This window comes from Paenibacillus xanthanilyticus (assembly GCF_042682185.1).
Lineage (GTDB): Bacteria > Bacillota > Bacilli > Paenibacillales > Paenibacillaceae > Paenibacillus_Z > Paenibacillus_Z xanthanilyticus.
The window spans coordinates 2,342,672-2,804,044 of the sequence record NZ_JBHUHA010000002.1 but is presented as its reverse complement, the minus strand read 5'-3'; the positions used below and the strand labels follow the sequence as shown (position 1 = coordinate 2,804,044).

Sequence of the window (461,373 nt, the reverse complement as noted above, 5' to 3'; positions counted from 1 at the left end):
GTCATCATGCAGACGGGAGAAACGCTGACGTTTGGCGATTTGCGGACGACCTCGTACGCGATCTCGCACGACGCGGCGGAGCCGGTCGGCTACGTATTCGAGGACGAGGACGTCAAGCTGAGCCTGGCGACCGACCTCGGCTACGTGAGCGACAAGGTGCGCAAGATGATCGAGGATTCCGACGTGCTCGTGCTCGAATCGAACCACGACGTGGATATGCTCCGCATGGGGCATTACCCGTGGAGCACGAAGCGCCGGATCTTGAGCGACGTCGGCCATCTCTCCAACGAGGCGGCCGGCGAGGCGCTCTGTTATTTGATGACAGACCGGACGAAGCGGGTGTATCTGGCGCATCTCAGTCTGGACCATAATTTGATGGACTTGGCGAAGCTCACCGTTAATAATGTATTAGAAGGCAATGGGCATTTCTTCCGCAAGGACGAATACCCGCTGCGGGAGACGTACCACGACCGGCCTACGCCATGGGACGAAGTGAGGCGGAAACAAGCGTATCCAGATCTAGGTCGAGTGCAGTGGCTTTAAGCGCGATTTCCTCGCGGGTGAGGAGACCTTTCTCGACGAGGAGCTCGGTCATCGCGCCGAGATGGAGCAGTAGGCGGTAGTGATCCTCTTTCAAATCGGCCAGCTTGGCGGCTAAGTGGACCTGTTCCATCGCAGTGGATGAATGACGCGGTTTCATCAATATCGCTCCTTTGGTTTTGCGGCTACCGTGCGAGATGAAAATCTAGCATATATTTCCGCAATTCGTTCATACTCTATTATTAGTTTAGGCGATTCTTCCGATATCATTCCTAGATTCGTAAAAAAACAGTTCTTGATGCCAGCAGGACATCGAGAGGAGCGATTATAGATGAGCTTGTTCGACGACGATTTTTACTCGACCCGCGTCTCGCGCCGCGCCCGTTCTTCGTCCGATACGGAGGACCGTCGGTTCTTGACCCGTCCTCGCCGCAGCAGCCGGTCCTGGTCTCAGGTCCGTATTGCGGCGGCCTCCTCCCTTATAAGCGCGGCCGCGGTCGTGCTTCTGTTCGGCTTGTTCACCGGCGGCTTCGATCGGGGATCAGGTCCGCTGGCAGACGCGCGTCCGGCGGTGGCCACCGTGCAGACGACCGACCCGCTTGAGAAGACGGTGGAAGCGGCGGGCAAGGTCCGTCCGGCTGTCGTGAGCATCATTAACGAGCAGTCGCTCGCGGTGCTGCAGGGCGAGGCCCCCGAGGAGGCGGCCGGCGAAGAAGAGCTGACGCAAGCGGCGCTGGGCTCGGGCGTGATTTTCGAGAAGGTGAAAGGCAAAGTCCATATTATTACGAACGCGCACGTCGTGGCCGATGCGGCCGCCTTGAAGGCGGTGCTCAGCACAGGCGAGGTGCGCGAGGCGACGCTGATCGGCGCTGATACGATCACCGATCTGGCCGTGCTCGAGATTGATGCAGCCGGTATCGACACGGTCGCGGAAATCGGAGACTCGCAGGAGCTGCGCGCCGGCCAAGTGGTCATGGCGATCGGCAACCCGCTGGGCTTGTCCGACTCGCTGACGATGGGCATCGTGAGCAAGACCGAGCGCGTCATTCCGGTGTCGCTCGCGCAGGACGGCGTGTACGACTGGGAGCAGGAAGTCATCCAGGTCGACGCGTCTATTAACCAGGGCAACAGCGGCGGCCCGCTGATCGACCTGAACGGCCGCGTGATGGGCATCAACAGCATGAAGGTATCCGACTTCGGCGTGGAGGGTGTCGGCTTCGCGATTCCGACGAACGAGGCGATGCCGATCGTCCAGAGCTTGCTCGATTACGGCAAGGTGAAGCGTCCTTATCTGGGTGTCTACACGATGGACGTCGAGCAGTATTTGGCTCAGCAGGAGGCTGCGAACTTGGAGTCCGGCGGACATGAGCCTGAAGACGAGGGCACAGCGGGCGAAGACGAAGGCGCCTATGAAGCCGACGGCAGCGCGCCGGAAGCAGACCTTCAGCTGCCGCAGGAAGTCGATAAGGGCGTCATCGTGCTGGAGGCGGTCGGTCCGGCAGCCGATGCGGGACTGGAATTCAACGATGTCATCGTCAAGCTCGATAAGCAGACGATCGGCAGCACGCTCGATTTGCGGAAGTACCTGTACGAGTCGAAGGCGATCGGCGATTCGCTCGACGTGACGTACTACCGGGATGGAGAACGGAAGACGCTGACGCTCGAGCTGCGCGAGAAGGCAGAAGGCGAGTAAGCCATTCGGATGGCGGTCTGGAGCGATTGGGCTCGGGGCCGCCATTTTGCGCAGCTCGGGGCCAGCGGCGGCACACGAATGGCAGGGGCTGCATGCGGGATGTTGGGCATTGATCGGCGCTGACTGCGTTCGTTCGGCGTTGCCGACCCGGGCGACTGTGGTGTATATTGGAGAGCGACAAGTATTGCCTATACTGGCTAAGAACCGTCATATTGGTCGATGCTATGAAGTAGGTCAGATTATGAGAACCGAGGGACTTGAACGCATGTATTGTGTATGCAAAGAACATATTGAGCTGGCGATCGACAAATTCGTGGATGACTACGAAGACGCGCCGGATATCGTGGATTTGGCGACAACGAAGTTTAGCGATTGGGAAGCGCCCGCAACATGCGATATGTGCAGCAGCATTGCGGCGTTCCTGGTGGTATAGGGGCTCCGATTACTCCTGACCGCTCCCGTTAGTGCTCCGACTTCTCCCAAACGCTCCCGTTGTAGTCTTGTTTCCGGATTAGGTAACTCATCGAGTGGTGGAAACAAGGCTGCAAAAGTCGCTCATTGTGAGAAGTCTCCGCTGCAGGGTAGGGGGCTGGTTAGTGGCGTCCAGCACGAATGAGGAAACCTTGCACAGAAATCTTAGACATCACCTCAAGCGGTAAATGCTTACCGGACGATAGAGGTGATGTTTTTTGTTGTGGGATTGGACGAATTACACGGCCGCTGAACGGAATCGGAAACCCTCGGACCAATCCGAAAAAAATTTTCGCCTTGCGATGATAATAATTATCATTCTTGGTTAATATATAAGTGTGGCCGCGATGGAGCAATACAATAATGAATAAGCGTGAAACAAAACATATACATGCTTGCTTGTATTCAACGAAAAAGGACAGCCGGTCGCTCGGCTGCCCCATAAATGACTTCGTGAGTTAGATCTTCGATTCGAATGTTTTGCAATCCGTTTCCTCCGAATTGCTGGCCTGTTTGCCACGGTTGCTCACCACGTAAATGGAGGAAGCGTTGCAATGGTTGCCGGCGGCCCAGTACTTACAATTGTTCACTTCGCACAGAACATCTTTCGCCATGAGTATTCACCTCCTTGGCATTAGGATGGTCGAACGGTGTACCTCTTTATACCTCGGACAGCCTGCTTTGAATCTCTTTTTTGTAAGAGACAAAGCGGGCTTGTTCGAGTTGCGGCGCAAAGCGGCGTGACCGCGGTCGACGCTGGGAGCGGAGTGGGATAGAATAAGGGGAGTTACGCGCGAGTAGGCAGCGAGGCCTGAGACGGCCATGAAATAGAGCGGTAAAGGGGAAGCAGGACATGCATATTCAATTGATCACGGTCGGCAAGCTGAAGGAGAAGTATTGGAACGACGCGGTGGCGGAGTACGCCAAGCGGCTGGGCGCTTACGCCAAGCTCGACCTGCGGGAGGTGCCGGACGAGAAGGCGCCGGAGAACATGAGCGCGGCCGAGGCGGAGCAGGTGAAGCAGCGGGAGGGCGAGCGAATTCTAGCGGCGATCAAGCCGGACGCGCACGTCGTGGCGCTCGCGATCGAAGGCGATACGTGGACCAGCGAACAACTGGCCGCCCATTTGGACAAGCAGGCCGTATACGGCGGAGGGGCGGTCGCATTCGTCATCGGCGGCTCGTTAGGGCTATCGAGCGCCGTCCTGACGCGAGCGGATAAAAAGCTGAGCTTTGGCCGGATGACCTACCCGCATCAGATGATGAAGGTGATGGTGCTGGAGCAGGTGTATCGGGCATTTAAGATTAACCGCGGTGAACCGTATCACAAATAGTGCGAAATTTTATTGAAAATAACTTACGAAACTCTTTGAGTAGTCTACCCTTAATATTAAGCGATACTCAACTTTTTAATCGCTTCGCTGACAGTAGATGTCAGTGAAGTTGTTTTATAATGATGACAATCATTGATTACCGATTGATAGTTGGTATCACTTGATGAATTGTACAATAAGGGGTACTGCAAATGAAGAATACGGTATATCTTTATGTGTTTGACACAATGGCAGACTGGGAAATAGGTTACTTAACTGCCGAACTGAACTCGGGAAGATATTTTAAAAAGGGGCTGGCCCCATCCAAAATAGCCACCGTGGGGATGGAAAAGACTCCTGTAACTACAATGGGCGGATTGAAAATACTGCCTGACATTAAACTGGATGAGTGCAGCTTTGAAAGCACAGATGCATTGATTTTACCCGGTGGAAATACATGGACGGAAGCCATTCACCAACCCATCTTAAAAATCGCGCAGCGGTGTTTAAAGGAAGGTATATTGGTTGCAGCGATTTGTGGTGCAACAATGGGACTTGCCCAGGCAGGATTGCTGAATTCACGCTCGCATACAAGCAATGATCTGGAATACCTTAAAATGATCTGTCCCACTTACACAGGTAAAGAGTATTACAAAATGGAGTCTGTTGTAACTGATGGAAAATTGATTACTGCATCTGGAATAGCTCCGTTGGAATTTTCTGTACACGTCTTGAAAGCTCTGGGCGTGCTATCTTCACAAACATTAGATGCTTGGTATAGTCTTAATAAGACTCAGGAACCCAAACATTTCTATGAGTTGATGAATTCAATCCAGTAAAGGTATAAGCAAAGGATTGAGGATTTCTCAGAAGTAGAAAGTAGAATTGGGGCCGCATTCACCTGAGCGTAATACTTTTTTTCACATAATTACGCAAAGCTCAAATCAGCTTCATTTTCTCGAGAAGAAGAGGGTGCTTCCGATAGCGAAATGGGATAACATGCTTTCTATGCTTTGGATACTTAGAACCGGAAGGAAGATCACCGCCACGCAGATCGCGGACAGTTTGGAGATCAGCGTTCGCACCGTGTACCGATATATCGACGCATTATGCGCCAGTGGTGTGCCGGTCGTCGCGGAATCGGGCCATGACGGTGGCATTCGTATTCTGGAAAGCTTCAAGGAGACGCCATTGTTCTTCAACTCCGTAGAGGTGAAGGCGCTTGTGGATGCGTTTAAATTTGCGCAAGGCGCTGGTTATCCTTATACAGAGGAGCTGGAAAGCGCGCTGAAGAAGGTAGAGAATGGGCTGCACGAAGAGCAACGCCACGATCTGTCCCGTCGGTCGAATGGCTTGGATGTGATTTCTCCGTCGCGTCTACCTTCCGTCGTTCCGTTGTTACGTGACCTAGAGCAGGCGGCGGAGGACGGGTTAACGGTTCGCATCACCTATCGCAAAGCGAATGCGCAGCAGGACGACGGACGAGAAGTTGATCCGTACGGGCTGGCTTACGACCGAAACGAATGGTACGTTGTCGCGTTCTGCCATCAGTCTCAGGCGGTGCGGACGTTCCGCGTGGACCGCATCGCGCGGCTGGAGCCGACTGAAGCACGGTTCGAAAAGCCGGAGCGTTTCTCCGCGTCCGATTATTTCAGTGAACAGTCCGAACGGGAACGGGAGGCAGACGGACCATTGATGGTCATCCGCATCGAGGGAGAGCCCGACACGCTAAACGCGGTTTGCCGCCAATGGCATATGCGCCACTATTTGACGGAACGAACCGATCGGGAGGTGCGGTTTCTGCTCGACGTCCCGACGATGAACAAGTACCTTCCGATGTATCTAATGACGTTCGGCACAGCCATTCGCATTCGGGAGCCGCTGGAGCTGAGGCGTCAGATCCAGGAATTGGCCTATGGAATCGCCAAACATTACGACGAAGATCCCGAATACGAAAATGTTAACCTTCGATACGGTAGTAGGAGTGACTGAGCAGCGCTTGTAGAAGCGAATGGACAACTCCGTGACTAAGGATAGGGCGAAATGAATCGCTTAGAATACAGTCTGTAATAATGGAGTTGTGTCGAATGAATAAGAATACAAGTTCAGAAATGATACGTTCTTCAAAAGCAGAAAACATTCTATCACAGGTCAATAGTAAAACTAAGCTTGGCGACTTACGAAAAATCGCCAAGGACATTAAAAAAGATCACGAACTCGCGATGGAACTTTGGTCCACCGAAGCGTTTTTGCCCAGACTATTGGCCATTTTAATTATGGACAAAAACCTTCTTTCACAAGAGGTGCTAAATAAGCTTGATCAGGATATGCAGACGCACACATTTGATGAGCGTAATTACTTAATGGATTGGTTAATGGCTAATCAGCTCACCAAAGACAAGAAGACCATTGCTTTGATGGAGTCGTGGGAAACGAGTCCTTCTGCTCTACAAAGGCGAGCCTTCTGGTATTATAAAGCGCGATTGAGATGGACTGGACAAACACCGCTTGATAACAACGCAGACTTACTGGCTGCAATTGAAGCTAATATTGCGCAGGAAGAGCCGGAAGTTCAATGGGCGATGAATTTCACCGCAGGCTGGATTGGCGTTTATGATCCCAAGAATCGAGCACGTTGTATTAAACTTGGTGAGAAAACAGGTCTGTATAAAGATGAAATGGTATCAAAGGGCTGTACCCCCAATTATTTGCCGGCGTTCATTGCGATAGAAGTGAACAAACGAGCTAAATAATCCCCTCAAAATGTATTAGGGTTCGATATAAAAATAAAGAAAATTCAAAGCCTCAATATAAACAAAGGATCTGGAAGTAAGCCTCCAGATCCTTTTTGCTTTTGAGGACAATTTCAAAAGTTTCATCCGTTGAGACTTATTGAAGGGACCGTAAAGACTGACCATTACCAAATGTCCTAATTATTTAGGGGGAGATTGGTGCTGCGCTCCCCACTCACATAACCCTTCCAGCATGGGGAGTAGGGTTCTCGCTTTATCTGTAAGGCGATACTCCACTTTTGGAGGGACTTGGGGATATTCTTTCCGTTCCACCATCCCATCCTGCTCCAGCTCCTTAAGCTGTGAACTCAGCGTCTTATACGTGATCGCCCCGATTTGTCGCTTCAGATCGTTAAATCGAACCGGCTCGTTCTCCGCGAGTAGGTAGATAATGACCATCTTCCACTTGCCGCCAATGACGGACAGTGTATACCCGAACGGAGTATCTTGAAGCTGCTTCACTTTGCCCTTGTATTCAGCCATACCCACGCTGACACTATCCTTTCTGGTAGTACCTATCTATAAAGTGCGTACTACTTTATTATTTACCATCATCTTATACTAACCGTATGTTGAACGAAAGGAGAACAACGAATGAGGGTAGCCAAAACGTTTGATCACGGTGTTGCATGGGAGGAAGGAAGCGGTATATCCCAAGGGTATTCGATTAACGGGACGATCTATGTCTCAGGTCAATTTTCCCATGATATGCAGGGCACATTCGTCGGTGCGGGAGACATCGAGGCGCAGACCAAGCAGACGCTTGAAAATCTAGATCGCGTACTGGCGGGGTTCGGCGTCACGAAGTCCAACCTTGCTTATGTGGAAATTTACCTGACAGACGTGAAGGAGCATTTCGAGCCTTGCCTTCAGTTGTTTAAAGAATATATGGGGCAGCATCGTCCCGCCGGCAGTCTCCTTGGCGTGACAGCGCTGGCTTTCCCTGACCAATGGATTGAAATCAGTGCTGTCGCGCACACGGATTAACGAACGTGGTTGAGGGAGTGGCAAGCTGCGATAACGCTGATGAAGTCGCATAGCAAGTGTGAGACTGTGGAGGTCACCCGATTCGGGTGACCTTCATTTTGTTCATCAGCCTTGCGCTGAATCGTATCACAAGTGACGCAAATTTGGAGTCGTACATGCCATGGCCCCTTCTCCCCTGTTGAGTACTATAAGCCTCCTCCTGCTGTGGGATAAAACAATCAGGAAGTTGGTAGTTTAGTTGCATTTTTGAGCTGTGATAGCCCAGAGAAGGGGATAATTAAGCCAAATATGCTATAATAAAGAAAATCAAGAAACTTCCATAAATTAACGAAAATAAGTCACAGCCGTGAAGAAAACAACGAAGGAGAATGGAGATGGAGACAACACTTGCTAAGTTGGTTAGCGGGCCGATTATTGGGCATCTGGGCACATGCGATGCAGAAGGACGGATGTCCAGCGACATCTTTTGCAGTGCTGAGCTGCATGAGGATCCGGATCGACTCGTCATCCATATAGGAGATGCTGCACTTGAGGATGTGCGGCGAAATATCGCTGAAAATAACTATGGAGCGGCGATCCTTGCAGATGTATTGACCTACGAATCCATCCAGATCAAGGGGCCATTGACGCTTCGACCCGCGACGGAGGAAGAACGTCAGCTCAATCGTATGAGGGTACAGACCTTAGCGGATTTAGGGTACCCGGAAAGACTGCAGACGATGTCTAGCGACCCGCTTACCGCAATCGAAATATTGGTTCAAGAAGTATATAGCCAGACGCCAGGCGTCGGAGCAGGAGAACCCATACTTATCCTGAAGGGGGTTTAATTATGCTGACAGCAGCAATCCGTGCCGCGATGGAAGGTATATTTCCCGCGAATATTGTCACCAGCAGCAGTGAAGGCGTACCCAATATTACCTTGTTATCACAGGTATGGTATGTGGATGAGGAGCATATCGCGTTGAGCAACCAGTTCCTTAACAAAACGCGAGCTAACTTGATGGGTAATCCGAACGCGTTCCTTCGGATGTACAGTGAAGATCTTCGCCCCTTCGATTTACGAATCGAGTATCTTCGTACGGAAACGAGCGGAGAGGTGTTTAAACAAATGGCATTAAGGCTCGAAGCGATTGCGTCTTATATGGGCATGCAGGATGTGTTTGCGCTGCGAGGCGCAGACATCTATAAGGTTCTTGAAGCAAGGGAGCGTACGCATTATTGGCAGAGGCCGGAAGAAAAATGAAAAAAAGATTTTGTAAAACAAGCGAGGCCGAATTGATCAGCAGGAAACTGCGCGCCGTACGCGTCATTCAAGACCTTTACCTCGCTACGGACTCCTTTTGGCAATTACCCGATGTTCTCCAATTCATTTTGCGTTCGTTGGATGACGCCTTCTCTTTTAAGCAAAGTACGATACTTCTCGTTAATGAAGCGGGTGATACGCTGCACTTTCAGTCCGCATGGGGTTATCCGGAGGGTTATTACGTGAATCCGGTTAAGCTCGGACATGGATTTATCGGCGTGACGGCCCGTTCGGGTGAAGTGCTGCGTATAGGCAGCTTGCGAAGAAACATGATGTATATGAATGCCATTCGGACCGAAAGCGTACCTCAGCCGGATGCTCAAGCCGGTATGATAATGCAGGCAGCACGTCTGGGTCGGCCTCTTCCCGAGAGTCTCATGGTTGTCCCCTGTATTGCCCGCACGGGTGTGATTGGCGTCATCTTCGTCGAGAGCCAGCAAGCCATGGCTTTCGATGAAATCGATCAGGAGCTCTTGTTGATGGTCGCCGGTCAGACGGCTCGATTGATCGAGGAGGTCCGTCTCGCCGAATGGCAGCACCGCCGCAAGGAGGGGCTGTTGCAGGCTAAAGCTCATCTCCACCAATTTCATGTCTTCCTGGATATGATGATCTCCGTTTCGACACCATCCTCGGTCCATTACACCTCTGCCATGCAGAAGCAGCTTCAGGGATTCACCCATATCGGACAAGACCCTTTGCTCTCGCGCAGGTATTTCGAGGAGGCGGCCGAGCTGTTCCAGACGATCGGCATGATGCTCGAGATGGCTAGGAGTAGACTAAGCGCTGTGCTGCTGGCGCCTCCAAGCAAAGAGATGGAGGAACTGTTGGGAGGGTGTTTGGCCGCATTTGAAGCCTGCCACGCTTCCGAATATGCCGAGGTCACCCGTTCGCTGATCAAGCGTCTGCAGCATCCTCAGAGCGACCTCCCGATGTTAACGAATCGTGAGCTAGACATTGCCAGGTTAGTCGCGCAAGGATTATCCAATGCGGAGATCGCGCTTCAGCTCCACATTAGCGTAAGAACGGTCACTACACATCTGGACCGGATTTATAACAAGCTGGCAGTAGGGTCACGTACAGCGTTGATCTGCGCCTTGACCAATTGGTCAACGCCATAGAAATACGTAATTTTACGGATGCCGAATGGGAGGATGAACAGTACACTAATTAAAGCCATTGGAAATGTCGGGTTATAGATACAGAGTAAATCGAAAACACGGATGACTTAGGTTGGCAAGGAAATTGCGAGCAGCCTTGTCGATGTTATCGATAACTTTATTTCACATGGTTCGACATCGAGATGAATTCACAGGCCTTATTCAATCTTAAGTTAAGAAAATGGAGGAATTATTAATGGCAAAAGTTACGGTTGGCAAAGAGAATGGTCTTCCGGTTGAGCTTCACTACGAGGACTTCGGTTCGGGTAAACCCATTGTATTGATCCACGGTTGGCCGCTTAGCGGAAGGTCGTGGGAGAAGCAAGTGCCTGCCTTGGTGGAAGCGGGCCACCGCGTAATCACGTATGACCGCCGCGGGTTCGGACAGTCTTCCCAGCCATGGGACGGCTACGAGTATGATACGTTGGCAGCGGATCTGCATCAATTGATCCTGCATCTGGATCTTCAGGACGTGACGCTGGTCGGCTTCTCGATGGGCGGGGGAGAGGTTGCGCGGTATATTGGCACGTATGGAACGGAGCGAGTGTCGAAGGCGGTGCTTGCAGGAGCCATTCCGCCGTATCTGTACAAATCGGAGGATAACCCGGATGGTGGATTCGACGACGAAGCCATCAAAGGGTTCCAAGATGGCGTGAAGAAGGATCGCTTGGCGTTCTTGGATAATTTCGTAACCGGGTTCTTCGCTTCAGGGGATCGAACAGACTTGGTCAGCGAGGCGTTCCGTATTTACAATCGCGATATCGCGTCCGTGGCATCACCGAAAGGAACGCTGGATTGCATCTCGGCATTCAGCTATACCGATTTCCGTGGCGACCTGGAGAAGTTTACGATACCGACGCTTGTTATCCACGGCGATGCGGATGCAATCGTACCGGTTGAAATCAGCGGGCAAAAAGCGCATGAGCGCATCGCCGGCAGCCAGCTCGTCGTGATCAAAGGCGGCCCGCACGGCTTCAATGCCACGCATGCCGAGGAATTCAATGCAGCCTTGCTGCAGTTCTTGGAAGGCTAAGCTGTTTCGGATCCGCACCGATCAGCATCTTGGAATAGCGCTAGGAGAGTGAGTCTATGACTATCACAGATGTTCTCAATAAACAAATCGCTAACTGGAATATTTTATACGTCAAATTACATAATTACCACTGGTATGTCACAGGAGAGCAGTTCTTCACGTTACACACCAAATTCGAGGAACTCTACAACGAAGCAGCCGCTCACATTGATGTATTAGCCGAACGGCTGCTTGCGCTGGGAGGAAAGCCGGTTGCGACGATAACCGGTTACCTTGAACTCGCCTCTGTTCAGGATGCGAAAGGAAATCAGTCGGCAAAGGAAATGGTACAGTCTGTTTCCGATGACTTTGCTCAGGTTATCTCCGAACTGAGACAGGGGATGGAACTAGCCGCGTCCGTCCGCGATGAGGTTACAGGCGATATGCTCCTGGCCATCCACACCAGCCTGGAAACGCATGTCTGGATGCTGAATGCCTACTTAGGCAAGTAAATACGTTCCCGCATGACGAATCGTTACGAAACCTGCTTAGCAAGATCAAATAAAAATAGATAATTGGAGAAGTGGACATGAAACCATTCAAAAAAGGCACTGTGGCCGGCCTTGCGCTTGCCTTAACGATTACTGGATTGGGAATAAACGCTTATGCCTCGCAGGAAGTGCCGCAGGCGGATTCGCCGCAGGTGGTCTCACCTACGCCGAAAGTGGTGTTAGAGAAAGAAGCACAGGCCTTCGCTGATGCTACCAAGAACCCGCCGTATCTGTATCAGTTAAGTCCCGAAGAAGGTCGCAAGGCAGTGGATGCGGTGCAGTCTGGCAAAGTCACAAAGCCGGCCGCCGACATTCAGAACATCACGATCAAGGGGGGACCTAAGGGGTCCGTATCGCTGACCATCGTGCGCCCGAAAAATACGAAGAACAAGAAGCTGCCGGTCATTCTGTATACTCATGGCGCCGGCTGGGTCTTCGGCAATGCCCACACGCATGACCGCCTCATCCGTGAGCTTGCGGTAGGTTCCGATTCTGTTGTCGTATTCACGAACTACAGCCCGTCACCAGAGGCGAAATACCCGGTAGCAATCGAAGAGGTCTATACAGCACTGAAGTGGATTGAGGCACAAGGAAACAAGAATGGGATGAATCCGAAGAAAATCGTAGCAGCTGGCGACAGCGTCGGTGGTAACATGACGGCTGCGCTCACTCTGCTGACCAAAGAGCGTAAAGGACCCAAGATCTCCAAACAGCTTTTGTTCTACCCGGTAACCGATTCGGGCATTGATACCCCGTCCTACCATGAATTTGCTGAAGGATATTTCCTGCGCCGGGAGGCCATGCCTTGGTTCTGGGAACAGTATGTCAGCGACCCGAAACAGAAGACAGAAATCTACACCTCTCCGCTGCGCGCCACAAAGGAACAGCTGAAGGATCTGCCGGAAGCCTTGATCATCACCGCTGAAGCTGATATCCTGCGCGATGAAGGTGAAGCATATGGCAACAAGCTCCGCGAAGCTGACGTTCCGGTAACGACTGTGCGCTTCCAAGGGATCATCCACGATTTTGTGATGCTCAATGACCTGGCGGAGACAGAGGCGGCTCGTGGGGCGATGCTGCTGGCCAACGCCTGGATCAAACAAGAATAGATTAGGAAATACGACAACGACCTGCTCGCACTGAATGCGCGAGTCAGGTCGTTTTTTCACTTTCTTTTCACTTGCTACATGGTCGCTTTTACTTTGATTAACAATTTCATCAAAGTCTCGCTTTCTGCCTCGGTAAGACCTTGGGTAATGGTTCGTTCTACTTCCATGAAGATTTCGTTGAATTCTTCAACGAGGTCGGTTCCTTTTTGTAATAAATATATTTTTTTCTGACGCTCGTTATCTTCCGGAATCACCCGTTTAATGTATCCCTTTTTCTCCAGCCCTTGAAGCATGCTGGTGATGGTCGCTCCCTTCCGGTCGAAATGTTCGGCCAAATCCTTCTGGATCACGCCCTTATCCTGATGTTCAAAAATGTAGCCCATCATCTGCCCCTGTTGAGCATTGAGGTCCAATTCCGACAATCGGGCGTTCGCCATGCTTCTAATTTTCATGCCGATGGATCGGATCAAATCGGAATAGGGGGTATGCGAATTATGATTAGTCATCCTAGTGGCAGCTCCTTTCTAACGTAGACTTATAACGGTGAGACAAGCTTAATTATTATACTTCTAATTGTCAATCCGCATAACAATTTCATCTCAGTTAGTTTGAATATTGACAGTTAGAATTCTAACTGTTATAGTTCGATCTATAACATATCTAAAATAATTCCTTTCGGGAGGGAACGCCATGATTACAGCTATTACAAATGCGCGCATTTTTGACGGGGAGAAAGTGATCGGAGCCACAACGGTGCTAATCGAAGGCGAGAAGATTGTTTCAGTAGGCGGGGAAATACCGGAGGATGCGACGATTATCGAAGCAAATGGAGGAACACTGCTGCCGGGTCTGATTGATGCTCACGTTCACACTTCCATAGAGGGTTTACGGGATGCGCTGAAATTCGGTGTCACGACCGAGCTCGAAATGATGGGCGGGTTTACGAGAAACGGCCGCGAGACCCAACTAAAAGGGGTCGATGATATCGCCGATGTGCGTTCTGCGGGGATGGGGGTTACGCCTCCCGGCGGGCACCCGGATGAGCTTATGCCTGGAGACGGAGAAATTCCGGATTTCGTCTTAAAGGAGCTGGAGCGGATGAGCGAGGAAGACCGCAACGCCATGTTGGCCGCTCATGCACATGCTCATGGAGAGGCACCATCGGTCACGAGCCGGGAGGAAGCCCTGGCATTCGTGAGCGAACAAGTCAGGCAGGGTGCCGATTATATCAAGATCATGATCGAGGAAGGCACTGTGATGGCGGCACCCGGATTGCCTGTTCTAAGTCAGGAGATTCTGAGGGCGGCCGTCGAGGAAGCACATCGACATGGCAAGATTGCGATTGCGCATGTATTGACGGCCGAATCCGCCCAGCAAGCGATTGAAGTTGGGGTCGAAGGGCTCGCGCATTTATTCATCGATCGCCCGGATACCACTTCGGAGCTGGTGAGCATGATTGCGGATGCCAACGCTTTTGTCACGCCATGTCTTGTCCTAAATTCCTCGATTATCGGAAATCCGGCTTCGAGGCTAGCCCAAGATCCGCGCGTGAGCGCCAAGCTGAGTCCAGAATGGATCGATACCTTAAATGCAAGCTTCCATACCTATCCGCAAGGGAGTATGGAGGACAATTATCGGAATGTGATGGACCTTCACCGCGCCGGAGTCGATATATTGGTCGGAACGGATGTGTCCGTGCCGGTGCCCACCCTTGGCGGGCTTGCCCATGGCGCTAGCGTGCATCACGAGATGCAGTTATTAGTCGAAGCGGGATTCACGCCAGTAGAAGCTCTTCAGTCAGCGACTTCAAAGACGGCTCGCCGCTTTGGCTTGGATGATCGGGGATGGATCGTGGAAGGGGCAAGAGCGGACTTGGTGTTGGTTGAGGGCGACCCGACAACCCATATCTCGGATACGTTATCGATCCTTGAAGTTTGGCAGCGCGGTGAAAGGAAACTTAAGAGCGGCGATCATGTTCGCACAATCCCCGAGCACACGAGCTGATTCATGGTCTTTAAAGATGGGAACGCAGCTATGGCCCAAATCGGAGTTATTCTGGATGCGTCCCCTGAGTAGAAAGGACGTCGTAGCCGACAGACGGTATTTCGTGCTTGATGAACGCTTACGTGAAGCCGTTCTTCCGTTGTTGACCGCACAGAAAATCTTCACCACCATGGTGGGGATTTTTTCTATTTTGAGCCGACATTCAATTGAATCATTCTTGAGCGGATGGATCAAGAAGATCTCAAGGTCCTCTTCTTTGTTGAGATGAATCATTTCGGTAATACTACGTGCAGCAGGTTCGGTGTTAAGGCAGATGATGACTATAAATGGGGGACAGCATATGGAATCCAACACAAAGAGTACGAAAAAATTAACGTTGTTGTCCTTGGTATTAATGATTTTTACTTCGGTTTATGGCTTCAATAACATCCCCAGGTCATTTTATAAAATGGGTTATGCTGCGATCCCGTGGTTCATGCTTGCTGCCATCACCTTCTTTGTTCCATTTGCATTAATGGTCGCGGAGTTCGGATCCGCCTTCAAAGCAGAAAAGGGTGGCATCTATTCCTGGATGGAAAAATCCATTGGTCCGAGATTTGCCTTTCTCGGAACGTTCATGTGGTATTTTTCTTATATAACTTGGATGGTTAACGTCGCATCGGGTATGTGGGTTCCGGTATCGAACGCGATATTCGGGGAAGATACGACGCAAAGCTGGGCGTTTTTTAACCTTCAAGGACCGCAGGCGCTCGGAATTTTGGGCATGTTATGGATTGTTATCGTTACCTATACGTCGACCAAAGGACTGGATAAAATCAAGAAGGTTACCTCTATAGGGGGTACTGCAGTCTTGTTATTGAACGTACTGCTTTGGGCGGGTGCAATAGCTGTACTGATCGGCAATCAGGGAAAATTCGCGCAGCCGATTGCAGGATGGCAGGCATTCGCTCAAACACCAAATCCGATCTATGCAGGCGATCTCATTGCCGCATTAGCTTTTGTGGTCTATGCGCTATTCGCTTATGGCGGACTTGAAGCCGTGGGCGGGTTAGTAGATGAAACCGAACGGCCGGAAAAAACCTTCCCGAAAGGCATTCTTATTTCTGCAACGATCATCTCGGTGGGCTATTCATTCGGAATCCTACTCATTGGGATATTCACGAACTGGTCCACGGTAATGGGGATGCAGAACGTGAACCTGGGGAACGCAAGTTATATTGTGATGGCCAACTTAGGATCTTCACTTGGTTCAGCTTTCGGCGCGAGTCAGGCGACAACAACGGCTCTTGGCCTAGGCGTCGCAAGATTCGTCGGACTTTCCATGTTTCTGGCAACGTCGGGTGCATTCTTTACGTTGATGTATTCACCGCTGAAGCAGCTGATTGAAGGTACGCCTGCAGGATTATGGCCTGGTAAAATTGGCGTAACAAAGAATGGCTTACCCGTCCATGCCATGTGGATTCAAGCGGCTATTGTTTGCGTCATGATCGCACTGATCGCTTTCGGTGGAAGCACCATGGCGGCATTCTTCAACATTCTTGTCTCGATGACGAATGTAGCGATGACGCTCCCTTATGTATTCATCGCGCTTGCCTTCCCGCATTTTAAGAGGAAAGCTGCCATTCACAAGCCGTTTATCATTTTCAAAACGCAGGGCAGCGCCAATCTGTGGTCATGGATCGTAGTCCTAACCGTGGGACTTGCCAATTTCTTCTGCATAATTCAGCCAGCATTAGAAGGCGATGTGCAAACGACTGTCTGGAGTGTGGCGGGACCTGTTATTTTCTCGATTATTGCCTTGCTCATGTATGGCAAATACGAGAGAGGACTGCAAAAAGAATTGGCAATGGAAAAGCAAACAAGGTAGTACATGCCGTTCATTTCATCGTTATTTAACCTCGATTATGGGGTCCCATATTGCTGGTTTGGAGTGAAGAGGATTGGGATTTATACGAAGAGGAAAGGGCAAGCTCAGGCTGTCGTATCTGCCATCGAACTCGATCTATTTCGGTGTTTTATTAACGCTGATCGGCGGTTTTTTGGATGCGTATGCTTTTGTCACCCGCGGCGGCGTCTTCGCGAATGTGCAGACGGGCAACTTTGTTTTATTCGGCGTGGATCTGATTGAAGGCAAGGGATATGAAGCTTTTCGTCATATTCCACCGATTTTGGCCTTCGTGCTCGGCGTGTTGACCGCTGAAATGTTGAAGCATCAGAAAGAACTGCGGGTCATTGGCCTATCGGGCAGAATCATTATCTTGGCAGAAATGCTGCTGTTTACCCTCATTGGCCTGATTCCTTCGGACGTTTCGGATGTCGCCATTGCCGTTACGGTCATCCTTTCCTTCGCGGCCTCCCTCCAATACTCGTACTTTCGCAGAATTTCGAACTTCGTGTACAGCAACACGATGATCACCGGCGATTTATTCACGGCTACGAAGTCCATTTATCATTCCGTCAAAAAGCAGGATAAAGAAGCAACCGCGCAGTTCAAACACTTCATGATTATTATTGCTGCCTTTGTCGCAGGCGTTCTAATCGGTGCGTATTTGATTCAACTATTCGGCAGCCGGGCGATTTGGTTCGTGTCGATTCTTCTATTGATGATGGCCGTCGTGTACAGGTCAAGCTCGCAGGTCTAGATGGGGTCATCAGAAGGAGTCACTTCGTCTATATGAAGAGCCGTTCCGCATAGAAGGGGGTTCCCGCGGGAATCATTGTAAAATCAAGCAATGGTTTAATATTGTGCCGGCAGACGGTCTGTGTCACAATTACATTGTGAAAGTTTTCACGAAGCATATGACAAATATTCAGATCACAGGACTGTTTCAACCAAGAGGAGGAACCCTAGTGTTCAAAAAATTATTCGGCGTCTTGCAGAAGGTAGGCAAATCACTCATGCTGCCGGTTGCCATCCTGCCCGCGGCGGGAATGCTATTGGCGATCGGTGCCGCTTTACACAATCCTACTTTGTTAGACCTCGCCCCGTTTCTGGAAGGTGCCGGGGTGCAAAAGGTAGCTTCTATTATGGAAGCCGCCGGCGGCATTGTTTTCGGCAACTTAGCGCTATTGTTTGCGGTGGGCGTAGCGATTGGTCTCGCGAAGGACGGAGTAGCCGGACTCGCGGCTATCCTTGGTTATTTGATCATGAACGTCACCATGGGTACAACGCTCGGCCTAACCGCTGAATCAATTCAGGGCAGTATGAAGTATGCAAGCGTTCTCGGGATCCCAACGATGCAAACAGGCGTATTCGGCGGTATTATCGTAGGCATACTGGCAGCCTCGATGTACAACAAGTTTCACAATATTAATATGCCTTCGTTCTTGGGTTTCTTTGCCGGAAAGCGCTTTGTTCCCATTATCACGGCAGGTTCGGCAGTCATATTAGGATTGATCATGATCCCTGTATGGAGCCCCATTCAAAGCGGCTTGAATGCGTTCTCTGAAAACATGCTGCACTCGAACTTAACATTGTCCGCCTTAATCTTTGGCATCATTGAGCGGGCGCTAATCCCTTTCGGTCTGCACCATATCTGGTATTCGCCATTCTGGTTTGAGTTTGGAAGCTACACGAACCTAGCTGGCGATATTGTCAAAGGCGACCAAGCGATCTTTATGAATCAAATTAAAGACGGGGTTCAGAACTTGACGGCGGGCACGTTCATGACTGGTAAATTCCCGTTCATGATGTTTGGTCTGCCAGCGGCCGCTCTGGCCATGTATCACACGGCGAAGGATAAAAACAAAAAGGTGGTTGCAGGTTTATTGGCCTCCGCCGCGTTGACTTCATTCTTGACGGGGATCACGGAGCCCATCGAATTTGCCTTCCTATTCGTAGCACCCGTATTGTTCGGCATCCACTGTATCTTTGCCGGGTTGTCGTTCATGGTTATGCACCTGCTGGATGTTCATATCGGCATGACGTTCTCGGGCGGTTTGATCGACTATACGCTGTTCGGCCTGCTCAACCCTCAAACCCATGCATGGATCGTAATCCCGGTCGGTTTAGCCTTTTCCGTCATTTATTACTTCGGCTTCCGATTTGCGATCACCAAATGGAATTTGATGACGCCAGGACGCGAGGCGGACGAAGTGAAAACGGAATCAGCCGTCGCGGATGAGCTGCCAATGAACATTCTGCAGGCCTTAGGCGGGAAGGCAAACATCAAAGATCTCGATGCGTGCATCACGCGCCTCCGCGTTCAAGTCGTAGATATTAAGGCCGTAGATAAGAACCGCTTGAAACAACTCGGCGCTGCCGGCGTTCTGGAAGTAGGCGAGAGCGTCCAAGCGATCTTCGGAACCAAGTCGGATACGTTAAAGTCCCAAATTCACGATATCATGTCCAAATAAGCCTGGAGACGATAGACAGCTCTTCCTTTGGGGAGGGCTGTCTTTTTTTGCATATGATCCGGTATGCACCTTGATCTCGGATGGATAGGTACCCACTAACCTCCACTCCCGGGGGGACGCCATCGCTTCATTAAACCGAAGCAATGGGAACGATATATAAGGTCAATCGATCGCATGACACAAACCAATCGAAAGGACTGGGAACAATGGTTATGAGATGGTTCAGGGAAAACATTTGGGCGGCTGTTGCGGTCACTTTGCTGCGATTATATCTCGGTTGGCAATGGCTGCATCACGGCTGGGAGAAAGTGAAAGACGGGTTTGATGCATCCGGGTTCTTGAAAGGCGCCGTCGCCAAACCGGTATCGAATTATGCGACGCAAGAAGTGATTTATCCGAACTACACGTACTTTATCGAACACTTCGCCTTGCCTAATGTAAAACTGATCAACTTCCTTATTCCATGGGGTGAATTTCTCATCGGCCTTGGTCTTATTGTCGGGGCGTTCACGCTAGTCGCGGCCTTCTTCGCGATGATGCTCAACTTCTTGTTCCTCTTCGCCGGCACGGTAAGCTCCAACCCTTGGCTGCTGCTCCTTGCTTTCGTGATCTTTACGGCCGGCGCCAATGCCGGACGCTTCGGCGTCGATCATTATTTGCAGCCGCTTCTGAATAGAAGCCGAACGAAGCGAACTAGCCGAGAAAACTAAACGGCATTACCGGTATTTTCAACGTCAATCGCCCCTTGAGCCGGAATCGAAATGAAGATGGAGAGAAAAGCTATATCTGGCTTAACGAATGATAGGATTCTCGGAAGGGAGTACAATAATGGCCGTCAAAGAAAAAGAAGCAACAGAAGCAAAGATCGAAAAGGACGCCGCTTCGCAAGCACAAGACGAGGTCAACAAGTTAGTGGTTCAAGCAAGACGTGCCTATATCGAATACATGCTGCTTGATCAGTCCAAAATTGACGAAATCGTGCAAAAAATGGCTATGGCGGGCTTGGAACGCCATATGGAGCTTGCTAAGCTCGCCGTTGAAGAGACCGGACGCGGCGTGTACGAGGACAAAATCACGAAAAACATTTTCGCGACGGAATATATCTACCACAGCATCAAGAACGAGAAAACCGTCGGCGTCATCGAACAAAATCAATATGAGTCGTATCAGAAAATCGCCGAGCCGGTCGGGGTCATTGCGGGCATCACGCCAGTCACGAACCCTACCTCCACGACGATGTTCAAAACGCAGATCGCCGCGAAAACGCGCAATCCGATCATCTTCGCGTTTCATCCGTCGGCCCAGCGCTCAAGCGTAGAGGCGGCAAAAACGCTGCGAGATGCGGCGGTGAAAGCCGGGGCGCCGGAGTTTTGCGTGCAGTGGATCGAAAATCCTTCCGTGGAAGCCACGAAGCTGCTCATGAACCATCCGGATGTCGCGTTAGTGCTGGCAACCGGCGGGTCGGCGATGGTGAAATCGGCGTACAGTACCGGCAAACCGGCGCTTGGCGTAGGCCCGGGCAACGTTCCTTGCTTCATCGAACGGACCGCCCGCTTAGAGCAGGCGGTAACGGATCTGATCTTGTCCAAAACCTTCGATAACGGCATGATCTGCGCATCTGAGCAAGCCGTCATTATCGATGAACCCGTGTACGAAGCAACGAAAAAGCTGATGACCAGCCATGGCTGTTATTTCCTGAACAAGGAAGAGACGCAGGCGGTATCCAAGCTCGTTATTAATACCGATAAGTGCGCGGTGAATGCGGTCATCGTCGGTCAGCCGGCAACCAAAATCGCGGACATGGCCGGCGTTAAAGTACCGGCGAACACGAAGGTGCTCGTCGCGGAGCTGGAGGGCGTAGGCGAGGAATACCCCTTATCCGCCGAGAAGCTGAGTCCGGTGCTGGCGTGCTATAAAGTGAAAAGCGCCCAGGAAGGCATCGATCTTGCCGCAAGAATTGTCGCATTCGGCGGGATGGGTCATTCCTCGGTCATCCACTCGCATGACCAAGCGGTTATTAACGCATTCTCCGAACGGCTGCAGACGGGCCGGATTATCGTCAATTCCCCATCCACGCACGGCGCGATCGGCGATATCTATAATACGAACTTGCCGTCGTTGACGCTTGGCTGCGGATCGTACGGAAGCAACTCCACGACGTCGAACGTGACCGCGGTCAACCTGATCAACGTGAAGCGGGTGGCGTACAGAACGACGAATATGCAGTGGTTCAAGGTGCCGCCAAAAGTGTATTTCGAGAAAGGTTCGACCCAATACCTCGAGAAAATGCCGGATATCTCGCGCGTCATGATCGTAACGGATGAGGCGATGGTGAAGCTGGGCTATACGGAAAAAGTCGAATATTATTTGCGCAAACGGAAAACGCCAGTATCGATCGAAATCTTCGACGGGGTAGAGCCCGACCCTTCGACGGACACGGTGGAACGGGGCGCCAAAATGATGGCGCAATTCAAGCCGGACTGCATCATTGCGCTCGGCGGCGGATCGCCGATGGATGCGGCCAAAGCGATGTGGTTGTTCTACGAATATCCGGATACCGACTTCGAATCGCTGAAGATGAAATTCCTGGATATCCGCAAACGGATCTACAAATACCCGCGGCTCGGCAACAAAGCGAAGTTCGTCGCGATTCCGACGACCTCGGGAACGGGCTCCGAAGTCACGTCCTTCGCCGTTATTACCGACAAGAACAAGGGCAATACCAAATATCCGTTGGCGGATTACGAATTGACGCCGGACGTAGCCATTGTCGACCCTGAATATGTGTACACCTTGCCGAAGACGGCGGTCGCCGACACCGGGATGGACGTGCTGACCCACGCGATCGAAGCGTATGTGTCTATTATGGCGAACGATTATACGGATGGACTTGCCTTGAAGGCGATCCAGCTCGTGTTCGAGCACCTGGAGGATTCGTATCACAAGGGCGATGAGGTCGCGAGGGAAAAAATGCATAACGCTTCGACCATCGCGGGTATGGCTTTCGCCAATGCGTTCCTCGGCATCAATCACAGCTTGGCGCACAAATGGGGCGGACAATACCATACGGCACATGGGCGGACCAACGCGATTCTCATGCCGCATGTCATCCGGTATAACGGACAGAAGCCTTCGAAATTCGCTTCTTTCCCGAAATACGGCCACTTCATTGCGGACAAGCGGTATGCCGAAATCGCCCGTCTGCTCGGCTTGAAGGCAGGGACGACGGAAGAGGGCGTCAATAGCTTGATCGGGGCTATTCGCAAGCTTAATCAGTCGCTGGGCATTCCGGAATCGTTCCAGTCGCTTGGCTTCGACGCGAAGGACTTCGAGTCCAGAGTGGATTACTTGGCGGATCGCGCGTTCGAGGATCAATGTACGACTGCGAATCCTCGCATGCCGCTCGTGTCCGAGCTGGCTGATATTTATCGCAACGCCTTCTACGGCAAGTTCTAGCATGAACATGACGAGAAGCAGCTAAACATAAAAGGCACCCGTGGCGGGTGCCTTTTATGTTTGCCCAGTCATAATCGCATCGCTCTAGGCCTGACCTGCAGACTTTTCTTTCGCGATGTACCAGAATCCAACGCCGACGATTACGGCTCCTCCCAAAATATTGCCGAGCGAGACCGGAATTAAGTTGTGTACCATTCCGGCAAGCGATACCGTATCGGGGTGGGGAATGAGTAATGAGATGGATAGCAGCGTCATATTCGCGACGGAGTGCTCGTAGCCGGAGGTAATAAAAGCGAATAAGCACCAAAAGATCATGATGAGCTTTGCCGTTTCGTCCTTCAACTTAATGGAGCACCAGATCGCCAAACAAACCAGCGTGTTACAAAGAATGCCGCGCATGAACAGTTCGAAGTAAGGCGCGTTCATTTTGGCGCTCGATACCGAGTTGATGAAGTCGGCCACGCTGCCTTGGGGTAGTCCTGTGCCGACATAGATCGCGGCGATCAGGATCGAGCCTACAAAGTTGCCGACGAAGCTCAGCCCCCACAGCTGCAGGGTGGTGGACCATGTCGTTCTTTTCTCCAGGGTGCTGACGGTCAGAATGAAATTGCATCCGGTAAATAGCTCGCCGCCTGCCATAAGGACAAGGCTCAAGGCAATTCCGAAGGATACGCCCATGATGATTTTCGTGCTCGGCGCATGCTGCAGCACTCCGCCGATCGTGAAAATGAGGATGATCCCGAATCCGACGAATATACCCGCCATCATCGCCGACGTGAAGTATTTGCTAATACCTCTTTTCATGAGTGCGACTTTAGCTTCACCGGACGTATTTAATTTTTCGATTAGTTCCCTCACCTATCCGACCTCCAGTGTTGGCTATTGCTTGCGATTTTGACTCCCTCCTATTCTGCTCAGGCATACACCTTTTCATTTATTGTCGAGTCGCGCAGGGGGCTTCCCCGTGCATAAATCAACAAGGCCCAAACCAAACTAAGGACAAAAAGGATAAGGATGAAGGGACTAGGATGGAAAGAACATTTTTGATGATCAAACCCGACGGCGTTCAGCGGGGATTAATCGGGAAAGTCATTCAACGCTTCGAGGAGAAGGGACTGCAGCTGGTCGCGGCGAAACTGGTCCAAATTACGATGGCGCAGGCGGCGGCTCATTATGAGGAGCATCGGGACAAGCCCTTTTTCGGGGAATTGCTCGAATACATCACCTCGGGACCTTCATTCGCGATGATATGGGCAGGGGAAGAGATTATACAAGTCACGCGTGCCATCAATGGCAAGACCAATCCGGTCGAAGCGGCGCCAGGAACGATCCGGGGGGATTATGCGCTCCGTAAAGGCGTGAATGTCATCCACGGTTCGGATTGTCTGGAGAGCGCAGAGAAAGAAATTGCCAACTTCTTCACCCATGAGGAGCTTGCCTGCTTCTTATATCCAGCAGATCCGAAAGAAGGCATGACCACAACGCCGAGCTTCTGAAGCCCCAACGTCCGATGGAGATCGAAGCCCTTGTTCAATGCGTCTTATCGTCATCCTCGAATCAAAGCGGCAGCGGCGCAGAATCTGTGCCGCTATTTTGCATTTTTATATACCATTTGCAAGTGCGTATTTCTGCAGGAGGGCGCTTACTTTCGCATGCGGATTGCATCAAAACGTCGGTACGGAGAAACGCTATTCTAGCCGGCGTTATCCGATTTAAGGGTGGAACTCATGCACTTTTAGAGCAAAGTTGGTTATCCTGATTTCTATTTTGGGGAGGGTTTTGACCTTGGCGATCGTGGAAATGGAAGGGATCAGGGAGACGCGTTCCGTTACGCAGGACGGATGGCGAGGTTTCCGAACAGGCCGATGGCAGCGCCATATTGACGTGAATGAATTTATTGGGCTGAATATCACCCCTTACGAGGGCGAAGCCCATTTTCTTGCGAAGCCCACGTCGGCGACGACGCAATTATGGAATCGCGTCCTGGAGTTGATGAAGAAGGAACGGGAAAAAGGCGGCGTGCTCGATGTCGATACGGACACGGTGTCGACGATCGTCTCGCACAAGCCCGGCTATATCATCAAGGAACTGGAACAAATCGTGGGTCTGCAAACGGATGAACCGCTGAAGCGCTCCGTTCAGCCGCTTGGCGGCATCAAGATGGTCATTGACGCATGCGAAGCCTACGACTACGAGTTGTCTAAGGAAATCGAGCGGGACTACACCGAGACGCGCAAGACGCATAATCAGGGCGTATTCGATGCCTATACCTCGGAGATGCGATTGGTGCGTAAAGCCGGCATCATTACGGGGCTGCCGGATGCTTACGGACGGGGGCGCATTATCGGCGATTATCGCCGCGTGGCGCTTTATGGGGTAGATCGTCTGGTTGAATTCAAGAAGCAGGATTTGAAGCAGCTTGAGGATTACCCGATGTCGGAATCCGTCATTCGGGCGCGCGAGGAATTGACGGAGCAGATTCGCAGTCTGGACGAGCTCAAAACGATGGCCAAGTCCTATGGATTTGATCTCTCGGGTCCGGCGACAACGGCGAAAGAAGCGGTGCAGTGGTTGTATTTTGCCTATTTGGCGGCCATTAAAGAACAGAACGGGGCCGCGATGAGCTTCGGACGCGTATCCAGCTTCCTCGATATTTATATTGAGCGCGACCTGAAGGAAGGCACGTTGACGGAAGAACAAGCCCAGGAGCTCATGGATCATTTGGTCATGAAGCTGCGCCTGGTAAAGTTCCTGCGCACGCCGGACTATAACGAGCTGTTCAGCGGCGATCCGACCTGGGTTACCGAATCCATTGGCGGCATGGGCATCGATGGCAGGACGCGGGTGACCAAAAGTTCGTTCCGGGTGCTGCATACGCTATACAACCTCGGTCCTGCGCCAGAGCCGAATTTGACCGTGCTGTGGTCGACGAAACTTCCGGAAGCATTTAAAAACTTCTGCGCGAAGGTCTCGATCGATACCAGCTCGATTCAATATGAGAATGACGATATGATGCGGCCGCTTTACGGAGACGACTACGGCATTGCTTGCTGCGTCTCGGCGATGCGGATCGGCAAGCAAATGCAGTTCTTCGGCGCGCGGGCGAACTTGGCCAAGGCGCTGCTGTACGCGATCAACGGAGGCGTAGACGAGAAGCTGGACATTCAAGTCGGACCGGACTTCGGGCCGTTGACCGGCGACGTTCTCGACTACGACCAAGTGATGAAGCGTTTCGATCATACGCTGGAGTGGCTGGCCAAGCTCTATATGAACACGTTGAATGTCATTCACTACATGCACGACAAGTATTGCTACGAGCGGATCGAGATGGCGCTGCATGATACGGATATCGTGCGGACGATGGCTTGCGGCATCGCCGGCCTATCCGTGGTCGCCGATTCGCTTAGCGCGATCAAGCATGCCAAGGTGAGACCGATTCGCAACGAGAAGGGGATTGCCATCGACTTCGAGATCGAGGGCGATTACCCGCAATACGGCAACAATGATGCGCAGGTGGACGATATCGCCATCGAGCTGACCGAATCGTTCATGAGTAAGCTGAAGAAGCATCCTGCGTATCGCGATGCGGTGCATACGATGTCGATTCTGACGATTACCTCCAATGTCGTGTATGGCAAAAAGACCGGCGCGACGCCGGATGGGCGCAAGGCGGGAGAGCCGTTCGCGCCGGGAGCGAACCCGATGCACGGAAGAGACAAAAAAGGCGCGCTGGCCTCGCTGAACTCCGTGGCCAAGCTCCCATATATGAGTGCGCTGGATGGCATCTCCAACACCTTCTCCGTTGTGCCGGGAGCGCTGGGCAAAGAAGAGCCGACGCAAATCTCCAACTTGGTGTCGATGCTGGATGGCTATTCCACTAAAGGCGGGCACCATCTCAACATCAACGTGTTTAATCGCGAGCAGCTGATCGACGCGATGGAGCATCCGGAGAATTATCCGCAGCTGACGATCCGCGTATCCGGTTATGCCGTCAACTTCATTAAGCTTACGCGCGAACAGCAGCTGGACGTTATTAACCGGACGTTCCACGGCACGATGTAAAGTAAACTGGCGAATCTTTCGGAAAGGAGAGATATCCTCATGCATACCGGAAGAATCCATTCGCTCGAGACGTTCGGGACGGTGGATGGCCCTGGCATTCGGTTCGTCCTCTTCGTGCAAGGCTGCGCGCTCAAGTGCAAGTACTGCCACAACCCGGATACTTGGTCGCACACCACAGGCAAGGAACGAACGTTGGACGAGATCTTGAGCGAAATCGAGCCGTACGTGGAATATTATCAATCATCCGGCGGGGGCATAACGGTAAGCGGCGGGGAGCCGACCTTGCAGGCTCCGTTCGTGACCGAGCTATTTAAAGCCTGCAAGGAGCGGTGGGGCTTGCATACCGCGCTCGACTCGTCCGGCTTTTGCGACGTCGACAACGTCGCGCCGCTGCTCGACGTCACGGATTTGGTGCTGCTTGATCTGAAAATGATGGACCCTGATGGACACTTGGATTTGACCAGCCAATCCAATGAACGGATATTAGTCTTCGCGAGGCATCTCTCGAAGACCGGCAGGAAAATGTGGATTCGACGCGTCTTGGTGCCCGGTTGGACGGATGATCCGGATGAGCTGCGTAATCTGGGCCGGTTCATTGGCGAATTGTCGGGGGTCGACAAGTTCGAGATCCTGCCCTATCACAACATGGGCGAATACAAGTGGAGGGCGATGAAGCTGCCCTATCCGCTGGAGAATGTCCGGGAACCATCCGCGGAGGAAGTCGAGCAAGCCTACGAGCTCGTGCGAGAAGGCATGAACGAGGCGGCTCTGGTTACGAAGTGAAGAGACAGGACGATACGCGGAAGGCACAAAAGGGCACCCATAAGGGTGCCTTTTTGAATTTTGCCGTTAACGTTCCGTACTATCGGCCGATCGCATAATGCAGTTGAACCACGCCGCCGCCAAGGGGTCTGCAGCCAAGCAGCTCCACATGCTTGAATCGGTAGTGCTCCCTGTCGATTAACAGGTTGAGCCCCTTCCCTTCCAAGACGGGCGCGACATTGAGGACCACCTCGTCTACAAGTCCTTGCTCGAGAAAGGCGTTGTGGATGTCCGCGCCGCCGCTGATGAGAGCGGTCTGATGCCCCTTCTGCCTTAGGTAGGTCAACGCCTCCTGAGGCGATCTGACGACCTTCACGCCAGGGATGTCCGCGGCGTGCTTGGAAATCAGAACAATATCGACTTCTCCGAAGGACCCCGGTCCGCCGCCGTTACGCAGATTTTCAAAGGTCCGCCGCCCGACAATGAAATTCCCTGCAGCCGCAGCGTGTGTCACGAAATCAGCCAAGGCTTCTTTCGTCGGCGGGTTGTCAGGGCCGGATTGAGCATAATTGCCGTTGGCGGTTAGCGTTGCCCATAGTATCGTTTTCATCAAAAAACGCCTCCTCGTGTTCGTTCGGCCAATCTTCGAACGGATGCCGCCACCCGATCCGGTCGATCCTCTTGCACGTAGTGCGAGGCATCGTCGAGTACCTCGGTTTCGTGCAAAGGCAAATGGCGCTGCCATTTGACCATTTGCTTCATCGGGAAACCGGCGCTGTCTTTCGTTCCCCATAGAATTTGCGCAGGCAGGTCGCGTATGTTGGACAACTTCGCTTCGATCTCAGATAGCCATGCGCGCGCCTTGCGGATCTGCCGGGGGAAGACCCATGTCGGTATGCGGGACTTCGGAGTCGGGAACGGGTCGGTGTACGCTTGGCGCAAGCGATCCGTGACCTTGTCGGCCTGGTGGATCCCGTGCGGAACGAGAACGCTGGCGAAAAAGTTGCGTCGTGTCTGCAGCCAGTACCCGATCGGCCACCCTCCCATGGCGAGCGAGAACAGCTTCATCGGCAGAATCCTTGCGGGCCAGGCCCACGTATTCATTACGACGAGGCCGCGCAAATTCGCCGGATGCCGTACCGCATAGTTCAAGCCGATCGGACCTCCCCAGTCTTGAACGACGACGATCAAATCCTTCAGATTCAGCTGTTCGATCAGGTGTTGAACGGCCCCCGATTGTTCTTGCGGCGTATAGTGGTAGCGGCTGGGCGCCTTCGACATGCCGAATCCGGGATAATCGGGCGCGACGAGACGAAATTCCCCGCTGAGTTCTTTGATCACGTTCCGATACAGGTAAGACCATGTCGGGTTGCCATGCAGGAGAAGAACCGTCGGTCCCTGTCCTTCATCCAGGTAGTGCATGCAACCGTCTCGGTAGGGCAGCCAGCGATCCGTGAACGGATACTCCGCCGGATCCACGGCGAACGGTCTATCCATGGGGTTCCTCCTCTTTGGCGACAGGCGCGCCGCGATTTCGTTCTCTGGTTTACATGGTAATTCCAGTATGGTACTTTTGAAAAGTAGTTACATTTATGTGCAATAGTTTCAAAAAATGAACTATGGAGGGGCTGCGATGATGGATCGATCTTGTCCCGGTACCGTCGAGCCGATCCTGGAGATCCTCGATGGCAAGTGGATGCTTCTTCTCTTATTCGAGCTGTTTAACGGCAATCGGCGTTTCGGGGAATTGCGCCGCAAGCTTCATCCCATTAGTCCGAAAACGTTGACGGACCGCTTGAGGCTGCTCGAGGAGAAGGGCATTGTGACCCGTACGCTCTATCCCGGGGTGCCGCTGCATGTCGAATATGACCTGACGGAGGCCGGACTTGGCCTGCAGCCGATATTCGCCGCCATGTGGACGTGGACCCAAACGCACGGCGGGCATTTGCGAAGCGAGGCGAACGAGAAGGGTTCCGGGTCATAGCGCGGTGAACCATAACGGGGAGGACATGTGGATGCACACGAAAGAGAGCTTAACGAAGCAGATCGAGCAGTTGGGTATTGCCGGTAATGGAACGCTGTTGATTCATTCGTCGATGAAGAGCATCGGGCCGGTCGAAGGCGGGGCGGATACCGTCTTGGATGCGTTCACGGCGCATATGCGGGAGGGGCTGCTGGTATTGCCTACGCATACGTGGGCCACCATCAATGCGAACAATCCGAGATTCTATGTTGACGATTCACCTGTCTGCGTCGGGATTCTGCCCGAGCTGTTCCGGAAGCGTCCGGGCGTCGTTCGTTCCTGGCATCCGACGCACTCGGTGGCGGCGTTAGGACGGGATGCGGGAGCATTCACGGCCGACGACCATCGATTTGATACCCCTTGCGCGAGAGGCTCCTCATGGGGGAAGCTGCTGGACCGGAGCGCGACGATCCTGTTAGTCGGCGTCGACTTAAGGCGCAACACCTTTATCCATGGCGTAGAAGAATGGGCGGACATCCCGGGCAGGCTAACGGATGCTCCCGAGATGCTGTACACGGTATTGCCCGACGGATCGGAAATTGCCGCGCCTACCCGCAGGCATTGCGGATTGTCGTGGCATCAGCACTTCTGGAAAGTGGACGAGGTGTTGGAGGCGAAAGGCGCGATGCGGAAGGGGCAGCTTGGCGATGCGGTCGTGAGGGTGTGCGATGCGGCGGCTGTGGCGAACACGATTATGGCCATGCTCGAAGATAATCCGGACTTGTTCTCGGATAATAACCCGCTGCCGTAATAATCTTTCGCAAATAAGACAAAAAAGTGAATTCTTCCGGCATCTTTTTACGTATATCCATTGCCGGGTAAGAAAATATTACCTACATATGCATGGACCAGCAGGGTATAGTAATCACAAAGTGTAGTAGAGGGGAGAAATGCAAGTTGGATTCACTATGGTTAGAGTACGCATGGGCACTACTGATTTTGATCGGATTGGAAGGATTGCTGTCGGCGGATAATGCGCTTGTTCTGGCGGTCATCGCGAAGCATTTGCCGGAGGACCAGAAGAAGAAAGCGATTAATTACGGGATTATTATGGCGTTCGTGTTCCGCTTCGGCGCGCTGTTCGCGATTTCGTTCATTGCCAATGTATGGCAAATCCAGGCGATCGGGGCGGCATATCTGCTGTACCTCGGCCTGAAGCATATTATCAAGGCGAAGTTCGGCAAGGAAAACGAGAACATTCGCGAGGATATCAAGCAGGATTCGGCCGCTAAAAAATTCTGGCCGACGGTAGGCAAAATCGCCCTGGCGGATCTCGCCTTCGCGATCGACTCCATTCTCGCCGCGGTCGCGCTGGCGCTTGGCCTGCCTGATTCGCCGCTGGACGACTTCGGAGGCATGGACGGCGGCAAGTTCGCGGTGGTCGTGCTTGGCGGGGTTGCGGGACTGATCCTCATCAAATTCGCGGCGACGTGGTTCGTCAAATTGCTTGCGGAGCGCCCTGCTCTGGAAACGACGGCTTACGCCATCGTCGCCTGGGTCGGCGTGAAGCTCGCGGTGATCACGCTGGCGCACGAAGATATCGGCGTGCTGGACCACCACTTCCCGCACAGCACGGTGTGGACGCTTATCTTCTACAGCGTCTTGGTATTGATCGCGTTGGCCGGCTGGTTCGCTCCGGCGAACAAGAGTCGGGCGCAGACGGACGTTTAGCGCAATTGCCATAGAGTCGTTATTTTGCTGCCGCAGGCAGCAGAATAACGACTCTTTTTTGGTTTGCGTTGCCCATCGCGCTCCCGCTGTGACGCCTAATATGCAGGGAGGGTATCGACGACTTATGCAGGCGGTAGATTGCTGAGTATGAGGCCGACGACCGGCGCTAATAACGGATAACGAGTCCCGCACAGGCAGAGAACGGGGCTTGTTTGCGTTGCAAGCCTAACGTCCCCGACGCCACCCGCCCGGCGCCATCCCGTAGCGCGCCCGGAATAACCGGTGGAAGTACGCGTAGCTCCCCAATCCCGATTCGGCGGCGATCTGCTCCAGCGAGAGCGGGCTGTGTTCGAGCAGCGTGACCGCCCGCGCCAAGCGCAGCTGCTGCGCGTACCCGATGATCGATACGCCATAATGCGCCTTGAACAGGTGGACGGCGCGGGAGACACTGAGCCCGGTATGGCGGGCGACCTGCTGCAGGGAAAGCGGCTCTGCGGCGTGCTCTTCGATGTACTGGCGCATGCGCAGCGCGTGGTAGGCCAGCGGCGATTGGTCCTCCGGCGCTTCCTCAATCGCGCGGTCGAGCAGCAGGAGCAGCGCATGGACGAGCGCGGCGAGAATGGCTGGGTCGCCGCCGTCAAGCCGGCGCTTCTCGTGGATAATCTGCTGCCAGGCCGTCTTCAGCTGATTGTCGTCCGCGATGGCGGTATGCGTCGGCCGCTTCTTCCGCGCCCACCATTCGTCCACGGCAGGACCGCCGCACAACACGTAGTAATCGCTGGACTGCAAGGTGCCGGCATCGGGACCGATGCGCAGATCGTAGAGATCGCCCGGTCGGAATAGGAGCAGGTCGCCGGGACGTATCTCGCGCATCGCGCCATGGACGAGCGCTTGGCAGACGCCTTCGATCTGCAGGCGGATAATATAGGCGTCGAGCCCTTGTGCATAGGAATGGCGAAAGGGCTCTTTGTGCTTGGAATGATCGCTGAACGGGACGACGATGTCAGGCATGCGCGGGCTCCTTTGTCCTTCACGTGTGGAAAGGTTCAATCAGATCGTTGAGGTTTTCGACCATATTGTTTCTATTAGCGCGTAACGCTCCTCCATTATAATAAAAGTCATCCGCGCAAGTCATTCGGAGCACGAAGGAGCAGATAGACGATGACACAACCTACGCCGCGCAAATGGCTGACCCCGGACATTCTCCGGCAAGCCGACGAGATACTGGCGGGTCTCACCCTGGAGGAGAAAGTCGGCCAAATGACGCAATACGATTGGGGCTTCAACCCGATCAACCCCGAGACGGGCGTATCGCAGCGCGATCTGCTGCGGGAGGAAATCGCCCAAGGCCGCGTCGGCTCAATCTTCAACCTGTCGGGAGCCGAGGAAGCGAATGAGCTCCAGCAGTTGATCCAAGATCGGACGAACCATCGCATTCCGCTGCTCATCGGACGCGACGTCATTCACGGGTACCAGACGGTATTCCCGATCCCGCTCGCGCAAGCCTCCGCGTGGAAGCCCGAGCTGGCGCGCCGGACGGCGGAGGCCGCTTCCCGGGAGTCGATGGCGGACGGCGTCGCCTGGGTATTCGCGCCGATGATCGACATCGCGCGCGACCCGAGATGGGGCCGCATCGCCGAGAGCATCGGCGAGGACCCGCTGCTCGCCTCCGCCTACGCCAAGGCTTGGGTCGAAGGCGCGCAGGTGGATGATGGAGCGGGCGAGGCGGCGGCGAGCTGTCCGAAGCATTTCGCCGGCTATGGCTTGGCGGAGGCGGGCCGCGATTACAACACGGTCGACCTGTCTGACCGCGTGCTGCGCGAGGTCATTCTGCCGCCGTTCCGCGAGGCGGTGGAGGCAGGGGCGCTTAGCATCATGGCGTCGTTCAACGAGATCGACGGCATTCCGGCATGCGCCAACGCGTATTTGCTGAAGACGATCCTGCGCGACGAATGGGGCTTCGAGGGCGTCGTGGCGAGCGATTACAATGCGCTGCAGGAGTTGATCACGCACGGCGTGGCGGGCAGCGAGGAGGAGGCGTGCGAGCGCGCGATTCTGGCCGGCTGCGACATGGATATGCATGCGGGCATCTACATGCGCCACCTGCCGAGGCTCGTCCGCGAAGGGCGCGTGCCGGAGCGCGTCGTCGACGATTCCGTACGGCGTATTCTCGCCCTGAAGATCAAGCTGGGCTTGATCGAGCAGCCGTTCATTCGCATCCCGTCCGTCGAAGAGAAGCAAGCCGCGCGCGCGTCGTACACGGCGCTGGCGCGCGAGGCGGCGCGGGAATCGATCGTCCTGCTTCGCAACGAGGGCGACGTGCTGCCGCTGCGCCAATCGAACGCCGCGATCGCGGTGATCGGCCCGCTGGCAGACAACCGGAAGGACCCGCTCGGCTGCTGGGCGCTCGACGGCAATCCGGACGACGTGGTCAGCATGCTGACCGGCATTCAAGCCGCGGCCGGAGAAGGCGTCGCCGTCCTCCATGCCGAAGGCTGCGGGATTGACGGCGACGACGAGAGCGGCTTCGCGAGCGCGATCGAGACCGCGCGGGCAGCAGATGTGGTCGTGCTCGCCCTGGGCGAATCGCTCGAGATGAGCGGCGAGTCGCGCTCGCGCACGTCGCTCGACCTGCCGGGCATGCAGCGCAAGCTGGCGGAGGCGATAATCGCGCTTGGCAAGCCGGTCGTGGCGGTGCTGCTAAGCGGCCGTCCGCTAGCGCTGCCTTGGCTTGCGGAGCGGTGCCACGCGATCGTGCAGGCATGGCAGCTCGGCGTGCAGAGCGGACACGCCATCGCTGACGTGCTGTTCGGCGCACATAATCCGAGCGGCCGCCTGCCAGCGACGTTCCCGCACAACGTCGGTCAGGTGCCGATCTACTACTACCGCAAGAAAACGGGCCGTCCGCCGGCAGGCGTCTATTCCTCGTATTACATCGATTCGACGACCGAGCCGCTGTACCCGTTCGGCTACGGGCTCAGCTACACGCGCTTCGAATACGGCGCGATCCGTGCCGACCGGACGACGATGGGCGCGGAAGACACGCTTCGCTTGACCGTCACGGTCACGAACGCCGGCGAGCGGGCGGGCGAGGAGACGGTGCAGTGCTACGTGCGCGACGAGGTGGCGAGCGTAACGCAGCCGCTCAAGAAGTTGATTGGCTTCCGCAAGGTGGCCCTGGCGCCGGGCGAGTCGGCAGACGTGACCTTCGCCGTCGGCAGCGGCGAGCTGGCGATTCTGGATCAGCACATGAAGCTGACCGTGGAGCCGGGCGATTTTACGCTGTGGGTCGGTCCGCACTCGGGCGCGGGCGAATCGGTGTCGGTGAAGGTGACGGCGGCGGCCGTTCATGCGGAAGCGGGTCGCGTGTAAATACAGATGAACGAATGCCAAGAGCCTCCTGATCACGCATCGGGAGGCTCTTGGCCATGCGACCGCGGAGAACTCGGTCATGGACAGGAATCGGCCGGCATCATGGCGAATGGATACACCAGAACGGCCACAGGACAGACGGCTGGCCGATAACCGGGGGGATTCACACAATGGGAGATACGATGAACATGGCCGCATACATACCGTGGGGCGAACTCGTGGCGGTCGCGTACGCCATGTACAAGCAGAATCACACGACGCCCCAGACGCCGCCCGATTTTCCGCAGGACTGGGAGCGCATCGCTAATCTGACGATGACGCCGAGCCTGGAGTCGATCCGGGAGCGGGAGTTCGCCGGCTTCATCGCGCGGTCGAAGCGCGACCCGCTGCTGCAGGCGGTCGTCATTCGGGGGACCGAGAGCAAGCTGGACTGGCTGATGGACGCCGAGTTCCTCTTGGAGACGTTCCGCGAGGTGCCCGGCGGCGGCAGGACGGAGCGGGGCTTCACCAATCTGTACCGGACGATGACGGTCGAATACGCGGATGCGAGCATCCCGCCGCAGTCGCTGATCGCGCAGCTGGACACGCTGCCGGCGGGCACGCGGCTCGTGGTCACGGGGCACAGCCTGGGCAGCTCGCTGGCGACGCTGCACGCGTTCGTGGCCGGCAGCAAGAAGATCGACGTGGAGCTGATTACATTCGCGTCGCCGCGGGTAGGGGACAAAACCTTCGTGGAGGCCTTCGGGGCGCTGAACATCCGGAGCACGCGCATTTTCAACCACCCGGACATCGTCCCGCACGTGCCGATGGAAGTCGCGGGCTTTCGCCACCTGGAGCCGGGCTTGGAGATCAACTCGGCTGTATACCCGATTAAGCACGCCATTCCGTGCTACCATGCGCTGAGCACATACTTGTACGTGATGGGCGACGCCCAGGCGGACATTAGCGCATGCCGGAGCGGGCAGGCCGCCACGTAAGGGCTAATCCGGGCAAGAGAACACAACAAGGAGGCCTACGACACCGATGTCCAAGACGATCGTCGAGAAACTGAATTTGACCAAATACAACAGAATCGCCGTGCTGAATCAGCCCGAGGGCGAGGATCTGCTCGCGGGGCTGCAGCAGGCGGACAAGGAACTGGGCGAGGGCGGGTATGATCTGATCTTCGCGTTCACGCTCGACATGGAGGCGATGCAAAGCCTCGTGAACCGGGTAATCGAAGGTAACGCGCTATCGCCGGGCGGGTACTTGTTCATCGCGTATCCGAAGAAAGGCAACAAGGTCTATTCCACCTACATCCACCGGGACAGCCTGTTCGAGGGGCTCGGCGCGGACGAAGACGGCTACATCGGAACGAGCAGCTTGAAATTCGCGCGCATGGTCGGATTGAACGACGTGTTCACGGTGGTCGGCTTCAAAATCGAGAAGCGCATCGCGGCGCCGTCCAGCAAGCCGAGCCAGTGCGTCGACGACTACATCGCGATGATCCCGAACGTCGAGCAGGATTTGCAGGATGCGCCCGAGCAGCTGGCCTTCTATCAATCGCTTACGCCGGGCTACAAGAAGGATTGGGCGCGATTCGTGTACAGCGTCGTGCAAGAGAGCACTCGGGCGAAGCGCCGCGAAGAGATGAAGCACATCCTTGGCCAAGGGTTCAAAACGGCGGATCTGTACCGTCGGAGCGCGGCCAGCCGGGCGCAAGACGCGGAGTAATGTTCCTAATCGATCAGAACAGTAAGTTCGACAAGCGGCTCTCCCAACAAGGGAGGGCCGTTTTTTCTTTGTTTCATATGCTTCACTTCGATTCGAAGCCAGCTCCAAGCATGGATTTTATTAGCAGCGTCTTCTCGACTGGTACGAAAGTATACCATCCCTACCCTCCAAAGGAGAAACGGGAAATTACACCCATGACTGACGTGACAAATTGGAGCAGGCGATATAATGAGGACAGCGAAACGGAACGAGCCCAAAAGGAGGAGCGCCGATGAAAAGAAATAAAGCACTACTGTGGATCGCAGGCGTCTCGGTAGGGATCTCCTCCTTTCTAGTCATAAGCAGCGTCAACGCGCAAGCTAATGTCGGTTCGCTGATGTACAAATGGTATGCGGAAAAGTCGCATCAATTGAAAGAGACGTTGACCGACACATCGATCAACGAACGAGAGCAAGGTACGGCGGAAGTAAACGAGTATACGACCGATCTGTCGAAACGTTCGAGCGAAGAGCTGTCCATCGCGACGGATGCAGCCATGCAAGAGGTACAGCAGCGTATTAGGAATTATAGCGAGCATCATATCGAGCGCATCGATGAGGTCTCGGCCGAGCTTGCCCAGAACCTGAATGAGGAATTCGGACAATTCGCGACGACGGTCTCGAAGGAGCAAAACAAGCAGTTGGAACAACTTGCTGAGGACGCAATCAAGGAGCTCACACAGCAGCTGAACGGCAACGGCGCTCCGGTAGTCAGCAATTGAATCATAGGAATGTCATTCAAATACCAAAGAGGAGATGGGTCAAATGAAGAAAATGAAGGGCAAAGTCGTAGCAGGGGTAGTCGCAGTCGGAATGGTAGCTTCCATGGGAACGGCGTTCGCGGCAACGAACGCAGGCACGCAAATGAACAGCTGGTACACGAAGGCAACTGGAACGGTAAAAAGCATCATCACGGGTGAATTCGGGTCTTACTACTCGGAGCAAACGGCTAGCCATAACGCGGCTGTTAACAGCTCGGTCGACAAAGCCCGCCAAGATATTCGCGACGCGGGGAACGCCGAGCTCAAGAGAGCGAATAACGCCGTCAACGCGGAAGTGAACGCGTACGTTGCAGATATCCAAGGCGCCCAATCCGCGATTACGACAAGCATGCCGGCCGAGTACGATAACTTCGTCTCCACGACAAACCAAACAACGGATGCCGGTATCGACGCCATTGGCGAAGCAAACAAGAAATTCTTGAATAGCGCAGTTAAAAGCCACACAGGCGTATACACGGGCAGACTGACAACAGGTGTTGAGGCGACTCAAGAGGCAGCGGCTGCAAAACTTAATGGCCAAATCAGCGCAACGAAGGACGCATTAGACAAACTGCTGGCATCTGAGAAATCAGCAGCAACAACAGAAATCACAGAAAATCTGCAGAATGAGCTGAAAGCCTTGAAAGAAGAGCTTGCCGCGCTGCAAGAGACTGGCGTAACTAACGCGAAAACGACGATTACGGATTTGGGCGCTAAGCTCGAACAAGCAGCGAAAGACGAATTGTCGGACATCGTTACAGGTATTACTTCTCCTGTATCCCAACAATAATGAACGCCATAAACCGACGGAAGCCCTGTAACACACAGGGCTTCCCGGTTATATTTCAACCGAAAGGAGAGGTAGAGATGAAACGCGGCAGACGCCAAAAAACGGTATGGGCCAAAACGAGAAATAAGGTCGCAGCTGGAATTGTCTCTTTAACAGCCGTCATGATGGCAGCGGGCATTACGTACGCAGATATTGATCTGGCAGGCACGATGCGGGCATGGTTCGATCAGAAGACCGAGCTGGCTAAAAGCAGCCTTCAGCAAAGCATTCAATCCGAGACGGATAAGCAGAAAGCCCTGTTAAAGGAGCAATTGCAGCTTCGACTCCAATCGTCATCCGAGGAATTGGATGCGTACACGGAGGAAGAGAAGAAACTTCGCCTTGCAGCGATTCAACAATATGCGGCAACGTTATTGGAGAACCTCGACGTTCAGAATCACCAGGATCGAGAGCAGCTGCAAAGCAAACTGGACGCCATTGTGCAAAGCGCCCAAGCGGCGATGGATTCCCTTGCGGATAGCTATGAAGCGCCCAATGTGACGTTTGTCCCGACACCCGCAACCAAAACGGAGACTACACCGGAGGCGGTTGGGACAACTGCGACGGAAGCAACGCCGGAGACAGCGAAGCCGGCAGCACCAGCATCGGAGCCTAAACCTGAGCAGTCGACGCCGGGAACATCGGAAGCTTCGCAAGAAGCAACCAAGCAGCCGACAGACGAACCGACGCAAGTTTCGCCATCGGAGCCAACGACCCAACAACAACCTGCGCCCGATTCGCCGCCGGAACCGACGCAAGCGCAGACGCTTGCAGCGTCGCCGGAATTGCCGGTCGCCGCAGCCAACGAACAATAAACGAAGGCGAGGTACACCGGTTTGGAACAGCAGCACGACACGACGAACGGCAGATCCCCGGATAATAAAGAGAAGAACGGAATTTGGAGTTGGGTGAAGCTCATTCTCACCATTGGCGTGGTCTATCTGCTCGTCAACAATATGACGGGATTGGAGCGGGTATCCGGTAACTCGATGAACCCCACGCTGCAGAACGGCGATATTTTGGTGCTGAATAAGGTATCGCTGTTCTGGAGGCTCCCTGCATACGGGGATGTCGTCATCGTCGATGAAGAGCGTCTCGGCTACAGCATCGTCAAGAGAGTCATCGGGGTGGAGGGAGACCGCGTAGCGATCATGGACGGCGTTACTTACGTCAACGGCGCCCCGCTCGCCGAGCTCTATACCTACGGCACCTCCGAGGACATGAGCGAAATCATCGTCGGCGATAACGAATTGTTCGTGGTGGGGGATCATCGTAATCTGGGGGAGAGCTTGGACAGCAGAGATCCGAAGCTGGGGACGGTTCATCTAGGCGACGTGAAGGCATACGCATGGTTTTCCCTATGGCCGATGCATGGCATCTCGAAGCCGTTAGACCTGTAGAAACAAGTAAAATCCGACGGGAAACCGGCGGATTTTGCTTTATGTCAGGAGATATGGCTCAGCTCGAACCGGACGAGACCTTGCGAGAGCGCGTACAATGCGGCTTGCGTGCGATCCGTCAGCCCTAGCTTAGACAGAATTTGACTAACATGCTTTTTGACCGTAAATTCCGTGATATGCAGCTCGCTCGCCACTTCCTTGTTGGAACGTCCCTTGCCGAGCGACATCAGTACCTCCAGCTCTTTCGGGGTGAGCTCGTCCAGGCCGTGCTTCTCTTTGCTTGGCTTGGGTTCCATTAGCGAATCCATGCAAGCGGGGTCATAGTATTTTCGGCCGCGCGAGACGACGTCGATGGCATACAACAAATCTTCCGGCAGCGCTTCCTTCAAGCAGATCCCATCGATGCCCATCGACTGTGCCATCCGAAGCTCTTCGCTAGAGGCGGAGGAGGTCAACAGAATGTACTTGCAATCGTAATCCAATGTTCTAACGTGGCGGATAAACTCTAGTCCGTTGTCTCCTCCCAAGTTCAAATCGACCAGCATGATTCCGGGTTTAACCCGCTTCATCACGTCCAAGGCCTCCGCCTGGCTGGCGGCCTCTCCGACGATGTTGATCTTATTCTCGGACGATACGACTACCCGAATGCCATGACGGACAAGCGGGTGATCGTCCAGAATCATCAAGTTTATCATGCTAGGCTCATCTCCTCGATTAATCCATGTATGGTATACTTCAATTAGTAATATAGACCTATTATTTCCTCACTAGCATTGTAAATGAAGTGCGACCATTTGACTACTAATTTATTCTACTTTAGGAGAATTTAAGGATCGTGAATCGGATAAAGGGCGCGTCCCTCTCTATGATTTGGAAATGGATTCTGTTGTTGGCCTGTCTTACGACATACATGTGGCAGAATCCCGAAGGATCGGTTATACCGGTTCTGGCCGCGGCCGGCCTTCAAGCCGTGCACAGCATAGCGGTTTTGAGCCGGTCGTTAAATAGGTTTGCGGTTGCGGCGACTAGCGCAGATCTTCTTTTTCAAGCGTACTTGCTCTGGTCGACCGGTGGTTCCTCGAGCCCCTTTCTTGTATACACACTGGCTAGCTTGGCGTTTTTGAAAATAGATGTAGGCTGGAAATGGTTTTATATGGCGTCCGGGGCGTATCTTTCGGCGATTTCCGTTTTGTTTGCGATTCATGAAGGAATGCGAGTCCATTCTTTTTTGGGAAGCAACGGCCCCTACTTGATCCTTGTTTTTTTCTATTTTTCGTTCTCGGTTGCTGCTCAGTCCGGCACCGCGAATATATCCCGGCATATCCGCTCATTAGTCTATATCTATTCCGCCCATAGACTTCTGCCCCAATCTAGCACGCAGACCGCGGCTAGACACGCGGAGGGCATACTGCGAAAGATGCTGAAAGGCCGTGGGGTATGGCTTTGCATCGACGTACCGTCAGCGGTTAGAGACGAGCAAAGCTGGATGCACACCTACTACAGAAATCAGCTGGGGCAGCATGCGCCGATCGCGCGCAAGACATTCCTTCGATTGCTATCGCCTTCGGGGGAAGCGCAGATGCAGTTCGTTCGCTCGTTACGCACCCGTGGAGGCATCCAATACGGGTGGTTATTAATTGAAACCAATCCGGGAGAGCTATCACTGCTCGAACAGACTTATATTAATTTGCTGCTTCTGTCATTTGAGACGCATTACGAGATGAACAAACGGCTGGCCGAGTACCAAGACAGCGCGGTCACGATCGAAAGGGACCGGATTGCCCAGGATATTCACGATGGCATCGCGCAAGAGCTGTTTTTTATGTCCATCCAACTGTTCCAAATTAAAGGAGCGCTGCGCTCGGAAAACCCTGATGGAGCAATGAAGCAGCTGGCCGAGATGGAGACGCGCGTCAAGGAAAGCCACGCCGACATTCGGAAGCTTATTACCGAACTTAAGGGCGAGAAGCGGAAGTTCAACCTTCACGAGGCCGTGGGAAAAATGCTGCATCGCATAATCGATCATACCGGCGTTCAATTGGCATTCGAGCACGCCGGTTGGGTCCCGCGAGAGCGGATCGAAATCGAGGAAACGATCTATCACTTTATCGAAGAGGCCGCCAACAATGTCATCAAGCATGCACGAGCTAACAAGCTAACCGTGCGGCTGGAAGTAACGAGCGTCCAATGGACGATCGCGGTGATGGATGACGGTATTGGCTTGCACGATGCCGCTGCGCTTGAAAAGAACGGGAAGTTCGGGATGAAAGGCATGGCTAACCGCATTAAGGCGATGAACGGCTCCATCGGCATTCAGGCCGAGGAAGGAAAGGGAACGACCATTACGGCGGCCATCCCGCGGGAGAGGAGCTTGACCTATGTATAAAGTTGTCATCGCCGACGATCGTCCGAATGCCCGGCTAGGGCTTCGCATGCTGCTGAACAGCAGCGACGATTACTGCATCGTGGGAGAGGCTGCGAACGGCACCGAGGCGCTGCAGGTTTCCGAAGCGCTGCTGCCCGATTTGCTGTTGACGGATTTGAAGATGCCGGGTTTGCCCGTCATTGAGGCGGCGGAACGGATTAAAGCCCTCGATGCGAACGTGAAAATTATTATTCTCACCGCGCTAGACGAGTGCGAGGACATTTACAAAGCGGCGAAGGTGGGCGTAGACGGGTACTTGATGAAGGATACGGATCCCGGCCAGCTTTTGTCGGCCATACGGGATGTCATGGATGGCTCGACGGTCTATCAGACGAAAGAGAATCTAGCTATATCGAGCGGCGGGTGGAATGAACATGCTCACTAAACTGTTGGCGGAGCCGCCGCAACGATTGATTCTGCTGCTCATCAGCATCCTTTTATCCGCCCTCGTGGTATTTGCTTCTCTGGACGCGTGGCTCGGTGGCAGGTATTGGTCAAGCGACCTTATAACGACGCTATCGACTTTGACGGTCATTTCTTGGGGGTTGTTTTATGCGGATAAGCGGACGGACAGACTGAACAATCACCGATTGAAGCAATTCGCCATCATGTTGTTCTTTTTCATCATGATGGCGTTAACGTACTTCCATCCGCGGGTATTCGATCAAGCGTGGACCTTCATGCTCTTTTTTCCGGTACTTATCGGGTTGTTTACGAGCCCGAGAGAGTTTAGGTATTACGCCGCGCTCTATTTGCTTCTATTTGTCGGACTGGCTGCGGCTAGCATGACCGGTTCGGGGGTCCGGATAACCTCGCTGATGGAGACCGGTGAATTCCGAATCCTGATGGCCGTCGGCTGCGTGCTCGTCGGAGCCATTGCGGTCATTGGCCGCCATCAGCAAGCGAAGCGCCAAGTACAGCAGGCCTTCCAGCAGCAGAAACAGCTGGTGATCCATCTGCTTCAAAGCTTTATTTCCGTCGCGGAACGGAAAACGCAAACTTCTCGCCAAGAAATCAGCGAGATGAGTATGCTGCTCAAAGCGCTGTGGAAGGAGCATCAGGGGAACTCTTCAAGAGATTGGGAGATCGATTTGTTATCGCTGTTGCACTTCGTAAGCCGGGTCAAGCTGCCTGACTATATGTTCGAGAAAGAAGGAAAGCTGTCGCCGTTCGAGCTCGAGGTCGTCCAAGAGCATTGCTTCATGGCCAGAGAATTGTGCGGCGATATTCCGGGCTTCCAGGAAATCCAACACATTTTTCTTTACCATCATGAGCGTATCGACGGCAGCGGGTACCCGTACCGATTGAAAGAAAATCAAATCCCGCTGCTTTCGCAGATGCTCGGTCTAGTCGAGGTTTTCTTGGCCTTAACGACGTCGAGGTCCTACCGCGAAGCCATGTCCAGGAGAGATGCCTACGAGGAAATACGGGGCTTGGCGGGGACTGCTTTCAGGGCTGACATTATCGATGCTTTCGAACGGGTAGTGAAATAACGATCACGTAGCGGTCTCCAACAAGGAAGGCCGCTTATTTATCGTCACTCCGATATTATTGTATCATCAGACCTTCTCCTCATTTGGTAAAGTACCCAAATCCGTCCTTTGCACGGCCGGGTTTTCTGAAGGGATAGCAGAAGAGCAAGACCAAAAGCAGTCTGCTCGGGGCTTGAGGCCTCTCGGACAAGACTGCTTTTCGTCGATCACAAGTTGATGTACAGGGACATGGCCACCGTCATCTGCGACTTACTCGGTGCTTCTCTCCGGCTGCTCGCGTTCGCCAGCCTGCCAGTCCAGCGCTTTCGCCTCGAGCTCCTTCGCGAGCGCATCCTTGCCCTCAATATAGGCGTTCATGTCAGCCGGGAATTGGCGGGCTAGTTTGATTTTTAAATCTGCGTAACGCTTGGCCTCCTCGGGATGAGCCGTTAGGTAGTCGCGGAACGCCAGATGCCGGGTCACATGCCCGCTGCCGGTTTGAAAGACGTGCACGTGATGCGTCCGCTGCGCGCCGCCTTTGTTGAAATACCGGCGCAGCGGTATGCCGTTCTCGCCTTTCGGCTGATAGCCGAGCCGCCGCATCCCGTCGTTGTACGCATCGACGGCTTCGATATTCCGAACCTCGACGAGCACATCGATGATCGGCTTAGCGGGCATGCCGGGGATCGACGTGCTTCCGATATGATGAACGGCGACCAGCTCCGGACCGAGCACGCGCTGCAGCTTCTCGGCTTCCTCCCCATAACGCGTGGGCCAATCCGCATTCGGCGGGGCAATCTCGACCTTTCTCCGGAAACGTTCGTCGGCGGCCGCCTGAAGCAGCTCCTCCACGGCAATGCCGTTGATGCGAAGCCCGCCGATCTGGCAGTTCCGAATGTCTACGCCGGACAGATCGCACCCGATGAACTGCGCGCCCGGCAGCTCGCAGTCCACGAACGACACGGGCTTGTAAACGCCGTCGGCATTGTAGTTGCCGTCGCAGGCTTGCGGAAGCACCGCGCGCCGGAATTCCGTCCCGAACAGATGCACATGGTCGATCGTCGCGTGGCTGAGGTTCGCGTCTTGCATGCGGATGCCGGACAGATTGGCGTTCGTGACCGCCGCTCCCGTCAAATTCACGTCGTCGAGCCGCATACCGCTCATATTCGCATTATGAATGTGACTGTGCGCCAGACTAACATTGTCGAGCCTTAGTGATTCCGCCTTGACCTCCTCGAAGCGTGACCCAGAAATATCCCGCATGCGAATATCCAACCGTTCCGTGTTCATCTTGCCCACTCCCTTTTATATGGTATTGGAAAAATTATACACGAAATAATGGAAGGCTGGTCAACCCTTGTCCACAAGAATGAAGCTGCGCGAATTGCGCTCGATGCGCAGGGCATAATGTGAGACATCAGGGCGAAAAGGCGAAGTGCACGGCTGACATTTTATGCAGCCTTTCCCTTATTAGAAAGCCTTCAGAATCCCCCCATCCCGATTATCGCGTGTTATTATACTCCTCGGACAGCCAAACCAACACCAGGAGGTCATACAACATGACGACAATCAAATGGATGAAGAAAACGATCCTCGCGACGACTTGTTGCGTTGCCCTTCTGTCTGCCAACGGGCTGGTAGGCAACGCTTTCGTGGGACAAGCCCATGCGGCGACAGCGACAACGCAAGCGACGAAGGCGGACAGCATTATCGCGACGGCCAAATCGCTGCAAGGCAAAGTGCGTTATGTATACGGCACGAACAATCCGAGCCAGCTTATTTTCGACTGCTCGTCCTTTACGAAATACGTGTTCGGCAAGAGCGGCGTCAGCCTCAAGTGGGGCACGGCGAGCCAGAAGAAGCAGGGAACGTACGTATCGAAGAGCAACCTGCGCAAAGGCGACTTGATTTTCTTCAACAACGGCAGGACATCGACGATCAGCCACGTGGGCATCTATATGGGCAACGGCCAATTCATTCATAATACGATCGGCAGCAAAGTAAACGGCGTGGTCATCGCCAAGCTGAGCGATTACACGAAACGCTATTCGACGGCGCGCCGCGTGCTGTAAGGCCATGCAAAGAGAAAGCTATGACTAGCCGGACTAGTCATAGCTTTCTTGGCGTCTTGGGCCTGGTGCCTAGGAGCAAAGAAACGGTATCCGCCCCGGGAATGTGCTAGTATAGCAATAGAGCAATAGATCAGGATACATCGGCAAGTTGAAAGGAGTTGAAGCGGCCATGCCGAAAATCATACCCCCGACCTTCTTATTTATCGGCAATGAGCCAATGCTGGACTTTACGAACACGCGCATCATGGCAGGCGGGCAGCCGCTCGACCTGTTGACCGATTTCGACGCGCTGCTGGATTGGATGGGCAAGGCAGGTCTGCTCACCAAGGAAGCCGAGGCTGCGGCATTGACGTGGAGCGAGGAGGCGAAGGCACGCCTGCATGGCGCGGCCATCGAACTCCGCGGCCATCTGCTGGCCGTAATCCACAGCCTATTGGCAGGCGAGCAGGTGAATGTAGCGCATCTGGCGCCGATCAACCGCCTGCTCGACCATCAGGCATTCGCGACCCGGCTCTATCTGGAGAACGGCATTTTCCGAGAGGAACGCCGCCGTCTGGTCCGCGGTCCGCTGGATCTGCTCGCGCCGATTGCCGAATCGACGGCGCGGTTCCTGAGCCGGAACGAGCCGCATCTGCTGCGGAAATGCGAAAATCCGGATTGCGTCCTTCATTTCTACGACAACAGCAAGAACGGCATGAGACGCTGGTGCAGCCCCAAAACATGCGGCAACCGGATGAAAGTGACGGCTTACCTAGAGCGTCGGCGTGCGCAAAGCCAATCGAACAGCGAGACTTAGAAAGCGGGAGCTTTCGAGGTCTCGCTTTTTCATTGCCTCCGGAAAGCAGCACCTCATTTATTAACCTACAAAATTAATGTATACACATTAAATAATCATGTGTATAATACCCAATAAGACCATTTGAGCATTAAAAAGAGGTGGTTGTATGGCCAATCCTTATCATGACGGCGAGTTGGCGGTTCAGCGTATGGCCGGCGCCGAGATTGTCGCGCAGCAAAACGGCCGAAGCATTCGAGCTTCGATCGTGCCGGGTGCCGCCGCCTTCCTTGGTACGCAGACGCTCTTGATCGCGGCCGTGGGCGACGTCGGCGGGCGGATATGGGCGTCCTGCTTGACCGGCCCGCCCGGTTTCATCGCGGTACAAGGCGACAAGCGGTTAAGCGTGGCGTGGGAACCGGCGCAGGATCCGCTGCTTGCCGCCAGTCTGGCGGCGAATCCGCACATCGGCTTGCTGGCGATCGATTTGGGCAAGCGGTTTCGGCTGCGAATTAACGGGACCGGCACGCTTGCGCCGGACGGCACGCTCGACGTGGCGGCGGAGCAGGTGTACGGCAATTGCCCGAAATACATTCAGCAGCGAACCGCGCCGTCGTTCCCCGATGCGGACAGCTTGCCGGCAAGATGGACGCGTACCTCCCGGCTAAGCGAAGGCCAGCGACAGTGGATCGCCAGGGCCGACACCTTCTTCATCGGGAGCAGGAGCGCCGACGGGAAGATGGATGCTTCGCACCGCGGCGGCTCGCCGGGATTCGTCCGCGTCGTGGACGAGAGGACGATCGTGTTCCCCGATTATTTCGGCAACTCGATGTTCAACACGCTCGGCAATATTCACAGCCACCCGGGCACGGGATTGCTGTTCATCGACTTCGACAGCGGCGATGCGCTCCAGCTGACCGGCCGCTCCCGCATTATTTGGGACGAGGAGCAGATCGCGGCGTTCCCCGGCGCCGAGCGATTGGTGCGCTTCGAGCTGGCTGAAGCGCTTCATGCGCAGCGGGGGCCCGGGATCCGGCGAGCGTTCGTCTCCTATTCCCCGGTCAATCCGTCGCTGTAGCGAACGGAGCGACCGTCAAGGAGGTGGTGCGGGGCGCGGGAGCCCGGCAGGGGCAAGGTTCGATTCGAAAGTTTCACGGGTAGCCGGTAAGTTCACATTCATGAGGAGGAACGATCATGCCAGCGAACAAATACGTCCTTATTATTCAAGCGAACCAGCAGGATGTCGGCAAAGCCGTCCATGGCCTGCTGTACGGTCAGGAGCTGCACGAAGCGGGCTTCGAGGTCGACATTCTGTTCGACGGGATGGGCACGCAGTGGCCGCAGGAATTCGGCCGAGCCGACCATCCCTTCCACGCGCTCTACAAGCAGGTCATGCGGCTGGGTATCATAAAAGGCGGCTGTCAGGCGTGCTCCGGATTTTTCGGCGTGGAGAACGAGATGCAGGAGGCGGGCGTCGCCCTTGCGGGGAGCGAGAAGAGCGGCGGGCACATCCCGTTCGCGCAGTACGTCGCGGATGGGTTCCTGCCGATCGTGCTTTAGGTCAAATGCAGCCGCTTCGCTCCGTTGAACGGGAACCCCGATTTTGCCGCTAAAACGGGATATTCGCTTCCCTCGCATCTCGAGAGGCTTCGAGAGGCTGGGGGAGGCTTTTTTACGTCCTATCTCAGGTTTTTCGCAGCTTGGTCACTTGCAGAGATCGAACAATACCTCCCGCAAGATCGCCGCATTCCAATAAGTCATATGTAGTGGAATTTTATTCTCCGTGACTTTAGACCTATTTTCACTCCTCCATTCGACAACGTATTATAGATTCTAAGACGTACAACTAACTAACCAAGTGAAAAGGGCAAATCATGAGAAATCATGAGACGCAAAGCCATGGGCCTTAACCGCACGCGCGTGCGGCAGGCAGCCGGTTACCACAAGGCATCATAGACTAAATTCCTATGAACCTTGGCAGAGGTTTATTTTTTTTGCCCAATTTCCGGATTCGAAGAAAGGTAGGAAGAAGATGAGCGAGCGACAGGGTGCACGAAAACTATCATTGTTGGTTTCACTTTTACTTGTCATTCAACTGATGCTCCCAGCCGTGAACGTATTTGCGGCAGAGACCGCCAACAGCAGCATTTTGCCGCCGAGCAATGTCAGTTACCAGGTTACGGGGGCTGATGTTAAGTTAACGTGGAACACTGTATTCGGGGCCACCGGTTATCAAATTTATGAGATTACGGAAGGCCAACTCATTGTTCGCGGCACGACGGCGACCAACTCTTATACGATGAAGAGTATGAGCGAGGGGTCCTATACCTACGCAATCTCCACGCTTAGCGCGGAAGGCGAATCCGGACCGAGTGCTCCCGTAACGGCGGACGTCATCTATCCGGAGATGACCGCCCCGGTGCTTACCGTCTCCGTTCAGAATGGCAACGACCTTGTCCTGAACTGGACAGCTGCCGCCAATGCGCAGAGCTATAATCTATTTCAAATTCAAGAGGATGGCCAAGCGGTGCTAGTCCAAAACCAAGCTTCGCGCACATTCTCGGTAATTAACGTTACAGAGGGCACATACCGTTATGCTGTAAGCGCTGCAAATCCGTTATTCGGCGAATCGCCGCTTTCCGCACCGGCCGAGGTCACGGTTGTGTATCCCGTTATGGCGGCTCCTGGCAGCCCGAGCTTCACCGTAACGAATGTGAACGACCTCACGCTGAGGTGGGCGGCGTCCAGCTACGCAAGCAGCTATCGCATTTATCAACATATCAACGGCGAGAAAGTGTTGAAAACCACCACGACCGGCACATCGGCTGTTTTTGCAAATCATGCGGCCGGCGAATATGTGTACGAGATCCATGCCTATAGTGGTCGCTTTGGCGAATCGGCCGAAGGCAGCCGGATTACAGCAACCATCAGTTCTGTAACCATGACGGCGCCGACTAATTTTGAGGCAAAGCTGCAGAACGTGAATGATGTTCTCCTTACTTGGAAAGCGTCAGCCAATGCAACCAGCTATAAGGTGTATCAAATCGTGGATGGACAAGCCGTGCAGAAGAGCGTGGTGACAGGCACTTCCGTTACCTATACGAACCAGCCGGCCGGAGATTACCTCTATGAAGTGCGCGCCTACAGCGATCGCTTTGGGGAATCGGCACAAGGCAGCCAAGCCTCGCTTACGATCGGAGCGGTAGCACTGGCGCCCCCAAGCGGTCTTGCGTATAGGCTGTTGAACCTAAATGATGTTATTTTGACGTGGACAGCTAGCGCCAACGCAGAGAGCTATAAGGTTTATCAGATGGTCGACGGCCGGAAGGTGTTGAAAAGCACGGTGTCCGGCACAAGCGCGACCTACACCTTGCAGCCGGCCGGGAACTACGAATACGTTGTACATGCCTACAGCTCGCGTTTTGGCGAGTCGTCTGAGGGAAGCACGGTGACATTCACGATCGATCCCGTCCTCATGAAGGCGCCAGGCAACGTGAAATACGCAATCGCAAATGGGAATGACGTGACCCTTAGCTGGGATGCTTCGGAGTATGCGGATAGTTACAAGGTTTATCAGGTAGCCAACGGACAGAAAACTTTGAAAAGCACGGTAGTATCGAAATCGGTTACCTATTCGTACTTGCCGAAAGGGGATTACACCTACGAGGTGTATGCCGTCTCCTCTCGTTTTGGAACATCGGCGGACGCCGGCGCGGTGTCTTTCACGGTCGCGTGGCCGGTGATGGAGCCGCCTGCCAATGCGGTGCAGACGATTACGAACGCGACAAGCTTTACGTTAAGCTGGGATGCCGCCCCTTATGCGACCAGCTATAAAGTGTATCAAGTCGTCAATGGCCAGAAGGGGCTGAGAACCACAACATCCAGCCTGAATGTTACCTACACAGGCATGGCACCGGGGTCGTATACGTATATGATTCACGCGGTGTCCAACCGCTTCGGCGATTCATTGGAGGGTTCGACCGTCAATCTGACGTTGAACGGGCAGGTCATGGAAGCCCCGACGAACCTGGTCTATACCGTGACTAACGGCAATGACGTAACGTTGAAGTGGACTGCGGCGGAATATGCGACAAGCTATCGCGTTTACCAAATCATTGATGGCCAAAAAACGCTGAAAACCAATGTAAGCGGGACTAGCGTCACGTACTACAATCAGCCAGAGGGCGGTCTGGCCTACGAGGTCCATTCGGTTTCCTCGCTGCTGGGTGAATCCCCTGAAGGGGCAAACGTTTCGTTACAACTGACGTACCCGGATATGACTGCACCGGGTAGTCTAGCTCATAAAATTCAGTACGGCAACGATGTTCGATTAACCTGGACGACTGCCGCTTACGGCGATTATTACAAGGTTTACGAGTTAATCGACGGCGTTAAGGTCGTCAAGAGCTCCGTCACCACGTCTAGCACAACGTTGAGTAATGTATCGAGCGGCCCGCATACGTATATTGTTCATACCGTAAGCTACCGGTTCGGGGAATCCCCTGAAGGCAGCAAGTTAACGCTGAACGTCGAGTTCCCGATTATGGAAACGCCTACCGGCTTTACGCAAACGGTGAGTGGCGGCAACGATATTGTCTTGAAGTGGAATTACGTCAATTACGCAACGGCTTATCGCGTGTATCAGGTCGTCAACGGCGAAGAAGTGCTGGTGAAGACCCAGAGCAGCATGCCAGTAGCCTTATTAAATCAGCCAGAGGGCGATTACACGTATGTGCTGCGTGCCTACAGCGATCGCTTTGGCGAATCGCCGGAAGGCGCAAAGCTTGAGTTCCCGCTTGTATGGCCGACCATGCAACCACCGGCGAACTTGACGCATACCATCGTGAATGGCAACGACGTGTCCCTTAGATGGAACGCGGCGACTTATGCAACCGCCTATCGCGTGTACCAGGTCGTGGACGGTCAGAAAGTGTTGAAGAGCACGGTAACAAGCACGAATGCTACCCTCGGGAACTTGCCGGAAGGTGACTACGAGTTTGCGGTATATGCGTATAGCAACCGTTTCGGCGAATCACTCGTGGGCAGTACGGTTAACGTGAATTTAATATGGCCGACCGTAGTCCCTCCAGTAATCAAAGGAACGGTGTTCGATGCGAATAACATCACGCTGTCCTGGCCAGCCGTAACTTGGGTTAGCGAATATCGCGTATACGATGTAACGGACGGCAAGCGCCAACTGCTTTATAAAGGGACTGCGCTCAGCTACAAGATTTACAACCTGACTGAAGCCACGCATCAATATGAAGTGACGGCGTATCATACGCGATTCGGAGAGTCCGTGGCGTCCAACCGCATTAGCGAAACCATCGTGTTCCCGGTTATGCAGCCTCCGGTCGCAACCTTGAAGCTGCTGAGCACGACAAGCGCCCGGATTATCTGGAACTTCGTGACGTATGCCAACGGCTATAATGTTTATGAGCTTATTGATGGTCGACCGGTTCTGGTGGCCGAGAAGGTCAACAACCTTTCCTATACGTTGACGGATCTGACGTATAAGAACCATGAGTATTATGTAACTTCGGTTAGTAATTCGTTCGGTCAGTCAGCGCCTTCCAATATTGTATTGGCGAAACTCATCGTCGATACGGAAGCCCCGGTGACGACGGCTGCCGCCCTGACGACTTGGACGAACGGCGACCAGATCGTCAGCCTATCTGCGACCGACAACGAAACCGGCGTCGCCGCCACGTACTATGCCGTAAACGGGGGCGTCTACACAGCGGGAAATTCGTTCACGGTAGACCAGGAGGGGATTACCGAGATCTCCTATTACTCCGTGGATCGTGTGGGCAATAAGGAAGCGATAAAAACGATTGAAATCAAGATTGACCGCACGGCGCCAGCGACGACAGCGACCGCGCCAGCGGCATGGGTGCAAGCGGCCGCGGTGAAACTGGCAGCTAGTGATGCGCAAAGCGGCGTCGCGGCCACATACTACGCAGTCAATGGCTCCGAGTATCAAGAAGGCACATCGTTCATAGTCGAGCGCGAAGGGGTCAGCACAATCAGCTTCTACTCGGTAGACGCGGTAGGCAACAAAGAAGAGGTGCAGACGATCCAAGTCAACGTTGACCTTACGGCGCCAGCGACGACAGCGACCGCGCCAACGGCATGGGTGCAAGCGGCCGCGGTGAAACTGGCAGCTAGTGATGCGCAAAGCGGCGTCGCGGCCACATACTACGCAGTCAATGGCTCCGAGTATCAAGAAGGCACATCGTTCATAGTCGAGCGCGAAGGGGTCAGCACAATCAGCTTCTACTCGGTAGACGCGGCAGGCAACAAAGAAGAGGTGCAGACGATCCAAGTCAACGTTGACCGTACGGCGCCTGTGACAACCGCGGCAGTTCCTGACGGCTGGTCGAAAGACGATGTAACGGTTACGTTGACAGCGGCGGATACGCAAAGCGGCATTGCCCGTACGTTGTATTCCATTGACGGTTCTGCTCATGCAGAAGGCAGCACATTTACGATCGGCAGCGAAGGGATTCATCAGGTTACCTTCTACTCCGTAGACGCTACCGGCAATATTGAAGCGGCTAAAACAGCTATCGTCAAAATTGACAAATCGGCACCTGTGATCACCATGAACGTGAAAGACGAGTACGTGGCTAACACAAACTTGACGCTTAACTATTCGGTCGTAGACACGCTCTCCGGTATCGCGTCGGAAAACCTGACTGTAACCCGTCCAGATGGGACAGTGACCGACTTGAGCAACGGAAGTACGATTGGATTGAGTCAGCCAGGCGTGTATACCGTACTCGTGACGGCAACCAACGGTGCCGGGATTACGGCGACGGTGAAAAAACAAATGGTCGTTGCCCTTCAAGGCACCATCACGGTAACGCCGACGGTCATCAAAGGCAATAAAGGCGTGTTTACCGTACGCGTCGCGCTGCCAAACGGTTATAGCACGGAAGGCTTCGACCTGAATAGCGTTACGCTTAACGGCATAAAGGCGCTGAATAGCAATAACGGCTACTACAATCAAGCCTCGAATGGCCAGTTCAAGTTCGAGCGTTCGGATTTCAACTGGACGACAGATCAAGTGACCTTGTCTTTCCGGGGCTATGTAGACGGTAAGCTCGTGGTTGGTCAGACGACAGTGAAGGTACAAAAATAAAATAGCAGTTCTTGAGAAGAGGCTCCCTAAAATAGGGAGCCTCTTCTCGTATGTCCGAGCCCATTAGTCAGCTTTTCGCTGCGTAGGGCTGCAGAAGGACCGTTCCCGCGGGGCCGACGCCAAATAGCAATCTACCGGGTACCGGGCAGGCACAGGCCGACACAAAGACGCTTCCGACAGCATGCTAGCCGGCATCGGCGGCGGACGCGCCCTGCAAGCGGCTGCCCCGCACGATTTTGGCGCCGCCCGCCCATCGAATCGGGACGGACACGTGGTTGGCGTCGAACACCTCCATGTGGAGCATCGGCTGCAGGATCACGCCCGAGTTGCCGCAATTGCCGAGCCAATCGCCTTTTCGCACCGAGTCGCCGGGCTGGACGCGGAGAGAGCCGTTCTTCATATGCGCGAGGAAGCTGAACTCCCCGTTGCGGTGATCGAGTATCACGTAGTTGCCGAACGGCATGTCCATGCTCTCGTCATACACGCCGGCCATTTCGTTGTCCGCCGTTCCGTCTGCGGCCTCGATCACGACGCCGTCTTGCGGAGCGAGAATTTTCTGCCCGTAGGCATAATAGCTTTCGTTGTTCAATCTGTCGCTGCCGGGCTTGAAGGTGTATCCGTTGTTGGCGATGATCCAGTCTATCCCGTACCGGCGGAAATCGTCCTCGTACAGCTCGTTCATCAAGATGGAAGGGCCCGCCGATAGCGCCGTCCATTCGCCTTCAAACGGGGGATCGTAGGTGAGCTTCGTGAGAAGGCGGTCGCTATCGGGATGGGCGCGCATATCGTGAAAGGACAGGTTATCGAGCTCCCCGCGGGCTGTGACCCGCAGCTGGAGTCCTTTCGAGCCGTTCGCATAGGTCCACCCGTATGCAATCGTTCCGTTAAGCGGCAGAAGCGTCTGAAGCTTCAAGGAATCTAGGCCGGCTCCGTACGTCGCGATGGTGTCCGCAAATTGGTCCCGCGTCCCGAGCAGCTGCCGGTAAATCGGCTCCACGCGGGCATACAGCCAGTCGACGTCCTGCTTCCGAAGCGCTTGTTCGAGCTGCTGAAGAAGGTCGGCTTGCGGGGATAAGGGGAACATGAATGGCTTTGAAGCCGGAACGTCCAAGCCTCGATCGACCGGACTCGCGCATCCGGCGGCGAGAAGAAGTACGGATAATAGACAAGCATATCGGCGCAAGCGGATCGCTCTCCTTTATGTACGTTTCTCCACTCACCATAAGGTATAAATTGGAAGGAAACAAGGGTGAGTTTTGCTGCCAGCCAAGATGCGACCGATAGAGAAGCAGCCTCCCTCGCCGAACACGAAAAACTCCCGCCAGGGGCGGGAGTTAGTCTGGCATCCGGCACGCGGCGTCCGAATCCATGTTCGAACGCCGCATGTTCTTTTCTCTCAAGCCGTCTTTCCTTGCCGATGGAGAACGGTTAGAAATCCGCTGTTGCCACTTGAATATAACCGAATGTGGCACCGCCGCCGTTAGCCAAGAGCGCCGCGACGAGCAAGCCGTGCGTGACGACCGTCAGGCTGTTGAATGCTGGAATCGCGTACGAGATGACGGGCGCGTTCGCGCGTGTCAGGACGAGTTCGACTGCGAACGCGGAGTTGTTTTGCACCGTAACAGACGCGTTTTTGCCGCCCGTCAGATCCTCGTAGTACGATTTGCCGACGCCTGCAGCCAGATTAAAGAACTGTTGGGGAAGGAGAATCGCCATCGTCTATCAACCTCCTTTCCGTAGAGATAGCATATTCTATTCCAACTCTCGCAATCGGACCGGGGCATTGTCTTTCGTAGATTCGCACATTTGCTAGAGCCGCATCGTCTGCTCCTGCGAGCGTGTCGAGGTATTCGTCCTCAAAAAAAACCTCCGCGCTTCATGAAAGAAGCCGGAGGTTTCGTTGTGATCCGCTCGCCCGCTGCATGCCGGGACTTATCGCTAGTTCGGCGGCTGCGCGGATTTGCGCCGCTGGCCGGCGCTGGCCGTAACCCGGTTGCGCCCGTGCTGCTTCGATTCGAGCAGCAGCTGATCCGCGTAAATATATCCTTTCTCGATCGGCACATCCTCCTGCTCCGTGAAGAAATACAGGCCGAACGAGGCGGTATAGGCGATGTGCTTCGTCTCGTCCCGGAACTCGGCTTCGACCGTGTCGCGTTCGACCTGCCGCCGCAGCTCCTCGACGAGGGCCAGGCAAGTCTCGTAGCTTCGACCGCGCAGGAACATCGTGAATTCCTCGCCTCCGCTGCGAGCCAATAAGTCGTCGGAGCGCGCGCTCTCCTTCAACGCCGCCGCGAAGTGCTGAATGACCCGGTCGCCGACGCTGTGGTTGTACGTATCGTTGATCGTCTTGAACTTGTCGATGTCCGCCACGACGATCCCGATGGGCTCCCTCGTCTTCTCGAGCTCCTTCATCTTCATCTCCATGTAGGCGCGGTTGTGGAGGCCGGTGAGAAAGTCGGTGTAGGCCATGTGCTCGTACTTGTCCCGATCGTGCTTGTCCTGCGCGATTTGCGCCTTGACGAGATAGGATTGGCTGACCAGATAGTTGAGCACGAACAAGCCGATGATCGCCGTCCAATTCCGCTGTTCGAGCAGCAGCAGCAGCAGGCCATTAGAGAACGACGTCTTCGCCATGTCCAGGATGCTGCGCTCCTTCAGGAACGCCGTCACGTCCGCGCGCGTGCGAATATCGCCGAGCAGGCTGAACACCCCGAGCAGGAAGAGATCGGAGAGCACCGCCGTGACGGCAATGAGCAGGAAGACGAGCAGCCAGAAAGCGATCAGGTTCCCGTCGAACCAAGGGAGCAGCCACTGGTAGACATAATATGCGGCCGTGCCTTGAATGACGAAGGAGCCGACGTTGTAGAACGCCTGAATGCCTTCGCCGGGTTCGTCGGTTTTTGTCTTTTTCTTATAGAGATAGCCGGCGAGCCGATAGACCGCCTCGAATAGAAAGAGGCCGAACGGGCCGGTGAACAGGACCAGGGACACGCTATAATTAATGCCGTACTCGATGCTTGTGCTGCCTCGGCGGCTGTTGACCCGCAAGTGGTAGTACAGCAAGGAGAACAGCCAGTACACGCCCATGACCCGGAAGGTCAGCGAGGTGGCGTCGAATGTGGAGAATGTCGAGATAGCGATGAGGACTGCGATGAGAAATAGCGACAAGATGTAGACGTGAAGTCGGACTTGAGTCACAGTTATCATTCTCCTTTGTAGTTAATTATGCCCATTTCCCTTGTTTCGTCAACGTCTTGCCGAGAGGTTCTCGTTTCGCTTGGCGAGATTGCCACCTTTTGTGCAGTCGGTTAATCGCATTTGCCTCGGGTCCACGTGTCAAACTCCGATCGTCATCGCGCGTTGCCGCCAACAGCATGCCAAAAAAAAGACGGCCGCGGAGGCCGTCCTTTCGATTAGAGATGCGAGCCGCCCGTCGCGTCGACCATCTGCCCGGTTACCCAGCGGCCGTCGGCAGAGACGAGGAAAGCCACGACATCGGCGATGTCCGATGGCTGGCCGACGCGCCCCAGCGCCGACATGCTCGAGGCATGCGCTTGACCTTCGGGGGTGTGCAGCCAAGAAGCGTTCGCGTCCGTATCCACGATGCCGGGCAGCACGGCGTTCACCGTAATGCCGCGCGGCCCGAGCAGCTGCGCAAGATGAAGCGTGAACGTATTGATCGCGCCTTTGGTCACATTATAGGCCATAATGTGCGGATAGGCGATACGCGTGACGCCGGAGGAGATGTTCACGATCCGTCCGCCCTCATTCAGGAAGGGCAGCGCCTGCTGGACGAGGAAGAACGGCGCCTTCACGTTGACGGCCAGCAGACGGTCGAGCTCCTCCTCGGTCGTCGCTTCGAACGCGCTCGACGTGCCGATCCCGGCGTTGTTGATCAAGATATCGAGCTTGCCGCTTCCCGCGAGGGGAAGCAACGACGATTGTGCGGCCTTCATCAGTCCCATCGCGCCGGTCGTGGTATCCAGTCTGGCCCCGATCGCGATCGCTCGTCCGCCTTGCGCTTCGATCGCGCGCACGACCTCATTCGCGGCGGCGGCGCTGCTGCCGTAGTGCACCGCTACGATCGCGCCGTCCGCGGCCAGCCGCATCGCGATGCTTCGGCCAATGCCTCGGCTTGCCCCCGTCACCAGCGCGGTCTTCCCTGCCAATCGTTGCATCTTGCATCACTCCCTTGTTGGTTTGGCTCTACTGTACACCTTCCCGTAAAGGGGAGAGTCAAGCGCAGCACACGGGCAATAAGCCGGTACGAGCGAAACCGGCTTCGAAGGGGAGTGCGGCAATCAGGAGGTACGGCGCGATCCTGCCATGCCCATTCAAATCTTCGCTTCGAGCGGGATCAGGAGCTCTGCCAGACGCGCGGCGCCGTACATATCGCGGTCGGGGGTGAGATAGACCTCTCGCACCGGGAAGCGGCTCGCCGGCTGCAGCCCCTGCGACGCGAGCCAAGCCGACAGCCGATTCGGCGCATGACAGCTGCCTTGATAGGGGTTGCAGACATGCACATGGGAGGCGGCCACTGCATAGCCGGGGAGAAGTCCGACCTGGACGCGATCGCTGCCCGGTATCGATTTATCCAGCGGGAGCGCGACTTCAAGATCGCATTGACCGTCATCCGTTTCGTCATGCCACGTTACGACTAGGCGTTCGGCGGTCTGCCCATGCGCTTCGGCATAGGCGGTCAATTCGTTCAGCAGCAGGCACAGCTGCGAACGAGGCACGCGGTCTCGGATGGAAGCGGCCAACATCGGCTCGACTGCGCGAAAGCCGAATTCCGGTCTGGCCTCCGCGGTCTGCCGCGCCCGTTCCAGGCGCTGCCCGATCTCGTTAGCCTGACGAGACGCTTCCGCGACGAGGCGCTCGAGTTCGTTCTTCTTCGCCGCGAGCGCCGTTTGCACCTCGCTCGAAGGGCCGTCAGCTTCTAGGAAGGACCGGATTGCCTCCAGCGTGAATCCCTCTGATTTGAAGGCTTGGATGCGTTTGACGGTCAGCAGCTGCTCTTCCGCGTAGTAGCGATAACCGTTATGCTCGTCGATCGCGGCGGGCGCGAGAAGGCCGATATCGTCGTAGAAGCGCAGCGTTTTGACCGATACGCCGGCTAGTTTCGAGAATGCGCTGATTTTGTACAAGGCATAAACCTCCTTCGCGGCGGTTGTTCTAAGGCTATCATACGAGGAAACGGCTGCCAGCCGCTACGTAGGCAAGCTAATCTGCCCGAAAGGTGGTACACTAGAGAATAGATGGCTCGCCAGAGCCCTTATACGATCAAAGGACGTGAACGAACGTGATTACCATTACGATCCCGGAGCCGAACGTGACGATTACGAAGCAAGACGCGCCGGAGCTTAGCAATATCTATGGCTTTACCGACTTCCACCTCATTACGCGGGAGCACGGCGGCATCTTCATGTTCTACAACGCGAAGGACGAGCTGCTCTTCGTCGGCAAAGCCCGGAAGCTGCGCCAGCGGATCAAGAAGCACTTCGAGGATTCGGTATCCCCGATGAAGAAGCACCGCGACGAGGTGGCCAAGATCTCCGTCTGTCACGTTAGCGATCCGGTCGAGCGCGAGCTGTACGAAGTGTACATCGCCAACCGCCAGCAAGCGAAGTACAACCCGAACCGGGTTGAATATTAAGCCGATCCGAACGGGCAAAGGAAGGGGACGACCGCTTGACGAGCGACCGTCCCTTTCGTCTTTATTTCGGCGCGCCGTACGGGTTTCCGCATGCTCCCTCTTCTGCTTCATCCGTATTCGTGTTATCCTTAACCATTAGCCGTTATTCACTCGCGAACTCAGGCACCAATCCAAATAGAAGCAACTTAATAGGAGATCATATGACATTTGAATCGTTACAATTGAATTCCGCCATTCTAAAGGCGCTGCGCAAAGAGAACTATGAGACGCCGACGCCGATCCAAGCCCAATCGATCCCGGCCGCGCTCGCAGGCCGCGACCTGCTCGGCTGCGCGCAGACGGGCACGGGCAAGACGGCCGCGTTCTCGCTGCCGATCATTCACCGCTTGAGCGCCCAAGCCCGCAAGGGCGGCGGCAAACGGGTCATTCGCGCGCTCATCCTGACGCCGACCCGGGAGCTGGCGATCCAGATCATGGACAACATCAAGGCGTACAGCCAGTTCACCGATCTGCGCTCGCTCGTCATCGTCGGCGGCGTGCCGCAGAGGCCGCAGGAGCGGGACTTGGCGTACGGGTGCGACATCCTGATCGCCACGCCAGGCCGTCTGATCGACCTGATTAACCAGAAACACGTCGACTTGAAGGACGTCGAGACGTTCGTGCTCGACGAAGCCGACCGCATGCTGGACATGGGCTTCATCCACGACGTGAAGCGCGTCATCGCGAAGCTGCCGGCCAAGCGCCAGACGCTGTTCTTCTCGGCGACGATGCCGCCGGAGATCGCGCAGCTGGTGAAGACGCTGCTGACCGATCCGGTGAAGGTGGAGATCACCCCGGCGTCGTCGACGGTGGACCGCATCGAGCAATCCGTCTATTTCGTAGACAAGGATAACAAGCCGAATCTGCTCAATCATCTGCTGCAGGACCAGTCGATCGTCTCGGCGCTCGTGTTCACCCGCACGAAGCATGGGGCCGACCGCGTCGTCCGCGGGCTGTCCAAGCAGAACATTACGGCGCAAGCGATCCACGGCAACAAGTCGCAGAACGCGCGCCAGCTGGCGCTGAGCAACTTCAAGAGCGGCGCGACGCGCGTGCTCGTGGCGACCGACATCGCGGCGAGGGGCATCGACATCGACGAGCTGTCCCACGTCATCAACTTCAACCTGCCGAACATCCCGGAGACGTACGTGCACCGGATCGGCCGCACAGGCCGCGCGGGTCTGAGCGGAACGGCGATCTCCTTCTGCGAGACGGAAGAAATTCCGTACCTGAAGGACATCGAGAAGGTCACGAAGAAGAAGGTGCCGGTCGTCACCGAGCACCCGTATCCGATGACGGGCGAGATGCCGGCTGCCGCGCCGCAGCCGAACGCAGGGCAGCCGAACGCCCGCAAAGGCGGCGGAGCGAGCGGCCACGGCAAGGCGCAGCAGCAGCGTCAAGGCGGCGGGCAGCAAGCCGGCGCAGGCGCGAACAAGCCGCAGGGCCAACGCAAGCCGCAGCAGACGCAAGGCGGAGCAAGCGGCCAAGGCAGAGGGCAGCAGCGTCAGGGCGGCGGGCCGCAGTCCGGCGCGGGCGCGAATAAGCCGCAAGGCCAACGCAAGCCGCAGGCGCAAGGCGGCGGAGCAAGCGGCCAAGGCCAGCGCCGCGGGCAGCGCGGCGGCACGCCGGCAAGCGCGGGCCAGCGTTAGACGGGCTCCACTGCTTGGCGCGAGGCCAAGCAGCGAAGGGACATTCCATTATGCGGAATGTCCCTTTTTGCTGTGCCGCAATAGCTGCTCGGCCGCGGCGGAGCGGCAGCAGGTTCATCACGGTAAACCGGCGCGCGATGACGTCGGTCAGCCGCTCGATCGCCCCCGGGGACGCGCCTGCCGGCTTGGCCGGCGAAGCGCTCAGGAAGGAAGCGGTCGTCCGGAGCACGCCTTTCGGCGCGCCGACCGTGCCCGAGGTGAACAGCAGAATGAGCGGATCGGAAGGGGCCACCAGCCGGGCGGCGTCCGCGAGCGCCCGCTCGTCCGCGGGAGAGGCCGGCACGAGCAGGTCGTCATACGGATGAAGAGGCGCGGACAGGCGATCGTCTCCGTCCGCCACGTAGACGGCGCGGGGGAGCCATGCAGCGCCGGCATGCTCGCGAAGCAAGCTGCCGACGGTGCCGACGTAATCCATGCGATGCCCTTCGCTGCCCATGATCAGCACGCGGGGGGAGGCGCTTTGCAGGAAGGCGCACAGCTCGTCCTTCTTGGAGTAGGCATTGAGCGGCACGATGACGGCGCCGATGCAAGCGGCCGCGAACATGGAGACGATCAGCTCCTGCCGTCCGGTCATCCAGACCGCGACCGCGTCTCCTTTCTTCACGCCTTCCCGCAGCAAGCCCCGGGCAGCCGACCGGGCATCGTGCCAGAGCGTTCCCCAAGAGACGTCTTGGTTCGTCTGGGGGAAGCTATACCCGATATCGGCGGGGCAGGCCAGCGCGCGTTTGCGAAGCAAATAAGCGATCGTATCGGGGGCAAGCATCGCATCGTCCATCGTTCGTGCAGCTCCTTTAATCGTAAAATCAGGTATGTCTTATTCGTTATATAGGCATCACATCACCATTTTTTTGTTCTCAATAAAGAACAAAAACATCGAAAATAGCAAACGCGGCGTCGGCTCGCCATCCCCCGCAACTCAAATTTCCGAACATGGGTTAAAAACAAAGACAGGACATGCCATCCTGCGTAAGTCAGCGAACACCGGAAGCGGAGCTATCTTTTATTCATAAAGGAGGAGCGAGTCATGCAGTGGAAAGGGAGAAGAGGAAGCTCGAACGTGGAAGACCGCAGAGGAATGGGGGGAATGGGAGGCGGACGCGGCGTCATCGGCGGAGGTCTGGGCATCGGCGGGGTGATTATCGTCCTATTGGTGACGCTCATGGGCGGCGGCAATATCGGGGACGTCCTGGGCTCGCTGACCGGCATGGGGACGGGCTCGTCCATCAGCTCGGGGACCCAGACGCCTTACGCGGAGACCGCGGAGGAGCAGGAGCTGGCGCAATTCGTCTCGGTCGTGCTGGCCGATACGGAGCAGGTGTGGACCGATCTGTTCCAAGCGCGCGGCTTGGATTACGAGGAGCCGACGCTCGTGCTGTACGCGGACAGCGTCCAATCGGCCTGCGGGGCGGCGGGCTCCTCGGTCGGCCCGTTCTACTGCCCGGGCGACCATAAGCTGTACATCGACCTGAGCTTCTATGACGAGCTGCGGCAGAAGTTCCAGGCGCCCGGCGATTTCGCCATGGCGTACGTCATCGCGCACGAAGTCGGACACCGCGTGCAGACGCTGCTGCAGACGGGCAAAGGGAAGGGCGATCCGCGTTCGAACGACTACTCCGTCCGGTTCGAGCTGCAGGCCGATTATTTGGCCGGCGTATGGGCGCACCATGCCCAAGACATGAACGTGCTGGAGCAGGGCGACCTCGAAGAAGCGATCACGGCGGCGAGCGCGGTCGGCGACGATACGCTCCAGAAGCGATCGCAGGGCTACGCGGTGCCGGAAAGCTTCACGCACGGCACGTCGGAGCAGCGGATGCGCTGGTTCCGCAAAGGCTATGAGAGCGGCACGATCGAAGGCGGCGATACGTTCGGCGTCAAGCAGCCGTAAGCGCGCGGGTAACGCGCGGATCGTAGAGGAAGTCCTTCCGGGCAAGCGGGGTCGAGCCGCGCCGCGAAGGGCTTCTTTTTGCGTGCCAAACCGTTCTATATTGCCGCTCCGATGGATAACATGGAGCAACCAACGCTACGGAAGAGGTGCAGGAGATCGATGCTAAGCTCAGTCGACTTGATCCAACGGTGGCATGATATGGCGGCGCGCGGCGAGCCGCATGCTTCCATCCGCTTCGGGGATGCGTCGGCCGCCGTGATGGCGCATGGCGCCATATTGACGATGGACTTCATGCGCAAGCATTACCGTTGGCTCGACGATCCCGCCTACTGCGGCGTGACCCTTCCGAACGACGGGGCGCGCCGACGGCTCGTGGATTGCTTGCGCGCCGCCGATTACGTCGGCCATCTGAGGCAAACGGAACATTGGTACTTTAAGCCGCTCTTCGACATGTGCTTGACCTATTACGACGTCGCGCCGAAAGCCACGTTCTACGCGTTCGAGAATGTGTACATCGCCCGGTACCCGTTATTCTACGAACGGTTCCGCGCGCTGCCGATCGTCTTGTGCGGGGCGAAGTCCGTCTTGTACCGCGAGGTGCTCGAACGGCGCTACGGCTTCACGGGCATCGTCGGCACGGTGGATTGCCCCGACTGGAATGGGCTGCTCCGCGCGGAACAGGAGATGGAGGCGCTCTACGCGGCCTCGCCGTGGAAGCTGGCGCTCGTCTGCGCCGGCGCGCCGGGCAAGGCGCTCGTCGTGAAGGCCAAGACGCTCGGCACCGTCGGCGTCGACTTCGGCTCCGGCTGCGAGGCGGCGATTCAGGCGGATCGCGCGGGCCTCGACGCCTGGGACTACACCGAGCCGCTCAAGTACTAGCGCCGCGCATCCCGAATTTCCCCGCACACGCGAGCGGGCCGCGGCGGGTCGGCCCCGAGCTTCGCTTTGTCTCCGACCCGCGAAACTCCGTTCATTTCTATCAAAAATCAAGCCTCAGTGCTATTTTTTTCCCGAGGGCGGTGTGATACGCTTCGAGAGCAGTCATGCACGTACTACGGTGAACGGTACCAAGCGGGGAGGAAGCAAGCGTGAAGTTGCGTTTTGAAGGGGATTCGATTCCGGAGCTCAGAGCGGGGATCCTCGAATTGGCGAAAGAAGTCGCGTTTACGGAAGCCGAAGACGGCATTCCGGTGACCGTGCTGCCATCCGAGGGCGATCTGGAGGTCGGATTGACGGAGGGCCGGGCTTATATTCGCTACGGCGCGAAGCACCAGTTCTTCCGGGGGCTCGGCTTGCTTGTCCAAAAGGGCGGGGGCGGCGCGGAGTTCGCGATTACGGAGAAGCAGCAGTTCGATACGATCGGGCCGATGTTCGATCTGTCCCGCAACGGCGTGCTGAATATCGGCAGCTTCCAGTTCCTGCTGCGCAAAATGGCGCTCATGGGTTTAAATACGGTCATGCTCTACATGGAGGATACGTACGAGCTGGAAGGCGAGCCGTACTTCGGCTACATGCGCGGCCGCTATTCGCAAGCCGAGCTGCGCCAGATCGACGATTACGCCGACCAGTTCGGCATTGAAGCGTTCCCGAGCATTCAGACGCTCGCCCATCTCGAGGAATTCCTGAAGTGGGACTACGTGAAGACGTACAAGGATACGAAGGGCGCGCTGCTGGTCGGGGACGATAACGCGATGCAGCTTATCGAGAACATGATCGTCGCGGCGACGGCGCCGTTTCGCAGCAACCGGATCAACATCGGCATGGACGAGGCGGAGGAGCTGGGCCGGGGCAAATATTTGGATAAAAACGGCTATCGCAGCCGGCTCGACATCATGACCGAGCATCTCGACCGGGTGCTGGAGATTACGCGGCGCCGCGGGCTGAAGCCGATGATGTGGAGCGACATGTTCCTCAAGTTCGCCTCGGCGAACGGCGAAGAGCACTACGACAAGCACACGCAAATCCCGGAGGAGATGGCGCGCAAAATTCCGAAGGACGTCGACATGGTCTATTGGGATTACGCCCATCAGGAACAGGACGACTACGAGAAGCTTATTGCGAAGCACCGTCCGCTCGGCTGCAACCTTGCGTTCGCCGGCGCGGTCTGGGTGTTCAATACGTTCGGCGTTAACTACGGCCTGTCGCTCGGCGCGACGGACAGCGCGCTCCAGGTGTGCAAACGCGAAGGCATCCGCGAGGTGTACGCGACGATGTGGGGCGACGACGGCATGGAGAGCAACCCTTACATCGCGCTGCTCGGCTTGCAGTTCTATGCCGAGCACGCCTATACCGAGGGCGAGGTCGACTCGGCGAAGCTGGCCGAGCGGGTCAAGTTCTGCACGGGCATCGACGAAGAGACGTTCCTGAACGTGAAGTACCTCGACGAGACGCCGGGCGCGGAGCCGAACAACGTCAAGCAGAGCAACCCATCCAAGTTTCTGCTGTACCAAGACGTGCTGCTGGGCCTATTTGACAAACAGATCGAAGGGCTTCCGCTGAACGACCATTACCGGGAACTGGCACGCAAGCTGCATGACCGCCGCGACCCGTCCGCCGCGCTCGACTTTGTCTTCGAGGTGCCGGAGCGGCTGAGCGCCGTACTGGCGCGCAAGAGCGAGATCGGCATCGCGCTGAAGCGGGCGTACGACGCGGACGACAAGTCGGAGCTCGCGCGGATCGCGCACGACGTGCTGCCGGCGATCTCGCAGGACGTCCAGGCGCTGCGCCAGGCGCACCGCACGCAATGGATGCGCATCTACAAGCCGTTCGGCTGGGAAGTCATCGACATCCGCTACGGCGGCGTCGTCACGCGGCTGGATACGGCCGCCTACCGGTTGATCGAATACGCCGAAGGCCGTCTGGACCGCATCGAGGAGCTGGAGCAAGATCGCTTGTACTACAGCGCCGTCAACAAGTCCGTACCGGGTAAGGGGATCGGCTGGTGCAGCTGGTATTACCGGATGGCGTCGCCGAACGTCTTTTACCATGTGTTAAGTCCGTTTTGATCGTTGTAGGGAGACTTCCGTTTGGGGGTCTCCCTTTTGTGTTCCTCGCAGAGGGATTCACCCTCCTCCCACCTCCTCCGCCGAGGAGGCTCCAAAGGGCTTAGATAATGCTTCCGAAGCAGTTTTCCTCCGGAAAACTTTCACCTCTGGACACCCATTTCGAGCTGCGCGATCGGACAGTGGTCGGCGGGTGCTTTCGAGCGGGGCGCGCTCTTGTCCTGGCGGACAAAGCTAACGGTGAGTTTCCCCCGAGGGCACCTGCCCGGCGACGCCGCCTTGGCGGGGGCTTCCTCTTGTTTTACCCCCGGAATTTTGCGACAATACAGAGATCAGCCGCCATGTTCGGCTTATTTGCGAAAAGAGGAGTTCCCATGAACAAACCATCCATTTATGGATTAACATTAGAGCAATTAACCGGCTGGCTGGGCGAACGCGGACATAAGAAAGGCCGCGCGCAGCAGGTCTGGGAGTATCTGTACCGTACGCGCGTCACGTCGTTCGGGGGCATGACGGAGGTGCGGGAGGCGTGCCGGGCGCTGCTCGAGGAGCATTATTCGCTGCAGCCGCTGGAGGAGCATGTGAAGCAGCAGTCGGCGGACGGCACGGTCAAGTTCCTGCTGCGTCTCTCCGACGGCAACCTGATCGAGACCGTGCTCATGCGCCACAAGTTCGGCTTGTCCGTCTGCGTGACGACTCAGGTCGGCTGCAACATCGGCTGCAGCTTCTGCGCGAGCGGCCTGCTGAAGAAGAGCCGGGATCTGACGAGCGGCGAGATCGTCGGGCAGATCATGAAGGCGCAGCTGTTCCTCGACGAACGCGGGGAGGGCGAGCGCGTCAGCCATATCGTCGTCATGGGCATCGGCGAGCCGTTCGATAACTACGAGCACATGTCCAATTTCATCCGCGTCGTGAAGGACCATAAGGGGCTGGCGATCGGACCGCGCCACATTACGGTATCGACGAGCGGCCTGGCGGACAAAATCAAGGAGTTCGCCGATTCCGACCTCGGCACGAACCTGGCCATCTCGCTCCATGCGCCGAACAATGAGCTGCGCACGCGGATCATGATCATCAACCGCGCGATCCCGCTCGAGAAGCTGATGCCGGCGATCGACTACTACCTGGAGCGGACGAACCGCCGGATTACGCTGGAGTACATCCTGCTCAAGGATGTGAACGACCGCGTGGAGCACGCCCAGGAGCTGGCGGACTTGATCGGCGAGGGCAAGCGGAAGCAGCTCTCCAATGTCAACCTCATTCCGTACAACCCGGTCGACGAGCATAGCCAGTACAAGCGGACGGAGCAGGAATCGGTGCGGGCGTTCTACGACGCGCTGAAGAAGCGGGGCGTGAGCGTCAGCGTCCGGCTGGAGCACGGCGTCGACATCGACGCGGCTTGCGGCCAGCTGCGCAGCAAGCAGATCAAGAAGACGAACGGCAGCCAGCCGGAGGGCGTGGCGCTGTAATTGATCCAACACAAAGAGCCTTTCATCCCTGGCGGGTTGAAAGGCTCTTCTTCTATTGCGCTCGATTGTCATCCGGCCGCGGGGTCCTGACCCGAGGCCTGCCTGCCGCGTGCATGTAGGGTGCCGCTCCGCATGAACGGCGAAGATCGCGCGCGCCGCCCCCGCGGCGCGCCTATCCCTTCTTAATGGTGCCCGCGCTTGCGCGTCAAGAACACCAGGCCGCCCGCGACGATGAGCGCGCCGGCGATCATCGGCTGGCCGCCCATGACGGTGCCGAGCAGCGCGCCGACCGAGAAGACGGCGAAGAACAGCGCCGACAGCACGGCCAGAATGTTGATCGGGATGAGCAGCCACTTGTTGCGGCCGCCGAACCAATACAGCTCGAACAGACCGACGGCAGGCGCGAGCAGGAAGCCCGGCCACATGATGTGCCAGCTGTCGAACAGCGTGGCCAATTGACAGACCGCGCCGACGGTCAGCAGGATGCCTCCCGGCACGAGCACGCCGACGCCGCGGCGCTGCAGGAGGCCGAAGTACAGCCAGTGCATGAACAGGCCGGTCGGGATGACGAACAGCGTTGGCCAGAAATACTCGAAGATCGTACCCGTACCCCAGTCGACCTGCCCCCGGAAGAACAGGAATAGGCCGAGCAGGATGAGAAGCGGGCCGAGAATAGCGTTGCGATTCACGGACATGTCGAACACTCCTTATGTTGGGCTTTTATAACCTAAGCATAGCATGGCCCCGCAGGAGCGTCTTCCGGCCGAAGTATAGCAGCAAGATCGGGCTGGAGACCGATTTCTTCGAGCGATTTCCTGATAAAGCGCGATGCGCCGCCTTATTTCTTGAAAATGCCCATGGGCGCGCCGATCGGCAGGAACGCGCGGCCGAAATGCGCGTTCAACACGGACGCGCCGGCGCCGTACAGCGACAGGATGCCGATGCCAAGCTCGGCGTAAGCTGCGATGGCATGGAAGAAGTCCGCCATCACGCCGAAGGCGTCCATCGTCAGGCCGAGGAATAGAAAATCGATCAGGACGAAGATATAGAACAGCACTTTGTTCGTCTCCGTGGCGCCGATCGTCATGAATAGCGTAAAGACCAGATAGCCGGCGAAAGCGAAGCCCAACTGCTTCGGCTCCACGCCGGCGGCCAGCGTCTCGCCGAATACGCCGAGCTTGATCAGCCAGTTCGATGCCATGGCGAACCAGAAGAAGGCATACGCGCCGAACGCGGTCGTGCCGAACGTATTATTGCGCTTGGAGTCCTGCACGCAAGCGAACAGCTGCGCGCATGCGCCGAGAAATACGGCCCACGGGACGGCGTAGCTGAGACCGGTCGTGATGCCGAGCTTCTGCGACGAAGCGACCAGCGTAACGATGGCCAGACCGAATAGGCCGAGCGCGCTCGGATCCGCATTCGTGATTTTGATTGGTGTTGGTGTAGCAGCTTCTTTCTGCAAATCAAACAGCCTCCAATAATGTGTCTTCCGCCGGTCGCCGAAAGGCGTAACCGGTCTGGTGATGGTTAGTATACCCTGTCAATAGGCACACAGACTGTTAATTGTATCACGCGTCCTCGCTCCGAGATAGGGGAATTTTGAGCCGCGCGCGGGTGCCGATTTATTTTGGCAAAGGAAGCTACGGGAGCGCGATATGGGGTACAATGGGAAGATGGAAGCAAAATGAAAGGAATGGAACCGCAATGGCGAACGAAGAAGTGGTATTAACGCGCGAGGGCCTCGCGAAGCTGGAGGCGGAGCTGGAGGAGCTGAAGGTCGTCGGACGCCGGGAGCTGGCCGCTCGGATCAAGCTGGCGATCAGCTATGGCGACTTGAAGGAGAACAGCGAATACCATTCCGCCAAGGATGATCAGGCGCATATGGAGACCCGCATTCAGATTTTGGAGAAAATGATCACGAAGGCGCGCATCGTCGATGCCGACAGCTTGAGCGCGTCCTCGGTACAGATTGGTTCGACCGTCGTGCTGCACGATAAGGAATTCGACGAGAAGGTCGAGTACCAAATCGTCGGTCCCGCCGAAGCCGATGTGCTGGAGAACCGGATCTCGTACGAGAGTCCGCTCGGCAAGGAGCTGATCAACAAGTCGGTCGGCGATGTCGTGAGCGTCTCGGCGCCGATGGGCATCATTCAATACGAGGTGCTGGAGATTCGGATCTAGTGCCATTCGCGATAGGCTAAAAAAGAGGACGCCGCAGGCTGCGGCAGTCCTCTTTTTGGCATCTGCGAAGAACGCAATGCTGCTTACGGTTGCGACGTGAACTACGGGATCACCTTCCATACCGTCGCGCCGGCCGAGCCCGGCACTTCGCCTTGCGTCCACCATTTGGCTTCATAGTTGACGCCGTTATGCGTCACTTTGCTGCCGCCGACATAGGCGGTGGACGAGTTCCAGGCCGGATACGTCGTCTGCGGAGCCGGCGTCGTCACGCTCAGGCTGTTGCTGGCCGCGGAGACGTTGCCTGCCGCATCGACGGCTTTGACCGTGAACGCGTAGGTGGTGCTGCCGGTCAAACCGGTGGCCGTGTAGCTGGTCGTCGTGCCGGATACGGTCGCGATTAACGTCGTGCCTTGGTATATTTGATAGCCCGTCACGCCGACGTTGTCCGAGGATGCGCCCCACATGAGCGGCACGCTCGTCGCGGTCGTCGTACCCATGACGTGCAGGGCGCTAGGCGTGGTCGGCGCCGTCGTATCCGGGCCGGAGACGACCGGCGTCGTGAACGTCGCCGCATTGCTGGCGGCGGACAGGTTGCCGGCGGCATCGACGGCTTTGACGGTAATCGCGTAGCTCGTATTGGCTGCCAGACCCGACAGCGCAGCGCTTGTGGCCCCGCTCGTCGCCGCGATTTGGGTCGTGCCGTTATAGAGGCGGTAGCCGGTTACGCCGACATTGTCGGTCGACGCCGTCCAGGAGATGGTCGCGTACGTCGCGCCGATGTTCGACGCGCTCGCGCCGGTCGGCGCGCTAGGCGCGGCGGTATCGTTATTGCCGCCGAAATTCACGTCGATCACTTGGTAGAACGCGTTCTGCGTATCGGCGATTTCCCATACGGCCAGGATGACCTGGTAGCCGGTGCGGACCGGAATGTTGCACGTATCGGAGTAGGAGTTGCCCGGCTGGGTGCCGTTGTACGCGACGCTGCAGAACGGGGTCAGGTTGAACTGCGCGCGCGTCAGCGGGGAATTCGGATCCCAATCCTGCTTGGTGATGTAGTATTTCCAGCTCGACGTGGCGTGGGGCACCTTAATGTTCCAATGGAACGTCGTCGGGCCGGCGCTCACGTTCACCTTTGACCAGCGCGTGGCGGTTTGCTGATCGAGCGGGGCGAAAAGGCCGTTGGCGCTGGCGATTTTGCCATCTGCCGGACCGGCGGCCGGGAAGCCCTTATAAGCTTCGAGGCTGTACGGCTCATAAATAATCAGGCCGCAGTTCTTGTTGACGCCGCTGGCGCACAGCGCCGCCCGGCTGGACGGATTGTCGACATACCCGTGGGCGGAAGCTTTGCCTCCGAATAAGAGCAGCACGGCGGCGGCCATGGCCAGCATCAGGCCGGCGGTAAGCAGCAGGCGAGGGGACGATGCGACGGATAAACGAAGCGTAGACATGATTCATTCCTCCTTTGTCGTGTGAACGATCGGCTTGCATGATGCATGCAAGAAGCCGTAATCGGCGAACGGCGGAATCGTGCCGGACGCGGTCGGGACGCCCGGTTGGCCGTTCGATGGACATGCGCGGTCGATCAGCTCCTTTCTCGGCAAGCATGTATATAAACTCGCAAGGAGCTTATACCAAAGGGGCGCGTATAGACGGACACTGAGGTAAGCGGTTACATTCCAGAGAAAAAGCGTATGGACGCTAGGCGAGCAAGCGGCGGTAAATAGAAGATGGAATAAGATTGGCAAGGTTCTGAATCCAATCCATACTATACATTTTATGTAAATTATCAGCAATAGTCCGCGGGCTGCTGTTTTGTAGTCCCTCCCCCAAAGCCGGCGCAAGCGAGCGCGTGACATACGTCCGCTCCCGCCGCGAATGGTGTAAGCTGTCGTCATGGGTCGTCAAACGACGAAAGGGGCTCCGGCGATGGTCCTGGGGTTCAGGTCCGGTTGGCCCCGGCATCTCGGACGCGGAGGAGCGCCTCGCGCTCAGGCGGAGAATCCCTTTCTTGCGTTCCATACGGCTCTGAGCAGCCATGCCAAAAAAGCCCCGAAGCGCCGCGCTAGCGGACGTTCGGGGCTTGCTCATGCCGGCCGGCTAGCCGGATTGCAACGGTGCCGGCAATCGGTCGTGCGACGTTGTTCTAGAAAAACTTCAACAGCTCGCTCTTCACCGCATCGTTCGTGCCGTCCACGACGGTCTGCGACTGCGGCTTGTCGAACAGCGCTTGAATTTGCTCGGGATATGACTGCGTAATGCCGCGAAGCTCGATCGCCTCGTTGAACTTGGCCGGGTGGGCGGTGGACAATGCGATCGTCACTTCGCCTTCGCCCGCGACCGCGTCCGTCGCCGCGACGCCGCAGGCGGTATGCGGATCGAGCAGGTAGCCGTATTGATCGTAGTAGCCGCCGATCGCATCGAGGCACTCGTCGTTGCGCACGCCGTAAGCGGCGAAATCCGCCTGCACCTGCGCGAGCTTCTCGCCTTCGATGACGATGCGCCCTTCTTGCTTGAACGCGTTCATGTACGAGGCTACGGCCGCCGCGTCCCCGCCGCACAGATAATACAAGTACCGCTCGAAGTTGCTTGCAACTTGAATGTCCATCGATGGGCTGTACGTGCCGCGGAATTCGCCCGGCTGGTAGACGCCCTCGCGCACGAAGCGTTCGAGGATGTTGTTCTCGTTCGTCGCCAGGATGAGCTTGCCGACCGGCAGTCCCATCTGCTTGGCGAGGTACCCGGCGAAGATGTCGCCGAAGTTGCCCGTCGGTACGCTGAAGTTGACCGCGCCGGCCTGTCCTTCGTCCGCAAGGCGGAAGTACGCGTAGAAGTAGTACACCGTCTGCGCCAGAATGCGGGCGATGTTGATCGAGTTGATCGCGCGCAGATGGTATTGGTGCTTGAACTCGACGTCGGCGAACAGCTCCTTGATGATGCGCTGGCAGTCGTCGAACGTGCCTTCCACCGCCAGATTGAGCACGTTGTCGTCGGCGATCGTCGTCATCTGGAGCTCCTGCACGCGGCTCACTTTGCCGTGCGGGTGGAGGATGCAGATGCGGATGCCTTCCTTGCCGCGGACCCCTTCGATCGCCGAAGCGCCGGTGTCGCCGGAGGTCGCGCCGAGAATATGGATGGTCGCGTCCCGCTGCTTCGCGATATAGCCGTACAGGTTGCCAAGGAACTGCAGCGCGATGTCCTTGAAGGCGAACGTCGGGCCGTGGAACAACTCGAGCACGTGCAAGCCGTCATGGATGCGGCGCACCGGCGTGACGTGCGCGTCGCGGAACGTGGCGTAGCTGGCGTCGACGAGCTGCTTCAGCTCCCCGCGCGGAATTTCGTCGTTCGCGAACAGCGTGAACAGCTCGAGCGCAAGCTCCGGATAAGAAAGCTTCTGCCACGCGGCGAGCGTCTCTGCGGACAACTTCGGCAGTTCGGTCGGCACGAGCAGGCCGCCGTCGTCTGCCAGGCCCATGAGAATGGCGTCGATGAAGCCGATCGGGGCGACTTGTCCCCTTGTGCTGATGTACTTCATAGTAGTCCCCTTATGCGAGTGAATTTTCAATCATTTTAACAAAAAAACCGCCTCGTGCCTAACCCTGATTAAAATTTTCCCAGTCACTATCAGGTATTTATTGGCAGGGGGCGCGATAAGGGTTACTGTGGAGAGAAGACGTGGCGCGCCTGAAGCGCTCCATCAATAAGGAGGGTCTTACTATGGGCAAGCAATTCGCATCCATGCTGCCGGAGCATGAAGCATTTATCCGCAAGCAGCATCTGTTCTTCGTCGCCTCGGCGCCGCTGGCGGCGGACGGGCATGTCAACCTGTCGCCGAAGGGGCACGACGCGCTCCGCATTCTTGGCCCGAACCGGGTCGCGTACTTGGACATGACCGGCAGCGGCAACGAGACGAGCGCGCATGTGCTGGAGAACGGGCGGATCACCATCATGTTCTGCGCGTTCGAGGGGCCGCCGAACATTATGCGCCTTTACGGACGAGGGAGCGTCCATCTGCCGGGCACGGCGGAGTGGGATTCGCTCTATCCGCTCTTCCCGCCGCTTGCGGGCGCGCGCCAAATCGTCGTCGTGGACGTCGAGCTGGTGCAGACGTCGTGCGGGTTCGCGGTGCCGTTCATGGCGTACGAGCGAGACCGGGACACGCTGCGGCGGTGGAGCGAGCAGAAGGGCGAGCAGGGCTTGAACGAGTATTGGGCGCAGAAAAACAAAGTGAGTCTCGACGGGCTGCCGACGCCGATGGGATTGCGCATGGAGTCTTAGCCGGCAAGCCGCTAGCGCCCGCGGCGTGCGTCTCGCGTCTCGCGTCTTGGCTGGCGCGGCGGCATCCTTCTATGAAAGAGATTCGCATGAGACCAAAATCCAAATAATAAAATGAAATAGAAAATTTTGTTATACTTCCATATGTATTCTCGCAAAATCGACACCTTGACTATTGAAACAAGCCCACATAGCGTGTAAGATATACAAATAATTTCATACCCGCTCGTATAATCATGGGGATATGGCCCATAAGTTTCTACCGGATACCACTGCAATCATCCGACTATGAGTGAAAGCGCGGCGCGCGCGAACCGCTAAGGGCGGCAAACTTCCGTTTGCCGTGCGAATCGGCGCATGCGGACCGCCGTACGCCGCGAATAGCGTACAGGCCACAGGAGAACCTGGAGGACAGCCTTCACTTGAGATACGACTCTCTCAAGCGAAGCTGTCCTTTTTTATTTTCGACCAAGGGAGCGATACGGCACAGATGAAAGAACTTCAAGAACGGATACGCCAAGAGGGCCTGATTTTATCGGACACGGTGCTGAAGGTGGACTCCTTCCTCAACCATCAGGTGGACACGAAGCTGGCGCTGGCGATCGGCCAAGAATTCAAGCGGATTTTCGCGGGCAAGACGATCACGAAGGTGCTGACGATCGAAGCGAGCGGCATCCAGTTCGCGATGGCGGCCGGCATCGCGCTGGACGTGCCGTTCGTCTATGCGAAGAAGAAGAAAGCCGTCACGCTGTCGGAGAGCGTCTACTCGGCGCCGGTTCATTCGTTCACGCGGCAGGAGACGTATCAGGTGAGCATTTCGCAGAAATACCTCGGACCGGACGACAACGTGCTGATCGTGGACGACTTCTTGGCCACGGGCGCGGCGCTCGTCGGCCTTGTCGATATCGTGCGCGAATCGGGGGCGACGCTTGCGGGCGTCGGCTGCGTCATCGAGAAGAGCTTCCAGGAAGGCCGCGGGCTGCTGGAGGCGAAGGGCGTCCAGGTGCATTCGCTCGCGCGGATCGCGTCGATGTCCCCGGGGCACGTCGACTTCATCGAAGACGAGGAGCTGGCGCGCGTCTAGCGGATCTGCCGAGGCGCCTGCACGCCATTCTCGACCAACTCTAAATCCAACATCTAAGGGGCAACAATCCATGAGCGCGTTAAGCAAACGTAAAGTCATGACGCTGGGCATCCAGCATCTGCTGGCGATGTACGCCGGCGCCATCGCCGTGCCGCTGATCGTCGGCGGGGCGCTGAATCTGAACGAGACGCAGATGGCGTACCTGGTCGCGGCCGACCTGTTCACCTGCGGCCTGGCCACGATCCTGCAGGTCATGGGCACGCGGTTCTTCGGCAGCGGACTGCCGGTTATTCTCGGCTGTACGTTCACGGCCGTCGGGCCGATCATTACGATCGCGTCGACGTCGAATTTGGCTACCGCATACGGAGCTATCATTCTATCCGGATTATTCGTGGTGCTCGCCGCGCCGCTGTATGGCAAAATGCTCAAGTTCTTCCCGACGATCGTCACCGGCTCGGTCGTCACGATCATCGGCCTCTCGCTCATTCCGGTCGCGATGAACAACGCCGCGGGCGGACAAGGCAGCCCGGACTTCGGCGCGCCCCGCAACCTGCTGCTCGCGCTGATTACGCTGGTCGTCATCTTGGCCGTGAGCCGGTTCGCCAAAGGGTTTGTGAAGGCGATCTCGGTCCTCGTCGGTCTCGTCGTCGGCACCGTCGTCGGCTATTTCATGGACATGGTCCACTTCGGCGCCGTATCGGACGCGGCCGTCGTGAGCGTGGCCAAGCCGTTCTACTTCGGGGCGCCGGAATTCGCGATCACGGCGGTCATCACGATGATTATCGTGAACATCGTCAGCATGGTCGAGTCGACGGGCGTGTACTTCGCGGTCGGCCGGGCGACGGAGCAGAAGGTCGAGCAGAAGCAGATCGTGAACGGGCTGCGCTCGGAGGGCCTCGCGATCATGCTCGGGGGCGTCTTCAACGCGTTCCCGTATACGGCGTTCTCGCAGAACGTCGGCCTGATCACGCTGACGAAGGTGAAGACGCGCGACGTCATCTTTGCCGCCGGCGGCTTCATGGTCCTCCTGGGCCTGCTGCCGAAGCTGGCCGCGCTGACGACCGTCATCCCAAGCGCGGTGCTCGGCGGCGCGATGATCGTCATGTTCGGCTCCGTCGCGGTGTCGGGCATCTCGATTCTGTCCGAGGTCGATCTGCGCAAGGACAACAACCTGCTCATCGTCGCGGCGAGCGTCGCGGTCGGCCTCGGGTCGGCGACGGTGCCGGCGATGTTCGACCAGCTGCCGGACTTCGCGAAGATGCTGCTGCAGAACGGCATCGTCTCCGGTTCGATCACGGCGATCGCCCTCAATCTGCTGCTGTCGAAGAAAGCGCAGGCGTCCGCGGACGCCGAGCGGCCGCAAGCCGCATAACCTTTGCATGCAAGCGTCTCTTGCCGGAATCCGGCGGGAGGCGCTTTTTTGTCGTCCCCGCAGCCCTATTCGGCCGCAGGGAAGCGAAAGAATCCGGAGAAGAGCGTCAGGGTAATCTATCCTCGGGGTAAATAAGAGTGGCCGCGATCGGGCGGCCATTGCGGGCGACCGCTGCGGCGACGAGCTGCGCGGTCGCCCGGTAAGGAAAGGAGGAACGCCGTATGACATTCGAACCGCTGCATGCCAGCTTCTACGAGCAGCCGACGCTGGAACTGGCGCGGGCGCTGCTCGGCAAGCGGCTGGTGAAGGAGACGCCGGAGGGGACCGCCGCGGGATGGATCGTCGAGACGGAAGCGTATATCGGACCGATGGATCGCGCGGCGCACAGCTACAATCATCGGCGCACGGCCCGCACCGAGGTCATGTTCGGACCATCGGGCCATGCCTATACTTACGTCATGCACAGGCATTGTCTGGTTAACGTGGTAAGCGGTGGCGAGGGGAATCCGGAGGCCGTGCTCATTCGGGCGCTCGAACCGTTCGAAGGCATCGGGCTGATGATCAGCCGCCGGGGGCCGGTGAAGCAGGTGAGCGAGCTGGCGAGCGGGCCGGGCAAACTGACGAAGGCGCTCGGCATTACGCCGGCGGATTACGGCCTGCCGCTAACCGAGCCGCCGCTCTATATCGCGGAAGGGCGCGAGCCGGCGGAGATCGTCTCTGGCCCGCGAATCGGTATTCCCAATAGCGGCGAAGCGAGAGATTATCCGTGGCGCTTCTGGGAAGCGGGCAACCCGTGCGTCTCGGGACCGCGCCGATCGCGGACGGCGCCGGGTTGAATTCGATCGCGCTCGGCGTTTGGCGCTGGAGTTGTCCGGGTACTAGTTAGGGAACTGTTGAACCTAACCGGGAGGGAATAACGAATGAGCGAAACGCCAAATGCAAGCCGCAACCGCAAAGACCTGCAGCTGGATCAGTTCCGCGTCGACGACGCGGGTCAGAAACTGACGACGAATCAAGGGTTGAAAGTATCGGAGGACGAGTTCTCGCTGAAGATCGGCGAGCGCGGCCCGACGCTGCTCGAGGATTTCCACTTCCGGGAGAAAATGACCCACTTCGACCATGAGCGCATTCCCGAGCGGATCGTGCACGCGCGCGGATTCGCCGCCCATGGCGAGTTTCAAGTATACGACGATTCCATGAAGACCTACACGAAGGCGAAGTTTCTGACCGATCCGTCGCGCGTGACGCCGACGTTCGTCCGCTTCTCGACGGTCGCGGGCTCGCGAGGCTCCGCGGAGACGGTGCGGGACGCGCGCGGATTCGCGACGAAATTTTATACGGAAGAGGGCAACTACGATCTGGTCGGCAACAACATCCCGGTGTTCTTCATTCAGGATGCGATCAAGTTCCCGGACTTGGTCCACGCGCTGAAGCCGGAGCCGCACCACGAGATGCCGCAGGCCGCGAGCGCCCACGACACGTTCTGGGACTTCGTCGCCAATAACCAGGAGTCGGCGCATATGGTCATGTGGGCGATGTCCGACCGCGCTATTCCGCGCAGCTTCCGGATGATGGAAGGGTTCGGCGTCCATACGTTCCGGCTGGTGAACGAGCAGGGACGGGCGACGTTCGTGAAGTTCCATTGGAAGCCGGTGCTCGGCGTTCACTCGCTCGTGTGGGACGAAGCGCAGAAGATCTCGGGCAAAGACCCCGACTTCCACCGCCGCGACCTGTGGGAGTCGATCGAAGCCGGCAATTATCCGGAATATGAGCTTGGCGTGCAGCTGCTGCCGGAGGAGGACGAGTTCAAGTTCGACTTCGATATCCTCGATCCGACGAAAATTTGGCCGGAAGAGGACGTGCCGGTGAAGCGCATCGGCAAAATGACGCTGAACCGCAACGTGGACAACGTGTTCGCGGAGACCGAGCAGGTGGCCTTCCATCCGGGCCACGTCGTGCCGGGCATCGATTTCTCGAACGATCCGCTGCTGCAGGGGCGGCTCTTCTCGTACACGGATACGCAGCTCATCCGTCTCGGCGGGCCGAACTTCCACGAGCTGCCGATCAACCGTCCGGTCTGCCCGTTCTTCAACAACCAGCGCGACGGCTACGGCCGCCAGACGATCAACCGCGGCCAGGTGGCGTATCACAAGAACTCGCTGGCGGGCAACACGCCGGCGCCGGCTTCCGAGGCCGAAGGCGGCTACGCGCATTACCAGGAGCGGGTGGAAGGGCATAAGATTCGCGCTCGCAGCGAAAGCTTCAAGGATCATTTCTCGCAAGCGTCGCTGTTCTGGAACAGCATGAGCCTGCCGGAGAAGCAGCATATTATCGACGCGTTCAGCTTCGAGCTGGGCAAGGTGCAGAGCAGATCGGTGCGCCAGCAGGTCGTCGATATGTTCGCGAACGTGAGCGTAGAGCTCGCGGCCGCGTTCGCCGCGAACATTGGCGCCGAGCAGCCGCAGCCGGTCGCGCCGATCGAGGAGCGGACGAAGGTATCTCCGGCGCTCAGCCAGTTGAATACGGCGATGCTGCCGGATACGCGCAAGGTCGGGGTGATTATCGGCGGCGGCTTCGCCGGCTTGGAGGTGCAAACGGTGCTGCACGAGCTGGCGGCGGCCGGCATTCAACCGGAGCTCATCAGCGACAAGCTGGGTAAGGCGGCCGGCACGGACGGCGTGGAGCTGGAGATTAAGCACACGTTCCAGACGGCGCACGCGGTGCTGTTCGACGCGCTGTACGCGGCCGGCGGCAGCTGGACATCGCCGAAGGCGGAGAAGGACGCCGCCGAGTTTCTGCGCGAGGCGTTCATGCACTACAAGACGATCGGCGCTTCCGAAGCGGGCGCGGCGCTGTTCCCGGCCGCGGGCATCGAAGGAGGGCCGGGCGTGCTGACGGCGGCCGGCCATCTGACCGCCTTCGTGCCGGCGTTCATCGAGGCGATCGCGAAGCACCGCAACTGGGACCGCGTGTTGGCCTAACGTCCGAGGCCGCAGCCCCGGAATTGTGGCAGCTTCACCCCATCTTGAATAGGCTTCCGCGGCTAGACGCGCTAGCCTTGCGTTATCCAGCCCTCGGCGCCGCTACGGCGGAGCCGAGGGCTTTGCCATGCCGGCGGCTGGAGCGCCGATCCTCCGAATATGGTAGGATGAGAGCATCTTGTATGGAGAGGACGGCTTGCGGCGATGGCGATCAAAATAACGGCGGCGCTCCTCTACCTCGCGGCGGCGCTGCTGCTATATCGGGAGGGCGAGGCCATTCTGGCGTGGCTGCACGGCTCGGCGAGTTGGCCGCTGGCAGTCGGAATGGCCGTGTTGTTCGCGCTGTTCCCGGTGCTGCCTTACCCGATCGTCGGAGGTGTTCTGGGCGCGGCCTACGGCCCGGCGCTGGGCGGCCTATTGACATGGATCGGCTCTTGGCTCGCGTCGATGATCATGTTCATACTCGTGCGGCGCGTGTACCGGGAATGGGGAGAGCGGGTGCTAAGGCGACATGGACGAGCCGGGAAGCTTACCGTCCTGTTCGAGCGCAATGCATTCCTGGCGATCTTGTTCGCCCGGCTGATTCCGTTCGTCCCTTCGGTGCTCGCGAATGCCTACGCGGCGTTGAGTCAGGTGAGACTGTCCGTCTACGCGGCGGCCTCGGCGCTCGGCAAAATACCGTCCATGCTGCTGTTCGCGCTGCTCGGCGATCGGGCGATGACGGAGCCGTCGGGGGTGGTTCTCGTCGTCCTGATCTACGGCGCGTTCCTCGTCTGTATGCTCGGCGCCTATCGGTTGTGGCAGCGGCGAGCGGCATAGCGCGAGGACGAGAAATACGATAGCGGAAGCGGAGGGACGAGCATGCAGCCTTTTACCCGGGAAGTCGTCGAGATTATCAAGCGCATACCGGAAGGACGCGTCATGACCTATGGCCAGGTCGCGGCGTCGGCGGGCAGCCCGAGAGGCGCGCGGCAGGTGGTGCGGATATTGCACACGCAGACGAAGGCGCACCGGCTGCCGTGGCATCGGGTCGTGAACAGCAAAGGAGAGATCGCCCTCCAGGAGGATGAAGGGCGGATGAAGCAGATGATGTACCTGGAGAGCGAAGGCGTCGAGGTCGACGCGGACGGGCGCATCGATCTGGCGAAATACCGGCACGAACCGGACCCGGGGATCTGAGCGGGCGGGGAGCGGCCGCCCCCGCTTATTTACAGCCATTCCGGGCCTATGGTATAGTATCCGTAAATGCTTCATTGCATAAAAGCTTAAAAGCAAAGAAGCAACTCGACGACGGATTCATGGAAAGGACGAGGCGGCTGATGGAACGGCTTGAACTGAACGAACTGCGAGCGGGCATTGACAAACTCGACCGGGAAATTATCGCCCTGCTGGCCGAGCGGTATAAATTAACCGAGACGGTCGGCGAATACAAAGCAAAGCACGGCTTGCACGCGCAGGACCCGGAACGGGAAGCGCAGCAATTCCGCAAAATAACGGCGCTGGCGAGCCAATACGGCCTGGAGCCGGAGCGAGCGTCGCAAATCTATCGGCTGATCATGGACCTGGCGATCGCCCGCCACCGGGAGCTGCAGGCCAGCGTCTAAAGCGATCGGGCCAATCGGATCAATTGAACACCAAAAAGGGAAACCTGGCTGTATGGCCGAGGTTTCCCTTTTTTTTGTCGGGCCGATTCATTCGTTCGCGCCGCGGTTATCTCGTAGGCGAGGAGCTCCCCGCCTACCGGTAAGAAGGCGTCTCGCGTGTTGTTTCGTTCTGCTGCAGCCCGTAGGCGATCAGGCTAATGACGACCAAGAGCGCCGCCAGCGCGGCGAACAGCCAAGCCGATGCCGTCGCCCCGACCTCGTCGAGCATCCAGCCGGTCAGCAGCGGCAGCAGCGCGCCGCCGACGCCGCCGGAGGCGATCATGAGACTCGGCGTCGATTCCTCCGTGCCCGGCAGCAGCTTGCTCGAGAAGACGAGCGCGATGGAGAACAGCCCCGACAGGGCGAAGCCGAGCAGCAGGATGAGCGCGAACGCCGACCATGCCGCGCTCGCGCCCGGGAACAGAATCAGGAACAGCAGCGCCGCGAGCGAGCTGAGCAGCACGTAATTGCGATAATGGAACCGCTCGGCGACGTGCCCGGCGAACAGCCGTCCGATCGTCATCGCGACCCAGAAGCACGTCACGCTGAGCGCGGCGGCCGATTCGTTCAGACCGAGCTTCTCGATCAGCATGACCGGCAGGAAGTTCGCGAGGCTCATCTCCATGCCGACATAGACGAAGAAGAACAGCAGGAATAAGACCAAGATGCCGAGATTGCGGCCGGCGTAGAGAGGACCGGATCGCCTGCCGCCGCTCGCGGCAGCCGCATCCTCCTGGCGGCGCAGCGCCGCGTCGAGCGCGCCGAAGGAGCCGCGCGCCCACAGTGTGTATGTAACGAGGGCGAACAGCGCGATAAGCAGGAACGTGTAGCGCCACTGCTCCGCCGCGATCAAGACGCTCGCCGCCAGCGGCATGAGGAGCGCGCCGACGCCGAAGAATACCTCCAGCCGGCTCATGGCGACGGCGGTCTGATGCGTAACCGCGGAGATAATGATCGTGCCGATGACCGCCTCGATCGTGCCGAAGCCGAAGCCGGCGCAGACGGCGATCGCGTACATCCACTCCCATGGCGGGAGGAACGTATAGAGCAGCTCGGAAGCGGTCAGCAGACCGAGCGCGACGAGGAGAAGGCCTTTCTTGCCGAGCCGGCGGCTGAGCGCCGGCGTAAGCAGCACCCCGACCAGGAAGCCGGCGAATTGGGTGAAGATGAGCATGCCGCCGGCGCTGTACGGCCGATCGTAATGATCGAGCGCGACAGGCAGGACGGAGCCGAGGACGACGTGAGCCAGTCCGATCAGGAAATACGAGAGACAGCCTATGGCAATCAGCTTGTTCATGATGAGCTCCTTTGTATGCGCGAGTTGTTCCTCCCATTGTAATGGATTTCCGTTGAAGGCGCTGTCACGATCTTGTTCAATCTTTGTTCGATTTTGACCGACGCCCCGCGAGTGCGGATTTGGAGTGCTTGTCGGTTGTAAAACGCGGCGGAAGCGGGTATACTGAAACGTAAGTTTTTGACCGACATGTCAGAAGGTCAAAATAAGAGGTGATTCGATGTGTCCCCGGACGAAGGAGCAAAATGAAGCGATCCGGCAGCAGCGTCTGAACCAAATCCGGCACACGGCGGCCGAGCTGCTGCTGGAGAAGGGCATGCGCATGGAGATGGGCGACATCGCGGAGAAAGCCGGGCTGGGGCGCGGCACGGTGTACCACTACTACAACGGCAAAGTAGAGCTGCTGGAGGAGCTGTTCGCCGAAGCGCTGCAAGCCGGCGCGGGCATCGTCGCGGCCGCGATGAGACCCGAGCTTCGGCCGGCCGAGCGGCTGGCGGCATATGCGCGGGACAGCCTCTCCGATTGGGCGCGGGAACCGATCCATTTTATCCTGTACCTGTACGCGTTCCACTACGCGGAGCCGCTGCCGATCCAAGACCCGCAGCGGCTGCTGCGCGAGTTCCGCGACAAACTGCTTCAGCCCGTGCTGCATACGATAGAGGAAGGTATTCGGCTTGGGGAGCTGGCCAGCGCAAGCGCGCAAACGCTGTTCCAAACGTTCGTCGGCGCGCTCGTCGGCGCGGCTAACGCTTACATCCGAAGCGACGTGAACCCGGAGCGGGGGAGCGAGGCTTGGGCAGCCGACGTGGTGTCCGTCCTCATGAACGGCATGCGGGCCTAAAGGGCTCCGGCAAGATCAGACACGAGAAGGGAAATTAGGTGAACCGATATGATTATTCTTAAGACACGCGAACAAATCGAGATGATGCATAAGGCCGGCCAGCTTCTGGCAGCCATTCACCGCGAGATCGCCGGGATGATCCGCCCGGGCATTACGCCGAACGCGATCGACCGCTTCGCCGAGCAGTATATGCTCAAACACGGCGCGACGCCGGAGCAGAAAGGCTATAACGGCTACCAGTTCGCGACCTGCGCGTCGGTCAACGACGTCATCTGCCACGGCTTCCCGAACGATCGTCCCCTCGAGGACGGCGATATCGTCACGATCGACATGGTCGTCAATCTGAACGGCTGGCTGGCCGATTCCGCCTGGTCGTACGCCGTGGGCAACGTGAAGCCGGAAGCGCGGCAGCTGCTCGACGTCACGAAGGATTCGCTGTACAAAGGCATCGAGCAAGCGGTCGTCGGCAACCGGATCGGCGACATCGCCCACGCGATTCAGACGTATGCCGAAGGCTTCGGCTATGGCGTCGTGAAGGAATTCGTCGGTCACGGCATCGGCCAGGATATGCACGAGGAGCCGCAGGTGCCGCATTACGGACCGGCCGGCAAAGGTCCGCGTCTGAAGGAAGGCATGGTCATCACGATCGAGCCGATGCTCAATACCGGCACGTGGCAGAGCAAGCTGGACGCGGACGGATGGACCGCCCGGACGAAGGACGGCGGGTTGTCGGCGCAGTACGAGCACACGATCGCGATATTGCCCGAAGGCCCGCTCATTTTGACCCAGCAATAATACCGGGGACGCCAGGCCCGCTTTCTTCCTACGGAAGAGGGCGGGCTTTTCGCTGGCATCCCTTAACAACCACGCCCGAATTGGTGTATAGTCGATGACAACAGAGCCCGCGGGCGTCTCCGGCTTCAAGGCGGCGAATGCGACGGGACCCTAGGAGAAGAGAGGAAGCAGGCGTTCATGTGGACGGTCATAGGGGTGGCGCTGGTCGTGCTGGCCGGCTTGTCGGGGAGCAGCTTATATTTCTACGGAAAAGCGATCAAGCGCGCGAAGAAGGATTTTCTGGACGCCGATCCGGGCTTGGCGATGGAGCCGGGCGCGCGGGAGGCGAGCGCCGCGAACGCGGCGTGGTGGAGCCGGCAGCCTTTCGAGCTGTGGGAGATCGTCTCGCATGACGGCATTCGTCTGCGCGCGTTCTACCTGAAGGCGAAGGCGCCGACGAACAAGACGGCGATCGTCGCGCACGGTTATTCCGGGCAAGCTTCGCAAATGGGCGGCAAAGCGCGGCTTTATTGGGAGAAGCTTGGCTATAATATCTTGGTACCGGATGCGCGCGGACACGGGGGCAGCGGCGGGGCCTATATCGGCTTCGGTTGGCCGGAGCGCAAAGATTACGCCCAGTGGATCGAGCGCGTCCTGGAGCAGCATGGGGAAGATGCACGGATCGTGCTTCACGGGGTCTCCATGGGCGCGGCCACCGTCATGATGACGAGCGGCGAGCGGCTGCCGGGCAACGTGCGCGCGATCGTCGCGGATTGCGGCTACACGTCGGTGAAGGACGAGCTGTCGTACCAGCTGCGTCGGATGTATAAGCTGCCGGTCTTCCCGCTGCTGCATGTGACGAGCCTGCTGACGAAGCTTAGGGCCGGCTATTTCTTCGGAGAAGCCTCGGCGCTTGCCCAAGTGCGCAAATCCCGTACGCCGATTCTGTTCATTCACGGGGATGCCGACCGGTTCGTGCCGACCGACATGGTGTACCGGCTGTACGAGAGCTGCCCCGCAGACAAACGGATTTACATCGTGCCGAACGCCGGTCACGGGTATGCGGAATTCGCCGATCCGGAACGCTATCGGACGGAAGTGGCTTCATTCATTGAACATTACGTTGCGCAAGGGAGCTAGCCTATGACGGTATGGATCATTATTACCTTCCTGCTGCTGGTGTCGGTGGGGATTTGGTCGATGCTGACGTTCTACCCGACGTTCGGCGCACGGCCGACAAGCGAGGAACGCATCCGACATGCGAGCATTACCCCGTTCTATAAAAAAGGAAAATTCGTGAACGCCATTCCGACCGATATGCGGATGGACATGCGGACGATGCTGTCCGTCTTCCGCGACTTCAGCTGGCGGCAGCCGGGACGCAAGCCGGCCAAGCCGCTGGAGGTGGTCGATTGGGAGAAGGCGGAGCCTGCCTCGGAAACGGCGAACCGCGTCACGTGGTTCGGCCACTCCGCGATGCTGCTGGAGCTGGGCGGCAAGACGCTGCTGCTCGATCCGATGCTCGGCCGCGCGCCGTCGCCGTTCCCCGCGATCGGAGGCAAGCGGTACAGCAAGCGGCTGCCGGTCCGGATCGAGGCGCTGCCGCAGATCGACGCCGTGGTGCTGTCGCACGATCACTACGATCACCTCGATTACGGCACGATTATGCAGCTGAAGGGCAAGGTGCGCCGGTTCTTCGTGCCGCTCGGCGTCGGGAAGCATCTCGTTCGGTGGGGCGTCGATCCGTCCGCGATCCAGGAGTTCAGCTGGTGGGAGGAGGGCGAGTTCGAGGGCCTGAAGCTGGTCAGCGCGCCGGCCCGCCATTTCTCCGGCCGCGGGCTGGCGGGACGGAACTCGACGCTGTGGTGCTCGTGGGTCATCGAGGGCGGCGGTACGCGGGTGTTCTTCAGCGGCGACAGCGGATACGGCCCGCACTTCCGGGAGATCGGGGACAAGTACGGTCCGTTCGCCTTGACCTTGATGGAATGCGGCCAGTATGACGAGCGATGGTCGAACATTCATATGATGCCGGAGGAAACGGTGCAGGCGCATCGGGACGCGCAGGGCGGCGTGCTCATCCCGATCCACTGGGGCGCGTTCACGCTGTCCGTGCACGACTGGCGCGATCCAGCGGAGCGTGCCACGGCGGAAGCACGCAAGCAGGGCGTTGCGATCGCTACGCCGCGGATCGGGGAGGCCGTCGTGATCGGTAGCGACACCTTCCCGACGGAGCCGTGGTGGCGGCAGGTATAGCAGCGTTGAACGAAGAGAGAGAAGACCGGTACGCGTCCAGCGTGCCGGTCTTCTTTGACTTTCGCGCCTCCTAAGAATCGCGGCGCAAACAGTTCTGCCCCAAATAGTCGGCGAACGCGGCGGTGTTAGTCTCCCTGTGGCGATTGCTGCCCTCCAGTCTGCTCAGCATAATGCCGCCCTCGAGCAGGAACAGAGTGAAGCTTGCCAGTATATGAGAGGTTACGGATAGTATATTGCTTTATAAAATAAAGCGGCATATAATAGACGAGACTAAGAAGCGTGGACCCGCGGAAGCGAAGCGGGTGCTTCTACAGACTGGAGTGACGAGACATGCGGGTAGAGGTTTGGTCGGATTATATGTGTCCGTTTTGTTATATCGGCAAGCGACGTTTCGAGAAAGGATTGGCGGATTTCGCTCATCGCGAAGAGGTGGAAGTCGTGTACCGCAGCTTCGAGCTCGATCCGAATTCGCCGAAATCGGTCGACCACGACGTGCATCAGATGCTCGCTCTCAAATACGGCATGAGCCGGGAGCAGGCGATCGCCAATAACAAGAACGTCGGTCAACAGGCGGCGGCGGAAGGGCTGGCGTTCAACTTCGACGACATGGTGCTGACCAATACGTTCGACGCGCATCGGCTGAGCCATTTCGCGGCAGCGCACGGCAAGCGGACCGAAGTATCCGAGCTGCTGTTCAAAGCCTATTTTACCGATTCTCGCCATCTGGGCGAGCATGAGGTGCTGGCCGACATTGCGGCCGAAGCGGGGTTGAATCGCGAAGCGGCATTGGCGGTGCTGGCCGGCAGCCAGTATGCGCAAGAGGTGCGGGCAGAGGAAGAAGAGGGCGCGCGGCTCGGCATTCGCGGCGTTCCGTTCTACGTGATCGACCGCAAGTTCGGGGTATCCGGCGCGCAGCCGGCCCATGTCTTCCTCGGGGCGCTGCAGCAAGCTTGGGATGAGGGGCAATCGGCGGGAAATGAGACCCATGCGTCCGGCGATGCCGGAGGCGGGGACGCGTGCGACGACGGCTCGTGCGCGGTGAAGTAAGAGCAAGAAGCGGCAAAAAGCGGCTCATCGATGATCAAGGTCATGAAGGGATGGTTATCTTTATGAGTTTGATCGTGGATGGGCCGCTTTTTCGCGTTTAACGTTTTGGTTCGTCTTATCGGGCTTAACAGAGTGCCGTATGCGCCGCAAGCGAGGCGCAGCCAAGGTGACGACTGTCCGTGACGCCCCGGTTGTCATGCTCGTGCCTATGTGTTGCGCTTGTCGACGGGTCCACACTCGCGTGCTAGCTGCAATGGAAGCGGCTTCCACGATTGCTTGCGAGGGAGCATGGGTCAGGCTGCCAACTTCCGATTTTGCATTTTAGCATGGGTTTGACCGTCTCTTCTCCCTCTTTTTCATGAAAGAAACGTCATTTTCTTTCATCATGCGATGTTCTTCGCTCAGAAGTCGGAGGATGCGACGGGGTTCCTCTTTAATCACCACGATTCGCAGAATGATTGTTGTCGGTTGCCGTAAAGAGGTATCTGTTCAGGAAGCAGAATAGGTGAGAGCACGCACCACCGAACGGTTTGCATGGAAGTCATAGGGGAAATCGTACGAATAGGAGTCATAATACTAATAAGCGGGGAGTTATAAGGGTGCATGCGGTAGGTATCGGCTCATCAAGGGATGAGCCGCTATTTTTGCATCCGTGGTACTTGCTGCAAATGCCGACTGGCCCGAACTCCCGCCGTGCTAGCCGCCATTGCCGCTTGGTTCTTCGCGCTCGTGTAGTTCGTCGTACTTGCAGGAATCGGATTGGCTGTGATCGTAATCGTAATCGTAATCGTAATCGTAATCGTCATCGACATCGTCATCGTCATTGACTTTCGCTGTTGCGACAATTTCTAGCCGTTCCATCATACCGTTCAATCTGGGCGGGGTGTGATCCTGATATTCCCCAAGGTTGTTGTGCAGGTTATCGATCTAGGCCGGGCCGGCATGGTACGACGTGTGCAACTTTGTTCTGAATTGCTTGATTATTCCACCAAAAATGGTGAGGGAGAAGCGGGCAGCCATAGCAACATCCAATTTAGCATTTTGAGAGGTGTTTGACCGTCTCTTCTCCCTCTTTTTCATGAAAAAAACGTCATTTTCTTTCATTAACCGATTTTCTTCGTTCAGAAGCCGTTCGATGCGACGGTATTCGTTCTAAACCATCGGCATTCGTGCAGTATATGTCGGATGTCGCCCGATTATTGCACATCATGGATTCGTTCATTTGCGGTCTATTCGCTTCTTATGTAATGACGGATTTTAAGTAGTTGAGTTTGCGAGCATTCCATATAACGATCCATCTGGCAGGTGTATGGATATGGCCGACCGGCGGACTTCGAATTTCGCCCGAACTCACGATGCAGCCGTTTGAGCTCGCGCCACAATTCCGGCAATCCGCCTTGATTTCGGCTTACATCTGCTTTGAATATCAGCGGCAATTTCGCTTGAAAGCTTATCGCCGCCAGGTTGCTGTACCGGTAATACTCCAGTCGTAATATCAATTCACCATTATGGCGGGACATAGCGAGCAATGTTAGTATCGGCGCCGATATCGCCTTTTCTACGGTTACCATCCACGCCGGTCCCTCCTATTTCACACGAACCAACAGCTTGAATGTTCTATTTCTTGAATCTATACGCTCTTAACCTATATGTAAGGTGAAATGGTTATATATGGGCGAGCTTCCGTGAGGGAGCGCTCGGCATCCTCGGGTCCGCCGAATCGGGTCCGAAACGCCTCGTTTTTCACATCCTCTCCCTCTTTTTCATGAAAGAAACGTCATTTTCTTTCATTTTACGGTTTGGTTCAGCGGCAAACCAGTTGATCCGACGGCATGCGATCGGATGCGAATGACGAATACTGTGATCTGCCGTCGCTACCTGATGACTGCTTGGTTTCATGCTTACTTCGAAATTTCGATTCAGCCGCTTACTTAGCTGAAGATGGCTGTTTTTCTGTTCGTTCCGTATACCTTGCTGCTTGTCGGCATGACAACATGTCTTGCTGAAACGCCTCGACTTCTTCCTTGTTTTCGGAACTGTCGATCCCCATTCACCGGCTTGTTTACCGTTGCTCTTCCCCCATGTTTCCCTTATACTTGACCTGCCTATTAACCGGGGATTGCTCGCCATTGAGCGCGATTCGGCAAGTACGACTTTTATCGCGAAATTGCATTGAATTAACCTTGTATTCGACAACGATTCGGATATTAATTTTGCATATAATCACACTTTATATCGAAATGGGGCGAAAGGGCTGAAATCGTATCGCATTCTTCTGTTCCTTGTGCTCGCGAATCTGTTCTGGGCCGGTAATTACGTGTTCGGTAAAACCATCGTCGAGAGTATGACGCCGCTGCAGATGACGGTGTCGCGGTGGTGCGTGGCGGTCTGTTTTTTGTTCCCGATCACACAGTTAGTTGAGAAGCCGGATTGGCGCGCGGTACTGCGAAAATGGAAGCTGCTGCTCGTCATGTCCGTGTTCGGCATTATCGGCTACAACTTCTTGCTCTATGAGGCGCTTCGCTTTACGACCTCGATGAACGCGGCGCTCGTCAACGCGATGAACCCCGCGCTGATCATGCTGTTATCCGCCTTGGTGCTGCGCGAGCGCATCACGGCGAAGCATGGCTTAGGGCTGCTGTTATCGCTCTTCGGCGTGCTGCTCGTGCTCACGAAGGGACAGCTCGGCCAGCTGCTGCATTTGGATTACAACGAAGGCGATCTGCTCATGCTGCTGGCGATCCTCGTCTGGTCGATCTACTCCATCGTCGGTCGCCGCGCGGCTTCCATTCCGCCGATTGCGGCGACGGCGGTGTCGGCGCTGTTCGGGCTCCTGCTTCTTATGCCGTTTGCGATTGCTTTCGGCGCATTCGACTTCGAGGTGAACGGCGAGACGGCAACGGGCATTTTGTACATGGGCATCTTCCCGTCGGTCGGCTCGTTCATTTTCTGGAATGCGTCGATTCGGGAGATCGGGGCGAGCCGGGCCGGCATTTATTTAAACCTCATTACGGTATTCACGGCGATCCTCAGCGTGCTGATGGGCCAATCAATCACGGTGGCGCAGGTGCTCGGCGGCCTGCTCGTCTTCGCGGGCGTATACGTCACGACGCGGCAGGGGACGGGCGGCAACCGCAGCAGGGAGGCCCGCGCGGCGAATCGAGGCTAACGGCGCGATAGGCGCGCGAAGCGGATGAGTCATATGAGGAAGACAAGGATCGGATACGGAAGGAAGCGGAAGCGATGTTCAAAACAATCGGGATGTTCGCGCACGTCGATGCCGGGAAGACGACGCTGGCCGAACAGTTTCTCTACCATACGAAAAGCATCCGGGAGCGCGGCCGCGTCGATCACAAGGACGCGTTCCTGGACAGTCACGATATCGAGCGCGAACGGGGCATCACGGTGTTCGCCGATCAGGCGATCATGACGTACAAGGGCACGACGTATACGCTGATCGACACGCCGGGGCATGCCGACTTCTCGCCGGAGATGGAGCGCGCGGTAAGCGTCATGGATGCGGCGATCGTCGTGCTGAGCGCGGTGGAGGGCGTGCAGGGACATACGGAGACGGTGTGGCGGCTGCTGCGGTCCCACGGCGTGCCGGTCTTCTTGTTCATCAATAAGACCGATCGGACCGGCGCGGACGTCGAGCGCGTCCTGGCGGAGATCCGGCGCGATCTGTCGCCGGATGCGCTGTTGTTGGAACAGGTGCCGACGACAGGCTCATGGCCGGAGGAGCCGGCGGCATTCCTCGCGGAACGGGACGAAGCGCTGCTGGAGCGCTACATGGCCGGAGATTTCGACGCGGGGGCTTGGCTCGCGGCGGCGAGAACCATGGTTGGCGAAGGACGCCTCTATCCCTGCATGAGCGGATCGGCGCTGCAAGATGAGGGCGTGCGGGAATTTTTGGACGTGCTCGATCTTCTGACCGAAGCGCGGTGGGATGACGAGCGCGCGTTCGCCGGGCGAGTGTACAAAATCCGCCACGACCCGAACGGGACGCGGATCACGTTCGCCAAGGCGCTCGGCGGCCGGCTGCGGGTGCGGGACGAGCTCGATTACGGACAGGGACCGGGCGGAAGCCGGACGTCGGAGAAGATCACGGCGCTGCGTCTCTACAATGGCACGAAGTTCACGCCGGTCGAGGAGGTGCGCGCCGGGCAGCTGTTCGCGGCGGTCGGCCTGTCGGCGGCCGTGGCGGGCGATGGGCTTGGCGCGAACGCGGAGCGGACGGACTACGCGATCAAGCCGACGATGCGCTCGAAGGCCGACGTGCCGCCCCGCGTGCCGGCGAAGGAGGCGCTGCGGGCATTCCGCCTGCTCGAAGCCGAGGATCCGTCGCTTGCGGTGCAATGGGAGGAGACGCTGCAGGAGATCCAGCTGCAGGTGATGGGCTCGATCCAGCTGGATGTGTTGAGCCGGGTGGTCCGGGAGCGGTTCGGCTTCGAGGTCGCGTTCGGACCGCCGCAGATTTTGTACAAAGAGACGATCGCGGATACCGTGAAGGGCGCGGGGCATTTTGAGCCGCTCGGCCATTACGCCGAGGTGCATCTCCGGCTGGAGCCGGGCGAGCGGGGAAGCGGGCTCCAGGTCGCCAGCGAATGCCACCCGGACATGCTGCCCGCGCAATTCCAGCACTTGGTGCTGCAGCATCTCCTGGAGCGCGACCACCACGGGCTGCTGACCGGCTCGCCGGTCACGGATATCAAGGCGACGCTGATCAAAGGCAAGGCCCACAACAAGCATACGAGCGGCGGCGACTTCCGGGAGGCGGCATTCCGGGCGCTGCGGCAGGGGCTGGAAAAGGCGGACAACGTGCTGCTCGAGCCCTATTACGCGGCCAAAATCAAAGTGCCGCTCGCGCAGGTCGGGCGGGTGCTATCCGATCTGCAGCAGGCGCACGGCCGCTTCGATCCGCCGGAGACGACCGACGAGCACGCCGTCATAACGGCACGGGTGCCGGTGGCGACCTTCATGCACTACGGCGAAGAGCTGGCCTCCTACACCCAGGGCAAAGGGACGCTCGCGCTCGCGTTCGCCGGCTATGACCGGTGCCATAATGCCGAAGAAGTGATCGCGCGTCGCGGGTACGACAAACAGGCCGATCCTGCCTATTCGTCGACGTCGATCTTCTGCGCGAAAGGACAAGGCTACCCCGTCCCATGGGACGAGGCGGATGCTCATATGCACGTGTGAGGAGAGGCGCATGAACGACAACAAAGCCAGGGGCGCGAATCGCGCTCCTGGCTTTGTTGTTGTGCGGTATGCCCTTCCGCCCGCCTCCATGGCCGGTCGGGCAAGGACCACACGATGAACCTCGCCTTATTCCGCCGATTCCTCGAACAGTCGGGCGATCTCGATGATGACGTTCGTCGCCTTCACCATGTTGTCGGCCGAGATGTATTCGAATTTGCCGTGATAATTCTCCCCGCCGGTGAAAATATTCGGCGTCGGCAGGCCCATGTACGACAGCTGGGAGCCGTCGGTGCCGCCGCGGATCGGCTCGACGACCGGCGTAATGCCGAGATTGGTCATCGCCAGGTGGGCGATGTCGACGATCTGTTTGACCGGCTCGACCTTCTCGCGCATGTTGTAGTATTGATCCTTCAGCTCCAGCAGGATATTCTCGCGGCCGTAGCGCGCCTGGAACGCCTCGACGATGCGCTCGACGTTCGCCTTGCGGGCGGCGAATTTCGCCTTGTCGTGGTCGCGGATGATATAAGTCAGCTTCGCTTCTTCGGCCGCGCCCGTAATCGAGATCAGATGGTAGAAGCCCTCGTAGCCTTCGGTATGCTCCGGCGATTCGGCGTCCGGCAGCTCGGCGTGCAGCGCCATCGCGATTTTGGCCGCGTTGACCATTTTGCCTTTGGCCGTGCCGGGGTGAACGTTCGTGCCTTTGACCGTGATTTTGGCCTGGGCCGCGTTGAAGCTCTCGTATTGCAGCTCGCCGAGCGGGCCGCCGTCCATCGTATACGCGAACTGCGCGCCGAAGGCCGCCACGTCGAATTTGTGCGGGCCGCGGCCAATCTCCTCGTCCGGCGTGAACGCCACGCGCAGCTTGCCGTGCTTGATCTCCGGATGCTGGATCAGGTAGTTCATCGCCGTCATGATCTCCGCGATGCCGGCTTTGTTATCCGCGCCAAGCAGCGTCGTACCGTCTGTCGTTACGAGTGTATGGCCCACGTAACGGCCGAGCTCAGGGAATTCCTTCGGCGAGAGCACGACGTTCAGCGCTTCGTTCAGCACGATGTCGCCGCCCTCATAAGCTTCCACGATTTGCGGCTTAACGCCTGCGCCCGTGAAGTCCGTCGCCGTGTCGACGTGGGCGAGGAAGCCGATCGTCGGCACGTTCTTGTCCGTATTGCACGGCAGGGTCGCCATGACGTAGCCGTTCTCGTCCATGGTGACCTCCTGCATGCCGATGGCGGTCAGCTCCTCCACGAGCAGGCGGCCGAGCGTCAGCTGTCCCGGCGTCGACGGGCAAGTCGGGCTGTCGTCGTCGGATTGCGTATCGATCTGCACGTATGTAGATAAACGCTGGATTAATTCGTTTTTCATGCGTCTAATCATCTCCTTTGGGTCCATTGTAAAACAACGTCCGCGCCAATGGAAATGCGCCGCTGTACCGGGGCAAAGCGCGGCAAAAAGCCGGCTCGCGGGAGGCGCAGGCCGGCCAGGGGGAACGTTCATCAGGACTTCGGTTTGACCGGAATCCATACTTCGCAGCGATAGTCCGGCTCCGATGGGTCTTCATCCGGGTACAGCTCGAACTCCGGACCGCCCGCATGCTCGTAGTTCGAGGACGGGAACCAGTCTTGGAAGATGCGCTGCCAGACATCCTGAATCGCGTGCGGCATGGGGCCGACGGAGGTGAACACCGCCCATGTCGCCGCCGGAATCGTCCGCGTCTCGAAGCCGGAGCCGCGCGTCTCGGCCGCGTCCGGGGCGACCTCCGCCGCGATCATGTAGCGAAGCGTATCGTCGGCATGATTGAAGTCCATGCAGATGCCGAGCGTCTCGTGATTGGGCGCTTGCGTCGCGAGTTTAACCGTCGTGCCATTGGCGATATTCTCCTGCCAGAATTTCGGGATCGCCCGGTTGTTCTCGCCGTCCTTGCACGTCGTGACGAAGCTAACGCCGGCGACCTCGAAGGCGCCCCGTTCGATAATGCGATATTCCATTTCCTTCTCTCCTCTCAGCGATAGGTGGAACGAGATGCGGGGGAACGCTTTCAGCTTCGCGCCGGGCTGGCGCGCCTCCGACGGCGTGATGCCGTGCGCTTTGCGGAACGCCTTGGCGAACGACTCGGGCGAATCGTAGCCGTACTTGAGCGCGACGTCGATGACTTTGGCCTGCGAGGAAGCCAGTTCCTGGGCAGCCAACGACAGCCTCCTTTTGCGAAGATACTCGCCGACCGTCACGCCTGTGACCATGCTGAACATGCGCTGGAAGTGGAACGGGGACGAGCACGCCACCCGCGCCACCGCCTCGATATCCAGCTTCTCCTCCATTCGGGCCTCCATATAGTCCATCGCGTCCTTCATGCGCTGCAGCCATTCCATTGCCGCCTCTCCTCCAGTGCTCTCATCATACCGCGTGCCGCCGACCGCGGCCTGTTCCTCCGTGCGTTCGTTAGACAGGGTGTTGGTCTTTAGTGTAAACGGACAAGCCCGAGCGGTCTAGGCGAACAGGGCGGTTGCCGCCCAAGTCCGCAATCGGGAAGAAATCGACAGCGCGCCCCTCCGCCATAGGATCCGGCAGATGCCCTTCGATCCGAGGCCAGGGCGGACGATCGTCATGGGGAAGCGGGCCCAACCGTCCCGGGATTGGCCGAGCCAATGAGGGGGGCGGAAGCTAAGAAATCCGGATGTAAGCCCAAAACGGTCAATAGGTTGCAGAACATGGGACAAACGAGAGGTTTTCGACAAGAAATTTTTGTAAAATCATTTCATTCAATCGGACAAAAGTCAGAAATGCTTGCGAAAATAATAGCAATCGCGTGAAGTAAGGTGACATTGACGGCAATGTAGGACGATATTTTGTCTGAAAATATATGTTTATTCCATTATTTCTCATATGTTATTGTGAAATAACGTGACGTCACCAACCTTGTTCAATTTATTCGGCCTTAACATCAACGGCAACTCGCATCAGGTACCGGCCTCACTACAATGTGAAAGGGTGCATGATTTGAGAACTATCCCTGTCTTGAACAAAGTCGTATCGCTTCCGCTCGCAGCTCTTCTCGCTTTGGGGGGCGCCATGCCGCTCGCGGCGTCGGCGCAGACCGCTCCGGCCGTCCTGTCGGGGGAAGGTGTGCTGGACCGCAGCTTGCTCGCGCCGCTGCCGGCTTCCCATCTGAGACCGGCTTACGTCTCCCCGAATTTGAAGAACCGCCAGGACGAGCCGGTGCGCGTGATTTTGACGCTCTCGCAGCAGCCTGGCGCGGTAGGCCGATACGCGGCCAAAATGGGCGTCAAGTCGATGACCCAGCAGTCGGCCGAGCGCGCGGCGCAGCAGGAACAGACGGCACTGATCGGCAAGGCCGAGGCGGAAGGCCTCGACGTGCAGGTTAATTACCAATACGATACCGTCCTGAACGGCATGGAAGTGACGGTGCCGGGGGATCAGATCGACGAGCTTGCCGAGCTGCCGGGCGTAACCGGCGTGTTCGAGAACTTGACGTACTACAACCTTCCGGACCAGGAAGGCGAAGCGGCGGCGGAGCCGTTCATCGATTACGAGCCGCTGAAGCAAATCGGCGTGCCCGAGGCATGGGAGGCGGGATTAAGCGGCAAAGGACTGAAAGTCGGCGTCATCGATACGGGGGTGGATTATACGCATCCGGATCTGAAGGATGCATACGTGGGCGGATATAACGCGCATACGCATTCGAACGATCCGTACGAGGATATACCGGGCAAGCCGGAGGACAAGCAATACGGCACCGACCACGGCACGCACGTGGCGGGCACGATCGTCGGACAAGCTAAGAATACAACGTCCGATATTCAGCACAAAGGCATCGCGCATGGCGCCAAGCTGTATGCCTATAAAGTACTGGCATCGACCGACGAGCCCGATCGCGCCAGCGGCACGTCGGCGCAGGTCATCGACGGTATCGAACAGGCGGTGGAGGATGGCATGGATGTCATCAACCTGTCACTTGGTTCCGATATCGACAAGGATCCTAATTCGCCGGACGCGATCGCGGTGAACAACGCGGTGCTGGCGGGCGTCGTCACCGTCGTGGCCAACGGCAACGCGGCGGACTCGGGTCCTTATTATTACTCGATGGGTTCGCCGGCATCGTCGCAGCTCGCAATTTCGGTCGGCGCGGCGACGACGGTGTCCAAGCGGTTCGAAGCCAGTGTAGCGGTCGGCACGGCGAAGGCTGAACCGGCGGCAGGCGGCGCGGTTCAGCAGCCGGAAGCCGCTAAGCCGGAGGCGGAACAGCCGAAAGCCGAGGTGCCGGCGGCCGGACAAAAGGTGGCGGAGCAGCCGGAGATCGCGCTTGCCGTGCCGGACGCGGAAGGGACGCAGGCAGCGGCGGCCGAGGAGCCTGTGCCGCCTTCGAGCGGCGGCGTCGCAGCGCCGAGCAGCACCCCGATCGGCCTAATGGCATGGACGACGAACCAAGAGGACTTCGCATCCATTCTCGGCACGGAGCTGCTGAAGGGCGTCTATGTCGGGCTTGGCGCGGACGCCGATTACAAGGGCAAGGACGTCAAGGACAAGGTCGTGTTGATCTCGCGGGGCACGCTGACCTTCGTGGACAAGATCGCGAAGGCGAAGGCGCACGGCGCCAAGGCGGCCGTCATCTTCAACGGCAACGCCAAGGGCAGCGTGCCCGATCTGAGCGCGAGCATCCCGGGCCGTGACGAGCCGATCGGCGCGCTTGGCTTCCTGGGCGACAGCCCGGAATACATCCCGACGTTCGACATGGCGGGCACGACCGGCCGTGCGCTGGCGAAGCTGCTGACCGAGCAGCCGGGGACGTATCCGACCTTCACGTTCGGCGAGACGTTCAAGTCGACGACGGTGGCCGGCGATACAATGGCGAGCTTCAGTTCGCGCGGTCCGAACGGGGATCCGGCCTTCGGCATCAAGCCGGACGTCGTCGCGCCGGGCGTGGGCATCCTCTCTACTGTTCCCGCCTATGGCAAAGGCAATCCGGCGGCAGTATACGACGAAGAATCGTACGGCCGCAAGAACGGGACGAGCATGGCGAGCCCGCACGTCGCGGGACTTGCGCTGCTGCTGCAGGAAGCGCACCCGGATTGGACGCCGTTCGATATTCGCGCAGCGCTGGCCAATACGGCCGATTCGATCAAGGATGAAGACAATACGACTTATGACGTCTATTCGCAAGGCGCGGGCCGCGTGAACGTCGCCAAGGCGATCCAGACGCCGGCGCTGCTCCAGACGGTGGAGAACCTCAAGCTGCTCGATACGAATCTGGAGGAGCAGAATGTCGTCAATTACGGTTCATCCGCCAGCTTCGGCCTTGTGAAAGCCGGCGCGGGCGCCAAATCGGTGAAGCTCGTGCTGAAGAACTTCTCGAACGCGGACCTCACCTATACGGCATCGATCGTGAAGCATGCGAGCGTCACGGGCGATCCGAATGGGGAGGTCGCTACGCCGGACGGCGCGAATATCGACGTGCAGCTGGAAGGCACGGATAACGGCTCGTTAACCGTGGCGAAGTCCGGCGGCGCGGCTGCCCCGGGCCAGAAGGAATTCACGCTGACGTTGTCGCCGCAGGCGGATGCCGCGGACGGCGTCTATGAAGGTACGGTCGTGCTGCGCAGCGAAGGCAAGCCGGATCTGCGCCTGCCATACGTCGTGCACGTCGGCGACGAGGAGCCGAGCAACGGCTTCGGCGTCCAGGACGTGACCCCGTCGCCGCGCATCATTACGCCGGACGGCGACGGCAAGGACGACACGACCGACGTGAGCTACAAGCTGACGGCGGAAGACGTGAATTATATCGAGCTGCAGGCGTACGACCTGAACGACGAGCTCATCGCCGTACTGGCTTCGGCGCAGCAGCGGGACGACAAAGGCGCGTTGGTGGCGTTTAAGCCGGGCGACCGCGTCTTCGAGAACGTCGGTGACACCTACATCGACGACGTCGACGGAGACGGGGAGATCGACGTGGACGACAAAGGCCAGCCGATTCTTTATCACTTGAAGAAAGGGACGTATCGCCTTGTGGTCGACGCCCTGAGCATTACGCCGGACAACAAGCTGGGCGCCGAATATGTGGCCTTCTCGGAATTCCGCGTGGCCGACACATCCGAGCTGAACCTGCGGAACGTCGCCGTCACGCCGGAGACGATCACGCCGGACGGCGACGGCAAGAACGATACGACGGACGTGAGCTTCGACCTGAAGGCTGCGGACGTGAATTACATCGAAGTACTCGCTTACGATGACAAGAACAAGCTTGTAGGCGTGTTGGCCTCGAGGCAGGAGCGCGACGAGGAAAACAACCTCCAGTATATCAAGCCCGGCACGATCCGATTCGAGGATCTCGACGGAACGTATGAAGGCGATGCGGACGGCGACAACAAGCTCGACGTAGACAAAGACGGCAAGCCGATCCGCCATAAATTGAAGATTGGAACGTACAAGCTCGTCATCGATGCGATCGGCGTCCTGCCTAACAACACGCTTGGCTCAGCCTATCAAGCGACCGCGACGCTCAAAGTCGCCGAGACCCCGGCACCGCCGGTCACGCCGCCAAGCGGCGGCTACGTGCCGCCGGTCGTGACGCCTCCGGCACCGGCCGCGCTTGACGCATCCGCGAACGCGGTCGTGGGCCAAGGCCAGCAGCAGGTGCGCCTGACCGCGGCGGAAGAGAAGAAGGACGGCGCGTCGCTTGCGACCGTGAAGGATGCGGATCTCGAAGCGGCGATCAAGCAGGCGGGCGCTTCGCCGGCTTCGATCATCGTGCAGCTTGCGGCGGAGAAAGGGCAGCGCGCCCAGCTGACGCTGACCGCGAAGCAGACGGCGATTCTCGCCGGCGCGCCATCGGGCAGCACGCTGCTGTTGAGCAGCGGGGGCTCGTCGCTCGCGCTGCCGCTGTCGCTCGTCAAAGGGCTTTCCGCCGAGAGCGGACTGCAGCTCGTCATTACGCCTCAGAAGGATAAGGCTGCTCAATTCGGCAAGGCGGAATCCGGATTGACCGTCATCGGCGATCCGGTCGCCTTCGAAGTGAACGTTACGGATGCTTCGGGCTCGAAGCCGCTATCCGTTCCGTTCAGCACGCTCGTGAAGCGCTCCTTCACCATTCCGGGCAGCGTGAAGCCGAACACGGCCGGCGTGCTGTACGAAGAGGGCGGCAAGCTGCGCCCGGCGGCATCGACGCTGGCGCCGCAGGACAACGGGACGACGATCGTCACCGTCAGCCGTCCGGGCTTCTCGACGTACGCGGCCGTGAAGGCGGAGACGCAGTTCGCCGACATCGCCGGCAGCTGGGCGGAGCCGAAGATTCAGGCGCTCGCCGGCAAGCTGCTCGTGAACGGCACGGACAAAACGGCGTTCTCGCCGAAGCGGGCCGTGACGCGGGCGGAATTCGCCTCGCTGCTGGCGCGCGCGCTCGGTCTGTCGGGCTCGTCCAAGCAAGCGTTCCCGGACGTGCCGCAGGATGCGTGGTATGCCCAAGACGTGGCGGCCGCCTATGAAGCGGGACTGATTACCGGGACGCCGGAAGGCCGGTTCGCGCCGGATGCGTCGATTACGCGCGATCAGCTGAGCGTCATGCTCGCCCGCGCGATCAAGCTGCTCAATATCGCGCCGGCCGAAGGCGCGCCTACGCGCGTCGCCTATGGCGATGAAAGCCAGTTCCCGAGCTATGCGGCGGAAAGCATCGCGGCGGTGACGGATGCCGGCATTCTGCGCGGCGATACGTCGGGCGGGGTCGCCTACTTCCGCGGCCAGACCGTCGTCACCCGAGACGTGGCCAGCGTCGCGATTCTCCAGCTGCTTCAACAGGGGAAACTGACGGATTAACGGCGCAGGTTGAATAGACTGTAGACAAAAGCCTCCGTCCGCACGGCAATTGCCATGCGGACGGAGGCTTCTTGGCGTGATGTCTTTCAAGCGGGCGGGTACTCATGGGTCTCTTGGGTTAGTGACGAATCTCGAACGCATCGACCTTCACGCCGTCTACGTCGTACGCCTCGTAGAGCAGCGAGTCGCCTTTGATCGTGATGCCGGCGAACATCTGCTTGTTGTTCTGAAGGTGAACCTTGTGGTAGAACAGGTCCTCCTTCTTTTCGTTGAACTTAGGCCCCGCCGTGTTGGCGACGACGTAGACGGTGCCTTCGCGATCGCGAACGGGGCTCTCGCCGTCGCCCACGGTTTTGCCGCCGCGCAGCGGATAAGAGCGGCTGTATTCGTGATTATGCCCCTGGAGCACGAGGTCGACTTGGAATTGGTCGAACACCTCGACCCATTTGTCCAGCTTCTTGTAGGTGTTGCCTCCGTAAGGGCCGCGGTGCAGGGCGACGATCTTCCACGGCTTGTCCGTGAACGCCAGATCGTTGCGCAGCCAGTCGATCTGACCCTTCAGATTGGATTCCGTGTTCAGCACGACGATGTGCGCCGAACCGTAATCGAACGAATACGTCGTGCCGGGGATCGACCCGGCCGCCCCGTTGCTCGGCGCGTGAAAATGCGACACGAACCGTTCGGCGTTGCCCTCGATCTCGTCGTGATTGCCCGTCACCGGCATGAGCGGCACCGAAGGAAGGATGCCGGCCGCGCTGGCAAAGAATGACCGCCATGCGTTCTCGTCTTTCGGATTCTCCGTGAAATCCCCGTTATGCACGATGAAGCGCGAATCCGGGAAGACGTCGAACGCCCGGCTCAGCGTGGTGCCCCACAGCTTGAAGTCCGCCTCCGACGCGCCTTGCGAGTCGGTTACGTTCAGGAATGTGAAGGCGTCCGTCTCCACGGGGGCCGTCGCGAATTGCGCGGGTTCGCTCCATTCCCCTTCTTCACCGGTCCCGACCCGGTATGTATACCGCGTGTCCGGCTTCAAATCCGTGACGTTCACCTTGTGCACGCCTTGCTGGGAGCCTCCTTCGGCCAGCGGCTGCGTCGTGCCGGTGCGCGCGATAATCGTGCGGCTGCCGCCGTCGAACGCGGCGCTTGTCGCCTTGCCTTCGACAAGTTGAATCACGGTGCCCGCCTTCGGGTTATCCGTGAACCACGTGAACGCCCGCGTCGTTCGGGCATCTTCGTGAAAGGTCGTCACCAGCGATTCGGGTAGGTTCGATTCTCCGTCCTTTTGATCCCATAACAGAAATAGAAGTATGCCCAGCACGATCGCCGCGAGTACGGCGACCAGCGCGATATTTTGTGTTCGCATTAGCGTTTCCCCCTTTGTGAAGAAAATGTAAAAACACGCAGTCAGCGCTCAATTTGCGCGAAGGGAGCCCTCATCTTTGCTCGCTATTATCGATTCGTGAAGCGTAACGCGAAAGAAGGGGTGAATGATGAATCGGAAGCTGAAGTATCGGTATGAGTTGAAATATAGGATTAGCCACCATCAATTCTACACGATTTGGCAGCGGTTAAAAAATCGGATGCGTCTGGACGGCGACCGGAAGAAATAAGTTTTTGTCCTTTAAGTGGGATTCAGGCGGATTTTTTGATGTTTTTAAAACAAATTAAGTACGAAAAGAAAAAAATTATTGTTCACCTTTTGTTCAAAGGTGTAGAATAAAGAGAAGGTTCAATTTCGTTCTTGCCTGCTCAGCGTGATCGGAGCTCTCCGACCGCGAATAAAACGCGATATTAGAAGATCAGACTCGTCTGGTTTTTTATGTGAAAACTGTCACAAGGCGCTTGGGCCGTAACCGGAACAGGCCGAAGCAGGCACGCGAACTGGCAACCAAACCGTGATTTTCCGTAAAGGAGGACGTTTCTAATGTCAACACCTGAAGCTGTACAAACGGCTGAGCTGTCGGCCAGCAAGCAGTTGGATATTCTGGATCAGCTGATCAAGCCGGAGGTTCAAGAATCGCTAACCGTTCTGGTGGAGAACCTGCCGAAACTGGCGGAAATGGTCACCATGATGACCAAAGCGTATGATTTCGCGCAAAGCATCGCGACGGACCAAGTGCTCATCAATGACATGATGGGCGGCTTCGGCGAAATGGTGACTCCCGTTGTCGACAAGGCGAAGGGCATCGCGGCTGCGGCCATCGAAGCGAACGACCGCGCGCAAGTCGAGACGGCATCGATCGGTTTGTTCGGCATGCTGAAAATGCTTAAAGATCCGCAAGTCCAAAAAACGCTCCGTTTTGCGCAGGCGTTCCTGAACGCTATGGCAGAACGCGACCGGAACAAACTGTAAGGAACGGGGGATAAACATGTCCAGAGAAATTCTCATTCTTGGCGGCGGCTACGGCGGTTTGCTCACCGCATTGACGGCACGTCAATATCTGTCGGCCGAAGAAGCGACGATCACGCTCGTGAACCGCTTCCCGACGCACCAAATCATCACCGAGCTGCATCGTCTGGCTGCAGGCAGCATCGCCGAGCCAGCCGTATCCCTGTCGCTTGAGAAGCTGCTTCGCGGCAAGAACGTGAACCTGGTGATCGACACCGTCGCGTCCATCAAGCCGGACCAGAAGAGCGTGGAGCTGGCAAGCGGCGTCGTATACTCGTACGATGCACTCGTTATCGCGCTTGGTTCCGAGACGGCGTTCTTCGGCATTCCGGGTCTCGAAGAGAACAGCTTCGTGCTCAAATCCGTCAACGACGCGAACCGCATCCGCGCGCACGTGGAAGCTCGCCTCGACGCTTACAAAGCATCGGGCAACAAAGCTGACGCGCGCATCGTGGTTGGCGGCGGCGGTCTGACGGGCATCGAGCTCGTGGGCGAATTCGCCGACAAGCTGCCGGTCCTCTGCCGTGAGAAAGGCATCGACTTCAACGACATCGAGCTGTACTGTGTCGAAGCAGGTCCGTCCATCCTGGCCGGCTTCCCGCAAAACCTCGTTGACCGTGCTTACAAGTCGCTCGAGAAACGCGGCGTGAAATTCCTCGTGGGTCTGGCGATTACGGAAATGACGAAAACGACGGTCTCCCTCAAGGACGGCCAAACGATCGAAACGAACACGCTCGTCTGGACGGGCGGCGTAGGCGGCAACGCCGTTGTCGCGAACTGCGGCATCGAAGTGAACCGCGGCCGCGCGACTGTTACCGACACGCTGCACTCCACTTCGCACCCGGACGTCTTCCTCGCTGGCGACAGCGCGGTCGTCATCCCGAGCGAAGGGGCGCGTCCATATCCGCCAACGGCGCAGCTGGCTTGGCAGATGGGCGAAGTCGTCGGCTACAACCTGGCGGTGAAGTTCAAAGGCGGCGTCGAAGACGTGTTCACGCCGGTGTTCTCCGGTACGCTGGGCAGCCTCGGACGCAAAGACGCGATCGGCATGATCGGCGGCAACCAAACGCACCTGAAAGGTCTGCCGGCCACGCTCATGAAGGAAGCGTCCAACATCCGCTACCTGTCGCATATCCACGGTCTGTTCGCGTTGGCTCACTAAGAGCGCCGCAATACAAGCCGCTTATAAAGAAGAGGTCGCCTTTGCGGGCGGCCTCTTTGCGTTGTCATGCTACTCCGGCACGGCGTTAAGCTCGGCGCGGTCACGGTACGTCTCGCCCCATTGCTTCATGCTCATAATGATCGGCTCGAGCGTGCGGCCGAACGGCGTCAGCGAATATTCGACCTTCGGCGGCACCTGCTGGTACACCTCGCGGTGGACGATGCCGTCCTCCTCCAGCTCCCGGAGCTGGAGCGTCAGCATCCGCTGCGTAATATTCGGGCAGATGCGTCGGAACTCATTGAACCGTTTCGTGCCGCCGATGAGATGGTACAGCAGCACGCTTTTCCATTTGCCGCCGATGACGTCCAGCGTGAATTCGACCGGACAGCCTTCGGCGTTGGCGCAGTCGCTGAAGCCGTCGATGCGTTTGGCCATGAAAAGTCCTCCTCTGATGATAGGTATACAAAAAGTGTCTATATACGTTTGTGTTGTGTATATGCCAATTCTCTTAATACTATCATCTTTGCATGCGTTAATTAAGGGTTATCGACGCCGTCCCGCGCGAGATGCGTCTTTCCGCCTGCCGGCCGTGTTTTCTGCTAGGATAGAAGGAGAGGAGAAGGAGGAATCCGCATGCGGTGGGAGGACGGTTCGTATACCGTGATATGGCAGGGACAGGCGGTCAGCCTGCTTCCCAAAGAATACGCGCTGCTCCGGTATTTGCACCGGCACGCGGGGCAGACGCTGTCGCGGGAGCAGCTGCTGGATGGCGTATGGACGATGGAGTCGCCGACCGACCGGACGGTGGACGACCATGTGTACCGGCTGAGGCGCAAGCTGGAAGGCTGGTCGCCGAGCATCCGCATCGAGACGATTCGCGGACGCGGGTACCGATTCATCGCGGAGGAGCCGCCCGGCGAAGGCAATCCGCTTCCGCGCTTGGCCGAGTTCTCGGAGGATATGAAAGCGATCGCCGGGACGTATTTGCGTTATGGCCGCGGAGATGCGCTGTTGACGCTCTCGCGGAACAAGGAGGTGCTCGGCTTCGAGGCCGATCCGTCGTTCGCGCTGCTGCTTCGCATGATGGAGGGGAGGGACGTGCGGTTTATCGTGCGGGAGGAAGCGCCGTTCGCCGAACGGGCGTTTCTGCTGCTCTACCTGTACCAGCTCTTACGGCCGCTAGAGAACCGGGCTTACGTCGAAAGGGCGCTGGAGCGCCGCATGCTGCCGCCGGTCTGGCATACGGAGCTTGCCACGATGGCCATCATTGCGATGAGCATGGATTGGGGCGAATGGGATCAGGCGCGCGATAAGCAGGAGGAGCTTGCGGCGGAGGCGGAGCGTAACGGTTGGGAAGGGCTCATTCCGTATGCCGCGAACCTGCGGCTCGAGTATGTGATCCGGTCCGGACGTTGGCCGGAGCTATCGGAAGCGGCGGCTGACGCCGAGCGAAAGCTGGCGCAGTACCCGTACCAGCGCGAGACGGGACAATATCGCGTGCTGACAGGTATTGCGGCCTACCGCGAAGACGCGGATAAGGGCTTGGCGCGTATCGACCAGGGCTTGGAGCTGCTCCGGCAGTCGCGGTTCCTCGCCAATCTGATGAACGCCTATCATACGGTGGTGTCCATTGGCGGGGAGCCGGAGCTTGCCGGTCTCCGCGAGCGTTACGCGAAGGAATGGAAGCAGCTTGCCGATGATATAGGGCTGACGGAGATCGAAGGAGAGATCCGGTCGCAGCTTCGGCACGAGCTGGGCTTCGTCTGATATTCCTCTGACATGGATGCGGTAGGGTGATGGTAAACCCAATTGCGACCGGAGGAGAGAACCTATGACGTCACCGAAGACTGAGCCGCTGTGGCGGCCTCTTGAAGAGAAAGGCTACCGCCGGCTGTTCGCCGGACAGCTGTTGTCCGACTTCGGCAGCTGGCTGGATTTTATCGCGCTGAGCGCCATGATCGTCTACGCGTGGGGACATGGCTCGATGGCGCTCGCCGCGCTGTCGGTCTGCATCGGGCTGCCCTATGTCGTCGTCGGCCCGTTCATGAGCGTGCGGACGCATCGCATGCCGGGCAAGACGCTCATGATCGTCTGCGATCTGCTGCGCGCGGGGACCGCGATTGGACTGGCGTTCGCGCCGTCGCTGCCCGTGCTGCTGGCGCTCGTCCTCGTCAAGTACAGCGTCAGCGCGACCTTCGATCCGCTCCGGCAGGGTGCGGTGAAGCGGCTGGTCGCGCCGGCGATGCTGGCGCAGGCGTCGTCGCTCAGCCAAATGGCGGCGAATATGACGAAGATCGTCGGTCCGGCCGCGGGAGGCGCGCTATTGAGCGGATTTGGCGCATCCGCGCCGTTCTTCGCGTCGGCCGCGTTGTACGCGCTGTCTGCGCTCATGCTGGGTGCCATTCCAGCTTGGAGCGGCACGGGAGGCGGGGAACAGAAAGGCAAGGCAAGCCTTCGGGCTGCGTGGCGGCATATGGCGGGAAGACCGACGCTGCGCGGCGCCATTCTGTTCGCGTCGGCGATGTTTTTCCTTGTATTCCTGTATGACGGCCTATTCCCGCTCTTGACGAAGGAGGCCGGCATGGACGAGAGCCGGCTCGGCCTGCTGGTCGGCGCCGTGGGCGCGGGCAGCGTAGCCGGCGCGCTGGCAGCGGGGCAGTGGAGCGGATGGCAGCGCCGTCCGCTTGCTTACATGGCGGGCGCGAGCCTGGCATCCGGGACGCTGATCGTGCTCGTCGGTCTGGCCGCCGCGGGGCTGCTCGAGCTTCCGATTGCCGTCTGGCTGCTCGCGTTCGCGGGCCTTGGCTTCACCGGCGCGCAGAGCGCCGTGCCTCTCGGCTACGTGCTCCAGGCGGAGACGGACGACGTTACGATCGGCCCGGTATCCGCGCTCTCCGGGGCCCTGCAGACCAGCTCCATGCTGGCCGCTCCCGTGCTCGGCGCCGCGCTTGCCGGGTGGCTCGGCATCGGAGGCGTGCTGATCGCCGTCGGCGGGATCACGGTGCTCGCGGCGCTGGCGTGCCGGTTGACCGCCGCCGGGGGACAGGCGCCCGAGGAGCGGGCGGAGGCGGAGGGTTTATCTCCTTAGGCCTCTACGCGGATGGCGGCTCATATGGTAAAATGAGGTAATTGTAGGCTGGGCGATGGAGGCGCGGCGCGACGTGGCGCGGCTGCTCGTGACGCTGTTGGTGCTCACGCTCGTGATGTGCGCCGGGCACAAAGTTTTCCACGAGGACGACTAGCGCAAGGCAAATTTTGAGCTATCACGACGGCGCCCGTCCGCAGAAGCGGCTAAAGGGCTTACGCGCGGGATAATCGCTTGCAAGCCATCATCCGTCAGACTCGAACCGCTCGCGTTCGGGTCTCTTTGTCTTGACCGCTCCGCGCGCGTAAAATCCATGCCCGACATTGGAGGATTCCATTGTCATCCGGCGGGCAAGCGCCTATACTTGTTCTATTTTAACCCGACGGTTGTAACGGAGGTGTTCCGCACTTGTTGAAGCTCATGCGTTATTTGAAGCCCTACTGGCTCACGGCGCTGCTGGCGCCGCTATTCATGCTGCTCGAAGTCATCATGGACCTGCTCCAGCCGCGGCTGATGGCCAGCATCGTGAACGACGGCGTGACCGCCGGCAACCTGGATCATATCGTCCGGACCGGCCTCGTCATGCTCGGCGTGGCGCTCGTGGGCTTAATCGGGGGCGTCGGCTGCACGGTATTCTCCACGCAGGCGTCGCAGCGGTTCGGCACCGATCTGCGGCTGGCGTTGTTCGCGAAGGTTCAATCGCTCTCGGCCCCGTCGCTCGACCGTTTCGGCGCGGGCTCGCTCGTCACCCGGCTTACCGGCGATATCGCGCAGCTGCAGCAAATGGTGCTGCTGACGCTGCGCATCGTGGCGCGATGCTTGTTCCTGGCGGTCGGCAGCATCATCATGGCCGTGCTCATCAGCCCGAAGCTGTCGCTCATTCTGCTGGCGATGATCCCGGTGCTGGTGGTCTTCCTGGTCGTCATGACGAAGCTGACCGTGCCGATGTACGGCGCGGTGCAGGAGAAGCTCGACGGCGTGAATGCGGTGCTGCAGGAGAACCTCTCCGGCATTCGCGTCGTGAAGGCGTTCGTGCGGGGCGACTACGAGGAGCGGCGCTTCGGCGAGGCCAATGGCCGGTTCCTGGAGGCAAGCTTGAAGGCGGCCCGCGTCGCGGCGCTCAACGGCCCGCTCATGTCGGTCATTCTGAACTTCAGCATCGTCGTCGCGCTCTGGTACGGCGGCGGCTTGACCGAGAAAGGACTGCTCGAGGTCGGAAGCTTGGCCGCCTTCCTCGCCTACGTCACGGAGCTGCTGTTCGCGATCGTCGGGCTTGGCGGCCAGCTGATGATGATCGCGCGGGCGAAGGCGTCGGCCGAGCGGATCGCCGAGCTGCTCGACGCCCGGTCGGACAAGGCGGTGGATGAGCGGATGACCGCGCTTGTTGACGGTCGTGCCGGTCTAGCTGTCCATGCGGGCCAGCCGAGGGCTTCGGACATCGGTGTCCACGCGCGGCGCGGATCGCTGGAGTTTCGGCGGGTCGGCTTCTCTTATAGCGGGGCATCGGGACCGCGCGTGCTGGCGGATATCGATTTCCGGGCCGAGCCGGGCGCGACGATTGGCATCGTCGGCGTCAACGGCGCGGGCAAATCGACGCTGGTCAGCCTCATTCCGCGTCTGTACGAGGCGACCGAAGGACAAATTCTGATCGATGGCACGGACATCCGGGAGCTGACGCCGGAACAGCTTCACCGAGAAGTCGGCGTCGTGCTGCAGCAGGCGCTGCTGTTCACCGGCACGATCCGCGATAATATCCGGTACGGCAAGCCGGACGCCTCGGAAGAAGAGATGATCGCCGCCGCGCAGGCGGCGCAGGCGCACGACTTCATCGCGGCGCTGCCGGAGGGCTACGACACGGAGCTCGGCCAGCGCGGGGTGAATTTATCCGGCGGGCAGAAGCAGCGAATCTCGATCGCGCGCTCGCTGCTCGCGAAGCCGCGCATTCTCATTCTCGACGACTGCACGAGCGCCGTCGACCTGAACACCGATCGCCGCATCCGGCAGTCGCTGCAGACGCTGATGAAGGAGACGACCTGTCTCATCATCGGGCAGCGGATCGCGTCGCTCGAACATGCGGACCGGATTCTCGTGCTCGAAGAAGGACGCATTACCGCAAGCGGCACCCACGAGGAGCTGCTGCGCCGAAGCCGTCTGTACCGGGACATCGCCGCGTCCCAGCAAGGAGCGTGACTTATGGCAACCGCGACGACAACCAAATCGAATCCCGCCACCCTGCGCAGGCTTGGCGGTTATCTGCTGCGCCAGCCGCTGCGGCTGTACGGCGTCATGGCGGCGACGCTCGCGTCCGCCGGCTTGACGCTGGCGGCCCCCTATCTGCTCGGCCGGGCGCTTGACCGCTATATTATCGCGCGTCAGTTCGACGGCTTCCTGTCGGTCTGCCTGCTGCTGCTCGCCGCATATGCCTTGAGCAGCTTCGTGAACTGGCTGCAGGCGTATTGGCTGGCCGACGTCGCCCAGCGGACCGTCTGGCAGCTGCGGACGGACTTGTTCCGCCATCTGCAGCGGCTGCCGGTGCCGTTCTTCGCCCGGCGGACGCACGGGGAGCTCATGAGCCGCACGACGAACGACGTCGAGAACGTGGCCAATACGCTGAACCAGACGCTCGTGCAGCTGTTATCCAGCGTCATCATGCTGATCGGCTCGTTCGCCATGATGGTGGCGCTTAATGGCTGGCTGACGCTTACGGCGCTCGTGACCGTGCCGGTCATTCTCTTCGTCTCGAAGCGGATCGGCGCGGTGACCAAGCGGCAGTTTCGGGCGCAGCAGGAGCAGCTGGGCGCGCTGAACAGCTTTATTGAAGAGAACGTGTCGGGGCAGAAGGTCGTGACGCTGTTCCACCAGGAGCAGCGCGCGCTGGCTCGCTTCGGCGAGATGAACGGCCGCCTGATGAAGGCGGGCACGACGGCCCAAATTTACTCCGGCCTTATGGGACCGGTCATGAACATGGTCGGCCACTTCAGCTATCTGCTCATCGCCGCGGTCGGCGGCTGGCTCACGCTGCACGGCGAGGCGACCGTCGGGGTGACCATCAGCTTCATCGGCTATTCGGAGCAGTTCGGCCGGCCGCTGCGGGACTTGGCCAATCAGTTCAATCTGATACAATCCGGCGTGGCCGGCGCGGAGCGCGCGTTCGACATCATCGATACCCCTTCCGAGTACGAGGACGGCGCATCTCGGAAGCCAGGGCCGCTCGCCGGCCGCGTCGAATTCCGCGACGTCGCCTTCGCGTACTCGCCGGATAAGCCGATTTTGAGGGACGTCACGTTCACCGCGCAGCCAGGCCAGACGATCGCGCTGGTCGGGCCGACGGGCGCGGGCAAGACGACGATCGTCAATCTGCTCGGCCGGTTCTTCGACATTACGGGCGGCCGCATCCTCATCGACGGCATGCCGATCGACGAGCTGGACCGGGACGCGCTTCGGCGGCAGATCGGCATCGTCCTGCAGGATGCGCACCTGTTCTCCGGCACGATCCGGGAGAATATCCGCTACGGCCGCCTGGAGGCATCGGACGAGGAGATCGAAGCGGCGGCCGAAAAGGCGCATGCGCATGCGTTCATCGCCCAGCTGCCGCGCGGCTACGATACGGTGCTGACGCCGGAGGGCGGCAACGTGAGCCACGGCCAGCGGCAGCTGATCACGATCGCGCGGGCGATTCTGGCCGATCCGGCGCTGCTCATCCTCGACGAGGCGACGAGCAGCGTCGACACGCTCGCCGAGCTGCGCATTCAGGAGGCGATGAAGACGCTGCTCAAGGGCCGCACCAGCTTCATCATCGCCCATCGGCTCAGCACGATCCGCGGCGCGGATTGCATTCTGGTCATCCAGGACGGCCGTATCGTCGAGCGCGGCACGCACGAGGAGCTGCTGACGCTTGGCGGTCTGTACCATGAGCTGCACGGCCGGCAGTTCGAGACGGTGAGCAGCTAGTTCATCGTCTCCCTCCCCTCCGCCGAGGGGGCCAATGCTGTCAGGTTAGGGCTCCGCCCCTTTGACCCGAGTTTTATTGCTCCCTCCCCCCGCCTCCTCCGCCGAGGAGGCTCCAAAGGGCTTTGCCCAAGCGTATGCTTCCGAAGTGCGTTTTCCTTAGAAAACGCTCAGGACTCCCTATTTCGTGCTGGCGAGTTTGGTCGCGGTTGGCGGGGCGATTAGAGATTGGCACGCTTTTGTCCTAGCGGACAAAGCTTCAGTTGGTGTTGAAGTCCGTCCTAAGACACAAGCCTTATCAACTATAGCCATAAGTGGTTTCAGTGGAGGTTTTTCCTTAACCTGACAGCGTTGCCCTCCGCTGAGGGGAACAAAGGGCTGAGTGCATGCTTCCGAAGCCGTTTTCTTCCGAAAAACGTTGCCCTCTGGACTCCCTTTTCGTGCTGACTCGTTTGTTCGCTATCGGCGGGTTGCTTCGAGCTGGCACGCTTTTGTCCTCGCGGACAAACAAAGCTTCATGCGTGGACGCAATCCCTCTTGGACGAGGGACACCGAGCGCTGTACGCATGCTTCCGCAAGCAACGGCGCAAAAGCCGCTCCTTCCCCATCCGGCGATGGCGAAGGAGCGGCTTATTTGTTTTCCATACGAGGCCGCTGGCATTACGGCACCGCAGTCGTTTACATATTGTCGTTCTAACCGTCTCGCGTTAGTTTTTGCGCCAGACCAGCTTGCGCGGGTCTACGCCGCCTTCGGCGGATGGGCTGGCGTGAAGGCCGGCCGCGATCTGCTCCCAGCCGACGAGCTTGAAGTTCTGGTTCAGCTTCTTGCCGCCTTGCATATTGCGGTCGTCTTGGGAGACGAACAGGCCGTACGGATAGGCGCTGCCGAGGCCGAAGCCGACGACGTCGATGCCGTCTGTCTCGGTCGTGCCGTCGGCCGTCTCGCCATCTGCGATCGTGAAGCGCGAGAGGAACGGGTTGTTGCCTTGGCGGTCGTAGATGGCATAGCTGTTGCTGCCTTGGCTCGAGGCGATCAGATAACCGGTGCCGCCTTGGCCATAGTAGAGAGTCAGTCCCTCGATATCGTCCTGCACGCGTCGGCCGTCGGCGATGTCGACCGTCGCGAGCGGCTTCTTCGACCCGGACGGTTCGGCATCGTACTTCCAGATCGCGTAATCCTCTTCCGCGATATACAGCGTGCCGTACTCGTCGTCGGCGACGATGCCCTCGGACTGCGTCGCCAGCTGGAAGCTGCGTACGAGCTTGCCGACGATTTTGCCTTTGCCGTTGTCGCTGAGCAGGTATTGCTCGAATTCGCCATCCTTGCCGAGCGCGATCGCGTAGAATTTGCCGGTCTTGATGCTGTGATACAGGCTGAAGCCGTACACTTCGCCCATCGCCGACTTGATTGGCGCGGCCGTGACGGACTTCAGCGCGCCGCTCTTGCCGTCGATGGTGAAGACGTCGATCGTATTGCTCGTCCGGTTCGTGGCCGCGACGATGTCGACCTTCTTGCCGCCTAGCGGGAAGTTATAGCGGAGATCGATGTTGTTCATTTTGCCCAGCTTGTACGATTGGAGCTGCTTGCCCGAGAGGTCGTACACGAGGACGCCACCCGCTTTGTTCGTGGCGATCAGCTTGCTTTTGGCCGGATCCGCGGGATCGACCCAGATGGCTGGATCGTCCGCCGCGTCGTCGCCGTCGGCGACCGCGGACGTCTCGCCCTGCGCCTTGACGGAGAAGGCCGGAATCGGCTGGCCGTCGTATTTGGCATTGGCCGCTTCAATGCGGGCCCATAGCGATTCCGGCACGTGGATAATCCCCCGGGCGGCTTGGATCGGCTGCGCGAGCTTGCCATCTTTGCCGGCCAGGCGGTATTCCTTCTCGCCCAGCGTCACGATGCCGGCGATGCCGTTTTTCAATTTGAACAGGATGGCCTTGTCCTCTTCTTCCCACTGCACGGCGGCCCCGATTGCGGCCAGCTTCTCCCGCAGCGGCACGAGCTCTTCGGCTGCGGCTGGCGTGGCGGCGATCGCGCTGCCCGTCGGCAGCAGCAGCGAAGCGGCGAGAATGGCGGATGCGAATTTGTTCATGGTCTAATATCCCCCTTATTGGCATAACTGGATGCACCAAGCTTAGGGATGAAATGTATGCGCGATATTAAGCGAATATAGAGATGTTGTGAAGACAAGATGAGTTTCGATTTGTTTCGACAGATGACACGGGACGTTTGGCCTGATATACGGTTCCCACCCTACCCGAAATTAGGTACAATGGGTGAAAAGTCATTGTGGCGAAGGACGAAGTGGCATGAAGGTTTCGGAAATTGCATTGTTTCAAGGACTGTCGAACGTTGAGCTGTCCAAGCTGCTCGGCCGGCTGGCCAAAAGGCGCCTGCACGCCGGGGAGGCGCTGTTCGAGCAGGGCGACTTCGGCGAGAGCATGTTCATCATCGAGCATGGCGAAGCGCAGCTCTATTCCCAGGTCGGGGACACGCGCCAGCCGCTGGCCGTCCTCGGGCAGGGCGACAGTCTGGGCGAGATGGCGCTGCTTACCGGCGAGGCCCGCTCGGCGACGGTGGTGGCGATCAGCGAGATGGCGCTGTACGAGATCGACCGGGAGACATTCGACCGTCTGATCGCCGAGCACCCTTCGATCTCCGCGTACTTCATCCGCATGCTCTCGCGCAGGCTGACGGCGACGAACGGACAGCTGCACGATACGCTGCAGACGAAGAGCGAATGGGTGCTGCAGGAGCTGGAGGAGCTGCCGGAGCCGCTTGACCGGATCGTGCTGTGGCTCTCGGAGCTGCCGGCGGCGTCGTCGGCGCTCATCGATGCTGCGTTCCATTGCCGAATGGACGAGGAATACGCCAAGCACCCGGCCTTTGCGAAGCTGGCCTTCCACGATGCCGACGAATCAGCCGGAGGCGCGGGCCGGTACCGGATCCAACCGGCGTTCAAGAAGGAGCTGTCCGACCGGGGCTTGCAGCGCTTCGGCGAGGAAGGCAAGCGGGAATGGCGCGAAGAAGCGGCGCGCTTCTATCGCGCGCGCAAGCAGTGGGTGGAGCTGGCCGAACTGTATGCGGACGCCGGCGATTGGCCGGAGGCGCTGGAGGCGGCCGAACAGGCGGTCGCCTCCCTAGAGCCGGATGCCGGTTCGCTGCTGTTGTTCGAGGCGCTCCGCGTCTGCCCGCCGGTTCTGATGGGCGAATATCCGTCGGTGCTGGAGCGATGGCTGACGGCGTCCAAGGCGTTCGATCCCGAAGCGGGGCTGCGCATGCTGGAGGATGTAACCGCTTGCTGGCTGGACCAGGGCGAGATCGAGCGGCTTCCGCGTCTCTATGAGCGCGGAGCCGACCTTTGCCGTCAATTGGGAGACAATGAGCGGGCGATGACGTATCTTCGAATGGCCGAGGCCGCTGCTGATCCGCACGACCGGACATCGGCGCGCGGTTACGAGCTCACCCGGCAGGAACTCGCTGGAAGACGCAGCCGGGAGAAGGCCGAGCGGGCGCGACGTCTTGCAGGCGGCCCTTGGGCCGGCTGGGTCAGCGCGATCGCGGCGGCGCTGTGCGTGCTGTTGTTCGTTTATTTGCCGCCGGTGGGCGAATTGTCGCGGCACGGGATGATTTTCATCGGAGTCGGCATCGCCGCCGTGCTGCTCTGGATCGTGAACATCGTACCCGATTATATCGTGGCGCTCGGCATGGTGCTGCTCTGGGTGCTCGGCGGGCTGGTCGAGCCCGAGCAGGCGCTCTCCGGCTTCGCGTCGCCGACGTGGCTGTACATGATTTTCATCATGGCGCTGAGCGCGGCCATCACGCGATCCGGCATCCTGTACCGGTTCTCGCTGCACGCGCTCAAACGCTTCCCGCCGCATTACCGGGGCCAGCTCTGGGGGATCGTCGCGGGCGGCATCGTGCTCACCCCCCTCATCCCCTCCTCCTCGGCGAAGGTATCGCTCGGCGTCCCGATCGCCCGGACGCTGTCGGAGTCGATGGGATTTCGCGACCGCAGCGGCGGCGCGGCCGGACTCGGGCTGACGGCGATGATCTTCTACGGATTCACTGCGCCCTTCCTGCTGACCGGCTCGTACACGAACGCGATGGCGTACGGACTCGTGCCGGATGCGCCGGGCGTGTCATGGCTGTCGTGGGCGCTGTACGCGCTGCCGGGATTCGTCGTGTTCGCGGCGGTAATGCTCGGCGCGCTCGGCTTCATGTTCCGCGGCACGACGGCGGCGCGGCCGATCGAGGCGGGCGTGTTGGACGAGCAGCTGCGCCTGCTCGGACCGCTGACGAAGGCGGAGCGGGTGTCGCTGCTGACCGTCGCCGGCTGCATTGCGCTCATGATGCTCCAGCCGCTCCACGGCATCGACGGCACCTGGATACTCATGGGCGGGTTCGCGGTGTTGGTACTATCCGGCACGCTGGACCGGAACGCCGTGCTGACGGGCATCGACTGGCCGTTCCTGCTGTTCCTCGGCGTTGCGTTCAGCTTCGCCAACGCCGCCGAAGCGCTCGGCATCTCGGCCGCCCTATCGGACTACCTGGGCGCGCATATGGAGGTGTTCGTCGCTTCGCCGACGCTGTTCCTCTGCGCGGTCATCGCGTTATCGTTCCTGGTGACGCTGGTCGTGCGCGACGATCCGGCGGTCATCCTGCTCGTCACGGCGCTGATCCCGCTGGCGGAGAAGGCCGGCGTCGATCCGTGGATCGCCGTCTTCATCATTCTGCTGTCGACCGACCCGTTCTTCTTCACCTATCAGTCGCCGACGTATCTGACTGCCTACTACAGCTCGGAGGAAAGGGCATTCAGCCATCGGCAAGGCCAGCTTGTGGCGCTGTTCTATGCGGCGGCGGTCGTGCTGGTCGCGGTGCTCAGCGTGCCGTACTGGCGGTGGATCGGACTTATTCATCCTTCTTAATGCGGTTCCCGCCCTTCTCGACCGTCTGCGACAATCGCGGGGGCTCGATCTTATCCGCCGATGTATGTCATAATACGATAGAGTATATATAAAGGAGACCTGCACCATGAACCAAACGAGAATCATCATTGACTGCGATACAGGGATCGACGACGCGTTGGCGATTTTGTACGCGCTGCGCGCGCCGAACGTATATATTGAAGGCATCACGACCGTGTTCGGCAATACGCCGGTCGAACAAGCGGCGGATAACACGCTGCGCCTGCTGGCGCTGGCGAACCCCGGCTACGACATCCCGGTAGCGCTCGGCGCGACGCGCGCGCTCGTGCGGGAGCCGGGCACGTTCGCGCCCCACGTGCACGGCGAGAACGGCATCGGCAACGCGGTGCTTCCGCCGTCGCCCCAGACGCCGATCGACGAGCCCGCGGCGGATTTCATCGTCCGCAAGGCGAACGAACTGCCGGGCGAGATTGTGCTCGTGACGCTCGGACGGTTGACGAACGTAGCCCACGCGCTGGAGAAAGATCCGGAGCTGACTCGGAAGCTGAAGAAAGTCGTCGTCATGGGCGGCAGCGTCCTCGTGCCGGGCAACATCACGCCGGTCGCGGAAGCGAACATCTGGGGCGATCCGGAAGCGGCCGATCAGGTGTTCACCTCCGGTCTGCCGGTGACGATGGTCGGCTTGGACGTCACGCTGAAGACCCGCATCACGGAAGAGCATCTGAAGTACTTGAACCGCTTCGGCCGCGAAGAGAATAAGCCGCTTATCGCGTTCATGGAGCAGTCGCTGACGTATTACTTCAACTTCTACCGCGACGTGAACTATTACCTGGGCAGCGCGCCGATGCACGATCCGCTCGCCCTCCTCGTGGCGCTGCAGCCGGACATGGTGACCTACCGCCGGATGAAAGTGCGCGTCGAGACCCAAAGCCCGCTGACGCTCGGCATGGTCGTCGCCGATCTGCGTTCGCAGCCGATGGTCGGCTCGGAGATCGAGGTGGCGATCGACGTCGATCCGGAGCGCGCGGTGGGCGCGTTCTTGAGCGTCTTCATGTAATTCATCCAAGAAAGAAGGCCGAACAGCGCTGCGCGCTGTTCGGCCTTTTCTGCTTGCGGGTTAGAGGGTTGGCTTGGCGACTAGCGTCTTGTGCGTACGCTGAACCTGGGCTGAGCGCGGGCTGAAAGTTCGTCCCCATGCCCCTGATGAACAAAAAAACGCCCCGGCGTCAGCCGGGAACGTTTTCTCTCCAGCCTGTGCCGGGTTCGACGGCGTTGCGTCCGCTCCGCTTGGCGCGGTACAGCGCATCGTCGGCTTGGCGGAGCAGCGCGTCCAGCGTGTCGTGGGGCGCGTGGCTCACGGCCACGCCGAAGCTCGCCGTCAAGGGGAGCGACAGCCGCGCAAGCGGAAGCGGATGGCTCGCGATCGCGCGGCGGAGCTGTTCGGCCAGCAGCATCGCTTCGTTCATGTCCATGTCCGGCAGGCAGAGCACGAACTCTTCCCCGCCGTAGCGTCCGAACTGGTCGACCGAGCGCAGATGCGGCAGACAGTGGGCCACGACGTGCCGGAGCGCCTGGTCCCCTGCTTCGTGGCCGTGCTCGTCGTTGACGGATTTGAAGTGATCGATATCGAACAGCACGATGGCGCATGGCTTCCCGGCGAGAATCGATTTGGCCAGGAGCTCCTCCGCGCACCGCATGAAATACGCGCGGTTGGCGATTTGCGTCAGTCCGTCGACGGTGGCCAAATGACGCAGCTCGTCGTGCAGCCGGACGGATTCGGTCACGTCGACGAACACGATCGCCTTGCCGCCCAGCTGCTTCCTGGACCGCATGACCGGCCAGGCGTGCGCCTTGTACCAGCCGACCGTGCCATCCGCGTGCGTCCACCGCAAATCCCGTTCCTCTTCGTCCAGCGCCTCGAGCGACGGGATCAGCTCGGCGACGGACGGCGCGAGCGCAAGCTCCCGCAGCGTCCGGCCGATGGACGACTGGCCGAGCGGTGGAATCAGCTTCAGCGCGGCGCCGTTATAGTCCGCGACGCGGCCGGTCGGGTCGAGCACGAGCACGGCGTCGCGCATGCTCTCGAAGACCGCCGCCCGGGCGACCGGCGCGACCGTCAGCAGCCCCGACGTGACAATCGACCAGATATACAGGCCGTTCACCACGCACAGCGTGACCGGCACGAGATCCATGCCGTACGGCGTAAGGCCCATTAAATAGAGGAACGACGTCAACATCGGAATGTATAGGTTCGCGATCAGAATCGCCATCTGCAGCCGGTACGCGGACCGGGCGCCCCGCCACTGGCGGATGAGCAGAATGCCCCCGAACAGCAGACAGCCGAATGTATAACTGCCGTTAACGATATACCAAGGACCGATCTCGATGTCCAGGAATAGCGACGTTTCGCCCGGTCGGATATAGATATCGGCATAGAACAGATGATGGTACTCGTTCGTCAGCACCAATAGCAGCGTGATGACGGGAATGGCGAACATGAGCGTCAAGTTGCGCCGCGTCACGAACCGGTCCAACCCGATGTACTGCATGACCATGACGAGGCAGCAAGGCGCGAGGAACGGCATGCCGAAAAACTCCGCGTATGTCCACCGCAGCGCTTCCTCGTACGTCGTACTGGCGAGCTCCAGGGCGAAGCTGAACGTATAGATGGCGGAGAAGATCGAGATCCACAGGAAGGTTTTGATCCCGGAGAAGGTCGACTTGAGCGTATAGGCGTAAATCCCGAGCAGCACGCTGAGCACGCCGGACACGCAAATAATCACGATATAGTTATGGACGGCGTCGCTCATTCGGGTACATACCTTTCCATCGCGAACAAAATGTCGGAATTTGTTGAGCACATACCTGAATCGTAACATAGATCGAAAGCGGGCGGGAAGTGTTTTCGGCCTCGCCACGGCAAGAGCCTCCGGTTCCCCGTCAAGGGACGATCCGGAGGCTCAACGGCTCAGCACGTCATACGGTCTTGCGGGCAGCCGGCGGCACGCCATCCGACAATGATTGCACGATCCTACCCTTCGCCAAGCGGAATGCGGTATTGCGAAAGCTCCTCGACGATATGCTCGCCGCCCTGGTACACCCATTTGAAGCGGAAAACGGTGCCTTCATAACCGGTCCGCTTGCGGATGTCCGGCACGATGACCGTGTCCATATTGTCGAGGATCGTCTGCTGCATGGTGAACAGGCGCTGCTCGTTGGCGGCGCTTTGCAGCACGGCGGCGTCCTCCGGAAGCGTCTGCATATAGTACGCCTTGGCGATTTCGTCGTCGCTCAGCTCCTCGGGCAGCGGGTGCCCGGAGCCGCGGAACACTTCGCGCACGGTCTGAAGCCAGTCGCGGTATAAGTCGATGGTGATGTCGTACATGGGAAGATCCTCCTTCAGTCGAAATATGCTGACTCTATTATAAGGGAACGCGACGAGAGGCGAAATAACCCGCTTCCGAGCATAGGTAGAAGGTGTTCGGGGAAAGGATAAAGTAAAAGGGTGGGAAAAATCGCCATGCGTACAAAATCGTTCATCCTTGTACGATGTGTATTTGCACCCGACTACACCGTTCTACTCCCGATCGGAAATCGCATGAGCCGAAGGCGAAAGTTCGAGGCTTGGCAGCATGAACGCCAAAGGAAGTGGTGACAGCTGGAAAACTACCGGAACCTGGAAAATGAGCATCGACGGTACAAAGCCCATATCAGCATCGCGGGCACCACCCAGTTCCATTTGCGCAATCCTTACGTGATCGCCTGGTGGTCGGCGGCGTTTCCCGGCTTCGGCCACCTCCTGCTAAGCAAGTATTTGCGTGGACTGGTGCTGTTTATTTGGGAGGTCATTGTAAACAATCAGGCTCACATTAATCTGGCGATGGTGTATTCCTTCTCGGGGCAGATCCAAATGGCCAAGGACTCGCTAGACACAAGATGGATGCTGATGTATTTGCCCGTATTTCTCTTCGGAATTTGGGACAGCTATCGGACCTGTCTGGATATGAACAAGGTGTATTTGCTATCCGAACGGGAGAACGCGCCTTTCAATTCTTTCGTCATCGGCGCGCTCGAGATCAATTATTTGGACAAGCGCAAGCCGGCGATGTCCGTCTTCTGGTCGGCGGTCATGCCGGGACTCGGACAGCTGCATATCCATCGATTGTTAACGGCCTTCTTCGCCATGGTTTGGACGATCGTCTTTCTGTATTGCTCAAAGGCACTTATGGCGATTCAACTTCTATTTACGGGCGATATCGCCGCCTCGACGGCCGTTCTGGATCGACAGTGGATGCTGTACATGCCTTCCATGTGGGGATTTGCCATCTATGATTCTTACGTGAACACGGTGGAGAATAACAAACTGTACGGCAACGAACAGCGCTCCTATTTAATCAAGCATTTTCAGCGTCCTGGCTGCAAAGCGAAAAAGGGACGGATTGCGGGGGATTACGATTTATCAGGTGTACGCCACGTTTGAACATTCCGCCAACCTGGAACTGGCGATTAGCTCCTTGGAGAAGAACGGCGTCGGCAGGACCGATATTTTCGCCGTTCCGCTGACGAACCGCAAACTCGAGCGCAAATTATTCGATACGATCCACCATGCGGACGGGGTCTCGCTCATCAGCACCGGGGCGGCCTTGGCCACCGCCTTCTCGGTCATTGGCGCGAGCGTCGGATTTCGATTGGCATGGGGGCCGATTTATTGGGGATTGATCGGGGCTGGGGGCGGGTTCCTCTGCGGATTCTTAATCGACTTCTTCTATTACAAGGTCGTCAAGAAGCGGCAGCGGCTGCTCCGGGGCAAGAACTCGGAAGTCATTCTGATCGTGGAGTGCGAGGATGGTCTGTGCGACACGGTCGAGCGCATTCTATGGCATCATTTTGCGCTTGGGACGGCGAGGGTCGAGATCTGAAGTCAAAGGCGCAAAAACAGGGCCGCCCAATCTAGGCAGCCCTGCAATGAAGCGATGAACCCCGCTTGCGATCAAGCGGTCGCTCTGCGCAGCAGCAGATAGCTGAGCGCGGCGTAGACGACGGCGAGGGCCAGCGCCCACAGCGAATATTGGAACGCGGTTTGGCTGGCGAGCCAGCTGCCGATTTGCGCCCATTTGTCGTATTTGGTAATGAGGGCGGAGGCCAGACCGCCGAGCCCGACCAGGACGACGAGCACGGTGAAGGTGATGAAATGCCCGAAACGGCGGTTGAAGAGACCGGTGAGCATGCCCATGTAATACATGTTGAGCACGAGCGCGAACGGGATGAGCAATTGCTGGTACCAAGAGCCGTCGTTCAAGTAAGGCAGGTCGAAGAAATGAAGGTTGGCGCCCCAGTGTCCGGTAGCCTTCTCGAGGGCCGCCATCGCCAGCATCAAGGCGGCGGTGACGATGCCCACGATGATAACCATCGCGGAGGTGCCGAGGAAGTAATCGCGGCGCCGAATGCCGAACCCGAGCATAAAAGGAAACGTCTGCGCGACGGCTACAATGCCCGTGACGAACAAGTAAATATAGAGCGAAGCCATGCCCCCTGTATACATCCCCTGTTCCTGCTCGATCGAGAGGCCGATGATGACGTTGACGACGAAACTCATGAGCATGATGGCCCAAGGCATATAAAACCATAGGCTGTACTCCCGCAGGTGCAGCGTCAATACGCGCATGGACCGATTCATCGGGCATTCCCCGCTTTCTGCTGTAGTTTGCCGTTCGTCAAATACACGACCAGCTGTTGGAGCGATACCGGCGCAAGCTCGAGACCCGCCGCTTCCGCCGCTCTGCGGTCTTCCGCGCCGCGCTCGCTCCAGACGACCGCGGTGCCGACGCTGCCGAGCGATTGACGGTCGAGCACTTGGCGTCCTTGGAGGAACGCATCCAGCTTGGCGGACGCGCCGGACACGGTGAACGCTTTGCCGCGCAGCTCTTCGGTATCTTCATCCAGCAGCAAGCGGCCTTGATCGATGACAAGCACGTGCTCGAGCATCTGGCTGACCTCGTCAATCAGATGCGTGGAGAGCACGACGGTGCGGGGATGCTCCGCATAGTCCTCCAGCAGCCGGTCGTAGAACAAGCTGCGGGCGACCGCGTCGAGACCAAGGTAAGGCTCGTCGAAAATCGTCAGCGGCGCGCGGCTCGCCAGACCAACGATGATGCCCACCGACGACAGCATCCCGCGTGATAGCTTCTTCACTTTCCGCTTCAGCGGCAAGCGGAAATCCGCCAGCAGCCGGCTCGCGAAGTCTGCGTCCCAGTTCGGAAAGAACAGCGCGGCGGCGCGGAACACGTCGCAGACCCGGTAATGGTCGGGGTACTTCTGGCTTTCCTTAATGAAGCAGATGCGGCTGAGCACACTGTCGTTCTCGTAAGGCGCTTCGCCGAAGACGGCGATCTCGCCGCTCGTCGGGAACGTCTGCGCGGTGAGCATGTGCATGATCGTCGTTTTGCCAGCGCCGTTGCGGCCGAGCAGGCCGTAGATTTTGTCGGCCTCGAGCGAGAAGCTGATGCCGGCGACGGCCGCCGTGCCGCCGTAGAGTTTGCTTAAATGCGTAACTTTGGCGATTGCGTTCATTTGGACTCCCCTCCCTTGCGAATCATGTCCGTAAGCTGATCCGTCGTAATTCCGAGCTTCGCTGCTTCTCTAACCATAGCGACGACATACTGCTCATAGAACTGCTCCTGGCGCTTCTCCACCAATACCGCCCGCGCGCCCTGCGCTACAAACATGCCGATCCCTCTCTTCTTGTAGAGTATGCCTTGATCAACAAGCAAATTGACGCCTTTCGCCGCCGTGGCGGGATTAATCTGATAGAACGCCGCGAACTGCGTCGTGGAAGGCACCTGCGTCTCCTCGCCGAGCGCGCCTGCAATGATGTCGTCTTCGATCCGTTCGGCAATCTGCACGAAGATCGGACGGTCTTCGTCCATGTGGATCCCCACAGCCTCACCACCCAACTGGTTAATTACTCATGTAACTAACTATACAAGTGATGAAGCGTCATGTCAACAAGAGAACCGCCCAAAAACCGTAAGCCTGTCCATGGGGAGAGCGAGAAGGCGAAGAAGGAGGAGCGGCGTTTAGGCCAACCTAAATAAGCACCGGACTTCAAGCCTGACCGCAAGATTCGACGCCGAGAAGCTTCTTCGAGCTGCTTCGTGATCAAATGGCGTCTTTTGGAACGACCTCTATTTAATGCGGGTTCCACAAGTCGGCATTTCAGCACCGAGAAGGTTGTGAGAAGGCGAAGAAGGAGGAGCGGCGTTTAGGCCAACCTAAATAAGCACCGGACTTCAAGCCTGACCGCAAGATTCGACGCCGAGAAGCTTCTTCGAGCTGCTTCGTGATCAAATGGCGTCTTTTGGAACGACCTCTATCGCAAAAATGCGAGCATAAGTTCTACTTTTGGGCGTGAATTTCGACTATACTAGGGAGAGAGACCGGTACGGAACGTAAGGAGAACGACGTATGAACGAACAATTGCACGATTATTTGGAAGATGAATATGAATCGGGGGAAGCGAGCGAATCGGCTGCGCCCACGTTATATAAACTGCCGCTCGGCGCGGTAGAGAAGCGGATTCCGAAAGCCCGGATGGCGCAGGATGCCGGAGCGATTCGCCATGCGGCCGACGACGCGGCTTTCTTCGAGCGGTTGGCGCTGCACGGCATCCGGTTGAACGAAGCGCAGGTGAGGGCGGTGCGCCACGATACGGGGCCGATGCTGACGCTGGCCGGCGCGGGCTCGGGCAAGACGAGCGTGCTCGTCTGCCGGACCGCCTACCTGCTGACGGTGCGGAGGGCGGACCCGCGCAGCCTGCTGCTCATGACGTTCTCGACGAAGGCGGCGGCCGAGATGCGCGAGCGCATCGCCCGTCTGCCCGGCGTCGGCGAGGAGGCGGCCCGCGCGGTAGAGGCGAGAACGTTCCATTCCTTCTTCCTCTACATGCTGCGCAGGCAGGGGATTCGGGAAGACGTATTCAGCGAGACGCGGCGCCAGCATATTTTGCTGAAACAAATGATGCGCGAGCTCGGCTTGCAGGATACGTATCAGCCGGAGACGCTGCTCGCGGTGCTGTCCTCGTACAAAATGAACCTGATCGCCGTCTCGGACATGCCGGAGAGCACGGACGCCGAGCGAGAGACGAAGGCGGTCTTGCTTCGCTATGAGGCGTGGAAGCAGGAGAACGGCAAAATCGACTTCGACGATATTTTGCTGCTCGCGTACGGGCTCCTTCAAGAGCGTCCGCAGCTGCTCCGATCGCTGCAGAGCCGGTTCCGCTACGTAATGGTGGACGAGTTCCAAGATACGAACTTCCTGCAGTACGAGCTGGTCAAGATGCTGGTCGCCCCGCATCGCAACCTGATGGTGGTCGGCGACGACGATCAGACGATCTATTCCTTCAACGGCGCGCGGAGCGAGTTCATCCTTCAATTCGAGCAGACGTATCCGGGCGCCAAGGTCGTCACGCTCGATATCAACTACCGCTCGACCTCGGCGATCGTGGGTCTGGGCAACGCGATTATTCAGCATAACAAAGCGCGCCGGGCAAAAACGCTGCAGGCGACGAAGCAGAGCGAGGACGTGCCGCGCTACATGACGCCGAAGTCGACCGACGACGAAGCGTCCAAGGTGCTCGCCTTCATTCAGGAAGAGGTCGCCGAAGGGCGGCGGCAGTACGGGGATTTCGCGGTGCTGTACCGCTCGGCGAGCAACAACCGCGCGATTATGGAGCAGCTGCTCCTGCAATCGGTGCCCTTCATCGAATACGGCGACGGGCAGCTGCTCTACGAGCATTGGATCATCAAGCCGGTCGTCGATCATCTGCGCCTGGCGCTGTACCGGCGGGATTTCGAGGCGATGGAAGGGATGCTGCCGACGCTCTATATCTCCCGCGACCGGGGGATGACGTTCATACGCGAGCAGGACGCGATCCGCGCCAAGAAGGGGCCGCTTATCCATCTGCTAAGCTGGCCGGAGCTGAAGGAGTACCAGAAGGACAAGATCAAGGACCGGCTGCTGCTGATCAAATCGCTGGCCGCGATGAAGCCGGCAGATGCCATCGTGCATATCCGGCGCAAGTTCTACGACGGGCATATGGAGACGGTGGAGCGGCAGAACGCCACGCAGCATAAGGAGATGCTCCGCGAGATGCTCGACGAGCTGGAGGCGTCGGCCAGCCGGTTCGACACGCTCGAGGCGTTCTTGGCTTTCATTAGCGACGTCATGGAGAAGAGCGAGGAGCACGACAACAAGAAGCGGGAGGAGCAGGGCGACCGGGTGGCGCTCATGACGATTCACCGCTCGAAGGGACTGGAGTTCCCGGTCGTGCTGCTGATCGGCGCATCCGAGGGCAGCCTGCCGCACAGCTCGTCGCTCGACGCCGACAAGATGAAGGACACCTTCACGAAGCTGAAGAGCGGCGGTCAGAAAGCAGAGGAAGCGCTCGAGGAAGAGCGGCGGCTCGCTTATGTAGCCGTCACGCGCGCGAAGGAGCAATTGATCATTAGCTCGCCGGCCTATTATCGGGGCAAGAAGGCGGCGGTATCGCGGTTCCTGCTGTCGGCGTTCGGCGTCACGGCGCCGCCGAAGCGGGAGAGCGACGAGCGCAGAAGCGGCGGCTATAGCGCGTCCGGCCGAGGCAATTGGGGCGAGGATCGCAAGGGCGGCTCCGGCGGGTATGCGCGCCGAGAAGAGAGCGCCGGCATTCGCCGGCAGGACGGCGTCGCGCCGTCCATGAGCTGGCAGCGCGCGAGCGGGCGTGAACCGGAACGCGCCGTGCTGCAGAAGGACGGGGGAGCAGGAAGGAAGATCACGGTCCCGGCATGGCTGTGCGCGAGTCCTACCTGCAAGGCATGGACGCGCATCATGACCCAGAAGGATGAAGGCGCGGCCAGCAAGTCTTGTCCGCTCTGTAAATCCCCGATGAAGAAGGGGACGCGCGAAGTGCCGGCCGACTAGCGTTCGAGGCCCGGTCGAAGCGAGGCGGATGCTCGATTATGTTCATAGAGGAGATGGATGCATGCTGGTGGAGGTAATCGCAACGAACATCGCGGACGTGCGCGCCGCGGGAGCCTACGGAGCCGACCGGATCGAATTGGTGACGGGCATTGCCGAAGGCGGGCTGACGCCAAGCCTCGGCTTGATCGAGGCGGCCGCAGCCGTATCGGCGATTCCGGTGCAGGTGATGGTGCGCCCGCACAGCCAATCGTTCCGCTACGACAGCTCGGACTTGGCCGTCATGCGGCGGGATATCGCGGCGATCCGGCAGGCGGGCGCCGCGGGCATCGTCTTGGGCGCGCTGGACGAGCATGGCGCCGTCGACGTGCCTGCGCTCGAGAGGCTGCTGGCGGCGGCGGGCGACCTTGACGTGACGTTCCACCGGGCTTTCGACGAGGCGGTCGATCAGCTCGCCGCGCTACGGACGCTCGCCGCCTATCCGCAGATTCGGCGGATCCTTACCTCCGGCGGGCCGAACCCGGCTCCTCAAGCGGTCGCTCAGCTGGCGGCGCTGGCCGAGGCCGCCGCGGATACGCATCTGCGCATCTTGGCCGGCTACGGCCTGTCGGCGGAGACGGTCGCGAACGTCGTGCAAGGCAGCGGCGTGCACGAGGTGCACTTCGGCTCTGCGGCCCGCGAGGACGGGAGCTTCGCTCGGCCGATCTCGCGCGAGCGAATTCAGGCGATCCGAGCGGCTATCGGGTAAGCCAGCACGCCATCACCCCGAGCCAGCGCGGCCCCAACTAACCAGAACGCAAAAGCATGGTTCCGTACGCGGGAACCATGCTTTTTTTGTGGTTCGGGAAATGAGGATCGATGGAGACTCGCGGGTAGAGGGCGAAGCCCTTTTGTTCCGTTGGCGTCGGCTTGAGGTCCCCAACAAGCAAAGAACCTTCAAGCTACCTCTTCGGCAAGCTTGAAGGTTCTAAAGGATCGTCCGGCCGTCAGGCGGCGCTACAGCGAAAGCTGGGCGACCGCTTCCCGTACCGGCGGGAAATACCCGATCGATACCGCGTAGTCGATCATGCGCTTAATGAACGCCTGGTCGATCCGCGGGCAGGCGATCGTCGTCTCCTCGAGGAAGGCCGATGTGTTGGCGCAATCGTAGACGAGCGGCGAATCCTGCGCGCCGTCTCCGCCCAGCTGGCTCATGGCGATGCGCAGGCCCTCGGGGTCTTTCGGAATGCTCGCGTCGAGCAGCCATTCGGTATAGGCTTGCATGCTCATCAGCTCCACCGGATAGCCGCAATCGCGGATCATTCGGACCAGATCCGCATACAAAATCTGATGCGGGTTCACGATATGGAACACTTGGCCATCGGTCTCCGGCATCAGCGCGAGGCGCGCGATCGCGGCGCTCGCGAAGTCGATCGGCGTGAAGTCGACGTGCCAGTCGGCCATCGGCGCCTTGCCTAGCAGCAGCATCGCTTTGATGAGCTGGTAGAACGCGTTGCTCTCGATATTGCGCTGGAACCGTCCCGTGCCGGAATGGCAGGTCAGGTTGCCCGGACGGTGAATCGTCACCGGAAGGCCGCGCTCTCCGGCCGCCAGGACGAGCTTCTCCGCCTCCAGCTTGCTGCTGGAGTAGACGTTGTCCACACGCAGGTCTGGGGACAGCTTATTCTCCGCCTCGACTTGTGCCCACTGGCCGGATAGCGCCAGCGACTCCGGCACGCTGATCGTCGACACGTAGTGGAAATGAATGCGATGCGGCGCGTCCAGCAGCTTCAGCAGCTCGATGGTCGAGGCGACGTTCGTGCGTTCGAACTTGCGCGCATCCCCGAAGTGGCGGACGTCGGCGGCCGCGTGAATAATCGCGTCGATCTGGCGCGGCAGCAGCCGCATCTCCACGGGCGACAGCCCTAACTCCGGCTGCTCGAGATCCGATTCGACTACGTGTACGCGGCCGTTCATGAGCCACAAGACGGACGGGCCGAAATACATCATCATGACTTCGTTCAGCCGTTCCGTCGCCGCTTGATGCGTGGCGCCCCGCACGAGGGCGATGATCGTCGTGTCCGAGGTGGTCAACAGATCGTAAAGAAGGTGCGAACCCAGATAACCGGTGGCCCCGGTGAGCAGAATGTTCTCCGGCACCGGCGCGGCCAACACCGAGCGCGGCGACAAGCCGGCATGATTCATCGGCAGCTCGCGAAGCCGCTCGTAAGATTGAACGCCGGTCTGCTGCGGCGCCGGCTGAGCCGCGCTCGCGCCGGATTGTTCGGCGTAAGCGGCAAGCGATGCCAGCGTCTCGTATTGGAACAGATCGCCGATCACGAGCTGCGGGAAATGCGGCTTCAGCTGCACCAGGACGTGAATGACGTCGAGCGAGTCTCCGCCGGCTTCAAAGAAATTCGTAGCAGGCTCGATGCGCTTCGCGCCGAGCACGCTGCGCCAAGCGTCGGCAATTCGGCTCTGCGTCGGCGTCAGGGCGACCTCAGCGCCCGCTTGTTCCGGCTCTTCCTCGGGAAGCGGGAAGCCCGCGAGCAGCTTGCGCTCGACTTTACCGCTTGGCGAGAGCGGCATAGCCGCGAGCTGGACGAACTTCTTCGGCACATAGTAAGGCGGAAGCGACTCATGCAGCAGCGCGGCAAGCTTGGCGGCGGCAAGCGGCTGTCCGTCCTTGGACGTATAGTAGCCGACGAGCATCGTCTGGCCGCTTGGCTCTTTGCGGGCGATAACCGCGGCGGTGTGCACCTCCGGGTGCTTGGCCATCGTATCCTCGATGGCTCCGATCTCGATGCGATGCCCGCGGATCTTCACTTGGGCGTCGCGGCGTCCCACGTACTCCAGCTGGCCGTCGGCGCGCAGCTTCACGATATCGCCGGAACGGTAGGCGACTTCGCCTTCGGCGAACGGATTGGCGACGAAGGCCGCGGCGGTTTTGTCCGGTTGGTTCAGATATCCCCGCGCGATGCCGACCGTGGAGATATAGAGCTCGCCGGGCACGCCGACCGGGCAGAGCGATTGATCGGGTCCGACCACGTAGACTTGATAGTTGCTGATCGGCGTGCCGATCGGAATGTGCGTGACGTCCTCGGCGACCGGTCCGTCGATCCGGTACATCGTCGCGCAGACGGTGCACTCGGTCGGGCCATACAGGTTATAGATGCCCACGTTCGGCGAGAGGCGGCGCTGCAGGATGCGCACCTGCTCCCCGTACAGCGCTTCGCCGGCCGTCATGATGCTGCGGATGGACGCGAGCCGCGCGAACCCTTCCTCCGATAGATGCGCGGCGACTTCGTTGAAGAATACCGTCGGCAGCACGATGATGACGGTCGACTGCGTACGCTCGACCGCATGGGCGAACGCCTCGACGGAGATCCGCTCTTCCGCGCCGAGCAGATAGAGGGCGGCGCCGTTAAGCAGCGCGCCGAACGTCTCCCACACGGAAGCGTCGAAGCTGAACGTGGCGAACTGGGTGAGGATATCCGCCTCGGTAATGGCGAACTCGCGTCCGATCATGGCGCCGAGATTGACGACGCCTTCGTGCGCGATGAGCACGCCCTTCGGCTTGCCCGTCGATCCGGACGTATAGATGACGTAAGCGAGATCCTCCGGCAGCACGCCCGCATCGACGTTGTCCGTCGCCAGCTGCGTCAATTCCCCGTTATCGATCGGCACAATCGCTTTCACGCTCGGCAGCGTCTCGCACAGCGCCCGGGCTTTGGACGCATAGCGCGCGTTCGTTAATACATAAGGAGAAGCGGTGTCGCCGATAATATAACGAATGCGATCCTCCGGATGTTCGGGATCGACCGGCACGTAGACGCCGCCGGCTTTGAGCACGCCGAGCAGGCTGATAATGGTAGACAGGCTGCGTTCCATGAAGATTGTCACGAACTCGCCTTTGCGAAGGCCGCTGTTCAGCAGCACGCGGGCGACTTGATTCGCGCGCTCATTCAGCGACGCGTACGTGTAACGCTCTTCATCGGTGAAGATTGCGGTACGCGGGCCGAACGCATCCGCCATCCGCTCGAACACCTGATGGATGGCCGCGCCGCGCGTATAATCAGCCGACGTCGCATTGAAGCGTTCGTACAGCGCGTGCTCTTCGGCAGGCAGCAAGTCGACCGATCCGATGACGGCGTGCGGAGCTTCGAGCGCGGCCAGGAGCAGACGATCGTACATGCCGATATACCGCTCGGCGGACTGCGGTGCCAGCAGCGATTGGTCATAACGGAAGACGATGCTCCACGCGGACGGCTCCACGCGCAGCTCCGCGCGGAGCATTTCATTCGATGGCGCAAGGGCCGGTGCGTGATTCGCGCTTACATGGAAGGTGGTCGCGAACGCGCGCGTCGCTTCCGGCGTTCCGCCTTGAATGCCTGCGGCGACGGTCTTGCAGAGCGAGTCGAACGTATGGCCTTCGCCGGCGAGATGGAGCGGCAGCGGCAGGAGCTCGCCATGCAGCGCGATACCCATGTTAAGTTCTTCTTCCCCGCCGGAAAGCCGGTACATCAGCGCGGCGTAGGCGGCGCTAGCCACGCATGCCAGGGCTTCGATCCCCTTGAACCGTTCGGCTGCGAGCGAGATCATCCGCTCGTTCGGAATATAAGCGGCTTCGGCATAGCGGTATTGCCTTGCTTGCGGCGGCATATCCAGCGGAATATTCAATACAGGCGCATCCTCCTGCGAGGTTGGCGCGGCAGCGGATGTTGGCATCATATCGAGTACTACTCCCTTTCTTATCATGAATCGCGTAAATCTCGGATAACGCAACAATCGCCGCCCTAACGGACGGCGATGTAGGCCGGTCGAACGGGATTAGCGTTTGACGCGGAAATGTTTGACGAGCGTATTCAAAGCCTCGGCCGAAGCGGAAAGCTGATTCGAAGATTGCATAATCGCTTCCGTATGCTGCTTCTGCTGGCCGACGGATTCCGCGATCTCGTCGGAGTTGGATGCCGTGGAACGGATATTGTTGTTCAATTCCTCGGCGGTTGCCGAAAGCTCTTCGGTGCCGGCAGACATCTGCTGCGCAGCCGTCGAGACGTCCTGGATTTGCGTCGATACTTTGCGGGACAGCTCCAGAATGTCGGTGAACAGGCGTCCTGTCTCGTTGGCCAGCGTTGCGCCTTGGCCGACGACGCTCGTGCCTTTGGCCATCGCGTCCGCCGTCTGGCGGATTTCTTCTTGAATCTCGTGCACGAGGCTCGAAATTTGGTCTACCGAACCGCGGGACTGCTCGGCCAGCTTGCGCACTTCGCCGGCTACGACCGCGAAGCCTTTGCCGTGCTCGCCGACGCGGGATGCTTCGATCGCGGCGTTAAGCGCAAGCAGGTTCGTTTGGTTGGCGATGCCGGTGATCAAGCCGAGAATGCTGCCGATTTGCTGGGAACGCTGATCGAGCAGTTGCACGGTCGCCGACGTCGAGGTCACGAATTCCGTGATCAACTGCATTTGCTGCGCCATGCTGCGCACGATGACGTCGCCTTCGGCCGACTTGCTCTCCACGTCCTGCGCATCGCTTGCCGCGCTGACGGAGCTGTGGGCGATCGTCTCGATCGCGTTGGCCATCTCGTCGATGGAACGGGAAGCGTCTTCGCTGGAACCGGATTGATGCTCCATGCTTGCCGCGATCAGACGAATGTTGGCGTTGATCGTATCGGCGTGCGTGTTGTTTTGCTCGGAAGCGTGGAACAGGTCTTTGGCGGAGTCCGCCAGGTGGTTCGACGTCTCTTGGACTTTCAGCATGGTCGTGTTCATATTGGAGACCATTTGGTTGAACTTCTCGTTGATGACGCCGAGGTCGTCTTTGCCCGTCTTGATCGTGATATCCAGATTGCCCGCGCTTACTTCCTCAATGCCGTGAATCAGATCGCGGATCGGGGACAGCGTGCGGCGAACGATCAGATATTGAATTGCGAGAATCAGCGCCAGGAAGAAGCCGAGCAGCGACAGTCCGAAGACAAGCAGCTTATGCAGGCCGTCCGGAATAGCGCTTGCGTCCGTATCGACGCCGAAGTACGAGAAGATCTCGCCGCTGTCGTTCATGATCGGATACAGAATGGTGACCCAGGTGCCGTAATCGTCGCTGTAGTATTTCGTGAGGACCGGCTCTTTGGTCTCCAGCATCTCTGCCACCGCGTCCGCATGAATCTGAGGCTGCTCGTACAGGTCGCCGATGCCAAGGCCGCCTTCCTTCAGCGGTTCGACCAGATGGGTCGGGACCGCGACGAGCGACGTTTGCGTGCCGCCCTCGAGCTCGCTGCCGAATACGTAAGCTTGCGCGATGCTCGGATTATAGCGGCTGATCGTATCCATGATGTCGCGCAGCTTTGCCTGTACTTCGCCGTCGTAGCTACCTTCGTCGATCGCCGCTTGCACGGTGACCGGATCGACTGCTTCCGCCCACTGCCCGGTGACGGTCTTAATCTGCGAGTGCAGCTGGTCGACGAGAATCTTTTTCTCCGTGTAGTAGCTCGCGACGATCAGGACCGATCCGATCAAGACGATATTGATTGAGGACAGCAGCAGGTTCTTCGTGAAGAATGAAAGCTTGCGAGATTTCTTTTGGTCTTTTTTCTTTGTTTCCTTCATCGATTCTTTCATCGATTCTTTCCCTCCATTAGTCCTAGATATATAGTTGATTTTCTATCGACCACCCTCGTGTTTCCCTTTATCAGCCTCGTTTCATATATCGGTTTGATATAACAAAAGCATTACAGTTTTCTATAATACTAATCTATTTATCGACATAATGCGCGTTTTTTTAAGACTTTTTTGGTGGTGAATAATACTAGAGTCCCGGGTTTGCCTCGATCTGGGGGGTGTGGAAGAGAATGTAACGCCGACTGCCCTCACGCCTCTCAGGGCGAAGAGCCATGCTGGACAAAATGCCGGATTTGCCTCGATTCCCTTATACCTTTTGTCTAATGAGTCGGTCCGATGCGGTGTGTAGTATGGAAGACATCCCGACATGAGGTCGAAGAAGACGTTCGAACGCTTCCGTTCCAAAGCGTATGCTTTCGAAGTGCGCTTCCGTTGGAAGGCGCTCGCGTCACCAAATATAACGGGAGGGGGGAGTTGCGGTGGCTATTTCGGCGTTGACGAGTGACATTCCGGAGATCGAGCTGACGGATATCAGCATGCGGTATTCGGCGGCTTCGGAGGTACTGGCGGTGCAGCAGGTAAGCCTTCGGATCGGCAAAGGCGAGTTCGTCTCGCTGCTGGGACCTTCCGGCTGCGGTAAAACGACGCTGCTGCGGCTCATGGCCGATCTGCTTCAGCCGACCGAAGGGACGGTCGCGGTGTCGGGCCAGACGGCGAGGGAAGCGAGGCTGGCGCGCAAATACGGCATCGTATTCCAAAGCCCGGTTCTCTACGATTGGCGTAAAGTCCGCCAGAACGTGATGCTTCCCTTGGAAATGACGGGCATGCCGAAGGCGGAGCGGAAGGCGCGGGCCGACGAGCTGCTGGAGCTGGTCGGGCTGTCGAAATTCGCGGACCAGTATCCGTGGCAGCTCTCCGGGGGGATGCAGCAGCGAGTGGCGATCGCGCGGGCGCTCTCGGTGGAACCGGAAATTCTGCTCATGGACGAACCGTTTTCGGCGCTGGACGAATTTTCGCGGGAACGGCTGAACGAGGAGCTGCTGGCGATCTGGAGCAAGGTCGGCAGCACGGTTATCTTCGTCACGCACAGCATCCCGGAGGCGGTGTTCCTCTCGGATCGGGTGTGCGTGCTCTCGCCGCATCCGGGGCGTTTGAGCGCGGTGGTGGATATCCCGCTGCCAAGGCCGCGTACGCGCGAGATGCGCGGGAGCGAGGAATTCTGGCGGCTCGTCGCGGATATTCGCGACAGCTTCGAAGAGGTGTAGCGGTATGAGAGCCATGTTGGCGGACAAGGGACGCAGCGCGCTGCCGCTCTTCGTCTGGCTGCTGAGCGGGATCGCATTGTGGGAGCTGGCGTCATGGGTGCTGCTGGAGGGACTGCGCGTGCCGCTGGCGCAGTCGAAGCTGCCGTATCTTCACCGCATTGCGCAGACGTTCGGCGAATATGGCGGGACGCTGTGGCGGGAAGGGCGGGCAACCCTCGGGAATGCGGGGGCCGGCTTCGCGCTGGGGGCGGCGGCCGGGGCAGGGCTGGCGCTGCTGATGAGTCTCTCCAGATGGATCGAGCGGTTGGCTTTCCCCTACGCGGTCGCCTCGCAAATGATTCCGATCCTCGGTCTCGCCCCGATTCTGTACGGCATCGTCCGCGACGAGGAGACGGCGCGGATCTTGATCGCCGGGTACATCACGTTCTTCCCCGTGGCGCTCGGCACGCTGCGCGGGCTGCGGAGCGTGCACCCCTCGATGCTGGAGCTGATGCACGGCTATGCTGCCGGTCCTGCGGCAATCTATTGGAAGCTGAGGCTGCCGGCGGCGCTGCCCGGCTTGTTCGCGGGCCTGAAGATCGCGGCTCCGCTCGCGGTGACCGGGGCGATACTCGTCGAGCTCATGGGCGCGCAGCACGGCGTCGGCGTCATCATGCTGCGCAATCTCTATTACGGACCGTCGCATGTGTACATGTTCTGGTCGACGGTCGTGCTGGGGGCGCTGCTCGGCCTGGCCGCTTACGGCACGATCAGCTTGGCAGAGCGGCTGCTTACGCCGTGGCAGCCGGAATTCCGGGCGAAGGGAGGCGGGCGCTGATGGAGAGCAAAGCGGCAAGTCAAACGGAGCTGGCCGATCCGGCATTGGAGCCGCCAGCGCTGCTCGGGCCGCGGACCGGCATTCCTGCGCGGACGTCTTCCGGGCGGAGAAGGAGCAGGCGGGGAATCGCGGCGGCAAGCGGCGGCGCCATGGCTGCGGCGTGGCGCTTGGCGCTGCCGCTGCTCGCCGGGCTGCTGACGCTTGCGGCGTGGCAGCTCGAGCTGTTCCATCGGACGTTCGGCCTGCGGACATACCAGCTGCCGCTGCCTTCCGCGATTGCCGCCGCGATGCGGGACAACGCGGCGCTGCTGCTCGATTATACGGCGTATACGCTCGGCGAAGCGGTGCTTGGTCTGCTCGCCGGGTCGGCGGCCGGCTTCGGGCTGGCGCTGGCGGCGACGGCTTGGCCCAAGTGGGGAGCGCCCGGCATCCTGCTGGCCGCCGCGCTGAACGCGGTGCCGATCGTGGCGCTCGCCCCGATCATGAACCTGTGGTTCGGCGGCGGCATCGGCTCCCGCGTGGCGATCGTGGCCATCGGCACGATGGCGGCCATGGCCATTCAGGCGCACAAAGGAATGCGCGCGGTTGATCCGCTGGCGCTCGATCTGCTGCATGGTTATGCCGCGAGCAAATGGGACGTCTTTCTGCGGCTTCGCATCCCCGCCAGCCTGCCGTACGTGGCGACGGCGATGAAGATCGGGACGACGGCCGGCATGATCGGGGCGATCGTCGGCGAGTTTTTCTTCTCCTCGAAGGGGCTTGGTTATCTGCTCTCCAACGCCATCAAAGTGGCCAAAATGCCGCTCGGCTGGTCGTGCATCGTCATTGCGGCGGTCGCGGGCATCTTGTTCTACCTCGTGACAGAGGCGCTGGAGCGCGTGCTGATCCGGTGGCACCCTTCAAGGCGCGGGTAGCGGAACGTCATGGATAGAGCTAGCATTTGCCAACAGGCGGCGGTTGTATGCATGCCTGCCCGACGGCTGCTGGACTACGTTGCCGATGACATCCGCGCTCGCCGCTCGCCAGAAGAGCGGCGCGGGTTTATATAGAAGTCTAGAATGCCGGTGTCAGAGTGACCGGAGGTCGCGTGTTCGACGCCGGACTTAGATGCCTGCCGGTCTGGTGGCCTGCGGGCTGCACGAGAAGCCTCATAAATAAGGAGAGGGTTAGCGATGGAGAAGACTTCGGGGAGAACGCGGCGCGGCGCCAAAGCGGGTGGCGTGCTGCTGTTGGCCGGCCTGCTGCTATCGGCATGCGGCGGCAACAATGAACCGGCCTCGGGCGGCTCGGGGAATGCGGGCGGCGAGGCAGCAGATCCGGTGAAGGTCAAGCTGCAGCTCAAGTGGGTGCCGCAGGCGCAGTTCGCCGGCTATTACGTCGCCGAGGACAAAGGGTATTACGAGGCCGAAGGGCTCGAAGTGGAAATCGTCCCGGGCGGGCCGGATATCGTGCCGGAGCAGCAAGTGGCGAATGGAGCGGCGGATATCGGCGTCGATTGGGTCGCGAGCCTGCTCGCCAGCCAGGAGGCCGGTCTGCCGATCGTCGAGATCGCGCAGATCTACCAGGAGAGCGGACTTGTGCTGGTCTCCAAGAAGTCGGCGGACATTCAATCCCCGGCGGACCTGGCCGGCAAGAAGGTCGGCAACTGGATGGGCGGCAACGAGTTCGAGCTGTTGGCCCTCTTCGACAAATACAAGCTGGACCCGAACAAGGATCTCTCCTTCGTCAAGCAGGGCTTCACGATGGACCAGTTCCTCGCCGGCGAGCTGGATGCCGCGTCGGCCATGACCTACAACGAATATCCGGTCGTGCTCGAGCAGGGGGTGCCGGCCAGCGAGCTGTCCATCATCGACATGAACGAAGAAGGCGTGGCGATGCTGGAGGATAATCTGTTCGCGAACAAGGATTGGCTCGCGGACAACAAGGAGACGGCGGCCAAATTCGTGCGCGCATCCTTGAAAGGGTGGAAGGACGCGATCGATAATCCCGAATCGGCGGTGGACAGCGTGATGAAGTCGGCGGAAGAAGGGTCGACGACGCGCGAGCACCAGGTGACGATGATGAAGGAGGTCGCCAAGCTGGTCGCGCCGGATGGCTTCGATCTGGCGAAGCTGGGCTACATCGACGAAGCGAAGTTCAAGCAGACCGCCGACATCGCTCTGCAGTTCGGCGTCATTAAGGAAGCGGCCGACCTGAGCGCCGCCTACACGAACGAGATCGTGGAGATGGCGGCCAAGTAGCGGCGTGGGATTCAATGATTAATCAGGCAGCGGCGCGCTCCCGGCACATCCCGCGAGCGGCCGCCGCTCTTCCGAAAGGAGCGTTGGCGTATGGATACGGTGCAGATTGGCTTGGTGCAGACCAAGCATGAGGTAAGCGGCGAAGAGCCGGTCGCGGCGCACAAGGCGGCCGCGATTGAGAAGACGATCGGACTCGTGCGCGAGGCGAAGGCGCGCGGCGCCCAGATCGTGGGCCTGCAAGAAATTTTCTACGGCCCGTATTTCTGCGCGGAGCAGACGAACAAGTGGTACGAGGCGGCCGAGGAGATCCCGAACGGTCCGACGACGAAGCTTTTTCAGGCGCTGGCGAAGGAATTGGGCGTGGTCATCGTGCTGCCGATTTACGAGCGCGAAGGCATCGCCGCTTATTACAACACGGCCGCCGTGATCGACGCGGACGGCGCGTATTTGGGCAAATACCGCAAGCACCACATTCCGCACGTCGGGGCGGGCGGGGGCGGCTGCGGATTTTGGGAGAAGTATTATTTTAAGCCGGGCAACCTGGGCTATCCGGTGTTCGATACCGCATACGCTAAAGTAGGCGTGTATATCTGCTACGACCGGCATTTTCCGGAAGGGGCGCGCATGCTCGGGCTGAACGGGGCGGAGATCGTGTTCAACCCGTCGGCGACGGTCGCAGGCACCTCGGAGTATCTGTGGAAGCTGGAGCAGCCGGCTCACGCGGTGGCCAACGGCTACTACGTGGCCGCGATCAACCGGGTCGGGTACGAGGCACCCTGGAACATGGGCGAATTCTACGGCCAGTCCTACCTGGTCGATCCGCGGGGAAGCTTCGTGGCGATCGGCAGCCGCGATCAGGACGAGGTCGTGGTCGGGGCGATGAATAAGCGGCTCATTCGCGAGGTTCGCGAAAGCTGGCAGTTCTACCGTGATCGGCGGCCGGAGACGTATCAAGAGTTATCGAAATTGTAGCGGATGCGGCGGATGGGCAAGGGCAGAAGAGCAAAGGCGGTCGGGCGAGCGTGGATCGTTCGGGGCGCCAGTCTCGCGAGCGTGCACAATCCGCGAGGCTCAGGCGGCGCGCTGCCGCCCGTGCCCATGCCGTCCGGTAGGAATGAACGAAAGGGGATGCTGCCATGGTGCTGACCGCGCAACCGGCGAAACTGCGCAATTGGATCGGCGGGGATTGGGTCGATTCGGTGGCGACGGTATATGAAGAAGTGTACAATCCCGCCACGGGCAAGGCGATCGCGCAGGTGCCGCTGTCGACGGCGGAGGAGCTCGATCTGGCGGTGCAGGCGGCGTCGCAGGCGTTCGCCTCGTGGCGGAAGGTAGCGGCTCCCCGCAGGGCCCGCTATCTGTTCCGGTATCAGCAGCTGCTGTCGGAGAACGCGGACGAACTCGCCCGGCTGATCACGACCGAGAACGGCAAGGGTCTGGAGGAGGCGCAGGGCGAGGTGCAGCGCGGCATCGAATGCGTCGAGTTCGCCGCCGGCGCGCCGACGCTGCTGATGGGCAGCCAGCTGCCGGATATCGCGACCGGGATCGAATCGGGCATGTACCGGTACCCGCTCGGCGTCGTCTGCGGCATCACGCCGTTTAATTTCCCGATGATGGTGCCGTGCTGGATGTTCCCGCTCGCGGTCGCCTGCGGCAACGCGTTCGTGCTCAAGCCGTCGGAGCGGACGCCGCTGCTGGTGAATCGGTTGGCGGAGCTGTTCGAGGCGGCGGGTTTCCCGCCCGGGGTGCTCAACGTCGTGCACGGCGCGCATGACGTCGTGAACGCGATGCTGCAGAATGAAGACGTGGAAGCGATTTCTTTCGTAGGCTCGCAGCCGATCGCCGAGTACGTCTACAAGACGGGGACGTCGCACGGCAAACGGGTGCAGGCGCTCGCGGGCGCGAAGAACCATTCCATCGTGCTGGCCGATGCCGATCTCGACAACGCGGTGCGCAATATCACGTCCGCCGCGTTCGGATCGGCGGGGGAACGCTGCATGGCGTGCGCGGTCGTCGCGGTCGTGGAGGAGGTCGCCGACGAGCTGGTGGCGCGGCTCGTCGAGGCGGCGGACGCGATCCGCATCGGCAACGGGCTCGACGAAGGCGTGTTCCTCGGGCCGGTCATTCGGGAGTCGAACAAGGCGCGGACGATCCGGTATATCGAGCAGGGCGTGGCGGAGCAGGCCGAGCTGGCGCGGGACGGCCGACGGGATGCGGCCGCTTCGGGGGACGGGTATTTCGTTGGGCCGACGATCTTTGACCGGGTGAAGCCGGGGATGGCGATCTGGAACGACGAAATTTTCGCGCCGGTGCTGGCGGTCGTGCGGGTGAAGGACTTGGCGGAGGCGATCGCGGTCGCCAATCGGTCCGAATTCGCCAACGGGGCTTGTCTCTACACGGATAGCGCGCGGGCGATCCGCATGTTCCGGGAGGAGATCGACGCGGGGATGCTCGGCGTCAATCTTGGGGTGCCGGCGCCGATGGCGTTTTTCCCGTTCTCGGGCTACAAGAAGTCGTTCTACGGCGATCTGCACGCGAACGGCCGCGACGGCGTCGAATTTTACACGCGCAAAAAAATGGTGACGGCCCGCTATTAACGGCGATGGAGAGGAGCTGATCCGCATGCTGGATCTGAACGGGATCGATACGCAGGAGATGAAGGAGAAGGATCGGCGGTATTTGTGGCACGGCATGTCGCCGTACAGCGAGCACGACCGCCCGATGATCGTCGCGAGCGCGCAGGGGGCGTGGATTACGGACAGCGAAGGGAACCGGTACTTGGACGCGATGTCCGGCCTCTGGTGCGTCAACGTCGGCTACGGCCGGCAGGAGCTGGCGGAAGCCGCCTACAAGCAGCTGTCGACGCTGCCGTATTATCCGCTGACGCAGAGCCATCTGCCCGCGATCGAGCTGGCGGAGAAGCTGAATGAGTGGCTGGAGGGCGACTACGTGATCTTCTTCTCCAACAGCGGTTCGGAGGCGAACGAGGTCGCGTTCAAAATCGCCCGCCAATACCAGCAGCAGATCGGCGCGCACAACCGGTTCAAGTTCATTTCGCGCTACCGCGCGTACCACGGCAGCTCGCTCGGCGCGCTGTCGGCGACGGGCCAGGCGCAGCGCAAATACAAGTACGAGCCGATGACGAGCGGCTTCCTGCATGTATCGCCGCCGGACAGCTACCGCCGTCCGGAGGGGATGAGCGTCGAGGCGTTCAACCGCCAATGCGCCGACGAGATCGAGCGGACGATCGTGTGGGAGGGCGCGGAATCGGTCGCCGGCGTCATCCTGGAGCCGGTCATTACCGGGGGCGGCGTCATCGTGCCGGAGCCGGCGTATATGACGCGGGTCGAGGAAATTTGCCGCCAGCACGGCGTGCTGCTCATCATCGACGAGGTCATCTGCGGCTTCGGGCGATCGGGACAGCGGTTCGGGCATCACAATTTCGGCGTGAAGCCGGACATCGTGACGATGGCGAAGGGGCTCACGAGCGGCTACCTGCCGTTGTCGGCGACCGCCGTGCGCAAGGACATCTATGAGGCGTTCAAGGATCCCGAGCTGTACGGCCATCTGCGTCATGTGAATACATTCGGCGGCAACCCGGCCGCGTGCGCGCTGGCGCTGGCGAATCTGCAGGTGATGGAGCGCGAAGGCCTTGTCGAGCGCAGCCGCGTGCTGGGCGAACGGCTGCGCGCCGAGTTCGACGAGCTGCTGGCGCATCCGCTCGTCGGCGACATCCGCAGCTTCGGCTTCCTGCTCGGCGTCGAGCTGGTCGCGGATCAGGCGACCAAGGCGCCGGCGGGCGCGGACATCGTCAAGCGCATTATCGGCGGCTGCAAGCGCGCCGGCCTTATCATCGGCAAGAACGGCGACACCGTCGCGGGCTTCAACAACGTGCTCACGTTCAGCCCGCCGCTGTCGTGCACGGACGAGGACGTGGATTTTATCGTGCAGACATTCAAGCAGGTAATGGGAGAAGTTGCGGAGTAAGGCGGTGGAGGGGATAGGTCGGCGCCAATAGTGACGTGAGAGTCGCGATTGGCCGGTCGCAGTGCCGCGACCCGGCACAGACCGGCGAGCCCAGGGCTGTCTCGGCCCCGGCTCGCCATGTCTCGCGGATTACCCGCGCGCCACCTTGCGCACGGCCGCGGGAGAGGCGGCCGGGCGAAGCTTATCCGGATAGAGCATTTGGTAAGCGCGCAGGGCGACCTGGATCGCGATCCGGTTCTCCGGCGCCATGTAATGGTCGCCGAGCAGCTCGGCGATTTTCTCCAGCCGGTAGTAGAGCGACTGCCGGACGATGAACAGCCGCTGGGCAGCCAGCTGCTTCGAGCCGTCGTGATCGAGATACACGTTGAGCGTATGCAGCAGCTCGCTGCCCTTGCTTTGATCGTGGTCGATCAGCGGTCCCAGGTTGCCGCGCACGAACTGCTGCAGCGTCGAGCCGTCGTTCAGCCGCAGCAGCAGCTGGAATACCCCGAGCTCCTCATAGAAGACGATCTGCTGCTGGCAGGACGCGTGCAGCGCCAGCGCCTGCACCGCTTCCTGGTAGCTGCGGCTTGCCAGCGCGAGCTGCTCGCAGGCTCCGCCGATGCCGGCGACGAGCTTCAAGTCCTTCAGCTTCTCGTCGGCGTGCAGATCGCCGAGCGAGTCGAGCGCCTGGCGGATCCGGATTTTGGCCGGGAGCTTCGACTTCAGATCGAAGGCGAGAATGACGAGCCGGTTGTTCTTCATCGTCAGAAGCGGCCGGAAAGCGTGCCGCTCGAAGGCGGAGCGGAGCAGCAGCGACAGGTGCAGCCGGATCGACTCCCATTCCTGCTCGTTCATGCCGAGCTCCTCGTCGTACAAATTGTCGATCTCGATCAAACACGCGTGGAACCTGGATTCGCTCAGCTTTTTGTAATCGAGCCCGACCAGTATTCGAAGCTGTTTCTCGTCGCTCAGCTCGCCGCCGAGCAGCTCCGCGATCCACCGGTTCTCGGCGAACAGCTTGCGTTCCTCCATGTACCGGGTGCGCAGCAGCTCCTGCGCGATGGAGAGGGCAGCCGAGTCGAGCAGCAAATAATCGAATTCCCCCGGCTGCCGCGGACAGATCATGAGCAGCGACGCCCAAGTCTGATCAAGCGCGCCGATAGGCTTCAGCACCCAGTGCCGGCCATCGTGCTCCTCGACCAACGGGGCGCTGTCCGGCTTGATGCCCGCCGTCTCCGAAGCACGGGCCGCCGTCCGCTCCAGCAGCGACGCTTGTTCCTCCGGCCGCAAGGGCGGGAAGCAGGTCGGCTTGCCGGCCAACGGCCGGTAGACGAGCTGCGCGCCGGTGCTTTGGTAGAGCAGCTTCAGCACGTTGAGGGTGCCTTGCGAGGTCAGCGTCAGCCGATGGAACGCCCGGGACAGTCTCTCCAGCTCCTGGAGCATGAGGTGATGGCGGTTGATGATGGCGGAATGGAGGTCCTGCGTAATATCGACGTAGCGCACGGTGCGCGGGAAGACGATGAGCGGAAAACCGTGCCGATCGGCGAGCTCCTTCAGCTCGCGCGGCGCTTCCGGGAACTTCGGCCCGAGCTCGATGCACAGACAGGCGGCTTTGCGCCCGATCAATCCGCGCATGAAGGCGAGCGGAGAGTCGGCTTTCTCCGCGAATCCCATGCCGGTCGTCAAAATCATTTCTTCTCCGTGGATGAGCGTCTCGAAGTTCGTAATTTCGAGAATGTGCACCCAGCGTATCCGCCGATGCAGGCCGGCGGCGCCCGCCACGAGCCGCGCCCCTTCGAATAGCGGCCGTTTCAGCGCATCTCCGACCGTTAAGCTGCGTTCCGTCTCCATAATGCAATCCCTCGCTTTCCGCAATTTGATGGCAGAAAAGATACGGCTCCCTTTTGACAGGATGTCTAGTGAATCCGAATCGGATCCTCGGTATAGTTGGTTATGTTATATAATTTAACACAAATGAAGCGAAAAACATGTCGAATTAGCGTAGTTAAGAAAAAATACCGAAATAGCAGCTTGATTTATCTGAAAAATTCAAATTAAATGTTATATTATCTTACACAAAAGGATGAGGGAGGCGCTAAGATGCCCTTAACCGTTAATTCGGAACGCATTGCGGCCCGCATCGATCGACTGGCCCAAATCGGCAAAATCAGCGAAACCGGCGTTTGCCGCCTGGCGCTATCGAACGAGGATTTGGAAGCGGTGCTCGTCGTGAAAGGGTGGATGGAGGAAGCGGGTCTTACGGCGCGCATCGACGCGTTCGGCAATTTGATCGGCCGGCTGGAAGGCGCCGATCCGAATGCGCCGGCCGTCATGATGGGCTCGCATATCGACACGCAGCCGTATGCGGGACGCTTCGACGGCATCATCGGGGTCATCGGCGCGATCGAAGCGGTGCAGACGATGCGGGAGCAGGGCATCGCGCCCGCCGTGCCGATCGAGGTCGTCTCGTTCTGCGACGAGGAGGGCTGCCGGTTCAACAAAGGCTTGTTCGGCGTCCGGGGGCTGCTCGGCCAGCTGGAAGACGGCGAGCTCGAGCGGGTCGACAAAGACGGCGTGACCCGGCTGCAGGCGCTCCTCGCGTTCGGCGGCGATCCAGCCCGATTCGCGGAGTCGGTCTATCCGCCGGGCAGGGTCGGCTCCTTCCTGGAGCTGCACATCGAGCAGGGGCCGGTGCTGGAGTCGCTGAACAGCCCCGTCGGTCTCGTGACCGGCATATCCGGGCCGCTCTGGTGGACGATCGACCTCTATGGTTTCGCGGGCCACGCAGGCTCGGTCCCCATGACGCTGCGGAGGGACGCGCTGGCGGGGGCGGCGAGAATCATCACCGGGCTGCAAGCGATCGCCGGCCGCGATCCGGGTGCCCCGACAGTCGGCACGGTCGGATCGCTGCAGGTGTTCCCGGATTCGCGGAACATCATTCCGGAGCATGTCCGGTTCACGGTCGATCTGCGGGATATCGATCTTGCCCGGCGCGACCGGCTGGAGGCGGAGCTGCGCGCCTTGATCGACGAAGCGGCGACCGCGAACGGCTTGACGTATGCGATCCGCGAGGACACGAACAGCGAGCCGCGGTACTGCGCGGAGCGGATCAAGGACGCGATCCGCGCGTCGGCGGCTGATCTCGGCGTGGCGCTGCCCGAGCTGATGAGCGGCCCGTTCCACGATTCGCTGGCCATGTCGCGATACTGCGAGTACGGGATGATTTTCGTCCGGTGCAAGGACGGCATCAGCCACAACCCGAAGGAATTCTCGACGCAGGCGGACATCGCGCTCGGCTGCGAGCTGCTGTACCGGACGGCGCTGTCGCTGTGCGCGGCGGGCGCCCCCGCGCCGGCGGAGCCGGCATAGGGCATGCCGCGAGAAGGATCGGGGCAGGGGCTGCATCCTACCTCGAAGCTGCGAGCGCTCCGGCTGCCTGTTTCGGCCGCGTCTCGGAGACATGACGGCTTTGTCTAGCGGCGGCAATAACGCAATCATTCGTAAATTCCGGATTCGCTGGCATAAAGCCAGTCCAATCTTGCATACATGAAAGCATAGCCTTGGGAGGGATGAGAGATGGAGCAACGTTCACCGCTTCGCATGCTTGCGCCCGAGCTGCTCGCGCGCAATTTCGCGGAAGCCGAGCCGGGCCTTACGCGCAAGGCGGCGGTCGAAGAATCGAACCGCTGTCTATATTGCTATGACGCCCCTTGCATTCAAGCTTGTCCGACCGGCATTAACATCCCGTCTTTCATCAAACGGATCGCGACCGACAATCTGAAGGGCGCGGCCACGACGATCATGGACGCGAACCCGGTCGGCGCCAGCTGCGCGCGCGTCTGCCCGACGGAGATCCTGTGCGAAGGCGCCTGCGTGCTAAACGACGCCTCCGAGCCGATCATGATCGGCAAGCTGCAGCGCTACGCGACGGATTGGGCGATCGCGGACGGGCGCCCGCTCTTCAAAGCCGGCGCGCCGAACGGACGCCGCGTGGCGGTCATCGGCGGCGGTCCGGCCGGCCTGTCCGCCGCCCGGGAGCTGGCGCGGGACGGCTTCGCCGTGACGATCTACGAAGCGAAGCCGCTCGCGGGCGGTCTCGACACGCACGGCATCGTCTCGTTCCGGCTGCCGCAGTCCATCTCGCTCTGGGAGGTCGAGCAGGTGGAGAAGCTCGGCGTCGACATTCGCACCGGCGTGAAGGTCGGCGATGACGTTCCGGCAGAGCTGCTGCTGGACAGCTACGATGCGGTGGTGCTCGCGGCCGGGATGGGCGATGTGCCGCCGCTGGGCATCGAGGGCGAGGATTTGGACGGCGTGTACGATGCGATTCACCTCGTGGAGTCGACCAAATCCGCCGATCAGCCGCAGCCGGCCTTTGCAGGCGCGCGCGTGGCGGTGATCGGGGCGGGCAACACGGCGATCGACGCGGCGACTTGCTCCGTGCGGCTCGGGGCCGAGAACGTGCGCATCGTCTACCGGCGGACGCGGGCGGAGATGACCGCGTACGACTTCGAATTCGAATTCGCCAAGCAGGACGGCGTCGAGTTCGCCTGGCTGACCGCCCCGGTGCGGATCATCGGCGACGAGCAGGGCAAGGTGACGGCGCTCGAATGCGTACGGATGCAGCTGTCGGAGCCGGGGGCAGACGGGCGGCGCGCGCCGGTGCCGATCGAAGGCTCCGCGTTCCGGATGCCGGTGGACGCGGTCGTGACGGCAATCGGGCAGAAGCGCCGGGTCGCGCTCATCGACCAGCTGGGCCTCGCGCACGACCGCGGCGTTGTCCGGATCGATCCCGACACGCACGTCACATCCAACCCGAAGGTGTATGCGGCCGGGGACATCGTGTTCGGCGCCGGCCAAGGCGAAGCGATGGTCGTCTCGGCGGCCGAGCAGGGCAAGCGGACGGCGCGCGCGATCAGCCGGCATTTCGCGGAACTCGCCCCGGCGGAATCGGAGGCTGCGCCCGCCGCGCAGGGCGAAGATGAGCAGGGTAAGGTGGCGATGTAGCGGTATTCCGACGAGCTCGCATCGTCGTTCACCCGCCGCCTATCCTTCGGCCCCACGGAAATTGAACTTGAGTTCGGTCTGACGAATCGACGGCAGCGGATAGGACATGTCCATTTGGTTATCCATAACTTACGCGCGAAAGGGTTGGTCGCATGGCAGACTTACGCATTAACCTGGCGGGCATCGAGGCGCCGAATCCGTTCTGGCTGGCGTCTGCCCCGCCGACGAATACCGGCTACCAGGTGCAGCGCGCCTTCGAGGCCGGTTGGGGCGGCGCCGTCTGGAAGACGCTCGGCGAGCCGATCATCAACACGTCCGCGCGGTTCGCGGCGGTCCATTTTAATGGCCAGCGCGTCGCGGGGTTCAATAATATCGAGCTGATTACGGACCGTCCGCTCGAGGTGAACCTGAAGGAAATCTACGAGACGAAGAAACGCTTCCCGAACCATGCGCTCATCGCCTCCCTGATGGTCGAGCCGAAGCGGGAGAAGTGGCACGAGATCGTCAAGCGGGTCGAAGACGTCGGCGTCGACGGGCTGGAGCTGAACTTCGGCTGTCCGCACGGGATGGCGGAGCGCGGCATGGGCGCGGCGTCGGGACAGCAGCCGGATCTCGTCGAGATGCAGACGATGTGGGCGAAGGAAGCGGCCAAGACGCCGGTCATCGTCAAGCTGACGCCGAACATCACGGACATTACGGTGACGGCGCGGCATGCGGTCCTGGGCGGGGCGGACGCGATCAGCATGATCAACACGATCAACTCGCTGGCGGGCGTCGACATCCACTCCTGGCAGACCATCCCGCATGTAGCCGGCAAAGGCGCGCACGGCGGCTACTGCGGTCCGGCCGTCAAGCCGATCGCGCTCAACATGGTGGCCGAGTGCGCCCGCAATCCGCAGGTCGGCGTGCCGATCTCCGGCATCGGCGGCATCTCGACGTGGCAGGATGCGGTGGAATTCATGCTTATGGGCGCGACGGGCGTGCAGATCTGCACGGCGGCGATGCATCACGGCTTCCGCATCGTGGAAGAGATGATCGACGGGCTGAACAATTATCTCGACGACAAAGGGATCGCCTCCGTCATGGAGCTAGTGGGCAAATCCGTTCCGCGCTACTCCAACTGGGGCGATCTCGACCTCAATTACCGCGTCGTGGCGCGCATTAATACCGAGACGTGCATCAACTGCAACAAATGCCATATCGCCTGCGAGGATACGTCGCATCAATGCATCGACATGCTGACCGGCGATAGCGGCAAATACCTGCAGGTTCGCGAAGAAGATTGCGTCGGCTGCAACTTATGCTCGATCGTCTGCCCGGTCGACGGCGCGATCGAGATGGTGGAGGCGGCTCCGGCGGGGGCGCCGATGAGCTGGAACGACAGGCAGCGCACGCTGGCGAAGCTGAACGCCGGGGCGGCCGAGATGGAGGCGGTGTAGACGATGAAGAAGTTGATCAAGAACGGCACGATCGTGACGGCGGCCGATACGTATGTCGCCGATATTCTCGTGGACAATGGCGTTATCGCGCAGATCGGCGCGGATCTCGCCGCGCCGGCGGACGCGGAGGTCGTGGACGCGACCGGCCATTACGTGTTCCCGGGCGGCATTGACCCGCACACCCACCTGGATATGCCGTTCGGCGGCACGGTGACGGCGGACGATTTCGAGAGCGGCACGATCGCGGCGGCGTTCGGCGGGACGACGAGCATCATCGACTTCTGCCTGACGAGCAAAGGCGCGCCGCTGCGCGATGCGGTGGCAGCCTGGCATGCCAAAGCGAAGGGCAAGGCGGTCATCGACTACGGCTTCCACCTCATGGTCGGCGAAGTGAACGACGACGTGCTGCGCGAGCTGCCGCAAATTATCGACGAGGAAGGCATCACCTCGCTGAAGGTGTTCATGGCGTACAAAAACGTGTTCCAAGCCGACGACGGCACGCTGCTGCGCACGCTGCAGCTGGCCCGCCGGGAAGGCGCGCTCGTCATGGTGCACGCGGAGAACGGCGACGTCATCGCCTACCTGATCGACAAAGCGCTCGAAGAAGGCAACACCGATCCGATCTACCATGCGCTGACGCGGCCGTCCCTACTGGAAGGCGAGGCGACGGGCCGGGCGGTCAACCTGACGGAGCTGGCCGATTCCCAGCTGTACGTCGTGCACGTCACGTGCGCGGAGGCGGTGGAGAAGATTGCGGACGCTCGGCGTAAAGGTTTGCGCGTCTACGGCGAGACGTGTCCGCAGTACCTGACGCTCGACGTATCGTATTTGGAGAAGCCGGATTTCGAGGGGGCCAAATACGTCTGGTCGCCGCCGCTGCGGGAGAAGTCCCATCAGAGCGTGCTGTGGGATGCGCTGTGGAACGGGTCGCTGCAGACGGTCGGGTCGGACCAGTGCTCGTTCGACTTCAAAGGCCAGAAGGAGCTCGGGCGCGGCGATTTCTCCAAAATCCCGAACGGCGGGCCGACGATCGAGGACCGGTTCAGTCTCCTCTACTCGGAGGGCGTTGCGAAAGGGCGGCTGTCGCTGAACAAGTTCGTGGACGTCGTCTCGACGTCAAGCGCGAAGCTGTTTGGCTTGTTCCCGCAGAAAGGGACGATCGCCGTGGGCAGCGACGCGGACCTCGTCATTTTCGACCCGCGCGCCCAGCGGGCGTTATCGGCGGCGACGCACCATATGCGCGTCGACTACAACGCGTTCGAGGGGATGGGCGTGACCGGGGAGCCGGCGTCGGTGCTCGTGCGGGGCGAGTTCGTTATCCGCGACAAGCAGTTCGTCGGCACCCCGGGCAGCGGCGAATATTTGCGGCGGAAGCGGTTCGGGCAGCATGCGGCGAAGCCGAAGCGGCCGTCGGCCGAAGCGGCGGGGAGCGTGCAGCCATGAGCCATTATGCGGAGGTGCTGAAGGAGCAGCGGGCGATCGACGCGCTGTTGGCGGATGGGTACCGGATCACGCGGATTAGCGAGGATATGGACGGTTCGGCCGTGTCCTTCGCGAAAGCGGCGCCGTCCGACGAGCGGGCCGAGCTGCAGCTGCTGACGGCAGACGCGCGGAAGTACGTGGTGACGCTGCTTTTTGCGCGGATGCGGGCGGGGGGAGTCGGCCTCTGCGCCTGGTTCGCCGAATCGCTCGTATCTAGGAAAGGCGGAAGCGGGCACCGGCCAAGCGAATAGCGGGGAACCGGCGGGGAGCTCTGCGTGACCGGTAATCGGTTCGCAGTCGCGCGATGAACTGTCCAATCGCGTAACCCGTACTCGGGCGCGGCAGCATAGATTTAGGAGGGGCACTGGGGACAGTGCTCTTTTTGACGTTGGGGAAGCAGGCGGAATTTGGGTGAGTGTGGCGCAAGTTGCTGTCGCTTTCTGGATCCCAAAATCTTATCCTACGCGAGACATCCCACATCGGTCATCTGACGTCCGACATTAACTTCTCCGCCGAAAGTCCCCACGAACTACGTCCCCAACCCCGCGCCACTACGGCCTTCCGTCCCTCGACAGCTCGCCCGAGGTGGGTAAACTTCAGCCTACCTTAAATTTCCTCACCTTAAGAAATTAAACCTCTTCCCCTAAACTTGTCGCATTGTAAGGGTTATCATATCCGCGTCATAATAAGGACATAAATCAAACAAGGGGGATTACAAAGGTGATTAAACAATCCAACCTCATCAAACTGGTTTTGGCCGGCGTGCTGGCAGCAAGCTTGACGGCTTGTGGCAGCAACAACGGTGGCAATAACGCGAATAGCGGCGGCGAGACCGACGCGGCCAAGAACAACGCGGCAACGACGAACAACGGCGGCACGAACGCGCCGGCCGAAGAGCCGAAGAAAGAGAACGTGACGATCACGTTCCAGAATATCTATCCGGATCCGACCGATCCGAAGAACGGCATGCTGAAGAAGATCGTAGCCGACTACGAGAAGGCGAATCCGCACGTCAAAATCGAGCTCGACTCGCTGAACACGGACCAACAGAAGCTGAAGCTGAAGACGCAAGCGGCTTCCAAAGAAGTACCGGACATCACGATCGTCAACCCGGCCGCGCAAATGCAGCCGTTCGTGGAAGCGAACCTGTTCGCGCCGCTGAACGACATGGTCGAGCAGAACGGCCTGAAGGACACGTTCCAAGAAGGCATCCTCGACTGGTACACATTCGACAACAACCTGTACGCGCTGCCGGACGGCAACAACATCGGCCTCGTGTACTACAACAAAGAACTGTTCGAGCAAGGCGGCGTGAAAGTGCCGACGACGTTCGAAGAGATGGTCGACGTGGTCAAAGCGCTTAAAGCGAAGGGCATCCAGCCAATGGCGATCGGCGAGAAAGACTCCTGGACGGGCTCGTTCCTGTTCATGAACGTCCTGCTCCGCACGAACGGCCCGGGCTTCCTGAAAGACGTTGCCGCAGGCACCAAGACGTTCGAAGATCCGGCATTCGTCGAAGCGGTCGAAGCGTTCCAGAACCTGGTGCAAGCCGGCGCGTTCCAAGAAGGCGCGACGAGCTTCGACTACAACGCGGGCGAGAACCTGTTCAAGACGGGCAAAGCGGCGATGTACTACATGGGCAGCTGGGCAACGGGTGGCATCGAGACGTCGTCGGTTAACGGCAAAGTCGGCGTATTCAAATTCCCGACGGTGGGCGGCAAAGGCAACCCGAACGAGTTCATGCTCGCGCCGGGCTCCGCATTCGCGATCTCCGCGAACAGCAAGCACCTGCAAGAGACGAAGGACTTCCTGAACTACTTCATGCTGAACTTCCCGAAAGAAGCGTTCGCGGTCAAAGGCGCGGTAGGGCTGGCTCAGAAAGTCGAAGGCGACTTCAAAGCAGCCGGCTACTCCGACATGGCGATGGAAGTACTGGGTCTGTTCAAAGAAGTGCAAGGCGGCGACCTGAGCTTCGACAACACGATGAACCCGGGTACGTCCCAAGGCCACTTGACGAGCATCCAAAACCTGTTCGTGCAGAAGAAAGACTCCGCGGAAGTAGCGAAAGAGCACCAAGCGGCGTTCGAATCCAACAAATAATTAGCCATACCTAAATAGAGACAAAGTTCGAGGGTGCAAGGGGTCTGCCGTTAGCTGCAGGGACGGACCCCTGCGCCCTCGATTCATTTTGGTTAGGAGATGATTCCATGAACGTCTTGCGGGTGTCCAAATGGACGATTGCCGCTTTTGTGCTGCCGTGTCTGATCGTGTACGTCGGGCTGGTCTTTGTGCCGGTTCTCGTCTCGGTGTACAGCGGTTTGCTGGATTGGAACGGGATCGGCACCTCGAAGTTTGTCGGCTTGGACAACTTCAAGACGCTGCTGTTCGATGATCCGGTATTCTGGCCGTCGGTCCGCCGCACGCTGATGTTTGCCGTATTCTCCATGGCGGAGATTCCGGTCGCGCTGTTTGTCGCCATTTTGCTCAATCGTTTCGTCAAGAAACCGAATTTCCTCGTATCGGCTTACTTCATGCCGGTCATTCTCTCGGTCGTTATCATCGGCCAATTGTGGAAAACGATCTACAATCCTGCTGCCATGGGCGGCATGCTGAACCAGGTGCTGGAGGCCGTCGGTCTCTCCAGTTGGACGCATTCCTGGCTGACGGAACCGAATATCGCGATGTACTCGCTCTACTTCGTCGCGTTATGGCAATACCTTGGCTACCACACGCTCATCCAGTTTACGGGCATCCAGAATATCTCCGCCGATATTTACGAAGCGGCGCGGATCGACGGAGCCGAAGGGCTGAAGGCGGACTGGTATATTACCTTCCCGATGAATATTCCGATTTTCAAAATATCGATCGTTCTCGCGTTTATCGGTTCGCTCCAAGCGTTCGACATGGTCATGGTCATGACCGGCGGCGGCCCGGCGCACGCGACAGACGTCATCTCGACCCATATGTACAACATGTCCTTCCTGTCCATGAAATACGGATACGGCAGCTCGATCGCCACGTTCCTGGTCGCGCTTTGCTTGCTGGCCACGGTCGTCATCAATTTCATCTTCAATCGCCTGGAGCGTAAATACACGTAAGGAAGGAGGAGTTCGGTCATGAGTCAAACCATACCCGTCGCCGGCGTAAAGCCTGTTGCACAGAGAGGGAAGAAAATATTCCCGCTGGCGAAAATCATCGTGTTCATTCTGCTCGGCATTCTGCTCGTCACCCAGCTGTATCCGCTCCTCTGGCTGCTTATATACTCGCTGAAGAACAACGAGGAGATTCTCTCCGGCAGCTTCTTCTCGCTGCCGAGCAAGCTGATGTGGAGCAACTATACGGATGCGATCGCATCCGGCAACTATTTCAAATACCTGCTGAACAGCTTGATCGTCACGACCAGCACGATGGTGCTCGTCCTGCTGCTCGCCTCGCTCGTGTCGTTCGCGATCAGCCGCTTCCGCTGGAAATACGGCCAGCTCGTCATGGTGCTGTTCCTGATCGGGATGATGATCCCGATGCAGGCGACGCTGCTGCCGCTGATGCTTATTTTCAAAGAGATGAAAATTCTCAATACGCTCTGGTCGCTCATCCTGCCGTACGTCGCATTCCAGACGCCGATCGCGGTGTTCATCATGAGCGGCTTCATGAAGTCGATTCCGCACGAAATCGAGGAGTCGGCGGTCGTCGACGGCGCGAATGTGCTGCGCATCTTCTGGAGCGTCATCATTCCGGTATCGATCCCGCCGATGATGACCGTGTGCATCCTGACGTTCATCAACATTTGGAACGAGTATATTTTGGCCGCGACGTTCATCTCGAAGGAAGCGCTCAAGACGCTGCCGTTCGGCGTGAACAGCTTCGTCAGCCAGTATTCGGTCAACTACGGGGCAATCGGCGCTTACCTCGTGCTCGGGGCGCTGCCGGTTATCATCATCTACTTCCTGCTGGCGGACAAAATTACCAAGGGCATGGTGGCGGGCGCGGTCAAAGGTTAACCTTCCGCGAGACAGACGCTGTGCTACAATAGAGTCATCGATGAAGATGGCGAACGTCTAAGGTCGGGCGGCCGCCCGGAAGCGCGCATGCCTTGCGCGTTTTCGCCGGCGCCTGATCTTTGCGCTTGTTCGCCGGGGAAGGGAGATTGTACGAATTGGCACGGTCGCGCGGCAGACATTCGATTTATAACCGGCTGTTTCTGCTTTTTCTCTCCTGCATGATGACGCTCATCGTCATTGTCAGCGTGCTCTACTATCGCAAAACAACCGACATCATTCATACCAAGATCAGCGACATGGCCGAGAAAAACATCTCCCAGACCGTTGGTCTTTTTGATCTTCTGCTCGAAGGGTACGACAGCGTCACGAAATCGCTCAACAGCAACTATGAGCTGCTGCGGCTGCTGGAGGAGCGCGAGAAGGTGACGGATCCGGTGCTCAGCGTCATCAATGAGCGTTCGATCACCAATATTTTGGGCGCGGTGTATTACTCCCGAGACGACATCGTCGGCATTCACATCATCACCAGCTCCGGCAAGCTGTACAACTATGAGAAACGGTACGCCGGCGTATTCGACCTGAATTACAAAAAGACGGATTGGTACGCGCAGCTGCAGGCCTCGACCGGGGAGATGGTGTGGCTGGGCTTATACAACGGCTCGGTCATCAACAGCCTGCAGGAGGAGCGGGTGTTCGTCTTCGGCCGGGCGCTGTACGATCTGACGACCTATAAGAAAATCGGCATCATGTTCATCGAGACGAACCCGAAGCCGATCCTCTCCGCGCTCTCCAACGTCACGATCAGCCCGAACAGCCAGGTGTATATCGTCGATCGCCAGGATCGCGTCATCGCCTCGACGGGCAGCGAAGACGCCGCGATGCCGTCGTTCAACGGACTGCCGCGTCCCGCGCAGAAGGAGGTCGTCGTCGATGACGGGACCGACCAGCTGATCGTCTCGGCCAAGGCGGCGCTGGCGGACTGGACGGTGTTCGGCATGACGCCGAAGGCGGATATCGGCTCGGAGCTCAAGGATACGCGGCAGTACCTGCTCGTCGTCATCGCCGTGCTGATCGGCCTGTCGGTCGCGATCGCTTCGCTCGTCTCCCGGACGATCGCCTCGCCGCTCAAGCTGCTCATCCGCGAGATGAAGCAGGTGGAGCTCGGGAATTTCAAGGGCGGCGTGAACGTGAAGTCATTCGACGAGATCAACTCGCTGGTCGCGTCCTTCAACCGGATGGTGCATCGCATGGATGAGCTGATCGAGGGCATTACGCTCGCCTCGATCAGCGAGAAGAACGCGGAGCTGCAGGCGCTGCAGTCGCAGGTGAATCCGCATTTTCTATATAACACGCTCGATATGATCTATTGGATGTTGGACGAGCGGGAGAACGACCGGCTCGGCCGCGTCATTCTGTCGCTCTCCCACATGTTCCGCTACAGCAGCGACTGGCAGGAGGCGTCCCGCACGACGCTGCGCCAGGAGCTCGATCAGATGCGCCATTACATGACGATCATCGAGAGCCGGCTGGAAGGTCGCGTGACGACCGAGATTCAGGTCGAGGACCGCTGGCTGGACGCCGTCATGCCGAAGATGACGCTGCAGCCGATCATCGAGAACGCCGTCAAGAGCGGGCTCGAGCCGCTCGGGCGTCCCGGCAAGCTGCGCGTCTATACGGAAGTAGACGCGGGCGAATTGCGGATCGTCGTCGAGGACGACGGCGTCGGCATGGATGAGCAGACGCTCGCCTTCCTGCAGCACTCGCTGCTCGGCGGGCGGATCGTGCGGACGGAAGGCGAAGGGCCGGCGTCGGCGTCGGACACGACGGAAGGCTGGCGCGAAGCCGCCGCCGGCGCCGCAGGCGCGCACGGTCCGTCGGCTGTCGGCGGCGGCATACAGCCTGCGGCGCAGCGGCGCAAAGGCATCGGACTGCCGAACGTGCATCGGCGAATCGCGATTATGTACGGGGACCAATACGGTCTGCGAATCGATAGCAAACGAGGCGAGGGGACGACGGTTATCGTCGTCATGCCGCGATAAGAAATACAAGATGACTTCTTATATGCGTGAAATATATAACGCTTGTAGGTGAAGAAGGGGGTTCCAACCGATGGATATTCTCATTGTCGATGACGAAACGGTCATTCGCGAAGGCATCATGCGCACGCTGCATAATCGTTTTCCCGATCATACGCTCCACTTGGCCGCGAACCCGGAAGAAGCGGCCGCGCTGCTGCGCCGGCACCGCATCCATATCGTGCTGACCGATATTCTCATGCCGGGCATGACCGGGTTGGAGCTCATGAACCTCTCCGGCAAGCTGTACCCGCATATTAAGTGGGTCGTCATCTCCGCCTATTCGGAGTTCGCTTACGCGCAGGAAGCGGTGCGTCTTGGGGCGAAGGATTATTTGCTGAAGCCGATCGGGAAGGAAGTGCTCGTCGCCATGATCGAGAAGCTGACCGCCGAGGTGGCGGCCGAGACGGAGCAGACGGAGGAGGCGGAGCAGCTACGGCGCAGCCGGAAGTTTCTGCGCGAGGCGGTGTTCCAGCGCTGGGCGTCCGGACTTGATATCGGCGGCCTCGATATGAGCTCGTTCATGGAGAGCCATCCGCATTTTCAGCTGGTGCTGATCAAGATGGAGAGCGACAAAATCGTCCACCTGGAGCATTTCATTATCGAGAACGTGCTGGGCGAGCTGATCGGCAAATACGGCACCGGTTTCGTCTCGACCTTCGACGGCAAAAGCCTGCTCGGCCTCGTGACGCCGCGGGACGGGGAGCAGCTGAGCTCGCTCGTCGATGAGCTGCGCAGCCATCTTAGCCGTTATTTGAAGGTGCCGTTCCAGATCATGCACTCGGGCGTCATGACGGACGTGCAGGACGTGCCGGCGGAGGTGCGCCGCATGCGCCAGGCGTCGTCGACCCAAGTCTACGAACAAGTGGCCGGCGGCGGCGACCGCGCGATCGAAGTGGCGCTGCAGTATATGAAGACCCATTACCATGCCGATCTGTCGCTGGAGAAAGTGGCGTCGGTCGTCTATCTGAATCCGGTCTACTTCAGTCAGCTATTCAAGCAGAAGACCGGCAGCGGCTTCAAGGAATACGTCATCCAGCTGCGGCTGGAGCAGGCGAAGCAGCTGCTGCAGAACCCGAAGCTGAAGCTGGCGGAGGTGTGCGAGCGGATCGGCTACCAGGACATGCGCCATTTCTCGCAGGTGTTCCGGAAGAAGTACGCGGTGACGCCGACGGAGTATCGACAGTCGTTCGCCCTGCAAGCGGGGGACAAATAGCCGCCTCGGTTTTAGTTCTTAATTTAAAGGTGAACCATACATTTTGGCGGAGCCCACGACCCAAAGAACCTCTCTTCCCCCATTTCAGGCGGATGCAGAGGTTCCTTTTGCTTCACCGACTACGAGCATGTTCTTGCCTCTAGTTTTTTCTGTACAACAAATTCCGGGTGCGTCGGCCTGATCCGAATCGAGCAATGGTCCCGCCAACTTATCCGGCATTACTTCCATCGATTCTCCACTTCATTCACTCCTATCGCGAAATAAACCCTCGTTCTGGACATCCGCGTTGTCGGTCCTGGATCCAAACCGCGTTTATTATCCGCCATGTACGATCTGAAAGAATAAAGCGTATCCCGTCGAGCAAGAAAATGTGATCCGGATTAGAGGGCGATTGTCGACCTCATTGTGAGAAAACAGGCAAAATGTCGATTTATAACACGTTGTCCGATTTGCTCTGCTGTCGAATAAAACGATAAAATTTGGACGAGTTGACTCTCATCGTTAATAAATGGGTTAAGAAATGATAATAGCATTTCCATACGGTTTGTTTTACCCGTCAAGTCCCTTAAATTAATCTACAAAAAAACATAAAAACTCTAAGACCGTTTTCGGCAGACTTTCCACTTGGCGTCATGTAAACTGTGAACCATGCTGTTGTGGCTTTACCTGAATTACACGCCGCAAATCCATTACCCGGGGGGACTTCGCTTGGACATGACAACGATCCTGGCACTGATTGAAGCAGGCAAGACGCAAAAGGAAATCGCCGAACAGTTAGGCATACCGGTCGGAAGGCTCCGGTATCAGCTAACCAACTACCGCAAATCGCACGCGCCCCGAACGCAATCGTCCGCACCGCCGGAGGTAGACGATTACGCGCTGCTGGATGAGCGTTACGAACTGGACCGCTTGGTCGCGATGCCGCGGGATGCGGAGTCGTTGTACGTTTATTGGGAGCTGACGCCAGAGTTGATCCGCATGGTCGAGTCGCATTTCGGCTGCAGCTGGAGCGTGCTGCCGAAGCGGCTGCGGGTGTACGACGTGTCGTTCGTTCACTTTAAAGGAGACAACTTCAATCGGTACTGGGATTTCGACGTGACCCAGGAGGCGAACAACTGGTTCGTCAATGGCGTGGCCCCGGCCTGCTCGTACGTGATCGATTACGGCACCGTCGCGCTGGACGGACGCTTCATCACGCTGCTGCGCTCCAATTCGGTCCAGACGCCGCCGCGCGAAGAGCAGCGCGAGGGCGAATCGCGATGGGTACGGATGGAAGTATCGCAGGCGGCGGAGCCGCAAGCGGCCTGGCAGCCGCTCTTCAACGGATATTCGTTGTCCCCGGCGCAAGCCGATCTGGAATAGTCGCCCGCGCGCCTGGCGATGCCGCAGCGTCCTTCGGTCATGCCCCAGACAAGTCGCGCATGACCGCGTGCTCGATGAAGTTTGTTTCATTTCCCGCGAACGTTAACTAGGAGGGGTTCTGTTGGCCAAAGGGTACTTGTCTCTCGTCCTGCATGCGCATTTGCCTTTCGTTTATCATCCGGAGAGCGACAATTATATCGAAGAACGCTGGCTGTTCGAAGCGATGACGGAAACATACATCCCCTTGCTCGAGGTATTCGATCGTCTCGATCGAGACGGGGTGGATTTCCGCGTGACGATGTCGCTGACGCCAACCTTGCTGACCATGCTGGCCAAGCCGCTGCTCCAAGAGCGGTACGTGCAACATCTGGATAATCTGATCGCGCTGGCCACGGCCGAGTGCGAGCGGGTGCAAGGCGACGAAGCGCTCCTGCCGCTCGCGGAGCGGTATGCCGCGCAATTCATACATATGAAGCAGTTGTTTACGCAAACGTACGACTGCAATCTGATCCGGGGCTTCGAGCGTCTCCAGGCCGCCGGTTACGTGGAGCTCATCACATGCTCGGCCACGCACGCGTTCCTGCCTTACGTCCGGACGGAGCAGGCGCTTCGCGCGCAAATCGATAACGCGGTGCGCATCCATACGTCGAGCCTGGGCCGAGCGCCGCGCGGGATCTGGCTGCCGGAATGCGGGTACGTCGAGGGGCTGGACCGGATCCTGAAGGATTACGGGCTGGACTTCTTCATGACCGATACGCATCAGGTGCTGCATGCCCGTCCGAAGCCGGAGCTCGGCGCGTACGGCCCGGTCGTCACGCCGAACGGCGTGGCCGCTTTCGCGCGGGATCAGGAGACGAGCCGCCAAGTGTGGAGCTCGCTCGAAGGGTATCCGGGCGACCATGACTATCGCGAATATTACCGGGATATCGGCTACGAGCTGGATGAGGCGTATCTGAAGCCGTTCATGCATCCCTCCGGCGTGCGGCTGAATACGGGGATCAAATATTACCGGATTACGGGCGAGGGCCAGCCGAAAGAGCCGTACAATCCCGAGTGGGCCGCGGAGAAGGCCGCCCGCCATGCCGGCCACTTCATGTTCAACCGCGAGAAGCAGATCGAGCATCTGAGCGCGCACATGCCGCGCAAGCCGCTCGTGACCGCGGCGTACGATGCCGAGCTGTTCGGTCACTGGTGGCACGAGGGCCCGATGTGGATCGAGTACCTGTGCCGGAAAATCCACCATGACCAATCGACGTTCAAAATGATTACGCCGGTCGAATATTTGGCCGAATATCCGGAAAATCCGCAGGCGGAGCTGTCGTTCGCGAGCTGGGGCCGCGCGGGCTTCGGCGAGGTGTGGCTCGGCCAAACGAACGAGTGGATTTACCGACATCTCCACCGGATGGAGGAGCAGATGATCGAGCTGGCCGACCGGTTCCCGGATGCAGCGGGGCTTAAGCGAAAGGCGCTTAACCAGGCGGCGCGCGAGCTGATGCTGGCGCAGAGCAGCGACTGGGCGTTCATCATGGACGCCGGGACGATGGTGGAGTACGCGCTGAAGCGAACGAAGAACCATATCGTCCGTTTTCGCCGGCTGTACCGGGATCTGCTGCAGGGCGCGGTGGACGAGAATTGGCTCCGCGAGGTGGAAGCGCGCGATGCCATCAGTCCCGACCTCGATTACCGGATTTACCGCTCCAAGCTGCCGGCGGCGCGGGAAGGCACGGCGGTGCCGCGGCAGCTATCCGGCAGGCGGCGCGTCCTGATGCTCTCCTGGGAGTTCCCGCCGATGATCGTGGGCGGCTTGTCCCGCCACGTCTTCGATCTGTCGCGCAAGCTGGCGGAGCAGCAGGTGGAGGTGCATGTCGTCACCTCGCACGTGGAAGGGTATCCAGCCTACGAGATCAATCAGGGCGTCCACGTCCACCGAGTGGCGGCGTATCAACAGCAGAACATTTCGTTCATGGAATGGGTGTTCCAGCTGAACCTGGCGATGGCTTCGTACGCGAGCACCCTGGTCGCGAATTACGGCCCCTTCGATCTGGTCCATGCGCACGATTGGATCGTCGGCGAGGCGGCTAAGACGTTAAAGCACCGCCACGGCCTGCCGCTCGTCGCGACCATTCATGCGACCGAGCATGGCCGCAATCATGGCCTGCATAATGAGCTGCAGCATCGCATCCATGCGCTCGAATGGCAGCTGACGTACGAGGCATGGCGCGTAATCGTGTGCAGCGACTATATGCGCGACGAAGTGATGCGGCTGTTCCATCTGCCGCCGGACAAGGTGGACATGATTCCGAACGGCGTCGAGACCGCGGCGGTCGTCCGCGTCGAGCATAACGCGGCCGACATCCATGCGCGCTACGCGCTGCCGCATGAGCGCATCGTGCTGTTCATCGGGCGACTCGTCCGGGAGAAGGGCGTGCACGTGCTGATCGAGAGCGCGGAGCACGTGCTCGCGGGCTGCCCCAACGCCAAGTTCGTCATCGCCGGCCATGGACCGATGCTGGAGCAGCTGCGGCAGCTGGCCGAGCCGCTTATCGCGCGGGGCAAGCTCGAGTTCGTCGGCTATGCCGACGATCGAATGCGCAACGAGATGCTGCGCGTCGCGTCGGCGGCGGTATTTCCGAGCCTGTACGAACCGTTCGGCATCGTGGCGCTCGAAGCGATGGCGTCGAACACCCCGGTCATCGTCTCCGGAACGGGCGGCTTCCAGGAAATCATCCAGCATGGCGTCGACGGATTCACCGTCCTGCCGGGCGATGTCCCCTCGCTTGCCTCGCATATCGTCAAAATGCTGGAGTTCGAGGATATGGCCAAAGCGATGGCGAGGAAAGCCTCGCATAAAGTGGTGACCCGCTATAACTGGGACCGCATCGGCCAGCTCACGACGGACGTGTACGACAAGGTCGCGGGTTCGCCGGCCGACGCGCTGCCGTTCGACGGCTTGGCCGCGGCGGCGACGGGAACCGGGCAGTAGCGGAAGTCTATCTTCCACGCATGGATAGACGCAAGCAGGAACGTGCCGATGCGCTAGGCGCGAAGCGCGTAAGCTGCAAAATGGGCGAAGGCGCATGCGGTACGGGCGCCGTGCCGGGAACAGCCCTTCTTCGTCTCAAATCGAAAAGCCTTCCATTCCGCACACTGCGCGGGATTGAAGGCTTTTTTGGCATGCGCGCGCGGGTATGTCCGGCGATGCCGGTCGCGTTAGGCGGATGTCCGGCAGGGACGAGCGCGCCCGCCCGGCACGACGCCCTGAAAGCGCACCCTTTCCGAACATAGCGCATAGTCTATAAAAACGGATCAGCGAACCGTTTGTTTCTGCTAGATTCGGGTCACACTGGATAACAGAGAGATGAACTCTAATCGGGTCGTTTTTTACTACTTGGAGGAGGGATCGGTTATGTTGTCCGAAAGTTACCGAGTGCTGGAACAGCTGCGTTTGCCGCATGGCTTGTATGTGGCGAGTCCGTCGAACGACTATAAATATGTGTGGATCCGCGACTGCGTGTATATGGCGCTGCCTTATCTTGATAAACCGACCAAGGACTACGAGCAGACCTACTATAGATTGCTCGACTTGTTCCGCGAGTACGAATGGAAGCTGGACATTCTGTGCAAGCAGAAGCCGCAGTGGGAATGGGAGTACTTGCACGCCCGGTATTCCTACGAAGACGTACGGGAGATCCACGAGGAATGGGGTCATATTCAGCACGACATGATCGGCGCCTTCCTGTTCGGCGTCGGCCAAGGAGCGGCGCGCGGGAAGAAGATGCTTCGGGACAAGAAGGACCGGGAGGTCGTGCAGAAGCTCGTGTACTATCTCTGCAACGTGGAGTATTGGCACGATCCGGATAACGGCATGTGGGAGGAATGGCGCGAAGTGCACGCCTCCTCGGTCGGCGCTTGCGTCGCCGGCTTGAAAGCGGTGGATCGGATGGTGCACGTGCCGGACGAGGCGATTCAGGCGGGGCTGCAAACGCTGATGCGGCTGTTCCCGCGCGAAAGCCATGACAAGCCGGCCGACTTGGCGCAGCTGAGCCTGGTGTATCCGTACCGGCTGTTCACCGGCGTGCTCGGCGAGACCATCGCGCGCAACGTCGAGAAGCGGCTGCTGCGCGAACGCGGCGTCATCCGGTATGAAGGCGACAGCTACTACAGCACCTTGGAGCAGGAGCATGGAAGGGGCAAGCCGCTATCGTTCTATTATGGCACGGAGGCGGAGTGGACATTCGGCCTGCCATGGCTGGCGCTTTGCCACCGCGAGCTGGGCCACGAAGCGGAAGCGGCCGATTACGTCCGGCGGACGGAAGCGGTCATGCTGGAGCCGGGCAAGCTGCCGGAGCTGTACTACAGCGGCACGGCGGAGCCGAATCCGAACACGCCGCTCGGCTGGAGCTGCGCGATGTATATTTTGGCCAAGGAAGCCGTTAAAGATTCCGCGCGGGCGCTGCGCGGGTTGGCTTGATGGCATTTGCAGACGCGGTAGAGCATGCGGACAAAAGCAGCGGGGGGCTCCATGAGGAGCGCCCCTTTTCCCTGTGCTCGTTAACCGGATATAAAATCGCCGCCGTTCACATGCATCGTCTCCCCGGTCACGTAGCGCGAATCATCGCTGGCCAAATAGACGTAGGCGGGCGCGAGCTCGAACGGTTGGCCTGCCCGTTTCATCGGGGTATCGGTACCGAAGGTCGCCACGCGTTCGGCAGGGAAGGTCGCGGGAATGAGTGGCGTCCAGATCGGACCCGGGGCGACGGCATTGACGCGAATGCCTTTGTCGGCGAGATTTAGGGCCAACGAGCGCGTGAACGAGACGATCGCGCCTTTTGTCGCAGAATAGTCAAGTAGCATTTTTTCGCCTCGGTAGGCGGTAATGGACGCCGTATTGATGATGGAGGCGTCTTCCTTCAAGTGTGGCAGAGCGGCCTGGGTCATGAAGAAGATGGCGAAAAAGTTCGTTTGAAACGTATGGACGAGCTGCTCCTCGGAGATGTCGAGGATGCTCTCTTGCGGGTATTGAACCGCCAGGTTGTTCACGACGATATCCAGACAGCCGAACGTCCGAAGCGCCTTCTCGACCGCGGCATAGTTGTTGGCTCGCAGCCGAAGGTCGGCTGCCAGGAGCTCGGCCCGGCCGCCCAGCTGCTCGATGCGGGCCTTCGTCTCTTCCGCGTCGCGATGCTCGTCGAGATAGACGATGACGACGTTCGCGCCTTCCTTGGCGAATGCGATCGCCGTCGCGCGCCCGATGCCGCTGTCCCCGCCGGAGATGATCGCCGTCTTGCCCCGCAGCTTGCCGCTGCCCTTGTACGAAGGATTCTCGACGATCGGACGCGGGCTCATGACGTATTCTAACCCGGGCTGCTTGTTTTGATGCTGTGGGGGAAAGGCGATCGGCTGCACGGTGGTTTTGGTTACTTTGTCGTAGTAGGGGTAGACGGGGTACTGAGGGTGAAGCGGATTGTTGTACATGGGTACCTCCTGGTTGGTTCTAGGCTGGTAACCATGGTATTCGGAGGGCTGAATAGGGGTGAAAAGAAAAACCAAGACCGATTGCTCGGTCTTGGTTTTTTGTTAAGTGGTAGGAACGGGGTCGGGTGTTACTGCAACTTGGAAGACGTGCTTCACGGCGCCTTTGACGGCCGTCACGTAGAACGTAGAGCCGGCTTTGACGCCAGTGATATCTGTTTTGCCCGTGTCCAAGTTCGTGAAGCCGGACATGGCGACGGAATAAGCTTCGCCAGTCGTAACCTCCACGCCATATTGGTCTGTGGTCTTCAGTACATCAGTTGCAAGAGCCGCTACGCCAGAGTTACTCAATCCAAGCGTATTAAGGTCCCCTAAGTTGATCGAAACCAGAGCGTCATTTTGTTTGACAGCTTTTGATGTCGTGCCGTTAACGAGCTCGGCTTTGGTGTACACCACGGCTTTGTTCGAGACCGTAACCGCCTTTTCAAGCACGGTGCCTTTGCCGTCATCTACAGAAATGACGACGTTCTCGGTAAGCGTACCGGTTGCATCGAAGTCTGCTGCGAGATAGTTGGCATGTAGTTTATTACCGGTGACTACTAATTTATCTGATGCCGAGTTAACGGTATAGTAAGAGCTTGGCACTGTAACCTTAGAGCCGTTCGCCAGCTTACCGAATACCACGACTTCACGGTCATGGGCTGCGGAACCGTTCAGCAGCGTACCGACATCGCCCGTTTCGTACGACTGAATGTCTGCTTTGTTGACCGTATTAACTGTAAAGGTGTAGTTGACGTCAGAGACGTTGTTCCATGTTGTACCATTATATTGCTGCAGCTGCAACGTGTATGTCGACGTTCCCTTAGCCTTGCCAACAGCCGATATAGTCGTCGCGTCAGATAGAACACCACCGCTAATGTCCGATGCTGCGGGATTAGAGGATACAACAGTCAATTGGTAATCGCCCGATGCACTGCCCCACTTAGGCGTAATTTCCTTGTCGTACTGATCAAGGAATTTCACGTTATCGAAATCAAATGCGCCGGTTGCACCCACCGCCAACGTCGTCGTGAAGTCTTTAATCGAGATCGTCGTCGGTGTTTTGGCATCGGTAACGACAATCTGAAGCGACGACAGCTTATTGGTGCCGGAGATCGCGGTCAATTGATAGGTGCCCTTGTTGGCAATGCCATTAACAACGAGCTCCGCCTTACCTGTTGCAAGGTTTTTCGTGAAATTGATTTCTTCGCCTAGCTCGTAGCCATTGCTAAGCGTAATGGACGTAAATGCATTGTTCAGATCGTCTGCGGATGTAATCTCTTTGCCATCTGCATCAAGAGCCGTGAACGGAATGGTGAAGGACGAGCCTGCTGCGGCTACCTCTGGCGCAGACAGCGTAACCGTATCGGCTTTTACAATATCCTTCACAACTACATCGTACGTAGACGTTTTACCAGTCGACTTCGAGATGAGTGTGATTTTGGATGTGCCGGCTGTCAGCGATGTCGCTGCCGCTTGTTTATCGAGCGGCAGAACGAGTTTGCCTAATGTCGAATCGTAAGTAACGGTCGGACTAGATGATGTGCCTTTAACATCAACAACCGTAGGGTTCGAAACAGTGACGACCGTGTCGGAAATGAAGTCAGCAGCGTTTGTCAGATTGTTGCCATATTGGTCCTTCGCGCTGATCTGAAGCACGAAGTTATTAATCGATGCCGTATCGTTGACGTCCAACGTGTCGTTATCGGCGTTATACAATTTCTCAATGGTAATTTCCGAGACGTGGGCAGGCGCTCCAACGGTTACCGCAGCACTTGCAAACGTATTGGTCCCTGTATCCAGTGCCGTTACATTTACAGCATCTCCGATATTAAAATCGGTTGCTCCCTGAGCTGGAAGTGCGAGCGTAAGGGAACCCGTTGCATTAGCAGTAACTGTTGGCGCCCCTTTGCTTGCGGTAAACATTAACTGACTTTGCTTCGCTTTCGAAATGTCTTCGCCGTACTGGTTGGACACTTTGAAATTGACATAGGCAATTTTTGGATCCGTACGATCTTTGACAGCTTTGTCTGATGTGAATTCGATCTTCGAAATCTTTTCAGCCTCGGCCGTGAATTTCGTCGTCAATGCCTTGTCTTGGACGCCGGTAGCCGTTACGGTATATTCGCCTTTACCGATGTTGCTGGCAAGCGTAATCGTTGCCGTCTTCTTGTCGGCCGAGAATTGCGTATCGGATACAGTAAGCGCCGAACCTGTAGGGTTCTTAACAGTGATGGCCGTTTTGGCCGTATCGACGGCGCTATTGAAGGTGACTTCGATCTTCTTCACGCCGACCGGCTTGGCACCGAACTCCGTCGCTGCCGGTGTCTTAATCGCTGCCGCTGCTTTTGCAAGAGCATCCGCATTCGTCACATAACGGTCAACAACCACCGCCACTTGCTCGCGTGTTGCGGCGCCTTTGCCGTTAAATGCACCATTGCTGCCCTGCATCAGATCGTTCTTGACGGCGAACGCAACCGCATCCCGGGCGAAAGGTGCGATGGCGTCTTTGTCTTTGAGGGTGAGCGTATCGGCTTGCCCTTTAATGTCATCGGCTGTCAAGCCAAGGGAACGTACGAGAATCGTCGCGAGCTGCTCACGGTTCAGTTCGCCGGTTGGATTGAACGTATCTGTTCCTGTGCCGGTAATAAAGCCCTTGGCAACCGCGGTTTCGATGTATTGGTAAGCCCAGTGTGTTTTCGGTACATCTTTAAAAGTAGGTGTATCCGGATTGACCAGGTCAGCCGCCGGTACGATCGCTTTTACGATAAGCGCGGTGAAAGCATCGCGCGTCATCGTGCCCTGTGGATTAAAGGCGCCGGTCTCGTTTCCTGTAATGGCACCCGACTCCACAAGACGAACGATCGCGTCTTTGGACCAAGTAGAAGCCTTGTCAATGTCCGTCGGACCCGCCGCAGCCGCTTGCGCCGCGCCGCCGGCGAGCGGAATCGTACCGAGAACGACACCGCCGAGAACGACTTTGGCCACGGTAACCTTCAGGTTCGGATACTTTTTCTTGACGTAGTTGATGATGCTGGCCTTCGTCTCGCTGTCCGGGCCGCCTTTGCCGAGCTCTTCCGCGAACTCGGTTTGATCATCCGCTAAGTAAATGATGACCTCGTAGCCACCATTTCTCGATTTCTTCAGTTCGTCGCGCAAAATATTCAAAGCAGGTCCCTCCTGTATTCTGAATGTCCGCCCACGATTACTGTTTCCAGCGAACGAGAGAACCATTCGGGAAAAGAGTAATCGGGACGAAATTTTAATGCGGCGGCGCCGACAGCGGATCCGCCCCCCGGGAATTCGCCCTTCAACCCCGTAGCGCTATCTCCCGTCCTGCTAGTCTCCCCTCGCGCGAGTGCGCCATCCGAAGAAGACCGCCTCAATCAAAAAACGAACGGGCCTAAACATAGCTTTCGCCATTTCGGGAAAAAGTAGGAAGGACTCAAAAACGCCTGTGTCTTACCGCAACCGGTCGAATAGGAAGGGGGCGAACCGCGTGTCAGGCAGCGACAAGCAGCCGCCGATTCCGTTGGATGTTTCTTTGGAGGCGAACCTGATTACGATCCGCGCGGCCGTCGGCGGCAGCGGCGACATCATTATCCGCGAGTTCCTCGCCGGCGCTTCGGCTTCGGCCCCGGCGGCGCTCATCTATGTGGAGGGGCTGTGTGATGCATCCACCATCGAAGACCATATCTTGCGGCCGCTGCTCCGCGCGGACGATCAGGCGGCCGCCTTTGCGCGAGAGCTCCCGCGCTACGCAAGGACGCACATCCTGACGGTCGGCGAAATCGAAGAGGTCGGCGACCAAGCCAGCTTGTTCGCGGCCTTCCTCTCGGGTGCGTCCGTGCTGCTGTTCGACGGCTACGCCCAAGCGCTGGCCCTCGACACGCGGGGTTGGGAGCAGCGCGCCATCGAGGAACCCTCGACGCAGATGGTGCTGCGAGGACCGAAGGAAGGGTTCACGGAGACGCTCAAGACGAACATCGGCCTGCTGCGGCGCAAAATCAAATCCACGCAGCTTCGCGCCGAACACCTGAAGATCGGGCGCCTGTCCCAAACGGACGTGGCGGTCCTGTACGTGGAAGGCATCGTGGCGCCGTCGGTGCTCGACGAGCTGCGCCTGCGGCTGTCGGGCATCGATATCGATGCGATTCTGGAGTCCGGCAATATCGAGGAGTTCATTCAAGATGAGCAAATGACGTATTTCCCGACCGTCTTCAATACGGAGCGGCCCGACGTCGCGGCGGCGGGGCTGGCGGAAGGCCGAGTGGCCATTCTGGTGGACGGGACGCCATTCGTGCTGTTGGTGCCCGCCCTGCTGACGCAGTTTCTGCAATCGCCGGACGATTACTATCAGCGGGCGGACATCGCCTCGATTCTGCGGCTGCTGCGGCTGTGCGCGTTCTTCATCGCGCTGCTCGCGCCGTCGGTCTTCATCGCGATTACTTCCTTTCATCAAGAAATGCTGCCGAGCACGCTGCTGATCAGCATCGCAGCCTCCCGAACCGGCGTCCCATTCCCGGTATTCGTCGAAGCGATGGTCATGGAGATGACCTTCGAGCTGCTGCGCGAAGCAGGGCTTCGGATGCCGAAGGCGGTCGGCCAGGCGATCTCGATCGTCGGGGCGCTCGTACTCGGGGAAGCGGCGGTGCAGGCGGGTCTCGTCTCGCCCGGCATGGTCATCGTCGTGTCGCTGACGGCGATCACGACGTTCGCGATCCCGTACACGAGTCTGGCGACGCCGATCCGGATTCTGCGGTTCATGATGATGGGCCTTGCGGCGATGTTCGGACTGTACGGCATCTTCATCGGCGTGACGTACTTGATTATCCACTTGAACACGCTGAGCTCGTTCGGCGTGCCTTATCTGAAGCCGTATGCGCCGTTCGTAATGAAGGATCAGGAGGATGGCGTCGTCTTCCGCGCGCCCATCTGGAAGAAGTTGCTCCGTCCGTTCTCGATCCCCGTGCGCAATCAACAGCGGCAGCGCCCGCCAACGCCGCAAGGAGAGGAGTGAGTCGTCCATGAGGCGGATGGTCTGCGCCTGGGTCGCCATCGCCGCGTGCGTCCTGCTAGCCGGCTGCTGGGACCGCCACGAACTGAACGATCTGGGGATCGTCTCGGCGATCGGTTTCGACAAGAAAGGCGACAAAATCCAAGTCACGGTCCAGATCCTCGACCCCAGCGAAATATCCGGGGTCGCCGGCAAAGCCAGCGGCTCCGCTTCGGTCGTCGCCTACGAAGAGACGGGCGTAACGGTGGATGACGCGATGGGACGCTTGACGGTGAAGGCACCCAATCCGCTCTACCTCTCCCATACGCGGATGGTCGTGATCGGCGAACAGATGGCCCGGGAGGTCGGCGTGGGGAAGGTCATGGATTATTTGTCGCGGGAGCGGCAGATGCGGACGGACTTCTTCATCATCATCGCGAAGAAAGCAAGAGCTACCGACGTGCTCGGCATCTTCACGGCGATCGCCAAAATTCCCGGCAATAAAATGTACAGCTCGCTCGAGACGAGCGCGAAGGAGTGGGCGCCCGTGAAGGGCGTGCATTTGGTCGAATTAATCAACGATTTGGTGACGCCGGGCAAGCAGCTCGCGTTAACCGGCATCCGGATCGAAGGTGATCGGAAAAAAGGGATGACGCCCGCCAACATCGATAATATTCGCTCGGCGGCCAAGCTGACGTACAACGGTCTGGGGGTCTTCCATGGCGACAAGTTGGTCGGGTGGCTGAACGAGGAAGAGAGCAAGGGCTACAAGTACATCCAGGGGGAAGTCGTGCGCACGGTCGGTTTCGTCGAATGCGGGCCGAAAGAATACACGGTCTTCCGGATTATCCGGGCCGAGACGAAACAATCGCTGCGCATGAAAGGCGGCAAGCCGTTCGTCACGGTTCATCTGCGCATCGAAGGGGACGTGAACGAGCAGACGTGCGACATGGACCTTAGCAGGCCGGAGACGATTGCCAAGCTGCAGCGGATGGCGGAAGCCAAGACGGTTGGCATTTTGACGCGTACCGTGCGCCGAGCACAGTCGCTGCGCTCGGATATCGTCGGCTTCGGGAACCTGGTCGAGCGCAAAGCGCCGAAGTATTGGAAAGCGCACGAAGCCCAGTGGGCGGACATTTTTCCGAAATTGGATTTCGACGTGAAGGTTTCGTTCCACATTCGGCGCGTAGGCACGAAGGTAACGTCATTTTTGCAGGAGCAGGAGGAATGAGGCATGTGGGGAATCGTGGCGACGCTGGCGGCCTCTCTCGCGTTCGCGGGCTTTGAGCTGCCAAGGCTTGCGCGCGCGGGGCTGCGCAAGGAGCGCATCGTGTTTCTGGCCGCGCTCGGGATTGCCGCGACGCTTAACGTGCTCCATGCGCTGCAGGTTCCGCTGCCGAGTCCCTTCAAGCTGATCGAAGCCGTCTACGGGCCGATCGGCCGGGCCGTATTCGAGCTATTGAAATGAGAACGGGGGAGGGGTCGTATGCTGGAGCGTGGCAAAATCAACCGCATTCAACTGCTGGCGCTGGTCATGCTGTATACGCTCGGCGATACGCTGCTGGTCGTGCCCGGCTATGCGGCGATGATGGCGCGGCGCGACGGCTGGCTGTCCGGCATGCTGTCCCTGGCGATGGGGATGGGCGTGCTGCTCCTGTTTGCAATGCTGCACCGGCGTCATCCGGACCGAACGTTCGTTGAAATGTGCCAGTCGATGCTGGGCCGGTGGGCGGGCGGCCTGGCGGCCGGCGCGTTCGTGTTCTTCCTGCTGGTGCTGGCATCCAGCATGATCCGGGTGCTGACGGACTTCATGTCGACGCAAATCATGCCCAACACGCCGGTGCAGGTCATCGCGATACTGTTCTTGGCACTGGTCGTGCGAGCCTCGAGAGGGGGCATCGAGACGATCGCCCGCACGGCTGAGATCGCGGCGCCCTGGGTGCTCCTGCTGCTCAGCTTGCTCATCATGTTCGTCATCCCCGAGAGCCGTCTCGAGCAGATCGAGCCGTTCTTGTATGACGGATTCAAGCCGGTGGTGGCAGGGTCGATCACCTGCTTTACTTACGGGTTCGTGGAGTGCGGCTCGTTCCTTATGGTGTTCGCGTTCGTTCGCGGTGCCAAGCAAGGGATTCGCATGCCGCTGCTGCTCGGCGGCGCGGCCGGCGGGGCGCTGCTGGTCGCCATTATTTTCTTCTGCCTCACCGTTTTCGGTCCGGCGATTACGGCCCAAAGCACGTACCCGAGCTACATGCTAGCCAAAAAAATCGAGATCGGCGAGTTTCTCCAGCGCATCGAGGCAATCATGGCGATTGCTTGGCTGTTCACGATTTTCTTCAAGCTGACGGTCTGCTTCTACGGCATCTGTCTAGGAAGCGCCCAGCTGTTCAAGCTCGGCGATTACAAGCTGTTCACCTTTCCGCTCGCGATGCTGATCCTCGTCATGAGCGACCTGCTCGCCCCGAATATCATCGTGTTCAACGAGAGCAGCCGGTACTATCCATGGTTCGACTTGTCCATCATGGTCGGGCTGCCGGTGCTTCTTCTTGCGGTGGGCTGGGTCAAGGACCGGCGCGGACGCGGCGGCCCGAAGCGCGCGCGGGCGCAGGATGAATTGCGTTCGGCAGCCGGGAAGGAGGCGGAGAATGGACCAGGCGCGAATTGGTAATCTGCAATTTCTCGTCATCGGGGTGCTCTTCACGATCGGGGACGCGATTCTGTTCATCCCCGCGCTCGTGACGAAGGCGGCGCAGAGGGACGCCTGGATGGCCGGATTGCTCGCCGTCATCACGGGTCTGGGGCTAATGGTGTTCTATACGGCTCTGCAGCGGCGCTACCCACGACAGACGATACTCGCGGTCTGCGACCAGCTGCTCGGACGGTATGTCGGTCGCTTCTGTTCCGCGGCGTTCGTCTTCGTGTTCCTGCTGCTGGTGACAGCCACGCTGCTGCGCGAAGTGGGCGATTTCATGGCGACGCATATGCTGCCCAACACGCCTATTCAGTTCACCGAAATACTATTCCTGCTCATCGTCGTCCGGGCGGTGCGCGGCGGCGTCGAGACGATCGGCAGGACGGCGGAGATCGTGGCGCCCTGGGTGCTGCTCCTCCTGCTGCTGCTCATGTTGTTCGTCATCCCGAGCAGCCGCTTGGACAGGATTGAACCCTTACTCTACCAAGGCGTAAAGCCGGTCATCGGCGGAAGCCTGCAGATGATCGCGGTTCCCTATATGGAACTCGTGTCGATGGCGCTCCTCTTCCCGTACGTTCGGGATGAACGGCGCGTTAGACGGAATCTCGTGATCGGGGTCGCCATCGGCGGGCTGCTGCTCGTGCTCGTCATTTTTTTCTGTCTGGTCAACTTCGGGTCGATCGTCACCCAAGACAGCGTCTACCCGACTTATCTATTGGCCAAGAAAATCGAGCTCGGCGAGTTCCTGCAGCGGATCGAAGCCATCACGGCCATCGCCTGGCTGTTCTCCCTCTTTGTCAAAATGACCGTTTGCTTCTACGGTACCTGCGCTGGCGCGGCGCACGTGCTGGGCCTGCGCGACTATCGCCTGTTTGCTTTTCCGCTGGCAATGCTGCTGCTGCCGCTGGCCGATATGCTCGCGCCTAATATAATCGCATACTTCCAGATCGGCGAGTACTATCCGTTCTTCGCCGGCACTTTCGCGGTCGTGCTGCCGCTGGTGCTGCTGGCGGCGGGCAAGGTGCGACGCTGGGGGAAGGGAGAGGGCGCGCAAAGCTAGCCGGGGCGATGCTTGGGATAACTGCGGCTCGCTTGCGGCCCAAAGAACAAGCCCGTACGCACGGTTGTGCATACGGGCTTGTTGATGCAAGGGTTACTTGTAGCGGCGGATGAACGATACCGCCTTGCGGATATCCGAAGCGGGGTCCTCGCCGACCTCGCGCTCGATCGTCAGGTAGCCGGCATAGCCGATCGCCTGGAGCGCCGCGAAATAGCCGTCCCAGTGGACGTCGCCCTCGCCAAGCGGAAGCTCGACGAAATCGCGGCCGCCGGCGGCCATCTCCGCGATCTTCTCGTGGCTCATCGCGTCGTAGCCAAGATAGCCGTATACTTGGCGAGGGTCGACCTCGCGCAGGCGGCGTCCGTCCTTCACGTGCGTGTGCACGATGTAGTCCTTAAGCGTATGGACGCCCTTGACAGGATCGTCGCCGGTCACCATGACGAAGTTGGCGGGATCGAAGTTGACCGACACGCCTTTGGTGCTAAGCGTATCGAGGAAACGCTTCAGATGCGCGGCGGGCTCGGGTCCGGTCTCGATGGCGAAATACGCGCCAAGGCTCGTCGCGTAGCGGCCGAGCTCCTCGCAGGCCTCGTGCATGGCGGCGTAGATCGGGCCTTTCTCGTCGTCCGGCACGATACCGATGTGCGTCGTCACGATATTCGTGCCGAGGTCGAGCGCCAAGTCGAGAATGCGCTTGGACTTCTCCACCTTGGCGGGATTGACGGTCGCGTCCTGGAAGCCGTGGCCGGCCAGATCGCCGCACAAGGCGCTGATCGCAAGGCCCTGCTCTGCGATGAAGCGGCGCAGCTCGACGCGCTGGGCCGCGTCCAGATTGTCCGGATCCATCTCGCCGGATACGGCGTAAATTTGCACCCCGTCCGCGCCGACGTCCTTTGCTTTGCGCAAGCCTTCGCGAACGCCGATGCCGAAGCTGTCGACGATGACGCCGATTGGGTTGGTCAGTTTCATAAGTGGCGTGCCTCCTTCTGCAAATTCGTGCCTTCACCTGGCGGCCCGCTTTCGGTACAATGGGTAAGACATGTCCGATGAGGGAGTCCGCTCGTATATATCGCAACTATAGCACGGCGGCTTTCGACTGGTGAATGTACAGGGTAACAAAGCGCATGGACCATATGTTCAGTCCGCGGCGCGAGGCGAGGAATGGGGAAACGGAATGAAACACATAAGAGGGACAATGGCGTTGATCGTCGCCTTGGCCATCCTGCTCGGCGGCTGCTCGGGCGGCGGCGGGGCGGAAGGATCGCCGGAAGCGGCAGCATATTTGGAAAGCAGGGGCTATCAGAATGTGAGGCAGGAGGGACGGGTCGTTCGTTACGTCATTAACGGCCGGCTGCTGTCGAAGTCCCCGACTATGGAACAGTGGGGCCTCCAAGACGTGGACCCGTCCGCTTATTTCGGACAGACGATCGCGATCGAACGCTACGTCGCGACGGGAAGTCCGGTCGGGGAAGGCGAAGTGAGCGTATCCGTGTTCATGTCGGGGGACAAGCCGATCGGCGGCTTCGTGAATGTTCCCGGCGGAGACGAGGTCGGCTACTCGCTGGACGGCAAGACGCTGGAAGAAGTGTCGGGCAAGCCGTATGAGGCGTGGAAGCAGGATTGGCTCGCGAAGTACGGGGGGTAAAAAAGCACGGCGGCGATGATTGTACGCCACCGCGCGCCAATAGGCCGCTCGTCGTGCGTGTCTATTGCGCACAAGCGGCACTGGTCCGCGTCGGTCGGCGCGGCGGCGAGCTCGGGGGAGTCTTGCGGGCAAGGCGGACCATCCGATGCCGTCCAAGGTCAGACGGGCACATGGCCGGCGCGGCGGCCGTACTTCGCCCGACCGTACTTCGCCCGACCGCGATTTCCCCCTTGCGGCGCGAGTGGAAGCATACTATACTGGGAATAATTAAAGCGTATTAACTTTCACGGGGATACGCGTTATGAAATCGGAATGAAGACAAAAAGAAAGACGAGCTAACAGAAACAGTGGGGTTGGATCGAGCGTTAGCTTTTTTATTTGTTACGAAAGTTAAAGCGTTTTAACTTTGGTCATGGATTTCAACATGTGACCCGCAACACGAACGGTTCGCGCCTTCGGGCAGCAACGGCATCTTTCGGGAGGGAATGACGTGAAAGTAAGCATATTCGACGTCGCCAGGCGTTCCGGCCTTTCGGTCGTAACCGTCTCGCGCGTGATTAATAACGCGGAATCGGTCAGGCCGAAGAACCGCGAGAAGGTGCTGCAGGCGATGCGGGAGCTGGACTACCAGCCGAATGCCGCGGCCCGCAGCTTGGCCAGGGGCAAGACCGGCATCATCGGGCTGACGCTCACGACGCTGTACGATTCGGTCTTCGACGTCATCGTGAAGGAGATCAACGAACGTCTCGCGGAGCATGGCTACTTCCTGGCGATCTCCGTCACCCAGGAGAAGGAGGAGGGGGGCGCACGGCGCGATCTTCCAGGAGGACCGGGTAGACGGCGTGATCCTGCTCTCACCGGTGCGGGAGAACGAGTTCGTGCTGGAGCTGAAGAAGAAGGGCATTCCGTTCGTCATGCTCGACAATCAGCACCGCAATCCGTCGGTGACTTCGGTCATGGTGGACAATTTCAAGGGCGGCTACGAGGCGACCAAGCATTTGATCGATCTGGGCCACAAGGACATCGCGCACATTAGCGGCACGGACCTGTTCCTCAGCAGCCGGGAGCGCGAGCGCGGCTTCTTGTTCGCGATGGAGGAGGCGGGACTGACGCCTTTCGCAGTCGAACGCGGACGGTTCGAGGTCGTATCGGGATACGAGATCGCCTCCAAGTGGCTGGCGGAAGGCAAGCTTCCTTCGGCGGTCTTCGCCTCCGACGACCACATCGCCCTCGGCGTGATGGACGCGCTGAAGAATAGCGGGCTGCGCGTGCCGCAGGACGTCTCCATCGTCGGCTACGACGACCAGCTGCTGGCGTCGCAATTCCGGCCGAAGCTGACGACGGTCCGGCAGCCCGCGCGGCTGATCGGGCGCCATGGCGTGGAGCTGCTGCTGGATGCCATCAACGGCGAGACGAAGAAGAACGTCACGCTGCAGCTCGAGCCGCAGCTGATCGTGCGGGATTCGACCGCGCGCAAGGAATAAGGCGCCGCGGTGATCGCGGCGGTATACCCAGACAAGGAGTGATGAACGTGAACTATTATTTGGGCGTGGATGCCGGCGGGAGCAAGACGTATACGCTGATCGTCGACGAGCAAGGCACCGTTGTCGGCCGAGGCTCGGCCGGCAACGGCAATCATCAGCTTGGCTACGACGAGGCGAAGGCTAATATTACGTCTTCGGTCGAGGCCGCGCTTGCCGAAGCGGGTCTGGAACGCAAGGATATCGCGTTTGCGTATTTCGGGCTTGCCGGCGCGGACCGCGAGACGGATTACAAGATTTTGCGTCCGCTGATCGCGGGACTCGGCTTCCCGAATTACGACATCAACTGCGACACGGTCATCGCGCTGCGCGCCGGCACGGACCGCCCTTACGGCGTCGTGCTAATCTGCGGCAGCGGCACGAACAGCGCGGGCCGGAATTCGGTCGGCCAGTTCTATCAGTGTGGCGGTTTCTCCTATTTGTTCGGCGATTTCGCCGGCGGTCATACGCTCGCGAAGGAAGCATTCCGCGCGGTTATCCGCGCTTGGGACGGACGCGAGGCGCCGACTTCCCTTACGGGCGCGCTGCTGGCGCGGCTCGGCTACGAGAGCGTGCAGGCGATGTTCGACGATTATCTCGATCATGACAAATGCGACGTGCCGCTCGACGTCGCGAAGCTCGTGTTCGACGCGGCGCTGGCCGGAGACGCCGTGGCGCAGCGCTTGCTGCATACGCAGGGCGACGAGTTGGGCAAGGCGGCGGCGGCGGTCATCCAGCGGCTCGGCATGCAGGAGGACGAGTTCGATGTCGTACTCGCCGGCAGCATTGTGACGCGCGGCCAGGGGCCTTACGTTATTGACCCGATCCAAGCTTACGTGAGCGGAGCCGCGCCGAAGGCGAAGGTCGTGAAGCTGTCGACCGAGCCGGTGGTCGGCGCCGTATGGCTGGCGATCGAGGCGAGCGGGGGGCAAGTGACGGGCGAGGTGCACGAGAAGCTGAAGCGGATCTCCGATTACAACGCAATTCCAAGCCAAACGAAGAGGGTGTGAACACGATGACAAAGGGATTGAAAATCGCGGTAATTGGCGGCGGCTCCTCCTATACGCCGGAGATCGTGGAAGGATTTATTCGCCGGTACGACCGGCTTCCGATCCGGGAGCTGTGGCTGGTGGATATCGAGGCGGGACGGCAGAAGCTCGAGATCGTCGGCGGATTGGCGAAGCGGATGGTCGCGGAATCCGGTCTTCCGATCGAGGTGCACCTGACGATGGATCGCCGCGCGGCGATCGAAGGCGCCGACTTCGTCTCCACCCAGATGCGCGTCGGCTTGCTCGAAGCGCGCAAGTGGGATGAGCATCTGCCCAACGGACACGGCGTGATCGGCCAGGAGACGACCGGTCCCGGCGGCATGATGAAGGCGCTGCGGACGATTCCGGTGCTGCTGGACATCTGCCGGGACATCGAGGAGCTGAGCCCGAACGCGTGGCTGCTCAACTTTACGAATCCGGCCGGCATGGTGACCGAGGCGATCAACCGCTATTCGAAGGTGCGCAGCATCGGCCTGTGCAACGCGCCGATCGGTCTGCAGAAGTGGCTGAGCACCAAGTACGGCGCGGCGCCGGAGCGCATCTACACCGAGTTCGTCGGCTTGAACCATCTGCACTGGGTTACCCGGGTCGAAGTGGACGGTGTGAACCGGCTGCCGGAGCTGCTCGACAAGCGCGAAGAATATTCGGGCAAGAACGTGCCGGCGACAGAGTGGGATCATGAGTTTTTGATGTCCCTCGGCGCGCTCCCGTCGTACTATTTGAAGTATTTCTACATGCAGGATGCGATGCTCGAGGAGCAGCTGATTTCGCTGGCGAAGAACGGTACCCGCGCCGAGGTCGTGAAGAAGGTCGAGGATGAGCTGTTCAAGCTGTATCAAGATCCGAATCTCAAGGAGAAGCCGAAGCAGCTGGAGCAGCGCGGCGGCGCGTATTATTCGGAGGCGGCCGTCAACTTGATGGACTCCTTGTACAACGACAAGCGGGACATCCAGACGCTCAATGTCGCCAACGGCCGCACGCTTGATTTTCTCCCGGCGGACGCCTGTATCGAGGTGAACTGCGTCGTGACGGGCCAAGGGCCGCTGGCGCTGCCGGTCACGAGGGTACCGGAGCAGACGAAGGGGCTGATCCAGGCGGTGAAGACGTACGAGCGCTTGGCGATCGACGCCGCGCTGACCGGCGACCGCGCGCTCGCGCTGCAGGCGATGGCGCATCATCCGCTCGTGCCGTCCGTCTCGGTGGCGAAGACGCTGCTGAACGAGATGCTGGAGAAAAACAAGCTGTATTTGCCGAATTTCTACCCGGGCAGCCGGTAGGGTTGCCAATGAAAGCCGGCGTGTGATAAGTTAGAAGGGCTATTGCACTTATTTTTAGGAAAGCGAGGTGAAGGCAGGATGAATTTCGAAATGGTGAACGATCGTTTGAGCCGTCTGGTAGATATTATCAGCGGTAATGTGCATGCTTTTGCCGACAACGGGAGAAGTCTGTCCAAATTTACGGTCTCACCATTCGAGAAGATGCCTGCCTGATCCTTTTATACGGATATGAACGTCCGGATAAGAGCCGTGGGGGATTTTCCCGCGGCTCTTTTTTGCGCTTTTTTTGAAGCCGAATGAAGGCTCGAGGTCAGGGTCTCTCCAACCTTAGGAGGAACTGACAATGACATTGATGATAAATAGCCAACAAGCGAAGAAATATCACGGCGCGCAGCTGGTGCTGGAGAATGCCACGTTCGAAATCCATGACGGGGAGCGGATCGGACTCGTCGGCCGCAACGGAAGCGGCAAATCGACGCTCATGCGACTAATTGCCAAGGCGGAGAAGCCGGACGAAGGACAGCTGACGGTGCGGAAAGACGCGACCATCGGCTATTTGGCCCAAATCCCGGCGGAATGGGAGTCGCGGACGGTCTACGACGCGCTCGCCTTCGGATTCCAGGCGCTCCTCGAATGCCGCGAGCAGATGCGGGCGCTCGAAGCGGCCATGTCGGGCCCAGATGCCGCGGCATCGGGCGACTTGGATGCCCTGCTTCGTCAATACGCGAAGGCGCAAGAGCGCTTCGAGCAGGGCGGCGGCTATGAGCTGGATGCTCGGATCGACGCGGTGGCCAGCGGACTGCAGATTGACCGGGCTGTATACGCGCGCCGATTCGGCACCTTGTCCGGCGGGGAGAAGACGAAGATCGGCCTGGCGTCGCTCCTCGTCCGGCGGCCGGAGCTGCTGCTGCTCGACGAGCCGACCAACCACCTGGATCTGGCCGGCATCGAGTGGCTCGAATCGTTCTTGAAGCAATACAGCGGCGCCTGTTTGATCGTCTCGCATGACCGTACGTTCCTTGATCGGGTCGTTACGAAGATTATCGATCTCGAAGACGGCGAGACGACCGTCTACCATGGCAATTACACTTGGTACGCGAAGGAGAAGGAGGAACGCCTGCTCCGCCAGTTCGCGGAATTCCAAGAGCAGCAGAAGCAGATCAAGAAGATGAAGGAGACGATCCGGCAGCTGGAGGAGTGGGGGCGCGTCGGCGGCAACGAGAAGTTCTTCCGGCGGGCGGCGTCGATGCAGAAGGCGCTGGATCGGATGGAGAAGCTGAAGCGTCCCGTGCTCGAGCGGCGCGGCGCGGCGTTCGACCTGCGGCAGGCGGACCGTTCCGGTTCGCGGGTGCTGCACTTCGATGACGTGCGGAAGGCATACGGCGGCAACCAAGTGCTGCGGGGCGCGGACGGCCTGCTGGAGTACGGCGAGCGGGTCATGCTGATCGGCGGCAACGGCGCGGGCAAATCGACGCTCGTCAAGCTCCTGCTCGGCCACGAGCAGGCGGATGCGGGCGTGCTGCAATGGGGGGCGCGGGTCGACATCGGCTATTTGGCGCAGCAGGACTACCCCGAGGACGGCAAGATGAGCGTGCTCGCCTATTTCCGGGAGGCAGCTGGTTTGGAGGAAGGCGAGGCGCGTTCGCGGCTGGCCAAGTACCTGTTCTACGGCGCGGACGTGTTCAAGCAGGTCGGCCAGCTGTCCGGCGGGGAGTGGACGCGGCTGCGGCTCGCGCTGCTCGTCCTGCGGAAGCCGAACGTGCTCATTCTCGATGAGCCGACGAACCATATGGACATCGCCTCCAAAGAAGCGCTCGAGGAAGCGCTCGACGATTACCCCGGCACGCTGCTGGCCATCACGCACGACCGGTATTTCATCAACCGCTTGGCGGAGAAGGTGTGGGTGCTGGAGCAAGGCCGGATTACCGCTTATCTCGGCGGTTATGACGACTACGAGGCGGAACGCGGGAGAAGGAAGGCGACGGAGTCGGGAGAGACAGAACCCGTGGGCGCAGGGGTGCATACGGCGCGCGAAGCAGACTCACCTTCCGAATCGGATGCGACGAGCAGCCATGCGCAGACCCGGGCGGTTAGCGGCGACGGCGCAAGCGTGCGGCCCGATCGCAAGAGCAAACCGAACCTGGCGCTGCGCGAGCGTCTGGAGCGCAAGATCGCGCAGGCGGAGGAACGGCTGGCGCGGCTTGACGAGGCGCTGAGCGGCGAGAGGGTCTCGGGCGACCATGCGGAGACGGAGCGGGTTTGGACGCAGCGGGAGACGGAGCAGCAGGAGCTGGACCGATTGTACGAGCGGTGGCTGGCCCTTGAGGCGCTCGAAGGATAGCATACGAACGGCCATACTAAACCTATGGGATGCGATTCCCATAGGTTTTTTTGCGCTTACTGGTGACCGAGGGCATTCAAAGGAAGGTTGACGGACTTAGTTGCTAGTCATATAATTGCTACAGCAAGTAATTGAGTGGAGCGTGCAAACATGCAAATCGACGACTCGTTAGGATTTATGATCAATCATGCCGGGCGACGGCTTACGCTGCTGCTCGCGCTGCGTTACCAGCCCTACGATATCACGACCGAGCAGTGGAGCGTCTTGAACCGGCTCTACGAGCAGGATGGCATCAGCCAAAAGGAGCTGGCCAGACGATCCGAGAAGGATCAGACCAACATTACGCGCATCCTGGATCAGCTGGAGCGCAAGGGCTTGGCGGTCCGCAAGGCGAACGAAGCCGACCGGCGGTCTTTCCTCGCGTACATCACGCCTCGAGGCCGCGAGCTGAACGAAACGCTGCTGCCGATCGAGAAGGAAGTTATTCAATCGGTGCTCGGCGGATTGAACGGCGAAGACGTGGCGCAGCTTCGGCGCTTGCTCAAGCAGGTCACGTTATCGGCCGAGAGAGCCATTGAACAATGGGGGGAATAAACAACATGCGCGAACCGAACGCATCTGTATCCAAGCCGAAGCTCTGGAGCCGCGATTTCGTCGCGGTCTGCTTCAGCAGCTTCTTTTTGTTTATGACCTTCTATATTCTGGCGGTCACGCTGCCGATCTTCGTCACCGATACGCTGGGCGGCGGCCAAAACCAGATCGGCCCCGTGATGACGGTGTTCGTCGTCGCAGCATTGATTTTCCGGCCGCTTGCGGGCAAGTGGCTGGACGAGGTGAACCGGCGTTCGCTGGTGTTGATCTCGCTGGCCTTATTCTTCGTCTGCAGCGGCCTCTACCTGCTGGTAGACAGCTATGCATGGCTGCTGGCGCTGCGGCTCGTCCACGGCATCAGCTTCGGGATAGGCGCGACGGCGATCGGCGCGATCGCGATGGACCTGGTGCCGGCCGCCCGCAAAGGTGAAGGCGTCGGCTATTACAGCCTATTCATGAGCTTGGCCATGGTCGGAGGACCAGCCATCGGCCTCATGATCGCGGAGACCGGCTCGAACCTGCTGCTGTTCGGTACTTGTTTCGCGCTGGCGCTGTGCGGGCTTGCCTGCGGGCTGAGCGTCCGCATTCCCGCGCGCCTGCCGCGCAAGCCGGGGCCTTCGCCGAAGGGCTGGCGCCGGTTCATCGAGCCGGCCGCCGTGCCGATCGGCTTGACCGGGGCGGTGCTCGCCTTCTCTTATGGGGCCATCACGACGTTCCTCTCGGTCTATGCCAAGTCGCTGGGCTTAAGCGCGTACGCGAGCGTCTTCTTCATGGTGTTCGCGCTCATGATCATCCTGTCCCGTCCGTTCACCGGCAAAATGTACGACCGTTCCGGCCCGCATCCGCTCGTCTATCCGGGCGTCGTTCTGTTCGCGCTCGGCATGATGGGGCTCGGCGGCGCGCATTCGCTGCCGATGTTCCTCGCGATGGGCGCCGTCCTTGGCCTCGGCTATGGCGCGCTGTTCCCGAGCTTCCAGACGATCGCCATCCAATCGGCGGAGCCGCACCGCAGCGGCTTGGCGACGGGGACGTTCTTCCTGCTGTTCGACGCCGGCTACGGCATCGGCTCCTCCGTGCTCGGCATGGTGTCGGCCCGAACGGGCTACCACACGATGTATATCATCGGCGGCATCATCGTCGCCTGCTCCGGCGTCATGTATTACGTGCTGCATCACCGCAGAAATAACAATCGTTCGTCCGCGATGACGACCGCGCCGCACGCTTAAACGGTCTGCACAACCGAGACTCTTTCAGGGGCTCGGTTTTTGTTAATTTGGAACGATAATTGATGGAGACTTGTGAATAAGTAAAGCATGTCCGCGAGGTATGAAGCTTTGTCCGCAAGGACAAAAGCGTGCCTAGCTCGAAGCAAACCGCCAACCGCGAACAATCGAGCTAGAACGAAAAACGGGTGTCCAGAGGGCGGAAGCCCTTTGGTTCCCCTCGGCGGAGGGGGAAGGGGGAGGGAGAAAGGAGGTTCTCGAAGGGCGCAGCCCTTTTGTCACTTCACCACCAGCGTCACGTAACGCGGCACGTCGTAAGCATAGAAGGCGGACGTGAACGGTCCCCGGTCTTCGAACGGAATCCCGGCCTCGCGCAGCAAACGGTGCAAGCTCTGCTGCTCCTCCGCTCCCTTGTTCGTCACGATCAGCACGCCAGGCTGCTCCAGCTGGCGATACGCATGCTCGATCAAGCGGGCCGGCTGGAACGTGGCGAGCGGCAATCCCCAATGCAGCAGCGGGTCCGGCGTCACGAACGGCAGGAAGAGCGTGCAGACGTTATAGGCGGCTTCCGCTCTCATGAAATCCACGGCCTCGTAACGGATGACGTCAGGTTCATTCAGCTCCCGCAAATAAGCCTGCGCGTAATCGTAGGCCGTAAAGCCGTTGGGGTAGCGGCGATACGCGTCCAGCTCGATGCCCGTCAGCGACTCAACCTCGTAATGGCGGCGGAAGAAGCGGAAGAGCGCGGGCGCGTAATAGAACGTGCGGCTGCCGACGTCGACGATCCGGAGGGCGCGCGGAAGATGCGGCTGCAGCTCAGGCTGGAGCCAGCGCAGGAAATCCAGGTGGTACAGATTGAGCTGGTAGTCGGAGAGGCCCAGCAGTTCGCGCCAGCGACCGAACTCATACGTCTCCAGCAGCTCGCGTTCTTGGCGTTTCGTGGCGGCGTCCGGGTACAAATGCGCCTTCGGCGCGGGTTTCAGCCGTACGCGGCCCAGCCGGATGCGAAGCCGGCTTCGCAGGGCGAAGCGGACGGCGTTCCACCCGCTGGCCAGCCGCATTTTCCAATCGGTCATCGGATGCAACGCCTCCTGCGGCTGTCATGATCTTGTGCTAGTATATCCAGATTCGGTGCTCCTCCAAGCATAGAAGCGAGGGTAGTCCATCAACGTCAAAAGGGCTGCTATTGCAGCAGCCCCAGTCGTCTCGCTTGCTCTTCGGTCAAAATAAACTCCTCGCCCGGCCACATCTCTTCCTCGGCGTCGCGCCCGAAAAGCCTCAGAATGTCCGGCCAAATGTTCCGTTCCATCGCCTCGGCGACCGTGATGATCACTTTCATTCGTGGGCCCCTCCTCGTATTCTCGTCTACCGATACTGTACCCGACAGAAGGCGTGGACAAACGCGGCACTAGCCCGGTCGGTCGCCCATCGGACGCCTATGGAAGCGAACGTGCGCGAAATAAAAAAAGTCTCTGCCGCTGGCAACAATGCGCGCAGGGCAGAGACGTTATGCGTGAATGTCTTTCGAGGCGTGCCGCCTTAGCCGAACACGACGCGGTCGTCGGACAGCTTGTGCCCGCTGATCCGCTCGAATTCGCCGAGCAGCTGCTCGACGGTCAGATCCTTCTTCCGCTCTTCGCTGACGTCGAGGATAATGCGGCCTTTGTCCATCATGATGAGGCGGTTGCCGAGACGGATCGCCTGCTCCATGTTGTGCGTGACCATAAGCGTCGTCAGCTTCATCTCGCGGACGATGCTCTCGGTCAGCCGTGTAATCACTTCCGCGCGGGCCGGGTCGAGCGCGGCCGTATGCTCGTCAAGCAGCAGAATTTGCGGCTTGGTGAAGGTCGACATAAGCAGGCTGAGCGCCTGGCGTTCGCCGCCGGACAGCTGGCCGACTTTGGCGCGCATCCGTCTCTCCAGCCTAAGACCGAGGCGGCCGAGCTGCTCATAGTAGAACTTGCGCTTGCTGCCCGTGACGCCGATGGAGAGGCCGCGGGATTTGCCGCGCGTATGCGCCATCGCGAGATTTTCCTCGATCGTCATGTTCGGCGCGGTGCCGGCCATCGGATCCTGGAACACGCGGCCGATCCACCGGCTGCGCTTATGCTCCGGTTCGCCGGTAATATCGGTGTTCGCGATATGGACCGTGCCGATGTCCGGGGTCATGACGCCGGAGATGACGTTCATCAGCGTCGATTTGCCGGCGCCGTTACTGCCGATGACGGTGACGAAATCACCGGGATTGAGCGTCAGGTTGATATTCACGAGCGCGACCTTCTCGTCGGGCGTGCCCGGGAAGAAGAGCTTGGATACGTTCGATAGCTGCAGCATCTTAGCGCGCACCTCCTGCGGACTGACCTGGATGCGAGATCGGGGCGGCGGACGCAAGCTCCGCCGCGCGCTTCTTCGCCATGCTCTTCTGTTTCACCGAACGGCGGACGGTCGGCAGCAGCAGCGCGATAATGACGATGATGGCGGTGATGAGCTTAAGGTCCGACGTGTCGAGCCACTCCACGCGCAGCGCGAGGGCGACGACGATCCGGTAGACGATAGAGCCGAGCACGGCCGCGAGCGTGGCGCGCAGCACGGTGCGGGCACCGAAGATCGCTTCGCCGATGATGACGGACGCCAGGCCGATGACGATCATGCCGATGCCCATGGAGCTATCCGCGAAGCCGGTCTGCTGCGCGATCAGCGCGCCGGAGAGCGCGACGAGGCCGTTCGAGAGGCTGATGCCGAGAATTTTGGTCGTGTCGGTATTGGCGCCGAAGCTGCGGATCATGCGGGCGTTGTCGCCCGTCGCCCGCAGCGCGAGGCCCATATCGGTGCGCAGGAACGCGTCGAGCAGGAATTTGATCGCGAGGACGCACAGCGCGATGACGACGAGCTTCACCCAGATGTTCTCGATCGACGTGAACAGCGGGTCGGTGTCGAGAATCGAGACGTTCGGCCGGCCCATGATGCGCAGATTGATCGAGTAGAGCGCGATCATCATCAGGATGCCGGACAAGAGGCCATTGATGCGGCCTTTCGTATGGAGCAGGCCGGTAATGGAGCCGGCGATCGCGCCGGCGAAGAACGCGACGATGACGGAGAGCCAGACGGACGTGCCGTGCGAGATGAGCACCGCGGCGACGGCGCCGCCGGTCGTGAAGCTGCCGTCGACGGTCAAATCGGGAAAGTCAAGGATACGGAACGTGATGTAGACGCCCAGCGCCATCAGCGCGTAGAGCAGCCCCATCTGCACCGCCCCGGTCATGGAGTCGATCATGGTGGATAACCTCCTGGAAGAGTGGGATTTTACGAACGAAAACAAAAGAAGAGGGTGAACTTCAAGGACGTTCACCCTCGTGCGTGCTTATTGAATCAGGTTCTCCGCTTGATCGGCCACGGCGCTCTTCATCGCGTCGGTCAGCTCGATGCCGTAATCGGCAGCGGCCTTGGCGTTAATGATCAAGTCCAGTTTCTCCTGCATCATGACCTTCATCTCGCCCGGGTTCTTGCCGTTCTTCAGCACGTCGACCGCCATTTGGCCGACTTGGTAGCCATGGTCGTAGTACTTGAAGCCGACGGTGGCGAATGCGCCTTTCTCGACGGTATCGCGGTCGCTGGAGAAGAACGGAAGCTTCTCTTTCTTCGCGATTTTCAAGATGGCGTCCGCGCCCGTAACGACGACGTTGTCGAGCGTAATGTAGAACGCGTCGACGCGGCCGATCAGGGATTCAGCGGCCTGCTGCACTTCCGAGGTGTTCGTGACAGCGGCTTTCACGAGCTCGATGCCTTTCTTGCCGAACTCTTCTTCCGCTTTCTTGGCCATGATGACGGCGTTGGTTTCGCCTTCGTTGATGATCAGGCCGACCTTCTTGACGTTCGGGAAATTGTCGGCGATGAAGCTGACGAGCTTCGTCGTCGCTTCCGGGTTCGTGTCGGAGGCGCCGGTCACGTTGCCGCCCGGCTGATCCAGGTTGTCCACGATCTTCGAAGCGACGGGGTCCGTCACGGCCGCGAACAGCACCGGGGAATCGGTAATATTCTTCACGAGCGCTTGCGCCGAAGGCGTCGCGATGCCGAGCGCGAGGTCCGGCTTGTCGCTGGCGATCTTCTGGGCGATCGTCGTGTTGTTCGTCTGGTCGTTCTGCGCGTTCTGGTAGTCGACCTTCAGATTCTCGCCTTCGATCAGGCCGCCGTCTTTGAGCGCGGCGAGGAAGCCTTCCCGGGTCGCATCCAGCGACGGATGCTCGACGATTTGGGAGATGGCGATCGTGTACGTTTTGTCATCGGCGGCATTGGTGCCGGAAGCGGCGTTCTCCGTTTGCTCGCCCGCGCCGCTATTGGCGTTCGCGTTGGTGCCGGTGTTTTCGTTCTTGCTGCCGCAGCCTGCAATCAGGAGGACGGCGGACAGGACTAGCGCAAACCAGGTCGTCTTTTTCAAAATGAATTCTACCCCTCTCTACATGTGACGCAATGTGGCGGCGCGGCATTAACGCTTTTGCTCATAAAAGCAAAAAAGTAAAAAGAAAAAGCATTCAGCACAATAAAATAACTGTCATGCTTTTCCAATTATCGCTAGCTTGCCGGACGCAAAAATTGAAATAATTCGATTATTTTTATATTAAAGCCGGACTCTAGTTTCGTCAATCGTATATAAATAATGTAAATATATGAAACTACTATATGTGCGAGTTCAACAAGTCGACATTTCGGCACCGAGAAGGTGGCATGACGGCGAAGAAGGAGGAGCGCAGTTAAGGCAGATCTAAATGAGCACCGCACTTCAAGCCTGAACCCAAGATTCGATGCCGAGATACGCCTTGATCTGCTTGGTGATCAAATGGCGGTTATCCGCGCTCCTGCATCTGTTTGCGGAATTCGCCCGGCGAGCAGCCGGTCTGCTTTTTGAACACCTTGCTGAAATATTTCTCGTCCTGGAAGCCGCACTTCTCGGACACTTGGGAGATGCGCAGCTGCGGGGAAGCGAGCAGCGCCTTCGCCCGTTCGATGCGGACGCGGGTGACGTAATCCGAGACGTTCTCGTTCATGACCTGCTTGAATTTGCGCGAGATGTACTCGCGGCTGAGGAAGAACCGGCTCGCGATCGTCTGCAGCGAGATGTCCTCATGCGCGAACTGCTCGATGTATTTCGCGATGTCGTGGATGCTGCCGTGCGTCTGGCGTTCATCCGAGCATGCGAGCGCCGCCTCGCCGACCTCGTCTATGACGAGCCGCTGCCACGCCGTCAGATCGAAGACGCCCTTCTCGTCGGCCGGCAGCTGCAGGGCGGCCGATCCGCCGTCCCGCTCGAGCTTGCGCTCGCGCAGCCAGACGGATTTGGCGACGGCGATCTCCTGCCGCCACAGCTGGAGCTGCTCGGGCGAGATCCACTCCGCCGCGCGCATCGCGTCGAACCAAGGCGCGAGCGCCGCTTCCGCCTGGGCGGGCTGGCCGCTCTGCACGGCATACCGGACGCGTTCCTCGTAATCGTTGAACAGCGGCGCGTCCGTCTTGGCGGCCGCTCCCGCGTACCGATGGCACCAAGCGCCGGCGTCCAGCAGGTTGCGGCGGGCGAGCGCGGCTCGCGCCTGGCGGTACGAGACGCTAAGCTCGGCGGGCAGCGCGGCGTGATCGCCGATGCCGAAGGCGAACCGCGTCTTCAGCGTTCGCCGGATCGCCGCGTCGATCTCGGCAAGCACGCCCGCCGCGTCCTCGGCCTCGCCCCAGAAGAGAAGCGCAATCTCGCCCTCGGAGCCGCGGCATCGGAAGGCGTATCCGATGCGCCGCTCGCGCAGAAATTCGTTGCAAATGTTCAAGAGCGCGAAGTACAGCAGATCCCAGCCGGCGGCGAACTTCTGTCGGATCGCGTCCGAGGCGGGCTCGAGACTAAGCAGCGCGATGCGTCCGCGCGCGGGCGCCGTGTCGAGGCCGAATTCCTGGCGAAGCGTCTCGCCGGCCCCGGAGGAAGCGCTCGGATCGGTGACGAGCGAGGAGAGGAACTGCTCCAAGTAGACCGGCTTCAGCTGATGGATTTGGCTGCCGTGATGCTGGTCGCGCCGGCGCGCCTCCTCGTCCGCCCGCCAGCTGGCGATCGCCCCTCCCAGCGCCGTCGCCAGCTGTGCGGGATCGATCGGCTTCAGGATGTAGTCGATGCCGCCGTGCTTCAGCGTCTGGCGGACGAACTCGAAGTCGTCGTGCCCGCTGATGACGATCACCTTGCTCTCCGGCGCATGCCGCGCCGTCCAGGCGAGCAGCTCCACCCCGCCCATATTCGGCATCATCATGTCCGTGAATATAATCTCCGGGCGCTCGGCCATGATCGTCGCGGTCGCCGCTGCGCCGTCGGACGCCTCCAGCACCGTGCCGATGCCGTGCGCCTCCCAGTCTACCAGCAGCTTGACGGCCTCCCGGACGTGTTTCTCGTCATCGATAATCAATGCTTTCATCGGCTACAGCACGGCTCCTTCCTCAAGCGGAATATGAATCAGTACGCCCAAGCCGTGCGGCTGCACCGCATACAGCTCCAGGGTGGACGACGGGTGAAAATGCAGCCGCAGCCGCGACAGCACGTTGCGCAAGCCGATGCCGCCTTCGTCGATATGCGCCACGGCGCCGCCCTGCGTCAGCGGCTGGTCGCCGGCGGCGAGCGCCTGCGCGGCCGCTTCCAGCTGGGCTTCGGTCATGCCCTTGCCATTATCCTCGATCCGGATGGACAAGCTGCCGTCCTCCAGCAGCTCGCTGACGAGGAGCAGTCGCGCCGGCTCCGCCTCCGAAGGGACGAAGCCGTGCTTGAAGAAATTCTCGACGATCGGCTGCAGGATCATTTTGGGCACGAACACGCCCTTGGTCCGCGGATCGATGCGCAGCGTCGCTTCGAGCCCGGTGTCGAACCGCTGCTTCTGGAGATCGAGGTACGCCTGCACGTAATCGAACTCCTTGGCCAGCTCCACGACGGCGCTCTCGGTGCTCATCTGATAGCGCATCATTTTGCCGAGCGAGGTGAGCAGGGAATACACCTGCATGTCCTTGTGCTGCAGCGCCACGGTGCCGATCGATTGCATCGCGTTGTACAGGAAATGCGGGTTCACCTGCGCCTGCAGCGCCTTGAGCTGATTCGTCTTGCTGGCGATCTCGAGCCGGTATTCCTTGAGAATCAGGTTGTTGATCGTCTGCATCATGGAGCGGAAGCGCCGCGCGAGCAAGCCGATCTCGTCGCTGCTCTGAATATCGATGTTGACGTTCAGATGGCCGGTCTCGATCTTGTTCACGTAGCCGATCAGCCGCTGGAGCGGGCGCGTGATGCGCAGCGAGACGTACAGCGTCGCGAGCACCGCGATCGCGAGGAAGCCGATGGTGACGCCGGCGTTGATCCGCGCGAGGCTGCCGGCCCGCTCGTACAGATGCGTGTAGGGCGACAGCTTGACCAGGTACCACTCCATGTAATCGGTCTGGATGCGGTCGTAGAAGATCATCCCCTTGAAATCGCTGCTCTTCTGGTCGATATAGCCGCTGTCCGAGTCGGCGCGGCGGACCTTGGTGAACCACTCCAGCACCTCTTCCTGCTTGGCGTCCTGCGAAGCGAGCACCACCCGGCCGGACTTGTCGACGATGTAGAGCCGTTCGGCTTCGTCGTACAGCTGCCGGTTCAGATCCTGCAGCACGGACAGCTTCACGTCGATCGACAGGCGGGCGAGCAGCTCGTCGCTCGGCGCGCGGAAGATCGGGCGGTGCAGCGTGAAGACGGGCTCCTCCGGCTGCGAGGTCTTGAAGGTCAGGCCGTACAGATGGCTCAGATGCGTCGGCTCGATGGACGTTTTGCCCGTATATTCGGCGTCGCGGGGCAGCTTCTCGGTCTCCCCGACCTTCATGTCGCTGTTGCGCAGCAGGTAGGTCGCGTTCGTCTTCACCACGTACAGCCGCACCTGGTGGAACTCCTGCACGCTTTGATAAATGTTGTACAGATGGTCCTTCAGCAAATTCCGGTTGCGGATGACGTCGGTCAAATCGTTCGGGAACACCTCGTCCTCCATGTCGTGCTCGAGCAGGTAATAGAGCGACCGCGGTACGTTCATCGCGTTGTAGACGGCGAGCGATTTCTGGTTGATGTTGTTCATGTAGTTGACGATATTGGTCTTGCCGAGCGACAGCAGACGGGTGTTCATGGCGACGGATTCTTCCGTCACCGACGACTTGGTCGCGTTGTAGGAGATGATCATAGAGGTCGTGATCGGCAGGATGGTTGCCGCGAGGAGCAGCAGCATGAGCCGGTTGCGGATCGTATTTTTAAAAGGAACAATGCCGGACATAGACGGGTCGACCACACCTTTCCGTTGCTTCGAATGCGCTTACATTTTGCGAAGCATGCGGCGGCATGCCGCTTTGCGCCGCTGGTGCTTCAGTTGGTTAAACAGTAACCGATCCGACGCCGGAGGTCAATATATTCCACCTAGCTGTTCATCATCCTCGGTGTGACGGGGGCGCGCCGGATTTTATACTAGAGTCAGATAGAGCGTATATGGGGAGGGGAATCGCGCGTTATGGTGAAACGCAAACAATGGAGCGAATGGATGCAGCAGACCGTCTTCGTCGGACCGGGTCTCCTGTTCTTCGCCCTCATTATTTTACTGCCGTTCTTTATGGGCTTTTACTACACGTTCACGAACTGGGACGGGGTCGATAAAGCCGATTGGGTCGGCCTGGATAATTTGACGCGCATCTTCACGGACGATGAACGGTTCTGGTCGTCATTCTGGTTCACGTCCAAATTCACGGTAGCGGCGGTCGTCGCGACGAACCTGATCGCGTTCGGACTGGCGCTGCTGCTGACCCGCAATTTGAAGCTGAAAGGCGTGCTGCGCACGATTTTCTTCCTGCCGAACGTCATCGGCGGCCTTCTGCTCGGCTACATCTGGTATTTCATCTTCGTGCGCGGCTTCGCGTCGATCGGGGAGAGCACGGGAATAGGATTCTTCGAACTGCCGTGGCTCGGCACGCCGACGACCGGCTTCTGGGGCATCGTCATCGTGTTCGTCTGGCAGACCGCCGGCTACATGATGCTCATCTACGTCGCGGCGATCCTCAATGTACCGAAGGAGCTCATGGAAGCGGCTCGCATCGACGGCGCCAGCGGCTGGCGGATATTGCTTAGCGTCACGCTGCCGCTGATCATGCCGGCGATCACGATCTGCTTGTTCCTGACGACGTCGAACGCGTTCAAGATGTTCGATCTCAATCTGGCGCTCACCGGCGGCGGTCCGGGCAACGCGACGGAATCGATCGCCCTCAACATTTACAAGGAAAGCTTGACCAACGGCCGCTACGGTCTGGGCACGGCGAAGGCGATGATCTTCTTCTTCGCGGTGGCGCTCATCACGCTGCTCCAAGTATGGACAACGAAGAAACGGGAGGTGGAGGCATAGTGGAGGAGAAATACGCGAAGCGCACGTTCGGGCTGGAAGCGCTCGGCATCGTGCTGGCCCTCGTCTTCCTGGCGCCGTTCTACTTCCTGCTGAACAACTCGTTCAAGAAGCTGCCGGAGATTCTGCTCAATGCGGCGAAGCTGCCGGAGGCGTTCAGCCTGGACAACTTCCGACGCGCTTGGGTCGCGATCGATTTCCCGACCGTGCTCATGCACTCCGTCGTCGTGACGGGTCTCAGCGTCTTGGCGCTCGTCGTCGTCAGCTCGATGACGGCCTACCGGCTGGTTCGCCGGCCGACGCTGTTCAACAAGGTGCTGTTCAACGTGCTGGTAGCCGCGATGATCATCCCGTTCCAATCGATCATGCTCCCGCTCATGAAGGTGACGGCGATGTTCAACCTGCGGGGCGAGCTGCACGGCATCATTATCTGTTACCTCGGCTTCGGCCTTCCGCTCTCGATGTTCCTCTACCACGGCTTCATCAAGTCGGTGCCGCTGGAGATCGAGGAGGCGGCGGTCGTCGACGGCTGCTCCCCATACGGCGTGTTCGGGCGCATCGTGTTTCCGCTGCTGAAGCCGATTACGATGACCGTTATCATTTTGAACGTGCTGTGGATCTGGAACGACTACCTGCTGCCGGTGCTCGTCATCAACGATTCGTTCACGACGATTCCGCTTGCCGTGCAGAAGTTTTTCGGGCAGTATTTACGAAAATGGGATTTGGCGATGGCGGCGCTGACGCTGTCCACGATTCCGGTCGTGGCGTTCTTCCTGCTGCTGCAGAAGCATATTATCGCGGGCATCACGGCGGGGTCGGTTAAAGGCTAGGCGGAAAATGTTCAACATTTTCCACCTCAACCGTTCAATTTTCTCGGTGTCGGCGTGAAGCGCTTCCAACTTATAATGACGATGTAATCACGGATTCGCACTGATGATTAGGAGGGTTTACAGGATGAAAAAGGGGATCACGATGCTGCTGACCGCTGCGCTGTTCGTTGTACTGGCGGGCTGCGGCAATGGCAACAACGGCGGCAACGCAGGCAACAACCAGGCGGGCACAGCGAGCAATACAGAGACGAACGCCGGCCAGACGAACGCGGAGAAGCCAGCAGAAGAACCAAAGAAAGAGAACGTCACGATCAAAGTATTCCAATTCAAGGTCGAAATCGCCGAAGCGCTGCAAAAGATGGCCGAGGCGTACGAGCAAGAGACAGGCGTGAAAGTCGAAGTCGAAACGCACGGCGGCGGCGAAGACTACAGCGCGCTGCTCAAGGCAGAGCTTGCGGCGGGCGAAGAGCCTGAGATCTTCAACTCCGCGGGCTGGGCGGGCTTCGATCCTTACGTGGACCGCGCGACGGACCTGAGCGGCGAAGCATGGGCGAAGGATCTGGTCGAAGCGTCCAAAGCGCAAATCTCGCGCGACGGCAAGCTGCTCGGCATGCCGATGAACCTCGAAGCTTACGGCTTCACGTACAATAAAGACCTGTTTGCCAAAGCGGGCATCACGGCGCTGCCGCAAACGCTCGACGAGCTGGAAGCGGCGACGAAGAAGCTGCAAGACGCGGGCATCACGCCGTTCGCGCTGACGAGCGAGTGGTGGTCGATGGGTATTCACACGCTGAACATCGCGCTGGCGAACCATGAAGATCCGGCGACGTTCATCGAGGACGTGAAGGCAGGCAAGGCGACGTTCAAAGACGATCCGGTCATGAAAGACTGGCTGCGCCTGGTCGACATCATGTTCGCGAACGGCCAGAAGAACGCGCTGACAACGGACTACAACACGCAAGTGGCGGAGTTCTCGGCGGGCAAATACGCCATGATCCAACACGGTAACTGGATTCAAGGCATGGTGGACGAAGTGAATCCGGAGCTGAACCTGGGCATGATGCCGGTACCGCTTGGCGCGAAGCCGTACATGTTCACGGGCGTGCCGAACAACTGGATCGTCAACAACAAGTCCGCTCACGCGGAAGAAGCGAAAGCGTTCCTGAACTGGATGGTAAGCTCCGAGACGGGCAAGAAATACATCGCGACGGACTTCAAATTCATCCCGGCCGTATCGACGATCGCGCCGGACACGGCGGCCATCGGCAAAATCGGCGGCGACTTCGCGACCTTCGCGCAAGAGCATGCGGATCAAGTCAAAGGCTGGAACTGGGACCGCTTCCCGGACGGCATCACGCAGCAATGGGGCTCCGCAATGCAGGAGTACCTCGGCAAGCAAATCAGCGGCGATGAGCTGCTCGGCAAGCTGGACAAAGCCGTTGCGGATATCGTCAAACGTTAATCGCGCGACTATGGCACGGCATTCCTTCGGGGATGCCGTGTTTTTTCTATAGAAAAGAAGCGCACGACAAAAAGGCTGGCGCGCGTCATGGCGATGACGCAGGCCAGCCTTTGTGCTGCCGTAATAAGGATGATTAATGCGCCGCAGCGGCTGCCTCGGCGGGGCCGGGCTCGACGAGCGATCGGCTCTCCCAGCGGCGGCTGCGCCAGCGTACCCACATGATGACGGCGCGGAGCCATTCGTCCGCGGCGATGGCGAGCCAGATGCCGACCAAGCCAAGATCGAGCTGGAACACGAGCAGATAGCCGAGCGGCAAGCTCATGAGCACCATCGAGATAAAGCCCATGTAGACCGTGAACTTCGCGTCGCCGGCCGCGCGCAGCGCGTTGACGAGCACGAGATTGCCGGCGCGGCCGGTCTCCAGCACGATGCTGATGAGAATGACCTGCGCGACGATCGCGACGATGTTCGGATTGTCGGTGAACAGCCCGGCGAGCGGATAACGGAACAGCATGGCCAGCACGTCGACGATGACCGTAATGCCGACGCTCCACGCCACGCTGGAGATAACCCGTCGGAAAGCGATCTCCTTCTGCTTGGCCCCGACGAGTCTGCCGACGATAATCGCGGTGCCCATGCCGATCGCCGCGCTGAACAAATACACGTACTGCGAGATGGAGTTCGCGTAGTTGCGAGCCGCGAGCGCCTCCGAGCCGAGGAAAGTGACATAATAAAGAAAGACCGTTTGGCAGGCATGGTAGGTGACCTGCTCAAGCGCGGACGGTATGCCGATCCGCAGGATTTTCTGAATATATTCCTTCGTGAATGTCAGATAATAACGGAAGGCGATGCGCACTTCCATGACACGGTAAAGCAGCCAGAGGAACACAAGAAACGCGACGCCGCGGCTAATGACGGTCGACACGGCCGCGCCGGCCACGCCCATCTCCGGGAAGCCGAGATTGCCGAAAATCAGCGCATAGTTCAGCCCGATATGAAGCACGTTCATGCCGAGCGCGACATACATCGATTCTTTCGTAAAGCCGTAGGTGCGGATGAGGCTCGCGAACACGTTGATTAGCGCTTGAATGAAGAGGAAGCCGCCCACGATGCTCATATACGTCTTGGCATAGGCGAGCACTTCGCCGTGCAGGTTCATTTCCCCGAGAATCATATTGCCGAAGATGAACAGCGCGCCGCTGACGACCAGGCCGAGAAGCAGGTTAAGCGTGACGGCGAGCCCGGCGATCTTCGACGCTTCGAGCATCCGCTTCGCCCCGATGTACTGGGCCACGACGATGGCCGCCCCGTTACTGATCACTTCCATAATAAGAATACAAATAAATAAGTATTGGTTGACGACGCCGACCGCGGAGACCGCATCGTCGGATACGCGGCTGAGCATGTAGATATCGGCCGTACCCATCAGCATGAACAGGAAAACTTCTAAGAAAATCGGCCATGTTAATTTATAAAGGCTAAGGCCTTTGGCGTCACCCGTAGATGCGCTTGACAACGTATACCACCTGCGCTTTCGTTCCTTTTATGCAATGGGGCTATCGTAACATAGACCTATTAGCTTTGCATCAACTACATGTTAAAAATAAGTGAGCAGCTTTCAATTTTTTAATGGAAGCGGAACCATATGCAATAAAGCGGATATCCCTTGCAAAGCCTACGCAGCACGACGATCAGGCGACTTGGAAGGGGTGATTTGGATCTTTCGCACAAATGCAGCCAAATGGTGGGAAGGCCCGTTTGAGCGGGGGACAAGGGTAGACGAGGTTAGGAGGATCGGCCTATAATAGGACTAAACAACATGATGTTCAGGGCAAACCGCTCCGAAAGGACGGGACGCAAAACTATAGGGGCTTACCGGAGCTTGTCTCCCGTTGCCAGCCAGCTGCCGCGCAAGGAGAACCCGCGGAGGTTCTTTTTTTTATCCCTCGGCATTTCGTCCCTTACCATGAAAGCGTTTGTCCCCCGATTCCATAGAAGCAAGCCGGTATTGGCATCATAACTTCTTAGACTATCAACGACGTGGAGCTGACTCCGATGCAATTATGGATTGTTTCCATTCTACTCCTTCTCCTTCCAAGCTATCTGCTGTTCTATATGGGGGCCGAAATTTATTGGCGCAACCCTCGGCATCGGCTGCACCAGCTGACCATGGCGCTCATGTTCTCGCTGGGGCTGATGCTCGTCCTGCAGTTCGCCATTTATCACTTTATTCCGTTGTCGGCCAGCGAAATGGCGGCCCGGCTGCGGTTCACGATGGCCTTCCTGACGATGGGCCTCGCGCTGCTGTTCTTTCGCCATCTGACCGGGGGCAACCAGACGACGAGAATCGGCCTGGCGCTCGCCCTGATGCCGTTTCTTTGCGCGGCGCTCTCGTTCCTTCCCCTATTCGCCAACGACGTCCGTCTCGAGGTGCACGACGGGCACCGGTACGATTCGTTCGGTCCCGTCTACGGGCTGCTTCTTGGTGCGGGGCTCGCGTATACGTTCTTGGGCGTCGTATTCATGCTTATTCACAAAATCTTGTATGCCGTTTATCGCAATACGACGGAGATGAAGCGGTTCAGCGCGATTCTGTGGGGAACGGTTTGCACTGTGCTCGCGGTGATTGTGGCCGTGGGCATCAACTTCGTGCTCGTCTCTAGAGGCGTATACACGTTCAATTTCCTCCCGACCTCATGCGTCGTGATCTGGGCGTTCGCGCTTCGTTACGCCATGGTCAATCACGACTTTCTGGCCGCGACCGGTAGAAGGTACGAGCTGCTCTTCAAGCTGTCGCATCACGGCATCGTGCTGCTGGACAGCCAGTGCCGCATCGTGGAGGCGAACGCCTCGTTCCATAAGCTGGTCGGCCTTAGTCCGGAAGGCAGCCTGCACGGACGCCGGTTCTCGGGCTTGCTGCGTGCCAGCGAACGGGAGGCCTTCGAGGCCGACTACCGGCAGGCCAGCGAGACGCTGACGCCGCTGCACCGGGAGCTGGTGTTGATCGGAGCCTACGGCCAGACGCACCTCGTGGAGGCGCATAGCGATTATATCGAGATCGAAGGCAGTCTGTATTCGTTCCTGCTTGCGCGCGATATGACCCGTCAGAAGGAGGACGAGGCACGGCTCGCCCAGCTCGCCTATGAAGACGAGCTTACGGGACTGGGCAATCGCCGGCATTTCTCGGACCGCATTCGGCAGGATCTGGCCAGCGGGCTGGAGCTTGGCGTCATGCTGCTCGATCTGGATCAATTCAAATGGGTCAACGACACGCTCGGCCACTCGGCGGGCGACGCGATGCTGCAGCAGGTGGCGGGCAAGCTTCGGGCCGCCTCCGGAGGCTTCGTGGCCCGGCTCGGCGGCGACGAGTTCGGCGTGCTGGTCCGCGGCGGGCGGGACGAGGTGTTACGCCATGCGGAGGCGCTGATCGCCGCCATGAAGGAGCCCGTCATGCTGGGCGGCAAGCCGTATGCGATTACCGCGAGCATCGGCATTAGCTTGGCGCCGGATGACGGCCGCGACAACGAGACGCTGCTGCGGAGCGCCGACACGGCGATGTACGTGGCCAAGAACGGCGGACGCAACCAATATCAGCTGTTCCAGCCGCAATTGAAGACGAACGCCGACAACTATATGACGCTCGTCAGCGGCTTGTCCTCCGCGCTTGGGCGGGGAGAGCTGCAGTTGCACTTCCAGCCGCAGATCGATCTGCCTGCCGGCGGCGTATACGGCGCCGAAGCGCTGCTGCGCTGGCATTCGCCGGAGCTCGGCGCGGTGCCGCCGGACGTGTTCATTCCGGTCGCCGAAGCGAACGGGCTCATCGTGCCGATCGGCCGATGGGTGCTCGAGGAAGCCATCAAGCAGGCGAAGCATTGGGTTGATCGGGGCTGCCAAGAATTCGTCGTCTCCGTCAATCTCTCCGCGATCCAGCTGCGGGATGCAGAGCTGGCCGAACAAGTGGCGGGGCTGCTGGATCGATACGGCTTGCCGTCTCATAATCTTTGCCTGGAGATCACGGAGAGCACGGCGATCGCCGACGTGGAGACGTCGTATCAAATTTGCAAGGCGCTGGGCGAGATGGGCGTGAAGCTGGCCATCGATGATTTCGGCACAGGCTATTCGTCGCTGGCGGTGCTCGGCCGATTCCCGTTCGACTTCATCAAGATCGACCGCTCGCTCGTCCGGGATATCGCCACGAACAAGAAGGATCTGGCCGTTATACGTTCCGTCGTCGCGCTTGCGCGCGATCTGGGGCTGCAGGTCGTCGCCGAAGGCGTCGAGACGGCGGAGCAGCACGAGATGCTCCGCGGGCTGGGCTGCCATGAGGGACAAGGCTATCTGTACGGAAGGCCGATGAGCCGAGATGACATGGACGCCTACTTGCAACGCAAAGGATGCTGCGGACAGCTCGGGACGGCTTAAGCCCGAACGGCCGGCCCGCCAATAGCTGGAGAACGCAAACAAGAGGCTGCCGGATGGCAGCCTCTTGTTGTTGGAGCTATATTCGGAGCGGGGGCGGTTAGGATTTGTCGCCCTTGTCCGCCTGGTACAGGCTCATCAAATGCTGCACCTCGCCGCGGCTCTCGCGGATATCGGCCGTGATGTCCTGCTGGTTCGCGCTTTGCTCGCCGACCGTCGCCGACAATTGATCGAGCGTCGCCGACAGCTCTTCGATGAAAGCCGCGAAATCGGCGGTGGCCGTCTTCACATGGGCCGATTTCGAGCCGATGGACTTGGTCTGCTCGTGATTGTGCTTGATGGTCTCCGTTAAGATGCCGATGGCCGCTTCGATCGTGCGGAACGTGCCGCGCGTCTGATCGGTCATGTCGACCGATTGGGTCATCTGCTCCACGTTGCGCGACATCAGCTCCTGAACGGAGCGCGTGTCGAGCTGGATTTTGCCGATCTTGCTCATCATCTCGTCCGCAAGCGCCGTGCTCTGCGCGGCGAGCGAACGAACCTCCTGGGCCACGATCGCGAAGCCGCGCCCGGCTTCGCCCGCGCGCGCCGCCTCGATGCTGGCGTTGAGCGAGAGGATGTTCGTCTGGGCGGAGATGTCGTTGATGGAGCGGACCGAATGCGTCACTTCCGCGATGCTGGCCTGCAGATTCGCCATCTCTTGGTGCATGACCTCGAACGAACCGCTGAACTGCTGCATCGCGCGGGATAGCGCCTCGACGCGCTCGGAGCCGTCCTGGCTCGCCTGCTCGGACTCGGCGGCCTTCTGCTCCAGCGTGTCCGACTGTTCCACCATCCGGGCGACCATCCGGTTCGTCTGCTCGAGCTCTTCGGTGATGTCGCTGATCGTCTGCGCCTGCACGGTCACCCCGGAGGCGATTTCTTGGAAGCCTTGATTGATTTCTTTCATCGATTCGGCGTTTGTGGCGTTCTTATTGAAAATACGCTCGATGTTCCCGGACAACGTCGCCGAAGAGGCGCGCAGCTGTTGCTCGCGTTCTTGCTCGAGACGAAGCAGCTCTTCCGTCGCGGAACGGCTCTCGTCGATGTCGGCGAACATCTGGGAAGCGATCTTCTCCTTCAGGAACAAGATGACGGTGACGACCGTGTACGTCATCAGGTGGATGATGACCGTCCTTGCGGAGCCGTCGAGCATCGGGTCGCCTTGGTGGTACCAGAAGAAAGCGCCGTAGATCAGGAAGCCGGTCCCGAAGTAGGCAAGCATGATGCCTCGGCGCAAATAAATCGATCCGGTCGCGACCAGCATGTACAGCATCATCAGGTTGGACATGGCGGCGCTGCGGAACAAGAAGACGACCACGACGGCGGCCATCAGCACGAGACCCGCGTACGGGAATAGGGCGACGGCGACTTGGCGCCGATTAAGCGCGATGAGTCCGATCACGATCGCGGTGCTGACGAGCATCATGATTTTGAGCGACCAGGGATTGCTTAAAGCGAACTGCGCTAATATGCCCATCACGCTCGCGAACATCAGGGCGGCTCCGGCCAGCCTGTTTTTGCGGCGCATGTCGAGCAGCTGCAGGGTATTCAAATCCATTGCGGTTCCTCCTTGCGCAAAGTAGGTATTACTGCTTGTTATCGGCATTTCGTCCGCGAACGAAGAGATCAACGTGACGCTAAAATGTTCCGATTCATCCTAAGGCTGAAGGCGCTCCGAAGACATGGTACAATGGAGGGAACAAACGTTCCTGGCGGAAGGAGAAATGGAGGCGACATGACGACGACGATCACGATCGCGGTTCGGCCGCTGGTGGAATATGCCTATTCGAGCGGCGATATCGACACGGGATTCCGGACGGCGACGGCGCTGACCGAGGGGACGAAGGCGCACCAGCGGGTACAAAGCCGCTATAGCGAACGGGACCAGAAGGAAGTGTACGTGAAGACCGAGGTGGCGTGCGGGGAGCTGCTCTTCGTCATCGACGGCCGCTGCGACGGCTTGCTGGAGGCCGAGGACGGCGCGATCACGATCGACGAGATCAAGTCCACCTCCGGGGAACTCGCCAATATTGCCGAGGACAGCTATCCGGTGCACTGGGCGCAGGCTTATTGCTACGCCTTCATCGTGGCGCACGAACGGGGCTTGGCGGCGATCGGCGTGCAGTTGACCTACGTGCAGGTGGACAGCGAGGCGGAGAAGCGGTTCAAGCGGGAGCTTACGCTGGCGGAGCTTACGGCGTTCGTGCACGAGACCGTGGAGAAGTACGCGCCGTACGCACGTATGCGCACGGCGCACGAGGCCGCCAGAGACGCGAGCATCCGCGAGCTGCCGTTCCCGTTCCCGGCTTATCGGAGCGGCCAGCGCAAATTCGCCGGCGCCGTCTACAAGTCGATCGAAGCGGGGACGAAGCTGTTCGCCAAGGCGCCGACAGGCACGGGCAAAACGATCTCGACGCTCTTCCCGGCCATCAAAGCCGTCGGCGCGGGCGTGCTCCAGCGGCTCTTCTACCTGACGGCGCGGACGATCACCCGCACGGCGGCGGAGGAAGCGCTGGCGCTCATGGAGACGAAGGGATTGCGGATGCACGCGGTGACGATCACGGCGAAGGAGAAGGTTTGCTTCCAAGAGGAAGTGCGCTGCTCGCCGGAGCACTGCCCGTACGCGGACGGCTATTACGACCGGGTGAACGGGGCCGTGCTGGACATGCTGGAGCACGAGACGATCATGACGCGGACGGTCATCGAGGGATATGCGCGCAAGCACCGGGTATGCCCGTTCGAGTTCTCGCTGGACGCGGCTTACGCGGCGGATGCGGTAATCTGCGATTATAATTACATCTTCGATCCGCGCGTCAGCCTGAAGCGGCAGTTCGAGGAGCAGAAGCGGAAGACGGCGCTGCTCGTCGACGAGGCGCATAACCTGGTCGAACGGGCGCGCGAGATGTATTCCGGGGAGCTTGCGAAAGCCATGTTCCTGGAGCTTGGCCGAACGTTCAAGACGACGGAGCGAGAGGTCGCCGCGGCGGCGAAGGCGGTCAACGACTACTTGCTCGCGCGGCGCAAGGCGATCGGGGAGCGGCTGACGGAGGTGGAGACGGCGAAGCCGGAGCCGCTGCTAGCGCTCGTCGAATCGTTCTCGGCGGCTGCGGAGCGGTACTTGGCCCGGGGCGGGGGCGAAGATGGATCCGAAGCGGGCGCGCAGCTGTTGGACGCATTCTTCGCGGCGCAAGCCTTCCTGCGTACGGCCAAGCTGTACGACGAGGAGCGCCATGTCACGTATACGGAATGCTTCAAGAGCGAAGTGAAGGTCCGGATGTTCTGCCTGGACCCGTCGCAGCAGCTGCGCCAGATGACAAAGGGGTACCGCTCGCAGATTCTATTCTCCGCGACCCTCTCGCCGCTCTCGTATTACATGGACATGCTGGGGGGCGGCGAAGAAGACTACTCTGTCGCGATCCCGTCGCCATTCACGGCCGAGCAGTTGGAGGCGCGCCTCGTGCCGCTCTCGACGCGCTATCAGGACCGGGAGCGGACGCGCGAGCCGCTGGCGGAACTGCTGGCGGAGCAGGCGCGGCGTCACGAAGGGAACGGGTTGTTCTTCTTCCCGTCGTACGCGTACATGGCGGACATCTACGAGCGGTTCGAAGCGCTGCTCGGCCCGCTGATCGAGGAGGGCAAGATCGAAGTCATCGTGCAGCGCACGGCGATGTCGGAGGCGGAGCGGGAGCAATTCCTGGCCAGCTTCCAGGCGGAGCGCGGCGTGCCTTTGTTCGGCTTCGCCGTCATGGGCGGCATTTTCTCCGAAGGGGTCGACCTCGTCGGCGACCGGCTGACGCTCGTCGGCATCGTCGGCGTCGGCCTGCCTCAGATCGGATTCGAGCGGGATTTGCTCAAGGCGCACTTCGACCGGACGCGCGGCAGCGGCTTTGAGTACGCGTACGTCATCCCCGGCATGAACAAGGTGCTGCAGGCGGGCGGGCGGCTCATCCGATCGGAGGACGACCGCGGCACCCTGCTGCTCATCGACGACCGCTACCGTCAGGGGCAATACCGGCGGCTGCTGCCGGAGGAGTGGCGGCAGGATCGGGAGTTTCGTTATGCGGCAGTGGACGAACATGGACAAGAATACCGGCAAGGACGGAGAGGAGACGAGCCATGAAGAGCTCATTGTGGGAAGAAGCGCATGACGACTATTACAAAGGCGAGTTCGACGAGGACACGCTTGCGCGTGTGCAGGAAGCGCTGAAGGTTGTGCTTCCGGCCTCGTATGTCGAGCTGATGAAACGGCGGAATGGATTCCGCTGCGCTCGGAAGTATTTTCCTTGCCCGGAGCCGACGAGCTGGGCGAACAATTCGGTGCAGGTCGACTTTCTCTACGGGATCGGGGAAGATCCGGGTATACTGGACTCCTTGTACTTGCGGAAGGAATGGGGCATTCGCAGCGGCCGAATCGTGCTGCTCTCCGCTGATCCGCCGATGTTTGTCGGGCTCGATTACCGGAGCGCGGGCAAACGGGAGCCGTCGGTTGTCTTTATCGACGTCGAGCGCAAGCAGGACATCCGGCTTGCCGCGACGTTTGCAGCATTTGTAGAAGGCCTCGAATCCAATATTGAAGAAGATGAGCAGCAAGCGGATGGTGTGGTTACCGATGAACAGGAAAGGACGCTCCGCGCCAAGATCGATCAGGCGATGGAGGACGGGAAGCCGGGGGAAATCGACAAGCTGTTCACGACGATTCTCTCGACGAACAGGCAGCTGATCCGTTACATGGTTGAGCGGATGAGGGGGCATGCCAATCCGAAGGTTCATTTATACCTGATGCTGTTCCTGATGTGCTGCGCGGAAGGCGACAACCCGGGGATGATCGAGGACGAAGCTTTGGAGGACATGCTGATCGGTCTTGCGGATTCCCGGAACAAGGATGTGCGTGCGCTCGTCGAATATAGTTTGGAGAAGCTGCGCAAGCGGCTCGGGAATGGCAATTCGCCAGCATGACATGACAAAGAGGGTCCCACGGCTTGAAGCCGATTCGGGACCCTCTCGTTATATAGTCGATTACAGCACCTGCTCCAGGAACCGCGCGGCGCGTTCGCTCTGCGGGCTGGCGAAGAACGTCTCCGGGTCGGCGCGCTCGATGAGCCGGCCGGCGTCGAGGAAGTAGATCGTGTCCGACGCCTCGCGCGCGAACTTCATCTCGTGCGTCACGATCAGCATCGTCATGCCGGAGGACGCAAGGTCGCGGATAACCGCGAGCACTTCCTTGACCATCTCCGGATCGAGCGCCGAGGTCGGCTCGTCGAACAGCATGATATCCGGATCCATCGCCAGCGACCGGGCGATCGCCACGCGCTGCTTCTGGCCGCCGGAGAGCTTCGACGGATAGACGTCGGCTTTCTCGGCGAGACCGACGCGCTCCAGCAGCTGCAGGCCTTTGGCGCGCGCTTCTTCCTTGCTCAGCCCCTTCACGCGCATCGGCGCGAAGGTAATGTTGTCGATGACCGTCATGTGCGGGAACAGGTGAAAATGCTGGAACACCATGCCGATCCGCTGGCGAACCTGGCCCATGTCGGTCTTCGGATCGGTCAGCACGGTGCCGTCGATCGTGATGGAGCCGCTCGTCGGCGTCTCCAGCAGGTTGAGGCAGCGCAGGAAGGTCGATTTGCCCGAGCCGGACGGCCCGATGATGGCGACGACCTCGCCCCGTTCCACCGTGGTCGATATATCGTGAAGGATGGCATTTTTGCCATAGGATTTGTTCAGATGCTCGACTTTAATCACTGCGGCGCATCCTCCTTTCCAGCAGCCCGGCCAGCGACGTTAGCGTCAGGACGAGCACATAGTAGATGGCGCCGACGAGCAGCAATGCTTCGAACGCCTTGAATGTATTGGCCTGCACGACGTTCGCGCGGCGCATCAGATCGGCGACGCCGATGATCGAGACGAGCGACGATTCCTTCACGAGCGCCACGCATTCGTTGACGAGCGCCGGGAGGATGTTCTTCACCGCCTGCGGGAAAATGATGCTGATCATCATCGTCTTGTACGGGATGCCGAGGGCGATCGCCGCTTCGCGCTGCCCTTTGTCCACGGCCATGATGCCCCCGCGGATCGTCTCGGACAAGTAAGCGGCCGAGTTGAGGCCGAACGCGAGACCGGCCGCCAAGAGCGCCGGAATGTCGTAGTTGAACAGCTGCGGCGTCGCGTAGTAGATCAGGAGCAGCTGCAGCAGGAGCGGCGTGCCGCGGAAGATCGACGTGTATACGGTCGCGAACCAGCGCAGCGGCGCGATCGACGAGATTTTGAACAGGGATAGAATGCCGCCCCAGATGAAGCCGAACAGGGCGGAGACGAGCGTGAACAGCAGGGTGACGAAGATGCCTTTGAAAATATAGCCGACATAGCCGCTCAGCACGCTGAAATCGATGCCCTTCTTCGTGCTCTTCACATCGGACTTCGTATTGAACCACTTATCGACGAGCGTCTGCAGCTCGCCGCTGTCTTTCATCTTCTGCAGCTCGGCGTTGAACGCCGGCGTCAATTCCGAACCTTTCGGGAAGGCGATCGCATACCCGAGGTCGTCCGGATTCGGCTCAAGCATCGTGAAGATCAGATCGGGATTGGCGTCCGTATAGCCCGCCGCGACCGCATCCTCGACGATGACCGCATCAAGGCGGCCGGACTTGATCTCTTGAATCAGGTTCGGCAGCTTGTCCAGCTTCTTAATCTCGCCGAGCCCTTCCATCTTCATGACCGCTTCTTCCTGCGTGGAGCCGAGCTGCACGCCGACGCGCTTGCCCTTGAGGGCGTCTTCGGTCGTCAGTCCGCTGTCCTTCAGAGCGACGATCGTGTTGCGCGCCGCGTAGTAGGAATCGGAGAAGTCGATGCTCTGCTTGCGCTCCTCCGTGACGGACATCGCCGACATGACGAAGTCGACGCGCTGCGTCTGGAGGGCGGCGATGAGACCGCTGAAATCCATGCCGGATATTTCGAGCTTGTAGCCCAATCGTTCGGTAATCGCTTTGGCGATCTCGATATCGAGACCGATAATTTCTCCGCCGTTCTTGGCGTCGACGCTTTCGTAAGGCGGGTAATCGGGCGAAGTGCCCATAATGATCGTTTTGCCGTTATCGGAAGTCGATTCTCCCGCGGCCAAGGCCAGCCCGGCATCGCCGGTCAAGCTCGCAAAAAAGCCGCCAAAGCCCGTGCCGCCCGCGATTCCCGTGACGAGAATTAGCGCGGCGAGCGGGGTGACGACCCATTTTAACCATCTGCTCATTGGATTGTCCTCTTCTGTATAAAGTCTGTATAAATATGCGCACTTGAATACTATACCCAAATCGAACGCAACTCTCAACACCGGATAATGTTACCAATGTGTGTCCGCTTTGACGGATGCATCGATTTTAGCCGAGTGTCGCATCAACGTGAAAAAGCCTGTAACGGCGGGCCTCGGCGAATATTTCGACAACGTTACGGAGGACGGGGCGTCAGCGCGATCGGCCTGCCGAAGGGCGCTGACGGTCAAGGCGGCAGGGGCAGGCGAGCGGCGCGGAACGTCGAACAATGGTGGCGTATTCGGACGCATTTTGACAACCGCAGGTACGCTAGAACTACAGCAAAACAGGGAAAAGGGATCGATGTACACCACACCGATCATCGCCTATACTATCGGCAAGTGATAAAAATTAAACCGGTTATACTTTCAAGCCGTTCCAACTCCGCTCCTATTCAAACCACTCTTGCTTTTCGGCCCATATTCCGCCAATTATTCGATCCCAAAAGTTAAACCGGTTTTATTTTAGTTCCCTTGAAAGTAGTCACGACTGATTATTTTATGCACAAGGAGCAATCGCGCTAATGAAAGCCAGCATTTACGATGTCGCCAAACGGGCGGGATTGTCGGTCGTCACCGTTTCCCGTGTCCTTAACAACGAATCGACCGTGCGAGAGAAGAACCGGCTGAAGGTGCTCGAGGTGATGAAGGAACTGGATTATCACCCGAAGGCGGCGGCGCGCAGCCTGGCGAAGGGGAAGACGAACCTGATCGGCATGATGCTCTCGACGCTGGACGATTCCTTCTTCGACGCCGTCATCAAGGAAATTAGCGACCGTCTCGCGGCCAAAGGGTATTACCTGACGCTGGCGGTCGATTCCGACCTGTCGCCGATGCTGTTCCAGGAAGATCGCGTCGACGGGGTCATCCTGCTCTCGCCACTCAACGAAATCGCGTACATGCGCGAGCTCGACAAGCGCAAAATTCCGTATATCCTGATCGACCATCAGCACCCCGCCCCGTCGGTATCGAGCATCGTCGTGGACAACTATGCCGGCAGCGTCATCGCCGCGAACCATCTGCTCGAGCTCGGCCATAAAGAGATCGCGCATATCACGGGGCCGCCGCTTTTCTTGAGCAGCCGGGAACGCGAACGCGGCTTCCGGCACGCCATGCAAGAAGCGGGTCTTGCGCCCTTCGCGGTCCTGCCGGGCGAGTTCCAGATCGCCTCCGGCCTCGAGGCCGCCGACCGCTGGCTCGCCACGGGCCGACTGCCGACGGCCGTGTTCGCCGCCGACGACTACACGGCGATCGGCGTCATCTGCGCCTTGCAGGCGGCAGGCGTGCGGGTCCCGCAGGACGTGTCGGTGATCGGCTTCGACGACCAAGTGATCGCGTCCCAATATCGCCCGGCGCTCACCACGATCCGGCAGCCGGCCGAGCCCATCGGCCGGCAGGCGGTGGACATCATGCTCGCCACGCTCCAGGGCGAGCTCCCGGCTCCGGCGAAGGTCGAGCTCAAACCGGAGCTCGTCGTCCGCGCCTCGACGGCAAAGCCGAGGGGGATGGGGGAGGAACGCCGCCAGTGAGCCTTGTTCGAAAGCAACCGCTTGCCACCAACCTAAAGTGCCCGAACGAAACGGGAGTCCAGAGGGCAGCGCCCTTGGAGCCCCCTCGGCGGAGGGGGTGGGGGGAGGCAGACTCTGGGAGGCGGACTTTGGGGGAGGCAACTTTTTAAGGAGGTGATGCCCACCTAATCAAGGGGGATAAAGAAAGCGCGTAACGATCGAATTCGTCATCCTATCATCGAATCCAAGGAGGCAAGTTAATGAAAATGAAATTTAAGGTGCTCCTGTTAAGCGGACTTTGTCTATCGCTCCTGCCGGTCGGCGCGGCCATGGCGGCCGGCGAAGCCAAGCCGTTCCCGCAGCATACGACGTACACGGCCGGCACGATCAAGCCGAGCAACGTGACCCAGACGACGATGGACAACGCGGTGAAGAGCAAGTGGACCACGTGGAAGACCAACTACTTGAAACCGGCGGGTACAGGGAAATATTACGTGAAATACAACAGCGCGGGCGAGACGGTGTCGGAAGCGCACGGCTACGGCATGCTGCTCGCCGTCATGATGGCCGGGGCGGACGTGAGCGCGCAGACGTATTTCGACGGGCTGTACCGGTATTTCCGCGAGCATCCGAGCGCGATCAACGCGAATTTGATGGCGTGGAAGCAGAACAGCAGCTTCCAGAACATCGAAGGCGAGGATTCCGCCACCGACGGCGACATGGACATCGCCTACTCGCTGCTGCTGGCGCATCGTCAGTGGGGCAGCGCGGGGGCGATCAACTATTTGGCCGAGGCGAAGAAGGTCATTAACGCCATTATGCAGAGTGACGTGAACCAGACCCGCTGGACGCTGCGGCTCGGCGACTGGGCGACGAGCGGCAACTGGGGCAGTGCGACGCGTCCGTCGGACTTTATGCTGAACCATATGAAGGCGTTCAAAGCCGCGACCGGCGATGCCAAATGGGATAATGTCACGAATCAAACGTACGCCATCATCAACAGCATTTTCGCCAACAACAGCTCCACGACGGGACTGATGCCGGATTTCGTCATCTATCAGAACAACGCGTTCGTGCCAGCGCCGGCCAACTTCCTGGAGAGCGGCAACGACGGCAGTTACTATTACAATTCGTGCCGCACGCCGTGGCGGATCGCGACCGACTATCTCATCAGCGGCGACAACCGGGCGCTGAACCAGCTGAATAAGCTGAACAGCTGGATCAAAACGAAGACCTCGAATAATGCGAACAACATCATGGATGGTTATACGCTAAGCGGCACCACCGTAGGCGGTTATAACAGCGGCGCGTTCTACGCCCCGTTCGGCGTCAGCGCGATGACGAGCTCGGCCAACCAAAGCTGGCTCAATTCGATCTGGACGAAGACGGCGGGCAGTGCGTCGGAAGGCTACTACGAAGACAGCATCAAGCTGTTCTCCATGCTGGTCATGTCGTCGAACTGGTGGACGTACTGACGTAGTCAAGCGAAGGCGCAGCGCCATGCACCCCTCGGCAAACCGGGCCCTATCGGGGCAGCGGCAGTTGCAGAGGGGTGTTTTGGCGTTGAATCAAGCGGGCGGCGATGCTTTGGCCGCGATCTTCCGGAAGATGGTTCCCAATCGCCCCCAATTCCCTTATGATGAGGGAGCAGGTAAGAGCATTGTAAGATTTTCGCAACTCGCATCGGGCATGCGCATATTGGGATGGAAGGGGCGGATGGCAGTGGAACGATGGGAGACGGCGGCGGCCGATTTTTTGCTGGCGTGGACAAGCCGCAGAGACGTGATCGGCGCAATGCTGTGCGGCAGCTATATTACGGGTAACCCTTCCCGCCGCTCGGATTTGGACATTCATCTCATCTTGTCGGAGGATGCCGAGAGCCGGGAGCGCGGCAATCTCGTCCGGGGCGGCCTCATGATCGAATATTTCCTGAATCCGGCGCAGCAGATTCGCGCGTATTTCCGGCAGGATTTCGAGGCGGGCAGCACGATGTCGATGGTGCAGTTCGCCACGGGACGGATCGTGTACGATCCGTCCGGCGTCACGAACGCGCTCAAGGCGGAGGCGAAGGCGTGGTTGGCGAAGGAGCGGGAGGGCTTGACCGGCGCGGAGCTGGAGCTGGCGAAATACGCGATATGGGACGATATGGACAATGTGCTGGACAGCTACGAGCAGCGAAGGCCCGACTATTCGTTCGTCTGCCAGCAGGCGATGATGCGCCTGTTCCAGACGTACAGCCGTTACCTCAAGCTCGCTTCGACGCCGCATCATCAGGTGCTGGCTTATTTGAAGGATCCCCGGTATGTGGGCAAATATTTGGCGCCGCCCTTCCCGGATGAAGAATTCGCGCGCAAGATGGTGCGTCTCATCCAGGACAACGATCCGTACCGGCAGGTGCAGGAGTACGAACAGCTGGTGCAGCACGTGCTTCGTCAGATGGGCGGGTTCGATCCGAACGGCTGGCATTTGCGCACGCCGCTGCGTTTGTAATAGGATGGCGTCGGGGAGACAAAGGACTTTCGGCGAACCGATTGGTTAAACATAGAGCAAGGCGCCTGGGGTCGGTCCCATGGCGCCTTGCTTCGTTCATGGGCGGCCGCGCGGGGCATGTCGGGGCGCTGCGCGTTATTCGCCCCAAGGCACGTCCGCTTGCGAACCGTCCTCGTATTTCGCATGATAATAGAAAAAGAGTTCAGCGCTCGAACAAGGAGGACGCCTCATGACCATCGCAATGCGCAACGTCGGATTGTTCGCCCACGTCGACGCCGGCAAAACCACGACGACGGAGCATATGCTTCACTTGAGCGGCCAGCTGCGCGCCCCTGGCAGCGTGGACAGCGGAACCACGCAGACCGACTGGCTGGACGTGGAGCGGGAGCGCGGCATCTCCGTCAGGGCGGCCGTCACGCGTCTGCAGTGGGACGGGGTGCCGATCAATCTGGTCGATACGCCGGGGCACGTCGATTTCCTGTCCGAGGTGGAACGGACGCTGCGCGTCATGGACGGCGCCGTGCTGATCGTCTCGGCGGTTGAAGGCGTGCAGGCGCAGACCGAGGTAATCTGGGACGCGCTGCGCCAGCTCGGCATTCCGACCTTGATTTATATGAATAAAATGGACCGGATCGGCGCGGACCCGGATGCCGTGCTCGCGCAAATCCGGCGGCTGCTGTCGCCGCAGGCGGCGCCGCTCGTCTCGCCGGACGGGAAGGAGAGCGGGTTCGCCGGCACGACGCCGCTGCTCAGCGGAGTGGGCGGCTTCGCGACCGGGGCAGCCGGCTACCGGGAGCTGCTTGAAGAAGCCGTCGCCGAAGGCGACGAGGCGGCGATGGAAGCCTATCTTGCGGAAGGCGGCCTGACGGACGGGCAACTCGAAGCGGCGCTGCCCGAACTCGTGCGCCGGCGCGCGCTGTTCCCCGTGCTCTTCGGGGCGTCGAGCCGCGGCATCGGGGTGAAGGAGCTGCTGGATGCGGTCGTCGCGCTGCTGCCCTCGCCCCAAGGCTCGTCGGAGCGTCCCGTGTCGGGCGTCGTGTTCAAGATCGAGCGCGATCCCGCCATGGGCCGCATCGCTTACGTGCGGCTGTACGACGGCGCGATCCGCAACCGGGATACGGTGCGTAATCATTCGCGGGAGCTGGAGGAGAAGGTGACGCAGATCCGCCGTCTGAACGGCCGGAAGACGGAGGATACCGGCCAACTGGAGGCGGGGGACATCGCTGCCGTGTACGGCTGGAGCCGGGCGCGGATCGGCGACGTGCTCGGGACGGACGCCGCCGTCCCCGGCGAACGCCGGCTCGCGGTGCCGCTGCTGACCGTACAGGCGCGGTGGAAGAACGACGCGGACTATCCCGCCGTCATCGCGGCCTTCCAGGAGCTGGCCGACGAGGATCCGCAGCTGGATCTGCAGTGGCTGCCGGAGGAGAGGGAGCTGCACGTGAAGGTGATGGGCACCATCCAGATGGAGGTGCTGGCGCATGTCATGCGCAGCCGGTTCAAGCTCGAGGTCGCCTTCGACGAGCCGACCGTTATTTATAAGGAGACGCCCGCCGCGCCCGGGGAAGGGTTCGTGGCCTACCTGGCGCCGAAGCCGTGCTGGGCGATCCTGCGCTTTCGCATCGAGCCGGGCCCGCGCGGCAGCGGTATCCGCTACCGCTCCCTCGTGCGAGGGGAGCGGCTGCTCGAGAGCTATCAGCACGAGGTGGCGCGGCGCGTGCCCGAAGCGCTCCAGCAGGGGCTGCTTGGCTGGGAGGTCACGGATGCCGAGATTACGCTGGTCGAGGGCGAGCATCATGTGTGGCACACGCATCCGCTCGATTTCGTCATCGCGACGCCGATGGGCATCATGGACGGGTTGGCGAACACGGGCACGAAGCTGCTGGAGCCGCTTCTTCGCTTCCGGCTGTCCGTGCCGGAGAAGTACGGCGGGAAGCTGATGAACGAGCTCATGCTCATGCGGGCGGTATTCGAACCGCCTGCGGTACAGGGCGAACGGATGGAGATCGAAGGCATGCTGCCGGTGGCGACCTCGCTCGATTTTCCGGCCAGGCTCGGGTCGTTGACCAAAGGACGCGGGACGTTGTCCGCTTCGTTCGCCGGCTACCAGGAGAGTCCGCCGGACGTACGGGCCGAGCGGCGAAGAAGGGGCGTCGATCCGCGGGACCAGGCGAAGTATATCCTTACGGCTCGCAGCGCGTTAGCTAGCCAGTAACCATGCCCGATTATGGGAAAAAATTAACGATGGAATCCCTATTTCACTATGATACACTGGCACTAGAATAACTAGAGGCGGTGTACATCCATGTCGGAATGTCGGAGCTGCCTGCCCGGAGAACTGCATTATCGGGTGACGGCGGGAACGGGCGCAAATGAAAATGTGATGCAGGAAATCTTGCCGTTCATGCGGGCTGCGGGCGTTATAGCCAAGGAAGAGGAAGGCATGGTTACGGTCCGCGAATCGGGCATGGCGGATTTCATAGACTTTTGCCGGGATCATATGGATACGTCGCGGATGACGTTCCAGCTGGACGGAGAGGGCGAGCAACGGCCGTTCGAGGCGCTGGCGCCGCTGCTGGACGCGCGGTGGATCGATTCCATCGTCTTTGAGGGGCGCGTCGTGCCGTATTGCCAGCCGATTCTGGACCGGGAGGGCAAGCTGTTCGCGCACGAAATATTGTCCCGGTTCGCGCGGGAGGACGGGACGCTGGCGCCGCCGGGCGAAGTGTTCCGGGCCGCGAAGGCGCGGGGACGGCTGTTCGCGCTCGATCGGGTGTGCCGCATGTCGGCCGTGAAGTGCGCCGAGCTGCCGGGCAAAGTATTCATCAACTTCATCCCTACGTCGATCTATGCGCCGGAGCATTGCTTGCGGTCCACGGTCGCGCTGGCCGGGGAGCTTGGCATCGATCCGTCTCGCTTCGTCTTCGAAGTGGTGGAGACCGAATACGTGGAGGACCTGAACCATCTGAAGCGCATTCTCGATTATTATCGCCAGCGGGGCTTCCAGTATGCGCTGGACGACGTGGGCGAAGGCTTCAGCACGGTGGAGATGCTGCGCGAGCTTCGGCCGCATTACATGAAGCTCGACATGGGCTATGTGCGCGGCGTGGCGGACGATCCGCAGAAGCAGGAAGTCGCGCTCAAGATGCTCGCTGCCGCGCGCGAGACCGGCGCCGTGCCCCTGGCGGAAGGCGTAGAGGCGCCGGAGGATTATGACTGGCTGCGCCAAGCGGGATTCGAGCTATTTCAAGGTTATCTGTTCGGCAAGCCTGCGCCTGTTGCGAAGGAGCAGGGTTAACGTCGTTCAAGACGGGAGATGAAGGCATGGCCGTAAGCCGCGAAACAATCGGGCAAGTCGGAATGGAACTCATTTGGAAGCGGAAGTGGCATCCGAGCGGAACGCGTGTCCGGGCACCACGGACGAACGGTCTGCCGGACAGCAGGCTGGCCGCCTACTTGGACTATCACCCGGATGCGATCATTCTGCTGAACCGCGAAGGAATGATACTGCGCGTCAACCGTACCTTCGAAACGATGTTCGGTTATACGAGAGAAGAGGTCGAGCACACGCTCGCGTACGAATGCCCGATCGTGCCGGCATCCGAGCTGCCCGGCATCGCGGATCGGCACGCCCGGGCGCTGAACGGCGAGATGGTCGCCGGCGTCGAGACCGTGCGTATCGCGAAGGATGGCCAAAAGGTCGATGTCGTCGTGACCGTAAGGCCGCTGGTACGCGGCGAAGACGGCGACGACATCTGGATCGCCGAGTTCCGCGACGTCACGTGGCAGCGCGATTGAGCTGTCACCGAATATGAACAATTTCGCCATCAAGTCGCCACCTGCAGGCCCCGGAAGACGGGGCCTCTTTGTTATATAATGGGGATAATTCCGGTGGGACGCCAGAGGCCCCTCCGACAACCAACAAGAGAAGGTGACCGAAGTGGAGCAGTGTGAGACGGCTCGGCATGAAGAGCTGGCCGAGGAAGCGGTACGCTTCATCGAGAGCTGTTACCGGGAGCTTGGCCGCACGGAGCTGGAGACGGCGGCAAGGGTGAGCGACGTGCGCGCCTCTATTGCGCGTGCAGGCACCTATACGCATACGCCGGAGGAGCTAGTCCACGGCGCCAAAATGGCGTGGCGCAACAGCAACCGGTGCATCGGGCGGCTATTCTGGGAGACGCTGCACGTCTTCGACGCGCGCGGCGTCGCGGATAGCGACGGCATGGCGGAGGCGATCTACCGCCATATGGCGTACGCGACGAACGAAGGCCGCGTACGTCCGGCCATCACGATCTTCGCCCCGGCAGACGCGAACGGCGCGGGACCGCGGATCTGGAACGCGCAGCTCGTCCGCTACGCGGGCTACGAGCGGGCGGATGGGACGGTGCTCGGCGATCCCATATCGGTCGGACTGACGAAGCGGTGCGAGGCGATGGGCTGGCGCGGAGCGGGCACCGCGTTCGACGTACTGCCGCTCATCCTGCAAGCGGGCGGCGGCGCGCCGAAGCTGTACGAGATGCCGGAGGAGCTCGTGCTGGAGGTGCCGCTGCGCCACCCGGACCTCCCGGCGTTCGGGGAGCTGGGGCTCAAATGGTACGCCGTCCCGTTCGTCGCGAACATGCGGCTTGCGATCGGCGGCCTGTCGTACACGGCGGCGCCGTTCAACGGCTGGTACATGGGGACGGAGATCGGCGCACGCAACCTCGCCGACGGCTTCCGCTACAACCTGCTGCCGCGCATGGCGGAGCTGATGGGGCTGGATACGCGGAGCGAGGCGACGCTGTGGCGGGACAAGGCGCTCGTGGAGCTGAACGCGGCCGTGCTCCATTCGTACAAGGAGCAAGGCGTCTCGATCGTCGACCACCATACGGCGGCCAAGCAGTTCGCCCGGTTCGAGGAGCAGGAGGCGCAGAAAGGCCGCGACGTCACCGGACGGTGGTCGTGGTTGATCCCGCCGCTCTCCCCGGCGACGACGCACGTGTTCCACAGCCGCTACGATGCCACCGAGCGGACGCCGAATTATTTTGCGCAGGATGAGATGGCTTAACGCCAGGGAAATGAACAAGGCAGTGCCAGCGGAGAGCTGCCACTGCCTTTTGTTCTCTTGTACGCAAGAGTAAGCTTTGTCCGTAAGGACAAGAGCGTGCCGCGCACGAAAGCAACCGCCGACCACCAAACGACCACATTTTCGCGAAAAGGGAGTCCAGAGGGCAAAGCCCTTGGATCCCCCTCGGCGGAGGGGGTGGGGGGAGGTAGAATTGGGGGTGAGGAAAATCAAAGGTGAGGGGGACCCCCCTACTCTAGATACAGCTTCTTCAATTGCGCGCGCTTCTCCGCCGTCAGGCCAATCGCCTTCTCCAGGAAGCCGTCCACCGAGCCGTACGTCTTGTCGATCTCATCGAACGCCGCTTCGATATATTCCGGACGCACGTCCATGAGCGCCTTGAATACCTCGATCGTCTTCTCGTCCGTCAGCTTCAGCTGCTTCACGATGCCGTCGACCGCCGCTTTGTTATACGCCTCGCGGTAGGTGTTGCTGAGCAGGAAATCCTCCACGACCGTCTCCTTCGGCACGCCGAGCGCGAGCAGGATGAGCGCCGAGCCGAAGCCCGTGCGGTCTTTGCCGGCGGTGCAGTGCTGGACCAATGCTTGGTTCGCCGGATCGAGGATCAGCTCGAAGAGCGTCTTGAACGCTTCCGGATTTTGCACCATTTGGCGATTGGCCTGAATCAGCAAGTCGCCCGGCTCGCCTAGTTGGTCGAGATGGCCGGAGCTGATGAGCGAGACGATGTCCGTGCCGCTGCTGTCGTCGCCGCTGCCTTCGGCTTCGTTGAACGCGGGATTGCTCACGTACGTCACGCCGGCGATGACCGGGTCCGGCTTGGCCTTCACTTCGCTGCTCGTCCGGTAGTCGACGTTGGTCTTGAGCCCGAGCTTCTGCAAGAAGGCGATGTCGGCTTCCGTCAGCGCGGCCATCTCGTCGGCGCGGAACAGCTTGCCCCACTTGACGGTGCGTCCGTCCGTCGTGCGGTAGCCGCCGAGATCGCGGAAGTTCGTGACGCCCTTCAGCGGCAGCTTGCGTTCCGAGGTGACGATGGTCGCGCCGCTTCCGCCTTTGATTTTGAAATAAACCGGGCTGCCCGGGCTCGGATCGGCCGCTGCGAAGCCGTTGTACCGCGCGTACGTCTTGGCGAGCTCTTTCCAACCGCCATTCGGGCTGGTGCTCCAATAGACTTTCGCGGCGCCGAGGTCGGCGCTTGCGTTCCAGCGGATGAGGAGCGAGCCGTCGGCCTTGCGGACGACGCTGGCGTCGGTGAAGGCGCCTTGCTTCGTCGCGGCGGTAACGGCATTGGCGGCGGGAACGGCGGTTTTCCCGGCCGCGAAGGCGGCCGCGGGAGTGAGGGAGAAGGCGATCGCTGCGCTGAGCAGCACGGATTTTTTCAGCATGGTGAACAATTCCTCCATTATATAGGTATGTGTGGGTATGTAACCGGTATACAAGTTGTATTATGCGGACGGTATGTTTCCGGATCGTCAAGGACATGTGTAGGTTTCGTTAAACGGGGGCTTGCTTGCAAGCGGGCGGGACAAAACGTACAATTTTGTTAACAGATCGTGGAAATGAGGATTGGAGAATGACGATTTCATTGGCGGATCACATCTATGCCGGGCTGCGCGCCAAATTGGTGCAGGCGGAGCTTATGCCGGGGATGCTGCTGTCCGAGAACGAGCTGGCCGCCGAATTCGGCATGAGCCGGACGCCGGTGCGCACGGCGCTGTCGCGGCTGGAGACGGAAGGGTTCGTCGTGTCGCTGAAGAATCGCGGCATTCTGGTCAAGGAGCTCTCCGGCAAGGCGGTGCTCGATATGTTCGAGACGATCGCCGGCATGCAGGCGTTCACCGCCGAGACCATCGTGCAGCGGGGCGGAGGCTTCAACATTCCGGCGATGGAGCAGACGCTGGAGCAGCAGCGTGCGGCGACGGCGCGAGGCGATTACGCGGCGCATATGGAGCATTCGCTAGCTTTCACAACCCTTTACTTGGCGGCATCGAACAACCAATTCATGCTAAAAATCATGGAAGAGTGCCGGGACAAGCTGATGATGGCCGCGATCGTGAATTTCAAGCGCACCCCGCATCAGGAGCACTTCTCGTCCGATGCGGTGAACGAGCGGATGATGGAGCTGATCAAGGCGGGCGACTACGGCGCGCTGCGGCAAGCGGCGCTGGACAGCTACGCAGCCGTCCGGGAGCGGGCGTTCCGGGCGGGACACTTTTAACGAAGAATCGGGGATGAGGAACATGACGGGGAAAATCAAATTCGGGATCGTGGGCGGCGGCTGGCGCGCCGAGTTTTATTTGCGCATCGCCGAGGCGATGCCGGAGCGGTTCGAAATTACGCGGATGCTCGTCCGCAGCGAGGAGAAGGGCACGGCGCTGACGGCGCGGTGGGGCGTGCCGACGGTGCGGGATATGGAGGCATTCCTGCGGAGCCGGGATTTCGCCTTTGCGGTCGTATCGGTCTCGAGGAGCGTCTGCCCGGATTACATCGCGGCGCTGGCGGAGGCCGGCGTGCCGGTGTTAGCGGAGACGCCGCCGGCCGAGGGACTGGACGAGCTGCTCGCGCTTCACGCGCGCATCGGCGCCGCCGCGCGGGTCCAGGTGGCGGAGCAGTATTTGTTCCAGCCGATGCATGCGGCACGGCTGGCGGTAGTCCGCTCGGGCAAGCTGGGCGAGGTGTCGCACGTGCAGGTGTCGTCGGCGCACGCGTATCATGGCGTAAGCTTGATCCGCCAGTTCCTTGGCCTTGGCTTCGAGGACGCGGTCATCCGGGGCGAGCGGTTCAGCGCGCCCTTGATCGGCGGACCGGGCCGCGGCGGGCCTCCGGCGTCGGAGACGGTGGCCGATTCGGTGCAGGACTTGGCGATTTTCCGCTTCGACGATGGGCGCGCGGCGGTGTTCGATTTTGCCAAGGAGCAATATTTCTCCTGGATTCGGAGCAACCGCCTGCTCGTACGCGGGGGGCGCGGCGAGATTAAGGACGACGAGGTCCGCTATCTGGCGGATTACCGGACGCCGCTTCGGATGGCGCTGACACGGGTAGATACAGGGCACGGCGGCAATTTGGAAGGCTATTACCATGCGGGCGTGACGCTCGGAGCGGAGTGGGCGTACCGCAATCCGTTCGCGCCCGGCCGGCTCTCGGACGATGAAATCGCGATCGCGACGGTGCTCGCGCGCATGGGCGAGTATGCGGAAGGCGGCCCTTCCTTCTACAGCTTCGCGGAGGCGGCGCAGGATCATTATTTGTCGCTGATGATGCAGCAGGCGCTTGAGACGGGCGAAACAGTCCGCACGAAGGCTATGCCGTGGGCAATTCGGGAATAAAGGGTCTTATGGATGCTTTTGTGGTACGATAAAGGGAGCTGTGGGCTTGTTATCGGAGCGTATGAGCAAGAATAGATAAATGAGGTGGCCATTTTGGCGGATTTTGTACAACTAGGGATATCACAGGAGCAGGCGGCGGCGCTGCGCAGCGGAGGCATCGTGGAGCCGACGCCGATTCAGGAGGGCGCGATTCCGGTCATTCTGCGCGGGGAGGACGTCGTATGCCAAGCGCAGACCGGGACGGGCAAGACGCTCGCGTTCCTGCTGCCGATGCTGGCGAAGCTCGATCCGAAGAAGCCGAAGCTGCAGGGACTCATCCTGACGCCGACGCGCGAGCTTGCGCTGCAGATCACGACGGAGCTCAAGCGTTGGCTGGATAAGGAAGCCGGCTTCCGCGTGCTCGCGGTCTACGGCGGTCAAGACGTCGAAGCGCAGATGCGCAAGCTCGAGAACGGCGTGCACATCGCGGTGGCGACGCCGGGGCGTCTGCTCGATCACCTGCGCCGGGAGACGATCACGCTCGGGGGCGTGTCGATGCTGGTCCTGGACGAGGCCGATCAAATGCTGCACATGGGCTTCTTGAACGAGGTGGAGCAGATTATTTCGGGCATTCCGACGCGCCGGCAGACGATGCTGTTCTCGGCGACGATGCCGCAGGGCGTCCGCTCGCTCGCGGCGCGCTTCATGCGCGATCCGAAGGACATCACGGTAAAGGCGCCGAAGGTGACGGTCAAAGGCATTCGCCAGCTCGTCATCGAGACGACCGACCGCGGCAAGCAGGATGCGCTCATCCGGATGATGCACGAGAACACACCATATTTGGCGATGATCTTCTGCCGGACCAAGCGCCGCGCGGTCGCGCTGAACGAGGCGCTGCAGGAAGCCGGCTACATGTCGGACGAGCTGCATGGCGACTTGTCGCAGGCGAAGCGCGAGCAGGTCATGAAGCGGTTCCGCGAAGCGAAGCTGCAGTTCTTGGTCGCGACCGATATCGCGGCGCGCGGCCTCGACGTGGAAGGCGTCACGCACGTCTATAACTACGACGTGCCGCATGACGTCGAGAGCTATATCCACCGGATCGGCCGCACGGGCCGCGCCGGCGCGGAAGGGCTCGCGGTGACGTTCGCGACGCCGCGCGACGGGCATGCGGTCGAAGCGATCGAGCGCGGTATCGGGCAGACGCTGGAGCGCCGCCGCGTCGACGGCACGAAGGTCGCGGTTGCGGCCCGGACCGAGAGCAGCTCGGCGAAGGCGGGCGGCAAGCGCCGCGCCGACGACGGCAAAGGCGACCGGAAGCCGCGCCGCGGCGCGGATGCGCCGGGTCGCTCCGGCGGACGCGGCGACCGTGATCGTTCGGCCGGCGGGCGCGCAGGCGCCAAGGGCGGACGCGGCGCGGCAGGCGCCGGACGCAGCGTCGCGCAGCTGGAGGAGACGATCAGCGGCTGGGCGGGACGCCAAGACGCGGCGGCGCGCGCCGAGCGCGGCGAGGCGCCGGTTCGCGGTCGCGCGGCCGGCGGTCGGGCGGCCGGTGGACGTGGCGAGCGTGAAGGCGCGGCCGTCCGCGGCGGCGGTCGGGCTGGGCGTCCGGAAGCGGGCTCGGCTCGCGGACGCGGCGAGCGCGAGGAATCGGCCGGCCGCTCGGGCGGCTGGGCTTTCCGCCAAGAGGCGGGTTCGGCACGCGGCCGCGCGGCGGCGGGCAGCCGCGGCGAGCGTGAGGAGCAGACGGGCCGTGCAGGCGGCTGGGCGCGTCAGGATACCGGCGTTGTGCGCGGCGGGGAGATCGGCGCGACAGGCAAGGCGCGCACGGGCATTTGGGGCGGCGGCCGTGAAGGCGGCGGCGCTCGCGGCGGTTCGGCCCGTCAAGGCGGCGGTTCCGCGGGCGGCCAGAAGAGCGGCCGCGGCTCGGCTCCGGCCGGCGGCAGACGCGGCGGCGGCGCGGCCGGCAAGAGCGGTCGTCCGCAGCGCCGCGGGCGGTAAGCGGTAGGGAACGGCAGAACGCGTGGAACGTCGACATGACGATCCACGCGTTTTTTGGTGTGCGGATCGGGAGCGGCGACGGCCCGGCTCGTGGCGAGTAGCAGCAGCGACCACCGACTATTGGCGACGGAGAAGGCAGTGCCGGAGCAATAGTGACCTCTCTCCAAGCGTTTGGATGACTCTATGATCACGCTCGTTCCTAAGTAGTATCTGAGGCGAAACTGGAAGTAAGCTAAATGCCTTCTGCCGACGTAGGTCCGTCCTTATTTCGCTAGGACCTATCGCCCAATTCGGCGGCGGGCCGTTGCCTTTCGGCGCCCAATGCGGTATTCTCTTCTGCAAAGAACATTTGGGAGGGATGGAAAGATGAGGAAGATGATGGCGCGCAAACGCAAATCCGCTCTCTTTCTTTCCTTTTCCAATGCAACACCAAGGCCAGCCATGGCTTTGGTGTTTTTTATTTCCCTTAAAATCCAGGAGGTGCACGCAATATGGTGAAATACAAACGGGTGCTCATTAAACTAAGCGGCGGCGCGGTCGCCGGCGAGGGCGGTTCGGGCTTCGATCCGGCGCGGATGAACCGCATCGCGGACGAAATCATGTCGGTGCTGGAGCTGGGCGTCGAAGTATCGGTGGTCATCGGCGGGGGGAACATTTTCCGCGGCAATCTGGCCGACAACTGGGGCATCGAGCGCGCGGAGGCGGACAACATCGGGACGCTGGCGACTGTCGTGAACAGCCTCATGATGCGCGGAGTGCTAAAGGCCAAGACGAATCGCGAGGTCCGGGTCATGTCGGCGGTCCCGATCTCGGCCGTGGCCGAGCCGTACATCCGGCTGCGGGCGATCCATCATCTAGAGAAAGGGTATATCGTCATCTTCGCCGGCGGCAACGGCCAGCCGTTCGTGACGACCGATTATCCGTCCGTGCAGCGGGCGATCGAGGTGAACAGCGAGGCGCTCATCGTCGCCAAGCAGGGCGTGGACGGGGTGCTGACGGGGGATCCGAAGAAGGAGCTGCATCTGCGCAAGTTCCGGACGCTGCATTACGACGACGTGCTGCGCCATGATTTGAAGGTGATGGACCAGTCCGCGTTCATTCTGGCGCGCGATTACCGGCTGCCGATCCACGTCGTCGGCTTCGATACGGCCGGATCGCTGCGGGCGGTGTGCGAGGGCCGCGAGGCGGGCACGCTGATCAGCAGCGAGAGCGAGTTGGCCTACGACGACGAATTGCCGGCATAGTCTTGCCAAGCCCAGCCCCTCTTTGGGAGCTGGGCTTCTTTGTGCGCCATGCAACAAACCTACAGCATTGTGCAACAAAGCGAAAAAAGGTAGTTTTGACCAGCGATGGCTTATATGATGGGTTTGAGAGGAGGAGCTGGCCCGTGAAAGTCATATTCGGATCGGACGCGAGCCTCGAGAGGAAGCTCGCCAAAATCATCACCAACCCCGCGGAACAAGCGGACTGGAGCAAAATCGAGCACGCGATTCGCGGCATGGAGCACAAGATTGTCGTCATCAACGCGAAGAACGGCCGCAACGTCGAGGTTGCGCGAAGCGCCATCGCGGTCATTCAATCGGAGGATCGGATGTCCAGCGTGCGTCTCATTACCGGCGAGATGTACCTGTTGAATAAAAGATTGAAATATGTGGAGGAGGAGATGGACCCCGCCGAGTTTCTCAAAATCAACAACCAAACCATCATTAACACCCGGTACATTCAAGAGTTTTTCTCGACGGAGCACGCAAGGGTGGAGGTCATCCTGCAGGATGGGTCGAGCTATTTCGTCAGCCGTCACTATATGAAATCATTTAGGGGGAAACGTTCATGATCAAAGAGTTGAGACAGTCGTTCTTTCAAACCTTCACCTTGACGTCGCTATGGGTCACGCTGCTGCTATCCTTGTTCTATAAGGATCAACCGATCACGACGTCCTATCTGTGGAGCGCCGCGGGCATTGCCTTGATCGCCGCCTTCCTGTTCGGCATGATGTATAACGCGCTGTGGAATTACTTCACGTTGAAGCCGGCGTGGAACATCCTGATCGCCTCGACCTTGAATATCGCCGGCGGCCTTACGATGGTCTGGTTGTTCTCGCGGGAGATGTACGACAGCGTGATCGCGTGGTGGCCGGGCATGCTCGTGTTGTCCCTTGTGCTGCATACGGCGGCCTTCTACTTCTACGCGAAATCAGAAAGCAAGCGGAGCGCCGACGAGCTGAATAAGCGGTTCAAATAGATCGTTCGCGAAAGACTGCTCTTAGGCGGTCTTTTTCAATTTCCGCCGGTCGCCTTCCCCTGGCGCCTGCGCGCGTTGCGCTTTCCTCCCGGCATCGTGTACAATTCTAAATATTAATAGGTTACTTACAAAACTAAATTGTGATGGGAGTGTCGCTTTCTCATGCCGTACTTGGATCAACCGTTCACACTGGGCAATCTTACGCTCAAAAACCGGATCGTCATGCCGCCGATGTGCCAATACGCCGTCGAGGCGAAAGACGGCATCCCGAACGAGTGGCATTACGTCCATTACGTCTCCCGCGCGATCGGCGGGACGGGGCTGATTATTATCGAAATGACCGATGTCGAGCCGGACGGCCGCATCACCGATCACGACCTTGGCCTATGGTCGGATGAGCAAGTGCCGGCGTTCGCCCGCATCATTAAGGAGGCGCAGAAGTACGGCGCGAAGGTCGGCATTCAGATCGCCCACGCCGGGCGCAAGGCCGAAGACGCCGCCCAGCCGGTCGGTCCGTCGGCGCTGCGCGTCGACGAGAACTTCAAGGTGCCGCGCGCGCTGACGCAGGACGAGGTCGCGGGCATGGTGACCAAATTCGCGGACGCCGCGCGCCGCGCGGTCGAAGCCGGCGTCGACACGATCGAGCTCCACGGCGCCCACGGCTATCTGATCCACCAGTTCCACTCGCCGTCCATTAACGATCGGACGGACGTATACGGCCAAGACAAGGCGCGCTTCGGCGTCGAGGTCATCCGCGCGGTGAAGGCCCGGATGCCGGCAGGCATGCCGCTCATCATGCGCGTGTCGGCCATCGAATACATCGACGGCGGCTACGAATTGAGCGACTTGCTGCCGGTGCTTGAGCAGTACAAAGCGGCGGGCGTCGACGCGTTCGACGTCAGTTCGGGCGGCGAAGGGCCGGCCGGCAAGCGCAAGCCGGGCAATTACCCGGGCTATCAAGTCGCATTCGCGCGCGAAATCAAGCAAGCGCTCGGCTTGCCGGTCATCGCGGTCGGCAACCTCGACGATCCGAAGCTGGCCGAATCCGTCGTCGCCAGCGGCGATGCGGATCTGGTCGCCGTCGGGCGCGCGATGCTGCGCGACCCGTACTGGGCGTACCACGCGCTGCGCGCCAACGGCGAGACGCGCCGGGGCATTCTGCCGAAGCCGTACTTGCGCGGCGAGTAATCGCGGGCTCGACGCATTCGCACTTCCACAGGCCATCGCCCGCGCCAACAGCCATGTTCCGATCGGGAGCATGGCTTTTTGCCGCATATCCCTTCGTCGGCCGCAGGACGGAGGAGAGATTTCCGTTTTGACATCGGCTAACGTCGGGCGCATAATATACAATGGTTATTCGGTTTACCGGCGTAAGGCAGATTGTTTGGGAATAGGGAGGTGCGAGCATGTCCTTATCGACGACGCATCGTCTGATAAGCGCGCGGCCATTCGTTTTTTTTACGATTATTTTGCTCCTGAAAGGCTATTTGGCCTGGTTCGTCATCTTTGATACGACGCCGACCTGGCAACCGCTCGTCACGGAGCTGCCGTTCGCCTGGCTGGCATTCTGCCTGCTGGAATGGTTCGCGTCCAAGCGGAAGCTCCTCTATTACATGGCGCTCAATTTGTTGTTTACGAGCATCTTTTTCGCGGTCATTATGTACTACAAATATTTCGGCGTCATCGTCACGTACCATGCGCTGGAGCAGGTGAATCAGGTGACGGCGGTCAAGGACAGCGTGTTCGAGCTGCTGGACCCGTATTTCCTGTTTATTTTCACCGATATTATCTTGATTCCGCTCTTGATCTACCGGAGCGCCAACTCGCGGCTCTGGCGCAGTCTGAGCGCGCGTAAATTGAAGCGGAGCACGGCGAGCGTGCTGTTCGTCGTCTCGGCCGCCCTTTGCCTCCTCAACATTTGGCCGAACCGGGCCAGCATGAACGAGATCAAGAAAGCCGAAGAGATGGGCATTCTCAACTACGAAGCGTTCACGGTCGCCGATCAGCGGGACGAGCCGCTCGTCCCGGTCGACCAGATCACGCAGGACGCGATTAACGCCATGAAAGGCATTCAGGACCCGCAGTCGCCGAACCTGGCGGGTGCCGCCGCAGGACGCAACGTCATCATCGTGCAGCTGGAGGCATTCCAGAATTTCTTGATCGATCTCAAGATCGAAGGCCAGGAAGTGACGCCGAACATGAACAAGCTGGCGCGGGACAACTTCTACTTCCCGCATTTCTTCCAGCAGGTCGGGCAGGGCAACACATCCGACGCGGAGTTCGTCGTCAATACGTCGTTCTACATTCCGCCGCACGGCGCGGCCGCGATGCAATACGCGGACAAGGCGCTGCCGAGCATGCCGAAGCTGCTGGCGGAGCATGGCTACGAATCTTACAGCTTCCACACGAACGATGTCGCGTTCTGGAACCGGAACAATCTTTACGATGCGCTCGGCTTCACGCGCTACTATGACAAGCCGTTCTTCACCGAAGAGGATAAAGTCTTCTTCGGCGCGTCGGACGAAGTGCTCTACCGCAAGACGGCGGAGGAGCTGAAGCAGAAGCAGGACGCGGGCACGAAGTTCTATGCGCACGTCATCTCGATGACGGCGCACCACCCGTTCTCCATTCCGGCGGAGAAGGACAAAATCACGCTGCCGGCGCGATATCAAGACACGTTCGTCGGCGATTACATCCGCGCGCAGAGCTATGCCGACTACGCGCTGGGCAAGTTCATCGAGGAGCTGAAGGCCAATGGGGTGTGGGAGAACAGCATCCTGCTCCTCTACGGCGACCATCTCGGCCTGCCCAAATACTCCCTCGACAGCAGCGACAAGCGCTTGATGGAAGAGATCTACGGCAGAGCGTATACGTACCATGACATGATCAACATCCCGCTCATCATCGCAGGCGACAACGTGACGTACCCGTCGCGGCAGCAGCAGATCGGCGGCCAGTCCGACGTCATGCCGACGGCGATGAACCTGCTGGGCATTTCGTTGGGGGACCATATTCATTTTGGACAGGATCTGCTGAACCAGAAAACACGCAATGTGCTCCCGCAGCGCTACTACCTGCCGTCGGGCTCATTCCTGAGCGGGGAATCGCTGTACATTCCGGGCGTCGGGTTCGAGGATGGCGTGGAATACCCGCTGACGGGCGGCGAGGCCAAGCCGGTCGAGAGCGTGACGGAGCAAGATTACGAGAGCGCGCTGAACCTGCTGAAGTATTCGGACAGCTACGTCGAGCAGCTGCCCGATCGCGAGAAGTAGGGGCATGCAGTCTCACCCATACGATAAAAAAAGCAGGGTACCCATGGGGTCCCTGCTTTCTTGCTGTTTAGGAAATGATGCAACTAACCATTTTGAAACTAAAACGTAAAGCGCGTCCGCGGAAGCGGACGAAAGCGAAGGTAGCTAAGAGTGTTCTGGCGGAAAACGTGCTTCGGAAGCATACGCTGGGCCGGGCTCTTTGGTTGCCCTCTTTAGGAGGGCCATGCTGTTGGGTTAAGGAAAAGCGTCTACTGAAGCTTTGTCCGCGAGGACAAAAGCGTGCCAGCTCGAAGCAACCCGCCGACCGGGAACAAATATGCCAGCACGAAATAGGGAGTCCAGAGGGCGAAGTCTGAGCGTTTTCCAACGGAAAGCGCACTTCGGAAGCATATGCTTGGTTCCCCTCAGCGGAGGGGGAAGGGGGAGGAAGCCCCCCTTATTTCTTCAAATGATACGGCACCGTCGTGATGATGACGTCCCGGCGATACAGCAGATGCGCGCGGATGAGCAAGCTTGACTGGTTATGCAAAATATGGTGCCAGCCTTTCTTCGGAATGAATTGCGGGATGACGACGGTCACCTGCACGTTCATCTCGCCCGCTTTACGCTGCACCGTATCGATGAATTTCGTCAGCGGCTGGATGATGCTGCGGTACGGGGAATGCAGCGTGACAAGCCGCACGTCCGGCTGCCACTGCTTCCACTTCTCCTCGAAGACGGCCTCTTCCTCGCGCTCGAACGGGACGTGGACGGCGATGATCTGCTCCGGCTTCAGCGATTTGGCATAACGCAGCGAGTTCTCCACGACGTGGGTCATGCCCGCCACCGGCACAATAATAACGTTGCCCTCGATCGTGATCGGCGGTTCGCACGTGGACAGGCGGAGCTGGTCGCCGACGGCGTCGTAGTGCTTGCGGATCTGGCGGAAGAGCAAAATAATGAGCGGCAGGAAGACCAATACCGGCCAGACCTGCTGGAATTTCGTCAAGAAGAACATCAGCGTCACGACAAGGCAGATGAGCGCGCCGATGCCGTTGATCGCCAGCTTGAGCCCCCAGCCCTTCGGCTTCTCGCGAATCCACTTCAATAGCATGCCGGTCTGCGACAGCGTGAACGGAATGAAGACGCCGACCGCGTAGAGCGGAATCAGATGCTCGGTCTGGCCCTTGAATAGAATAATGAGCAGAATCGACGACAAGCCCAGCATGAGAATACCGTTCGAATACCCGAGGCGGTCGCCGCGCACGGTGAACATCCGCGGGATGAATTTATCCTTGGCGAGACTGACCGCCAGCAGCGGGAACGCGGAGTAGCCGGTATTGGCCGCTAGGATGAGGATCAGCGCCGTCGTGCCTTGGATGACGAAGTACATCGCGTTACGGCCGAACGTCTGCTCCGCGATCTCCGAGACGACCGTCACCTCGGGGTGCGGCGTAATCCCGTAATACCACGCCAGGAAGACGATGCCCGAGAAGAGGAGCGCCAATAGCAGGCCCATCGCGGCGAGCGTCTTCGCCGCGTTGTTGGGCGCGGGCGACTTGAAGTTCGGGATCGCGTTGGAGATCGCCTCTACCCCCGTCAGGGCGGAGCTGCCCGAGGCGAACGCCTTCAGCAGCAGGAAGAGGCTGATACCCGCGACGGGCGTGCCGAGGGAAGCATGCAGCTCGCGCGGCACATGGCCGCTGGCGATGTCGTAGATGCCCACGCCGATCATGATGAACAGCGCGAGCACGAATAGATAGACGGGGTACGCCAGCACCGAAGCGGATTCGGTCACCCCGCGCAAATTCAAGACCGTGATAAACAAAACGAACGCGATCGCGATCGGCACGGTATAGTCATGCAGCGACGGAAAGGCGGACGTAATCGCGTCCGTACCGGCCGATACGCTGACCGCCACCGTGAGGATATAGTCGACGAGCAGCGAGCCGCCGGCCACGAGCCCGGGCAAGATGCCGAGGTTCTCCTTGGAGACGACGTAGGCGCCGCCGCCGTGCGGATACGCATGGATAATTTGCCGGTACGACAGAATAAGCGCCAGCAGGAGCACCAGCACGCCGATCGCGATCGGAATCGAATACCAGAACGCGATGGGGCCGGCGGTCATCAGCACGATTAAAATTTGTTCCGGTCCGTAAGCGACCGAGGAGAGGGCGTCAGAGGACAGAATCGCCAGCGCCTTCGTTTTGTTCAGTTTTTGTTCGCCGAGCTCAGCCGATTTCAGAGGGCGCCCGATCAATAAACGTTTGAGTGCAGTAAACACCCGCATCACCACCCGGAGAATGTCATTGTCATTTCTTTACCCGCGCCCGCGCGCGTCCAAATAACGGCTTTACAAAAGAATGCTGCGCCTGGACCGCGTTTGGGGGCATGCCAAATAACGCAGAGGAAATACCCCTGCGTTCAACGTGCGAACGCCTAAGTTTTACCCCCCTCTAATAACGCTTACGAGGTTAGCTGACGGATTCGGGCGGTTAGAGTCGCCCTACGGCCTGCGCGCTTCGTGCGCGGATGCCGATTCACCCCTGCGAGCGCCGGCTTGCGGCGTCGCGTTTGGTTCCCCCGTTTTCCTGTTCGGAAATTCAGCGAATGTTGGATGCTGTACGCAAGCTATCATACTCCCGTGGCGCGCAGGGTGTAAAAGGACGAAGAAACGGCCGCTCCCGGGTGTAAGGCGGATTCGGACGGAAGCAGCGCTTACATGCGTCGTTATCGCAGCCAAGCTGTCTTTATCGCGGCGTTTTTCGCCTTTTCGCTGAAAACGGGCTGGAAGACCTACAAACAAGGCAAGGCCGGTAAACGAGGGGGAATGCGGCAGACCTCGGTCTGCGGGCGGCTTCTCTCGCGGCGAGCAATCGGCTGCCTGAATAGCCGGTCGTGTTTTTGGGAAATACCAAACGGGTATTAGATGGAAGCACAGTCCAAGTTAGTTAGGAAGGGGCAGGGGATATGGCACAAGCAAACGGGCAGGGGAGAGTTGAAGGGAAGGTCGCGGTCGTCACCGGCGCGGGATCGGGCATCGGACGCGCCGCGGCGCTGCGTCTGGCGGAGCAGGGCGCGAAGGTGGCGCTCCTCGACCGGGAAGAGGACCGGGTATCGGCCGTCCTGGCGCGCATCGAGAAGGCGGGCGGCGAAGCGCTTGCGATCGGCGCGGATATTTCGAGCAGCGAAGACATGGAGGCGGCGTACCGGAAGGTGGCCGAGAAATGGGGGCGGCTCGATATCGTATTCGCCAACGCGGGCATCAACGGCGTGCTCGCGCCGATCGAGACGATGACGCCGGAGGAATTCGGCACGACGATCGATATTAACCTCAAAGGCACGTTCCTGACGGTGAAACACGCGATTCCGGCATTGAAGGAGAACGGCGGGAGCATCATCGTCACGAGCTCGATCAACGGCAACCGCGTCTTCTCGAACATCGGCTTCAGCGCCTACAGCACGTCCAAGGCCGGACAAGTCGCCTTCACGAAGATGGCCGCGCTCGAGCTGGCCAAGTTCGGCATTCGCGTCAACGCGATCTGCCCGGGCGCCATCACGACGCATATCGACCAGAACACGGACCGCAAGCCGGAGCTTGACGAGGTAACGATCCCGATGGAGTTCCCAGAAGGCGATCAGCCGCTCGAGGATGGTCCGGGCAAGCCGGCGCAGGTCGCGAATCTGGTGCTGTTCCTGGCTTCCGACGAGTCGAATCATATCACGGGGACCGAAGTGTTCGTCGACGGCGCGGAGTCGCTGCTGCGGGGCTAAGCGTCGTGCCGCCGCATCCGCTTGCCGGCGAAAGAAGGCTGGCGGATGCAAGCAGCGGACGCGTTGTCCCGGCTGGGCCGAATTCACGCCGCAACCAAAGAAGGGCTGCTTCCGCACGTCGTCATCTCGCGATGACGTGCCGGAACAGCCCTTCTTGCCATGCAAACCTCCGTAAAATCCTCGCTTACCCTACATGGTGTCAAGCAAACGGTAACGCTGCAGCAGCCGCTTAACGGCTTCGAATTGCAGCGGTTTGGCCAGAAAATCGGCCATGCCGGCTTCCAGGCAGCGCTGGCGGTCGGCAGGCAGGACGTTGGCTGTCATGGCGACGACCACCGGCGTATGGGGCGCTTCGTTCGCGGCGAGCACCTGCCGGGTCGCCTCCAGTCCGTCCATGACCGGCATGCGCATATCCATCAGAATGAGCGCATACCGGTTGGCGGCCGACTTGGCCACCGCTTCCCCCGCCGTCCGCGGCGACATCGGCCCGGATGCCGAGCTTCTCCAGCATGCCAATTGTCAGCTTCTGGTTGATCTCGTTGTCGTCGGCGACCAGCACCTGCGGCGCCGCGGCGCCGATCGCCGGCGAGGTCTCTTCCGGGATAACCTCGAGCGTGCAGGAGAGCTCCCGGCTGCCGGCTTCGAACAACGAGGCGAAGCTAATCTCCGGAATGCGCGAAGGCGCCCGGCCTTCCAGGCCCGGCCTCTCGGCTCTGGCGGACGGTCTGCCCGCGCTTGCGGCAGGGGTGCCCGCCGGCAGGGTAGCGGTCAAGCCAGGCGTAGCCGCGCTTGCCTCCAGCACCATCGCATCGGCAGAGCCGACTAAGGTTAGGGCGTCAACCGGGGGCTCGGTCGCGCCTACGGTCGGTTCCGCTTCGGACAGCGCCTCATGGAACCAGCCCGGCGGCGTCATCCATGGAGTCAGGTCGGTGCCTTCCTCCTGGTTCCAGTAGCCTTCCTCGCCATATGGCTTGACGGTGACCGTGAAGCGGAAGGTGGCCCCGGCGGCTTCATTCGTCTCGACGTGAATCGTGCCGCGCATCAGCTCGACGAGGTTCTTGCAGATCGCGAGGCCGAGGCCGGTTCCGCCGTAACGCCGGGTGAGCGACGTATCCACTTGCGAGAATGGCTGGAAGAGCAGCGGCAGCTTCTCTTCGGGGATACCGACGCCCGTGTCGTGCACGGCGAATTGCACTTCGATCGCGTCCTCGTCCATGCGGCCCAATTTCGCTTCGACCCTAATGGAGCCCTTCGGGGTGAATTTGACCGCGTTGCCGACCAGATTGATCAGCACTTGGCGAAGCTTCAGTCCGTCGCCGATGACGATCTTTGGCAGCCCGGGATCCAGCTCGTATGCAAGATGCAGACCGAGCTGCTTCGTCTTGGCGGTGAACAGCTCGAATGTCTCCGAGACGATGAGGTCCAATTGGAACGGCATCTCTTCGACCTCGAGCTTGCCGGATTCGATCTTCGCGTAATCGAGAATATCGTTAATGACCGAGAGCAATGCATCGCCGCTCTTATGGATAATCTCGGCGTAATCCTGCTGCTCGGGCGATAAGCCGGTCTCCAGCAGGAGCTCGGTCATGCCGAGCACGCCGTTCATCGGCGTGCGAATCTCGTGGCTGACCATGGCGAGGAAGTCGGTCTTCGCGCGCGCCGCGATCTCGGCCGCGTCCTTCGCCTTCATGAGGTCGAGCTCGAACTGCTTCCGCTCGGTCATATCGCTGATCGTGCAGGCGTAGATCCGGTCGTCGTCCACCGTGGCGACGCCGACCTGAATCTCCGCCGGGAACCGGCTGCCGTCCTTGCGCATCGGCGCCAGCTCGATCCGCTTGCCGGTCGGCATGCCGGATTTGGCATCCCCCTCCGGCTCCTTGAAGCCGCCGCCCTCGAAACAGGGAATCAGGTGCTCGATCGGCGTCCCGATCACTTCGCTCTCCAGATAGCCGAACATCGCCGTAAGCGCGGGATTCACCGCCAGAATGCGCCCTTCGCGGTCGAAGGTGACCATCGTGTCGCTGCTGGTCTCCTGCACGGCGCGGGCGAGCGCCTGCGTTTTGTTCAGCTGGTAGGCGGTGCGCATCAGCTCGCGGTTCATTTTCTCCAGCTCCCGCGTCTTCTGATGGAGCAGCTCGGTCTGCAGCTGAAGCGTCTTCGTGCCGATGTACATCCGCACGAAGCCTTCGATTTTCGTCCGCAGGATCTGGGGCACGAAAGGCTTGAGCATATAGTCGATCGCGCCGACTTCGTAGCCGGTGAAGAAGTGCTCCGATTCCTTGCTGGTGGCGGAAATGAAAATGATCGGCGTCTCGCGCGTCTTCTCTCTCATTTTGATCAGGCGCGCCGTCTCGAAGCCGTCCATCTCCGGCATCTGCACGTCCAGCAGAATAACGGCGAATTCTTCCCGCAGCAAGCTGCGCAGCGCTTCCTCGCCCGAGAGGCACTTGACCAGGTTGTAATTCAAATCGCCGAGAACGGCCTCCAGCGCGAGCAGATTGTCGGGGTGGTCATCCACGAGCAGGATGTTAATGGGTCCGTCGTATGTTACCATCGCCTTCACGTTCACCTGCCTCTACTATTTCATCTTCCGGTACAGCCTGCTGTAGGCATCCAATTCTTCATAAGCGTCCGCGTGCTTCGTAAAGTTGATCGATTCCTTGGTGCCGAGCGCGAGCACCCCGAAGGTGCTGAGACTGTCGTACAGCAGGCTATGCACATGGTTTTGAAGCTCTTTATTGAAATATATCATGACATTGCGGCAGAAAATGACGTTGAACTCGTTGAACGAGCGGTCCGTGACCAAATTATGCTGGGCAAAGACGATATTCTCCTTCAGCTCCGAATGGAACAGGACGGAGTCGTAGCGCGCGGTATAGTACCGGCTGAACGCGTCTTTGCCGCCGGCCTCCATGTAATTGCGGGTGAACGTCTGCATCCGATCGATCGGAAATACGCCTTCCCGCGCGAGATCGAGCACGCGTTCGTTCATATCGGTCGCGTAAATACGCGTTTTGTCGTATAAGCCTTCCTCTTTGAGCAGGATTGCCATCGAGTAAACTTCCTCGCCCGTCGAGCAGCCCGCATGCCAGATCCGAATGAACGGGTACGTCCGCAGCAGCGGCACGACATGTTGGCGGAAGGCGAGGAATACTTCCGGATCGCGGAACATCTCGGTGACATGGATCGTCAGATCCGCTAATAGCCGATTCATCGTCTCGCGGTCGTGCAAAATCCGCTCGGTGAGCGCCGTCACGTTCGGCAGACGTTCCGCCTGGACGCGGTGCCAGATGCGCCGGCGTACCGAGGAGAACGCGTAATTGCGAAAATCATAGCCGTACAGTTGAAAGAGTCCTTCGAGAAGCAGCGTGATCTCGATCCGCTCCCGTTCGCTGGCGTCGCTATCCATCCATTCGTTATTTATATAACCACACCCTCATCAATGACAGCAGTTGATCAATATTGACCGGCTTGGCGATATAGTCGGACGCGCCGGCCTCGATGCATTTGTCGCGGTCTTCTTTCATTGCTTTGGCCGTGATGGCGATAATCGGCAGCTTCTCGAAGGCCGGGTTGGCGCGGATGTGCCGCATCGTCTCGTACCCGTCCATGTCCGGCATCATCATGTCCATCAGAATGAGCTGCGTCTCCGGATTCTTCTCCAGCGCCTCGAGCGCCTCTCGTCCGTTCTCGGCAAAGCTTATATTCATCTTATACCCTTCAAGCGCGCTCGATAACGCAAACACGTTGCGAATATCGTCGTCGACGATCAGGATGTCCTTGCCTTCGAAGATCGCTTCCACGCTGTGCAGCTGGCGCAGCACGTTGCGCTTGTCTTCGGGCAGGTCGGCGACGACCCGGTGCAGGAACAGCGTCGTTTCGTCGAGCAGCCGCTCGGGGGACTTCACGTCTTTAATAATGATCGTTTCCGCGTATTTCTTCAACTGGAGTTCTTCCTTTTTCTCCAATTCGCGGCCGGTATAGATGATGATCGGCAGATCGCGCAGACTCTCGTTGCGGCGAATCGCGTCGAGCAGGGCGAAGCCGGAGATGTCCGGCAGTCCCAGATCCAGGACCATGCAGTCGTAATGCTGGGCGGACAGCTCCTCGAGCGCGGCCTTGCCGGTCGAGACGGCCTTGATGACGACGTCGTCGTGCCCGATCAGCTCCATGATGCTGGTGCGCTGCGCGTAATCGTCCTCGACGACGAGCAGATGCTTCAGATCCCGTTCGAGGAACGATTCGATCTGGCCGAACAGGTGGTCGAGCTTCTCCTTGGCGGCCGGCTTCTTCAAGTACGCGATGGCGCCCATCGACAGCCCTTGCTGGACGTCGTCCATCATGGAGATGACGTGAACCGGAATATGGCGCGTATCCGGGTCGTGCTTCAGGTGATGCAGCACCGACCAGCCATCCATGACCGGCAGCATGATGTCGAGCAGGATCGCATCCGGTTTATACGTCTTGGCGTTGGCCACGCCGTGGTCGCCCTGCAGGGCGACGATGCCTTTGAAGCCGCGGCCGCGCGCGATATCGAGCAGGACGCGGGCGAAGTTGGCGTCGTCCTCGACGATCAGCACGACGCGGTCTTCCGGGCCGATCGCTTCCCGGTCGTCGGCGACGCGCTCTTCCGGCGGCGCCGGGGGCGCCGGCGGGGACGCCTCCGTGGAAGGGGCGGCGAGCAGCGCCGCCGCGCTAGGCAGGATGGCGTCGGCGAGGACCGCCGCGGCCCCTTCGCGCTCGGTCGCCCGGAGCGGGTCGGCGACGTGGTACTCGGGCAGCAGCAGCGTGAACGTGCTGCCCTTGCCTTCGGCGCTCTCGAGCGTGATGCCGCCGCCGAGCAGGCCGGACATGTCCCGGCTGATCGCAAGGCCCAGGCCCGTGCCGCCGTAGACGCGGCTGGTCGTGCCGTCGACCTGCTGGAACGCTTCGAAAATAATATCCTGCTTATCCGGTGCGATCCCGATGCCCGTATCGCGCACGTCGAAGGCGATCATCCGTCCGGCGTCGTGCGCTTTGCCAAGCCCGGCGGCTTCCTCCGCCGTCGCCAGACGCGCCGCAAGCACGACGCCGCCTCGATGCGTGAACTTGAAGGCGTTGGACAATAGATTCTTGAGCACCTGCTTCACCCGGTGGCTATCCGTATAGATTTCCTTCGGCATATCCGGCGCGATCTGCACCTCGAAGCTAAGCTCCTTCTGCTGGCCGACCGGGGTGAAACTGCGGCGCATGGACGACAAAATGTCCGCGACCGGCACGTGCTCGGTGACGAGGTTCATTTTGCCCGCGCCGATCTTGGACAGGTCGAGAATCTCGTCGATCAGCTTAAGCAGGTCGCCGCCGGCGGAATGAATCGTCGTGGCGAACTCGATCTGCTTGCCGGTCAAATTGCGCTCCTTGTTGTCCATCAGCATCTGCGACAGAATGAGCATCGAGTTGAGCGGGGTGCGAAGCTCGTGAGACATGTTCGCGAGGAACTCGGACTTGTATTTGGACGCGAGCGCGAGCTGGACGGTCTGCTTCTCGAGCGCGTTCTTCGTCTTCTCGATCTGCTCGTTCTTCTGCTCGGTCTGGCGCATCTGCAGCTCGAGCAGGTGGGTCTTCTGCAGCAGCTCGTCGTTGGTCTGCTCCAGCTCCTCCTGCTGTGACTGCAGCTGCTCCTCGGATTTCTTGAGCGCGCGGGTCTGCTCCTCCAGCCGGTCGTTGGAGCGGCGCAGCTCTTCCTGCTGGCTCATCAGCTCTTCGGACTGCACCTGCATCTCCTCGCTAAGCGCCTGCGACTCGCGCAGCAGCTCCTCGATTCGCATGCGGCCGAACAGGTTATTCAGAATAATGCCGAGCGCCGTGGCCAGCTCATGCAACAGCTCGCGCTGGCGCGGGTCGAACGCTTCGAACGAAGCGATCTCCGCGACGCCGAGCAGGCGGCCTTGGTACATGACCGGGACGAGCAGCAGATGAAGCGGACTCGTCTCGCCCAGGCCGGTCATGACCTTGACATGGGAAGCCGGCAGATCGTCCAGCTGAATCGTCTCCTGCGAGACGGCGCATTGGCCGACGAGTCCTTGCCCGAACGCGAACGATTGCTCGAACAGCTCCGGATCATGCGGGGCATAGGCGCCCGTCAGCTTCAGCCGGTTCTCGTCGCCGAGTCCTTCGCGGATGTAGAGGCCGCCGTAGGTCGCGCCCGTGATCGGAATGAGCTGCTCGATGAAGGTTTTGCAGAGCGGCTCCAGGTTCTGTTCGTTCTGCAGGAGGACGGAGACGTTCGCCAGATTGGTCTTGATCCAGGCTTCGTCCTCGATCTTGCGGTTGTAGGCAAGCTCCGCCGCCGTCTTCTCCTCGAGATCGTCGGCGAGCGCATTGAAGGCTCGGGCCACCGTGCCGAATTCGTCGCCGGTCTCCGTCCGCTTGCGGACGTTCCGGTCGAGCGTGCCTTGCGCATAGGCGTGAATCAGTATCGTCAGGTTGTTCAACCCCTTGGTGACGCCGGTCAAATTCCACAGCATCGTCAAGATGCCCAGGAACAGACCGACGATGGAGGCGGTGATCAGGACGGCGCGCGCTTCGGTGTTGGCCTGGCGGGCGGAGTCGACGGCTTCGTCCATCGCGCTGCGCTGATAATTGGTCAATGCGTCGATGGCGGCGATCGCCTCGTTCTGGAACTGGAGGCCTTCCTTCTCGCGCAGCGCGATCGCCTCTTGGCTCTTGCCCTGCCGAACGAGCTCGATGACCTGCTTTTCATAGCTGAAGAAATTCTCCACGGTGCGGTTGACGTCCGCGAACAGCGTCTGCCGGATGTCGTTCGTGACGATGTCGCGGAGCTGGGCGATTCGTTCGCGCGCCGCGGCCGGTTCGTCGACGAGCAGCGCCTCGTTCTTGATGAGATTGGCGGCCGTCGGCATCGTCAGGATGTTGACCAAGCCCTTCGCCGTATTCTGGACGTAGCCTTTCAATTCAAAAGCGAGCACGAGCTTCTGGTAGCGATTGTCGTATACCTCGTCCAGCTTTTCCCCCATGCGCGTCACGTTGTTCAGCCCGGTCATGCTCAAGAAACCGAGCAGCAGAATGATCGCAATGAAACTGATGGATAACCTCGTCTTTGTCTTCACGTCGTTCGCTCACCTGCGTCCTTTTTGGTTGAAATATAAATGCGCACGTGCGAACAGGCCGCCGACCCGAGGGGGTTTGCGACCGTTCGCACTATGGTAGATACGTTCTTCGTTATTGTACGTTCGTAATGACTAGCAGTCGGCCTTGATCGAGCTCTTCCTCGTAACGCTCGGCCTCCGATTCGGGGATGCCGATCGCTTGAAGCTTGGCGCGGATTTCGTCGCCTCTGGAGCGGAATACGTTCGCCATGGACGTGAACGCGCCTTCCTCGGCCATGCCGATTTCATTCGCGTCGGTGGCGTCGGCCAGCGTCTTGGTCTCGTCCCGGTCGTGCGCCATCACGTAAATGTTGTCCTGACGGAAGCCTCGGCGGTTTAGATCCCGGACCGCGTGCAGGGCATCCATCGCCGTCGTTACGATTTGAACGTTCGGTGTTTGCTGCATCGTCCATCCCTCCGCTTTTAACTGTAGGTTTGTTGGTGCGGGATAGCCATCTGGCTTCGATGGTATCGCCGCCGCTTGTGGGCCTATGGTCATATACCCGGCTGCATGCGGCTTGAAACAAGCTCCTATCGTCAAATCGGCGCCGCCTTGCATGTTGCCGCGCACCCGATTCAGGCCGCCGGACGAGGGTGTAAGTGTGTACTAAACATAAGCCGCTTTTCCACCGCCGGCTGCTTGCGCGGGGACGCCGTGCGGCGCTTGCACAAGGAGAAGCAGCGGTTTTTCATCACGCAGAGGAGAGATGCGCATGCAATGGGAGTGCTTTCATCATTCGCCGCGGAGCAACTGGGCGTATGCTTACGACAAGGATACGATTCATCTGCGCGTGCAGACGAAGCGGGACGATGTCGAAGAGGTCACGGCCGTCACGGGCGACAAGTACGACTGGGAAGGCTGTCACGAGGACGTCCGGATGGAGAAAATTGCTTACGACCACTTTTTCGACTATTGGGAAGCGGCGGTCAAGCCCAAATACAAGCGGTTCTCCTACGGGTTCCGCATGCGGGCCGGCGACGAGACGGTATTCATGACCGAATCCGGCATCGGACCGGATCAGCCGGAGCCGCCGGGCGGCTATTACGAATTTCCGTACATACATGAAATCGATATTTTCACGGCGCCGGAGTGGGCGAAGGAAGCGGTATTCTACCAGATCATGCCCGACCGGTTCGAGAACGGGGATCCGAGCATCAGCCCGGAGGGCGTATGCGATTGGGGCGGAGAGCCGACGCGGGAGAGCTTATTCGGCGGGGATCTGCAGGGTATTCTGGAGCGTCTTGATCATCTGACCGATCTTGGCGCGACCGCGATCTACCTGACGCCGATCTTCGAGGCGCCGTCCAACCACAAGTACGACACGGTGAACTACATGAAGATCGACCCGCATTTCGGCGATACGGCGATGCTGAAGAAGCTGGTGCGCGAGTGCCACGATCGAGGCATCCGGGTCGTGCTGGACGCGGTGTTCAACCATACGAGCGAGCAATTCCCGCCCTTCCAGGACGTGCTGCAGAAGGGCGAGCAATCGAAATACGCGGACTGGTTCCACATCCGCGAATTCCCGCCCGAGGTTCGCGACGGCGTGCCGACTTACGATACATTCGGCTTCTACGGCAATATGCCGAAGCTCAATACCGCCAACCCCGAGGTGAAGGCGTATCTGCTGGACGTCGCGGCGACGTGGATTCGGGAAGCCGATATCGACGGTTGGCGGCTGGACGTCGCCAATGAGATCGACCACCATTTCTGGCGGGATTTCCGCAAGACGGTGAAGGAGATCAAGCCGGACGCCTACATCATCGGCGAGGTGTGGAGCGAATCCCGCCCATGGCTGCTCGGCGACCAATTCGACTCGGTCATGAACTATCCGTTCGCGGACAAGGTGCTCGGCTTCTTCGCCGAAGACGCCTTCGACGGACGCACGTTCGCCGAGCAGATGAACAACCTGCTCATGCGGTATCCGCAGCAGACGAACGAGGTCATCTTCAACCTCCTCTCGAGCCACGACACGCCGCGCGTGCTGACCCGCGCCGGAGAGGACAAGCGCCGGCTGAAGCTGGCCGTCGTATACCTGCTGACGTATATCGGGACGCCTTGTATTTTTTACGGCGACGAGGTGGGGCTGAAGGGCGGCGGCGACCCGGATTGCCGGCAGTGCATGGTGTGGGACGAAGAGCGGCAGGACCGCGACCTGCATGACTTCTACAAGCTGCTGATCGACCTGCGCAAGTCGCATCCGGTGCTGCGCAGCGGGCGCTTCCGCTTCCTGAAGGCCGACGAGGGCGACTCGCGCGTGATCTACGAGCGGCTCGGGGAAGGCGAGCATTTCATCATCTGGATGAATAACACGCCCGAGGAGACGCACATGGAGCATCCGCTGGAGACCGACGACTGGGAGGACGCGCTGACCGGCGAGCACGTACCGGTCGAGGACGGCGTTCAGACGATCAAGCTGGACCCGTACGGGTACCGGATTATGATGCGGAAGCTGTAAGCGGGGGCGGGAGGGAAGAGGGCTAGGCTGATCAGCCTAGCCCTCTTTTGTTGTAGCGCGAGCGCGTTCCAAGCCCCTCTTGGTACGGCATAATAGCATGAGGCAAAAAGAACCAAATCGTTCCATTTACCACTTTTTCAGGCTTCTGAATCAGCTTCGAACGAGGCGGCCCGCATTATTTTTTTGTAAGTCCGGCGCGGGTTTCAAGCCTTGGGGGGAGGTGTATAAACGTTATACCAAACACGTCGGGAGGAACAGTAACATGAATACGAACGAATGCATCGCTATGCTTCTTGCCGGGGGCGAGGGCCGCAGACTGGCTCCGCTGACGACGCATCTGGCCAAACCTGCCGTCCCTTTCGGCGGGCGGTGCCGCATTATCGATTATACGCTCAGCAATTGCGTGAACTCGGGGATTTCGACGATCGGCGTGCTGACCCAATATAAAGCAGAATCGCTTCATGCCCATATCGGAGACGGCTCCTCTTGGCGTCAAACTAGCGACGGCCGGGAAATGGACATCGCCCTGCTGCCGTCGTCGCGCATCGGCCGCGAGGAGTATACGGGCACGGCGGACGCGATCTGCCAGAATATCGATTTTATCGACGCCAAGGCGCCGGAGCATGTCATCGTTCTCTCCGGCGACCATATTTACCATATGGATTACCGCGAGCTGCTGGAAGCGCACAAGACGTCCGGCGCGGCCGCGACCATCGCGGTGAAGCGCGTGCCATGGAAGGAGACGAGCCGCTTCGGCATCATGAACGCGGACGGCAAGGGACGCATCACCTCGTTCGTGGAAAAGCCGGCCAAGGCGCAGAGCAACCTCGCCTCGATGGGCATTTACATATTCCGCTGGGCGGATCTGCGCGACGTGCTGCTGGCCGATTGCGCCGACAAGCAGTCGAGCCACGATTTCGGCAAAGACATCATTCCGCGCATGCTCGAGGCCGGCGAGCATTTGGAGGCCTACGCATTCGACGGCTACTGGCGCGACGTCGGCACCATCGATAGCCTGTGGGAAGCGCATATGGATATTCTCGACGGCACACTGGACGCCTCCTGCGAAGCTTGGCCGATCGCCACGCGCGATCGCAAGCCGGGGTTCCGCTCGTATGTTAGCCCGCACGCGGATATTTTGACGTCCTACGTCCATGAGGGCAGCTCCGTCGAGGGCGATCTGGAGCGTTCCGTCGTGTTCGGCGGGGTGGCGATCGGCCGCGGGACGGAGGTTCGCGAAGGCATCGTCATGCCGGGGGCGCGCATCGGGCGGCAGGTGCGGATTACCCGCGCGATCATCGGCGAAGGCGCGGTTATCGAGGACGGCGCGGTCATCGGCAGCCCGGACGGCGACATCGTCGTCATCGCGGCGGGGGAGCGCGTGGCGGGCAACCCGCTCTACCGCAAATGGCCGCTCATGCTGCCGAAATCGATGTACGACGTCAACGGATCCGCTTTTGCGGGTGCCGGTGCGACCAACGTATCGTGGGAGAAGGCATAACCATGCAAGGGAACGGGAGAAGAGCTTCCGACCGGCCGATTGCGGCAGGCGGAAGCTCTTTTGCCTTTGGTCGCGTCCAATAGGCGAGGTCCTCCGCGGCGGCGTCCGGCGAAAGCGATATCCGCAGCATCGGAGCGGCTTCACAACGTCGAACAGACACCGTTCGCCGACTGCGAAAGGTGTCTGTTGACGGTTGTTCATTAGAAGCCCCAGCGGAGCGACATGCGCAGCGAGCAGCCCTCGGCCTCGAGCGTGAACGTAACCCCCGAAGGGGTGTAGGTCGTCTGGATCGGCGTGCCGGATCCGACGCCCTTCAGCATGCTGTCCACCGTATCTTGCTTGCCTTCTTGCGAGGCGCTCATCAGCTGATGCGCGAACCCGGGGTCGCTGAGCTTCTTCAGCAGCAAGGAACCGTCGCTCATCAACTTGGAGAAGCTGCTGACCGACGCTTCGAAAATTTTCGTGTCGACCTGGGGAAACGCCCGGACGCCGGCCGAATGGACCGAAGCGTAAGAGGGAGTCGCCGGATATTCCGGATATGCCTGGCCGTAAGGATAATGAAGATAAGAGGAACGATAATTATACACGTCAGCACCGCCATTACGTTGGGATTCGTTTTGCTACCCCATGGTATGTAGGCGGCCGCGGAGGCGTGCATGGCCGGATCGCGGCGTGCCTCGGTCTTATGCCCCGAACCTTACGATTTCGGCTCGCTCTTGCCGTCGTACCGTTTCGTCCACTCGGCGAGAATCGCGTCGCGGTCTTTTGCCGCCTGCTGCAGATCGTATTGGATCAGCTGGTCCAGCGGGTTTTTCGTATAGCCTTCCGGAATCGCCGCGCCTTCGCCGCCCACCGCGATGATCGCGTAGTTCTTGTTGTATGCCTTCATCGCGTCGTCTGTAATCGCCCAGTCGAGGAAGTCTTTGGCGACCTGCTTGATCGCGTCCTTCTTCACGAGCGCGTTCGCCTCGACGTCCCAGCCGGAGCCTTCTGCCGGGAACACGACTTCGACCGGCGAGCCGCCGCTCTTCTCCTTGATGGCGCGGTAGCCGAACGAGATGCCGATCGGATATTCGCCCGTGCCCGCCATCTTGGCCGGCTTAGAGCCCGAGTGCGTGTACATGCCGATATTATCGTGCAGCTTGTCCAAGTAAGCCCATGCCGCGTCGGCGCCTTTCAGCTGCACGAGACCGGATACCGTCAGGAAGCCTGTGCCGGACGAAGCGGGATTCGGCATCGTGATGAGTCCTTTATACTCCGGCTTCAGCAGATCCTCGTAGGATTGCGGGATGGCGATGCCTTTCTTCTCGAGTTCGACCGTATTGATCGCGATCGCCGTCTCCCAGGCGTCGATGCCCACCCAGTGCGCCGGATCCGCGCTGTCCTTGAACGACGCGTTCACGCGCTCGATGCCCTTCGGCGAATAGGGCTCGATCATGCCGTTCTGGTCCAGGACGAGCAGGCTCGTCGCGGCCGTGCCCCAGACGACGTCGGCTTGCGGGTTGTCCTTCTCCGCGAGCAGCTTCGCCGTGATGATGCCGGTCGAATCGCGCACGATGTTCAGCTTCACGTCCGGATGCTGGGCTTTCCAAGTCGCCAGGTAAGCCTCGATCTGATCATCCTCGAGCGCGGTGTAAATCGTCAATTCCTTGCTCTCCGCGTCGACGCCGGCATTGGCGCCGCCCGCGTTCGCCGCTGCGCCGTTGGCTTCTCCGGCGGCCGAGCTGCCCTCGCTGCCGTTGTTTCCGGCGTTATTGGCCGTGCTTCCGCAGGCAGTCAGCGCGATTAGGACGATCAGCAGCAGCAGTGCGGTCAAACCACGTTTTTTCATTGATTTCGCTCCCCATGAATTGTTATTCCTCACCATTTCTACTTTAAGGTTGGTTCTTTAAATTAAGGTAAAATACACGTTAATAAATTGTATTCATTTGTGTTTAAGTTGTTGTTCATTGTGGTGTCAGCGGGGATGCGACGATCCAATGGATGTCCTTCTCTTCCAGCCGGGCATGCCATTCCTTCGGCGGGGCGACGTCGCTGACGACGATATCCACCTCTTCGAGGCCGGCGATGCGGCAGTAATGGTTCGTGCCGATCTTCGTATGATCGGCGAGCACGATCGATTGCTTGGCGTGCTTCATGAACGTGCGGGACAGCATGGCGCGCTCGTCCTCGTAGGCGGTGACGCCGCCGTCGATCTGCAAGCCGTCGGCGACGAGGAACGCTTTGTCCACGTGAAAATGGCTCATGAAGTGGATGGCGAGCGAACCGGAGGTGCGGTAATGCTTCGTGTTGACGCGCCCGCCGATCAGCACGACGTCCCCGTCGAACACGCCGCGATTGCGGTAGCCGATCAGCAGATTAAGCGTATGGACGCTCGTCACGAGCACGGTCAGCCCTTTGCGCATGACGAGCGTGTCGATCATCTTCAGCGTCGTGGTGCCGTCGTCGAGCACGATCGTCTCCCGGTCCTGGATGAGCGACGCGGCCGCGTGGCCGATGCGCCGTTTCTCCTCCGCCTGCAGCACTTCGCGCTGGACGTAGGCCGGCTCCTCGCGTTCGACGTTGATTTTGACCGCGCCGCCGTAGACGCGCTTCAGCTTCGATTCGCCCTCGAGCTCCTCCAAGTACCGGCGCACCGTCTCGGAGGACACCTCCAGCGTGGCGACGAGCTCCGGCGTGCGCACCTTGCCCTGCAGCTGCAGCAGGTTCAAGATGACTTGTTTGCGTTCTTCTCCCGCTAAGGACATGGCTTCTCGCTCCTATCTCAATTAATGGGGAGGCCTCTACAACGACTCGATCGTCTCGTGGATATGAATATCCCGCTTGCGCAGCGCTTCGAAAATAACCCGCGGCTTGAACGCCTCCTCCGGCGTCACGATGCCCGGACGGTCCGCGCACAGCGTCTCGCCTTTGGCGATCAGCTCGGTCGCAATCGCCAGCGGAATGCCGACGTTGCGGGTATAAGCTCGCAGCCCTTCCCAGCCCGGTATAGAGCCGTCCGAGCTCGGATGCGTATGGGTTAGCGTGTGTCGCATGAGGCGACCGCCGGCGATACCGGTCACTTCGACGTGGAGCGCGTAGCCGTAGAGCTCGGTCGCGCGGCCTTCCGGCGCTTCGCACAGGTAGGCGCCGATCGCGTCCATGATGCCGATCTGCGTATCGCCGACCGTAATCGTGTCATTGCGCATGAATCCGTATTCGTACAAGGCGCGCACCAAGCGCATATTCTGCTGCGGCCACGTGCCGCGCACCTCGATCAGGCGCACGCCCTTGGCCTCAAGCGCCGCCGCCAGCGTCCGCGTCTCGGCGTGGGGGATGATGTACTGCACCGCCGTGCCGTAAGGCTCGGGCAGCCGGATCTCGCGGGGGCGGGCGAACGGCGGCACTTGCAGGAAGGCGCCGTTCTCGTACACGACGCGTCCCGGCAGCTGCGGATCGTATTCGTAGGTCGTCGTCTCGGCGATCGACTTCGAGAAGGCGATCGGGCGGTAGGAGCCGTGGCTGACGCGCACCTCGCGCACCTCGTCCAGCTGATTGGCCGCGTGCATCGCCATCATCTGCGTGACGCCCGGCGTCATGCCGAAGCCGGGCAGGCAGGTGCGTCCGTGGCGGACGAAGCCGTCCTGGCTGCGGTCCTCGTCGCCAAAGCCGTTCAAGTTGATGCCGTGGCAGCCGGCTTCGGCGATGCAGGCGGTGGACAGGCCGTTCAGCGTGATGGTCGTGCCGTCCATGACGATATCGTAGCCGCGCAGCTGGGCGACGGTCGCGTCATGATCGCGCACGTTCACCCGCACGGCGTCGACGCGCGGATCGTTCAGTTCATCCGCGACGCGCTGCGCCTCTTCTATATTGAAATCGCCGATCGTAATGCGTTCGAATTCGGAATACTGTACGAGATCGAGCACCGCTTCGCGGCAGATGCGGCCCGCGCCGCCTAGACAGAATACGTTCATGGATCGATATGCCCCTCTCGGAAAATGGTGAACGGTTACGTCCGCGTGCGGCTTGCTTGGTTCATGCGGCGCTGCACAGCTTGCGTCAGACGCGCCATGTCGGCTGGCCGCACGTCGCCGATGCTGCCGATCCGGAACGTGTCGGCGGCCGAAATTTTGCCCGGGTAGATGACGAAACCCTCGGCTTTCAAGTCGCTGTAGAAAGAGGCGAAGTCGAAGCTGCCTCGCTCCGGGTAACGGAACGCCGTGATGATCGGCGATTGCCACGAAGCGGGCAGGAGCGGCGCGAAGCCGGCCTGGGCCATGCCCGCGGCGAGCGCGCGCTGATTATCCGCGTAGCGGCGGTGGCGCGCTTCGATGCCGCCTTCTTCCGCAAGCTCGATCAATGCCTGGTCGAACGCGCGGACGACGTGCGTCGGCGAGGTATAGCGCCATTTGCCGCCCTGCTGCTCCATCGTGAGCCATTGGTCGTACAGGTCGAGCGACAGCGAGCGGGCGTTGTCGCCGCATGTCTCGATGACGTCGCGCTTGACGAGGACGAAGCCGAAGCCGGGCACGCCCTGGATGCATTTGTTGCTGCTGCTGATGAGCCAGTCGATATCGAGCGCCGCCATGTCGAGCGGCACGCCGCCGAAGCTGCTCATCGCGTCGACGATGAAGACGAGACCGCGGCGCTTGACGACGGCGGCGATCTCCTCGAGCGGGTTCAGGATGCCCGTCGTCGTCTCGCAGTGGACGAGCGCGACGTGCGTAATGGCCGGATCGGCCGCCAGCGCCGCGTCGAGCGCGCGCGGGTCGGCCTGCGCCACCTCGCCGAACGCGACGGCCGTATGGTCGATGCCGAGGCGTCCCGCGATCTGAACGATGCGGTCGCCGTAGGCGCCGTTCGTCAGCACGGCGAGCTTGCCGCCTTGGCGCGGGAGCGCCGTGCCGATCGTCGCCTCGACGCTGAACGTGCCGCTGCCCTGCATGAGCACCGCCGTGTACGGCGACGGATCGGATGGGGCGGCGAGCGCCGTTAGACGGCTGCGAATCGATTGAACGAGCGCGTTGTATTCTTTATCCCATGTGCACCAGTCGCGGAGCATGGCGCCCTTCACGGATGCGGTCGTGCTGAGCGGGCCGGGCGTGAGCAGCAGGTACGGGTTCTGGATGGTTAACGCCGCGTCCTCTTGAGGGACGACCGCGGAGGCAGGCTGCTGGCTCATGGGCGCTCCCCCTTGGCCAGACGGGCTTCGATGGCCGGGAACAAGCCGTCCAGCTCGCCGATCTCGCGGATAACGTAGTGCGCGCCGGCAGCGGTCAGTCGCTCCGCGATGTCGTTGAACAGACGCCCGCGTTCGCCTTCTTCCAGCGACGCGGTCTCCGCCTGCGACAGGCCGAGCTCGTTGCCGCCGAAGACGACGCCTACGGTCCAGACGCCCGCCGCGCGGCCTTCCTGCATGTCGGCTTCCGTGTCGCCGCATTTGACGACCGCGTGCATCGGATAGACGCGGAGCGCTTCGGCATTGCGCAGCAGCATCCACGGATGCGGGCGGCCGCCGCCCGGCGTCTCGTCCGGCGTGACGGACGAGTCCGGCGCATAGCCGCGGCGCGCCGCCTCGGGCATAAGCAGGTCCATCATCGGCCGGGTGTAGCCGGTCGTCGTGCCGATCTTGATGCCCGCCGCGCGCAGACGGTCGACCAGGGCGAGCGCGCCCGGCACCGGCTCGGCGAATTCGCGGACGATCGACATGAGCGCCGGTTCGAAGGAAGCATACAGCTCCTGCACGTCGGCCTCGCTGGCTGGCGCGCCGTATCGGCCGATCCAGGCGTCTTGCACCGCCGGCTGGGCGCAAATATCGCGCAGATGGTCGATTTTCATCCGGCCCATCGGCTTGCGGATATCGGCGTCGGAGACGGCGATATCGCGCTCCTCGAACAGTTTGCGGAACGCGGCGACCGGCGCGAAGCTTCCGTAGTCGACCATCGTACCGGCCCAATCTAGCATGACAGCTTTTATCATGGTGAGTTCCTCCTCGAATTTCGGTGTGCGTGAGTTGAGCAAAAGCAGGATTGCAAATCGTCACATGCTGCGACCTAGCCACCGGAGAAGCTTGCGGCGGGGTGCGGTTATCGGCTGCGCCACCCCGAGGTCCGCTTGCGCAGCAGCGCCGAGACGCCTTCGTAGGCTAGCCGCGCCAGCAGGTTGGCGGCGACGATGAGCACCGACATGGCGGCGGCTTTGGCCGTGTCCCCGGCGTCGTCCATACTGACGATGGCGACGGAGGCGAGCTTCAGGTCGGCCCCGTATAGGAAAATGACGGCCGAAACGGTGACCATGGCGTTCACGAAGAAATACACCAGCATCTCCAGAATCGCCGGCAGCGATAGCGGCAGCGCGACGCGGACGAAGAACCGCGGCCAAGAGACGTTCAGCGAAGCGGAAACGTGGGCGAACTCCTTGTCCATCATCTTGAGCGACGTCGTCGCCGTCATGAACGGCACCGAGTAGAAGTGCGCCACGTTCGCCAGCACGAGCACGGCCATCGTACCGTACAGGACGTGCAGCGGATTCGCCGGGTCATTAAAGAAGAAGATGTACGCGAGCCCGATGGCAAGGCCCGGCAGCGCCAGCGGCACGATCGCCAGGAAGTAGCTGGCTTGGCGGAGCGCGCGCAGTATCCGAATGTTCTCGATCATGTACGCGGCGGCGAACGTGACGAACGTGCCGGCAAGCGCGGTCCAGGCCGCCATCCGGACGCTGTTCCAGAACGGGGCGAGTCCGCCTGCCGCCGCGTCGGCGAACTGGTACTTGGCCAGCGTGAGCGACAAGTTATACGGCCACGCCTTCACGAGCGATGCCATGACGACCGCGCCGAGCAGCAGCAGCATGACCAGCGCGATCAGCGACGCGTACGAATGGGCGAGCGCGTTGCGCAGTCGTCCCGGACGTACCGCATACGGCGTGGAACGCGAGGTGACGTAAGCTTGCTGTCTGCGCGCCACCATGCGGTCGATGATGAATGCCGCGACGGCGGGCAGCGAGAGCACGATGCTGACGACGGCGCCCAGCGCCATGTTCTGCTGGCCGATGACCTGCTTGAACATGTCGGTCGCCAGCACGTTGTAGGGGCCGCCGACGACCTTCGGCGCGCCGAAGTCGGTGAAGCTGAGCGTGGCGCACACGATAACGGCGCTGATCAGTCCGTATTTGACCGAAGGCAGCGTGACCGTGAGCAGCTGGCGGAGCTTGCCCGCCCCGAGCGTCTCGGATGCCTCGTACAGCCGGTAATCGCTAATGGCGAGCGCGGCCGATAAGATCAGGAACGCTTGCGGGAACGTATAAATGACCTCCGCCATGATAATGCCGACCTTGCCGTACAGCGGAATGCGCAGCTCGAACGGCAGCCAGCCGAACAAGCCGGTGGAGATCGCTCCCTGGTTCCCGAACAAGTAGACGAGCGCGATGCCGTGCATCATGGTCGGCGCGAACAGCGGGAGCAGCGCCATCGCTTTGTAGACGGATTTGCCCCGGATGTCCGTGCGCGCCAGCGCGTAGGCCAGCAGGAAGGCGAGCGGCACGGCAATCACGGTCGTCATGAACGAAATGAATGCCGTATTGCCCAGCGATTGCAGCAAGGCCGGCGATTCCAGATACGCCCGGATATAGGACAGTCCGGCGAATTCGCCCTCCGGCGTCAGGAAGGCCTGACGGAACAGCGCGGCGAGCGGCAGCGCGACCAGCACCGTCATCCCGAGCAGCAGCAGCAGAAGCAGGATCGCCTGCAGCCATTCGGCGCGTCCCCATCGGCGGCGATGGCGCTGGGCTGCCGCGGTGCCGGACGGGCGGTAAGCGGCGGCTTCGAGATCGGGCATCAGGAGGACCGCCTTCCTGGCGCGACCAGCGCCTCGGCCGGGTAGCGGAGCGGCCCGCCGGCCGGCAGCTGCAGCCGAAGCGGCGCGCTGCGCGTCAGGTTCAGCTGGCGCGCGAGCTGGGCGGGCACGTCGACCAGCACCGGCGCCGCGTTCGCCAAGGCGTGCTCGGGCAGCAGGCTGACCCGGTAATACGCGCCGCGGAATTCGGCGTGTGCGACCGTGCCGGCGAGCACGGCGCAGCCGGCCTCCGGCGACTCGAGCGGGCCGAGCGGCTTGATCTGCTCCGGCCGCACCGCCTGTACGCCGCCTGCCGCACCGCCATCCGGGATGAAGTTGATCGCGCCGATGAAGTCGGCGACGAACGGCGTGCGGGGGCGCTCGTAAATCTCTTCGGGCGTGCCCGTCTGCGCGACGCGTCCTTGGTCCATGACGACGACGTGGTCGGCCATCGTCAGCGCCTCCTCCTGATCGTGCGTGACCATGACGGTCGTAATGCCGAGCCTCTCCTGCAGCAGGCACAGCTGCTCGCGCAGATGGACGCGCACCTTGGCGTCGAGCGCGGAGAGCGGCTCGTCGAGCAGCAGCACCTCCGGAGAGAGCGCCACCGCCCGCGCGAGCGCCACGCGCTGCTGCTGGCCGCCCGACAGCTGGGCCGGGTAGCGGTCGTGAATATCCGGCAGGCCGACCAGCTCCAGCATCTCGCGTACCTTGGCTTTGACTTGGGCGCGGGGCAGCTTGCCTTTCAGCCCGTAGGCAATGTTGGCGCCGGCGGTCAGATTCGGGAACAGCGCGTACGATTGGAACACGATGCCGAAGTTGCGCTTCGACGGCGGGAGCGGGGTCAGGTCCCGGCTGCCGAGCCGGACGGCGCCTAGATCGGGCTGCTCAAGGCCGGCGATAATGCGCAGCATCGTCGTTTTGCCGCAGCCGCTCGGGCCGAGCAGACACGTGAACTTGCCTTTGGGAATCGTCAGCGTGACGTCCTTGAGCGCTTCGAACGCGCCGAACCGTTTGCGTATGCCTTCAAGCGTGAGGGAATCCATATGCGCGCTTGCGACCTCCTTTGGAGTGAGTTGTGTTTTAAGCCCCGCCGTCGGCGGGAAGGACTTGACCGGCAGGGGCGATACATCTTCAATGGCCTAAAGAGCGAATGATCGATTGTGTGTTAGGTTGCGTTTGGTCGTTGATGTCTTGGTTGTACAAACTCAGTGTAGGCGGGAAATGTAAAACGAGCGTCAACCTCATATTAAGATTGTGTGTTTTATTTTGTTTTATTGGTTTTTGTTGATTTTAGTTGGCGTTGGGGGAGCTCCGTCTGGAGACGGAGGCCAAAATCCGTGCGCAGTATGATTGGCTGACCGGCGCATAAGGATTACAATATGAATAAATGGATTGACGAGAGGGTGGCGCGCGCATGTTTCAGTGGGGGCGTTTGAGCAGGTTCAAACGGTATGGCGGACCGTGGAACGACGGGCAGGAGATCGACTATCAATGGCCGGCGACGGGATTCCCGGTCGTGCGCATTCGGCTGGGCGGCATGCGGGGCGGCCGGCGCAAAGTGGCCGTCGGGCTGATCGCGATCGGCGACGTGGCGGTCGGGCTGATCGCCCTCGGCGGCGTCAGCGTCGGCGTGCTCGCCTTCGGCGCGGTGGCGCTCGGCTGGGTGCTGGGACTGGGGGCGGTCGCCATCTCCAGCCTGGCGGGCGGCGCGGTCGCCATTGGCGAACTGGCGGCAGGGGCGGTCGCCATCGGGAAATACGCCATCGGCGCGGTCGCGATCGGGGAGCAGGCGCTGGGGGCGGTCGCCATCGGCAAGCAAGTGCTCGGGGCGGTGGCGATCGGCGAAACCGCCTACGGCGGGGTGGCGATCGGCGAGCACGGCTTCGGCATCCTGCCGTTCACCGCGGACGTGTTCAATTTTATTAAAGGCCTGTTCGACTAGGCCGGCGGGGAGCGAGTGGGTATGCGGCTTTACAAAGGCGAATCGCTGTTTCGGCAAGGCGAAGAGGGGCCGCTGTTTCGGATCGAGAGCGGCCTGCTCAAGGTCGTGCGTCTCCACCCGGACGGCAGCGCGTTCATTTTCAACCTGCTTACGCCCGGCGAAGTGATCCCCCACCATTCGCTGATCAGCCCCAAAGAATATCACGGCACGGCCATCGCGCTGACGACCTGCGAGGTGACTGTGATCCCGCCGGACGAATGGTATGGCGCAATGGAGCGTGACCCGGCCCGCTACCGGGAGGCGGCGCTCCTGCTCCAGGCGAAGCTGCGGATGATGCAGCAGCGCATCGACCAGCTGACGGCGCTGGAGCCGGCGGAGAAGCTGGCCCGGCTGCAGGAGTGGTTCGGCGCCTACGTGCAGGACACGCCGCTCGGCGACCTGCTCACGCAAGAAGAGATCGGCCAGCTGCTCGGTCTTCGCCGCGAGACGGTGAACCGGCTGCTGCGCGCGAAGAAGCCGCAAGCGTCACGAAATGCGTGATGCTTGCGGCTTTTTTTGTCTCGCGGTGAACCAAGAGTTGTTTCTTTTGTCCGAGACGACTTCTCCCTAAGCGCCTCCGGCCTAGTCCCCGTCCACGCTGGCGGCCGGCCCGAAGAACTCATAATGGATGCGCTCCGGCGGCACGCCGTTCGCTTTCAGGCCGCGGTATACATGCTTGATAAATTCGGCCGGTCCGCAAATATAGCAATCTGCCGCTTCCTGCGGGAGCGCGGCGCGGAGCCACGCCTCGTCGATGCGACCGAGATGCGCGGCGCCGTCTCCGGCGGCGCGATCTTCGTCGCTCGGACGCGTGTACGCATAACGGACGTCGATGCCGCTTCCATCCTCCGCCAGCTGCCGCACTTCCTCGCGGAACGCGTGCGCCGCGCTGTTCGGCGAAGAGTGGATGAAGACCGCCGGCCGTCCTTGGCGCTTCAGCTGGTGCAGCATGCCGATCATCGGCGTAATGCCGGATCCGGCGCTAATGAGCACAACCGGTCCATCACCCTCCGAGGCGGCTAAGGTGAAGTTGCCCGCCGGCGCGGACAGCTCCACCGTATCCCCTTCGTTCAAGCGCTCGTGCAAAAAGTTGGAGACGATGCCGTCCGGCTGCCCGGCGCCGCCATCCTCGCGTTTGACCGTAATGCGGTACGCGCTTTGCCCCGGCTCTCCGGAGAGGCTGTACTGGCGGATGTGCGTGTACGTCTCGCCCGGCACGGTCAGCTTGACGCTGACATATTGGCCGGGCGCGAAGGCCGCCGGACGCGAGCCGTCCGCCGGTTCCAGATAGAAGGAGGTCATGACGCTGCTCTCGGCCTGTTTGCGCACGACCTTGAACGGCTTGAAGTCGACCCAGCCGCCCGCTTGCTGCTCAGCCTGCGCGTACATCTCCGCTTCGACGCCGATGAAGGCGTCGGCGATGACGCCGTAAGCTTCTCCCCAAGCGCCTAGAATCTCATCCGTCGCGGCGTCGCCGAGCACGTCTTTGATCGCCCCGAGCAGATGCTGGCCGACGATCGGGTAATGTTCCGCTTTGACGCCGAGACTGCGGTGCTTGTGGGCGATTTGTTTGACGACGGGCAGAATCGCTTCCAAGCGGTCGATGTGGACGGCGGCGGCGTAGACGGCATTGGCGAGCGCGGTCTGCTGGCGGCCCTGCTTTTGATTGGCGTGGTTGAAAATGTTCAGCAGCTCGGGGTGAGCGGCAAACATCTGTTGATAGAAACGAGTCGTAATGGCGGTGCCGTGTACCTCGAGTACCGGGACAGTCGATTTGATGATGGCGATCGTCTTTTCGCTAAGCATGCGCATTCCCTCTTTCTTCCCCTATTGGATATGTCATCATTGTAACGGGTCGAAGCGATCAAACCTGTGATTCAAATCACATGGAGTGGGGCGGTTTTGTGAAGCCTGGCAGGAGTCCGCGGTGAGTAGGGCATCCTTCCGAGCGCCTGAACCACGCAAAAAGGAAACGAGCGGCCATAAGCGGCGCATCGCTTCCTTGGAAGGGGCTTGTCCTATTTGTCCGAAGACGGCGGCGTGAACGAACGCGCGGCGAACTCGTTGTCGAGCATGTAAAACGCGTTGCTGTCCTTCTCGATCCGCTTCAGCTTGTTGATGATGCTGTCGAACATCGCTTCTTCTTCGACCTGCTCGTCGATGAACCATTTCAGGAACTGCATCGTCGCATGCTCGCGGTCGTTCAGGGCGAGGTCGGACAGATGGTAGATGCGGCTGGTCACGACTTTCTCGTGCTCGTACGCGTGCTCGAACACTTGCAGGATCGAATCGTAATCGTTCTGCGGCGTCTCCATGCCGGCCAGCGTGGCGCGGTGTCCGCGGTCGTTGAGGAATTTATAAATTTTCATGGCGTGAAACCGTTCTTCCTCCGCCTGCACGATGAAGAAGTTGGCGAACCCGTCCAGGCTTTCGCCGGAACAGTAGGCGGCCATGGCCAGATAGACATGGGCGGAATAGAACTCGAAGTTCATTTGGTCGTTTAACGCGCGGCTGAGCATTTCATTCATGAGGACTTCACGCACCTTTCCTACGTCGTTGTGTGAGATAAAGCAGCGGCTCCTTCGCGGTATGCTTGTCGCACGCCAGCCAAGGAGCCCGCATTCGCTTCTATAGTGTACCACACAAGTTCGGCGTTAGCCCACCGCGCATGGGTAAATTACCCAATACGGGCCTTCAGGATGCCGTACAGCGCCTCGGCCGTCGGCGCCACGACGACTTCTTTCTTGCCTATCGTGACCATGCACTGTTTGGCGCACATCCGGCAGTTGCCCAGGCAGTCCTTCTTCTTCTGCTTCAGCTCGGGAAATTCGCTCTTCAGCGTCTTGTACACCGACTTCGAACCGGTGCGGAAATTGCGGCAGCAGTATTTGATCTTCTTCATCGTCCGTACCCAGCCTTTCACGGTTGGTCTGTATGTATATTCTCAATGATATTCATTCTCACTCTGGCTGTCAACGTGAAATCGGGAGGGGTTGTACGACTTCCGCTCAGTCCACTGCAATCGCGAACGTCTTCGACCACGTTGCGCCGCCGTCGCGCGTGGCATAGACCGCGGAGCCGGTCAGGCTCGTGACCGCGAGCCAGCCGGACTTGGCTGAAGGGAACGAGAGCTTGCCCTCGAAGCCGGGGACTGCGGCGCTGTTGCGCCATGTCTTGCCGCCGTTCTGCGTACGGCCAAGCGAGAGATTGTCCATCGCGCCGCTTCCGGTCAGCAGATAAGCCGCGCGCGGGTCGGGCGTCGCCAGATCGGACGGTCTGCCCGGCGGTCCGGGCAGCTTGCCGGCCTTCGCGACCGGACCCGGGGCGGGTCCGCCGCCTGCCGTGGCATTCGAGACGACCTGCTCCCAGCTCGCGCCGCCGTCCTTCGTATGGAAGAGCGAATAGGACGTCTGCGACATGCCGGAGCCGCCATACAGCAGTATCCAGACATCGCGGCTGTTCGCGCCGTAGACGGCGCCGCCCGCGCCGGCGGCGGAGGCGGCGGTAAGGCGTGTCGTCCATGTACGCCCGCCGTCCGTCGTGCGCTTCACCTGATAGCCGCCCGGGACGAGCGCGACCGCCCAGCCTTCCTTCGGCGAGAAGAATTGCGCCCCGCGCGTATTGGGCGGCGTCGGGAGCTTGCTCCACTTCGCTCCCGCATCGGCCGTATAATAAGCGCCGCTGTCGTTGAACGCATAACCGAAGCCTTCCAAGGCCGTCCGAAAATCGATGCGCGCCAATCGATGGCCGCCATTCGGCACTGGTTTGTAACTCGCGCCGCCGTTCGCCGTCCGCAGCAGCATCGCGGGGCCGTCGGGGGCCGTGCGGGCCAGAACGTAGCCGAGCGAGTTCGTCACGAAATCCATTTGCGCGAAGGTGAGCTTCCCTTTGTAGATCGACTGCCAGCGGCATCCGCCATCCGACGTGCCGAGCATGAAGCCGTTCCCAGCCGCCCTGCCCGTGGAGACGTTCAGAAATTGAATGGATGTGAAATGCGGCGATTCGCCCGAGACGTCCGCCGTCAGCTGAATGCCATGATCATCGGTTCGGCAGCCTGCCGCGGCGGCATCGTGGTCGCCATGCGCCGGCACCAGCGCAGCCGCAAGCAAGGCGGGCGCCATGCAGGCGCACAGGCGGGCGATCAAGCCGCGGCCGTCGCGGCGGACAACGTGCGCCCCATGGTAACCTTTCGTCCTTATGCATTCCTTCATCGTCATCACCTCTTCCTTTATCTTACCCCGATGCCAGGGATCGTCATGTAGGCACCGAGATTCGATAGCGAAGATGCGGCAGAGGGGGCGCGACGACATGGAGGCTGGCCCGGCGCGGGGACGATCCTAAACGGCGCAAAAAAGAAGCCGGACGGTCGCGGCTTCTTGGTTATAGCGGATTATTCGCGTTCTTCCTGGGCCATGCGCCGCAGGTTGCCGATCAGGGCGTCGAGCTTGTGAAAGCTGCCGGCGATCTCATCGGCCATTCCTTTCTGGTGGTCCATGCTGGAGGAGATTTGCAAGGCCAGGGCGCTGGATTGCTCCGTTACGCCGGCGATGGTGTTCACCTCGTCGATAATGTGATCGGAAGAGCGCTGGATCGATTGGTTCTGGCGCTCTACCTCCGAAGCTTCCTCCAACACTTGCCCCGCGATGGCGGAGATTTGGCGGAATACCGCCTCGGAGGCTTCGGCCGCTTGCTTGCTGTGCCCGATCGTCTCCTCGACCTGCGCGAATTGGCGAATGAGCGCGCTGCTTTTACCTTGAAGCGAGGTCAGAATGTCGCCGATTTGGGACGTGGACGCGTTCGAATGCTCGGCCAGCTTGCGCACCTCGCCGGAGACGACGGCGAAACCGCGGCCGTGCTCGCCTGCACGGGCCGCTTCGATGGCGGCGTTCAGCGCGAGCAGATGCGTCTGAGCGGAAATCTCGGTGATCGTGGCGAGAATGTCGGCGATTTGGCCGTTCTGCGTATTCAGCTCGCGCAGCGTCCCTTTGATTTCCGTCGCCACGCTATCGACCTCTTGAATCCTCTCCTTCAGCTCCAGCACGCGGCGATGCCCCTCCGCCGTCGCGGCCGCCGTCTCGACCGAGCTGGACTTGACCGCCTGTGAACGGCTTGTCACGTGGCCGATCGCTTGATTCGTCGTCTGCAGCAAGCCGGAAATATCCGCGATGCTCGTTGCCTGCTGCTCGGAGCCTTGCGACACTTCGCGCAGCCCCGTCGCGATCAGGCCGGTATTGGCCGACGCGTGCGCGACGCTATCACGCAGCCGTTCGTTCAAGTCGCTGAGGACGCCGATCGCCTCCTGCATATTGGCCATCAGCTCGTCGCTCTTCGCTTTCTCCCGCGCGAACTGCTCGCCGCGCCGGAACAAGCTGCGCAGCATGCGCGCCGAGAGCAGGCTGATGATCGTCATGGCCACGGCGCCGATGACGAGCGGCAGTACGACCGTGGGAATCAGTTCGCCTTTATTGGCGGCCGCGCCGGCATCGCTGTCGAAATAGCGAACGAGCAGGAAGACATTGCTCGCGATGGCGACGATGTAGTACGACAGCACCGGTTTAAAGGAAGGATACAACAGGAAGAGCGTAGCGAACGCGAGCGTCGTGCCCGGATTGACGGGCGCCGCGTCGGTCCCGAGTGCCGTTTGCAGAAAGACGTTCAGGAAGCCGAACATCAACACCGCTACCGCAGGACCGAACTTGACGGTGGCCGCGCGTTTATTCAGTAGCGTGATCGCGACGCTCGGCGCAAGGAAGGCGGCCATAAGCACCGGCGCTTCCGCGTTTGCGAAGCCGCTGGCTGTATAGGCGACCAAATTACCTAGGAATAGAAGAAAGAACAGGACGGCCACGATCCGGTTTCGCGAAGCGAATAGCGCGGTCAATTCATCGAGATCGGCGGCCGGCCGGGTCATCGAGCCGTAAATCGTACGTAGGTTAGCTGCCAAGTTAATTCCCCTTTCGATTGTCGTGGTCTACTTTTTATCGGCGCGTCATTCGGTAGAAATAAGAGCCTTTCGGTAAATACGCGCATCGGATTTGAGCGGCTGCGTTCGGAATGGTACGCTAGAAGTCAAAACGCGCATATAAAGGAGATTTTTATCATGAGCACGAACGGACAACAGCGCGCGGCGATCCGGCCGGGCATGACCGTCGATATCGTATTGAAGCAGGACCAGCCGACCGGCAAGCTGACGCGCGGCGTCGTAAAGGATTTGCTGACGAAGTCGCCTAACCATCCGCACGGAATCAAGGTTCGCTTGCAAAGCGGCCAAGTTGGCCGGGTGAAAGCCATTCTAGACCAAGGCGGTCCGTCCGCCACCTAAACGACGCCAAAATCGCAGCGCCCTCTCGAGCAAGAATGCAGTTGGCAGAAAGTATCCATTGCTAGACTCGCCATGATTCCGTTATAACTGAGCTACGGAAACTAAACACCATGTCGAGAGGGGCAATCATAGTTGAACAACAAGGCAATGGTTTTATCGGCAGCGCTGCTGCTTGGCGTAATGTCCGCGGCGCAGGCTGCGCCTGTATCCGCAAACGGTAAGGGGTCCGATAGCATCCAGCAGGAGCAAACTGTGGAGGCGACGGTCACAACAACGACGACGGACGAGACAGCAACGGAAGAAGTCGAGGCAACAACCGAAGCAGAAGCAAACGGCGAGACTGCCGTAGAAGGCGAAACGGAAGTCAAGGAAGAAGAGGCTGAAGGCAAGAAGAAGAAGAAAGGCAACCCGCATGGACTGCAGAAAGCCTATGAAAATACGAAGGACAAGCCTGCCGGTCAGCGGATCGCCGAGCTGCTGAAAGCAAAATACGGCATCGACGTGACGGCCGAGACGCAAGCGGAAATCGAGAAGGTCGTCGCCGATCTGGAAGCGAAGGGCGAGACGGAAGCGGCGGAAGAAACGCAAGCCGAGCTGGTCGCGGAAGATCCGACGAACGTGGAACTCTACGTGAAGCTGGGCAAGATCAAAGAAAAGAACGGCAAGAAAGGCGTTAAAGCGTACGTGAACGGCAGCGAGCCGAACTTCGACGTGGCGCCGGTGAAGAAGGACGGCCGCGTACTCGTGCCGTTCCGCGCCATCGCCGAAGCGCTTGCAGCGGACGTGAAGTGGGATGCCGCTACGAAGACGATCACGGTAAGCAAGGACGGCGTCGAAGTGAAGCTGACGCTGGGCAGCAAGGTTGCGTACGTGAACGGCGCTGAAGTCAAGCTGGACGTGCCTAGCCAAACGATGAACAACCGCGTACTCGTGCCGCTGCGCTTCCTGAGCGAGGCGCTGAAATCGAACGTCGTATGGGAGCCGGAGACGTCGAGCGTTATCGTGAACGACGAGGCGACGACCGAGGCGTCCGCGGAGACGGCGACCGAGCCGGCAGCGGAATCGGCGACGGATGCGGCGGCAACGACCGAAACGACGACAACGACGGAAACGACGACAACGCCGGAAGCGGCTGCAGCGTCCGAGACGACGGAAGCCCAACCAACGACGACGCCGTAATCATTCTCTATCTTCCTGCAATTGGCACGTGTGGAAAAGCGCCTCCCGCGCCATCCTATCCTTGAATAACCGGCTTTATGTCCGGACTTCGAGGAGGATGGACGGTGCGGCGCTTTTTTGTCGCGTTGATCGCGATCGCAACGATAACGGCGGGCGCGGGAATCGCCCCGGCTTCGGGAGCCGACGGTTCCCGCCCGTTTCACTTTGGCTTCAAGAAAAGCAAGAACGGCGAGCTGCCGTCGATCGCGCAGGAAGGCTTCATGGACATGCTGAAGCGGCACGGTTCGATCTTCTTGGGCGACACGGCGAGCAAGGAGCTGTATCTCACGTTCGACAGCGGCTACGAGAACGGCGTCACCCCGCAAATTCTCGACGTGCTGAAGGCGAAAGGGGTGCCGGCGATCTTCTTCATTACCGGCCATTACGTAAAAGACCAGCCGGAGCTCGTGAAACGGATGGTCGCGGAAGGCCATCTGGTCGGCAATCATTCGTGGAGCCATCCGGATATGACGACGCTGCCGGACGCGCGAATCGTCTCGGAGCTAAGCCAGGTGAAAGATGCGGTGGCGCAGCTGACCGGGCAGCAGGAGATGGCGTATTTGCGTCCGCCCCGGGGCATTTTCAGCGATCGGGTGCTCGGGGCGAGCAAGGGAGCCGGTTATACGAACGTGTTCTGGTCGGTTGCCTATAAGGATTGGGACACCAAAGCGCAGCGCGGGGCAAAATACGCCTATGACAGCGTCATGGCGCAGCTTCATCCGGGCGCGGTCATCCTGCTCCACTCCGTCTCGACGGATAACGCGGGGGCGCTGCCGCAAATCATCGACGACGCCCGGGCGAAAGGGTATACGTTCAAGAGCTTGAACGAGCTCAAAGTGAAGCAGTATCGGTAACGTCCGCAACGCGGGCGAATCCTATCCCCTATCCCGGTGCGGCATGCCGCTCATGAGAAAAAGCTTCGGCGCACGAAGAAACGTGCATCGAAGCTTTTTTGGCATGTGCCTCCTGCGCCGGGCTTAGGCCTTCGGCTTGCGAATCTGCGCCGTCAGCGCGAGGAAATGATCCAGCACCCGGTGGATGCGGTCGCCGATCTCGTGTCCGACCTCGTATTCGTCCGGCGTCGCGGTCTCGAACCAGCGCCGCTGCGCGCCGCCGATCGAGAGCCATTCCGGCGCGTTGATGCCGTGCAGATTGCGCACGATCGCCTGCAGCTGCTGGAGCGAGCTGACGCCCACGGCGCCGCCGGCCGAGCTGACCGACAAGACGGGCTTGCCTTCGAAGTGTTCTTGGCTAAGGAAGTCGAGCGCGTTCTTCAGCACGCCGCTGATGCTGCCGTGGTATTCCGGCGTAGCGAGGATCACAGCGTCGGCATCGAGCACGGTCTGCTTCAGCGCGACGACTTGCGGATGCGTCGTGCCGTATTCGTCAGGGGAGAAGAAGGGCAGCTGTTTCTCGTGCAGGTCGAATAGGGTAGCCTGGAAGCGGTTGCGCTCGATCTGGCGGGCCAGATAGGCGCTCAAATGGGTGCTTGTGGCGTTCTTGCGGTTGCTTCCCGCGATAATGGCGATTTTCATCTGGATTCATCCTTTCGCTCCTTCGATTTAACCTAATCGTACATGGAAAATCGGGCGTCCGCGTCGGCAGATGGATGGAATTTCGGCAGGCGCTTGCGTCCGCCGTTCGGATGAAGCGCATACGACTTTGGATGGAGAGCGGAAGCCGCCGCGCGCGCCGTTCCGTCAAAAGGTCGGCTCGCCCAGTCCGTGGCGAATGGCCAAAATCGCAGCTTGGGTCCGGTCGGACACGCTCAGCTTGTCGAGCAGGTGGCTGACGTGCGTCTTGACCGTCTTCTCCGTGATGTGCAGCGCGTCGCTGATCTCCTTGTTGCTGAGACCGCGCGCGATCTGCTCCAGCACGTCGCGCTCGCGCGGGGTCAGCTCTTCGAACGGATTGCGGGGCGCGGGCGCTGCGGGCGCCGGCGGCGCCGACTCGGGCGCGGCGACGACGCTCATGAGCGCGCTGGCCGCGTCGGGATGGAGCTCGACCTGTCCGTGGTGGACGCGATGGATGGCCCGCACGAGCTCCTCGGGCTCGATATCCTTCAGCAAATAGCCTTTCGCGCCTGCGCGTATGGCAGGCAGCACATGGTCCTGGTCGGAGAACGACGTCAGGACGATCACTTTCACCCCGGGATGGCCGGCGGTTAGCTGCCGCGTCGTCTCGATGCCGTTCAGCACGGGCATGTGCAGGTCCATCAGCACGACGTCGGGCGCGTGAAGCGCGACCTGCTCCAGCGTTTCTTGGCCGTTGGCGGCTTCGCCGACGAGCAGCAGATCCGGCTGGGTCTGCAAGAACACCTGCAGCCCTTTGCGCACCATCGCATGGTCGTCCGCGAGCAATAATCGAATGGTCATCTCTCTTCGCTCCTTCAGCTTCGGGGGGATAATGGTCCGTGCCGCAGCGGCACGGTCGCTTCGACCGCCGTGCCGCCGCCGGGCGAGGGCGCGATCGTCAAGCGTCCGCCGAGCGCCTGGGCGCGCTCTCGCATCGTCGAGAGCCCCAGCGATCCGTCCTTGGCGGCGCCGGAGGCGATGCCGGCGCCGCGGTCGGAGACGCGAAGCACGGCCGTGTCCGCCAGCAGCTGAAGATGGACTTCGGCTTCCGCGCAGCCGGCGTGCTTGCGGACGTTGTTCAGCGCTTCTTGACCGATGCGCCACAGCGCCTCCTCCGCCGTGCGCGGCAGCGTGCTTAAGCCGGTCACCCGGGTCGTGATGTGCAGCCCCAGCTTGGCGCCGTACGCCGCAAGCGCGGTGGCGAGCCCGGCCTCCAGGCCGGCGGGACGCAGCTGCATGATCAGCGCGCGCATCTCGCGGAGCGCATGCTGCGCCAGCGATTGCATGTCGCGCACGGAGGCGAGCGCTTCCGCCGTCGCCTCGCGGCCGAGCAAGCTCTCGACGCCCTTAGCCGTCATCGAGAGGGAGAAGAGCATCTGGGAGACGGAATCGTGCAGATCGCGGGCCAGCCGGTTGCGTTCGGTGAGCCGAGCCAGCTCGCGCCGGTTGTACTCCAGCTCCGCGCCTTCGAATACGACGGCCAGATGCTCGCCGAGCGCCTCGACGACCTCGCCCTGCGCGCAGTCCGGCTTGCGGCCGTGCTTGTCGCCGACGAGCAGCAGTCCGGCGTCGCGGGCGCTGCCGGACGGGATCGGCGCGGCGAGCAGATAGTGGAGCTCGGAGAGGATGCCGCCGAGCTCGGGGAGGGCGCCCAGCGCGGCGGCATCCTCCGCCGGCTTGACGGAGTGGGCGCGCCCTTGCGCCGCCTCGCGCAGCCATGGCGCGTCGGCGAGCGGTATTGCCGCGTCGGCGTACGTGACGCGGCCGTTCGCGTACACGGTGCGGACGGTTAGCGTCTCGCCTTCTGTCGTCAGCAGCGCGGCGAACGGCCACTCGAAGTGCTCCCCGATCAGCACGGCGGCCTGCGGGTAGAGCCGGCACGGCGGATCCTCGAGGTCCTCGTCTGCGGTGGAGTCGGCTGCATCGACGGCGCGTCCGGAGACGCTTGCGGGCGCGCCGCCTGGCGCCGCCGCCGATAGGTCGCGCGACGGCGGGCGTTCATCGTCCCCTCGCCCGGTCGCGACGGCCGCGCTCAGCGTGCGGCTGAACACGCCGAGCTTGGCGAACAGCGCCGCCCGCTGCTGCTCGGCGGCGTAGAGCCGCATCCGCTCGATCGCGCCGCCGATCTGGTACGCGACCCCTTCGAGCAGCGCCAGCTCCTCGTCGTTGAAGTGCACCTTGCCGGGCGCCGCCACGTTCAGCACGCCGTACTTGCGGTCGCCCGACCGGAGCGGGACGGTGGCGTGGTGGGTAATGCCCTGCGTGTCGCCCCAGTCATTCTCCTCCGCATCCTCAATCCGCTTGCAGTTCAGAATGTTGACGGCGCGGTTCAGCCGGCCGTCCCGGAACCGGTCCACGCACCAGCAGGAGCCGCACCGCATCGGCGCTTTGTCGAAGGCCATGAGCGCCGGCGGCAGCGCGAAGTCGGAGGCGCATTCGAACGCCGTCTCTTCTATAAATAGGATCCAGCCGCTCGTCAGGCCCGAGAGGGCCAGCAGCTTCTCGAGCACGCCGCTGAGCAGCTCCGGCGTCAAACCGCCCGACTGGTTGAGCATTTCGGCAATCGTCTTCAGCGTCACCAGCTTCTGTATGCGGGGATCCGCGATCATCGTATCCGCTCCTTCGAAGCCGCCCGGGGCGGCGTTGTATAAATCGCGTTCACCTTCTATTCCCCTCGAATGGTGGAGGGGGCGAGGGAGTAAAGAAACGCGCCGTGTAGAGGGGGAAAATCAAGTAAGCTTTGTCCGCGAGGACAAAAGCGTGCCCCGTTCGAAAGAACCCGCCGTCCACCAAACTACCAGGTCAGCACAAACGCGGGAGTCCAGAGGGCAGCGCCCTTGGGGCCCCTCCTTTGGAGGGGGGGGAGGCAGCTTCCTGTTTCAAGGGTAAGAGAGCGGACCTACGATTGTCAATTGCTGGGCGACCGTCGTAAACTGGAAGAAGCAGGAACGAGATGAAGGGGGAGCATCCGAATGATCCATCTAAGCGGGGAAACGCTGACCGACCGCGTGCGCCACACCCGGGACAAGCTGCGCAAAATGACGCTCGCGGCGGTATTTGATGAGTTTGACGATAAGCTGATGGGGCTTGACCGCAAGAAACGCGCCGTGAAGTACCGCAAAATGGCGGAGACGCCGTTTTCCTTTTTCCGCGGCAGCGCCTATCTGTTCTACTTCGACGTGACGCGGGCCTGGTTCCCGTACCATACGTCGCCGGAGCGGCCGACCTGGATTCAGGGCGATCTGCACATGGAGAATTTCGGCGCGTTCCGGAGCGGGTCCGGCAAGCTGGTCTACGACGTGAACGATTTCGACGAAGGCTATTTGGGCTCGTACTTGTACGATTTGCTCCGGATGTCGGTCAGCATCGCGCTCGTTGCGCGGACGAAGGGACTGGACAAGCCGGCGCAGGCGTCCGCCATCCGCGCTTATTTGGAAGCGTACGGGTCGCAAATGCGGCGGTTCGCCAAACGCAAGGACGATCCGCGCGATTTCGCGATTGACGAGGAGACGGCGGCGGGGCCGGTCCGCAAGCTGCTGCGGAAGCTGCGCAAGCGGCAGGATAACCATTTGCTCGAGAAGGTAACGGCGATGATGCAGCATCAGCGGCAATTCGCCGAGACCGACGAGCTCGTGCCGCCGACGGCCGAGGAACAGGAGGCGCTGCTCGCCGCATGGCCGCAGTATATGGAGACGGCGGAGATGCGCGAGGCGCACGCGGTTCATTTTCAAATCAAGGACATCGCCGTCAAGCACGGCTCGGGCACCGCGTCGCTCGGATTGGACCGCTTCTACGTCCTGATCGAAGCGACCGCCGCGGAAGAGGGGGCGGTCGATACGGATGACGCGGTGCTCGAGGTCAAGGAGGTGCGCACGCCGATCCCCGCGTATTTCATGCCGTACGAAGAGGAGTTCTGGACGCGGTTCGGCGGTCATCAGGGACGCAGGGTCGTGCTGACCCAACGCGCGATGCACCACGAGGCCGACCGGTACCTGGGCACGCTGTCGATCGGAGACCGCCAGTTCTACGTGCGCGAGCGGTCGCCTTATAAGAAGCGGTTGAAGCTGGACGCCCTGGAGACGACGGACGAGCTTCATGCCGTGCTGGAGGCGATGGGCCGGTTGACGGCCAAGCTGCATGCCCGCGCGGACGCGGACGTGCAGGAGGGGCTGCTCGGCTACCACAGCGAAGACGAGATCGTGCGGGCGATGGGCGACGACGAAGCCGCGTTCTGCGCCACCGTCGGCAACTGGGCGTTGTCGTACGCCGATCAGACGGAGCGCGATCACGCTTTGTTCACGCAGTGGTCGGCCGCCAGGCGGAAGCCGAAGCCATAAGCGCTTGGTGTTGCGCCGGGAATCCGGTTTACGATACGATTAGGACGAGGCCGCCTTCCGAGCGGCAAGGTGAAAGAAGGTCGCATATCGATGAATTTGAATTTCAACCTGGCCCAGCTCCAGTTCTCGCATATGGCATCGATTCTGATGTCGCTCCTCGTAGGCGGCGGCATTATTGCGATGCGGCTGCGGGCGGCTAATCGTCCGGTCTCGCTGCGCAAAATCATCATTCCGCCGCTGGCCATGTCGACCGGATTTCTCATGTTCGCCGTGCCGGATACCCGGGTTCCGTGGCTGTGGGCGTTCTATGCGTTCGCGGCGGGCGCGCTGCTATTCGCCTATCCGCTCATCCGCACGTCGCGGCTCGAACGCCAAGGCGGCGAGGTCGTGCTGAAGCGGTCGAAGACGTTCATTGTCATTCTGCTGGCGTTGTTTCTGATCCGTCTGCTCCTGCACGACGTGCTCGAACAGGTCGTCAGCATTCCGCAGACCGCGGGCCTGTTCTTTATTTTGGCGTTCGGCATGATTCTCGTCTGGAGGCTGGCGATGCTGCGCGTCTTCCTGAAGCTGGCGAACCAGCAGGGATAGAAGACACGGCAAGGACGGACGGGCGCGTTCCGTACCGTGATTATGGGCTTGCCGGGGATGTCGGGATATGCCGCCCCGAGCCATCAACCAGATCTTAACGCGGCGGTGACATTGCGCTGACCTGCGCTTGTTATCGTGAACGCATCACCTACCCACTGGAGGAACGATGCGGGATGCTGAAACGATTGCGCCGGTGGCGCCGGCGGCTTCGGCTCAATCTGGCGTGAGCGGATCTTAACGCCATGGCGATGGAAGCGCGAAGAGCGCCTCGACCGTGAACCTGATCGGGTTCCGGGCGAGGCGCTCTTTATTTGTCGCGGGCGTCCCCGTTACGTCGGCGCCGCTTCAAGTTAGAGGGCGCAGCGTTCGATTTCGAAGCCCAGGTCTTCGATCATCCGGTGATCGTCTGCAACGTCCTGGCCGCTGGTCGTGAGGTAGTCCCCGACGAAGACGGAATTGGCTGCGTATAACGCAAGCGGCTGCAGCGACCGGAGATTCACCTCGCGGCCGCCCGCAACCCGTATTTCCTTGGAGGGGCACGTGAAACGGAAGAGCGCGAGCACCTTGAGCGCTTTCATGGCGGGGGTGCGCCCGGCCTTCTCGAGCGGGGTGCCGGGGATGGCGTTCAGGAAATTAATCGGGATCGAATCGGCATCCAGCTCGCGCAGCGCGTGCGCCATCTCGACGATCTCCTCGTCCGACTCGCCCATCCCGATAATGACGCCCGAACAGGGCGACATGCCGCCGGCCTTGGCCTGCCGCACCGTCTCGGTCCGCTGATCATACGTGTGCGTCGTCGTGATCGCGTCGTAGTTGGTCCGGCTCGTGTTGATATTATGGTTGTAACGGTGGACGCCGGCGTCGGCCAGGCGCTGGGCTTGACCTTCCTTCAGCAAGCCGAGGCAGGCGCAAATTTTGAGCGGCATCGTCGCCGTGATCTCTTGGACCGCTTCGATGACCTGGTTCAGCTCGCGTTCCGTCGGGCCTTTGCCGGAGGCGACGATGCAATACGTGCCGGCTTGGCGGTTCATGGCTTCCCGGGCCCCCGCGAGCAGCGTCTCCTTGTCCAGCAGCGAATACTTGGGCACCGGCGCCGTGGAGACGATTGATTGCGAACAGTAGCCGCAGTCCTCGGGACAGAGGCCGCTCTTGGCGTTGATGATCATATTCAGCTTGACCTTCTTGCCGTAATAATGCCTGCGAACGGCAAAAGCCGCATGAAGCAGCGGCAGCACCTCGTCATCCGGTGCTTGCAGGACGGCGAGTCCCTCTTCCGGCGTGGGCGGCTGCCCGGCCAGCGCTCGGTCGGCGAACCGCATCCAATCGCGGCGGGTTGACGTTAACGTCATGATCGCGTACCTCCTCGTCGTTTGGTTGGCGGGGGATGTTAGATGCATTCGTTTGATTGTTAACCTACATAAGGAGATTAGGTTAACAATTGATCTGGTGCCATTTTAGCAGACGAGGCCGAGGGCGGCAACCACTTTTATCCAAATATTCGGTGGGGCTATGCAGCCGACAAGCGCAATCGAAGCCCCAATATTGGCCCTTGAACCTGATTAAGCCGCATGGTTCGCTCCAAAAAGGGATAAAATGGTGAGGCGTGAGACGTTGCTCTCAGCGGCAGAGGATTGACAACGCGAGATAACAGTTATAAAATTAAATTGTATAAAATTAAATTGATCCGTTAGCAGCATGTGCAGACAGGAGGGAGCATGGACGCGAATCCGCTCTTATTTCTCGATAATCAGCTCTGCTTTGCCCTCTACGCAAGCTCGCGCGAGGTGACGAAGCTATACCGTCCGTTCCTGGACGAGCTCGGACTGACCTACACGCAATATGTGACCATGCTCGTGCTGTGGGAGAAGGACGAAATTCCGGTGAAGACGCTCGGCGAACGGCTGCATCTGGATTCCGGCACGCTGACGCCGCTGCTGAAGAAGCTCGAGGCGGCCGGACTCGTGCTGCGCGCCCGCGACCCGCAAGACGAACGCAGTGTCATCGTGCGCTTGACCGAACAAGGGCATGCGCTCAAAGCGAAGGTGGAGGATCTGCCGGCGCGCGTGTTTTGTCAGACGCAGCTGTCGCCTGACGAGATCACGAAGCTGCGCGACCAGCTCCACGCGTTGACCCGGACGCTCGGCGACCTTGCGGGCTGCAAGACAGAGCGCGAGTAAGCCGCGCTCGAGATGCCGGCGGCGTCCGCGCACCCGGCCTATTCCGCGCGGAACGGCCGATGCATGCGCATGCGCAGACCGCTTAGCGGTGCACGGCGAAGCATCCACTCTCGAAGGCAGCCGGCGAACGCTCGCCGCTGTCCGAGGTCCATTACATTTTCAGGAGGTAGATGAGAAATGTCGAACTTATATGATTATCAAGCCGCAACGATTAAAGGCGAGTCCCGCTCGCTGGCCGATTTCAAAGGGAAAGTGGTCGTCGTCGTCAATACGGCGAGTCAATGCGGGCTGACGCCGCAATACGAGGGACTTCAGGAGCTGTACGAAACGTACAAGGACCAGGGCCTCGAGATTATCGGCTTCCCGTCGAACCAATTCAACGGCCAAGAGCCGGGCACGAACGACGAAGTGGAATCGTTCTGCAAAGTGAACTACGGCGTCACGTTCCCGCTGTTCGCGAAGACGGACGTACGCGGCGAAGACGCGCACCCGCTGTTCCAATACTTGACGGAAGCGGCGCCGTATTCGGGCTTCCCGAACGATCCGGCGGGCGAGCGGATGAACGCGTTCCTCTCCTCGAGCAAACCGGACTGGATGACCGACAATTCGATCAAATGGAACTTCACGAAGTTCCTTGTCGACCGCGAAGGCAATGTCGTGGAGCGGTTCGAGCCGAGCGTCGTGCCGGCGAGCATGAAGGCCTCGATCGAGAAGCTGCTGTAAGAAGCGGGAGCCACTTCGCGGTGCTGAATAGTCGACTTTTTGAATGCGCACGATAATCGGCGCGAGCCGCGTACGTGAAATATTTTTCCGCCGCCAACCGGCGCTTGCATGACCATGTTACTTCTGCGAGAATAAGATACATTAAGCGCGTTCTCAAATGGGAGGTAAGTTGACATGGTTATGAACGACACAGTGAGACGTCAATTAGCTGCATTACCGAAGGCTGACCTCCACGTGCATTTGGATGGAAGCGTCAAGCCCGGGACGGTTCTCGATCTGGCGGCCCGAAAAGGCATTGAGCTCCCCGCGGATACCGCGGAGGGGCTTCTGCCGTATATGCGGGTGACCGACGAGTGCGAGAATCTCGTCGAATACTTAAGCAAGTTTCAATTCGTGCTCCGCTTCATGCAGGATGCCGAATCGATCGAGCGGATTGCCTTCGAGCTGATCGAGCAGGCCGCGGCGGAGAACGTCATCTATATCGAGGTCCGGTTCGGTCCTCATCTGCACACGAACGAAGGGTTGACGCACGACGAGGCGATCGCGGCGGCGCTGCGGGGGCTCAGACGCGGTGAAGAACGTTTCGGCATCGCGGTGGGGCTGATCGTCATTAACATGCGCCACGAGTCGGAAGAGGTGAACCGCGAGGTCACCGCGGCGGCGCTGCGCTTCCGGGGCCAAGGCGTCGTCGCGGTCGACCTGGCCGGCGACGAGGCGGGGTATCCGGCTTCATTGTTCCGCGAGCTGTTCCGTCCGGCGCGCGAGAGCGGCATGCCGGTGACGATCCACGCGGGCGAAGCGGCGGGCGCGGCCAACATCGAGGAAGCGGTCGTCGGTCTCGGCGCCGCGCGGCTCGGCCACGGCGTCCGGCTGCGGGAAGACGGGCGGGTGTACGAGCTCGTCCGGGAGCGGGGCATTCCGCTTGAAATGTGCCCGATCAGCAACATGCAGACGAAGGCCGTCGCGGGCTGGGAGGCCTACCCGCTGCGCGATTATTTGCGCGATGGGTTGAAGGTGACCGTTAATACGGATAACCGGACCGTGTCGGATACGACGTTGACGAAGGAATACGAGATGCTGATTCTACGCTGCGGGTTGACGATCGAAGAGATTGCCGCCACCGTCCGGAACAGCCTGGACGCGGCATTCGCCGAGCCGTCCGCGCGGGAGGCGCTGAAGGCGCGGCTGCAGTCGGCCTGCGTGGAACTCGGCATCGCCTTGTAACGCCTGTTTGCCAAGACTGCCTACCGAGGAAGGAGAGGGATGCCCATGAACGTACGCAAGCTGCGTTTGTTCGATACCGAAAATGTATTTTCCAGCGAAAACCGCGACGAATACGAGAAAGACTACGCCAGACTGATTCAGTCCCCCGCCTTCCGGCGGCTGCAGGGCAAATCCCAGGTGTTCGGGGCGGGGACGGGCGATTATTACCGAACGCGGCTGACGCACTCGCTCGAGGTGTCGCAGATCGCGCGCGAAGTGGGACGCCGCCTCAACAAGACCGAATCGTTCCTGGCGCTGCGCGAGCATCCGGGGCTGGTCATCGAACCCGAGGTCGTCGAATGCGCGTCGCTCGCCCACGATCTCGGCCATCCGCCGTTCGGGCATAAGGGCGAGGAAGTGCTGCACCGTCTGCTGGCGGCCGATTACGGGCTGAACTATGAAGGCAACGCGCAGAACTACCGCATCCTGATGTTCCTCGAGAAACGCGCGGGCAGCGACAGCGGCCTGGATCTGACGAGCGCCGTGCTGCTGGGGATCAACAAGTACCCGTTCAGCCTTGGCGATCCGGGCCGGATGAAAGGCGTCTATCCGATGGAGTGGGAGGACGGCATCGCATATATGCGCGAGCAGTGGAAGATGCCGAAAGGTTGCGCGACGCTCGAGGCCCAGCTGATGGACCTATGCGACGACATCGCGTATTCCACCCATGACATCGAGGACGGCATCCGCGCCGGCAAAATCCAAATGAACCGCAGCTTCTTCGAGGATGACCGTCTCGTGGCGCACACCGTGCAGGAGATCGTCGAAGACCAGGGCAATTCCGCGGTCGGGTGGGATCAGGTCGACATCGCGGGCATGGTGCGCCAGGTGTTCACGCTGTACTTGGAGCAGTGGGAGGCGATCTACAACGCGTGCGGCCGGGAGACCTCCCGCGCCCGCCGCGAGATGAAGGCGCGCTGGGTGAGCCAGTTCGCCGCGCGGGTCGGCATCATCGACGATCCGGCCAACGGCTGGAAGAAGGTGACGTTCGTGCGGGATGGCGAACAGGACCTCGAGCTGCTGCGCACGATGGAGATTCTGAAGAAGCTCGCCTGGGTCACGTTGATCAAGGATTTCCGCGTCCAGCGGCTGCAGAAGCGCAGTGAAATTTTGCTCCAGCGGCTGTGGGAGAGCTTCAAGGACGAGACGACCGGGCGGCTCATCATACCGCCGGATTGGATCGAGAGCTACGAGCGGCAGCAGGACGTCTGGCCGTGGCCGAGAATGGTGGCGGACTACATCGCGGGGATGACGGACGCCTATGCCGAGAAGGTATACGGCGAGCTGTACGCGAGCCGGACGGGTTCGATCTACGAGCGAGACTAAGCGATAAGATTGGGACCGGCAGCAGCGGATATGGAATAATAGGCAGCCCCTTCGATTGACGACCCGGTCGGACCTGGTCGTACATTCGAAGGGGTTTTTGGGGTTTGGCTGCCAAGGGAGCGGCGGTCCTCATGCCAATTGATCCGAGACGGCGACGCCGATCCGGCGCAGCTTCTTCATCGCGCGGTCGCGCTGACGCTCGTTCCTGCCGCCTACGGCCCTGCGCGGGATCGTCACGAGGAAGCCCAGCCGCAGCGCGGCCGTCGCGGTTCGGGCGACGCAGCCCTCGGCGAATACGCCGGCGATGACCAGCTCGGAGACGCCGGATGCCGCCAAGTAGCCGGCCAATGCCGGATTGGAGAAGGCGTCGCCCTGCCGCTTGGCGAAGCGCAGACCGCTCGCGATCCGCACGCGCGCGTCGAGCTCCGCGCCGGGCGAGCCGGCCACGGCGGCCTGCTGTCGGAAGGCATTGCCGATGATATCGTAGGGCGAGAACTCGTTCATGATGTAGAGGATGTCCGAGCCCTCCTGCGCGAAGTCGTCGACGAGCGAGTTGACGTGCTCCAGCAGACCGGGCATTTGACCGGAATCGACGGGCATGCGCGCGTCCTGGCCGATGTAATCCCGCTGCAGATTCATGACGAGCAAAGCGCGGTTGCGCATGCCGATCGGCTCCTTTCGGGGACGTAATAGCACTAGTATAGCGGGGCGATACGGCCCTGCCATCGGTCGCGGGAAGGGAGCCGAAGTCGGCCTGGCGCCGGGCTTGGCAGCTAGACCTCTATGGAATGCGGCCCGAGCCGCCGCTTCCAGTCGGCCCGAGCCGTTCACCGTACGCTTTGCCTTCTATGGGGCGCTCGGCTGTAGTATGCTTTTAGGGAGGCCTGTCACAAAATCCCTGCTTCCAAGCAGCGAAAGAGGTGCGTTGATCATGCCGATCCGGCAGTTAACAAGCGAAGAGTTCGAATCGTTCATGGAGCTGGCGCAATACGCGTTCCAAATCCATTTGACCCCGGAGCAGCGGGAGGAGCGGCGGGAGAAGTTCAAGCCGGAGACGGTATGGGGCATGTTTAACGGGACCGATCTGGAGGCGCAGCTTCGCATTATTCCGTTCGAGCTTTATTTGTACGGCCGCAAGCTGCAAATGGGCGGCATCGCGGCGGTGTCCACCTGGCCGGAGCAGCGCCGCAAGGGACATGTGAACGAGCTGCTCCTTCACGCGCTCCAGACGATGCGGGAGGCGGGGCAGACGATCTCCTGTCTGGCGCCGTTCGCGTTCCCCTTCTACCGGAAATATGGCTGGGAGCTGTACACGGAGTATAAAAAATATACGATCAACACGGCTCTCCTGCCTCCTCGGGTAGCCACGGCCGGCCGCGTAGAGCGGACCGAAGGCGATATCGCGGAGCTGAGCAAGGTGTACGAGCGCTATGCGGCACGCTATAACGGGACGCTGGCCCGTACGGAGTCGTGGTGGCAGGATTCCGTCTTCAAACGGAAGAAGAAGCTGGCGGCGGTCTACAAGGACGAGGCCGGACAGGCGACGGGCTACATCCTATATGAGATTGCGGAGCGAACGTTCAACATCAACGAGATGGTCTATTTGGATGATACGGCGCGTCAAGCGCTGTGGACCTTCATCGCGAACCACGACTCCATGGTCGAGAAGGTCACGCTCGAAGCGCCGATGGACGATAATTTGCCGTACCTGCTGCCGAATCCGCGCATCGGCCAAGAGATCGTGCCGTATTTCATGGGCCGTATCGTAGATGCGCCGGCGTTCGTCGAGCAGCTTCGGCTGCGCGTGCCGGAGGGCGCCGAGGGGAAGGAGCCGTTCACGATCCATATCCGGGACGAGCATGCTCCTTGGAACGACGGTTATTGGCGCCTAGACGCCGATGACGAAGGACTTTTGTCGCTTCGGCGGGCCGCTGCGGGCGGCGAGGGTGAAACCGACGCGGCGTTATCCTGCGACATCGGCACGCTGACGGCAATGCTGATGGGCTATCAGCGGCCGGAGCGGCTGCTGCAAGACGGGAAGCTGTCCGGGAGTCCCGAGGCGGCAGCGCGGCTTGAACGCAACATTCCGAGAAGTCAAACAAATTTGCTTGATTTCTTCTAAGAGCTGTTTTACCATAGGTCAAGTTGCGTCTTGGCATTGACATGCTTGGCATTGACATGCTTTGCCTTGGGTAATACTACAACATAGATTCTGCAGAAGAGGTGAGGCATCGAATGAATTTTAATTCTGGCAATACGAATGGCGCCGGTAGCGAAGGGCAGGACAACAAGGCTGGCCAGTTCTCGCGATGGGGATTCATCATGGCGGCGATCGGCAGTGCGGTCGGTCTGGGCAATATGTGGAAGTTCCCCTACATTACCGGCAAGTATGGCGGTGCGGCATTTTTTCTCGTCTTCATTATTTGTTTGATCGTCGTGGGACTTCCCGTCCTGCTGGCAGAGATGGCCGTCGGCCGCGGCGGGCGGGGCAACGCATCCACCTCGATGGTGCGTCTCTCCGGCAAGAAGGCATGGGGCGGCTTCGGATTTATTTCGATCTTCGGCTCATTCATGATCTTCTCCTACTATGCGGTCGTGGCGGGCTGGACGCTTCATTACGCGTACCTTTCCTTCACCGGCCAATTGTTCGCGTCGAATGACTTCGGCGCGACGTTCGGTGATTTCATCGGCGGTTCGCTGCCGGTGTTCTGGCAGCTGATCGTCGTGCTGTTGACGGCGTGGGTCGTCGCGGCGGGGATCTCCTCGGGTATCGAACGATTCAACAAAATCCTGATCCCGGGTCTGGTCGTGCTGCTGATCATCCTCGTCATCCGCTCGCTGACGCTGGATGGGGCCGGGGAAGGCGTAAGCTTCTTCCTCGACCCGGACTTCAGCAAGCTGACGCCGACGGCAATTCTCGTCGCGCTCGGACATGCCTTCTTTTCCTTGTCGCTCGGGATGGGGGTCATGATCACGTACGGCGCTTATGTAAGCAAGAAGCAGTCGCTTAGCGGAGCGGCGCTCGCGGTTGGTCTCGGCGATCTGCTGTACGCCTTCTTGGCGGGCCTAATCATCTTCCCGACGACCTTCGCCTTCGATCTGGAACCGACGCAGGGAGCCGGCTTGGTATTCGTCGTACTGCCGGTGGCGTTCTCGGCGATGCCGCTTGGCGCCTGGTTCGGCGGCTTGTTCTTCATCTTGTTGGCGGTCGCGGCGCTCACTTCGGCCGTATCGCTGCTGGAGGTTGCAGTGGCCTTCGTCATGGAGAAGTGGAAGACGAGCCGGACCAAGGCGGTCTGGACGACGGGCATCATCGCGTTCCTCGTCGGTCTGCCTTCGGCGATGTCGGTCGGCGGTGCCGTGGATTTCCTGAATTTCGGCGGCAAGTCGTTCTTCGATTGGATGGATTTCCTCTCCTCGAACGTACTGCTTCCGATCGGCGGGTTGATCGTCACGATCTTCGCCGGCTGGGTGTGGAAGGGTGCCTATGAAGAGGCGGACCTGACGCCGGGCTGGTACAGAGTCTGGCGGTTCACGCTGCGCTATATCGCGCCAATCCTGGTTGTGGGCGTGCTCCTGATCTCGGCGGGCGTTATTTCCGAGTAAGCAATTGAATGACAAGCGGCCCTTGGGGGATAGCGGAACGAATCGTTCCCGCTGCTCCTCCAAGGGCCGCTGTTTTTTTTGAAATCCAAGAAGCTGCACCTTTCGCCCGCATCCATCCTCTTGGATTCGAGACGATGAAACGCGCGGACGCCGCGAAGGCGACGCTGGCGTTTCAGACGAACGACCTTGTTTCCTTTCGCGCCGGCTTACAGCTTGCCGATCAGCAGGATAACAAGTGCCCACACGGCTGCCGAGAACCCGATCGCGGCAAGGAAACCCCAGTTGATTCTTCTCATACTGGTCATCACACTCCACCACTCCATCCCATTCAAGCGTTATTTTGCTGCTTCCCTATCGATGGTGTACGCTTGTCCTTCTGCATATCCATATTATGGGGATCTTAAACCCATCATATCCGATTCGACAAATTTTGCAGGGTGCCGTTAGACCTAAATGCGAAATAAAATTTAGGAAATCGTGAGTGCATAGCGGTTTGCGGTCTTACGGCGGCGATTCGTGGAGTGCTGGAATGAACGCGTCGTAGGGGTTATCGGCTTATTGGTTTCTGCGGCATCTAAAAAAACTCCCCCTGACTCGCTCGTTGAGCGGGAGGGGGAGCAGCGGTATCGCGTTGGGCAGGGGAGCTATACGGCGTCGATCGCCGCTTGCGGCCTTCCGCTGAATTGGCTCTGATACAGGTCGGCATAGAAGCCGCCTTGCGCCAGGAGCTCTACATGCGTGCCTTGCTCGATAACCGAGCCTTTGTTCATGACCAGAATCAGATCGGCTTCCCGGATCGTCGAGAGCCGGTGCGCGATGACGAAGCTGGTGCGCCCTTCCATAAGGGTGTTCATCGCCCGCTGGATATGCGCCTCGGTCCGGGTATCGACGCTGCTCGTTGCTTCGTCGAGGATAAGGATGGCCGGATCGGCAAGTATTGCCCTGGCAATCGTCAGCAGCTGCTTCTGCCCCTGCGAGATGTTGGAGGCCTCTTCGTTCAGCACGGTATCGTAGCCTTCCGGCAGCGTGCGGATGAAATGATCGGCATGAGCGGCTCGCGCCGCCCGCACGACATCCTCCTCGGTCGCGCCGGCCCGGCCATACGCGATATTGTCGCGGATCGTGCCGTTGAACAGCCACGTGTCCTGCAGCACCATGCCGAACAGGCTTCGCAGATCGCCGCGCGCAAGCTTCGTGATATCGGTGCCGTCGATCGTGATGCGTCCGCCGTTCAATTCATAGAACCGCATGAGCAGATTAATGAGCGTGGTCTTGCCGGCGCCGGTCGGGCCGACGATGGCGATCGTCTGACCGGAGCGGACGTCGATGTTCATGTCCGCGATGAGCGGCGCGTCTTCCTTGTAGCCGAACTTCACGTGCTCGAAGCGAACGTTGCCTTGCGAAGCCGATGAGGTTCCGGCCTTGGGGCTGGCCGCGACGGCAATTGCATTCGCAATTTCCGGCACCTCTTCCGTCTCGTCGAGCAATTCGAATACCCGCTCGGCCGAGGCGATCGTCGATTGAATAATATTGGCGATCTGGGCGGTCTGCGTAATCGGCTGCGCGAACTGGCGCGAATACGAGATGAACGCCTGCACGTCGCCGATCGTAATCCGCTGATGCAGCACGAGCAAGCCGCCGGCGACGCTGACGAGCACGTAACCGATATTGCCGATGACGCCCATGATCGGCATGATCATGCCGGAGACGAACTGCGCCCGCCAGCCGGACTGGTACAGCCGCTCGTTCACGCCGTCGAATATGGCGACGGACTTGCGCTCATAACCGAATGCTTTGACGACCGGATGGCCGGTGTACATTTCCTCAACGTGACCGTTCAGCTCGCCGAGCGAGGCTTGCTGGTCCTTGAAATACGTCTGAGACCTGCCGGCGATCGCCTTGATCGCGATGAAGCTGAGCGGCAGCGTCACGATGGTGATCAGCGTCAGCAGCGGGCTGATCGTCAGCATCATCACCACGACGCCGACGAGCGTGACGATCGAAGTGATGAACTGCGTCAAGCTCTGCTGCAAGGTGCTGCTAATGTTGTCGACGTCGTTCACGGCCCGGCTCAGAATTTCGCCGTGCGTGCGAGAGTCGTAGAATTTGAGCGGCAAGCGTTCGAGTTTCTCGTTCACGTCCTTGCGCAAGCTGGCGACCGTCCGCTGGGCGACACCGGCCATCACGTACTGCTGAATGTAGCCGAACAAGGCGCTAATGACGTACAGGACGGCGAGCACGAGCAGAATATCGGCGATATAGCCGTAGTCGACGGCCGATTTGCCCATCAAGCCTGCGAACAGCTCGGTCGTCGCCTCGCCCATGATCTTCGGGCCGAGAATCGAGAACACGGTGCTGAGCACGGCTGTCACGAAGACGACCAGGAGCTTGCCGCGATACGGCTTCAAGTAGCCGATCAGGCGCCGCAGCGTCTCCTTGAAGTTCTTCGCCTTCTGGACCGGCATGCCCATGCCGGCCGGACCGCCGCGTCCCGGGCCGAAGCCGAAGCTGCCGGGCCCCATGCCGCCTTGGCCGGGTTTGCCTGCGCCGCTCGGACCGCCGGGTCCGGGCGCGCCGCCGCGTTGTTGTTCACTCATGCGATCTCCTCCTCGGACAGCTGCGACATGACGATCTCGCGATAAACCTCGCAGTCCGCCAGCAGCTCGCGGTGCGTGCCGATGCCGGCGATTTTGCCCTCTTCGAGCACGATAATTTGGTCGGCGTCCATGACAGTGCTGACCCGCTGCGCGACGATGATCAGCGTCGCGTCCGCCGTCTCGGTCTTCAGCGCGGCGCGCAGCTTGGCGTCCGTCTTGAAGTCGAGCGCGGAGAAGCTGTCGTCGAACAGGTAGATGGACGGCCGCCGGACGAGCGCGCGGGCGATGGAGAGCCGCTGCTTCTGGCCGCCGGAGACGTTCGTGCCGCCTTGGGCGAGGACGGAATCATAGCCTTCCGGCATGGAGCCGATGAAGTCGGATGCTTGGGCGACGGCGGCCGCGTGGCGGATCTCCTCGTCGGTGGCATCCTCCTTGCCGAAGCGGATGTTCTCCGCGATCGTGCCGGTGAAGAGCAGCGCCTTCTGCGGCACGAGGCCGATCGCATCGCGCAGCTGCTCCTGCGAGGCGTGGCGCACGTCCTGGCCTCCAATCCGCACGGCGCCTTCGGAGGCGTCGTAGAAGCGCGGGATCAGATGGATGAGCGTGGACTTGCCGGAGCCGGTGCCGCCGATGATCGCCGTGATCTTGCCCGGCTCGGCCGTGAACGAGATGCCCGAGAGCGCCGGCACTTCGGCGCCGGGGTAGTAGAAGGTCACGTTGTCGAACGCGACCGAGCCGGCCCGCGCGGACAAGGACTGCGGCGCGTCCGCGTCCTGAATCGCCGGCTGCATGTCGAGCACCTCTTGGATGCGTACGGCGGAGGCCGATGCCCGCGGGACCATGACGAACATCATCGAGGCGAAGATGAGCGCGAACATGATCTGCCATGCATATTGAATGAAGGCGATCAGGTCGCCGACGGCGATGCCCTCTGCCTCGATGCGCTTGCCTCCGTACCAGATGATCGCGATGCTGGCGAGGTTCATGACGAGCATCATGATCGGCATCAGGCCGGCCATCAGCCGGTTGACCGCGATGGCGGTCTGCGTCAAATCCTCGTTCGCCGCGTTGAACCGCGCTTGTTCGTGACGGGTGCGGTTGAAGGAACGAATGACGCGGATACCGGTCAGGTTCTCGCGGAGGACCAGGTTCAGCTTGTCGATCTTCGTCTGCATCGACTTGAACAGCGGGATGCTGCGCATGACGACGACGAGGATGATGATCGCCAGCACCGGCACGACGCCGATGATGACGAAGGATAGCTTCACGTCCTTGGACATCGCCATGATGATGCCGCCGATGCACATGAGCGGGGCCATGACCATGACGCGCATCAGCATCGTCAGCACCATCTGCACTTGCGTAATATCGTTCGTCGTCCGCGTGATGAGCGAGGCGGTGCCGATTTTGTCGAATTCGTTCAGCGAGAATTGCTCGACGTGCGCGAATACCCGGCTGCGCAGATCGCGGCCGAACGCGCCGGCGGACTTGGCCGACAGGTAGCTGGCGCCGACCGCGCAGACGCCGCCCAGCGCGGCGATCAGGAGCATGAGCGCGCCGATTCGCCAGATGTAGCCCGTATCGCCGGTCACGACGCCGCGGTCGACGATGTCGGCCATCAGCGTCGGGAGATACAGGTCGGACAAGGTTTGGAGAAACACGAGGACGAGCGTGAAAATAACGGCCGTGCGGTACGGCTTCATAAAACGGAATAGCTTCAACATGGCGCTGGATTCACCTTCATTCGGATGGTTTGGGATCTGGGGCGCCGCTTTCGCAGGAGGGAGCGTCCGTCTCTGCCGCGGCTTGCGCGCTGTAATACTGAAAGACGTCTTCGAGCAAATCGACAAGCTGCCGCGCGCGATCATGACCGAGGTGCTGCAGGAGCCCCTCGAGTCCGCGGCGCATCGCTTGATGGGCGAGCTCGGTTACGCGCTCGCCCTCGCCGGTCAGCGTAATGCGGACCGCCCGGCGGTCGGTCGGGTCGGCGGTGCGCGCCAATGCCCCGCGCGCCACGAGCAAATTGACCATCTGCGTCACCGAAGGCGTGGCGATTCGCATATGCTGGCTGATCTCGGATGGCTTCAGTCCATTCGGGTTATCCTGCTGGCTGCGCCGGACGCAGAACAGCAGCATCGTCTCTCCGGGCGTGTAGCCCTCGATGGCGTGCTGGCCGCGCCAGTTGATGTGGCGGAGCTGTCGGAAGGCCCGAATCAGGGCAAGGGCGTCGGCGTCGTTCTCGGTGTACATGGACATCGTTCCTTTGCGTGGACTGCAGGTGAACGCCTAACTTGTGTCCGGCGGCGTTCGTCTGCTGTCGGCGTGTTATTTACTTAGGTAACCTAATTGTATATCTCTAAAATGATTCGCGTCAATCGGTCCTGGGACGGACGTACGGCGTATTTGAATACGCCTTATGCCGGAGTGAGAGCTGACTTTTCCTGCGTTCGCGGAACTCCCTATTTATAATCTCCCGGAAAATTGTGTATTATAGTAGGATAGAAATTTACGCCGGAAGGATTGGTCGAAGTGGAGAACAAGACATCATCTTCGAATTTTATCAAGAACATCGTCGAAGCCGACTTGAAGTCCGGCAAGGTAAGCGAGATCGTGACCCGTTTCCCGCCGGAGCCGAACGGCTACCTGCATATCGGGCATGCCAAATCCATCTGTCTGAACTTCGAGCTCGCCGATGAATATAAGGGCCGGACGAACCTGCGGTTCGACGACACGAACCCGGTCAAGGAAGATACCGAATACGTGAACGCGATCCAGGAGGACGTGCGCTGGCTCGGCTTCGAATGGGATGAGCTTCGGTTCGCCTCCGATTATTTCGAGGAAATGTACGAGCGCGCGGTACTGCTGATCAAAAAAGGCAAAGCGTACGTATGCGATTTGTCGGCGGAGCAAATCCGCGAAACGCGCGGCACGCTGACCGAGCCGGGCAAGAACAGCCCATTCCGCGACCGTTCCGTCGAGGAGAATCTCGACCTGTTCGCCCGCATGCGGGCGGGCGAGTTCAAAGACGGCGAGCGCGTCCTTCGCGCGAAGATCGACATGGCGTCGCCGAACATCAACCTTCGCGATCCCGTGTTGTACCGGATCGCGCACGCCCATCATCACCGCACGGGCGACGCGTGGTGCATCTATCCGATGTACGACTACGCGCATCCGCTCGGCGACGCGATCGAAGGCGTGACGCATTCGATCTGTACGCTCGAATTCGAGGATCATCGTCCGCTGTACGACTGGGCGATTCAAGAGTGCGAGATGGAATCGACGCCGCATCAATACGAATTCGCGCGGCTGAACGTGACGAACACGATTATGAGCAAGCGGTATCTGAAATCGCTCGTTGACGAGGGCGTCGTGGACGGCTGGGACGATCCGCGGATGCCGACGGTCAGCGGTCTGCGCCGCAAGGGCTTCACGGCGGAGGCGATCCGCGCGTTCTGCCGCGAGATCGGCGTGGCGCGGGCGTACAGCGTCGTAGACGAGCGGATGCTGGAGCATTTCATCCGCGAAGACCTGAAGCTGAAGGCCTTGCGCACGATGGCGGTGCTGCAGCCGCTGAAGGTGGTCATCACGAACTATCCGGAGGGCCAAGTCGAGATGCTCGAGGCCGAGAACAACGCCGAGAACGAAGAGATGGGCACGCGCCAAATCCCGTTCTCCCGCGAAATCTACATCGAGCGCGACGACTTCATGGAGAACCCGCCGGCGAAATATTTCCGTCTGTTCCCGGGCAACGAGGTGCGCCTGAAGCATGCGTATTTCATCACGTGCCAAGAAGTGATCAAGGACGCGGACGGCAATGTGACGGAGCTGCGCTGCACCTATGATCCGGAGACGAAGAGCGGATCGGGCTTCACGGGCCGCAAGGTCAAAGGGACGATCCACTGGGTGGAGGCGTCGCAGGCGATTAAGGCGGAGTTCCGCCTGTTCGAGCCGCTGCTGGTCGACGGCGATAACGACGACCGTCCATTCCTGGAGCGCCTGAACCCGAACTCGCTCGAGGTGCTGGAAGGCTTCGTCGAGCCGAACATGAAGGACGCGCAAGGCCAGGACAAATTCCAGTTCTTCCGCCACGGCTACTTCAACGTCGATCCGAAGCTGTCGGGCGAAGGCGGCATCGTCTTCAATCGCATCGTGTCGCTGAAGAGCTCGTTCGATCCGGCGAAAGGCTAACGACAACGAAAAGGTACGGCCAGTCGGCCGTACCTTTTTTCGCTAGCGGAACGCGCTTGGTGAGCGTCCGGCTTGTATCGGGCTCAAACGGGCTCGCCATCATCCGGGACATCGGCATCCTCCGCGGCCTCAACGTCGGCTGCGGCGAAGACCTGCTCGACCTTCGCGATCGCCACGTCCAGATCCTCGCGGCTGATCGTCAGCGGCGGGGCGAAGCGGATCGTATGCTCGTGCGTCTCTTTGCACAGCAGACCGAGCGCCATGAGCCGCTCGCAATACGGGCGGGCCGGCACGCGCAGCTCCAGGCCGATGAACAAGCCGCGACCGCGCGCCTGCGCGATGTCCGGGTGTACGATGGCTCCGAGCCGCTCGCGCATATAGGCGCCGAGCGACTGCGACCGCTCCGCCAGGCGTTCCTCTTCCGTGACGGCCAGCGCGGCGAGCGCCACCGCGCAGGCGAGCGGATTGCCGCCGAAGGTGGAGCCGTGCGAGCCGGGCTCGAACAGCCCGAGCGTCTCGGGGCCGCCGACGACGGCAGAGACGGGAAGCACGCCGCCGCCGAGCGCCTTGCCCAGGACGATCAGGTCGGGCTCGACGTCTTCGTGGTCGCACGCGAACCGGCGGCCGGTACGGCCGAAGCCGGTCTGGATCTCGTCGGCGATCAGGAGCGCGCGCCCTCGCGTACAGATGTCGCGCACCGCGCGCAGATAGCCGTCCGGCGGAATGACGATGCCGGACTCGCCCTGGATCGGCTCGATCAGCACGGCGGCCGTATTCGGACCGATGGCGCGTTCGATCGCTTCGGCGTCCCCGTAAGGGACGAGTTTGAACCCTGGCGTGAACGGCCCGAAATGCGCTTGGTATTCGGGGGTTGAGGAGAAGGACGTGACCGTAATCGTCCGCCCGTGGAAATTGCCGTCGCAGACGATGATTTCCGCTTCGCCGTCCGGTACGCCTTTTACTCGGTAGGCCCAGCGGCGAGCGGCTTTCAGCGAGGTCTCCACCGCCTCCGCGCCGCTGTTCATGATAAGCGCCAGCGGCTTGCCGGTGTAGGCGGCCAGCCGCTCGCACAAGGCGGCTAGCGGTTCGCTATGGAAGGCGCGCGAAGTTAACGTGACGAGGTCGGCCTGCGCCTTCAGCGCGGCGATGATGCGCGGATGCCGGTGGCCGGCATTCAAGGCCGAGTAGGCGCTGAGCATGTCGAGATACCGGTTGCCCTCCGGATCGGTCACCCAGGCGCCTTCGGCCTCGGCGATTACGACGGGCAGCGGATGGTAGTTGCGCGCGCTGTATCGCTCCGTCCGCGCGATGGTATGGCTGGAGCGGCTCGTCGCGCTGCGAGACGCGTCGGAATGAGAAGCATGTTCTTCGGACATGGGCAACTCCCCCTTTCCATGTATGCATATGCGAAGGCGGGAGGGATGCATGAATCGGCAGGAAGGGGTTTGATGCGAAAATGAAGGAGAAATACCGCTTTGGCGGAAGCGGGCTCATCCTCGCGGGCGGCCTAAGCTCGCGGATGGGAACGGATAAAGCAGCGCTCTTGATTGGTGACAAACCGCTGCTCGTCCGACTGGCGGAAGGCATGGCGCGTGAAGGATGCGGCCCGATCGCGATATCCGTCGCGGACGAAAAACGCGAGGCGCTCTATCGAGGCCTGCTGCAAGATAGCCCGGTCGCGCGGCGGGTGCAATACGTTCGGGACGTCTATCCGGGGAACGGTCCGCTCGCCGGTCTGCATGCCGGGCTATCCAGCCTGCCGTCCGGTTATGTCTTCGTGATGGCCTGTGATATGCCTGTGCTGTCCGTGCCGCTTCTGCGCCGGATGGAAGCGGCCGTCGCCGCTCGGGGGAAGCGCGGCGACGCGGGGCCGGATGTCGTCACCGCGCCTCGGCAGCCTTTCCACGCGCTCTATCATACGCGCACCGCGCCGCGAATCGAACGGGCGCTGGCGGCCGGTGATCTTCGCGTGATGAAGCTGCTCGGCGAGCTCGATGCATACGAAGTGGATATCTCGCCCGAAGAAACGGCGGCTTTCCTGAATTTGAACACGCCCGAGGCGTACGGTGACTATCTGAAGCGGTATGCTGACGGCGTATAGCCGTGACAGAATTACCAATTATTACATGTCCTCCATAGCAGGTCGGCGTGTAGACATCGCAGAAAGCTCGTGATATAAAAGAATCAGGACTATATACCTAAAGTAACCTAACCGCATACCGAATATGAGAAAAGCAAACTGCGTGAAAACGCACGACGCAAAGCTAGAGGGGCTAATGGTCGAACGATGAACCGATGCCAGCCAGCTGCCGCTTTAAGGCTTGACGCGAAACCTTGAAGCCCAGGGGTTTCCTGTACTTCGCGCCAATCGTCTTAATCGGGAGCTGATTCTTTTGTCCACCTCGCTGTTTTTCCCCGTTCTCAATCAGTTGCTTCCCTTCCTGCTTATCTTTTGCTTGGCGGTCGAGATCGTCGCCCGCAATCCGGGCAATCGTCTTCATTGGGTCACTTCCGCCTTATTCTTTTTCCTGGGATTTGTATTCCTGGGCGACTTTCTGTTCGCCGCGCTGCCGCACGAGGCGGCCTACGAAGCGCTTCGGTTCATGAAGTTCCCGGCCGTCTTTCTGACAATGACCGCGGCGCTGTATTTCTTTGTCATGGTCAGCAAGCTCGGCATTCGGAAGCTCTGGATGCACGTCATCTGCCTGTTCCCGGCGATAGGGCTTGTGCCGCTTGTGTCCGACCCGGATGCGGTTGCGATGGAGCAGCGGGCGGTCGGGCGTGTCGAGCAGTTCAGCGGCTCGTTCATTGCCCTCGAGGTGGTGCTCGTCTGTTATTGTTTGCTTGGCGCGTACATCCTGCTCGCGCGGGCGGGCAGGCGAACGGCGGGGAAGAGATGGATGCAGAAGGAGAGCCAGCGCATTCGGATTATTCTCGCGGGGTGCCTGCTTGTCGGCCTGCTGCTGGGCGGGGGGCTGCTGATCGTCGCCGCGTTCGAGCAGGGCGGGCAGCGCGTCTTTGATTTCGTCTCCTCGTATGGCGTGCTGGTCTGGGTGTTCGCGATCCGGCAGTCGATGATGAAATACGATCTGCTCTCCTTCGCCGGCAAACGGTATGAGCTGGTGTTCGAGCTGTCGCCGAACGGCACCGTCGTCCTCGACGAGAAGGGGGGCGTCGTCGAAGCTAACAGCGCGTTCCGCAAGCTTGCCGGCGTGAAGGACGACGAGTTGATCGAGGGGCTGTGCCTGTCGCAGCTGTTCGGCGTGAACCAGGCGTTCTTGGCGGCTTACCGGCAATCGTTCCAAACACAGACGCCGCTTGCGATGGAGCTGGAAATCGTCAATAAAGCCGGACGCGTCATGGATGTCGAGTTAATCGGCGAATTTATGGAGACGGAAGAGGAGCAGCTCGCTTTCTTCATCGTCATTGATATGACCGAACGGAAGAATGCCGAGCGGATGCTGGCCAGACTGGCTTACGAGGATACGCTAACCGGACTGGGCAACAGCCGTAAATTCTATGCCGCGATCGAGGAAGAGCTGACGCGCGCGTTAGCGGGAGAGAACCGCCTGGCGCTGCTGCTGATCGACTTGGACCAATTCAAGTGGATTAACGATACGCTCGGTCACAGCGCGGGGGATCGGCTGCTCAAGCAAGTCGCCGATCGGCTGCGCGAATCGCTTCCCGCGGGCGCAAGCGCCTACCGGCTGGGAGGCGACGAATTCGCGATTCTGCTTCCCGTGCGGGAGGAGGATGCCGAAGCCGCGGACTATGCGGGCGGACTGCTCCGGATGCTCGTGGAGCCGATGCAGCTGCGCGGCAGCTTCTATAGCGTATCGGCCAGCGTCGGCATCGTCATCGCGCCGGAGGACGGCCAGGAGGTCGAAATGCTTATCCGTCAAGCGGATACGGCGATGTACGAGGCCAAACAAGGCGGCCGCAACCGGTACCATCGCTGCACGCCCGAGCTTAACATCAAGGCCCAGAAACAGATGAAGCTGATTCAGGGCCTGTCCACGGCGCTAGAGCTGAGGCAGTTCGAGCTGCACTATCAGCCCCAGGTGGATGCCCGCACGGGGGAGACTGCGAGCTTGGAGGCGCTGCTTAGCTGGTGTTCGCCGGAGCTGGGCCGTGTGGCGCCGGCCAAGTTCCTCCCGCTCGCCGAGGAGAGCGGGGCGATTATTCCGATCGGCAGCTGGGTGCTGGAGGAGGTCGTGAAGCAAATCCGCGTCTGGCTGGATAAGCAGTGCGCCCGCCCGGGCATGACGGTAACGGTCAATATCTCGGCGCAGCAGCTGCGGGAGGCGGGGTTCGCGCAGCGGATCGAGGCGCTGTTGGCGCGTTACGAAGTGCCGCCGGGAACGCTTCGGCTGGAGATTACCGAAAGCACGATGATTACCGATATGGCACGGACCCGGCAGGTATGCCAGGCGTTGATGGGGCTTGGCATAACGCTCGGCATCGACGACGTGGGCTCCGGCTACTCTTCGCTCAGCATGCTGAACCGGTTCCCGTACCGCTACATTAAACTGCACCATTCGCTCGTGCGCGGTATCGCCCAATCCAGGGAGGATTACGTCATCGTCCGCATGCTGGTCGAGATGGCGATGCAGCTGGGCAAGGAGGTCATCGCCGAAGGCGTCGAGTCGGAGGAACAGCTCGAGCTGCTGCGTGATCTCGGCTGCCGGGAGCTGCAGGGCTACCATATCGGCATGCCGATGAATGCCCTGGAGATCGCCTATCATCTGAAGGCGGGCGGCGCAAAGACCGCGCCGCCCGCGATCTCATAAGAAGAAGCGCTTGGACAGTCCCTGGGAGGGGCTGCTCAAGCGCTTCTTTGGCTTATATGGATCAAGCAACTATGGCGAACTTGGTTCGGGCTGCGGGGCCACAGCCGGAGCCGGAGTCGGAGCCGGAGCCGAATAGCCCGGCGCCGTGGAGATGGAGCTCGTGTCGGCCGTGGTGCCCCACCAATCCACGGCATCCAGCCATTCGAACGGTTCGATCGCGTCGAATGCTTCCATAGGCGCGCCCCTCCCTTAAGATGCGATGCTGGCCGAGGAGCTGGCACGGGCTTTGCCGCCATTGTCCAGGAACGACCGCTTCCACGAACCTTGAATGATGAAGATGAGGACCACGCAAGCCAGCGCCACGCCGCTGACGATCAGGAAGCCCGGTCCGTAAGAGCCGGTGGACTGCTTAAGCGAACCCAGTATTTTCGGCAGGAAGTAACCGCCCAGGCCGCCTGCCGCGCCGACGATGCCCGTCACGATGCCGATCTCGTTCTGGAACCGCTGCGGAACGAGCTGGAAGACGGAGCCGTTGCCCATGCCGAGCGCCATCATGCCGGCGAACAGCAGCGCGGTGACGATGCCGAGGCTAGGCAGGGTAGAGATGCAAGCGAGCATGAGTCCCGCGAAGCCGTACAGCAGCAGCAGCATCCGGATGCCGCCGAGCTTGTCGGCCAGCCAGCCGCCCACGGGACGGAACAAGCTGCCCGCGATGACGCAGATCGTCGTGAAGTCGGCCGCGCGGACCGGGTCAAGGCCGTACTGCGTGTTGAAGAAAATGGTCAGATAGTTCGACAGGCCGACGAAACCGCCGAAGGTGACGCTGTACAAAATGCAGAACATCCACGTATCGCGCTGTTTCAATACGGCGCCGTAATCCGAAAGCTTGCGCGGCGCGGGTTGGTTCGGGCTGTCCTTGGCGAGCAGCGAGAAGACGATGAACACGATGGCGATCGGGATGAGAGCAAGGCCGAAGACGACTTCCCAGCTGCCGTAATGCTGGGCGATGCGGTTGGCGAACAGCGTCGTGAAGACGGTGCCGCTGTTGCCTGCGCCTGCGATGCCCATGGCGAGACCTTGATATTGCGGCGGGTACCAGCGGCTGGCGAGCGGCAGGGCGGCCGCGAAGGACGCGCCGGCGACGCCGAGCAGCAGGGCGACGATATACAGCTGGCTTAACGAGTTAACGAACAGCCAGCCCCAGACGAGAGGAACCATCGTCAGAATCATGCCGATCTGGCCGGTGCGCTTCGGTCCGATGACATCCGTGAAGTACCCGAGCACCAGGCGAAGAATTGAGCCGCCGAGGATGGGCAGTGCCACGAGATTGGCTTTCTGCGCCGCATCCATCGGATAATCGTTCATGATGATGACCGCAAGCGGCCCGAGCAGCACCCAAATCATGAAGCTGGTGTCAAAGTACAAAAACGCGCTGAACAGGGACGGGGTATGCCCGCTCTTTAAAAAACCTTTCTGATCTGCCATTCGAATCTCTCCTCTCGACGTATGGGACTCCTATCCCGCGTACTTGGTCGTGCTGCCCCTCGTTCTCTTTGTGTTTGGGTTCTCATCAAGCTGGGTTTGGATCAAAAAAAGCCGCATGGCAGCCTTGGGAGCTGCAATGCGGCGTCGTTGCCGGGCGGCTTAGCACATCGTTGTGCGAAGCGCGATTCATTCCATCTGAATCACATCGTTGTGTTCATATTGAATTATAGGTGTGATGCAGCTACGTGTCAACTATCCTGACATAAAAATTTGTGGATGTATTCTAATGATTGCCGCCAATGTAGAGGTGGAAGCCATATAAATTATCGAAAGTTCACAAAACCCGCCCTGAACGCAATAAACATCAGCATAAGTTCACAATAATTTGCCTAAAATCAAAGGACTGCAAAGCAAAAACGGCAATGGAAACAACGAAAAAAGAAGGCAACGACCGTCACCTAAGGTAACGCAAATGCGCCGGACGTGAGAAAAAAGACGTGATTTAGACGAATATGTGAATCATTCACAATGATAAAGCGAGAACATCATGTCAAGATTGTTGACATTTAATAATCGGCGGGCTTATACTCGGGATAACCAGGAAACAATTGCCGCAAGGGTCGGCGCAAGCCGGGCCGTGCCGGATTTTATATAAGAAAAATTGATGGCCACGCTTCTTGCCTGGCTTAGATTCAGGTGTGATAATGGGTTCACTGAATGGACGCATGGTTTGGCTGCAAGGAAAGAGATGGATCTTGGGACGTTCATGCTCGCGTCGTGCCTTGCGGCGGGCGGGCGTAACCGAGATCGACAAAGGGAGTGGAGTCCGATGTCCAAGCTGGAAGGGGTAACAATCGCCGTCACCGGTCCGCGGAAGGCGGACGAGATTAGCCGGATGATCGAGAAGTTTGGCGGGCGCGCCGTAATAAGGCCGACGCAGGGCACGGTCTTCCTGGACGATACCCGGCTCGAGGGGCAGCTGGAGCGGTTGATCGACCAGCCGCCTGATTGGATCATTTTGACGACGGGCGTGGGGACGGAGGCGCTGCTGCAGGCGGCGGAGAGCTTAGGCAAGCGAGAGGCTTTCGTCGGTATGCTCGGCAGAACGCGGATTGCCGCGCGCGGCTACAAGACGGTGAACGCGCTGAGGAAGCTGGGGCTTGCGCCGCTGGTCAAGGATAATGACGGTACGACGGCAGGGCTGCTGCGGGAAATGGAGGCTCATGACCTGGCCGGAGCGTCGGTGGCGCTGCAATTGTACGGCGATCCCGCGCCCAAGATCATTGATCGGCTCATCGAGCGGGGCGCCGCTTGCGAGGAAATTTTGCCTTACCGTCATATACCGCCGGAAGGCGATGGCGTAGACGCCTTTATTGAAGAAATTATTGCAGGCGCAGTCGACGCGGTGGCGGCGACGAGTACCCCGCAGGTGCGTTATTTGATGCAGAAGGCGGACGAATTGGGACGACTCGCGGCGCTGAAGGCGGCGTTCGAGGGACGCGTGCTGGCCGTTGCTGTCGGGAAGGTGACGGCGGAATCGTTCGCGGAGGAAGGCATCTCGCGGGTGCTCTATCCGGAAGAGGAGCGAATGGGCAGCATGGTTGTCGCCATGAGCAAATATTTCGACCGGCAGGCATTCGAGGAATCGGCTGACTAAGGCGGCGGGGAGGAAAGCGTCATGTTCGGAAAAGTATACCTGACGGGGGCGGGGCCGGGAGATCCCAAGCTCATCACAATCCGGGGGCTGGAGACGATCCGGGAGGCCGACGTCCTCATCTACGATCGTCTGATCGCCGAAGAGCTGCTGAACGAAGCCCGGGCTGACGCGGAGCTGCTGTATGTCGGCAAGGCGTCCGGTCACCATACGTTGAAGCAGGAAGAGATCAACGCGCTCATTGCCGACCGCGCGATGCGGGGGCTGACCGTAACCCGGCTCAAGGGCGGCGATCCGTTCGTCTTCGGCCGCGGCGGCGAGGAGGCGCTCCATTTGGTGGAGCTTGGCATCGAGTTCGAAGTGGTGCCGGGAATTTCCTCCAGCATCGCGGCTCCGGCTTATGCGGGCATTCCGGTTACTCACCGGACGCTGGCCGCGTCGTTCGCGGTCATCACCGGCCACGAGTCGGCCGAGAAGGATCGCGCGAGCGTCGATTGGGCGTGGGCTGCCGGGGCGGAGACGCTAGTTATTCTAATGGGGCTTGCGGCGCTCCCCCTGATCGTGGAACGACTGATGGCGAGCGGCAAGTCGGGAGAGACGCCGATTGCCCTCATTCATAGCGGCACGCGCAAAGGCCAGCAGGTCGTGGTCAGCACGCTGAACGCCGTTACGGACGATCCCGCGGCGAAGGCGCTGAAGAGCCCGGTTGCGATCGTCGTCGGACCGGTCGTCCATATGCGCGATCAGTTGGCTTGGCGCAAGGTAGAAGAAGTGATCGGATGAGCGTGCTGCAGCGCAGTTGCATATGGCAAGGCATGAACATGGTTCTCTTGGGGGAACCATGTTCTTTTGTTTTTTATTTCTTGCGGCGTTGGGGCATATATAAAGTGGCGAATTGTAAGGTGTAAAACAAGGGGCGATGCGGAGGTGTGGATGTACATGAATATGCATTACATTGCATAACTTTACGAAGGATTCGCCGTGAAATTACAAACTGTGACAAAATTCCGAATTAAAATTTACAGTAAATTACATTAAATATCTGATTATTATTAACTTTCTGTTACTTTGGGGCTATTTGCTAAAAAAAATATATTGCTCTTCATTGGGCGAAAGTGTAATATATATCAGTAAGCGTTTGCAGTTAATTCGCACAATTTAGTGGTTAAAAATGTCAGTTCTGTCTATTAAAAGACAGAAAAAACCTGACATGATAGTGACATTAACTCCCATTAAAAGGGATTATGAATCAAAAGAAATGAAAATTTCTAAGATTCTATTGTCACATCTATGTAAGGCTGATATAATTCCACGTATAACTCGTGAGAGAGGTGTAAGGTTGATGAAAGCAAAGCTAACATTGCTGCTCGTGCTCGTCGTGGCAACGGTCGCTATCCTGTCCGGCTGCGGTAACAACAACAGCGGTAACACTGGCGGCAACACAGCCGGCGAGAACGCAGGCGAAGCAAGCAACAGCGGGGGCGCTGAACAAGTATTCCGCATGAACCTGGGCGCGGAGCCGCCAACGCTTGATCCGGCTCTGATGCAGGACCAAGTATCGTCGACGGTTATGTCCGGCCTGTTCGAAGGTTTGACTCGCATGGAGAACGGCGAAGCCGTTAATGCGATGGCTGAAGACATCCAAGTAAGCGAAGATGGTCTGAAGTACACGTTCAAAATCCGTCCGGACGCCAAATGGTCCAACGGCGACGCGGTAACCGCGCACGACTTCGAGTATTCCTGGAAACGTACGCTGGATCCGAACCTGAACCCACCGGCTCCATACGCTTACCAACTGTACTACATCAAGAACGCAGAAGAATATAACACGGGCAAAGGCGCTACGGTCGACCAAGTCGGCGTCAAAGCAATCGACGACGCGACGCTTGAAGTCGAACTGAAAAACCCGACGCCTTACTTCAAGAGCCTGCTTTCCTTCTATACGTACTATCCGGTGAACAAAGCCGTCGTATCGGCTAACCCGGCTTGGGCGGCAGAAGCAGAAACGTATGTATCCAACGGTCCTTTCAAACTTGCATCGTGGGCGCACAGCGACTCCATTGATCTGGTTCCGTTCGAGAACTACTACGGCAAAGGCGACATCAAACTGTCGAAAGTGCATTTCGTTATGATCTCCGACGCTAGTACGGAGTCCAACATGTACGAAACGGACGAGCTTGACTGGTCCGGTAAGCCAACCGGTCAAATCCCGACCGAGCAGCTGGCTATGCTGATCCAAGATAAAAACCCTGAGCTGGTATCCCAGCCGCAGGCGAGCACGTACTACTACAACTTCAACAACACGAAGAAGCCTTTCAGCAACGTAAAAGTTCGTAAGGCGCTTGCAATGGCGATCGACCGCAAAGCGATCGTAGAGAAAGTGACCAAAGGTAATGAAATCCCGGCTTACGGCTTCGTGCCACCAGGCATCCACGGCGTAAACGGCGACTTCCGCGACGAAGTCACGACAGAATACTTCAAAGAAGACGTAACGGAAGCGAAGAAGCTTCTTGCAGAAGGTCTTGCAGAAGAAGGCATGACAGCTATTCCAGAATTCGAGCTTTCCTACAACGAGAGCGACACACACAAAGCGGTAGCGGAAGCAATCGCCGACATGTGGAAAACGAACCTGGGCATCACGGTCAAAACGCAAACGGTTGAATGGAAAGTCTTCCTGCAAAACCGTACGTCTCTTGCATACGACGTTGCACGTGCAGGTTGGGGCGCCGACTACAACGATCCGATGACGTACATCGACATGTGGATCACGAAAGGCGGCAACAACGACACGGGCTTCAGCAACGCAGAGTATGACAAGCTCGTTAAAGAAGCTTATGCGACTAGCGACCAACAAGCTCGCGTAGACGCAATGGCGAAAGCCGAGAAAATCCTGATCGGCGACAACATGGCGATCATGCCAATCTTCTACTCGTCCGTCAATACGTTGGTCAAGCCTTACGTGAAGAACGTAACGATCGACTACAAAGGCGATATCGACTACACGAGAGCATACATTGAGAAATAATTAGAAGGAACCGATCCTTCTTCGAACAAGCTAGTGGAAATACGTAGGTGACGTCGTATGACATTGCCTACGTATTTCTACGTTTCATAATCTGAATGGGAGGTGGTGGATCATGTTCCGTTATGTGCTAAGAAAGTCGGTTAACATCTTGCTTTCGCTGTTTGTCCTGGCAACGGCAACATTCTTCCTCATGAAGGCGATCCCGGGCGATCCGTTCATGCAGGAGAAGAACGTTCCGGCGGCCGTGCGCGAGAACTTGATCAGATACTACGGGTTTGATAAGCCTCTTTGGCATCAATACCTCATTTACTTGAAGAACCTGTTTCAACTAGACTTGGGGATGTCCATGCGTCAGCAGTACCAGAGCGTCGTCGATATCATCTCGCGTTCGTTCAAATACTCGCTGCAGCTCGGTCTAGTCGCGATCGTCGTGTCGGTTGTCGTCGGCATCGCGGTCGGCTTGATCGCCGCGCTGTATAACCGCAAACTGATCGATCGTCTGATCATGCTGTTCGCTACCCTCGGCATCGCCGTTCCGAACTTCGTGCTCGCGACGCTAGCGCAGTATTATTTCGCGAACAAGCTCCGCTGGTTCCACGTCGCCGGCTTGCACGGACCGATGGACTACGTGCTTCCAACGATAGCGCTATCCGTGCTTCCGATCGCCTTTATCGCCCGCTTGACCCGCTCGACCATGATCGAAGTGCTGTCCGCGGACTACATCCGTACGGCGAAAGCGAAAGGTCTCGGCTCGCTGACGATCCTCATCCGCCACGCGCTGCGCAATGGTCTGCTTCCGGTCGTCTCCTATGTAGGTCCCATGACGGCCAACATCATCACCGGCTCGGTTGTCGTCGAATCCATTTTTGGAATCGCCGGCCTTGGGAAATTTTTCACAGACAGTGTTTCGAACCGTGATTATACGCTCATTATGGGGATCACGCTCTTCTATGCGGCAATTCTGATGTTCTCTCGTTTCATAACGGATATCGCTTACGCGCTTATTGATCCGCGCATTAAAATTTCCAAAAAAGGAGGCTGAGGCCATGCAAACGACAAACATGGATACGAACAAAGGGACGATCGATCCCGCCAAATTCGCCAAACTCGAAAAACGGCCCAAGGACGTCGTCGAGTCCGGTTCCAAGAGTCGCTCTGCTGGTCAAGAGATTCTTTACCGCCTCTACACGAACAGCTGGGCAATGGTTTCGCTAGGCATTCTGCTCGTTATTATTTTCTTCGCGATTTTCGGTCCGATGATGACCGAGCACAACTACTATTCCAACAACCTGGACGCTCAGAATCTCGCACCATCCAGCGAATACTGGTTCGGCACAGATAGTCTCGGGCGCGACTTGTGGTCCCGCGCTTGGAAAGGCGCTCAAATTTCCCTCACCATCGGTCTCGTTGCCGCTTTGGGCGACCTGCTGATTGGCGTTTTGATGGGCGGCATGATGGGCTATTTCGGCGGTAAGGTCGACGAAGTCCTCAACCGCTTCTCCGAAGTCCTTTACGCGATTCCATACCTGCTGGTCGTTATCCTGGTCAGCGTCGTATTGGGTTCGAATATGTGGACGATCATTTTGGCGATGACAATAACCGGATGGATCAACATGTCGTGGATCGTCCGTGGACAAATTATGCAGCTCAAAAATCAGGAGTACGTGCTCGCGGCTCGTTCGATGGGCGCAGGCGGCTTTCATATTTTGCTCCGCCACCTGATTCCGAATTCCTTGGGACCGATCATCGTTACATTGACGCTGTCGGTGCCGTCGGCGATTTTCGCCGAAGCATTCCTCAGCTTCCTGGGTCTTGGCGTGCAATCGCCAGCCGCTTCGTGGGGCGTTATGATCGACGACGCGATCAAGACATGGAAGTACTACCCGTGGCAGCTGCTGATCCCAGCCGGCTTGCTCACGATCACGATGCTTGCGTTTAACATTTTCGGCGACGGCCTGCGCGACGCATTCGATCCGAAAATGAAGGTGTAACGGAGGTGACGGACATGAGTAAACAAGATACGGTATTATCCGTGAAAGACCTCGAGGTGCAGTTCAACACCCGCGGGGGCGTCGTCCAAGCGGTCCGCAACGTCACGTTCGATCTGAAGCGCGGCGAAGCGCTCGCCATCGTCGGCGAATCCGGCTCCGGCAAGAGCGTCTCGGCGCAAACGATCATGCGTCTGATTCCGACGCCGCCGGGCAAGATCAAGAGCGGCTCGATCATGTTTAACGGACAAGACATCCTGAAGAAGTCGGAGAAGGAGATGGAAGCCATTCGCGGCAAGGAGATCGGCATGATCTTCCAAGACCCGATGACGTCCCTGAATCCGACGATCACGATCGGCAAGCAAATTACCGAGGTGCTCATCAAGCACCAGAAGATGAATAAACAGCAAGCGAAGGAACGCGCCATCGAGATGCTGCGCCTGGTCGGCCTGCCGAATCCGGAGCAGCGCTACGCGCAGTATCCGCACGAATTCTCCGGCGGCATGCGCCAGCGCGCGATGATCGCGGTCTCCCTGGCCTGCGACCCGACGCTGCTCATCGCCGACGAGCCGACGACCGCGCTCGACGTGACGATCCAGGCGCAAATTCTGGAGCTGATGAAAGATCTGCAGCATCGGTTGGGCACGTCGATCATCATGATCACGCACGATCTCGGCATTGTCGCCGACATGTGCGACCGAGTAATCGTCATGTACGCCGGCAAAGTCGTCGAGGAAGGCACGAAGGAAGAGATTTTCAAAAATCCGAAGCATCCGTATACGCGCGGCTTGCTCCGTTCGCTCCCGCGTCTGGACCAGCCGAAGGATGAGCCGCTCATTCCGATTGACGGCACGCCGCCGAACATGATGCACCCGCCGATCGGCTGCGCATTCTGCGACCGCTGCGGCGACGCCATGAAAATTTGCGCCGAGCAGGATGCGGAGATCACGCGTCATAGCGAGACCCACGCTTCCCGCTGCTGGCTGAACCAAGTGGTATAGAAAGGAGGGCAACGCAAGTGAGCAAATCCAAGTCTGATGCACTTATCCAAATCGATGGCTTGAAAAAATATTTCAACGTCGGGGGCGGCACGCTGAAGGCGGTCAACGACCTGTCGCTCAGCATTCGCCAAGGCGAAACGCTCGGCGTCGTGGGCGAGTCCGGCTGCGGTAAATCGACCGCCGGCCGCACCATTCTCCGGCTGTACGAGCCGACGGCAGGCTCCGTGCTCTTCAACGGCGAGAACATCTACAAGATGAGCGGCTCCAAGCTGAAGGCGGCGCGCCGCAATATGCAGATGGTCTTCCAAGATCCGTATGCGTCGCTGAACCCGCGCTGGTCCGTCGAGAGTATTATTGCCGAACCGTTCAAGCTTCATAATCTGGCAGGCAGCCGGAAGGAGCTTCGCTACAAAATCGAGCAGCTGCTCGACGTCGTCGGCCTGAAGCCCGAGCATGCGGACCGCTATCCGCACGAATTCTCCGGCGGTCAGCGCCAGCGGATCGGGATTGCCCGCGCCCTTGCGGTCGATCCGAGCTTCATCGTGTGCGACGAGCCGATCTCGGCGCTCGACGTGTCGATCCAGGCGCAGGTCGTCAACCTGCTGAAGGATCTGCAGCGCGACAAAGGCTTGACGTACATGTTCATCGCGCATGACCTGGCGATGGTCAAGCACATCTCCGACCGCGTCGCGGTTATGTATCTGGGCAAAATGGTCGAGCTCGCGGACGCGGAAGAACTGTACGCCGACGCTCGCCATCCTTACACGCAAGCGCTGCTCTCGTCGATTCCGATTCCGGATCCGGACGTGGAAGCGAAGAAGGAACGGATCGTGCTCAAGGGCGACATTCCGAGCCCGGTCAACCCGCCGAGCGGCTGCCCGTTCCGCACGCGCTGCCCGGCTGCGACGGAGCGCTGCGCCTCCGAGGTGCCGGCGCTGCGCGAAGTGAAGCCGAACCACTTTGCGGCTTGCCACTACGCGTAAGCTTCAATCATCATGATCATAAGCGTCGTCCCTTGGGACAATGTCATGAAGGTTAACCTTCACTTCATGACATTGCCCGTGGACGGCGCTTTTTTTGCGCGCGATCGAACACGGACAAGCTTGATTCGGCAGCCGTATTTCCGCTACACTGCTCGTATCAAGGATAGGAGGGTTCCTTATGCTGCCCTATACGATGCTGCTCGTCGACCGGCTGAGCAGCCATGCCGACCCGGCGGCAGCCGCGCCGATGGCGGCTTATATGCGCGATCAATTCCCGTTTCTGGGCTTGAAGAATCCGGAGCGCGTGGCGCTGACGCGGGCGTTCCTTGCCGAGCACGGCATGCCGGCCGGCGAAGAGGAGCTGCTTCGAGTGGCGGAGGAGCTGTGGGCGCTGCCGCAGCGGGAATTCCAATATACGGCCATGCTGCTGCTGGAGAAGCGGCTCAAGCAGGCGCAGCCCGAGCGCATGCCGCTCATCGAACGGCTAATCACGACGAAGTCGTGGTGGGATACGGTCGACATGCTCGCTGGCAAGCTGGCAGGTTCGATGTTCGCGCGCGATCCGGCCCTCGTTGGCGAATATGTCCCGAAGTGGGCGGAGTCGGACAATATGTGGCTGAATCGGAGCGCGCTGCTGTTTCAGCTGCATTATAAGGAACGAACGGACCGGGAGCTGCTGTTCGCGCTCGTCCGCCGGTTTGCCGGTCATGAAAATTTCTTCATCCGCAAGGCGATCGGCTGGGCGCTGCGGGAATACTCGAAGACCGATGCCGCGAGCGTGTCGCGATTGGTGGCGGAGGTGCCGCTCTCGTCGCTAAGCGCGCGCGAAGCGTTGAAGTGGCTGCGCGGACAGGATGCAATTGACGATTGACGGCAGTGGCGCAGCCGTGCTATCCTAATACCAAGTAAATTGGTGTGAATTATAGGATATAAGGTGGTGCGCAACGATGAACCATTCGATTACGATTCAAAGCGGCGATGTGCAGCTCTCCGGCGTTCTGCAGTATCCCGATCTTCATAGAGAGACGCGCGGTATGCGCAAATACCCGATCGTCGTCATCTGCCACGGCTTCATCGGCAACCGGATCGGCACGGACCGGCTGTTCGTCGAAGCGGCCGAGCGTCTGACGGCGCAGGGGTATCTCGTCCTTCGCTTCGATTACGGCGGCTGCGGCGAGAGCACGGGCGATTACGGCAGCGGCGGCTTGGACGTGCTGATCGAGCAGACCCGCACGGTGCTGGATTACGTATCGGGCCTCGATCTGGTCGATCTCGATCGCATCATCCTGCTGGGGCACAGCTTGGGCGGCGCGGTAGCCGTCTTGACGGCCGCTCGCGACGCGCGGGTGAAGTCGCTTGTCATGTGGGCCCCCGTTGCGCACCCGTACATGGATATTCGGAATATTATCGGCACGAAGGCGATCGAAGAGATCGAACTGACGGGCAAGAGCGACCATATGCATTATGAGCTGACGAAGCGATTCACCGATTCGCTGGCTGAATATCAGCCGCTGACGGAGCTTCGCGGCTATATGGGCGACGTGCTGATTGTACACGGTACGGCAGATACGGTCATTCCGGTAGACTACTGCTTCCTCTATCAGAAAATGTTCTGGCTGCGCAAGGAAGGCAGCTGCGACAAGGAAGTCATTTTGCAAGCCGACCATACCTTCTCCTCGAAGGCGGCGCGCGACCAAACCTTCGATATTACGCTTCGGTGGATCGATGCCTTGGGCAAACGGCGTTCGGACTGGAGCTTGTGGACGATTTAGATCGACAGCTATCCCCTGTGCAGGCTGACGCAGCCGCGCGGGGGATTTTTGTGTTAATGAACGGTTTGCGCACGGGGAGAAAGGAGAAGAAAGGGCGCGCGCGGAATATGTGGTTAACCGTTAAGGAAGGGGATAGACAGATGCAGATGGTGGCATTCGATGAAGCGCGTCATTTGACGAAGGTGCACGAAATCTATAATTATTACGTGGCGAATACGACGATCTCGTTCCATACGGCGGAGGTGACGCGCGACGAAATGCGGGCTAACGTATGCCATCCGAATCCGCGCTACAAGACGTACGTGATCGAGGTCGAAGGCGAAATGGCCGGCTATGCCTTGTTCACGCAGCATAAAAACAAGCAGGCGTACGACGTCACCGCGGAAGTGACGGTCTACGTGGCACCCGAACGGATGGGGAACGGAATCGGACCGGCCGCCATTATGTTCCTTGAGGCAGAAGCGCGCACAATCGGGTTCCATACGCTTGTGGCGACGATCTGCACGGAGAACGAACGCAGCATCCGGCTATTCGAGCGGCTTGGCTACGAGAAATGCGCGCATTTCAAGGAAGTCGGGTACAAGTTCGGCCGCCGGCTCGATATCGCGAGCTATCAGAAGGTGCTGGGCGAATAAGCGCCATCTTGCGCCCGAGCGGCCGCTGCGGGCAACTTTTGGCAGGGTGATCTCGTCACATACATATTGGGTAAGGGCTTCGGCCGAGCTGCGGCACGTATGAACGGGAGGCCGCATGGCCGACACTGAAGCTACTACAGAGGACGGGAGCGAGGTAGATGCGCGAGCAAGTCAGAAGAACGGCGGCTGCTGCCGCGGCGATGCTGCTGGCGGCGGCGGTAGCCGGCTGCGCCGGCGGCCAGCGGCAGGCGGTGGAGACGAGCGGCGCAGTGAGCGCGAACGACGCGGCCCACGCGCCGCTAGCGGGCGAGCAAGGCCTGGCGGCGCAATCGGGAGAGTCCGATCCAGCGGCGCCTAGCGGCGAGTCCGTCGGGGGCGCGGCGGCGAGTGCCCCGAGCGGGACTTCCGATGCCGTCGATACCGAAGCGGCCGGGAGACCGGGAGATGCCGAGCTGCTGCAGCAGATCGCCGGCATGACGCTCGAGGCGCGCATCGGGCAGCTGATCGTGGCCGGCGTGGACGGCACGTCGGCGGATGCGGGCGCGAAGCGGATGATCCGGGAGCAGCACGTGGGCGGCGTCATTTTCTACAAAGACAATCTGGCGTCGGCGGAGAGCGTCATTCGGTACGTCAATCAGCTGAAGGCGTGGAATGCCGACGGCGCGGCGCCGCTGCTGCTATCGGTCGATCAAGAAGGCGGGAAGGTGAGCCGGCTGCCGGCGCTGAAGAAGCTGCCCAATGCAGGCGTCATCGGCGATACGGGCGATGCCGCGCTGGCCGAGGACGTCGGCGAAATTCTGGCGCGCGCCTGCGCCGAACTCGGCCTGAACGTCGATTTCGCGCCCGTGCTCGATATTAACAGCAACCCGGCGAATCCGGTCATCGGCGCGCGGGCGTTCGGCAGCGGCGAGCAGGTCGTTACGGAGATGGGGCTCGCGACGATGAAAGGCATTCGCTCGCAGGGCGTCATTCCGGTCGTCAAGCATTTTCCGGGTCATGGCGATACGGCGGTCGATTCGCACTTGGATTTGCCCGTGGTGAACAAAGGGCTGGACCAGCTGAAGGCGTTCGAGTGGAAGCCGTTCGAGGCGGCGATCCGGGAAGGGGCCGGGGCGGTCATGGTCGCGCATATCCTGTTCCCCAAGATCGATCCGGACTACCCGGCATCGTTATCGAAGACGATCGTCACCGAGCAGCTGCGAGGCATGCTCGGCTTCAAGGGGGTCGTCATCACCGACGATCTGACGATGGGCGCGATCGCCGACCATTACGGAATCGGCGAAGCGGCCGTGCTGTCCGTGAAGGCCGGCGCAGACCTGGTGCTCATCGCCCATAAGTACGGCAACGTCGATAAGGCGATCGCGGCGCTGGCATCCAGCGTCAAACAGGGCGTATTGACCGAAGCCCGGCTGAACGAGAGCGTGCTGCGGGTGCTTCGGCTGAAGGCGGATGGGAAGCTAAGCGACGAAGCGATCGGCAGCCCGCAGCTTGCGCCGGTGAACGAGGCGATCGCCGAAGTGCTCGCGCAGGCGGCGCGGCCGTAGTCTTTTCGCGGAAGCGCCAAGGCGATGATAGAATCGGCTGCTCCAGAACCGTAAAGGGGAAGGGCGGCCTTTTCTTTGCGCGGACAGGACACACAGGGAGCCAGGCCAATCGCAGCGTAGAAAGCCATATATTTCAACGGGGCGTCAGTAGGAGTTTGTCAAACCTTGTCGAATTAAGTCTGGAGCGCGGCGAAAAAGCCTGACCGGGAGCACATGGCTGTCCGGAGAGATGCTGCGTCAGACTGGATAGAACGGAGCCAACATCATGAAACGGCTGTTCAACCGGCGTTCGCGTCCGAATACGCTTCATCGCAAATTCCGCAGGCAGACGATGCTGCTTGTGTTGTCGGTCGCCATCACGTGCATGGCGGTGTTTACGTATATCGAATATAGCCATCATAAAAAGAAAGCGATCGACCAGCTGAAGCAAACGGTCATGCTGGAGCATGCGTTCCTGGAGAAGTGGCTGTTCGAGCGTATGGGGGATATCCATATGCTGGCCCATTCCCAATCGGTCAAGACGCTGGATCAGAGCGTAATCCGGGGCGAGCTTCAACAGGTGCTGGCCGGGCAGGAGGAGTTCAGCTATATCACGTTCGTGAACAAGGACGGCATTGGCGACCTGCACGGCAAAACGACGAACCTGACGGATCGCGAGTTTTATCAGAAGGGCAAGCTGCTGAAGGAGAGCATCTCGGGCACGCTGATCTCCAAGTATAGCGGCAAGCCCGTCATTATTTTCGCCTCGCCGATCACGGATAAGCACAACGAGTTCGCCGGGTTGATTACCGGCGCGGTCGAGCTGAGCACGATCGAAGGGCTGATGAAGCAGTTCCAGTATGGGGCGGACGGCGAATCGTACTTGGTCGCGCTCGATGGAACGATGATTACCGGCACGCATCTTGCGTTAGGCGAGATGATGGAGACGCCTCTGACGCAGGCGGCCGCGAGGGGTCATCAACTGGAAGATTCCTACGTCAACTATCGCGGGGACGAAGTCTACGGGGCCTATGCTTGGACCAATGACGGTCGGTGGCTCATCGTCGCGGAGGCGGGCATCGAGGTCGTCCTGAAGTCGATCTACGCGCAGTTGGTCATGACGGCGCTCATCATCCTGGGCGCGCTGCTGGCCGCCGTTTATATCTCCTCCCGCATGGCCGCGCATCTGAGCCGGCCGATCGAAGAGCTGCTGCACGGTGTCCGGGGCATTCAGAATGGTCGGTACGGCTACGTGATCGACGCGGGCGCGACGAAGGATTCCTCGGTCGAGATGGACGAACTGCTGCAGGTGTATAACGGCATGTCGGTCACGCTGGGCAAGACGGTCGAGAAGCTGCAGGTCGAGCAGGCTTTCGCGGATTCGGTACTGAATACGGCCGCCTCCTTCATTATTGTGCTCGATCACGAAGGACGGGTCGTGCGGTTTAACCAAGCCTGCGAGACGCTGAGCGGACACACGGCGGACGAGGTCCGGGGCCGGCCCCTGCACGAGCTGCAGTCGCTGCCGAAGGAGCGGGAGGATATCCGCCTTCATATGGAGCAAATGGCGCGTACGGGCGAGATCATCCCGCATTTCGAACAGCGGTGGGAGGCTTGGGACGGGCGCATCCATTGGGTTGCGTGGTCGAACGCGACGATGAAGGATGCCTCCGGCCGCGTGCAATTCGTGATCGCCACGGGTATCGATATTACCGAGCAGCGCCTCGCTCAGCGCGAGCTGGCCAAGAATGAAGAGCGGTTCCGCTCGGTTGTCAACTCCGTCGACGAGACGATTACGATCTTCGACGAAGACATGCGGGTGAGCGGCATGTTCGGCCGGCCGGTGCATGAGCTTCTCAATCCGGTCGAGTTCTTCTTGGGCAAGAGCTTGGATGAGCTGCTGCCGAGCGAGGCGGCGGAGCCGCATAAGGAGGCGCTGCGCCAGGCTTTCGAGGGCAAGCCGTCCGTGCAGGAGTGGTCGCAGCAGACGTCGTCAGGAGGCGTGCGTTATTACATCACCTCCTATTCGCCTTTCATCCAGACGGATGGGCGTATTACCGGCATCGTCTCGGTCGGCCGCGAGCTGACCGAATTCAAGCAGGTTCAGGAAGCTTACCGAAAGTCGGAGGCGTCGCTGAAAAATATATTGGAGAGCATTACCGATACGTTCGCGGTCGTCGACCGGGAGTGGCGATTCACGTACGTGAACCAGGAAGCCGAACGCTACTTGAGGCGCACGGCCGAGCAGCTGACCGGGCAGGTGTTATGGGAGCTTTATCCGGGCATCGCGGAGTCGGCTTTCGGAGCCGCTTACCGCAAAGCGATGGCCGAGCAGGTCAAGGTGTCGTTCGAGGAATATTCGGTGCTGTTCGGCGCCTGGTTCGAAGCGGATATTTACCCGTCCAAAGAAGGGCTAACCGTCTACCTGCGCAACGTCAACGAGCGCAAAGCGTTGGAGCAGAAGGTGGAGGAGGCCAAAGACCGGCTTGATACGATCATCGAAACGGTGCCCAACGGCATTCTCGTGTTCAACGAAACCGGCGCGATTACGCTGGCGAATCATATGGCCGAGAAAATGCTGGGGATTCAAGCGGTCGGCAGCGCGGACAAGGGGGACTTCTGCCTGTGGAACTTGGCCGACCGCGGCGGCGAACGGTTCGGGGAAGAGGGGCCGCCGTTCCTGCGCGTCATGCGCGACGGCAAACCGATGAACAACCTGGAGCTGACCATTCACCAAGGCGAGAGAGACTCGATGATCGTCTCCTGCAACGCGGCCCCGTTCAAGAATAAGCAGGGCGAAGTGAACGGCGTGCTCGTCTCGTTGACGGACATCACGAAGCGGGTGGAGAGCGAGACGGAGCTGCAGAAGGCGAACGAGTCGCTTGTGCGCCTCTCCTCGATGGACGGGCTGACGGGCGTCTACAACCGCCGTTACTTCGACGCTCAGACGGAGGCGGAGTGGGCGAAGCGCAGCGGCCGGGACGGCGGTTTCGCGATCGCGCTGCTGGATATCGACTGCTTCAAACTGTACAACGACAACTACGGCCATCAAGGCGGCGATACGGTGCTGAAGCGAGTGGCGCAGCTCGCCCGGGACATGCTCGTCCTGCCGGGCAGCTTCATCGCCCGGTACGGCGGCGAAGAATTCGCCTGCGTGCTGCCGGGCGCGTCGGAGCGGCAGGCGCTTGAGCTGGCGGAGGCGATCCGCGACCGCGTGGAAGAGGACCGCATCCCGCATGCCAAATCGACGGTCAGCCGCTACGTCACCGTCAGCATGGGCGTTGCCGCGGGCGCGGCGGATAGCTGGGAAGAGTTAGTGGCGGCTGCCGATCTCGCGCTTTATGAAGCCAAGCGCACGCGCAACAGCGTCGCGGCGGGTCATTTGCAAGGGCGGTAGGCACGGCGTATGCGACAAGAGGAAGACCCTGAAGGAGGCGGATGGCCGCTTGCTTCAGGGTCTTTTTTGGCGTGAGCGCTTATTCGGGGAGGGCGGCAATCATGCCGCTGCGGGTGACTTGCCGGACATGGGGAGCGAGCTCGCGAAGAAGCGCGTCGATCTGCCCGGGTTCGCCGGACGTCTGGAGCAGCAGCGAGGCTCGGGAAGCGGAGACGAGTTCGCACCGACCGTAGTGGCCCAACGCCTGAACGCGTAATACCGACGCCTCGCAAGCATCGAGACGAACGAGCGCGATTTCCCGCTGAATGGCGCCTTGCAGCGGGAGTTGAACGATATCGGTCACGTCGATCAGCTTATCCAGCTGATGCGCGATCTGACTAGGGGCGGCATGGACGTCGCGGGCGGTCTGCAGCGTAATGCGGGAGAAGCCGATCCGTTCGCTCTCGCCGACCGCGATGCTGTCGATGTTGATGCCCCGCCGGCTTAATAGCGCGCAGACGCGCTGCAGTACGCCGGGACTATCGGCGGCGAGCAGGGAGAACAGCATGCCGCTTTCCGCATCCGGGGGATCATGGGGCTGTGCGGTGTGCAGTGGAGTGTTGTTCATTGCGGAATCCCTCCTTTCGGTTCGAGGACGCCGGGGACTTCGGTGATCATGTCCGACAGCGAGCCCCCTACGCGAATCATCGGCAGCACGAGCTCCTCCGGATCGATCCAGAAGTCGAGCAGGACAGGGCCGTCATGGGCGAGCGCTTCCTGCCAGACGCGTGCAGCCTCCGTCTTGTCCGAAGCGCGCAGCCCCTTGACGCCGTAAGCCTCGGCCAGCTTTACGAAATCGGGACTGCCGGACAGATCGATGTGGCTGTGGCGTCCCTCGTAGATGACTTCCTGCCATTGCCGGATCATCCCGAGCGTGCGGTTGTTGAGCACGACGATCTTGATCGGCAGCCGATGGATGCTGCACACGGCCAGCTCCTGGGCGCACATCTGTATGCCGCCGTCGCCGTTGACGGAGACGACGAGCGCGTCCGGCCTCGCGATCTGCGCGCCGATGGCCGAAGGCAGGCCGAAGCCCATCGTGCCAAGTCCGCCGGAGGTGAGGAAGGAGCGGGGGCGCTCGTAGGCGCAGAACTGCGCGGCCCACATCTGGTGCTGGCCGACGTCGGTCGTGACGATGCGCCGCTCCGGCTCCGTGCGGCTGATCAGCTCGATGACGAACTGCGGCTTCAGCCGGGCGGGGTCATGGTCGTCATAGCGAAGCGGCTGGCGCTCGTTCAGCTCTCGCAGCTTCGTCAGCCAAGGCGCGCAGCGGCTGGGCTCGAAGCGGGCGCTCCGGTCAAGCAGCATGCCGAGCACGGCGCTTGCGTCGGCTTGGACCGACAGGTGCGCGGGAAGAATCTTGCCAATCTCCGCCGCGTCGATATCCACATGAATGATGGCGGCGTCCGGCGCGAAGCCGGCCAGCTTCATCGTGACGCGGTCGTCGAAGCGGGCGCCGAGCGCGAGGAGGCAGTCGGTCTCGACCAGCGCGCGGTTGGCGGCGACGCTGCCGTGCATGCCGGGGAAGCCGATCCAGCACGGGTGGCTGGCCGGAAGGGCGCCGAGCCCCATCAGCGTCGTGACGACGGGGATGCCCGACGCCGCGGCGAAGGCGGCGAGCCGCTCCGACGCCTCGCCGTGCACGATGCCGCCGCCGGCGAGGATGACAGGTCGGCGCGCCTCGGCCAGCTTGGCGGCAATCGCCTCGATGCTCGCGGCGTCCGGCTCGCCGGGCAGACGATAGCCCGGGAGATCGATCTCGCCGGGGTACGCGAATTCCGCGTTCTGCGCGGAGACATCCTTGGGGATATCGATCAATACGGGTCCTTTGCGGCCGGTGGATGCGATATGGAAGGCCTTGCGTACGGTCGGCGCGATGTCCGCGGCATGCCGCACGAAGAAGCTATGTTTAGTCACCGGCATCGTCATGCCGACGATGTCGGCTTCTTGGAACGCGTCGGTTCCGATCTGGTCGGTCGGGACGTTGCCTGTTATGACCACGAGCGGGACCGAGTCCATATAAGCGGTGGCGACGCCGGTTACCAGATTGGCTGCGCCGGGACCGGACGTCGCCAGGCAGACGCCGGTGCGGCCGCTGGCGCGCGCATAGCCGTCGGCGGCGTGGATGGCGCCTTGTTCATGCCTCGCGAGCACATGACGAAACTGATCGTTGCCGTGCATGGCGTCGTAGATATAGAGCACTGCGCCGCCCGGATAACCGAAGACGCATTCCACGCCTTCGAGCAGGAGCGAGCGCAGCAGGATTTCGGAGCCGCTTAGCGGACCGGGCGTCTTCAGCCGCTCGAGCGCGGCCGCGTCGCCGGCTAGAAATTCGGTGTAAAGCGTATGCATGATCGAAGTTCCTCCGTTCGTAAGCTGGTGGCGGGTTCCCTTTCAGCATACAGGTCGCGGAGGAGGGCCGGGCAGTATACCGCGGTATCGAAAAGGCTACACGCGGGTATCGGTCTGTAGTATACTGTGAACCAAAATCCGTGGAAGACGTGGTGATGGAGAATGCGAAGCGAGGCAGGCAAAACGCCGACTTGGGGCGATTCGTTGACGGATTGGGAGGCGCGGCTGCTGGTCGGCCGCAGACGGGAGACGGAAGAGTTCCGGGCGTTCCTGCGCGGCGATGGCGACCTCGGCGGCGCGCGCCTGCTGAACGTCGCCGGCGCGGCCGGCATGGGCAAGACGCGCCTGCTCGCCGCATGGGGGACGATCGCGGAGGCCGAAGGCGCGCATTGGCTGCGCGCCGATGCCGGGGAGCGCGCGACGGCGGACGATTGGCTGTCGACGCTGCTGCGGGCGCTGGGCGCCGCGATGCCGGCAGATGGTGCGGCTGGCGGGCGGGTCGAAGCGAATAACGGCGGAACGGAGGCGCTCTTGGAGCGGGCGCTGACGCTGCTTGCGAAGCTGTGCGCAGAGGAATCGCGCGGGGCGGCGGTCCTGCTGGCGATCGATGCCCATGAAGCGGGCGGCGCATTGGATCGGTGGCTGCGCGAGACGATGCTCCCCCGCGTGCCGGCGCGTCTGCGGGTGGTGGCTGCCAGCCGGCAGCCGATTCGATTGTTCGCGCGCGAGCCGGGATGGGGGCGCCTGCTCAGCACGCTTACGCTGCGCAGCCTGTCCGAGGGCGACGTTCGGCTGTATGCGCAGCGGTTCGGGCTGAGCGAAGAGCGCGGCGAGCGGCTGTGGCTCGCGTCCCGGGGCCATCCGCTTACGATGGCGCTCGCCGCGGAGAGCGCCCTTCGGCACGGCGAGATAGAGCCTCCGGCGGGAGCCGCCGAGCTGCTGGAGCGGGCTGTGCAGGGATGGCTGGCCGAACTGCCGGACGAAGAGACGCGCGAGGGACTGCTGAACGCCGCGTTGATGCGTTCGTTCCAGCGGGAAAGCCTGTCCGCCGCCATGGGGCGCCCGATCGGATGGCTCGCCTTCGAGCGGCTGACGGGGATTTGGGCAGCGGAGCGTGCGAGCAGCGGCTGGACCGTCCAACCGCAGCTCAAGGAAGCGCTGCGCGCCTTATACAAGCGGACGGCGCCTCTGCAATATGAAGAAGCGAGGGCGCGCGCAGCCGCCTACGCGCTGGATTCGCTGCGCGAGCGAGGGAGCGGACGCGCGGGCGCGGCGGGCCGCAGCGGGGAAGCGATGTCGGAGCTGCTCTATTATGCGGAGCACCCGATCCTGCGGGCGCATTATCACGCGGGAGAGTCTTCCCATTACCGTTGGGTGGATCTCGAGGAGCGGCTGCTGCCGCTGGCCGATGCCTATCTCGCGCGCCGGCGCGAAGGCGCGGCGCCGCAAACCGTCGCCTGCGCCGATCCGGCCTGCGGCGGCGTGTTCCGCTATTCGCTGTCGGCTGAGGAAAGCGTGCTGCGTCTTGCAGGCATCAGCCCGGAGGAACTGCGCGATGGGGGCGCCGTCCGCAAGCTGCTGCTGACGGAGACGGGCGAGGCTGCGGGGCTGGCCATCATTTGGCCGATCTCACCTTCAACGGAACGACTGCTGCGCCGCAATCCCTTCATCGCCGCATACATGGCGTCGAGATCGCCCGCCGATCTGGAGGCGTTATACGGCGGACAGAGCGCGTTCATCCGCACGATTGACGTAGCGGATTTGTCGGATGATGGGCTGCGCCACGCGTCCTTCCGGCTGCTGCTCGATTGCTTGTACGCCTACACGACGCTCGCGGCGTCGCCGCCTCCGCTGGCTTTTTACACGGACAGTCATCACAGCGTCGGATTCGAGCCATTGGCCGGCATCCGGCACGGGGCTTACGGGGAGGGGTATAGGCAGGCGGATGTCTACGAGCTGCGGCTATCGGGAGAGGCGTTCGTCCGCTATGCGCGCCGAATGATCGGGATGACAGCCGAACGCGAAGCAGCCGACGCGGCTGAAACCGCGGCGAGTCAGGCCGATCATCCTCCATTCGCGCTCCCGGCGGCGCAAGAGCCGCTCACGGAGCGGGAACGGGAAGTGGCGCTGCTGCTGGCGGAAGGCCGGACGATCGCGGAGATTGCCGGTACGGTCTTCGTCAGCGTCGTTACGGTGAAGAAGCACGTAGGCGCGATCTACCGGAAATACGGCGTCTCAAACCGGGCGCAATTCATGGGCGTTCTGCTGAAACAAAACTAAAAAAGCCTGCAGGGCAGGCGGCGTATTGCCGCTCTCCTTGCAGGCTTTCTGTTGTTTAGGTTGTGGATGCAAACGTAAAGCGTGTCCGCGGAAGCGGACGAAAGCGAAGGTCAGCACGGAGCCGCATAGAGCGCACGATCCCTGTAGGATACCACCCCAAGGCCAACCGTCGCGAACGAAGCTCGAACAAAAGCTTTGTCCCGAAGGACAACGCGTGCCCATCGCGAAAGCACACATCAAGGACGGCCGCGAACCGAATCACGCCTATTTGCGGAGTCCAGAGGGTGCAAACTCTCTGGTTCCCCTCCGCTGGAGGGGGAAGGGGCGAGGGTGAAAAAAGGGTTCTCGAAGGGCGAAGCCCTTATATTACAATTGCCCCTTCTCGGCCAGCATGAAGACCGTCAGCACGAACATCGCATGTGACCAGGTGAGCGGCACGACCCAAGCGGTCTCGCCCGTCACTTTGTCCACTTGCTCCGGCAGGAGGCCGGTCTGCGTGCGGTGGTCCATCGCCCAACGCAGATGCTTCTTCGCTTCGTCGTATTGGCCGTTCGCGATCCGGTAGTGAGCCAGCCACAGCGTCGTCAGCACCCAAGGGTTGCCGCCCGCGTACGTATCGTCCTCGTAGCGCTTAATGCCGCCAACGCCAGGCATTGTCAGCTCGCGCTCGACGACGTCGGCCGTCTTCTGCATCCGCGCGTCTTCCGCCGCAACGGCGCCGAACGGAACGGAGATGCCGAGGAGGCTAATGTCGATAATCGGGTCATGCTGCACGTGGTGCGTGACGTAGCCTTTCGCGCTCGTCTTCGTGAATACTTGCTCGCCCCGTTCAGCTGCTTCATGGTACACGTGCGGGTACACGGTAAGCTTAAGGGCGCGGTAGAAGCTGTCGCGCGCTTCGTTCCAGCCGTGCGCATCCAGTCCGGCCGAAACCTGGTTCGCCGCGGCCGACCATTGCGCGGCCAGCTCCGCTTGCCCTTGGAGATCGGCGAAAGACGCGGCGGCGCTCAGCCCGCCGTAGACGGCAGCGGCCGAATACGTGTGTTCGGCTTCGCGCTCTTCCCACAGATCGCGGCTCGGACGCGGAAGGCCCGTCTCCGGATCGAGGGTGGTGACGAGGAATGCGGCGCCTTTGGCGACCGCCGGCCATACGCGCTCGGCGAAGTCGCGGGAGCCGGTGTGCTTGTAATGCTCCCACATGCCCCAGATGAGCGATGCGCCTTCGTCCAGCTGAATGCCCCACGACGGCGCCAGGCTGCCGTCATGGAAGTGACGCTGCTGCCACGAGCCGTCCGGATCCTGCGCGGTGAGCGCCCAGTCGTAGAACTTGTCGGTCAGACTGCCGAGGCCGGCTTTGTCGAGCGCGGTCGTGATGAACGCCGCGTCGCGTCCCCAACAGTAGGAGTAGCCGCCGCAGCGGGAGAAGTTCTCGTCGAACTCCGGCGCCGCGACGATGCTGCCCGTCTTCTCGTCGGACATGAGCTTGAACATGAGCAGGGAGCGAACGTATAGGTCCTTGATCTCCGGATCGTCGGTCGGGCAAGGCGTGGCCGACGAGACGAAATCATGCCAGTATTGCGACGTCGTCGCGAACCACTCGGTCGAAGGTTTGGATTTCGCCTTGGCCAGCGCCGCCAGCGATTCGAAGCGGTCGTTGCCCGCCGCGATGTACACAGGTATGGTGATAGAAGCACCTGGAGCAAGCTCAGATACCTTCCAGCTCAGCCCGCCGTCGGTCGTCATCTCGATTACGCTGCCGCGCAGCGCGCCCGTGTCGGCCGCTTCCCATGCGAAGCCAGCCTGGAAACCTGTGCAAACGTTTGAACTACCAATTGAAAAAAAATACCGATGACGGTAATGAACGATCGCGTCTGCCTCTTCATCGAAGAACACCGTGTTATACAGCTTGTTCTCGGTGATGCTGAAAGACGAATAGAACATGAATTGGAACGATACGGGCTCGTCGCTCGTGTTCGTGAACGTATAATCGCGTACGTGAAAGTCCTCGCCCGGCACGGCATAATCGACCGTGACGGCCGTTACCGGCAGCGAGCGGTGGCTCGCCGCAACACGGAAGATATTCGTATCCGGAACGTAAGCCGCTTCGTGGCTCCAGCCGTAATCCGGCTCGTCGAACCACGACGTGCCGCCCAGCCCGTTCTCGAAGAACAGGCCGCTGCGGATTTTGTCCACGTGCTGCGGGAAGTCGATGTTCGGCCACCACAGCCGGTACATGCGGCCGGTATTGCCGAGGGAGGCGAGGAAACGGGAATTGCCTGTAATCGCGTCAATCAGATAAGGTTTGTCGTTAATCAACAGAACTCACGTCCTTTTGGTATTAGGTTGAATGGAAGATTCGCGCACGATAAGGCGGTGCGGAATGACGATCTGATTCTGCGGGAGCGGCTCGTCGTGAACGGCGCGCAGCAGCGAATGCGTCGCGGTGTAGCCCAGCTGGTAGGTGCCGATGTCGATCGAGCTGATCGGCGTCGAAGCTAGTTCCGATAGCGGGAGATTGTTGAAGCTGACCAGGCTCATGTCGCTGGGAACGCTGTAGCCGAGCTCGGTCAAGCCGCGCAGGACGCCGAAGGCGAGCAGGTCGTCGAAGACGACGAGGGCGGTTGGCCGCTCGGGAAGACTCATAAAGAAGGACATCGCTCGGAAGCCGCTTTCCTGCAGCACGTCGCCTTCGACGATCCACTCGCTCCGGCTCTCGAGGCCGGCTTCCTTCAACGCCTGCATATAGCCAAGCTGGCGGTCTTGGGAGACGACAAGATTCGGCGGGCCGCTGACGAATCCGATCCGCTCGTGCCCTTGCGCGATGAAATGGTTCGTCGCCTCGAAGGCCGCCTGCACGTTGTTGTTGTCTATAGATATGATGTCCGGAAACTCTTCGCTTCGGCCGACAAGAACGAATGGAAAGTTATGCTGCTTCAGAAACTCGATGACGGGGTCGTGCTTGCGGGAGGATAGCAAGATCAAGCCGTCGACGCGCGCGCCGCGTACGAGGCGCGAGATCGTCTCCAATTCGTCATGATCCGACGTAACCGTCGTCATGAGCATGTCGTAGCCGGCCTTCGTCGCTTGCGTCACGATCCCGCGGATCAGCTCGCCGAAGAAGAAGTTGAGAAACAGCTCCTCGGCCGGCCGTGGCAGCAGAATGCCCAGCGTTTGCGTCGTTTTCGAAACCAGGCTCTTGGCCATTATATTCGGATGATAGCCAAGCTCGTCCATGATCTCTTTCACCTTGCGCGTCGTTTCCCTGCTGATTCTCGGATTGCCCGAGACGACTCTGGAGACGGTGGAAGGCGAGACCCCCGCGATTTTAGCCACATCTTTGATGGTTACCATAGTGTTAATCCCCCGTTAGTGCAAACGTATGCACAAGGTAGTCCTCTAATATATTTATGTTAAACGAGCAAACAGAAGATGTAAATAGTGAAAATAACTGCAGCTGCTTTCATGGGAAATTGTGATTTCCTTCGAAAAATAGAGAAAAACGAAGCATTTTAAAGAACGCTCCGCACTTTTTCGCTAAAACGAACCGTGCAAACGTTTTCCCAAAAACACTCGGTTGTTGTATGATAACGACATCGGTAAAACGCTTTCTTCTATAGGTTTCACGCTGAAAACGATTTCCGAAACCTTTTTTGTCGAAAAATGCACAAACGTTTGCACAGCTTGTGCAGGTTCCGCAGCCCCCGCTGCAGAAGGCTTTTGTACCCTTTACAATTTGCCATTTACCCGCGGTTTATTCCCCCGGTGTCCTCTAAAAGGCAGATTTGTAAATCGTGTAATGGTCCGGCTGTTTTTGGGGAAGCTACGGTGGAAGCCATAAGACAATTGGCGACCTAAGGAGACAAGCGGTAGCCGGCGAACCCGCCGGAGCAAAGAGAACAGAATTCGAAAGGGGTTTCTTGCAATGAAAAAAGGCATCGCTCTGGTCAGCGTGCTCGCCATGTCGTTGACGCTGGCTGCATGCGGCGGCACGAACAACGAAGGCACGAACAACACCGGCACCAACGCAGGCACGACGAACGAAGGAACGAACGCGGGCACGAACAACGCCACTGGCGGCGAGACGGCAACCGAAGAACTCGTTCCGGAAGAAGGCGCGTCCCTGCTCGTTTGGGAAGCGAAAGAAGAGCGTCCTTTCGTCGAGCAAATGGCAAAGGAATTCAAAGAAAAATATAACGTCGATATTCGCATCGAAGAAGTCGGCGCAGGCGATCAAGTGACGAAGCTGACGACCGACGGTCCTGCAGGCATCGGCGCCGACGTCGTACTATTCCCGCACGACAACCTCGGCCGCGCGGTATCCGCTGGTCTGGTTCTGCCGAACGATTCGTACGCGGAGCAAGCGAAGGCGGAGAATGCCGAGAACGCGGTATCGGCCGTTACATACGACGGCGTACTCTACGGCTACCCTCGCTCGGTCGAAACGTACGCGATGTTCTATAACAAAGACCTGATCGCAACGCCTCCGACGACGTTCGACGAAGTGAAAACTTTCGCGAAGACGTTCAATGATCCGAAAGCGAACAAATACGCGTTCATGTGGGATATCGGCAACTTCTACTTCAGCTACCCGTTCCTCGCAACGACGGGCGGTTACGTGTTCGGCGGCGGCGGCCAAGACAAAGCCGACATCGGTCTGAACAATGCTGGCGCGGTTGAAGGCGCAACATACTTCCAATCGCTGAAAAAAGAAGTTCTGCCGCTGAAATCCGGCGACGTGAACTACGACATCAAGAAAGGTCTGTTCACCGGCGGGACGCTGGCCATGAACATCGACGGCCCTTGGGCGATCGGCGACCTGAAGAAGTCGGGCATTAACTTCGGCGCGGCTCCAATCCCGAGCATCAACGGCAAGCCGTCCGTTTCGTTCTCCGGCGTTAAAGCTTGGTACGTCAACACGTTCACGAAATACCCGAACGCGGCGAAACTGTTCGCGCGTTATGCATCGACGAAGGAAGCGCAGCTGGCTGACTTCAAACTGACGGGCGCGATCCCGGCGAACAACGAAGCATCCGCTGATCCGGCCGTGTCCGGCGACGAGCTGATCAAAGCGTTCGTCGAGCAGTTCAAGAACTCCCAGCCAATGCCGTCGGTTCCGGAGATGGGCAACGTCTGGACGCCAATCGGCGCGGCGCTCTCCGACATCTGGAACGAGGGCAAAGATCCAAAGACTTCGCTTGACAACGCTGTGAAGCAAATCCAAGACGCGAACGCTGCGCAAGGCAGCTAATCCGTCTGAATGCCCTGCAAACCATACTAAATAACACGCTGCCCGCCCCTCTTCACGAGGGGCGGGTGACGTGACATAAAGAGAAAACTGACAACAATGGGAAAGGAGCTGGGAGGGATGCATAGGCATCGTAACACGGCAACGGTATTATCCGTCCTGTCTATGGGACTCGGACAACTGTACAACCGCCAGTTCTTGAAAGGACTTCTCCTGCTGCTCGTCGAAGCCGCGGGCTTACTGTATTTTCTGCCTCGCTTGGGCGAAGCGATCTGGGGCGTTGTCACGCTCGGCGACAAACCGCTTCATATGGAGAAAATCGGGGGAAAAATGGTCCCGGTGGCGGATCACTCGATTCAGCTGCTCATCAACGGATTGATCGTCTTGCTCATTCTCGCTATTTTCATCTGGATTTATATTTCCAACGTCAGGGATGCGTACCGAACCGGTAAGCATCGCGATGAAGGCGGCGTTCCCGCATCGTTCAAGGACACTATGCATTTCACGCTCGATAAGCGGTTCCCGCAGCTGCTGCTGACGCTGCCGGGCATCTCGATCCTGTTCTTGACGATCATGCCGATCATTATGGCGATTCTGCTGGCATTTACAAACTACTCGGCTCCGAACCACATCCCGCCGGCTAAGCTTGTCGATTGGGTCGGATTCCAGACGTTCCTCGATTTAATCCGTCTGAAGACGTGGAGCCATACGTTCTACGGCGTCTTTACGTGGACGGTCATCTGGGCGATTATCGCGACCGTCACGACATACTTCGGCGGCTTGCTCGTTGCGCTCCTCATCGATCAGAAAGATATCAAGTTCAAGGGGTTGTGGCGCACGATCTTTATCGTGCCGTATGCGATCCCGCAGCTGATCTCCCTGCTCGTCATGCGCAACCTGTTTAACGGACAATTCGGTCCGATCAACCAGTACCTCGGCTATTTCGGTCTCGGCGGCTTGCCGTGGCTGACGGATCCGTTCTGGGCGAAAGTGACCGTCATTCTCGTCAATATGTGGGTCGGCATTCCGGTCTCGATGGTGCTCATTCTCGGCGTGTTGACCGCCATTCCGAAAGATCTGTACGAGGCGGCCGACGTCGACGGCGCGACGCCGTTCCAGAAGCTGCGCATCATTACGCTGCCGTTTGTCCTTTTCGCGACGGCGCCGGTGCTCATCATGCAGTTTGCGGGCAACATCAACAACTTTAACGTGATCTTCTTGCTGACGAACGGCGATCCGGTCAAAGGCGACTATCAATACGCCGGCGCGACGGACCTGCTCGTCACGTGGCTCTATAAGCTCACGCTCAACCAAAGCAAATTCAACATGGCATCGGCAATCGGGATTATCATCTTCCTCGTCGTGGCATCCCTGTCCATCTGGAGCTACCGCCGGTCCAAATCGTACAAAGAGGAGGACATGATTCAATGAGCCAGAAATCTCGCGGCGTCTTCCGCTTAACGTTGTCCTATATCATCATTTTGTGCTTGGCGGTGTGCGCGCTGTACCCGGCGGTATGGGTGCTTTTCTCCTCCCTGCGTCCGGGCAGCTCGCTGTTCGCGCCGACATTCTTCCCGGAGAATCCGACGTTGGAACACTTCAAGGGGCTGTTCACGAACCCGAGCTTCCAGTACGGCACGTGGTACCTGAACACGCTGAAGATTGCGACCGTCACGATGATTCTCTCGACGCTGCTGACGACGATCAGCATGTACGCCCTGTCGCGCTTCCGCTTCAAGGGCCGGAAGAACATCCTCACATTGATGCTCATTCTCGGCATGTTCCCGAGCTTCATGAGCATGGTGGCCGTGTACATCCTGCTGCTTCAGCTGAACCTGCTGGATACGCACACGGCGCTGATTTTGGTGTATTCGTCCGGCTCGGTGCTGGGCGGCTTTATCGTCAAAGGTTTCTACGACACGATTCCGCGCAGCTTGGACGAAGCGGCCCGGATCGACGGCGCGAGCCACTTTACGATTTTCTGGCGCATCATGCTGCCGCTGTCCCGTCCGATGCTGACGTACATCGCGCTGACGACGTTCACGGGCGCATGGGTCGACTTCATCTTCGCCCGCCTCGTGCTCCGGAGCAAAGAGAACTGGACGCTCGCGGTCGGCATGTGGGATATGGTCGCCAACTTCCAGAACTCCAACTTTACGATGTTCGCCGCAGGCGCGGTGCTCATCGCCATTCCGATCATGATCTTGTTCGCCTTCCTGCAGAAGTTCCTTGTTCAAGGACTGACGGCGGGGGCATCGAAAGGATGATCAACATATGCGCGTAAAGGGTATCTATACACGCGCTTGGATCGGGGCTGCGCTTAGCGCAGCCCTGCTTCTTGCGGCGGTAGGCTGTGCCTCGGACAATAACGGGGGCAAGACGGGCAATGGCGAGCAAGCGGCCGCAAATGCAGACAAGGCCGGCAATGACGCGAAGAACGGCCAGGCGGCCGTACAGACGGCCGCGATCGACGAGCAGCCGTCTAGCGTCTACTATGAGATTTTCGTCCGCTCGTTCTACGATACGAACGGCGACGGCATCGGCGATTTGAACGGCGTGACGCAGAAGCTGGATTACCTGAAGGATCTTGGCGTGGAAGGCATCTGGCTGATGCCGATTAATTCGTCGCCGAGCTATCATGGCTATGACGTCACGGACTACTATAGCGTCAATCCCGAGTACGGCACGATGGACGACTTGAAGAACATGCTGGACGAAGCGCATGAGCGCGGCATCAAGGTCATCATGGACCTCGTCGTCAATCACACGAGCAAGGAGCACCCGTGGTTCAAGGAAGCCGCGGCCGATCCGAACAGCCCGTACCGCAATTGGTATACGTTCAAGGACGCATCCGAACAACTGCCGGGCGACGGCGCGACAGGCGGCAACCCATGGCACTCCGCAGGCAGCTACAAGTATTTGGGCGTCTTCTGGGAAGGGATGCCGGATCTGAACTTCGACGAGCCGGCGGTGCGTGCGGAGATGATCAAGGCTGGCCAATACTGGCTCGATCAAGGGCTCGACGGGTTCCGTCTGGACGCGGCGAAGCATATTTACGGCGATTTCAAATCGTCGATCAACACGCCGGACATTCAGAAGAAAAATCAGGCGTGGTGGCAGGAGTTCCGCGCCGCCATGACCGAGAAGAAGAAAGATGCCTATCTGATCGGCGAGGTGTGGGACTCCCCGGTCATCGTCGCGCCATATCTGGAGAAAGCGCTCGATTCCGGCTTCAACTTCGACTTGGCGACGAAGCTGCTCGACGCGGCCTCCACCGAGACGAATCCCGACGTGGCGTTCTCGCTGGACCGGGTGTACGGCATGTACGAGAAAGCGTCGGGCGGCGCGTTCGTCGACGCGACCTTCTTGGGCAACCATGACCTGAACCGGACGATGAGCGTGCTGCAGGGCAATGTCGACCGTGCCAAAATGGCGGCGGCGCTGCAGTTGACTTTGCCGGGCAATCCGTTCATCTACTACGGCGAGGAAATCGGCATGCAGGGGATGAAGCCCGACGAGGCGATCCGCGAGCCGATGCCGTGGTACGCGGCCAAGGAAGGCGGCGAAGGCCAGACGAAGTGGGAGACTTCCCGCTATTGGAAGGAAGGCGCGAACGTCGAGACGCAGCTGAAGGACGAGAACTCGCTGCTGGCTTTCTACAAGGAGCTCATCGCGTGGCGCAAGGAGCTGCCGGCGCTGCGTAACGGCGGCATCAAGGAATACAAGATCGACAACCCGCAGATCGGCTCGTACCTGCGCGTGACGGCGGACGATCAAGCGCTTGTCGTCCACAACATGGGCGGCGCGGAGCAGACCGTTCAATTGACCGAAGGCGAGTTCGCCGAGATCGCGAAGCAGAGCAAGGACGGCGCGAAGCTGGACGGCGCGACGCTTGTGCTGCCGGCGTACAGCACGGTCGTGCTGCAATAGAAGATCGCGTATCAAAGAAGCATCCATAATCCCCGGAATTCGCGCGTGCTGCCGAGCCGGGGATTTTTGTCGTCCCGCGGGGGGGCGGCCTTCTTCCGGATGTTTCAGGATGCGACCAATACTTTATAAGAGAAGGAAGGGACGACCCCCGCAGGGACGATTACGCATAGATAGGGGCGTTGAATCATGAGCTGGTATATCCATTTGACGTATAAACGAAAGGAGACGGACGCCATGACGAGTTCGAAGCGGGAAGAGGAGCAAATTCGCGCGCAGAAGAGAGAGGTCGACGCCGGCGGGAACGCCGGAAATCGCGATCATCCGGAGCAATATCCGACCGAGAAGCCGAGCTTGTTCGATATGTGGGAGAGCGAGCGCAACGTCGATCCGATCCCGGTCGAGGAGCTGAACATCGGGGTGAACGACGAGCGGCGCAAGTCGCATACGAAGGACGAGTCGTCGAGTCCAGGCAAGTATCATTCCGGCTTTAAGCACTAAGCGCGGCGGTTGGCCGCGGGAAGAGAAACGCGAAGACGCCTCCATGGCCGGCCGGACCGGCGTTGAAGGCGTCTTCGTCGTACGTTCTGCGGCAAGGGCGCTTATTCAGCGGCCGCTTGTTTCATATAAGCTTCATCGATGATGGCTTTGGGGTTGGTCTTCCAGTATGTATATGCGGCATAACCCTTCTCGCCGGCGAGGGTAAAGGTGCTGATGGGCGTGAATCGGCTCTTCGTCTTATCGAGACGATACGTGACGAAGGCGTACTCCTTCGTGCTCTCGTTGTATTCGACGTTCTGGAATTGCCCGTCGAAGCCGGTCGGACGGATCGCGTGGCTGATGCCGTAGCTAAGGCCGAGCACCTTCTTCAGCTTGCCGTTCACCATGGTGAAGATGTTGTAGCTCGATAGCGGTCCGGTCTCGCAGGTCGAGAAGACGAGCAGGTTCGGCTTCGCTTTGATCGTGTACACGAACGAATATTTGCCGGTCAGCGCGAAGCTGCCAGGATCGATGATTTCGGCCTTCGACGCGCCTTTCTTGAAATAGGCGACGCGATACTGGTTCATATACAGGTTGGTGCCCTGCGCGGGGCAGGCGGCCGGCTTGGCTTTGATATTCGTCTCCTTGCCGATCGGATAGACGAACACGTTGTAGGTTAGCGAGCCTTCGGTCTGAAGGGTCGAGAACCGGCTTTTCTTGGTGTAGGTCGCGATAAGCTTGTCGTAGGCGGATACCGCTTTGGTCGCGGCTTCCGCAGGGACTGACAGTCCAAGCATAACAATGAGACTGAGCAGCCCCCAGGTCGTCAGCTTCTTCATAGCCCTCTCCCTTATCCATACAATATTACTTACATAATTCGCCATTATCCATCATTATACCAACAATTCAGGACTGAAGAAATGGGAAGGTAGTCATGAAAAAGGACAGCCCTGGGCATATTGGAATGCCGGGGGCTGTCCTTATCGCATTCATAGCCTCTGCCCGTCTAGCGGGGCGAGGTTACGGCTTTCTAAGCGTCTAACAGCTGTAGAACGGTGAAGCCGTATTCCGGCAGCGCGAACGTTACTTCTTTGTTGACTACGCTCACGGTTTCGCCCGTGAATACGTTGCGCCAGGAGCCCGTCTGCGCGGGTGCCTTCACCGTGCGGGCGCGTCCGCCGGCGTTCATCGCGATCATGAAGCGCTCGGAGGCCGTCTCGCCCCGGCGCTCGAAGACGATCGCCGCATCGCGCGCTTCCGCGTGCAGGAAGCGGATGTCCATGGAGCGAAGCGCCTGGTGGTTCTTGCGCAGCGCGATGAGCGTGCGGTAGAAGTGGAGCAGCTCGCCGTTCTGCTCGGCTTCGTCCCAGACCATGCATTTGCGGCAGTCCGGATCATGTCCTCCGCTCATGCCGACCTCGTCGCCGTAGTAGATGCAAGGCGTACCCGGGTAGGTGAGCTGGAACAGCGCGGCCAGCTTCATCCGGCGCTCGTCGCCGCTGCACAGCGTAAGCAGACGCGCCGTGTCATGGCTGTCGAGCAGGTTGAACGCCGCTTCTCCGACCTGCTGCGGATAGGCGCCGAGCTGTTTGCCGATCGCGTTGGCGAAGCCGGCGCCGTCGATTTTGCCGTAAGCCGCGTAGTCGAGCACCGCGTTCGTGAACGGATAGTTCATGACCGCGTCGAATTGGTCGCCTTGCAGCCACATCATGGAGTCGTGCCAAATCTCGCCGAGGATGTACGCATCCTTGTTGGCGGCTTTGACCGTCTGGCGGAATTCGCGCCAGAACTGGTGGTCGACCTCGTTGGCGACGTCCAGGCGCCAGCCGTCGATGCCGATCTCCTCGATCCAGTATTTCGCCGCGCCAAGCAGGTACTTCTTCACGTCCTCGTTCTCCGTGTTCAGCTTCGGCATGATCGGCTCGAAGGCGAACGTATCGTACGTCGGAATGCCGTTCTCGACGCGCAGCGGCCAGTCGCGCACGTGGAACCAGTCCGCGTATTGCGATTGGGCGCCCTTCTCCTTCACGTCGAGGAACGGGCCGAACGTCGCGCCCGCGTGGTTGAACACGGCGTCGAGCAGGACGCGGATGCCGCGCTTGTGGCACGCCTCGACGAGTTCCTTCAGCTTCTCGTTGGAGCCGAAATGCTTGTCGACTTGCATGTAGTCCTGCGTATCGTATTTATGGTTCGTCGTCGCCTCGAAGATCGGACAGAAGTAGATCGCGTTGATGCCGAGGTCGGACAGGTAATCGAGATGGTCGAGAACCCCCTGCAGGTCGCCGCCGAAGAAGTTGCTCGGCGTCGGCTTGCCGCCCCATGGCTCTACGCTTGCCGGGTCGTTGGACGGATCGCCGTTGGCGAATCGCTCCGGGAAGATCTGATAGAAGATCGCATCCTTTACCCAGGCCGGCGGCTCGAACACGTCGATCGGGTTGATGAACGGATAGTCGAACGCTTCCAAGGAATGCGCCGGCTGGTTCTTCTCGAACCCTTTCTCGGTCAGCCACAGCTTCTTCGTGCCCTTCTCAAGCTGGAAGAAGTAGCGCAGGCGGCGGTAGGGGGGCTTCACGGCCGCTTCCCAGTAATCGAACAGCTCGTCCGAGGCGAAAATGCGCATCGGCACTTTGCGGACGGTCGTGTCCCAGGCGTATTTGTCGCCGGCGACGGCCACGACGCGGTCCATGTCGCCGCGCTTCGTGCGGATGCGAATGTGGATGGTCTCGCGGTCGTAAGCATAGGACCAGTTTTGTTTGGGGCGGTGGTAAATGGCTTCTAGCTGCATGTCTATTCACGCTCCTAAGTCGGTTCGGTGAGGCCATTGCGATGACGCAAAAAAGGTACAGCCTCGTTATTGGGATAAGAGGTTGTACCTTCTGGTAGCATGGCCTTCATGTTGTGTTTTTATTATACCACGGCGGGCGCGGCGATCAACGGGGGGCGTAGGTAAAAGTTTGTGCGATTTTGTCCTGGGCGGCGCCCATGGCTCGGTCGTTGACACGGGGGATGCTCGACGTTACAATCATGTGAGGCTAACGATCGTTAGGCGGGTTTCGGCCGGCACTGCACATGCGAGCGTGATCAGCTGCCGGAGACTTGACCTGTACGGAAATTGGGGGATTCGCATGACGGCCAATAGAATCAAACAAGCGGCGATGACGCTGTTCACCGAATCGGGTTACGAAGGCGCGTCTCTATCGGAGATCGCCAAGCTCGTGGGCATCAAGACGCCGTCGATCTATGCGCATTTCGACTCGAAGGAGCAGCTGTTCCAGGCGCTGCTGACGGATGTGATCGCGGAAGAGCGCAGCCGCTTCGCGGCCTTGCTCGCCGATACCGAGGACGCGGCGCCGATCGACCGGGTGCGCGCCGCGTTCGGGTTCTTCAGCGATGCTGAGGCGACGAAGGCGTTGTCGTTCTTGAAGCGGGCGATCATGGTGCCGCCTCGGCATTTGCGCGACCGGATCCGATCGGATTTCGCGGCGTACGAACAATTCCTCGACGAGCGGCTGACGCCGTTGTTCCAGGCTTGCTTCCGGGATGAAGCGGATGCGCCGCGCGACGTGAGGCCGCTCACGGCGCTGTTCTACGGCTTGGTCGACGGGTTGATCGTGGAGCAGGAAGCTTACGAGGAAGCGGTCTACCGGGAGCGGCAGCAGATGCTTTGGGAATGGTTTCGAAGCGCGCTGGCTGGAGAGCGAAGATAGGCGACGAGCAAGGGCTTAGGCTGGCGGTAGCCGCTGGGCTAAGGCAAGCTTTTGGAAGGAGGAGAGCATGTATGGGTTCACGTATGGGGTGGGTGTATGTTTTTGTCGGCGGCCTGTTCGAGATTGGCTGGGCCTACGGGCTGCGGGCATCCGAGGGGTTCACGAAGCCGCTGCCGAGCGCGCTGACCGTCATTACGCTGGCGATCAGCTTTTATTTGTTCGCCAAGGCGATGCGCATGCTGGAGATCGGGACGGCGTACGCGGTCTATACCGGCATCGGGACGGCGGGCACGGCTATTATCGGCATGCTGGTGCTGGGCGAGCCTGCGGGGGCGCTGCGCATCTTTTTCGTCGCGCTGCTGGTGGGCGGCATTATCGGCATTAAGCTTATTTCGGACGACGATAAACCATCGGATGCGGACGATGCTCCAAAGCCGGCGAGTACGCGGGAAAGCGGCGAGCAGGCGGGGCTTTAGGCGGTGCAGGCTGTGCGGGCTGCTTTCAGAAGTGATAGAGGAACGGCGAATCGCTCGGCCGCAATAGGCGGGCGGCGCGTGCTCGCGAATTGAGGAAAGGAAGGGATCGAGATGGCATGGGTGTTTTTGCTGCTGTCCGGGCTTAGCGAGATGAGCGGGGTCACGTTCATGAAGCTGTCGGACGGCTTCCGGAAGTGGAAAGGGACGGTCGGTGCGATCGTGTCGGGAATATTCAGCTTCTACTTCCTGTCGCTGGCGCTGCGCGAAATCCCGATCAGCACGGCGTACGGCGTGTGGACCGGGATCGGCTCGGCCGGGAGCGTCGTGCTCGGCATGATGCTGTTCGGCGAATCGCGGGACCGGCGGAAGTTATTGTTTATCGCGATGATTATCGCGGGTGTGGCGGGTCTTCGGATCGTCGGCGGCGGACATTAGGTCCGGGTGCAGGCGGTCTTTCTTTTTGACTGGAAGCCCCTTACAATGGAGGCAGGAAAACAGAAGGAGCGGCCGTCAAGTGAGCGAGAAACGCGATTGGGATCACAGGAAGAACCGAGAGGAACAAGGCGACATGGAGGGGGATGCCGGCAAGACGAGCGGAAGACCGGATGCGTCGGCCAGCGATGCCGGCAAGATGAGCGGAGATCGCGGCATGAGCGACCGGGATGACGGGCAGCAAGGCGCCGGCGGCAGCGCGACGGATTGGGAGGAGCTGCGGGCGTTTATCGAGCGGGATCTGCTGCCGGAACTCGAGCTTGCGAGCGTCGATCCGACCGAGCCGATCGTCGTGCGCAAGCAGCCGCGGCAGTGGGTTCGGCTCGGGGCGGGCAACTATGCCGGCGTCTTCACCCATCCGAAGCTGGCGGACTGGGTGGTGAAGGTGTACGCGCCGGGACGCGAAGGGTTCGAGGCGGAGACGGAGGTGTACCGCCGGCTCGGGGAGCATCCCGCGTTCGCCAGCTGCAAGCTGTCCGCCGAGGCGGGCGGCCATCGCTATCTGGTGCTCAAGCGGCTGCGGGGCAAGACGCTGTACCAATGCATGCTCGACTGCACGCGAATCGCGCCGAGCGTTATCGCCGATATCGACGAGGCGCTCGACTACGCGAGGAGCAAGGGGCTCTACCCGCACGACGTCCACGGCAAGAACGTCATGCAGCACGAAGGCCGCGGCATCGTCGTCGACGTCTCTGATTTTCTGAAGACCGAGCCCTGCCGGATGTGGGACGATCTGAAGGGCGCGTACCACCGCTTCTATGTGCCGTACTTGTCCAAGCTGCCGTTTCCGATCCCGGAGTGGATGATGGACGGCGTGCGTAAGGGCTACCGGCTGATCCGGGGCAATCGGAAATAGCGGCGAGGGAAGGACAGCCTTGCGTTCAGGGATCGAGCGAGGATGAGGGAGTGGAGCAGCAGAGTGGGCTGCAGCCGACTATCCCGACCGACGCGGCACGGAGGCGAGCGTATCGAAATAGCGGGCGCTATGGCCGACTACGCGCGCAGCCTTGACGCCGCTGTCCTGCCCGCCATCAGCTTTGCGCAGCCCGGCGCATCGCCTGCAGCAGCTTATCCGGCGGATAAGCGCCCGACAGCGCGAAGCGGCTGCCGAAGACGAACAGCGGGCCGCCCTTGACGCCGAGACGAGCCGCGACTGCGCCGTCCGTGGCGACGCGATCTTCGCCCTCTCCGCGCTCCAACGCCTCGATGACCGCGATGGCGTCCGCGCCGAGCGAAGCGGCGATCGCCTCGATCTCCGCCAAGGCCGCGATGTCGCGGCCTTCCTCGAAGACGGCGCGGAACAACGCCTCGACGGCCCCGGCCTTGAGCGGCTCCGGGAGCAGCGCGACGAAGCGATGCGCCAGGCGCGTATTCGGCATCCGCGTGATAAGCTCAAAGCGCAGCGGCAAGCCGGCGGCCTCGCCGGCTGCGGCGACCTGCCGAAGCGCTTCTCCCGCTTTGCCGTGCGCGGCGTGCCGGAACGGCATGCCCTCCGGAGGCAGCGTGGGATCGAGCTGATAGGCGCGGTACGCGAGGCTGAACTTCTCGCCGCCCTGCGCATGCCAACGGTCGATCGCTTCTAGGAGATATTTATGGCCGATGCGGCACCAAGGGCAGAATAGATCATAATAGAAATCGATTTGCATGGGTGCTCCTTTGCAGCTCGGTTGACGCTATAGAACATCCCCGAGCGTCGTACGTCCATTAACGGACGAGCCTTTGTCCTCCATGCTACGGCAGGGGGAAGAAGCGCGCAAGGTCAGAATGCGTCGAAACGGGTACATTGTTCATCAAGACGGCCTTTGCGCGCAGGATCAGGGGTGATTCGCACATGATCAGAATCGGACTATGCGGATGGGGCGACCATCCGACGCTATATAAAGAAGCGAAAGAGAAGAACAAGCTGGCGGCTTACGCGAACTGGTTCCCGGCGGTGGAAGTCGACAGCTCCTTCTATGCGGTGCAAGCGCCGAGGCTGGCCGAGAAATGGTCGGCGGAGACGCCGGCGGACTTTCGTTTCGTCGTGAAAGCGTACCAGGGGATGACAGGCCATTCGCGCGGAGGCGCGAACAAGCCGTTCGAGAGCGAGGACGCGATGTACAAGGCGTTCCGCGAATCGATTGAGCCGATCCGGAAGGCGGGGAAGCTGGACGCGGTGCTTTTTCAATATCCGCCGTGGTTCACGTGTACCCGGTTTCATGTGGAGGAGCTGCGAACGGCCAAGCGCAGAATGGCGGACATCCCGTGCGCGTTAGAGTTCCGCAACCAAAGCTGGTACGCGCCCGGAACGCGAGAGAGGACCGTCGAATTCACCAAGCGGGAAGGATGGATTCACACCGTATGCGACGAGCCGCAGGCCGGGGAAGGCTCCGTACCGATCGTGGAGGCGGTGACCGACGAGGGACTGGCGCTCATCCGGCTGCACGGCCGCAACGTCTCCGGCTGGAACAGCGCCGGCCAGCCGAATTGGCGGGACGTCCGGTACCTATATCGGTACAGCGAAGAAGAACTAGCGGAATGGGCGGAGCGCATCCATCGGCTTGAACGGGAAGCTGACCAGGTCGTCGTGCTGTTCAACAACAACTCCGGCGGGGATGCGGCGGACAACGGACTGGCATTGATGCGCATGCTGGACTTGTCGCCTCCGCGCGGCAGTTTCGAGCGTCCCGCCCCTCCCGAGCCGGAACCTGTCGAACAGCTCGATCTGTTTGATTTGACTTGAACGTGGTAAGGTATGGTAGGCGCGTCTATTGCGGAGCTCAATCTTGGATTAGGCATGCCGCGCAATCCGCGGTGGCTGGATGCTGCACTCTCAATCTCGCAATTGCGAACGCAAACCAATCAGCCTTGAATGCTGCATTCCCAATCTAGGATTGTGAACGCAAACCAATCAGCAGTGGCTGAATGCTGCATTCTCAATCTCACGATTGCGAACGCAAACCAATCAGCTTGAATAGGCCAGACGAGCTTTCCGTACAATAAGAAAGACCCGCGTTGACAAACACAACTGTAACTGATATTATTACAGTATAAAGCGGGGTGGCCGTAGCAGATGAACAGCGAATTTACGATAGCCGTGCACAGTCTTGTTTATTTGGCTTATTTGCCGGAGCGGATGGCGCCGAGCGAAGTGATTGCCGAGAACGTCTCGACGAACCCGGCGCGCATTCGTAAGGTTATGAGCCATTTGCGCAAAGGCGGGTACGTCGATACGCGCGAAGGCGCCGGCGGCGGATATCGGCTTACGCTTGATCCCGCTGTTGTTTCGCTGGCCGATATTTACCGGCTGATGGCGCAGGGCTCGGTCATTCCGAGCTGGTGTTCGGGCGATCCGGATTCCGACTGCGTGGTCGGTTCCAATATGCGGTCGGTCATGAACGGCATATTTTGCACGGCGGAGAAGCAGCTCGAGAGTTATTTCGGCGGCATTACGATCGCGGATGTGCTCGGGCGGATCAAAGTGTGCAAGTAAGCTCAATTACGGCAGGGCGGGTTCCTTCATCTTGACCCGTAGCCCGGCGCAGTGAAGGTTCCCTGTTATACAAGTACCCTATATTCGTTGGAGAGGATGATTGACAATGGCAGTAGCATTGACAAAAGATACGTTTAACCAAAGCATCGAGAGCGGCGTAACGCTCGTGGATTTCTGGGCGCCATGGTGCGGTCCTTGCAAAATGCAGCTCCCGATCGTAGAAGAGCTGTCCACCGAGCTGTCCGGCACGGCGACGATCGCGAAAATCAACGTTGACGAAGAGCCGGAGCTGGCTTCCCAATTCGGCGTAATGAGCATCCCGACGCTGATCCTGTTCAAAGACGGACAACCGGTCGACAAAATGGTCGGTCTGCAATCGAAAGATTCCCTGAAAAACAAAATCCAAGGCCAGCTGTAAGCCGGTCTTGATCGCAAGACGGACGGCTGCCGTTCGACTTGCTCCGAACCCGATGGCGCGCATGTGCCGTCGGGTTTTTGCGTTAATGGGCATGCCGCGTGCGTTCGGGGAGACTTGAAGTCGCGTAAGAATGCCGCGGTCTATTCGCTAGCCAGCGGTTTAAAATGCATTGACCGTGTTGTTTGTTTGAGGTATATTCTACTAAAACCACAAAAACAGTCATTAACCAAAATAAACGGTCAATGGAGGCGGCGGAATGGGAAGGACGATCGTGCTGGTGCTGGATGGGCTTCGCTATGATGTCATGCGGTCATCAATGGGGTATTTGAATCATTTGATAGAGAAGGGGCAGGCAGCGGTCTACAAGGTAAAATCCGAGCTGCCGAGCTTGTCGCGGCCGCTCTACGAGGTGCTGCTGACCGGCACGCCCGCGCATGTGAACGGGATCGTCTCGAACGCCGTCGCGCGTCTATCGAATCAGGAAAGCATCTTCCACTTGGCCCGGAAGCAGGGATTGACGACGGCGGCCGCTGCCTACCATTGGGTCAGCGAGCTGTATCAGAAAGCGCCGTTCGAGTACGCCGACCGCGTGCAGCTGAATACCGACAGGCCGATCCAGCACAGCATGTTTTATTTCGACGACCGGTATCCGGATTCGCATCTTGTGGCTGACGCGGAATTTCTGCGGACGTCGTTCGATCCGGATCTGCTGTACATCCATACGATGAACGTCGACGATGCCGGGCACAAATTCACGTCGGATTCGGCCCAATATCGCGGGGAGGCGCTGCGACTGGACGGGACGCTGGCGATGGTGCTGCCGGCTTGGATCGCCGCTGGTTACAACATCGTCATTACGGCCGACCACGGCATGAACGCGGACGGCCATCACGGCGGAACCGGCGAGGCGGAGCGCGACGTTGGCTTGATCGGCATCGGCGAGGCGTTCATTCCGGGCGAGTATACGGATCGATACGTGCCGCAGCTGGCGGTCGCGCCGCTGATCTGCCGGCTGCTCGACATCGCGCCGTCACCTGTCATGACGGACGTCTCGTTCCCGGGTCTGCGGGTGGAAGCGGCGGCCAAGTAGACGGACCTGCGCGCGGGCGGATCGGATGAATTATTTCCCGGAAAATGATGAGCCGTGTCGAGGCACGTTCACGGCGGAAGCGAGGACGGGATGAAGGCATTCACGGAGCGTGAGGAACAAGCGGGATATGGCGAACGCGATGAATGGATCACGAGCGTGGGCTTGGATCTGGGAACGAGCACGACGAAGCTCATCTTCAGCCGATTGCGGATTGCCAAGGTGTCGGATGCCGCTTCATTGCCGGCATACCGGATTACAGAGCGGGTGATCGACTATGCGAGCGCCATGCACAGGACGCCGCTTGATGGCGAAGATCGGCTGGATGTGGAGCGAATCGCCTCGCTATTGGCCGACGAATATCGTCTGGCGGGGCGCAGTCTCGCGGACGTCCAGTCCGGCGCCGTCATTATTACCGGCGAGACGGCGAACAAAGCCAACGCCGCCGAGGCGCTGCATGAGCTTGCGGGGCGCGCGGGCGATTTCGTCGTGGCGACGGCCGGCGCGGATTTGGAGGCGGTGCTGGCGGGGAAAGGCTCCGGCGCCGAAGCGTACTCGGCTCGGACCGGGCAGGCCGTGCTTAACGTCGACGTCGGCGGCGGGACGGCGAACGCGGCATTCTTCCGGAGCGGCGAGCTCGTCGCCACTGTCACGCTTCGCATCGGCGGGCGGTTGATCGAACTGGATGCAGGCGGCGAAGCGGTCCACGTGGCGACCGCCATCCGCCCTTGGCTGCGGGCGATCGGATTCGACATTGCGCGCGGCCAGCGGTATGCGCTTGGCGAATACGAAGCGGTCGCGGCGTCGATGGCGGACGCCCTGCTCGGTTATTTGACGGGGCGAACCGCCAGCGGATACGTCAGCACGCTGCTCGTGGGCGAGGCGCCGCCTCTGCTGCCGCCGTTCGATGCGCTAGTGCTGTCGGGCGGCGTGGCGGCGCTCGCGGAGCGGGCGAAGCCGGAATCGATCGCCGAGGCGGCCGCGTACGGCGACATCGGTCTTCTGCTCGCCGCAGCGCTCGTTCGCGCCGCCGATCGCATGCACTTGCGCCGTGTTCCGGCCGCGCATACGTCCAGGGCGACGGTGATCGGCGCCGGGACGCGGACGGTCGAGATTAGCGGGGCGACGGTGCACGTCGCGCCGGGCGTGCTGCCGATCCGCAACCTGCCGGTCGTGCGCGTCGCGCTGCCGGATTGCCTGGATGCGATGCGGGTCGAAGCCGAGATTACGGGAGCGACGGAGCTCGCCATGCGCAGGTATGGCGAAGCGGCCGCGCATGAGGCAGACGGTTCGATGGAAGGACCGGGCGCCCCGTTGTTCGCGTTATTGCTGGCGAGCGGCAGATTGTTGTCCTATGCCGATTTGCAGATAGTCGCGGATGGGGTCGCGTCGGCCTGCCGCAGCTATCTTCCCGTTGCGACGCCCGTGGTCGTCATATGCGAACGGGATATGGCCAAGGCGCTCGGACAATCGCTGTCGCTGCGGCTGCGCTCTGAGCGAAAGGTCGTCTGCATCGACGGCATCTCGGCGGGCGACGGGGATTATCTCGATCTCGGCGAGCCGCTCGCCGGACGCGCGGTCGTTCCGGTCATCGTCAAGACGCTGGCTTTTGCGGCCGGTCAGAGTGAGGAGGAGACGCCTTGAAGCTGAAGACGACGGTGCGGGGGCGGACGTACGCGTTCGCGGACACAAAGGAATTGCTGGCGAAAGCCAACGAGGAGAAGTCCGGCGATCAGCTGGCGGGCATCGCCGCGGCGGATGCCGCCGAACGGGTGGCCGCCAAGCTGGTGTTGGCGGATTTGCCGCTCTCCGCGCTGCGCGAGCAGCCGGTGCTGCCGCCGGAGGCGGACGAAGTATCGGCCATCATCGACGGCGGCGTGGACGAGGCGGTTTACGCCGAGATCAAGTCGATGACCATCGGCGCCATGCGGGAGCGGCTGCTCGCCGCGAGCGGAAGCGAGCAGCTGCGGCTTGGCCGGGGCATGACGAGCGAGATGATCGCGGCGTGCGCCAAGCTGATGAGCAACCTCGATCTGATGCGCGCGGCGCGGGCGATCGAGGTCGTCACGCATTGCAACACGACGATCGGGCAGCGCGGCGTGCTCGCCGGGCGCGCCCAGCCCAACCATCCGGCCGACGACCTGCGCGGCATCGAGGCCTCGTTATTCGAAGCGCTCGCTTACGGCATCGGCGACGCGGTGATCGGCATCAACCCGGTTATCGATACGCCGGAGAGCGTGCGGGCGATTTTGCAGATGACCCGAGAGACGGTAGACCGCTTGGCGGTGCCGACGCAGAACTGCGTGCTCGCGCACGTGACGACACAGATGCGGGCGATCGAACTCGGCGCGCCGATGGATCTCATCTTCCAAAGCCTTGGGGGCACGCAAGCAGGCAATGCGGCGTTCGGCATCGGCAAGTCGCTGCTCGACGAGGCGGATGCGATGATTCGCGAACGCGGCACGGCGGCGGGGCCGAACCGTTGGTATTTCGAGACCGGGCAGGGCTCGGAATTATCCGCCGAAGCGCATCGCGGCATCGACCAGCTCACGCTGGAAGCGCGCTGCTACGGGCTGGCCCGTCATTACCAGCCGTTCATGGTCAACACGGTGGTCGGCTTTATCGGCCCGGAATATTTGTACGACGGCAAGCAGGTGACGCGGGCGGGGCTGGAAGACCATTTTATGGGGAAGCTGCACGGCCTGCCGATGGGCGTCGACGTCTGTTACACGAACCATATGAAGGCGGATCAGAACGACATGGACAATTTGGCAGTGCTGCTCGGATCGGCGGGCGTCAATTTCTTGATCGGCGTGCCGCTTAGCGACGATTGCATGTTGAATTACCAGTCGACGAGCTATCACGACATCGCGACGGTGCGGGAGCTGTTAGGACTGCGACCGGCGCCGGAGTTCGAACGATGGCTGGAAGCGAGGGGCTTATTGGAGAACGGCGTGTTGACTGATGCCGCCGGAGACCCGACCATTTTTCGTTGAAGGGGGCGTTCGGCCATGACTTGGCAACCGAAATCCGCCGAGCTGCTGCAACGGCTGCAGCGTTCGACGCCGGCTCGGATCGGCGTCGGCCGGGCGGGCAGCAGGCCGACGACGGCGGAGCTGCTCAAGCTAAGGCTCGATCACGCGGCGGCCGTCGACGCGGTGTATAGCGAAGTGCCGGATGAGCTGTTGAAGGAGCTGGGCTGGTTCGCGGTCGATACCCCTAGCGGCGACAAGGAAACGTACCTGAAGCGGCCGGATCTTGGGCGTAAGCTAATGGCAGAGGCCGAAGCCATGCTCCGCAACCGCTGCACGATGCGCCCGCAGGTGCAGATCGTCGTCTCCGGCGGCTTGAGCGCGCAGGCGATCGAAGCGAATATTCGCGATATTTACCCGGCTTTGCTCGATTCGCTGCGCGTGCTCGGCCTGTCTTGGGGCACGACCTTCTACGTGCGCAACGGACGGGTGGCGTGCATGGACGCGATCGGCGAGCTGCTTCAGCCGGAAGTCATGGTGCTGCTGATCGGCGAGCGGCCCGGCTTGGCATCGGCGGAATCGTTGAGCGCATACATGGGCTACCGCCCGCGTCTGGGCGCCTTGGAGTCCGATCGTAACGTCATCTCCAACATCCACAAGCGGGGCACGCCGCCCGTCGAAGCCGGGGCGCATATCGGCACCGTGCTGCAGGCGATGCTGGACCAGCGGACGAGCGGCACGAAGCTGCGAGTTTAATCGCAAGGCAGCGGGCGGAGAAGGGCCGCATCACGAAAGGTGATGCGGTTTTTTGGCGCGCTCGGGCCTATTGCGTCTGTGCGCGGTTATGGGGCAATGGTGGGCGAACTATAGTGACCTGTAGAGCGCTAACGGTTGCGTGGAGCGTCAGCGGGCGCGAAAGCGACTTGCAGATCGTACCCGGGTGCGTGAGGTGGCGAGAGGGGCGAACGTCGAGAATTTCATGCGCTTCACCCTGCAGCCACCGCCATTTTTAAACGAAATTTAACTTCCCATTCGCCCGGCGATTTCCTATGATGAGGGCACGATAAGGCTGACCCGGCGAGCCGGGGCTTCCTTCTACTTCCTACGAAAAGCTGGTGATCCGCGACATGCGAAGCGTGCTTTATATAGAAGACGATCTTGAGATCGGGCGATGGACGAAAGGGGATCTGGAGGCCCGCGGTTATCAGGTGGCGTGGCTCACCTCGGGTGATGGCGCGGCGGAGCGGGTGCGCGAATCGGATATCGTCGTGCTCGACGTCATGCTGCCCGGTCTCGACGGCTTCACGGTCGGCCAGAGGCTGAAGCGGGAGGCGCCGGACGTGCCGATCCTGATGCTGTCCGCGCGCAGCTCGGTCGACGACAAGCTGCAGGGACTGCAGTTCGCGGACGATTATTTGACCAAGCCGTTCCATCCCGAGGAGCTGGCCGCCCGGCTCGAGGTGCTGCTGCGCCGCTTCGGCCGGGACGAGGAGCGCGACATCCGCATCGGCCATCTGGCGATCGATCCCGGCCAGCCATCGGTGGTCGATACGCGCAGCGGCGAGGAAATCGCGCTGACCGCCAAGCAGCTGCAAATTCTGCTGTACTTCCTCAAGCATCCGAACCAGATCGTGACGAAGGAGCAGATCTATGAGGCGGTGTGGGGCGAGCCGTACATCGAAGGCGACAAAACGGTCATGGTCCACATCCGCTACCTGCGGGAGAAAATCGAGCTTGATCCCGGCTCGCCGACGATTCTAGAGACGATTCGCGGCTTGGGTTACCGGGTGAAGCGATGAGGCGACTCCGGTTGTTCAAGCTCAAAGACTCGCTGCTCTCCAAATACGTGCTCATCATCTTGTGCGCGATGGTGCTGCTGCCCATGATCCTGCCGATCATCTCGCTGCTGACCTACATGCCGCTCCAATGGCGGGAGTCGCTCGGCGTGACGGATGAACGCTACCGGGACGCCGCGACGCTGGAGAACATGTGGCACGAGGAGGCGGCGAAGCTGGGCGGCGCCAGCGAGCGAACCATCGCCGCCCGCCTGGGCGCGATTCAGGCGCGCTACCCGAAAGCGGCGGTATTCCGCGTCGACGCGCAGGGGCGGACCGGATATCAGCTGCCCGTGGATCCGAAGCGGCCGGCCATATGGACGCCCGCCTATACGGTCGCGTTCATGAAAGAACGCTTCTCCGGCGACCCGTTCACCGTCATCGCGTTCGTCGGGGACGATCGGACGCAGGGCTTCATCGGCTTCGAGCTGCCGCGCAGCGCGATGAGCCCGAGCGGCGCCGCGTCGCGGTATGGTTCGGCGTGGCTCGGCGTGTCGGTCGTGCTCGGCGGCTCTATGCTCATTCTGGCGGTGTTCCTCTCGATTTCGCTGCTCTTCTTCTATCGCATTCGGCGCCGGCTGGTGCGTCTGCAGGCCGCAATGACCGACCACGCGGCGGCGGGCGGCATTCCCGCGCAGGTCGCGGTGCTCAACCGGGACGAGATCGGCCGGCTGGAGCAGGCGTTCAACGACATGGTCGCGAAGCTCGCGGCGAGCCGCGCGCGCGAGGCCGAGGAGGATGCGCTGCGACGCGAGCTCATCGCGAAGCTGTCGCATGACCTTCGTACGCCGCTCACGGCCATCCGCGGCCATGCGTATAGTCTGCGGGCCGAGCGCTTGAGCGATCGCGGCGCGGAGTCCGTCGCCTTAATCGAGAGCAAGACGGGGTATCTTGGCCAGCTGATCGAGAACCTCTTCTCGTACTCCCTGCTGTCGGCGGGCAAATATCCGTATCGCCCGGAGCGGACCGATGTCGCGCGGCTGGCGCGCACCTTCTTCATCGGCTGGTACCCGGTTTTCGAGCAGGCGGGCTTCGAGATTGATCTGGAGCTGCCCGAGGAAGCCGTCTATTGGGAGGTCGACCCGCAGTGGCTCGGTCGCGTGCTCGATAATTACTGCCAGAACGCGCTTCGTCATGCGCGAAGCGGGCGGTACGTCCGTTTCGCGCTCCATCCGCAAGCCGGGGGCCGCCTCGTCATCGAGGACCGCGGGCCGGGGATGAGCGGCAGCTCGCCCGAACGCGGGGCGGGACTGGGGTTGTCCATCGCCGCGCTGATGCTGAAGGAGATGGGATTGCGCAGCGAGGTGCGCACCGGCGAGACCGGCACGCGCATCGCGATCGCGCCGCTTTTTTAAACGAAGCTTAAACAAGGCGGGCATGTTCCTTTAACCTGGCTTCGCTATGCTGGATAGCGAGGTGAAGAACATGAACGAATGGATTTTGCAAACGAATGGGCTGACCAAGCAGCTGGGCGGCAAAGCCGTCGTGAACGACGTCAGTCTGCGTATCAGGCAGGGCGATATTTACGGATTCCTGGGGCCGAACGGCGCGGGCAAAACGACGACGATCCGCATGCTGCTCGGCTTGGCCAAGCCGACGCAAGGAAGCGTGCATATATTCGGCAAGGAACTGAAGCGGGAGAGGATGGCCATCCTGCGCAAGGTCGGCTCGCTGGTGGAATATCCGTCTTATTACGGGCACCTGACCGGATACGACAATCTGGAGGCGCTCCGCCGCATCCTGGACGTGCCGCGTCAGCGGATCGACGAGGTGCTCGCGATCGTCCGGTTGACCAAGGATGCGCGGCGGGCGGTGAAAGGCTACTCGCTCGGCATGAAGCAGCGCCTCGGAATCGCGTCCGCCCTGCTCGGACAGCCGGACCTGCTCATTCTCGACGAGCCGACGAACGGCCTGGACCCGGCGGGCATTCTGGAGATCCGCGAGCTGATCAAAAGCATGCCGCAGGCGCACGGCGTCACGATTCTCGTCTCCAGCCACCTGCTGTCCGAGATCGACCAGATGGCGAGCCGTGTCGGCATTATCGCGAAAGGGCGCATGATCTTCCAGGACGAGATCGGCGCGCTCCGCCAGCGGTCGCAAGCCCGCATCCGCTTCAGCGTCAGCGAGCCGGAGGCGGCGTGGAAGCTGCTGCTGGCCAGCGGTTATCATGCCGACTGGGACCGCAGCCGGCTGAGCGCCGAAGGCGGCGACGACCGCGCGGTGGCGGCGATGGTGGCGAAGCTGGTCGAGCATGATTTCGCGGTGTACCGGGTGGAGGAGGAGAGCGCTTCGCTGGAGCGCATCTTCCTGGAGATGACCGGCGGGGAGGGGAGCCTCTGATGCTCGCGCGCATCCTCTCCGCGGAATTCCTGAAGATCCGCGGCAAAATGCTCTGGTTCCTCGCAGTGCTCGGCCCGCTCGGCGTGGCGGGGCTGCAGGGCGTGAACTACGGCCTCCGTTATGATTACCTGATGAATGTGTACAAAGACGATCTGTGGGGCGGACTGATCAGCAACGTAAGCGCCATCACGCTGCCGACCTTATTCATCGGCCTGGCGATTCTAGCGTCGATGGCGGCGGGCATCGAGCATCAGACGAACGCGTGGAAGCAGACGCTCGCGCTGCCGGTGCCGAAGACCGCCGTATTCGCGGCGAAGGCGCTGCTGAACGTCCTGCTGCTCTTCGTCTCGAGCACCTTGCTCTTCATCATGACCATCGCGCTCGGGGCGGCGCTCGGATTCGACCTGGGCGATCTCCCTTACGGCGAGCTGCTGCAGACGTTGTATTACCCGTACGTCGCCGCCTTGCCCTTCATGGTGCTGCAGGTGTGGCTCAGCGTGACGCTGGCGAACCAGGCGGTGCCGCTGACGGTCGGCATTGTCGGTATGATAGTCGCGATGTTCGGCTCGCGCTTCGATGATTGGGTGCCCTACAAATGGCCGCATCTGCTCAACGGTGCCGGCGAGCCGCTCTACTCCGTCCTGGCCGGCGCGGCCCTCGGCGTCGTGCTCCTGTTCGCCGGGATGGCGCAGTTCGCTCGAAAGGACGTGAGCTAGCATGCTGCGATTGATCCGATCGGAATGGATGAAGCTGAGACGGACGGTCATCTGGGTCGTGGCGGGAGCAAGCCCCCTGCTGGCCGGTCTTGTCGGCTATGTCGGCGCGCGAGGGGGCGGCGAAGACGCCGATTGGCTCGGTGCGCTCGCCTTGATGGCCGCGCTGCACGCGATGCTGTTCCTGCCGCTGCTGACCGGCGTGTTCGCTGCGCTGGTGTGCCGCTTCGAGCACGCGGGCGGCGGCTGGAAGCAGCTGCTGGCGATGCCGGTATCTCGCACCCAGCTGTTCGCGGTCAAGTATATATACGTCATGTTCCTGCTGCTGCTGACGCAGCTGCTATTCCTGGCGGCGCTGCTCGGCGTCGGCGCGGTGCTCGGCTTCCCGGGCCCGGTGCCGTGGCTGGCCATCCTCCGCTCGGTCGGCGGGGGCTGGGTGGCGTGCTTGCCGCTCGCCGCGCTGCAGCTCGGCGTCTCGACGGCGCTGCCGAGCTTCGCCGCGCCGCTGGCGGTCAACGTCGTGCTGACGATGCCCAATTTGCTCGTCATGAACTCCTCGACCTATGGACCGTATTATCCTTGGGCTCAGCCGCTGCTGGCGATGATCCCGATGGAGGGGCACGGCATGGCGGCGATCAACTTATCGCCGACGACGCTGTTCGGCGTCATTCTTGGCAGCTTTGCCGTGTTCCTGGCGGCAGGCTGGGCGTATTTCATGCGCAAGCCGGTGTGAGTCGGGACGGCTCCGCACGCTAGCAATAGGGAAGGCGCGAACGCGGCACGATACCGCGGCGCGCCTTTTTTGGCGTCCGGCACATTTCCTGCATCCTCTCGTTTCGTCAAGTCTTGCCCTTCGCGTCCGGCTTTGGTAAGGTCAGGGCAAGATAAAGGAACGCGAAGGAGGAAGCGGGCATGAAGCTGGATCGTCTGCTGGCCATCACGATGCTGCTGTTGAACCGCCGCAGAGTGAGCGCCAAGGAGCTGTCGGAGCGGTTCGAAGTGTCGCTGCGCACGGTCTACCGGGACTTGGAGACGATCAATCAGGCGGGGATTCCGGTCGTCTCGTACGCGGGGGCGTCGGGCGGCTACGAAATCATGGACCAATACCGGCTCGACCGGCAGTTCCTGTCGATGGAGGAGCTGCAGTCGATCATCATCGCGCTTCGGGGCATCCGCTCCTCGATGGAGGAGCAGGATATTCCGGCGCTGCTGGACAAGGTCGGGGCGCTCGTCGCCAAGTCGGAGCGCGGAGCCGCAGGTCTCATGAGCGAGCAGGTCGTGATCGACATGAATCCGTGGCAGGGCGGCGCCGCGGTGAAGGAGCTGCTCGCGCGGCTGAAGGACGCAATCCGGGAGACGCGGGTCGTCCGCTTCGTCTACACGAGCGGACGCGGCGAAGAATCGGGGCGCGACTGCGAACCGCTCGGCGTCGTGCTCAAGGGTTATTCCTGGTATTTGTACGGCTACTGTCGGCTTCGGCAGGATTACCGGATCTTCCGTCTGAGCCGGATCGAACGATTAACGACGCTCGAGCAGCGCTTCGAGCGCCGCGAATCGGTTCCGCAGGAAATCACGTACGACCGGATCGGAGCGGGCGACGTGACCGAACCTCATGTCAACCTGCTGCTTCGCTACCAGCCGAGAGCCAAGGCGAGAGTGATGGATTATTACGAGCCCAGCCAGATCACGATCGAGCCCGAAGGCACGCTGCTCGTCGCCGCGACCCAGCCGGAGGAGCCGTGGCTGTACAGCATGCTGCTGTCGTGCGGGACGGACGTGCAGGTAGTGGAGCCGGAGCATGTGGCGAAGGAGCTTGCGGCCCGCGCCCGGGCGATCGTGTCGCTATACGAGCGGGAGACCAAGCTGGCCGTGGTACAGACGGACGCGTGAGGCGGCGGCGGGATGCGGTTGGAACGTCGGTAAACGGCCGATCGCCATCGCGGGTGCCGGTTCACGAAATTCCCGTAGACGAGTCCGAATCGCTGCCATACTGTTGTCAGTAGAGGTTGGGTATGCTGTTGTCGTGCAGGCGGGACGACCGCCGCAACTACGGACAATAGCTAGGAGGAATTCCTTATGTTTACTTCGATCGCAGCTTTCGAGGCCGGCTGGATCCACGAATCGAAAGCGACTCAACGGGTGATGGACGCCCTGACCGACGCGTCGCTGGTCCAGGCGGTCGCGCCGCAGCACCGTACGCTCGGCCAGTTGGCCTGGCATATCGCGTCGACCCCGCACGAGATGCTCACCCGCACGGGACTGGAATTCCCGGCGTCCTGTCACGAGGAGAAGGCGCCGGACTCGGCGAAGGCAATCGCCGAGGCTTACCGCTCGACGAGCGCGGCGCTGCTGGAAGCGGTCAAAGCGCAATGGAACGACGAGAAGCTGCAGGAGTCGGTCGACATGTACGGCGACCAGTGGCAGAACGGGCTGACGCTCCATATCCTCATCATGCACGAGGTGCATCACCGCGGCCAAATGACGGTGCTGATGCGGCAGGCGGGGCTGCGCGTGCCGGGTCTGTACGGCCCGACGCGCGAGGACTGGATCGAGTGGGGACAGGAGCCGCTGCTGTAACCGCGAGGAGACGATGCGAGAGGCGAGGAAGGCCGGGCGGCGAGCCCGGCTTTTTGGCGTGCTTGGCGGCGTGCTTGGCGGTGTGCCTGGCGGCGCGTTCGGGACGGCTCGCCGCGCCGGGGTTCTCGTCACGGCTCGACGCTCGCGGACAGCGTCGTTCACAGTCTTTCTCGGGCGGACGTTCACCGCGACGGATCTCCGCCTCAGGCGGCCTCATGAAGAAACACTTTTCCCGCGATCAGTCGCGTTTCGGTGATCCAATATGCCTTAGTTTGCGTCTATTTATATATAATAGAGGTAATGGCGGTTAGAGGAGGCGGAGGCGAAAGTGGGGAATTGGCTAGCGGGAATTCGAAAAGGATACGGGCGCAAGCTTGCGCGGCTGCATGCCTGGAACGGATGGCTCGTCGTGCTGCTGGCGCTGAGCGGGCTGGTGCTGTTCGGCGGCTTCTGGCGCGGCGTGCTGGGCGAAGGGCGCGTGTGGGTGCGATGGCTCCATATCGGGGCGGGAATCGCTTCGCTCGTGCCGGTGCTCTATTACCTGGTGCTCGCAGGCAAGCACTGGAAGCAGCTGCGGGGCAAATTCGCCCAGAAGGCGAACGTCGTCATCGTGCTGGCGCTGCTGGTCGGATGGCTGATCTCGGGCCTGGCGTTGTGGCAATTCCGCTTTGTCGGCCCCTTCTGGTCGAACACGGCGCTCGCGGTGCATGATTTGCTCACGTGGGTCGGACTGCCGTACGTTATCTACCATTCGATCACGCGCACCAAGTGGTTGAAGGAACCGCACCGCCGTACGGTTAAGACAGACGGCGGCGTTCCGTCGAGCGCGGGACTTCACCCCGCCGCAGGTCCGCAGTCGCTCCTGACGCGGCGCGCCTTCATCAAGACGGCGATCGGCGCGGGCCTCGCGGTGACGCTCGGTCCTTCATTCCTTCGCTGGGCGGGCGGCATCCTCGGCCCGGGCGCCGCCAATACGGAGGAGCTGATCCGCAAGGACGCGAATCGGCTGACGCCAGCGCCGCAGCCGCTCCCCGAATCCGTCGCGCCGATCGGAGGCGGAAGCAAAGGCAGCTTCCGGGTTTACACGGTGACCCCGATTCCTTCCTTCGACAACGCGACTTGGTCGCTTAAGGTCGACGGGCTGGTGGAGAAGCCGCTCGTCTGGAATTGGGAGCAGTTCGTCCAGCTCAAGCGGACGGTGCAGGTGAGCGATTTTCATTGCGTGACGGGATGGTCGGTCTATTCGAATACGTGGGAGGGCATTCCGCTGAAGGAGCTTCTCCGCATGGCCGGCGTCCGCGCCACCGCGCGCACCGTCAAGCTGTACTCCGGCGACGGCGTGTATACGGATTCGCTTACGCTCGAGCAAGCCGCGATGGACGACGTCATGGTAGCGGTGCTGCACGACGGCAAGCCGATTCCGAGCGATCTCGGCGGGCCGGTACGGCTGGTCGTGCCGAAAATGTACGCGTACAAGTCGGTCAAGTGGTTGAACCGCATCGAGCTGATCGACACGGACCATACCGGCTACTGGGAAGAGCGGGGTTACGCGAAGGATGCCTGGGTGTAGCGGCTTTGGATAACGAGAATAGCGAAAAACCTCCACCCCTCGCATACATACGGGGGATTGGAGGTTTTTTTAATACAAGCCGGTGCTGACGGTTTAGGGTCAGATGTTATTTATCTGTTTTGTTCTTCGTCGTCTGGAAGTTCGTCACGGACTTTGCGTCTTCGATCGTGTCGTTCACGAACGCCATGTCCTGATTTTTGGCGGTCATGTTCGTGGTGCCTTTATAATTGCCGGCATGCGATTTGTTCTCCATGCTCTCACCTCCCGTAGTCTTGGCAGCGATAGTATGCCCGGAGCGCATAGCGGACATTCGCCCGAGCGCGAGCAAGCCGGCGCCTGCGCGCCTTTCCATCGCTGTCCGCTTCGGGTATAATGTCCAAAGAACTGTATTTCGTGAGCTGAGGTGTCTATCTAATGGGTTTGAAAGCAGGTATCGTCGGATTGCCGAACGTCGGCAAATCCACGTTGTTTAACGCAATTACGCAGGCGGGCGCAGAGTCCGCGAACTATCCCTTCTGCACGATCGATCCGAACGTCGGCGTCGTCGAGGTGCCGGATCCGCGGCTGGACAAACTGACCGAGATGGTGACGCCGAACCGCACCGTGCCGACGGCGTTCGAATTTATCGATATCGCCGGCATCGTGAAAGGCGCGAGCAAAGGCGAGGGTTTGGGCAACAAATTCCTCGCCCACATCCGCGAAGTCGACGCGATCGTACAAGTCGTGCGCTGCTTCCAGGACGAGAACATTACCCACGTGGCGGGCAAGGTCGATCCGATCTCGGATATTCAAACGATCAACCTGGAGCTGATCCTGGCCGACGTGGAATCCGTCGAGAAACGCATTGATCGCAGCCGCAAGAACATGAAGGGCGGCGACAAGAAATACGCGCAAGAGGTCGAGGTGCTCGAGCGGATCAAAGAAGCGCTGTACAACGACCAGCCGGCGCGCAGCGTCGAGCTGACCGACGACGAGAAGCTGCTCGTGCGCGAGCTGCACCTGTTGACGATGAAGCCGATCCTCTATGCAGCCAACGTCAGCGAGAGCGAAGCGGCGAACGCGGACGACAATCCGTACGTGAAGCTGGTGCGCGAATACGCGGCGACGGAAGGCGCGGAAGTGGTGCCGATCAGCGCGAAGGTGGAGTCGGAGATCGCGGAGCTCGAAGGCGAGGACAAGGCGATGTTCCTCGAAGAGCTTGGCTTGGAAGAGTCCGGCTTGAACCGCCTCATCCGTGCGGCTTACAAGCTGCTCGGCCTGTATACGTACTTCACGGCCGGCGTGCAGGAAGTGCGCGCATGGACGATCCGTCAAGGAATGAAGGCGCCGCAAGCGGCGGGCGTCATCCACACCGATTTCGAGCGCGGCTTCATCCGCGCCGAAGTCGTGGCGTACGATGATCTCGTGGCGGCGGGCTCCATGAACGCGGCGAAGGAGAAAGGCCAGCTCCGCCTCGAAGGCAAGGAGTATGTCGTGCAGGACGGCGACGTCATGCACTTCCGTTTCAACGTGTAGCGCGAACGTCTTGAAGGAAGGACCCGGGAAGCCGGGTCCTTCGGCGTGTGTGCGGACAGGGGGCATGGGGGACAAGCGCCTGCCCATAGAAGGCAGGGCCGCATGTGCATCGCCGTTTGACGGCGTCCGGGGCAAGAAGCGCCCAGAATTCGCACATTTATGGAGCGGCCTGCGTTATGTTATACTACTAGATACGACACTAACGAAATTATACGATTTAGGGGTGAATGCACGTGTTAGACCGTTTGCAAGCAGTCGCCGACCGGTACGAGAAATTGAGCGAGCTGTTGTGCGATCCCGATATAGCGAGCGATCCGAAGCGTCTGCGCGATTTCTCGAAGGAGCAGTCCGATCTGCAGCCTTCGTACGAAGCGTACACGGAATACAAGCAAGTGCTCGAACAGCTGGACGACGCGAAAGTGATGCAGGGCGAGAAGCTGGACGACGAGATGCGCGAGATGGTGAAGATGGAGATCGAAGAGCTGACCGAACGCAGGGACCAGCTCGAAGAGCACATCCGCGTTCTGATGCTGCCGAAGGACCCGAACGACGACAAGAACGTTATCGTCGAGATTCGCGGCGCGGCGGGCGGCGACGAAGCGGCTTTGTTCGCTTACGAGCTGTACCGGATGTACTCCAAGTATGCCGATTCCCAAGGCTGGCGCGTCGAGCTGATGGAGTTCAGAGAGAGCGACCTGGGCGGCTTCAAGGAAGTTATTTTCATGGTGGCCGGCAAAGGCGCCTACAGCAAGCTGAAATTCGAGAGCGGCGCGCACCGCGTGCAGCGGATTCCGGTGACGGAATCGGGCGGCCGCATCCATACGTCCACGTCGACGGTCGCGGTCATGCCGGAGGTCGAAGAGGTGGAAGTCGAGATTCTCGACAAAGACATCCGCATCGACACGTTCTGCTCGAGCGGCGCCGGCGGCCAGTCCGTCAACACGACGAAGTCCGCGGTTCGCGTCCTTCATGTGCCGACGGGCATCATGGCGACGTGCCAGGACGGCAAATCGCAGAACGAGAACAAAGCGAAGGCGCTGCAAGTATTGCGCGCGCGCATCTATGATATCCGCCGTCAAGAGGAAGAGGCGAAATACGCGGGCGAGCGCAAGAGCAAAGTCGGCACGGGCGACCGCAGCGAGCGGATTCGCACGTACAACTTCCCGCAGAGCCGCGTCACCGATCACCGTATCGGCCTGACGCTCCACAAGCTGGATTCGGTCATGAACGGCGACCTGGATGAAGTCATCAACGCGTTGACGCTGACCGCACAGACGGAATTGTTGGAGAAAGAAAACCTCGCGTAAGCGACACGGAAGGCTGCCGTCCCGCAGAGGGCGGCAGCTTTTGTTATGCGCGGCGCGAACGGCCCGGGCAGGCAAGGCAGAGGATAGCCGGAAGGCGGAAGGATGTGAGGTGGACATGACGACTACGGGATCGGCGGGTTACGGGGGCGGAAGCGCCCCGAATGATACGATCGGCGCGCGGATCGTGGCGGCCGTGCGGATGCTAGCGGAGCGGGGCATCGGCGAGCCGCGCGAGAACGCGGAGCGGCTCATGATGCATCTGCTCGGGGCGGACCGCGCCCGGCTGTTGATGGATTGGGGCGAGCCGCTCCCGCCGGGGCGCGCCGAAGCGTGGCAGGCGCTCGTGGCGCGCAAGGCGGAGGGCGAGCCGCTGCAGTATATCGTCGGCGAGCAGTGGTTCTACGGCTTGCCGTACATGGTGACGCCGGCGGTGCTCATTCCGCGTCCGGAGACGGAGCTGCTGGTGGAGGCGGTGCTGGAGGCGGTCGACCGTCTGTGGCCGGGGGCGGAGGGATCCGCCGACGCTCCTACGGCTGATGCGGGCGCGGCGCCGACGGTGCTCGACGTCGGCACCGGCAGCGGGGCCATCGCGGTGACGCTGGCGGCGCTGCGTCCGGCGTGGCGCGTGGTCGCGTCCGACCTGTCGCCGGACGCGCTCGACGTCGCCCGCGCGAATGCGGCGCGCCATGGCGCGGCGGCGCGCATGCGCTTCGCGCAGGGCGACCTGCTCGCGCCGTTCGTGGCGCGGCGCGAGGAAGAGGCGGGCGCGGACGGCGGCGACGGGGTCGCCGGCCTGCGGATCGACGTCCTCGTCTCCAACCCGCCGTATATACCGGCGCGGGATATCGAGGACCTCCAGACGGAGGTGCGCGATTACGAGCCGCGCCTGGCGCTCGACGGCGGCGAGGATGGGTTGAATCCGTACCGCGCGATCGTGGCGCAGCTGCCCGAGCTGGCCGCGCTGCCGCGGATCGTGGCCTTCGAGCTCGGGATGGGGCAGGCGGAAGCGGTCGCGGATCTGCTCCGCGGCCTTGGCGCATGGCCCGAGATCCGCGTCATTCGGGATTACGGCGGCATCGACCGCCACGTCATTGCCATCGCCCCATAGCTAAAGGGTAGCTGTTCGTCGACCCCCCGCGTCTATGCGAAGACGCGGGGGTTTTTAGGTTTGCGCTTATTTATATCGGCAGGCTGCGATCATGGCTTTCGTGGTTTCTTCCAGGGTTTGCCTATCGTTCGATACGCCGTTTTCTCAGCCGACGTTGCCTTTGTCGACCGACGCATGCGCGCGTTCCGACTTGCATACAAACGCGCTTTTATGGCAACCATCCAACTATGAAAGAATGGTCGGAGGCGCAAATGGAAATTACGGTTATAACGGGCATCTCCATGCTCCTTCTCGTTACCCTGCCGGTCATCATGCAGCGCGTGCATCCGTTCGAGGGATTCCTGGTATGGGGCTGGATCTTGTTCCTGCATAGCAACTATATGTGGCTGCTAGGTCTGAACGGGGAGCTCTTCGCGCTGCCAAAGCTGATGCTGGCTGTCGTTGCGCACGCGCTAGCCGTTCAAATTATTTTCCCGGTCATCGTCTTGTTATGCATTCGCTACGGAACCGATGCCGCTAGCGGCCGAGCTAAGCACCCGCTGCTCCTTGCGGCGGTAACGCTCGCCTTGCTGGCCGGTTTCGAGCAGCTTGAGGTGCTGCTGGGCGTCATCGACCTGAAGGCGAAGTGGCATTTCGGCTATTCGCTCGGATATTGGTGCGTCTTTGCGTTGTCTACCTATGGGGTGTGGCGGGGCGCGCGAAGGCTGGCACGGAAGGAAGTCGGGCTATGAGACTGGATTGGCCGGCGCAGTTTGACGCGAACGAATGGTTTCTGCTGCTTTCTCTATTGACGGTCGGCGGGTGCTCCTTATGGCTGCCGCGGCGGTTTCCGTCGATCATCACGGCCCTTTTGTACGCGATGGGGCCAATCATGGCGATGAATGCCGACTTCCTGCTGGGGGTACCGCCGATCGACGTCTACAACATTAACGATTCGGGCCGTTACGAGGTATTCGACCTGTTGTTCTATATCGTCTATGCGCCGTTCTCGTATCTGTTCATCTATGCCTTCGACCGATGGCGCGTGCGGGGGCTTGCGGTCAGCTTATATATGCTCGCGTTCTCCGCGCTCGGCGTCGGCTATGAGCAGATCGCCAACTGGTGTCACGTCTTCCGCTACAAGAACTGGAACCTTGGCTATTCCTTCGCCATTTACGTCTTCGTTCAAACGCTATACTTGGCTCTCGCATGGGGAATCCGGCAAATATACGAGCATACAAAGCGCGAGGACGCGCCGGAGTGGCCGTGAAACGAACGAAACCTCCGCGTTCCGATCGGCGCGCGGTCGAAGTCTGCCTCATCTAGTAGGAGATGTTCGATCGCGCCGTCGATGGGCGCGGAGGTTTTGTTTGTAGCCCGGATGATTTCTGGGGCGGCTAAGTCGTAAGTTTTTCGACCGTTAACCTGTGCAGTCATCCTGTCCGGCAGCAGCCGCGCTTCCAGCACCATGACGATGGAATCCGGCAACTTGCTGACGAGGGGGAGAATGGTCATACCGCGCCGGCTTGCTCATCTGGAGCGCGTTCACGCGCTTGAGGTCGCGTTCATCGTTAAATGCTATACGCTTCTTGTTCTTCGTGGTGCTCGAGCTTCTCCAGCACGAGCGTCCGCAGCTCGGTGAACGACCGCCCGGTTCGCTTGCGCGGGTAGGGGAGATCGATCGGCACGATCGCTTTGATGCGGCCGGGACGGGCATCCATGACGACGACGCGGGTGGAAAGGAAGACAGCCTCGTCGATGTCGTGCGTCACGAGCACCATCGAGGTCCGGTTCGTCTGCCAAATATCGAGCAGCGCTTCCTGGAGATGACCGCGGGTAAAGGCGTCGAGCGCACCGAACGGCTCGTCGAGCAGCAGCACCTCCGGCTTGCGGAGGAGCGCCCGCGCGATCGCCACGCGCTGGGACATGCCGCCCGACAGTTGGCGCGGATAGGCTTTCTCGAATCCGCCGAGCTTGACGAGCTTGATCAATTCGTCGACGCTGCGGCGAACGTCCGGGTCGCGCAGCGACAGGTCGGCGGCGATATTGTTCTCGACGTTCAGCCAAGGGAACAGCCGGTGCTCTTGAAAAATAAACCCCTTCTCCTGCGACGGCTTCGTCACCGCCTTGCCCTTGAGCAGCACTTCCCCCTGAAAATCCTGGTCCAGACCGGCGATAATCTTCAGCAGCGTGCTTTTGCCGCAGCCGCTCGGTCCGATAATCGTCGTGAAGTCGCCGTCATGCACCGTCAAATCCAGCGTGTCCAGCACATGGGTCGCCCCTTGTTCGCCGTGAAAGGTTTTGCTGACACCGCTTATCGCCAGTACGGGTCCTGCCGTCATGAGCCCATTCACTCCTTCATCTCGCATATGAGCATAAAAAAAGAGACCGGCAGCATGAAAAAACGCGCTGCCGAATCTCCAGGTAGACTAGTCGATTCGTTCGTTATAGACTGACTCATTCGTTACGATGTGCCCTATCTTAGCATTGCGACCGGTTTATCGTCAATACCCGACTAAACGGGTAGGAAAATTTAAACTTGGCTGTCGGGATGGAAATCGGCAGCGAAGCTCTGGTAAGATAACGGGGATTCAACGTCAACGGCGACAGGAGGAACATATGCCACGAAATCCGGAACGAGACCAGCAGCAGCGCGAGGAGAGGCGCAAGCACATCCTCGACGCCGCGGCCCGCGTGTTCGCCCGCCGGGGCGTGCTGACGAAGATGGTCGACATCGCGGCGGGAGCCGGGATGAGCCATGGGCATTTATATAACCATTTCGCCTCGAAAGAGGAAATATTGCTGGCCGTCATCGAACGGGGACAGACGATGTACGGGACGATCTTGCGAAGGGCGATCGCCATGCCCGGCACCGCGGCGGAGAAATTCCGCTATGTTGCGACTCGATCGCTGCCCGGCGTCGGTGACCCCGATATTTATCTCGTGCTGCTGCAAGCGGTGTTCACGGACGTGCTGACCGGCGAGGAGAAGCAGATGATCCTGGATCGGGCCGGGCAAAATCTGGCGCTGCTCATTCAGCTGATCGAGGAAGGCCAGCAGGACGGCACGGTCATGGAAGGCGACCCGGTTCAACTGGCGACGCTGTTCGGCACGCTGATCCAGAATCTGATGCTGCTGGAGATGCGGGGGTACGCGCCGGCGACGCCCGAGACGATCTCGCTGCTCCTGACGATGCTTTCCCCCAAGCGAGAGACGGAGACGGCATGTGGTTCGGGCGTATGGGAAAAAGAGGGTTGACAATGTGTTTTGCCCCCTGCTACGATTTGTTCACGCCACAAGCTGAACGGAAATTCACCCTGTAAGAGCAGAGCGGCTTGAGGCCCCATATGTACCGATCGCATCGGAATCGACTGGACGACCAGAGATTCGGCCGCAAGCCTTGAATCTGCGCGTGGAGTCTTTTTTTATACCAAAATCCTATTATTCGGGTAAGAATTTAATTAATTATGAAGGGGCGTTTACTATGAACATAACGACGACCGATTATTTATCCCGCGAGTATCTTCCGGTTCGTGAAATTCGTGCAGGAGCCCGCCATTTGCAGCGATTGCCGGAGGGGGTGGAGCCGCAGCCGTACACGCTGTTCACGCTGAAGCCGCTCGGACCGATTATCGGCGCGGAGATCGAAGGCGTCGATCTTGGCCAGCCGGTCGGGCCGGAGCTGAAGGCCGAGCTGCACCGCGCTTTCCTGGAGTGGAAGGTGCTCTTCTTCCGCAACCAGACGATCGACAGCAGCCAGCAGCTGGCGTTCGCCAAGCTGTGGGGCGAGCTGGAGAAGCATCCGTTTCTACCAAGAGGCAGCGCGGAAGAGGTGACCCGCTTCGAGAAAGGCGCGGATATGACGGGCAACGAGAACGTCTGGCATACCGATGTCACGTGGCGTCTCGACCCGGCGCTCGGCTCGGTGCTGCGGTTATCCGAAGTGCCGCCGCACGGCGGCGATACGCTGTGGGCCGACATGGCGGCGGCGTACGATAATTTGCCCGAAGACGTGAAACGGCGAATCGACGGCTTGACGGCGATCCACGATTTCACGCCTAGCTTCGGCCGACGTATGACGCCGGAGATTCTCGCGGCGAAGCAGGAAGAGTTCCCGGCGGCGGAGCACCCGGTCGTCCGCACGCATCCGGAGACGGGCCGCAAGACCTTGTTCGTCAACGCGGCGTTCACCGTGCGCATCGTGGGGCTTGCGCCGGAGGAGAGCGAGCAGTTACTGAACTACTTGTTCCGTCAAGCACAAATTCCGGAATACCAAGTGCGTTTCCATTGGAAAGCCAACTCGATGGCATTCTGGGATAACCGCGCGACGCAGCATTACGCGGTGTCCGATTACTTCCCGCACCGCCGCGTAGCGGAACGCATCTCGATCGCAGGCGACCGACCTTACTGATCGGGCGTGGCAAAATGTAAGCTTATGCTTCCCATCTTACCCATAATCGGCGGCCATCCGCCCCAAGGAGGAAGAAGAGAATGAGTGAAATCGTGAAGAGCCAAGCGGTAGCGTTGGAAGTCGTGCCCGTCGCGGGCCGAATCGGCGCGGAGATCCGCGGCGTGGAGCTGTCCGCGGATCTAGCCCCGGAGGTCGTCGAAGCGATCGAGGAAGCGCTGCTTGCCTATAAGGTACTGTTCTTCCGCGGTCAGCATCAGCTGGACGATGCCGGCCAGGAGGCGTTCGCCAAGCGGCTCGGCGAGCTCTACGCGCATCCGACCGTCCCCGTGAAAGCGGGCACGAACGCCGTCCTCGAGCTCGACTCCGAGCATGGCGGCCGGGCGAACTCCTGGCACACGGACGTGACGTTCGTCGAGGCATACCCGAAGGCGTCCATTCTTCGCGGCGTCGTCATTCCGCCGGCGGGCGGGGACACGGTATGGGCGAATACGGCGGCGGCCTACGACGATTTGACGCCGGAGCTGCAGGAGCTGGCGAACGGGCTGCGCGCCGTGCACTCCAATGCGTACGACTACGCGGCCGTCATTCGCCGCGACGTAACGGCGGAGGACATTCGCAAGCATCGGGCCGTATTCGCCTCGACGGTGTATGAGACGGAGCATCCGGTCGTCCGCGTCCACCCGCAGACGGGCGAGCGCCATCTGCTGCTCGGGCACTTCGTGAAGCGGATCTCCGGTCTCAAGTCGGCCGATTCCGAGCGCATTCTGGCCATTCTGCAGGAGCATGTGACGCGTCTGGAAAACACCGTCCGTTGGCGCTGGGCGGCAGGCGACGTCGTCATCTGGGATAACCGCGCGACCCAGCACTACGCCGTGAACGATTACGGCAGCGCGCACCGCGTCGTCCGCCGCGTCACGATCGCCGGCGACGTACCGGTCGGCATCGACGGCCGCCGCAGCGTCTCGCTGCTGCCATTGCCGGAGCAGAACGAAGAGGAAGCCGTGTAAACCGGCGTATAGGCGCATGAAAAAGCTCGGTCCGTTTGGCGTAAAGCCGTACGGACCGAGCTTTTTGTTGGCCTTCATAGGGATAGGCGCGTAACGCCGGCATGTCTGGGCGATGCCTTAGAAGCAGCCGCCGTCTGGCCAGCGGCCGGATAGCTCGCTAAGCCCGCCAGTCTGCTTCGTGGCCGTACTCTCTTGGTTTCTTAGTTCCCCGTCTGCAGCAGCGCGGCGATCTCGCCCACGATCTCTTCTTGCAGCCGATCGCGGTTTTCCCACGTCACGGGCAGCACGCGCACGCCGGGCAGCGCTTTGAGCGCATCGGCAGCCGCGTCGCTCTCCTCCATAATGCTGCCGAGCAGGATGCCCGGCTCCGGGCTCGCGATCAAACCTTGGATGTAGGGGAGAAAATCCGGATCGCTCAATTGCATCCGGCCGATCTCGTCCGCCACGACGATTTTGCCGCTGTCCTTCGTTTCGGCCAGCGACCGCCGCACCTCCTCGTTGAACCACCCGGGACGCACGCCGTACCGGCCAACCCGGTGCGGGCTGTTCAGCCCGACATGGGCCAGCGGAAGCGTCCCGCCCCCGAGCAGCACGCACGTAAAGCCCATCCGCTCGGACGCGTCGCGGATTTCTTCCGTATAGAAGCCGCCGAAGCGCTCGGCGCCCACCGTATCGATGATTCGCTTCAGCAGCGTCGTTTTCCCCATCTGAGACTTGCCCGTCAGCAAGATTGTATGCATGATGCATGCCTCCCCGGTATCATAATCGGCATCCGGCAGTGACCTGGATGGTACCATTCTATGACAAACCGCGAATGCCTAACTCTATTATTTAACCGCTAAAGTATGTTGCGCAACACCCTGATTTTGGGAATCGAGCCGGACAACCCTTGTCAGGAGAGGCCATATTCGGGACACCAGAGCCTCTCAACCTGCCTCGTTAAATTTCATAGAGCCGCTAGGTTTAAGCGCGAGATTCACGGACATACTGGGGATATAACGTTCCGGGACGCAAGCCAAGTGCACCGACGGGTGCCGCGAAGGAGCTTGTGTATATGATCCGCACTTATACCCGTTTTCCTTATCAAAAGTCCTTTGGTTACCTGTTCGTCATTCTTGCGATTTTGTTCATGAGCTGGGAGAGCCAGCGCGCCGATGCGGCCATCGCCGGCGGCGATATTCCCGAGGAATCCATTCGTCTGCGCATTCTCGCCAATTCCGACAGCGCGATCGACCAGTCGGTCAAACGCCATGTCCGCGACGCGGTCGTCGAAGAGATGGGGCGCTGGGTGAACGCCCAGCACTCCATCGAGGAAGCGCGCCTGACGATTCATGCCCATATGACCGATATCGAGCGCGTCGTGGCGGAGGAGCTGCAAAGCCGCGGCTTCGAGTACGGGTTCAAGGCCGAGCTCGGCATCGTGCCGTTCCCGACCAAGATGTACGGCAGCAAAGTCTATCCGGCCGGCGATTACGAAGCGCTCCGCATTACGCTGGGCAGCGGAGAAGGCCAAAACTGGTGGTGCGTGCTGTTCCCGCCGCTCTGCTTCGTGGATGCGGTCAGCGGCGAGGCAACGGCGGCAGCCGCAACGACGGTGACGGCGGACACGCAAGACGGCGGAGCAGTGGTCAAGGCGGGAAGCGAAGGGGCAAAGCCTGAAGCAGGCGCGTCGGACGCGGACGCCCAGCAGGCGCCCGAAGTGAAGTTCTTCCTGTGGGAAGTGCTGGCGTCGATCTTCTCGTTCTTCAAAGGCCTGTTCGCTTAAAGACGCATTCTCGCAGATGGTGCAAGCCCCGCCGGGCGACGGCGGGGCTTTCGTTTGCCTGCCGGGTTCTGACGCGCGACAGGCTTCCGGCTGGACAGGCTGTGGTATACTAGAAGTCAAACGATGAACGCGACAAAGGATTGAACGCAGATGAACAGAACGATAGAATGGCGCGTCGACGCGGACGCGCCGAAGTCCGAGGAGCTCATGGAGGCCGCCCGCCTGCTGCGGGAGGGGCAGACCGTCGCCTTCCCGACGGAGACGGTATATGGCCTCGGGGCCGACGCGCGCAGCGACGAGGCGGTCGCCCGCATCTTCGAGGCGAAGGGACGGCCGTCGGACAACCCGCTGATCGTCCATATCGCGGACCGTGCGCAGCTTGGCGCGCTCGTGCTGCCGTGGGGAGAGCTGGCGGAGCGTCTCATGGACCGTTTTTGGCCGGGGCCGCTTACGCTCGTGCTGCCTGCCGCGCCGGGCGCGGTGTCTCCGCGCGTGACCGCCGGACTGGATACGGTAGCGGTGCGGATGCCTTCCCATCCGGTAGCGCTGGCGCTGATCGCGGCCTCGGGCTGTCCGGTCGCGGCGCCGAGCGCGAACCGTTCCGGCCGGCCGAGTCCGACGCTTGCCGCGCACGTGGCGGGCGATCTGGCCGGCCGCATCGCCGGCATCGTGGACGGCGGCGCCGCGGGCGTCGGTCTGGAGTCGACCGTCGTCGAGATCGAAGGAGAGACGGTGCGCATTTTGCGCCCGGGCGGCGTCACGGCGGAGGCACTTCGCGAGGTCGCCGCGCGCGTGGAATACGACGCCGTCGCCGCTCCGGGGGCGGCCGGCTCCGCAACCGCGATCGGGCAAGCGCCGGAGCGTAACGCGCCGCCGCGCGGGCCAGGCCACACCAGCCTCTCTGCCGCTCCGGCCGTCCAGCCGGCCGCCGACACCGCGCAGGCGCCCGCCCTATCCGCCGACGCCGCCCTGGCGCCGCGCTCGCCAGGCATGAAATACGCGCATTACGCGCCCCGAGGCGTCATGGAGCTGGTGCAGGGCGAAGCGGAGGCCCGCCGCGCCTATATCCAGCGCGAGGCGCACGCTGCCCGGGCGCGCGGCGAGCGCGTCGGCATCCTCACATTCGACGAACACGCCGGGCTCTATGACGCCGACGACGTTATTTCGCTCGGCAGTCTGTCGCGTCTGGACCACGCGGCGCAGGCGCTGTATGCCGCGCTTCGGGCATTCGACGACAGAGACGCGCAGCGCATATGGGCCGAAGCCGTCCCGGAGACGGGCATCGGCCACGCGCTTATGAACCGGCTCGTGAAGGCGGCGGGTCACAGGGTCGTCCGCGTCTAGCCATGTCCTGCCCCAACCCGCCAATCATGTTTCGCCCCTTGTCCGCATATGCTCTGATGAGACTTGGACAGGGGGTATGACGATGATCGAGGCGAGCTTGCAGACCGGCCAATTGTTGACGCTCATCATCATGGCGGTGGCGCTCGGGATGGACGCATTTTCACTGGGAATCGGAATCGGGTTGAAAGGAATCCGGCTGCTTGATATTGTAAAGCTAAGCGTCATTATTGGGCTTTTTCATATTATTATGCCGCTGCTGGGCATCTTCACGGGGCAATATGTCGGCTCGCTGCTCGGCGGGGTGGCCACGGTCGTCGCCGGCGGACTGCTGCTGCTGCTGGGCGGGCATATGATTTACAGCTCGCTGCGCGGAGAGGAAGTGCCGTCGTTCAACCACCGCTCGGTGTTCGGCTTGACCGTGTTTGCGCTGAGCGTGAGCATCGATTCGTTCTCGGTCGGCATATCGCTGGGCATGTTCGCCGCCGACGTGCTGCTGACGGTGCTGCTCTTCGGCTTTATCGGCGGGCTGATGTCGATTCTGGGGTTGCTGCTGGGTCGCAAAGTGAGCAAGGGGCTGGGCGAATACGGCGAGGCGCTCGGCGGAATTATTTTGTTAACCTTCGGCATCTTGTTTATACTGTAGGCAGTGGCACGAACGAACGTCTCGTGAAGGAAGAATCGCCTAGACGGCGCCGCTTTTCGGATGACGAAGGAGGGGGACTTATGCTGAAACGGATTTTGTTTGTATGTACGGGTAATACCTGCCGCTCTCCGATGGCGGAGGCGATGCTGCGCGAGCAGGCGCGCCTCCGCTCGCTGCCGATCGAGGTTCGCTCCGCGGGCGTCTCGACGGTCGACGGCTTGCCGGTATCCGAGCACGCGCGCGCGGTGCTTCGCGGCCGGGGCATCCCCGATGACGGCAGCTCCACCGCGATCGGGAGCGATTCGGTGGAATGGGCCGACCTGGTGCTTACGATGACGACCGGACACAAGCGGCATCTGCTGCAGCGTTTCCCGAACGCGGTGGACAAGACGTTCACGCTGAAGGAATACACGCAGACCGACGAGTCGGTCGTGGCGGATATCGCGGAGCTCGAGGCGCTGTACACCGAGTGGCATATGAAGCAGGCGCTCGGCGGACAGCTGTCGCCGGAAGAGCGCAACCGGCTGCTCGAGCTGGAGCGCCGCATCCCGGGCTTTGATATCGCCGACCCGTTCGGCGGCTCGCTCGAGATGTACCGGATTTGCGCGGACGAGATCGCGCAGTCGATGGACAAGCTGCTCCTCAAATTGTACGGCGAATCGCCGAAAGCGGATTGATTTTAGACCCGCGATCAAGTATGATGAAAGCAAATAACGGTTTCCGATGTGACTGGCGACGAAAGTGGATCAAACCACGGTGGAGCATCGGAATATACGGCCGGTCGCCTGGGCAAAGAGCATCGCGCGTTTTTTAGCGCGCTATGCTCTTTTTTCGTCTTTTGGGCGTTAATGGGGTATAATGGGACCAATGTAATTCGACTTTTTCCGCCCTTATGCGGATCATGCGGGAGGTAACGTTCCTTATGAAAATCGCTATTGGTGCCGATCACGCCGGCTACCGCTTGAAAGACGAAATCGTGCCGTTCCTGCAATCGCTTGGCCATGAGATCGAAGATTTGGGCTGCGATTGCGATCAATCCGTCGACTACCCGGACTACGCGGTGCCGGTCGCGGAACGCGTGGCGCAGGGCAAGGCCGACCGCGGCATCCTGATCTGCGGCACGGGCATCGGCATGTCGATCGCCGCGAACAAGGTGCCGGGCATTCGCTGCGCGCTCGTGCACGACATGTTCTCGGCGAAGGCGACCCGCGAGCACAACGATACGAACGTGCTGGCGCTGGGCGAACGCGTCGTCGGCCCGGGTCTCGCACAAGAGATCGTGCGCATCTGGACCGAGACGCCGTTCTCCGGCGGCGAGCGTCACGTCGGACGGTTGAACAAAGTGATGCAGCTCGAAGCCGCCAATGTCATCCATCCGTAAGGGGGAACCGGCCATGAGCGGAGAAAAGCGGTTGGCGGCGATCGAGCGGGACGTGCGGCAGGCGGTGCTGGAGCTCGCGGAAGCGGGCGGTCTGCGCCCCGGACAGCTGCTCGTCGTCGGCACGAGCACGAGCGAAGTGATCGGCCAGCGGATCGGGACTTCCGGGACGCTGGAGACGGCTGAAGCGATCTATCGCGGCGTCGAAGCGGCACGGGAGAAGGTCGGGTTCTACCCGGTTTATCAATGCTGCGAGCATCTGAACCGGGCGCTCGTGCTCGAACGGGCCGCGGCGGATCGGTACGGGCTGGAGCTCGTCTCGGCGATTCCGGTGCCGAAGGCGGGCGGCTCGATGGCGGCCTATGCGTTCCGTACGCTGGACGACGCGGTATTGGCGGAGACGGTGCAGGCGCACGCGGGCATCGATATCGGCGATACGTTCATCGGCATGCATCTGCGGCGCGTGGCCGTTCCGGTGCGCGGCTCGGTGAGGCGGATCGGCGAAGCCCACGTGACGATGGCTTATACGCGGCCGAAGCTAATCGGCGGCGAGCGGGCGGTGTATACGCGGGAGGCGGCAGGACTGGCCCCTGCCGCGAGCGGCGGGACGGTTGGCAAGACGGATTCGGATAATGGCATGTGCGACTGACATTTTGACTAGCTTCACGATATAGAGGAGGACACGTCCAATGGAAAATCTGCGCAAACAAGACCCTGAAGTATTGAAAGCACTCGGCCTGGAGCTTCAACGCCAGCGCGACAACATCGAGCTGATCGCATCCGAGAACATCGTCTCCGAGGCGGTGCTGGAAGCGGCTGGCACGGTATTGACGAACAAATACGCGGAAGGTTATCCAAGCAAACGTTACTACGGCGGCTGTGAGCACGTGGATATCGTCGAGGACATCGCCCGCGAACGCGCGAAAGAAATTTTCGGCGCGGAGCACGCGAACGTACAGCCGCACTCCGGCGCGCAAGCGAACATGGCGGTCTATCTGGCTGCTCTCAAACCTGGCGACACGGTACTGGGCATGAACCTGGCGCATGGCGGCCACTTAACGCACGGCTCTCCGGTCAACGCGTCCGGCTTGCTCTATAATTTCGTGGCCTACGGCGTCGACGAGAACACGTTCACGATCGATTACGAAGAAGTGCGCAAAGCGGCGTTCAAGCATCGCCCTCGCCTGATCGTGGCCGGCGCATCCGCGTACCCGCGCATCATCGATTTCGAGAAGCTCGGCCAAATCGCCAATGACGTAGGCGCGCTGTTCATGGTCGACATGGCGCATATCGCAGGTCTGGTCGCGGCGGGTCTGCACCCGAGCCCGGTACCGCATGCGCATTTCGTTACGACAACGACGCATAAAACGCTGCGCGGACCGCGCGGCGGCATGATCCTGTGCCGTCAGCCGTGGGCGGCGGCGATCGACAAAGCCGTCTTCCCGGGCTCCCAAGGCGGACCGCTCATGCACGTCATCGCGGCCAAAGCCGTCGCGTTCGGCGAAGCACTGCAGCCGTCGTTCAAACAGTACGCGCAGAACGTCGTCGACAACGCGAAGGCGCTGTCCGAAGAGCTCGTCGCGCAAGGGCTGAACCTCGTGTCCGGCGGCACGGACAACCACCTGATGCTGATCGACCTGCGCAACCTGAACATCACGGGCAAGAAAGCCGAGCACGTGCTGGACTCCGTCCAAATCACGGTCAACAAGAACGCGATTCCGTTCGACCCGACGAGCCCGTTCGTGACGAGCGGCATCCGGATCGGCACGCCGGCGGCGACGTCGCGCGGCATGGACGTCAGCGCGATGAAGACGATCGCGCAAGTGATCGCGCTCGTGCTGAAGAACCCGGACGACGAAGCGACGCTGGCCAAAGCGCGCGGCATGGTGTCCGATCTGACGGCGCAGTACCCGCTTTATCCTGGCATGACGTACTAATCGAACCTTTTGTTTACGGCCCCGATGCGTTCCATGGCGAACGCGCCGGGGCTTTCTTTTTGGCTTAACTTTACATAAAGTGGATGTGGTGCCAGTTGGGCGCATGGTAGAATGGGGGTACAACGAATAGAGGCAGGTGGCGGCACGCATGACTCCGACAGGGTTCATTGTAATTCTCGTAATCGCATTACTACTCTCGTTTGTCTTTCGTTCCCAGAGAGGGAGAACTAGCCGGCCGACGGGAGGCGCGCGCTCCTCGCACGGCGCAAGATCGACGTCGTCCGCTCATCGTACCGGCCCGCCTCCGGCGAACCTCGGCGTTCCGCGGGAGCACCCGGCGTACCAAGCCGCGCTTCGGCTGGAAGCGGCCGTGCCGGAAGGGCTGGAGGCGCGCGTGAAGGATCGGGTGCTGGGGCGCGAGCCGGGCATGTACGAGCTGGAATGGCAGTGGCGCTGGTTCGAGCTGAAGCGGTATTTCCTGCTGTGCGGCGTGCTGCGGTCGGTCCCGATGTACAGCGAGAAGGTCGACGACGTCTGGCACGAGCTGCTCATGTTCACGCGCGAATACGATCAGTTCTGCAAAAGCTTCTGCGGATCGCTCATCCATCATGCTCCGCATGGCCCCGGCGGGCAGCCCGAGGCGGGCGAGCGCGCTTGGTTCGATTGGGCCTACGGCGAGCTGTTCGTCCCGTATGCCGCCAGCGAGCGGTTGTGGAGCGCGTTCTATCGGACGCCCATGCCGGCCTCGCGCATGGATGAGTTCATCGAGCTCTCCGACGAAGAATTGGCTGCGCGGCGGTTCAACGGGCGCGCGGGCGACGCCTACGCCGATCTGGGCGACGTCATTGGCTATTTGATGCATAGAGGGCGGACGCTATCGCGCGAAGCACGCCAAGGGGACGAGGCGAGCCGCGTCCGATACCGGGAGGAATATCGACGGCCGCGGCACGACGGCTGGAGCGATACGATGATGATGACCGGCGTGATGTCCGGCTTGTTCTTCACCTCGTCGCTCGCGCCGGACGACCAATTCCAGCGGGAGATGGACGAGGCGCGCGAACATGAGCGCGAGGAGCAATACGGTTCCTACAACGGCGGCTATGCGGGCGATGACAGCCGAGACGACCGCGACGACGGCTTCGGCGGCGGCGGAGACGGCGATTCCAGCGATGGCGGCAACAGCGATTGGGGCGGCGGTTCGTCAGGCGGCGACAGCGGCGGAAACAGTTCGGGGAGCGACGGCGGCAGTGGCGGCGGTTCGTCCTGCGGCGGCGGGTCTTCCTGCGGCTCGTCATGCGGGGGCAGCAGCTGAATCGGATGCAGCTTGGCTGATATCCGGAGGGCTGCTAATGATATCGCGTTTATGGTTCGTTCTCATCCGAGGACGAACCTTTTTCCTTTAAAATATAAGAAATTATAAGTTTCACATTTGTAATTAGGCTTCGATTTCACCGGAATGAAACGCGATTCGCCGCTTAAGACGGCGAAGCCGTTTCACCTTGATTACATGAGGCGAGATCGCTGTTTCGAGCGTATTTGACAGCAAAAAGTGCGATACCGCAGGCATTTTCCGAAAAAATGGCGAACTTGTGCAATTCCTGCGCTTGTGGTGCTATAATATACAAGATTGAAAATGAAAACGCGTAACTGGGGGATTTTACCCGGCGCGGAAGCACCATCAGGAGGACGATATTTTGAGCAAATTAACCATTTGCGATCACCCGCTCATTCAGCATAAGCTGACCTACATTCGAGACAAGAACACCAACACCAAAGACTTCCGCGAGCTAGTGGACGAAGTCGCGACGATGATGGCGTATGAAATTACCCGCGACCTCCCGCTCGAGACCATTCCGGTCGAGACGCCGGTCACGACGGCGCAAGGGAAGGTCATCTCCGGCCGCATGCTCGGCCTGGTGCCGATTCTGCGCGCGGGACTTGGCATGGTCGATGGCATGCTTCAGCTCATCCCTGCGGCGAAGGTCGGCCATATCGGGCTGTTTCGCGATCCGGAGACGCTGAAGCCGGTGGAATATTACGTCAACCTGCCTTCCGATGCGGCGGAGCGCCTGCTCATCGTGGTCGATCCGATGCTTGCGACCGGCGGGTCCGCGAACGCGGCGATCGAGACGCTCAAGAAGCGCGGCTGCCTGAACCTGAAGCTGATGTGCCTGATCGCGTCGCCTGAAGGCGTTGCCGCCGTGCAGGAAGCGCATCCGGACGTGGACATTTTTATCGCGTCGTTGGACGAGTGTCTGAATGATCATGGGTATATCGTGCCTGGATTGGGCGATGCCGGCGACCGCATGTACGGGACCAAATAATCCGTTAATGGGAGTGACAGAGATTGGCTAAACTGAAAGTAATGACGATCTTCGGCACGCGCCCGGAGGCGGTCAAGATGGCGCCGCTGGTGCTGGAGCTTCAGAAGTACGAGGACGAGATCCAGTCGATCGTATGCGTAACGGCCCAGCATCGCCAGATGCTGGACCAGGTGCTCGACTTTTTCGAGATTGTCCCGAACTACGATTTGAACGTGATGAAGGACCGCCAGACGCTGACAGAGACGACCGTGCGCGTGCTGGAGGGCCTTGACCCGGTCCTGCGCGAAGCGAAGCCGGACATCGTGCTCGTGCACGGCGACACGCAGACGACGTTCCTGGCAAGCTACGCCGCGTTCCTGCAGCAGATCCAGGTCGGCCACGTGGAGGCAGGCTTGCGGACGTGGAACAAGCTCTCTCCTTACCCCGAAGAGATGAACCGTCAGTTGGCCGGCGTGCTGTCCGACGTTCATTTTCCGCCGACGGATTGGTCCGCGGACAACCTTCGCAAGGAGAACAAAGCCGAGTCGAGACTGTACGTCACGGGCAACACCGCGGCGGACGTGTTCCAATACACCGTCGATCCGTCTTTCTCGCATCCGGTGCTCGAATGGGCGAAGGGCAAGCGCATGATCCTGATGACGGCGCACCGCCGCGAGTCGCTCGGCGAGCCGCACCGGAATATATTCCGCGCGGTGAAGCGCATCGCCGACGAGTTCGAGGATGTCGCGATCGTCTACGCGGTGCATCCGAACCCTGCCGTCCGCGAGCCGGCGAACGAAGTGCTCGGCGATCACCCGCGCATTCGCCTGATCGAGCCGCTCGACGTCTTCGAGTTCCACAACTTCTATCCGCACACGTACATGATCATGACCGATTCGGGCGGCATGCAGGAGGAGGCGCCATCGTTCGGTGTGCCGACGCTGGTGCTGCGGGATACGACCGAGCGCCCGGAAGGCATCGAGGCGGGTACGCTGGAGCTGGTCGGCACGAACGAAGACTTCGTATATGAACGCGCCCGCGCGCTTCTGACGGATGCCGCGCTCTACGAGCGGATGAGCCAATCGGCCAATCCTTACGGCGACGGACAAGCTTCCGCCCGCATTGTGCAGGCGATTCTCCATCACTTCGGCCGCAGAGCCGAGAAGCCGGAACCGTTCACAAAACGTTCATAGTTGACGCGTTAAAGCGGTCAAGTACCTGAAGTTCACAGCATACAGTGATGCTGTACGGTTTTGATGAGGCGAAAACCTAGTAAAATCAAGGGTTTGAAGGGTGCAGTTCACGGAAAGTTTTATTTTATCTGAATTGACAAACCTTCTCAAGCTTCGATAAAATGTATGAGGATTGACAGGGGACAAACCATGAAACCAAAGAGCAGTGGGGATAACCCGTGGCGAGCACTCGCCCTGGTCGGCGCACTAGGCTTTGAAGTCGCAATCTGTACCTTGCTCGGCTTCTGGATCACCAAGTGGATCTTCGGAACGACGGGATGGATGATCACCGGTATTTTTATCGGTCTCGCCGCCGGCATTCTGGCTGCCGTTTGGCTGGTGAGGAAGGCGTTGGAGGGTTCAGATGAATGAGGTTTTGCAGAAGGCGGCGCGGGTTGCGGTTTACGCGATATCGTTAGCGCTGTTGGTATGGGCTTTTGCGCCGGAGTGGCGCGCCGTTGCGGCTGGCATTATGTTGGGTGTGTCGGCAAGTTTGATGAATGCGCTCTTATTGCGTAGAAGAGTCGATTGGCTGGGCAAGGTGACGATCGAGCAAGGTCCGCGGAGAGTGGGACTTGGATTGGCCGGCAGACTTGCGACCGTGCTGCTTGCGGCGCTGATCGCACAACGCTACCCGGAGCAATTTCATTTGCCAACGACACTGTTCGCATGCTTCTTCATGCCCTTTGCAAGTTTGATATTCGCTTACATGCAAAGCAAGAGACAACCTTAGCGGAAAGGGGTGAAACACGGTATGCATTTATTCCCGGTCATTACCATCGGGGGAGTGGAGATTGACTTGTCGTCGATCATCGCCATTACGGTATCCGCCATCATCACGCTGGTACTCGCTATGGTAGCGGTTCGGAGATTGTCGGTCGATAATCCGTCCAAAATCCAGAACTTCCTGGAGTGGGTGGCGGAATTCGTTCACAACACGATCGCGAGCACGATGCCGATGAACAGGGTGAAACCATTCATGTCGCTCGGTATGACGCTGATCATGTTTATTTTCATCTCCAACTTGCTCGGCCTTCCGTTCGGTATTGTGACGGAGACCCATCATGTCAACGAGACGTTCGGCATCACGCAGGAAGTGCTCGACGAGCACGGCGGCCATGCGGAGATCGCGTGGTGGAAATCGCCTACGGCGGACCTGTCCGTTACGGCTGGCCTTGCGCTCATCGTATTCGTTCTCGTAAACCTGCTGGGACTGAAGATGAACACGAAAGGTTATCTGAAGTCGTACTTCCAGCCATTCTGGTTCTTCTTCCCGCTGAAGCTCATCGAGGAGATCGCGAAACCGCTTACGCTTGCGCTTCGTCTATACGCCAACATTTTCGCGGGCGAGGTTCTCATCGCCACGATTCTGATGCTCGGCGTTGTCGGTACGCCTTTCCTTATTGCATGGCAGGGCTTTAGTTTGTTCGTCGGCGCGATTCAGGCGTTCTTGTTCACAATCTTGACGATGGTGTACATTTCCCACGCAATCGTCTCGCACGACGAAGAGCACGAACATCATTAATGCATGAGCAATAAGCTTCGTAACGGTTCGGACGATCGGCCGCATCGGGCTCGGAGATTATGGTATACCCATCAAATACTTAACTACCCTTGAGGAGGATTTCAAAAATGGAAGTATTGGCAGCAGCAATTGCAGTCGGTTTGGCAGCGCTTGGCGCAGGTATCGGTAACGGTCTGATCGTAAGCAAAACAGTAGAGGGCATCGCTCGTCAACCAGAGAACGCAGGCAAGCTTCAAACAACAATGTTTATCGGTGTAGGTATCGTCGAAGTTGTACCTATCATCGGCGTCGTTATCGGCTTCCTGGCGTTCTTTAGCTAATAGAAACTATGACGGAACGATGGCGGGGAAGGCCTTAGCCCTCCACGCCATCGTTTTGATTAAGAGGAATTCTGCGGACGGAAAGGAGTTGCAGCTATGGATTTGCATTGGACATCGACAGTCTACGCGATTTTGGCGTTCGTAATCTTGTACCTGCTGTTGAATAAATTTGCGTTTGGTCCATTGTTCAGCATCATGGAGAAACGCCGCCAGCTCGTGCTGGAACAGATGAGCATGGCGGAAACCGCGCGCAAGCAAGCTTCCGCTCAGATGGAAGAGCAGAAGCAAGCGCTGCAAGAAGCACGCAAAGAGGCTTACGAGATCATCGAGAAAGCTCGCGTGACGAGCACGAAGAACGCCGATGACATCGTGCAAGCAGCTAAGAACGAAGCTAACCGCCTGAAAGAAGAAGCGGTGCGCGACATCGAGAGCGAGAAGGACAAAGCGATCGCTTCGCTGCGCGGCCAAGTGGCCGGCATGTCCGTCATGATCGCGTCGAAGATCATCGAGAAACAAATCGACGAGAAGTCGCAAGAGCAGCTCGTTGATCAATACCTGAAAGAGGTTGGAAGCAAATGAGCCGGGCGACTGTCGTAGCGAAACGCTATGCGCAAGCGCTGTACGAGGTGGCTGCGCAGCAGAACATTGTCGCTGAAGTCCTCGAACAGCTGGGGCTCGTTGTGAAAACCCTGCAAAGCGATGCGGAGATCGAGAAGTTTCTTTCCTTCCCGAGCATCGAGCAGAACGTCAAAATCGAGCTGATTCGTAAAGCTTTCGCGGATCAAGTCTCGGCAACGCTTCTGAATACGCTGGAGATGGTCATCGCCAAAGGGCGTCAGAATCTCCTTGGTCATATTTATACAAGTTACGTCAAGATCGCCGGCGAAGGCCTCGGCCAAGCGCAAGCTACCGTGTACACGGCTAAGCTGCTGACGGCGGAAGAACTCAAGAACGTGGAAGCGACATTCGGCGCATTGGCTGGCAAGCGCATTGTGGCCGATCAAGTGGTCGAACCGTCGCTGCTCGGCGGCGTACAGGTTCGCATCGGCGACCGCCTGTACGACGGCAGCCTGTCCGGCAAGCTGGCACGTCTTGAGAAATCGTTGAAAAGTCAAGCACTGTAGATAGGGGTGAGCGGAATTGAGTATCAGACCTGATGAAATCAGCACGCTGATTAAGCAACAGATCGAACAATATAAATCCGAGATTCAAGTCGTGGATGTCGGTACGGTCATCCAAGTCGGTGACGGTATCGCCCGCGTGCACGGCCTCGAGAACGCCATGGCCGGCGAGCTGCTCGAATTCTCCAACGGCGTTGTGGGCATGGCCCTCAACCTCGAGGAAAGCAACGTCGGTGTCGTAATCATGGGACCTTACACGGGGATCCGCGAAGGCGACCAAGTAAAACGCACGGGCCGCATCATGGAAGTACCGGTAGGCGAAGAGCTGCTCGGCCGCGTCGTGAACGCGCTGGGTCAACCGGTTGACGGCAACGGTCCGATCAACACGACGAAATTCCGTCCGATCGAATCGCCGGCACCAGGCGTAATGGCTCGTAAATCGGTCCATGAGCCGATGCAAACCGGCATCAAAGCGATCGACGCGATGATTCCGATCGGCCGCGGCCAACGGGAATTGATCATCGGCGACCGCCAAACAGGCAAAACGCAAATCGCGATCGACACGATCGTCAACCAGAAAGGCAACGGCGTTATTTGTATCTACGTTGCCATCGGTCAAAAGCAATCCACGGTTCGTACGGTCGTCGAGTCCCTGCGTAAGCAAGGCGCCCTCGAGTACACGATCGTCGTAACGGCGAGCGCTTCCGAGCCGTCCCCGCTCCTGTACATCGCGCCTTACACGGGCTGCTCGATGGGCGAGTACTTCATGTACAACGGCAAGCACGTACTGGTTATCTATGACGACCTTTCGAAACAAGCGGCAGCATACCGCGAGCTTTCCTTGCTGCTCCGCCGTCCTCCGGGTCGCGAAGCATATCCGGGCGACGTATTCTACCTGCACTCCCGTCTGCTGGAGCGCGCTGCGAAGCTCAACGACGAGCTCGGCGCCGGTTCCCTGACAGCACTTCCGTTCATCGAGACGCAAGCGGGCGATATCTCCGCGTACATCCCGACGAACGTAATCTCCATCACGGACGGCCAGATCTTCCTGGAATCCGACCTGTTCTACTCGGGCCAACGTCCGGCGGTTAACGTCGGTAACTCCGTATCCCGCGTAGGTAGCTCGGCGCAAATCAAAGCGATGAAGAAAGTTGCGGGCACGCTGAAGCTTGACCTGGCGCAATACCGCGAGCTCGCGGCATTCGCTCAATTCGGCTCCGATCTCGATAAAGTAACGCAATCCCGCTTGAACCGCGGCGAGCGTACGCTTGAAATTCTGAAGCAAGGCGTTAACCAACCGCTTGCCGTAGAACGTCAAGTCGTATCCCTCTTCACGGTAACAAGAGGACATGTGGACGATATTCCGGTGCAAGACGTTCGCCGCTTCGAAGCTGAATTCTTGGCTTACGTGGACGCCAACAAACCGGAGATCTTCACTTCCATCCGCGATACGAAAGACCTGACATCCGATAACGAGAAAGCACTCGTCGATGCGATTGCCGCATTCAAGAAGGGCTTCTCCACTTCGGTATAATAAACGCGTCTAATGTGCCGGGGTTGTCCTTTGCGAAGGGCAAGCCCGGTAATAAGGTGGTGACAACGATTGGCTAAAGGAATGCGCGAAATTAAACGCCAGATCAAGAGCAAACAGAATACGAAGCAAATTACGAAGGCGATGGAGATGGTCGCGGCCGCCAAGCTGAGACGTTCGCAGGACTCGGCGCTGGCAGCACGTCCGTACACGGAGAAAATCCGCGAAGTCGTAGCCTCGATCGCATCAAGCGGCGGTTCTATCAAGCATCCGATGCTGGAGACCCGCGAGATCAAACGCACCGCTTACCTCGTTATTACTTCCGACCGTGGCCTTGCTGGCGGCTACAACGTCAACGTACTTCGTAAAGTGTCGGCTGCCTTGCGCGAGCATAAGTCGGCCAACGAATACTCGATCTTCGTCATCGGACGCAAAGGCCGTGATTTCTTCAACAGACGCGGTATTCCGATTGCGGAAGAAGTAACGGGATTATCCGATTCGCCGAGTTTCGCCGACATCAAGTCCATTGCTGCAGCAGCAGTACAGGGCTTTGAAGCCGGGAAATACGACGAACTCTATATCGTTTATAACCAGTTCCACAATGCCATCACGCAAACGCCGGTTCTGAAGAAGCTCCTCCCGCTTGGCGATCTCGAAACGACTGGTTCGAAGGCGTCTTACGAGTATGAGCCAACCCCAGAAGAGGTACTGAACGTGTTGCTTCCGAAATACGCGGAGACGGTCATTTACAGCGCGATTTTGGAAGGCAAAGCGAGCGAGTTCGGCGCACGCATGACGGCAATGGGCAATGCGACGAAGAATGCGACGAAGATGATCGCAGGCTTGACACTGACGTACAACCGTGCGCGTCAAGCGGCGATTACCCAGGAAATCGCGGAGATCGTCGGCGGAGCGAACGCACAGCAATAACCGAAGGTTTGGCTCTCAAAGCCAATCCGACTTTTAGGAGGGACACACATGAGCAACGGGCGCGTTGTCCAGGTTACAGGTCCAGTTGTCGACATTGCATTCGACAGTGGCCATCTGCCGGACATCCTTAATGCGATAAAAATTGAGAAAAAAGCTCAAAACGAGAACGAGCGCGACGTCAGCCTGACGGTCGAAGTTGCGACTCACCTCGGCGACAACATGGTTCGCTGCGTCGCAATGTCTTCCACGGACGGTCTTGTCCGCGGTACGGAAGCCATCGACACAGGCAAACCAATTACGGTACCAGTTGGTCCAGCAACACTGGGCCGCGTGTTTAACGTACTGGGCGACCCAATCGACAACAACGGTGACGTTGATCGTACGATCGCGAACCCGATCCACCGTCAAGCTCCGGTATTCGAAGAGCTGTCGACACAGCAAGAAATTCTCGAAACAGGCATCAAAGTTATCGACCTGATGGCTCCTTACGCCAAGGGCGGTAAAATCGGTCTGTTCGGCGGTGCGGGCGTAGGTAAAACCGTAACGATGCAAGAATTGATCCACAACATCGCGCAAGAGCACGGCGGTATCTCCGTATTCGCCGGCGTCGGCGAGCGTACTCGTGAAGGTAACGACCTTTACCACGAGATGAGCGACTCCGGCGTTATCTCGAAGACGGCGATGGTATTCGGCCAGATGAACGAGCCGCCGGGCGCACGTCTTCGCGTAGCCCTGACGGGTCTGACGATGGCGGAATACTTCCGTGACGAAGAAGGCCGCGACGTACTTCTGTTCGTCGACAACATCTTCCGCTTCACGCAAGCCGGTTCCGAAGTATCCGCCCTCCTCGGCCGTATGCCATCGGCCGTAGGTTACCAGCCAACACTGGCAACCGAGATGGGTCAGCTGCAAGAGCGGATCACGTCGACGAAGAAAGGTTCCGTAACGTCGATCCAAGCGATCTACGTACCGGCGGATGACTATACGGACCCGGCTCCGGCTACGGCGTTCGCTCACTTGGACGCAACGACGAACCTGGAGCGTAACATCGCTGCTATGGGTATCTTCCCGGCCGTTGACCCGCTGGCTTCGTCCTCGCGGATCCTGGCTCCGGAAATCCTCGGTGAAGAGCACTACCAAGTCGCGCAAGGCGTTAAGAAGCTTCTTCAGCGCTACAAAGAGCTTCAAGACATCATCGCGATCCTCGGTATGGACGAGTTGTCCGAAGAAGACAAACAAGTCGTTCTTCGCGCGCGTCGCGTTCAATTGTTCTTGTCACAGCCGCTGCACGTTGCCGAAGCGTTCAACGGTATGCCGGGCGTCTACGTACCGGTTAAAGACACGGTACGCAGCTTTAAAGAGATTCTCGAAGGTAAGCATGACGATCTTCCAGAACCGGCCTTCCACAACGTCGGATCGATTGAAGGCGCAGTCGAAAAAGCGAAGAAACTCGCTCAAGGGCTGTAATAAGCCGCTGATGGAGGTATCCGCATGAGCACCTTTACATTGGAAATCGTAACGCCTGAGCGTAAGGTCTACGCTGAGGACGTCAACATGGTCATCGTGAAAGGCGCAGAGGGCGAGCTGGGTATTCTGGCGAACCACGTTCCGATGGTAACGCCGCTGCGTATTTCCTCGATTACGATCAAGAAAGACCGTGCCGATCAAATTCTTGCCGTAAGCGGTGGATTTGTCGAAGTACGCAAAGATAAAGTCGTTATTCTGGCCGAGAGCGCCGAGCTTCCGGAAAGCATCGACGAGGCTCGTGCACAAGCCGCGAAGAAACGCGCGGAGCAGCGCCTCGCCGGCAATGCCGACGAATACGACTTCCGCCGCGCGGAGCTTGCGCTCCAGCGCGCCATGAACCGTCTGACTGTGAAGCAGCGCGGTTAAGGGTAGGGAACGAACACCGCTGTGGACTTATGCTGGTGCATAAGGCTGCAGCGGTGTTTTGTTTTGTGAATAATTAGAGCCTAAATCTATTTTGCTAGTGAAAGAATAGATTGTTGTTGTGAATATTGTGGATGTAGTGTGGACAACTTTGTGGATAGTAGTGGTTTGGAGAGAATAATCCACTTGTGGATGAATGAGTTGGCGAGATCAAGCGTACATGGGTGAGTCTTGATTTGTATCGCCTAACATATGATGTCTACTACAAATTACCACCCGTGAAATCATTGTGAAAAATCCCAGTTCCTGTAGCTGCTATGCTATAATACGGGAACAGTGAACCGAAGTAGGAGGAAAGTATGATTGACATACACACGCATATCCTGCCAGGGATTGATGACGGTGCGCCTGATTGGGACACTTCGCTTGCAATGGCGCGTGCTGCGGTGGAAGAAGGGATTACAGGCCTTGTCGCGACGCCTCATCATGCGAATGGAAGATATGACAATCCGAAGACGGTTGTGGAGAGTCTTGTAGAGGAATTGCAGACGCGCTTGAATGCGGAACGAATTCCGCTGACTGTCTACAAAGGGCAAGAAATCCGCGTAAATACTGACTTGCTGGAAGGCATTGAGACGAAAGAGCTTCTTTCGTTGGCGGGATCTTCGTATGTTTTGCTAGAGATGCCGTCATCGACGATTCCGGAACGGATGTCGGAATGGATCTATGAGCTCAATTTATTAGGCATCAAACCTATCATTGCGCACCCCGAACGAAATGCAGAAGTACTGCAACATCCGGATCGTTTCCAACGTTTAGTAGAAGAGGGTGCATTTGGACAAGTGACGACGCATTCTTTGCTTGGCGCATTCGGTAAGAAGATCGAGACCTTCAGCTGGAAAATGTGCAGCGAAAGCTTGATTCATCTTGTTTCTTCCGATGCGCACAATCTTAGCATGCGCGGCTTTCGATTAGCGGAAGCTTATGAAATGATAGAGCGAAAATTAGGACCGGCGTGCGTCCAGACCTATCAAACTAATGCGAGATTGGTCGTTGAGAACGGCGATCTTGAAATTCCGCTCATTTTCGACAAAACAAAGCCTAGAAATTGGAATTTTTTCCGAAAGTTATTCGCAAATCGTTGACCAAAATTAAACAAACATGATAAAATTACTAGTGATTTCTGCCCAGCTAGTATACATATCAACCTATTATCTAATCGAGGTGGACCTAAAGTGAAATTGAAGAAGAAAATTGTCGTCACAACCGTCGCAGCAAGCGTCGCAGCATCGGCTTTCGCCGGTATTCCGTTCAGCTCCAAAGGCTTGGCAACACAACTGGGCGTCGTGAACGTAGCTTCTGCTGCGGAAGCTAGTTTCGTAGATGCGACGACACTGGATCGTCTGCAGAAGCTCCATGCCGAACTGGCCAAAACGCCTTCCACACTGGAAACAATCCGCAAAGCACGCAAAGTCATTCAAGATGAGCTGGACAAGCAAATTGCGGCGAATGACTACTCGGTTGTCAAACCGCTCGTAGATAAAATTAACGCGGAGTATCCAGGTCTTCTCACTGATGAGGACGCGAAATACCTGCTCACGTTGGTTACTAGACTTGCGAATGTAGCCTACTATGATCCGCAAGCGAAAGAGCTTGAGAACCTTCGCAATGACACAGTGGTTCGCAAACTGGTACAGAAGCTGGCGAATCCGAACAACCCGGATAACAATAAACCAGGCGTTGCTTATGTGGATGTGAAAGTTTCTGATTTCACGGCCTTCGCATTGGCTGTTGAAGCGGAAGTGAAGAAAGCTGTCGGCACGAAGACGTTCACGCAATTTGCGGCTGAGTATATGGACACAGCGAAAGCGAGCGGACTTGCACAATCGGTTATCAGCACGGTTCTCGCCAACAAATCGCTGACGTTCAGCAAAATCGCCGATCAATATGATTTCGAGAAAGAAACGCTTCAAGAAGTACTCGATCTTTACCAAGACAAAATTCCTACCGTAGACAAAGGCACGCTTAAAGCGGCTGGTGTGTTGATTGCGGAAGCCTACTACAATCTGTTCCTGAAAGAAACGTCGACTGGCTTCCCAGGTGGCGGCATCTTCGTTCCTACGACGCCTTCCGTAAATGCGGATACGGCTGTAAAAGCGATCGAAGCGTTGAAAGACGCGATTGCAAAAGCTACTGGTGAAGAAAAAGACAAATTGATTGCTCAAGCGGTACAAGAAGCAGCTAAGGCAATCGCTGCTCTCGCAACTGTTGATGTGTCCGCGAACGTTAAAGTAGTAGATGGCAAAGCGACGCTGGCGCTTTCGAAAGCGGATATCGAAAAAGCGATTAACGACATCGTTAAAGTTGTGAAAGCGTTAGAAGCTGTAGCACCTGAAGCTAAAGCGAAATTGCCTAAGGTCGCAATTGCGGTGAATCTTGGTTCGGTAACAGCTGCAAGCACAGCCGTGACGCTGGCGGCAGATGCCGTGAAGCTTGCAGGTGATAACGGTATCGCAGGATTTGAATTGAAAATCGCTAGCTTCTCGGCAACAATTCCGGTCGGCGGCGCATTCGCGGGCGAGATCGCATTCGGCGTATCTAACAAAGCGGCGGACAGCGCAACTGCAGGTACGTTGAAATCGGCATCCGATGTTTACGATTTCTCGCTTACGGTCGATGGCAAAGCAACGTCTGAGTTTGTGAAGCCGATTATTGTGAAAATCCCGCTTAAGAATGTTGAAGGTCTGGACAAAGAGCTTCTCTCCGTTGCGAAACTCGATAACGGTAAGTTGTCCTTCAAGGGCGGCGTAGTAGATGGCAACTCGATCACGGAAGGACGCGATACGTTCTCTTCCTATGTAGTAGTCGAGAACAAAGTTTCCTTCACGGATACGGCATCGGTCAAAGCATGGGCTGGCCGTCAAATCGAAGTAATGGCTGCGAAGGGCGCTATCGAAGGCCGTGGTCAAAACAACTTCGCGCCGAAAGACAGCGTGACTCGCGCCGAGTTTGCAAAAATTCTTGTAAGCGCGCTGGATTTGGAAACACACGGCGCCAAGTCGAGCTTCAGTGACGTGAAGGGGTCGGAATGGTTCGCGCCGTACGTAGCTGCAGCAGCAGACCAAGGTATCATCAAAGGTCGCAGTGCTACGCAATTCGCGCCGAACGCTACAATTACACGTGCTGAGATGGCGACGATGGTTGCACGCGCGCTTGAGGCTTCCAAAGGCTTGGATACGACAGTCGATGCGGCTGCTGAGCTGAAAGAGTTCTCCGATGCGAATGCAATCCAAGCTTCCCTGAAAGACGGCGTAGCTTTCGCGGCAAGCAAAGGCCTTGTCATCGGCAACAACGGTAAATTCTCGCCAACGGCGAACGCATCTCGCGCAGAGGCGGCTGTTATCATTTATCGCGCATTTAATTTCAAAGGATAGTACAGCTGAATAGTCGTACTTCATCTCTGCATAGACATCCCCTGCTCATTACTGGGTAGGGGATATCTAATGCGCTTAGAATGTCGAAAAACGTTAGAATGTGTTCTCGTGAAGGCTGACTTGTTAAATGTATGGAGGAATATAGTGTGCAAATGGAATTGGAACTCCGGGATTACATCCAGATTATCCGTAAGCGGATATGGCTGATCATTGCGACCGTACTGCTATGTTCGCTCGCTGCCGGAGTATTTAGCGTGTTCTTTATTGACCCGACCTATGAAGCTAGCACCAAGATTATCGTCAATCGCACCGCTTCCGAAGCCCAACCGAACAATCTGGATTTGAATGAAATCAACTCGAACCTGAGCTTGATTAACACATATAAAGAGATAATTAAGACGCCGGCCATTATGGATGCGGTGGCGCAGCGGTATCCTCAGTTCAATATGACGGCGGATGAATTGATTAAGAAAGTTAGCGTAAGCTCGGTCAATAACACGCAGGTCATGACACTGGTGGTACAAGACGGTTCTTATCGTCAAGCAGCGGAGATCGTGAATGCCGTATCGCAAGTGTTTAAAGATCAAATACCTTCAATTTTCAAAGTGGAAAATGTCTCGATTCTGAACCTTGCCAATCTTGAACCGAAGGTTGCTCCAGGACCTGTTAAACCGAATACGGTGCTGAACATCGCGATCGCATTTGTAGTATCGCTTGTGGTTGTAGTAGGTATCGCGTTACTACTCGAGTATTTGGACGATTCCATCAAGACGGAGGCCGATGTAAAAAAACTGTTGGGCGTTCCGGTTATCGGCCAAATCGTTCGTTTGGATGCGGAGGAGCTTCAGGAGACGACATCAACGAAAAGTACTACAAAAGCGGGGGAAATAAACCATGTCCAAGTCGGAAAATAAACGACCGCTAATTTCGCTCCTTAATCCGAAATCGCCCGTAACAGAGGCTTACCGTTCCATTCGAACGAATATTGATTTCTCTTCGCTGGATAACAACGTGCAAGTCATCATGTCGACTTCCGCCACGCCAGGCGAGGGCAAATCGACGACGATTAGTAACCTTGCGGTCGTCTATGCGCAGTCGGATAAGAAAGTCGTGCTTATTGACGCGGATTTGCGTAAGCCGACCATGCATCACACCTTTAAACTGTCGAATCGATTCGGGCTGTCTTCCTTGCTTACCCGCCAAGTCGATTTGGCAAGCGCGGTTCAAGAGACAGCCGTGCCGAATTTGTCCGTCATTACCTCGGGACCGATTCCGCCCAATCCATCCGAAATGGTAGCTTCCGGGCGTATGAGCGCATTAATCGAAGAGCTCCGAGGGCAGTTTGATATTATTCTCATAGATACGCCTCCTATGCTGGCTGTTACCGATGCACAAATCATCGCGACCAAGTGCGACGGAGTTGTGATTGTTCTCGATAGCGGTCGCGTCAAGAAGGATATGGCGCTTAAGGTGCAGGATCAGCTGAATCAAGTGAATGCGAAGATTCTAGGCGTCGTGTTGAACAATGTGAAGAAGAAAAATGGCTCAGGCTATTACTACTACGAATATACTTAAAGTTAACCTAAAATTTAGAACAATACTGGTTTGAATGGGAAGTTTGACCTATTTTAGTATATGAAGTATTGTCGAATAATGATAAACTTGGATTTGGAAATACTTCATTTTACTAGAATTTAAGGCATATGGGGGCTTAACAATGATTCTCAAGCGTCGGTCGATGTTGCTGTTAGTAGTGGACGTAGTAATAATCGCTTTAAGTATCTGTACCTCTTACTTATTGGAATCAAGTGGAGCAATTCCAAGCAGTGAGCTTAATCAGATGCTCATCTACTTTATCGTCACGGCGGTGATAAGCGGAATTACCATGACGTATTTCCGCTTGTATAATCGGTTGTGGCAATATGCGAGCATTGAAGAGATCTTGGCGATTGCCGCTTCTGTGGTGTGGAGCTGCGTCGTGTCTCATGTATTAATGGCCGCTATTTTCGGGGAACGTATTCCGCTTGCGATCTCGCTTCGCACGATGGAAACGATGCTATTAGCGATTGGCGCAACCCGGTTTGGATGGCGGGTATTTAACAAATACCGGAGAAACACCAGCAGCAAACGGAAAGCCATCATTATTGGCGCGGGGGATTGTGGCGTCATAATCGCGAAAGAAATTATGAATAACCCCAATGCAGAGCTTCAAATTGTTGGTTTTATCGATGATGATGCCAAGAAGATTAAAACACGGATCTTCGGTATTGCCGTTCTTGGGGATCGTAATGACATTGCCGATGTGGTGAAGAGCACGAATGCAGAAGAAATCATTATTGCCATGCCATCGGTTGGCAGGGAACAAGTGTCGGAGATTATCGAATTATGCAAAGATACATCGGCTAAGACGAAAATCATCCCAGGCTTGAGCGATTTGATAACAGGCAAGGTATCCGTTACTTCTTTGCGAGATGTCGACGTAGAGGATCTACTAGGGCGCGAGCCGGTGCGACCGGATCTCAATGGAATTGCAGAATACGTGGAAAATAAAATCGTGCTGGTCACAGGCGCCGGCGGTTCGATCGGCTCGGAGCTTAGCAGGCAGATTGCGTCGTTTAAGCCGAAGAAGCTGCTCTTATTGGGTCATGGCGAGAATAGTATCTACTCGATTGAGATGGAGCTGCGGTTTAACTATCCGAGTTTGCAACTGGAGACGATCATAGCAGATGTTCAGGATCGTTCGCGCATTGACGAGGTATTCCGTTTACATAACCCGCGGGTCGTTTTTCATGCAGCAGCGCACAAACATGTACCATTAATGGAGAGAAACCCAGCGGAAGCTGTTAAGAATAACGTGTTTGGCACCAGAAATGTTGCGGACGCCGCAGATAAATATCAAGTAGAACGATTCGTTCTGATTTCTTCGGATAAAGCGGTAAACCCTTCGAGCATTATGGGCGCTACGAAGCGAATGGCTGAGATGTATATTCAGAGCATGGATGCAACCAGCAAGACGAAGTTTGTTGCAGTTAGATTTGGAAATGTGCTGGGGAGTAGAGGCAGCGTAATTCCGCGATTCCGCGAGCAAATCATGAATGGCGGACCTGTAACCGTCACGCATCCGGATATGGTTCGCTACTTTATGACGATTCCGGAAGCCGTACAGCTGGTAATTCAAGCGGGTGCTTTCGCACAGGGCGGCGAGATATTCGTTCTGGATATGGGAGCGCCGGTGAAGATTCTTAATCTGGCCGAGGATGTCATTCGCTTATCCGGGTACGAACCGTACCAAGATATCGATATCGCGTTTACGGGGATGCGTGAAGGCGAGAAGCTGTTTGAAGAGTTACTTCTCAATGAAGAGGAAATCACGAAGACCAAGCATAATCGGATCTTTATTGGTCATCCGCTGATGATCAACCGTGGTGAGTTGGAGCTGCAATTCAAACGACTTGAGCGAGCAATCGGTGAAGGGCAGCAGTCGGTGCGGGATGTAATTGAGTATATTGTGCCGATGTATAAAGTTCCGATCGCAACCTAGCGAAAGAAAAGAAGGGAATGAGCAGCCATATGAAACGTTGGAAGAAAGTTGTCATCTGGATAAGCTCGATCATTGTTGTACTTGGAATTACAGGATTACTGGTTGCTAACTATATGATTGATCGATTCTTAAGCTCGTTGGCAACAGAGGATGTTGTAGTAGCAGAAGTCGCTGGAGTCAATAATCAGATCGTTGAAGAGAAGCCGGAAGTAACGGTGAATCCTGACACTGCTGAGAAGGATACAACGGGAGCCGTTAAACAGGATGATGCAGAGGTTTCGGCTGAAGGGGAAACATCCTCTAAAGTAGAGGATAAGAAAGAGGAACAGGATACTTCTTCAAAAGATGCGGTAGATAAACAATCTGGTTCGAAAAAAGAAGAGACAAATGAGAACAAACCGAAACTAGATACAAGTTACTCCGCTGAAGTGTCCAGCTCTAAGGCAGAAGCCATAAAAGAAAACGTGACGGTTAAAGAAAAAGCTCAAGTGACTTCTATATTGTTGGGTGAGCTCGATATGGATGATATTAAGAAACTTCAAGGACTAGCAAGCGGTGGATTATCGGTCGAGGAGAAGAAGGAAGCACGCAGAATTCTTCTCGAGAAAATTTCCCCAGACCAGTATAATGCTCTATCCTCTATTGCGAAAAAATATGGAGCAAGTGAAGGGAAAAGCTATGATCAGGTTTCAAAAGAAGAAGGACTTACTGAATAAATCATGACGAGCGAACATTTATAGTATAAGTATTACGAACGACGACTTGAAGATCATTGTTTGTGACTGGCGTTCGGATAATGAGGAATCGTCACAATTGTGACGGTTTTTATTTTTAATGATAGTTCAATTAATTTGGACGACATTATATTAATTAAGGGGTTATTTGATGAAAGTTCGTAAGGCCATTATACCTGCGGCAGGACTAGGTACGCGTTTTTTGCCAGCAACAAAAGCCATGCCTAAAGAAATGCTGCCAATTATAGATAAGCCAACCATACAGTATATTGTAGAGGAAGCCGTCGCATCTGGAATAGAAGATATCATTATCGTAACAGGTAAAGGAAAAAGAGCTATAGAAGACCATTTTGACAATTCATTCGAACTTGAACTGAACCTATTAGAGAAAGGTAAGCACGACCTTTTAAATGAGGTACAGCGGTCGTCCAAACTAATAGATATCCACTACATTAGACAGAAAGACGCTAAGGGACTTGGTCATGCTGTTTGGTGTGCTAGAAAGTTTATAGGTAACGAACCTTTTGCCGTCTTACTTGGAGACGATGTTATTAACTCCGAGAAGCCGTGCTTAAAACAAATCATAGATCAATACATACAACTTAATGCTTCAGTAATTGGTATTCAGTCCGTACCTAATGAAGATGTAAGTAAGTATGGAATCATAGATGCAGACGGGATAAATGAGAGGTTATTCCGAGTGAAAGAATTGGTGGAGAAACCAAAGAGAGAAGAGGCACCTTCAAATTTGGCGATAATCGGAAGATATATTTTGACTCCACAAATATTTGAGATTTTAGAGAACCAGTTGCCTGGAGCAGGTGGGGAAATACAACTTACTGATGCAATAGAGAAACTCAATCAATTGCAGCAAGTCTACGGCTATAAATTTGAAGGTTCACGTTACGATGTAGGAGATAAGTTAAGTTTCATCAAAACGACAATTGATTTTGCACTTGAACGTCAAGATCTTAAATGGGACTTATTGGAGCATTTGAAGCGATTAATACAAAATGTCTGAATGTGAAGCACATAATGAATATGGGCAGGAGGGGTTCATTTGTACAGAAAGTTTTTCAAAAGAATGATAGATTGTCTTGCGGTAGTGCTGGCAATGCCTTTCTTACTAAGTATCATTTTGATACTGGCTATTCTCATTAAGATTGACGATGGAGGTCCAGTTTTTTATCGAGGGGCAAGGCTGGGTAAACATGGAAAAGTATTTAAGATGTTTAAATTGCGGACCATGAGGGTGAATTCACCGGATTTAAGAAATGCCGATGGATCGACGTATAATTCAAGCCATGATCCAAGGTTAACTAAAATCGGTGGAGTGCTGAGAAAAACAAGTTTGGATGAGTTACCACAACTTATTAATGTCTTGTTAGGTGATATGAGTCTCATCGGGCCAAGACCTGATTTGCCGGAACATCTTAATTATTATGAAGGTAATGAAGGAAAGAAGCTCGAGGTATTACCAGGACTAACGGGATATAATCAAGCGTATTTTCGTAATGGAGCAGAGTGGAAACAGAGAATTCAAAATGACATCTATTATATTGAAAATCTATCTTTACTTCTTGATATCAAAATAACATTTAAAACTATTCATAGCATCATTAAACAAAATGGGGTATTTACTGAAACTGGGAACAGTTAAGGTGGAGGTGGATATGATGGGTAACGGTCAATCTTTCTATCTACAAGATTTAGAATGGGATACAGATTACTTTGGGGTTAAGACGAGTAAATTAGTTCTATCTGGTGAGCTAAATGAGAACGATACGCAATTGGTAATCGAAAATTTGAAAAGTCACGATTTTATAGTAATAGCTAACAATCAAAACAACTATAAAAATAACTATTGGATCTCGCGGAATACCACGGCTTTTTTAGTGGACATGAATATTCAGTTTATCAAAAAAATAGATAGACAGATACTAGTAACGCGCAACAATGATGATGTTGTTCTTTTTGAAGACGATGAGGAAGTTAAAGCTGAAATAAAAAAAATTGCTGCTCAAAGCTTTCAATTCTCCAGATTCTTTAATGATCCCTACCTACCCAGAAACAAATCACATCGAGTTTATGAGGAATGGATTAATAATTCATTTGGAGCTACGAACAAAAAAAATTTATATATTAAATGTGATAATGAAGTGGCGGGCTTCCTGTTATTTTCGTTTAATAGCGAATTGATTATAACCATAGAACTCATCGCTATATCTTCAAAATTTCAAGGTAGAAAATTGGGGCAAATTTTAATGCATGAACTTGAGAAATTTTCGCTTAAGCTTGGTTCATCTGAGTTAAGAGTTGGAACACAGATCGATAACAGTCCTGCGGTTAATTTTTACGCAAGAAATGGATTTCAATATACAGGCTGTCATTCCATATACCATTACTGGCCAAACAAATAACATAACTTGGGGTGTTTATATTATGCTATATACGAAAAGAGGACATTTTCTCCCATACTGTCTCCCTGATATTACAGATTGGGAAATAAATGAGGTTGTTGAAACGCTTAAATCAGGCTGGCTAGCTAAGGGACCTAAAACGATGCAGTTTGAAAAGGAATTTGCAGAGTATGTCGGCGCTAAATATGCAGTCGCAGTAAATTCGGCTACTGCTGCCCTTCATATTTCTCTTATCGCAGCTGGTATTGGTCCTGGAGATGAAGTTATTACAACGCCGATGACGTTTGCAGCTTCGGCTAATACGATTATACACGCCGGTGCAACTCCTGTTTTCGTGGATATTGACCCGATGACAGGATGCATTGATCCCAAGGAAATTATTAAAAAAATAACTAAAAAGACAAAAGCAATAGTTCCCGTACACTATGCAGGACAAGCATGTGATCTCAAGGCGATATATGAAATTGCAGATCAGCATGGATTATTTGTTTCAGAAGATGCAGCCCATGCTATTTACACTCGTTATGACGGTAACTTGATTGGCTATAAACCGAAGGGGACAGTCTCGTATAGTTTTTATGCAACTAAAAACTTAGCAACCGGTGAAGGCGGTATGCTCGTAACAGACGATGAGGAAATTGCTAACAAAGCAAGAGTGCTTATCACTCATGGTATGAGTAAAAATGCATGGAACCGCTATTCCAAAGGTGGCTCTTGGAAGTATGACATTGAAGTGCCAGGATATAAATACAATATGTTTGATTTGCAAGCGGCTTTAGGAAAGATACAGTTGGCCCGGATCGAAGAAATGCAAGCGAGAAGGGCAGAAATCGCCGGTATGTACGACAAAGCTTTTAGGGGGTTGAAAGGCATTGATCTCCCTGAAGTTCATCGGGCTACAACTACACACAGCTGGCATTTGTATGTTATTAAACTCGCTCTGGAGAATCTAAGGATAGACAGAGACCAATTTATTGATGAGTTAAACGAGCGAAACATTGGCACCTCGGTTCACTTTATCCCTGTTCATTTAATGAGCGCATTTCGTGAAAGATATGGTTACAAAATGGGGGATTTTCCAAAAACAGAGGATTGGTTTGAACGAATTATATCTCTTCCATTGTATCCGACAATGAGCAATGAAGATGTAAATGATGTCATTGTTGCGGTTAAAGATATTATTAATCTACATAGTTGAGAGGGCCGACAGAATAATGAAGCGGATTTTAGTGGTTGCTCAATTTACCCAACTTCCTGGCGAGTCAGGTAATAACAGAAGCAGATTCAAATATATTTGTGAACTTTTATCGACTTGCGGATATCAGGTGACCCAGGTAACAAGTCGTTTTCGCGACTTGGATAAAGTCCAGCGTAAACTAACGAGTGACCAATTCGAGAATATTCCATATGATATTCAAATTCTAGAAGATCCGGGTTATAAAAAAACGGTAAGCCTTAAGCGTTTCTATAGCCAGAAAGTATTTGCGAGAAATCTAAAAAAATGGCTAAGTACGCAGGATGGATACGATTTGATCTATTGTTCCGGCCCCCCTGCAGAAGGAATGTTGGTGGCCGGTAGTTATGCGAACGAGCGAGGAATACCTTTTGTCGTAGATATACAGGATCTTTGGCCAGAGGCGTTTTATACAATAGTTAATTCCAAGCCGTTAGCGGATTTGCTTCTCTATCCAATGAAGTCACAAGTCAATCGTGCTTATAGAATGGCTGACGGGATTGTCGGGGTGTCAAAAACTTATTCGCAACGTGCAGCAAGCGTGAATAAGAATAACCCTATTGTCGAATCTGTTTTTATTGGAACGAATTTAGATGATTTCGATAAAAGTTCGAATGAAGTTATCGAGCGAATAGAAAAACAGGATAACGAGTTTTGGGTAACGTATGCAGGATCTTTAAACTTAAGCTACGATATTGAAACACTGATTCGGGCGGTAAAAATCCTATCGGATCGGGATTACCATATTGTAAAGCTCGTTATATTAGGCAGCGGAATTATGGAAGAAAAATTCCGAAAATTGGCAGAAACAATGCAAGTTAGTGTGCTTTTTACTGGGTGGATCGACTATGGCACAATGGCGGCCTATTTAAGGAAATCGGATCTATTAGTAAATGCTATTCGGGAAAAGGCCGCTCAAAGCATTACAAATAAGATTGGCGACTATGTATCGGCAGGGGTTCCAATTATAAATGGCAGCAAGAATCAGGAGTTTATGGATCTTGTGGAAGAATGGGACATGGGGATCAACTATGAACCAGAAAAGCCGGAGGCAATGGCCAACGCTATATTGGAAGTTTATCGGGAATCCCCGGAAAGACGCAAGACGATGGGGCAGAATGCAAGGAAATTAGCTGAAGAGAAGTTTGATCGTAAAAAAACATATTTGAAAATTACCGATTTAATCGACAAGTTACTAGATGGTCAACGAGGAGATTGAACTGAGTGCCAAGGAGTAGATAAATGTATTACTATATATGTGTTTTTGATATGGATCAGAGGCATAAAAAAATTGCGAGAACTTTGAACAATCTGTACCAACGTGATTTCACCTTAATCACGAATAATAAGAACAAAGTAAGCTCAGACATAAATGTCGAGTATATCCCATTTACTTATACGCCGGGAAGAAATTACTTTTCTAAAGTGATTGATCTATTAAGAGCAAGTCGAGCCATTAAGTTTGCACATTCTAGTGAAGGCTCCACTAACATTGTTATTTGCGACTCCTTATTGTCTATGTTTTTCTATAAAGTAGCTTCTTTCATGAGACGGACCAATAATAAAGTTGTCTATTGCGTTCCAGATATCCCGAATGATTCTTTCGATAATCGACCTGGAATAAAAAATCGACTCCTTTTCAATCTCATTAATCTCTTAGAGAAGTTTAGTGTTAAAGGGATAAAACACTGCATTTTTACTTCGGAGGGATATGTACAATATTACAATAAAGTAATAAAAGGTGATTACTCCTATTTTATTTTGGAAAATAAGCCTTCTAGCTATGATGTTGATTTTACGCACGTAAAAACAGAACCTTGCGCGGAGAACACACTAAATGAAATCAGTAGCCCACTGAGAATTGGCTACTTCGGCATTATAAGATACAAGGAAATATTACTCAATCTAATTGAGGTTTCACAAAAGTTTAACGTGGAAATTATTATTGCTGGAATTTGCGGGTTCTCAGAAGAGTTGAAAAAATATTCTAATGTTCATCTTTTTGGCGAATACGACTACAATCAAATTGGTTCTTTATATAGTAAGGTGGATCTATGTCTTGCTATGTACGATAGAAAAATGCTGAATGTCAGACTAGCGTTGCCTAATAAGCTCTACGAATCGATGGTGTATGATACCCCTATACTGGTATCAAAAGGAACCTACCTTGGTGAAATCGTAGATGAGAAGCGCATTGGGTACTCCGTTGATCCTTATGATAAGGATGAATTGGAGCAATTGCTTAGCTATCTAACCTCGACTGAAGGCCGTAAAGAGCTTAGAACGCGATCAAAACATATCCACAACAGTTCTAACGAGCTTTATTTCGAAACCCAGATAAATGATCTTGAAACCTATCTTAATCAAGTTTCAGATAAAGGATAAGCCAAGAGGTGCACCTAATGGTTTTTTATGCCAATTTAATAATGATGTTAATACTTCTAATAATGGAGGTTTATAAGACCTTCCGACGAGGGTTTATAATCTCGATTCAAATTTTATTAACCGTGGGTACGTTTATTTATTTGTTTATTAATCCGGTGCTCAATGAAAATATGGAGATGAAGGATGAACTTTTCAATCTCCATATCAGCGCCGCCATAGTTGGCATTTTTGTAGCTTGCCGGTTAATTCCTTATGATTTGATAAGTAAACGATATACCAATAATAAACCCAATATTGTGAAATATTCAGTTAGAAAAGAGTGGTTAGTTGCAGGCACCTTGCTGTATGGCTTGTATATGGCATGGGATATATTGACTGTGATTAGACAATATGGTTCAATCACGGCCGTATTTAGCGCTAATAGGCTTGATGCTGGTTTGGGGGAAAATTATTTTAAAGGAAATACATTATTACCTATTACCCTGTTTTTGAAAATATTATATTACATTAATGTTGGGCGATACTTTGAAGAGAAAAAGTATACCAAATTTTTACTTTTGTTTGCCGTGCCAATGATTCATCATCGGTTCGTAGCCTTAACGCGATTCGACTTTGCGAGTATGATTTTGACCTTGCTCATTTTTTTGTTTGATGAAAAGCGAGATAAGATCACGACGACATTTAATGGTACTGTAGCCTTCTTAAAAAGGAGAAAAGTCAAAGTTGTTCTTATGTTCCCGTTGATCTGCTTGGTCGCTTTTCCCTTGCTTATTTATATGCAAATCTCGAATAGTCAACGTGCAGGAATTAAGGTGGACTACAGTAAAATCTTTGATTTTAGTTTAATGAGATCAATCACGGTTGATCTGAATTATTATTATTATTTTTATGATCTATACACGGCAGTGAAAACACAAATAATCCACATCGAATACGGAGCATCATGGTACTACTATCAAATGATGACCTTTATCCCAAGAGCGATATGGGATAGTAAGCCTGTCACGGCATTCTCACCAAGATTGACCGAACAAATTTACTGGGAGTTGGGAACAGGGGCACCAGTGGTAACCTTTACGATATTTGGAGAGGGTTTTCTGCAATTTGGTATTTTGGGCTGTTTCCTTGTACCGATTATATTCGTCGTGACTAGATATAAAAGCATGCAGGTTTTCAAATCGATCAGCGGAACGAAAATTTACATTATTCTAACACTATTGTCCATGTTTACTTTTTTGAGAGCCGAGTTGCCAGTAATCTATGTTATTCTTGATATTTGTTATGCGTTCATTATTAAGCTCTTTCTCTCAACTAGTAATAAAGAAACATAAGGGGATACACTGTGGAAAAGCTGTTAATTATTGAACCTTTATCGCCTATCGGGCATCGGGACATCAATCAAGTAACGATCGAACTTCTCAAGAATGATTATTGTATTACCTATGTTTCGAAAGAAGATTACTTGGATGAAGCGGTGCTGAGAGATATAAACTTTTGTGGTATACCGGCTGCTTTATTTGAGCCGTCCGGGAAAATTAAAACAAGACTAAACAATCTGAGAATCCTTGACTATATAGCTGAAAAGGTGAATTTGGAAGACTATAATAAAGTGCTATTTATGTCCTATGAAACGGTAACATTTAGTCTGTATGCGAGATTGCATTTTAGAAAGTTAAATCACATTTTTGTCTTGAATCATATGAATATAGATGAAGTAGTTTTTAATCGTGTGAAACGAATGTTTTTCAAACTTATTCCAATGCAAATTGTACATTTAAACTATGCAAGTTTCATAACTGATTATGTGAAAGCAGAATTCAAAAAAAAGAGCGGTACGATTCGGCATACATTAAATACGTACAAGTTGAAGGATATAAGCTGTGAAAACGACAGACTTCTTGATTTTCTAAATGACGAGTACAAGTTAATAGTTGCGCCTAGCAATAACCGACTTGATAAGAAGTTGGTGGAGAAATTAATCGAGTTGGATCAAAGCGGGGAACTAGAAAAGAGTAAGGTTAGACTGTTTTTGAAATCAAAGGACACTAAGTATCAAGGTAACAATCTGCAGATTGTAAACCTCTATCTAAAGGATTCCGAGTTTAACTTTTTGGTTGATCGTGCGAATTATGTCTTTCTTCCTTATATTGAGACAGAATATTTCTATAGAGTAAGCGGTGTGTTTTATGATTGTATAACCTTTAATAAACCGATTATTTGTTCGCAAATGGAGTTTTTCAAATCCATGTTCGATTCATCCGGAAAAATCGGTTATATGTATCGATCCATTAAGGATCTCGATCTTTTCTTGAGAGAAGGGATTAATTCAACTCCATATTCTTCTTTTCTCCATAACATGAATGCATTGAAAAAAGAGTACAGCGATGAAAATATAAAAAGCGATCTGATGCTGCTTTTTGATAGGATGTAATTTAGGACCAAGAATTCGGAGGGAAATATGAAAGTATTGTTCATTAGTACATCTATTCCGCCATATACGGATATGCAAACCATTAGGAATGCTTTTTTGCTGCAGTCGCTGTACAGTAGAGGCCATGATGTGACCATTGTTTCGGCAGACCACCCTTGGGGAGATAGTTCGTTGTTGAATATGCTTCCCTCTGAGCTTAATATCGTAAGAACCAAAGTTCCGTTTTTTGTGGGGCTGCAGCGATTCCTAATGAAAAGCGCGATTTTTAAACCATTATTGAAGGTATTCAATGTTGCTTCTAATATTATTTTGATACCTGATATACAAATGCTATGGGAACACCAAGCAATAAGAAAGGTGAAGCAGCTTCTTAAAAGTAAAAAATATGATGCGGTTATTACATCGTCTGGTAGCTATACCGCCCATATTGTCGGGAGCTGGGTCAAGAAAAATCATAATATCGTTTGGATTGCTGAATATGGAGATCCGTGGGGATTCGATCTTTACGGGAATATTAAGAAAACAAATTATAAAATCGAGCAGAAACTGCTGCGTAATTGCGATGGGCTTGTGTTTACGACCGAAACAACAGGTGAGGTCTATCAAAAAAATACGAGCTTTACAAAAGATTCTATAAAGATAGTGCCTTGCGGCTTTGAATATATAATTGAAGATATGCTTCTGCGAGAAAAAAAAGATAAAAAAATAACCTATACCGGTGTGGCTTACGCCTCCTCTAGAAATTTATCTAATGCAATACGAGCAATAGGAAGAAGTCAATCTCCAGAAGGTTTACAGTTAGAAATGGTGGGTACTTTTAGTGATAAATATAAAGATGAGGCAGAGAAGCTCGGCAATAAAAAGATTATATTTACGGGAAGAGTCAGCTATAAAAAATCACTTGATATCATTGCTGACACAGATATTCTGCTTCATATCGGAAACAAGGGAATCATGCAGGTGCCTGGCAAAACCTATATTTATTTAGGAAGCAAGAAACCGATTCTATATATACGTCAGGAACAAAACGATCCAACCTTTGAACTACTCAAAAAATTCGGCGGCGTCGAGTGTTGCGAGAATGATGAGAATAGTATTCTGCAAGCATTGAGTAAAATTTTGAGCAACTATACTAGTTACAAGGAAGCTGCAGAACGTAGAGCAATGGATAAGAAACTGGAGCGATATAAATGGTCTAGATTAGGGCAGGAATTTGCGGAGTTCGTTGAGAATTCGGCATTGAAATAAGGTCTTATTCAAAGTAACTGATGGTAGCATCTGTGGGGTGTTTCGAATTTTTTTTAATATCAAAGCTGTCAAATTGAAGGGAAGCAGAATTTATAACGTCGCGGTTTCGGCTTTCTGGTTAATCGCTGGTGTAGGGATCGGTAAGGTTCTAGCTTTAGTCTCCACTTATTTTCTTACGGGAATTCTAATGGCAGAGGGATATGGAAAGCTAGGCATCGTTTTAAGTACTGTAGGTCTCTTCTCCACTATTGGTGGTATTGGGCTTGCTTCCGCAGCTACGAAGTATATAGCAGAATACAAACTAGCAGACAAATTGAAGGCAGCGAATATTGTCGTATTGTGTGAAATCGTTATTGTGGCGACTAGCGGCTTTATGAGTGCCATGTTCTTTCTGTTATCCCCAATTATTGCTGAAACAATTTATAAGGACTCTTCCCTTGTAGATTTATTGCGTATCGCTTCTGTCTATATGTTTTTCTTGACGATGAACACTGCCCAAATTGGAACCCTTGCCGGGTTGGAAGCTTTCAAATTAATTGCAATTAATAATCTATGTTCCTCGTTGATCGGATTTCCATTAATTATTATGTTATGTTACCATTTCGAATTAACTGGCGTCTTAATTGGTTATAGCGTCATGTGTCTTGGTCAATATTTCTTGAATCTGATATCAATTAAGAAAAAGTGCAAAGAGTATGAGCTTGTATTGACGTTTAAAGTAAGCGGCTTAATAGCAGAGTGGGAGATTATCAATAAGTTTATCATTCCTACAGCATTAAGCGGATTCATCTCAATGCCTGTTGTATGGCTATGTGATACTATGCTTGCGAAAGCTGATAATGGTTACTTGGAAATGGCGATTTATAGTGCAGCAAGCCAATGGAGGGCCTTTATCTTATTTATTCCTCAGAATATTGCGATTGTACTCTTACCTGTACTGTCCAGTTTGTTTGGTGGGAAAAATATGAGAGAATACAAGTACATGTTTAATATAAGCATAATCTCAAATTTTCTGATTGCTGCATTAACGACCGTTCCTTTATTGATCTTCTCTGAGAAGATCATGTCGGGGTATGGTGCAGAGTTTTCATCTAGAGGTTCCGTGTTTATGGTTACGTTGGCGACGTCCGTAATTATGGTGTTAAACGAAGTTATCGGAAAGTCGATTGCAAGTCAAGGTAGAATGTGGATGGGGTTTGCATTTAATTTAGCGTGGGCAATTGCCTTGTTAGGATCTTCTTACGTATTGGTCGTCCAAAATGATTATGGTGCAGTTGGTCTAACTACTGCATATTTGATTGCGTACATACTCCATAGCATCTGGCAGTATGTATTCGTTGTTAAAAACGCAAAGAATCTTGAAATGTAGCATTTTCTAGGGGGATATCTTTTGTTATTTGCAATAAAGCTCCTATATGGTTTTTTATTGCCACCAGGCCTGTTTATTTTAATTCTCTTCTTTTTTTGTTTCTGGCTGTACAAAAGGAACATGAGATTTTCAATCTATTTATCAATTGTTACCTTACTCCTTTATATCTCATTGACTCCTCTTGCAGGAGAACTATTAATAAAGCCACTGGAGCATCGATATGTTACACCAACTAATATCAAGGGGGATGTAATTATATTACTTGGAGGTGGCGTCACCCTAGATACTCGGGATATTGATGGCGTGGGCCATCCTATGCCTTCTACCGCAAATCGAATTCTAACAACAGCGCGAGTTTATATGAAAACGCAACTACCTGTCATATTATCAAGCGGGCAACTTTACCAGGATGTTGGGAATGAGGCTATTGTAGATAAGCGTTTGTTAATGAGTCTTGGGGTTCCGGGAGATAAAATAATTTTGGAGGCTCAAAGTTTATCGACAACCGAAAATGCGGAATTTACAGGACAACTGTTGAAAAACCACAAATTTAAACAACCTATTTTGGTTACTTCTGCATATCATATGCCTCGTGCAATTATGAATTTTACCGAAATTGGGGTAAGTGTGCTTCCAATACCAACAGATTATTTAACTAGTCGTAAGAATAGTTTACATGTTAACAAATTTTCACCTACCAGTAACCTATCCTATATAGCACTAAAAGAATATTTAGGCATGTTGTATTTAAAAATCTTGAACTGAATATAAGGACGTGTGAGAATGAGGCTCGTACTTTTATCTGGAGGTTCGGGTAAGCGATTATGGCCGATCTCTAGTGATGCTAGATCAAAGCAATTTCTTAAAGTCTTGGAGCGTGAAGATGGAATAAAGCAGTCAATGGTTGAGCGGATCTGGGGACAGTTGCAAGCTGTCGGATTGTCTAACTCATCCGTTGTATCAACTAGCAAAGCCCAGTCTAGTATGCTGAAAGATCAATTAGGGCAGGAGATACCTTTGGTTTTAGAACCGGAGAGAAGGGATACTTTTCCGGCAATTGCGCTAGCAGCTTCTTATTTATTCTCGGTCCAACAAGTCAACCTAGATGAAGTGATCGCTGTATTGCCTGTCGATGCTTATGTTCACGATTCTTTCTTTGAAAAGATAAAATCATTGGAGGGAATACTCCTGTCTACGGATGCAGAGTTAGCATTGATGGGAGTAAAGCCAGTCATTCCCTCCGAGAAGTATGGCTATATTGTACCGGAAGATCCATCTCTCAATGAAGATTACTATAAAATTAAGAGATTTCAAGAGAAACCAAGTCAAGGCCATGCCAAAGAATTAATAAAGGAAGGTGCTCTTTGGAACTGTGGTATATTTGCTTTTCAGTTGAGAAAAGTGATTATGCTGCTTAAAGAAAAAGGCCTGGCTACAGATTACGAGTCATTGGTGAACCAATACAGCCAACTACCCAAAATCAGTTTTGATTACGAGGTTGTTGAGAAAACAGAGAACGCTATCGTCATCCCGTACGAAGGGTTCTGGAAAGATCTTGGAACCTGGAACACATTGACGGAAGAGATGGGTTCCACTCTTCTCGGCAAAGGGGCAATCAGCGACGACTCTTTGAACACTCATGTCATCAACGAGTTGGATATACCGATTGCGGTTCTAGGGTTGTCAGATGTTGTTGTCGCCGCAAGTCCTAATGGCATATTGGTCAGTGATAAGGCAGCCAGCCCTCGAGTCAAGGAAATCTCCGGTTTTGATCAACCTCCGATCTATCAAGAGAAGCATTGGGGTTGGTATAAGGTTTTAGATTATACGACAACGCCAGATGGCCAGGAGGTCGTGACCAAACGAATTTGTATTAAGAAAGGGAAGAACATCAGTTATCACTTCCATTGCAAGCGCGCTGAAGTATGGATGGTGATCGGCGGTGTTGGTGAGTTCATAATCGATGGGGAAATCGGACAGGTAAATGTTGGTTCTATGATTCAAGTTCCCGCTGAGACAAGACATGCTATTAAGGCAATAACCGATTTAGAATTAATTGAGATTCAGACCGGGAAAGAAGTTATGGAAGAGGACATTGTTAGGGTAGCAATGGAGTGGGAGGAAATATTGTTCGAGGCGGTCAAAAATTTGTGTAGCCCTTAAAAAGTTGTTCAATTGTAAATCAGAGATACAATCATAATTAAGAGGAGCGGAAATATGCGTTTATTAAAAAACAGTAAGCTACTTATTGCCTTAGGTGTTACTTTTTCAGCCATTTTAACCCTACAAACTATGGTTGCAGCAGCTCCAACAACAACGCAACCCAAAGTAACAACAGGCGCATACCAACTTGTTTTCGACGGTAAAGTGCTTCAATTACCAGAAGGTCAGCATATCTTCGCCTTGAATGGGACTACATACGTTCCAATGCGTTTCGTTTCTTACGCGCTGAAGAAAAGCGTGCAGTGGGATTCCTCCAGCAACCGCGTGACGGTCAAGGATCCCACAAAGTCCGAAACCATTGCGTTGAATGAGTTCTTGATGAATGCGATGGGAACTGGCCTAAATAAGGGTGGATCCACGGTGCAAGTCAAGCCGGTAGCCGCGAAGTTTGTATTCGATGGCGCAACCAAGGCTCTTCCTAAAGGTCAAGGCGCCTATGCCCTGAATGGGACGATCTATGTTCCGCTTCGCTTTATGTCCGAATCTGCTGGTTCCACGATCTATTGGGATGCCAAAGCTCAACAAATTTCGGCGAGATCGAAAGGCTTTAATCCGAATGCAGGCACTTCGACAGGCGGTAACGGTATTTCGGGTTCAACAGATGGCGGACAAGCTAACAACAACGGACAAACGTCGGGCGGTACTAGCGGTTCAACAGGTGGCGGTACGGCTTCCAAGCCAAGCTATGAATCGATTACCTCCAATGCCCAAGCTCGTCTGACTAACTTGCAGAATAGCTGCCAGGCTGCGCTTATGGATATCGGCATTCAGTACATCAGCACGGAGGATGCGAAGACGAAAGAATCGCTGAAGAACAAAGGTTACGCGCAATTAGATTCGTGCACCTCTTCCTTCAACCAGGTTCTGACTGAAACGGAAGCTCAGCTCACTGCCAATGGATATAGCACGGCCATCCTAGCTGATTATCGTCAAACCTTCAATGCGCAAGTGGAAAAAGGCAGAGAAATTATGGCGGGTATGCTATAAAAAGTTAAAAACTTCTCGCTCTTTCGGGAGCGAGGAGTTTTTTTGTTCATACATAATGGCAGGATGAAGTATATCACGCGGCCTAGATTGACGATAGACTAGTCACTGGTCGCTCCGAAGTCCCCGGTGACCGGCATCAGCGTGAAGTTTGATCCGCTGTTCGAACGGCCAACCACGGTCCATTCGTTTGCCACGTCTAAGCCGCTGTAGTGGACGTATTGCCCACGGCACAATAGAAAAAAAAGACCTGGTTGTTAACCAAGGTCTTAAATGAACATTAAGCCGCAGTAGTCCTCTGATTCTTTGTGGATCTCTCTTTACCAGTTAGGTATTTTCCAAAATTCATGGACGGCTTTTCCACCAGGTAATACATGACAGTCGAGACAATTAAAGAGACAACAAAGGAAATAACTAAAATTATTTCAATATTCATCCAACCATGCAGTAGATGCGTCAGTGACAATAAAACAACCATATGGTACAGATACAAGCTATAAGATATCTTACCGAGGAATTGTATTGGCGACAGTAAAAGGACTCTTTCTAAAGTTATTGACCCAAATGCTATGCTGATATAAATGGATCCACCAATTGTTATTGCCCACTCGTTAAATAAATAATTGTGAATTAGGGACCAGTTAGGCAAAACAGTCTTGAAATTGTACAGTAGGAATCCGATCAGGAGCATGATCACTTTTACAATTCGCGATTTTCCCCTAATAAATCTAGATATCTCACTCATATGCTTTGCCAGTAATGCGCCAACCATAAAAATAGCAGCATAATGAATCGTTATATACATATTAACTAGGCTGCTTGGATTCAATACCGATGTAGCAGCGATTCCCAACACCGATAGGGCACAAGCTAGCGCTACACTGAACAGTGTTCTCCAGCGTACTAAGACAAACATTAGAAAAGGAAAAATTATAGATATGCGCATTTCATGAACAAGGGACCAAATCGGTGGATTGATTTTGTCTGTATCGAACACACCAATGAATCCCAATGCTGCTAAAACGTCTTTGACATCAATCGGCATATCCCACTGTCCATTAAACCAACTGCTCATATGAGTTATTACACTAGGAGATGAGATGAAATACATTACAACCGCAAACAAAAGAGCTATAGCAAAAGGAATGTATATCCGACATATTCTCCTAATGAGGTACTGACCGTATCCTGTGTTAGTCTGTTTAAAGAATGGAAGGGAAAGGACGAATCCGCTCAACAAGAAAAATAGGATAACAGCCTCGTGCCCAGCACCAAAAAAACTCAATGGTGTGTATTTAAAAAGGTTTAAAATCACATGATCTTCATTACCCGTCGTGTTTGTACAGGTGCAGAAAATCAATATCGAAGAAGCGAAATGTCCAAGTAATACTGTAAGTGCCGCAATTCCTCTTATAGAGTCTAACTGGTGATACCTACTTCCCATTATATAAAACATCCTTTTTGTCGTTTCTTGTTATTTTATAGGAAGTAAGTTGCAACTGTAAATTAATAAATTAATCCGTGTAGTATGACACTTCACTTATCGATAACTCGCCTGCACCACCTTCTGCAAAGACTTCACTAGTCGACATAACAACAATTCTGCAGTTGTAGATGTCGATCCGCTGGCAACCGCAAATTCTATCCGTTATGAGGTCTATATAAGCCCCCTCAGTTACCTCTAGCAGTATCTTTTTCGGTAACTAGCAACCGTTTTACTTGGTGCGTTGATCACCCATCCACTTGTGAGCGTAGGTGCGTTCCATCCCTCAACATGTATCTGGTTAGATCGAACTGCGTTACCATCTCGTCCAAGAAATCTGTTGTTGTTTCCGTTATCTGTTACATTAGAGGTCGAGCATCCGTAAAAGAGATTTGACGAGCAATTCTTCAACTAGCGTGAGGCTCTCATCAGCTTACACTTGATTATTAGATGCATGCACCCCAAATCGAATTGAACATCCTCCTGCGACCATGCTAATGAAACGGTTACCGGGTCCGATATTTGAAAACTGAACTGGACGTGAAAACATAAGGTTCGAAACGATATTTCGAAGGTATACACAAGTCCGCGCAATATGTCTACCGGGTCAACGCGTAATATTTCTGTTCCCGCATCCCCAGTTGACGGTCGAAGGGTTATTCTGAGCCGGCTAAGGGACAATCGATCCCCTTCAATCAAGAGGTCGTCTGAAATAAAATCGAATTGCATATGCTTGTAATCTAGATCCACGTCAACTCGAAGCCCATGGCAGCGCATAGACGTCGTAACCAGCCTTTGTTATAATAATGGCACAACTTACCAGTTTATGAGGCTGTGCGGAATACGTTCCGAACTTGCTTGAAGCAAAGGTTTACATGTTGTCCGACGACACTCCTACGGAGGCGATAGCGTGGAGAAGTACATCAACAATTACGTGATTGTGACGATCTTCATTCTGCTGGGCATCCTGCTTCCCGTTGTCGCGCTGACCGCCGGGCGGATCTTGCGTCCGCATAAGCCGACCAACGAGAAAGAGACAACGTACGAAAGCGGCAATGAGCCGGTCGGGGAAGGGCAAGTCCGTTTTAATGTGCGCTACTATTTGTTTGCGCTTATGTTTGTCGTGTTTGATGTGGAAACCGTTTTCTTGTATCCGTGGGCCGTTGCGTATAAGCAGTTGGGCCTTTTTGTGCTGGTGGAGATGGCGATCTTCGCGGGATTGCTGCTGGTTGGTCTGCTGTATGCCTGGAGAAAGAAGGTGCTGAAATGGAATTCGATCTAGCGTCGATTTCCCCGGAGGAGCGCCGGGAGCTGGAGCGTAACGTGTTCGTGGGTACGCTGGAGCAATTGAAGGCTTGGGCGCGCAGCAATTCGCTATGGCCGCTCACGTTTGGGCTTGCTTGCTGCGCGATCGAGATGATGGGCACGGGTGCGTCGCACTACGACCTGGATCGGTTCGGCGTCATGTTCCGCACCTCGCCAAGGCAGTCCGATGTCATGATTGTCGCGGGGACGGTGACGAAGAAGATGGGCCCGCTGCTGCGGCGATTATACGACCAAATGCCGGAACCAAAATGGGTCATCGCGATGGGCTCCTGCGCGACGGCTGGCGGTCCTTACGTGAAGTCGTATGCGGTGATGAAAGGCGTCGATCAGATTGTGCCGGTTGATGTGTACATACCTGGTTGCCCGCCGAATCCGGCGGCGCTTATCTATGGCATTAATAAGCTGCAGGAGAAAATCCGCTATGAAGCCAAGACTGGAAAGCGGGTGACGAACCGATGAGCGACGAGGAGAAGTTGGAAGGCGTGAAGGATGGCACTGCGCCTGTTACGGACATGGGGCCGAAGCGGAGTAACGATTCGAGCGACAGCGCCGCAGCGCCGGCCGACTCCGAGCGCGAAGCAAAGCTCGCAGCCGCGGCGGAAGCCCGCGCGGCCCGCGCCGCCGCCAAAGCCGCCGAAGGCGGCACGCCACCAGCCGCTGCCGACGGCGACGAACAGCCGCCAGCCGCACCATCGCCAAGGCAGCCCGAGCTCGACGAGCTAGTTGCGTTCATCCGGGAAGCCGCCGGTCCAGACGCCATCGAGTCCGCGGCGCTCAACGAACTGAACGGCGACCTGCCCACCATCATCGTTCAAGCCGATCATCTTATCGCTACTGCGAACGCCTTAAAATCCTCCCCGCAGACGCGCTTCACCTACTTACGCAACGTATCGGGGGTGGATTACGAAACACACCTCGAGGTCGTCTACCATCTCGTCGCGCTCGCGACCGGACGCGAAGCGGCGCTCAAGGTCAAAGCCGACCGCGAGCAGCCGCAGCTTCCATCGGTCACGCCGGTATGGGCGACCGCCAACTGGAACGAGCGGGAGATCTACGACCTGCTCGGCATTCATTTTACCGGACATCCGGATCTTCGCCGCATCATGATGCCGGACGACTGGGAAGGGCATCCGCTCCGCAAAGACTATGCGCCACTTGATCCGGAGGTGTGACAAGCCGTGATACGTACGGAAGAACTGCTGCTCAATGTCGGCCCCCAGCATCCGAGCACGCATGGGGTGTTCCGGATCATCGTCAAGCTGGACGGCGAGGTCATTACCGAAGCGACGCCGGTCATGGGGTATTTGCACCGGGGAACGGAGAAGCTGGCGGAGGAACTCACCTATACGCAAATCATCCCGTATACGGACCGGATGGATTACGTCTCCGCGATGACGAACAACTATGTGCTCTGCCATGCGGTGGAGACGATGATGGGGCTGGAAGTGCCGGAGCGGGCCGAGTTTCTGCGGCTGATCGTGATGGAGCTGCAGCGCGTCGCGAGCCATCTCGTCTGGTGGGGGACATACCTGCTCGATATCGGAGCAATGAGCCCGTTTCTGTACGCATTTCGCGATCGGGAGACGATCGTCAACCTGTTCAACGAGCTGTGCGGCGCGCGGCTTACTTATAACTACATGCGGGTCGGCGGCGTCAAGTGGGACGCGACGGATGCGTGGCTCGATAAGGTCCGAGATTTCCTCCCTTACATGGAAAAGAAGCTCGTCGAATACGACCATTTGGTCAGCGGCAACGAAATCTTCCTCGCGCGCATTCGCGGCGTAGGGCGTTATGATGCGGAGACCGCAATCGATTACGGCCTCTCCGGCGCCAATCTGCGCTGTACGGGGGTCGATTGGGATCTGCGCAAAGCGAAGCCGTACAGTCTCTACGACCGCTTCGAATTCGATGTTCCGGTCGGCCGCAATGGCGACTGCCACGATCGCTACCTCATCCGGCTGGAGGAAATTCGCCAGTCGCTGCGCATCCTGAAGCAGGCGCTGGAGCAGTTTCCTTCCGGGGGGGAGACGATGGGCAAGGTGCCGCGCGTTATTCGGCCGCCGGCCGGCGAGGTATACGTTGGCATCGAATCGCCGCGGGGCGAGATCGGCTGCCATATCGTGTCCAAAGGCAAGCAGGAGCCATACCGGCTCAAGTTCCGCCGCCCGTCGTTCGTCAATTTGCAAATCCTGCCGAAGCTGCTCGTCGGCGAAACGATGACGAACCTCATTACCATTTTGGGCGGGATCGATATCGTCGTCGGGGAGGTCGATTGCTGATGGGCGGCATGCTGGACGAGACGCTGACGTGGGGCAATGCGTTCGTTTTTCTGCTATGGGGCGTCGTGCTCCTCGCGCTGGTGCTCGGCTTCGTGACGTATGCGATCTATTTCGAGCGCAAAATCCTCGGCTGGATGCAGCTGCGGATTGGTCCGAACCGGGTCGGTCCGCTCGGCCTGCTGCAGACGGTGGCGGATATTTTGAAGCTGCTGATTAAGGAGGACACGATCCCGCGCAAGGCCGACCGGGTGCTGTTCATGCTGGCGCCGGCGCTGGCGTATGTGCCGGCCTTCGGCGTACTGGCGGTCATTCCGTATACGCAAAACCTGTATTTCGCGGACATCAACGTCGGGCTGCTCTACTACGTGGCGCTGTCCGGCATCACGACGATCGCCATCGTGCTCGGCGGATGGGCGTCGAACAACAAATACGCGCTGCTCGGCGGCATGCGGTCGGCGGCGCAAATGATCAGCTATGAGGTGCCGCTCGTCATTTCGGTGGTGGGCGTCATTATGATGTCAGGCACGATGAACCTGCGCGGCATCGCGGAGCAGCAGGGGGATTGGTTCTGGCAGTGGAACTTCCTCCCGCAAATCATCGGCTTTGTCGTCTTCGTCATCGCGGCCGTCTCGGAGCTGAACCGGACGCCGTTCGATCTGCCGGAGGCGGAGTCCGAGCTGGTGGCGGGGTATCACGTCGAATACAGCGGCTTTCGCTTCGCGTTCTTCATGCTGACGGAGTATGTGTACATGTACGCGATCGCGGCGCTCACGACCGTGCTGTTCCTCGGGGGCTGGCAGGCGCCGCTGGCGTTTCTTGATTTCGTGCCGGGCATCGTTTGGTTCCTGCTCAAGTTCGCCCTGGTCGTCTTTTTCCTCATTTGGCTCCGGGGCACGATGCCGCGCATCCGCGTCGACCAGCTGATGGGACTCGGGTGGAAGGTGCTGCTGCCGCTGGCGATTTTGAACGTGTTCGTGACAGCGGTATATCTCGAGCTCTTCGTCAAATAACGCCAACCAACCGAAGCCGACAAGAAGGGGGCACGCCCATGAAAGGCCTGTTGAAAGGATTAGGCGTCACGTTCAAAGCGATGACGAAGCCGAAGGTGACCATCGCGTATCCCGACGAGCCGCTGGTGATGCCGGATCGGTTCCGCGGCATTCAGCATTTTATACCGGAGCTGTGCATCGTCTGCAATCAATGCGCGCGCGTCTGTCCGACCGACTGCATCACGCTGACGGGCAAGCCGAACCCGGACCCGGAGAAGAAGGGCAAGGTCATCGACACGTTCGATATTAATTTTGAAATCTGCATCCTGTGCGATCTGTGCACCGAGGTATGTCCGACCGAAGCGATCGTCATGACGAATAACTTCGAACTGGCCGCTTACAGCCGGGACGATCTGTTCAAAGACCGCCAGTGGCTGACGGACAACAACCAGAATGTGCGCCAGGACAACAACAACATCGGGGCGCCGCAGCCGGGTAAAGGGGGCGCGAAGTGAGCCATGGGTAACGTAGAGCTGACGGGAGAGTTCGTCGCGTTCTTCGTGTTCGCCGTTATGATCATCTCCGGCTCGGTGTTCATGATCAGCCTGACGAAAGTGGTGCACATGGTGCTTTCGCTGCTGGCGGCTTTCATTGGCGTGGCGGGGCTGTTCATCCTGCTGGAAGCCGAATTTCTCGCCTTCGTCCAAGTGCTGATTTATGCCGGGGCGGTGGCGATCCTGATGATCTTCGGCATTATGATGACGAAGCATCAGGAGGAACCGGCGCAGGCGGCGACGCGTGCATGGCAAGAAGGGTTGGCGGCCGTGGGCGCGCTCGCGCTGTTTGGACTGCTGTTCTTCGCGATTCGTACGTCGGAGCTGCCGCCGGCGCAGCCGTTCGATGCCGGCGAAGACAACGCGCTGGAGATTGGCAAGCTGCTGTTCACGAATTACGTCATTCCGTTCGAGCTGGTATCGGTGCTGCTCACCGTGGCCTTTATCGGGTCGATCGTGCTGGCCAAGAAGGAGGCGGAGTAGCGATGGAAGTTTGCGCGAGAATGGAAGCGGCCTCGTTGCGTTCGCCGTTAGGCCGCCGCTTGCCTGCCGGGCGGAAAGCGATAGGGTTCTCGGGGATGGCGTGTCAACCGCGTACCACGATGCTTCCAAAGGAGGCATGCGCATGCTCGCTTCATATCTGACCCTAGCGGCCATCCTGTTCTGCGTCGGGCTATATGGCGTGCTGGCCAAACGCAACGCCGTCGTGGTGCTGCTGTCGATCGAACTGATGCTGAACGCGGCGAACGTGAATCTCGTCGCCTTCTCCAAATACGGCGTCGTCCCGTCGCTCTCCGGCCATATGTTCGCGCTCTTCTCGATCGCGGTCGGCGCGGCGGAAGCGGCGGTAGGGATCGCGATTCTGATCGCGCTATATCGGGCGCGCGGCACGGTGAACGTGGACGACTATGACGAAATGAGGGGGTAGGAGCCATGGATACGATTTTTACGCAGCTGGGCTGGCTCGTGCCGTTATTCCCGCTTGCGGCCTTCCTCATCCTGACGGCGATGGGGCGCGGCTACCGGACGCTGGCCGCATGGATCGGGACGCTGGCCGCCTTGGGCGCTTTCGTGCTATCGCTGCTTATCTGGACCGAGCGGCTGGGGCGCGACGTGCAAGATTACAGCGACGGCTTCCGCTGGCTATCCGCCGGATCGCTGCAGCTGACGCTGGGCTTCGAAATTACGAACCTGACGTCGCTCATGCTGCTGGTCGTCACCGCCGTGAGCGTGCTCGTCAATCTGTATTCGGCGGGGTACATGAAAGAAGACGAGCGGGCGACGGTCTTCTTCGGCTATGTCGCGCTTTTCACGTTCTCGATGCTGGGGCTGGTGCTGGCCGATAATTTGCTGGGACTCTATGTATTCTGGGAGCTGGTCGGCGTATGCTCCTTCCTGCTCGTCGGGTTCTGGTTCACGAAGCCGGCTGCGCGGGCCGCAGCCAAAAAAGCGTTCATCGTGACGCGGATCGGCGATGCGGGGCTGCTGCTCGGCATCATCCTGCTGTACTGGCAAATGCCAAGCCATTCGCTCGACTTCGCGAGCATCCAGAACGTGTTCCAAAGTCAAGGCGGCGCCATCGAAGCCGGGATGACGACGCTCATCGCGCTGCTCATCTTCATCGGCGCGGTGGGCAAGTCAGGCCAGTTCCCGCTGCATGTCTGGCTGCCGGACGCGATGGAAGGACCGACGCCGATCAGCGCGCTTATCCATGCGGCGACGATGGTCGCGGCGGGCGTCTTTCTGGTCGCGCGGACGTTCGATATTTTCGAAGCATCCCAGGCGGCAATGGACACGGTGGCATACATAGGCGGATTCACGGCGATCTTCGCGGCGACGATCGCGGTGGCGCAGCAGGATATGAAGCGTATTCTCGCGTATTCGACGGTGAGCCAGCTTGGCTATATGATGATGGCGCTCGGGCTCGGCTCGCTGACCGGCGGCATATTCCATCTCGTGACCCACGCGTTCTTCAAAGCGCTGCTGTTCCTCGGGGCCGGCAGCGTCATTCACGCCGTCCATACGCAGGATATTCGGCAGATGGGCGGGATCTGGCGGCGGATGCGGGTGACGTCGATTACGTTCGGCATCGGGGCGCTGGCGCTATCGGGCATTCCGCCGTTCTCGGGCTTCTGGTCCAAGGATGCGATTCTACATACGGCGCTTCAGGAGAAGCCGGTGTTGTTCGCGCTGGGGCTCGCGGCCGCTTTCCTGACCGCGTTCTATATGTCCCGCCTCTTCTTCTCCGTCTTCACCGGCAAGGCGCGGGGCAGCTCCGGCAAGGTGAAGGAGTCGCCGTGGACGATGACGCTGCCGCTAGCGGTACTCTCGGTACCCGCGGTAATGGCCGGGCTGATCGAGACGCCATGGAACAATACGCTCGGGCACTGGCTCTCCGGCGGTACGGAGACGACGCATACGGGCGGCGGGCTCGTCATGGTGGCTTCGGCCGCGGTCGGCGTGCTGGGGATTTATATCGGCTGGTTGACGTATGCGAAGGGCACGATCAACCGGGAGACGTTCACCGCTCGCGTGCCCAGACTCGTGCGGCTGCTCGGCGAAGGCTACGATGTGGATCGGCTTTACAACGCGGTATTCGTCCAAGGCGTGCGCGGAATCGGGCGCCTATTCGCGGCGATCGACGAGTATATCGTCGGCGGCGCGGTCCGTCTCGTCGGCGGGGCCGCGCTGCTCCTCGGACGCGGCGGTACGCGCCTGCATAACGGCCAAGTGCAAACGTATGGCTTGATTACGCTGTTCGGTCTCCTGGTCTTGCTCGTATCGATTGCCGGAAGGGGGTGGTGGTAGTGTTGGAGGAACTGCCGATTCTATCGATGATCACCTTCTCGCCGCTGCTTGGGCTGCTCCTTCTTCTCGTGCTGCCCAAGCAGCGAAGCCGTTGGCTGAAAATAACGGCGATCGCCGCAACCCTCGTTCCGCTCGCGCTCTCCTTATGGCTCTATGCGGATGCGAGCATCCGCTCGTCCGAAGGCATGTCCGGGTACGGCGAGTCGGTCACCTGGGTAGATGTCTCGCTCAATAAGGAAGCCGTGGGCGATGTGGCGTCGTATTCGTTCAAGCTGGCCTACCAAATGGACATCGATGGCGTATCCTTGCCGCTCGTGCTGCTGACGACGATCGTGAGCGCGATGGCGGCGTTGGCCTCGGTGCATATCAAGAAACGGTGGAAGGCGTTCTACTTTTGGTTTTTGCTGCTCGAAATCGGGATGCTGGGCGTGTTTATGGCGCGGGATTTGTTCTTATTCTTCATCTTCTTCGAGCTGACGCTCGTTCCGATGTTCTTCCTCATCGGCATCTGGGGGTTCTTCGGGCGGGAGAAGGCGGCCAGCCGGTTCTTGATCTATAACGGTCTGGGATCGGCGATCATGCTGGTCGCGTTCCTACTGCTGACGGTCACGGCGGGCTTCCATCAGGTGGAGACGGGGAGCGGGGGAGGCTTCCGGCTCGAATATAGCGGAAGCTACGCGGTGCTGCAGGAGAGCTTCGTGAACCCGGATTCGTTCATCAATCAGGCGCCGGCCGCCGGCGGCGATACCGCGATGACGACGGTGCTCAATCCGTTCTATCTGTCCGAGGCGATGCGCTGGACGATTTTCCTCCTCCTGCTCGTCGCCTTCGGGATCAAGCTGCCGATCGCGCCTTTCCACACGTGGATGCTGCGCGTGCATGCGGAGGCGCCGCCTTCGGTCGTCATGATTCATTCGGGCGTGCTGCTCAAAATGGGGGCCTACGGCCTGCTGCGCTTCGGTCTCTTCCTGTTCCCGGGGCAGGCGAGCGAGGCGGCGGTCGCGATCGCGGTGCTAGGCGCGGTCAACGTCCTGTACGGCGCGATACTGGCCATCGCGGAGAAGGATCTGAAGCTCGTGCTGGCCTACTCTTCGATTAGCCATATGGGTATCGTGCTGCTCGGCATGGCGTCCTTGAACGAGATCGGGCTGGAGGGCGCCGTCGTGCAGATGGTATCGCACGGCCTCATCTCCGCGCTGCTCTTCTTGATCGTCGGCAGCCTGCAAGAGCGGACGGACACGACGGAGCTTGCGCAGCTCGGCGGCTTGGCCCGCAGCATGCCGTTCATGAGCGGCGTCCTGCTCGCGGCGGGCATGGCGTCCCTCGGTTTGCCGGGGTTATCCGGTTTCATTGGCGAATTTCTGTCGCTGCTCGGTCTGTTCGACACGCAGCCGATTATCGTGGCCATCGCGGTGCTGGGCGTCGTCCTCGCGGCGGTCTATGTGCTGCGCGCGGTGCTGGCCATTACGTACGGTCCGCTTCCGGAGAAGTTCACGGCGCTGCGTGATGCCAGATGGATCGAAGCGGTGCCGATGATCGTGCTCCTGGCGCTGATCGTGCTCGTCGGCGTCTATCCGGCCATTCTGACCGATCCGATGGCGCATGGCTTCGACGCGCTCATTCAATTGCTGCCGGGAGGTGAGGCGTCGTGATCGCGAATCAAGAGACAACGGTGACGGCCGGCGCCTTCACGTGGAGCGATGCGTTCTATTTGGCGCCGGAAGGTCTGCTGATCGTCGTGGCGCTGCTGCTTATTCTAATCGACCTCATCCTTCCGAGCGCGTTCGGCAGGAACAAGTTGGGCTGGCTTACGCTGGCTGGACTGCTCGGATCCGGCGGGCTGGTCGTGTGGCGGATGCTGGAGATGGCGGATACGCGGGCAGAGGGGACCAGCGGCAGCGGCGTGATTCGAGTGCTGGCGGACAGCTACCGGATCGACCATTTTGCCAGTACGCTCAAGCTCCTCTTCCTGCTCGCCGCCGCGCTCGTCGTTCTCCTGAGCATGGGGGCGATGAAGCGGGAGGAGACGCCCAACCGGGGCGAATATTACTACTTGGTGCTGCCGGCCGTCGTCGGCGCGATGATCATGGTGTCCTCGGGCGATCTCATCACGCTGTATGTCGGCTTGGAGCTGCTCAGCGTCACGACCTACGTGCTCGTCGGCATGCGCAAGCTGGGGACGAAGTCGGCGGAGGCCGCGTTCAAATACGTCGTGACCGGCGGGTTGTCGTCCGCGTTCATATTGTTCGGCATGTCGTATTTGTACGGCGTGGGCGGGTCGACGAACATCGGCGCGATCGCGGGCGTCTTCCAGACGCAGGGCATCGCGGGCCTGTCGCCGCTGCTGGGCGTTGGCTTGTTCATGCTCGTTGCCGGGTTCGGCATCAAAATCGCGGCCGCGCCGTTCCACGCCTGGGCGCCGGATGTTGTGGAAGGGGCATCGTCGCCGGTCGCGGCTTTCTTGGCCGTGGTGTCCAAAGGGGCGGCGCTCGCGGTCGTCTTCCGCATCGTGTACAATATCGTCTTTTTTGCGGATTCCCCGGACGACGACGTCGCGGCGGATACGTTCCTGCTGCTGCTCGTACTGGCCGCGGCCTCGATGCTGATCGGGACGTTGACGGCGCTTCGACAGCGGCAGCTGAAACGGCTGCTCGCGTTATCCGGTGTCGCGAATGCCGGCTACCTGCTCGTGCCGATCGGATTATCGCTGAAAGGCATGCACGCTTCGAATTTCGGCGAACTGATCTTTTACTTGCTCGTGTACGCGCTCATGACGATCGGCGCCTTTGCCATCGTGGCGGCCGTGACGCAGGCGACGGACGATGAAACGTTCGGCAGTTTCGCCGGCTTGTATCACCGGGCGCCGTGGACCGCGACCGCGATGCTGGTGCTGCTCCTCTCGCTGGCGGGGCTGCCGCCGACCGGCGGATTTTTCGGCAAGCTGTTCATTCTATTCGGCGCGGCCCAATCCGGCGCGTATTGGCTGGTAGCCATCATGGCCGCGAGCAGCGTCATTTCGTATTACTTCTATTTCGCGATTGCGAGGCAAATGTTCATGCGCACCGAAGGCGAGGATACGACCGTCCCCGTATCGGGCGCGACAGGCGCCGTCATTTGGATTTGCGTGGTCGGGACGGTGGTCCTAGGCATTTGGCCGGACATGGTGTTCGACCTGGTCAACGCGCATTTTTCGATTGTTGGCGATCTGCTGATTCGGTAAGCAGTACGTCGAAGAGGGGTAGAGAGGCTTTCCTCGGGAGGGGAAGGTCTTTTTTTTTGTGAACTCGACACGGCTATGACAAGAAACTGCCGAGTATCGAACACTCTTGCAGTCGGAAATAGAATCGTCGACCGCGATTTGAAATTGCGAGATATTGCTAGCTCGCATGCTAGAGAAACTCCCTAAAAATATGGCGATTTGCATGGTATAAAGGTGAGGAACTTCGCATAGATTGGTAAGATTTACAAGATAATGGAGGCGTTGGAGAGGCGTCTTTAGCGATAATTAATATGGCTGTCTTGGGGATAAGAGGACTTATCGGGCGAAAAGTTTCATAATAACAAATTGCGGGTTAAAGGCTCAGTATGATGAACCAAATTCCATGGAGATCAGGATCACCAGATTGACGCGCAGCAATGCATCCAAGGCGGGACGATCGCCCGTGGAGGACGCGCATGGAGCCGCATGAAGATAAAGGTCAGGCGAACTGGCGGCGCGAATAAGGGCTCCTCAGCCGGTGGTCAAGGGAATGGCCAGGGCAATGGAGTAACACCTAGACAGACCTAAGCAGTGAGGGGCGCAAGGACATAAGGATATCGGATAGCCTTCATGCTCAAACGTAGTGCGTACAATGCCGATTAAATCGGGAGTTAAAGTGGAGTTTGAGATTGGGGCGGTTCTAGCAGCATCGGTCAGGTAAACAGATCTGCGGCGCCTCAGGAGGCACGAAGGATTGCGAAGTCATGAACTCCTGGTTCTTTTGACCCATGGTTTCGGTATTGGACCGATATCGCGATCAAGGTCGCGAACCCCACCCTCGTCGACTGAATTGGCTGCAGATTCGGTGAGCGAGATGACTGCGAACCGAAGGCATGCAGCGGGGGCAAGTTGTACGCGATACACAACGAGGAAGGGGCGGAAACATTTTCTTGGCGACTATCGTCTAACATCCTGGGGCGCTTCCGGCAAAGCTTGTTTGAGCGAGGCAGGTGCACTTAACAGACGATCCGCCAGACGTTTCAAGCATGATACGGGTATCTAAGGCAGGCCTTTTTCCTTACTGGCATACCGCGCGCATTCTGTTTATAATGAAACGATGGCAAAGCGGCCGAGAGCGCGCGAGCAATAAAGGCGGAGGCTAAGAAATGGACGCGGTTGTAAACGATTTTGCGGCGAGAGCCGGCATGCAGGGACTTCTTTACATCATTATCGATTTAATTTGCATTACGGTGGCCTGGTTCGTCGTGCAGGAGATTCGTCTCGACGTATTTATGAAGCGGGCTCGCAGCGTACATACGAAAACGCTCCAAATCATGTTGGCCGTTATTTTGGGACACCAGTTCGCCCGGTTTGTCCTGGATTACTGGCAATGGTCGAACCTGCTGCGGGGACTTGTCGAATAACAACATTGAAACATGTCAACAATGGGTAATACATGACGGTACGAAAAGAACTTTGGCTTACGAACAACTATTATTTACATGATTCGACAGATTTAAATTAACGCTTGTCGACTTATGTATCACGATGATATGATGAGGAATAGTGGCGCTGTTTGGGTGCCAGTTATAGGTAAAGAAAAACTGCGCGCGGAGGGAAACTTAAAGATGAGCAAAATAATCGTCCGCGGCGGTCAGCGACTAGTCGGAAACGTTCGTGTCAGCGGAGCTAAAAACGCTGTACTGCCGATACTCGCGGCCGCGTTACTTGCACAAGATGGAGAAAGCGTCATCGCCGACGTTCCATTCCTAGACGATGTAAATACAATCCAACAAGTGCTTGCCGCACTCGGGGCAAGTCTATCATACGAGAACGAAACCATGCGCATCTCCGCGCAGCAGTTGTCGTCATATGAAGCGCCTTACGATTTGGTACGCAAAATGCGCGCGTCCTTCCTCGTGATGGGGCCGCTGCTAGCGCGGCTTGGCTGCGCGAGAATTTCGCTGCCGGGCGGATGCGCCATCGGCACGCGGCCGATCGACCAGCATCTCAAAGGGTTCGAGGCCATGGGCGCCGAGATTACGCTCGGCCATGGCTTTATCGAAGCGCGCGCGAACGGAAGATTGAAAGGCGCGAAAATTTACCTTGATGTGGCCAGCGTCGGCGCGACCGAGAATATCATGATGGCCGCGGCGCTCGCACAGGGTACGACCACCATTGAGAACGCGGCGAAGGAGCCGGAGATCGTCGATCTGGCGAACTATCTCAACGCCATGGGCGCGATCGTTCGCGGCGCGGGCACAGGCGTGATTCGCATCGAGGGCGTCGAGCGTATGACGGGCGTTCGCCACACCGTCATTCCCGACCGGGTCGAGGCCGGCACGTATATGATCGCGGCGGCGATTACCGGCGGGGACGTACACGTGGAAGGTGCGATCGCTGATCACCTGGCGCCGGTCATCTCGAAGATGGAAGAGATGGGCGTCGAGATCACCGAGACGGACACGGGGCTTCATGTGCGGGCGAGCAAGCCGCTGAAGGGCGTCGACGTGAAGACGCTCCCTTACCCGGGCTTCCCGACCGACATGCAGTCGCAAATGATGGCGCTGCTCATGGTGTCGGAAGGTACCTCCGTCGTCACGGAGACCGTGTTCGAGAATCGCTTCATGCACGTGGAAGAGTTCATGAAGATGAGCGGCAGCATCAAGGTGGAAGGCCGCACGGCGATTATTAACGGCGGCGTGCCGCTTGTAGGCGCCAAGGTGTGCGCGACGGATCTGCGCGCTGGCGCGGCGCTCGTATGCGCGGCGCTCGTCGCCGACGGCGAGACAGAGGTCACGGGCATTCACCACGTGGACCGCGGTTACGTCGATATTACGGGCAAGCTGGCCAGCTTGGGCGCGATCATCGAGCGCGTCGAGCAGGCAGCGGATGCGGTGACGGCATCCGAGAAGCTGCAGACGCTGGCTTCGGGCATCGAAGCGGCCGTGAGCGCGGTAGCGGCGCAAGCGGATACGGTTCTGACGGCCGCATTGGCCTCCGATAGCGTGTCCGAGAAGAAACGCGACAAGGACGTTAGCCGATTGAAGCCGCAGCCGACATGGGCTGTGACGTAAGCGAACGAATAGACGAAAGAACCTCCATACCAGGTATGGAGGTTCTTTTTTTTGCCTCGAGTAAGCGATCCTACAGCCGTTGGCGCCGGCGCAGCAAGCGGCACAACCCGTAAGCGCTGAAGATCCCGATGGAGTCGATCAAGACGTCGATCAGCCGCCCATCCCGATTGAAGAAGGGCTGGAGGAGTTCGGTCAACAAGGCATACAACACGGCCCAGATCAGCCCGGACGGTTGTTTGCCGCCTTTCGTCAGCAGCAGCGACAGAATGAAGAAGCCGGTGACGTGACCGATTTTCTGAATGACGTACAAGTCGCTCTCCGGCATGATATCCATCAGGAATAAATCCGTTAGACGCCCGTGCGTCGTAAAGTCAAAGTGGACGTAAAAATCGCTGATCAGAAGGCTCACGCTGACCGTACAGGTCCCCACGAAGAGAACGCCGCACCACAACATAATCGCTATCATTCGCACTGGAATCACCTCTTGCCGCATCGAAATACCCCTTATATCCCTATATTCTCTAGTATTAACGCATCTTATGGACAGCTTGCCACATAGGGCGCGAACGCCAACCTACATGCAAGAAAGCCGCATCTGCCTATCTTTAGTGCAATACTATAGCACACACCGACGGGCTTCTCAAATTTTCCCCTTAAACTGACAAATCGTGGAGGCCTCTATTGCGTTCTATCCTATCATCGGGCTTCATAGGCTTATAGTGCAGGAAAGGCGACCGCTATGCTGTTGAAGCGAGGAAGGAGAGATGAGCGTGAACCGGGTCAAATGGCCATTATCGAGACGCCGCGGCTTTCGCGCGGGCAGGTGGCGTTGGTGGGCGGGTTTCGCGGCAGGTCTGTTGATGATTGGCGCAGTCAAAGGGCTGCTGTTTCCTAGTGTGCAGCCTGCCGCGTTCGATCCGATCGGGTCGATGGGGATACAGGAATCGGCCCCGCTGGAGCCCGAGAGATCGGACAATCCGAAGCTTTCTACGGGACAAGCTCCCGATCAGCCGGCATCCGCGTCCTCGGAACCGGTCGTGAACGGTCAGTCCTCAAGGGCCGAAAAAGGACCGTCCGCGTCGACGAAGACCCTCACCGACTACGAACGTCTCCGCGTGAGCGTATACATCACCGAAACCGATCGCATCGAGCGCCTCCCGATCGAGCTCTACGTGCGGGGCGTGCTGGCGGGCGAGATGCCGATCGATTTTGAATTGGAAGCGTTGAAGGCGCAAGCCATCGCGGCGCGGACTTACATTTACCGCCGATTAATGAGCGGGGACCGCAGCGGAACGCCGGACGAGCGGGCGAACGTGACGAATACGGTCCAGCATCAGGTATATATTCCGATGGCGGAACTACTGACCCGCTGGAAGGGACAGCAGAAAGAAGACAATCTCGCCAAGCTGAATCGGGCCGTCGAGGAGACGAAGGGGCAAATTATCACGTACGCGGGGGAGCCGATCCAGGCCGCGTTTTTCTCCACGAGCAATGGATACACCGAGAACGCGGCCGACTATTGGACGCTCGACGTGCCGTATTTGAAGAGCGTCGCCAGCCCGTGGGACAAGGCGATCTCCCCGCGATACAAAGAGACCGTCACCATGAAGATCGCCGATTTGGCCGACAAGCTGGGCGTGAAGAAGAGCGCGATCAGCCGCATGCGGGTGCTGGAGCGGACCGAGGGCAAGCGTATCGCGGCGGTGTCCGTGGGCGGAGAGAAACTGAGCGGGCGGGAATTTCGCGAGAAACTAGGATTAGCCTCCTCGCAATTCGCCTGGCAGCTGGACGGCAGCGAGATTCATATTACGACCTACGGATTCGGGCATGGAGTCGGCATGAGCCAATGGGGCGCGAACGGGATGGCGCAAGCCGGCGCGGACGCCAAGCGCATCCTGCTCCATTACTATTCCGGCACGCAGGTGGAGCAGGTGTCCAAATTACCCAAGGGGCTCTAGCAACTTGCAAACTTACAAGCTTGAAATTGTTGAAAGCCTCACGTATAAACTGCTAGCTTCTGGCAACAATGCTTGATGAGGTGATTAAACAATGAATGATCAAAACAAAAAACCATCGCAAGACGCTCCTAAAAACGTAGTGGGAGCCAGCAACGCCAACACATCCGCCTGGAGAAAACTGTTCTCCAAGAAATGGGCAGCACCGGCAGCATTCATGGCAGCGGCGGCAATTATCGTAACCTTAATGTGGGTCTATCAGGGGCCGGACGAGACGCCGACAATGTCGACTACGCCGGATACTGTAGCCACCACGCCGGGTACGACGGCCGAGGAAGCGACGACGCAGCCGACTGAAGAAGAAGAAGAGATTATCGTGAAGTCCGGCACGGAGACGATGCAGTGGCCGGTCGCCGACCGCAATGCGGTGAAGGTCGCCAGATCGTTCTATGACATCAACGCAACCAAAGAAGAGCGCGAGAGCGCGCTGGTGCAGATCAGCGCGGACACGATCGTCGGCAGCACGGGCATCAGCCTTGCGGCGGCGGAAGGCGACAAGTCCTTCGACGTAGCGGCGGCGCTCAGCGGCAAAGTGTTCTTGGTGGATAAACATCCGACGAACGGCAACATCGTCGAAATCAAGCACGCGGACGGACTGAAGACGGTCTACCAAAGCTTGAGCGACGTCCAAGTGAAAATCGGCGACGAAGTCGAGCAAGGCGCGATCATCGCCAAAGCGGGCCGCAACGAAATCGAGCGTCAACTGGGCAACCACCTGTTCTTCGCGGTATACCAGAATGGCACGGCGGTCAATCCGAGCACGCTGCTGGACCAACAAGCCGAATAAGCGAATGCATGTTCGAAGCAAGCCGGTCAGCCGGCTTGCCGTAAGGGCAGGGGATCCCCCTGCTCTTGCGTTATTTTCGGCCGAAACGACCCTTGTCATGAAAATATTTGCATTCCTGGGCTTGTCACGCTTGACCACAAAGAATATCTACCCGCCCCCCTCATATAATGTACCAAACTATCTCGAGTAGGGAGGCGGGAGCGTGCACGACTACATCAAAGAGCGTACGATCAAAATCGGCCGGTGCATCGTGGAAACGAAGCATACGGTGCGGACGATCGCCAAGGAGTTTGGCGTGTCCAAAAGCACGGTGCACAAGGATTTAACCGAGCGCTTGCCGGAGATAAATCCCGATTTGGCGGACCAGGTGAAACACATCCTGGAGTATCACAAATCGATCCGGCACCTCAGAGGCGGAGAAGCCACCAAAATCAAGTATAAGAAGAGCACGGGACGCAAGCGCGAAGTGGTGGCCGCGGCAAAAACGTAAGCGATTTTTTCTACAAGAATAGAGGAATTTCGTTGATTTTAGCGAATACTGTACGATATGTTACTCGGATCGACAACTATTCGCTTTGGAGGATTTCAGACGTATGTTTAGCAAGGATATCGGGATTGATTTAGGCACGGCGAACGTGTCCATTCACGTGAAAGGGAGGGGCGTCGTACTCGATGAGCCTTCGGTCGTCGCGATCGAGAGCGAGACGAAACGCGTGCTCGCCGTAGGCGAAGAAGCGCACCGGATGGTAGGCCGTACGCCAGGCAATATCATCGCCATCCGGCCGCTTCGCGACGGAGTCATTGCCGACTTCGAGATTACGGAGATCATGCTCAAGGCGTTCATCGACCGGATTGGCGGCCGCTCCTGGTACAGCCGTCCGCGCATTCTCATCTGTGCGCCGACGAACATTACATCCGTGGAGCAGAAGGCGATTCGCGAAGCGGCTGAACGCAGCGGAGCCAAAGACGTCTTTTTGGAAGAGGAGCCGAAAGCGGCGGCCATTGGCGCAGGCATGGATATTTACCAGCCGAGCGGCAACATGGTCGTCGATATCGGCGGCGGGACGACGGATGTGGCGGTCCTTTCGATGGGCGACGTCGTGACCGCCTCTTCCATTAAGGTCGCGGGGGACAAGTTCGACTCCGCGATCATGCGGTATATCAAGAATAAGTACAAGCTCCTGATCGGCGAACGGACGAGCGAAGATATCAAGATCAAGATCGGCACGGTATACGACACCGGACGCAAGGAAGAGATCGACATCCGCGGACGCGATATGGTCTCCGGCTTGCCGTTGACGGTGACGATTCATTCTGATGAAGTGCGCGAAGCGTTATGGGAGCCGGTGTCCTCGATCGTCGCGGCCGCGAAATCCGTCCTGGAGCGCACGCCGCCCGAATTGTCGGCGGACATTATCGACCGCGGTGTTATCCTGACCGGCGGTGGCGCGCTGCTGGGCGGACTGGACGCACTGCTGGCGGAAGAACTGAAAGTACCGGTGCTGATCGCGGAAGATCCGATGCACTGCGTCGTCAAAGGGACAGGCCTGCTGCTCGATTATTTGGACCGGTCGCCCCGAAAAAGATAGTATAAGAGCGGCAACTTCTGGCAGAACGTAGAGGTCGGCAGGGCGGACAAGCCCAGTGTCGGCGCGGGTAGGGCGCTTAAGGGGAGCGCGCCGAGGCGCCGATTGGACGCAAAAAGACGTGTTGCAGCTATTCAACTAGAACGGATGCGTGCCGATATAACAGATATCGAAAGCCAGACTTACGCTTATTATGCTTGCCACTGCGGGGAATCCGCCAGAGGCACTACGGGGAGGATCACCTCATGTTAAGAGGCTTATATACGGCAGCGGCGGGGATGACGGCTCAACAGCGCCGCCATGACGCGGTGACGAACAATATCTCCAACATTAATACGCCGGGGTACAAGCAGTCCAACGCGGTGACGCGCTCGTTCCCGGAGATGATGATTGCCTTGACCGAAGGCAATAGCAAGACGCCGATCGGCCGCCTGAATACGGGCGTTTTCGCCGAAGAAAGCTTATCCGTGCAGCTGCAGGGCGATCTCATGCAGACGAACCGCTCTTCCGATTTCGCGCTCATGTCGGATATCGAATTACCGGGCGTCGCGTTCGACGAGTCGGGCAAGTCCGTATCCGAAGACGGCGAGGTGACGTACCAGCCGCAAGCGTTCTTTACCGTACAGGATGCCTCCGGAGAGACGACTTATACGCGCGGCGGACGATTTACGGTGGACGACCAAGGCTACTTGACGACGGGCAACGGTTCGCAGGTGATGGGCCAAGACGGCAACCCGATTCGGCTGGCGCCGGATCAATCGATGGACAAGCTGACGGTCACAAGCGATTTCCGTCTGGTGGATCCGCTCACGGGCGAGCAGGTCGGCCAATTCATGATTTCTCGCATCAATAACCCGAACAACCTGGTACGCGCCGGCAATGGCCAATTCGCCCTGCAAGGGGACGAGCAGGCGCAGGTTGTCGGAGCCGGCGAGCGCGTCGAGCTGCGGCAAGGCTACTTGGAGCGCTCGAACGTGGACTCCGCCCAGTCGATGGTGGATTTGATGTCGGCGATGCGCGCCTACGAGGCAAACCAGAAGGTCATCCAATTCTACGACAAGAGCTTGGACAAAGCCGTCAACGAAGTAGGCCGCGTCAATTAATGTCCGTTCCGGATCAGAGTCGTCATCAAATTATTAGGAGGCATGCAGCATGAACAGCTCGATGATCAACGCCATGGTGTCGATGAACGGCTTGCAGCAGAAATTAGACCTGCTGGCGGATAACATCGCGAACGTGAATACGGTAGGATATAAACGTAAAGAGGCATCCTTCGAGGATTTGCTGACGACGATGACGCAGCAGCCCGACGAGTTCGCCCAACCGGGTCGTCGCACGCCTCTTGGTCTGAACCAAGGCTGGGGCTCGCGCCTCGTGTCGATCCAGCCGGATCTCTCGCAAGGTCCGCTGCAGCAGACGGACTTGCCGTACGATCTGGCGATAACGGGCAACGCACTGTTCGAGGTCATCACGGATGACGCCGGCACGCGGGCCTACACCCGTAACGGCGCGTTCCAGATGACGAACGACGCGGCGGGTGAAGCGATCTTGACGACGAAGGACGGCTATCCGGTCGTGGGCGCGGACGGCAACCGCATCGTGCTGCCGACGAACGCCAAGTCCGTCCGGATCGACCCGGACGGCACGATCGTGACCCAGAATCAGGCGGGCGAATTCGAAGAGATCGGCCAGCTTCGCCTGGTACAGGCGCAGAAGCCGGCCATGCTCTCGCAAGTCGCGGATAATTTATATGCGGTAAGCGACAGCTTGAACGTCGCCGACGTATTGACGGACGTCACGGGAGGCGTTGGCGGCGATATTTCGATTCGCCAAGGGTTCCTGGAACAGTCCAACGTAAATTTGACGGATGAAATGACTGAATTGACCACCGTGCAAAGGGCGTATCAGCTCACGGCAAGGGCGTTAACGTCCAGTGACACGATGATGGGGCTGGCCAACAACCTGCGCGCGTAAGAAATGAGTGTTACGGATGGATACGAAGAACGACACGGTTGTATTTGAAGGATTGGGAGCGGCGGCGGAGCGTGCCGCCTCCGCGCCGCAGGAGAGCGGCTCGGAAGCGGCTGCCGGCAAGTCCAACGGACGCACGAAGAAGCAGCAGAAGCGTGAAGCGCGTGCCCGAAGGCATCCGGCGCTTCGCGTGCTGCTGTGGGTGCTGCGCAAAAGCATCGTGCCGCTCCTGTTGCTCGCCGCGCTCCTGGGCGGCTTGTACATCGGCTACACGAAGCTCGGCGGCGGTTCGGGCGAGGACGTGTTCGAGTGGTCCACGTGGAAGCATATGTACGATCTTGTTTTTTCAAATGCATAGCCTAATAAAACCGTTTATCGCGGATTCTCGCGTTAAACGGTTTTTTTGTGCTTAGAAATCATCTTGAGTAGTTCTTAAGATCTATGAATGGTGCTAAAATGAGAGGGGAATGTATCCAATGCGCTATTAAATAGCAGTAGATTTTGTCGAATTGTGCCATTTATCATGTAGTAGATGGGAGAAAAACGACATTTTGCTTCAATTTTCATAGCGCGAGACCGATATAAATAGCATTGAAGCAGTTGGGGGAGGTACGCTCTTGAAAGCAGGATGGAAGATAGTACTGGTGGCCACGTTGATGATGACCTCGATCTATAGCCCAAGCGCGGTCAACGCGCAGCAGAGCAAGCTTGAATCGCGGCAGGGGATTCTTACCGATATCGAGGCCATTTCAATGGAGAAACAGAAGGCGATCCGAGAAGCGGTTGCGCTCGGTCTGATAACGGGTTACCCGAACGGCGAGTTTCGGCCGGAGCAGACGTTAACTCGGCAAGAGCTGGCGGTATTGTTGGCGAAAGCGCTCAAATTAGACGTCAGCACGCCGAAGTCGTCCACGTTTACGGACATCGAATCGGGCAATTGGGCCGTGAAGTACATAGAAGCGGTGAAAAACGAGGGGGTGATGGGCGGCACGGGGGCGAGCTTTCACCCTGAGCAAGGCGTATCTCGTGAAGAACTGGCGACTGTCTTGGTGCGCGTCGTGGGTGGTCTCGGGACGAAGGGGGGCAACGCCGTCCAAGCGAATGATCTGAGTACCGCGGGACGTTGGGCACAGGCATCGGTGGAAGCTTCGCTTCGGCTCGGACTGATGGATGCGGATGGCGACGGATTCGCACCGAAGAAGCCGCTCCAGCGGCAAGACATCGCCCAATTGCTCGTGGATATTTTCCCTGAAAGGGAGACGACCGGAATCATTACGAAGATCGAGGGCGACGTGATTTTCGTCGACGGCAAGCCGACGCTCGTTACGGAGGATTTGCGCCAACTGCTGTTGAACAGAGAGAATGTAGCGGCATTGGAAGGCGCGGTGCTGCGATACAAGACAGCGGTGCGGAATGTGAAGGATTTATCCGAGCTGGAGATCTTGTCCACGGGGAGCGCGAACGCGCCCGTTCCGTTGAATACGGCTGGTATGCCGGCCGGCGGACAATTGAAAGTTTCCGGGGACTATGTATCGATCACCGGGGGCGGCAGTGTTTCAGCGTTGATTATTTCGCCAAGCGCGAAGGTGACGCTCGGTAAGGGTATACATATCGAACAATTAATCATCCCCGATGGAGCGAGCTTGTCGAGCGTAATTGCGAATTACGATCAGGTGCGGGGCCAGATCGGAAAGGTGGAGACGGACAAAGGGATCGCCGTCACGCCTCCGATAACGTCAATATCAACGCCATCCGCGCCAACAACGCCATCCGTCTCCCAAGATGAATTAGACCGGCAGGCGGTAGCGGTAGATAAAGCGGCGCTCGCAATCGGCTACGCAAGCGGGGACGCGGCGAGCAACGTCACGCAGGGGCTGACGCTGCCGGTAAACGGAGCGAACGGCACCACGATTACGTGGGTAAGCGATGCGCCTGGCGTCATAACGACGAATGGCACGGTGGTGCGCCCCGCCTACACCGCGGCGGACGCGACGGTGAAGCTGACGGCGACGATCGCCCGCGGCGGAGCGAGCGAGACGCGCGAGTACACGGTGACGGTAATCAAGGCGCAGATGACAGATGCCGAGGCGGTAGCGCTAGATAAAGCGGCACTCACTATCGGTTATGCAAGCGGCGACGCGGCGAGTAATGTCACGCAGGCGCTGACGCTGCCGGTTAGCGGAGCGAACGGCACGACGATTACATGGACGAGCGACGCGCCTGGCGTCATAGCGGCGAACGGCACGGTGGTGCGCCCCGCCTACACCGCGGCGGACGCGACGGTGAAGCTGACGGCGACGATCGCCCGCGGCGGCGCGAGCGAGACGCGCGAGTACACGGTGACGGTAAGCAAGGCGCAGATGACTGATGCGGAGGCAGTAGCGCTGGACAAAGCGTCGCTCGCCATCGGCTACGCAAGCGGCGACGCGGCGAGCAACGTGACGCAAGCGCTGACGCTGCCGGTTAGCGGAGCGAACGGCACGACGATTACATGGACGAGCGACGCGCCTGGCGTCATAGCGGCGAACGGCACGGTGGTGCGCCCCGCCTACACCGCGGCGGACGCGACGGTGAAGCTGACGGCGACGATCGCCCGCGGCGGCGCGAGCGAGACGCGCGAGTACACGGTGACGGTAAGCAAGGCGCAGATGACTGATGCGGAGGCAGTAGCGCTGGACAAAGCGTCGCTCGCCATCGGCTACGCAAGCGGCGACGCGGCGAGTAATGTCACGCAGGCGCTGACGCTGCCGGTTAGCGGAGCGAACGGCACGACGATTACATGGACGAGCGACGCGCCTGGCGTCATAGCGGCGAACGGCACGGTGGTGCGCCCCGCCTACACCGCGGCGGACGCGACGGTGAAGCTGACGGCGACGATCGTCCGCGGCGGTGCAAGCGAGACGCGCGAGTACACGGTGAAGGTAATCAAGGCACAGATTACCGACGCCGAGGCGGTAGCGCTAGATAAAGCGGCGCTCGCTATCGGCTACGCAAGCGGCGACGAGGCGAGCAAAGTTACGCAGGCGCTGACGCTGCCGGTGAGCGGAGCGAACGGCACCACGATTAAGTGGGCGAGCGACGCGCCGAGCACGATCGCGGCGAACGGCACGGTGGTGCGTCCCGCCTACACCGCGGCGGACGTGACGGTGAAGCTGACGGCGACGATCGCCCGCGGCGGTGCAAGCGAAACGCGCGAGTACACGGTGACAGTAAGCAAAGCGCAGATGACTGACGCCGAGGCAGTAGCGCTGGATAAAGCGTCGCTCGCCATCGGCTACGCAAGCGGGGACGCGGCGAGCAACGTTACGCAGGCGCTGACGCTGTCGGTGAGCGGAGCGAACGGCACGACGATTACGTGGGCAAGCGATGCGCCTGGCGTCATAACGACGAACGGCACGGTGGTGCGCCCCGCCTACACCGCGGCGGACGCGACGGTGAAGCTGACGGCGACAATCGCCCGCGGAGGAGCAAGCGAGACGCGCGAGTACACGGTGACGGTATCCAAACTCGCGAATCAAGCTCCAATGGTCGCGCTACCGATCGGGGCGCAGACCCTCGTACTAGGCGATGCGATTAGTCCGATCCCGTTAAGCGGCGTATTCACGGACGCGGACGGCGACTCGCTGACTATCGTTCCGGTGTCTTCGGACGCGTCGATTGCGACCGTTACGATCAACAATGATGAGCTCAACATCACGGCCAGCGCCACGGGCGCGGTTACCATTACGCTCACGGCCAATGACGGAAATGGCGGGATAGCGACCTTGATGTTTAATATCACGGTTACATCCGGCACGGTGCAAGCCAAACAGTTGTTTATTTCCGAGCTGCATTGGGGAGAAGGCTTTACGCAAGCGATCGAATTCTTTAATCCGACGGGGGATGCGGTGTCATATTCTCGCATAAAGCTGCTCATCGGCGGCGAGGAAGTTGATTTCTCGCAGGTGAACGGAACGGAGATCGCAGCGGGCGGAACATTGGTCGTAGCCAACAGTCTAGGCGATTTTACAGATTCGGATTTCTACTATACGTTTCTATCGTTCGATCTTGAGAGCACGGATCCGGTCATGGTCGCCTTATATTGCGATGATCAACTGATCGATACGGTCTATCTGACGCCGCAGTTCAGCCAGCGACGCGACCCGGCTACCTTCATCGGCAGTACAACCTACGATTCTGCCCAATGGACAGTTCAGCCCCAAAATACGGACAGCGCAGATTTGGGTAAGTTCGGCGTAGAATAGCGGCAATCGCCCATCGGTTCAAGCAGCCTTAGTTCCTCAACGAGCTAAGGCTGTCATTTTACGACAAAGAGGAATCACCGTGAAAAAACTTCTTATGATTAGTCTGGCCGCAATGGTCGCCTTCGCTGCCCCCCTAGAGCCATTAGCCGTAAAGGCGGCGAACCCTGCCTTGAAGGTCGCCGAGCCGTCCTTCAAGGACTTGGATCAAGTCCCCGCCAATCTGAAGACGGCCATCCTGACAGCCGTCCAGAAAGGCTTGCTTAGCGGCGGAGCCGATGGCCGCTTTCACCCAGAAGCGGGTCTCACGCGCCAGGAGCTGGCCGTTATCATTCAGCGTGCCTTGCAGCTCCCGGCACCGAAGAACGTGTCGGCATATGCCGACGTCAAGGCTTCGGGATGGTCCGCTCCCGCAATAGAAGCGGTGCGCAAGTCTGGCATCATGCTTGGAGACGGCAAGAGGAAGTTTAATCCCGCTGCCCTGGTCACACGCGAAGAGCTAGCAGTGCTGCTGCTTCGGGCGTCGGGCGTGGAGCCATTAGCAAGTCAAGCGGAGCCGACGCCGATTGCCGATCTGGCGAACGTGAAGACATGGGCTCGCGCGTCCGCGCAAAAAGCGGTCGAACTGGAGATTCTGAATATGCGCGGCGGTAATGTCTTCGAGCCGACCGGCACGGTTATCCGGCAAGAGGCCGCATTGGCGTTGTTAAATACCTTCTACCCTTCGGATCGGGCAAGCACGATCGGCGCCGTGGAAGGGAAGCGCGTGCGGATCAACGGCATCCCTTATGCCGTCGGAGCGGGCGTCTCGAAGCTGATTACGGCCGGCAATGCGACCGTGCTCAAGGGAGCGCGCATCGAGTTCGAGGCGTCCGGCAATACCGTCAATCGGATCAGATCGCTGACAATCGTCGCGGACGGTAAGCCCGCGCGCACGGGATATGCCGAGTTTAGCGGCAACCTGGTTCTTGAAGGCGGGGCGTCCGTCATTGACGGAGACTTGACGGTATCAGGCGATTACATCAGCATTCGCAAGCTCGACGTGAAAGGCAATTTGTCGATTAGTCCCGAGGTGCAAAACGACTTCTACGCTTCCGGCCTTCGCGTCTCCGGACAGACCGAGGTGCTTGGCGGCGACAGCAATACGGTGGTGTTCGAGTCGTCGCAACTGGGCAACATGATTGTCGGCAAAAAGGAGGTCCGCGTAGTAGCGTCCGGCACGACAACGATTGGGGACGTGAACGTCAATACGAACGCGACGATCACGGCGGCCGACGGTGTTAAATTGCCGCAAGTTACGCTGGCGGAAGGGGCCTCGGCGGTCAAACTGCAAGGGACGATCGATACGGTCGTCGTCACCAACACGCAGCCGACGACGTTGAGCGGAACGGCGAATGTATCCACGTTATCGGTTCAATCGCCGTCCGCCGTCACGCTCAACGTAGCGGGTACCGTGAATAAGCTGCAGGTAACCGATCCCGCCGCGAAAGTGAGCGTATCGCCGAATGTGACCGTGACCACGGTTGCGCTCGGCGCGGGAGTACCGACATCGGCCGTGGCCAGCGTCAGCGCGGCATCCGCGCCGATGGCGGAGCCGGTAAATACGGCGCCTTACCTGGTCACTCCGATCGCCGATCAAATCATCCAGTTGACCGATACGGGACTCACGTATAATCTCGTGCCTCATTTTAAAGATAACGAACAGAGTCTGCTGAATTACGCAGTCGGCTCGGCAAGCCCGAGCATCCTCAAAGTGACGGCCAACGTGGATGGCGTACTGACCTATGCACCCGTGAAAGGCGGCAAAGCGCGGATTTCGGTGGCGGTCGACGATTTTCGTGGCAAAAGGACGAATACCAGCTTCTTCGTTACCGTGAATACGGCGCCTGCGGACGCGGCGGTGTCCGACCAGAGCCTGAAGATTGGCGTGAGCGATTTGCTGCTGCCCTTGAACCAATGGATTATGGATGTCGATAACGATGTGCTCGCATATGAAGCGACTATTCAGGATCCGAAGATAGCCGCCATTGAGCTTAAGGGAACGAATCATGACCAACTTGCCGTCAAAGCATTGAAAGTAGGAGTCACGACCATCACCCTCAAGGCGGTCGATGGCAAGGGCGGGACGATTCTCCGATCGTTCCAACTAACAGTGCCGAATCAGGCGCCGGTCGTGGCGAATGCGCCTGCGGATCTCGTACTGAATCTGGGGCAGTCGGACACGAGCAGCGATCTGGCAACCGTATTCGGCGAACCGGACGGCCAAACGATGACCTATTCGGTCTCGTCGGCCGATCCCGCAGTCGCATCGGCCGCGCTGAGCGGAACGCGGCTGACGATCGAAGCGCTTGCGGGCGGTATGGCCTCCGTCACGCTGACGGCGAAGGACGAAGCCGGATTGACGGTCTCTGCAGACTTCGTCGTGACGGTCAATACGAAGCCCATCGTATCCAGCATGCCGGTCGATCGGGCGCTGCCGGTGGGCAGCGAGGATGCGAGCTTGGATCTGTCGAACGTATTCGCCGATACGTTGGGCGACGTGCTGACGTATCGGGCGGAGGCGGCCGACGCCTCTATCTCGGCTGTTACCATGAACGGCTCGAAACTGACGCTTCGGGCGCTCGCTTCGGGCGTGACGGCCATTACCCTGTATGCGACCGACCGTAATGGCCTGTCAGAGCATGCGGTGTTTCGGTTGAGAACCAGCCGCAATCCGGCTGTAGCGGTTCAGCCGCAGGACCTGCTCCTGCTTCAAGGGACGAATGATGCGCGTTTGGATTTGGCCAGCATTTTTCGGGAACCGGATGGAGAGAGCATGACGTATGAGGCGGATTCCTCCGATACGGGGACGGCATCGGTAGCGTTGAACGGATCCATACTCTCTATTCAAGCGAGCCGAACGGGCACGGCGACGATCACGCTGACCGCAACGGACGTCAACGGCTTCAAGGGGACGGCTGCGTTTCAAATCAAAGTCAATCGCAAGCCGGTGGTTGATCTGCCGCTAACGGATAAGACGATAATTTTAGGCGCGACCGATACAAGCTTAGACCTGGCGGGCGTGTTCAGCGATCCGGATGGAGAGACGCTAACTTATGCGGCCGAGTCGTCGGATACGGCCGTTGCAAGCGTCTCGCTGGCGAACGCCCGACTCAGCATCGATGCGCTTGCGGCAGGGACGGCGATGATTACCTTAACAGCAACGGACGTGAATGGCCTGGCGCAGACGGCCATCTTCCAGGTGAAGGTCAATCGTCAACCGGTTTCGGCGGGAGCACCCGCGGACAGGCTGGTATTGGTCGGCGATAGCGAGTCGGCCATAGATCTGGCGAGCGTGTTCAGCGATCCGGATGGAGATGCGCTGACCTATGATGCCGAATCCTCGGATTCCAGCACGGCTTCGGCTACGCTGAACGGTTCGCAGTTGACAGTCGCAGGCGTAGCGACGGGCACGGCGACGATCACGCTGACCGCAACGGACGTCAACGGCTTCAAGGGGACGGCTGCGTTCCAGGTGAAGGTTAACCGGAAGCCAGTGGCGGACCTTGTACCGGCAGACCGGACGATCAACCTGGGCGCGACCGATACAAGCCTAGACCTGACGAGCGTGTTCAGCGATCCGGATGGAGAGACGCTAACTTATGCGGCCGAGTCTTCGGATACGGTAGTTGCAAGCGTCTCGCTGGCGAACGCCCGACTCAGCATCGATGCGCTCGCGGCAGGGACGGCGGAGATTACCTTAACGGCGACGGACGTGAATGGCCTGGCGCAGACGGCTATCTTCCAGGTGAAGGTCAATCGTCAACCGGTTTCGGCGGGAGCACCCGCGGACAGGTTGCTATTGGTCGGCGATAGCGAGTCGGCCATTGATCTGGCGAGCGTATTCAGCGATCCGGATGGAGATGCGCTGACCTATGATGCCGAATCCTCGGATTCCAGCACGGCTTCGGCTACGCTGAACGGTTCGCAGTTGACAGTCGCAGGCGTAGCGACGGGCACGGCGACGATCACGCTGACCGCAACGGACGTCAACGGCTTCAAGGGGACGGCTGCGTTCCAAATCAAAGTCAATCGCAAGCCGGTGGTTGATCTGCCGCCAACGGATAAGACGATAATTCTAGGCGCGACCGATACAAGCCTAGACCTGACGAGCGTGTTCAGCGATCCGGATGGAGAGACGCTAACTTATGCGGCCGAGTCGTCGGATACGGCCGTTGCAAGCGTCTCGCTGGCGAACGCCCGACTCAGCATCGATGCGCTTGCGGCAGGGACGGCGGAGATTACCTTAACGGCGACGGACGTGAATGGCTTAGCCGAAATGGCCGTCTTCCAAGTGAAGACGAACCGGCAGCCAATGCTGAATCTCTCGCTAACGGATCGTTTGATCGTTGTCGGCGAGAGCGAATCCGCGCTGAACGCGGCAACAGCTTTCATCGATCCGGACGGAGAAGCGCTTAGCTACGAAGCGGTATCCTCGGATACGGCCGTCGTGACGGCGACCATGGCAGGCGGGCAATTGACGCTGGCTGGCAACGCGACTGGCGTGGCGACAATCACGTTGACCGCGACGGATCCGAATGGATTTGCTAAATCCGCCTCCTTCGAGGTGCGAGTCAATCGCAAGCCGCTCGCGGCGAATCCGCCATCCGACCTTCTCGTGAACATCGGCGGTACGGATACGAGCATTGATTTAGCGCACGTGTTCCAAGAGCCGGACGGAGAGACGATGACGTTTACGGCGGTACCGGCGGATCCGGCGATCGCGACGGCGGGCGTGAATGGCGAGCAGTTGACCATTCAAGGGTTGACAGGCGGATCAACGGCAGTCGTCCTAACGGCTAAGGACGGCTACGGTCTGTCTGCTGCGGCTGCCATTCAGGTCGTCGTTAACCGGCCGCCGGTCGCCGCGAATCCTGTAGAGGACAAGACGGTACCTCTGGGCCAGACGGACGCAAATGTCAACTTGGCGAATGTCTTCGCGGATCCCGACGGCGATATGCTTAGCTATACGGCGGTCTCATCTGATCCATCCGTTGCAACGCTGTTGATTAGCGGGAATCAGTTGAGCATCCAGCCGGTGGCGGAGGGAACGGCAAGCATTACACTGACGGCAACCGACCCTCATCAGCTTAGCGTCACCTTGACCTTCGCGGTTACGGTGATTCTGAAGGCTAACCAAGCGCCGACGGCGGTCAGCGCGATTTATACCCAGGTGCTAACGCCAGGCGTTACCAATGACCGTACCTACGACCTTTCGCAGCTCTTCGAGGATGCGGATGGGGACGCACTGACGTTCAGCGTTGTGAGCAGCTCGGTGGCAGGCGGTCAAGCTGAGGTGAACGGTTCTACGATGACCATTCGCCCGGGAACGGGGGTCGGTCAGGCGACGCTGACGATTACCGCGACCGACGGCAATGGCGGGCAAGCCACGTATAACCTGCAGGTTAGAACCGCGCCGCTGGCTACAGGAGGCAACATGACCATCCGGACGAAGTCCGGCGTGAAGGATCCGATTACGGTTGACCTATCGGCGGTATTTCCGGGCGAGACGTCCTTCACGGTCTACACCGGCACGCCGGACAGCACGATTACCGGACCGGTTACGCAGCATGGAACCAGTTGGACATGGGATGGCATGCAAGGCCTTAAGACGTGGGTCATCGGAGCCAACGGTCAAGCGGTGGTCATTCAGGTGATAATCGAAGCGCAAGGCGAGTCGGGATTGTATTTCAGCGAATACCTCGATGGCGGAGATGGCCGTATTGCCATTGAGATGTTTTCGAACCCGAATGGCGATCCGAATGCAAAGGTCGGCGGCTACTCAATCGATGTCTATCAGCTCCAGAAGAGCACGAATACGGTGACCATCCAGAACACGCCGTTTGCCAGTGATTTATATCGAGGTATGCCGGCGATTGCCATCAACAATATTTTCTATGACTTTTTCGATCTTACTGTGGCGCAGTATTACAATCTGGAAGTGCAAGCGTACAATCCAAGTCAATATGTGGTGGTTGCGATCGCGCTGAAGAAGAATGGTGTCATCGTGGACATGCTCGGCGACCCGAACGCAAAGACGCCATTTTTGCCAAACGGCGGAACGCTCGTGCGCAAGGCCGGCATCTATAGCGGCTCCACGACTTATTCACAGAATGGAGAGTACACGCTTTATCCGAGAGGCTCTTATCAATTCATGGGCAGACATACGCCATAACCGCGCGACTTCGGTCGCCATGCAAAAAAAACCGTCCCGGTCAGCTGTTCGCTGGCCGGGACGGCTTTTGTTTGTTCTTAAGGCTTAATCGTCACGCGAATCGTCGCGGTTTTGCCCTCGTAAGCGGCTTTGATCGTCGTCGCGCCTTTCGCCAGCCCCACGACCGTGCCGTCGTTTACGGAGGCCGTTGCCGCTTTAGACGAGGTCCAAACCGCGCTTTGCGTTACGTCGACGGATTTGCCGTTATCATATTGGGCAGTCACCTTGAACGTTTTGGCCGAGCCCGGGGCCATCGTGAACGATTTCTCGGAGACGATCAGCTTAAGCAGCTTCGGCTTCACCGTAATCGTCGCCGTAATCGTCTTCGACTGGTACGTGCCGGTCAGCGTGACCGTTCCTTCCGCCAAGCCTTTTACGGTATTGGAATTGACCTTTGCGATCGTCTCGGAATTGAGCGACCAGTTCATTTTCGTGCTGAGCGTCACGGTTTGCCCGCTCTTGTACACGCCCGTGACTTTAAAGGCCTTCGTCCTGCCGATCGTCAGCGTAACATTCGATGCACTAATGTACAGCTTGGTGATCTCCTCTTCGATCGTCACTTTGAACGTGATCGATTTGCCGAGATAAGAAGCCGTCAGCGTTACGTTGGATTTCACGAGGCCTTTCATTTTCGGCTCGTTGAGCAGCAGGTTCGCCGAGGAAGCTTTCCACGTAACCTTGCTGGTGACATCCTCTTCTGTACCGCTTTCGTTGATGACCTTGATCGTCGGCAGATCGGCTTCTTTGCCGATGACAAGCGACAGGTTCGTGTTCTCCGAGGTCAGCACAAGCGGCTTCTCGCTCACTTTCACCGTCACCTCGACCGACTTCTCGCCGATAGTGGCGATCATCTTCGCTTCGCCGACTTTTTTGCCGATCCATACGCCGTCCTCCGACTCGACGATGTCCGTCGTGCCGCTTGTCGTCCACGTGACGAGATCGTCCGCGTCGAACGTTTGGCCCGCCAGCGAGGTTGCCGTAATCTTAGGCAGCTTCACGGCTTCGTCGACGAACGCGTCGACCGTTTCTTTCGCGGCTTCCATCGTGTCGATCGTCGGATACACATGCACCAGCACGGACTTAACCAGCCCTTTGTACGTGGCCGTAATCGTCGCGCTGCCGATTTCTTTCGGGGTTACGATGCCCTTATCTACAGTTGCCGTATAGATGTCGCTGGATACCCAAGTCGCCATGTCCGTCACGTCTTCCCACTCGTCGTTCTCGGGAATCGTCACCGTCAGCTCAATGCTGTCTTGGCTGTGGATCAAAATATGCTGCGTGTCCGATGGCGTGATGCGCATGGCTTCATAGGCCGGACGTACGACAACCGTCACCGACGCGCTTACGCCCAAATGCGTTGCCGTTACCGTTGCTTTGCCCGGCGCGACCGGCGTAATTTTGCCGTCCTCGACCGTGACTACGCCTGCGCTGCTGGTCGTCCACGTCGCGACGTCCGTTACCTTTTCGCTAACGCCCGACGTTGTGGTCGCATTTGCAACCAGTTGAGCAGCTGTTTCGCCGACTTTGAATTCTCGAATGGCTAGGCCGTCGATTTTCATTTCCTTATAAGGGGAGGCGACCGTCAGCTTCACGGTATCTTTACGTCCCTTATAAGAAGCGGTGATCGTCGTGGTACCCGCCGCGATTAGCGTGACGGCACCCTCGTCGTCCACGGAGGCGACCGATGCATCGGAGCTTGTCCATGTCGCGTCGGCGACATGATCTGTCGACGTGCCGCCTTTGGTAGCCGTTAGCGTGAATTCGAGATCGTCGCCAATTTTCATGTTCAGGCTATCGCCTGCTGCAGAGCCGTCTTGCTTGATCGTGACGCTATCGTACATATATTCACTCGTCATGTCGATCGAGACTTTAAAGCCGCTGTACTGCGCGCTGATTTTGGCCGTGCCCGTCGCGAGCGCGGTTAGCGTGCCGCCGCTGACTTTAATGACCGCCGGATTGGAGGAGGTCCAAGTCGCGCTCGAGGTGACGTCTTTTTTCGTCGTGGAGGATGAAACGGTTGCCAGCACGTTCAGTGTCATCGTTCCGTTGCTCATATACATCGTCGTCGGGTAGGAATCCTCGAACTGAAGGCCTGATACCGTCTCGTCCGCGGCGAACGTCATGCCGCTCATTAAGGTTAGCATCATCACAAACGCAAGCATGGCCGACACCGCGGAACGGGAGTTAAAGCCGATCTTGCTTTGCTTATCTGTTTTCCTCAACTTGTTCTCACCTGCTTTGTTTTATTTCGTTGCCTTCTTCTATTAACGGCAGGCGCTTCGTGAAAATGAAGGTATTCGAACGTTTTGGATGAAAATAGAATGGGAGATTCGGAGAAAAAGGGGCTGAAAGCCGCGGTTTTACGGGATTTTCGCATGGTTTTATTTTTCATGACGGAGAGGTATAATGATGGAGGAACTTGAACCGCCAGAAAAAGGTAAGGGGGCATGACGGTGTGAATGTGCCAAACATGCTGACCACGCTGCGGTTCGCGCTCATTCCGGTTTACATCGTAGTCTACGCATCCGGTCATATGAAATGGGCTTTCGCGGTGGTGGTATTGGCCGGATTGACGGATATCCTCGACGGATACCTCGCCAGGCGACACGCTCAAGTGACGGCCGTCGGGGCAATGCTCGATCCGCTCGCCGACAAGCTAATGATGATCGCGGTCATCGTCTCGCTTCTCGCCACCGGCCATCTCCATTGGGCGGCTTGCGCGGCGTTCTTCATTCGGGACATCGGGATGATTGCCGGATCGGCGTTCTTTCATTTCCGCGGCATGAAGACGGTGCCGGCCAATTGGATGGGGAAATTAACGACCGTTTTGTATTATGCGGCCATCGCGTTTATATTTTTCGAGCTCCCCTTTGCCCAAGCCTACCTGTGGGGCGTGATCGGGTTTTCGTTCGTCACGTCGTTTATCTACATTATATTGTTCGCGCGGCTTAACCAACGGGAGCGGCTCGCCGGACGGGCGGGGAAGCCGGATGTGGGCATGACGGCCGACCAGCCCAAATAAACGCACACAAAGAAGTCCGGCCGTCCCGGCGCTTCGGGCCAAGACGGTCGGACTCCTTATCTTAAACCCCCATGACTGCAGTTTCACGAAGGATATGCCTATTGTGGCACAAAGCGAAACAAAATATTACGCCAACAGGCGCGAAAGGAGCACTTTTCACTATGCTCGATATTCAACAAATCCAACAAATCATCCCGCATCGCCCGCCGTTCCTGCTTGTGGACCGGATCTTGGAGGTCGAAGAAGGCAAGCGAGCCGTCGGTCTGAAGAACGTCACCATGAATGAGCCGTTCTTCACCGGACATTTTCCGGAATACGCCGTCATGCCGGGCGTGCTGATCGTCGAGGCGCTGGCGCAGGTCGGGACGGTCGCGATTCTGATGGTCGAAGCGAACAAGGGCAAGATTGGCTTCTTCGCCGGCATCGACAACTTCCGTTTCCGCGGGCAAGTGACACCGGGCGATACGCTCATTCTCGAAGTTGAAATCACCCGTCTGAAAGGGCCGATCGGCAAAGGACAAGCCACCGCCAAGGTGGGAGACAAAGTCGTGGCAGAGGGCGAGATCATGTTCGCGCTGCAAGATCCGAAGAAGGCTTAGGCAGCGAGCGCCGAAACCATTCGGCGATCGAAGTCGTCCAAAAAATTGTACATACATGAATGACACCTATAGATACGAATAGACAAAGAACAATTGGAGAGGCAGGAAATGGAGACAATGACACAAACAGCGGTTGAACGTTACGAAGCATGGTTGAACGACGCGACGATTGATGCGGCGACGAAGGAGGAGCTTGCCTCCATCTCGGGCAACGCGAAAGAAATCGAAGACCGATTCTACCGTGATCTTGAATTCGGTACGGGGGGATTGCGCGGCGTCATGGGCGCCGGTACGAACCGAATGAATCCATATACCGTAGGCAAAGCAACGCAAGGGCTGGCCAACTGGCTGCTGCAGCGCGCGGAGAAGCCGTCCGTCGTCATCGCGCACGATTCCCGCAACAACTCGCCGGAGTTCGCGCTCGATTCGGCGCTCGTCTTGGCGGCGAACGGCATTACGGCTTATTTGTTCCCATCGCTTCGCCCGACGCCGCAGCTGTCGTTCGCGGTTCGTTCGGTCGGCGCTACGGGAGGCATCGTTATTACGGCCAGCCATAACCCGCCGGAATACAACGGGTACAAGGTCTACGACCAAAATGGCGGCCAGCTCGTACCGGCCGATGCGGAGCAAGCGATCAGCGCGATTCAGCAGGTGACGGGCTTCGAACAAGTACGCCGCATTTCCCGCGAGGAAGCGGAAGCGAAAGGGCTCCTTCGCTGGCTTGGCGAGGAAGAAGACCAGAAGTATATCGACACGGTCGTATCCCAAAGCTTGAATCGGGACCTGCTGAAGAGCGGGCTCGGAGCAGCGGTTTCCGTCGTCTTTACGGCGCTGCACGGTTCGGGCAATCTGCCGGTGCGCGGCGTGCTCGAGGCAGCAGGCTTCTCGAACGTTCATATCGTGCCGGAGCAAGAGCAGCCGGACGGCAATTTCAGCACGGTCAAGTCTCCGAATCCGGAGGAGCGCGAAGCGTTCACGCTGGCGATCAAGCTGGCGGGCGAAGTCGGCGCCGACATCATTATCGGCACGGATCCGGATGCGGACCGCGTCGGGGCGGTCGTGCGCAACAACGAAGGCGAATACGTCGTGCTCTCCGGCAATCAGTCCGGCGCGATTATGGTCTACTACCTCCTTTCCACGCTGAAGGAACGCGGCCAGCTGCCTAGCAACGGCGTCGTCGTGAAGACGATCGTGACGAGCGAGATGGGCGCCGACATCGCCCGTCATTTCGGCGCGGACGTGGTCAACACGCTGACCGGCTTCAAGTACATCGGCGAGAAAATGAATCAATACGAGCAAAGCGGCGATCGCACCTTCCTTTTCGGTTACGAGGAGAGCTACGGGTACCTGGCGGGCACTTATGCGCGCGACAAGGATGCGGTCATCGGCGCCATGCTCATCGCGGAAGCGGCTGCTTACTACAAGAGCCAAGGCAAGACGCTGTACGACGTGCTGCTGGAGCTGTACGAGCAGTTCGGTACGTACTTGGAGCATCTGGAGTCCCGTACGCTCAAAGGCGTGGACGGCGTTCAGCAAATTCAAGGCATCATGAACGATTGGCGTTCGAACCCGCCGGCCGAGGTCGCGGGCGTCGCCGTTACCAAAGTGCTCGACTATGCGCCGGGTCTGGACGGATTGCCGCCGGAGAACGTATTGAAATTCATGCTGGCGGACGGCTCGTGGTTCTGCCTGCGTCCATCCGGCACGGAACCTAAAATCAAAGTATACTTCGCCGTCAACGGCGGTACCCGGGAAGAAGCGGCGGCCGCGATCGGCCGTCTGATCGAGTCCGTCATGACGCGGGTAGACAACAAGGCTTAAGGAGTGGAAGGCGTGCAACAATCTTGGCAGCAATGGAATCGTAAAGCGCGCGCATTCATGTGGGTGCTGACGCTCGTCGGCGTTCTGGCGGCACTGCCGCTGGGCGCCACGCGCTGGCAAATGGAAGATTCATCGTCGAAGAACGTGGATTTCGTGTTCGACTACCGGGATCTCGTGCAGACGGCGTCGTATACGGCGCATCCGCGGCAATATATTGCCGACGAGCTCCTCAAAATGAAGGATGCCGGCATTACGTCGATGGCCATTTTCGAGTCGTCGTTGGAAGAACTAGTGTGGGCGGATTATTTGTCCGTGTACAATTCCGCCGCGGCCGCCGAGCTGCAGGATCAGCCGGTCGCCCCGGACGAGAATTACACCTATCTTCTGTTCGCGGGGGAAGAGGAAGAAGCGGCGCTCTCCCCGATGATCGAGCAGACGTTCGCGAATTGGGAAATCGCTGTGAAGCCTTGGTCCTTCGGAGGACGCACGGGATTGATTTTGGAGACGCCGGTCGAGAATGCCATGCTCAAGCCGATGAATCCCGATCCGATCGCGCTGCAAGCAATCCATGCGGCAGGGTTCTCGATTGTTCCGCGCCTCTCCGACCGTATTCCATACGATCAGAATATGGTGGACGCGCAGATGGCCGAGCTGTCGAAGCTGGGCGTCACCCGCATCCTGTTCGAGGGCGATGCCGTCAAAGGGTATAAAGACAACGCGGAGAAGAAAAGCCTTTCGGGCTTTGCCCATATCCTGACGAAGTACAAAATTGGTATTGCGGCCATCGAGAATTCGAAAGCGCAAAAAGGGATGAATTCGCTTGCGTATTTGACGCAATATAATATAGCACGATTGTATTCGCTATCGGATTCCGATGCGGCGACCATGGAGCCGGAAGCAATCGCGGACCGGTTCCGGCTTGCGGTGAAGGACCGGAATATCCGGATGTTTTATTTGAACACGGCGCCGACGCGCAGCGCGGCCAAGTCCGCGGTCGTCAACTCGCTGCCGAATATTTACGATTCGCTTCAGGGCGAGCAAGGCGCGATTCGCAAGCTTAGCGATTTGGGTTATGAAGCGGGTCCTGCCCAGCCGTTCGATTACGAATCGCCATCGTGGCATAAGCCGCTGAAGGCGTTGGTCGCGTTGGGCGCGGTAGCGCTGATCACGCTGCTTGTCAGCGCCTTTATTCCGGGCGTGGTCATTCCGGTATTCCTGATCGGGCTGATCGGCAGCGCGGGATTGTACGTGCTGTCCAAGCCGACCTTGGAGCAAGGGCTAGCGCTTGGCGCGGCGATCAGCGCCCCGACGCTCGCGATCATCTGGGCGATCAGCCGTGTCAAAGCGCACACGACCGGCTCGCTTCGTCCCGTTGGCGGCACCGGAACCGTCAAGAGCGGCTTCGCCGGCCTGAGCTGGGTATTCCCGGGACTCTCGGCCGGGAGAAGGCTTGCGATGGCGCTATCCATCTTCGCGATGACTTCCGTCATCTCGCTGATCGGCGTGCCATACGTATTCGGCTTGCTCAACAACATTACGTATTCGCTCGTGCTTGAACAGTTCCGCGGTGTCAGCCTGCTTCATTTGGCGCCGATCGGCTTGTCCGCGCTGTACGTGTTCTTGTTCACGAGCGGATCGTTCGGCGGCAACATCAGACGGATTCTGAACGCGCAAATCACGGTGCTTTGGGTCGTCGTGGCCGGCGTTCTCGGCATCGTCGGCATGTACTACTTATCGCGCACGGGCAATGCCGGACAAGCTTCCGCGCTGGAGCTCTTTACCCGCAATGTGCTGGAGACGACCTTCGGGGTTCGTCCGCGGTTCAAGGAGTTTATGCTGTCCCATCCGTTATTTTTGCTCGGGCTTTTCCTTGCGCTTCGTTACCGGGCCGCATGGGTATTCTTTATCATAGGTTCGATCGGCCAATTGTCGATGGTCGATACGTTCGCGCATATTCACACGCCGCTTTATATCTCGCTAATCCGCGTGGTGCTCGGTCTCGTATTGGGCGCAATCATCGGCCTTGTCGGCATTGGCGTCTGGCAGGTGTTGGAAGGGGTTTGGAGAAAATGGGTGCTTCGCTACGTCCCGATGCTCAAAATCAACCAGAAGTGAAGCGCGTCGTCATCTCCGGTTACTATGGTTTCCGCAACAGCGGGGACGAGGCTGTATTGAAGTCGATTCTGTTCGCGCTGGAGGAGGAAGCCAGGCAGCAGGGAGTGCGCATCGAGCCGGTCGTGCTGTCGATCGATCCCGCATGGACGACGCAGATGTACGGCGTTGAAGCGGTGCATCGGATGCGGCTTGCGGAAGTCATTCGCGCTATCCGCAGCAGCGACGGCTTGATTAGCGGCGGTGGAAGCTTGCTGCAGGACGCAACGGGCGCGCTCACGATTCCTTATTATACCGGCGTACTGAAGCTCGCCCAGCTGCTCCGCAAACCGACGTTTATTTACGCGCAGGGCATCGGACCGGTCAACCGGAGATGGATGGACCCGCTCATTCGCGGCGTCATGCGCCGCAGCGCTTATGTCTCGGTGCGTGACGCTGAATCGGCCGCGCTTCTGGGACGGATCGGCGTGTCGGCCGAGCGCATTGACATCGTGCCCGATCCGGTCATGGGACTTCCGTTGCCAGAGGGGATGGCGGCGGGGAGCAATTCCTCCGTCTCCGACGAATCGGCGGCGCCGGTCATCGGCGTTTCGCTGCGGCACTGGCGCAAGGACGGCGCCGATCTCACCCGCGCCGCCGAGGCGCTCAGGGCGCTTGCCAGAAGCCGCGCGGTACGGCTGCGGTTCCTTCCCTTCCACACGCCGTCTGACGTGGAATCGTCTCGCCTGGTGATGGAGCAGCTTGGTGAACTAGGGCCTGGCAGTTCTGCGGAAATCGCATCGCCCGGAGACGACCCCCAGCATATGCTGAAGGCGGTTAGCGAATGCGACGTTCTGTTCGGCATGCGGCTTCACGCGTTAATCTACGCGGCCAATCAATCCGTACCGATGCTGGGATTGTCCTACGATCCAAAGATCGATCAATTCCTGAAGCGGGTCGGTTTAACGGCAATCGGAACGACGGAGCAATTGAACCCGGACATGTTCGTGGCCGAGGTAGGCCGTCTCCTTGACCGTCGCGAAGAATGGTTATCTACGCATAAGGCGGCCATCGAGCAACTCAAGCAGGAGGCAAGAAGACCGGCGAAACAAATCGCCAGCCTTCTTCGTCATAACAAATAGAGGTGACAAGCGGACATGAGTCAGTCAATAACGCTGCGGACGGAGCGTGGGGCGGGCGCTGCGGCAGCAGCCGTGCCCACCGTCTCCATTTACGGTATTCCATTCTCCAAGCTTAATATGAGGGATACGGTCAACCATTTGACGGCGCGCATCGAACAACAGATCCCGACGCACGTCGTGACGGGGAATCCGATTATGGTCATGGCCGCGCTGGAGAGCCCCGTGTTCGACCAAGCGCTGCGAAGCGCCGAATTGGTCGTGCCGGATGGCACCGGCGTCGTGTGGGCGGCTTCGCGAGTCGGCCAGCCGGTTGCGGAGCGCGTGGCGGGTTACGATCTGATGCATGAGTTGTTCCGCATCGGCCAGCAGCGCGGTTGGCGCGTATATTTGCTCGGCAGCACCCAGGAAGTCATCGAGACGTGCGCAAGACGAATCGCGGAACAGTACCCGGGTCTGATCGTCGCAGGATATCGGAATGGATTTTTCGGCGCCGAACAAGACGGCGAAGTGATTTCGGCTATACGCCAGTCGCAAGCCGATCTGCTGTTCGTGGCGCGTTCGGTGAATACCCAGGAACCATGGATTGCCGCGCATAAAGCCGAGCTCGGCGTTCCCGTCATGATGGGCGTCGGCGGCAGTTTCGACGTCATCGCGGGCGTGGTGAAGCGCGCGCCGAAGCTGTTCCAGCGCCTTCGGTTGGAGTGGTTCTACCGGCTGCTCAAGCAGCCTTCGCGCGTGGTGCGCATGCTCGTATTGCCCAAATTCGCGCTCAAAGTGATGCGCGACAAAGAAAACGTGACAAAATATCGCAATGCGCTGTGAAAACTAGCGAAAACGGTGAAAATTGCTTGAAAAAGAGTATGGAGTTTCTTTTTCAAACGGAGTATAATTCATTCCGGCGATAGTCTTAGGCGAATGAACCCTATTCGTCATCCCGTTATTTACTGTCGCAGGTGTGAATCGGGCACGGCCTGTCCACGTACATAGCAAGCGGACGCCAGCGGCTTCGATTTACGAACATGAGAGGGAGATGAAGATGGCTGAGGGCTTTCTTTACGGAATCGGATTTATTATCGCATTATGTTTAGCATTGGCGGTGACTCCGTTAGTCATTAAATTGGCTTATGCGATCGGCGCGATCGACAAGCCGAACCATCGCAAAGTACACACGAGAATTATGCCCCGTATGGGCGGTCTTGGCATATATGCGGCATTCGTTGGCGGATATTTCGCCATCAAGCCTTTCCTGCCGGAAGGCTTGCTGCGCAGTTACGACACGAATTTGATTAACGGTCTGCTTGTCGGCGGCACGATCATCGTGCTGATCGGCGCCCTGGACGACCGGTTCGAACTATCGGCGAAAGTGAAGCTGCTTGGTCAGATTATCGCGGCATCCGTCGTCGTGATCGGTTTTGACATTAAGATCGACCTGCTGAACATCCCGTTCGGCGAAGCGATGCAGCCAGTCGCGGCATGGATCAGCATCCCGCTGACTATCCTGTGGATCGTCGGCGTCACGAACGCGATCAACTTGATCGACGGTCTGGACGGCTTGGCGGCCGGCGTATCGGCTATCGCGATCGGTACGATCGCCGTCATGGCAGGCATTATGGGCTTTGCGCCCGTTATTCTGCTCAGCACGATTCTGCTCGGCGGGGTAATCGGCTTCCTGGCGTATAACTTCCACCCGGCGAAGATTTTCATGGGCGATACCGGCTCGTTGTTCTTGGGCTTCAGCCTGGCGACCTTGTCGATGATCGGCTTCAAGCAGGTCACGATCGTCTCGTTCGTCACACCGCTCCTCATTATTGGCGTGCCGCTGTCGGATACGTTCTTCGCGATCGTGCGCCGCTGGATCAACAAGCGTCCGATTTTCGCGCCGGACAAAGGCCACTTGCACCACTGCCTGCGCGAGCTAGGCTTCAGCCACCGCCGCACGGTGCTGATCATTTACGGCATCGCAGCTTTCTTCGGCGCTTGCGCGATTGTCCAATCGACGATCGTACAGTCGGCGGCCGCGAATTGGGTCACGTTCGTCGTCATCTTGGTGCTGGTCTTCGTGCTCCAGATTGGCGCAGAGCTGATCGGCATCGTCGACAAAACACGTCGTCCGGTACTCAACTTCCTGCAGCGCGTTCGGATGCGCGCGGAAGGACAGCGCTCGAAATAGCATATCCTGGATATGGAAGCCTTGGTTCCTTCGTGGAACCGAGGCTTTTTTTGACATAGAGGAAAGTATTATTTTCACGTTTATACTTCAGCCTCTATGTCTTATCGCGGAATGCTGCATTCCCAATCTTGCGATTGTAAACGCAAACCAATCCGCTTATCCGGAACGAAACTTCTATCTCCACAAGTTTCGTCTTGCGTAAAAGGTTCCATTTTGCCGCAAGTGTAAACTTTCCGCCTGGTACGTCCGATAAATCTAGTACAACGACGTAAACAATGTCATGGACTATAAGGAGGTTCACCGTGTTTAAGAAACTAGGTTTATGGCTGATGCTCTTCAGTCTCGTGATTCAACTGCTGCCTCCAGGCAGCGTGAATGACGTCGCGACGGCGGCAACGACCAACTTCACCTTCCCGGGCGAGAGCGCAACGAGCAGCTCGCCGCGGACCGTTACGGATGAACGGATTACGCTCTCGGGTACGATCAGCAATGTCGATGCCAGCTCCATTTCTTACTCTGTCTATCAAATTGTAGATCCAACGGAAGCAACGGAGCCCCCGAACAAAAGAGAGGGTCTGACGAGTAACGTATACGTCGAAGGTTCCTCCATTAAACTTTATAATGTTCAACTGTTTCCGGGGTTGAACAAGATTACGTTCCAAGGCACGAAGAGCGGCGGACAAGTCTCCAACTCGATCTATATCGAATACCGCAACTCTCCGATTCTGTACAATCTGACGGCCACGCTGTCCGGCTCCAGTTTCCCGCTTACGGAAGCGAGCTCGACGATCGTGTACTCGACTGCCACCAATGGCAGAACGACGGCAGATATCAGCATCACGGGCAATGCGCCGAACGCTTCAACCATCTCGGTCAGCGTGAACGGCAACACGAAGTCCTTCACGGTCAATACAGCCAACGGCAATACGTTTGCCGCATCGCCGATTACGCTTCAGAAGGGCAAGAATACGGTCACCTTCAAAGTGAACAACGGCACACAGATCATTAGCTCGACGCGCAATATTACGTTTTACAATGGCAGCGTAACATTTAGCGATATCAGCTTGAACGAAATTAAAAGTGGGGTAACGGCACAGACGGTCGATTTGGCCGACACGCCGACGATAACAGTCGATACAACCACCAGCACCTATACGATCACCGGTAAAGCAATCATTCCGAATAAGTATGATTCCGTGACGGGTAGGGCAAACCCGGATATCACTAACACGACGACTGTCTCTTCACTGATCGCGGGCGTGCTGAAGAGCTCGGTTACGCCTCTGAATGTGGTCACAACAGCAACGACAACTACCGTTCAGACAGCAACCAAGACGGATTCATACTTTGTATTTGATTTTATGATGACTGTTCCGGTAATCGATAATGCGCAAACAACCCGTCTTCACGCGAATGAACAATTTAACGTGCAATTTACGGGAAACAACCCGATGACGAGCCAGTTAGAGTCGAGCAATACGTATCGGTTCAAATTGGTAAGCGGCACGGATGCGTTTATCAAAGAAGTCAATTACCTGCCGGGCTTTAAAACAGGCGTATCTTTAGCGAATATCACGCCGCTTGCGCTCGAGGGAAGCAAGGTTTACGGTTTGCCTTTGGCAGTCGAGGTCTTGGTGGGGAATTATGTTGACGGCACGACGAACGTCACGCCAGCGACCATATCGAACTTATTTGGCAAGAATCAAGCGCTTGTGGTGAACACGGACTATACGCTGCTGACTCTCGCGGACTCCGATAAGACGGTAACAAAAGACGGCGTTATTTATCGCCGATTGGTATATGTATTTGCCAAAATGCCGTTCGAAGGAACGCAGACGCTGAAAGTCAATTATTCCAGCGGCGGCACGACGTTATCCACATCGACAACATTCAGCATGCTCTATGGTCCTTATGTTAGCTATAAGAGCATCTATGATGCGATGATCATTAACGATAACACGGTAGCTTCGCAAACGACGCGCATCAATGATATTATCAATCGTGCGTTTAGCAATTTCGAAGGCGAATTTTCGAACATCAATGACACGAGCGAAATCCGTTACACGGTCGATACATCGACTAATCCGAAAAAGCCGCAAACTGTTTTCTTTTACATCAATAACGTTCAAATTCCGTTAAAGATGAAGGGTACTGATGAGCGTCAATTTGTCATGGATCCGGCAGTTACGATGCTTACAAGCGGTGGTGTGACGAAAAGACTAGACGAGATTGCTTTCGGGGCGCTTATCAACGGCGAGAACTCGATTCGTATCGTCTTCCAAGGAACGAAGAGCTACTACGAGAAGACAATCAAAGTCAACATTATACCGAACAACCTGCCGAAGATTCCGGTGGATGATGCAGGCGTATTCCCATTCACCCATACTGCAACGGATACGGTGGATGTAATGCCGGTATACAACGATACCAACTTCAAACTGGCCAATGGCATTTACACGACGAAACAGTCCTACGTGAACCTTTACGGCACGTTCGACTTTATCGATCTCGGCGAAAAGAACGAGAATTTGTTTAGTGATGTGCAGGATGCCTTGGCGGCGATATCGCAACCGGAGAAATATCTCTTTAAAATCACATCGACATCGTCGAAAATGGATATCCGATGGAATCTGAGATACCCGCTGCACGTATACAAAGGGACGCTGAAACTCGGCGTTCTGAATCCGCTAGATCCTTCTGGCGTGCCACTAGCGGGCTACGACCCGGATCTGATCGTCCGTTATAATACGGAGACGCAAAGCTTCTCCTTCGTGCTGAAGGGCAAGGAACTGAACGCGGACGGCAGCGCAAGCGTATATTTGTTTAACGTATATAATGATGGCGAATACGGTCCGAAGGCCTCGTACCGGGTTGAGATCGACCCGACGGCGCTTCCGTACAGCATCGAACGTCCGATGCTCCCGCAAGAAGGGATCATCAATAAGAACTATCTCGAAGTTATTATTAACGCGAATGGTGCCGATTCCGTCGTCATCAACAAGATTAACGCCAAGAAAACCGGCTACGATACCGATAACGACGGCGATATCGATAAGCCGAACGCTTTCCGTGCCACGATTACGGGCTTGAAGACGGGCGTGAACAAGATCAGCTTCACGATCACGAACGCGAACGATACCGTATCGGACACGTTCCAAGTGACATATCAGCCGACGAACATCCCGGGTGCGGAGTTTATGGAGGACATGAAGAGCTCGCACAAAGTCTTCGACGGCACCTTGTCCTTAACGTTCGCTAAAGGGACGTCGCTGATCCGCACGGACTACGATTCGACGAACAAACTGAAAAACCAAATCTATACGGGCCATAAGCTGCTGTTCGGCATCGCCAACCCGACAGACGGCGTGTTGAATCGCAGAGAGTATGACGTATGGCCGGCGAACTTCAGTCAATTGATCGAGAACTACGGCACGCGTTTCAACGTTTCGTTCCCGACGCGTTTCGGCAAGGCGAGCCCGGTTTACTGGATTGACGGTGGACTGGCGGATAACCTTTCCACGGCTTCTTATGATCCGGTAATGACGGGCGTGGATCCTTATCAGTTCCCAAGCTCGGATATCCCAACCTACGATTTACGTCCGGATGACCGCGAGCTGGTGACGTCGAAGGTCGGCAAATTGACGCTTTCCTTTGATCCGAACATTCGAGACAGCGTAGGCACGATAGTAACGGTGTACCACTACGATGTGAGAAACAAGTTCTGGGTGAACATGGGCGGCGTGGTCGACACGAGCAAAAATACGATCACCGTTCCGTTCGAGCAATTCGGTTATTATGTGGTGGGTAAGCTGTCCTACTCGTACAGCGACGTATCCAACCATCCTTATGCGCGTAACTACATGGAGGCCATTTACTCCAAAGGCTTGATGAATTCGTCCAACTATGACGACTTTGGCGCCGACATGTACGCCACGCGCGGCGAATTTGCAAGAATGATCATTCGCATGCTCGATATTCCACTGAACTACAAAGGCAATCTGCACTTTGATGACGTAGCGCCGATTACGAACGTCGACGCGCTGTGGGATTATCGCTATATCGAAACGGCGGCTCGCGAAGGCATCATTCGCGGTACGCAGCCAAGAACATTCGAGCCGAACAACAGCTTGACACGCGGAGAAGCGGCCGTCATCCTGGCGCGCGCCCTTGACCTCAAGCTGGATACCGACTCGGATAAGATCGACAAGGCGCTTCAGAAGGCGTTCAAAGACTATGCGAACATCAGCTACTACTCCAGATCGTCGGTCGTGGCAATCGCCAAGAAGGGCTACATCAAAGGTTCGCCTGTAGATGCATCCGACTTGTCGAAGGGCTACGTATTCGAATCGCAGTCGTATCTGCTTCGCTCCGATGCCGCCATTATCGTCGGCAAAGTCATGGCTGACTTGAAAAAGCTTCCGAAAATGAACTAATCGTTTTCGCATGAACAACAATAAGCGGCTTGCTCCCCGAGGAGCAGGCCGCTTTTGCGCATTCTATCGAAATTTGTCTATATCGATTAGGATTTGTTTAAGGTTCAAAGCGCAAGGTTATACAACCTATGTGAGCCCATATTAATCAGATAGCTTGGTTGCGAACCGAAGCGTCTTAAGGGGGAGTTCGGGGAAAAACAATCAAGATCAGGGTATAAAAAAATAAAAAATAAAAAAGTTTGCAACACCCGCAACTTTTACCTGACTACTGCGTCTATATACGTGAACATCACAAAACGACAGGAATACAGCGGCGAGAATGAGAGATTTTTCTATAGAATCTCTTTACCTAGGTATTTCGCCATTGTATAATGTTAAAGTGTGCTAGTTCCCAAGTAGTTTTACATTATTCATTTGTTTACTAGTTTCTGCGACGGCTTTCGACACTCGTTCGGCGCATGTTCGTAGACATTCTTTTTGGGAGTATTTCGCTTTAGCTCCTATGGTGGCTGATGGCAAGATACTTCTACAAACAAAGTGCACCACAATCGAGGAGGAGAAAAAAAGGTTATGAAGAAAAGTCTATCCGCAATTCTCGCTACATCCATGGCTTTCTCGATGTTCGCATCGGCAGCATTCGCTGCAGATCCGCTGACAACAGAAGCAAAGTTCCAACAATTGAAAACAGCTGGTGTCTTCCAAGGTATCAACGGTGAGTCCCACCTTGATCAATTGATGACGCGCGCTGAGTTCGCGAAAGCACTCGCTACGCTTCTGAAGCTCGAGAACAAACCAGCTGCTGCAGCATCGTTCAAAGACGTAACTGCAACGCACTGGGCAATCGGCCAAATCGGCGCGCTTGCTGAAGCAAAAATCATCGAAGGCATCGGCGCTGGCAAATTCGGCCCTAAAGCTAACGTTTCCCTGGAGCAAGTTGCGAAAATCGCAGTAACGGCTCTGAAACTTGAAGTTAAAGACGATGCTAAAGTTGAAGGTAAAACTTCCGCTTGGGCTACGAAATACGTTGCAGCAGCAGTGGCAGCTGGCCTGATCCAAACTTCCACTGACTACACGAAAAACGCAACTCGCGGCAACCTTGTTGACGCTTCGTTCGAAGTGTTCTCCAAAGTTTCCAACTCCGTTAAAGAAGCAAAAGTAATCGATGACAAAAACATCGAAGTTACATTTGCTGACGGCGGCGTAGTTAAAAAAGAACTGACGACTGCTCTTGAAGCTGGCAAAGCTACAAAAGTAGAAGTTGAATACAAAGGCAACAAATACACGGTAGAAGTAACGCTTGGCGCTATCTCCCTCGTGAAAGCTGCACAAACAAATGCACGCGAAATCACGGTTGACTTCAACCGTCCGCTGTCCGCTACTGAAAGTGCGGCACTGACTTATGAAGTTAAAAACGGTCTTATCAACTACACAGTTACTCCAAAATGGTCGGAAGACAAAAAGTCCGTTGTTCTTACTTCGACTTTCCTTCCTGCTGCTGAATATGATCTGACGGTCAAAGGCTTCCCGGCACAAAAAGTCAAAGTGGAAGACGAAAAACCTTCCAAAATTGACATCTCGGCTACATCCGTTCAAAAAGTTGACGGTCAAAGCCTGGGCGTTAAGCTTCTGAACCAATTCGATAAAGAGATCACAAATGCCGCTGTAACGGTTACGGTCTTCAATGCAACTAAAGGTGCTACGATCAATCCGGCATCCGGCACAGGCGTTGGTGCGAAATACGACCTGAAGAGCGATGACGTTGCTAAAGTTGACGACAGCATCGTTGTAACGGCTACTCACTCGAGCGGTATTACGGCTACTAAGACTTACAAAGTTGTAGCTGGCAGTGCAGCAACGAAAATCGTCCTCGGTACGGTTGCTCCACTCAAAGACAAAACTCGTATCACAGCAGGCGACGCTGGACTGGTTGTTCCAACTGAACTGACTGATCAGTATGGCACTAAGATTACCCTTAAAGAAACAGCAAAAACTGCAATTGCAGCAGATGCTAACAACTTTGTAGTATCGGGCATCACTTTCATGATTAACCAATTGGATACAATCACTCACTTCGCAGTTGACAAAGACGGCGTTCTGACTATTGACACGAAAGCTGGAAAATCCGGTACGATCGTTCTGAATGCGGTTAACCCTGCAACAGGTGCAAATGCAAGCACGTCGTTCAAAGTTGAAGCAACTACTAAAGTTAAAACGCTTCAAATCTCCGCTCCAGGTTCCGTTGTTGCGGCCGGCGAAGATGTTGCGTTTGCAATTGCTGCAGTAGATCAATTCGGTGGCCAAATTGCGGCTAAAGACGTTAAAGTAACTACGGCTACAACTCCTGCTGCTGGCGAAGTGAAAATCCAGTCCAACATTGCACTGACTAAAGCGGTAATCAACGCTAAAGGTGAATTGGTTCTGCGTTTTGCTTCCGAAGGCGTAGCATATGTATATGCATATGTTGACAACGAGCAAGTTGGTTCCGTGCAAGGTCTGACTGTTAACAAAGCGGCTACAGCTGTTAAAGTGAGCGGTGTTAAAGACGTTGCTACCACAATCGCAGCTGGTGTATCCGTTGACTTCGACGAAGACAACATTCTCTACATCGACAGCTACAACCGTACTAAGAACGTTGCTGCTGACGCATATGAAGTTAGCCTGGCAGCAAACACTGGCGTTCTCAGCTACACTGGCGGTAAGCTGGTTGCTGGTGCAAACGCTGGTACTGTCGAAGTTACTGTTAAGCTGAAGGGTGTTGCAACGGGTTCGGAGTACAAATTCAACGTAACAGTTGTTAAGACAGACGACGTTAAGTCCTATGCTGTTAAAACAATTGGTACAGTTTATGGCGGTAAAGAGAACGGCGCTGCTATCGATTCGGATTCCAAATATGCTGTAACAGTAAACCTGGTTGGTAAACTGCAAAACGGTACAGAAGTTGCTATCAACCAAACAGGCGCTTACAACTTCTTGACTTCTTCGGATACTTCCGTACTCGCAGTTAGCGGTACTAAAGTATACGGTCTGAAAGCTGGTACGTCCACAGTTACTGCTTATGATGCGAGCGGCACTAAACTTGCTGAACAAGTTGTAACAGTATCCGAGGCTGCTCCAGTCGCTACAAAAGTAGAATTGGACAAAACGGAATACAGCGCAGCAGTTGCTGGTACAGCAACAGTCAAAGTTGTGGTGAAAGACCAATACGGCGCTTCCATTGCACCTAACGGTACATTGGTATCCAATGACTCCAAAGTAGCTACAGTTGCAAGGGTTGATGCCGCAACGTACACTATTACAGGTGTAGCTGTTGGTACTGCAACACTGACTTACTGGACGAACAACGCAGTTCAAGGCACGGCTACTGTTGCTGTAAACCCATAAGAACTCTCATTTATCAAAAGACAGGAAGAGTTTAGACTCTTCCTGTTTTTTTATGCGCAGAATAAACTTCATGAGCACAAATTCTCATTAAACAACGAAACAAACTCGCAACCAAAGGCGTCTATATTAATATACAAGACGCAGGAGGAATGAATGTGAAGAAGAAGTGGATCCAGAACGGAATCGCCACGGTGACCGCGACCACGCTGCTCGTCGGAACCGTAGCCCTTTTTCCGACGGGAGGACCTGTCTCGGCAGCGGCTGCGACAACGCAAGCAACCGCTAGTCTGGCGAGCAAGATCGTTAAATTGAATGCTTCGAGCACTCTATATATTCGAGATGTCAACTTTTTGATGCAAGACAAAGGAAAGGTACTTGCCTTCTCGGTGGCCATCACGAATAACGGATCTTCGCCATTGGATCTGATGGACTATTGGTTGCGCGTGAAGTCCAAATCCGGCAAAACGTTCAAAGCCGTTGTTGTCGAAGGGGACAAAGAAAAGCAAAGCGTCGCTCCTAAATCCACTACTTACGTGACCTATTATGCGGTAGTGGACACGCCGACCCAGCTGAAAGACTTAAGTTTCAATGTCATCAAGTGGGACTTCACGGTCGCGAACTACGAACGGACTTTGGGCACGATTCAATATCCGGCCAACAGTACTGACCAAGTCGCGGCATTTAAAGACAAGGTCATGCTGATTAACAATGGTAAAATTCGCGGTGCGGTCAAACAAACGCTTATAACGAAGGATGCAACGAACGGCTATTTAACCGTCAACTTCCTGCTAGAAAATGTCGGGCAGCAAGCGATTGACATTTCGAAATTAAATTTCTTCGTCCAGACGCAAGGCCTGTCCGTCTACAGTGTAACGTCTTCGAGTACGGACCAAACGATGTTGCAGCCGAAAGAACGCAAAATCATCACACTTCGCGCGACTCTGCCAGTAGCCGTTGCGGGCAAACCGCTCTCGTTCGTCGTTGCGCAAAATGACGAAGCTTCGAAGGTGCTCCTGGGCGCAGGTAATTTTGCATTGCCCGCAGCCGCAACGCTAAGCGCGACGCCGGTTGGCAAAACACGGTCCATTTTCTTGGGCGGCACCACGATAAATACGCAAGCAGGATCTGCATTTGTTACCCAAGGCGCGACGAAAAACGAGATCTCATTGGAGTACAAGATGACGAACTCCGGTGCGCAAGATATTAAATTCCCTGCCCTGGATTTCTTCATCGTGACGAAGAGCGGTACGAGTTACCCGCTATCGTATACCAAAGAAGAGAACGCTTCGATACTTCCGGGGATTGAGAATACGATCACATTGAGCGGTTCGCTGCCTTCCACAGTGAAGGTCGAGGAGTCGCAATTGGTCATGAAGAGCACCGCAACCGAGAAAGAGAAATCCTACGTCATCTCCAATTACTTGATCCGTACAGCATCGCAGCAGGGCGGGGTAGGAAGCTCGTTCGCTTACAATGACTACGGTATTAAGCTGAACTCGATCGATCGCTCGCCATATGAAGACAATGATATGCTCGTGGCGAATCTAACGATTACGAACAACAGTGACGTGACCAAGCAGATTCCGAGCCTCGGTGGCTATTTCATGGTTAATGGCGTCAAGGTTGGGACGGAGAAAAAAGCCGTGGCCCTCGACAATGCAATTACAATTGCTCCAGGCGCTTCGGCAGAGTTTATCGTCAATACGGAAATTCCGTATACGACGACATTTAATAACATTACCTTTGTCAGCACAGAGCCTGTACAGGATAAAGCCGGCAAGCAATTATATCAATTTACGGGACAGCGGATTAATGAAGCAAGTTTGGCAAGTAGCGAAACACCATACGTCATCTCTAATGTAGGGAAGAAATCATCCACTAAAATTCTACGCACTGCGGTGTTCACAGGTGAGCTTAAAAATAACTTCTACGCGGAGTTCGAAGTGACGAATAATGAATCCAGGGCAGCCTTGATCTCCAAGCTCGGCGGCTACATAAAAGACAAGAATGGCATCGTTGTTCCGATTCAATTCGCGGAAGTGAAAGAAAAGGTTAGCCCTGGAAGCAAGGTGCTGCTGTCCGCATGGGCTGCAATCTCGAAGAGCTTCGACACGTCATCGTATTCGTTATATCTCGGTCAAGCTTATACAGATAACACAAGCGCCGGCGGTGGGACTCCAACCACTGGTGGCGAGAATACGGTTACCGCAGCAACCAGTATCGTCGTAAAGCCAGTGGCTTATTCTGTCTCGTCATCCGCGCCGGCAACCAAGACCGAACTTCGTAATGTAAATTTCGCTGGCTATGTTTTGGACCTGTATCGCATTAATGCCTACTTGGATGTAGCTGGAGAATTCAGTGTAAACGGTCTGAAAATGGTTATGGATTACACGCTGAAAAAAGATGCCCAATACGAATATATCGCTGGCGATCATAAGGTCATGTTCGAATTTGTAAACGATGATGATCAGAAGGTGACCTACAGCAAGCAGTTCGCCTTAACGTCTGCCGCAAGCGGTGAAGAGTGGTTAAAAGAAGCGATCACTTCCCCACTCTCCATGGTATTCCAGGATTCGGCGATTCAAAGCAGGATCACCAAATACGATAACTACACAGTCAACGTGTACGATGTCTTCCAAAACACCAAGTTGCTAGTAGCAAGCAAGAAACTCCGCTGGTTTAGCGTCAACCCGTAATCGACAGGAAATAGATCCCGGCCTCAACTTCTTGGTCCGGGATCTATTTTTTCGTGCTAGAAGGACGAAAGAGAATCTAGTATGCTAATAGGGATGGACGAAAGGAGTGAGGGAATGAAGCGCAAGCTCTGGGCAGTGGTTGTGATCATTCCATTAACCATTGCGATATGGTCCGGAGTGGATCAGCTGCAATCTAAAGCAGATGGTAATTCGGCAACGCCGGGCTCAGTAGAGGATCCGGTCGTGACGAAGAGCTACGTTGATCAGAAGTTAGCCGAACTTGGCGGATCCATTAAGCCGACTACGCCGGAGAAGGACGAACCTTCGCAAGCGGGCACAGCCCTTGAAATCGTCACGGTTCCGGTAGGGAAAGTGTTAGTGGCCGGCGCAGGTGCGGAGGTCATATTACGGAATGGCAAAGCCGCTGCCTATAGTACGGATGCCAACGGCATTTCCGACGTGACGGACGGCGTGGACATAGCAAACGGTAAATCGGTTCCTGCCAATCATCTGGTGATTTTCCCTCGGGCTGGTAGGGGTATTATGCATGCCGCGGATTCCAAGGGGACTCTGACTGTCATGGTGAGAGGCAATTACGAAGTTAAAGACCTCCCTACGCAGAACTAAGCGTGGTCAACGCGACCATTCTTAAGTGGTAATCGATGTCTCATATTAATTGAAGGACTGACAATGCCGTTTGTCAGTCCTTCTTATTTTTCCCCCTGCAGCCAACATGTTATCCGGGTCAAAGCATGCGTTCGCGTACACAATACGGATATCAACTACAGGAGGTGCATGACGAAATGGCAAGACGTCGGAGCAACATTGTAGTGGTACCCGAAGCACGCGCGGCGATCGATCAAATGAAATATGAAATTGCGGCAGAACTCGGGTTGACGGCAGGCGCGGTGACCCCGGACCGGCTGGGCATGACGGAGTTTGCGGCAGATGATTTCGGCTCGGTGGGCGAATCGAGCAATCCGGCCAGCGTACCGTGGTCGCGGCTCGCGACCCGCGATGTCGGCTATATTGGCGGCTCGATTACGCGCAGATTGGTCGAGCAGGCCGAGCGTGTTCTGAACGGCTTGTAATGGCGCCTAACACAAGACAACAGCCATTGACACCAAGCGACAACTTCGGTATCATACTGTTTTAGAGAGTTGACTAGCGACCTTTTCCATCACCGGAAAAGGTTGATTTTTTGGATGAGACGTTTCGTTAGGTCCATGTGTGGCGTGTTGACTTTTCTATTGTTTCGAACCCATGCATGTCTTATTCTTCATACTTACCTTTATTTTGAGTAGCAGGAGGTTGAAAACATTGTCGATTAAAGGACGGCATTTGTTTACTTCGGAATCGGTCACTGAGGGGCATCCCGATAAGATTTGTGACCAAATCTCGGACGCAGTATTGGACGCGTTCCTCGAGCAAGACCCTTACGCGCGCGTAGCGTGCGAAGTATCCGTAGCGACAGGTCTGGTACTCGTCATCGGCGAGATCAGCAGCCGCGCGGATTATGTGGACATCTCGGCGATCGCGCGCAAGACGATCAAAGAAATCGGCTACACGCGTGCCAAATATGGCTTTGACTCCACGACTTGCGCTGTATTGACTTCCTTGAACGAGCAGTCCGCGGACATCGCGCAAGGCGTTAACGCCGCGATCGAGACGCGCGACGGCAAAGACATCCGTCAAGAGAACGAAGATATCGGCGCTGGCGACCAAGGTCTGATGTTCGGCTTCGCGACGAACGAGACGCCAGAACTCATGCCGCTGCCAATCGCGCTGTCCCACCGGATCGCGCGTCGCCTGTCCGAAGTGCGTAAGAACGGCACGCTCGAATACCTCCGTCCAGACGGTAAGACGCAAGTCACTATCGAGTATGTAGACGGCAAGCCTAAGCGTGTCGACACGATCGTCGTATCCACACAGCATGCCGAAGAAGTCACACTCGAGCAAATCCAGAAGGACATCATGGAGCACGTCATTAAGCCGGTCGTGCCTGCAGAATGGCTGGACGAGCAAACCAAATATTTCATCAACCCAACAGGCCGTTTCGTTATCGGCGGTCCTCAAGGCGACGCGGGTCTTACAGGCCGCAAAATCATCGTCGACACGTATGGCGGTTATGCTCGCCATGGCGGCGGCGCCTTCTCCGGCAAGGATCCAACGAAAGTTGACCGTTCTGCGGCATACGCGGCTCGTTACGTGGCGAAGAACATCGTAGCGGCTGGCCTGGCGGACAAATGCGAAATCCAATTGGCGTACGCGATCGGCGTAGCGACTCCGGTTTCCATTAACGTCGACACGTATGGCACGGGCAAAGTAAGCGAAGAAGTGCTGGTTGACGTGATCAAGAAAAACTTCGACCTGCGCCCGGCGGGCATCATCAAAATGCTCGACCTTCGCCGTCCGATTTACGGCAAAACAGCGGCTTACGGTCACTTCGGCCGCACGGACATCGACCTTCCTTGGGAACGCGTCGACAAAGCTGAGCAGCTGAAAGCAGACGCGCAAGTAAACGCCTAAGCATAGAAACGAACCGCACCCGATCGGGTGCGGTTTTTTTTGTGCGTAGATAGCCGATCCATGTTATTTTCTGGCGCTATCTTCACTTTTCTCACAGCCTGGCCGACAAATATAGTACAGATGTTTAAATAGATTGGGGAGTGAAAAGACGTTGATACGCAAATGGATCGTATATGTTCTGTTCGCAGCACTATTAATCCAAACCGGATTGGCCGGCCATAATTACGAGATTGCCTACGCAGATACCGTCGGTCCCCAAATCCTGGTGAAGACACCGACGAATGCGGCGACGAATGTCCCGGTCAATGCGAATTTGGTCCTGACGTTTGACCAAAGCGTCAGGAAGGGACCCGATGCTTCGAAGATCGGCATTTATGAGATGGATAACACCGTGTTCACGGAATACGCGGTTTCGTCGAGCAAAATTACCATTAATCCATCCAATCCGACGATCGTCACGATCGCGCTGCCGGATAACAAAAGCTTCGAATTGGGCAAGAGCTACTATGTCAATATTGCGGAGGGCGCATTCGTCAGTGTCTCGACGAGCGCGAACTATGCAGGTATTAATAACACATCGGGTTGGAACTTCACGACCACGTCGAACGCGGCGGATACGCAAGCCCCGCAATTGGCCGTATCGACGCCGCTTGCGCCGGTCAACAATGCGACGAACGTCGCCGTTAGCACCCAACTCGCGATTCAATTCAATGAACCCGTCTATACCAACAGCGGCTTCATTACGCTGCATAATAGCGACAACAGCAGCGATACGCGCATGATTCCCGTTACGTCTTCGAGCGTGGGCGGAAGTGGCACGAGCACCATTCGGATCACGCTTCCATCTAACCTCAGAACGAACAAGACCTATCAAGTTGAAGTGCCGAATACTGCTTTCGTCGATGCATCCGGGAATGCATTTGCGGGGATTGCGCGCAGCAACTGGTCGTTTACGACAACGCCTCCTCCGCTTGGTACGCCGGTGCTTTCGCCTGCCGATGGCGCTTATGCGGTCAACATTCGGTCGGCGCTGACGATGACGTTCCCGAAGCGCCTTACGCGCAATATCGGGCAAATATCGCTTTATCGCATTGCGGACAACGGTTTAGTCCAGCATTTTGACGTCTCCTCGTCGAGCGCGGTCCAAATGAACATTAACTCGTCGACGAACGAAACGACGGTTACGGTGCAGCCGTCTTCACCGCTTGGCGCGAACATTGGCTATTACGTGCTGGTGGATGCGGGAGCGTTTAGGGACAGCTCGAATGTCTCGTCCCTCTACGAAGGGATGCTGGATGCGGGCGAGTGGAACTTTACGACCGGATATGGCGATGATGCGGCTGCGCCTGTCCTGACGACGAAGGTTCCATCGAATACCTCAACCTCAACATCGTCCACATTGGAACTTACGTTCAATGAACCCGTTTTCCAAGGCAACGGCAGCATCGTCCTGAAATCAGCGCCGAACGGCACGACGATCGCGTCCATCCCGGTCACCGATGCCAAAGTAAGCGGGGGCGGCACGACGAAGATTACCGTTACGCCGGGCGTGACGTTAGTGGACGGTACCACCTATTATGTCCAAATCGGTTCGCAAGCGTTCCGCGATGCGAGCGGTAATAATTTCGCGGGGATGCTGAGCAACGATACGACGACCTGGCGGTTTACCGTCAGCAGCGATAAAGTCAAGCCGACGATCGTGACGCTTTCACCTGCGAATGGCGTGGAGACCGTCCCGACGACGGGTGGATCGTTCAGCATCATGTTCAGCGAACCGATCAAGTTGATGAATGCCAGCGGGGTTAGTTTCAGACCCGTATCTTCGAGTTCTTCGGTATCGGCTACGATGGCCATTGACCCGGATAATAACCGGAAGCTGAACATCACGCCACAGCTGTTTTCGGCGAATACGAATTACTATGTGGAAATTGCGGCTAACGCGATATCCGACCTGGCGGGCAATACGTTCGACGGCATTTTGAACACGTATCAATGGGCGTTCAGAACGTCTGCGGCGACCGGGACGCCAACCGTAACGTCCGCTGCGATGTCGGGCAGCAGCAGAATCGCCTTAACCTACAATCAAATGCTCGACAGTGCATCCTTGCCGTCGGCGGGTGCGTTCTACGTCACGGTGAACGGTACCTATCGTGCCATTACAGCCGTTCAGATTGTGGATACGAACGTCTATCTGACGCTGCAGAGCCCGGTAGTCAACGGACAAGAGATCCGCTTGTACTACACGGCTCCGACCGAGTTGAATGCGGGGGCGATCCGCAGCCTGTCTACGGCGACCAAGGCGGCAAGCCTATCGAACCAGCTCGTCACCAATACGCCGGATACGACGGTACCGAGACCGATTAGCGGCACGGTAGCGGGCAATTTGATCACGATGACCTTCAGCGAAGAGCTGAGCGCCATTTCTTCGTCGGCGTTCACGCAATTTTACGCTTATGTGAACGGCAGCTATCGCACCTTCTCCAGCGTTGGAGGCACGGGAACGTTGATGACGCTGTATATGAGCGGCAGTGAAGTGTCGGTTGGCCAAACCGTTACGCTCTCGTATACGAGAGGTAGTCACCCGCTAACCGATGTTTCGGGTAACCCGGTTGCGAGCTTCTCCGCCTTCCAGATTCTGAACGGGGTGGATACGGCCGTTCCGGTGCTGCAAACGGTGACGGTCTCGGGCAATAAATTATCGCTGACCTATAATGAAGCATTAAGCACGACGACGAAGCCGGCCGCCAGTGACTATGCAGTCCTGGTGGATGGCGTGGCGAGAACGGTCAGCACGGTGACGGTAGTCGGTTATCAAGTCGATTTGACGCTGTCATCCGCGGTGTCGAGCGGACAGACGATTCGCGTCAGCTACACGCGACAGACGCCGTATTTGACGGACTTGGCCGGGAATCCGGCGGACTCCTTTAGCAACATGGGCATCTCCATCGCCGGTTCAACGTTGACCGTAATCGGCGCGATTGCCAAAGGGAGTACGATAACGCTGAATTTCTCCGAAAACCTAAGTTCAAGCGCGATCCCGCTAACCTCGCAATTCACTGTGAGGTCCGGTAATTCCGTGCGTTCGATCTCCAACGTTCAAGTAAGCGGAAGCTCGGTGGTGCTCACATTGGTGACGCCGGTGTCGATCGGCGATGCCGTCAAAGTCAGCTATCTGACTAGCGGCGGATCGATGCTGCGCTCGTCCGGCGGCGTAACCGCGGAAGGGTTCACCGACTTGACGGCCGCGAATCAGACGACATGGTCCGACGATCCGACTAGCGATTTCGAATCGGTGACCGGCGGGGGCATCGGATTGAAGAAGCAGGTTGCTTCTACGGCGCCGACGACGACGCCGGGCGGGAAAAGCGTCAATAAGTACAGTCTCCCCGAGAGCAAAGTGAAGGCGGCTTTCGATACGATTACCGGGATCGGCGGAGAACCGCGGCTGTCCTTTACGGTGCCGTCGACCGAAGCGGGCGCAAGCGTCGCGTTCCCGTTGACCCCGCTGAAGGCGGCCCTGGATAAATTTCCGAAGGCCAAAGTCGTCGTGAACTACAAGAACACCAGCTACGAAATGCCGCTGGATCAGGTGCCGCTGGACGGTTCCGCCGCTTCGTTGTCGGGCTCGTTGCTCGTGACGATCGACATGGGCTCGAACAGCTTGACCGATCCGCTGACGACGTCGATTAGCGCGGCGGGCTCCAAGCTGATCGGCGAACCGGTGAATATGGAGACCTTCATCGTCAACAACAGCGGAGCGACGAAGATTAGCAATTTCGATGGCTATGTCAAACGTTCGATTACCGTCGACCAAGCGCTCGAGACGCGCCAGACGGCCGTGGTCTGGTACGACCCGGAGGTTGGCAAGATTTCATACGCGCCGACGCACGTGGAGACGGCCAACGGCAAATCGGTCGTGACCTTCCAGCGCAAGGGCAACAGCGCCTACGCGGTCATCAAAGGCAACGTCGTTTATAATGATTTGGGCGCGCACTGGGCGCGCAACGACATCTTGCTCATGGCGAACAAGTATATTATCGATGGGCGGACGCCGACGACGTTCGAACCGAAGAAAGCCATTACGCGCGCCGAATTCGCAACCTTTATTTCCAAAGGATTGGGGCTCTCCGGCGACAAAACCGCGGCCGCGAAATTCCGGGATCTCAATACCGGTCATGCGGCAATGGCCTATATCGGCGCCGCGGCCAAAGCGGGCATCATCCAGGGCATGACGGACGGCAGCTTCAAGCCGAACAGCCCGGTGACCCGCGAGCAAATGGCTTCCATGATGGTTCGGGCAGCCGAGTACGTGGGCAACAAGGCGGATCTGTCTCAGAATGCAGCCACGATGCTCAAGCGTTTCAAGGACAGCGCCAAGATCGGCACGTGGGCGCAGGTCGACGTGGCCAAGGCGGTGCAGATGGGTGTCATCAATGGCATGTCCAACGGTAATTTCGGCGCGAAATCGAACGCGACGCGCGCGGAAGCCGCCGTCATGATCGAGCGGCTGCTGAATCTCAACGGGCTGATGGACACCTAAATCGACCAAGGTATCGAAGCGATCTACCAAGCTATCTCTCCTCATCAAGGAGAGATAGCTTTTTCTTTTCAACTTGATAATGCCCGATAGGAGCTTTCTATCGACCGTAACTTTCTTGCTAGTTTCGGAGTCTATAACAGGTAGATTTCGAGATGGGAGAGTTGCAACCAACATGACGAAGCTTACGAAACAACGGGGAACCGTTCGCATACAACAGCCAACGAAGAGACGGACAAGCACGACCATTGTCGCGGTGGCCTTGGGAACCGCGCTGCTGCTCCAGCCTGTCGCGCTGCTGCTGCCCCCTGCCTATAACGTCGCGGCCGCAGCGACGACCGCGCAGGCGCTCAAGGCGCTAAACGAAGAGATGATCACCTCCGGCGCGAAGTTGATTCACTATCAGTGGACGCAAGGCGACGGCGAGATATCGAATGTTCATGTCATTGAGGTTGATTTGACCAATCCGTACGTCAAGCTGGACGTGATGAACGGCAAGACGGGTGCAATCACGGGCAAAAGCTCGGTCGGGAATATGGTGAAAACGACCGGCGCGGTGGCGGGCATCAACGCGGATTTCTTCGATACGTCCTCCGCGGCCAAGGGCAATCCGATGGGAGCGCAGGTGAACGAGGGCCAGCTCGTTACGAGCTCCTCGCAGCTGAACGGGATGTACGCGTTCGCGGTGACGGCCGACCGCAAACCAATCGTGGACCTATTCACGTTCCAGGGGACGATCGTGGCGCAGGACGGCGCGACGTTCCCGCTGGCGGGTCTGAATAAAGGCGCCTACCGCACGGATCCGAGCCAGGGGTACAGTCACGCGAACGCGGCGCATATCTACACGAGCGCCTGGACGGCGGCGCGGCCGAGCGCGGCGGAATCGTCGGCTACGCCGACGGAAGTGCTCATTGTAGACAATGTGGTACAACAGATCGCCGTGAACAGCATGATCCCGGGTACGCCGCCTGCGAACGGCTTTATTTTGCGCACGCACGGTACGGCGGCTAAATTCGTTGCGGAGCATCTGCCGGTCGGTTCGACGGTCAACGCCAACTATTCGCTCGTCGCGTCCTCGACGGGCCAACCGGTCGACACCGCCTCGCTTCAGATGCTCGTCGGCGGGCATACGATTCTGGTCGATCAAGGCCGGACGACGGCTTTCTCGCGCGATATTACCGGCGTGAGCGGCTCGTCCGAGGTGTCGCGCACGACGGTTGGTTATTCGCAGGACGGCACGAAGGCGTATTTGATTACCGTGGAGGCGGCCGGTGAGAGTGAAGGCATGTCGCTGAAGGAGCTGCAGACGATGATGGTGCAGCTCGGCGTATGGAAAGGCATTAACCTCGACGGTGGCGGTTCGACCACGATGATCAGCCGTCCGCTCGGCGATACGGAGACGACGCTCGCGCACGAGACGCAGAATGGCTCGCAGCGCGCGGTAACGAACGGACTCGGCATATACACGTTGGCGCCAGCCGGCCAGCTGCGCGGTTTGTCCGCGAGCGGCAGCACGGTCTTGTTCGTCGGCCAGCAGGCGTCGTATTCGCTTAAAGGGTACGATACCTTCTATAACCCGATCGATGCCGGTGCGGTCGCGGCGACGTGGACGGACGCGCAAGGACTCGGCACGTTCAGCGGCAGCACGTACACGGCGAAGAAGGCGGGCAAGACGTCGGTCAAGGCGATATCCGGCAGCATTAGCGATAAGCTGGAGATCGAGATCATCGGCGGCGAACAAATCGAGGAGATGACCATCGCAGCCGGGGCGCCGGTGCTGGAGGCGGGCAAATCGTTCGAGGTGCCGGTCAAAGCCGTGCTGGCCGACGGGCGCAAGGTGACGATTCCGGCGGGTTCGGTGAAATGGGAGCTGAGCGGATTCGCGGGCAGCGTGAAGGACGGCGTGCTGACCGTGCAGAGCGCGGCCGCCGGCAGCGCGACAGGCTATGCAATCGCCCGGTACGACGGATTCTCGGCCATGCTCGTATTGACCGCGGGTTCGAACATGAAGTTCGAAGATTTTGAAGCGGCGACATACCCAATTACGTTCCAAAGCACGAATGCTGTAACGGGGGGCGTGGCCCTCGTAAGCGATTTGCCGGAGCAAGCCTCGGCGAAGGCGCTCCAGCTGGATTACGATTTCTCGCAAGTCGCTTCGGGTACGAAAGCCGCCTATGCGGTGCTGAACGGCTCGGGACGCCAGGTGGAAGGCAAGCCGTCCAGCATGACCGTCGACGTGTACGGTGACGGCAGCTTGAACTGGCTGCGCGCCGAATTCATCGATGCGGCAGGCAAGGCGTATCCGGTTACGTTGGCCGACAAAATTACCTTTGCCGGCTGGAAGCAGCTGAAGGCGGATTTGCCGGCGGGCGTGACGTATCCGGTCAAGCTGAAGCGGCTGTATGTCGCTTCGCTGCAGGAGGACCAGGATGAGCGTGCGCTGACGGGCCAGGTGGTGTTCGATAACATCGGCTTCCAATACCCGGCATCGGTCGAAACGAAGGCAAGCCCGTCGATCCAGCTGACGTTGGGCTCGAAGACGGCTTCCATCGGCGGCAAAGCGACGAAGCTGGACGTGGCGCCGATCGCGCTGGAGGGCACGACCTATCTGCCGCTGCGCTTCGTGGCGGACGCAATGGGCGCGAAGATCAACTGGGAAGGCACCCTCAAGCGTGTCACCGTGCTTCGCGGAGACCGTTTGCTGGAGATGTGGCTGGGCAAGTCCTCGTTCCTGCTGAACGGCAGCCGCTCGGAATCCGAGGTGGCGCCGATCTCCAGAGGCGGCCGTACGCTCGTGCCGATTCGTCTTGTTTCGGAGCAGCTTGGCCTGAAAGTAGGCTGGGATCCAAAAACAGGGGTGATCTCCGTCGAATAATTCGACGTTGACTGGCCATTCTGTGGTATGATAAGGGCAGAATGCGTGTCATAGAAAGCGAGCCGATGCAGACGTGGACTATCGCATTAACGATATCGACCGTGTGATCAAGAATGCGGTTAATGTGATGGAAGAAAGCAAATACCAAGTGTATGAAATATGCGAATCGGCGCGCAAGGAGTTGTTCTCGCTCAGCCAGGAGCTGACGGATATTCTGGCGGAGACGGCTGAGATTATCGAGAAGGTCGACAAGCTCGAGATCGAATACCGCCGTGCGCGCGTCCGGCTGACGGAGGTCAGCCGGGATTTCGTCCGTTATAAAGAAGAGGATATCAAGAGCGCTTACGAGAAGGCGACCCAGCTGCAGCTCGACCTGATGGTGTTCCGCGAGAAGGAAACGTATTTGCGGGCGCGACGGGACGAGCTGCAGAAGCGGGTTCGCAACATCGAGCAGTCCATCGAGCGCGCGGAGACGATTGCCTCGCAAATTAATGTAGTCCTGGAATATTTATCCGGGGATCTGAACAATGTGACGCGCATATTGGAATCCGCCAAAAATCGACAACTCATTGGGATGAAAATCATACTCGCCCAGGAAGAAGAGCGCAAGCGGATCGCCCGCGAGATCCACGATGGTCCTGCACAATCGATGGCGCATCTAGTGCTTAGGACGGAAATTGCGGAAAGAATGCTGCACAAGCAGGAATTTCAAATTGTCCAGGAAGAATTAGTAGAATTGAAAAAACAAGTGCGCTCCGGTATCGAGGAGATTCGCAAAATTATTTTCAACCTGCGTCCTATGGCCTTGGATGATCTCGGATTGGTACCGACGCTGCGCAAATACGTTCAGGATTTCGAGGAGAAGACCAAGATTCGGACGATCTTCGATACCATTGGCAAGGAGATCCGGCTGCCCTCCGCGATGGAGGCCGGTATTTATCGGATGGTACAGGAAGCGTTCAGCAATGCCTACAAGCATGCCAACCCTTCTTTCGTTGCATTGGAGATCACCTACCAGGCGCAGATGGTGAAAATCGTCGTCCGCGACAATGGCGTCGGATTCCGTGTCGACCAAGTCGAAGCCCGGACCAAGGACAGCACGCATTTTGGCCTTATCGGCTTAAGGGAGCGGGTTGAATTGGTTGAGGGGAGGCTGGAAATCGAATCGGCGATTAACGAAGGGACGAAGATTACGATCCATATCCCGATCAATGCGGAGGAAAGAAAGGAGTAATAGATGATGGAAGCTCAACCAACGAATGGCAAACGCAAAATTAAAATATTGATCGCCGACGACCATCAGTTGTTCCGCGAAGGCTTGAAGCGCATACTCAATATGGAGGATGACCTGGAGGTTATCGGGGAGTGTAACGACGGCATTCAAGTGCTGGAATTCTGCAATCTGAACAAACCGGAGGTCGTGTTGATGGACATCAACATGCCGATCGAGAACGGGGTTATCGCCACGGAGCGGCTCCGCGATATTTTTCCCGACGTCAAAGTTATTATTCTGTCCATCCATGACGACGAGAGCTACGTCTTCGAGACGCTGCGCAAGGGCGCATCCGGTTATCTGTTGAAGGACATGGAGGCGGAAGCCCTCGTGAACGCAATCCGCTCGGTCGTGAGCGGCCATGCGTATATTCATCCGAAAGTAACGGGCAAGCTGATCAACCAGCTTCGCCGTATGACATACCTGGACGAGATTGGCTCGGTGTCCGGCGCCGCCGCGACGCGCGAAGCCGGCGTGAAGTTCATCCCGAGCGAGAACAACCCGCTGACGCGCCGCGAAGCGGAAGTGCTTCGTCTGATGGCGGAAGGCAAGAGCAACAAGATGATCGGCGAGTTTTTGTTCATTAGCGAGAAGACGGTCAAGAACCACGTGAGCAGCATCCTGCAGAAGATGGAAGTGGATGACCGCACGCAAGCCGTTATCAACTCCATCAAATTCGGCTGGGTCGAATTATAATCGCATCGTTTCGTTCGAAGGCCTCCGCATGCCAGCGGGGGCCTTTTTCCATGCTGGATAGCCGCGCACGGTGCTGATGTTCATTACGTTATTACCTCCAAAAAAAGATTTGCGAAACAGGCAGGGGTGGAGGCGTCGAGGTTCGTCTTATATAGAGAAGGAAAAACGGCGTGATCAAGGGGAAGGGAGGGGAGCGGCATTGCGAGCTGGCGAAAGGAATCCGTGCAGAACGAGGAAAGAAGCGAGTTAGACCGGCTTCCGGCACGGATGCGGTCGACCGGAACGGACGCGAACGCGGCACAAGGACAAGACTTGAGCGTGGACGAGCGGGAGGCCGACAATAGCGACGAGAAGATCGTCGGCCGCGTGCTGGCCGGAGATCGGGAAGCGTTCCGGCTGATCACGGTCCGCCACCGTCAGCGGCTGTATGCGCTCGCGTGGGGCGTGCTGCGGCATCCGAAAGATGCGGAGGACGCACTACAGGAAGCGCTGGTGCGGATGTTTCTTTCCCTCCCTCACTATAAGGGGCAAAGCTTCCAGGCGTGGTCTGCCCGGATCGCGGTCAATTGCGCGATTGATCTGCGGCGGAAACGGGAGCGGACACGGCAATTAAACGCGGGACCTGCGAATGGTACGGAGCTGCGGGAGAACGTGGAAGGACGGACCTCTTGGACAGAGCGGGTGGAAGCGGCAACGGCCGCCGGATCTCTGGAAGGTGACTATAGGGATGGATGCGCGCCGCCGGCGGAGACGGAAGCACTGAGGCGCGAACGGGAACAACAGGTGCGCGACATGGTGGATGCGATGCCGGAAGGCTACGGCGCGGTCGTGCGCGCTTACTATTTCGAGGAGAAGAATCAGCGGCAGATCGCCGAGGAGACGTCGCTGGCGGTGAAGAGCGTGGAGTCTCGCCTGTACCGGGCGAAGCAATGGCTGCGCAAACGCTGGAAGGAGGAGGATTTCACATGATGCATCCGGCGCGGGAACGATGGGAGCGCTATGCGGCGGGAGCGCTGCAGGGCAGCGAGTGCTTGGAGCTTGAACATCATTTGGCGGGATGCGAAGCATGCTTGCTCGCGTACATGGAGGCGGTCGGCGGTATGGCCGCAATGGACCCGAAGCGGGCGGATGACGTGACGGATCGCGTGATGCTAGCTGTTGCCGCGATCGCAGAGGGGGCTTCGCGATCGCAGACGATGGGGACGGCGGCGGCCGGGGCTCGATCCGCGCTGCCGGATACGGACGGCGCACAGGCTGCGAACGACGCGGAGCTTGATAAGGCAAGCGGAGGTCGGAGTAGGCGAATCGTCTGGGATGCGGGACGCAAACGCACCCTCATCCACTACGCCATCGCCGTCTGCGTCATGCTGCTCATGATGTCCACCGGCGTATTTGACCGTTTGGCGGCGCAGCCGGAGCAGTGGAAGGCCGAACGTCAGCAGGAGCAGGGCGGCTCGCTGAGCGATGCTCTCATGGCCAAGACGTCGCTGGTGATTGATAAAGTGCTCGATAGCGAGCGTCCATGAACGGAAGCCGCGGGAGTCGAGCCGATAAGATAAAGGAGATGGAATGATGGTACGTAATCCGATTGTCATTTTGCTGCTCGGCCTCGTGCCGGGACTTGGCCATTGGGCGGCCGGCCGGAAGGGCAAAGGGTTTATTTACGCGTTCTTCGTATTCGGTATCGCGGCGGGCGGTTTCCTGCTCGGCGTAGGGGCCAATGAGATGGAAATCTTCGCGATGGGACTCGTCGTCGCTTTCTTAGTCTGGCTTCTGAATATGCTGGACTTGGTCATCTATTTGCTGCGCTACCCGAATGGCAAGCCGGCGCCGGAACATCACGCGGCTTACCCGCTGCATGGTCCTCAGTCTTACCCGAGTTATGGAGCGGCGGGCTTCGGGGCAGCGGCGAACGGGGCGCCGCCGCCGCCTTCCGCGTTCGACGGCAGCGCGAATGGTTCCGCTTCCGGATATGGGTCCGGCCAGTCGCACGGCACAGGTGCATTTGGACCGCCGCCGCCGAACTACGGCATACCTGCGCGGCAGGATGATGCGGGCGAGCGGTTTCTGACGATTTTGCTATCCTTCATCCCTGGCTTGGGGCACTTGAGTCTCGGCTTGATGCAGCGCGGGTTAACGTTCATGATCGGTTTCTTCGGCTTGCTGACGATGATCCTGTTCGTGACGGCGCTCTCCGGCGAAGGCGGATTTCTCGTGTTCCTCGGCGTGCTGCCGATCATTTGGCTGTATGGCCTGTTCGACGCGATCCGCATGGTTCAGCGCAAGCAATCGGGGGAGCCGCTGCTGGACCGTTCCATCATGGAGGATTGGGACGATCACCGCGCGGGCGGACGCCGAAGCCGGCTGTTCGCGACCGTGCTGTCCATTTTGCCGGGCGCGGGGCATATGTACTTGGGACTACAACGTAGAGGGCTGCAGTTCATGGCCGGGTTCCTGCTGTCCATCTATTTGCTCGATACGCTGGAGTTGTCGCTGTTCCTCTTTCTCGTGCCGATTTTATGGTGCTACGCGTTTTTTGATTCGCTGCAAATGCAGTCCCGTTACGCGATGGACGGCTTCGTGCCAGACGTGCCGATCGTAAGCGGCCTGATGAATCAGCGCAAGTGGCTGGGCCTCGCGCTGATCGCCATGGGCTTGTATTATGTGGGCGACCGGCTGCTGCTGGACGTGTTCGACGTGTTCGGACTCAACTATTGGGCGCATGAGCTTCGGTATTATTTTAAGACAGGAGTCACGGCGCTCCTGCTGCTCGGTGCCGGGGTGAAGCTGCTGTTTGGCGGCAAGGCAAGGGAAGGACTCGCGCAGTAGGGCTCGGGCGAAGGGAAGAGGTTTTTCAGCGAATGCTGAGTTGGCGTTACGGCTGCGGGAAGACCGCCACTGCAGGCTCTATATGATGGAATCGTGGAACGAAACCGTTCGGGAATGGGAACCCGAGCGGTTTTTTTCTTTTGAGGGGGCTGTGGATTCGCCGCCTTACGCATGGAAAGGGGGGCCGCCTAACCGCGGAACTTGTCTTCTTCTCCGGAACCCCTGGGCGCCGCGGTGCATAAACTGGCATAAAGGAGGTGGCCGCCATGATCGAAATTTTGCTGTGGGTGATCGGGTGTTATCTGGTGGCGGCGGCTCTCGTGCATGCGGCATTCCGGCTCAGGAAGAAACCGAAGGCGGAACATTATGTTTTGCTTGCGGGCAATGAGCAGCAGCGGATGGAATGGTATATGCGCGGGCTGCGCCGGTATTCGCACCGAAGCGGAAAAGAAGTGCAGGTGACGATCATCGATCGAGGGTCGGAGGACGATACGGTTCGAATCGCGAGCCTGTTCGCCAAGAAAGGCATGGACGTTCAGTTGAAGGACGGGACGAAATTCGAGGGGAGTTTTCAACCGACTCTTCAGGGGGCGCTGCATGAACATCCGGCAGCAGGCATCGAGACGGGAGACGGGAATCTCCCGAAATGGAAGCGTTTACTAAGGGTTGGCAAAAGGCGCCGCCAGAATGGCGCGCGCGCGAAGGCGGAAACGTTCGAGCCTACGCATCTGATGTGGATGCTGCAGGCGGAAGGCATTATTACCGAGCCGGAGCATGCGGTGCTTGTGGATTTGCGCGAGCCTTCGGATTGGTCGAAGCTGCCGCAGTAGAACATTGTCAGCGACCCGGAGGCGGGTTATAATGAGTGGCAATAGGAAGACGGACGAGTGAAGCACACCCGTGCGCCGCATCATGCGGCGGCATCGGTGTGCTTTTTTTGTCGTCCGGCGCTTGCGGAGGAGGATGGCTCGATGAAGGTGGTTGTATATGCGCTGTTGGAGGAGCGGGCAAGCTCGTGCCGATGGACGCTCGACCCGGAGACGGATCGCAGGTTCTGGCTTGCCCCGGGCGGAGAGCGGATTCGTGGAGAACAAGGAGGAGACGGCGAGCGGAAAGAGCGGCCGCAAGCGGGGCATCCGTCGGGAGGACGGGCAGAACGCATGAGCAGCATCGAAGAGAGAGGGATTCGCTTTGACCGCAAGATGCTGGTATGGGACGAGCCGCTGCCGCTGGGTGTCGCGATCGAAGTGACGGCGCGTTGGAGCAGGATGACGTCGGACAGAGAGCAGGAGGAGTCGGCCGCGGAGGCGGCGCTTCGCCGCTGCGTGCGGGAAGCGATGGAAGCGGAAGGGAGCTTAGCTGGGAGTCGAGACGGGGAGAGAGACGGATGCAGGGCGGATTACGCGCGGCTAATCTTGAAGTGGGAATCGCATCGCGCCAGCTGCTCGCGCGATGGAGAGGACAGGGATGACGGGGAGCCAGATGTCGCATCCAGACTCGCTGCGCCTGGCGCAGCCTCGGCCGGCAGGCTTGGCGCATATGCCGCGTTGGCTCGGCAGGCGAGGCGGGACGCCGAACGGCTCCGCGGCCGCGCCTTGCACGTCACCGAGGCGCTCGCGCTGCTAGGCGTCGCCGAGTGGCGCGAGCTTGCGCCGCGGCTTCAGCTCGCCGCGCTGCTCGGCCTCGCTCGCCTGGAGGCGGCGGTTGCGCCTGCGCCGCCTCAACGCCGCCCTCGGCTGCGCGCGGCCGGCACCGCGCCGCGGCCTCGCCGCTGCCAGCGCTGCGGCAGCGGCGAGGCGCAGCTGAGGCGCACGCCTTGCGCCGCATGCGGGCGCCGCGCGTGCGCGTACTGCGAGGCATGCCTCGCCATGGGCCGCAGCCGCGAATGCGGGCTGCTCATCCTCGGCACGCCATCGCCTGCCGGCGCGGCGCCAACGGCCGCCGCGCCGCAGCTCTCCATGGCGGCCAGGCTCGCGCCATGGGACCTGAGCCCTGCTCAGCAGGCGGCCGCGACCGCCGCGCTGAGCTACATCGAGCACGCGCCGCCGGAGGCGAGGCGGCGCGCCAAGCCCGCGGCTCGGCTCCGCGAGGCGTGGCGGCCACTCGCCGCCCGGTTCGCCGCGCTGTCGACGCCGCTGCTTACTCGAGCCTATCCGCGGCTGCCGGGCTTGCTCGCCCCGGCCATGAACCGTCTGCGCCTTCTGCAAGCGGGAGGGAATCGTGCAGACGGCACAGGTCCCGAGACGCGTGCCGCGCTGCCGGCGCCGCATCCGCCACCTAAGCGAGGCGAAGCGCGGTGTGCTCCTTCCACGGCCCCTGATTCCGCTGGGCTTCCTCGGCGTCCGTTTCTCCTCTGGGCCGTCACGGGCGCCGGGAAGACCGAGATGATCTTCCCGCTGGTCGCCGCCGCGCTCGAGCGGGGCGGTCGCGCCCTTATCGCGACGCCGCGGCGCGACGTCGTGCTGGAGCTGGATCCCCGCTTCCGCCGCGCGTTCCCGGCGGAGCGGGTCGTCACGCTGTACGGCGGCAGCACGCAGCGCTGGGAGAGCGGAAGCATTACCCTCGCCACGACGCATCAGCTATTCCGCTTCCGGGAAGGCTTCGATCTTGTTATTATCGATGAAATCGACGCTTTCCCTTACCATGGCGATCCTCAGCTGCACTATGCGGCGAGCCGTTCGTTGGCGCAAGGCGGCGCGACGGTGCTGCTGTCCGCCACGCCGCCGCCGGAGCTGCGGGTACAGGCGAAGCGGGGAATTCTGCCGCACGCGCGCGTGCCAGTTCGCTTCCATGGCCATCCGCTGCCGGTGCCGGCCATGCTGCGCATACCGGCCGTTGACCGCTTGCTTGGCGGGCTTCGATTCCCGCCGGCGCTGCGAAAGGCGCTCCAGCGCTCGCTGGACCGCGGCGCCCAGCTGTTCGTGTTCGTGCAGCGGATTCGCCACGTGGCGCCGCTCGTCGCGCGGCTCCGCCGAGAATTCAAGGGCGTCGCCATCGAAGGCACATCCTCGAAGGACGTAGAGCGGGCCGACAAAGTCAGAATGTTCCGAGACGGCGCCATCCGGCTGCTGGTGACGACGACGATCCTGGAGCGGGGCGTCACGATTCCGCGAAGCGACGTCTTCATTCTGGACGCCGACGGCCGGCTGTTCGACGATGCGTCCCTCATCCAGATGGCGGGCAGAGCGGGGAGGTCGCTGCACGATCCGGCGGGCCGCGTCTACTTCGGCGCGCCCGCCATCACTAACGCGCAGCGCAGCGCGGTGCGGGAGATTCGGGCCATGAACCGCATCGCGGCGAAGAAAGGGTACTTGAAGGGAAGCGGAAGCGGCAAGCCGTTCGATCCGCTCCAACCGCGTAACCCCGCCATACCTTCTGTACCTATGCCGAACGCCCTCTCCCCTCACGCGGAGGCCAACCGTTGAGCGCCGCGGAATTGGCGGCGAGGGCGCTGAACGCGATCCGCGGCGCGGTCGCAGTTGGCTGTTCGAGCGCGCTCGCCATGCTATCCCCTTCGAACGCTGCTTGCCCGGTATGCGGACGAGCCTTCCGCAATCAAGGCAAGGTCTCGTTTGCCGGCTTATGTCCGGCCTGCACCGAGGCGATTCCTTGGATTCGGCGGATCGAATGTCCGGTATGCGGCAGGCCGGAGCGCTGCGGCGACTGCGCGCGCAGAACCGCGGCCAGCTTCGTCGCCAGCCGCAGCGCCGTGCGGTACGACGCATCCGTCCGGAGCTGGCTGGCGATGTACAAGTACCGGGGACACGAGGCGCTGATGCCGGTGCTGGGCGAGATGATGGCGGAAGCTTGCCGCCATTTGCTTGCGGAGCGTCGAGCAAGATATTCTCATTTTCGCTTCGATGCGCTCGTTCCCGTGCCACTGAGCGAGGAGAGACTGGCGGAGCGGGGATTCAACCAGGCGGAACAGCTGGCATCCTACGTGGGCGCGCGTTGGTCCATTCCGGTTGTGGAGGCGCTGCGCCGTACGCGGAACAGTGGCAAGCAGAGCTTTATTTCCCGGCGAGAGAGGATGCGGAACACGTTAGGGTTGTTCGCGGCGGATGATTTACGATTACCAGCGCTGCTCCTTCCGGACCGCACTCGCAATGCCGTGCCGATCGTCGCCACCTTTTGGTCCGAATTCCGAGCGCCTCAAGCCTGCCCCGCCCGCGAGCCGCTCCGCCTGCTGCTGGTCGACGATATTTACACGACCGGCAGCACGATCGACGCTTGCGCACAGGCGCTCGCCAAGGCCCTTCACGGTCTTCATCCTGGTATATGCGTTGAGATTTATGCGCTAACGCTTGCCCGTTCCTGAAAGTACCACGTAGATCGTGCTTCGGATATATCAAATTATGATGTATTTTGTCGATACAACTGATAGAATAACGATATCTGCACCAAAGGGGAGGAGGCATGGACAATGAACATTGCGAACTGTCCGCGCTGTGGCAAACTGTTTACGAAAAACTTTAGAGACGTATGTCCGAATTGCATCAAGGAAATCGATAAAGAGTATACATTGTGTTCGGAACATCTTCGCCAGAACAAAGGCATTACGACGCACGAGCTGTCCGACGCGACCGGCGTGTCTGTGAAGCAGATCACCAAGTTTATTCGCGAAGGGCGGATTTCGATTATCGGGGCGCCTAACCTCGGCTATCCGTGCGAAGTGTGCGCGACGATGATCCGCGAAGGGAACATGTGTCAGGATTGCCGGACGCGCCTCGTCAAGGACGTAGGGCAGATGAATGAACAGATGAGAGCCGATGCGCTGAAAAATGCGGGGTCCGCAATCTACCGGACGAAAAGTTAAATTTAAACAATGCTCGAAATCATATAAATTTTCTTGTAAAATTGCCGATAATATCTGTATACCACAGATAAATCGGCTTTTTTATTTGGCTGTTTCCACTATGGAGGGATTGTCCCATGAAGATTAACGATATGCGCCGCATTAGCGGAGTGAACCCTTATCAGAAGCAAAACGAAGTGCGCGCGGCCGCCAACACGGAGCGGAAGCAGCAGAAAGATGAAGTTAAGTTCTCAGCGGAGGCGATGGAGATGCTCTCTACGAGCCGTTCGAACGACGCTGAACGCACGCAGCGTATTCAAGAGCTCAAAGCGCAGGTGGCTTCGGGCACGTACCACGTAGATGCCGGCAAGTTAGCCGACAAAGTATTGCCATTTATCAGATAGCGTCTGACAACCGATACAAGGGAAGGGGCCGTTGCCAACATGCAAGAGGTCGTCAAAGAGATCGTAACCGTTCTGCAGGGATTGATCGAGGTGCACGAGCAGCTGCTTGTGATTGGGAAAGAGAAGCAGCAGGTGATCGGAGCCGGCGACACGAACGGCTTGTCCCGCGTGACGAGCCAAGAGAAGAAGCTGCTGCAGACGCTCGTCGACCTGGAGCAGCATCGCAGCGACCTTGTGCGGGATTATTTCAAGCAAACCGGTCTTGTCGTCGTGCGCAAATTCAAGATGGAGCATCTGATTCAAGCCGTGTACAGCGCGGAAGAGAAGCGGCTGCTGATCGAGACGAGCGACACGCTTCGTAAGCTGATCGACAAATTGAAGGATTTGAACGATTTCAATCAGCAGCTATTGCGGATGCAGCTCAATTACGTGGACTACTCGCTGGACCTGCTGATTGGACCCGTTGAAGAAGACGTGACGTATCACCGCGCCTTGCAGGCGAACGGTTATAGTCGTTTAAATAAATACGATACAAAGGCTTAAAGCGAGCGTTCAAAAAGTCGACATTTCAGCACCGAGAAGGTTGCAAGAAGGCGAAGAAAGAGGAGCGGAGTTTAGGCAAACCTAAATGAGCACCGGACTTCAAGCCTGAATGCAAGATTCGATGGCGAGACACTCCTTGATCTGCTTCGTGATCAAATGGCGATTTTTTGAACAACCTCTTAAATAAAGGAGAGTGCCGAGTTGACCTCAACATTTCATGGGCTGGAGACCGCACGGAGAAGCTTATTTGCGCAGCAGGCATCGCTCAATACGACCGGGCATAACATTGGCAACGCTAATACGGAGGGGTATACGCGTCAGAAGGTGAATCTGACCGCCTCCAAGCCGATGGAAGCCTTCGGGCTGCAGCGCTCGACCTCTGCCGGCCAGATCGGCACCGGGGTAGAATACACCTCGATTACCCGCATCCGCGAGAAGTTCCTCGACGACCAGTTCCGAAACGAGAATAAGTCGCTTGGCAACTACGAAGTGCAGCAGGACGTGCTGGAGAAGCTGGAGAAAATCATGAACGAGCCGTCGGATACCGGCATCCGGACCGTCATGTCGAACTTTTACGACGCATGGTCGGACCTGAGTAAGACGCCGGAGAGCGCCGACGGCCGCAAGATCGTCCGCGAGCAGGCGCTTGCCCTGGTCGATGCCTTCAACCAGACGGCGAAGCAGCTTGGCGACCTGAAAGGCGACATTACCGAGAACATCGCGATTCGCTCGGATCAAGCCAATGCCTACTTGAATAACATTGCGGAGTTGAACAGCAGCATCCAGAAGATCGAAGCGCTCGGCAACGACGCGAACGACCTTCGCGACCAGCGCGATTTGATGACGGACAAGCTGTCCAAAATCATGAACATCACGGTAAGCCATGCCACGAACGGGTATCGGATTTCGATGGGGGGGGACCGAGCTGGTGAACGGCTCGGCGGTGACGCCTTTGTCGCC

Annotated in this window: 372 protein-coding genes, 6 pseudogenes and 6 riboswitches (2 of these 384 only partly in view); of the genes and pseudogenes, 285 read left to right on the top strand and 93 right to left on the bottom strand. The window is 58.5% G+C overall.

What is annotated here, in order from left to right:
* The 3 genes from ACFSKT_RS29775 to ACFSKT_RS29765 all read left to right on the top strand — a co-directional run.
* Positions 1-543: the 3' portion of an MBL fold metallo-hydrolase gene (locus ACFSKT_RS29775; RefSeq protein ID WP_377719378.1), read on the top strand. The gene continues 300 nt to the left of window position 1, outside the view; only the last 543 of its 843 coding nucleotides appear in the window; its start codon lies off the left edge, out of view; the stop codon is at positions 541-543.
* Between the two features lie 328 nt (positions 544-871).
* Positions 872-2,233, top strand: coding sequence for a S1C family serine protease (locus ACFSKT_RS29770; RefSeq protein ID WP_377719377.1), 1,362 nt, complete (start codon positions 872-874; stop codon positions 2,231-2,233).
* A 265-nt stretch (positions 2,234-2,498) separates the two neighbouring features.
* Entirely contained in the window at positions 2,499-2,666 is a 168-nt protein-coding gene (locus ACFSKT_RS29765) for a CxxH/CxxC protein (RefSeq protein ID WP_377719425.1), read from the top strand.
* Positions 2,667-3,162: 496 nt separating this feature from the next.
* Here ACFSKT_RS29765 and ACFSKT_RS29760 read toward each other — a convergent pair whose 3' ends face one another.
* Entirely contained in the window at positions 3,163-3,318 is a 156-nt protein-coding gene (locus ACFSKT_RS29760; RefSeq protein ID WP_377719376.1) for a DUF1540 domain-containing protein, read from the bottom strand.
* Between the two features lie 239 nt (positions 3,319-3,557).
* On the opposite strand from ACFSKT_RS29760, the gene rlmH reads away from it, so the two are divergent.
* From rlmH to ACFSKT_RS29740, 4 genes are all read left to right on the top strand, one after another.
* Entirely contained in the window at positions 3,558-4,037 is a 480-nt protein-coding gene (gene rlmH / locus ACFSKT_RS29755; protein WP_377719375.1) for a 23S rRNA (pseudouridine(1915)-N(3))-methyltransferase RlmH, read from the top strand.
* Between the two features lie 191 nt (positions 4,038-4,228).
* A complete protein-coding gene (locus ACFSKT_RS29750; RefSeq protein WP_377719374.1) occupies positions 4,229-4,855 on the top strand; it encodes a type 1 glutamine amidotransferase family protein in 627 nt (208 codons plus the stop codon).
* 169 nt (positions 4,856-5,024) lie between these two features.
* Positions 5,025-6,008, top strand: a complete 984-nt coding sequence (locus tag ACFSKT_RS29745) for a helix-turn-helix transcriptional regulator (RefSeq protein ID WP_377719373.1) — start codon at positions 5,025-5,027, stop codon at positions 6,006-6,008.
* A gap of 95 nt (positions 6,009-6,103) precedes the next feature.
* A complete protein-coding gene (locus ACFSKT_RS29740; RefSeq protein WP_377719372.1) occupies positions 6,104-6,769 on the top strand; it encodes a DNA alkylation repair protein in 666 nt (221 codons plus the stop codon).
* 180 nt (positions 6,770-6,949) lie between these two features.
* Here the strand turns inward: ACFSKT_RS29740 and ACFSKT_RS29735 are convergent, their stop codons facing one another.
* The gene (locus tag ACFSKT_RS29735; RefSeq protein ID WP_377719371.1) at positions 6,950-7,297 is read right to left on the bottom strand and encodes a winged helix-turn-helix transcriptional regulator; all 348 of its coding nucleotides are present in this window, start codon (positions 7,295-7,297) and stop codon (positions 6,950-6,952) included.
* Between the two features lie 105 nt (positions 7,298-7,402).
* Here ACFSKT_RS29735 and ACFSKT_RS29730 point away from each other — a divergent pair, with 105 nt between their 5' ends.
* From ACFSKT_RS29730 to ACFSKT_RS29700, 7 genes are all read left to right on the top strand, one after another.
* Positions 7,403-7,795: a RidA family protein gene (locus tag ACFSKT_RS29730; RefSeq protein WP_377719370.1), complete on the top strand. Its 393-nt coding sequence runs from the start codon at positions 7,403-7,405 to the stop codon at positions 7,793-7,795.
* A gap of 374 nt (positions 7,796-8,169) precedes the next feature.
* Positions 8,170-8,622 (top strand): pyridoxamine 5'-phosphate oxidase family protein, encoded by a 453-nt coding sequence (locus tag ACFSKT_RS29725; protein WP_377719369.1) that lies wholly within the window; start codon positions 8,170-8,172, stop codon positions 8,620-8,622.
* Between the two features lie 2 nt (positions 8,623-8,624).
* The gene (locus ACFSKT_RS29720; protein ID WP_377719368.1) at positions 8,625-9,038 is read left to right on the top strand and encodes a pyridoxamine 5'-phosphate oxidase family protein; all 414 of its coding nucleotides are present in this window, start codon (positions 8,625-8,627) and stop codon (positions 9,036-9,038) included.
* Positions 9,014-10,216: a helix-turn-helix transcriptional regulator gene (locus tag ACFSKT_RS29715; protein WP_377719367.1), complete on the top strand. Its 1,203-nt coding sequence runs from the start codon at positions 9,014-9,016 to the stop codon at positions 10,214-10,216. Before ACFSKT_RS29720 ends, ACFSKT_RS29715 begins: the two co-directional genes overlap by 25 nt.
* Before the next feature lie 235 nt (positions 10,217-10,451).
* Positions 10,452-11,288 (top strand): alpha/beta fold hydrolase, encoded by an 837-nt coding sequence (locus tag ACFSKT_RS29710; protein ID WP_377719366.1) that lies wholly within the window; start codon positions 10,452-10,454, stop codon positions 11,286-11,288.
* 56 nt (positions 11,289-11,344) lie between these two features.
* Positions 11,345-11,779, top strand: a complete 435-nt coding sequence (locus ACFSKT_RS29705; protein WP_377719365.1) for a Dps family protein — start codon at positions 11,345-11,347, stop codon at positions 11,777-11,779.
* A 77-nt stretch (positions 11,780-11,856) separates the two neighbouring features.
* Positions 11,857-12,927 carry an alpha/beta hydrolase gene (locus ACFSKT_RS29700; protein ID WP_377719364.1) on the top strand — a complete coding sequence of 357 codons (1,071 nt, stop codon included), beginning with the start codon at positions 11,857-11,859 and terminating at the stop codon, positions 12,925-12,927.
* 74 nt (positions 12,928-13,001) lie between these two features.
* On the opposite strand, the gene ACFSKT_RS29695 is transcribed toward ACFSKT_RS29700, so the two are convergent.
* A complete protein-coding gene (locus ACFSKT_RS29695) occupies positions 13,002-13,433 on the bottom strand; it encodes a MarR family winged helix-turn-helix transcriptional regulator (RefSeq protein ID WP_377719363.1) in 432 nt (143 codons plus the stop codon).
* Between the two features lie 184 nt (positions 13,434-13,617).
* On the opposite strand from ACFSKT_RS29695, the gene ACFSKT_RS29690 reads away from it, so the two are divergent.
* The 6 genes and pseudogenes from ACFSKT_RS29690 (at position 13,618) to adhE (ending at position 22,743) form a co-directional block, all read left to right on the top strand.
* Positions 13,618-14,931, top strand: coding sequence for an amidohydrolase family protein (locus ACFSKT_RS29690; protein ID WP_377719362.1), 1,314 nt, complete (start codon positions 13,618-13,620; stop codon positions 14,929-14,931).
* Positions 14,932-15,271: 340 nt separating this feature from the next.
* Positions 15,272-16,798: a glutamate/gamma-aminobutyrate family transporter YjeM gene (gene yjeM / locus ACFSKT_RS29685; RefSeq protein ID WP_377719361.1), complete on the top strand. Its 1,527-nt coding sequence runs from the start codon at positions 15,272-15,274 to the stop codon at positions 16,796-16,798.
* A gap of 73 nt (positions 16,799-16,871) precedes the next feature.
* The gene (locus ACFSKT_RS29680) at positions 16,872-17,573 is read left to right on the top strand and encodes a YoaK family protein (RefSeq protein ID WP_377719360.1); all 702 of its coding nucleotides are present in this window, start codon (positions 16,872-16,874) and stop codon (positions 17,571-17,573) included.
* 208 nt (positions 17,574-17,781) lie between these two features.
* Positions 17,782-19,278 (top strand): annotated as a pseudogene (gene ptsG / locus ACFSKT_RS29675) (glucose-specific PTS transporter subunit IIBC); the annotation flags it as partial.
* A gap of 215 nt (positions 19,279-19,493) precedes the next feature.
* Positions 19,494-19,997 (top strand): DoxX family protein, encoded by a 504-nt coding sequence (locus tag ACFSKT_RS29670; RefSeq protein ID WP_377719359.1) that lies wholly within the window; start codon positions 19,494-19,496, stop codon positions 19,995-19,997.
* 118 nt (positions 19,998-20,115) lie between these two features.
* Positions 20,116-22,743, top strand: a complete 2,628-nt coding sequence (adhE, locus tag ACFSKT_RS29665; RefSeq protein WP_377719358.1) for a bifunctional acetaldehyde-CoA/alcohol dehydrogenase — start codon at positions 20,116-20,118, stop codon at positions 22,741-22,743.
* Positions 22,744-22,827: 84 nt separating this feature from the next.
* On the opposite strand, the gene ACFSKT_RS29660 is transcribed toward adhE, so the two are convergent.
* Positions 22,828-23,601 (bottom strand): formate/nitrite transporter family protein, encoded by a 774-nt coding sequence (locus ACFSKT_RS29660; protein WP_377719357.1) that lies wholly within the window; start codon positions 23,599-23,601, stop codon positions 22,828-22,830.
* Positions 23,602-23,771: 170 nt separating this feature from the next.
* Here ACFSKT_RS29660 and ndk point away from each other — a divergent pair, with 170 nt between their 5' ends.
* The 3 genes from ndk (at position 23,772) to pflA (ending at position 27,588) form a co-directional block, all read left to right on the top strand.
* Positions 23,772-24,239 carry a nucleoside-diphosphate kinase gene (gene ndk, locus ACFSKT_RS29655; RefSeq protein WP_377719356.1) on the top strand — a complete coding sequence of 156 codons (468 nt, stop codon included), beginning with the start codon at positions 23,772-23,774 and terminating at the stop codon, positions 24,237-24,239.
* Positions 24,240-24,543: 304 nt separating this feature from the next.
* Positions 24,544-26,805, top strand: a complete 2,262-nt coding sequence (gene pflB, locus ACFSKT_RS29650; protein WP_377719424.1) for a formate C-acetyltransferase — start codon at positions 24,544-24,546, stop codon at positions 26,803-26,805.
* A 39-nt stretch (positions 26,806-26,844) separates the two neighbouring features.
* The gene (gene pflA, locus ACFSKT_RS29645) at positions 26,845-27,588 is read left to right on the top strand and encodes a pyruvate formate-lyase-activating protein (protein WP_377719355.1); all 744 of its coding nucleotides are present in this window, start codon (positions 26,845-26,847) and stop codon (positions 27,586-27,588) included.
* Positions 27,589-27,667: 79 nt separating this feature from the next.
* On the opposite strand, the gene ACFSKT_RS29640 is transcribed toward pflA, so the two are convergent.
* A complete protein-coding gene (locus ACFSKT_RS29640; RefSeq protein WP_377719354.1) occupies positions 27,668-28,177 on the bottom strand; it encodes a dihydrofolate reductase family protein in 510 nt (169 codons plus the stop codon).
* Positions 28,177-29,064 carry an alpha/beta fold hydrolase gene (locus ACFSKT_RS29635; RefSeq protein WP_377719353.1) on the bottom strand — a complete coding sequence of 296 codons (888 nt, stop codon included), beginning with the start codon at positions 29,062-29,064 and terminating at the stop codon, positions 28,177-28,179. The genes ACFSKT_RS29640 and ACFSKT_RS29635 overlap by 1 nt, the downstream gene beginning before the upstream one ends.
* A gap of 136 nt (positions 29,065-29,200) precedes the next feature.
* Here ACFSKT_RS29635 and ACFSKT_RS29630 point away from each other — a divergent pair, with 136 nt between their 5' ends.
* From ACFSKT_RS29630 to ACFSKT_RS29620, 3 genes are all read left to right on the top strand, one after another.
* On the top strand, positions 29,201-29,551 hold the full coding sequence (locus tag ACFSKT_RS29630; RefSeq protein WP_377719352.1) for a winged helix-turn-helix transcriptional regulator: 351 nt from the start codon (positions 29,201-29,203) through the stop codon (positions 29,549-29,551).
* A 31-nt stretch (positions 29,552-29,582) separates the two neighbouring features.
* Complete coding sequence (locus ACFSKT_RS29625) at positions 29,583-30,341, top strand: AAC(3) family N-acetyltransferase (protein WP_377719351.1); 759 nt, start codon at positions 29,583-29,585, stop codon at positions 30,339-30,341.
* 146 nt (positions 30,342-30,487) lie between these two features.
* Positions 30,488-31,261 (top strand): TerC family protein, encoded by a 774-nt coding sequence (locus ACFSKT_RS29620; protein WP_377719350.1) that lies wholly within the window; start codon positions 30,488-30,490, stop codon positions 31,259-31,261.
* 225 nt (positions 31,262-31,486) lie between these two features.
* On the opposite strand, the gene ACFSKT_RS29615 is transcribed toward ACFSKT_RS29620, so the two are convergent.
* Positions 31,487-32,272: an AraC family transcriptional regulator gene (locus tag ACFSKT_RS29615; protein WP_377719349.1), complete on the bottom strand. Its 786-nt coding sequence runs from the start codon at positions 32,270-32,272 to the stop codon at positions 31,487-31,489.
* 150 nt (positions 32,273-32,422) lie between these two features.
* Between ACFSKT_RS29615 and ACFSKT_RS29610 the strand changes: the two genes are divergently transcribed.
* The 7 genes from ACFSKT_RS29610 (at position 32,423) to lepB (ending at position 39,374) form a co-directional block, all read left to right on the top strand.
* Positions 32,423-34,633: a glycoside hydrolase family 3 N-terminal domain-containing protein gene (locus ACFSKT_RS29610; protein WP_377719348.1), complete on the top strand. Its 2,211-nt coding sequence runs from the start codon at positions 32,423-32,425 to the stop codon at positions 34,631-34,633.
* Positions 34,634-34,803: 170 nt separating this feature from the next.
* Entirely contained in the window at positions 34,804-35,610 is an 807-nt protein-coding gene (locus ACFSKT_RS29605) for a lipase family protein (RefSeq protein WP_377719347.1), read from the top strand.
* A gap of 46 nt (positions 35,611-35,656) precedes the next feature.
* Positions 35,657-36,346, top strand: coding sequence for a YdeI/OmpD-associated family protein (locus ACFSKT_RS29600; RefSeq protein ID WP_377719346.1), 690 nt, complete (start codon positions 35,657-35,659; stop codon positions 36,344-36,346).
* Between the two features lie 271 nt (positions 36,347-36,617).
* Complete coding sequence (locus ACFSKT_RS29595) at positions 36,618-37,106, top strand: hypothetical protein (protein WP_377719345.1); 489 nt, start codon at positions 36,618-36,620, stop codon at positions 37,104-37,106.
* Positions 37,107-37,149: 43 nt separating this feature from the next.
* Complete coding sequence (locus tag ACFSKT_RS29590) at positions 37,150-37,935, top strand: hypothetical protein (RefSeq protein ID WP_377719344.1); 786 nt, start codon at positions 37,150-37,152, stop codon at positions 37,933-37,935.
* Positions 37,936-38,012: 77 nt separating this feature from the next.
* The gene (locus tag ACFSKT_RS29585) at positions 38,013-38,789 is read left to right on the top strand and encodes a hypothetical protein (RefSeq protein ID WP_377719343.1); all 777 of its coding nucleotides are present in this window, start codon (positions 38,013-38,015) and stop codon (positions 38,787-38,789) included.
* Between the two features lie 21 nt (positions 38,790-38,810).
* A complete protein-coding gene (gene lepB / locus ACFSKT_RS29580; RefSeq protein ID WP_377719342.1) occupies positions 38,811-39,374 on the top strand; it encodes a signal peptidase I in 564 nt (187 codons plus the stop codon).
* A 44-nt stretch (positions 39,375-39,418) separates the two neighbouring features.
* Here lepB and ACFSKT_RS29575 read toward each other — a convergent pair whose 3' ends face one another.
* Complete coding sequence (locus ACFSKT_RS29575; RefSeq protein WP_377719341.1) at positions 39,419-40,069, bottom strand: response regulator; 651 nt, start codon at positions 40,067-40,069, stop codon at positions 39,419-39,421.
* Between the two features lie 275 nt (positions 40,070-40,344).
* Between ACFSKT_RS29575 and ACFSKT_RS29570 the strand changes: the two genes are divergently transcribed.
* From ACFSKT_RS29570 to ACFSKT_RS29560, 3 genes are read left to right on the top strand one after another with little or no spacing between them, the layout of a single operon-like run.
* Positions 40,345-41,760, top strand: coding sequence for a sensor histidine kinase (locus ACFSKT_RS29570; RefSeq protein ID WP_377776379.1), 1,416 nt, complete (start codon positions 40,345-40,347; stop codon positions 41,758-41,760).
* Entirely contained in the window at positions 41,753-42,184 is a 432-nt protein-coding gene (locus ACFSKT_RS29565) for a response regulator (protein ID WP_377719339.1), read from the top strand. The genes ACFSKT_RS29570 and ACFSKT_RS29565 overlap by 8 nt, the downstream gene beginning before the upstream one ends.
* Complete coding sequence (locus tag ACFSKT_RS29560; protein WP_377719338.1) at positions 42,174-43,292, top strand: HD-GYP domain-containing protein; 1,119 nt, start codon at positions 42,174-42,176, stop codon at positions 43,290-43,292. Before ACFSKT_RS29565 ends, ACFSKT_RS29560 begins: the two co-directional genes overlap by 11 nt.
* Before the next feature lie 249 nt (positions 43,293-43,541).
* Here ACFSKT_RS29560 and ACFSKT_RS29555 read toward each other — a convergent pair whose 3' ends face one another.
* A complete protein-coding gene (locus tag ACFSKT_RS29555; RefSeq protein WP_377719337.1) occupies positions 43,542-44,561 on the bottom strand; it encodes a GrpB family protein in 1,020 nt (339 codons plus the stop codon).
* 269 nt (positions 44,562-44,830) lie between these two features.
* Here ACFSKT_RS29555 and ACFSKT_RS29550 point away from each other — a divergent pair, with 269 nt between their 5' ends.
* The 5 genes from ACFSKT_RS29550 to ACFSKT_RS29530 all read left to right on the top strand — a co-directional run bounded on the left by ACFSKT_RS29550 (position 44,831) and on the right by ACFSKT_RS29530 (position 53,262).
* Positions 44,831-45,343, top strand: coding sequence for a C40 family peptidase (locus ACFSKT_RS29550; RefSeq protein WP_377719336.1), 513 nt, complete (start codon positions 44,831-44,833; stop codon positions 45,341-45,343).
* 169 nt (positions 45,344-45,512) lie between these two features.
* The gene (locus tag ACFSKT_RS29545; RefSeq protein ID WP_377719335.1) at positions 45,513-46,139 is read left to right on the top strand and encodes a CGNR zinc finger domain-containing protein; all 627 of its coding nucleotides are present in this window, start codon (positions 45,513-45,515) and stop codon (positions 46,137-46,139) included.
* A 148-nt stretch (positions 46,140-46,287) separates the two neighbouring features.
* On the top strand, positions 46,288-47,196 hold the full coding sequence (locus ACFSKT_RS29540; RefSeq protein WP_377719334.1) for a pyridoxamine 5'-phosphate oxidase family protein: 909 nt from the start codon (positions 46,288-46,290) through the stop codon (positions 47,194-47,196).
* Between the two features lie 116 nt (positions 47,197-47,312).
* Positions 47,313-47,678 (top strand): hypothetical protein, encoded by a 366-nt coding sequence (locus tag ACFSKT_RS29535; RefSeq protein WP_377719333.1) that lies wholly within the window; start codon positions 47,313-47,315, stop codon positions 47,676-47,678.
* Positions 47,679-47,974: 296 nt separating this feature from the next.
* Positions 47,975-48,063: riboswitch (cyclic di-GMP riboswitch) on the top strand.
* A gap of 165 nt (positions 48,064-48,228) precedes the next feature.
* Entirely contained in the window at positions 48,229-53,262 is a 5,034-nt protein-coding gene (locus ACFSKT_RS29530; RefSeq protein WP_377776378.1) for an OmpL47-type beta-barrel domain-containing protein, read from the top strand.
* A 184-nt stretch (positions 53,263-53,446) separates the two neighbouring features.
* Here the strand turns inward: ACFSKT_RS29530 and ACFSKT_RS29525 are convergent, their stop codons facing one another.
* From ACFSKT_RS29525 to ACFSKT_RS29505, 5 genes are all read right to left on the bottom strand, one after another.
* Positions 53,447-54,445, bottom strand: coding sequence for a M23 family metallopeptidase (locus ACFSKT_RS29525; protein ID WP_377719331.1), 999 nt, complete (start codon positions 54,443-54,445; stop codon positions 53,447-53,449).
* A gap of 245 nt (positions 54,446-54,690) precedes the next feature.
* Positions 54,691-54,978 carry a hypothetical protein gene (locus tag ACFSKT_RS29520; RefSeq protein ID WP_377719330.1) on the bottom strand — a complete coding sequence of 96 codons (288 nt, stop codon included), beginning with the start codon at positions 54,976-54,978 and terminating at the stop codon, positions 54,691-54,693.
* A gap of 222 nt (positions 54,979-55,200) precedes the next feature.
* Entirely contained in the window at positions 55,201-56,460 is a 1,260-nt protein-coding gene (locus ACFSKT_RS29515) for a GGDEF domain-containing protein (protein WP_377719329.1), read from the bottom strand.
* A gap of 215 nt (positions 56,461-56,675) precedes the next feature.
* On the bottom strand, positions 56,676-57,440 hold the full coding sequence (locus ACFSKT_RS29510) for an SDR family oxidoreductase (protein WP_377719328.1): 765 nt from the start codon (positions 57,438-57,440) through the stop codon (positions 56,676-56,678).
* Between the two features lie 156 nt (positions 57,441-57,596).
* A complete protein-coding gene (locus tag ACFSKT_RS29505; protein ID WP_377719327.1) occupies positions 57,597-58,409 on the bottom strand; it encodes a MerR family transcriptional regulator in 813 nt (270 codons plus the stop codon).
* Between the two features lie 155 nt (positions 58,410-58,564).
* Between ACFSKT_RS29505 and ACFSKT_RS29500 the strand changes: the two genes are divergently transcribed.
* The 3 genes from ACFSKT_RS29500 to ACFSKT_RS29490 all read left to right on the top strand — a co-directional run bounded on the left by ACFSKT_RS29500 (position 58,565) and on the right by ACFSKT_RS29490 (position 60,971).
* Entirely contained in the window at positions 58,565-58,918 is a 354-nt protein-coding gene (locus ACFSKT_RS29500) for a nucleotide excision repair endonuclease (RefSeq protein ID WP_377719326.1), read from the top strand.
* Between the two features lie 200 nt (positions 58,919-59,118).
* Positions 59,119-60,606, top strand: coding sequence for a DEAD/DEAH box helicase (locus ACFSKT_RS29495; RefSeq protein WP_377719325.1), 1,488 nt, complete (start codon positions 59,119-59,121; stop codon positions 60,604-60,606).
* Between the two features lie 50 nt (positions 60,607-60,656).
* Positions 60,657-60,971: a hypothetical protein gene (locus ACFSKT_RS29490; protein ID WP_377719431.1), complete on the top strand. Its 315-nt coding sequence runs from the start codon at positions 60,657-60,659 to the stop codon at positions 60,969-60,971.
* On the opposite strand, the pseudogene ACFSKT_RS29485 reads toward ACFSKT_RS29490, so the two are convergent.
* A pseudogene (locus tag ACFSKT_RS29485) lies at positions 60,863-61,429 on the bottom strand (AMP-binding protein); the annotation flags it as partial. The gene ACFSKT_RS29490 and the pseudogene ACFSKT_RS29485 sit on opposite strands and share 109 nt — an antisense overlap.
* A 261-nt stretch (positions 61,430-61,690) precedes the next feature.
* Here ACFSKT_RS29485 and ypfJ point away from each other — a divergent pair.
* The 4 genes from ypfJ (at position 61,691) to rlmN (ending at position 67,022) form a co-directional block, all read left to right on the top strand.
* Positions 61,691-62,551, top strand: coding sequence for a KPN_02809 family neutral zinc metallopeptidase (gene ypfJ / locus ACFSKT_RS29480; RefSeq protein ID WP_377719324.1), 861 nt, complete (start codon positions 61,691-61,693; stop codon positions 62,549-62,551).
* 159 nt (positions 62,552-62,710) lie between these two features.
* Positions 62,711-63,430, top strand: coding sequence for a GT-D fold domain-containing protein (locus ACFSKT_RS29475; protein ID WP_377719323.1), 720 nt, complete (start codon positions 62,711-62,713; stop codon positions 63,428-63,430).
* 209 nt (positions 63,431-63,639) lie between these two features.
* Positions 63,640-65,556 (top strand): beta-N-acetylhexosaminidase, encoded by a 1,917-nt coding sequence (locus ACFSKT_RS29470; RefSeq protein ID WP_377719322.1) that lies wholly within the window; start codon positions 63,640-63,642, stop codon positions 65,554-65,556.
* 371 nt (positions 65,557-65,927) lie between these two features.
* A complete protein-coding gene (gene rlmN / locus ACFSKT_RS29465; RefSeq protein WP_377719321.1) occupies positions 65,928-67,022 on the top strand; it encodes a dual-specificity RNA methyltransferase RlmN in 1,095 nt (364 codons plus the stop codon).
* 182 nt (positions 67,023-67,204) lie between these two features.
* Here rlmN and ACFSKT_RS29460 read toward each other — a convergent pair whose 3' ends face one another.
* Together ACFSKT_RS29460 and ACFSKT_RS29455 are read right to left on the bottom strand one after the other, a co-directional pair.
* Positions 67,205-67,717, bottom strand: coding sequence for a hypothetical protein (locus tag ACFSKT_RS29460; RefSeq protein WP_377719320.1), 513 nt, complete (start codon positions 67,715-67,717; stop codon positions 67,205-67,207).
* A gap of 143 nt (positions 67,718-67,860) precedes the next feature.
* Positions 67,861-68,484, bottom strand: a complete 624-nt coding sequence (locus ACFSKT_RS29455; protein WP_377719319.1) for an acetate uptake transporter — start codon at positions 68,482-68,484, stop codon at positions 67,861-67,863.
* 242 nt (positions 68,485-68,726) lie between these two features.
* Between ACFSKT_RS29455 and greA the strand changes: the two genes are divergently transcribed.
* The gene (gene greA / locus ACFSKT_RS29450) at positions 68,727-69,203 is read left to right on the top strand and encodes a transcription elongation factor GreA (protein ID WP_377719318.1); all 477 of its coding nucleotides are present in this window, start codon (positions 68,727-68,729) and stop codon (positions 69,201-69,203) included.
* Positions 69,204-69,304: 101 nt separating this feature from the next.
* On the opposite strand, the gene ACFSKT_RS29445 is transcribed toward greA, so the two are convergent.
* On the bottom strand, positions 69,305-70,651 hold the full coding sequence (locus ACFSKT_RS29445) for a lytic polysaccharide monooxygenase (RefSeq protein ID WP_377719317.1): 1,347 nt from the start codon (positions 70,649-70,651) through the stop codon (positions 69,305-69,307).
* Between the two features lie 695 nt (positions 70,652-71,346).
* The gene (gene thrC / locus ACFSKT_RS29440; protein WP_377719316.1) at positions 71,347-72,735 is read right to left on the bottom strand and encodes a threonine synthase; all 1,389 of its coding nucleotides are present in this window, start codon (positions 72,733-72,735) and stop codon (positions 71,347-71,349) included.
* A gap of 182 nt (positions 72,736-72,917) precedes the next feature.
* On the opposite strand from thrC, the gene ACFSKT_RS29435 reads away from it, so the two are divergent.
* The 8 genes from ACFSKT_RS29435 (at position 72,918) to ACFSKT_RS29400 (ending at position 80,516) form a co-directional block, all read left to right on the top strand.
* On the top strand, positions 72,918-73,478 hold the full coding sequence (locus ACFSKT_RS29435; protein WP_377719315.1) for a pyridoxamine 5'-phosphate oxidase family protein: 561 nt from the start codon (positions 72,918-72,920) through the stop codon (positions 73,476-73,478).
* Between the two features lie 203 nt (positions 73,479-73,681).
* A riboswitch (purine riboswitch) is annotated at positions 73,682-73,784 on the top strand.
* A gap of 181 nt (positions 73,785-73,965) precedes the next feature.
* On the top strand, positions 73,966-74,559 hold the full coding sequence (locus tag ACFSKT_RS29430) for a xanthine phosphoribosyltransferase (RefSeq protein WP_377719314.1): 594 nt from the start codon (positions 73,966-73,968) through the stop codon (positions 74,557-74,559).
* A gap of 70 nt (positions 74,560-74,629) precedes the next feature.
* Entirely contained in the window at positions 74,630-75,931 is a 1,302-nt protein-coding gene (locus tag ACFSKT_RS29425) for a nucleobase:cation symporter-2 family protein (protein ID WP_377719313.1), read from the top strand.
* Positions 75,932-76,152: 221 nt separating this feature from the next.
* Complete coding sequence (locus ACFSKT_RS29420) at positions 76,153-76,767, top strand: DNA-3-methyladenine glycosylase (RefSeq protein ID WP_377719312.1); 615 nt, start codon at positions 76,153-76,155, stop codon at positions 76,765-76,767.
* Between the two features lie 84 nt (positions 76,768-76,851).
* The gene (locus ACFSKT_RS29415; protein WP_377719311.1) at positions 76,852-78,912 is read left to right on the top strand and encodes a catalase; all 2,061 of its coding nucleotides are present in this window, start codon (positions 76,852-76,854) and stop codon (positions 78,910-78,912) included.
* A 204-nt stretch (positions 78,913-79,116) separates the two neighbouring features.
* Entirely contained in the window at positions 79,117-79,731 is a 615-nt protein-coding gene (locus ACFSKT_RS29410; RefSeq protein ID WP_377719310.1) for a TVP38/TMEM64 family protein, read from the top strand.
* 42 nt (positions 79,732-79,773) lie between these two features.
* A complete protein-coding gene (locus ACFSKT_RS29405) occupies positions 79,774-80,091 on the top strand; it encodes an MGMT family protein (RefSeq protein WP_377719309.1) in 318 nt (105 codons plus the stop codon).
* Between the two features lie 140 nt (positions 80,092-80,231).
* The gene (locus ACFSKT_RS29400; RefSeq protein ID WP_377719308.1) at positions 80,232-80,516 is read left to right on the top strand and encodes a chorismate mutase; all 285 of its coding nucleotides are present in this window, start codon (positions 80,232-80,234) and stop codon (positions 80,514-80,516) included.
* Positions 80,517-80,649: 133 nt separating this feature from the next.
* On the opposite strand, the gene ACFSKT_RS29395 is transcribed toward ACFSKT_RS29400, so the two are convergent.
* Positions 80,650-81,852, bottom strand: a complete 1,203-nt coding sequence (locus ACFSKT_RS29395; RefSeq protein WP_377719307.1) for an MFS transporter — start codon at positions 81,850-81,852, stop codon at positions 80,650-80,652.
* A 217-nt stretch (positions 81,853-82,069) separates the two neighbouring features.
* Between ACFSKT_RS29395 and ACFSKT_RS29390 the strand changes: the two genes are divergently transcribed.
* From ACFSKT_RS29390 to ACFSKT_RS29370, 5 genes are all read left to right on the top strand, one after another.
* Positions 82,070-82,690 (top strand): TetR/AcrR family transcriptional regulator, encoded by a 621-nt coding sequence (locus ACFSKT_RS29390; protein WP_377719306.1) that lies wholly within the window; start codon positions 82,070-82,072, stop codon positions 82,688-82,690.
* A gap of 48 nt (positions 82,691-82,738) precedes the next feature.
* Positions 82,739-83,485: a type I methionyl aminopeptidase gene (gene map / locus ACFSKT_RS29385; protein WP_377719305.1), complete on the top strand. Its 747-nt coding sequence runs from the start codon at positions 82,739-82,741 to the stop codon at positions 83,483-83,485.
* A 177-nt stretch (positions 83,486-83,662) separates the two neighbouring features.
* The gene (locus ACFSKT_RS29380) at positions 83,663-84,604 is read left to right on the top strand and encodes an alpha/beta hydrolase (protein ID WP_377719304.1); all 942 of its coding nucleotides are present in this window, start codon (positions 83,663-83,665) and stop codon (positions 84,602-84,604) included.
* 3 nt (positions 84,605-84,607) lie between these two features.
* The gene (locus tag ACFSKT_RS29375; RefSeq protein WP_377719303.1) at positions 84,608-85,717 is read left to right on the top strand and encodes an MBL fold metallo-hydrolase; all 1,110 of its coding nucleotides are present in this window, start codon (positions 84,608-84,610) and stop codon (positions 85,715-85,717) included.
* Between the two features lie 330 nt (positions 85,718-86,047).
* Complete coding sequence (locus ACFSKT_RS29370) at positions 86,048-86,764, top strand: DsbA family oxidoreductase (protein ID WP_377719302.1); 717 nt, start codon at positions 86,048-86,050, stop codon at positions 86,762-86,764.
* A gap of 638 nt (positions 86,765-87,402) precedes the next feature.
* Here the strand turns inward: ACFSKT_RS29370 and ACFSKT_RS29365 are convergent.
* Together ACFSKT_RS29365 and ACFSKT_RS29360 are read right to left on the bottom strand one after the other, a co-directional pair.
* Positions 87,403-87,588, bottom strand: coding sequence for a hypothetical protein (locus ACFSKT_RS29365; RefSeq protein ID WP_377719301.1), 186 nt, complete (start codon positions 87,586-87,588; stop codon positions 87,403-87,405).
* A gap of 405 nt (positions 87,589-87,993) precedes the next feature.
* The gene (locus ACFSKT_RS29360) at positions 87,994-88,335 is read right to left on the bottom strand and encodes a hypothetical protein (protein WP_377719300.1); all 342 of its coding nucleotides are present in this window, start codon (positions 88,333-88,335) and stop codon (positions 87,994-87,996) included.
* A gap of 746 nt (positions 88,336-89,081) precedes the next feature.
* Between ACFSKT_RS29360 and ACFSKT_RS29355 the strand changes: the two genes are divergently transcribed.
* Positions 89,082-89,933, top strand: a complete 852-nt coding sequence (locus ACFSKT_RS29355; protein ID WP_377719299.1) for a DMT family transporter — start codon at positions 89,082-89,084, stop codon at positions 89,931-89,933.
* A gap of 74 nt (positions 89,934-90,007) precedes the next feature.
* Positions 90,008-91,963 carry a GTP-binding protein gene (locus ACFSKT_RS29350; RefSeq protein ID WP_377719298.1) on the top strand — a complete coding sequence of 652 codons (1,956 nt, stop codon included), beginning with the start codon at positions 90,008-90,010 and terminating at the stop codon, positions 91,961-91,963.
* Between the two features lie 126 nt (positions 91,964-92,089).
* Here ACFSKT_RS29350 and pepT read toward each other — a convergent pair whose 3' ends face one another.
* A complete protein-coding gene (pepT, locus tag ACFSKT_RS29345; protein ID WP_377719297.1) occupies positions 92,090-93,325 on the bottom strand; it encodes a peptidase T in 1,236 nt (411 codons plus the stop codon).
* A gap of 131 nt (positions 93,326-93,456) precedes the next feature.
* The gene (locus ACFSKT_RS29340; protein ID WP_377719296.1) at positions 93,457-94,329 is read right to left on the bottom strand and encodes an AraC family transcriptional regulator; all 873 of its coding nucleotides are present in this window, start codon (positions 94,327-94,329) and stop codon (positions 93,457-93,459) included.
* 628 nt (positions 94,330-94,957) lie between these two features.
* Between ACFSKT_RS29340 and ACFSKT_RS29335 the strand changes: the two genes are divergently transcribed.
* Positions 94,958-99,784 carry a S8 family serine peptidase gene (locus tag ACFSKT_RS29335; protein WP_377719295.1) on the top strand — a complete coding sequence of 1,609 codons (4,827 nt, stop codon included), beginning with the start codon at positions 94,958-94,960 and terminating at the stop codon, positions 99,782-99,784.
* Between the two features lie 118 nt (positions 99,785-99,902).
* Here ACFSKT_RS29335 and ACFSKT_RS29330 read toward each other — a convergent pair whose 3' ends face one another.
* Entirely contained in the window at positions 99,903-101,147 is a 1,245-nt protein-coding gene (locus ACFSKT_RS29330) for a purple acid phosphatase family protein (RefSeq protein ID WP_377719294.1), read from the bottom strand.
* A 124-nt stretch (positions 101,148-101,271) separates the two neighbouring features.
* Here ACFSKT_RS29330 and ACFSKT_RS29325 point away from each other — a divergent pair, with 124 nt between their 5' ends.
* The 3 genes from ACFSKT_RS29325 to ACFSKT_RS29315 all read left to right on the top strand — a co-directional run bounded on the left by ACFSKT_RS29325 (position 101,272) and on the right by ACFSKT_RS29315 (position 103,335).
* Positions 101,272-101,394, top strand: coding sequence for a hypothetical protein (locus ACFSKT_RS29325; protein ID WP_377719293.1), 123 nt, complete (start codon positions 101,272-101,274; stop codon positions 101,392-101,394).
* A 314-nt stretch (positions 101,395-101,708) separates the two neighbouring features.
* A complete protein-coding gene (locus ACFSKT_RS29320) occupies positions 101,709-102,137 on the top strand; it encodes a helical membrane plugin domain-containing protein (RefSeq protein ID WP_377719292.1) in 429 nt (142 codons plus the stop codon).
* A 16-nt stretch (positions 102,138-102,153) separates the two neighbouring features.
* Positions 102,154-103,335 carry an NAD(P)/FAD-dependent oxidoreductase gene (locus ACFSKT_RS29315; protein WP_377719291.1) on the top strand — a complete coding sequence of 394 codons (1,182 nt, stop codon included), beginning with the start codon at positions 102,154-102,156 and terminating at the stop codon, positions 103,333-103,335.
* 69 nt (positions 103,336-103,404) lie between these two features.
* Here the strand turns inward: ACFSKT_RS29315 and ACFSKT_RS29310 are convergent, their stop codons facing one another.
* Positions 103,405-103,770 (bottom strand): winged helix-turn-helix transcriptional regulator, encoded by a 366-nt coding sequence (locus ACFSKT_RS29310; protein ID WP_377719290.1) that lies wholly within the window; start codon positions 103,768-103,770, stop codon positions 103,405-103,407.
* Positions 103,771-103,968: 198 nt separating this feature from the next.
* Between ACFSKT_RS29310 and ACFSKT_RS29305 the strand changes: the two genes are divergently transcribed.
* The 4 genes from ACFSKT_RS29305 (at position 103,969) to ACFSKT_RS29290 (ending at position 110,371) form a co-directional block, all read left to right on the top strand.
* A complete protein-coding gene (locus ACFSKT_RS29305) occupies positions 103,969-105,102 on the top strand; it encodes a winged helix-turn-helix domain-containing protein (protein WP_377719289.1) in 1,134 nt (377 codons plus the stop codon).
* A 64-nt stretch (positions 105,103-105,166) separates the two neighbouring features.
* Entirely contained in the window at positions 105,167-106,423 is a 1,257-nt protein-coding gene (locus tag ACFSKT_RS29300) for an MFS transporter (protein WP_377719288.1), read from the top strand.
* A 405-nt stretch (positions 106,424-106,828) separates the two neighbouring features.
* Positions 106,829-108,610 (top strand): ABC transporter ATP-binding protein, encoded by a 1,782-nt coding sequence (locus ACFSKT_RS29295; RefSeq protein ID WP_377719287.1) that lies wholly within the window; start codon positions 106,829-106,831, stop codon positions 108,608-108,610.
* 3 nt (positions 108,611-108,613) lie between these two features.
* Positions 108,614-110,371, top strand: a complete 1,758-nt coding sequence (locus ACFSKT_RS29290) for an ABC transporter ATP-binding protein (protein WP_377719286.1) — start codon at positions 108,614-108,616, stop codon at positions 110,369-110,371.
* Between the two features lie 704 nt (positions 110,372-111,075).
* Here ACFSKT_RS29290 and ACFSKT_RS29285 read toward each other — a convergent pair.
* Positions 111,076-112,461, bottom strand: coding sequence for a phytase (locus tag ACFSKT_RS29285; protein WP_377719285.1), 1,386 nt, complete (start codon positions 112,459-112,461; stop codon positions 111,076-111,078).
* Positions 112,462-112,678: 217 nt separating this feature from the next.
* Here ACFSKT_RS29285 and ACFSKT_RS29280 point away from each other — a divergent pair, with 217 nt between their 5' ends.
* On the top strand, positions 112,679-115,297 hold the full coding sequence (locus ACFSKT_RS29280) for an SLC13 family permease (RefSeq protein ID WP_377719284.1): 2,619 nt from the start codon (positions 112,679-112,681) through the stop codon (positions 115,295-115,297).
* Positions 115,298-115,403: 106 nt separating this feature from the next.
* Positions 115,404-116,354 carry a nucleoside hydrolase gene (locus tag ACFSKT_RS29275; RefSeq protein ID WP_377776377.1) on the top strand — a complete coding sequence of 317 codons (951 nt, stop codon included), beginning with the start codon at positions 115,404-115,406 and terminating at the stop codon, positions 116,352-116,354.
* A 169-nt stretch (positions 116,355-116,523) separates the two neighbouring features.
* On the opposite strand, the gene ACFSKT_RS29270 is transcribed toward ACFSKT_RS29275, so the two are convergent.
* A complete protein-coding gene (locus tag ACFSKT_RS29270; protein ID WP_377719282.1) occupies positions 116,524-118,107 on the bottom strand; it encodes a histidine kinase N-terminal 7TM domain-containing diguanylate cyclase in 1,584 nt (527 codons plus the stop codon).
* Between the two features lie 221 nt (positions 118,108-118,328).
* A complete protein-coding gene (locus tag ACFSKT_RS29265) occupies positions 118,329-118,682 on the bottom strand; it encodes a hypothetical protein (RefSeq protein WP_377719281.1) in 354 nt (117 codons plus the stop codon).
* A gap of 273 nt (positions 118,683-118,955) precedes the next feature.
* Here ACFSKT_RS29265 and ACFSKT_RS29260 point away from each other — a divergent pair, with 273 nt between their 5' ends.
* Positions 118,956-119,777 (top strand): hypothetical protein, encoded by an 822-nt coding sequence (locus ACFSKT_RS29260; RefSeq protein ID WP_377719423.1) that lies wholly within the window; start codon positions 118,956-118,958, stop codon positions 119,775-119,777.
* Positions 119,752-120,216 (top strand): hypothetical protein, encoded by a 465-nt coding sequence (locus ACFSKT_RS29255; RefSeq protein ID WP_377719422.1) that lies wholly within the window; start codon positions 119,752-119,754, stop codon positions 120,214-120,216. The genes ACFSKT_RS29260 and ACFSKT_RS29255 overlap by 26 nt, the downstream gene beginning before the upstream one ends.
* Positions 120,217-120,287: 71 nt before the next feature.
* On the opposite strand, the gene ACFSKT_RS29250 is transcribed toward ACFSKT_RS29255, so the two are convergent.
* The 3 genes from ACFSKT_RS29250 to ACFSKT_RS29240 are packed head-to-tail and all read right to left on the bottom strand — an operon-like array spanning position 120,288 to position 122,223.
* Positions 120,288-120,974, bottom strand: coding sequence for a hypothetical protein (locus tag ACFSKT_RS29250; protein WP_377719280.1), 687 nt, complete (start codon positions 120,972-120,974; stop codon positions 120,288-120,290).
* The gene (locus ACFSKT_RS29245; protein WP_377719279.1) at positions 120,971-121,867 is read right to left on the bottom strand and encodes an ABC transporter ATP-binding protein; all 897 of its coding nucleotides are present in this window, start codon (positions 121,865-121,867) and stop codon (positions 120,971-120,973) included. The genes ACFSKT_RS29250 and ACFSKT_RS29245 overlap by 4 nt, the downstream gene beginning before the upstream one ends.
* Positions 121,864-122,223 carry a GntR family transcriptional regulator gene (locus tag ACFSKT_RS29240; protein WP_377719421.1) on the bottom strand — a complete coding sequence of 120 codons (360 nt, stop codon included), beginning with the start codon at positions 122,221-122,223 and terminating at the stop codon, positions 121,864-121,866. The genes ACFSKT_RS29245 and ACFSKT_RS29240 overlap by 4 nt, the downstream gene beginning before the upstream one ends.
* A 538-nt stretch (positions 122,224-122,761) precedes the next feature.
* Here ACFSKT_RS29240 and ACFSKT_RS29235 point away from each other — a divergent pair.
* Positions 122,762-125,254 (top strand): UvrD-helicase domain-containing protein, encoded by a 2,493-nt coding sequence (locus tag ACFSKT_RS29235; protein WP_377719278.1) that lies wholly within the window; start codon positions 122,762-122,764, stop codon positions 125,252-125,254.
* Between the two features lie 61 nt (positions 125,255-125,315).
* Positions 125,316-125,999, top strand: a complete 684-nt coding sequence (locus ACFSKT_RS29230) for a copper homeostasis protein CutC (protein WP_377719277.1) — start codon at positions 125,316-125,318, stop codon at positions 125,997-125,999.
* A gap of 248 nt (positions 126,000-126,247) precedes the next feature.
* On the opposite strand, the gene ACFSKT_RS29225 is transcribed toward ACFSKT_RS29230, so the two are convergent.
* Together ACFSKT_RS29225 and ACFSKT_RS29220 are read right to left on the bottom strand one after the other, a co-directional pair.
* Positions 126,248-129,961: a non-ribosomal peptide synthetase gene (locus ACFSKT_RS29225; RefSeq protein WP_377719276.1), complete on the bottom strand. Its 3,714-nt coding sequence runs from the start codon at positions 129,959-129,961 to the stop codon at positions 126,248-126,250.
* 99 nt (positions 129,962-130,060) lie between these two features.
* The gene (locus tag ACFSKT_RS29220) at positions 130,061-131,848 is read right to left on the bottom strand and encodes a methyl-accepting chemotaxis protein (protein ID WP_377719275.1); all 1,788 of its coding nucleotides are present in this window, start codon (positions 131,846-131,848) and stop codon (positions 130,061-130,063) included.
* A gap of 479 nt (positions 131,849-132,327) precedes the next feature.
* Here ACFSKT_RS29220 and ACFSKT_RS29215 point away from each other — a divergent pair, with 479 nt between their 5' ends.
* From ACFSKT_RS29215 to ACFSKT_RS29185, 7 genes are all read left to right on the top strand, one after another.
* On the top strand, positions 132,328-133,113 hold the full coding sequence (locus ACFSKT_RS29215) for an ABC transporter ATP-binding protein (protein WP_377719274.1): 786 nt from the start codon (positions 132,328-132,330) through the stop codon (positions 133,111-133,113).
* Between the two features lie 4 nt (positions 133,114-133,117).
* Positions 133,118-133,930, top strand: coding sequence for an ABC transporter permease (locus ACFSKT_RS29210; protein WP_377719273.1), 813 nt, complete (start codon positions 133,118-133,120; stop codon positions 133,928-133,930).
* Positions 133,930-134,844 carry an ABC transporter permease gene (locus tag ACFSKT_RS29205; RefSeq protein ID WP_377719272.1) on the top strand — a complete coding sequence of 305 codons (915 nt, stop codon included), beginning with the start codon at positions 133,930-133,932 and terminating at the stop codon, positions 134,842-134,844. Before ACFSKT_RS29210 ends, ACFSKT_RS29205 begins: the two co-directional genes overlap by 1 nt.
* 258 nt (positions 134,845-135,102) lie before the next feature.
* Entirely contained in the window at positions 135,103-136,170 is a 1,068-nt protein-coding gene (locus ACFSKT_RS29200; protein ID WP_377719271.1) for an ABC transporter substrate-binding protein, read from the top strand.
* Between the two features lie 90 nt (positions 136,171-136,260).
* Entirely contained in the window at positions 136,261-137,142 is an 882-nt protein-coding gene (locus ACFSKT_RS29195; RefSeq protein WP_377719270.1) for a nitrilase-related carbon-nitrogen hydrolase, read from the top strand.
* Between the two features lie 164 nt (positions 137,143-137,306).
* The gene (locus ACFSKT_RS29190) at positions 137,307-138,767 is read left to right on the top strand and encodes a CoA-acylating methylmalonate-semialdehyde dehydrogenase (RefSeq protein WP_377719269.1); all 1,461 of its coding nucleotides are present in this window, start codon (positions 137,307-137,309) and stop codon (positions 138,765-138,767) included.
* 25 nt (positions 138,768-138,792) lie between these two features.
* The gene (locus ACFSKT_RS29185) at positions 138,793-140,157 is read left to right on the top strand and encodes an aspartate aminotransferase family protein (protein ID WP_377719268.1); all 1,365 of its coding nucleotides are present in this window, start codon (positions 138,793-138,795) and stop codon (positions 140,155-140,157) included.
* A gap of 129 nt (positions 140,158-140,286) precedes the next feature.
* On the opposite strand, the gene ACFSKT_RS29180 is transcribed toward ACFSKT_RS29185, so the two are convergent.
* On the bottom strand, positions 140,287-141,990 hold the full coding sequence (locus ACFSKT_RS29180) for a PucR family transcriptional regulator (RefSeq protein ID WP_377719267.1): 1,704 nt from the start codon (positions 141,988-141,990) through the stop codon (positions 140,287-140,289).
* Between the two features lie 249 nt (positions 141,991-142,239).
* Here ACFSKT_RS29180 and ACFSKT_RS29175 point away from each other — a divergent pair, with 249 nt between their 5' ends.
* The 13 genes from ACFSKT_RS29175 to ACFSKT_RS29115 all read left to right on the top strand — a co-directional run bounded on the left by ACFSKT_RS29175 (position 142,240) and on the right by ACFSKT_RS29115 (position 161,189).
* The gene (locus ACFSKT_RS29175; protein ID WP_377719266.1) at positions 142,240-143,508 is read left to right on the top strand and encodes a M20 family metallo-hydrolase; all 1,269 of its coding nucleotides are present in this window, start codon (positions 142,240-142,242) and stop codon (positions 143,506-143,508) included.
* A 207-nt stretch (positions 143,509-143,715) separates the two neighbouring features.
* Positions 143,716-145,146, top strand: a complete 1,431-nt coding sequence (locus tag ACFSKT_RS29170; protein WP_377719265.1) for an NAD(P)-dependent oxidoreductase — start codon at positions 143,716-143,718, stop codon at positions 145,144-145,146.
* A 152-nt stretch (positions 145,147-145,298) separates the two neighbouring features.
* Positions 145,299-146,585 carry an NAD-dependent dihydropyrimidine dehydrogenase subunit PreA gene (preA, locus tag ACFSKT_RS29165; protein WP_377719264.1) on the top strand — a complete coding sequence of 429 codons (1,287 nt, stop codon included), beginning with the start codon at positions 145,299-145,301 and terminating at the stop codon, positions 146,583-146,585.
* Positions 146,586-146,588: 3 nt separating this feature from the next.
* On the top strand, positions 146,589-148,028 hold the full coding sequence (gene hydA / locus ACFSKT_RS29160) for a dihydropyrimidinase (RefSeq protein WP_377719263.1): 1,440 nt from the start codon (positions 146,589-146,591) through the stop codon (positions 148,026-148,028).
* Positions 148,025-148,318: a hypothetical protein gene (locus ACFSKT_RS29155; protein ID WP_377776376.1), complete on the top strand. Its 294-nt coding sequence runs from the start codon at positions 148,025-148,027 to the stop codon at positions 148,316-148,318. The genes hydA and ACFSKT_RS29155 overlap by 4 nt, the downstream gene beginning before the upstream one ends.
* Positions 148,319-148,787: 469 nt before the next feature.
* Positions 148,788-150,167, top strand: coding sequence for an extracellular solute-binding protein (locus ACFSKT_RS29150; RefSeq protein WP_377719261.1), 1,380 nt, complete (start codon positions 148,788-148,790; stop codon positions 150,165-150,167).
* 107 nt (positions 150,168-150,274) lie between these two features.
* The gene (locus ACFSKT_RS29145) at positions 150,275-151,165 is read left to right on the top strand and encodes a carbohydrate ABC transporter permease (RefSeq protein WP_377719260.1); all 891 of its coding nucleotides are present in this window, start codon (positions 150,275-150,277) and stop codon (positions 151,163-151,165) included.
* An 18-nt stretch (positions 151,166-151,183) separates the two neighbouring features.
* Complete coding sequence (locus tag ACFSKT_RS29140; protein WP_377719259.1) at positions 151,184-152,065, top strand: carbohydrate ABC transporter permease; 882 nt, start codon at positions 151,184-151,186, stop codon at positions 152,063-152,065.
* 218 nt (positions 152,066-152,283) lie between these two features.
* A complete protein-coding gene (locus ACFSKT_RS29135) occupies positions 152,284-154,104 on the top strand; it encodes a cache domain-containing sensor histidine kinase (protein WP_377719420.1) in 1,821 nt (606 codons plus the stop codon).
* A 70-nt stretch (positions 154,105-154,174) separates the two neighbouring features.
* Entirely contained in the window at positions 154,175-155,356 is a 1,182-nt protein-coding gene (locus ACFSKT_RS29130; RefSeq protein WP_377719258.1) for a response regulator, read from the top strand.
* Positions 155,357-156,070: 714 nt separating this feature from the next.
* Complete coding sequence (locus tag ACFSKT_RS29125) at positions 156,071-156,718, top strand: DUF4912 domain-containing protein (RefSeq protein ID WP_377719419.1); 648 nt, start codon at positions 156,071-156,073, stop codon at positions 156,716-156,718.
* A gap of 121 nt (positions 156,719-156,839) precedes the next feature.
* Positions 156,840-159,701, top strand: coding sequence for a 1,4-alpha-glucan branching protein domain-containing protein (locus ACFSKT_RS29120; RefSeq protein ID WP_377719257.1), 2,862 nt, complete (start codon positions 156,840-156,842; stop codon positions 159,699-159,701).
* A gap of 423 nt (positions 159,702-160,124) precedes the next feature.
* Complete coding sequence (locus ACFSKT_RS29115) at positions 160,125-161,189, top strand: glycoside hydrolase family 15 protein (RefSeq protein ID WP_377719256.1); 1,065 nt, start codon at positions 160,125-160,127, stop codon at positions 161,187-161,189.
* A gap of 80 nt (positions 161,190-161,269) precedes the next feature.
* Here the strand turns inward: ACFSKT_RS29115 and ACFSKT_RS29110 are convergent, their stop codons facing one another.
* Positions 161,270-162,193 (bottom strand): SDR family oxidoreductase, encoded by a 924-nt coding sequence (locus ACFSKT_RS29110; protein ID WP_377719255.1) that lies wholly within the window; start codon positions 162,191-162,193, stop codon positions 161,270-161,272.
* Between the two features lie 102 nt (positions 162,194-162,295).
* Positions 162,296-165,397, bottom strand: a complete 3,102-nt coding sequence (locus tag ACFSKT_RS29105) for an S-layer homology domain-containing protein (protein ID WP_377719254.1) — start codon at positions 165,395-165,397, stop codon at positions 162,296-162,298.
* Positions 165,398-165,728: 331 nt separating this feature from the next.
* On the opposite strand from ACFSKT_RS29105, the gene ACFSKT_RS29100 reads away from it, so the two are divergent.
* From ACFSKT_RS29100 to ACFSKT_RS29080, 5 genes are read left to right on the top strand one after another with little or no spacing between them, the layout of a single operon-like run.
* Positions 165,729-167,249, top strand: coding sequence for a spore germination protein (locus tag ACFSKT_RS29100; RefSeq protein WP_377719253.1), 1,521 nt, complete (start codon positions 165,729-165,731; stop codon positions 167,247-167,249).
* A 7-nt stretch (positions 167,250-167,256) separates the two neighbouring features.
* Positions 167,257-168,456: a Ger(x)C family spore germination protein gene (locus ACFSKT_RS29095; RefSeq protein WP_377719252.1), complete on the top strand. Its 1,200-nt coding sequence runs from the start codon at positions 167,257-167,259 to the stop codon at positions 168,454-168,456.
* A 3-nt stretch (positions 168,457-168,459) separates the two neighbouring features.
* On the top strand, positions 168,460-168,693 hold the full coding sequence (locus tag ACFSKT_RS29090) for a hypothetical protein (protein WP_377719251.1): 234 nt from the start codon (positions 168,460-168,462) through the stop codon (positions 168,691-168,693).
* Positions 168,694-168,711: 18 nt separating this feature from the next.
* On the top strand, positions 168,712-169,890 hold the full coding sequence (locus ACFSKT_RS29085; protein ID WP_377719250.1) for a GerAB/ArcD/ProY family transporter: 1,179 nt from the start codon (positions 168,712-168,714) through the stop codon (positions 169,888-169,890).
* Positions 169,868-170,974 (top strand): GerAB/ArcD/ProY family transporter, encoded by a 1,107-nt coding sequence (locus ACFSKT_RS29080; protein ID WP_377719249.1) that lies wholly within the window; start codon positions 169,868-169,870, stop codon positions 170,972-170,974. The genes ACFSKT_RS29085 and ACFSKT_RS29080 overlap by 23 nt, the downstream gene beginning before the upstream one ends.
* A 93-nt stretch (positions 170,975-171,067) precedes the next feature.
* Here ACFSKT_RS29080 and ACFSKT_RS29075 read toward each other — a convergent pair whose 3' ends face one another.
* Positions 171,068-171,943, bottom strand: a complete 876-nt coding sequence (locus ACFSKT_RS29075; protein WP_377719248.1) for a sugar phosphate isomerase/epimerase family protein — start codon at positions 171,941-171,943, stop codon at positions 171,068-171,070.
* 205 nt (positions 171,944-172,148) lie between these two features.
* On the opposite strand from ACFSKT_RS29075, the gene ACFSKT_RS29070 reads away from it, so the two are divergent.
* The 8 genes and pseudogenes from ACFSKT_RS29070 (at position 172,149) to ACFSKT_RS29035 (ending at position 180,623) form a co-directional block, all read left to right on the top strand.
* Entirely contained in the window at positions 172,149-172,619 is a 471-nt protein-coding gene (locus ACFSKT_RS29070) for a hypothetical protein (RefSeq protein WP_377719247.1), read from the top strand.
* 490 nt (positions 172,620-173,109) lie between these two features.
* Positions 173,110-173,196 (top strand): annotated as a pseudogene (locus ACFSKT_RS29065) (LacI family DNA-binding transcriptional regulator); the annotation flags it as partial.
* A gap of 265 nt (positions 173,197-173,461) precedes the next feature.
* Entirely contained in the window at positions 173,462-174,103 is a 642-nt protein-coding gene (locus ACFSKT_RS29060) for a substrate-binding domain-containing protein (protein WP_377776375.1), read from the top strand.
* A gap of 47 nt (positions 174,104-174,150) precedes the next feature.
* The gene (locus ACFSKT_RS29055) at positions 174,151-175,149 is read left to right on the top strand and encodes an N-acetylglucosamine kinase (protein ID WP_377719245.1); all 999 of its coding nucleotides are present in this window, start codon (positions 174,151-174,153) and stop codon (positions 175,147-175,149) included.
* Between the two features lie 5 nt (positions 175,150-175,154).
* Positions 175,155-176,465, top strand: coding sequence for a 6-phospho-beta-glucosidase (locus ACFSKT_RS29050; RefSeq protein WP_377719244.1), 1,311 nt, complete (start codon positions 175,155-175,157; stop codon positions 176,463-176,465).
* Positions 176,466-176,808: 343 nt separating this feature from the next.
* Positions 176,809-178,806, top strand: a complete 1,998-nt coding sequence (gene abc-f, locus ACFSKT_RS29045) for a ribosomal protection-like ABC-F family protein (RefSeq protein WP_377719243.1) — start codon at positions 176,809-176,811, stop codon at positions 178,804-178,806.
* 150 nt (positions 178,807-178,956) lie between these two features.
* Positions 178,957-179,400 carry a MarR family winged helix-turn-helix transcriptional regulator gene (locus ACFSKT_RS29040; RefSeq protein ID WP_377719242.1) on the top strand — a complete coding sequence of 148 codons (444 nt, stop codon included), beginning with the start codon at positions 178,957-178,959 and terminating at the stop codon, positions 179,398-179,400.
* Between the two features lie 5 nt (positions 179,401-179,405).
* Entirely contained in the window at positions 179,406-180,623 is a 1,218-nt protein-coding gene (locus tag ACFSKT_RS29035; RefSeq protein WP_377719241.1) for an MFS transporter, read from the top strand.
* Between the two features lie 275 nt (positions 180,624-180,898).
* Here the strand turns inward: ACFSKT_RS29035 and ACFSKT_RS29030 are convergent, their stop codons facing one another.
* The 7 genes from ACFSKT_RS29030 to ACFSKT_RS29000 form a co-directional block, all read right to left on the bottom strand.
* Positions 180,899-181,696, bottom strand: coding sequence for a hypothetical protein (locus tag ACFSKT_RS29030; RefSeq protein ID WP_377719240.1), 798 nt, complete (start codon positions 181,694-181,696; stop codon positions 180,899-180,901).
* 107 nt (positions 181,697-181,803) lie between these two features.
* Positions 181,804-181,959 carry a hypothetical protein gene (locus tag ACFSKT_RS29025; protein ID WP_377719239.1) on the bottom strand — a complete coding sequence of 52 codons (156 nt, stop codon included), beginning with the start codon at positions 181,957-181,959 and terminating at the stop codon, positions 181,804-181,806.
* Positions 181,960-182,159: 200 nt separating this feature from the next.
* Positions 182,160-182,954 carry an ABC transporter ATP-binding protein gene (locus tag ACFSKT_RS29020; protein WP_377719238.1) on the bottom strand — a complete coding sequence of 265 codons (795 nt, stop codon included), beginning with the start codon at positions 182,952-182,954 and terminating at the stop codon, positions 182,160-182,162.
* Between the two features lies 1 nt (position 182,955).
* The gene (locus ACFSKT_RS29015) at positions 182,956-183,894 is read right to left on the bottom strand and encodes an ABC transporter permease (protein WP_377719237.1); all 939 of its coding nucleotides are present in this window, start codon (positions 183,892-183,894) and stop codon (positions 182,956-182,958) included.
* A gap of 87 nt (positions 183,895-183,981) precedes the next feature.
* Positions 183,982-185,058: an ABC transporter substrate-binding protein gene (locus tag ACFSKT_RS29010; RefSeq protein ID WP_377719418.1), complete on the bottom strand. Its 1,077-nt coding sequence runs from the start codon at positions 185,056-185,058 to the stop codon at positions 183,982-183,984.
* A gap of 403 nt (positions 185,059-185,461) precedes the next feature.
* Positions 185,462-187,060: a response regulator transcription factor gene (locus ACFSKT_RS29005; protein ID WP_377719236.1), complete on the bottom strand. Its 1,599-nt coding sequence runs from the start codon at positions 187,058-187,060 to the stop codon at positions 185,462-185,464.
* 3 nt (positions 187,061-187,063) lie between these two features.
* The gene (locus tag ACFSKT_RS29000; protein WP_377719235.1) at positions 187,064-188,920 is read right to left on the bottom strand and encodes a cache domain-containing sensor histidine kinase; all 1,857 of its coding nucleotides are present in this window, start codon (positions 188,918-188,920) and stop codon (positions 187,064-187,066) included.
* Between the two features lie 231 nt (positions 188,921-189,151).
* Here ACFSKT_RS29000 and ACFSKT_RS28995 point away from each other — a divergent pair, with 231 nt between their 5' ends.
* From ACFSKT_RS28995 to ACFSKT_RS28985, 3 genes are all read left to right on the top strand, one after another.
* A complete protein-coding gene (locus ACFSKT_RS28995; protein ID WP_377719234.1) occupies positions 189,152-190,033 on the top strand; it encodes a carbohydrate ABC transporter permease in 882 nt (293 codons plus the stop codon).
* Positions 190,030-190,860 carry a carbohydrate ABC transporter permease gene (locus ACFSKT_RS28990; RefSeq protein ID WP_377719417.1) on the top strand — a complete coding sequence of 277 codons (831 nt, stop codon included), beginning with the start codon at positions 190,030-190,032 and terminating at the stop codon, positions 190,858-190,860. The genes ACFSKT_RS28995 and ACFSKT_RS28990 overlap by 4 nt, the downstream gene beginning before the upstream one ends.
* Positions 190,861-190,984: 124 nt before the next feature.
* Positions 190,985-192,322: an ABC transporter substrate-binding protein gene (locus ACFSKT_RS28985; RefSeq protein ID WP_377719233.1), complete on the top strand. Its 1,338-nt coding sequence runs from the start codon at positions 190,985-190,987 to the stop codon at positions 192,320-192,322.
* 133 nt (positions 192,323-192,455) lie between these two features.
* Here ACFSKT_RS28985 and ACFSKT_RS28980 read toward each other — a convergent pair whose 3' ends face one another.
* Entirely contained in the window at positions 192,456-193,838 is a 1,383-nt protein-coding gene (locus tag ACFSKT_RS28980) for an MATE family efflux transporter (RefSeq protein ID WP_377719232.1), read from the bottom strand.
* A gap of 304 nt (positions 193,839-194,142) precedes the next feature.
* Positions 194,143-194,233, top strand: a riboswitch (cyclic di-GMP riboswitch).
* Between the two features lie 144 nt (positions 194,234-194,377).
* Between ACFSKT_RS28980 and ACFSKT_RS28975 the strand changes: the two genes are divergently transcribed.
* The gene (locus ACFSKT_RS28975; RefSeq protein ID WP_377719231.1) at positions 194,378-196,744 is read left to right on the top strand and encodes a putative bifunctional diguanylate cyclase/phosphodiesterase; all 2,367 of its coding nucleotides are present in this window, start codon (positions 194,378-194,380) and stop codon (positions 196,742-196,744) included.
* A gap of 97 nt (positions 196,745-196,841) precedes the next feature.
* Here the strand turns inward: ACFSKT_RS28975 and ACFSKT_RS28970 are convergent, their stop codons facing one another.
* The gene (locus ACFSKT_RS28970; protein ID WP_377719230.1) at positions 196,842-198,341 is read right to left on the bottom strand and encodes a methyl-accepting chemotaxis protein; all 1,500 of its coding nucleotides are present in this window, start codon (positions 198,339-198,341) and stop codon (positions 196,842-196,844) included.
* A 177-nt stretch (positions 198,342-198,518) separates the two neighbouring features.
* On the opposite strand from ACFSKT_RS28970, the gene ACFSKT_RS28965 reads away from it, so the two are divergent.
* Together ACFSKT_RS28965 and ACFSKT_RS28960 are read left to right on the top strand one after the other, a co-directional pair.
* Positions 198,519-200,903 carry an ATP-dependent DNA helicase gene (locus ACFSKT_RS28965; RefSeq protein WP_377719229.1) on the top strand — a complete coding sequence of 795 codons (2,385 nt, stop codon included), beginning with the start codon at positions 198,519-198,521 and terminating at the stop codon, positions 200,901-200,903.
* Positions 200,900-201,739 (top strand): SMI1/KNR4 family protein, encoded by an 840-nt coding sequence (locus tag ACFSKT_RS28960; RefSeq protein WP_377719228.1) that lies wholly within the window; start codon positions 200,900-200,902, stop codon positions 201,737-201,739. The genes ACFSKT_RS28965 and ACFSKT_RS28960 overlap by 4 nt, the downstream gene beginning before the upstream one ends.
* 60 nt (positions 201,740-201,799) lie before the next feature.
* On the opposite strand, the gene ACFSKT_RS28955 is transcribed toward ACFSKT_RS28960, so the two are convergent.
* Together ACFSKT_RS28955 and ACFSKT_RS28950 are read right to left on the bottom strand one after the other, a co-directional pair.
* Positions 201,800-202,522: an amino acid ABC transporter ATP-binding protein gene (locus tag ACFSKT_RS28955; protein WP_377719227.1), complete on the bottom strand. Its 723-nt coding sequence runs from the start codon at positions 202,520-202,522 to the stop codon at positions 201,800-201,802.
* Positions 202,515-204,020, bottom strand: a complete 1,506-nt coding sequence (locus ACFSKT_RS28950) for an ABC transporter substrate-binding protein/permease (RefSeq protein ID WP_377719226.1) — start codon at positions 204,018-204,020, stop codon at positions 202,515-202,517. The genes ACFSKT_RS28955 and ACFSKT_RS28950 overlap by 8 nt, the downstream gene beginning before the upstream one ends.
* A 109-nt stretch (positions 204,021-204,129) precedes the next feature.
* On the opposite strand from ACFSKT_RS28950, the gene ACFSKT_RS28945 reads away from it, so the two are divergent.
* From ACFSKT_RS28945 to ACFSKT_RS28910, 8 genes are all read left to right on the top strand, one after another.
* Positions 204,130-204,423, top strand: a complete 294-nt coding sequence (locus ACFSKT_RS28945) for a hypothetical protein (RefSeq protein WP_377719225.1) — start codon at positions 204,130-204,132, stop codon at positions 204,421-204,423.
* A gap of 178 nt (positions 204,424-204,601) precedes the next feature.
* Positions 204,602-205,606 (top strand): LacI family DNA-binding transcriptional regulator, encoded by a 1,005-nt coding sequence (locus ACFSKT_RS28940; protein ID WP_377719224.1) that lies wholly within the window; start codon positions 204,602-204,604, stop codon positions 205,604-205,606.
* Between the two features lie 239 nt (positions 205,607-205,845).
* Positions 205,846-207,060, top strand: coding sequence for a glycosyl hydrolase family 8 (locus ACFSKT_RS28935; RefSeq protein WP_377719223.1), 1,215 nt, complete (start codon positions 205,846-205,848; stop codon positions 207,058-207,060).
* A gap of 241 nt (positions 207,061-207,301) precedes the next feature.
* Complete coding sequence (locus ACFSKT_RS28930) at positions 207,302-208,075, top strand: hypothetical protein (protein WP_377719222.1); 774 nt, start codon at positions 207,302-207,304, stop codon at positions 208,073-208,075.
* Between the two features lie 229 nt (positions 208,076-208,304).
* On the top strand, positions 208,305-210,290 hold the full coding sequence (locus ACFSKT_RS28925) for a GTP-binding protein (protein ID WP_377719221.1): 1,986 nt from the start codon (positions 208,305-208,307) through the stop codon (positions 210,288-210,290).
* A gap of 90 nt (positions 210,291-210,380) precedes the next feature.
* Positions 210,381-211,373: an EAL domain-containing protein gene (locus ACFSKT_RS28920; RefSeq protein WP_377719220.1), complete on the top strand. Its 993-nt coding sequence runs from the start codon at positions 210,381-210,383 to the stop codon at positions 211,371-211,373.
* 26 nt (positions 211,374-211,399) lie between these two features.
* Complete coding sequence (locus tag ACFSKT_RS28915) at positions 211,400-211,873, top strand: PAS domain-containing protein (RefSeq protein WP_377719219.1); 474 nt, start codon at positions 211,400-211,402, stop codon at positions 211,871-211,873.
* Positions 211,874-212,015: 142 nt separating this feature from the next.
* Positions 212,016-213,122, top strand: a complete 1,107-nt coding sequence (locus ACFSKT_RS28910) for a nitric oxide synthase oxygenase (RefSeq protein WP_377719218.1) — start codon at positions 212,016-212,018, stop codon at positions 213,120-213,122.
* Between the two features lie 248 nt (positions 213,123-213,370).
* Here ACFSKT_RS28910 and ACFSKT_RS28905 read toward each other — a convergent pair whose 3' ends face one another.
* Positions 213,371-214,522, bottom strand: a complete 1,152-nt coding sequence (locus tag ACFSKT_RS28905; protein ID WP_377719217.1) for a tyrosine-protein phosphatase — start codon at positions 214,520-214,522, stop codon at positions 213,371-213,373.
* 188 nt (positions 214,523-214,710) lie between these two features.
* Here ACFSKT_RS28905 and ACFSKT_RS28900 point away from each other — a divergent pair, with 188 nt between their 5' ends.
* The 8 genes from ACFSKT_RS28900 to ACFSKT_RS28865 all read left to right on the top strand — a co-directional run bounded on the left by ACFSKT_RS28900 (position 214,711) and on the right by ACFSKT_RS28865 (position 223,953).
* On the top strand, positions 214,711-215,355 hold the full coding sequence (locus ACFSKT_RS28900; protein WP_377719216.1) for a GntR family transcriptional regulator: 645 nt from the start codon (positions 214,711-214,713) through the stop codon (positions 215,353-215,355).
* Positions 215,356-215,377: 22 nt separating this feature from the next.
* The gene (locus tag ACFSKT_RS28895) at positions 215,378-216,463 is read left to right on the top strand and encodes a Gfo/Idh/MocA family protein (RefSeq protein ID WP_377719215.1); all 1,086 of its coding nucleotides are present in this window, start codon (positions 215,378-215,380) and stop codon (positions 216,461-216,463) included.
* 84 nt (positions 216,464-216,547) lie between these two features.
* Positions 216,548-218,440 carry a DEAD/DEAH box helicase gene (locus ACFSKT_RS28890; protein ID WP_377719214.1) on the top strand — a complete coding sequence of 631 codons (1,893 nt, stop codon included), beginning with the start codon at positions 216,548-216,550 and terminating at the stop codon, positions 218,438-218,440.
* Between the two features lie 491 nt (positions 218,441-218,931).
* On the top strand, positions 218,932-219,684 hold the full coding sequence (gene pyrH, locus ACFSKT_RS28885; protein ID WP_377719213.1) for a UMP kinase: 753 nt from the start codon (positions 218,932-218,934) through the stop codon (positions 219,682-219,684).
* 143 nt (positions 219,685-219,827) lie between these two features.
* Positions 219,828-220,274, top strand: coding sequence for a LytTR family DNA-binding domain-containing protein (locus ACFSKT_RS28880; RefSeq protein WP_377719212.1), 447 nt, complete (start codon positions 219,828-219,830; stop codon positions 220,272-220,274).
* The gene (locus tag ACFSKT_RS28875) at positions 220,271-220,681 is read left to right on the top strand and encodes a hypothetical protein (protein WP_377719211.1); all 411 of its coding nucleotides are present in this window, start codon (positions 220,271-220,273) and stop codon (positions 220,679-220,681) included. The genes ACFSKT_RS28880 and ACFSKT_RS28875 overlap by 4 nt, the downstream gene beginning before the upstream one ends.
* A 162-nt stretch (positions 220,682-220,843) precedes the next feature.
* Positions 220,844-221,869, top strand: a complete 1,026-nt coding sequence (locus ACFSKT_RS28870; protein WP_377719210.1) for an NADH:flavin oxidoreductase/NADH oxidase — start codon at positions 220,844-220,846, stop codon at positions 221,867-221,869.
* Positions 221,870-222,087: 218 nt separating this feature from the next.
* Positions 222,088-223,953, top strand: a complete 1,866-nt coding sequence (locus ACFSKT_RS28865; RefSeq protein ID WP_377719209.1) for an LTA synthase family protein — start codon at positions 222,088-222,090, stop codon at positions 223,951-223,953.
* A 436-nt stretch (positions 223,954-224,389) separates the two neighbouring features.
* On the opposite strand, the gene ACFSKT_RS28860 is transcribed toward ACFSKT_RS28865, so the two are convergent.
* Positions 224,390-226,222, bottom strand: coding sequence for an APC family permease (locus ACFSKT_RS28860; protein WP_377719208.1), 1,833 nt, complete (start codon positions 226,220-226,222; stop codon positions 224,390-224,392).
* Between the two features lie 157 nt (positions 226,223-226,379).
* Positions 226,380-226,551: riboswitch (cyclic di-AMP (ydaO/yuaA leader) on the bottom strand.
* Between the two features lie 351 nt (positions 226,552-226,902).
* Between ACFSKT_RS28860 and ACFSKT_RS28855 the strand changes: the two genes are divergently transcribed.
* Positions 226,903-227,706: an SDR family oxidoreductase gene (locus ACFSKT_RS28855; protein WP_377719207.1), complete on the top strand. Its 804-nt coding sequence runs from the start codon at positions 226,903-226,905 to the stop codon at positions 227,704-227,706.
* Between the two features lie 189 nt (positions 227,707-227,895).
* Here ACFSKT_RS28855 and ACFSKT_RS28850 read toward each other — a convergent pair whose 3' ends face one another.
* The 6 genes and pseudogenes from ACFSKT_RS28850 to ACFSKT_RS28830 all read right to left on the bottom strand — a co-directional run bounded on the left by ACFSKT_RS28850 (position 227,896) and on the right by ACFSKT_RS28830 (position 235,260).
* Complete coding sequence (locus tag ACFSKT_RS28850; RefSeq protein WP_377776388.1) at positions 227,896-228,117, bottom strand: response regulator; 222 nt, start codon at positions 228,115-228,117, stop codon at positions 227,896-227,898.
* Between the two features lie 574 nt (positions 228,118-228,691).
* Positions 228,692-229,348, bottom strand: a pseudogene (locus ACFSKT_RS32695) (ATP-binding protein); the annotation flags it as partial.
* Between the two features lie 66 nt (positions 229,349-229,414).
* Positions 229,415-230,260, bottom strand: a pseudogene (locus tag ACFSKT_RS32690) (response regulator); the annotation flags it as partial.
* Positions 230,261-230,284: 24 nt separating this feature from the next.
* On the bottom strand, positions 230,285-231,115 hold the full coding sequence (locus ACFSKT_RS28840; RefSeq protein ID WP_377719206.1) for a CheR family methyltransferase: 831 nt from the start codon (positions 231,113-231,115) through the stop codon (positions 230,285-230,287).
* A gap of 7 nt (positions 231,116-231,122) precedes the next feature.
* Positions 231,123-234,815 (bottom strand): response regulator, encoded by a 3,693-nt coding sequence (locus ACFSKT_RS28835; RefSeq protein ID WP_377719205.1) that lies wholly within the window; start codon positions 234,813-234,815, stop codon positions 231,123-231,125.
* Between the two features lie 112 nt (positions 234,816-234,927).
* A complete protein-coding gene (locus ACFSKT_RS28830; RefSeq protein ID WP_377719204.1) occupies positions 234,928-235,260 on the bottom strand; it encodes a YflT domain-containing protein in 333 nt (110 codons plus the stop codon).
* 307 nt (positions 235,261-235,567) lie between these two features.
* Between ACFSKT_RS28830 and ACFSKT_RS28825 the strand changes: the two genes are divergently transcribed.
* Both ACFSKT_RS28825 and ACFSKT_RS28820 read left to right on the top strand, forming a co-directional pair.
* The gene (locus ACFSKT_RS28825) at positions 235,568-237,313 is read left to right on the top strand and encodes an alpha-glycosidase (protein WP_377719203.1); all 1,746 of its coding nucleotides are present in this window, start codon (positions 235,568-235,570) and stop codon (positions 237,311-237,313) included.
* A gap of 262 nt (positions 237,314-237,575) precedes the next feature.
* The gene (locus tag ACFSKT_RS28820) at positions 237,576-238,814 is read left to right on the top strand and encodes a sugar phosphate nucleotidyltransferase (protein WP_377719202.1); all 1,239 of its coding nucleotides are present in this window, start codon (positions 237,576-237,578) and stop codon (positions 238,812-238,814) included.
* Between the two features lie 200 nt (positions 238,815-239,014).
* Here the strand turns inward: ACFSKT_RS28820 and ACFSKT_RS28815 are convergent, their stop codons facing one another.
* The 8 genes from ACFSKT_RS28815 to ACFSKT_RS28780 all read right to left on the bottom strand — a co-directional run bounded on the left by ACFSKT_RS28815 (position 239,015) and on the right by ACFSKT_RS28780 (position 247,668).
* Complete coding sequence (locus ACFSKT_RS28815) at positions 239,015-239,401, bottom strand: YuzC family spore coat inner layer protein (RefSeq protein WP_377719201.1); 387 nt, start codon at positions 239,399-239,401, stop codon at positions 239,015-239,017.
* Positions 239,402-239,511: 110 nt separating this feature from the next.
* Positions 239,512-240,645 carry a putative 2-aminoethylphosphonate ABC transporter substrate-binding protein gene (locus ACFSKT_RS28810; RefSeq protein WP_377719200.1) on the bottom strand — a complete coding sequence of 378 codons (1,134 nt, stop codon included), beginning with the start codon at positions 240,643-240,645 and terminating at the stop codon, positions 239,512-239,514.
* Between the two features lie 115 nt (positions 240,646-240,760).
* A complete protein-coding gene (locus ACFSKT_RS28805; protein WP_377719199.1) occupies positions 240,761-241,561 on the bottom strand; it encodes a DeoR/GlpR family DNA-binding transcription regulator in 801 nt (266 codons plus the stop codon).
* 36 nt (positions 241,562-241,597) lie between these two features.
* A complete protein-coding gene (locus ACFSKT_RS28800) occupies positions 241,598-242,767 on the bottom strand; it encodes a saccharopine dehydrogenase family protein (protein ID WP_377719198.1) in 1,170 nt (389 codons plus the stop codon).
* Between the two features lie 35 nt (positions 242,768-242,802).
* Complete coding sequence (phnW, locus tag ACFSKT_RS28795; protein ID WP_377719197.1) at positions 242,803-243,975, bottom strand: 2-aminoethylphosphonate--pyruvate transaminase; 1,173 nt, start codon at positions 243,973-243,975, stop codon at positions 242,803-242,805.
* Positions 243,972-244,772 carry a phosphonoacetaldehyde hydrolase gene (gene phnX, locus ACFSKT_RS28790; protein ID WP_377719196.1) on the bottom strand — a complete coding sequence of 267 codons (801 nt, stop codon included), beginning with the start codon at positions 244,770-244,772 and terminating at the stop codon, positions 243,972-243,974. The genes phnW and phnX overlap by 4 nt, the downstream gene beginning before the upstream one ends.
* A gap of 107 nt (positions 244,773-244,879) precedes the next feature.
* Positions 244,880-246,625: a putative 2-aminoethylphosphonate ABC transporter permease subunit gene (locus ACFSKT_RS28785; RefSeq protein ID WP_377719195.1), complete on the bottom strand. Its 1,746-nt coding sequence runs from the start codon at positions 246,623-246,625 to the stop codon at positions 244,880-244,882.
* The gene (locus ACFSKT_RS28780) at positions 246,625-247,668 is read right to left on the bottom strand and encodes an ABC transporter ATP-binding protein (RefSeq protein ID WP_377719194.1); all 1,044 of its coding nucleotides are present in this window, start codon (positions 247,666-247,668) and stop codon (positions 246,625-246,627) included. The genes ACFSKT_RS28785 and ACFSKT_RS28780 overlap by 1 nt, the downstream gene beginning before the upstream one ends.
* Positions 247,669-248,039: 371 nt before the next feature.
* Here ACFSKT_RS28780 and ACFSKT_RS28775 point away from each other — a divergent pair, with 371 nt between their 5' ends.
* Positions 248,040-248,567, top strand: a complete 528-nt coding sequence (locus ACFSKT_RS28775) for a hypothetical protein (RefSeq protein WP_377719193.1) — start codon at positions 248,040-248,042, stop codon at positions 248,565-248,567.
* A 21-nt stretch (positions 248,568-248,588) separates the two neighbouring features.
* On the top strand, positions 248,589-249,107 hold the full coding sequence (locus ACFSKT_RS28770) for a Crp/Fnr family transcriptional regulator (protein WP_377719192.1): 519 nt from the start codon (positions 248,589-248,591) through the stop codon (positions 249,105-249,107).
* 81 nt (positions 249,108-249,188) lie between these two features.
* Here ACFSKT_RS28770 and hmpA read toward each other — a convergent pair whose 3' ends face one another.
* The 5 genes from hmpA to ACFSKT_RS28745 all read right to left on the bottom strand — a co-directional run bounded on the left by hmpA (position 249,189) and on the right by ACFSKT_RS28745 (position 254,550).
* On the bottom strand, positions 249,189-250,412 hold the full coding sequence (gene hmpA / locus ACFSKT_RS28765; protein WP_377719191.1) for an NO-inducible flavohemoprotein: 1,224 nt from the start codon (positions 250,410-250,412) through the stop codon (positions 249,189-249,191).
* A 212-nt stretch (positions 250,413-250,624) separates the two neighbouring features.
* The gene (locus tag ACFSKT_RS28760) at positions 250,625-251,134 is read right to left on the bottom strand and encodes a ferritin (RefSeq protein ID WP_377719190.1); all 510 of its coding nucleotides are present in this window, start codon (positions 251,132-251,134) and stop codon (positions 250,625-250,627) included.
* Positions 251,135-251,283: 149 nt separating this feature from the next.
* A complete protein-coding gene (locus ACFSKT_RS28755; protein ID WP_148929479.1) occupies positions 251,284-251,508 on the bottom strand; it encodes a DUF1450 domain-containing protein in 225 nt (74 codons plus the stop codon).
* A 106-nt stretch (positions 251,509-251,614) separates the two neighbouring features.
* Positions 251,615-252,817 (bottom strand): WD40/YVTN/BNR-like repeat-containing protein, encoded by a 1,203-nt coding sequence (locus ACFSKT_RS28750; protein WP_377719189.1) that lies wholly within the window; start codon positions 252,815-252,817, stop codon positions 251,615-251,617.
* Between the two features lie 179 nt (positions 252,818-252,996).
* On the bottom strand, positions 252,997-254,550 hold the full coding sequence (locus ACFSKT_RS28745; RefSeq protein WP_377719188.1) for a methyl-accepting chemotaxis protein: 1,554 nt from the start codon (positions 254,548-254,550) through the stop codon (positions 252,997-252,999).
* 156 nt (positions 254,551-254,706) lie between these two features.
* On the opposite strand from ACFSKT_RS28745, the gene ACFSKT_RS28740 reads away from it, so the two are divergent.
* The 3 genes from ACFSKT_RS28740 to pdaA all read left to right on the top strand — a co-directional run bounded on the left by ACFSKT_RS28740 (position 254,707) and on the right by pdaA (position 257,000).
* Positions 254,707-254,928: a YwbE family protein gene (locus ACFSKT_RS28740; protein ID WP_377719187.1), complete on the top strand. Its 222-nt coding sequence runs from the start codon at positions 254,707-254,709 to the stop codon at positions 254,926-254,928.
* Between the two features lie 132 nt (positions 254,929-255,060).
* Positions 255,061-256,107, top strand: a complete 1,047-nt coding sequence (locus ACFSKT_RS28735) for a copper amine oxidase N-terminal domain-containing protein (RefSeq protein ID WP_377719186.1) — start codon at positions 255,061-255,063, stop codon at positions 256,105-256,107.
* Positions 256,108-256,250: 143 nt separating this feature from the next.
* Positions 256,251-257,000 carry a delta-lactam-biosynthetic de-N-acetylase gene (gene pdaA / locus ACFSKT_RS28730; RefSeq protein ID WP_377719415.1) on the top strand — a complete coding sequence of 250 codons (750 nt, stop codon included), beginning with the start codon at positions 256,251-256,253 and terminating at the stop codon, positions 256,998-257,000.
* A 123-nt stretch (positions 257,001-257,123) separates the two neighbouring features.
* Here pdaA and ACFSKT_RS28725 read toward each other — a convergent pair whose 3' ends face one another.
* The 3 genes from ACFSKT_RS28725 to ACFSKT_RS28715 all read right to left on the bottom strand — a co-directional run bounded on the left by ACFSKT_RS28725 (position 257,124) and on the right by ACFSKT_RS28715 (position 260,329).
* Entirely contained in the window at positions 257,124-257,681 is a 558-nt protein-coding gene (locus ACFSKT_RS28725; RefSeq protein WP_377719185.1) for an NADPH-dependent FMN reductase, read from the bottom strand.
* A gap of 165 nt (positions 257,682-257,846) precedes the next feature.
* The gene (locus tag ACFSKT_RS28720; RefSeq protein WP_377719184.1) at positions 257,847-258,521 is read right to left on the bottom strand and encodes a response regulator; all 675 of its coding nucleotides are present in this window, start codon (positions 258,519-258,521) and stop codon (positions 257,847-257,849) included.
* Between the two features lie 14 nt (positions 258,522-258,535).
* Positions 258,536-260,329, bottom strand: coding sequence for a GAF domain-containing sensor histidine kinase (locus tag ACFSKT_RS28715; protein WP_377719183.1), 1,794 nt, complete (start codon positions 260,327-260,329; stop codon positions 258,536-258,538).
* Positions 260,330-260,692: 363 nt separating this feature from the next.
* On the opposite strand from ACFSKT_RS28715, the gene ACFSKT_RS28710 reads away from it, so the two are divergent.
* Both ACFSKT_RS28710 and ACFSKT_RS28705 read left to right on the top strand, forming a co-directional pair.
* Positions 260,693-262,057, top strand: coding sequence for a DUF2252 domain-containing protein (locus tag ACFSKT_RS28710; protein WP_377719182.1), 1,365 nt, complete (start codon positions 260,693-260,695; stop codon positions 262,055-262,057).
* 90 nt (positions 262,058-262,147) lie between these two features.
* A complete protein-coding gene (locus tag ACFSKT_RS28705; protein ID WP_377719181.1) occupies positions 262,148-262,645 on the top strand; it encodes a CcdC family protein in 498 nt (165 codons plus the stop codon).
* Between the two features lie 350 nt (positions 262,646-262,995).
* On the opposite strand, the gene bioB is transcribed toward ACFSKT_RS28705, so the two are convergent.
* On the bottom strand, positions 262,996-263,964 hold the full coding sequence (gene bioB, locus ACFSKT_RS28700) for a biotin synthase BioB (protein ID WP_377719414.1): 969 nt from the start codon (positions 263,962-263,964) through the stop codon (positions 262,996-262,998).
* A 396-nt stretch (positions 263,965-264,360) separates the two neighbouring features.
* Here bioB and ACFSKT_RS28695 point away from each other — a divergent pair, with 396 nt between their 5' ends.
* The 4 genes from ACFSKT_RS28695 (at position 264,361) to ACFSKT_RS28680 (ending at position 268,134) form a co-directional block, all read left to right on the top strand.
* Positions 264,361-264,822 (top strand): MarR family winged helix-turn-helix transcriptional regulator, encoded by a 462-nt coding sequence (locus ACFSKT_RS28695; RefSeq protein WP_377719180.1) that lies wholly within the window; start codon positions 264,361-264,363, stop codon positions 264,820-264,822.
* Positions 264,823-264,999: 177 nt separating this feature from the next.
* Entirely contained in the window at positions 265,000-265,545 is a 546-nt protein-coding gene (locus tag ACFSKT_RS28690; protein WP_377719179.1) for a glutathione peroxidase, read from the top strand.
* Positions 265,546-265,719: 174 nt separating this feature from the next.
* Positions 265,720-266,769 carry an adenosine deaminase gene (gene add, locus ACFSKT_RS28685; RefSeq protein WP_377719178.1) on the top strand — a complete coding sequence of 350 codons (1,050 nt, stop codon included), beginning with the start codon at positions 265,720-265,722 and terminating at the stop codon, positions 266,767-266,769.
* 45 nt (positions 266,770-266,814) lie between these two features.
* Positions 266,815-268,134: a deoxyguanosinetriphosphate triphosphohydrolase family protein gene (locus ACFSKT_RS28680; RefSeq protein WP_377719177.1), complete on the top strand. Its 1,320-nt coding sequence runs from the start codon at positions 266,815-266,817 to the stop codon at positions 268,132-268,134.
* Between the two features lie 129 nt (positions 268,135-268,263).
* Here the strand turns inward: ACFSKT_RS28680 and ACFSKT_RS28675 are convergent, their stop codons facing one another.
* Positions 268,264-268,797 (bottom strand): cysteine hydrolase family protein, encoded by a 534-nt coding sequence (locus tag ACFSKT_RS28675; RefSeq protein ID WP_377719176.1) that lies wholly within the window; start codon positions 268,795-268,797, stop codon positions 268,264-268,266.
* Positions 268,798-269,065: 268 nt separating this feature from the next.
* Here ACFSKT_RS28675 and ACFSKT_RS28670 point away from each other — a divergent pair, with 268 nt between their 5' ends.
* Both ACFSKT_RS28670 and ACFSKT_RS28665 read left to right on the top strand, forming a co-directional pair.
* Positions 269,066-270,256 carry a GNAT family N-acetyltransferase gene (locus tag ACFSKT_RS28670; protein ID WP_377719175.1) on the top strand — a complete coding sequence of 397 codons (1,191 nt, stop codon included), beginning with the start codon at positions 269,066-269,068 and terminating at the stop codon, positions 270,254-270,256.
* Between the two features lie 113 nt (positions 270,257-270,369).
* Positions 270,370-271,740, top strand: a complete 1,371-nt coding sequence (locus tag ACFSKT_RS28665; protein ID WP_377719174.1) for a sodium-dependent transporter — start codon at positions 270,370-270,372, stop codon at positions 271,738-271,740.
* Between the two features lie 644 nt (positions 271,741-272,384).
* Here the strand turns inward: ACFSKT_RS28665 and ACFSKT_RS28660 are convergent.
* The 3 genes from ACFSKT_RS28660 to ACFSKT_RS28650 are packed head-to-tail and all read right to left on the bottom strand — an operon-like array spanning position 272,385 to position 276,587.
* A complete protein-coding gene (locus tag ACFSKT_RS28660) occupies positions 272,385-274,337 on the bottom strand; it encodes an ABC transporter ATP-binding protein (RefSeq protein ID WP_377719173.1) in 1,953 nt (650 codons plus the stop codon).
* Entirely contained in the window at positions 274,334-276,061 is a 1,728-nt protein-coding gene (locus ACFSKT_RS28655) for an ABC transporter ATP-binding protein (RefSeq protein WP_377719172.1), read from the bottom strand. Before ACFSKT_RS28655 ends, ACFSKT_RS28660 begins: the two co-directional genes overlap by 4 nt.
* Before the next feature lie 16 nt (positions 276,062-276,077).
* Positions 276,078-276,587: a MarR family winged helix-turn-helix transcriptional regulator gene (locus ACFSKT_RS28650; protein WP_377719171.1), complete on the bottom strand. Its 510-nt coding sequence runs from the start codon at positions 276,585-276,587 to the stop codon at positions 276,078-276,080.
* 279 nt (positions 276,588-276,866) lie between these two features.
* Here ACFSKT_RS28650 and ACFSKT_RS28645 point away from each other — a divergent pair, with 279 nt between their 5' ends.
* Positions 276,867-278,525, top strand: a complete 1,659-nt coding sequence (locus ACFSKT_RS28645) for a glutamine--tRNA ligase/YqeY domain fusion protein (RefSeq protein WP_377719170.1) — start codon at positions 276,867-276,869, stop codon at positions 278,523-278,525.
* Positions 278,526-278,608: 83 nt separating this feature from the next.
* Here ACFSKT_RS28645 and rocD read toward each other — a convergent pair whose 3' ends face one another.
* On the bottom strand, positions 278,609-279,901 hold the full coding sequence (gene rocD / locus ACFSKT_RS28640; protein ID WP_377719169.1) for an ornithine--oxo-acid transaminase: 1,293 nt from the start codon (positions 279,899-279,901) through the stop codon (positions 278,609-278,611).
* 80 nt (positions 279,902-279,981) lie between these two features.
* Between rocD and mobA the strand changes: the two genes are divergently transcribed.
* The gene (gene mobA / locus ACFSKT_RS28635) at positions 279,982-280,626 is read left to right on the top strand and encodes a molybdenum cofactor guanylyltransferase (protein ID WP_377719168.1); all 645 of its coding nucleotides are present in this window, start codon (positions 279,982-279,984) and stop codon (positions 280,624-280,626) included.
* A gap of 122 nt (positions 280,627-280,748) precedes the next feature.
* A riboswitch (cyclic di-GMP riboswitch) is annotated at positions 280,749-280,839 on the top strand.
* A 79-nt stretch (positions 280,840-280,918) separates the two neighbouring features.
* On the top strand, positions 280,919-283,315 hold the full coding sequence (locus ACFSKT_RS28630) for a putative bifunctional diguanylate cyclase/phosphodiesterase (protein WP_377719167.1): 2,397 nt from the start codon (positions 280,919-280,921) through the stop codon (positions 283,313-283,315).
* Between the two features lie 249 nt (positions 283,316-283,564).
* On the opposite strand, the gene ACFSKT_RS28625 is transcribed toward ACFSKT_RS28630, so the two are convergent.
* Positions 283,565-284,800, bottom strand: a complete 1,236-nt coding sequence (locus ACFSKT_RS28625; RefSeq protein WP_377719165.1) for a nitrate/nitrite transporter — start codon at positions 284,798-284,800, stop codon at positions 283,565-283,567.
* Between the two features lie 829 nt (positions 284,801-285,629).
* Here ACFSKT_RS28625 and ACFSKT_RS28620 point away from each other — a divergent pair.
* The 12 genes from ACFSKT_RS28620 (at position 285,630) to ACFSKT_RS28565 (ending at position 300,778) form a co-directional block, all read left to right on the top strand.
* Positions 285,630-286,457 carry a uroporphyrinogen-III synthase gene (locus ACFSKT_RS28620; RefSeq protein ID WP_377719164.1) on the top strand — a complete coding sequence of 276 codons (828 nt, stop codon included), beginning with the start codon at positions 285,630-285,632 and terminating at the stop codon, positions 286,455-286,457.
* A gap of 21 nt (positions 286,458-286,478) precedes the next feature.
* A complete protein-coding gene (gene cobA, locus ACFSKT_RS28615) occupies positions 286,479-287,237 on the top strand; it encodes a uroporphyrinogen-III C-methyltransferase (protein WP_377719163.1) in 759 nt (252 codons plus the stop codon).
* Positions 287,238-287,796: 559 nt separating this feature from the next.
* Positions 287,797-289,479, top strand: coding sequence for a peptide ABC transporter substrate-binding protein (locus ACFSKT_RS28610; RefSeq protein WP_377719162.1), 1,683 nt, complete (start codon positions 287,797-287,799; stop codon positions 289,477-289,479).
* Between the two features lie 112 nt (positions 289,480-289,591).
* Positions 289,592-290,521, top strand: coding sequence for an ABC transporter permease (locus ACFSKT_RS28605; RefSeq protein ID WP_377719161.1), 930 nt, complete (start codon positions 289,592-289,594; stop codon positions 290,519-290,521).
* Positions 290,522-290,525: 4 nt separating this feature from the next.
* Positions 290,526-291,470 carry an ABC transporter permease gene (locus tag ACFSKT_RS28600; RefSeq protein WP_377719160.1) on the top strand — a complete coding sequence of 315 codons (945 nt, stop codon included), beginning with the start codon at positions 290,526-290,528 and terminating at the stop codon, positions 291,468-291,470.
* A 14-nt stretch (positions 291,471-291,484) separates the two neighbouring features.
* A complete protein-coding gene (locus tag ACFSKT_RS28595) occupies positions 291,485-292,468 on the top strand; it encodes an ABC transporter ATP-binding protein (protein WP_377719159.1) in 984 nt (327 codons plus the stop codon).
* A 17-nt stretch (positions 292,469-292,485) separates the two neighbouring features.
* Positions 292,486-293,451, top strand: a complete 966-nt coding sequence (locus tag ACFSKT_RS28590) for an ABC transporter ATP-binding protein (RefSeq protein WP_377719158.1) — start codon at positions 292,486-292,488, stop codon at positions 293,449-293,451.
* A gap of 178 nt (positions 293,452-293,629) precedes the next feature.
* Entirely contained in the window at positions 293,630-294,322 is a 693-nt protein-coding gene (locus tag ACFSKT_RS28585) for a DNA alkylation repair protein (protein WP_377719157.1), read from the top strand.
* A 76-nt stretch (positions 294,323-294,398) separates the two neighbouring features.
* A complete protein-coding gene (locus ACFSKT_RS28580; protein ID WP_377719156.1) occupies positions 294,399-295,223 on the top strand; it encodes an alpha/beta hydrolase family protein in 825 nt (274 codons plus the stop codon).
* A gap of 140 nt (positions 295,224-295,363) precedes the next feature.
* A complete protein-coding gene (locus ACFSKT_RS28575; RefSeq protein WP_377719155.1) occupies positions 295,364-295,858 on the top strand; it encodes a GNAT family N-acetyltransferase in 495 nt (164 codons plus the stop codon).
* Between the two features lie 158 nt (positions 295,859-296,016).
* Positions 296,017-297,402: a beta-N-acetylhexosaminidase gene (nagZ, locus tag ACFSKT_RS28570; protein ID WP_377719154.1), complete on the top strand. Its 1,386-nt coding sequence runs from the start codon at positions 296,017-296,019 to the stop codon at positions 297,400-297,402.
* A gap of 265 nt (positions 297,403-297,667) precedes the next feature.
* Positions 297,668-300,778: a GGDEF domain-containing protein gene (locus tag ACFSKT_RS28565; protein WP_377719153.1), complete on the top strand. Its 3,111-nt coding sequence runs from the start codon at positions 297,668-297,670 to the stop codon at positions 300,776-300,778.
* 79 nt (positions 300,779-300,857) lie between these two features.
* On the opposite strand, the gene ilvN is transcribed toward ACFSKT_RS28565, so the two are convergent.
* Positions 300,858-301,385 (bottom strand): acetolactate synthase small subunit, encoded by a 528-nt coding sequence (gene ilvN, locus ACFSKT_RS28560; protein WP_377719152.1) that lies wholly within the window; start codon positions 301,383-301,385, stop codon positions 300,858-300,860.
* Complete coding sequence (ilvB, locus tag ACFSKT_RS28555) at positions 301,382-303,169, bottom strand: biosynthetic-type acetolactate synthase large subunit (RefSeq protein ID WP_377719151.1); 1,788 nt, start codon at positions 303,167-303,169, stop codon at positions 301,382-301,384. Before ilvB ends, ilvN begins: the two co-directional genes overlap by 4 nt.
* 162 nt (positions 303,170-303,331) lie before the next feature.
* Between ilvB and ACFSKT_RS28550 the strand changes: the two genes are divergently transcribed.
* Entirely contained in the window at positions 303,332-305,449 is a 2,118-nt protein-coding gene (locus ACFSKT_RS28550) for a LuxR C-terminal-related transcriptional regulator (RefSeq protein WP_377719150.1), read from the top strand.
* Between the two features lie 366 nt (positions 305,450-305,815).
* On the opposite strand, the gene ACFSKT_RS28545 is transcribed toward ACFSKT_RS28550, so the two are convergent.
* Complete coding sequence (locus tag ACFSKT_RS28545) at positions 305,816-307,765, bottom strand: glycoside hydrolase family 15 protein (protein ID WP_377719149.1); 1,950 nt, start codon at positions 307,763-307,765, stop codon at positions 305,816-305,818.
* Between the two features lie 6 nt (positions 307,766-307,771).
* Positions 307,772-308,800, bottom strand: a complete 1,029-nt coding sequence (locus ACFSKT_RS28540; RefSeq protein WP_377719148.1) for a LacI family DNA-binding transcriptional regulator — start codon at positions 308,798-308,800, stop codon at positions 307,772-307,774.
* Positions 308,801-309,371: 571 nt separating this feature from the next.
* On the opposite strand from ACFSKT_RS28540, the gene ACFSKT_RS28535 reads away from it, so the two are divergent.
* From ACFSKT_RS28535 to ACFSKT_RS28515, 5 genes are all read left to right on the top strand, one after another.
* A complete protein-coding gene (locus ACFSKT_RS28535) occupies positions 309,372-310,697 on the top strand; it encodes a sugar ABC transporter substrate-binding protein (protein ID WP_377719147.1) in 1,326 nt (441 codons plus the stop codon).
* 117 nt (positions 310,698-310,814) lie between these two features.
* Positions 310,815-312,125, top strand: a complete 1,311-nt coding sequence (locus ACFSKT_RS28530; RefSeq protein WP_377719146.1) for a carbohydrate ABC transporter permease — start codon at positions 310,815-310,817, stop codon at positions 312,123-312,125.
* Positions 312,122-312,961: a sugar ABC transporter permease gene (locus tag ACFSKT_RS28525; protein ID WP_377719145.1), complete on the top strand. Its 840-nt coding sequence runs from the start codon at positions 312,122-312,124 to the stop codon at positions 312,959-312,961. The genes ACFSKT_RS28530 and ACFSKT_RS28525 overlap by 4 nt, the downstream gene beginning before the upstream one ends.
* A gap of 7 nt (positions 312,962-312,968) precedes the next feature.
* Entirely contained in the window at positions 312,969-314,624 is a 1,656-nt protein-coding gene (locus ACFSKT_RS28520; protein ID WP_377719144.1) for an alpha-amylase family glycosyl hydrolase, read from the top strand.
* 234 nt (positions 314,625-314,858) lie between these two features.
* Positions 314,859-315,122, top strand: a complete 264-nt coding sequence (locus ACFSKT_RS28515) for a hypothetical protein (protein ID WP_377719143.1) — start codon at positions 314,859-314,861, stop codon at positions 315,120-315,122.
* Positions 315,123-315,223: 101 nt separating this feature from the next.
* On the opposite strand, the gene ACFSKT_RS28510 is transcribed toward ACFSKT_RS28515, so the two are convergent.
* Both ACFSKT_RS28510 and ACFSKT_RS28505 read right to left on the bottom strand, forming a co-directional pair.
* Positions 315,224-315,940: a hypothetical protein gene (locus ACFSKT_RS28510; RefSeq protein WP_377719142.1), complete on the bottom strand. Its 717-nt coding sequence runs from the start codon at positions 315,938-315,940 to the stop codon at positions 315,224-315,226.
* Positions 315,941-316,131: 191 nt separating this feature from the next.
* The gene (locus ACFSKT_RS28505) at positions 316,132-317,886 is read right to left on the bottom strand and encodes an alpha-glycosidase (protein WP_377719141.1); all 1,755 of its coding nucleotides are present in this window, start codon (positions 317,884-317,886) and stop codon (positions 316,132-316,134) included.
* A gap of 340 nt (positions 317,887-318,226) precedes the next feature.
* On the opposite strand from ACFSKT_RS28505, the gene ACFSKT_RS28500 reads away from it, so the two are divergent.
* From ACFSKT_RS28500 to ACFSKT_RS28485, 4 genes are all read left to right on the top strand, one after another.
* Positions 318,227-318,808 (top strand): TetR/AcrR family transcriptional regulator, encoded by a 582-nt coding sequence (locus ACFSKT_RS28500; RefSeq protein WP_377719140.1) that lies wholly within the window; start codon positions 318,227-318,229, stop codon positions 318,806-318,808.
* Positions 318,809-318,879: 71 nt separating this feature from the next.
* On the top strand, positions 318,880-319,284 hold the full coding sequence (locus tag ACFSKT_RS28495; RefSeq protein WP_377719139.1) for a DMT family transporter: 405 nt from the start codon (positions 318,880-318,882) through the stop codon (positions 319,282-319,284).
* A 111-nt stretch (positions 319,285-319,395) separates the two neighbouring features.
* Entirely contained in the window at positions 319,396-319,719 is a 324-nt protein-coding gene (locus ACFSKT_RS28490) for a DMT family transporter (RefSeq protein WP_148929526.1), read from the top strand.
* Between the two features lie 79 nt (positions 319,720-319,798).
* Positions 319,799-320,632, top strand: a complete 834-nt coding sequence (locus ACFSKT_RS28485) for a serine/threonine-protein kinase (protein WP_377719138.1) — start codon at positions 319,799-319,801, stop codon at positions 320,630-320,632.
* 175 nt (positions 320,633-320,807) lie between these two features.
* On the opposite strand, the gene ACFSKT_RS28480 is transcribed toward ACFSKT_RS28485, so the two are convergent.
* On the bottom strand, positions 320,808-321,422 hold the full coding sequence (locus tag ACFSKT_RS28480) for a DsbA family oxidoreductase (RefSeq protein ID WP_377719137.1): 615 nt from the start codon (positions 321,420-321,422) through the stop codon (positions 320,808-320,810).
* A gap of 185 nt (positions 321,423-321,607) precedes the next feature.
* On the opposite strand from ACFSKT_RS28480, the gene ACFSKT_RS28475 reads away from it, so the two are divergent.
* The 15 genes from ACFSKT_RS28475 (at position 321,608) to ACFSKT_RS28405 (ending at position 336,760) form a co-directional block, all read left to right on the top strand.
* Positions 321,608-322,498 carry a DUF72 domain-containing protein gene (locus ACFSKT_RS28475; protein WP_377719136.1) on the top strand — a complete coding sequence of 297 codons (891 nt, stop codon included), beginning with the start codon at positions 321,608-321,610 and terminating at the stop codon, positions 322,496-322,498.
* 330 nt (positions 322,499-322,828) lie between these two features.
* Positions 322,829-323,248, top strand: coding sequence for an RrF2 family transcriptional regulator (locus ACFSKT_RS28470; RefSeq protein WP_377719135.1), 420 nt, complete (start codon positions 322,829-322,831; stop codon positions 323,246-323,248).
* Positions 323,249-323,354: 106 nt separating this feature from the next.
* Positions 323,355-323,666 (top strand): thioredoxin, encoded by a 312-nt coding sequence (gene trxA, locus ACFSKT_RS28465; protein WP_148929530.1) that lies wholly within the window; start codon positions 323,355-323,357, stop codon positions 323,664-323,666.
* A gap of 256 nt (positions 323,667-323,922) precedes the next feature.
* Complete coding sequence (locus ACFSKT_RS28460) at positions 323,923-324,756, top strand: alkaline phosphatase family protein (protein WP_377719134.1); 834 nt, start codon at positions 323,923-323,925, stop codon at positions 324,754-324,756.
* A 90-nt stretch (positions 324,757-324,846) separates the two neighbouring features.
* On the top strand, positions 324,847-326,397 hold the full coding sequence (locus ACFSKT_RS28455) for an ethanolamine ammonia-lyase reactivating factor EutA (RefSeq protein ID WP_377719133.1): 1,551 nt from the start codon (positions 324,847-324,849) through the stop codon (positions 326,395-326,397).
* A complete protein-coding gene (locus ACFSKT_RS28450; protein WP_377719132.1) occupies positions 326,394-327,749 on the top strand; it encodes an ethanolamine ammonia-lyase subunit EutB in 1,356 nt (451 codons plus the stop codon). Before ACFSKT_RS28455 ends, ACFSKT_RS28450 begins: the two co-directional genes overlap by 4 nt.
* Positions 327,750-327,764: 15 nt before the next feature.
* Positions 327,765-328,481: an ethanolamine ammonia-lyase subunit EutC gene (gene eutC, locus ACFSKT_RS28445; RefSeq protein ID WP_377719131.1), complete on the top strand. Its 717-nt coding sequence runs from the start codon at positions 327,765-327,767 to the stop codon at positions 328,479-328,481.
* A 371-nt stretch (positions 328,482-328,852) separates the two neighbouring features.
* Positions 328,853-329,524: a response regulator transcription factor gene (locus tag ACFSKT_RS28440; RefSeq protein ID WP_377719130.1), complete on the top strand. Its 672-nt coding sequence runs from the start codon at positions 328,853-328,855 to the stop codon at positions 329,522-329,524.
* Positions 329,525-329,535: 11 nt separating this feature from the next.
* A complete protein-coding gene (locus ACFSKT_RS28435; RefSeq protein WP_377719129.1) occupies positions 329,536-330,915 on the top strand; it encodes a sensor histidine kinase in 1,380 nt (459 codons plus the stop codon).
* A 70-nt stretch (positions 330,916-330,985) separates the two neighbouring features.
* Positions 330,986-331,900 (top strand): ABC transporter ATP-binding protein, encoded by a 915-nt coding sequence (locus ACFSKT_RS28430; protein WP_377719128.1) that lies wholly within the window; start codon positions 330,986-330,988, stop codon positions 331,898-331,900.
* Positions 331,900-332,616 (top strand): ABC transporter permease, encoded by a 717-nt coding sequence (locus tag ACFSKT_RS28425; protein WP_377719127.1) that lies wholly within the window; start codon positions 331,900-331,902, stop codon positions 332,614-332,616. The genes ACFSKT_RS28430 and ACFSKT_RS28425 overlap by 1 nt, the downstream gene beginning before the upstream one ends.
* A gap of 1 nt (position 332,617) precedes the next feature.
* The gene (locus ACFSKT_RS28420; RefSeq protein ID WP_377719126.1) at positions 332,618-333,346 is read left to right on the top strand and encodes an ABC transporter permease; all 729 of its coding nucleotides are present in this window, start codon (positions 332,618-332,620) and stop codon (positions 333,344-333,346) included.
* A 179-nt stretch (positions 333,347-333,525) separates the two neighbouring features.
* Positions 333,526-334,503, top strand: coding sequence for a helix-turn-helix transcriptional regulator (locus ACFSKT_RS28415; RefSeq protein WP_377719125.1), 978 nt, complete (start codon positions 333,526-333,528; stop codon positions 334,501-334,503).
* A 186-nt stretch (positions 334,504-334,689) separates the two neighbouring features.
* Positions 334,690-335,190 (top strand): DinB family protein, encoded by a 501-nt coding sequence (locus ACFSKT_RS28410; protein WP_377719124.1) that lies wholly within the window; start codon positions 334,690-334,692, stop codon positions 335,188-335,190.
* A gap of 328 nt (positions 335,191-335,518) precedes the next feature.
* Positions 335,519-336,760, top strand: a complete 1,242-nt coding sequence (locus ACFSKT_RS28405) for a molybdopterin-dependent oxidoreductase (protein ID WP_377719123.1) — start codon at positions 335,519-335,521, stop codon at positions 336,758-336,760.
* 106 nt (positions 336,761-336,866) lie between these two features.
* On the opposite strand, the gene ACFSKT_RS28400 is transcribed toward ACFSKT_RS28405, so the two are convergent.
* Positions 336,867-337,013 (bottom strand): hypothetical protein, encoded by a 147-nt coding sequence (locus tag ACFSKT_RS28400; RefSeq protein WP_377719122.1) that lies wholly within the window; start codon positions 337,011-337,013, stop codon positions 336,867-336,869.
* 161 nt (positions 337,014-337,174) lie between these two features.
* On the opposite strand from ACFSKT_RS28400, the gene ychF reads away from it, so the two are divergent.
* The 5 genes from ychF to ACFSKT_RS28375 all read left to right on the top strand — a co-directional run bounded on the left by ychF (position 337,175) and on the right by ACFSKT_RS28375 (position 341,939).
* Complete coding sequence (ychF, locus tag ACFSKT_RS28395; protein ID WP_377719121.1) at positions 337,175-338,275, top strand: redox-regulated ATPase YchF; 1,101 nt, start codon at positions 337,175-337,177, stop codon at positions 338,273-338,275.
* 233 nt (positions 338,276-338,508) lie between these two features.
* Positions 338,509-339,582, top strand: a complete 1,074-nt coding sequence (gene prfA / locus ACFSKT_RS28390) for a peptide chain release factor 1 (RefSeq protein WP_377719120.1) — start codon at positions 338,509-338,511, stop codon at positions 339,580-339,582.
* 115 nt (positions 339,583-339,697) lie between these two features.
* Positions 339,698-340,690 (top strand): peptide chain release factor N(5)-glutamine methyltransferase, encoded by a 993-nt coding sequence (prmC, locus tag ACFSKT_RS28385; RefSeq protein WP_377776374.1) that lies wholly within the window; start codon positions 339,698-339,700, stop codon positions 340,688-340,690.
* Positions 340,691-340,941: 251 nt separating this feature from the next.
* Entirely contained in the window at positions 340,942-341,421 is a 480-nt protein-coding gene (locus ACFSKT_RS28380; RefSeq protein WP_377719118.1) for a hypothetical protein, read from the top strand.
* Positions 341,418-341,939, top strand: coding sequence for a hypothetical protein (locus tag ACFSKT_RS28375; RefSeq protein ID WP_377719117.1), 522 nt, complete (start codon positions 341,418-341,420; stop codon positions 341,937-341,939). Before ACFSKT_RS28380 ends, ACFSKT_RS28375 begins: the two co-directional genes overlap by 4 nt.
* 301 nt (positions 341,940-342,240) lie before the next feature.
* Here the strand turns inward: ACFSKT_RS28375 and ACFSKT_RS28370 are convergent, their stop codons facing one another.
* Positions 342,241-343,011 carry an ABC transporter ATP-binding protein gene (locus tag ACFSKT_RS28370; RefSeq protein WP_377719116.1) on the bottom strand — a complete coding sequence of 257 codons (771 nt, stop codon included), beginning with the start codon at positions 343,009-343,011 and terminating at the stop codon, positions 342,241-342,243.
* A gap of 277 nt (positions 343,012-343,288) precedes the next feature.
* On the opposite strand from ACFSKT_RS28370, the gene ACFSKT_RS28365 reads away from it, so the two are divergent.
* From ACFSKT_RS28365 to ACFSKT_RS28355, 3 genes are all read left to right on the top strand, one after another.
* Positions 343,289-343,927: a TetR/AcrR family transcriptional regulator gene (locus tag ACFSKT_RS28365; protein ID WP_377719115.1), complete on the top strand. Its 639-nt coding sequence runs from the start codon at positions 343,289-343,291 to the stop codon at positions 343,925-343,927.
* Positions 343,928-344,153: 226 nt separating this feature from the next.
* Entirely contained in the window at positions 344,154-345,080 is a 927-nt protein-coding gene (locus ACFSKT_RS28360) for a TauD/TfdA dioxygenase family protein (RefSeq protein ID WP_377719114.1), read from the top strand.
* An 80-nt stretch (positions 345,081-345,160) separates the two neighbouring features.
* Complete coding sequence (locus ACFSKT_RS28355; protein WP_377719113.1) at positions 345,161-346,087, top strand: TauD/TfdA dioxygenase family protein; 927 nt, start codon at positions 345,161-345,163, stop codon at positions 346,085-346,087.
* A 200-nt stretch (positions 346,088-346,287) separates the two neighbouring features.
* Here the strand turns inward: ACFSKT_RS28355 and ACFSKT_RS28350 are convergent, their stop codons facing one another.
* The gene (locus tag ACFSKT_RS28350; RefSeq protein WP_377719112.1) at positions 346,288-346,827 is read right to left on the bottom strand and encodes a nucleoside-triphosphatase; all 540 of its coding nucleotides are present in this window, start codon (positions 346,825-346,827) and stop codon (positions 346,288-346,290) included.
* Positions 346,828-347,141: 314 nt separating this feature from the next.
* On the opposite strand from ACFSKT_RS28350, the gene spoIIR reads away from it, so the two are divergent.
* The 39 genes from spoIIR (at position 347,142) to ACFSKT_RS28155 (ending at position 386,012) form a co-directional block, all read left to right on the top strand.
* Positions 347,142-347,852 (top strand): stage II sporulation protein R, encoded by a 711-nt coding sequence (gene spoIIR, locus ACFSKT_RS28345; RefSeq protein ID WP_377719111.1) that lies wholly within the window; start codon positions 347,142-347,144, stop codon positions 347,850-347,852.
* 150 nt (positions 347,853-348,002) lie between these two features.
* The gene (locus ACFSKT_RS28340) at positions 348,003-349,196 is read left to right on the top strand and encodes an L-threonylcarbamoyladenylate synthase (protein ID WP_377719110.1); all 1,194 of its coding nucleotides are present in this window, start codon (positions 348,003-348,005) and stop codon (positions 349,194-349,196) included.
* Positions 349,197-349,278: 82 nt separating this feature from the next.
* Positions 349,279-349,839 (top strand): manganese efflux pump MntP, encoded by a 561-nt coding sequence (locus ACFSKT_RS28335; protein ID WP_377719109.1) that lies wholly within the window; start codon positions 349,279-349,281, stop codon positions 349,837-349,839.
* An 80-nt stretch (positions 349,840-349,919) separates the two neighbouring features.
* The gene (locus ACFSKT_RS28330; protein ID WP_377719108.1) at positions 349,920-350,516 is read left to right on the top strand and encodes a low molecular weight protein arginine phosphatase; all 597 of its coding nucleotides are present in this window, start codon (positions 349,920-349,922) and stop codon (positions 350,514-350,516) included.
* Between the two features lie 38 nt (positions 350,517-350,554).
* Positions 350,555-350,637, top strand: a riboswitch (ZMP/ZTP riboswitch).
* 124 nt (positions 350,638-350,761) lie between these two features.
* Positions 350,762-351,220, top strand: coding sequence for a ribose 5-phosphate isomerase B (gene rpiB, locus ACFSKT_RS28325; RefSeq protein WP_377719107.1), 459 nt, complete (start codon positions 350,762-350,764; stop codon positions 351,218-351,220).
* Positions 351,221-351,233: 13 nt separating this feature from the next.
* Positions 351,234-351,866, top strand: a complete 633-nt coding sequence (locus ACFSKT_RS28320) for a TIGR01440 family protein (protein ID WP_377719106.1) — start codon at positions 351,234-351,236, stop codon at positions 351,864-351,866.
* Positions 351,867-351,906: 40 nt separating this feature from the next.
* Complete coding sequence (gene glyA / locus ACFSKT_RS28315; RefSeq protein WP_377719105.1) at positions 351,907-353,154, top strand: serine hydroxymethyltransferase; 1,248 nt, start codon at positions 351,907-351,909, stop codon at positions 353,152-353,154.
* Between the two features lie 148 nt (positions 353,155-353,302).
* The gene (locus ACFSKT_RS28310; protein ID WP_377719104.1) at positions 353,303-354,466 is read left to right on the top strand and encodes a glycine-rich domain-containing protein; all 1,164 of its coding nucleotides are present in this window, start codon (positions 353,303-353,305) and stop codon (positions 354,464-354,466) included.
* Positions 354,467-354,848: 382 nt separating this feature from the next.
* The gene (gene upp / locus ACFSKT_RS28305; RefSeq protein ID WP_377719103.1) at positions 354,849-355,478 is read left to right on the top strand and encodes a uracil phosphoribosyltransferase; all 630 of its coding nucleotides are present in this window, start codon (positions 354,849-354,851) and stop codon (positions 355,476-355,478) included.
* A 23-nt stretch (positions 355,479-355,501) separates the two neighbouring features.
* Positions 355,502-356,650 (top strand): non-hydrolyzing UDP-N-acetylglucosamine 2-epimerase, encoded by a 1,149-nt coding sequence (wecB, locus tag ACFSKT_RS28300; RefSeq protein ID WP_377719102.1) that lies wholly within the window; start codon positions 355,502-355,504, stop codon positions 356,648-356,650.
* Positions 356,651-356,839: 189 nt separating this feature from the next.
* A complete protein-coding gene (locus ACFSKT_RS28295; protein WP_377719101.1) occupies positions 356,840-357,061 on the top strand; it encodes a hypothetical protein in 222 nt (73 codons plus the stop codon).
* On the top strand, positions 357,054-357,422 hold the full coding sequence (locus tag ACFSKT_RS28290; RefSeq protein ID WP_377719100.1) for an ATP synthase subunit I: 369 nt from the start codon (positions 357,054-357,056) through the stop codon (positions 357,420-357,422). Before ACFSKT_RS28295 ends, ACFSKT_RS28290 begins: the two co-directional genes overlap by 8 nt.
* Positions 357,423-357,443: 21 nt before the next feature.
* Positions 357,444-358,214 carry a F0F1 ATP synthase subunit A gene (gene atpB, locus ACFSKT_RS28285; RefSeq protein ID WP_377719099.1) on the top strand — a complete coding sequence of 257 codons (771 nt, stop codon included), beginning with the start codon at positions 357,444-357,446 and terminating at the stop codon, positions 358,212-358,214.
* Positions 358,215-358,321: 107 nt separating this feature from the next.
* Positions 358,322-358,534 carry a F0F1 ATP synthase subunit C gene (gene atpE, locus ACFSKT_RS28280; RefSeq protein ID WP_377494689.1) on the top strand — a complete coding sequence of 71 codons (213 nt, stop codon included), beginning with the start codon at positions 358,322-358,324 and terminating at the stop codon, positions 358,532-358,534.
* A 96-nt stretch (positions 358,535-358,630) separates the two neighbouring features.
* Entirely contained in the window at positions 358,631-359,113 is a 483-nt protein-coding gene (gene atpF / locus ACFSKT_RS28275; RefSeq protein WP_377719098.1) for a F0F1 ATP synthase subunit B, read from the top strand.
* Positions 359,110-359,658: a F0F1 ATP synthase subunit delta gene (locus tag ACFSKT_RS28270; RefSeq protein WP_377719097.1), complete on the top strand. Its 549-nt coding sequence runs from the start codon at positions 359,110-359,112 to the stop codon at positions 359,656-359,658. The genes atpF and ACFSKT_RS28270 overlap by 4 nt, the downstream gene beginning before the upstream one ends.
* A gap of 16 nt (positions 359,659-359,674) precedes the next feature.
* Positions 359,675-361,189, top strand: coding sequence for a F0F1 ATP synthase subunit alpha (atpA, locus tag ACFSKT_RS28265; RefSeq protein WP_377719096.1), 1,515 nt, complete (start codon positions 359,675-359,677; stop codon positions 361,187-361,189).
* Positions 361,190-361,258: 69 nt separating this feature from the next.
* Positions 361,259-362,116 (top strand): ATP synthase F1 subunit gamma, encoded by an 858-nt coding sequence (atpG, locus tag ACFSKT_RS28260; RefSeq protein WP_377719095.1) that lies wholly within the window; start codon positions 361,259-361,261, stop codon positions 362,114-362,116.
* A gap of 48 nt (positions 362,117-362,164) precedes the next feature.
* Entirely contained in the window at positions 362,165-363,583 is a 1,419-nt protein-coding gene (gene atpD, locus ACFSKT_RS28255) for a F0F1 ATP synthase subunit beta (RefSeq protein ID WP_377719094.1), read from the top strand.
* Positions 363,584-363,607: 24 nt separating this feature from the next.
* Entirely contained in the window at positions 363,608-364,009 is a 402-nt protein-coding gene (locus tag ACFSKT_RS28250) for a F0F1 ATP synthase subunit epsilon (protein ID WP_377719093.1), read from the top strand.
* Positions 364,010-364,365: 356 nt separating this feature from the next.
* On the top strand, positions 364,366-365,151 hold the full coding sequence (locus ACFSKT_RS28245) for a tyrosine-protein phosphatase (RefSeq protein WP_377719092.1): 786 nt from the start codon (positions 364,366-364,368) through the stop codon (positions 365,149-365,151).
* A 90-nt stretch (positions 365,152-365,241) separates the two neighbouring features.
* Entirely contained in the window at positions 365,242-367,440 is a 2,199-nt protein-coding gene (locus ACFSKT_RS28240; RefSeq protein WP_377719091.1) for an S-layer homology domain-containing protein, read from the top strand.
* 152 nt (positions 367,441-367,592) lie between these two features.
* Positions 367,593-368,354, top strand: a complete 762-nt coding sequence (locus ACFSKT_RS28235; RefSeq protein WP_377719413.1) for a YveK family protein — start codon at positions 367,593-367,595, stop codon at positions 368,352-368,354.
* On the top strand, positions 368,335-369,015 hold the full coding sequence (locus ACFSKT_RS28230; RefSeq protein ID WP_377719090.1) for a CpsD/CapB family tyrosine-protein kinase: 681 nt from the start codon (positions 368,335-368,337) through the stop codon (positions 369,013-369,015). Before ACFSKT_RS28235 ends, ACFSKT_RS28230 begins: the two co-directional genes overlap by 20 nt.
* Before the next feature lie 142 nt (positions 369,016-369,157).
* Entirely contained in the window at positions 369,158-370,981 is a 1,824-nt protein-coding gene (locus tag ACFSKT_RS28225; RefSeq protein ID WP_377719089.1) for a polysaccharide biosynthesis protein, read from the top strand.
* 29 nt (positions 370,982-371,010) lie between these two features.
* Positions 371,011-371,697 (top strand): hypothetical protein, encoded by a 687-nt coding sequence (locus ACFSKT_RS28220; protein ID WP_377719088.1) that lies wholly within the window; start codon positions 371,011-371,013, stop codon positions 371,695-371,697.
* Between the two features lie 166 nt (positions 371,698-371,863).
* A complete protein-coding gene (galU, locus tag ACFSKT_RS28215; RefSeq protein WP_377719087.1) occupies positions 371,864-372,736 on the top strand; it encodes a UTP--glucose-1-phosphate uridylyltransferase GalU in 873 nt (290 codons plus the stop codon).
* Between the two features lie 39 nt (positions 372,737-372,775).
* Entirely contained in the window at positions 372,776-373,375 is a 600-nt protein-coding gene (locus ACFSKT_RS28210; protein WP_377719086.1) for a sugar transferase, read from the top strand.
* Positions 373,376-373,388: 13 nt separating this feature from the next.
* The gene (locus ACFSKT_RS28205) at positions 373,389-374,135 is read left to right on the top strand and encodes a GNAT family N-acetyltransferase (protein ID WP_377719085.1); all 747 of its coding nucleotides are present in this window, start codon (positions 373,389-373,391) and stop codon (positions 374,133-374,135) included.
* Positions 374,136-374,157: 22 nt separating this feature from the next.
* Positions 374,158-375,333 carry a DegT/DnrJ/EryC1/StrS family aminotransferase gene (locus ACFSKT_RS28200; RefSeq protein WP_377719084.1) on the top strand — a complete coding sequence of 392 codons (1,176 nt, stop codon included), beginning with the start codon at positions 374,158-374,160 and terminating at the stop codon, positions 375,331-375,333.
* Positions 375,334-375,349: 16 nt separating this feature from the next.
* On the top strand, positions 375,350-376,588 hold the full coding sequence (locus ACFSKT_RS28195) for a glycosyltransferase family 4 protein (protein WP_377719083.1): 1,239 nt from the start codon (positions 375,350-375,352) through the stop codon (positions 376,586-376,588).
* Positions 376,589-376,611: 23 nt separating this feature from the next.
* Positions 376,612-377,754 carry a glycosyltransferase gene (locus tag ACFSKT_RS28190; RefSeq protein WP_377719082.1) on the top strand — a complete coding sequence of 381 codons (1,143 nt, stop codon included), beginning with the start codon at positions 376,612-376,614 and terminating at the stop codon, positions 377,752-377,754.
* Positions 377,755-377,771: 17 nt separating this feature from the next.
* Positions 377,772-379,085, top strand: a complete 1,314-nt coding sequence (locus ACFSKT_RS28185) for a hypothetical protein (protein ID WP_377719081.1) — start codon at positions 377,772-377,774, stop codon at positions 379,083-379,085.
* A gap of 11 nt (positions 379,086-379,096) precedes the next feature.
* Positions 379,097-380,185: a hypothetical protein gene (locus ACFSKT_RS28180; protein ID WP_377719080.1), complete on the top strand. Its 1,089-nt coding sequence runs from the start codon at positions 379,097-379,099 to the stop codon at positions 380,183-380,185.
* A 27-nt stretch (positions 380,186-380,212) separates the two neighbouring features.
* Positions 380,213-381,433, top strand: coding sequence for a glycosyltransferase family protein (locus tag ACFSKT_RS28175; protein WP_377719079.1), 1,221 nt, complete (start codon positions 380,213-380,215; stop codon positions 381,431-381,433).
* Between the two features lie 37 nt (positions 381,434-381,470).
* Positions 381,471-382,802 (top strand): oligosaccharide flippase family protein, encoded by a 1,332-nt coding sequence (locus ACFSKT_RS28170; protein WP_377719078.1) that lies wholly within the window; start codon positions 381,471-381,473, stop codon positions 382,800-382,802.
* A gap of 21 nt (positions 382,803-382,823) precedes the next feature.
* Entirely contained in the window at positions 382,824-383,567 is a 744-nt protein-coding gene (locus tag ACFSKT_RS28165; protein WP_377719077.1) for a YdcF family protein, read from the top strand.
* Between the two features lie 18 nt (positions 383,568-383,585).
* Entirely contained in the window at positions 383,586-384,965 is a 1,380-nt protein-coding gene (locus ACFSKT_RS28160) for a sugar phosphate nucleotidyltransferase (RefSeq protein WP_377719076.1), read from the top strand.
* A 54-nt stretch (positions 384,966-385,019) separates the two neighbouring features.
* Positions 385,020-386,012: a stalk domain-containing protein gene (locus ACFSKT_RS28155; protein WP_377719075.1), complete on the top strand. Its 993-nt coding sequence runs from the start codon at positions 385,020-385,022 to the stop codon at positions 386,010-386,012.
* Between the two features lie 277 nt (positions 386,013-386,289).
* Here the strand turns inward: ACFSKT_RS28155 and ACFSKT_RS28150 are convergent, their stop codons facing one another.
* On the bottom strand, positions 386,290-387,453 hold the full coding sequence (locus ACFSKT_RS28150; RefSeq protein ID WP_377719074.1) for an acyltransferase family protein: 1,164 nt from the start codon (positions 387,451-387,453) through the stop codon (positions 386,290-386,292).
* A gap of 949 nt (positions 387,454-388,402) precedes the next feature.
* On the opposite strand from ACFSKT_RS28150, the gene ACFSKT_RS28145 reads away from it, so the two are divergent.
* From ACFSKT_RS28145 to murA, 13 genes are all read left to right on the top strand, one after another.
* Positions 388,403-388,774: an NADH-quinone oxidoreductase subunit A gene (locus ACFSKT_RS28145; RefSeq protein ID WP_377719073.1), complete on the top strand. Its 372-nt coding sequence runs from the start codon at positions 388,403-388,405 to the stop codon at positions 388,772-388,774.
* A complete protein-coding gene (locus ACFSKT_RS28140) occupies positions 388,759-389,277 on the top strand; it encodes a NuoB/complex I 20 kDa subunit family protein (RefSeq protein ID WP_377494719.1) in 519 nt (172 codons plus the stop codon). Before ACFSKT_RS28145 ends, ACFSKT_RS28140 begins: the two co-directional genes overlap by 16 nt.
* Entirely contained in the window at positions 389,274-389,990 is a 717-nt protein-coding gene (locus ACFSKT_RS28135) for an NADH-quinone oxidoreductase subunit C (RefSeq protein WP_377719072.1), read from the top strand. The genes ACFSKT_RS28140 and ACFSKT_RS28135 overlap by 4 nt, the downstream gene beginning before the upstream one ends.
* A gap of 6 nt (positions 389,991-389,996) precedes the next feature.
* Positions 389,997-391,097: an NADH-quinone oxidoreductase subunit D gene (locus ACFSKT_RS28130; RefSeq protein ID WP_377719071.1), complete on the top strand. Its 1,101-nt coding sequence runs from the start codon at positions 389,997-389,999 to the stop codon at positions 391,095-391,097.
* Positions 391,097-392,107, top strand: coding sequence for an NADH-quinone oxidoreductase subunit NuoH (gene nuoH / locus ACFSKT_RS28125; RefSeq protein WP_377719070.1), 1,011 nt, complete (start codon positions 391,097-391,099; stop codon positions 392,105-392,107). Before ACFSKT_RS28130 ends, nuoH begins: the two co-directional genes overlap by 1 nt.
* Positions 392,108-392,145: 38 nt before the next feature.
* Complete coding sequence (gene nuoI, locus ACFSKT_RS28120) at positions 392,146-392,601, top strand: NADH-quinone oxidoreductase subunit NuoI (protein ID WP_377719069.1); 456 nt, start codon at positions 392,146-392,148, stop codon at positions 392,599-392,601.
* A gap of 3 nt (positions 392,602-392,604) precedes the next feature.
* The gene (locus ACFSKT_RS28115; protein ID WP_377719068.1) at positions 392,605-393,123 is read left to right on the top strand and encodes an NADH-quinone oxidoreductase subunit J; all 519 of its coding nucleotides are present in this window, start codon (positions 392,605-392,607) and stop codon (positions 393,121-393,123) included.
* 142 nt (positions 393,124-393,265) lie between these two features.
* Entirely contained in the window at positions 393,266-393,568 is a 303-nt protein-coding gene (nuoK, locus tag ACFSKT_RS28110) for an NADH-quinone oxidoreductase subunit NuoK (RefSeq protein WP_377719067.1), read from the top strand.
* Between the two features lie 5 nt (positions 393,569-393,573).
* Positions 393,574-395,448: an NADH-quinone oxidoreductase subunit L gene (gene nuoL / locus ACFSKT_RS28105; RefSeq protein WP_377719066.1), complete on the top strand. Its 1,875-nt coding sequence runs from the start codon at positions 393,574-393,576 to the stop codon at positions 395,446-395,448.
* Positions 395,449-395,474: 26 nt separating this feature from the next.
* Positions 395,475-397,100 (top strand): complex I subunit 4 family protein, encoded by a 1,626-nt coding sequence (locus tag ACFSKT_RS28100; protein ID WP_377719412.1) that lies wholly within the window; start codon positions 395,475-395,477, stop codon positions 397,098-397,100.
* Positions 397,097-398,668, top strand: coding sequence for an NADH-quinone oxidoreductase subunit N (locus ACFSKT_RS28095; RefSeq protein ID WP_377719065.1), 1,572 nt, complete (start codon positions 397,097-397,099; stop codon positions 398,666-398,668). Before ACFSKT_RS28100 ends, ACFSKT_RS28095 begins: the two co-directional genes overlap by 4 nt.
* A 1,145-nt stretch (positions 398,669-399,813) precedes the next feature.
* Positions 399,814-400,071, top strand: coding sequence for a DUF1146 domain-containing protein (locus ACFSKT_RS28090; protein WP_377719064.1), 258 nt, complete (start codon positions 399,814-399,816; stop codon positions 400,069-400,071).
* Between the two features lie 204 nt (positions 400,072-400,275).
* On the top strand, positions 400,276-401,724 hold the full coding sequence (gene murA, locus ACFSKT_RS28085) for a UDP-N-acetylglucosamine 1-carboxyvinyltransferase (protein WP_377719063.1): 1,449 nt from the start codon (positions 400,276-400,278) through the stop codon (positions 401,722-401,724).
* Between the two features lie 70 nt (positions 401,725-401,794).
* Here the strand turns inward: murA and ACFSKT_RS28080 are convergent, their stop codons facing one another.
* Positions 401,795-402,190: a VanZ family protein gene (locus ACFSKT_RS28080; RefSeq protein WP_377719062.1), complete on the bottom strand. Its 396-nt coding sequence runs from the start codon at positions 402,188-402,190 to the stop codon at positions 401,795-401,797.
* A gap of 304 nt (positions 402,191-402,494) precedes the next feature.
* Here ACFSKT_RS28080 and spoIID point away from each other — a divergent pair, with 304 nt between their 5' ends.
* The 9 genes from spoIID (at position 402,495) to ACFSKT_RS28035 (ending at position 418,538) form a co-directional block, all read left to right on the top strand.
* Positions 402,495-403,682, top strand: coding sequence for a stage II sporulation protein D (spoIID, locus tag ACFSKT_RS28075; protein ID WP_377719061.1), 1,188 nt, complete (start codon positions 402,495-402,497; stop codon positions 403,680-403,682).
* 91 nt (positions 403,683-403,773) lie between these two features.
* On the top strand, positions 403,774-404,526 hold the full coding sequence (locus tag ACFSKT_RS28070; RefSeq protein WP_377719060.1) for a peptidoglycan DD-metalloendopeptidase family protein: 753 nt from the start codon (positions 403,774-403,776) through the stop codon (positions 404,524-404,526).
* 202 nt (positions 404,527-404,728) lie between these two features.
* Positions 404,729-405,016 carry a sporulation transcriptional regulator SpoIIID gene (gene spoIIID / locus ACFSKT_RS28065; RefSeq protein ID WP_148929602.1) on the top strand — a complete coding sequence of 96 codons (288 nt, stop codon included), beginning with the start codon at positions 404,729-404,731 and terminating at the stop codon, positions 405,014-405,016.
* A gap of 103 nt (positions 405,017-405,119) precedes the next feature.
* Positions 405,120-406,115, top strand: coding sequence for a rod shape-determining protein MreB (gene mreB, locus ACFSKT_RS28060; RefSeq protein WP_377719059.1), 996 nt, complete (start codon positions 405,120-405,122; stop codon positions 406,113-406,115).
* Between the two features lie 242 nt (positions 406,116-406,357).
* A complete protein-coding gene (locus ACFSKT_RS28055; protein ID WP_377719058.1) occupies positions 406,358-407,215 on the top strand; it encodes a flagellar hook-basal body protein in 858 nt (285 codons plus the stop codon).
* Between the two features lie 49 nt (positions 407,216-407,264).
* A complete protein-coding gene (locus ACFSKT_RS28050; RefSeq protein ID WP_377719057.1) occupies positions 407,265-408,086 on the top strand; it encodes a flagellar hook-basal body protein in 822 nt (273 codons plus the stop codon).
* 16 nt (positions 408,087-408,102) lie between these two features.
* The gene (locus tag ACFSKT_RS28045; protein ID WP_377719056.1) at positions 408,103-408,441 is read left to right on the top strand and encodes a DNA-directed RNA polymerase subunit beta; all 339 of its coding nucleotides are present in this window, start codon (positions 408,103-408,105) and stop codon (positions 408,439-408,441) included.
* Between the two features lie 259 nt (positions 408,442-408,700).
* Complete coding sequence (locus ACFSKT_RS28040; RefSeq protein ID WP_377776373.1) at positions 408,701-412,327, top strand: immunoglobulin-like domain-containing protein; 3,627 nt, start codon at positions 408,701-408,703, stop codon at positions 412,325-412,327.
* Positions 412,328-412,406: 79 nt separating this feature from the next.
* Positions 412,407-418,538: an Ig-like domain-containing protein gene (locus ACFSKT_RS28035; protein ID WP_377776372.1), complete on the top strand. Its 6,132-nt coding sequence runs from the start codon at positions 412,407-412,409 to the stop codon at positions 418,536-418,538.
* Between the two features lie 77 nt (positions 418,539-418,615).
* Here ACFSKT_RS28035 and ACFSKT_RS28030 read toward each other — a convergent pair whose 3' ends face one another.
* Positions 418,616-420,799 (bottom strand): Ig-like domain-containing protein, encoded by a 2,184-nt coding sequence (locus ACFSKT_RS28030; protein ID WP_377719051.1) that lies wholly within the window; start codon positions 420,797-420,799, stop codon positions 418,616-418,618.
* Positions 420,800-421,032: 233 nt separating this feature from the next.
* On the opposite strand from ACFSKT_RS28030, the gene ACFSKT_RS28025 reads away from it, so the two are divergent.
* The 27 genes and pseudogenes from ACFSKT_RS28025 to flgK form a co-directional block, all read left to right on the top strand.
* Positions 421,033-421,599 (top strand): CDP-alcohol phosphatidyltransferase family protein, encoded by a 567-nt coding sequence (locus ACFSKT_RS28025; RefSeq protein ID WP_377719050.1) that lies wholly within the window; start codon positions 421,033-421,035, stop codon positions 421,597-421,599.
* A gap of 161 nt (positions 421,600-421,760) precedes the next feature.
* Entirely contained in the window at positions 421,761-422,198 is a 438-nt protein-coding gene (gene fabZ / locus ACFSKT_RS28020; protein WP_148929609.1) for a 3-hydroxyacyl-ACP dehydratase FabZ, read from the top strand.
* A 108-nt stretch (positions 422,199-422,306) separates the two neighbouring features.
* Positions 422,307-424,019, top strand: a complete 1,713-nt coding sequence (locus tag ACFSKT_RS28015; protein ID WP_377719049.1) for a phospho-sugar mutase — start codon at positions 422,307-422,309, stop codon at positions 424,017-424,019.
* Between the two features lie 12 nt (positions 424,020-424,031).
* The gene (locus ACFSKT_RS28010) at positions 424,032-426,134 is read left to right on the top strand and encodes a DUF5693 family protein (RefSeq protein ID WP_377719048.1); all 2,103 of its coding nucleotides are present in this window, start codon (positions 424,032-424,034) and stop codon (positions 426,132-426,134) included.
* Positions 426,089-427,252, top strand: coding sequence for a polysaccharide pyruvyl transferase CsaB (gene csaB / locus ACFSKT_RS28005; protein ID WP_377719047.1), 1,164 nt, complete (start codon positions 426,089-426,091; stop codon positions 427,250-427,252). The genes ACFSKT_RS28010 and csaB overlap by 46 nt, the downstream gene beginning before the upstream one ends.
* 15 nt (positions 427,253-427,267) lie before the next feature.
* On the top strand, positions 427,268-428,074 hold the full coding sequence (locus ACFSKT_RS28000) for a WecB/TagA/CpsF family glycosyltransferase (protein ID WP_377719046.1): 807 nt from the start codon (positions 427,268-427,270) through the stop codon (positions 428,072-428,074).
* A gap of 214 nt (positions 428,075-428,288) precedes the next feature.
* On the top strand, positions 428,289-429,422 hold the full coding sequence (locus ACFSKT_RS27995) for a glycosyltransferase family 4 protein (RefSeq protein WP_377719045.1): 1,134 nt from the start codon (positions 428,289-428,291) through the stop codon (positions 429,420-429,422).
* 302 nt (positions 429,423-429,724) lie between these two features.
* The gene (locus ACFSKT_RS27990) at positions 429,725-433,855 is read left to right on the top strand and encodes an S-layer homology domain-containing protein (protein WP_377719044.1); all 4,131 of its coding nucleotides are present in this window, start codon (positions 429,725-429,727) and stop codon (positions 433,853-433,855) included.
* 570 nt (positions 433,856-434,425) lie between these two features.
* Entirely contained in the window at positions 434,426-437,236 is a 2,811-nt protein-coding gene (locus ACFSKT_RS27985) for an S-layer homology domain-containing protein (RefSeq protein ID WP_377719043.1), read from the top strand.
* Between the two features lie 155 nt (positions 437,237-437,391).
* Positions 437,392-439,932 (top strand): hypothetical protein, encoded by a 2,541-nt coding sequence (locus ACFSKT_RS27980; protein WP_377719042.1) that lies wholly within the window; start codon positions 437,392-437,394, stop codon positions 439,930-439,932.
* A 114-nt stretch (positions 439,933-440,046) separates the two neighbouring features.
* The gene (locus ACFSKT_RS27975) at positions 440,047-440,559 is read left to right on the top strand and encodes a hypothetical protein (protein WP_377719041.1); all 513 of its coding nucleotides are present in this window, start codon (positions 440,047-440,049) and stop codon (positions 440,557-440,559) included.
* A 176-nt stretch (positions 440,560-440,735) separates the two neighbouring features.
* Positions 440,736-441,023, top strand: coding sequence for a small, acid-soluble spore protein, alpha/beta type (locus ACFSKT_RS27970; protein WP_377719040.1), 288 nt, complete (start codon positions 440,736-440,738; stop codon positions 441,021-441,023).
* Between the two features lie 229 nt (positions 441,024-441,252).
* Positions 441,253-442,461, top strand: a complete 1,209-nt coding sequence (gene metK / locus ACFSKT_RS27965) for a methionine adenosyltransferase (protein WP_377719039.1) — start codon at positions 441,253-441,255, stop codon at positions 442,459-442,461.
* A gap of 151 nt (positions 442,462-442,612) precedes the next feature.
* The gene (locus ACFSKT_RS27960; protein WP_377719038.1) at positions 442,613-447,001 is read left to right on the top strand and encodes an Ig-like domain-containing protein; all 4,389 of its coding nucleotides are present in this window, start codon (positions 442,613-442,615) and stop codon (positions 446,999-447,001) included.
* Positions 447,002-447,173: 172 nt separating this feature from the next.
* Positions 447,174-449,873: a stalk domain-containing protein gene (locus ACFSKT_RS27955; protein ID WP_377719037.1), complete on the top strand. Its 2,700-nt coding sequence runs from the start codon at positions 447,174-447,176 to the stop codon at positions 449,871-449,873.
* Positions 449,874-449,946: 73 nt separating this feature from the next.
* Positions 449,947-451,107: a sensor histidine kinase gene (locus ACFSKT_RS27950; RefSeq protein ID WP_377719036.1), complete on the top strand. Its 1,161-nt coding sequence runs from the start codon at positions 449,947-449,949 to the stop codon at positions 451,105-451,107.
* Between the two features lie 3 nt (positions 451,108-451,110).
* Positions 451,111-451,842, top strand: a complete 732-nt coding sequence (locus ACFSKT_RS27945; protein WP_377494889.1) for a response regulator — start codon at positions 451,111-451,113, stop codon at positions 451,840-451,842.
* Positions 451,843-452,064: 222 nt separating this feature from the next.
* Positions 452,065-452,811 carry an RNA polymerase sigma factor gene (locus tag ACFSKT_RS27940; RefSeq protein WP_377719035.1) on the top strand — a complete coding sequence of 249 codons (747 nt, stop codon included), beginning with the start codon at positions 452,065-452,067 and terminating at the stop codon, positions 452,809-452,811.
* Complete coding sequence (locus ACFSKT_RS27935) at positions 452,808-453,368, top strand: zf-HC2 domain-containing protein (protein ID WP_377719034.1); 561 nt, start codon at positions 452,808-452,810, stop codon at positions 453,366-453,368. The genes ACFSKT_RS27940 and ACFSKT_RS27935 overlap by 4 nt, the downstream gene beginning before the upstream one ends.
* Before the next feature lie 43 nt (positions 453,369-453,411).
* Positions 453,412-454,671: a hypothetical protein gene (locus ACFSKT_RS27930; RefSeq protein WP_377719033.1), complete on the top strand. Its 1,260-nt coding sequence runs from the start codon at positions 453,412-453,414 to the stop codon at positions 454,669-454,671.
* 266 nt (positions 454,672-454,937) lie between these two features.
* Positions 454,938-455,501, top strand: coding sequence for a hypothetical protein (locus ACFSKT_RS27925; RefSeq protein WP_377719032.1), 564 nt, complete (start codon positions 454,938-454,940; stop codon positions 455,499-455,501).
* Positions 455,502-455,642: 141 nt separating this feature from the next.
* On the top strand, positions 455,643-458,096 hold the full coding sequence (locus ACFSKT_RS27920; RefSeq protein ID WP_377719031.1) for a helicase-related protein: 2,454 nt from the start codon (positions 455,643-455,645) through the stop codon (positions 458,094-458,096).
* Positions 458,093-458,989 (top strand): ComF family protein, encoded by an 897-nt coding sequence (locus tag ACFSKT_RS27915; protein ID WP_377719030.1) that lies wholly within the window; start codon positions 458,093-458,095, stop codon positions 458,987-458,989. The genes ACFSKT_RS27920 and ACFSKT_RS27915 overlap by 4 nt, the downstream gene beginning before the upstream one ends.
* A gap of 105 nt (positions 458,990-459,094) precedes the next feature.
* Entirely contained in the window at positions 459,095-459,487 is a 393-nt protein-coding gene (locus tag ACFSKT_RS27910; RefSeq protein WP_377719029.1) for a TIGR03826 family flagellar region protein, read from the top strand.
* Positions 459,488-459,603: 116 nt separating this feature from the next.
* Positions 459,604-459,870 (top strand): flagellar biosynthesis anti-sigma factor FlgM, encoded by a 267-nt coding sequence (gene flgM / locus ACFSKT_RS27905; RefSeq protein ID WP_377719028.1) that lies wholly within the window; start codon positions 459,604-459,606, stop codon positions 459,868-459,870.
* A gap of 39 nt (positions 459,871-459,909) precedes the next feature.
* A complete protein-coding gene (locus ACFSKT_RS27900; protein WP_377719027.1) occupies positions 459,910-460,413 on the top strand; it encodes a flagellar protein FlgN in 504 nt (167 codons plus the stop codon).
* Between the two features lie 201 nt (positions 460,414-460,614).
* Positions 460,615-461,373 (top strand): annotated as a pseudogene (flgK, locus tag ACFSKT_RS27895) (flagellar hook-associated protein FlgK); it runs 799 nt beyond the window's last position.

Excerpts from the sequence above, each read along its gene's own strand:
- phnX (WP_377719196.1), bottom strand. The coding sequence starts at position 244,772 with ATGATAAAAGCTGTCATGCTAGATTGGGCCGGTACGATGGTCGACTAC.
- ACFSKT_RS29435 (WP_377719315.1), top strand. The coding sequence starts at position 72,918 with ATGGGCAAGCAATTCGCATCCATGCTGCCGGAGCATGAAGCATTTATC.
- ACFSKT_RS28595 (WP_377719159.1), top strand. The coding sequence starts at position 291,485 with ATGAGTAAACAAGATACGGTATTATCCGTGAAAGACCTCGAGGTGCAG.
- ACFSKT_RS27985 (WP_377719043.1), top strand. The coding sequence starts at position 434,426 with ATGAAGAAAAGTCTATCCGCAATTCTCGCTACATCCATGGCTTTCTCG.
- ACFSKT_RS28415 (WP_377719125.1), top strand. The coding sequence starts at position 333,526 with ATGAAGCTGGATCGTCTGCTGGCCATCACGATGCTGCTGTTGAACCGC.
- ACFSKT_RS29490 (WP_377719431.1), top strand. The coding sequence starts at position 60,657 with ATGCGGAATGTCCCTTTTTGCTGTGCCGCAATAGCTGCTCGGCCGCGG.
- atpE (WP_377494689.1), top strand. The coding sequence starts at position 358,322 with ATGGAAGTATTGGCAGCAGCAATTGCAGTCGGTTTGGCAGCGCTTGGC.
- ACFSKT_RS29115 (WP_377719256.1), top strand. The coding sequence starts at position 160,125 with ATGTTGTCCGAAAGTTACCGAGTGCTGGAACAGCTGCGTTTGCCGCAT.
- ACFSKT_RS29415 (WP_377719311.1), top strand. The coding sequence starts at position 76,852 with ATGAGCGAAACGCCAAATGCAAGCCGCAACCGCAAAGACCTGCAGCTG.
- ACFSKT_RS28360 (WP_377719114.1), top strand. The coding sequence starts at position 344,154 with ATGAACATAACGACGACCGATTATTTATCCCGCGAGTATCTTCCGGTT.
- ACFSKT_RS27945 (WP_377494889.1), top strand. The coding sequence starts at position 451,111 with ATGATGGAAGCTCAACCAACGAATGGCAAACGCAAAATTAAAATATTG.
- ACFSKT_RS28695 (WP_377719180.1), top strand. The coding sequence starts at position 264,361 with ATGGACGCGAATCCGCTCTTATTTCTCGATAATCAGCTCTGCTTTGCC.
- ACFSKT_RS27995 (WP_377719045.1), top strand. The coding sequence starts at position 428,289 with ATGGCTGAGGGCTTTCTTTACGGAATCGGATTTATTATCGCATTATGT.
- nuoI (WP_377719069.1), top strand. The coding sequence starts at position 392,146 with ATGAAAGGCCTGTTGAAAGGATTAGGCGTCACGTTCAAAGCGATGACG.
- ACFSKT_RS29670 (WP_377719359.1), top strand. The coding sequence starts at position 19,494 with ATGGTTATGAGATGGTTCAGGGAAAACATTTGGGCGGCTGTTGCGGTC.
- ACFSKT_RS28760 (WP_377719190.1), bottom strand. The coding sequence starts at position 251,134 with ATGAATGAAATGCTCAGCCGCGCGTTAAACGACCAAATGAACTTCGAG.
- ACFSKT_RS29290 (WP_377719286.1), top strand. The coding sequence starts at position 108,614 with ATGGCAACCGCGACGACAACCAAATCGAATCCCGCCACCCTGCGCAGG.
- ACFSKT_RS29310 (WP_377719290.1), bottom strand. The coding sequence starts at position 103,770 with ATGGCCAAACGCATCGACGGCTTCAGCGACTGCGCCAACGCCGAAGGC.
- ACFSKT_RS29640 (WP_377719354.1), bottom strand. The coding sequence starts at position 28,177 with ATGAAAACGATACTATGGGCAACGCTAACCGCCAACGGCAATTATGCT.
- ACFSKT_RS29225 (WP_377719276.1), bottom strand. The coding sequence starts at position 129,961 with ATGATGCCAACATCCGCTGCCGCGCCAACCTCGCAGGAGGATGCGCCT.
- ACFSKT_RS28100 (WP_377719412.1), top strand. The coding sequence starts at position 395,475 with ATGATCACCTTCTCGCCGCTGCTTGGGCTGCTCCTTCTTCTCGTGCTG.
- ACFSKT_RS28310 (WP_377719104.1), top strand. The coding sequence starts at position 353,303 with ATGACTCCGACAGGGTTCATTGTAATTCTCGTAATCGCATTACTACTC.
- ACFSKT_RS28565 (WP_377719153.1), top strand. The coding sequence starts at position 297,668 with ATGAAACGGCTGTTCAACCGGCGTTCGCGTCCGAATACGCTTCATCGC.
- ACFSKT_RS28160 (WP_377719076.1), top strand. The coding sequence starts at position 383,586 with ATGAGGCTCGTACTTTTATCTGGAGGTTCGGGTAAGCGATTATGGCCG.
- ACFSKT_RS28055 (WP_377719058.1), top strand. The coding sequence starts at position 406,358 with ATGTTAAGAGGCTTATATACGGCAGCGGCGGGGATGACGGCTCAACAG.
- ACFSKT_RS28205 (WP_377719085.1), top strand. The coding sequence starts at position 373,389 with ATGATGGGTAACGGTCAATCTTTCTATCTACAAGATTTAGAATGGGAT.
- ACFSKT_RS28230 (WP_377719090.1), top strand. The coding sequence starts at position 368,335 with ATGTCCAAGTCGGAAAATAAACGACCGCTAATTTCGCTCCTTAATCCG.
- ACFSKT_RS28375 (WP_377719117.1), top strand. The coding sequence starts at position 341,418 with ATGAGACTGGATTGGCCGGCGCAGTTTGACGCGAACGAATGGTTTCTG.
- ACFSKT_RS28495 (WP_377719139.1), top strand. The coding sequence starts at position 318,880 with ATGGGTTCACGTATGGGGTGGGTGTATGTTTTTGTCGGCGGCCTGTTC.
- pyrH (WP_377719213.1), top strand. The coding sequence starts at position 218,932 with ATGGTGAAATACAAACGGGTGCTCATTAAACTAAGCGGCGGCGCGGTC.
- ACFSKT_RS28995 (WP_377719234.1), top strand. The coding sequence starts at position 189,152 with ATGGTGAAACGCAAACAATGGAGCGAATGGATGCAGCAGACCGTCTTC.
- ACFSKT_RS29590 (WP_377719344.1), top strand. The coding sequence starts at position 37,150 with ATGAAGAAAATGAAGGGCAAAGTCGTAGCAGGGGTAGTCGCAGTCGGA.
- ACFSKT_RS28410 (WP_377719124.1), top strand. The coding sequence starts at position 334,690 with ATGTTTACTTCGATCGCAGCTTTCGAGGCCGGCTGGATCCACGAATCG.
- ACFSKT_RS29405 (WP_377719309.1), top strand. The coding sequence starts at position 79,774 with ATGCAGCCTTTTACCCGGGAAGTCGTCGAGATTATCAAGCGCATACCG.
- ACFSKT_RS29305 (WP_377719289.1), top strand. The coding sequence starts at position 103,969 with ATGCGGTGGGAGGACGGTTCGTATACCGTGATATGGCAGGGACAGGCG.
- ACFSKT_RS28000 (WP_377719046.1), top strand. The coding sequence starts at position 427,268 with ATGAGTCAGTCAATAACGCTGCGGACGGAGCGTGGGGCGGGCGCTGCG.
- ACFSKT_RS29265 (WP_377719281.1), bottom strand. The coding sequence starts at position 118,682 with ATGTACGACATCACCATCGACTTATACCGCGACTGGCTTCAGACCGTG.
- ACFSKT_RS28810 (WP_377719200.1), bottom strand. The coding sequence starts at position 240,645 with ATGAAAAAACGTGGTTTGACCGCACTGCTGCTGCTGATCGTCCTAATC.
- ACFSKT_RS27925 (WP_377719032.1), top strand. The coding sequence starts at position 454,938 with ATGATCGAAATTTTGCTGTGGGTGATCGGGTGTTATCTGGTGGCGGCG.
- ACFSKT_RS28655 (WP_377719172.1), bottom strand. The coding sequence starts at position 276,061 with ATGTTGAAGCTATTCCGTTTTATGAAGCCGTACCGCACGGCCGTTATT.
- ACFSKT_RS28475 (WP_377719136.1), top strand. The coding sequence starts at position 321,608 with ATGATCAGAATCGGACTATGCGGATGGGGCGACCATCCGACGCTATAT.
- ACFSKT_RS29005 (WP_377719236.1), bottom strand. The coding sequence starts at position 187,060 with ATGAAAGCATTGATTATCGATGACGAGAAACACGTCCGGGAGGCCGTC.
- ACFSKT_RS29325 (WP_377719293.1), top strand. The coding sequence starts at position 101,272 with ATGATGAATCGGAAGCTGAAGTATCGGTATGAGTTGAAATATAGGATT.
- ACFSKT_RS29205 (WP_377719272.1), top strand. The coding sequence starts at position 133,930 with ATGGAGAGCAAAGCGGCAAGTCAAACGGAGCTGGCCGATCCGGCATTG.
- ACFSKT_RS28235 (WP_377719413.1), top strand. The coding sequence starts at position 367,593 with ATGGAATTGGAACTCCGGGATTACATCCAGATTATCCGTAAGCGGATA.
- ACFSKT_RS28510 (WP_377719142.1), bottom strand. The coding sequence starts at position 315,940 with ATGAAGAAGCTGACGACCTGGGGGCTGCTCAGTCTCATTGTTATGCTT.
- ACFSKT_RS29720 (WP_377719368.1), top strand. The coding sequence starts at position 8,625 with ATGCTGACAGCAGCAATCCGTGCCGCGATGGAAGGTATATTTCCCGCG.
- ACFSKT_RS28200 (WP_377719084.1), top strand. The coding sequence starts at position 374,158 with ATGCTATATACGAAAAGAGGACATTTTCTCCCATACTGTCTCCCTGAT.
- ACFSKT_RS28355 (WP_377719113.1), top strand. The coding sequence starts at position 345,161 with ATGAGTGAAATCGTGAAGAGCCAAGCGGTAGCGTTGGAAGTCGTGCCC.
- ACFSKT_RS28870 (WP_377719210.1), top strand. The coding sequence starts at position 220,844 with ATGCCGTACTTGGATCAACCGTTCACACTGGGCAATCTTACGCTCAAA.
- ACFSKT_RS29760 (WP_377719376.1), bottom strand. The coding sequence starts at position 3,318 with ATGGCGAAAGATGTTCTGTGCGAAGTGAACAATTGTAAGTACTGGGCC.
- ACFSKT_RS28600 (WP_377719160.1), top strand. The coding sequence starts at position 290,526 with ATGCAAACGACAAACATGGATACGAACAAAGGGACGATCGATCCCGCC.
- ACFSKT_RS28365 (WP_377719115.1), top strand. The coding sequence starts at position 343,289 with ATGCCACGAAATCCGGAACGAGACCAGCAGCAGCGCGAGGAGAGGCGC.
- ACFSKT_RS29695 (WP_377719363.1), bottom strand. The coding sequence starts at position 13,433 with ATGACTAATCATAATTCGCATACCCCCTATTCCGATTTGATCCGATCC.
- ACFSKT_RS28670 (WP_377719175.1), top strand. The coding sequence starts at position 269,066 with ATGCCGATCCGGCAGTTAACAAGCGAAGAGTTCGAATCGTTCATGGAG.
- ACFSKT_RS28090 (WP_377719064.1), top strand. The coding sequence starts at position 399,814 with ATGGACGCGGTTGTAAACGATTTTGCGGCGAGAGCCGGCATGCAGGGA.
- ACFSKT_RS29770 (WP_377719377.1), top strand. The coding sequence starts at position 872 with ATGAGCTTGTTCGACGACGATTTTTACTCGACCCGCGTCTCGCGCCGC.
- ACFSKT_RS28785 (WP_377719195.1), bottom strand. The coding sequence starts at position 246,625 with ATGCCCGATCTCGAAGCCGCCGCTTACCGCCCGTCCGGCACCGCGGCA.
- ACFSKT_RS29185 (WP_377719268.1), top strand. The coding sequence starts at position 138,793 with ATGCTGGATCTGAACGGGATCGATACGCAGGAGATGAAGGAGAAGGAT.
- ACFSKT_RS28515 (WP_377719143.1), top strand. The coding sequence starts at position 314,859 with ATGACGAGTTCGAAGCGGGAAGAGGAGCAAATTCGCGCGCAGAAGAGA.
- nuoL (WP_377719066.1), top strand. The coding sequence starts at position 393,574 with ATGGATACGATTTTTACGCAGCTGGGCTGGCTCGTGCCGTTATTCCCG.
- rlmH (WP_377719375.1), top strand. The coding sequence starts at position 3,558 with ATGCATATTCAATTGATCACGGTCGGCAAGCTGAAGGAGAAGTATTGG.
- ACFSKT_RS28585 (WP_377719157.1), top strand. The coding sequence starts at position 293,630 with ATGCTGCCCTATACGATGCTGCTCGTCGACCGGCTGAGCAGCCATGCC.
- ACFSKT_RS27955 (WP_377719037.1), top strand. The coding sequence starts at position 447,174 with ATGACGAAGCTTACGAAACAACGGGGAACCGTTCGCATACAACAGCCA.
- spoIIR (WP_377719111.1), top strand. The coding sequence starts at position 347,142 with ATGATCCGCACTTATACCCGTTTTCCTTATCAAAAGTCCTTTGGTTAC.
- ACFSKT_RS28225 (WP_377719089.1), top strand. The coding sequence starts at position 369,158 with ATGATTCTCAAGCGTCGGTCGATGTTGCTGTTAGTAGTGGACGTAGTA.
- ACFSKT_RS29630 (WP_377719352.1), top strand. The coding sequence starts at position 29,201 with ATGATGGATCGATCTTGTCCCGGTACCGTCGAGCCGATCCTGGAGATC.
- ACFSKT_RS29050 (WP_377719244.1), top strand. The coding sequence starts at position 175,155 with ATGACAAAGGGATTGAAAATCGCGGTAATTGGCGGCGGCTCCTCCTAT.
- ACFSKT_RS29190 (WP_377719269.1), top strand. The coding sequence starts at position 137,307 with ATGGTGCTGACCGCGCAACCGGCGAAACTGCGCAATTGGATCGGCGGG.
- ACFSKT_RS28715 (WP_377719183.1), bottom strand. The coding sequence starts at position 260,329 with ATGATCGCGGATCCCCGCATACAGAAGCTGGTGACGCTGAAGACGATT.
- ACFSKT_RS29015 (WP_377719237.1), bottom strand. The coding sequence starts at position 183,894 with ATGATCGACTCCATGACCGGGGCGGTGCAGATGGGGCTGCTCTACGCG.
- ACFSKT_RS29350 (WP_377719298.1), top strand. The coding sequence starts at position 90,008 with ATGTTCAAAACAATCGGGATGTTCGCGCACGTCGATGCCGGGAAGACG.
- ACFSKT_RS28840 (WP_377719206.1), bottom strand. The coding sequence starts at position 231,115 with ATGGATAGCGACGCCAGCGAACGGGAGCGGATCGAGATCACGCTGCTT.
- ACFSKT_RS28965 (WP_377719229.1), top strand. The coding sequence starts at position 198,519 with ATGACGACGACGATCACGATCGCGGTTCGGCCGCTGGTGGAATATGCC.
- mreB (WP_377719059.1), top strand. The coding sequence starts at position 405,120 with ATGTTTAGCAAGGATATCGGGATTGATTTAGGCACGGCGAACGTGTCC.
- ACFSKT_RS28470 (WP_377719135.1), top strand. The coding sequence starts at position 322,829 with ATGAACAGCGAATTTACGATAGCCGTGCACAGTCTTGTTTATTTGGCT.
- add (WP_377719178.1), top strand. The coding sequence starts at position 265,720 with ATGGTTATGAACGACACAGTGAGACGTCAATTAGCTGCATTACCGAAG.
- ACFSKT_RS29220 (WP_377719275.1), bottom strand. The coding sequence starts at position 131,848 with ATGAAAGAATCGATGAAGGAAACAAAGAAAAAAGACCAAAAGAAATCT.
- ACFSKT_RS28680 (WP_377719177.1), top strand. The coding sequence starts at position 266,815 with ATGAACGTACGCAAGCTGCGTTTGTTCGATACCGAAAATGTATTTTCC.
- ACFSKT_RS29170 (WP_377719265.1), top strand. The coding sequence starts at position 143,716 with ATGGAGCAACGTTCACCGCTTCGCATGCTTGCGCCCGAGCTGCTCGCG.
- rocD (WP_377719169.1), bottom strand. The coding sequence starts at position 279,901 with ATGTCCGAAGAACATGCTTCTCATTCCGACGCGTCTCGCAGCGCGACG.
- ACFSKT_RS29395 (WP_377719307.1), bottom strand. The coding sequence starts at position 81,852 with ATGAACAAGCTGATTGCCATAGGCTGTCTCTCGTATTTCCTGATCGGA.
- ACFSKT_RS29250 (WP_377719280.1), bottom strand. The coding sequence starts at position 120,974 with ATGAATCGGTCCATGCGCGTATTGACGCTGCACCTGCGGGAGTACAGC.
- ACFSKT_RS29425 (WP_377719313.1), top strand. The coding sequence starts at position 74,630 with ATGAGCGCGTTAAGCAAACGTAAAGTCATGACGCTGGGCATCCAGCAT.
- ACFSKT_RS29235 (WP_377719278.1), top strand. The coding sequence starts at position 122,762 with ATGAACGAACAATTGCACGATTATTTGGAAGATGAATATGAATCGGGG.
- ACFSKT_RS29520 (WP_377719330.1), bottom strand. The coding sequence starts at position 54,978 with ATGGCGATTCTCCTTCCCCAACAGTTCTTTAATCTGGCTGCAGGCGTC.
- ACFSKT_RS28805 (WP_377719199.1), bottom strand. The coding sequence starts at position 241,561 with ATGTCCTTAGCGGGAGAAGAACGCAAACAAGTCATCTTGAACCTGCTG.
- ACFSKT_RS29140 (WP_377719259.1), top strand. The coding sequence starts at position 151,184 with ATGAGTCAAACCATACCCGTCGCCGGCGTAAAGCCTGTTGCACAGAGA.
- ACFSKT_RS29625 (WP_377719351.1), top strand. The coding sequence starts at position 29,583 with ATGCACACGAAAGAGAGCTTAACGAAGCAGATCGAGCAGTTGGGTATT.
- ACFSKT_RS27970 (WP_377719040.1), top strand. The coding sequence starts at position 440,736 with ATGGCAAGACGTCGGAGCAACATTGTAGTGGTACCCGAAGCACGCGCG.
- ACFSKT_RS28115 (WP_377719068.1), top strand. The coding sequence starts at position 392,605 with ATGGGTAACGTAGAGCTGACGGGAGAGTTCGTCGCGTTCTTCGTGTTC.
- ACFSKT_RS28335 (WP_377719109.1), top strand. The coding sequence starts at position 349,279 with ATGATCGAGGCGAGCTTGCAGACCGGCCAATTGTTGACGCTCATCATC.
- nagZ (WP_377719154.1), top strand. The coding sequence starts at position 296,017 with ATGCGCGAGCAAGTCAGAAGAACGGCGGCTGCTGCCGCGGCGATGCTG.
- ychF (WP_377719121.1), top strand. The coding sequence starts at position 337,175 with ATGGGTTTGAAAGCAGGTATCGTCGGATTGCCGAACGTCGGCAAATCC.
- ACFSKT_RS29585 (WP_377719343.1), top strand. The coding sequence starts at position 38,013 with ATGAAACGCGGCAGACGCCAAAAAACGGTATGGGCCAAAACGAGAAAT.
- ACFSKT_RS28540 (WP_377719148.1), bottom strand. The coding sequence starts at position 308,800 with ATGGTAACCATCAAAGATGTGGCTAAAATCGCGGGGGTCTCGCCTTCC.
- ACFSKT_RS28985 (WP_377719233.1), top strand. The coding sequence starts at position 190,985 with ATGAAAAAGGGGATCACGATGCTGCTGACCGCTGCGCTGTTCGTTGTA.
- ACFSKT_RS29195 (WP_377719270.1), top strand. The coding sequence starts at position 136,261 with ATGGATACGGTGCAGATTGGCTTGGTGCAGACCAAGCATGAGGTAAGC.
- ACFSKT_RS29020 (WP_377719238.1), bottom strand. The coding sequence starts at position 182,954 with ATGCTGCAGCTATCGAACGTATCCAAGCTCTTCTTCCCGGGCACGCCC.
- ACFSKT_RS28970 (WP_377719230.1), bottom strand. The coding sequence starts at position 198,341 with ATGGATTTGAATACCCTGCAGCTGCTCGACATGCGCCGCAAAAACAGG.
- ACFSKT_RS28430 (WP_377719128.1), top strand. The coding sequence starts at position 330,986 with ATGAACGAATGGATTTTGCAAACGAATGGGCTGACCAAGCAGCTGGGC.
- ACFSKT_RS28710 (WP_377719182.1), top strand. The coding sequence starts at position 260,693 with ATGATCCATCTAAGCGGGGAAACGCTGACCGACCGCGTGCGCCACACC.
- ACFSKT_RS29710 (WP_377719366.1), top strand. The coding sequence starts at position 10,452 with ATGGCAAAAGTTACGGTTGGCAAAGAGAATGGTCTTCCGGTTGAGCTT.
- ACFSKT_RS29340 (WP_377719296.1), bottom strand. The coding sequence starts at position 94,329 with ATGGAATGGCTGCAGCGCATGAAGGACGCGATGGACTATATGGAGGCC.
- ACFSKT_RS28850 (WP_377776388.1), bottom strand. The coding sequence starts at position 228,117 with ATGCGCATGCCGGTCATGGACGGACTGGAGGCGACCCGGCAGGTGCTC.
- ACFSKT_RS29360 (WP_377719300.1), bottom strand. The coding sequence starts at position 88,335 with ATGGTAACCGTAGAAAAGGCGATATCGGCGCCGATACTAACATTGCTC.
- ACFSKT_RS28925 (WP_377719221.1), top strand. The coding sequence starts at position 208,305 with ATGACCATCGCAATGCGCAACGTCGGATTGTTCGCCCACGTCGACGCC.
- ACFSKT_RS29270 (WP_377719282.1), bottom strand. The coding sequence starts at position 118,107 with ATGAGCGACGCCGTCCATAACTATATCGTGATTATTTGCGTGTCCGGC.
- ACFSKT_RS28150 (WP_377719074.1), bottom strand. The coding sequence starts at position 387,453 with ATGGGAAGTAGGTATCACCAGTTAGACTCTATAAGAGGAATTGCGGCA.
- ACFSKT_RS28580 (WP_377719156.1), top strand. The coding sequence starts at position 294,399 with ATGAACCATTCGATTACGATTCAAAGCGGCGATGTGCAGCTCTCCGGC.
- ACFSKT_RS29110 (WP_377719255.1), bottom strand. The coding sequence starts at position 162,193 with ATGTACAACAATCCGCTTCACCCTCAGTACCCCGTCTACCCCTACTAC.
- ACFSKT_RS28135 (WP_377719072.1), top strand. The coding sequence starts at position 389,274 with ATGAGCGACGAGGAGAAGTTGGAAGGCGTGAAGGATGGCACTGCGCCT.
- ACFSKT_RS28610 (WP_377719162.1), top strand. The coding sequence starts at position 287,797 with ATGAAAGCAAAGCTAACATTGCTGCTCGTGCTCGTCGTGGCAACGGTC.
- ACFSKT_RS29750 (WP_377719374.1), top strand. The coding sequence starts at position 4,229 with ATGAAGAATACGGTATATCTTTATGTGTTTGACACAATGGCAGACTGG.
- ACFSKT_RS28155 (WP_377719075.1), top strand. The coding sequence starts at position 385,020 with ATGCGTTTATTAAAAAACAGTAAGCTACTTATTGCCTTAGGTGTTACT.
- ACFSKT_RS28780 (WP_377719194.1), bottom strand. The coding sequence starts at position 247,668 with ATGGATTCCCTCACGCTTGAAGGCATACGCAAACGGTTCGGCGCGTTC.
- ypfJ (WP_377719324.1), top strand. The coding sequence starts at position 61,691 with ATGCAGTGGAAAGGGAGAAGAGGAAGCTCGAACGTGGAAGACCGCAGA.
- ACFSKT_RS28480 (WP_377719137.1), bottom strand. The coding sequence starts at position 321,422 with ATGCAAATCGATTTCTATTATGATCTATTCTGCCCTTGGTGCCGCATC.
- ACFSKT_RS29380 (WP_377719304.1), top strand. The coding sequence starts at position 83,663 with ATGTGGACGGTCATAGGGGTGGCGCTGGTCGTGCTGGCCGGCTTGTCG.
- ACFSKT_RS29460 (WP_377719320.1), bottom strand. The coding sequence starts at position 67,717 with ATGTCCGTGAATCGCAACGCTATTCTCGGCCCGCTTCTCATCCTGCTC.
- ACFSKT_RS29090 (WP_377719251.1), top strand. The coding sequence starts at position 168,460 with ATGTGGGGAATCGTGGCGACGCTGGCGGCCTCTCTCGCGTTCGCGGGC.
- ACFSKT_RS28875 (WP_377719211.1), top strand. The coding sequence starts at position 220,271 with ATGATCAAAGAGTTGAGACAGTCGTTCTTTCAAACCTTCACCTTGACG.
- pepT (WP_377719297.1), bottom strand. The coding sequence starts at position 93,325 with ATGAAAAACGAATTAATCCAGCGTTTATCTACATACGTGCAGATCGAT.
- ACFSKT_RS28185 (WP_377719081.1), top strand. The coding sequence starts at position 377,772 with ATGGTTTTTTATGCCAATTTAATAATGATGTTAATACTTCTAATAATG.
- ACFSKT_RS28290 (WP_377719100.1), top strand. The coding sequence starts at position 357,054 with ATGAATGAGGTTTTGCAGAAGGCGGCGCGGGTTGCGGTTTACGCGATA.
- ACFSKT_RS28045 (WP_377719056.1), top strand. The coding sequence starts at position 408,103 with ATGGATACGAAGAACGACACGGTTGTATTTGAAGGATTGGGAGCGGCG.
- abc-f (WP_377719243.1), top strand. The coding sequence starts at position 176,809 with ATGACATTGATGATAAATAGCCAACAAGCGAAGAAATATCACGGCGCG.
- bioB (WP_377719414.1), bottom strand. The coding sequence starts at position 263,964 with ATGCGGTTCGCCGACCGAGCGCTGGCCGGGCAGCCGCCCACGCCGGAA.
- ACFSKT_RS28490 (WP_148929526.1), top strand. The coding sequence starts at position 319,396 with ATGGCATGGGTGTTTTTGCTGCTGTCCGGGCTTAGCGAGATGAGCGGG.
- ACFSKT_RS29175 (WP_377719266.1), top strand. The coding sequence starts at position 142,240 with ATGCCCTTAACCGTTAATTCGGAACGCATTGCGGCCCGCATCGATCGA.
- ACFSKT_RS28950 (WP_377719226.1), bottom strand. The coding sequence starts at position 204,020 with ATGAGCAGATGGTTAAAATGGGTCGTCACCCCGCTCGCCGCGCTAATT.
- ACFSKT_RS27900 (WP_377719027.1), top strand. The coding sequence starts at position 459,910 with ATGCAAGAGGTCGTCAAAGAGATCGTAACCGTTCTGCAGGGATTGATC.
- rpiB (WP_377719107.1), top strand. The coding sequence starts at position 350,762 with ATGAAAATCGCTATTGGTGCCGATCACGCCGGCTACCGCTTGAAAGAC.
- ACFSKT_RS29245 (WP_377719279.1), bottom strand. The coding sequence starts at position 121,867 with ATGAACGCAATCGCCAAAGTTACGCATTTAAGCAAACTCTACGGCGGC.
- ACFSKT_RS29410 (WP_377719310.1), top strand. The coding sequence starts at position 79,117 with ATGGCGATCAAAATAACGGCGGCGCTCCTCTACCTCGCGGCGGCGCTG.
- ACFSKT_RS29745 (WP_377719373.1), top strand. The coding sequence starts at position 5,025 with ATGCTTTGGATACTTAGAACCGGAAGGAAGATCACCGCCACGCAGATC.
- ACFSKT_RS29635 (WP_377719353.1), bottom strand. The coding sequence starts at position 29,064 with ATGGATAGACCGTTCGCCGTGGATCCGGCGGAGTATCCGTTCACGGAT.
- ACFSKT_RS29280 (WP_377719284.1), top strand. The coding sequence starts at position 112,679 with ATGAAGGTTTCGGAAATTGCATTGTTTCAAGGACTGTCGAACGTTGAG.
- ACFSKT_RS29330 (WP_377719294.1), bottom strand. The coding sequence starts at position 101,147 with ATGCGAACACAAAATATCGCGCTGGTCGCCGTACTCGCGGCGATCGTG.
- ndk (WP_377719356.1), top strand. The coding sequence starts at position 23,772 with ATGGAAAGAACATTTTTGATGATCAAACCCGACGGCGTTCAGCGGGGA.
- csaB (WP_377719047.1), top strand. The coding sequence starts at position 426,089 with ATGGGTGCTTCGCTACGTCCCGATGCTCAAAATCAACCAGAAGTGAAG.
- ACFSKT_RS29285 (WP_377719285.1), bottom strand. The coding sequence starts at position 112,461 with ATGAACAAATTCGCATCCGCCATTCTCGCCGCTTCGCTGCTGCTGCCG.
- ACFSKT_RS28440 (WP_377719130.1), top strand. The coding sequence starts at position 328,853 with ATGCGAAGCGTGCTTTATATAGAAGACGATCTTGAGATCGGGCGATGG.
- ACFSKT_RS29155 (WP_377776376.1), top strand. The coding sequence starts at position 148,025 with ATGAGCCATTATGCGGAGGTGCTGAAGGAGCAGCGGGCGATCGACGCG.
- ACFSKT_RS28750 (WP_377719189.1), bottom strand. The coding sequence starts at position 252,817 with ATGAAGGAATGCATAAGGACGAAAGGTTACCATGGGGCGCACGTTGTC.
- ACFSKT_RS29495 (WP_377719325.1), top strand. The coding sequence starts at position 59,119 with ATGACATTTGAATCGTTACAATTGAATTCCGCCATTCTAAAGGCGCTG.
- ACFSKT_RS29230 (WP_377719277.1), top strand. The coding sequence starts at position 125,316 with ATGCTGGTGGAGGTAATCGCAACGAACATCGCGGACGTGCGCGCCGCG.
- ACFSKT_RS29210 (WP_377719273.1), top strand. The coding sequence starts at position 133,118 with ATGAGAGCCATGTTGGCGGACAAGGGACGCAGCGCGCTGCCGCTCTTC.
- ACFSKT_RS29200 (WP_377719271.1), top strand. The coding sequence starts at position 135,103 with ATGGAGAAGACTTCGGGGAGAACGCGGCGCGGCGCCAAAGCGGGTGGC.
- ACFSKT_RS28530 (WP_377719146.1), top strand. The coding sequence starts at position 310,815 with ATGCATAGGCATCGTAACACGGCAACGGTATTATCCGTCCTGTCTATG.
- ACFSKT_RS28915 (WP_377719219.1), top strand. The coding sequence starts at position 211,400 with ATGGCCGTAAGCCGCGAAACAATCGGGCAAGTCGGAATGGAACTCATT.
- ACFSKT_RS29275 (WP_377776377.1), top strand. The coding sequence starts at position 115,404 with ATGAACCAAACGAGAATCATCATTGACTGCGATACAGGGATCGACGAC.
- ACFSKT_RS29080 (WP_377719249.1), top strand. The coding sequence starts at position 169,868 with ATGGACCAGGCGCGAATTGGTAATCTGCAATTTCTCGTCATCGGGGTG.
- rlmN (WP_377719321.1), top strand. The coding sequence starts at position 65,928 with ATGAACAAACCATCCATTTATGGATTAACATTAGAGCAATTAACCGGC.
- ACFSKT_RS29240 (WP_377719421.1), bottom strand. The coding sequence starts at position 122,223 with ATGGACGAAGACCGTCCGATCTTCGTGCAGATTGCCGAACGGATCGAA.
- ACFSKT_RS29600 (WP_377719346.1), top strand. The coding sequence starts at position 35,657 with ATGTCCAAGACGATCGTCGAGAAACTGAATTTGACCAAATACAACAGA.
- ACFSKT_RS28455 (WP_377719133.1), top strand. The coding sequence starts at position 324,847 with ATGAAGGCATTCACGGAGCGTGAGGAACAAGCGGGATATGGCGAACGC.
- ACFSKT_RS29535 (WP_377719333.1), top strand. The coding sequence starts at position 47,313 with ATGCCAGCGAACAAATACGTCCTTATTATTCAAGCGAACCAGCAGGAT.
- ACFSKT_RS29725 (WP_377719369.1), top strand. The coding sequence starts at position 8,170 with ATGGAGACAACACTTGCTAAGTTGGTTAGCGGGCCGATTATTGGGCAT.
- ACFSKT_RS28575 (WP_377719155.1), top strand. The coding sequence starts at position 295,364 with ATGCAGATGGTGGCATTCGATGAAGCGCGTCATTTGACGAAGGTGCAC.
- ACFSKT_RS28330 (WP_377719108.1), top strand. The coding sequence starts at position 349,920 with ATGCTGAAACGGATTTTGTTTGTATGTACGGGTAATACCTGCCGCTCT.
- ACFSKT_RS29540 (WP_377719334.1), top strand. The coding sequence starts at position 46,288 with ATGGCCAATCCTTATCATGACGGCGAGTTGGCGGTTCAGCGTATGGCC.
- ACFSKT_RS28070 (WP_377719060.1), top strand. The coding sequence starts at position 403,774 with ATGAATGATCAAAACAAAAAACCATCGCAAGACGCTCCTAAAAACGTA.
- ACFSKT_RS29130 (WP_377719258.1), top strand. The coding sequence starts at position 154,175 with ATGGATATTCTCATTGTCGATGACGAAACGGTCATTCGCGAAGGCATC.
- ACFSKT_RS27930 (WP_377719033.1), top strand. The coding sequence starts at position 453,412 with ATGATGGTACGTAATCCGATTGTCATTTTGCTGCTCGGCCTCGTGCCG.
- ACFSKT_RS29000 (WP_377719235.1), bottom strand. The coding sequence starts at position 188,920 with ATGTCCGGCATTGTTCCTTTTAAAAATACGATCCGCAACCGGCTCATG.
- ACFSKT_RS28740 (WP_377719187.1), top strand. The coding sequence starts at position 254,707 with ATGAGCACGAACGGACAACAGCGCGCGGCGATCCGGCCGGGCATGACC.
- ACFSKT_RS27910 (WP_377719029.1), top strand. The coding sequence starts at position 459,095 with ATGAACATTGCGAACTGTCCGCGCTGTGGCAAACTGTTTACGAAAAAC.
- ACFSKT_RS29040 (WP_377719242.1), top strand. The coding sequence starts at position 178,957 with ATGCAAATCGACGACTCGTTAGGATTTATGATCAATCATGCCGGGCGA.
- ACFSKT_RS29575 (WP_377719341.1), bottom strand. The coding sequence starts at position 40,069 with ATGATAAACTTGATGATTCTGGACGATCACCCGCTTGTCCGTCATGGC.
- ACFSKT_RS29400 (WP_377719308.1), top strand. The coding sequence starts at position 80,232 with ATGGAACGGCTTGAACTGAACGAACTGCGAGCGGGCATTGACAAACTC.
- ACFSKT_RS28725 (WP_377719185.1), bottom strand. The coding sequence starts at position 257,681 with ATGAAAATCGCCATTATCGCGGGAAGCAACCGCAAGAACGCCACAAGC.
- prmC (WP_377776374.1), top strand. The coding sequence starts at position 339,698 with ATGACGACTACGGGATCGGCGGGTTACGGGGGCGGAAGCGCCCCGAAT.
- ACFSKT_RS29085 (WP_377719250.1), top strand. The coding sequence starts at position 168,712 with ATGCTGGAGCGTGGCAAAATCAACCGCATTCAACTGCTGGCGCTGGTC.
- ACFSKT_RS28460 (WP_377719134.1), top strand. The coding sequence starts at position 323,923 with ATGGGAAGGACGATCGTGCTGGTGCTGGATGGGCTTCGCTATGATGTC.
- ACFSKT_RS28370 (WP_377719116.1), bottom strand. The coding sequence starts at position 343,011 with ATGACGGCAGGACCCGTACTGGCGATAAGCGGTGTCAGCAAAACCTTT.
- ACFSKT_RS29035 (WP_377719241.1), top strand. The coding sequence starts at position 179,406 with ATGCGCGAACCGAACGCATCTGTATCCAAGCCGAAGCTCTGGAGCCGC.
- ACFSKT_RS28650 (WP_377719171.1), bottom strand. The coding sequence starts at position 276,587 with ATGTACACCGAGAACGACGCCGACGCCCTTGCCCTGATTCGGGCCTTC.
- ACFSKT_RS29690 (WP_377719362.1), top strand. The coding sequence starts at position 13,618 with ATGATTACAGCTATTACAAATGCGCGCATTTTTGACGGGGAGAAAGTG.
- ACFSKT_RS28140 (WP_377494719.1), top strand. The coding sequence starts at position 388,759 with ATGGAATTCGATCTAGCGTCGATTTCCCCGGAGGAGCGCCGGGAGCTG.
- atpB (WP_377719099.1), top strand. The coding sequence starts at position 357,444 with ATGCATTTATTCCCGGTCATTACCATCGGGGGAGTGGAGATTGACTTG.
- phnW (WP_377719197.1), bottom strand. The coding sequence starts at position 243,975 with ATGAGCCAGCAGCCTGCCTCCGCGGTCGTCCCTCAAGAGGACGCGGCG.
- ACFSKT_RS29135 (WP_377719420.1), top strand. The coding sequence starts at position 152,284 with ATGATGACGCTCATCGTCATTGTCAGCGTGCTCTACTATCGCAAAACA.
- ACFSKT_RS28080 (WP_377719062.1), bottom strand. The coding sequence starts at position 402,190 with ATGATAGCGATTATGTTGTGGTGCGGCGTTCTCTTCGTGGGGACCTGT.
- thrC (WP_377719316.1), bottom strand. The coding sequence starts at position 72,735 with ATGAAGTACATCAGCACAAGGGGACAAGTCGCCCCGATCGGCTTCATC.
- ACFSKT_RS29560 (WP_377719338.1), top strand. The coding sequence starts at position 42,174 with ATGCTCACTAAACTGTTGGCGGAGCCGCCGCAACGATTGATTCTGCTG.
- atpD (WP_377719094.1), top strand. The coding sequence starts at position 362,165 with ATGAGCAACGGGCGCGTTGTCCAGGTTACAGGTCCAGTTGTCGACATT.
- ACFSKT_RS28015 (WP_377719049.1), top strand. The coding sequence starts at position 422,307 with ATGGAGACAATGACACAAACAGCGGTTGAACGTTACGAAGCATGGTTG.
- ACFSKT_RS29420 (WP_377719312.1), top strand. The coding sequence starts at position 76,153 with ATGACATTCGAACCGCTGCATGCCAGCTTCTACGAGCAGCCGACGCTG.
- ACFSKT_RS28400 (WP_377719122.1), bottom strand. The coding sequence starts at position 337,013 with ATGGAGAACAAATCGCATGCCGGCAATTATAAAGGCACCACGAACATG.
- ACFSKT_RS27975 (WP_377719041.1), top strand. The coding sequence starts at position 440,047 with ATGAAGCGCAAGCTCTGGGCAGTGGTTGTGATCATTCCATTAACCATT.
- ACFSKT_RS28270 (WP_377719097.1), top strand. The coding sequence starts at position 359,110 with ATGAGCCGGGCGACTGTCGTAGCGAAACGCTATGCGCAAGCGCTGTAC.
- ACFSKT_RS29565 (WP_377719339.1), top strand. The coding sequence starts at position 41,753 with ATGTATAAAGTTGTCATCGCCGACGATCGTCCGAATGCCCGGCTAGGG.
- hydA (WP_377719263.1), top strand. The coding sequence starts at position 146,589 with ATGAAGAAGTTGATCAAGAACGGCACGATCGTGACGGCGGCCGATACG.
- ACFSKT_RS29095 (WP_377719252.1), top strand. The coding sequence starts at position 167,257 with ATGAGGCGGATGGTCTGCGCCTGGGTCGCCATCGCCGCGTGCGTCCTG.
- ACFSKT_RS28605 (WP_377719161.1), top strand. The coding sequence starts at position 289,592 with ATGTTCCGTTATGTGCTAAGAAAGTCGGTTAACATCTTGCTTTCGCTG.
- ACFSKT_RS28905 (WP_377719217.1), bottom strand. The coding sequence starts at position 214,522 with ATGCTGAAAAAATCCGTGCTGCTCAGCGCAGCGATCGCCTTCTCCCTC.
- ACFSKT_RS29300 (WP_377719288.1), top strand. The coding sequence starts at position 105,167 with ATGACGTCACCGAAGACTGAGCCGCTGTGGCGGCCTCTTGAAGAGAAA.
- ACFSKT_RS28520 (WP_377719144.1), top strand. The coding sequence starts at position 312,969 with ATGCGCGTAAAGGGTATCTATACACGCGCTTGGATCGGGGCTGCGCTT.
- fabZ (WP_148929609.1), top strand. The coding sequence starts at position 421,761 with ATGCTCGATATTCAACAAATCCAACAAATCATCCCGCATCGCCCGCCG.
- adhE (WP_377719358.1), top strand. The coding sequence starts at position 20,116 with ATGGCCGTCAAAGAAAAAGAAGCAACAGAAGCAAAGATCGAAAAGGAC.
- ACFSKT_RS28690 (WP_377719179.1), top strand. The coding sequence starts at position 265,000 with ATGTCGAACTTATATGATTATCAAGCCGCAACGATTAAAGGCGAGTCC.
- ACFSKT_RS28420 (WP_377719126.1), top strand. The coding sequence starts at position 332,618 with ATGCTGCGATTGATCCGATCGGAATGGATGAAGCTGAGACGGACGGTC.
- ACFSKT_RS28865 (WP_377719209.1), top strand. The coding sequence starts at position 222,088 with ATGTCCTTATCGACGACGCATCGTCTGATAAGCGCGCGGCCATTCGTT.
- murA (WP_377719063.1), top strand. The coding sequence starts at position 400,276 with ATGAGCAAAATAATCGTCCGCGGCGGTCAGCGACTAGTCGGAAACGTT.
- preA (WP_377719264.1), top strand. The coding sequence starts at position 145,299 with ATGGCAGACTTACGCATTAACCTGGCGGGCATCGAGGCGCCGAATCCG.
- ACFSKT_RS28505 (WP_377719141.1), bottom strand. The coding sequence starts at position 317,886 with ATGCAGCTAGAAGCCATTTACCACCGCCCCAAACAAAACTGGTCCTAT.
- ACFSKT_RS29445 (WP_377719317.1), bottom strand. The coding sequence starts at position 70,651 with ATGTCTACGCTTCGTTTATCCGTCGCATCGTCCCCTCGCCTGCTGCTT.
- ACFSKT_RS29730 (WP_377719370.1), top strand. The coding sequence starts at position 7,403 with ATGAGGGTAGCCAAAACGTTTGATCACGGTGTTGCATGGGAGGAAGGA.
- ACFSKT_RS28190 (WP_377719082.1), top strand. The coding sequence starts at position 376,612 with ATGTATTACTATATATGTGTTTTTGATATGGATCAGAGGCATAAAAAA.
- ACFSKT_RS27920 (WP_377719031.1), top strand. The coding sequence starts at position 455,643 with ATGAAGGTGGTTGTATATGCGCTGTTGGAGGAGCGGGCAAGCTCGTGC.
- pflB (WP_377719424.1), top strand. The coding sequence starts at position 24,544 with ATGGAAGGGATCAGGGAGACGCGTTCCGTTACGCAGGACGGATGGCGA.
- ACFSKT_RS28705 (WP_377719181.1), top strand. The coding sequence starts at position 262,148 with ATGAATTTGAATTTCAACCTGGCCCAGCTCCAGTTCTCGCATATGGCA.
- atpF (WP_377719098.1), top strand. The coding sequence starts at position 358,631 with ATGGATTTGCATTGGACATCGACAGTCTACGCGATTTTGGCGTTCGTA.
- ACFSKT_RS28625 (WP_377719165.1), bottom strand. The coding sequence starts at position 284,800 with ATGGCAGATCAGAAAGGTTTTTTAAAGAGCGGGCATACCCCGTCCCTG.
- eutC (WP_377719131.1), top strand. The coding sequence starts at position 327,765 with ATGACTTGGCAACCGAAATCCGCCGAGCTGCTGCAACGGCTGCAGCGT.
- ACFSKT_RS29595 (WP_377719345.1), top strand. The coding sequence starts at position 36,618 with ATGAAAAGAAATAAAGCACTACTGTGGATCGCAGGCGTCTCGGTAGGG.
- ACFSKT_RS29700 (WP_377719364.1), top strand. The coding sequence starts at position 11,857 with ATGAAACCATTCAAAAAAGGCACTGTGGCCGGCCTTGCGCTTGCCTTA.
- ACFSKT_RS28860 (WP_377719208.1), bottom strand. The coding sequence starts at position 226,222 with ATGCGGGTGTTTACTGCACTCAAACGTTTATTGATCGGGCGCCCTCTG.
- ACFSKT_RS28550 (WP_377719150.1), top strand. The coding sequence starts at position 303,332 with ATGCGAAGCGAGGCAGGCAAAACGCCGACTTGGGGCGATTCGTTGACG.
- ACFSKT_RS28755 (WP_148929479.1), bottom strand. The coding sequence starts at position 251,508 with ATGAAGAAGATCAAATACTGCTGCCGCAATTTCCGCACCGGTTCGAAG.
- ACFSKT_RS28525 (WP_377719145.1), top strand. The coding sequence starts at position 312,122 with ATGAGCCAGAAATCTCGCGGCGTCTTCCGCTTAACGTTGTCCTATATC.
- ACFSKT_RS28665 (WP_377719174.1), top strand. The coding sequence starts at position 270,370 with ATGAATTTTAATTCTGGCAATACGAATGGCGCCGGTAGCGAAGGGCAG.
- ACFSKT_RS28295 (WP_377719101.1), top strand. The coding sequence starts at position 356,840 with ATGAAACCAAAGAGCAGTGGGGATAACCCGTGGCGAGCACTCGCCCTG.
- ACFSKT_RS29025 (WP_377719239.1), bottom strand. The coding sequence starts at position 181,959 with ATGAAAGTGATCATCACGGTCGCCGAGGCGATGGAACGGAACATTTGG.
- ACFSKT_RS28195 (WP_377719083.1), top strand. The coding sequence starts at position 375,350 with ATGAAGCGGATTTTAGTGGTTGCTCAATTTACCCAACTTCCTGGCGAG.
- ACFSKT_RS29075 (WP_377719248.1), bottom strand. The coding sequence starts at position 171,943 with ATGAAACTGACCAACCCAATCGGCGTCATCGTCGACAGCTTCGGCATC.
- ACFSKT_RS29145 (WP_377719260.1), top strand. The coding sequence starts at position 150,275 with ATGAACGTCTTGCGGGTGTCCAAATGGACGATTGCCGCTTTTGTGCTG.
- ACFSKT_RS28930 (WP_377719222.1), top strand. The coding sequence starts at position 207,302 with ATGGCAGTGGAACGATGGGAGACGGCGGCGGCCGATTTTTTGCTGGCG.
- ACFSKT_RS29070 (WP_377719247.1), top strand. The coding sequence starts at position 172,149 with ATGAAACACATAAGAGGGACAATGGCGTTGATCGTCGCCTTGGCCATC.
- mobA (WP_377719168.1), top strand. The coding sequence starts at position 279,982 with ATGAAGGAGAAATACCGCTTTGGCGGAAGCGGGCTCATCCTCGCGGGC.
- ACFSKT_RS28050 (WP_377719057.1), top strand. The coding sequence starts at position 407,265 with ATGAACAGCTCGATGATCAACGCCATGGTGTCGATGAACGGCTTGCAG.
- ACFSKT_RS29125 (WP_377719419.1), top strand. The coding sequence starts at position 156,071 with ATGACAACGATCCTGGCACTGATTGAAGCAGGCAAGACGCAAAAGGAA.
- ACFSKT_RS28940 (WP_377719224.1), top strand. The coding sequence starts at position 204,602 with ATGAAAGCCAGCATTTACGATGTCGCCAAACGGGCGGGATTGTCGGTC.
- yjeM (WP_377719361.1), top strand. The coding sequence starts at position 15,272 with ATGGAATCCAACACAAAGAGTACGAAAAAATTAACGTTGTTGTCCTTG.
- ACFSKT_RS28675 (WP_377719176.1), bottom strand. The coding sequence starts at position 268,797 with ATGCGCAACCGCGCTTTGCTCGTCATGAATCTGCAGCGGGATTACATC.
- ACFSKT_RS28320 (WP_377719106.1), top strand. The coding sequence starts at position 351,234 with ATGAGCGGAGAAAAGCGGTTGGCGGCGATCGAGCGGGACGTGCGGCAG.
- ACFSKT_RS28380 (WP_377719118.1), top strand. The coding sequence starts at position 340,942 with ATGGAAATTACGGTTATAACGGGCATCTCCATGCTCCTTCTCGTTACC.
- glyA (WP_377719105.1), top strand. The coding sequence starts at position 351,907 with ATGGAAAATCTGCGCAAACAAGACCCTGAAGTATTGAAAGCACTCGGC.
- ACFSKT_RS28900 (WP_377719216.1), top strand. The coding sequence starts at position 214,711 with ATGACGATTTCATTGGCGGATCACATCTATGCCGGGCTGCGCGCCAAA.
- ACFSKT_RS28245 (WP_377719092.1), top strand. The coding sequence starts at position 364,366 with ATGATTGACATACACACGCATATCCTGCCAGGGATTGATGACGGTGCG.
- ACFSKT_RS28800 (WP_377719198.1), bottom strand. The coding sequence starts at position 242,767 with ATGAACGTATTCTGTCTAGGCGGCGCGGGCCGCATCTGCCGCGAAGCG.
- ACFSKT_RS29615 (WP_377719349.1), bottom strand. The coding sequence starts at position 32,272 with ATGCCTGACATCGTCGTCCCGTTCAGCGATCATTCCAAGCACAAAGAG.
- ACFSKT_RS29705 (WP_377719365.1), top strand. The coding sequence starts at position 11,345 with ATGACTATCACAGATGTTCTCAATAAACAAATCGCTAACTGGAATATT.
- ACFSKT_RS29765 (WP_377719425.1), top strand. The coding sequence starts at position 2,499 with ATGTATTGTGTATGCAAAGAACATATTGAGCTGGCGATCGACAAATTC.
- ACFSKT_RS29475 (WP_377719323.1), top strand. The coding sequence starts at position 62,711 with ATGCTAAGCTCAGTCGACTTGATCCAACGGTGGCATGATATGGCGGCG.
- ACFSKT_RS28830 (WP_377719204.1), bottom strand. The coding sequence starts at position 235,260 with ATGCAGCAAACACCGAACGTTCAAATCGTAACGACGGCGATGGATGCC.
- ACFSKT_RS29550 (WP_377719336.1), top strand. The coding sequence starts at position 44,831 with ATGACGACAATCAAATGGATGAAGAAAACGATCCTCGCGACGACTTGT.
- ACFSKT_RS29430 (WP_377719314.1), top strand. The coding sequence starts at position 73,966 with ATGAAAGAACTTCAAGAACGGATACGCCAAGAGGGCCTGATTTTATCG.
- ACFSKT_RS29510 (WP_377719328.1), bottom strand. The coding sequence starts at position 57,440 with ATGCAACGATTGGCAGGGAAGACCGCGCTGGTGACGGGGGCAAGCCGA.
- ACFSKT_RS29365 (WP_377719301.1), bottom strand. The coding sequence starts at position 87,588 with ATGACGATGACGATGTCGATGACGATTACGATTACGATTACGATTACG.
- ACFSKT_RS28250 (WP_377719093.1), top strand. The coding sequence starts at position 363,608 with ATGAGCACCTTTACATTGGAAATCGTAACGCCTGAGCGTAAGGTCTAC.
- ACFSKT_RS27935 (WP_377719034.1), top strand. The coding sequence starts at position 452,808 with ATGATGCATCCGGCGCGGGAACGATGGGAGCGCTATGCGGCGGGAGCG.
- ACFSKT_RS28220 (WP_377719088.1), top strand. The coding sequence starts at position 371,011 with ATGAAACGTTGGAAGAAAGTTGTCATCTGGATAAGCTCGATCATTGTT.
- ACFSKT_RS28855 (WP_377719207.1), top strand. The coding sequence starts at position 226,903 with ATGGCACAAGCAAACGGGCAGGGGAGAGTTGAAGGGAAGGTCGCGGTC.
- ACFSKT_RS29555 (WP_377719337.1), bottom strand. The coding sequence starts at position 44,561 with ATGAACACGGAACGGTTGGATATTCGCATGCGGGATATTTCTGGGTCA.
- trxA (WP_148929530.1), top strand. The coding sequence starts at position 323,355 with ATGGCAGTAGCATTGACAAAAGATACGTTTAACCAAAGCATCGAGAGC.
- nuoK (WP_377719067.1), top strand. The coding sequence starts at position 393,266 with ATGCTCGCTTCATATCTGACCCTAGCGGCCATCCTGTTCTGCGTCGGG.
- ACFSKT_RS28975 (WP_377719231.1), top strand. The coding sequence starts at position 194,378 with ATGCAATTATGGATTGTTTCCATTCTACTCCTTCTCCTTCCAAGCTAT.
- hmpA (WP_377719191.1), bottom strand. The coding sequence starts at position 250,412 with ATGCTTAGCGAAAAGACGATCGCCATCATCAAATCGACTGTCCCGGTA.
- ACFSKT_RS28935 (WP_377719223.1), top strand. The coding sequence starts at position 205,846 with ATGAAAATGAAATTTAAGGTGCTCCTGTTAAGCGGACTTTGTCTATCG.
- ilvB (WP_377719151.1), bottom strand. The coding sequence starts at position 303,169 with ATGCATACGCTTTACACCGAATTTCTAGCCGGCGACGCGGCCGCGCTC.
- ACFSKT_RS29610 (WP_377719348.1), top strand. The coding sequence starts at position 32,423 with ATGACACAACCTACGCCGCGCAAATGGCTGACCCCGGACATTCTCCGG.
- flgM (WP_377719028.1), top strand. The coding sequence starts at position 459,604 with ATGAAGATTAACGATATGCGCCGCATTAGCGGAGTGAACCCTTATCAG.
- ACFSKT_RS29390 (WP_377719306.1), top strand. The coding sequence starts at position 82,070 with ATGTGTCCCCGGACGAAGGAGCAAAATGAAGCGATCCGGCAGCAGCGT.
- ACFSKT_RS28895 (WP_377719215.1), top strand. The coding sequence starts at position 215,378 with ATGACGGGGAAAATCAAATTCGGGATCGTGGGCGGCGGCTGGCGCGCC.
- ACFSKT_RS28825 (WP_377719203.1), top strand. The coding sequence starts at position 235,568 with ATGCAATGGGAGTGCTTTCATCATTCGCCGCGGAGCAACTGGGCGTAT.
- ACFSKT_RS28175 (WP_377719079.1), top strand. The coding sequence starts at position 380,213 with ATGAAAGTATTGTTCATTAGTACATCTATTCCGCCATATACGGATATG.
- nuoH (WP_377719070.1), top strand. The coding sequence starts at position 391,097 with ATGGGCGGCATGCTGGACGAGACGCTGACGTGGGGCAATGCGTTCGTT.
- map (WP_377719305.1), top strand. The coding sequence starts at position 82,739 with ATGATTATTCTTAAGACACGCGAACAAATCGAGATGATGCATAAGGCC.
- ilvN (WP_377719152.1), bottom strand. The coding sequence starts at position 301,385 with ATGAACAACACTCCACTGCACACCGCACAGCCCCATGATCCCCCGGAT.
- ACFSKT_RS28770 (WP_377719192.1), top strand. The coding sequence starts at position 248,589 with ATGCGGCTTTACAAAGGCGAATCGCTGTTTCGGCAAGGCGAAGAGGGG.
- ACFSKT_RS28820 (WP_377719202.1), top strand. The coding sequence starts at position 237,576 with ATGAATACGAACGAATGCATCGCTATGCTTCTTGCCGGGGGCGAGGGC.
- ACFSKT_RS29545 (WP_377719335.1), top strand. The coding sequence starts at position 45,513 with ATGCCGAAAATCATACCCCCGACCTTCTTATTTATCGGCAATGAGCCA.
- ACFSKT_RS28340 (WP_377719110.1), top strand. The coding sequence starts at position 348,003 with ATGAACAGAACGATAGAATGGCGCGTCGACGCGGACGCGCCGAAGTCC.
- ACFSKT_RS29320 (WP_377719292.1), top strand. The coding sequence starts at position 101,709 with ATGTCAACACCTGAAGCTGTACAAACGGCTGAGCTGTCGGCCAGCAAG.
- cobA (WP_377719163.1), top strand. The coding sequence starts at position 286,479 with ATGTTCGGAAAAGTATACCTGACGGGGGCGGGGCCGGGAGATCCCAAG.
- greA (WP_377719318.1), top strand. The coding sequence starts at position 68,727 with ATGGCGAACGAAGAAGTGGTATTAACGCGCGAGGGCCTCGCGAAGCTG.
- ACFSKT_RS29605 (WP_377719347.1), top strand. The coding sequence starts at position 34,804 with ATGGGAGATACGATGAACATGGCCGCATACATACCGTGGGGCGAACTC.
- ACFSKT_RS29740 (WP_377719372.1), top strand. The coding sequence starts at position 6,104 with ATGAATAAGAATACAAGTTCAGAAATGATACGTTCTTCAAAAGCAGAA.
- ACFSKT_RS28425 (WP_377719127.1), top strand. The coding sequence starts at position 331,900 with ATGCTCGCGCGCATCCTCTCCGCGGAATTCCTGAAGATCCGCGGCAAA.
- ACFSKT_RS28775 (WP_377719193.1), top strand. The coding sequence starts at position 248,040 with ATGTTTCAGTGGGGGCGTTTGAGCAGGTTCAAACGGTATGGCGGACCG.
- ACFSKT_RS29315 (WP_377719291.1), top strand. The coding sequence starts at position 102,154 with ATGTCCAGAGAAATTCTCATTCTTGGCGGCGGCTACGGCGGTTTGCTC.
- ACFSKT_RS28535 (WP_377719147.1), top strand. The coding sequence starts at position 309,372 with ATGAAAAAAGGCATCGCTCTGGTCAGCGTGCTCGCCATGTCGTTGACG.
- ACFSKT_RS29375 (WP_377719303.1), top strand. The coding sequence starts at position 84,608 with ATGACGGTATGGATCATTATTACCTTCCTGCTGCTGGTGTCGGTGGGG.
- ACFSKT_RS28660 (WP_377719173.1), bottom strand. The coding sequence starts at position 274,337 with ATGAGTGAACAACAACGCGGCGGCGCGCCCGGACCCGGCGGTCCGAGC.
- ACFSKT_RS28720 (WP_377719184.1), bottom strand. The coding sequence starts at position 258,521 with ATGACCATTCGATTATTGCTCGCGGACGACCATGCGATGGTGCGCAAA.
- ACFSKT_RS28500 (WP_377719140.1), top strand. The coding sequence starts at position 318,227 with ATGACGGCCAATAGAATCAAACAAGCGGCGATGACGCTGTTCACCGAA.
- ACFSKT_RS28350 (WP_377719112.1), bottom strand. The coding sequence starts at position 346,827 with ATGCATACAATCTTGCTGACGGGCAAGTCTCAGATGGGGAAAACGACG.
- ACFSKT_RS29030 (WP_377719240.1), bottom strand. The coding sequence starts at position 181,696 with ATGACCGATTGGAAAATGCGGCTGGCCAGCGGGTGGAACGCCGTCCGC.
- ACFSKT_RS28620 (WP_377719164.1), top strand. The coding sequence starts at position 285,630 with ATGTCCAAGCTGGAAGGGGTAACAATCGCCGTCACCGGTCCGCGGAAG.
- ACFSKT_RS28960 (WP_377719228.1), top strand. The coding sequence starts at position 200,900 with ATGAAGAGCTCATTGTGGGAAGAAGCGCATGACGACTATTACAAAGGC.
- pflA (WP_377719355.1), top strand. The coding sequence starts at position 26,845 with ATGCATACCGGAAGAATCCATTCGCTCGAGACGTTCGGGACGGTGGAT.
- ACFSKT_RS29180 (WP_377719267.1), bottom strand. The coding sequence starts at position 141,990 with ATGGAGACGGAACGCAGCTTAACGGTCGGAGATGCGCTGAAACGGCCG.
- ACFSKT_RS29370 (WP_377719302.1), top strand. The coding sequence starts at position 86,048 with ATGCGGGTAGAGGTTTGGTCGGATTATATGTGTCCGTTTTGTTATATC.
- ACFSKT_RS28920 (WP_377719220.1), top strand. The coding sequence starts at position 210,381 with ATGTCGGAATGTCGGAGCTGCCTGCCCGGAGAACTGCATTATCGGGTG.